Source organism: Hamadaea sp. (assembly GCF_013362815.1).
Lineage (GTDB): Bacteria > Actinomycetota > Actinomycetes > Mycobacteriales > Micromonosporaceae > Hamadaea.
The window spans coordinates 1-337948 of sequence record NZ_JABFVK010000015.1 but is presented as its reverse complement, the minus strand read 5'-3'; the positions used below and the strand labels follow the sequence as shown (position 1 = coordinate 337948).

At 68.8% G+C, this 337948-nt stretch carries 287 protein-coding genes, 2 tRNA genes and 8 pseudogenes; 187 read left to right on the top strand and 110 right to left on the bottom strand.

Annotation, left to right across the window (positions count from 1 at the left end):
* The 8 genes and pseudogenes from HOV77_RS10055 to HOV77_RS10020 all read left to right on the top strand — a co-directional run.
* Positions 1-262: pseudogene (locus HOV77_RS10055) on the top strand (DNA polymerase III subunit gamma and tau); the annotation flags it as partial.
* A 325-nt stretch (positions 263-587) separates the two neighbouring features.
* Positions 588-884 carry a YbaB/EbfC family nucleoid-associated protein gene (locus tag HOV77_RS10050; RefSeq protein ID WP_290860580.1) on the top strand — a complete coding sequence of 99 codons (297 nt, stop codon included), beginning with the start codon at positions 588-590 and terminating at the stop codon, positions 882-884.
* Positions 884-1477, top strand: coding sequence for a recombination mediator RecR (recR, locus tag HOV77_RS10045; RefSeq protein WP_290860578.1), 594 nt, complete (start codon positions 884-886; stop codon positions 1475-1477). The genes HOV77_RS10050 and recR overlap by 1 nt, the downstream gene beginning before the upstream one ends.
* Before the next feature lie 123 nt (positions 1478-1600).
* Positions 1601-3271, top strand: a complete 1671-nt coding sequence (locus HOV77_RS10040; protein ID WP_290860576.1) for an ABC transporter substrate-binding protein — start codon at positions 1601-1603, stop codon at positions 3269-3271.
* Between the two features lie 80 nt (positions 3272-3351).
* Complete coding sequence (locus HOV77_RS10035; protein WP_290860574.1) at positions 3352-4356, top strand: ABC transporter permease; 1005 nt, start codon at positions 3352-3354, stop codon at positions 4354-4356.
* Positions 4357-4439: 83 nt separating this feature from the next.
* Positions 4440-5399 carry an ABC transporter permease gene (locus HOV77_RS10030; RefSeq protein ID WP_290860626.1) on the top strand — a complete coding sequence of 320 codons (960 nt, stop codon included), beginning with the start codon at positions 4440-4442 and terminating at the stop codon, positions 5397-5399.
* 1 nt (position 5400) lies between these two features.
* Positions 5401-6372 (top strand): ABC transporter ATP-binding protein, encoded by a 972-nt coding sequence (locus tag HOV77_RS10025; RefSeq protein WP_290860572.1) that lies wholly within the window; start codon positions 5401-5403, stop codon positions 6370-6372.
* Positions 6369-7361, top strand: coding sequence for an oligopeptide/dipeptide ABC transporter ATP-binding protein (locus HOV77_RS10020; RefSeq protein ID WP_290860569.1), 993 nt, complete (start codon positions 6369-6371; stop codon positions 7359-7361). Before HOV77_RS10025 ends, HOV77_RS10020 begins: the two co-directional genes overlap by 4 nt.
* Positions 7362-7370: 9 nt before the next feature.
* Here HOV77_RS10020 and HOV77_RS10015 read toward each other — a convergent pair whose 3' ends face one another.
* The 3 genes and pseudogenes from HOV77_RS10015 to HOV77_RS10005 form a co-directional block, all read right to left on the bottom strand.
* The gene (locus tag HOV77_RS10015) at positions 7371-8342 is read right to left on the bottom strand and encodes a hypothetical protein (protein WP_290860567.1); all 972 of its coding nucleotides are present in this window, start codon (positions 8340-8342) and stop codon (positions 7371-7373) included.
* Between the two features lie 153 nt (positions 8343-8495).
* A pseudogene (locus HOV77_RS10010) lies at positions 8496-8726 on the bottom strand (hypothetical protein); the annotation flags it as partial.
* Between the two features lie 42 nt (positions 8727-8768).
* Positions 8769-9416 (bottom strand): HNH endonuclease family protein, encoded by a 648-nt coding sequence (locus tag HOV77_RS10005; protein WP_290860563.1) that lies wholly within the window; start codon positions 9414-9416, stop codon positions 8769-8771.
* 104 nt (positions 9417-9520) lie between these two features.
* Between HOV77_RS10005 and HOV77_RS10000 the strand changes: the two genes are divergently transcribed.
* Positions 9521-10984 carry an MFS transporter gene (locus HOV77_RS10000; protein WP_290860561.1) on the top strand — a complete coding sequence of 488 codons (1464 nt, stop codon included), beginning with the start codon at positions 9521-9523 and terminating at the stop codon, positions 10982-10984.
* 133 nt (positions 10985-11117) lie between these two features.
* Here the strand turns inward: HOV77_RS10000 and leuA are convergent, their stop codons facing one another.
* A complete protein-coding gene (leuA, locus tag HOV77_RS09995; protein WP_290860559.1) occupies positions 11118-12830 on the bottom strand; it encodes a 2-isopropylmalate synthase in 1713 nt (570 codons plus the stop codon).
* A gap of 277 nt (positions 12831-13107) precedes the next feature.
* On the opposite strand from leuA, the gene HOV77_RS09990 reads away from it, so the two are divergent.
* The gene (locus HOV77_RS09990) at positions 13108-14382 is read left to right on the top strand and encodes an MFS transporter (protein WP_290860557.1); all 1275 of its coding nucleotides are present in this window, start codon (positions 13108-13110) and stop codon (positions 14380-14382) included.
* A gap of 146 nt (positions 14383-14528) precedes the next feature.
* Here HOV77_RS09990 and HOV77_RS09985 read toward each other — a convergent pair whose 3' ends face one another.
* Positions 14529-15596 (bottom strand): aspartate-semialdehyde dehydrogenase, encoded by a 1068-nt coding sequence (locus HOV77_RS09985; protein ID WP_290860555.1) that lies wholly within the window; start codon positions 15594-15596, stop codon positions 14529-14531.
* 4 nt (positions 15597-15600) lie between these two features.
* Entirely contained in the window at positions 15601-16866 is a 1266-nt protein-coding gene (locus HOV77_RS09980) for an aspartate kinase (RefSeq protein WP_290860553.1), read from the bottom strand.
* Positions 16867-17171: 305 nt separating this feature from the next.
* Between HOV77_RS09980 and HOV77_RS09975 the strand changes: the two genes are divergently transcribed.
* Both HOV77_RS09975 and HOV77_RS09970 read left to right on the top strand, forming a co-directional pair.
* Positions 17172-17981, top strand: a complete 810-nt coding sequence (locus HOV77_RS09975; RefSeq protein WP_290860551.1) for a hypothetical protein — start codon at positions 17172-17174, stop codon at positions 17979-17981.
* Between the two features lie 142 nt (positions 17982-18123).
* A complete protein-coding gene (locus tag HOV77_RS09970; protein ID WP_290860549.1) occupies positions 18124-19584 on the top strand; it encodes a sensor domain-containing diguanylate cyclase in 1461 nt (486 codons plus the stop codon).
* Positions 19585-19766: 182 nt separating this feature from the next.
* Here HOV77_RS09970 and HOV77_RS09965 read toward each other — a convergent pair whose 3' ends face one another.
* Positions 19767-20993 (bottom strand): hypothetical protein, encoded by a 1227-nt coding sequence (locus HOV77_RS09965; protein ID WP_290860547.1) that lies wholly within the window; start codon positions 20991-20993, stop codon positions 19767-19769.
* Between the two features lie 20 nt (positions 20994-21013).
* Here HOV77_RS09965 and HOV77_RS09960 point away from each other — a divergent pair, with 20 nt between their 5' ends.
* On the top strand, positions 21014-21823 hold the full coding sequence (locus HOV77_RS09960; protein WP_290860545.1) for a DUF4239 domain-containing protein: 810 nt from the start codon (positions 21014-21016) through the stop codon (positions 21821-21823).
* A gap of 199 nt (positions 21824-22022) precedes the next feature.
* On the opposite strand, the gene HOV77_RS09955 is transcribed toward HOV77_RS09960, so the two are convergent.
* The 3 genes from HOV77_RS09955 to HOV77_RS09945 form a co-directional block, all read right to left on the bottom strand.
* Positions 22023-22703, bottom strand: coding sequence for a DUF3159 domain-containing protein (locus HOV77_RS09955; protein WP_290860543.1), 681 nt, complete (start codon positions 22701-22703; stop codon positions 22023-22025).
* A gap of 273 nt (positions 22704-22976) precedes the next feature.
* Positions 22977-23053 (bottom strand) — tRNA-Pro (locus tag HOV77_RS09950).
* A 72-nt stretch (positions 23054-23125) separates the two neighbouring features.
* The gene (locus HOV77_RS09945) at positions 23126-24025 is read right to left on the bottom strand and encodes a metallophosphoesterase (RefSeq protein WP_290860541.1); all 900 of its coding nucleotides are present in this window, start codon (positions 24023-24025) and stop codon (positions 23126-23128) included.
* 25 nt (positions 24026-24050) lie between these two features.
* On the opposite strand from HOV77_RS09945, the gene HOV77_RS09940 reads away from it, so the two are divergent.
* Positions 24051-24506, top strand: coding sequence for a GatB/YqeY domain-containing protein (locus tag HOV77_RS09940; protein WP_290860539.1), 456 nt, complete (start codon positions 24051-24053; stop codon positions 24504-24506).
* Between the two features lie 167 nt (positions 24507-24673).
* Here HOV77_RS09940 and HOV77_RS09935 read toward each other — a convergent pair whose 3' ends face one another.
* Positions 24674-24964, bottom strand: a complete 291-nt coding sequence (locus tag HOV77_RS09935; protein ID WP_253759488.1) for a WhiB family transcriptional regulator — start codon at positions 24962-24964, stop codon at positions 24674-24676.
* Between the two features lie 481 nt (positions 24965-25445).
* Here HOV77_RS09935 and HOV77_RS09930 point away from each other — a divergent pair, with 481 nt between their 5' ends.
* Positions 25446-27947, top strand: coding sequence for a transglycosylase domain-containing protein (locus HOV77_RS09930; protein WP_290860535.1), 2502 nt, complete (start codon positions 25446-25448; stop codon positions 27945-27947).
* Between the two features lie 18 nt (positions 27948-27965).
* Here the strand turns inward: HOV77_RS09930 and HOV77_RS09925 are convergent, their stop codons facing one another.
* The 3 genes from HOV77_RS09925 to HOV77_RS09915 are packed head-to-tail and all read right to left on the bottom strand — an operon-like array spanning position 27966 to position 31175.
* Entirely contained in the window at positions 27966-29075 is a 1110-nt protein-coding gene (locus HOV77_RS09925; protein ID WP_290860533.1) for an ArsA-related P-loop ATPase, read from the bottom strand.
* Positions 29072-30055, bottom strand: coding sequence for an ArsA-related P-loop ATPase (locus HOV77_RS09920; protein ID WP_290860531.1), 984 nt, complete (start codon positions 30053-30055; stop codon positions 29072-29074). The genes HOV77_RS09925 and HOV77_RS09920 overlap by 4 nt, the downstream gene beginning before the upstream one ends.
* Before the next feature lie 28 nt (positions 30056-30083).
* A complete protein-coding gene (locus tag HOV77_RS09915) occupies positions 30084-31175 on the bottom strand; it encodes a hypothetical protein (protein WP_290860529.1) in 1092 nt (363 codons plus the stop codon).
* 123 nt (positions 31176-31298) lie between these two features.
* Between HOV77_RS09915 and HOV77_RS09910 the strand changes: the two genes are divergently transcribed.
* The 7 genes and pseudogenes from HOV77_RS09910 to HOV77_RS09880 all read left to right on the top strand — a co-directional run bounded on the left by HOV77_RS09910 (position 31299) and on the right by HOV77_RS09880 (position 41006).
* Positions 31299-31457 carry a DUF4177 domain-containing protein gene (locus tag HOV77_RS09910; protein WP_253763759.1) on the top strand — a complete coding sequence of 53 codons (159 nt, stop codon included), beginning with the start codon at positions 31299-31301 and terminating at the stop codon, positions 31455-31457.
* Positions 31457-31939, top strand: coding sequence for a RidA family protein (locus tag HOV77_RS09905; RefSeq protein ID WP_290860527.1), 483 nt, complete (start codon positions 31457-31459; stop codon positions 31937-31939). The genes HOV77_RS09910 and HOV77_RS09905 overlap by 1 nt, the downstream gene beginning before the upstream one ends.
* A 199-nt stretch (positions 31940-32138) precedes the next feature.
* Complete coding sequence (locus tag HOV77_RS09900) at positions 32139-32774, top strand: MBL fold metallo-hydrolase (protein ID WP_290860525.1); 636 nt, start codon at positions 32139-32141, stop codon at positions 32772-32774.
* Positions 32771-36337: pseudogene (locus HOV77_RS09895) on the top strand (adenylate/guanylate cyclase domain-containing protein); the annotation flags it as partial. The gene HOV77_RS09900 and the pseudogene HOV77_RS09895, both read left to right, overlap by 4 nt.
* A 74-nt stretch (positions 36338-36411) precedes the next feature.
* Positions 36412-37167 (top strand): annotated as a pseudogene (locus HOV77_RS09890) (serine/threonine-protein kinase); the annotation flags it as partial.
* Positions 37168-37470: 303 nt separating this feature from the next.
* Positions 37471-38991: a carboxyl transferase domain-containing protein gene (locus HOV77_RS09885; RefSeq protein ID WP_290860523.1), complete on the top strand. Its 1521-nt coding sequence runs from the start codon at positions 37471-37473 to the stop codon at positions 38989-38991.
* Complete coding sequence (locus HOV77_RS09880) at positions 38988-41006, top strand: biotin carboxylase N-terminal domain-containing protein (RefSeq protein ID WP_290860521.1); 2019 nt, start codon at positions 38988-38990, stop codon at positions 41004-41006. Before HOV77_RS09885 ends, HOV77_RS09880 begins: the two co-directional genes overlap by 4 nt.
* A gap of 309 nt (positions 41007-41315) precedes the next feature.
* Here the strand turns inward: HOV77_RS09880 and HOV77_RS09875 are convergent, their stop codons facing one another.
* Entirely contained in the window at positions 41316-42227 is a 912-nt protein-coding gene (locus HOV77_RS09875) for a chaplin family protein (protein WP_290860519.1), read from the bottom strand.
* Positions 42228-42406: 179 nt separating this feature from the next.
* Positions 42407-43084: a Crp/Fnr family transcriptional regulator gene (locus tag HOV77_RS09870; protein WP_253759510.1), complete on the bottom strand. Its 678-nt coding sequence runs from the start codon at positions 43082-43084 to the stop codon at positions 42407-42409.
* Between the two features lie 155 nt (positions 43085-43239).
* Between HOV77_RS09870 and HOV77_RS09865 the strand changes: the two genes are divergently transcribed.
* Genes HOV77_RS09865 through HOV77_RS09840 form a run of 6 tightly spaced genes read left to right on the top strand, consistent with a single transcriptional unit; the run spans position 43240 to position 48315 of the window.
* A complete protein-coding gene (locus tag HOV77_RS09865) occupies positions 43240-43890 on the top strand; it encodes an adenosylcobinamide amidohydrolase (RefSeq protein WP_290860515.1) in 651 nt (216 codons plus the stop codon).
* 58 nt (positions 43891-43948) lie between these two features.
* Positions 43949-45121: a CapA family protein gene (locus HOV77_RS09860; protein ID WP_290860513.1), complete on the top strand. Its 1173-nt coding sequence runs from the start codon at positions 43949-43951 to the stop codon at positions 45119-45121.
* A gap of 18 nt (positions 45122-45139) precedes the next feature.
* Entirely contained in the window at positions 45140-45934 is a 795-nt protein-coding gene (gene nth / locus HOV77_RS09855) for an endonuclease III (protein ID WP_290860511.1), read from the top strand.
* A complete protein-coding gene (locus tag HOV77_RS09850) occupies positions 45931-46497 on the top strand; it encodes a TlpA disulfide reductase family protein (RefSeq protein WP_290860508.1) in 567 nt (188 codons plus the stop codon). Before nth ends, HOV77_RS09850 begins: the two co-directional genes overlap by 4 nt.
* Positions 46494-47129: a CoA pyrophosphatase gene (locus HOV77_RS09845; RefSeq protein WP_290860506.1), complete on the top strand. Its 636-nt coding sequence runs from the start codon at positions 46494-46496 to the stop codon at positions 47127-47129. The genes HOV77_RS09850 and HOV77_RS09845 overlap by 4 nt, the downstream gene beginning before the upstream one ends.
* Positions 47130-47133: 4 nt before the next feature.
* Complete coding sequence (locus tag HOV77_RS09840) at positions 47134-48315, top strand: MarP family serine protease (RefSeq protein WP_290860504.1); 1182 nt, start codon at positions 47134-47136, stop codon at positions 48313-48315.
* 118 nt (positions 48316-48433) lie between these two features.
* Here the strand turns inward: HOV77_RS09840 and mycP (HOV77_RS09835) are convergent, their stop codons facing one another.
* Both mycP (HOV77_RS09835) and eccD read right to left on the bottom strand, forming a co-directional pair.
* Complete coding sequence (gene mycP / locus HOV77_RS09835) at positions 48434-49567, bottom strand: type VII secretion-associated serine protease mycosin (RefSeq protein WP_290860624.1); 1134 nt, start codon at positions 49565-49567, stop codon at positions 48434-48436.
* A gap of 169 nt (positions 49568-49736) precedes the next feature.
* The gene (eccD, locus tag HOV77_RS09830) at positions 49737-51179 is read right to left on the bottom strand and encodes a type VII secretion integral membrane protein EccD (protein ID WP_290860502.1); all 1443 of its coding nucleotides are present in this window, start codon (positions 51177-51179) and stop codon (positions 49737-49739) included.
* A gap of 149 nt (positions 51180-51328) precedes the next feature.
* Between eccD and eccCa the strand changes: the two genes are divergently transcribed.
* A complete protein-coding gene (gene eccCa / locus HOV77_RS09825) occupies positions 51329-55324 on the top strand; it encodes a type VII secretion protein EccCa (protein WP_290860500.1) in 3996 nt (1331 codons plus the stop codon).
* A gap of 3 nt (positions 55325-55327) precedes the next feature.
* Here eccCa and tilS read toward each other — a convergent pair whose 3' ends face one another.
* The 4 genes from tilS to HOV77_RS09805 form a co-directional block, all read right to left on the bottom strand.
* A complete protein-coding gene (gene tilS / locus HOV77_RS09820; RefSeq protein WP_290860498.1) occupies positions 55328-56308 on the bottom strand; it encodes a tRNA lysidine(34) synthetase TilS in 981 nt (326 codons plus the stop codon).
* The gene (locus HOV77_RS09815; RefSeq protein WP_290860496.1) at positions 56305-57354 is read right to left on the bottom strand and encodes a zinc-dependent metalloprotease; all 1050 of its coding nucleotides are present in this window, start codon (positions 57352-57354) and stop codon (positions 56305-56307) included. Before HOV77_RS09815 ends, tilS begins: the two co-directional genes overlap by 4 nt.
* 297 nt (positions 57355-57651) lie before the next feature.
* Positions 57652-58149, bottom strand: a complete 498-nt coding sequence (locus HOV77_RS09810; RefSeq protein ID WP_290860494.1) for an inorganic diphosphatase — start codon at positions 58147-58149, stop codon at positions 57652-57654.
* A gap of 333 nt (positions 58150-58482) precedes the next feature.
* Positions 58483-58752: a hypothetical protein gene (locus tag HOV77_RS09805; RefSeq protein ID WP_290860492.1), complete on the bottom strand. Its 270-nt coding sequence runs from the start codon at positions 58750-58752 to the stop codon at positions 58483-58485.
* A 4-nt stretch (positions 58753-58756) separates the two neighbouring features.
* Here HOV77_RS09805 and dacB point away from each other — a divergent pair, with 4 nt between their 5' ends.
* From dacB to folE, 5 genes are all read left to right on the top strand, one after another.
* Complete coding sequence (gene dacB / locus HOV77_RS09800; protein WP_290860490.1) at positions 58757-60466, top strand: D-alanyl-D-alanine carboxypeptidase/D-alanyl-D-alanine-endopeptidase; 1710 nt, start codon at positions 58757-58759, stop codon at positions 60464-60466.
* 312 nt (positions 60467-60778) lie between these two features.
* Entirely contained in the window at positions 60779-63913 is a 3135-nt protein-coding gene (locus tag HOV77_RS09795) for a S8 family serine peptidase (protein ID WP_290860488.1), read from the top strand.
* Between the two features lie 159 nt (positions 63914-64072).
* A complete protein-coding gene (gene hpt / locus HOV77_RS09790) occupies positions 64073-64645 on the top strand; it encodes a hypoxanthine phosphoribosyltransferase (RefSeq protein WP_290860486.1) in 573 nt (190 codons plus the stop codon).
* 159 nt (positions 64646-64804) lie between these two features.
* On the top strand, positions 64805-66829 hold the full coding sequence (gene ftsH / locus HOV77_RS09785) for an ATP-dependent zinc metalloprotease FtsH (protein ID WP_290860484.1): 2025 nt from the start codon (positions 64805-64807) through the stop codon (positions 66827-66829).
* Positions 66830-66906: 77 nt separating this feature from the next.
* Positions 66907-67533 (top strand): GTP cyclohydrolase I FolE, encoded by a 627-nt coding sequence (folE, locus tag HOV77_RS09780; protein WP_290860622.1) that lies wholly within the window; start codon positions 66907-66909, stop codon positions 67531-67533.
* 3 nt (positions 67534-67536) lie between these two features.
* Here the strand turns inward: folE and HOV77_RS09775 are convergent, their stop codons facing one another.
* The 8 genes from HOV77_RS09775 to HOV77_RS09740 all read right to left on the bottom strand — a co-directional run bounded on the left by HOV77_RS09775 (position 67537) and on the right by HOV77_RS09740 (position 77340).
* Entirely contained in the window at positions 67537-68403 is an 867-nt protein-coding gene (locus tag HOV77_RS09775) for a hypothetical protein (RefSeq protein WP_290860482.1), read from the bottom strand.
* Between the two features lie 117 nt (positions 68404-68520).
* Entirely contained in the window at positions 68521-68781 is a 261-nt protein-coding gene (locus HOV77_RS09770) for a hypothetical protein (RefSeq protein ID WP_290860480.1), read from the bottom strand.
* 4 nt (positions 68782-68785) lie between these two features.
* The gene (locus tag HOV77_RS09765) at positions 68786-69496 is read right to left on the bottom strand and encodes a hypothetical protein (protein ID WP_290860478.1); all 711 of its coding nucleotides are present in this window, start codon (positions 69494-69496) and stop codon (positions 68786-68788) included.
* The gene (locus tag HOV77_RS09760) at positions 69493-72123 is read right to left on the bottom strand and encodes an FtsK/SpoIIIE domain-containing protein (protein ID WP_290860477.1); all 2631 of its coding nucleotides are present in this window, start codon (positions 72121-72123) and stop codon (positions 69493-69495) included. Before HOV77_RS09760 ends, HOV77_RS09765 begins: the two co-directional genes overlap by 4 nt.
* A gap of 242 nt (positions 72124-72365) precedes the next feature.
* Positions 72366-73346: a DNA cytosine methyltransferase gene (locus tag HOV77_RS09755; RefSeq protein ID WP_290860475.1), complete on the bottom strand. Its 981-nt coding sequence runs from the start codon at positions 73344-73346 to the stop codon at positions 72366-72368.
* A gap of 48 nt (positions 73347-73394) precedes the next feature.
* Positions 73395-74276 (bottom strand): DUF6339 family protein, encoded by an 882-nt coding sequence (locus HOV77_RS09750; RefSeq protein WP_290860473.1) that lies wholly within the window; start codon positions 74274-74276, stop codon positions 73395-73397.
* Complete coding sequence (locus tag HOV77_RS09745) at positions 74273-75247, bottom strand: hypothetical protein (protein WP_290860471.1); 975 nt, start codon at positions 75245-75247, stop codon at positions 74273-74275. The genes HOV77_RS09750 and HOV77_RS09745 overlap by 4 nt, the downstream gene beginning before the upstream one ends.
* Positions 75244-77340: a helix-turn-helix transcriptional regulator gene (locus HOV77_RS09740; RefSeq protein WP_290860469.1), complete on the bottom strand. Its 2097-nt coding sequence runs from the start codon at positions 77338-77340 to the stop codon at positions 75244-75246. Before HOV77_RS09740 ends, HOV77_RS09745 begins: the two co-directional genes overlap by 4 nt.
* 418 nt (positions 77341-77758) lie before the next feature.
* On the opposite strand from HOV77_RS09740, the gene HOV77_RS09735 reads away from it, so the two are divergent.
* The 8 genes from HOV77_RS09735 (at position 77759) to HOV77_RS09700 (ending at position 93034) form a co-directional block, all read left to right on the top strand.
* Entirely contained in the window at positions 77759-82579 is a 4821-nt protein-coding gene (locus HOV77_RS09735; RefSeq protein WP_290860467.1) for a DEAD/DEAH box helicase, read from the top strand.
* Positions 82572-84470, top strand: coding sequence for a UvrD-helicase domain-containing protein (locus HOV77_RS09730; RefSeq protein ID WP_290860465.1), 1899 nt, complete (start codon positions 82572-82574; stop codon positions 84468-84470). The genes HOV77_RS09735 and HOV77_RS09730 overlap by 8 nt, the downstream gene beginning before the upstream one ends.
* Positions 84471-84474: 4 nt before the next feature.
* Positions 84475-87684 carry a helicase-related protein gene (locus tag HOV77_RS09725; protein ID WP_290860463.1) on the top strand — a complete coding sequence of 1070 codons (3210 nt, stop codon included), beginning with the start codon at positions 84475-84477 and terminating at the stop codon, positions 87682-87684.
* Complete coding sequence (locus tag HOV77_RS09720; protein ID WP_363259940.1) at positions 87632-89509, top strand: DUF1998 domain-containing protein; 1878 nt, start codon at positions 87632-87634, stop codon at positions 89507-89509. Before HOV77_RS09725 ends, HOV77_RS09720 begins: the two co-directional genes overlap by 53 nt.
* A 104-nt stretch (positions 89510-89613) precedes the next feature.
* Complete coding sequence (locus tag HOV77_RS09715; protein ID WP_363259938.1) at positions 89614-90096, top strand: very short patch repair endonuclease; 483 nt, start codon at positions 89614-89616, stop codon at positions 90094-90096.
* A gap of 10 nt (positions 90097-90106) precedes the next feature.
* Complete coding sequence (locus HOV77_RS09710; RefSeq protein WP_290860460.1) at positions 90107-91225, top strand: DNA cytosine methyltransferase; 1119 nt, start codon at positions 90107-90109, stop codon at positions 91223-91225.
* 132 nt (positions 91226-91357) lie between these two features.
* A complete protein-coding gene (locus tag HOV77_RS09705) occupies positions 91358-92173 on the top strand; it encodes a hypothetical protein (protein WP_290860459.1) in 816 nt (271 codons plus the stop codon).
* A 378-nt stretch (positions 92174-92551) separates the two neighbouring features.
* Complete coding sequence (locus HOV77_RS09700) at positions 92552-93034, top strand: SRPBCC family protein (protein WP_290860458.1); 483 nt, start codon at positions 92552-92554, stop codon at positions 93032-93034.
* Positions 93035-93410: 376 nt separating this feature from the next.
* On the opposite strand, the gene HOV77_RS09695 is transcribed toward HOV77_RS09700, so the two are convergent.
* Positions 93411-94961 carry a sodium:proton antiporter gene (locus tag HOV77_RS09695; RefSeq protein WP_290860455.1) on the bottom strand — a complete coding sequence of 517 codons (1551 nt, stop codon included), beginning with the start codon at positions 94959-94961 and terminating at the stop codon, positions 93411-93413.
* Between the two features lie 58 nt (positions 94962-95019).
* A complete protein-coding gene (locus HOV77_RS09690) occupies positions 95020-95544 on the bottom strand; it encodes a hypothetical protein (protein ID WP_290860453.1) in 525 nt (174 codons plus the stop codon).
* 138 nt (positions 95545-95682) lie between these two features.
* Between HOV77_RS09690 and HOV77_RS09685 the strand changes: the two genes are divergently transcribed.
* The 3 genes from HOV77_RS09685 (at position 95683) to HOV77_RS09675 (ending at position 98957) form a co-directional block, all read left to right on the top strand.
* The gene (locus HOV77_RS09685; protein WP_290860451.1) at positions 95683-97260 is read left to right on the top strand and encodes a hypothetical protein; all 1578 of its coding nucleotides are present in this window, start codon (positions 95683-95685) and stop codon (positions 97258-97260) included.
* A gap of 38 nt (positions 97261-97298) precedes the next feature.
* The gene (locus HOV77_RS09680; RefSeq protein ID WP_290860449.1) at positions 97299-98366 is read left to right on the top strand and encodes a S8 family serine peptidase; all 1068 of its coding nucleotides are present in this window, start codon (positions 97299-97301) and stop codon (positions 98364-98366) included.
* A gap of 81 nt (positions 98367-98447) precedes the next feature.
* Positions 98448-98957, top strand: a complete 510-nt coding sequence (locus HOV77_RS09675) for a hypothetical protein (RefSeq protein ID WP_290860448.1) — start codon at positions 98448-98450, stop codon at positions 98955-98957.
* Here the strand turns inward: HOV77_RS09675 and HOV77_RS09670 are convergent.
* Genes HOV77_RS09670 through HOV77_RS09640 form a run of 7 tightly spaced genes read right to left on the bottom strand, consistent with a single transcriptional unit; the run spans position 98935 to position 106745 of the window.
* On the bottom strand, positions 98935-99525 hold the full coding sequence (locus HOV77_RS09670) for a hypothetical protein (RefSeq protein WP_290860446.1): 591 nt from the start codon (positions 99523-99525) through the stop codon (positions 98935-98937). The genes HOV77_RS09675 and HOV77_RS09670 overlap by 23 nt on opposite strands.
* A gap of 19 nt (positions 99526-99544) precedes the next feature.
* Entirely contained in the window at positions 99545-100696 is a 1152-nt protein-coding gene (locus tag HOV77_RS09665; RefSeq protein WP_290860444.1) for a M23 family metallopeptidase, read from the bottom strand.
* On the bottom strand, positions 100693-101235 hold the full coding sequence (locus HOV77_RS09660; RefSeq protein ID WP_290860442.1) for a hypothetical protein: 543 nt from the start codon (positions 101233-101235) through the stop codon (positions 100693-100695). The genes HOV77_RS09665 and HOV77_RS09660 overlap by 4 nt, the downstream gene beginning before the upstream one ends.
* Before the next feature lie 2 nt (positions 101236-101237).
* The gene (locus HOV77_RS09655) at positions 101238-103055 is read right to left on the bottom strand and encodes an MFS transporter (RefSeq protein ID WP_290860440.1); all 1818 of its coding nucleotides are present in this window, start codon (positions 103053-103055) and stop codon (positions 101238-101240) included.
* 4 nt (positions 103056-103059) lie between these two features.
* Complete coding sequence (locus HOV77_RS09650; protein WP_290860617.1) at positions 103060-106185, bottom strand: ATP-binding protein; 3126 nt, start codon at positions 106183-106185, stop codon at positions 103060-103062.
* Complete coding sequence (locus tag HOV77_RS09645; protein WP_290860438.1) at positions 106098-106460, bottom strand: hypothetical protein; 363 nt, start codon at positions 106458-106460, stop codon at positions 106098-106100. Before HOV77_RS09645 ends, HOV77_RS09650 begins: the two co-directional genes overlap by 88 nt.
* Before the next feature lie 9 nt (positions 106461-106469).
* The gene (locus tag HOV77_RS09640) at positions 106470-106745 is read right to left on the bottom strand and encodes a hypothetical protein (RefSeq protein WP_253763765.1); all 276 of its coding nucleotides are present in this window, start codon (positions 106743-106745) and stop codon (positions 106470-106472) included.
* Between the two features lie 298 nt (positions 106746-107043).
* Here HOV77_RS09640 and folP point away from each other — a divergent pair, with 298 nt between their 5' ends.
* The 6 genes from folP (at position 107044) to HOV77_RS09610 (ending at position 112114) form a co-directional block, all read left to right on the top strand.
* Positions 107044-107859, top strand: a complete 816-nt coding sequence (gene folP / locus HOV77_RS09635) for a dihydropteroate synthase (protein WP_290860613.1) — start codon at positions 107044-107046, stop codon at positions 107857-107859.
* A complete protein-coding gene (folB, locus tag HOV77_RS09630; RefSeq protein ID WP_290860436.1) occupies positions 107856-108215 on the top strand; it encodes a dihydroneopterin aldolase in 360 nt (119 codons plus the stop codon). The genes folP and folB overlap by 4 nt, the downstream gene beginning before the upstream one ends.
* Entirely contained in the window at positions 108212-108733 is a 522-nt protein-coding gene (gene folK, locus HOV77_RS09625) for a 2-amino-4-hydroxy-6-hydroxymethyldihydropteridine diphosphokinase (protein WP_290860434.1), read from the top strand. Before folB ends, folK begins: the two co-directional genes overlap by 4 nt.
* Before the next feature lie 18 nt (positions 108734-108751).
* Positions 108752-109279, top strand: a complete 528-nt coding sequence (locus HOV77_RS09620; protein WP_290860432.1) for a DUF3180 domain-containing protein — start codon at positions 108752-108754, stop codon at positions 109277-109279.
* 218 nt (positions 109280-109497) lie between these two features.
* On the top strand, positions 109498-110796 hold the full coding sequence (locus HOV77_RS09615) for an ABC transporter permease (protein ID WP_290860430.1): 1299 nt from the start codon (positions 109498-109500) through the stop codon (positions 110794-110796).
* Positions 110797-110965: 169 nt separating this feature from the next.
* A complete protein-coding gene (locus tag HOV77_RS09610) occupies positions 110966-112114 on the top strand; it encodes an NADH-quinone oxidoreductase subunit D (protein ID WP_290860428.1) in 1149 nt (382 codons plus the stop codon).
* A gap of 71 nt (positions 112115-112185) precedes the next feature.
* On the opposite strand, the gene HOV77_RS09605 is transcribed toward HOV77_RS09610, so the two are convergent.
* The 4 genes from HOV77_RS09605 to HOV77_RS09590 form a co-directional block, all read right to left on the bottom strand.
* Positions 112186-113400, bottom strand: coding sequence for a hypothetical protein (locus HOV77_RS09605; protein WP_290860426.1), 1215 nt, complete (start codon positions 113398-113400; stop codon positions 112186-112188).
* A gap of 76 nt (positions 113401-113476) precedes the next feature.
* Entirely contained in the window at positions 113477-113761 is a 285-nt protein-coding gene (locus tag HOV77_RS09600) for a hypothetical protein (RefSeq protein ID WP_290860424.1), read from the bottom strand.
* Positions 113731-114660: an SAM-dependent methyltransferase gene (locus HOV77_RS09595; RefSeq protein WP_290860611.1), complete on the bottom strand. Its 930-nt coding sequence runs from the start codon at positions 114658-114660 to the stop codon at positions 113731-113733. Before HOV77_RS09595 ends, HOV77_RS09600 begins: the two co-directional genes overlap by 31 nt.
* A gap of 38 nt (positions 114661-114698) precedes the next feature.
* Positions 114699-115673, bottom strand: coding sequence for an aldo/keto reductase (locus HOV77_RS09590; RefSeq protein ID WP_290860422.1), 975 nt, complete (start codon positions 115671-115673; stop codon positions 114699-114701).
* A gap of 39 nt (positions 115674-115712) precedes the next feature.
* Here HOV77_RS09590 and mqnC point away from each other — a divergent pair, with 39 nt between their 5' ends.
* The 19 genes and pseudogenes from mqnC to HOV77_RS09495 all read left to right on the top strand — a co-directional run bounded on the left by mqnC (position 115713) and on the right by HOV77_RS09495 (position 136732).
* Positions 115713-116903 carry a cyclic dehypoxanthinyl futalosine synthase gene (gene mqnC, locus HOV77_RS09585; protein WP_290860420.1) on the top strand — a complete coding sequence of 397 codons (1191 nt, stop codon included), beginning with the start codon at positions 115713-115715 and terminating at the stop codon, positions 116901-116903.
* 57 nt (positions 116904-116960) lie between these two features.
* Complete coding sequence (locus tag HOV77_RS09580) at positions 116961-117722, top strand: hypothetical protein (RefSeq protein WP_290860418.1); 762 nt, start codon at positions 116961-116963, stop codon at positions 117720-117722.
* Between the two features lie 35 nt (positions 117723-117757).
* On the top strand, positions 117758-118450 hold the full coding sequence (locus HOV77_RS09575; RefSeq protein ID WP_290860416.1) for a demethylmenaquinone methyltransferase: 693 nt from the start codon (positions 117758-117760) through the stop codon (positions 118448-118450).
* A gap of 373 nt (positions 118451-118823) precedes the next feature.
* Positions 118824-120080 carry a geranylgeranyl reductase family protein gene (locus HOV77_RS09570; protein ID WP_290860609.1) on the top strand — a complete coding sequence of 419 codons (1257 nt, stop codon included), beginning with the start codon at positions 118824-118826 and terminating at the stop codon, positions 120078-120080.
* A 17-nt stretch (positions 120081-120097) separates the two neighbouring features.
* Complete coding sequence (locus tag HOV77_RS09565) at positions 120098-120463, top strand: NADH-quinone oxidoreductase subunit A (RefSeq protein ID WP_290860413.1); 366 nt, start codon at positions 120098-120100, stop codon at positions 120461-120463.
* A gap of 15 nt (positions 120464-120478) precedes the next feature.
* Positions 120479-121138, top strand: coding sequence for an NADH-quinone oxidoreductase subunit B (locus HOV77_RS09560; RefSeq protein WP_290860411.1), 660 nt, complete (start codon positions 120479-120481; stop codon positions 121136-121138).
* Entirely contained in the window at positions 121135-121827 is a 693-nt protein-coding gene (locus tag HOV77_RS09555; RefSeq protein WP_290860409.1) for an NADH-quinone oxidoreductase subunit C, read from the top strand. Before HOV77_RS09560 ends, HOV77_RS09555 begins: the two co-directional genes overlap by 4 nt.
* Complete coding sequence (locus HOV77_RS09550; RefSeq protein WP_290860407.1) at positions 121827-123155, top strand: NADH-quinone oxidoreductase subunit D; 1329 nt, start codon at positions 121827-121829, stop codon at positions 123153-123155. Before HOV77_RS09555 ends, HOV77_RS09550 begins: the two co-directional genes overlap by 1 nt.
* Positions 123155-123826: pseudogene (nuoE, locus tag HOV77_RS09545) on the top strand (NADH-quinone oxidoreductase subunit NuoE); the annotation flags it as partial. The gene HOV77_RS09550 and the pseudogene nuoE, both read left to right, overlap by 1 nt.
* A 26-nt stretch (positions 123827-123852) precedes the next feature.
* Positions 123853-125154: an NADH-quinone oxidoreductase subunit NuoF gene (gene nuoF / locus HOV77_RS09540; protein ID WP_290860405.1), complete on the top strand. Its 1302-nt coding sequence runs from the start codon at positions 123853-123855 to the stop codon at positions 125152-125154.
* The gene (locus HOV77_RS09535) at positions 125154-127634 is read left to right on the top strand and encodes an NADH-quinone oxidoreductase subunit G (protein ID WP_290860403.1); all 2481 of its coding nucleotides are present in this window, start codon (positions 125154-125156) and stop codon (positions 127632-127634) included. The genes nuoF and HOV77_RS09535 overlap by 1 nt, the downstream gene beginning before the upstream one ends.
* A complete protein-coding gene (gene nuoH, locus HOV77_RS09530; protein WP_290860401.1) occupies positions 127631-128992 on the top strand; it encodes an NADH-quinone oxidoreductase subunit NuoH in 1362 nt (453 codons plus the stop codon). The genes HOV77_RS09535 and nuoH (HOV77_RS09530) overlap by 4 nt, the downstream gene beginning before the upstream one ends.
* Before the next feature lies 1 nt (position 128993).
* The gene (gene nuoI / locus HOV77_RS09525; RefSeq protein ID WP_363259927.1) at positions 128994-129530 is read left to right on the top strand and encodes an NADH-quinone oxidoreductase subunit NuoI; all 537 of its coding nucleotides are present in this window, start codon (positions 128994-128996) and stop codon (positions 129528-129530) included.
* A complete protein-coding gene (locus tag HOV77_RS09520) occupies positions 129527-130303 on the top strand; it encodes an NADH-quinone oxidoreductase subunit J (protein WP_290860399.1) in 777 nt (258 codons plus the stop codon). Before nuoI ends, HOV77_RS09520 begins: the two co-directional genes overlap by 4 nt.
* A 5-nt stretch (positions 130304-130308) precedes the next feature.
* Positions 130309-130608 (top strand): NADH-quinone oxidoreductase subunit NuoK, encoded by a 300-nt coding sequence (gene nuoK / locus HOV77_RS09515; protein ID WP_290860397.1) that lies wholly within the window; start codon positions 130309-130311, stop codon positions 130606-130608.
* A gap of 7 nt (positions 130609-130615) precedes the next feature.
* Entirely contained in the window at positions 130616-132496 is a 1881-nt protein-coding gene (gene nuoL, locus HOV77_RS09510; protein ID WP_290860396.1) for an NADH-quinone oxidoreductase subunit L, read from the top strand.
* Between the two features lie 13 nt (positions 132497-132509).
* On the top strand, positions 132510-134045 hold the full coding sequence (locus HOV77_RS09505; protein ID WP_290860394.1) for an NADH-quinone oxidoreductase subunit M: 1536 nt from the start codon (positions 132510-132512) through the stop codon (positions 134043-134045).
* Entirely contained in the window at positions 134045-135589 is a 1545-nt protein-coding gene (gene nuoN, locus HOV77_RS09500) for an NADH-quinone oxidoreductase subunit NuoN (protein WP_290860392.1), read from the top strand. Before HOV77_RS09505 ends, nuoN begins: the two co-directional genes overlap by 1 nt.
* A gap of 183 nt (positions 135590-135772) precedes the next feature.
* A complete protein-coding gene (locus tag HOV77_RS09495) occupies positions 135773-136732 on the top strand; it encodes a polyprenyl synthetase family protein (RefSeq protein ID WP_290860607.1) in 960 nt (319 codons plus the stop codon).
* A gap of 6 nt (positions 136733-136738) precedes the next feature.
* On the opposite strand, the gene HOV77_RS09490 is transcribed toward HOV77_RS09495, so the two are convergent.
* The 4 genes from HOV77_RS09490 to eccE all read right to left on the bottom strand — a co-directional run bounded on the left by HOV77_RS09490 (position 136739) and on the right by eccE (position 140778).
* Positions 136739-137542 carry a helix-turn-helix domain-containing protein gene (locus HOV77_RS09490; protein WP_290860389.1) on the bottom strand — a complete coding sequence of 268 codons (804 nt, stop codon included), beginning with the start codon at positions 137540-137542 and terminating at the stop codon, positions 136739-136741.
* Between the two features lie 129 nt (positions 137543-137671).
* Entirely contained in the window at positions 137672-138577 is a 906-nt protein-coding gene (gene rarD, locus HOV77_RS09485) for an EamA family transporter RarD (RefSeq protein WP_290860387.1), read from the bottom strand.
* 48 nt (positions 138578-138625) lie between these two features.
* Positions 138626-139003, bottom strand: coding sequence for a phage holin family protein (locus HOV77_RS09480; RefSeq protein WP_290860385.1), 378 nt, complete (start codon positions 139001-139003; stop codon positions 138626-138628).
* A gap of 59 nt (positions 139004-139062) precedes the next feature.
* Positions 139063-140778: a type VII secretion protein EccE gene (eccE, locus tag HOV77_RS09475; protein ID WP_290860382.1), complete on the bottom strand. Its 1716-nt coding sequence runs from the start codon at positions 140776-140778 to the stop codon at positions 139063-139065.
* A gap of 291 nt (positions 140779-141069) precedes the next feature.
* Here eccE and eccB point away from each other — a divergent pair, with 291 nt between their 5' ends.
* From eccB to HOV77_RS09460, 3 genes are all read left to right on the top strand, one after another.
* A complete protein-coding gene (gene eccB / locus HOV77_RS09470) occupies positions 141070-142479 on the top strand; it encodes a type VII secretion protein EccB (protein WP_290860380.1) in 1410 nt (469 codons plus the stop codon).
* A gap of 143 nt (positions 142480-142622) precedes the next feature.
* A complete protein-coding gene (locus HOV77_RS09465; protein ID WP_290860378.1) occupies positions 142623-142943 on the top strand; it encodes a WXG100 family type VII secretion target in 321 nt (106 codons plus the stop codon).
* 17 nt (positions 142944-142960) lie between these two features.
* On the top strand, positions 142961-143257 hold the full coding sequence (locus HOV77_RS09460) for a WXG100 family type VII secretion target (RefSeq protein ID WP_290860376.1): 297 nt from the start codon (positions 142961-142963) through the stop codon (positions 143255-143257).
* Positions 143258-143442: 185 nt separating this feature from the next.
* Here HOV77_RS09460 and mycP (HOV77_RS09455) read toward each other — a convergent pair whose 3' ends face one another.
* Entirely contained in the window at positions 143443-144654 is a 1212-nt protein-coding gene (gene mycP / locus HOV77_RS09455) for a type VII secretion-associated serine protease mycosin (RefSeq protein WP_290860374.1), read from the bottom strand.
* Between the two features lie 179 nt (positions 144655-144833).
* Here mycP (HOV77_RS09455) and HOV77_RS09450 point away from each other — a divergent pair, with 179 nt between their 5' ends.
* Positions 144834-146594 (top strand): SseB family protein, encoded by a 1761-nt coding sequence (locus tag HOV77_RS09450; protein ID WP_290860372.1) that lies wholly within the window; start codon positions 144834-144836, stop codon positions 146592-146594.
* Positions 146591-146959, top strand: coding sequence for a hypothetical protein (locus tag HOV77_RS09445; RefSeq protein ID WP_290860370.1), 369 nt, complete (start codon positions 146591-146593; stop codon positions 146957-146959). The genes HOV77_RS09450 and HOV77_RS09445 overlap by 4 nt, the downstream gene beginning before the upstream one ends.
* Here the strand turns inward: HOV77_RS09445 and HOV77_RS09440 are convergent.
* Entirely contained in the window at positions 146956-147888 is a 933-nt protein-coding gene (locus HOV77_RS09440) for an alpha/beta hydrolase (protein ID WP_290860368.1), read from the bottom strand. The two genes, HOV77_RS09445 and HOV77_RS09440, sit on opposite strands and share 4 nt — an antisense overlap.
* A 10-nt stretch (positions 147889-147898) precedes the next feature.
* Positions 147899-149119: a Na+/H+ antiporter NhaA gene (nhaA, locus tag HOV77_RS09435; protein ID WP_290860366.1), complete on the bottom strand. Its 1221-nt coding sequence runs from the start codon at positions 149117-149119 to the stop codon at positions 147899-147901.
* Positions 149120-149285: 166 nt separating this feature from the next.
* Between nhaA and HOV77_RS09430 the strand changes: the two genes are divergently transcribed.
* Complete coding sequence (locus HOV77_RS09430; protein ID WP_290860364.1) at positions 149286-150383, top strand: C45 family peptidase; 1098 nt, start codon at positions 149286-149288, stop codon at positions 150381-150383.
* Positions 150384-150445: 62 nt separating this feature from the next.
* Here the strand turns inward: HOV77_RS09430 and HOV77_RS09425 are convergent, their stop codons facing one another.
* Both HOV77_RS09425 and acs read right to left on the bottom strand, forming a co-directional pair.
* Entirely contained in the window at positions 150446-153238 is a 2793-nt protein-coding gene (locus HOV77_RS09425; RefSeq protein ID WP_290860362.1) for a M6 family metalloprotease domain-containing protein, read from the bottom strand.
* A gap of 236 nt (positions 153239-153474) precedes the next feature.
* Positions 153475-155424, bottom strand: a complete 1950-nt coding sequence (gene acs, locus HOV77_RS09420; RefSeq protein WP_290860360.1) for an acetate--CoA ligase — start codon at positions 155422-155424, stop codon at positions 153475-153477.
* A 149-nt stretch (positions 155425-155573) separates the two neighbouring features.
* Between acs and HOV77_RS09415 the strand changes: the two genes are divergently transcribed.
* Positions 155574-156314, top strand: coding sequence for a Fic family protein (locus HOV77_RS09415; protein ID WP_290860357.1), 741 nt, complete (start codon positions 155574-155576; stop codon positions 156312-156314).
* 713 nt (positions 156315-157027) lie between these two features.
* Here HOV77_RS09415 and HOV77_RS09410 read toward each other — a convergent pair.
* The gene (locus HOV77_RS09410) at positions 157028-157843 is read right to left on the bottom strand and encodes an HAD-IB family hydrolase (protein ID WP_290860356.1); all 816 of its coding nucleotides are present in this window, start codon (positions 157841-157843) and stop codon (positions 157028-157030) included.
* 508 nt (positions 157844-158351) lie between these two features.
* Between HOV77_RS09410 and ssd the strand changes: the two genes are divergently transcribed.
* The 6 genes from ssd to HOV77_RS09380 all read left to right on the top strand — a co-directional run bounded on the left by ssd (position 158352) and on the right by HOV77_RS09380 (position 162680).
* Complete coding sequence (ssd, locus tag HOV77_RS09405) at positions 158352-159530, top strand: septum site-determining protein Ssd (RefSeq protein ID WP_290860354.1); 1179 nt, start codon at positions 158352-158354, stop codon at positions 159528-159530.
* Positions 159527-160699 carry a TadA family conjugal transfer-associated ATPase gene (locus HOV77_RS09400; protein WP_290860352.1) on the top strand — a complete coding sequence of 391 codons (1173 nt, stop codon included), beginning with the start codon at positions 159527-159529 and terminating at the stop codon, positions 160697-160699. The genes ssd and HOV77_RS09400 overlap by 4 nt, the downstream gene beginning before the upstream one ends.
* Positions 160700-161214: 515 nt before the next feature.
* Positions 161215-161778 (top strand): type II secretion system F family protein, encoded by a 564-nt coding sequence (locus HOV77_RS09395; protein WP_290860605.1) that lies wholly within the window; start codon positions 161215-161217, stop codon positions 161776-161778.
* Between the two features lie 37 nt (positions 161779-161815).
* A complete protein-coding gene (locus HOV77_RS09390; protein ID WP_290860350.1) occupies positions 161816-161980 on the top strand; it encodes a DUF4244 domain-containing protein in 165 nt (54 codons plus the stop codon).
* Positions 161977-162330 carry a TadE family type IV pilus minor pilin gene (locus HOV77_RS09385; RefSeq protein ID WP_290860348.1) on the top strand — a complete coding sequence of 118 codons (354 nt, stop codon included), beginning with the start codon at positions 161977-161979 and terminating at the stop codon, positions 162328-162330. Before HOV77_RS09390 ends, HOV77_RS09385 begins: the two co-directional genes overlap by 4 nt.
* Positions 162327-162680 (top strand): Rv3654c family TadE-like protein, encoded by a 354-nt coding sequence (locus HOV77_RS09380; protein ID WP_363259918.1) that lies wholly within the window; start codon positions 162327-162329, stop codon positions 162678-162680. The genes HOV77_RS09385 and HOV77_RS09380 overlap by 4 nt, the downstream gene beginning before the upstream one ends.
* Positions 162681-162816: 136 nt before the next feature.
* Here HOV77_RS09380 and HOV77_RS09375 read toward each other — a convergent pair whose 3' ends face one another.
* Positions 162817-165063 (bottom strand): DEAD/DEAH box helicase, encoded by a 2247-nt coding sequence (locus HOV77_RS09375; RefSeq protein WP_290860603.1) that lies wholly within the window; start codon positions 165061-165063, stop codon positions 162817-162819.
* A gap of 127 nt (positions 165064-165190) precedes the next feature.
* Here HOV77_RS09375 and HOV77_RS09370 point away from each other — a divergent pair, with 127 nt between their 5' ends.
* The 12 genes from HOV77_RS09370 (at position 165191) to HOV77_RS09315 (ending at position 178524) form a co-directional block, all read left to right on the top strand.
* The gene (locus tag HOV77_RS09370; RefSeq protein ID WP_290860344.1) at positions 165191-165544 is read left to right on the top strand and encodes an STAS domain-containing protein; all 354 of its coding nucleotides are present in this window, start codon (positions 165191-165193) and stop codon (positions 165542-165544) included.
* On the top strand, positions 165545-165952 hold the full coding sequence (locus HOV77_RS09365) for an ATP-binding protein (RefSeq protein ID WP_290860342.1): 408 nt from the start codon (positions 165545-165547) through the stop codon (positions 165950-165952).
* 184 nt (positions 165953-166136) lie between these two features.
* Positions 166137-168491, top strand: a complete 2355-nt coding sequence (locus HOV77_RS09360) for a sodium-translocating pyrophosphatase (protein WP_290860341.1) — start codon at positions 166137-166139, stop codon at positions 168489-168491.
* Positions 168492-168587: 96 nt separating this feature from the next.
* Positions 168588-169109 (top strand): hypothetical protein, encoded by a 522-nt coding sequence (locus HOV77_RS09355; protein ID WP_290860340.1) that lies wholly within the window; start codon positions 168588-168590, stop codon positions 169107-169109.
* A 19-nt stretch (positions 169110-169128) separates the two neighbouring features.
* The gene (locus HOV77_RS09350) at positions 169129-169707 is read left to right on the top strand and encodes a hypothetical protein (RefSeq protein WP_290860339.1); all 579 of its coding nucleotides are present in this window, start codon (positions 169129-169131) and stop codon (positions 169705-169707) included.
* A gap of 206 nt (positions 169708-169913) precedes the next feature.
* Positions 169914-172724 carry a type I DNA topoisomerase gene (gene topA / locus HOV77_RS09345; RefSeq protein ID WP_290860338.1) on the top strand — a complete coding sequence of 937 codons (2811 nt, stop codon included), beginning with the start codon at positions 169914-169916 and terminating at the stop codon, positions 172722-172724.
* A gap of 107 nt (positions 172725-172831) precedes the next feature.
* Positions 172832-173464: a TetR/AcrR family transcriptional regulator gene (locus tag HOV77_RS09340; RefSeq protein ID WP_290860337.1), complete on the top strand. Its 633-nt coding sequence runs from the start codon at positions 172832-172834 to the stop codon at positions 173462-173464.
* Between the two features lie 319 nt (positions 173465-173783).
* Positions 173784-175925, top strand: coding sequence for a dTMP kinase (tmk, locus tag HOV77_RS09335; protein ID WP_290860601.1), 2142 nt, complete (start codon positions 173784-173786; stop codon positions 175923-175925).
* On the top strand, positions 175925-177118 hold the full coding sequence (locus HOV77_RS09330; RefSeq protein WP_290860336.1) for a DNA polymerase III subunit delta': 1194 nt from the start codon (positions 175925-175927) through the stop codon (positions 177116-177118). The genes tmk and HOV77_RS09330 overlap by 1 nt, the downstream gene beginning before the upstream one ends.
* A 94-nt stretch (positions 177119-177212) precedes the next feature.
* A complete protein-coding gene (locus HOV77_RS09325; protein WP_290860335.1) occupies positions 177213-177539 on the top strand; it encodes a YbaB/EbfC family nucleoid-associated protein in 327 nt (108 codons plus the stop codon).
* Complete coding sequence (locus HOV77_RS09320; RefSeq protein WP_290860334.1) at positions 177536-177871, top strand: hypothetical protein; 336 nt, start codon at positions 177536-177538, stop codon at positions 177869-177871. Before HOV77_RS09325 ends, HOV77_RS09320 begins: the two co-directional genes overlap by 4 nt.
* Positions 177871-178524: a hypothetical protein gene (locus HOV77_RS09315; RefSeq protein ID WP_290860333.1), complete on the top strand. Its 654-nt coding sequence runs from the start codon at positions 177871-177873 to the stop codon at positions 178522-178524. Before HOV77_RS09320 ends, HOV77_RS09315 begins: the two co-directional genes overlap by 1 nt.
* 153 nt (positions 178525-178677) lie before the next feature.
* Here HOV77_RS09315 and HOV77_RS09310 read toward each other — a convergent pair whose 3' ends face one another.
* Complete coding sequence (locus HOV77_RS09310) at positions 178678-180030, bottom strand: hypothetical protein (protein WP_290860332.1); 1353 nt, start codon at positions 180028-180030, stop codon at positions 178678-178680.
* Positions 180031-180160: 130 nt separating this feature from the next.
* On the opposite strand from HOV77_RS09310, the gene ricT reads away from it, so the two are divergent.
* The 7 genes and pseudogenes from ricT (at position 180161) to HOV77_RS09280 (ending at position 186205) form a co-directional block, all read left to right on the top strand.
* Positions 180161-181000, top strand: a complete 840-nt coding sequence (gene ricT, locus HOV77_RS09305) for a regulatory iron-sulfur-containing complex subunit RicT (RefSeq protein WP_290860331.1) — start codon at positions 180161-180163, stop codon at positions 180998-181000.
* 214 nt (positions 181001-181214) lie between these two features.
* Positions 181215-183059, top strand: coding sequence for a metallophosphoesterase (locus HOV77_RS09300; protein WP_290860330.1), 1845 nt, complete (start codon positions 181215-181217; stop codon positions 183057-183059).
* Between the two features lie 121 nt (positions 183060-183180).
* Entirely contained in the window at positions 183181-184104 is a 924-nt protein-coding gene (locus HOV77_RS09295) for a hypothetical protein (protein WP_290860329.1), read from the top strand.
* Positions 184032-184235 (top strand): annotated as a pseudogene (locus HOV77_RS34750) (hypothetical protein); the annotation flags it as partial. The gene HOV77_RS09295 and the pseudogene HOV77_RS34750, both read left to right, overlap by 73 nt.
* Positions 184236-184256: 21 nt before the next feature.
* Positions 184257-184907 (top strand): futalosine hydrolase, encoded by a 651-nt coding sequence (locus HOV77_RS09290; RefSeq protein WP_290860328.1) that lies wholly within the window; start codon positions 184257-184259, stop codon positions 184905-184907.
* Positions 184904-185728: a 1,4-dihydroxy-6-naphthoate synthase gene (locus HOV77_RS09285; protein WP_290860327.1), complete on the top strand. Its 825-nt coding sequence runs from the start codon at positions 184904-184906 to the stop codon at positions 185726-185728. Before HOV77_RS09290 ends, HOV77_RS09285 begins: the two co-directional genes overlap by 4 nt.
* A gap of 78 nt (positions 185729-185806) precedes the next feature.
* On the top strand, positions 185807-186205 hold the full coding sequence (locus HOV77_RS09280; protein WP_253759705.1) for a cold shock domain-containing protein: 399 nt from the start codon (positions 185807-185809) through the stop codon (positions 186203-186205).
* Between the two features lie 212 nt (positions 186206-186417).
* On the opposite strand, the gene HOV77_RS09275 is transcribed toward HOV77_RS09280, so the two are convergent.
* Positions 186418-188754, bottom strand: coding sequence for a helicase-associated domain-containing protein (locus HOV77_RS09275; protein ID WP_290860326.1), 2337 nt, complete (start codon positions 188752-188754; stop codon positions 186418-186420).
* 48 nt (positions 188755-188802) lie between these two features.
* Positions 188803-189621, bottom strand: coding sequence for a L,D-transpeptidase family protein (locus HOV77_RS09270; protein WP_290860325.1), 819 nt, complete (start codon positions 189619-189621; stop codon positions 188803-188805).
* Between the two features lie 143 nt (positions 189622-189764).
* On the opposite strand from HOV77_RS09270, the gene HOV77_RS09265 reads away from it, so the two are divergent.
* From HOV77_RS09265 to HOV77_RS09250, 4 genes are all read left to right on the top strand, one after another.
* A complete protein-coding gene (locus tag HOV77_RS09265) occupies positions 189765-190028 on the top strand; it encodes a hypothetical protein (RefSeq protein WP_290860324.1) in 264 nt (87 codons plus the stop codon).
* Between the two features lie 27 nt (positions 190029-190055).
* The gene (locus tag HOV77_RS09260) at positions 190056-190340 is read left to right on the top strand and encodes a hypothetical protein (protein WP_290860323.1); all 285 of its coding nucleotides are present in this window, start codon (positions 190056-190058) and stop codon (positions 190338-190340) included.
* A 290-nt stretch (positions 190341-190630) separates the two neighbouring features.
* Complete coding sequence (locus HOV77_RS09255) at positions 190631-192271, top strand: DNA repair helicase XPB (protein WP_290860322.1); 1641 nt, start codon at positions 190631-190633, stop codon at positions 192269-192271.
* Between the two features lie 33 nt (positions 192272-192304).
* On the top strand, positions 192305-192745 hold the full coding sequence (locus tag HOV77_RS09250) for a hypothetical protein (protein WP_290860321.1): 441 nt from the start codon (positions 192305-192307) through the stop codon (positions 192743-192745).
* Positions 192746-192761: 16 nt separating this feature from the next.
* Here the strand turns inward: HOV77_RS09250 and HOV77_RS09245 are convergent, their stop codons facing one another.
* Entirely contained in the window at positions 192762-193400 is a 639-nt protein-coding gene (locus HOV77_RS09245; RefSeq protein ID WP_290860320.1) for a LysE family translocator, read from the bottom strand.
* 108 nt (positions 193401-193508) lie between these two features.
* Positions 193509-194381, bottom strand: coding sequence for a non-homologous end-joining DNA ligase (gene ligD / locus HOV77_RS09240; RefSeq protein WP_290860319.1), 873 nt, complete (start codon positions 194379-194381; stop codon positions 193509-193511).
* Positions 194382-194431: 50 nt separating this feature from the next.
* Here ligD and HOV77_RS09235 point away from each other — a divergent pair.
* Positions 194432-195214, top strand: a pseudogene (locus tag HOV77_RS09235) (Ku protein); the annotation flags it as partial.
* Positions 195215-195343: 129 nt separating this feature from the next.
* Here HOV77_RS09235 and HOV77_RS09230 read toward each other — a convergent pair.
* Entirely contained in the window at positions 195344-195838 is a 495-nt protein-coding gene (locus tag HOV77_RS09230; protein WP_290860318.1) for an NUDIX domain-containing protein, read from the bottom strand.
* A 66-nt stretch (positions 195839-195904) separates the two neighbouring features.
* On the opposite strand from HOV77_RS09230, the gene HOV77_RS09225 reads away from it, so the two are divergent.
* Positions 195905-197203 (top strand): MFS transporter, encoded by a 1299-nt coding sequence (locus HOV77_RS09225; protein WP_290860317.1) that lies wholly within the window; start codon positions 195905-195907, stop codon positions 197201-197203.
* Positions 197204-197207: 4 nt separating this feature from the next.
* Here the strand turns inward: HOV77_RS09225 and HOV77_RS09220 are convergent, their stop codons facing one another.
* Positions 197208-197642 (bottom strand): hypothetical protein, encoded by a 435-nt coding sequence (locus HOV77_RS09220; RefSeq protein ID WP_290860316.1) that lies wholly within the window; start codon positions 197640-197642, stop codon positions 197208-197210.
* A gap of 121 nt (positions 197643-197763) precedes the next feature.
* The gene (locus tag HOV77_RS09215) at positions 197764-198303 is read right to left on the bottom strand and encodes a PadR family transcriptional regulator (RefSeq protein ID WP_290860315.1); all 540 of its coding nucleotides are present in this window, start codon (positions 198301-198303) and stop codon (positions 197764-197766) included.
* 59 nt (positions 198304-198362) lie between these two features.
* Here HOV77_RS09215 and HOV77_RS09210 point away from each other — a divergent pair, with 59 nt between their 5' ends.
* Entirely contained in the window at positions 198363-199271 is a 909-nt protein-coding gene (locus HOV77_RS09210; RefSeq protein ID WP_290860314.1) for a PHB depolymerase family esterase, read from the top strand.
* A 38-nt stretch (positions 199272-199309) separates the two neighbouring features.
* Here HOV77_RS09210 and HOV77_RS09205 read toward each other — a convergent pair.
* A tRNA-Thr gene (locus HOV77_RS09205) sits at positions 199310-199382 on the bottom strand.
* Between the two features lie 58 nt (positions 199383-199440).
* Here HOV77_RS09205 and HOV77_RS09200 point away from each other — a divergent pair.
* Positions 199441-199677, top strand: coding sequence for a DUF2530 domain-containing protein (locus HOV77_RS09200; RefSeq protein WP_290860313.1), 237 nt, complete (start codon positions 199441-199443; stop codon positions 199675-199677).
* On the opposite strand, the gene HOV77_RS09195 is transcribed toward HOV77_RS09200, so the two are convergent.
* Positions 199674-200474, bottom strand: a complete 801-nt coding sequence (locus HOV77_RS09195) for a DUF3027 domain-containing protein (RefSeq protein ID WP_290860312.1) — start codon at positions 200472-200474, stop codon at positions 199674-199676. The genes HOV77_RS09200 and HOV77_RS09195 overlap by 4 nt on opposite strands.
* 73 nt (positions 200475-200547) lie before the next feature.
* Here HOV77_RS09195 and HOV77_RS09190 point away from each other — a divergent pair, with 73 nt between their 5' ends.
* From HOV77_RS09190 to thpR, 5 genes are all read left to right on the top strand, one after another.
* Positions 200548-202002: an NCS2 family permease gene (locus HOV77_RS09190; protein WP_290860311.1), complete on the top strand. Its 1455-nt coding sequence runs from the start codon at positions 200548-200550 to the stop codon at positions 202000-202002.
* A gap of 238 nt (positions 202003-202240) precedes the next feature.
* Positions 202241-202669, top strand: a complete 429-nt coding sequence (locus HOV77_RS09185; protein WP_290860599.1) for a MarR family transcriptional regulator — start codon at positions 202241-202243, stop codon at positions 202667-202669.
* A 79-nt stretch (positions 202670-202748) separates the two neighbouring features.
* Entirely contained in the window at positions 202749-204011 is a 1263-nt protein-coding gene (locus tag HOV77_RS09180) for an MFS transporter (RefSeq protein ID WP_290860310.1), read from the top strand.
* 105 nt (positions 204012-204116) lie between these two features.
* Entirely contained in the window at positions 204117-204761 is a 645-nt protein-coding gene (locus HOV77_RS09175) for a hypothetical protein (protein WP_290860309.1), read from the top strand.
* Positions 204758-205342, top strand: a complete 585-nt coding sequence (gene thpR / locus HOV77_RS09170) for an RNA 2',3'-cyclic phosphodiesterase (RefSeq protein WP_290860308.1) — start codon at positions 204758-204760, stop codon at positions 205340-205342. The genes HOV77_RS09175 and thpR overlap by 4 nt, the downstream gene beginning before the upstream one ends.
* Before the next feature lie 6 nt (positions 205343-205348).
* On the opposite strand, the gene HOV77_RS09165 is transcribed toward thpR, so the two are convergent.
* The 3 genes from HOV77_RS09165 to HOV77_RS09155 all read right to left on the bottom strand — a co-directional run bounded on the left by HOV77_RS09165 (position 205349) and on the right by HOV77_RS09155 (position 208162).
* Positions 205349-206335 carry an aldo/keto reductase gene (locus tag HOV77_RS09165; protein ID WP_290860307.1) on the bottom strand — a complete coding sequence of 329 codons (987 nt, stop codon included), beginning with the start codon at positions 206333-206335 and terminating at the stop codon, positions 205349-205351.
* A gap of 182 nt (positions 206336-206517) precedes the next feature.
* Positions 206518-207516, bottom strand: coding sequence for a septation protein SepH (gene sepH, locus HOV77_RS09160; protein WP_290860306.1), 999 nt, complete (start codon positions 207514-207516; stop codon positions 206518-206520).
* A 295-nt stretch (positions 207517-207811) separates the two neighbouring features.
* Complete coding sequence (locus tag HOV77_RS09155) at positions 207812-208162, bottom strand: hypothetical protein (protein ID WP_290860305.1); 351 nt, start codon at positions 208160-208162, stop codon at positions 207812-207814.
* Between the two features lie 44 nt (positions 208163-208206).
* Between HOV77_RS09155 and HOV77_RS09150 the strand changes: the two genes are divergently transcribed.
* From HOV77_RS09150 to HOV77_RS09120, 7 genes are all read left to right on the top strand, one after another.
* Complete coding sequence (locus HOV77_RS09150) at positions 208207-209028, top strand: inositol monophosphatase (RefSeq protein WP_290860304.1); 822 nt, start codon at positions 208207-208209, stop codon at positions 209026-209028.
* A 102-nt stretch (positions 209029-209130) separates the two neighbouring features.
* Positions 209131-210144, top strand: coding sequence for a hypothetical protein (locus HOV77_RS09145; RefSeq protein ID WP_290860303.1), 1014 nt, complete (start codon positions 209131-209133; stop codon positions 210142-210144).
* Positions 210145-210230: 86 nt separating this feature from the next.
* Complete coding sequence (locus HOV77_RS09140; protein WP_290860302.1) at positions 210231-211427, top strand: substrate-binding domain-containing protein; 1197 nt, start codon at positions 210231-210233, stop codon at positions 211425-211427.
* Positions 211427-212200 carry an ABC transporter ATP-binding protein gene (locus HOV77_RS09135; RefSeq protein ID WP_290860301.1) on the top strand — a complete coding sequence of 258 codons (774 nt, stop codon included), beginning with the start codon at positions 211427-211429 and terminating at the stop codon, positions 212198-212200. Before HOV77_RS09140 ends, HOV77_RS09135 begins: the two co-directional genes overlap by 1 nt.
* Positions 212197-212895 (top strand): ABC transporter ATP-binding protein, encoded by a 699-nt coding sequence (locus HOV77_RS09130; protein WP_290860300.1) that lies wholly within the window; start codon positions 212197-212199, stop codon positions 212893-212895. Before HOV77_RS09135 ends, HOV77_RS09130 begins: the two co-directional genes overlap by 4 nt.
* Positions 212892-213743 (top strand): branched-chain amino acid ABC transporter permease, encoded by an 852-nt coding sequence (locus HOV77_RS09125; protein ID WP_290860299.1) that lies wholly within the window; start codon positions 212892-212894, stop codon positions 213741-213743. Before HOV77_RS09130 ends, HOV77_RS09125 begins: the two co-directional genes overlap by 4 nt.
* Positions 213740-214735, top strand: a complete 996-nt coding sequence (locus tag HOV77_RS09120) for a branched-chain amino acid ABC transporter permease (RefSeq protein ID WP_290860298.1) — start codon at positions 213740-213742, stop codon at positions 214733-214735. Before HOV77_RS09125 ends, HOV77_RS09120 begins: the two co-directional genes overlap by 4 nt.
* An 80-nt stretch (positions 214736-214815) precedes the next feature.
* Here HOV77_RS09120 and HOV77_RS09115 read toward each other — a convergent pair whose 3' ends face one another.
* On the bottom strand, positions 214816-215781 hold the full coding sequence (locus tag HOV77_RS09115) for a pirin family protein (RefSeq protein ID WP_290860297.1): 966 nt from the start codon (positions 215779-215781) through the stop codon (positions 214816-214818).
* 165 nt (positions 215782-215946) lie between these two features.
* Here HOV77_RS09115 and HOV77_RS09110 point away from each other — a divergent pair, with 165 nt between their 5' ends.
* From HOV77_RS09110 to HOV77_RS09085, 6 genes are all read left to right on the top strand, one after another.
* Positions 215947-216921 (top strand): C40 family peptidase, encoded by a 975-nt coding sequence (locus HOV77_RS09110; RefSeq protein ID WP_290860296.1) that lies wholly within the window; start codon positions 215947-215949, stop codon positions 216919-216921.
* Between the two features lie 115 nt (positions 216922-217036).
* A complete protein-coding gene (locus tag HOV77_RS09105; RefSeq protein WP_290860295.1) occupies positions 217037-218152 on the top strand; it encodes an SAM-dependent methyltransferase in 1116 nt (371 codons plus the stop codon).
* A 17-nt stretch (positions 218153-218169) separates the two neighbouring features.
* Complete coding sequence (locus HOV77_RS09100) at positions 218170-218466, top strand: metal-sensitive transcriptional regulator (protein ID WP_290860294.1); 297 nt, start codon at positions 218170-218172, stop codon at positions 218464-218466.
* 33 nt (positions 218467-218499) lie between these two features.
* Positions 218500-218718 carry a heavy-metal-associated domain-containing protein gene (locus HOV77_RS09095; RefSeq protein ID WP_290860293.1) on the top strand — a complete coding sequence of 73 codons (219 nt, stop codon included), beginning with the start codon at positions 218500-218502 and terminating at the stop codon, positions 218716-218718.
* Positions 218711-219643: a hypothetical protein gene (locus HOV77_RS09090; protein WP_290860292.1), complete on the top strand. Its 933-nt coding sequence runs from the start codon at positions 218711-218713 to the stop codon at positions 219641-219643. Before HOV77_RS09095 ends, HOV77_RS09090 begins: the two co-directional genes overlap by 8 nt.
* Before the next feature lie 42 nt (positions 219644-219685).
* Positions 219686-221887: a heavy metal translocating P-type ATPase gene (locus HOV77_RS09085; protein WP_290860291.1), complete on the top strand. Its 2202-nt coding sequence runs from the start codon at positions 219686-219688 to the stop codon at positions 221885-221887.
* On the opposite strand, the gene HOV77_RS09080 is transcribed toward HOV77_RS09085, so the two are convergent.
* A complete protein-coding gene (locus tag HOV77_RS09080; RefSeq protein WP_290860290.1) occupies positions 221866-222816 on the bottom strand; it encodes a YafY family protein in 951 nt (316 codons plus the stop codon). The two genes, HOV77_RS09085 and HOV77_RS09080, sit on opposite strands and share 22 nt — an antisense overlap.
* Before the next feature lie 42 nt (positions 222817-222858).
* Between HOV77_RS09080 and HOV77_RS09075 the strand changes: the two genes are divergently transcribed.
* Together HOV77_RS09075 and HOV77_RS09070 are read left to right on the top strand one after the other, a co-directional pair.
* The gene (locus tag HOV77_RS09075; RefSeq protein ID WP_290860289.1) at positions 222859-223245 is read left to right on the top strand and encodes a VOC family protein; all 387 of its coding nucleotides are present in this window, start codon (positions 222859-222861) and stop codon (positions 223243-223245) included.
* A complete protein-coding gene (locus HOV77_RS09070; RefSeq protein ID WP_290860288.1) occupies positions 223242-223610 on the top strand; it encodes a hypothetical protein in 369 nt (122 codons plus the stop codon). The genes HOV77_RS09075 and HOV77_RS09070 overlap by 4 nt, the downstream gene beginning before the upstream one ends.
* A gap of 61 nt (positions 223611-223671) precedes the next feature.
* On the opposite strand, the gene HOV77_RS09065 is transcribed toward HOV77_RS09070, so the two are convergent.
* The 3 genes from HOV77_RS09065 to HOV77_RS09055 form a co-directional block, all read right to left on the bottom strand.
* Entirely contained in the window at positions 223672-224634 is a 963-nt protein-coding gene (locus HOV77_RS09065) for a hypothetical protein (protein WP_290860286.1), read from the bottom strand.
* 25 nt (positions 224635-224659) lie between these two features.
* Positions 224660-225562: a DUF559 domain-containing protein gene (locus tag HOV77_RS09060; RefSeq protein WP_290860284.1), complete on the bottom strand. Its 903-nt coding sequence runs from the start codon at positions 225560-225562 to the stop codon at positions 224660-224662.
* A gap of 255 nt (positions 225563-225817) precedes the next feature.
* A complete protein-coding gene (locus HOV77_RS09055) occupies positions 225818-227395 on the bottom strand; it encodes a DEAD/DEAH box helicase (RefSeq protein ID WP_290860283.1) in 1578 nt (525 codons plus the stop codon).
* 283 nt (positions 227396-227678) lie between these two features.
* On the opposite strand from HOV77_RS09055, the gene HOV77_RS09050 reads away from it, so the two are divergent.
* Positions 227679-228320, top strand: coding sequence for a ferritin-like fold-containing protein (locus HOV77_RS09050; protein WP_290860281.1), 642 nt, complete (start codon positions 227679-227681; stop codon positions 228318-228320).
* A gap of 91 nt (positions 228321-228411) precedes the next feature.
* On the opposite strand, the gene HOV77_RS09045 is transcribed toward HOV77_RS09050, so the two are convergent.
* Together HOV77_RS09045 and HOV77_RS09040 are read right to left on the bottom strand one after the other, a co-directional pair.
* Positions 228412-228639, bottom strand: coding sequence for a DUF3107 domain-containing protein (locus tag HOV77_RS09045; RefSeq protein ID WP_290860279.1), 228 nt, complete (start codon positions 228637-228639; stop codon positions 228412-228414).
* 116 nt (positions 228640-228755) lie between these two features.
* Positions 228756-229442 carry a TetR/AcrR family transcriptional regulator gene (locus tag HOV77_RS09040; protein ID WP_290860277.1) on the bottom strand — a complete coding sequence of 229 codons (687 nt, stop codon included), beginning with the start codon at positions 229440-229442 and terminating at the stop codon, positions 228756-228758.
* Between the two features lie 134 nt (positions 229443-229576).
* Between HOV77_RS09040 and HOV77_RS09035 the strand changes: the two genes are divergently transcribed.
* The 4 genes from HOV77_RS09035 to moeZ all read left to right on the top strand — a co-directional run bounded on the left by HOV77_RS09035 (position 229577) and on the right by moeZ (position 235535).
* On the top strand, positions 229577-232084 hold the full coding sequence (locus HOV77_RS09035; RefSeq protein ID WP_290860275.1) for a hypothetical protein: 2508 nt from the start codon (positions 229577-229579) through the stop codon (positions 232082-232084).
* Positions 232081-233091, top strand: coding sequence for an alpha/beta hydrolase (locus HOV77_RS09030; protein ID WP_290860273.1), 1011 nt, complete (start codon positions 232081-232083; stop codon positions 233089-233091). The genes HOV77_RS09035 and HOV77_RS09030 overlap by 4 nt, the downstream gene beginning before the upstream one ends.
* A 172-nt stretch (positions 233092-233263) precedes the next feature.
* Positions 233264-234220 (top strand): DUF3152 domain-containing protein, encoded by a 957-nt coding sequence (locus HOV77_RS09025; protein WP_290860271.1) that lies wholly within the window; start codon positions 233264-233266, stop codon positions 234218-234220.
* A 112-nt stretch (positions 234221-234332) separates the two neighbouring features.
* Positions 234333-235535, top strand: coding sequence for an adenylyltransferase/sulfurtransferase MoeZ (gene moeZ, locus HOV77_RS09020; RefSeq protein ID WP_290860597.1), 1203 nt, complete (start codon positions 234333-234335; stop codon positions 235533-235535).
* A gap of 291 nt (positions 235536-235826) precedes the next feature.
* On the opposite strand, the gene HOV77_RS09015 is transcribed toward moeZ, so the two are convergent.
* Together HOV77_RS09015 and HOV77_RS09010 are read right to left on the bottom strand one after the other, a co-directional pair.
* The gene (locus HOV77_RS09015) at positions 235827-236639 is read right to left on the bottom strand and encodes a prenyltransferase/squalene oxidase repeat-containing protein (protein WP_290860595.1); all 813 of its coding nucleotides are present in this window, start codon (positions 236637-236639) and stop codon (positions 235827-235829) included.
* Positions 236640-236680: 41 nt separating this feature from the next.
* Positions 236681-237004 (bottom strand): MGMT family protein, encoded by a 324-nt coding sequence (locus HOV77_RS09010; protein WP_290860269.1) that lies wholly within the window; start codon positions 237002-237004, stop codon positions 236681-236683.
* 61 nt (positions 237005-237065) lie between these two features.
* Here HOV77_RS09010 and proB point away from each other — a divergent pair, with 61 nt between their 5' ends.
* Together proB and HOV77_RS09000 are read left to right on the top strand one after the other, a co-directional pair.
* Complete coding sequence (gene proB / locus HOV77_RS09005; RefSeq protein ID WP_290860267.1) at positions 237066-238184, top strand: glutamate 5-kinase; 1119 nt, start codon at positions 237066-237068, stop codon at positions 238182-238184.
* Between the two features lie 78 nt (positions 238185-238262).
* Complete coding sequence (locus HOV77_RS09000) at positions 238263-239504, top strand: glutamate-5-semialdehyde dehydrogenase (protein WP_290860265.1); 1242 nt, start codon at positions 238263-238265, stop codon at positions 239502-239504.
* A gap of 18 nt (positions 239505-239522) precedes the next feature.
* On the opposite strand, the gene HOV77_RS08995 is transcribed toward HOV77_RS09000, so the two are convergent.
* A complete protein-coding gene (locus HOV77_RS08995) occupies positions 239523-240923 on the bottom strand; it encodes a gamma-glutamyltransferase (protein WP_363259896.1) in 1401 nt (466 codons plus the stop codon).
* 34 nt (positions 240924-240957) lie between these two features.
* Between HOV77_RS08995 and HOV77_RS08990 the strand changes: the two genes are divergently transcribed.
* Entirely contained in the window at positions 240958-242325 is a 1368-nt protein-coding gene (locus HOV77_RS08990) for an MFS transporter (protein WP_290860591.1), read from the top strand.
* A 26-nt stretch (positions 242326-242351) separates the two neighbouring features.
* Positions 242352-242906, top strand: a complete 555-nt coding sequence (locus HOV77_RS08985) for an NADH-quinone oxidoreductase subunit B (protein ID WP_290860263.1) — start codon at positions 242352-242354, stop codon at positions 242904-242906.
* Between the two features lie 35 nt (positions 242907-242941).
* Here the strand turns inward: HOV77_RS08985 and HOV77_RS08980 are convergent, their stop codons facing one another.
* A complete protein-coding gene (locus tag HOV77_RS08980; RefSeq protein ID WP_290860261.1) occupies positions 242942-243793 on the bottom strand; it encodes a hypothetical protein in 852 nt (283 codons plus the stop codon).
* Between the two features lie 185 nt (positions 243794-243978).
* On the opposite strand from HOV77_RS08980, the gene HOV77_RS08975 reads away from it, so the two are divergent.
* Both HOV77_RS08975 and HOV77_RS08970 read left to right on the top strand, forming a co-directional pair.
* On the top strand, positions 243979-244470 hold the full coding sequence (locus HOV77_RS08975) for a SigE family RNA polymerase sigma factor (protein ID WP_290860259.1): 492 nt from the start codon (positions 243979-243981) through the stop codon (positions 244468-244470).
* A complete protein-coding gene (locus HOV77_RS08970; protein ID WP_290860256.1) occupies positions 244463-245665 on the top strand; it encodes a sialidase family protein in 1203 nt (400 codons plus the stop codon). The genes HOV77_RS08975 and HOV77_RS08970 overlap by 8 nt, the downstream gene beginning before the upstream one ends.
* Positions 245666-245757: 92 nt before the next feature.
* Here HOV77_RS08970 and HOV77_RS08965 read toward each other — a convergent pair whose 3' ends face one another.
* Together HOV77_RS08965 and HOV77_RS08960 are read right to left on the bottom strand one after the other, a co-directional pair.
* Positions 245758-246426, bottom strand: coding sequence for a hypothetical protein (locus HOV77_RS08965; protein ID WP_290860254.1), 669 nt, complete (start codon positions 246424-246426; stop codon positions 245758-245760).
* Entirely contained in the window at positions 246413-246913 is a 501-nt protein-coding gene (locus tag HOV77_RS08960) for a SigE family RNA polymerase sigma factor (protein ID WP_363259893.1), read from the bottom strand. Before HOV77_RS08960 ends, HOV77_RS08965 begins: the two co-directional genes overlap by 14 nt.
* A gap of 111 nt (positions 246914-247024) precedes the next feature.
* Here HOV77_RS08960 and HOV77_RS08955 point away from each other — a divergent pair, with 111 nt between their 5' ends.
* Both HOV77_RS08955 and nuoH (HOV77_RS08950) read left to right on the top strand, forming a co-directional pair.
* The gene (locus tag HOV77_RS08955) at positions 247025-247618 is read left to right on the top strand and encodes an NADH-quinone oxidoreductase subunit C (RefSeq protein WP_290860253.1); all 594 of its coding nucleotides are present in this window, start codon (positions 247025-247027) and stop codon (positions 247616-247618) included.
* Positions 247618-248577: an NADH-quinone oxidoreductase subunit NuoH gene (gene nuoH, locus HOV77_RS08950; protein WP_290860251.1), complete on the top strand. Its 960-nt coding sequence runs from the start codon at positions 247618-247620 to the stop codon at positions 248575-248577. The genes HOV77_RS08955 and nuoH (HOV77_RS08950) overlap by 1 nt, the downstream gene beginning before the upstream one ends.
* Before the next feature lie 34 nt (positions 248578-248611).
* Here nuoH (HOV77_RS08950) and HOV77_RS08945 read toward each other — a convergent pair whose 3' ends face one another.
* A complete protein-coding gene (locus HOV77_RS08945) occupies positions 248612-251047 on the bottom strand; it encodes a carboxypeptidase regulatory-like domain-containing protein (RefSeq protein ID WP_290860249.1) in 2436 nt (811 codons plus the stop codon).
* Positions 251048-251206: 159 nt separating this feature from the next.
* On the opposite strand from HOV77_RS08945, the gene HOV77_RS08940 reads away from it, so the two are divergent.
* Complete coding sequence (locus HOV77_RS08940; RefSeq protein WP_290860247.1) at positions 251207-253111, top strand: carboxypeptidase regulatory-like domain-containing protein; 1905 nt, start codon at positions 251207-251209, stop codon at positions 253109-253111.
* Positions 253112-253163: 52 nt separating this feature from the next.
* On the opposite strand, the gene HOV77_RS08935 is transcribed toward HOV77_RS08940, so the two are convergent.
* Positions 253164-255569 carry a carboxypeptidase regulatory-like domain-containing protein gene (locus HOV77_RS08935; protein WP_290860245.1) on the bottom strand — a complete coding sequence of 802 codons (2406 nt, stop codon included), beginning with the start codon at positions 255567-255569 and terminating at the stop codon, positions 253164-253166.
* Between the two features lie 142 nt (positions 255570-255711).
* On the opposite strand from HOV77_RS08935, the gene HOV77_RS08930 reads away from it, so the two are divergent.
* The 6 genes from HOV77_RS08930 (at position 255712) to HOV77_RS08905 (ending at position 261881) form a co-directional block, all read left to right on the top strand.
* On the top strand, positions 255712-256242 hold the full coding sequence (locus HOV77_RS08930; protein WP_290860587.1) for an NADH-quinone oxidoreductase subunit I: 531 nt from the start codon (positions 255712-255714) through the stop codon (positions 256240-256242).
* A gap of 67 nt (positions 256243-256309) precedes the next feature.
* Positions 256310-256804 (top strand): NADH-quinone oxidoreductase subunit J, encoded by a 495-nt coding sequence (locus tag HOV77_RS08925; protein ID WP_290860243.1) that lies wholly within the window; start codon positions 256310-256312, stop codon positions 256802-256804.
* The gene (gene nuoK / locus HOV77_RS08920; RefSeq protein ID WP_290860240.1) at positions 256804-257181 is read left to right on the top strand and encodes an NADH-quinone oxidoreductase subunit NuoK; all 378 of its coding nucleotides are present in this window, start codon (positions 256804-256806) and stop codon (positions 257179-257181) included. The genes HOV77_RS08925 and nuoK (HOV77_RS08920) overlap by 1 nt, the downstream gene beginning before the upstream one ends.
* The gene (locus HOV77_RS08915; protein ID WP_290860238.1) at positions 257171-258976 is read left to right on the top strand and encodes an NADH-quinone oxidoreductase subunit L; all 1806 of its coding nucleotides are present in this window, start codon (positions 257171-257173) and stop codon (positions 258974-258976) included. The genes nuoK (HOV77_RS08920) and HOV77_RS08915 overlap by 11 nt, the downstream gene beginning before the upstream one ends.
* On the top strand, positions 258976-260454 hold the full coding sequence (locus tag HOV77_RS08910; RefSeq protein ID WP_290860236.1) for an NADH-quinone oxidoreductase subunit M: 1479 nt from the start codon (positions 258976-258978) through the stop codon (positions 260452-260454). The genes HOV77_RS08915 and HOV77_RS08910 overlap by 1 nt, the downstream gene beginning before the upstream one ends.
* Positions 260451-261881, top strand: a complete 1431-nt coding sequence (locus HOV77_RS08905; protein WP_290860234.1) for an NADH-quinone oxidoreductase subunit N — start codon at positions 260451-260453, stop codon at positions 261879-261881. Before HOV77_RS08910 ends, HOV77_RS08905 begins: the two co-directional genes overlap by 4 nt.
* A 181-nt stretch (positions 261882-262062) precedes the next feature.
* Here HOV77_RS08905 and HOV77_RS08900 read toward each other — a convergent pair whose 3' ends face one another.
* Together HOV77_RS08900 and HOV77_RS08895 are read right to left on the bottom strand one after the other, a co-directional pair.
* The gene (locus tag HOV77_RS08900; protein ID WP_290860232.1) at positions 262063-263064 is read right to left on the bottom strand and encodes a LacI family DNA-binding transcriptional regulator; all 1002 of its coding nucleotides are present in this window, start codon (positions 263062-263064) and stop codon (positions 262063-262065) included.
* Positions 263064-263855: a maleylpyruvate isomerase family mycothiol-dependent enzyme gene (locus tag HOV77_RS08895; protein ID WP_290860230.1), complete on the bottom strand. Its 792-nt coding sequence runs from the start codon at positions 263853-263855 to the stop codon at positions 263064-263066. The genes HOV77_RS08900 and HOV77_RS08895 overlap by 1 nt, the downstream gene beginning before the upstream one ends.
* Before the next feature lie 48 nt (positions 263856-263903).
* Between HOV77_RS08895 and HOV77_RS08890 the strand changes: the two genes are divergently transcribed.
* The 3 genes from HOV77_RS08890 (at position 263904) to HOV77_RS08880 (ending at position 268480) form a co-directional block, all read left to right on the top strand.
* Positions 263904-264947, top strand: a complete 1044-nt coding sequence (locus tag HOV77_RS08890; RefSeq protein ID WP_290860228.1) for a UDP-N-acetylmuramate dehydrogenase — start codon at positions 263904-263906, stop codon at positions 264945-264947.
* A gap of 94 nt (positions 264948-265041) precedes the next feature.
* Entirely contained in the window at positions 265042-266700 is a 1659-nt protein-coding gene (locus HOV77_RS08885) for a GEVED domain-containing protein (RefSeq protein WP_290860226.1), read from the top strand.
* A gap of 211 nt (positions 266701-266911) precedes the next feature.
* A complete protein-coding gene (locus HOV77_RS08880) occupies positions 266912-268480 on the top strand; it encodes a GEVED domain-containing protein (protein WP_290860224.1) in 1569 nt (522 codons plus the stop codon).
* Between the two features lie 90 nt (positions 268481-268570).
* Here the strand turns inward: HOV77_RS08880 and HOV77_RS08875 are convergent, their stop codons facing one another.
* On the bottom strand, positions 268571-269341 hold the full coding sequence (locus HOV77_RS08875; protein ID WP_290860222.1) for a class I SAM-dependent methyltransferase: 771 nt from the start codon (positions 269339-269341) through the stop codon (positions 268571-268573).
* A complete protein-coding gene (locus tag HOV77_RS08870; protein ID WP_290860220.1) occupies positions 269338-270153 on the bottom strand; it encodes an SDR family NAD(P)-dependent oxidoreductase in 816 nt (271 codons plus the stop codon). The genes HOV77_RS08875 and HOV77_RS08870 overlap by 4 nt, the downstream gene beginning before the upstream one ends.
* A gap of 122 nt (positions 270154-270275) precedes the next feature.
* Here HOV77_RS08870 and mshA point away from each other — a divergent pair, with 122 nt between their 5' ends.
* Both mshA and HOV77_RS08860 read left to right on the top strand, forming a co-directional pair.
* A complete protein-coding gene (mshA, locus tag HOV77_RS08865) occupies positions 270276-271601 on the top strand; it encodes a D-inositol-3-phosphate glycosyltransferase (RefSeq protein WP_290860218.1) in 1326 nt (441 codons plus the stop codon).
* Positions 271595-272092 (top strand): YbjN domain-containing protein, encoded by a 498-nt coding sequence (locus tag HOV77_RS08860; RefSeq protein WP_290860216.1) that lies wholly within the window; start codon positions 271595-271597, stop codon positions 272090-272092. The genes mshA and HOV77_RS08860 overlap by 7 nt, the downstream gene beginning before the upstream one ends.
* Here the strand turns inward: HOV77_RS08860 and HOV77_RS08855 are convergent.
* The 4 genes from HOV77_RS08855 to HOV77_RS08840 form a co-directional block, all read right to left on the bottom strand.
* A complete protein-coding gene (locus HOV77_RS08855; protein ID WP_290860214.1) occupies positions 272077-273465 on the bottom strand; it encodes a hypothetical protein in 1389 nt (462 codons plus the stop codon). The two genes, HOV77_RS08860 and HOV77_RS08855, sit on opposite strands and share 16 nt — an antisense overlap.
* Before the next feature lie 111 nt (positions 273466-273576).
* Complete coding sequence (locus tag HOV77_RS08850) at positions 273577-274215, bottom strand: response regulator transcription factor (protein WP_290860211.1); 639 nt, start codon at positions 274213-274215, stop codon at positions 273577-273579.
* A complete protein-coding gene (locus HOV77_RS08845; protein ID WP_290860210.1) occupies positions 274212-275339 on the bottom strand; it encodes a histidine kinase in 1128 nt (375 codons plus the stop codon). Before HOV77_RS08845 ends, HOV77_RS08850 begins: the two co-directional genes overlap by 4 nt.
* Positions 275340-275342: 3 nt before the next feature.
* Positions 275343-276236 (bottom strand): hypothetical protein, encoded by an 894-nt coding sequence (locus HOV77_RS08840; protein WP_290860208.1) that lies wholly within the window; start codon positions 276234-276236, stop codon positions 275343-275345.
* Between the two features lie 124 nt (positions 276237-276360).
* Here HOV77_RS08840 and HOV77_RS08835 point away from each other — a divergent pair, with 124 nt between their 5' ends.
* Positions 276361-277251, top strand: coding sequence for a DUF559 domain-containing protein (locus tag HOV77_RS08835; RefSeq protein ID WP_290860206.1), 891 nt, complete (start codon positions 276361-276363; stop codon positions 277249-277251).
* Positions 277252-277357: 106 nt separating this feature from the next.
* Here the strand turns inward: HOV77_RS08835 and HOV77_RS08830 are convergent, their stop codons facing one another.
* The 3 genes from HOV77_RS08830 to HOV77_RS08820 all read right to left on the bottom strand — a co-directional run bounded on the left by HOV77_RS08830 (position 277358) and on the right by HOV77_RS08820 (position 283057).
* Positions 277358-278944 (bottom strand): serine/threonine-protein kinase, encoded by a 1587-nt coding sequence (locus HOV77_RS08830; RefSeq protein ID WP_290860204.1) that lies wholly within the window; start codon positions 278942-278944, stop codon positions 277358-277360.
* Positions 278941-280674 (bottom strand): FHA domain-containing protein, encoded by a 1734-nt coding sequence (locus HOV77_RS08825; protein ID WP_290860202.1) that lies wholly within the window; start codon positions 280672-280674, stop codon positions 278941-278943. Before HOV77_RS08825 ends, HOV77_RS08830 begins: the two co-directional genes overlap by 4 nt.
* A gap of 184 nt (positions 280675-280858) precedes the next feature.
* On the bottom strand, positions 280859-283057 hold the full coding sequence (locus tag HOV77_RS08820) for a hypothetical protein (protein WP_290860200.1): 2199 nt from the start codon (positions 283055-283057) through the stop codon (positions 280859-280861).
* A 220-nt stretch (positions 283058-283277) separates the two neighbouring features.
* On the opposite strand from HOV77_RS08820, the gene HOV77_RS08815 reads away from it, so the two are divergent.
* Positions 283278-285821 (top strand): LuxR C-terminal-related transcriptional regulator, encoded by a 2544-nt coding sequence (locus HOV77_RS08815; RefSeq protein WP_290860198.1) that lies wholly within the window; start codon positions 283278-283280, stop codon positions 285819-285821.
* A gap of 439 nt (positions 285822-286260) precedes the next feature.
* Here HOV77_RS08815 and HOV77_RS08810 read toward each other — a convergent pair whose 3' ends face one another.
* On the bottom strand, positions 286261-287007 hold the full coding sequence (locus HOV77_RS08810) for a phosphoglyceromutase (protein ID WP_290860197.1): 747 nt from the start codon (positions 287005-287007) through the stop codon (positions 286261-286263).
* A 130-nt stretch (positions 287008-287137) separates the two neighbouring features.
* Here HOV77_RS08810 and HOV77_RS08805 point away from each other — a divergent pair, with 130 nt between their 5' ends.
* The 3 genes from HOV77_RS08805 to HOV77_RS08795 are packed head-to-tail and all read left to right on the top strand — an operon-like array spanning position 287138 to position 290941.
* Positions 287138-288379: an MFS transporter gene (locus HOV77_RS08805; protein ID WP_290860195.1), complete on the top strand. Its 1242-nt coding sequence runs from the start codon at positions 287138-287140 to the stop codon at positions 288377-288379.
* On the top strand, positions 288360-289616 hold the full coding sequence (locus HOV77_RS08800) for an MFS transporter (RefSeq protein WP_290860193.1): 1257 nt from the start codon (positions 288360-288362) through the stop codon (positions 289614-289616). The genes HOV77_RS08805 and HOV77_RS08800 overlap by 20 nt, the downstream gene beginning before the upstream one ends.
* Before the next feature lie 11 nt (positions 289617-289627).
* Positions 289628-290941 carry an MFS transporter gene (locus tag HOV77_RS08795; protein ID WP_290860191.1) on the top strand — a complete coding sequence of 438 codons (1314 nt, stop codon included), beginning with the start codon at positions 289628-289630 and terminating at the stop codon, positions 290939-290941.
* A 303-nt stretch (positions 290942-291244) separates the two neighbouring features.
* Here the strand turns inward: HOV77_RS08795 and HOV77_RS08790 are convergent, their stop codons facing one another.
* Positions 291245-292042 carry a sugar phosphate isomerase/epimerase gene (locus HOV77_RS08790; RefSeq protein WP_290860189.1) on the bottom strand — a complete coding sequence of 266 codons (798 nt, stop codon included), beginning with the start codon at positions 292040-292042 and terminating at the stop codon, positions 291245-291247.
* A 36-nt stretch (positions 292043-292078) separates the two neighbouring features.
* Positions 292079-292849, bottom strand: a complete 771-nt coding sequence (locus HOV77_RS08785; RefSeq protein ID WP_290860586.1) for a hypothetical protein — start codon at positions 292847-292849, stop codon at positions 292079-292081.
* A 103-nt stretch (positions 292850-292952) separates the two neighbouring features.
* Between HOV77_RS08785 and HOV77_RS08780 the strand changes: the two genes are divergently transcribed.
* Both HOV77_RS08780 and HOV77_RS08775 read left to right on the top strand, forming a co-directional pair.
* A complete protein-coding gene (locus tag HOV77_RS08780; protein WP_290860187.1) occupies positions 292953-293873 on the top strand; it encodes a Ppx/GppA phosphatase family protein in 921 nt (306 codons plus the stop codon).
* A gap of 156 nt (positions 293874-294029) precedes the next feature.
* The gene (locus HOV77_RS08775; RefSeq protein WP_290860185.1) at positions 294030-296375 is read left to right on the top strand and encodes a cellulose binding domain-containing protein; all 2346 of its coding nucleotides are present in this window, start codon (positions 294030-294032) and stop codon (positions 296373-296375) included.
* Positions 296376-296457: 82 nt separating this feature from the next.
* Here the strand turns inward: HOV77_RS08775 and HOV77_RS08770 are convergent, their stop codons facing one another.
* Both HOV77_RS08770 and HOV77_RS08765 read right to left on the bottom strand, forming a co-directional pair.
* Positions 296458-297141, bottom strand: coding sequence for a response regulator transcription factor (locus HOV77_RS08770; protein ID WP_290860183.1), 684 nt, complete (start codon positions 297139-297141; stop codon positions 296458-296460).
* Between the two features lie 39 nt (positions 297142-297180).
* Positions 297181-298287: an ATP-binding protein gene (locus HOV77_RS08765; RefSeq protein ID WP_290860181.1), complete on the bottom strand. Its 1107-nt coding sequence runs from the start codon at positions 298285-298287 to the stop codon at positions 297181-297183.
* A gap of 176 nt (positions 298288-298463) precedes the next feature.
* Between HOV77_RS08765 and phoU the strand changes: the two genes are divergently transcribed.
* Positions 298464-299150, top strand: a complete 687-nt coding sequence (phoU, locus tag HOV77_RS08760) for a phosphate signaling complex protein PhoU (RefSeq protein WP_290860179.1) — start codon at positions 298464-298466, stop codon at positions 299148-299150.
* Positions 299151-299175: 25 nt separating this feature from the next.
* Here phoU and HOV77_RS08755 read toward each other — a convergent pair whose 3' ends face one another.
* Complete coding sequence (locus tag HOV77_RS08755; RefSeq protein ID WP_290860177.1) at positions 299176-300096, bottom strand: proline dehydrogenase family protein; 921 nt, start codon at positions 300094-300096, stop codon at positions 299176-299178.
* A gap of 120 nt (positions 300097-300216) precedes the next feature.
* Here HOV77_RS08755 and HOV77_RS08750 point away from each other — a divergent pair, with 120 nt between their 5' ends.
* From HOV77_RS08750 to HOV77_RS08705, 10 genes and pseudogenes are all read left to right on the top strand, one after another.
* Positions 300217-300828, top strand: coding sequence for a CGNR zinc finger domain-containing protein (locus HOV77_RS08750; RefSeq protein WP_290860175.1), 612 nt, complete (start codon positions 300217-300219; stop codon positions 300826-300828).
* A 298-nt stretch (positions 300829-301126) separates the two neighbouring features.
* Positions 301127-302905, top strand: coding sequence for a hypothetical protein (locus tag HOV77_RS08745; RefSeq protein WP_290860173.1), 1779 nt, complete (start codon positions 301127-301129; stop codon positions 302903-302905).
* Between the two features lie 78 nt (positions 302906-302983).
* Positions 302984-304309 carry an efflux RND transporter periplasmic adaptor subunit gene (locus HOV77_RS08740; protein WP_290860171.1) on the top strand — a complete coding sequence of 442 codons (1326 nt, stop codon included), beginning with the start codon at positions 302984-302986 and terminating at the stop codon, positions 304307-304309.
* Positions 304306-304992: pseudogene (locus tag HOV77_RS08735) on the top strand (ABC transporter ATP-binding protein); the annotation flags it as partial. The gene HOV77_RS08740 and the pseudogene HOV77_RS08735, both read left to right, overlap by 4 nt.
* Before the next feature lie 14 nt (positions 304993-305006).
* Positions 305007-306191, top strand: a complete 1185-nt coding sequence (locus HOV77_RS08730; RefSeq protein ID WP_290860169.1) for an ABC transporter permease — start codon at positions 305007-305009, stop codon at positions 306189-306191.
* A 210-nt stretch (positions 306192-306401) separates the two neighbouring features.
* Positions 306402-306617, top strand: a complete 216-nt coding sequence (locus HOV77_RS08725) for a helix-turn-helix domain-containing protein (protein WP_290860167.1) — start codon at positions 306402-306404, stop codon at positions 306615-306617.
* 167 nt (positions 306618-306784) lie between these two features.
* Positions 306785-306886 carry an AURKAIP1/COX24 domain-containing protein gene (locus HOV77_RS08720; RefSeq protein ID WP_007465623.1) on the top strand — a complete coding sequence of 34 codons (102 nt, stop codon included), beginning with the start codon at positions 306785-306787 and terminating at the stop codon, positions 306884-306886.
* 93 nt (positions 306887-306979) lie between these two features.
* Positions 306980-308023 (top strand): NAD-dependent epimerase/dehydratase family protein, encoded by a 1044-nt coding sequence (locus tag HOV77_RS08715; protein WP_290860070.1) that lies wholly within the window; start codon positions 306980-306982, stop codon positions 308021-308023.
* The gene (locus HOV77_RS08710) at positions 308024-308914 is read left to right on the top strand and encodes a lysophospholipid acyltransferase family protein (RefSeq protein ID WP_290860068.1); all 891 of its coding nucleotides are present in this window, start codon (positions 308024-308026) and stop codon (positions 308912-308914) included. It abuts the gene before it with no gap.
* 10 nt (positions 308915-308924) lie between these two features.
* Complete coding sequence (locus HOV77_RS08705; protein ID WP_290860066.1) at positions 308925-310043, top strand: hypothetical protein; 1119 nt, start codon at positions 308925-308927, stop codon at positions 310041-310043.
* An 18-nt stretch (positions 310044-310061) separates the two neighbouring features.
* Here HOV77_RS08705 and HOV77_RS08700 read toward each other — a convergent pair whose 3' ends face one another.
* The 3 genes from HOV77_RS08700 to HOV77_RS08690 all read right to left on the bottom strand — a co-directional run bounded on the left by HOV77_RS08700 (position 310062) and on the right by HOV77_RS08690 (position 313126).
* Positions 310062-310850 carry an HAD-IB family hydrolase gene (locus HOV77_RS08700; protein ID WP_290860064.1) on the bottom strand — a complete coding sequence of 263 codons (789 nt, stop codon included), beginning with the start codon at positions 310848-310850 and terminating at the stop codon, positions 310062-310064.
* Between the two features lie 124 nt (positions 310851-310974).
* Positions 310975-312015 (bottom strand): DUF5667 domain-containing protein, encoded by a 1041-nt coding sequence (locus HOV77_RS08695; protein WP_290860062.1) that lies wholly within the window; start codon positions 312013-312015, stop codon positions 310975-310977.
* Between the two features lie 145 nt (positions 312016-312160).
* Positions 312161-313126: an ECF subfamily RNA polymerase sigma factor, BldN family gene (locus HOV77_RS08690; RefSeq protein WP_290860060.1), complete on the bottom strand. Its 966-nt coding sequence runs from the start codon at positions 313124-313126 to the stop codon at positions 312161-312163.
* A gap of 477 nt (positions 313127-313603) precedes the next feature.
* On the opposite strand from HOV77_RS08690, the gene HOV77_RS08685 reads away from it, so the two are divergent.
* The gene (locus HOV77_RS08685; protein ID WP_290860058.1) at positions 313604-315250 is read left to right on the top strand and encodes an AMP-binding protein; all 1647 of its coding nucleotides are present in this window, start codon (positions 313604-313606) and stop codon (positions 315248-315250) included.
* A complete protein-coding gene (locus HOV77_RS08680; protein ID WP_290860056.1) occupies positions 315243-315482 on the top strand; it encodes a glutaredoxin family protein in 240 nt (79 codons plus the stop codon). Before HOV77_RS08685 ends, HOV77_RS08680 begins: the two co-directional genes overlap by 8 nt.
* Positions 315483-315615: 133 nt before the next feature.
* Here the strand turns inward: HOV77_RS08680 and HOV77_RS08675 are convergent, their stop codons facing one another.
* The gene (locus HOV77_RS08675; RefSeq protein WP_290860584.1) at positions 315616-316257 is read right to left on the bottom strand and encodes an HAD hydrolase-like protein; all 642 of its coding nucleotides are present in this window, start codon (positions 316255-316257) and stop codon (positions 315616-315618) included.
* Between the two features lie 395 nt (positions 316258-316652).
* Between HOV77_RS08675 and HOV77_RS08670 the strand changes: the two genes are divergently transcribed.
* From HOV77_RS08670 to hemB, 5 genes are all read left to right on the top strand, one after another.
* Complete coding sequence (locus tag HOV77_RS08670; protein WP_290860054.1) at positions 316653-317459, top strand: redox-sensing transcriptional repressor Rex; 807 nt, start codon at positions 316653-316655, stop codon at positions 317457-317459.
* Positions 317456-318865, top strand: coding sequence for a glutamyl-tRNA reductase (locus HOV77_RS08665; protein WP_290860051.1), 1410 nt, complete (start codon positions 317456-317458; stop codon positions 318863-318865). Before HOV77_RS08670 ends, HOV77_RS08665 begins: the two co-directional genes overlap by 4 nt.
* Positions 318862-319809 (top strand): hydroxymethylbilane synthase, encoded by a 948-nt coding sequence (hemC, locus tag HOV77_RS08660; RefSeq protein WP_290860049.1) that lies wholly within the window; start codon positions 318862-318864, stop codon positions 319807-319809. Before HOV77_RS08665 ends, hemC begins: the two co-directional genes overlap by 4 nt.
* Positions 319806-321386, top strand: a complete 1581-nt coding sequence (locus HOV77_RS08655; protein ID WP_290860047.1) for a uroporphyrinogen-III synthase — start codon at positions 319806-319808, stop codon at positions 321384-321386. The genes hemC and HOV77_RS08655 overlap by 4 nt, the downstream gene beginning before the upstream one ends.
* Positions 321387-321489: 103 nt before the next feature.
* The gene (hemB, locus tag HOV77_RS08650; protein ID WP_290860045.1) at positions 321490-322470 is read left to right on the top strand and encodes a porphobilinogen synthase; all 981 of its coding nucleotides are present in this window, start codon (positions 321490-321492) and stop codon (positions 322468-322470) included.
* A 115-nt stretch (positions 322471-322585) separates the two neighbouring features.
* Here hemB and HOV77_RS08645 read toward each other — a convergent pair whose 3' ends face one another.
* Both HOV77_RS08645 and HOV77_RS08640 read right to left on the bottom strand, forming a co-directional pair.
* A complete protein-coding gene (locus tag HOV77_RS08645; RefSeq protein ID WP_290860043.1) occupies positions 322586-323608 on the bottom strand; it encodes a GNAT family N-acetyltransferase in 1023 nt (340 codons plus the stop codon).
* A 76-nt stretch (positions 323609-323684) separates the two neighbouring features.
* Complete coding sequence (locus tag HOV77_RS08640; protein ID WP_290860041.1) at positions 323685-324626, bottom strand: lytic murein transglycosylase; 942 nt, start codon at positions 324624-324626, stop codon at positions 323685-323687.
* 217 nt (positions 324627-324843) lie between these two features.
* Between HOV77_RS08640 and HOV77_RS08635 the strand changes: the two genes are divergently transcribed.
* Positions 324844-327552 carry an adenylate/guanylate cyclase domain-containing protein gene (locus HOV77_RS08635; RefSeq protein WP_290860039.1) on the top strand — a complete coding sequence of 903 codons (2709 nt, stop codon included), beginning with the start codon at positions 324844-324846 and terminating at the stop codon, positions 327550-327552.
* 20 nt (positions 327553-327572) lie between these two features.
* Here HOV77_RS08635 and HOV77_RS08630 read toward each other — a convergent pair whose 3' ends face one another.
* Positions 327573-328121 carry a phospholipase gene (locus HOV77_RS08630; RefSeq protein WP_290860037.1) on the bottom strand — a complete coding sequence of 183 codons (549 nt, stop codon included), beginning with the start codon at positions 328119-328121 and terminating at the stop codon, positions 327573-327575.
* 261 nt (positions 328122-328382) lie between these two features.
* Here HOV77_RS08630 and HOV77_RS08625 point away from each other — a divergent pair, with 261 nt between their 5' ends.
* Positions 328383-329309 (top strand): GNAT family N-acetyltransferase, encoded by a 927-nt coding sequence (locus HOV77_RS08625; protein WP_290860035.1) that lies wholly within the window; start codon positions 328383-328385, stop codon positions 329307-329309.
* A gap of 91 nt (positions 329310-329400) precedes the next feature.
* Here the strand turns inward: HOV77_RS08625 and HOV77_RS08620 are convergent, their stop codons facing one another.
* Both HOV77_RS08620 and HOV77_RS08615 read right to left on the bottom strand, forming a co-directional pair.
* Positions 329401-330432 carry a 2-oxoacid:ferredoxin oxidoreductase subunit beta gene (locus HOV77_RS08620; protein WP_290860033.1) on the bottom strand — a complete coding sequence of 344 codons (1032 nt, stop codon included), beginning with the start codon at positions 330430-330432 and terminating at the stop codon, positions 329401-329403.
* A complete protein-coding gene (locus HOV77_RS08615; RefSeq protein ID WP_290860030.1) occupies positions 330425-332269 on the bottom strand; it encodes a 2-oxoacid:acceptor oxidoreductase subunit alpha in 1845 nt (614 codons plus the stop codon). The genes HOV77_RS08620 and HOV77_RS08615 overlap by 8 nt, the downstream gene beginning before the upstream one ends.
* Positions 332270-332387: 118 nt before the next feature.
* On the opposite strand from HOV77_RS08615, the gene HOV77_RS08610 reads away from it, so the two are divergent.
* The 4 genes from HOV77_RS08610 to HOV77_RS08595 all read left to right on the top strand — a co-directional run bounded on the left by HOV77_RS08610 (position 332388) and on the right by HOV77_RS08595 (position 335282).
* The gene (locus HOV77_RS08610) at positions 332388-332759 is read left to right on the top strand and encodes an NADH-quinone oxidoreductase subunit A (RefSeq protein ID WP_290860028.1); all 372 of its coding nucleotides are present in this window, start codon (positions 332388-332390) and stop codon (positions 332757-332759) included.
* Positions 332760-332820: 61 nt separating this feature from the next.
* The gene (locus tag HOV77_RS08605; protein ID WP_290860025.1) at positions 332821-333573 is read left to right on the top strand and encodes a DivIVA domain-containing protein; all 753 of its coding nucleotides are present in this window, start codon (positions 332821-332823) and stop codon (positions 333571-333573) included.
* An 11-nt stretch (positions 333574-333584) separates the two neighbouring features.
* On the top strand, positions 333585-334058 hold the full coding sequence (locus tag HOV77_RS08600) for an SRPBCC family protein (protein WP_290860582.1): 474 nt from the start codon (positions 333585-333587) through the stop codon (positions 334056-334058).
* An 81-nt stretch (positions 334059-334139) separates the two neighbouring features.
* Positions 334140-335282, top strand: a complete 1143-nt coding sequence (locus HOV77_RS08595) for an Mrp/NBP35 family ATP-binding protein (protein ID WP_290860023.1) — start codon at positions 334140-334142, stop codon at positions 335280-335282.
* A 58-nt stretch (positions 335283-335340) separates the two neighbouring features.
* Here the strand turns inward: HOV77_RS08595 and HOV77_RS08590 are convergent, their stop codons facing one another.
* Together HOV77_RS08590 and HOV77_RS08585 are read right to left on the bottom strand one after the other, a co-directional pair.
* A complete protein-coding gene (locus HOV77_RS08590) occupies positions 335341-335784 on the bottom strand; it encodes a preprotein translocase subunit TatB (RefSeq protein WP_290860020.1) in 444 nt (147 codons plus the stop codon).
* Positions 335785-335874: 90 nt separating this feature from the next.
* Positions 335875-337239 carry a trypsin-like peptidase domain-containing protein gene (locus tag HOV77_RS08585; protein ID WP_290860017.1) on the bottom strand — a complete coding sequence of 455 codons (1365 nt, stop codon included), beginning with the start codon at positions 337237-337239 and terminating at the stop codon, positions 335875-335877.
* A 134-nt stretch (positions 337240-337373) separates the two neighbouring features.
* Here HOV77_RS08585 and HOV77_RS08580 point away from each other — a divergent pair.
* Positions 337374-337948, top strand: a 575-nt coding sequence (locus HOV77_RS08580; RefSeq protein WP_290860015.1) for a class I SAM-dependent methyltransferase, incomplete at its 3' end; no start/stop codon positions are given.

Sequence of the window (337948 nt, the reverse complement as noted above, 5' to 3'; positions counted from 1 at the left end):
GGCCGCAGCCCGCTCGGCAGCGGCGGCGGCGGGCAAAGCGGCGGCTCCGGCTGCCGGGCGCACCGTCCCGCGTACGCCTCCTGCCCCGCCGACGGCCGCGCCGCGGACCGGAACCGGAGCGGAGGAGCCGGGGTTCGATCCCGGCGACGAGCCGACTGATGAGGTCATCGACGCCGCCGCCGCTCGGCAGTCGGTCGAGCAGCAGGCGATCGACTCTCTCCGCCAGTCGTTCTCGCACGTGGAGAAGATCGCCGACCTCTGATCGCCCCGAAAGCCGCTCCAGCCTCTGGTGCTGTGGCGGCTTTCGTGTGCCTGCCGTCTGCCGACCCGCGTGCGGGCCGGCCGTTGGGTGCCACAGCGTTGATCGTCGGAAGCCGACGATCAACGCACGTTTAGTGCCACGAATGTCGGAAGCCGACGATCAAGGAGATCCGAACAGCCAAGATTGTCGGAAGCCGACGATCAACGCGCGGAGGGCGGCCCGCGGAGGGCGGCGAGCGCAAGGATCGTCGGTCGGCTGCATTACTCTGGGCGCGAAAGCATTCGTGACGAAAGGCTGACAGATGCGTCCCGGTGGCATGCCCAACATGCAGCAGCTCATGAAGCAGGCGCAGCAGATGCAGCGCAAGCTGGAGGCCGCCCAGGCCGAGTTGGCGGAGCTGGAGCTGACCGGCGCCGCGGGCAACGGCCTGGTGACCGTCACGGTGACCGGTGACGGTTCGCCCAAGAGCGTGAAGATCGATCCGAAGGTGGTCGACGCCGACGACGTCGAGACGCTGGAGGATCTGGTGCTGGCCGCGTTCACCAACGCGCTGGAGGAGGCGGCCAAGGTGCGTGATGCGAAGATGGGGCCGCTGACCGGCGGCATGGGTCTGCCGTTCTGATGTACGAGGGTGCGATCCAGGATTTGATCGACGAGCTCGGCCGGCTGCCGGGCATCGGGCCGAAGAGCGCGCAGCGGCTGGCCTTCCACGTGCTCGCGGCCGATCCGACCGACGTGCGCCGGTTGGCGCAGACGTTGTTGCGGGTCAAAGACGTCGTGAAGTTCTGTTCCATCTGCTTCAACGTCGCCGAGGACGACAAATGCCGCATCTGCCGGGACGCTCGGCGGAGCGACGAGGTCCTGTGTGTCGTGGAGGAGCCGAAGGACGTCGTGGCGATCGAGCGTACGAACGAGTTCCGCGGTCGCTATCACGTCCTCGGTGGAGCCATCAATCCCCTCGAAGGGGTCGGTCCGGACAATCTGCGTATTCGCGAGTTGATGACCCGACTGTCGCAAGGGGACGTCAAAGAGCTGATTTTGGCCACCGATCCCAACACCGAGGGTGAAGCTACCGCCACGTATCTGGCGTTGCTGGTCAAGCCCATGGGGATCACCGTGTCGCGGCTCGCGAGCGGCCTGCCGGTCGGCGGCGACCTCGAATACGCCGACGAGATCACCCTGGGCAGGGCGTTCGAGGGACGTCGGACCATCTGACCGGACTCACAACGATCCCTGACAGGGCTCACAACGATCTGATATCGGCCCCTCCTCTGTCCGCCGATCAGCTATTAGGGTCCGGCTATCGGTGAAGCACGTCACAGGACAGAGGTGAACCATATGAGCGCCTCAAGGCTCCGAACCGTTACCGCGGTCCTCGCAGCCTCCGTGGCCGTGTCGCTGGCGCTGGCCGGATGCCAGAGCAAGCGGGACGACACATCAACCTCCACGAAGAAGGACAAGCTGGTCTTCGGCGTGGCCGGCGACGCGAAGGTCATGGACCCCGCGTTGGCCAGCGACGGCGAGTCCTTCCGAGTCGCGCGCCAGATGTTCGAAGGTCTGGTCAAGCCGGAAGAGGGTGGCACCAAGATCGTGCCGTCTCTGGCCGAGAGCTGGACGCCGGACGCGGCCGGGACGACGTGGACGTTCAAGCTGAAGACGGGCGTCAAGTTCCACGACGGCACCGACTTCAACGCGGAGGCCGTCTGCTACAACTTCAACCGCTGGTACAACTGGTCCGGCCTGATGCAGAACCAGGACATCTCGTCGTACTGGCAGGACGTCTTCGGTGGGTTCGCCAAGAACGAGTCCAAGGAGCTTCCCCCGAGCCTCTTCAAGAGCTGCACGGTCAAGGACGCCTCGACGGTCGACGTCGCGCTGACCCGGGTCACCTCCAAGTTCCCGGCGGCGCTGGCCCTGCCCGCGTTCTCGATGCAAAGCCCGAAGGCCCTCAAGGACTTCGAGGCCGACAAGGTCGGCGGCACCGCCGACAACGTCACCTACCCGGCGTACGCGCAGGAGCACCCGGTCGGCACCGGGCCCTACAAGTTCGTGAAGTGGGACCACACCAACAAGGCTGTGGAGCTCGTCGCGAACGACGCGTACTACGGCGACAAGGCGAAGATCAAGACGCTGATCTTCAAGACGATCTCCGACCTGACCGCTCGCAAGCAGGCGCTGCGTACCGGTGACATCCAGGGCTATGACCTGGTGGCTCCGGCGGATGTGAAGCCGCTGAAGGACGAGGGCTTCAACGTCCTGCCCCGGCCGGCGTTCAACATCCTCTACCTGGCGATCAACCAGAGCGGCAACCCGGCGCTGAAGGACATCCGCGTCCGCCAGGCGATCGCGTACGCGATCAACCGGCAGGCCATCGTGGACTCCAAGTACCCGGCCGGTTCCTCGGTGGCGCTGGAGTTCCAGCCCCCGGGTCTCGACGGTTATAACGACGCCGTGACCAAGTACGACTACAACGTCGACAAGGCCAAGCAGCTCCTGGCGGACGCCAAGGCGACGAACCTGAAGCTCGACTTCTACTACCCGACCGAGGTGACCCGGCCGTACATGCCGGCGCCGAAGGACATCTTCGAGCTGATGGCGGCCGACCTCGCCAAGGTGGGCATCACGGTCACGCCGCACGCGCTCAAGTGGAGCCCGGACTACCTCAACGCGGTGCAGACGGGCAACAAGCACGACCTGCACCTGCTGGGCTGGACCGGTGACTACGCGGACGCGTACAACTTCATCGGCACCATGTTCGACCGCCAGAAGGGCGAGTGGGGCTTCAACAACCCCGAGCTGTTCGCGGCGTTCAAGGCGGCCGACAGCGAGCCGGACCAGGCGAAGCGGGTCGAGATGTACAAGGCCCTCAACGCCAAGGTCATGGACTTCCTCCCGGGTGTTCCGATCGCACACGGTCCGCCGTCGATCGTCTTCGGTAAGGACGTGACCGGGGTGAAGCCCAGTCCGTTGACCGACGAGAAGTTCGCGACGGCGTACTACACGTCCTGATCATCCACATATAAGGCTAGGCGGCACACGGCGAAGTCCGTGTGCCGCCTAGCCGTGGCACACCCACAAGGACGCCGCCCATGTTCCGTTACATCGTCCGGCGACTGCTCCAGCTCATACCCACGCTGCTGGGCCTGTCGCTGATCCTCTTCCTCTGGCTGCATCGGCTGCCCGGCGGGCCGGAAACCGCGATCCTCGGCGAGCGCGGTACGCCTGAAACGCGCGCCCAACTGCGCCACGACCTCGGCCTGGACCAACCGTTGTGGGTTCAGTACGGCCGGTTCATGAAACGGATGTTCACCGGTGACCTCGGCGTGTCGATCAACACTCATCGACCGGTCGTCACCGAGTTCATGGAACGCTTCCCGGGCACTGTGGAGCTGACCGTCTCCGCCCTGATCATCGCCATCGGGCTGGGCATACCGCTCGGCTATCTGGCGGCTCGCAAACGCGGTGGTCTGCTCGACTACTCCTCGGTCGCCGGCTCCTTGCTCGGCGTCTGCGTACCGATCTTCGTGCTGGCGTACCTGATCAAAGAGGTGTTCGCCGTCAAGCTCGGGTGGTTCCCGTCGGCCGGACGGCAGGACGTGGCGATCGACGCGACGAGGGTCACGAACTTCTACGTCCTCGACGGCATCCTCACCGGAGAGTGGGACGCCGCCGCCGACGCGCTGAAACACCTGGTCCTTCCGGCGGTGACGCTGGCGACCATTCCGCTGGCCATCATCGTGCGGATGACCCGGGCGAGCGTTTTGGAGGTCCTCGGCGAGGACTACGTCCGGACCGCGCAGGCCAAGGGCTTGACCGAACGCACGGTACGCGGCCGGCACATCATGCGGAACGCGCTGCTCCCCGTCGTGACGACGATCGGCCTGCTCACCGGCGGTCTGTTGTCCGGGGCGGTGCTCACGGAGACGGTGTACGCCTTCACCGGCATCGGCCAGTTCATCGCCGAGTCGATCGACCATCGGGACTATCCGGTGCTCATGGGCTTCATCATGTTCGTGGCGATCATCTACGTCACCGTCAACCTGTTGGTGGACGTCGCGTACGGCGTCATCGACCCGAGAGTGAGGGTGCGATGACCCCCGACAACCTGACGCCCGAGGCCGCCTCCGGCGCGACCGCGCCCGAGCAGCGGCAGGACGAGTCGAGCGGGCTCAAGGGGCTGACTCCGAAGGCCAAGAAGCAGCGCCTCGACCGGCTGGCCGAGCTCGCCGCCGTGCACGCCGACGAGAAGGGCCGCAGCCTCTGGGCCGAGGCGTTCCGTCGCGTACGCAAGAACCCGGCCGCCGTCATCGGCGCGATCGTCCTGCTGCTCTTCGTGCTCGTGGCGATCATCGGCCCGTTCCTCGTGCCCTACAGCCCCACCTCAACCGCCTGGGCCGACCAGGTGAAGGAGGGCCAGAACATCATCCCCGGGCCGAGCTCGGAGCACTGGTTCGGGTTGGACCACAATGGACGGGACGAGTTCAGCCGAGTGATCGTGGGAGCCCGGCAGACGCTGCTGGTCGGTGTGGTCGCGACCTCGCTCGGCCTGCTCGTGGGCTGCCTGCTCGGCGGGCTCGCCGGTTCGGCGTACGCCTTGGGCGGCCGCCGGGGCCGGCAGGTCGACAACGCCATCATGCGAGTCGTCGACATGCTCCTGGCGATGCCGAGCCTCCTGCTGGCGGTGAGCGTCGCCGCGCTGCTCGGGCCGAGCCTCATCACCGTCATGATCGCCGTCGGCGTCATCTCGGTGCCGGTCTTCGCCCGGCTGCTGCGCGGTTCGATGATCGCCCAGGGCCACGCGGAGTACGTCACGGCCGCCACGGCGCTCGGCGTACGCCGCGGGCGGATCGCGCTCGGCCATGTGCTGCCGAACTCGCTCGCCCCGGTGCTCGTGCAGGCCACGTTGACGCTGGCCACGGCGATCATCGAGGCGGCGGCGCTGTCCTTCCTGGGCCTCGGCAACCCCGACCCCGCCGTACCGGAGTGGGGAGTGATGCTGACGGACGCGCTGACCCGCCTCGAGGTGGCGCCCCGGCTCACGATCTATCCCGCCGTCGGGATCATCATCACCGCGTTCGGGTTCACGCTGCTCGGCGAGGCGATGCGTGAGGCGCTCGATCCGAAGCTGAGGAAGTGAAATGGCGCTGTTGGAAGTAGAAGACCTCGGCGTCACGTTCCACGCGGATCGCGACGTGCGAGCGGTGGACGGCGTCTCGTTCGCGGTCGACGCCGGCAAGGTGGTCGGCCTGGTCGGCGAGTCCGGCTGCGGCAAGTCGGTCACCTCGCTCGCGCTGATCGGCTTGCTCCCGAACCAGAACACCAAACGGGTACGCGTGGACGGCAGCGCCAAGTTCGACGGGCTCGACCTGTTGCGGGCCGATCGGCGTACGCTGCGCGACATCCGGGGCCGGGAGATCGCGATGATCTTCCAGGACCCGCTGTCCTCGTTGAACCCGGTCGTGCCGATCGGTGTGCAGGTCGCCGAGGTGCTGATCCGCCACCGGGGGATCGGTAAGCACGAGGCCGAGCGGCGGTCGGCGGAGTTGCTCGATCGGGTCGGCATCCCCGACCCGCGACGGCGGCTCAAGGAGTACCCGCATCAGCTGTCGGGCGGTATGCGTCAGCGGGCGTTGATCGCGATGGCGGTGGCCTGCCGGCCCCGCCTGCTCATCGCCGACGAGCCGACGACCGCGCTGGACGTGACCATTCAGGCCCAGATCCTGGAGTTGCTGAAGGAACTGGTCCGGGAGGACGGCACGGCGTTGATCATGATCACGCACGATCTCGGCGTGGTGGCCGGGCTCTGCGACAGCGTCAACGTCCTGTACGCCGGACGGGTGGTGGAAAGCGCCGGCCGCCATGAGCTGTTCGCCCATCCCACCCACCCGTACACGGTGGGTCTGCTGAACTCGATTCCCCGCCTCGACGCCTTGCGCGGGGAAGAGCTGACCCCCATCCGAGGCTCCGTACGCGACGTCCTGGCCTGGTCGGCGGGGTGCGCGTTCGCACCAAGGTGCGACCGGGCGATCGAGACCTGCCTGACCGGCCCGCCCTCGCTCGAAGGAACCAATCATTCCTTCCGCTGCGTCAACCCGGAGGTCGTGCCGTGACCGCGCTGGTGGAGATCAAGGATCTACAGGTTCACTTCCCGATCGTGCGCGGGGTGGTGTTCGACCGAGTGGTCGGCCACGTGAAGGCGGTCGACGGGGTGACCCTGAGCGTGCCCCGGGGCAAGACGTACGGGCTGGTCGGCGAGTCGGGCTGCGGTAAGACGACGCTCGGCCGGGCGTTGTTGCGGCTGGTCGAGCCGACGGGCGGCTCGGTGCTGTTCGACGGCAACGACCTCACCAGCCTGAGCCCGCCCGCCCTGCGGGGGATGCGGCGGCGGATGCAGATGATCTTCCAAGATCCGCTGTCCTCGCTGGACCCCCGGCAGAACGTCGAATCGATCCTGACCGAGGGGCTGGCCGCCCACGGGATCGGCGCCGACCGGGCCGAACGCCGGGACATCGTCTGCGAGACGCTCGACGCGGTCGGCCTGCCCCGGTGGGCGCTGTCGCGCTACCCGCACGAGTTCTCCGGCGGGCAGCGGCAGCGCATCGGCATCGCCCGGGCGATCGTGCTGCATCCGGACCTGATCGTCGCCGACGAGCCGGTGTCCGCGCTGGACGTCTCCATCCAGGCCCAGGTCCTCAACCTGCTGGCCAAGCTGCAGGCCGAACGCGAGCTGACGTATCTCGTCATTGCGCACGACCTCGCGGTGGTGCGGCACATCTCCGACGTCGTCGGCGTGATGTATCTCGGCGCGCTGGTCGAGGAGGCCTCGTCCACCGAGTTGTATCAGCGGCCGCTGCACCCTTACACCAAGGCGCTGATGTCGGCGGTTCCCGTGCCGGATCCGCTGGTGGAGGAGCGGCGTGAGCGCATCCTGCTCTCGGGCGACCTCCCGTCACCGGCCAACCCGCCTTCGGGCTGCCGGTTCCGGACTCGCTGCCCGTGGGCACAGGAGCGGTGCGCGCAAGAACGGCCGGAGCTGCGCGTACTGGCTGAGGGGCACACCGTGGCGTGCCATTTCGCCGAGGAGATCGAGAACGGCTGACCGCTCGGGTCAGGGTGCGACACGGACCGAGTGGCGCACCCCGGCCCGAGCCCGTTCCAGGTAGGCCCGCACGATCGTGGCGAGCACCGCCGACGGGTCGATCCGCAGCTCGTTGGCGGTGAAGGTCAGCACGAGCACGCCGTACTCCGTGAAGGCCTGCTGGCGGCGCAGACGCCGGGTCCAGGCCTCCGGCGACGGGTCCAGGTCGGGCGCGATGATCTCCAGCGCGATCGCGGTGTCGGCGATCCACCCGTCCGGCGTCGGCAGCGACTCGCCGTCCGGCCCGACGAGCACCGGCTGCCAGCGCACCTCCGGCAGCGCCGGGTTGCTCGCGCACAGCTCCCGGAGGCGGGTCAGCGGCGAGCCGCGCAACCCCTGCTCCACTTCTGCGAGCACCGCTCTCAACAGCAGGCTGCCGCGCTTCGGCCCGTCGCGCAGCTCGTCCTGCAGGGCCTCGACGGTGGTCAAGCGCCGCTGCAAGGACTCCACCACCAGCGCGCGCGCCGCGTTCCGGTCCAGGCCCGCGACCATCCGGACGGTGTCCGCCACGGCTCGCGCGGGGGAGACGACCGCCATGCGGCTGATGGTGGTCGCTCTCGAATCCAATCTATGGGTACGCGAGACGGCGGCGAACCGGGCTGGCGACAAGCGTCGGCGATCCGGGATCAGCACGTGCACCAGGTCGTCGGCCGGAGCGGAGTGGACGGAGTGCAGCTGAAGCGCGGCCGGGCCGGTGAGCTGGGCGGACTCGCCGGCGTACAGGAGGCTGGCGAAGGCGCGCTGTTCCCGGCTCAGCGGACCGCCGTGCGTCGCGTACACCGCTGGGAGGACGGTCTGCCAGACCCCGCGCTCCAACCGCCACCGCAATGCGCCCTTCGTGAGCGCGTCGGGCATGCCGCCGAGGACCTGGTCGCGCCGGACCAGGCCGTATTGCTTCTCCACCAGCCCGTCCAGGTCGGGGCGCGGCCATCGCCTCGGCATGGCGGCCAGCCTGCCGGAGGGAGGCCTTTGCTGTTAAGTCCCTGTGGATAACGATTCTTCATCAAAGGCCCTGGTCAGGGAGCTGTCACAACACTGGTGGGGCTTTGATGATGATTCCGTGGGGGACCGCCCCGTTGTGCGTATCCCTTGGTCCTAGCCTTCGGGCCGATGGAGCAAGCCGACCGCGAGCTGATGGACGGCCTTGAGGTCGTCCGGAGCGACCAGGGTGACCGCGCCCCCGGTGATCTTGTACCACTCGTCCGCGCCCTTGTACTGCACGGACGTCTGGGCGTTCGTGCCCTCAAGCGTGGTACGCAGCGTGAGGTCACCGGTGACCACGCCCACCTCGTCGGTCATCACCCCACCGGGGCCGGGCACGATGTCGGTGACGAGTTCGGCGGGCGTGGTCATCGATGATCCTTCCGATCAGGCGCAGGTCGCGAGCATCGCGGAGAGGGCGTCCTTCTCCTTGGCCGTGATGGTGAGCTTGTAGTACGCCTTCACGGTGATCCAGTCCTGAGCGTAGACACACCAGGCGCCCTGCGACGGCGGCTTCCAGGTCGACGGGTCCTGGTCACCCTTGGACCGGTTGGAGCTGGCCGAGACGGCGAAGAGCTGCGGGCGCTCCATGTCGTTGGCGAAGTCGGAGCGCTGGTCGTCGGTCCACTTGTCGGCGCCGGACCGCCAGGCGTTGGCCAGCGGCACCATGTGGTCGATGTCGACCTTGGTCAGCTCGGTCTGGGTCGTGTCGTCGTACCAGCTGACCCAGGTGCCACCGGTGACGTTGCAGCCGGTGAGCTTGACGTTCTTGCCGTCGCGCTGAAGGACCTTGTCGCGGACGTCGCAGCCGGTCCCGGCGCTGCGCCAGTGGGGGAAGCGATCCCGCGAGTACCCGGTCATCGGGTGCGCGTCGGCGATCTTGAGGCTCGCCAGGGCGGTGGAGGCCGTCCCGGCGGCGGTGGGCTTGAGCCCACCCGTGGATTCAGACGGAGTCGCTAGCGGATCCTCGGTGCAGCCCGCGGCGAACACGAGGGCGGCGGCGAGCACGCCGATGAGGCGAAGGGGGGTACGCACGCTGAGAGTCTCCCTTGGACCGTCGGGATGTGGTGAGGATTCTCCCGCGCGTCGGCGTGTCAAACCTCGGCGGGCTCCTTGACCACCCAAGGAAGATGGTCATCGTGACACAGCTTCGCCTGGGGACGACCGCCGGCCGGGCCACCCTGGCCGCGGCGGTGATCGCCAGCGGGATGGCCTTTCTGGACACCACGATCGTCAACGTGGCGTTGCCCGCGATCGGCGACGAGCTCAGCGCGAAGCTGTCCGGTCTCCAATGGACCGTCACCGGCTACACCCTGACGCTCGCCGCATTCGTGCTGCTGGGCGGGGCACTCGGCGATCGGCACGGCCGTCGCCGGATCTTCCTCATCGGGGTCGGCTGGTTCACCCTCGCCTCCATCGGCTGTGGCTTCGCGCCCACGATCGAGGTGCTCATCCTGGCCCGCCTCCTGCAGGGCGTCGGAGCGGCGCTGCTCACGCCGGGCTCGATGGCCATCATTCAGTCGTCGTTCGCCCCGGAGCACCGCTCACGGGCGATCGGAGCCTGGTCGGGACTGTCCGGAGTGGCCACCGCCGTCGGGCCGTTCCTCGGCGGCTGGCTGATCGACGTCCTGAACTGGCGGGCGGTGTTCTTCCTCAACGTGCCGCTCGCGATCGCGGTGTTCTGGCTCGGCCGGCATACGCCGGAAAGCCGCAATCCGCTCGTCCGGCATACGCGGTTCGACGTCGCGGGCGCCGTCCTCGGCGCGCTCGGGCTCGCCGGGCTCACGTACGCCCTGATCGCGACGCCGGAAGTGGGCTTCAGCAGCCCCCAGGTCTGGGCCGGCTTCGCCGTCGGCATTTCCTGCCTCATCAGCTTCGTCGCGGTGGAACGCCGCCGCAGCCGCCCCGGCGTCGGCATCTCCGACCGGGAAGGACGTCCCCGTATCGTCGCCATGATGCCGGTGGGGCTGTTCGGCTCGCGTACCTTCAGCCTGCTGAACGCGTACACGGTCGTCGTGTATGCGGCGATGGGCGGGCTGCTGTTCTTCCTCGCCATCCAGCTGCAGACGGTCGCGGGCTACTCCGCGCTGGAAGCCGGGCTCGCCACGCTCCCGATGACGTTGCTGCTGCTGGTGGGCTCGGGCCGGAGCGCCGCCCTCGCCGCCCGGATCGGACCCCGGCTGCAACTCGTCCTCGGCGGAGTCTTCGGCGCGGCCGGCTCGCTGATGTTGCTCGCGGTGGATCAGGAAACCGTGTACTGGCGCGACGTGCTACCGGGGGCGATCGTCTTCGGGCTCGGCATGGTCTCCCACGTCGCACCGCTGACCGCCTCAGTGCTCTCCGCCGTCGACGACGCCCACGCCGGGGTTGCGAGTGGGATCAACAATGCCGCCGCGCGCGCTGCGTCATTGCTGGCCGTTGCCGGGTTGCCGATGATCGTGGGGTTGGCCGGGGCCGCGTACGCGAACCCCGAAGCCTTCGACTCCGGCTACCACCAAGCGGTGTGGTGGTGCGCTGGGGCGATGGCCATTGGGGCGGTGCTGGCGATGTTCCTCCGGTCGCCCCGCTTAGGGCGCTTTAGGACGCGGCGCGCTCCCGCTTAGGGCGCTTTTAGGACGAGATCACGGATATGCATGCTTCCCGAGCTCAGGAAGCATGCATATCCGTGATCCGGCGGCAACACCGCATGGGGATCCGGCGGCAACCAGCGTCGGCATTCCGCGGCAGTGGGTCGGGTCAGCGGTTGACGGCGCTGGCCACAGCCTTCAGCGAAGCAGTGAGAATGCTGCTGTCCACGCCGACACCCCAACGGATCTCGCCGTCGATCTCACATTCCACGTACGCGGCCGCCTGCGCGTCGTCACCAGCGGTGAGCGCGTGCTCGGCGTAGTCCAGGACGCGTACGTTGACACCCTTGTCGCGCAGCGCGTGGGTGAAGGCGTCGATGGGGCCGTTGCCGATGCCCTCCAGCCGCGCCTCGACGCCGTCCAGCGTCGACTCGACCTCGATCTCGACCTTGTCATCCACTGTGGAGATCGAGTAGGAGCGTACGGCGACGCGACGGTCGGCGAAGTACTCGTCCTGGAAGATCTCCCACATCCGGGCCGGGCCGACCTCGCCGCCGCCGACGTCGGTATGCCGCTGGATGACCCCGGAGAACTCGATCTGCATACGCCGCGGCAGGTCGAGGTGGTGCTCGCTCTTCATGATGTACGCGACGCCGCCCTTGCCGGACTGCGAGTTGACCCGGATGACCGCCTCGTAGCTGCGGCCCAGGTCCTTCGGGTCGATCGGCAGATAGGGGACCGCCCAGTAGCCGTCGCCCTGCGCCTCCAGCCCCTTCTTGATGGCGTCCTGGTGGGAGCCGCTGAACGCGGTGTAGACCAGGTCGCCGGCGTACGGGTGGCGCTCGTGCACCGGCAGCTGGTTGCAGTACTCGACGGTCCGCTTGATCTCGTCGATGCCGCGGAAGTCGATCTCGGGGTCGATGCCCTGGCTGAACAGGTTCAGGCCCAGCGTCACCAGGTCGACGTTGCCCGTACGCTCCCCGTTGCCGAACAGGCAGCCTTCGACGCGCTGCGCTCCGGCCAGCACCGCCAGTTCCGCGGCGGCGACGCCGGTGCCCCGGTCGTTGTGGGGGTGCACGCTCAGCACGACGCTGTCTCGGCGCGGCAGGTTGCGGTGCATCCACTCGATGCTGTCCGCGTACACGTTGGGGGTGATCATCTCGACCGTGGCGGGCAGGTTGATGATCAGCGGCCGCTCGGGCGTGGGGTCGACCGCCTCGATGACGGCCGAGCAGATCTCCAGCGCGTAGTCCATCTCCGTGCCGGTGTAGGACTCGGGGGAGTACTCGTAGAAGATCTCGGTGTCCGGAGTGTGGATCTCGGCGTACTTCTGGCACATCCGGGCGCCGTCGACGGCGATCGCGGTGATGCCGGCGCGGTCCAGCCCGAAGACGACCTTGCGCTGCACGATCGAGGTCGAATTGTAGAAGTGCACGATGGCCCGCTTGGCCCCGCGCAGGGCCTCGAAAGTCCGGTCGATCAGGTGCTCGCGGCACTGGACCAGCACCTGGATCGTGACGTCCTCGGGGATCAGGTCCAGCTCGATCAGCTGACGGACGAAGTCGAAGTCCGTCTGGCTGGCCGCCGGGAAGCCGACCTCGATCTCCTTGTAGCCCATGCGTACCAGCAGCTCGAACATGCGCCGCTTGCGCTCGGGGGACATCGGGTCGATCAGGGCCTGGTTGCCGTCGCGCAGGTCGACGGCGCACCAGCGAGGGGCGCGTTCGATGCGGCGCGTGGGCCACTGCCGATCGGGCAGATCGACGGTGATCTGCTCGTGGAAGGGCTGGTAACGCTCGAAGGACATGCGGCTCGGGCGCTGGCGCGCGATGGGATCCGCGGCGTCTTCGCTGGAACTCGGCACGATGGATACGTCCGACATGGGTCGATTCTCCCGGATGGTCAGGTGGCTCAAGGATCGCGTGTGGGCTGATTCACAGGCCGGAAGGCAGAAAATCCGGCGGGATGCGCATCGATCGACCGGCCGGGACGCAGTACGCGCGTCGCATCACCGCGACGAGATGCCGGTCTCAGGCCTCGTCGCGGCAGCGAAGGAGAAGCGCACGCCACATGACCTTGGCAACATTACCGGCAGATCACAGCCCTGGTACGCCCCTCCCACATCTCGGGAAGAGCGGGTTGCCGCCGGTGAACGGATCATGGTCGAATCCCCATCCATGGGGGAACGACTGCTGAACAAGATCTTGCCGCCGCCCGGACTGCCCCGGCGCCTGGCCTTCCAATCCGCGATCATCGCCACCGGGGGCGGCACGTTCCTCACCGGCAGCGTGGTCTTCTTCACCGAAATCGTGAAGCTCACCCCGGTCCAGATCGGCCTCGGCTTCTCCATCGTGGGCGGCGTCGGCCTGGTCGGCTCCCTGCCGTTGGGCCACCTGGCCGACCGGATCGGCGGCAAACGAGCCTGGGTCCTCGGCGCGCTCGGCGAGGCAGCCGCGTTCGCGTGTTACCCGTTCGCCCGGGGCTTCTGGTCGTTCCTCGTCGTGATCGTGCTGGCCTCGGTGGCCGACATGCTGGCCAACGGCGGCCGCACCGTCTACACCGCCGCCGCGCTGCCCAAAGAGAGCCGCGTACGCATCATGGCGTTCATGCGGGCGTACCTCAATGTGGGCTTCACGATCGGTGCGGGTCTGGGCGCGGCCGCGCTCGCCCTCAACTCGCACACCGGCCTGATCGCGCTCGTACTGGTGAACGCGTTCGGGCTGACCGTCAACGCCTTCGTCGTCTCCCGCATGCCGACGATCCACGCGCCCCGCGAGACCCGCGCCAAGGTCAGCCCGTGGGGTGTGCTCCGCGATCACCCGTACACCGCACTGTCCGTGCTGCTCTCGGTGATCTGGCTGCACGGCATGATCTTCAACGAGATCATGCCGCTGTGGGCGGTCACCATGACCGACGTGCCCAAGCCCGCCCTCGGCGCACTCTTCGCGCTCAACACCGTGATGGCGGTTCTACTTCAGGTTCCGGCCACGCGCGGTGCCGACTCGCTTTCGGGATCGGTACGCCTAATGCGCTGGGCCGGACTGGCGAGTGCGGTGGCCTGTCCCGTGATCGCGTTGAGCGGGATGACACACGGCTGGCTGACGGTGGCGGTCCTCGCGGCCGGAGTCGCCCTGACGACGGCGACGGAACTGTGGGCCTCGGCGGCCCAGTGGTACTTCCAGACGGAGATCCCACCCGCCGACCAGCGGGGTGCGTACGTCGGCGGCAGCAAGTCGATCTCGGGCGTCGCCCGGATGGCCGGCCCGGCGTCGCTGACCTTCCTCGCCATCCAGACCGGCGGCTGGGGCTGGTGGCTCATCGCCCTGCTCTTCGTCGGCTGCTCGATCGCGATCAGCCCGGTCATCGCGTGGGTCGAGCGCACTCCGCGCAACGGCGCGACCGCCCCCGCTCCGGAGCCGGTCGCCGTCGCCTGACCCTGCACGGGTGTCCCGCGCGGGCCCGTTCGGCGCGGCCCGTTCGGCGCGTTATCCCGGGATATTGCGGCCTCAAGACGCGAGAAAGCCGCGATATCCCGGATAACGCGAAACAATCCGGGAGCGGGAGCGGGAGCGCGAGCGAGTCAGCGGCCGGCGCCGACGAACTCCGCAGCGATCAGCTCGGCGATCTGAGCGGTGTTGAGCGCAGCGCCCTTGCGAAGGTTGTCGCCGGTGACGAAGAAATCGAGCGCCCGGGGGTCGTCGAGCGACCGGCGCAGGCGGCCGATCCAGGACGGGTCGGTGCCCACGGCGTCGATCGGCATCGGGAACTCACCATTGGCCGGGTCGTCCACGAGGATGACGCCGGGTGCGCCCCGCAGCACTTCGCGGGCTCCCTCAGCATCCACTTCGGACCCGAAAACGGCATGCACCGAGATCGAGTGGCCGCGGCTCACCGGCACCCGTACGCAGGTCGCGCTGACCTTCAAGTCCGGCAGCCCGAGGATCTTCCGGGACTCGTTGCGCATCTTCAACTCTTCGGACGACCATCCGCCGTCCTTGAGCGAGCCCGCCCACGGGATGACGTTGAGCGCGACGGGTGCGGGGAACGGGCCGAGGTCGTCGCCGACGGCGTTGCGGACGTTGCCCGTACGCAAGCCGAGCGCTCGATCGCCGGCAACCCGGCTGAGCTGGTCGTGCAGCGCGTCGACACCGGCCTGGCCGGCCCCTGAGACCGCCTGGTACGAAGCGAGCACGAGTTCCTTGAGCCCGTATTCGCGGTGCAGCGGGGCGACCGCGACGATCATCGCGAGCGTGGTGCAGTTGGCGTTGGCGATGATCCCGCGAGGCCGGTTGCGCGTCTGCTCCGGGTTGATCTCGGGCACCACCAGCGGCACGTCGGGGTCCATCCGGAACGCGCCGGAGTTGTCCACGACGATCGCGCCCGCCTCGGCGGCGACCGGAGCCCAGGCGGCCGAGATCTCGTCGGGCACGTCGAACATCGCGACGTCGACGCCCTCGAACGCATCCGTGCTGAGCGCGACGACCTCGATCTCCTCGCCGCGTACCGACAGCCGTTGGCCGGCCGAGCGCGCGGAGGCGATCAGGCGGATGTCGCCCCAGACGTTCTTGCGGCTGGTCAGGATCTCCAGCATCACGGTGCCCACGGCGCCGGTGGCACCGACGACCGCGAGGTTCGGCAGCCGGCTCATCGCGCTACCGCCCGGTGCCGGCGTAGACGATCGCCTCGGTGTCGCCACCGAGTTCGAAAGCGTCGTGCACGGCCTTGACCGCCTTGTTCAGGTCGCTGTCGCGGCACACCACGGACACGCGGATCTCGGAGGTCGAGATCATCTCGATGTTGACGCCCGCCTCGCCGAGCGCGGCGAAGAACCGGGCGGCGACACCGGGGTGCGACCGCATTCCCGCGCCGACCAGCGACACCTTGCCGACGTGGTCGTCGAAGAGCAGGCCCTTGAAGCCGATGCTCGACTGGACCTTGGACAGGGCGGCCATCGCGGCCGGGCCGTCGTCCTTGGGAAGGGTGAACGAGATGTCCGTACGCCCGGTGCCCTCGGTGGAGACGTTCTGCACGATCATGTCGATGTTGGTCTCGGCGTTCGCGACCGTCTCGAAGATGTGCGCGGCCGCACCGGGAGTGTCCGGTACGCCGACGATGGTGATCTTGGCTTCCGAGCGGTCGTGCGCCACACCGGTGATCAGTGCCTGTTCCACGGGGAGGTCCTCCATTGATCCGGTGACCATGGTGCCGGTCTTGTCCGAGTACGACGAGCGCACGTGAATCGGCAGGTTCGCCCGCCGGGCGTACTCGACCGACCGCAGGTGCAGCACCTTCGCGCCGCACGCGCACAGTTCGAGCATCTCTTCGTAGGTGACCTGGGCGATGTGCCGGGCGTTCGGAACGATGCGGGGATCGGCGGTGAACACGCCGTCCACATCGGTGTAGATCTCGCACACGTCCGCGTCCAGTGCCGCGGCCAACGCTACGGCGGTCGTGTCGGAGCCGCCCCGGCCCAGCGTGGTGATGTCCTTGGTGTCCTGGGAGATGCCTTGGAACCCGGCGACGATCGCGATCGCGCCCTCGTCGAGGGCTCCGCGCAGCCGGCCGGGCGTCACGTCGATGATCCGCGCCTTGCCGTGCACCGAGGTCGTGATCACGCCGGCCTGCGATCCGGTGTACGACCTGGCCTCGTAGCCCAGGTTGTGGATCGCCATCGCGAGGAGTGCCATGGAGATGCGCTCGCCCGCGGTCAGCAGCATGTCGAACTCGCGTCCCGGCGGCAGCGGGCTGACCTGGTGCGCGAGGTCGATCAGCTCGTCGGTCGTGTCACCCATCGCGGAGACGACCACGACGACCTCGTCGCCGGACTTGCGGGCGGCCACGATCCGCTCCGCGACCCGCTTGATCCGCTCGGCGTTCGCGACGGAGGAACCGCCGTACTTCTGCACCACCAGGGCCACGGTGCGGCTCTCCTCTCCTGCCGGCCTCTGCTTCCGCCGAAGGGCCGCAGACTGCGGCGCACGGGGCTTCGCGCGGTGGGAGTCCGGGCGAAGGCACCTGTGAGGATACCGGTCCGCCCCCCTGATCAGCACAGTCCGTTCCCACGATCTGACCCGGCGTACAAATGGCGTACAAGATCTGCGCGGCCTCGCCGACGCGGACGATCAGCCTGCGTCCCGGACGCCCCCGGGCCGCAAGGATTGCGGCAGAAGATCAGCTGTGTCGTTGCCCACCGCCGTGGCGCGGCGGGACGAGAATGCGCTTCATGCGAGTCGCTCGACCCCTGATCGCCCTCGCCGTCGTGGCGACCGCGACCGCCCTGGCCACCGCCTGCAGCTCCCCGCCGCCGGCCGATGATCCGACCAGCGGTCCGGTCGCGCCGGACGACCCCCGGTCGGTGCTCGCCGCCCGCGCGGCCGCCGCGAAGGACCTGCACCAGACCGCGCTCTACGCGCTCAAGACCACCGGCCGCCCGGATCGCACCGTGTCCGTCACGCTTGCGGCCGACGGGGGGTGGAAGGTCGACGTTCCGGCCACGGCCCTCGGTGGCACGGTCGACATCTCACTCGTACGCACCGGAGGGGCGGTCTACCAGTGCGCGTTGCCGTCCACCGCTCGACCCCAAAGCGGCTGCGTACGCCTGTCGAAGGTGGCGTCGGCGTACGACCCGAAGCTGCAGCACCTGTTCACCGACTGGCTGGAGGTCTTCATGGATCGGCAGGCCGCCCTGGCGGTGACCGCCGCCGATCCGCTGCCCGGCGTACAGGGCACCTGCTTCACCGTCGACACGTCGGCGGTCTCCGTGAAAGCGCCCGTCGACCCCGGGATCTACTGTTACGCCGACAACGGCACCTTGACCGGGGCCCGGACCAGCGTGGGGACGCTGACCCTCGTCGGCGCGCCCACTGCGGGACCCCCGACGATCACGTTGCCGGGGGCGGTCGTTGCCGGGCAACCGCTGCCGAACGCGTCGCCACCGGCGCCCTCGAACACCCCGAGTGCGAACCCGAGCGGTACGCCGTCCGGCAAGCCCTCGGGAAAGCCGAGTGTGACGCCCACCACTTCCCGGCGTTGACCGCGGTCCCAATTAAATGGATTCATCTGGTACTCACAGCTGACGTGAGTATCGTGGGCGGCCATAACGCCCCTCCCGGGCACCCCTTTCACCCCGGACGAGATCAAGGAACGTGCTTACCCCTCCGCGCATCACCGAGGATGTGACAGACCGCCTCCGCGCCGCCCATAGCGCGGTGGATGCCTGCCGCGCGGTGGTCGACGTCCTGGCCACGCACACCGACGCGTTGATCGCGACTCTCCTGCACGTCCACGACCACCTGCGCTGCGTCGCGGCGGCCGGATCCTGGCACGTCTTCTCCTCCGTCCCGTTGGGCCGGGGCATCGTCGGCCGCGTGTACGCCTCCGGGCGTACCGCCGTGCTGACGGACGTGACGACCGATCCGGAGTTCATCCGGCTCGGCCCGGACGTGGTGGCCGAGATCTGCGTACCGATCGTCGACCGGGCCGGTCAGCCGCTGGGTGCGCTGAACCTGGAGTGGACCAGCGAACTCGCCGCCGCCCCGGATCTCGACGCCTGGCGGGTGCTCGCCGAGGAACTCGGCCGCTCCCTCGGCGCGCGGATCGACGAACTGGGCGGGCCACCGGCCGAGACTCAGGCCGAGAAGCTGCTCCGGCACAGCGTGTCACTGTCGGCCGCCGGAACCGAGTCCGAGGTGTACGCACGCGCGGCCGAAGCGGCTCGTGACGTCTCCGGACTCTCCTCTGCCGTCGTGCTGACCCCGGCGGTCGCCGACTCACCCGAGCTGGCCGATGTTCCGATGGGGGTGGCCGGAAGCGCCGCTCTCTTCATCGGCGGTGTGGTGTTGCGAAGCAGCTCCCCGGGGCCACGCGACCGGGCCCTCATCCAGCGGCTGGCCGAACTCGGCGGGCGGGAGCTCGGCGTACTGCTCGATCGGGCGCGCCGGCACGGCACGTCGTTCACCCTCGGCGACCCCGACCGCCTCGATCCGCGCGGCTTCGAAGCAGTGACCAAGGCCGGCGTACGCACGATGATCGTCGCGCCGATCGGACCGGGTGCGCTGGGCGGCGTACTGGTCGCCTTCGACGACGTGACGGCGCACCCGGAACCGGCCCGGGTCAGCCTCCTCGAACTGCTCGGTACGCAGGCGTGGACCTGCCTCGACCGGCTGCACTCGCTCACCCGGCTGCGGCACCGGGCCAGCTCCGATCCGCTGACCGGGCTGCGGCACCACGGGCCGTTCGGCGAGCGGCTGGCGGCGGCCGAACCGGGCCGGACCGCCTTGCTGGCGATCGACGTGGACCAGTTCAAGATCATCAACGACACGTACGGGCATGCCGCCGGTGACCGTGCGCTGGTGGACCTGGCCCGGTCGCTCGAAAGCACCTTGCGACAGGGCGACGAGCTCTACCGGATCGGTGGCGACGAGTTCGTCGCCGTCGTCGAGGTCCCCAGCGTGACCGAGGCGGTCGCGGTCGCGGAACGTCTGACGGCAGCTGCTCGCCGGGTCGGCCGGACCATCTCGGTCGGCGTCGCCCTTCAGCGCCGCGACGAACTCGGCGAGACCACGCTCAACCGCGCCGACCAGGCGCTCTACGAGGTCAAGCGGCGCGGCCGCGACGGCGTCCACCTCGCCCCCTGACCCACCCCCTTTCCGCGCGATCATGAACTAATCGGGGTGATCGACGGCGTTTCTGCAGGTCGCCGTTCCGGTTGCCGGGTGATCAACTCCATTAGCAGGTGATCGACTCCGGTTCGCGTGGGCCGAGCGACCGCAGTAGCGGCATCGGGCCGGCACGGGTTTCGACGGCCCGACGCTTGGAGTCAGCGGGTGCGCGTCCGGGATCGGGCCAGTACCGCGCCGAGCGTCATGACCGCGGCGGCCACCGCCACCCGACGGCGTGACCGTTCGCGATCCTGAGCGTGGGCCTTGCCGTTCGCGACGATCGGGCTCACTCGCTGCGGCGTGGTGGCCACCGGCAGCGGCGGCACGACAACCTTCGGCGGCCGAGGCGGCGGGACCGGCCGAGGCGGCGCGGGCGGTGGGACCGGCGGAAGTGCCGGTGGAGCTGCCGCTTGAGGCGGATGAAGGTGCGGCCGCCGAACCCGCGGCGGTGGTACGACTCGGGGCGGCTTCGGCGGAACGACCACGATCACCGACGGGCTGGCGGGTGGCGGCGAGGTCGGCGGAATCGGGGAAGGTGCCGGCGAAGGAGAGTCCGACGGGGTCACCGGACTCGGGCTCTGCGTTGGGCGTACCACTGGAGAAAGCGACGGCGAGGGACTCGCGGGCGGAGCCGGAAGCGCCGCGCAGCTGGCGGCATCGACAGCCGTGACTGGTGCGCCCGCCGCGACCAGCGTGGCCGCGTGGCCGTCGAGCGGTACGCGGTAGGTCGCACCGGATTCGTTGTGGAGCGCGAACAGCGCTCCGTGGTCGAGCCAGATCCCACCGTAGCTGCCCCGGGGGAGCCTGGCGGGGAAGCCGAGCGTCGTGACGGTGCCCAGCTTGGGATCGACGGCTATAAGTGCTGGCCGGTCAGAGTGGGTGGAGAGGGCGAGGAGCGCGCCGCGTCCGGCGTCGAAGGCCCAGTCGCCGATCGACACCGGTACGCTCAGCGGCACCGGCGCGGCCCGCACGAGACCCGCGATACGCACCGTGACCAGGCTGTTGCCACTGAGGAGCAGCAGCGATCCGGCGTGCGCGGTGCCGACGAAGACGTCGCCGAGGCCCTGCGCGACGCCGAGAACAGTAAGCCGGCCATCCTCGGAGATGCGCACGAATTGTGCCCGTGCGCCTACGGGCTGTGCGATTCCGTACAGCTGGTTGTCGTCGTCACGGCCGATCGCGTTGATCCGCCGGGGGAGGACGCGGATCGACATCGGTACGCCTCGGTCACTGACTGTGACCAATGTAGAGGTTCCGGTGGCCGCAGTGCGTACCTGAACCGCGGCGCACTCGGCCGCCTCGGGTCCGGCAGCCGCCATGGCGGCCAGGCCGACCAGCGGGATCACCCCGGCCGCGGCGTACGCGATCACCCGCATAACCAGCACAACGCCGCCCGTTACGAGGCGTGACGGAGGACGTTCTGGTCTACGTGGGACTGATCTTCGGGGGCATCCTGGTCGCCGTCGTCACGGCACTCGTCGCGGCCGGCATCGTCATCGTCGTCCAGCGGTTCACCGACGCCGCGCGGGAACGCCACGAGGGCTACGTCGACGCGATCGGCATGGTTTTCGCGGTCGTCGGCGTCCTCTACGCCATCGTGCTGGCGTTCGTCGTCATCGCCGTCTGGGATCAGATGGGCGCGGCTCGGGAAGACTCGTTCACCGAGGCCACTGCGCTCGTCGACGTCTACGCGTACGCCGAGAATCTTCCGGACCCGGCCCGCTCGGAGATCCAGCTCCTCGCCCGCTCGTACACCGAGCAGGTCATCCGCGACGAGTGGCCGGCGATGCAACACCACGAGTCGGTCCCGCTCAAGGGTTGGAACACTCTCGACCGGCTCCGCGAAGCGGTCCGCGGCACCGCGCCCGACGCCGAGGCCTCCGACGCCACCGTCGACTCCTACGAAGCCGCGATGACCGCGGTCACCACTGCCTCCGACGCGCGCTCGGCCCGCGCGACCGCCAGCACTCGCGGACTGCCGCTCGTGATGTGGTTCCTGCTCGTGGGCGGCGGGCTGTTGACCATCGCTTTCGCGTACCTGTTCGACATCGCCGGGCTCGGCGCCCAGATCATCTTCACCGTCGGGCTCACGGTCATGGTCGTTTTGCTGTTGTACGCCGTCTACCAGCTCGAATACCCGTTCGCCCGGGGAGAGCGCATCGAACCTGACGCGTTCCGGTTCGCTTTGGCGCGGTTCGCCCAACTGTCCGGCTGACCCGCCTTCCTCGCAGCTCGCCCGCATTTTCCGCGCGGCCCCGCGCTTCACGCCCTCCGCCCGCCGCCTTTCCGCCCTCCGCCCTCCGCCTTCCGCCTTCCGCCTTCCGCGCGATCATGAACTCTCGGGCATGATCCACCGGCGTGTCGTGTGCCTAGCTCCCTGATCGACTCCGCGACTAGATGATCGACTTCGCCGGTCAACCGACCCGATCGGGATCCGGCGTCTCGGTCAACGACTCCGCGGTGACGGGATGGCGTATCCCCGGATGTGCCTCGGGCAGCGCCTTGCGCAGCACCAGCCAGCTCAACCCCAAGCAGGCGGCGACGAGCGGCCAGGTCAGCGCGGCCTGAGCCAGTCCGAGTGCGGTGGTCTGGTCGGCGAGCCAGAGCGGCGTGAAGACGGCGATGCGAACGGCATATTGCCCGACCCAGATCCAGCTGGCCCGTTGGTAGCCGCGCAGCAACCACGGATCCTTGCGCCAGCGCGTCTTCTGCCCGAGGGCAGCGCCCACGACGACGCCGAGCAACGGCCATCGGGCGACGATGCTCACCGCCCAGGCGAGTGCGCTGACGACGTTGCTGGCCAGCCGGGCCAGAAAGAAGTCCGAGCTCCGGCCGGTGTAGAGCGCGATGGTCGCGGCGACGCCGACGCCGAGAGCGCCTAGGAGGACCGCAGTGAGCTTCCCGCCGCGCCGCCAGCGCCACAGGCCGATGCCGACGGTCGCCACTCCGGCCGCGACGGCACCCCCCGCGATCGACTTGCCACCAGCCAGATAACCCGCCACGTACGCCAACGGCCCGACCGTCGCGTCCACCGCACCGCGGTAGCCGCCGAGGACGGTATGCAGCGAGTCTTGCCGGTTCCCAGGGTCAGTCATTCCTTGTCCTCGATAGCCAGCCGCTCGTCCCGTACGCCTCTCCGAGGAGACGAGCTTCTCCCGCCTCGCCGATCCTGTCGAACGACGGAGTGGCCGACCGGCGAGCAATCGTCAACATGGAGTTAGGCTAGCCTAAGAAACTCGTCGACGAGCCCTCGTATGATGCCTACTTCGGCGTCTGGCGAGACCAGCAGATCGCGGCGGCCGTCATCGCCATCGCCCCGTCCGAGGCCTGGAAACGACTCAGGGCCGCTCGTAAGAGCGGCCCTGACATGGTCGGGGTAACCGGATTTGAACCGATGGCCTCTTCGTCCCGAACGAAGCGCGCTACCAAGCTGCGCCATACCCCGATGGCAACTCGGAAATAGTAGCGGACGCTCTGGCCCCCGCCAAACCGGGTATCCGGCGAGCCGTTGGGCGGGTCAGCGCGGGATCAGGGTGAGGATCGACGCCTCGGGGAGGCAGGCGAATCGCACCGGTGCGGTCGGGTGCGTACCGAGGCCCGCGCTGACGTGCAGCCACGCGTCGGTGCCGAGCCAGCGGTGCAGGCCACGGGCCATGCTCCGGTCCAGGCCGCAGTTGGTCACCAAGGCTCCTACGCCGGGTACGCGTACCTGGCCGCCGTGGGTGTGCCCGGCGAGGAGGAGGTCGCACCCGTCGGCGGCCATCTCGTCGAGTACGCGGGGCTCCGGCGTGTGGCTGACCCCGATGGCGAGCGCTGCCTCCGGCGTACGCCGAAAGCCGGGGTAGTCGTCGCGATCGATGTGCGGGTCGTCCACGCCGACGAGGTCGACGACGCGTCCGCCGGCTTTGATCGAGTCGCGGGCGTTGTTGAGGTCGCTCCAGCCGGCCGAGGTGAACAGCGCTCGCAGTTCCTCGTGCGGAAGCTCGGCCCCATGGCGGTAGGTTTCACCGCCGTCGACCTCGGGATCGTGGCCGAAGTAGCTGAACGGGCTCTTCCAGACCGGGCCGGAGTAGTCGTTCGAGCCGAAGACGAAGGCGCCCGGGTACGCCAGGAGCGGTTCGAGCGCCTGGCTGAGCGTCGGCAGTACGCCGGGGTGGGCCATGTTGTCGCCGGTGACGATCACCAGGTCGGGGTCCAGCCCGGCGAGCTGGGCCACCCAGCGCTGCTTTCGTGTCTGGCCTGGCGTCATGTGCAGGTCCGACAGGTGCAGGATGCGCAGCGGCTCCGCCTCCGGGGCGAGCACCGGCACCTCGAATCGGCGCAGTGTGAACCTGTTGCGTTCGACCAGCGACGCGTACGCGAAGGTGGCCGCGCCCGCCACGACGACGCCGGCAGCGATTTTCCCGAGCGAACCCATGCCCGTTAGCGTAGTTTCTTCGATCGTGAGCACGCTGAAGGACCGCCTGACGGCGGACATGCGGAACGCCATGAAGGCCCGTGACGAGACCGTCACCCGGACCCTGCGGATGGCGCTGGCCGCCATCGGCAACGCCGAGGTCGCTGGGAAGGTCAAGAAGGAGCTGACCGACAGCGAAGTGCTGACGGTGCTGACCAAGGAGGCGAAGAAGCGCGCCGAGGCGTCGGAGGCGTTCGCCAACGCCGGTCGCCCGGAGCAGGCCGCCGCGGAGAAGGCCGAAGAGGCTGTGCTCATGGCGTACCTGCCGCAGCAACTCACGGACGACGAGCTGACCGCGGCCGTGACGACCGCGCTCGCCGGTGGCGATTTCTCCGGGCCGGGCGCGATGGGGCCTGCGATGAAGGCGGCCCGCGCCGCTGTGGGTGACAAGGCCGACGGCTCGCGGGTGAGTGCTGAGGTGAAGCGCCAGCTCGGCCTCTGAGCGGAAGTCGATCAGTCCGTCGGGGAATCGATCAGGGCGCTAGAGACACGACGCGCCGGGCGATCACGCCCGAAAGTTCATGATCGCGCAAATAAGACAGGAGAAAAGGGCAGCAAAAAACCGGCGGTGGGGGCTTTGCCAGATGGGCCCCCGCCGCCGGTTCTTTGTCAGGCTGTGACCAGTTGCCTGGTGGTCTGTTCCTTCAGCGCGGTTTCGAACGTGCGGCGCCAGCTGATCACCTGAGGGTGGCGGCGGAGCAGGGCTCGCCGCTCACGCTCGGTCATCCCGCCCCAGACGCCGAACTCGATGCGGTTGTCGAGTGCGTCTGCCAGGCACTCGTACCGCACCGGGCAGCCCCGGCAAATGCGCTTCGCTACGTTCTGTTCCGCACCCTGGACGAACAGTGCGTCCGGGTCCCCGTTCCGGCATGCAGCCATGCTGGGCCAGTCGGAATTCATGCTCCACGTCCCCCCTTGCGTTCCCCCTGGCCGCCCGTGGGGTGTCCCGACGCTCTCCTGCCCCGCGCAGGGCAGGCGAACGCAGACCTCCTCCCCGTCTAACCCCTCGACGGGCGGCATTGCTCGCCGGACCATCATGCTCCGTAGTCAGGCGATTACGCAATGTTGTCGGCAAAATCGCCTCAAAAGGATTTTTCTGCGCGCTTCGCTCCGGCGTGCCATATGTGGATCTTCTTCGGCTGGGACGGGTCCCGATCCCCCCAAGAGGGAACCGGGTGACGTTGCCTTGGGGTGGGCAACCGCACACCGGGGGTCGTGCGTCATGACCAACGAAGCAACGACGGATCGGTGTCGCGTTTCGGCCCTCCCAAGCCGAGCCGTCCCGAGCTGAGCAGCGGCGTACCGCCGCTACTCGTACACTGAGCCGACCGGAGGGGATACCCCGTTTCCCCCGGCCTAGACCCCCAGGCGGTGAAGCCGGATGCGTAAGAGCGATCACAACGTGTTCGCGAATGTGTTGTCGCTACTGATCTGCGGTGTGCTCGCGGGCGTGGTGGTAGCGGCGGCGGCGTTCCCGGCGATCGCGATGTCGGGCTTGGCGGCCAAGACGGGCGCGCAGGCGTTCGCCGATCTGCCCACGGAGCTGACCGTGAAGCGGTCGCCGCAGATGAGCAAGATCTATGCGAACGACGGCAAGACGCTGCTGGCCTCGATCTATGACGAGAACCGTCAGGACATCCCCTTGGACGAGATTCCCAAAGTGATGCAGCAGGCGATGATCGCCGCCGAGGACCACAAGTTCTACGAGCACAACGGGGTCGACGTCAAGGGCATCGCCCGGGCGTTCGTCGCGAACAAGAACTCGGGGGAGACCACCCAGGGCGCGTCCACGCTGACCATGCAGTACGTCCGGTTGTCGATCACCTATGCCGCGAACAACCCGAACGACGTCCTCGACGCGGCGGTCGACACGAACGCCCGGAAGCTCCGCGAGGTGAAGTACTCGCTGGCGATCGAGAAGAAGCTGACCAAGGACCAGATCCTCGAGGGCTACCTCAACATCGCGTACTTCGGCAACCACGCGTACGGGATCTATGCCGCGTCGCAGGTGTACTTCGGCAAGGAGCCCAAGGACCTGACGATCGAGGAGGCTGCGTTCCTGGCCGGCCTCGTCAAGTCGCCGAGCAACTACAACCCGGTGATGGACGACGGCTCCACCGACGAGACGGCGTACACGAACGGCAAGAACCGGCGGGACTGGGTCATCGACCAGATGCTCGAGATCGGGGCGATCTCGGCTCAGCAGGCGACCCAGGCGAAGGCGATCGACCTGAAGATCACCGGCAAGCCGGCCCCCAACGGCTGCACGGCGACGCTGGTCGTCAGCGCCGGGTTCTTCTGCGACTTCCTGCAGCGCTGGTGGATGAACGAGCCGGCGTTCGGGGCGAACTCCTACGAGCGCGAGCGGGCGCTGAAGACCGGCGGCTACAAGATCATTTCTTCGCTGGACGTGAACACTCAGCAGGCCTCGAAGAAAAACGTCGAGAAGTACCTGGCGACCGGTAAGAAGCACGCGCTGATGGTCGTTTCGGTCGAGCCCGGCACGGGCAAGGTCCGCTCGATGGCGGTGAACCGCAACTTCAAGATCGACGACGTGACCAACCCGAAGAACGGCCTGTCGACCGACCCGGTGAAGTCGAAGCGGGGCATCCGGGGCACCTATCCGAACACGGTGAACCCGCTGATGAGCGGCGAGCAGTACGGGTACCAGTTCGGTTCGACCTTCAAGTTCTTCACCATGGTCGCGGCGTTGGAGAACGGCTACCCACTCGACTACACGATCAACGCCGTCAGCCCGTTCATCTCGAAGTACCCGGTGGCGTCCGGCCCGGCCAGCTGCGGCGGGTACTGGTGCCCGGTCAACGCAAACCCGAGCTGGATGAACGGCGTACGCAACATGTGGTCGGGCTTCGGCCGCTCGGTGAACACCTACTTCGCCGCCTTGATCCAGAAGGTCGGGCCGGAGAAGGCGGTCGCCGCAGCCAAGGAACTCGGGTTGACGTTCCGGGGCAACGCGACGAAGTGCTGCGACGACGCCTACTACGCGGCGCACCCGGACGCCTGGGGCGCGTTCACTCTCGGCGTCACCGAGAACACGCCGATGGAGATGGCCAACGCGCTCGCGACGCTGGCCGCGGACGGCAAGTACTGCCAGCCGATCCCGGTCGAGGCGATCATCGACCACAACGGGACGAGCCTCGACGTCGCGAACCCCCGATGTGAGCAGCGGGTCAAGGTGGACGTGGCGCGGGCGGCGATCGATGCCGCGCGGTGCCCGGTGGGCGACGACTCGCTGTGGGGCAAGTGCCAGGACGGCACCGCCCGGACGACTCACGGCATCGTCGGCAAGCCGATCGCCGGCAAGACCGGGACCACCGACGACGAGCGCACCGCGTCGTTCATGATCACCACCAAGCAGCTCTCGGTCGCCGGCATCGTGGCCGACCCGGATTACATTCACAACAACGTCAGCCGGGGCAATCTCGGTGGCAAGGATCCGCACAAAGAAGTGGTGAACCCGGCGGTGACGTACACGCTCAAGGACGCCATGAAGGGCAAGCCGTCGATCCAGTTCGACAAGCCGAGCTCCAAGATCGCCTTCGGTACGAAGGTCAGCATCCCCAGTGTGACCTGCAAGTCCGTGCCTGAGGCGACGTCGATTCTGAAGGGCAAGGGCTTCACGGTCGACGTCGACAAGAAGCCGGTCCCGTCGGCCTGCCCGGCCGGCACTGTGGCAGGCACCAGCCCCGACGGCTCGACGAGCAAGGGCAGCAACGTCACGCTGCAGATCAGCGCGGGTGGCGGCGGTGGTCCGGGTGGTCCCGGCGGCCCGACCAAGCCACCAGGTCGCAACGACGGCGTGACGACCTGGCTCTGCCCGCCGTTCTGCGTACCAGAGGACCCGATCCAGACCGCGCCATAGCGATCCGCGGGCTGCGCGCTAGAAGATGGCGCGCAGCCCGTCCAGGTCGTGCACGTCGGTCGCCTGCGCCTCGATCTCCAGCACCGGCACGTCGCCGAACTCGCTCGTGAAACGCGAGATCACCGCGCGCTCCCGGGCCGCCTGCGCCGCGATCGCCGCGTGGATCCGCAGGGCGTCCGCGGTCACGTCAGAGACGCCCGCCAGCTCGTCCGCCGCCGCCAGCGCGCTGTCCGCGTCCAGATCGATCAGACAATGGTGTACGCGATTGAGCACCAGACCGGCCAGCGGCATCCGTTCGACGCCCAACCGCGAAGCGAAGAAGGCGGCCTCGCGTACGGCGTCGGGTTCGGGCGCGGCCACGACCAGGAAGGCCGTCTGCGGATCTTGCAGGACGCGATAGGTCTTCTCGGCCCGTTCGCGGAAACCGCCGAACATCGAGTCGAGCGCCGAGACGAAGCCCGACAAGTCGGAGAGCAACTGCGCGCCGAGGATCTTCTGCACGGTCTTGGAGACCACCCCGAAACCGGCGGTGACCAGGGAGAACATGCTTCGGCCACCGGCCTTGGCCGGGGCGAGCAGCAAGCGCAGCATCCGCCCGTCGAGGAAGCGGCCGAGGCGAGCCGGCGCGTCGAGGAAGTCCAAAGCGGACCGCGACGGCGGGGTGTCGACGACGATCAGGTCCCACTCGTCGGCCGCCCGGAGCTGGCTCAGCTTCTCCATCGCCATGTACTCCTGCGTACCGGAGAAGGTGGAGCTCATCGCCTGATAGAAGGGGTTGGCGAAGATCTCGGCCGCCCGCTTCGGCTCGGTGTGCGCCGCGACGATCTCGTCGAACGTGCGCTTCATGTCGAGCATCATGGCGCTGAGCTCACCGGCGTCCCCGTCGAGGCCGGGGACCACTCGCGGCGTGTTGTCCAGCTCGGTCAGGCCGAGCGACTGGGCCAACCGGCGAGCCGGGTCGATCGTGAGCACGACCGTACGCCGTCCGTGCTTCTCCGCGGCGCGCAGCGCCAACGCGGCGGCCGTCGTCGTCTTGCCGACCCCACCCGAGCCGCAGCAGACGACGATGCGGATCTCCGGATCGCCGAGCACCTCGTCCACATCGAGCACCGGCTGCAAAGAGGTCATGCGGCGGCTCCGAGAAGGCTGCCGATCTCGCGCAACGCGGCGAAGTCGATGCCGCCCGGGAGGAGTGGCAGCTCGACGACCGGGCGGCCGATCTCGTCCAGCTCGCCCCGCAGCTCCGTCTCGACCGAGCGCCGGGCCAGATAGGCCTGCGCCTGCTCCTGCAGCCCGACGACGGTCGGCCGGTCGGTCGCCAGCCCGGCTGCGGCCAGACCTCGCCGGAGCTCCGCCTGCGTCACTTTGCGTACCCCTTCAAGCAACGGCGGATGCGCGCCGTTGACGATCACCTTGCCCACCGGAATGCCCAGGCCGCGCAGCTCTTGCGCGGCGTCGAGGGTCTCCTGGACGGGCATCTCCTCGAGCAGGGTGACCAGATGGACTGCGGTCATCGGGGAGCGCAAGAGGGCGGCGACGCCCTCGCTCTGGGTCTTGATCGGCCCCATCTTGGCCAGTTTCGCGGCCTCGGCGGTGACGTTGAGGAAGCGCCCGATCCGGCCGGTGGGCGGTGCGTCCAGGACGACCGCGTGGTAGACCCGTTTGCCCTGGCTGTCGGTCCGGGTGGTGGCCTCCTTGACCTTGCCGGTCAGCAGCACGTCCCGGAGGCCGGGGGCGATGGTGGTGGCGAAGTCGATCGCGCCGACCTTCCGCAAGGCCCGGCCGGCCGCGCCCAGGTGGTAGAAGAGCGTGAGGTACTCCAGCAGCGCTTCTTCGGGGTCGACGGCCAAAGCCTTGACCTCCCCGCCGCCGGGCGTCGTCGCGATCGTGCGCTCCTCGTAGGGGAGCGGGCTGCGATCGAACAACTGCGCGATGCCTTGCCGGTCCTCGACCTCGACGAGCAGGGTCCGCCGTCCGCCCGCGGCCAGCGCGAGCGCCAGCGCGGCGGCGACGGTGGTCTTGCCGACCCCGCCCTTACCGGTGACCACATGGAGGCGGGCCGGCCACTGGTTGGCGGCCGGCCCGTCACTTGGAGCCGAGGCAGTCACACTGCTGAGGCTACCTGTTGAGCATTTGTTACTTCGACTGCACGTCGCAGACCCACCAGCCCTGGTCGTTGATCGTGGTCAGCACGAGTTCCTGCTTGCTGACCTTCTCATCGGCCGTGGTCATGGTGAGCTTGACGGTCACCTTGGCGTCCTTCTCCGTGGTGTCGCTGACCGCCGGGGTGTCCCAGGTGAAGGCCGGCTTGGAGTAGGTCTGGCCGAGGTTCTTGATCGCGTCGATCTGCTGGGTGATCGTCTTGGAGTCACGCGCCTGCGCGCAGATGGTCTTCTCCGCGTCGGCCGCGCTCTGGTCCTCGTAGAACGCCTTCAGGAAGGCGGTCGCCGCGGCCTTCGGGTCGGCCGCGCCCTGCCCGCCCTGGTCGGTCTTCTTCAGCAGGAAGTACGCACCGACGCCGCCGCCGAGGCAGAGCACCAGCACGACGGCGAGCGTGATGCCGATGATAATTCCGGCCTTGCTCTTCTTCTTCGGCTGCTCGGGCTGACCGGGGAAGCCGGTCGTGGGGTAGCCGGCACCGGGGAAGGTCTGCCCGGTGGTGGGGTACGCCTGACCGGAGGTCGGGTACGCGCCGCCGGCCGGGTAGCCACTACCCGACGTGGGACCGCCCGAAGTCGGCGGCGTCCCGTACGCCGGAGGCACCTGAGCGGCGCCCGGGTTGTACTGCGGCTGCCCCGGCTGCTGCCCGTACGCCGGGGGCTGGGCGGGCTGGCCGTACTGCGGCAGTTGCGTGGTCGGCGGAGTGGTCGCCGGGTACGCGGGCGGCTGCGCCGGCTGCCCGTACGCCGGGGGCTGGGCCGGCTGGGCGGGCTGGCCGTACTGCGGCTGCTGCTCGAAGGTGGGCTGGCTGTACTGCGGGGCCGGCTGCCCCGGCTGCTGTCCGTACGCCGGAGGCTGCGCGGGCTGGGCGTACTGCTGCTGCTCCGGAGCCGTCGGGTAGGCCGGCGGCTGAGCCGGGCTCGACGGAGTCGCTGGGCTGGTCGGGTAGGCAGGCTGACCGGAGGACGGAGTGTGCTCCGGGTACCCACCTGTGGCGAACGGGTCGGCGGGCGGCGGGTAGCTGCCCGGCGCCGGATTCTCCTCCGACGGTCGGTTCGGGTCGGTCATTGCTCTGCTCCCCAGTGTCGTAAGGCGGCCCAGCATATCGGCCCCGGACAACCCGGCGCAGCCCGCGTCCCGCTGTCTCACCGGCCGGTCGTGATGGATACCTTGTTCCTCATGACGGTCTCCATCACGAAGTGGGAATATGCCACCGTGCCCCTGCTGGTGCACGCCACGAAGCAGATCCTGGACAACTGGGGCGCCGACGGCTGGGAACTAGTCGCCGTCGTGCCCGGTCCCAATCCCGAGCAACTGGTCGCGTACATGAAGCGACCCAAGGAGGCGTGATGTCCGAGGTTCCCGCGTCCGGGGTGAACCCGTTCGACCGGCTGGCCGAGCTCGGCCTGACTCTGCCCGACGTCGTGCCCCCGGTGGCGGCGTACGTCCCGGCGGTGCAGTCCGGCAACCACGTCTACGTCTCCGGCCAGCTGCCGATGGCCGACGGAAAGCTGCTCGCGACCGGCAAGGTCGGGGCGGACGTCTCGCCCGAGCAGGCCAAGGAACTGGCGGCGCGGTGTGCGCTGAACGCGCTGGCCGCCATCGACTCGCTGGTCGGCCTGGAGAAGGTCGTCAAGATCGTCAAGGTCGGCGGGTTCGTGGCGAGCGCCGAGGGCTTCACCGGCCAGCCGGGCGTCATCAACGGCGCTTCCGAGCTGTTCGGCGCGGTCTTCGGGGAGGCGGGCCGGCACGCCCGCAGTGCGGTGGGCGTAAGCGAGCTGCCGCTCGGTGCGCCGGTCGAGGTGGACGTCATCGCCGAGGTCGCCGAGTAGCCGCCTGCTGCTGCGCGTGGTCGCGTCATCGGACGGAAGAGGTCACCGTCTCATCGGGCGGAAAAGCAGGTGAGGAGCGTCGCTGAGAGCGACGTAACATCGTGACGTGACTAATGGGGTCGGGGCGCGAGCGGGGTGGGGACCGGAGTCCGGTCTGCCCGGGTTTGTCCGGCATTTGCTCGCGCCCAACTCTTCTCCCATGACCCTGGAAGGCACCAACACCTGGGTCGTGGACGGCGTACTGGCGATCGATCCCGGCCCGGCGGACGACGATCACCTCCGCGCGATCGGCCCGATTCGGTTCACGACGATCACGCATGGTCACATCGACCACGTGGAGGGCGTCCCCCGGCTCGTCGAGTTGACCGGGGCCGAGGACATCGCCCCGGCGCGGGTCGCCGAGGTGATCGAGGGCACGACCGTGCTGCCGAGCCCGGGGCATACCAGCGACTCCGTCTCCTTCCTCGTCGACCGGGGCGGTGACCGCGTGGTCTTCACCGGGGACACCATCCTCGGGCGGGGCAGCAGCGTCGTCATGTGGCCGGACGGCGACGTCGGTGCGTACCTGGAGACCTTGAAGACCCTGACCGAGCTCGAAGGCGTCGTCGTTCTGCCGGGCCACGGCCCGATCCTGCCCGACTGCGCCGCGGCGGCGACTTGGCTGCTCCAGCACCGTCTGGAACGGCTCGACCAGGTCCGCGACGCGCTGCGCCAAGGAGCGGAGACGCCCGAGGACGTCGTCCGGATCGTGTACGCCGACGTCGACCCCGGTGTCCGGATGGCCGCCGAATGGACCGTCCGGTCGCAGCTCGCCTATCTCCAGGACAACCCGTGACCTGCCCGATCTGCGGCACGGTGGCGGTGCCGGGGGCCAACTTCTGCCACAACTGCGGCGCGGCGCTGCCCGGCGCGGCGGACCTGCCGCAGGCCGAGCGGCGCAACGTGACCGTCCTGTTCGGCGACCTCTCCGACTTCACCTCCTGGTCGGAGGAGCTGGACCCGGAGCGGGTCGGTGCGGTGACCGACCGCGTGATGTCGGCGCTGGCCGGTGCGGTGAAGACCTTCGGCGGTCACGTCGACAAGCTGACCGGCGACGGGATCATGGCCGTCTTCGGTGCTCCCGTCGCGCACGAGGACGATGTGGAACGAGCCGTACGCGCGGCGCTGTCGATGCAGCGGGCGGTCCGCCGCGTACTCGACGACGAACGGGGCGGTGGCGCTCCGCTGGGGCTCCGCGTCGGGCTGAACACCGGCGAGGTCATCGCCGGAGTGCAGGCCGGACTGGAGTACACCGTCATCGGCGACACCGTGAACACCGCCGCCCGGCTGGCCGACGCCGCCGCGATCGGCGCGGTGTACGCCGGAGCGCGTACCGCCTCGGCGACGCGGCACCTGGCCGGCTGGCGGGAACTGCGGCCACTGCGGCTGAAGGGCAAACGCGATCCGGTCGAGACGTTCGAGCTGCTCGGCCTGCATGACGCGCCCGGCACCCGCAGCGGCATCGGCGACGAAGCGCCGTACGTCGGGCGCGAAGCCGAACTGGGCCGGGTGATCGGCCGCCTCGCCGAGGTCATCGACCGGGCGCAGCCGCGCGTACTGGTCATGACGGCCGAGGCGGGGATCGGCAAGACCCGGTTCGCCGCCGAGGTCGAGCGGTACGCGGCCGGCTACGACATCGGGCCGGGCCGGTTCGCCACCCGCCGGATCGACACCGGTACGCGAGTCCTGTCGGTCCACTGTGCCGCCTTCGGCGAACGCCGCCGGCTGGCTCCCCTGGCCGACCTCGTACGCACCGCGATCGGTCTCCCCGTGGACGCCACGTCGACCGGGTTGACCCGCCCGGCGGTGGAGGAGCGTCTTCGTCGGCTCTCCAGCCGGCTGGCCACCCGCATCGGGCCGGACCAGCCCGTACCGGAGATCCCGACCGACCATCTGCTGGCGTTGCTCGGCGTGGCCGCCGACCCGGCGTCGGGTGTGCCGGCGATCGGCGAGGGCCTGCCGGACGGCCATGAGCGTACGGGTGTCGACATCAAGGTCCTCGCGACGGCGGTCGCGCAGCTGCTCTCGGCGCTGACCGTGGAGTCGCCGCTGGTCGTGATCGTGGACGACCTGCACGACGCCACTCCCGAGACGGTCGACGCCCTCGGCGTGATGCTGGAGGATCTCGACGGCCCCGTGCTCGTCGTCCTGTTGGGCCGCCCGGAACTCGTGCGTACGGCCGGGTTGCTGACCCGGCTCGCCGACGCCGAAGTGCAGGCGCTGCCGCCGTTGCGCGGTGCGGACGCCGCCCGGCTGCTGTCGAGTTATCTGCGCGGCGGCCGGCTGCCGCAGCCGGACGAGGATCGGCTGCTCGCGACTGCTCAAGGTAATCCGTTCTACCTCGCCGAACTGGTCACGCTGCTCATGGAACGCGGTGCGCTGACCCGTGGGCCGAGTCCCCGGTCGGCGACCCGGCCGTTCGACACCGATGGCGATACGAAATGGCGGCTCACTCCGGGCTCGCTGGACGCTCGGCTGCTGTCTCGGGATCTCGCGGCCGTGCTCGCCGCGCGTATCGACGCGTTGCCGCCGGACGCCCGGTCGGTGCTCCGGGACGCCGCCGTCGTCGGGGACAGCACTCCGGCCGGTGCGCTGGAAGCGTTGCGGGAACGGCGTTCCTCCCGCGACGGCCGCCCGGCCGCCGTCGTCGCGGTCGAACTCGACCGGGCTGTCGACGAGCTCCTCGCCCGGCGCATGCTGCGTCGCCAGCGTGGTGGGTACGCCTTCGCCACCCCCTTGCTCCGCGAAGCGGCGTACGCGGGCATCTCGAAGGCGGACCTGGCCGAGCGGCACGCCTTCCTGACGGAGTGGGCTGCCCGCGGACTGCTCACCGATCAAGTCGGGCAGCGACCCGAGACGACTGCTTGGATCGCGCCGAGCGGCCGCGCGCTGCCGCCGTCGCTGGTCGGCTTCTCCGACGACGCCCGCGACGAGTTCATCGCCGAGCACGCCGAACGGGCGGCGTTCCTCGCCGACGCCATCCGATTGCGGCCGGACTCGCCCGCGAGATCCGTCGCGGCGCTCGGTGTGGCCGCGCTCGGCCGGTCGGCGACCCGCGCGACGCACAACGGCGAGCCGGTCACCGCGCTCGACCTGACGGCCCGCGCCCGCAAGCTCGCCACGACCGGATCGGTGCTGCTCCCGGTACAGATCTGGCTCGTGCACACTCGAGCGCTGTTGCAGTCGGGCCGCCCTGCGGAGGCGCTCGTCGAAGCCGAGAAGATCGCCGCGAACGCGGGAGACGACGCACGCGCGCGGGCGTCGGCCCTACTCCTGGCCGGCCGCGCGCACCGCGAGCTCGGCGATCCCGCCCGGGGCTCAGAGTGCTGGCACGAGGCATTGACGGTGGCGACCGCGGTGGACGCCCCGGCCGAACGGGCCGAGGCCATGCGTCGCCTCGGAATGGCCGACTTCCTCAACGGCCGGCTGGCCGACGCGGGCAGCCGATTCACGGCGGCGTACCAGGTTGCCGTGGCGGCCGGTGATCGCCGCTCGCAGGCGTGGTCGCTGCAGAACCTCGCCTGGGTCACCACCACTCGGGGGGACTTCGCCGGAGCGGACGCGGCGCTCGCTCGCTCCGCCCGGCTCTTCGCCGAACTCCACGACCCGGTCGGCCGGGCCTGGCTGCGCGGGGCACTCGCGTTCAACCGGCTGCTGGCCGGTCGGCTGCGGGACGCTCAACGGCTCGCCCGGGTGTTCCTGCCGTTCGGAGAGCGCGTCGGTGAGGTGTGGGCGGTCGGCACGCTCCGGGCCGTCGACGCGTACGCCGCCGCCGAGCTCGGCGAACTCGACTCCGCCGACCGAGACGCGCGGCGGGCGTACCGGGATTTCGCGGCGGCGAACGATCTCTGGGGACGAGGATTCGCCCTGGTCGTCCGGGGTGTGATCGCCCGGGAGCTGAACGAGCTCGGGCACGCCGCCGACCTGCTCAGCGACGCCTTGGAGTACGGCGAGCGGGTGAACCATCCGTTGCTGCTCGGCATGGCCGGGACGCTGCGCGGGTTCATCAGCCTGGCGCAGGGCGACCCGGAGGGCGCCGAACGTGACGCGCGGCGGGTGCTGACGCTGACCCGGGCGCACGGCGTACTGGAGTCGGCGCAGGTCGGGCCGAAGGCTCTGCTCGGCGCGGCGCACCTGGCCGTCGGCCGGGTACGCGAGGCGATCGAGGTGCTCCGGCCGCTCGCCGAAGCGCCGCACGCCCCGTCGATGCTGTTCGCCCGGCGGCAGGCGGTCGCCCTGTACGCGCGCGCGCTCCTCGCCGACGATCGCCCCGCCGAGGCGCTGGAGCAGGCTCGGCTTGCCGTCGGGCTGCGGGCCGACGATGCGCGGAGCCGGGTCTCGGCCGAACGGGTCCTTGCGGCCTGCGAGTCGGCCATGGGATATCCGGCCGCATCTACGAGCCGCTAAGTTCTCCCATTGTGAGCACACCCGTCATCCCCGGTCTCGGCGAGCTTCAGCTGCTCGCCCGAGGCGGCTACGCGACGATCTACCGTGCTGCCCAGGGCTCGGTCGGCCGAGAGGTCGCCGTCAAGGTCGAGAATCGCACCCTCGACGACGAGCACGACCGGCGCCGATTCCTCCGGGAGGCGCACGCCGCCGGGCGGATGTCGTCGCACCCGTTCGTCGTCGACCTGTTCGATGCCGGTGTGCTGGACGACGGCCGTCCCTTCCTGGTGATGGAGCTGTGTGCCGAGTCGTACGCCGATCGCATGAAGCGCGGCGTGCTGATCGCCAGCGAAGTACGCGAACTGGGCGTCAAGCTGGCCGGCGTGCTCGCCGACGCGCACGACCTCGGCGTTCTGCACCGAGACGTGAAACCGGCGAACATCTTGGTCAGCTCGTTCGGCGAACCCGCGCTCGCCGACTTCGGCCTGGCCATCCTCGTCGAACTCCGCGATCCGACGGTGAACCTGGAGATCCTCACTCCCGCGTACGCACCGCCGGAGATGTTCGACCGCGCCCGCCCGGCGCCCTCGGCTGACGTCTATTCGCTCTGCGCGACCCTGTATGCCCTGCTGACCGGGGCTCCGCCCCGCTGGCGGGACGAGGCGATGGGTGGCATCGCGGCGCTGCTGGAGCTGTTCGGCGAACCCATCCCGGATGTCCCGGGCGCGCCGGACGACCTGGTCGAGGTGCTGCGAGCCGGGATGGAGAACGATCCGGAGCACCGCCCGACCGCCCGTGAGCTGATCGGCCGGCTGCGCCGGCTCGACCATTCCGACGCCCAGGTGCCCAACCCGCGCCGCTCGCCCGGGGACGAGCCGACCGAGGCAGCACCTCGACGCTGGTCGCTGGCTCGCCTCTTCGGCCTCGACACCGCCTAAGGCGAGACACCGCTCAAGCGAGACACCACCCGAGGCGAGACACCGCCCAAGCGAGACACCGCATAACGCGCCAGTCGGGCACAACACGCCAATCGTGCGTACCGGTCTTCAAGAACCACTCGTTGTCGTGTTGTCGACTGCGGTGGAGAAGGCGGACTTGGGGCGGGCATGGCGATTCTTGAGACGAGCCTCGATCCTCGCACACCGTCTTATCTGGACAACCGTGGGCTGATGACGGCCGCCCTCGGCGAGGTCGAGGCGGCCTTCGCGCAGGCGGTCGAGGGCGGCGGCGAAAAGCACGTCACCCGCCATCACGCCCGCGGCAAGCTGCTGCCCCGGGAACGCATCGAACTGCTGGTTGACCGGGACAGCGCCTTCCTCGAACTGTCCACCCTCGCGGGTTACGGCACCGGCCAGCCGCTCGGCGCGGGCGTGGTCACCGGGCTCGCGGTCGTGGCCGGGCGGCCGTGCGTGCTCACCGCCAGTGATCCCACGGTTCACGGGGGGTCGCTCAACGCGTACACGTTGCGGAAGCTGGCGCGTGCGGCGGAGATCGCGCTGGCCAACCGGCTGCCGCTCGTGAGTCTCGTGGAGAGCGACGGACCGGATCCGGCGGGTGGCGGCGAGCTTCTGCTCGCCGGTGGGGCCTCGCTGCGCGACCAGGCCCTGCTCCGCGCGACCGGCATTCCCGCGATCTGCGCGGTGTTCGGCGTGGTGAGCGGCGTGACGCTGCCCGCGATCGCCGATCAGACCATATTGGTACGCGGACAGGCGCGGGTGCATCTGGCTGGTCCCCATCTGGTGCGGGCGGCGACCGGAGAGTCGGTCGACGACGAAGCGCTCGGTGGCTCGACTTTGCACGCCACCCGCACCGGGATGGCCCATCAACTGGCCGAGGACGAGCGAGACGCGTTGCGCCTGGTACGCCTGGCGGTGGACCGGCTGTGCCCGGAGGTCTCCGAAGCCCGACGGCGCGTCATCCCACCGCGGCATGACACGGAAGATCTGCTCGCGGTGGCCCGGGGCGACGACGCGTTCGATCCGCGGGAGATCCTGGCCCGGGTGCTCGACGCGAGCCAGTTCGACGAGGTCGCGCCGCTCTACGGTGAGTCGCTGCGGACCGGTTTCGGCTCGGTGCACGGCCACCGTGTGGGCATCATCGCCAGCGCGGGCCCGTTGCTGGGCGTGGACGAGGTCGCGAAGGCGGCCCGGTTCGTGCAGCTCGCCACGGCGGCCCGGGTGCCGCTCGTGTTCCTGCCCAACACCAGCGGTTTCGGGTTGGGTGTGGCGCAGGAGGGTGGCGGCATCTCCGTGCACGCGGCCGCGCTCGTCCAGACCATCGCGACCTGCCCGGTGCCGATGATCACGATCGCGGTCGGCGGCGCGCACGGATCGGCCGGGCAGGTTCTCGGCGGCCGCTCGATGCGCCCGCGATTCCTGTTCAGCTGGCCGAACTCCAAGGCCGCCGTGCTGCCGCCGGACCAGCTGGAGGCGGTCGCCGCGCACCGTACGGCGGTCGACGAGACCGGAGCGGGCACGGCCGAGCTCCCGCCCACCTCCGCGTTGCACCAGTCCGGCCTGCTGTACGACGACGGCGTCATCGACCCCCGCGACACCCGTACGGTGCTCGGCATCTGCCTGTCGGTCCTGCCCCCGATCGGGGCCACGTCCACTTTGGGGGGAGCATGATCAGGCGGTTGCTCGTCGCGAATCGCGGCGAGGTCGCGCGGCGGATCTTCGCCACCTGCCGGACGATCGGCATCGAGACGGTGGCCGTCTACTCCGATCCGGACGCGAACGCTCCCTACGTCGCCGAGGCCGATTACGCCGTCCACCTGCCCGGAGCCGCGCCCAGTGCCACGTACCTGCGTGGGGATCTGATCATCGCGGCCGCCCGCAAGACGCTCGCCGACGCGATCCACCCCGGATACGGCTTCCTCGCCGAGAACCCCGACTTCGCCGAGGCGGTCGCCGAGGCCGGCCTGCTGTGGATCGGCCCGCCCGCCAAGGTGATCGAGGTGATGGGGGACAAGGTCGACGCCAAGGCGCTCCTTGCCGAGGCGGACGTGCCGACCCTGCCCAGCTGGACCGATCCCGAGCTGGTGGACGAGTTCCCGGTGCTGGTCAAGGCCTCCACCGGCGGCGGCGGCCGGGGTATGCGCATCGTCCGCGAGCCCGGCGTACTGGCCGAAGCGGTCTCGTCGGCCCGGCGGGAGGCGTTCGGCGCGTTCGGTGACGGCGACGTCTTCTGCGAGAAGTACATCGAGGGCGCTCGCCACATCGAAGTGCAGGTCTTGGCCGACCAGCACGGCGGGATCGTGACCCTGGGCGAACGGGAGTGCTCGATCCAGCGCCGCCATCAGAAGGTCATCGAGGAGACGCCGTCCCCGGTGGTGACCCCGGAACTTCGCGAGCATCTGTGCCGGGCGGCGATCGCGGCCGCGCAGGCGGTCGGCTATGTCGGCGTCGGCACCGTGGAGTTCCTGCTCACTCCGAACGGGGACTTCTTCTTCCTGGAGATGAGCACCCGGCTGCAGGTCGAACACGCCGTCACCGAGTGCGTGACCGGCGTCGACCTCGTGCGGATGCAGATCGTCGTGGCCGAGGGCGGCCCGCTGCCGGTGCTGACCCCGCCGCCGCTGCGCGGGCATGCGATCGAGGCCCGGCTGTGCGCCGAGGATCCCGCTGCCAATCACCTACCGGCGACCGGCGAGATCCATCGCCTGGAGATCCCCGGAGTCGCCGGCCGATTCGGCATCCTGACCGCGCCTGGCATCCGGCTGGACAGCGGCGTCGAACCGGGTTCGGTCATCGGGGTCCACTACGACTCACTGCTCGCCAAGGTCGTCGCGTGGGCGCCGACCCGGCCTGAAGCCGCTCGGCTGCTCGCCGCGACCCTGGCCCGGGCGCAGATCCACGGCGTCGTCACCAACCGGGATCTGTTGGTGCGTACGCTGCGCCACCCGACCTTCCTGGCCGGGCTGACCGACACCGCGATGCTCGACCGGCATCCCGAAGTGCTCGCCCCGCTTCTGTCCAGTGTGGACGCCGTACGCCTCTCCTGCCTGGCCGCCGCGTTGGGGGCAGCTGCGGAACGCCGTAACGTCGCCAACTGGCAGGCGAGCATTCCCTCCGGGTGGCGCAACGTGCCCACCGCTGCGCAGACCTCCGTCTACGAAGGACCGGCGGGGCCGGTGGAGGTGGGCTACCGGTTCTCGCGTACGGGAGCGCTGGCCCAATGGTGGGTACGCGCAGTCGACCCGGAAGACCTCGAACTGGCCCCGTTGGGCCAACCCGGGCTCGCCGAGGACCACCCGCCGGTGGCGGTGGTGTCGGCGACCCCCACGCTGGTCGTGCTCGACGTCATCGGCATCCTGCTCGCAGTGCACCTCAACCGGGTCGGCCGGGTGACGTACGTCGACAGCGTCGAAGGCTCGCTCGCTTTGACCGAGCTGCCGCGGTTCCCGTTGCCTGATCCCGAACTCGCCGAAGGCGCGCTGACCGCCCCGCTGCCGGGCGCTGTCGGACGCGTACTGGTCGCGCCGGGGCAGCGGGTGGACGTCGGCGAACTGCTGATGACCGTCGAGGCCATGAAACTGGAGCATCCGGTGCATGCGCCGGCTGCCGGGATCGTCACCGCCCTGCCAGTGAGCGCCGGTTCCCAGGTGGACACCGGAACCGTCCTCGCCGTCCTCACCCCCTGACCCGCCCCGCGCCCTTTCCGGGCCCGCCCTTTTCGCGCCTGCCCTCCCCGCCCCGCCCTTTCCGCGCGATCATGAACTATCGGGCGTGATCAATCGGCGTGTCGTGTCCGTAACACCCTGATCAACTCCCGAGCGGCCTGATCAACAAGCCCGAACGCGAAGTGAGCCGCCGACCGGCGGGGACTGGATGGCGGTCCCCACGGTCGGCGGCTCAGGCGAAAGGGTCGTGCTGCCGGTCTGCCGGTATGTCCACCGGAGTGACGTTGCAGTGTCTGCCGCTTGAAACGCCCGGCAGACCGGCCGTTCGGGTTACTGGCGGGCGGAGGACCCGCCGACGCTCCACGCGGACGCGGAGCCGAGTACGCCGATCGCGTTCCCGCTGATGTTCACGGGGATCTGGACCGGGGCGTACACCTGGGTGCCGTTCAGGATGCCGATGTTGTCGGTGCTGATCAGCGTCGGGCCACCGTGGTTGCCGGGGCCGCCGTGACCGTGGTCGTCGTGCCCGCTGGGGCAGCCGCACGGGTAACCGTGGTTGTTGCCCTCGGTCGGGCCGCCGGTGCTCTCCAGAACCTCGGTGGCGTGCTGGCCGCCGAGAGTCGTGGGCTGGCCGCCGAGCAAACCGGCTGCCGGGCTCTGACCGCCGAGCAGGCCGCCGACGACCGGGAGGCCGGAGCCACCGGTCAGGCCGCCGAGGAGGTCGCCCACCACCGGCAGTCCGTCGACCAGACCTTCGGTCGGCAGTACGCCGGCCTCGGTCGACTCCTTCTTGTAGTAGTGACCGCCCGGCTTGGTCTTCCCGGTGATCGTGGCCGAGGCGCCGCCCTCACATCCGGCGTACGCCTGGCCGAGGACTGCGACGGCGTTGCCGCAGACGTCGACCGGGATCTGGATCGGGGCGATGATCTGCGTACCGTTGCCGATCCCGATGTTGGGGCCGGACTTGGCGGCGGTCTGGTAGTGCGCCCAGCCCCACTCGGGGGAGAGCGTCGCGGCCGAGCCGCCGACGCAGCCCGCTCCGGCCACGCCGCCGACCGCGACGGCGTTGCCGCAGACGTCGATCGGTGCCTGGATGGGCAGCAGGACCTGAGTGCCGTTGAGGATGCCAACGTTGTCGCTGCTGACCAACGTGGCGTCGGCGGAGGCGGCGGTGCCGGTCGCCAGCAGTGCGCCGGCGGTCAGGGCGCCGGCGTTGAGTGAGCGTCGAACCCACGTCTTCATCGCGAGGGACCTTCTCTCGAATCGTCGGGTGTAGCGGTTGGACGATTCGAAAACGAGGCCATTCGGGCGACTGACGCTGCTCTGTCGGATGAGCGACACAGGAAATGCCGGGTTATTCCATAAGAATCCCCGGCAATGTCCGATTTATACGGTATGCAGGCTGCGTACCTGAAAAATGCTCAGACGCGAGCCCGGCGAGCGAGTCGCTCCGGGTCGAGGATGATCACGCTCTTGCCGTCGAGCCGCAGCCACCCGCGCGAGGCGAAGTCGGCGAGCGCCTTGTTGACGGTCTCCCGCGATGCGCCGACCAGCTGGGCCAGCTCCTCCTGGGTGAGATCGTGGGTGACGCGCAGGACACCGCCGTCGCGAGTGCCGAAGCGGCCCGCCATCTGCAGCAGGTTCTTGGCGACCCGGCCGGGGACGTCGGTGAAGATGAGGTCGGCGAGCGCGTCGTTGGTGCGGCGAAGCCGCCGGGCGAGTACGCGGAGCAACTGCTCGGCGATCTCGGGCCGGTTGGTCAGCCACGGGCGCAGCGCCGCCTTGCGCAGCCGGGCCAGCCGCGAGTCGGTGACGGCCGTGGCCGTGGCGGTCCGCGGACCCGGGTCGAACAGCGAGAGCTCACCCATCATGTCGGACGGGCCCATGACGGCGATGAGGTTCTGCCGCCCGTCCGCGGCACGGCGGCCGAGCTTGATCTTCCCGGACAGCACGATGTAGAGGCTGTCGCCCGGCTCGCCCTCGTTGAAGACGACCTCGCCCTTGCGGACTTCGATGGTCTCGATCTCACGGGCGAGAGCCTCCGCTGCCTCGGGATCCACACCCTGGAAGATCCCGCTGCGGGCCAGCACCTCATCCATGCGCCACACCTCCACCTGTGCGCCCTGGCGTCTGCCTGCTTCAGCTGCCCGGCGGCAGCCACGCAACAAACGCGCAACGTCAGTCTAGGCGCAACGCGACGAGAACCGGACGGGTACCCAAAAGATCGCTGTTAGCCCCAGAGTAGTGTCGTGCGGTGCGTCCTGAGCTGGTCTTTCGCGAAGAGGGCGGGCTTTCGGCACCGCTGCTGGTCTGGCGGTTGCCGGGCGCAATCCCGACAATCTCCTCAGGTCCCCTCGGCGGGGGCATCGGCCGACACCGCTGGGTGATGAACACCACTGTTCCGATGTCCTACGACCGCGATGACCCGGGCATTCACCTCACGGACATCGCGGCGGAAATCGGGCTCACAGGGCCCGGCGTCGGGCTCATGACCGGAGTCGACGTCCAGCGCGTGGTCCAGGCTTCCGACGACGGCGTCGAGGTCTTCGCCACCGTCGGACTCGGCCGGCCCGTCCTCGCCGCCGCGCCCGCGGAGGACCTCGGCGAGCTCGTGGGCACGGTCAACATCATCTGCTTCCTGCCCGCGCGGCTCAGCGAGGCCGCGCTGGTCAATTCCGTCGCCACCGTCACGGAGGCGAAGGCGCAGGCCCTTTTCGAGCTCGGGTACGCCGCCACGGGGACCGCGACCGATGCGGTGTGTGTCGTGGTGTCCGATTCGGGGCCGCTGGAACCCTATGGCGGGCCTCGATCGAGGTGGGGCGCGCCACTCGCCCGCGCCGTCCACCAGGCGGTTCTCCGTGGCGGCCGGGACTTTCGGGCCGCTCCGACCGCCTGGTTGGACTGATCGCGGTCGACTTTTCTAGGGTCGGCGTACCCGTTGACTCCCGGGTAGTCTGTGCGCGATGTCCGCCCCTCGACAGACCCCTCGTTCGTCGCGCCCCCGATTGATTCTCGGCCTTGCCATTGCGGTCGTGCTCGTGGGTGCGGCCAGTGCTGCGTACGGCGCGTTCAACGCCACTCGCAAGCCGCAGTGGAACGGCGGTTCGCCCGCCGCGGCCGCGTCGAGCGGCGCAGCCGATCCTTCGCCCAGCCAGACCGCCGCCGCGGTGGCCGAGGCGATCACGCTGACGGCGACCGGTGACAACGTCATGGGCGGTCCCGGGAACATGCCGCCCAACGGCGGCAACGACCTCTACACGAAGGTCAAGCCGATGCTCACCGGCGACCTCGTGATGGGCAACCTGGAGGAGCCGGTCACCGAGGACACCGGCTACCGCAAGTGCAGCGCGGGCTCGACGAGCTGCCACCAGTTCTACGTGCCGCCGAGCTGGGCCAAGCACCTCAAGAACGCCGGCTACCAGCTCATGAACATGGCCAACAACCACGGCAACGACATGGGTTCGCAGGGGTACGCCAACACCCAGAAGTCGCTCGACGCAGTCGGCCTCAAGCACACCGGCGCGCCGGGCGAGATCACCGTCGTCGAGGTCAAGGGGATCAAGGTCGCGGTCGTCGGCTTCTCCTCGTACGCCTGGAACAACAGCCTGATCAACATCTCGAAGGCGAAGCAGCTGATCCAGCAGGCCGATCAGCAGGCCGACATCGTCGTCGTGCAGGTGCACATGGGTTCCGAGGGGACGGCGTACACCCATGTGAAGCCGGGCACCGAGATGTTCCTCGGGGAGAACCGGGGCAATCCGATCGCGTTCTCGCACGCGATGATCGACGCCGGGGCCGACCTGATCGTCGGACACGGGCCACACGTGCTGCGGGCGATGGAGTTCTACAAGGGCCGGCTGATCGCGTACAGCCTCGGCAATTTCCTCGGCGGCGGCCGCACGCTCAAGCCGGACGGCGTCCTGGGCTACACCGGCGTGCTCAAGGTGCAGCTGACCAAGGACGGCGCCTGGGTCGGCGGCCAGTTCGACTCGGCGATCATGAACAGCCAGGGCGTACCCGGGCCGGACTCGCAGAAGCGGGGCGCGACGGCGATCCGGAACCTCACGAAGTCGGACTTCCCGTCCACCGGTCCGAAGATCGAGTCCTCCGGCAAGATCACGCCGCCGAGCGCCTGACCGGGCCGGTCACGGCGGATGTCAGGGCGGCGACGTACGCTCGACGCCGTGACCGAGACCGAGCTGGCCCGCAAGCGCCGGGCCCGGAAGATGGCCCGCGAACTGGCGGTCATCCACCCCGACGCGCACTGTGAACTCGACTTCACGACCCCGCTGGAGCTGGCGGTCGCGACGATCCTCTCGGCGCAGTGCACCGACGAACGGGTCAACCAGGTCACGCCGAAGCTGTTCGCGCGCTATCCGACGGCCGCCGACTACGCCGCCGCCGACCGGACCGAGCTCGAGACCATGATCAAGCCGACCGGCTTCTTCCGGAACAAGACGGACTCCCTGATCAAGCTGGGGGCCGCCCTCGTGGAGAAATACGACGGCGAGGTCCCCGGCAAGCTGGCCAAGCTCGTCGAGCTGCCCGGCATCGGGCGCAAGACCGCCAACGTGATCCTGGGCAACGCCTTCGGCGTACCGGGGATCACCGTCGACACGCATTTCGGCCGGCTCGTCGGCCGCTGGCGGTGGACCGACGAGACCGATCCGGTCAAGATCGAGCACGCGGTCGGCGCGCTGATCGAGCGTCGCGACTGGACGATGCTGTCGCACCGGGTGATCTTCCACGGGCGTCGCGTGTGCCATTCCCGGAAACCCGCCTGCGGAGCGTGCACGCTCGCCCCGTCCTGCCCGTCGTACGGGTTGGGGCCGACGAACCGGGCTGAGGCCGTCAAACTCCTCAAGGGTCCCCGCGTCGCCGAATTGGCCGCGCTAGTCGACGAGGAGCTGCCCGTCGCGGGTGCCACACCGGTCAAGGGGGCCGCGTGAGGCGGTGGGCGGTCACGGTGCTGGCCGGCGCGCTGCTGCTGGCCGGCTGCGGAAGCGACGATCCCAAGACGACCGAACCGACGGTCGACGGCCCGTTCGCCGAGTGTTCCGCGCTCTCCGCCGAAACCCCGTCGGCTGACCTTCCCGACGTGACGCTGCCGTGTTTCCACGGTGGCCAATCGGTGCGGTTCTCACAGCTCAAGGGTGGTGTGGTGGTCAACCTGTGGGCCTCGTGGTGCATCCCTTGTACCCGCGAGCTACCCGCTTTCACCAGCCTTGCCGGGAAGAAGAACGCGCCGACGGTGATCGGTGTGGTCACGACGGACAAACGGGGGAGTGCTGCGGCGCTCGCCGAAGAACTGCACGTCACCTTCCCGACCCTCTTCGACGAGCGGGGACGCTTGCTGACCACGCTCGTCCAGCAGGAGCACCTCAAGTCCAACGGGCTGCCCGCGACCCTCTTCCTCAAGGACGGCCAGATCGCTTATGCCTATCAGGGCGCGGCGCTCGACGAGGCGAAGTTGACCGGTCTGGTCGATCAGTATCTCGGGGTGAAGGTGTGACCGCGCCGGTGCCGGAGTGGCTGCGCGACCTGCAGGAGCGGGTCGCCGAGGCTCGCTCGACCGACTTCAGCCGTTGGCCGTTGCCGGAGCACGGCGGGCGGGAGGCCGCCGTGCTGGTGCTCTTCGGCGAATCCGAGAGCCATGGTCCCGACGTGCTGCTGCTTCAGCGGGCCGCCAAGATGCGCAATCACGCCGGTCAACCGGCCTTCCCCGGTGGGGCGGCCGATCCCGGCGACGGCGGACCGCAGCAGACGGCGTTGCGGGAGGCGAACGAAGAGGTCGGCCTCGACCCGGCGAGCGTCACGGTGCTGAGCGAACTGCCGCCGATCTGGATCTCCGTCAGCGACTTCGTGGTCACCCCGGTCCTCGCCTGGTGGCATACCCCCCATCCGGTGTGGGCCGTCGAACCGGCCGAGGTCGAACGGGTGAGCCGGTTGCCCCTGGCGGAGTTGACCGATCCGGCGAACAGACTGCGGATTCGGCACTCGAGCGGATACATCGGACCGGCCTTCTCCGTCGACGGCCTGCTCGTGTGGGGTTTCACCGCCGGGATTCTCACCGTTCTGCTGGATCTGGGTGGGTGGAGCCGGCCCTGGGACACATCTCGCGTTGAGAATCTCCCCGTAGGCTAGGCGGATGTCGGTGGTCGATGTCGTCCTCATCATCCTGATGATCATTTTTGCGATCTCCGGATACCGCCAGGGCTTCCTCATCGGCGTACTGTCCTTCGCCGGGTTCTTCGTCGGCGCGTTGATCGGCCTTCAAGTCGGTCCGCTGCTCGCCGAGCACTTCACGTCGCCCACGATTCGCATCGTGATCGCCCTGATCGCCGTGTTCGGCCTGGCCATCCTCGGGCAGGCGGCCACCGGCTGGCTCGGGTCCAAACTGCGGGGCGGGATCACCAACAGCAGCTTTCAGACCGTCGACGACCTCGGCGGCGCTGTCGTCTCAGTCGTCGCCGTCGCGATCGTCGCGTGGTTGGTGGCCATCCCGTTGGGCAAATCCGACTCGGACTGGTTGTCCAGTTCGGTACGCAACAGCGTCGTCCTGGGCGGCATCGACAAGCTGATGCCGAACGACGCCTCGAAGCTGACCCAGGCGTTGCAGGAGACCATCGACACCAACGGGTTCCCCGACGTCTTCGGCGACCTCGTCCCCACGCGCGCGCGGCCGGTCCCCGAGCCGGACAGCGCGCTGGCGAAGTCGCAGGTAGTGGTCAACTCCCACAAGTCGGTCGTGAAGGTGCTGGGCAGCGCACCGAGCTGCTCGCGACGGATCGAGGGCTCCGGTTTCGTGTACGCCCCGGAGCACGTGCTGACCAACGCCCACGTGGTGGCCGGCACGACGGCGGTCGCCATCAAGGACGAGGAAGGCGATCGGCATTCCGCCCGGGTCGTGGTGTACGACCCGGAGCGGGACCTGGCCGTCCTTTACGTCCCCGGATTCTCCGCGCCCGCACTGCGGTTGGCCGATGACGAGGTGGACACCGGCGCGGACGCCATCGTGCTGGGTTATCCGCTGGACGGTCCCTACAACGCGCAGCCGGCCCGCGTACGCGACGTCGGCGACATCACCGGCCCGGACATCTACGACGACCAGAAGGTGACCCGGGAGGTCTACACGATCCGGGCCCTGGTGCGCAGCGGCAACTCGGGCGGCCCGCTGATCAGCCCGAACGGGCGCGTACTGGGGGTCATCTTCGCGGCGGCGGCCGACGACAAGAACACCGGATTCGCCGTCACGGCCGACGAAGCGACGCCGATCGCGGCGGCCGGTGCGACCAAGACGACTGGCGTCGGCACGCAGACCTGCGCCTGACCTGCCCCGCTCCCGAGACAGCGCTGGATCACGGATCTGGGTCGTATTCCGGCCAAGATTCGGCCGAGAACCCTGATCCAGCGCAGAAGGTATCAGCGCCGAAGCGCACGATGGCGGCTCAGGTGAAGCGGCGCAAAGTCGCAGCAGCGCCGCCGACGAGCAGCAGAACCACCGCGATCCCGGCGGGGAGGGCGGACAGCAGCGGCCGATGGCCGGCAGCGCGTTCGGGTTCGGCCCGAGCAGCCGCAGTCGCCGCCGGTGAGGCCGTGGCCGACGAATTCGCCTTGCCGAATCGGGCTTTCCCCGGTGGCGGAACCGTGTCGAGCGGGTTCGCCAGTACGCCGGGAACGTTGGCGCTCAACGCAGCTACCGGGTCGAGCGCCCCGTATCCGTAGGTGGCGTCGCGTCCGGCCGGACCCAGGTCGTCGGCGGTGGAGATGAGACGGTTCACGACGTTGGCGGCCGACATGTCCGGCCATTTCGAGCGGATGAGTGCCGCCGTCGCACTCACCAGCGGTGCGGCGAAGCTTGTGCCTTCGACCGTCCAGTAACCGCCCGGCCGCGCGCCGACGAGATCCGCTCCCGGAGCGGCGAGCACGGTGGCCGGACCGGTGAGCGCACCGGCCCAGAGCGTACGGCCGTCGCCGTGGCTGAGCCCGGTCACCGCGAGGACGCCCGGCTCCCGGGCGGGATACCAGACGTCGTCCGGATTGGGTGGCGATTGATTGCCGGTACACGCGACGACCACGACGTCCTTCTCGAAGGCGTAGTCGAGGGCGTCGGCCAGTTCGGGACTGGTCACCGAACCGCCGAGGGAGAGATTGATCACGGCTGCGCCATGGTCGACCGACCAGCGTACGGCGTTGGCGACGATGCGAGCGTCGTCGTATTCGTTCTTCGCGTCCAGTACGCGTACCGGGAGGATCTTCGCGCCCGGTGCCAACCCCAGTACGCCCGCGGAGTCGTCGGACCGCCCGGCGATCAGCCCGGCGACGGTGGTGCCGTGGCCGACCGCGTCGGTCCGCCCGTCGCCGCCCGCCCGGACGAAATCAATGCCGGGCAGGACCTGACCGACGAGGTCGGGATGACCTCCGTCCACACCGGAATCGATGACCGCGACGGTCACCCCGCTGCCGTCCGACCAGCGCCAGGCCTGCTGCGCGCGCAGTTGACGCAGCTGCCACTGCTCTCCGCGTACCGCATCGGCGGCGAAGCCGGCCCCTCGACCGTCCGCGGCAGACGCGCCCGTCACCGGCGAGATCGGCAGCCCGGTGGCACCGGCCAGCAGCAGACCGACGCCCACACGAAGCAGCGCCGTCGCGGTCTTCTGCGATCCGGCGCTGCGTCCAGCCGTCGGGGGTCTCACAATGCGTGAAACCTACCGGCTTTGATCGATGAGCGCACGCATCAGCGCGTGACAATCACCCGGCGACGGCTTGAATCTGGTCGAAGACGTCGAGGACCCAGAGCGCGGCCGGAATGACGGAGACCACGATCAGCATCTCGAAGAGGTCGGCCATGCGCCCGATGTAGGGCGACGGCGGCTTCGTGGACCAGGCCTGTCCGGCGACCACCACGATGAGCGCCACGGCGACCGAGCCGACGGCGATCAGCGCCCGGGTGCTGCTGTCGGCACCGACCACCATGCCGATCAGGAGCACGGTCACGCCGGTCAGCCCGGCGACGAGCAGCGGTACGCGCTGGCGGGGGCTCACGAACAGCCGCGACCGCAGCAGCAGTGCGACACAGGCGACCGCGGTCAGCACCCGCCCCGCCACCCCGCCCGCGGTCACGAGAACCGCGGTCGCGCCGACGGTCAGGACGGCGTACCCGATGAGCATTCCGGAGAGCAGCTCCTCGGACCGGGAGACCGCCGAGAAGACGCGCTGACGATCAGGCAGCCGGCGTGCGGCCTCGAGGGCGGGCGACGAGCCCGCCGCGTAGATCTCCTTGGCGCCCTGGCCGGTCGGCAGCGTGACCGACGGCACCGGCACCTTGCCGAAGCGGATCGCGAGCACCGGCACGAGACCGATGCCGCAGACCAGAAGAGCGAGCAGCGCGGCGGCGGCACCGGCCGGATCGAGGAAGCTGAGCAGGCTGGCCAGCCCGGTGAGCACGCCGAACGTGACGCCGGCGGTGAACACCCGGACCCGGCCGCCGACCCCGGCGCCGCCGAGTGCCGAGAAGAGCAGTACGCACATCGCCCCGAGCAGCAGCTGAGCCTGACCCAGCCACGGCACGAGACCCATCGTGCCGGAGATGGAGTCACCGCCGAGCACGAGCGCGCCACCGGCGAAGGCATAGGGGAGGCTGAACCCGCCGAGCACCGCGCCGACCCGGGCGTCACCGTACGCACGCGAGGCGACGATGCCGGCGAACAGCAGCAGCACCGCGGCCGCGAGGCCGAGCCAGCCGCCGGGAGCCCAGCCCGGTCCGCCCTGCAGGATGGCCAGTACGCCGCCCGCGAGCAGTACGCCCGCGCCCACGACGGTGGCCGTCCGGGTGCTGCCCGGCGACCAGCCTGCACCGCGGCGGCGAGCGCCCTCGGCGATGGCCTCGACGACGTCGTCGTACTCGAGCTCGGGCCAGTCGGCGCGGGCGGGGACCAGGTGGAGCACCTGCCCGTCCCGGACGTTCTGCTGGTGGAGGCTGCGGTCACCGGCCAGCGAGGTGCCGTCGGCGCGGCGCAGGACCCAGCCGCCGTGCCGCTCACCTTCGTCGGCGAAGCCCTCGCCGGCGTGCTGGAGGAGTTCGGGCAGGAGTTCGGCGATCGCGATCTGTTCCGGCAACGCCACATCCACCCGGCGATGCGGGGTGTTGATGGTGACGCGCGCGAGCCCGAGCGCGGCGGAGGGGATGCTCACCGGAGTACGTCTATCACGAAACGCCCCCCAACGTCACCCCGCATAGACCGTAGTGAGACCCACGTCTGTCAGGCGGGGTGCGTCCAGTCGGTGCCATCGCCTAGCATGGGCGGCGCTGAGCGCGCGTCATGGGGAGGAGGGCCGCCGGTATGGGAACAATCGTGGTGAAGCGGGGCCCGCGTCGGCCCGCTCCGGAGATTCCCAGCGGAGAGCTGGTCATCGAGGCTCCGCCGGAGATTCCGCAGGCCAGTGGGGCCCGCTGGCAGCAAGCCATGATGGCGCTGCCGATGCTCGGAGCGATGCTTCCGTCCGCCTACATGATGGGCAACGGGCAGAACGGCAAGATGGGCTACGTCATGGGCGGCATGATGGGCCTGTCCATGATCGGCATGATGGCCATGAACCTCAGCCAGGGCGGCGGTGGCCCGAAGAAGGCCGAGATGATGGCCGCCCGGCGGGAGTACCTGCGGCACCTGGCGACGATGCGGACCAAGGTTCGCGAGACCGTGGCCAAGCAGCGTACGGGGTTGTTCTATCGCCATCCCGATCCGCAGCGGCTCTGGTCCACAGTCGACTCTCATCGGCTCTGGGAGCGCCGGCCGACCGACCCCGACTACGGCGTCACGCGGATCGGCATCGGCCCGCAGTCGCTGGCCACTCCGCTGGTTCCGCCGGTCACCCGGCCGCTGGAGGAGCTGGAGCCCATGACGGCCGGTGCGCTGCGCCGGTTCCTGGACGCGTACTCGGTCGTGCCGGATCTGCCCGTCGCCGTGTCGCTGCCCGCCTTCGCCCGTGTCTTCATCCGGGCCGAGGCCGCGCAGGCCAACACCTTCGGCTACGGCCGCAACGTCCAGCCGGAAGCCGACCACCGCGACGGCGGCGACCCGCACAGCCTCGTGAGTGCGGTCATCAGCCAGCTCGCCACCTTCCACGCCCCCGACGACCTCCTGATCGCGGTGTGCGCCCCGGCGCACCGGCGCGACCGGTGGGACTGGGTCAAGTGGCTGCCACACAACGCGCATCCGTCCAAGGTGGACGCTCTCGGCCCGGTACGCATGGTGGCGCCGACGGCGGTCGCGCTGGAGGAGATGCTCTCCGACATCATCGGCAACCGTCCCCGGTTCGGCGGCGGCGCATCCGGCCCGTACGTCGTGGTCGTCCTGGACGGTGCGGACCTCACGGGTTCGCAGCACCTCGCGGCCGACGGCGGCATCGCGGGCATGACCGTGCTGGACCTCGACGGCCAGCCGCCCCGCCTGCTCGACCGGTCGACGCTGACGCTGGAGATGGAGCAGGACACCCGGCGACTTGAGATCTTCACCGCCGACGGATCGGCCGACGTGGGCACCGCCGACGGACTGACGTACGCCGAGGCGGAGTCGATCGCGCGGCGGCTTTCTCCGCTGCGGCTCTCCGCCGCGACGAAGTCGGCAGACGCTCCGCTCTCCGGCGACCAGGGTCTCGGCGACCTCCTCGGCATCCCCGACCCGGACTCCTTCGAGGTGGCGCAGGGCTGGCGGCCGCGGGCCGACCGGGACAAGCTGCGCGTACCGATCGGCGTCGGGGTCGACGGCCAGCCGGTCGAACTGGACATCAAGGAATCGGCGCAGGACGGCATGGGCCCGCACGGCCTGCTCATCGGCGCCACCGGTTCGGGTAAGTCCGAGGTGCTGCGAACGCTGGTGCTCGCGCTGGCGCTGACGCATTCCTCGGAGGAGCTCAACTTCGTCCTCGTCGACTACAAGGGTGGTGCGACCTTCGCCTCGATGGACGTGTTGCCGCACACCAGCGCGGTCATCACCAACCTCGAAGGCGAGTCGCTGCTCGTCGACCGCATGGCCGACGCCATCAACGGCGAGGTCATCCGCCGTCAGGAGTTGCTGCGGGCGGCGGGCAACTTCGCGAACTTGAAGGATTACAACAAGGCGCGGCTGCAAGGCAAGGCGCTCGCGCCACTGCCGTCGCTGCTCATCGTGGCCGACGAGTTCTCCGAGCTGCTGACCGCCAAGCCGGACTTCATCGACATCTTCGTGCAGATCGGCCGGGTCGGCCGGTCGATCGGCATCCACCTGCTGCTGGCCAGCCAGCGACTGGAGGAGGGCCGGCTGCGCGGTCTGGACACCCACCTGTCCTACCGGCTCGGCCTGCGGACCTTCTCCGCGATGGAGTCCCGCACCGTCTTGGGCGTGCCCGACGCGTACGACCTGCCCCGGGCGCCTGGCCACGGCTATATGAAGTTCGGCACGGAACCGCTGGTCCGATTCAAGGCGGCGTACGTCTCCGGCTCTTACAAGAAGGCGGGCTCGTCACCGGCCCGAGCCGGTGGACGGCGTACCGACATCGACATCCACAATTTCGGGACGCACTTCGTGCCGCTGCCGAAGAAGCCGACCAACGCCGAGCCCGAGGTCAACTGGGAGGTCAAGCCCGGCGAGAGCCTGATGGACGTGCTGATCGGGCGGCTCGCCGGCAAGGGCCCGCCGGCTCACCAGGTCTGGCTGGAGCCGCTGGACGTCTCCGACACGCTGGAGGAGGGCTTCGGCAAGATCGCGATCCATCCGGAACGCGGTCTGACGACGGGCAACGCCGAATTGCACGGCGCGTTGACGGTCCCGATCGCCTGGGTCGACCGGCCCGCGCAGCAGCGCCGGGACACGCAGTGGATCAACCTGTCCGGCGCGGCCGGGCACGTGGCGATCGCCGGTGCGACCCAGAGCGGCAAGTCCAGCCTGTTGCGGACGATCATCAGCGGTCTGGCGCTCACCCACACCCCGGCCGAGGCGCAGTTCTACTGCCTCGACTTCGGTGGTGGCACGCTCGCGGCGCTGCGGGAGATGCCGCACGTCGGCGGCGTCGCCGGTCGTCTCGACACCGCCCAGGTCCGCCGGACCGTCAGCGAGGTCGCGATGCTGCTGGCCGAGCGCGAGGCGCGGTTCGCCGAGCTGGGCGTCGACTCCATGGCCAACTACCGCAAGCGCCGGGCCTCCGGCGAGGTCAACGACCCGTTCGGCGACGTCTTCCTCGTCATCGACGGGTGGGCGACGCTCCGGGAGAGCTACGACGACCTGGAGCCGGTCATCACCGACCTGGCGACTCGTGGTCTGTCCTACGGCGTGCACATCATCGCCAGCTCGCTGCGGTGGCGTGACTTCCGGGCGGCCATCCAGGATCAGTTCGGCACCAAGATCGAGATGCGGCTGGGTGACCCGTCGGACTCGATCGGCAAGGTCCGCAAGGCCGCCCAGAACGTGAAGCACGCTCCCGGCCACGGCGCGACCAACGAGGGTCTCTACTACCTGACCCTGCGGCCGGAGCTGACGTCCCTGGGCACCGACCAGACCTCGGTGAGCAAGCACATCGCGCAGCATTGGAAGGGCCAGCCGGCGCCTCGCGTCCGGATGCTCCCTCCGGTCTACGGCTACGACCGTCTGCCGATCACCGGCGGCGATCCGTTGCACATCCCGATCGGCCTGTCCGAGGACCTCACCCCGATCTCGCTCAACTTCCGCGACGACCAGCACTTCCTGGTCTTCGGCGAGAGCGAGTGCGGCAAGTCGACGTTCATGCGGGCGCTGGCGACGACGATCACCAAGCGGTTCACCCCGGACGAGGCGAAGCTGCTCATCGTCGACCACCGCCGCAGCATGCTCGGCGCGATCCAGGGCGACCACCTGCTCGGCTACACGACGAACTTCGAGCAGAGCGCCCAGTACCTCCAGGCCGTCGCCGGGTACATGGACCAGCGCAAGCCCCCGGCCGACGTCACGCCGCAGCAGCTGCGCGACCGGCCATGGCTCGAAGGCCGCCCGGAGTGCTTCGTGCTCATCGACGACTACGAGATGGTCGCGTCCGGTTCGGGCAACCCGCTCGACCCGCTGGTGCCGTACCTCGAAATCGCCCGCGACGTCGGCCTCCACGTGATCATCGCGCGGAACTCGACCGGTGCGAGCGGTCTGTCCTACCAGCCGCTGTTCCAGATCATGCGGCGGGTCGGCAGCCCCGGTCTGCTGATGTCCGGCGACAAGGGCGAGACCTCGCCCCTGGCGGACATCCGGTTCGAGCGGATGGTTCCAGGCCGTGGCCGCCTTCTGTCGCGCAAGCAAGGGGTACGCCTCATCCAGGTCGCCAACCTCCCGGGTGCGTAACTTCTAGCGAGACAGCAGCCGACCGTCCTCCCGGTGCACTTCGATGCCCCCGGGCAGGGCGGTCGGTCCTTGTCCGTGCCAGGCGGTGACGAGCGCGTCCAACGCGGCGACGTGCCGGTGGCCGAGAGCGGCGCCGGGCGCACCCAGCTCGAGGGCCCACGTGTGCAGTACGCGACCCCGCAGGGCGTCCGGCAGCGCCCGCAGGGCGTCCACGCTGAGGCCGCTGCCACTGCGGCATTCGGCGTACGCCGTCGCGGCCAGTCCGTCCAAGTAGGACGCGTCAGCGGCGAGCTGAGCGGCCGTCTGGGCCAGGTTTCCGACGACGCCCGGCCCCAACGCCGTTACTAGCGCGGGCAGGGCACTGGATCGGACACGCGCGCGGGCGTACCGGTCGTCGGAGTTGTGGGGGTCTTCCCACGGCGTGAGCCCCTGTTCGGCACACGCTTCCCGCAACGTCGTACGCCGGACGCCCAGCATGGGCCGGAGCACTGCCACGCCGTCGACCTCTCGGCGGGCGGGCATCCCGGCCAGTCCGCGGGGACCGGCGCCCCGGGCGAGGGCCAGCAATACCGTCTCGGCTTGGTCGTCCAATGTGTGACCTAGGAGGAGCGCTGCGGCGGCATACTCCTCGGATTGTTGAAGGAGTGCCTCGTAGCGGGCGTGGCGGGCGGCCGCCTCGGGACCCACCGGATCGGCCGGATCGATCGTGACCGGAGCGACGATCGCGGGAGTGAGCCCGGCGTCGGCGGCCCAGGCGGCGACGGCGGCCGCGCGTTCGGCGGACCCGGCCTGCAGGTTGTGATCGACCGTGACGAGCCCGATCCGCCAGCCGAGCCGCGGACCGGCGAACGCAGCCGCGGCGGCGAGGGCGAGCGAATCCGCGCCGCCGGAGCAGGCGACCAGCGCGAGCCGGTTCTCCCCAGGCCCGAGCGCGCGCCGGACCGCGGTACGCGTCTGCGCGACCGACGGGTGTGGACCGGTCAAGGGACGACCCGGGCGACCCATGCGCCGGGATCGGTCAGTTCGGCCAGCGTGGGCAGATTCTCCGGCCCGGCCCAGACGCGATTGAAGTCCGCCATGCCGACCCGGTCGACGACGCCCTGGACGAACTTGCGGCCCTCGGCGTACTGCCGCAGCTTGGCGTCGACCCCGAGCAGACGGCGGATCACGGACTCGACGGGATTCGCGGTCGCCCGGCGTCGGTCGAACCGGGCCCGGATCGCTTCGACCGACGGAATGACCCGGGGACCGACGCCGTCCATGACGACTTCGGCGTGCCCCTCGACCAGCGTCATCAGTGCGGTCAGCCGGTCCATCACCGCCCGCTGAGCGGGGGATTGGACGACGTCCAGCACGCTGACCTGGCTGCCTTTGTTCCGGACGGCGTCTGCTGCGGCCGAGACAGCTCGGCGTACGCGGCCGAGCAGGGCGGCCGGATCGGCGTCGGAGGCGTCGACGAACGCCTTGACCTCGCTCAGGAAGTGCCCGCGAAGCCACGGGACGGCGGTGAACTGGGTTCGGTGGGTGACCTCGTGGAGGCAGACCCAGAGCCGGAAGTCGCGCGGGTCCGCACCGATCTTCCGCTCGACCGCGACGATGTTCGGGGCGACCAGCAGCAGCTGACCCGGTTCGCCGGAGAACACCTCGTACTGCCCCAGCACCCGCCCCGACAAGTACGCCAACACCGAGCCGGCCTGGAGCGCGGTGATCTTCGCCCCGACCATTTCGAGCGGACCGGTCCCGGCGGTCTGCGACTTCTTCGCGAGATGCGCCGCGAGCGGTCCGATCACCGTACGCATCCCGGCGACGTTCAGCTTTGCCCAGTCCCGGCGATCCACCACGCGTACGGGTGGCACGTCGACCTGCGAAACCAGCCCGGTGAACTCGGCGACGTGCCCGGCCGCCTCCCCGGTCAGCTCCCGCAGCTGCCGGACGACCTCGACCGCCTCCGCCTTGGTCACCTTCGGGCCGGTCGGGCCCAGCGTCGCGGCGGTGGATGCGGCCAGGTCCCAGTCGACGAATTCCGCCATGCGCACGACGCTACCCGCTGTGGGCGCGTGACCGCCCCCTTCGACCCGCCTCCAGCGCGCTTCCGGGCCGCTTCCGGGCCGCTTCCGGGCCGCTTCCGGGCCGCTTCCGGGCCGCTTCCGGGCCGCTTCCGGGCCGCTTCCGCGCCGCTTCCGCGCCGCTTCCGCGCCGCTGGATCAGGGTTCCGGGTCGAATCTTGGCCGAAATACGACCCGGAACCCTGATCCAGCGCGAAAGCAGCGCGGCCCGAGCGCGAAAGCAGCGCGGCCCGAGCGCGAAAGCAGCGCGGCCCGAGCGGGTCAGTGGGCGGAGTGGCCGGTGTCCTTGGCCCGCTGGAACGAGGCGACGATCTCCGCCTCGGCCTCGGTGCGGCCGACCCAGGTCGCGCCCTCGACGCTCTTGCCGGGTTCCAGGTCCTTGTAGACCTCGAAGAAATGCTGGATCTCCAGCCGGTCGAACTCGGCGACGTGGTGGATGTCGCGCAGATGTTCCAGGCGTGGGTCGGCGAACGGAACGCAGAGGACCTTGTCGTCGCCGCCCTTCTCGTCGCGCATCCGGAACATGCCGATCGCCCGGCAGCGGATCAGGCAGCCGGGGAAGGTCGGCTCCTGCACCAGCACCAACGCGTCCAGCGGGTCGCCGTCTTCACCCAGGGTGTTCTCGATGAAGCCGTAGTCGGCCGGGTACTGCGTGGAGGTGAAGAGTGTGCGGTCAAGCCGGATGCGGCCCGTCTCGTGGTCGACCTCGTACTTGTTGCGCTGCCCCTTGGGGATCTCAACCGTGACGTCGAAATCCATCTCACGCTCCTGACACGTTTTCTCGCCGACTCTGGCTTCTGCTCGATAGTGTCGCGTAGGTCGATCGGAAAGCTCACTGGGAGGGTCCGTGGGGAGGCAAGGTTCACACTACGGCGACGAGTCGCCGTGGGCGGCCGGTTGGCCGGGAAACGAGCCGGAACCAGCGGCTGACCAGCCTGAACCTGGTTATCCACCGGATTATCCACAGGCCCCAGCCGACTATCCACAAGCTTATCCACAGGCCACCACTCCACAAACCGGACGTTATCCACAGGTTGGGCAAACCCCTCCACAGGCCTCCGCGCGGCCCCAGCCAAGATCGTCTGGCACGGTCTACGGCTCGTCTCCACCCACTGGTACGCCCACCGAAGACGGGCCGCCGCGCGCGACGGGGTCGGCCTCGGTCCCGCCGCCGGCCGCGCCTGCCGCAGCTCCCGTTGCCCCTTCGCCGACCTCTCCGACGGCCTCCGCAGCTGCTCCGGAGGTGGCGAGCTCGCCGTGGGCTCCGCCCGTTCCGACTCCGGAAGGCCCGCCGACCTGGCCGCCGCTGGTCCCGTCGGCCGACTCAACCCCGGCTACTCCGCCTGCGTCGGCACCGTCCACACCCATGTTCACGCTGCCGGGGATTCCGCCGTCCACCGGCCAGCCCGCAGCGGCGACCGGTCAGGCGTCCGTCCCCAGCGGTCAAGCGTCCGTCCCCGGCACGCAGCCCCCGGTTTCCACAGCTCACGCGTCTTTTTCCACAGGTCCCACCGGCCCGGCGCCCGGCACGGTCTACGGCAGCGCGGCGATCCCGCCGAGCGGCCCGCCGTCGGGTCCACCGATCCCTCCCGCCGGTCCGCCGGAGGAGCCGCCTGCGGCCACGCCACCGCCGGTGCCGCCGACCGAAGCCGTCCAGTCCCCGCCGCCGGAGCCGCGCAAGGGCCACCGTGGCCTGTGGATTTCGCTGGCCAGCGTGCTGATCTTGGCGCTCGCCGCGGCGGGCGGCGCGGTCGCGTTCGCGCCGGACCGCGTACGCGAATTGCTGGGCCACACGACTCCGGTGAACACCTGGACTCCGGACCCGGTGGCGAGCGCGACGGGCGTCCTGTCCGCGGCGACCGGCACGGCTCCGACGCCCGAGCAGGTCAAGGCGGCCCTCGACGAGCTGCGGGAGCACACCGACCTGGGCCCGTCGGTCAGCGTCTCGGTCGTCGACGTGGCGAGCGGGCAGAGCCTCTACGACGTCGGTTCCTCGCATCCGGCCGTTCCGGCGTCGACCACGAAGATGGCAACCGCAGCCGCCGTACTCGCGACCCGAGGGCCGGACTACCGGATGACCACGACCGTGGTGGCCGGACCGAACGAGGGCGAGATCGTGATCGTCGGCGGGGGAGACCCGACGCTGACCGCCGGCGCGACCGGGTACTACCCCGGCGCGGGGCGGCTCGACCAGCTCGCCGCCCAGGTGAAGGCGGCGCTCGGGGGCAAGTCTCCGACGAAGGTCATCTATGACTCGTCGCTCTACTCCGGCTCACAGATCGCGGAGGGCTGGGACGACGACGCCGCGGTCGGGCCCTACGGCGCGCGGGCCACGGCGCTGGCGATCGACGGCGCGCGGACGAGCCCGAAGCGGCCGAAGAACATCGACGACCTGCACGCCGGTCAGGCCCGGTCGGCCCAGCCGGACAAGGCGGCCGCGATCGCGTTCGCAAAGCTCGTCGGCGCGCCCACGGCGACGGTGACAGCCGGGACGGCCGCGTCTGGAGCGCAGCAACTCGGATCGGTCCAGTCGCCCCGGATCGAGAGCCTCGTCGAGATCATGCTGGACGAGAGCGACAACGTGGTGGCCGAGGCGCTGGCCCGCCAGGTCGCCCTGGCCAAGGGGCAGCCGGGCAGCTTCGCCGGTGCCGGGGTCGCCATCAAGCAGGTCCTCACCGAGCTTGGCGTACCCACCGAGGGGGTCGTGATCAAGGACGGGTCGGGACTGTCCCGGCTGGACCGTCAGCCGCCCGCCATGCAGACCGCCCTGCTCGCCGTTGCAGCCGGGGACAGCCACCCGAAATTGCGGTCGCTGTTCGCCGGACTGCCGGTGGCCGCTTGGTCGGGGACGCTCTCCGATCGCAATCAGACGACCGCCGGCCTTCCTGAACCCGGGGCCGGCCTGGTACGCGCGAAGACCGGAACGCTCACCGGCGTGGCCGCCATCGCAGGGATCGTGGTCACCAAGGACGGCCGGTTGCTCGCGTTCTCGATCCTCGCCGACGCCGTGCCCACCGGGACGGACACCGCCCGGGAACGCCTGGACGCGATGACCAACGCCCTCGCCGCCCTCTGACGACGCCGGCCCGCCCCACCCCGTCGACACCTGCGGATCACGGTTACGCATGCCTCCGGCACCCCGGGAAGCATGCGTAACCGTGATCTGCAGCTGACAGCGCGACCGGCGAAGGCCGGCGGGGCGAGCGCCGAAAGATGCGCGGAAAGAGTTGACGGGTAGCTGACAGGCCGAAGTGTCGGCCGGGCGAAGCGCCCCGACTGCGGCAAGATCTGCCCTATGTTTTCGCGGCTTTTGTTGCCACTTGCGCTAGTTGTCGTTTCTCTTCCAACACCAGCACATGCTGCGTCGCCGGACAAACGAGTGAGCCTGGTGTCGCGCTACACAGCGGCGAAAACGAGCGCGATGGCGCGTACCGACCGTTCGCTGCTCGGGCGGTCGGGCGGGGCCCAGGTGAGCGTCGTCGTCAAGCTGGCCAACGAGCCGGTCGCGACCTATCGGGGCGGCGTACCGGGGTTCGCGGCGACCAGCCCGGCGGTGACCGGGCGGCCGCTCTGGGGCGGCCCGGCTGAGCAGGCGTACGAGCGATTCCTGGCCCAGCAGGAGGACATCTTCGGGAAGGCCGCCGCCCATGTGCCCGGCGTACGCCTCGGCCAGAGTCTGCGCACCGTCTACGGCGGGGTGGCGCTGACCGTACCCGCGAACCGGGTCGGCGACCTGCTCAAGATCCCCGGCGTCGTGGCCGTCCAACGTGACGAGGTACGCCATCCGCTGACCGACTCCAGCCCCGGGTTCATCGGGGCGGACACCGTTCAGCGCGCGCTCGGCGGCCCGGCCGACGCGGGCAAGGGCGTGATCTTCGGAGTGCTCGACACGGGCGCGTGGCCGGAGCATCCGTCCTTCGCCGACCAGGGCAACCTCGCCGCGCCACCGCCCCGTGAGGACGGCAAGGCCCGGGTGTGCGACTTCGGCGTGAACCCGCTGACCGGCGTGAAGTTCCGGTGCAATCACAAACTCATCGGCGGCCGGCCGTTCCTGGACGCGTACCTGAAGATGCACGACAAGGAGAAGTACCGGACCGCCCGAGACAGCGACGGCCACGGTACGCACACCGCCTCCACCTCGGCGGGCAACGTCCTGAGCAGCGCCAAGGTGTTCGGGGTCGACCGCGGTCCGCTGCGCGGCGTCGCGCCCGGCGCATGGGTCAGCGTCTACAAGGTCTGCGGTGCCGACGGCTGCTTCTCGTCCGACTCGGCGGCTGCGGTCGCGCAGGCGGTCAAGGACGGCGTACGCGTCATCAACTTCTCCATCTCCGGCGGCACCGATCCCGAGACCGATCCGGTCGAGCTCGCCTTCCTCGACGCGTACGCGGCCGGGGTGTTCGTCGCCGCATCGGCCGGCAACGAGGGACCGGACGCCGAGACGGTGAACCACCTGTCTCCGTGGGTCACCACGGTGGCGGCGAGTACGCAGCGCCGCGAATTCGACTCGACGATCACCCTGAAGTCGCCGGGGGCGAAGGACCTGACGCTGACCGGTTCCAGCATCACCGCCGGACTCTCCGCAGCGACCCCGGTCGTGCAAGCGAAGGACGTCAAGGGGTACGACGGCGGCGCGCGCTGCCTCACCAAGCCGAAGAAGAACCTCTTCCAGGGCAAAGTCGTCGTCTGTGAACGCGGCGAGAACGCTCGCGTTGAGAAGGGCTACTTCGTCAAACAGGGCGGCGGACTCGGGATGCTGCTCTACAACCCCACTCTCCAGGACACCGAGACGGACAACCACTGGCTGCCCACCGTGCATCTCGCTACCGGTGCACAGCTTTTGGCGTACCTGAAGAACAAGAACGTGACGGCGAGCTTCACCTCGGGCCGCGCCACGACCGGGCGGGGCGACGTGATGGCGGCCTTCTCCTCGCGCGGGCCCGGCGGCCTCGCGCTGAAGCCCGACGTGACCGCGCCTGGCGTGCAGATTCTCGCCGGGACGACGCCGACGCCCGAGGATCCGACCGGCGGTCCGGCGGGGCAGTACTTCCAGGCGATCGCCGGGACGTCGATGTCCGGGCCGCACGTCGCGGGCGCGGGCATCCTGCTGCGCGCGGCCCACCCGAGCTGGTCGCCCGGTCAGATTAAGTCCGCGCTGATGACGACCGCGGTGACCAAGGTCGTCAAGGAGGACCTCAAGACCCCGGCCGATCCGTTCGACTTCGGCGCGGGCCGCATCGCGGTCGACATCGCGGCCAACCCGGGCCTGACCTTCGACGAGAGCGCCGACCGGATGGCCAAGCTGGCCGCGGACCCGGTCGACGCCGTCCAGTTGAACACCCCGTCGATCAACGCGCCGGTCATGCCGGGCCGGCTCAGCGCCGTCCGGACCGTCAAGAACGTCTCCGGCCACGTGCAGACCTACCGGCTGACCAGCACCGCGCCGACCAAGTCCGCGATCACCGTCGATCCGCCGGTGCTGACCCTCGCGCCCGGCGCGGTCGGCCGCTTCACGGTGAACATCGCCTCGTGGGCGCCGAAGCGCCAGCTCTTCGGCGAGGTTCGGCTCGAGCCGGTCGGCGGCTCGCTGCCCACGCTCCACCTGCCCGTCGCGTTCGTTCCGCAGCAAGGCTCGGTCGCGGTCACCGGGAAGTGCGCGAGCTCGTCGTGCTCCTTCACCGCGACCAACAAGGGGTACGCACAAGCGCAGGTGACGATGTCCTCACGGTTCCCGGCCGGAACCGCCGTCGGTGAGGTCACCGGGGCGTCGCGTACGGGGTTGGCGGCGGTCGGGCGCTCGAAGGTGACCCTGGCCGGGATCACGCCGGGCAAGCCGTCGCTCGCCACCGTCTCCGGCACCTTCTACCAGCGGCCGGAGGTCGCGGCCGACCCGATCGGCGACGAGGAGGTCATCAACTACGACACCCCGGCGTTCCGGTACGCCGGTCAGGCGTACACCCGGATCGGGGTGACCTCCGACGGCTATCTGATCGTCGGCGGCGGCACTGGTCAGGACGTCACTCCGGAGCCGAACGGGCTGCCGGACCCGAAGCGCCCGAACAATGTGCTCGCCCCGTTCTGGGCCGACCTCGACGGCTCTTCGGCGCCTGGGGTTCGGGTGGATGTGGTGGACCGGGACGGCGCGCGCTGGATCGTCGCCGACTGGGACGTGAAGGTCTTCGGGACGTCGTCCGCCCGCCGTTTCCAGGTCTGGCTGCCGCTCTCGGTTTCGCCTTCAGCGAACACGATCCGGTACGCGTACGACCCGAAGGCGCTGCCGAAGGCCCCGCCCGGCGGACTGAAGTACCTGGTCGGCGCGGACAACATCGCCGGCGCGGCCGGTGACTCCCTGTCCGGCCTGCCCACCGGCGACCTGTCGGTGCCCACGACGGCCGGTACGCCCGGCGGGTCGCTGACCTACTCGGTCACGCTCTCGGGTGGCTCCGGCTCGGTCACGACCCTGATGACCTCGTCGACCGTCCCCGGTACCACCGTCATCCACACTGCGTTTTCCGCGCGATCATGAACCTTCGGTCATGATCGCGCGGCGTGTCGTGTCCGCAGGCCAATGATCGATCCCCGTTGGGAATGATCAACCCGATGCCGGTTCGGCCCCGGCGGGGCCGGTGGGAAAGGGTGCAGCATCACTGCTTGGCCGCCATCCGGGCTCGATAGTCTGTAAGGCATGGCTGATCTGCCCGGGTGGTACGACAAGGACATCGACCGCGTGATCGTCTCCGAGGACGACATCCGCGCCAAGACCGATGAGCTGGCCAAGCAGGTGGCGGCGGACTACGGGCAGGCGGACAGCGTACTGCTGGTCTGTGTGCTCAAAGGCGCGGTCATGTTCATGGCCGACTTCGCCCGCGCGCTGAGCCGCTACGGCCCGCCCGCCGAGCTCGAGTTCATGGCGGTCTCCTCGTACGGCCAGGGGATGACCTCCAGCGGCGTGGTCCGCATTCTGAAAGACCTCGACCGGGACATCGCCGGCAAGCGGGTCATCGTCGTCGAGGACATCGTCGACTCCGGTCTGACCCTGAGCTGGCTGCTCAAGTACCTGGAATCTCGGTCGGCGGCGAGCGTCGAGGTCGTGGCGCTGCTCCGCAAGCCCGACGCGATCAAGGTGCCGGTGCCGGTGAAGTACGTCGGATTCGACATCCCCAGCGAGTTCGTGGTCGGATACGGCCTGGACTATGCGGAACGCTACCGAGACATGCCATATGTCGGAGTTTTGAAGCCCGAGGTATACCAGAGGTAGGGGTTACGGGTCTACGAGGTGTAGGCCCGTCGTCTCTCAGGGTGTTCACAGGGGCGCGCTGTTGCGGCAACTGTGACATCTACGGTGTACCGTCAAGTGACCTGACGGCCTACGTATCGATCGGGAGGTTTCGGGTGCACCGCACCCGACAACAACGGTATGGAGCGACTCCCCTTTTATAAGCGCCCGTGGTTCTGGTTCGTGCTCGTCGCGGCCGCGATCGCGGTGTTCTTCGCGACCTACAGCAGCTCGGGGACCTACCGCGACGTCGATACCTCGGTCGCGCTCGCAGAGCTCAACAAGCCGGACAACGTCAAGAAGGTCCTGATTCAGGACAAGGAGCAGACGATCCAGCTCGAACTGGTCAACAAGGCCAAGTTCGGCAGCGTCGAGACCGACAAGATCCAGGCCGAGTATCCCGCGCAGAGCGCCGACTACATGTTCGACCAGGTCCGGAACGCGAACCTCGCCGACGGCGGTAGCTACAACACCGAGGTCACCCAGGACTCCTGGATCACCTCGCTGATCTTCTCCTTCGCGCCGCTGCTGCTCATCGTCCTGTTCTTCTTCATCATGATGTCGCAGATGCAGGGCGGCGGCTCGCGGGTGCTCAACTTCGGCAAGTCCAAGGCCAAGCTGGTCAGCAAGGACATGCCGAAGACGACCTTCGCCGACGTGGCGGGGGCCGAGGAAGCCGTCGAGGAACTGCACGAGATCAAGGACTTCCTGCAGAACCCCTCGAAGTACCAGGCTCTCGGCGCGAAGATCCCGAAGGGCGTACTGCTCTTCGGCCCGCCCGGAACCGGTAAGACGCTGCTCGCCCGAGCCGTCGCCGGTGAAGCCGGAGTGCCGTTCTACTCGATCTCCGGCTCGGACTTCGTCGAGATGTTCGTCGGTGTCGGTGCGTCCCGCGTACGCGATCTGTTCGAGCAGGCGAAGACGAACGCTCCGGCGATCGTCTTCGTCGACGAGATCGACGCCGTGGGCCGCCACCGTGGCGCCGGCCTCGGCGGTGGCCACGACGAGCGCGAGCAGACGCTCAACCAGCTGCTCGTCGAGATGGACGGCTTCGACGCCAAGGGCGGCGTGATCCTGATCGCCGCGACCAACCGGCCGGACATCCTCGACCCGGCGCTGCTGCGCCCGGGCCGGTTCGACCGCCAGATCGCCGTGGACACCCCGGACATGGAGGGCCGCAAGGCGATCCTCCGGGTGCACGCCAAGGGCAAGCCGTTCACGCCGGACGTCGACCTCGACGCGGTGGCTCGGCGTACGCCGGGCTTCACGGGTGCCGACCTGGCGAACGTGATCAACGAGTCGGCGCTGCTGACCGCTCGCAACGACAAGCGGGCGATCACCAACGACTACCTCGAGGAGTCGATCGACCGCGTCATCGCCGGTCCGCAGCGGCGTACTCGGGTCATGTCGGACCACGAGAAGAAGATCACGGCGTATCACGAGGGCGGGCACGCTCTGGTGGCGCACGCGATGCCGCACTCGGCCCCGGTCCACAAGGTCACCATCCTGTCGCGCGGGCGGTCGCTCGGGCACACGCTGGTCCTGCCGACCGAGGACAAGTACACGCAGACGCGCGCCGAGATGATCGACACCCTCGCGTACGCGCTGGGTGGCCGGGCGGCCGAGGAGCTCGTCTTCCACGAGCCCACCACGGGCGCCGGCAACGACATCGAGAAGGCGTCGGCGATCGCCCGGGCGATGGTCACCCAGTACGGCATGAGCTCCAAGCTCGGTGCGGTCAAGTACGGCACCAGCGGTGACGAGCCCTTCCTGGGTCGCAGCTACGGTCACGAGAAGGACTACTCCGACTCGATCGCGGCCGAGATCGACGCCGAGGTGCGGACGCTGATCGAGCTGGCACACGACGAGGCGTACGCGGTTCTCGTGGAGTATCGCGACGTGCTCGACAACATCGTGCTGGAGCTGATCGAGAAGGAGACCCTCTCGACGGCCGACATGAACCGGATCTGTGCGCGGGTCACCAAGCGCCCGCCGATGGCCCCGTTCAACGGGTTCGGGAAGCGTACGCCCTCCGACCTGCCGCCGGTGCAGACCGCGGCGGAGCGGGCGGCCACCGGTTCGGCGTCGGCCGGCTCGGCGGCTGCGACCGGCGGCGCGCCGCAGTCGCTGACCGACGGCGCGACCCTGATCGAGGGGTCGAACTGAACAGCAGCATCCCGGTGACCCCGGACCCCGCTGACGCGGGTTCCGGGGTCACCGGCTCTGTACCGGCGCACGCCGAACTGGACCTGCTCGCCGCCCGTCTGGTCGACGGATCGATCAACGGCGGCCCGGTCGAGAAGGCCGTCGACCTGGAGCGCATCGAGCACGCCGTCCGTGAGATCCTCATCGCCGTCGGCGAGGACCCCGACCGCGACGGGTTGCAGCGGACGCCCGAACGAGTCGCGCGTGCGTACGCCGAACTCTTCGCCGGTCTCCGGGTGGATCCGCGGCAGGTGCTGCGTACCACCTTCGAGGCCGATCACGAGGAGATGGTGATCGTCCGCGACATCGAGGTCTTCAGCCTCTGCGAGCACCATCTGCTGCCTTTCCGGGGCGTGGCCCACATCGGCTACATCCCGAACGAGGACGGCCGGATCACCGGACTGTCCAAACTCGCCCGCCTGGTCGAGGTGTACGCTCGCCGCCCGCAGGTCCAGGAGCGTCTCACCTCGCAGATCGCCGACCTGCTGGAGAGCCAGCTGGGGGCACGCGGCGTGATCGTGGTGCTCGAATGCGAGCACATGTGCATGGAGATGCGCGGCATCCGCAAGGCCGGCGCGCGTACGGTGACGAGTGCCGTGCGCGGCGTACTGCGTTCGGACTCCAAGACGCGGACCGAGGCGCTGACCCTCATCAACGGCCGGTAGCCGTCAGGGACACCAGCCCCGCGCGAGAAGCACCGCTCTCAGTTCCCGCACGACTGTGGCCTGCTCTCGGTCGACCCGATAACGATGGACGCGCAGGACCCGCCAGTCCGCCTCCTCGTAGCCTTCGCCGCCGTCGCCGGGGCGGGAGAACACCAACGCCACCCGGAAGTCCGGCCAGCCCAGCTCCGGCTGCAGCAGGACACCCCGTGGACCCTCCACTGTGTAGTGGGGGATCGGCCGGGGAAGCCCCTGTTGCAGGATCGCCAGCCGGAGCCGGGAGGCGTCGGCGTCGCGAGCCCGCCCGTCGGCCAATCCGAAGGCGTGCTCTGCCTTCCGATACCCGCGGACGCCGGTTCGGCTTTCGGCGTACCCGTGAAGTTCGTCGGGCGTGACCAGCGCCCGCGCGAGCAGGCCGTCGAGCACGGGCAGCGCCTCCTCGAGCGACCCGGACGCGGCCAGGTCCCACGCGGTACGCCGGGGCGACGTGACCATGAGCCCGTCGATCACGTCGACGTCCCCCGGATCGATGAGGGTCTGGTGCACCTTGACCGCCGACCAGCCGCTCGGCTTGCCCGGCGGCGGAACCGTGACGTGCACCGGATCCCCGTAGTCGGCGGCGAGGTCGACGCCGTGCAGCCAAGCCGCCGAGGCATGTGAGAAGCAGGCCTGGCCGGGCAGGATGAGCGCGGCGGCGTGGCAGTCGACCCCGTGGTCGAGCAGTACGCGCGAGTCGACGTAGATGTCGCGGCGAACCCGCCGCCAATCGTCGGTACGCAGTTGGTCGTTGGTCAGCAATCCTTCGGCGACAGCGGCGCTGCCCCGGAACACGGTGTAGCTGAGTTCGGTGGGGCGGTCGAGCAGTTCCTCCATGACACAGACATTCGCGTCCGGCGGGCCGTGGTCTCAATGCCTGTGGACAACGGACGACGCGTGATCCACTGCGGGGTGTGGACGGCGTTGCGTGACCTTTGTGGATCTGTTATGCCCTCAAGCGGTGGCCCGCCAGGCGTCCGCGTCACCGATGGCCCCCGTCGCCAGCGTATGCGCCTCGTTGAGCCGCTCACGGGCCTGTTCGAGCTTGCTGACCGCGTCGATCAGCGTGGGATGGACCGTCCCGGCGGCGGTGAGCCGGAGCATGGTGAGCGCGTCGTCGAACGTCTGACCGACCGCGCGCAGGCGGATGAGCGCTTCGTTCGTCTGCGACACCGTGGCCGCGACCCGCAGTTTGACATCCTCGACGCTGCTCAACGACTTACCTCATGATCCAGAGAAGGGTGAAGACGGCGGTCGAGAGCAGCAGCGGCAACGCGACGACGGCCAGCCCCAATGCCGCGGTACGCGTCCGGCTGATCACGCCGGTGGCGATCCAGCCGATCCCGAACGCGCCGAACCCCAGCAGGAATCCGGTGCACCCGGCGTAGAGGGGGCGCGTCCGCTCGTCGACGAGCAGCACGAACGCGATCTGGGCGAGCAGCGCCACCGCCGCGAGACCGCCGTAGACCCCGAGGTTCTTGTTCGTCGCCGAAGGCGGCCGGGTGGGCGCCTGCGCCAGCGCGCCATCCGCGACGTCCACAGTCGACAGCGCCTGCCGGAGCGCCGCGAGCACCACCGCCGGGCCGCCCGTGACGGCCCGCTCCGCGCTCGTCGTCTCGGCCGGATTCGGCGTCAGCACCGGCATCTGGCGGCCGCTCATCGTCGCCATCTCGGACATGCGCTGCTGCTGCAACGCCAGCCGGGCCCGGATCGGCGGCAACTCCTCCCGAGCCGCGCGCAACGCTGCCTGCTCCGCCGCCACGCCGGCCGCCGCCTCCCGGCGTACCGCGTCGAGCCGCTCGGCCGCCGCGAGATACTCCTGCCACGCTCCGGTCATCGGCCGGCTCGCCTCGCTGCTCGCCGATCCACCGTCGCCCATCAGCTCGGTAGTCGCCTCGGCCTCGTCGTCCGGCCGGTAGTCGTCGCTCATCGCCCGGCCGCCAGTTCATCCCCGGCTTCGTCTTTTGTGGGGGTGCCTTGGTGCTTTACGGGGGCGGCTTGGTCCTTTGCTGGGGCGGTCGAGAACGGCACCATCACCGCGGTGACGCCCGTGTGCCGATCGTGGAACAGCGCGCGACCCGGCCGCGGCTCCCACTGGATCGACTCGCCCAGCATCAACGACACATCAGGCCCAGGCACGTTCAGGAACACCAACCCGGCCACATCCTCACGGCCCGCGGAGAAGCCGACGTCCTCGGAGAACCGGCGCAACTGCCGCCACCAGCCCAGCAGATGCAAACCCCGGCCCGGGTCCTCGCGGATCAAGGTCCGCGCCTCGGCTCCGGCCGTCTCCATTCCCCAGACCACGAGGTACGCGTTGACGCGTGCCACGGATTCCGGGATGTCGGCCTTCTCGGTGGTGAGCACGTCATGCCCTTGACTCTGCAACTCAATGCGCAGCGCCTCGACGGCCGCGACGGTCTGCGGGATCAACGGAGCCAGGACGAACCGCACGGAACCCGGCCGGTGCTGGGCGGCCAGCGAGCGTACCGCCGCGACCAGGACGTCCGCGCCCTCCTGAGATGGCCCGAGGACGGCCAGGTGCCGCCCGGGTGTGGCGTCGAACGGGAACGCGACCGTCGTCATGTGCACGTCGACCTGCCGCCCGAGCAGCGCCGCCTTCGCCGTCTCCGTCTGGGTTTCCTTCAACGCCTGGTACAACGGGTCGCCATCGAGGTGCTGCGCGGCGTAACCGGAGAACACCACCGGCGGCTCGTCGTGCTCGTCGCGCGCCTGCCACAGCCGCTGCCGCAAGGCGGTCAAGATCTGCTGATCGGCGTGCGGATCGGGGAAGCGCACCAGCTTCTCGTGCGCGCGCCGGGAACCCCGCGGCCCACCGAGGCCGCCCGCGGTGTTCACGATCGCCGTGCCCAGCTGCAACGTCGCGGCCGACTCGTTCGTCGGCTCCAGCACGTCCGCCCCGCCCGGGAGCGCCACGCGTACGGGGAACTGCCCGAAGATGGAGTCCCGCTTGGCATAGAGCGCCTCGATGCCCCGCACGGTCTGGCTCGCCAGAATCAGATGTATGCCGAAAGACCGCCCCTTGCGCGCAACCGACTCCAGCAGCGCCACCGATTCCATGGCGATCCGGTCGGTCCCGGCGAGCAACACCTGGAACTCGTCGATCACACAGACGATCCGGGGCAGCGTCTCACCCAGATTCCGCAGGTCCACATACCGCGATACGCCGTTCGCCTTGAACATCTCGGCCCGCCGCGACATCTCGGCGTCCAACTCCCGCAGCACGGCCAACCCGTAGGTACGGTCGCTTTCCACCCCGACCGCGCGCGCGTGCGGCAGCCAGCTCTCATCCCGCGGCGTCGGGATGAACTCGGAGAACGACACGCCCTCCTTGAAGTCCAGCAGGTAGAGGGCCAGCTCCTCCGGATCGTAGCGAGTGCACAGTCCATAGAGGACGTCGATCAGGAACGCCGTCTTACCGCCACCCGACCGGCCGCCGACCAGCCAATGCGGCGTCAGATCGGCGAAATGCAGGCTGATCGGCGTATCGCCGGAGATGCCGACGGTGACGCTCAGCCCGCCCGCCGACGACTCCGCCCACCACCCGTGATCTGGATCGGGCAGCAGATCGAGCAGATGCACCGATCCCTGCTGCGCGACCTGCGACCCCAACTCGTGGCACACCCGGTCGATCAGCTCCAGCGGCGGATCCGGATCCAGATACACCGGCACGTTGAACGGATCGCGCCCCCGGCTCAACGACGCCCCGGGCGGATTCCCCACCAGCACATGCGGATTGCGTACGGAGATCTCCGTCGCCAGCGGCAGCCGATCCTGCGTCGTCTCCGGCGTCAACGGAGCCGGCGGCCAGCCCGCGACGATCATGTGCAGCCCGTGCGCCGGCCCCCGCTTGGCCAAGTCGATGATCCGCGCCAAATCCGACGCGTCAGCCAAACTGGGCAACCCGGCGATCACCAGCAACATGCTGCGATCACGCCGCCGCGGTTTCGCCTTCCGCTCCTGGTCCGGGCGACTGGGGCGGACCCAGTGCTCCGCCTCCGCGAGCACCGCTCGCAAGCCATCCCGGTCAGTCGCCGGCTCGGGCAGCAAACCCGTCTCCGACAGCGGTGCGAACGGAGCGAACACATGCCCGTGCCCGTCCACCGCCCGCACGATCAACGTCCCCGACGGCGCGGTCGCCAGCAACCGCACGACGACACTCCGAATCGCCCCCGTCACCCGCGCGTCCCGAGCGTCGGCGGAGAACGCCAAATGCCCCACGCCCAACAACGGCACGATCATCGGGAAGCGAGCATCGTCCAACGGCTGCGCCGTCCCCACCCGCACATACTCCGGACGGCGTTGGCCACCCAGCGGCGTACTGGCCGGCACCGCGTCCAACGGCTGCCCCAACCACGCCGGCGCCAAGTGCTGAGCGGCCGACCTCAACCGCTCCGCAAGTTCATGCTGCTCGGCGATGTCCGTCCGCGGCAACGGCAGATAAGTGTCCAGCGCCGAAGCCGCCGCGGCCACCACCGCCGCCGCGTGCCGGTGCAGGCCGGCCGCCTGATCGAGAGGTGCGCTCGCCTCCGCCACGCCAGACCGCCTCCCATCTGCTTCCGGCCAAGACGGTAGCGCACGGGGCGGACATCGGCGTGTCACGCCGCGCGGCAGCGTCAGCCAGTCGTGACCTTGGCCATGTGGAAAATGTCCGAAGGCAGCGGGCTGCGCAGCCGCCGGATGAACCGGATTAGCCTTGATCCGGTGCGCTTGACGTATGACTTGGGCTGAGCGTTCGGTCTATGCAGCATCGATAGGGCTTGTCAGATGATCTCGATCTAGTGATTCTTGAGCACGTCACCGATAGCAAGTCCGAGTGCCCGCCCAACCGGCGGCGGCGTGGCGTTCCCGATCTGGCGGTAGCGCGCCGTCTTTTTCCCTGTGATTTGCCAATCGGCCGGGAAACCCTGAAGGCAAGCGGCCTGCTCGACAGTCAGGGTGACCATTCGTGCGCGGCCTTTGCTGGGGTCCCATTCGTAGTCGGCGTCCGGAACATCATCACCCACGGTTCCGCCGTTGACACCCATTCGCTCCCATGCATTCTTCGAACCGGTTGGTCCGAGGTCCGCTCCGCCGCGGTCCCACGACCCTCCGACCACGGTCGGGGCGATCTTGTCTGCTTGTGCGGCCCATTCCGCGGCCTGACGCCAGCCTCGCGCAGCCATGGAATCGCCCAATGCCATACCAACGGTGATCGGTGGGTCGAGGATCTTTGGCGGCTCGACGAACGCATCAATCCCACCGCCTTTGAAGGCGACAAGGATTCCCTGCTTGCGATCCTGAGGTACTCCGTAGTCCGCGGCGTTGAGGACGAACCAGCGATGCTGGTAACCAAGGTGTTCCAACTCTTCTGCGATGAACTCCCTGATCGGGCGGTAGACATCCTTGGTCGCGAGGTCCGGTACGTTCTCGATCAGCAGCGCCCGCGGCTGTACGCCGTGCATCAGCATGATCGTTGCCTTGAGGAGTTCGAGTTCCTTATCGCTGCCGCGGGTCCGGTTAACGGTCGCTGTTGCCTGCACACGCTCGAGGCCAGCAGACAGCAGGTCCACGTCGTACACATGAGAGTCGCCGCTGGGGTCGAACTCGAGCAGGTCAATTTCTCGCACGTCCCATGCCGGACGGTTCGTGCGAAGCGTCTGACATGCTTGCTTACGATTGTCGATGAGGAGTACCGGGTCGAATCCGGCTTGTTCGAGCCCGAGCGCGAGCCCGCCAGCGCCTGCGCAGATCTCGAGGGATCGCAACCGCGTGGTCATGGAGTCCACCGTTTCTTAGGTTGGCAGAAAATTTGTGCAAATGATGGGTTATACGTCTGAATCAATGGCTAATCGCTGCCGCACCGGAGCGTCAGCCAAGAGACTCTCGAAGAGAGGGACGAGGGCTTCGACGGAACGCTTATTCACAGCCCCATCGTCGGGACCCTGCGGGAGGCGGTCCCACGGGACGGGTGCCATTCCTGCTGATTCCGCGATCCAGTGGTGGAGCGCATCCGAGTCTGGAGGCTCATCTGCAGCCATCGTGTCGTAAACCAAGGTGCTTCCAGCGGCATTCACCGCCGAAGACAGAGCGTTCATCTGATCCCCTAGGCGCGGGGAGCCGTCCGCGATCAATCGCTCCAGGACGGCAACGATCGCCAGGGCGGTTGGACGGTGGTCGATAACGTCCAAACGCATCGTCGTGTTAAGGACGTCCTGTACCCTGCACGCCGTTTCGACCGGGCTGTAGTCTGCCCCGTTCCGGAACAGCTCGGCTGCCCACCAGAGCCGCGCAAAGGCTTGCGTGTAATGGGGGCCAGCAAACCTAGCCGGGGTCGCAACCTCGGGTCCTTTATGCCGCCAGACGACGTAGTCCGGGGCGACAAGCATTGCGAGATAGTTCCACTTGCCATTGTCGGCAGCCTCAGCCCGAGTCATCCGGAGCGTGGCATGCAGGCGTGGAGCGAGCCAGCGATCCGCGCTAGTTCGTACTGTGTCGAAGCGATGCATCGCCTCGTCAAGGAGTTCACGCACAGCAGCGGTTCGCCACCTCTGCTCCTGTGCGGGAAGCTGTGCGGACGCTTTGCGCAGAATCACCTGCGGAGGTGTCTCCTGTCCGCTCTGGATTGCCCGGCTCAAGTACTTGATGACTGCGGCCTCCGGCAGCGTCCCCAGTACAGCTGGAGTGTCTGAAATTGCGGCACGGCTCATCTGCGGGCTCCTTCACCGGAGATCGAGCGAACAGCGTTGGTCAGCCTCTTCGCAATCTGGCTGCGCCTGCCCGCCGCATACTGGACGCTCGTCTGGAGTTCGGACCAGCCGTATCCCTCCGTTCGTCGATTATTGATCTCGTAGAGAGCATCCGTGAGCTGGCGGTTGGGCAGCACATCGGGCAGCATCGTCCGCAGAACCGATTCACGCCAACCCGACGGCATGATCGGCGTGCCGTCACCATCGACGTCGAGGTCGCTGACGGCGGCATGGAACATCGCTGTCCATGCATCCTGGGCAATCTGGCTCGAGGCCAACTCTCGATACATCTTCTCGGCTGCGGTCCCACCTGTACCGTGCAAAGCTTCGACCAAGCCCTCAACTGCGGTGGTGTTGAGATAGACCGTCGGGGTCTGTCCCACCGTCTCGACGATCCAAGGTGATTCCTTGTACGTCCGCAGCCACTCGAGTGGTCCCTCACGGAAGTCAACCTCGACGATCTCTAGCTCGCGCTGCCGGGTCGGAGTGGACGCCGCGATGTCGATGTACCAGTCTCGATCTGTCGTGCCAATGATCCGGCCCGAAACACCGTTGATCGTGCCGACTACGGTTAGACCGAGAACTGCCCTGTTGAGGTGGCGATCACGGATGAGATCGATCTCGCCCCGCCAGGAACCATCGCTGGTTGGTGTGAGCTTGGCGGTAATCCGAGAGTTGGTGGCTTTCTCGGAGATGACTGCCATCACCACCACGTTTGACCATGGACCAGCGACCAGCTCGGCTTCCGGCAAGGTGGCTTTCAAGCGGAGTCGTGCTAGTTCCCACTTCTCCCGGCCGCTGCGGTGCAACGCCACCGTACGTTCGGGGTTGGAGATCTGTGCGTATGGCAGGCTGGCATTGTCGACTGAAACCGAGGCGACCTCAAGGTCAATGTCGCCGAAGAGAGTCTGGTATGGGAACACCGGCTTCATTCGGCACCTCCGCGAGCCTTCTGCACATCGATCACGAGACGGGAGTAGGCGCCCTTGACCGGGTGCGTACTCGGGTCGGTCACACCGGTGAAGGTCGCGGAACGAATACCGGCATCGATGAGCACGCTGCCTCCTTCGATGCGGCAGTTCTCGGCAGGCGTGAGGAGTTTCCACGAGACGACTGGGCGTCCGCCCGAACGAACGTCGAATTTCGCAACCGGAGTCAGGAGCCATGGATCATCCGTCTCCGGAAGTCTGAGGTCGACTCGGACCTGCCAGGCTCCATCAGCCTCGACGGTGGCACTGACATTCCGGACCGTAGCCACCCCTTGAGGCGGCCGAGACCCCACTTGCCCGTGAGCATCCAACCGAAGCAGTTCTCGCAAAACGGCCGGACCGTCACCGCGCTTGCTCTCGCGACGCCCGACGAGCGAACGAACGGCCTTGTCGATTTCTGTCCGGAACTCCTCAAGCCTGCTGAGTGCGCCACGCTCGTAGAGGGACGACAGCTCCTCGGTTCGACCCCAACGATCGTGCTCGGGCGGTTCCGAAGCACGGAGGAACTGTTCAGCGAGAGCGACGTCTTCGCCAGTGCGACCGGTTGCATGACCCGCCAGCAACACTGCCTTGAACGGCGCGGCGCCCAAAGGAAGCTCACGCGGGCGCCGCTCCATGACCGTCATCCTGTTGCCACGCATACACACCACGCGGTTGAGTCGAATGTCGGAGTCCGCGGCTGGCGTGAGTAACAGGACGGCCTCGTGCTCGGCGCCCTTGGAGCCGCCGCGAGTGCCGCCTCGAAGCGGCGGAACAGTCAACGGCACATCGATACTCGCGACCTGCTCCCCCGATGTCAGCTCCCTTACCGTCTCGTTGTTCAAATAGGCCTGCAGCGCACGGGTCAGGGCGGGATGACGCTCTCGCGGGTCGACACGCTGCTCGGGGATGACGATCTGACCATTACGCAGTGTGACGACGCTGGCCTCCATCAAGGGTTCTGCGGCATGGCCACCAACCATGGCCGCCCAAAATCCGTCGGCCAACGAATTCACAAGTTTCTCGTGCATCTCGGGAAGACTGTTGGCATCGCCAGACGCGTCATGGGCGCCGACGATGAGGAACGAGGTGCCAGGTTCGGCAGTTGCCCGGTCGAGATACAGGTCGCGAACCGTTTGTTCTTCGGCCCACCACGAGCGGGCAATGTCCTTGTGATGTGGCTCGGTGTCCAGCTCGCCGAACCAGGCTGGTCCGGCGAAGGCCTCGCCGTTGACCTTCCTCCACGGAAGCTCCAGCCGGCCGATGACCCGCCGCTCGATATGGCCCTCATGGGGAACCGCCAGGGTCGAATTGATCAGGACGAGCCCGAATCGACTCGACGCCCACAATGTCGCCTTGCCAAGGCCGTAGGAGCCGCCAGCGCGAAAGGAGTCGCTCTTGTGGCTGTCCAACTGCCGACGGACAACCGCGGAGTAGCGCCCGTCGTCATACTCAGGGCCAGTCAGTCCGTACGCATTGAAGTCGTCGATACGCAGCAGCAGCAGCCTGCGGTCCCTGGCGAGGTCATCGAGCGCCGCGCGAAGGCTCCGCGAGACCTTCTGGCGGGCCGAGGCCGCGTGTTCGAAATGGTCCGACAGCTCGTGCCAACGGACTGCGGCCTGAAACGCTTCCAGGTGCTCACCGGTGACTTCGTGCAACGTGTATCGAACACGAATCGGCTTCGCCAGCTCGTAGCGCTCGTCCAACGAGTTTTGCGTAGCCTCGCGCGCCAATACCGCCAGATCCGCGTCGAACGCGAAGGCCGCAACATTTCCATACTCTCGGCCGCCGTCGGCGTGCGCCGGACGGTGGTGCCACCTGCGTGGGCGCTCGGCGATGACATCGGCCAGGTTGTAGACCGACGCCGTATCAGTACCGAGAATTGCAGCGATTCGGCGCTTTACCTCCTCTCGGGGCTCGGCTCGACCCGTGATCCAGGCCGAGACCGCCGCTCTCGTGAGACCGAGCTGCGCCGCGAGGTCCGTCTGATTGATCCCGGTCCGACGTAGCTGCCGGCCCAGCCAGGTTCCGAAGTCGCTGGACTGCTGATCATCCACAAGCTGCTCGCTTTCGCGTCACCGACCAGCCCTTCCGTCAGGGCTGAGCTGATCATAGCAAACAAAATTTGACAACGCAGTGCAAGTCAAATTACATTTGCGTCCGAACGCGTCGGCGCCCCCTGGTCGGACTCCAGCTCCCGACCGATCGACTCCGGCGACAGCAGAATTCACGCGAAGCCTAACCGCGCAATCAGCTCATGAGGCGACATCGATCGTGCGACTTCCCGTGCTTGAACGAAGCAGCTAGCTTCGTTCCAACCCGCCCTGCCCTCGTACATCCATGGGCTCACCCATGCCGATCCACACGGCCCGCGAGGCTAAACCCATCGACCTCGCCCGCTGTGCCTTTGCGATGCCGATGCCCTAAAGCCCCTACTCCGCGCATGCGGAGCCCTTCATTAGGAGCAAGATCGACGTGAACCCACCCCCGGAAGGCGATGTGCTTGCGAGGGTCGCTGACCTGTCCCGGCGTGCCCTGAGCACGTACGGTGCCGACCCCGATCGAGTAGAAGAGGACGCCAACGGCGAACGTCGTATCCATCAAGGCGGCTACGGTGACCGGCAACTGTTCGAGCTGGTGCAGAACGCCGCCGATGAGATGCGGTCTCCCGAGCATCGGGGAGGTCGCATACATGTCGTGCTCACCGGAAGCTACCTGTACTGCGCGAACACTGGCGCTCCCATGACGGCCCAAGGCGCCGAGACGATCCTGCGCATGGGCGTCTCGCGTAAGCGCGGTGGCCAGATCGGGCGATTCGGCGTGGGCATCAAGTCTGTCCTGTCGGTCACGCAGGCGCCGGAGTTCTTCAGCCGCACCGGGTCCTTCGGCTTTGACGCCGCATGGTCTGCGGCAGAAATTCTCCGAGCGGTGAATGCTGGCTATCGGTCACGTGGCCAATCCCTGGTTGAGAAGCTCGGCGACACACCGGTCCTACGGCTTGCGCGTCCACTCAACACCGCGCAGGCGGAAGCTGAGGATCCCGTCTTGGCCGAGTTGCTCGCGTGGGCCACGACAGTCGTCCGACTCCCCTTGCTGCCGAACGCTGCTGAACGCCTCGGCCGCGACATCCAGCACGACTCACGCGTGGCTCCCGAGCGAAGCCAGGAGTTTCCTCTCCAGTTCCCGCTCTTCTCCAATCATGTAGGAACCATCCTCATTGAAGATCGTCGGGATATGCCGAAGATTCGTCGCGAGATCACGACCGAGCACGAAGGGATCTTCCACACAATCCACGAGATCCGAAGTGGGGCGAAGGCACGCTCGGAGCGGTACCGCGTATTCACAGTCGCGCATCAAGTTAGCGATGACTCCCGCGAAAACGCAGGGGAGCTTCACGACCGAAGTGTGATCGACGTGTCGTGGGCAGTGCCCGAGTACACGATGGTCGAGAACGAGCACGGACGGCTGGGTCAGATCCCCAACGATCGCGGCGCATTCTGGGCGTTCTTCCCGACGAAGTATCCAACCACGCTCAGCGGTGCTCTGAACGCCTCGTGGAAGACCAACGAGGATCGTCAGAACCTGCTCGACAGCAGCCATCTCAACGGTGAGCTGATTCAAGTAGCCGCGAGACTTGTGGTGGACTCACTTCCACGGTTGGTCATCCCCGAAGATCCAGCAGCGTATCTGCCGTTACTCCCGGGCCGGAGCAAGGAATCGCCGAACTGGGCGTGCGGCTACCTCACCAATGAGATCTGGCAAGCAGCCGCAGTCCATCCCTCAGTGCCGGACCAGGACGGCCAACTTCGGAAGCCGGCCGAGATCCGAGTTCACCCCGATCGACTAAGCCGCGAAGCCCTCCGGTTGTGGCGTGATAGTTCCAGCGCCCCCGTTGACTGGGTCCACCATTCGGTCGATGCCACCACCATTCGGCGCGGTAAGCTCAACCACATCCTCGAGGCCGCACCGCGCCGCGAGCCGGAAACGGTTCGTACATGGCTGGAGGCTCTCGTCCACGATGGCAAGGCGGCGTCCTCGAAGGCTGCCTTGCGGCTATTGGCGCACTTGCTCGAGCATGATCTTGCCTCTGCGGAGGCACCCTTGCGCAGGCAGATCCAGGAAGCACGCGCTGCCAAAATCGTCCTCACTGAGCGCGGTCGATTAGTAGCTCCGGTGTCGGGGCAGGTCTTCCGTAGGACATCGGATGACGGTTTGGCCGACGATCTCGTCTACATCGACCCCGAAATTTCCGCTGACGCCACGATGCAGGACGACCTCGAAGTGCTCGGCATTCGAGAGGCAGACGCAGCAGGACGATTCCACAGCATCCTTGACCAGGGCTTCAACGGCTACAACGCAGAATCGTGGGCTCGCTTCTGGGAGTTGCTGCGCACCGCTGGCGGTAGGGAACAGCTGCCGGCGATCCGCGACCGAGTCACCAGTATCCCCATGACTCTTCGAGTGAAGACCGTGGATGGTCTGTTCCGAACACTTCGAGACTGCCTGCTACCTGGCCGAGTGACACCTCACGACGGCTCACGGGACGCCGGTTGCACCGTCGACGTCACCTATCACGCAGACGACCTTGCACTCCTGCGCAGCCTCGGTATGTCGGATGCTCCGACACTGGGTTTTCGTCCCGAAGGGGAAGCCTGGTTCGAGGAATATCACAAGGCGATGCACGAAGCCTACTGCCTGGAACTTGGGCCAACAGAGAAGCGGATTCAGCTCCAGACTGTGAAATTGATTGGCCAGCCGGTTGCAGGCCCAATGCATGTTTACGAGAAGTTGTCTGCCGAGGGCAAGGCTGCGTTTCTCGCCGCCGTACCGAGCGACGGAGTAATTGCCAGCTGGTCTCGGCAGATTGGGGAGAAGGTGTCCACTCGCACCGCGGTCCCGTCCCCGTTCAAATGGATCATTTCACGCATCGGGACAGTGCGGACGTCACAAGGAATCGTGCCTATCGACGAGGCCGTCGGGCCGCAGCTGATGGAGCATCGATCCATTCTCAAGGTCGCTGAGATCGACTCAGAGGTCGCCCGAAAGCTGGACATGCCGACGCGACTCGAGGATGTTCCTGAGGAGAGCTGGACGTCCCTGCTTGCCTCGACAAGGATGAGCACCGACGACGCTGTCGTGGGTCGCAACTACGCAATGTTGATCCGGCTCGCTCTCGACTTGCTCAACGAGGAACCGACGGTGCGATGCCGCGTCGGCGACCGATGGGAGATGCGTCCCGACCGCGACGTTGCTGTGGCGCTCACCTCGGGCGAGTATGCCGAGCTGGTTCGGGAGGGCCACCCGGCTTTGCTGGTGGATTCCCCCCAGGACATTGAAGAAGCCGAGTATATGATCCGCGAGTGGGGAATGCGTCGTGTCGTAGACGTCATCGAGAAGCGCGTCCGTTCAGTGGCCATCGGCCCCCCGGCGGCACTGACTGACGAGTTCCCCGCGCTTCGTCAGCGTCTCGGCTCACGTGTTGCGGACCTGTGCTTTCAGCCCTGCAGCGAACTCGAAGAGATCATCCGGACTCCACAAGGAACCCGCACTCGGCCGCTCGACTCCTACCGTCAGCAGGACATACTCCTCGTACCGGATGAGATTTCGCCCGACGAGCTGCTTGTCACTGCCGATAGATTCTTCGGGTGGGGCTTGGGTCCTGCGGGGTGCCGCGCTGTCATCGACGCTGGCCGACGGCAGCAGGAGGAGCTGGCCGCCCGGGAGCGCAAGGAAGCAATCCGGCAGGCTGATGACATCCCGGCCAAACTTGCCCTACTCATCGACGAAACCAGTTTGCGGATGGGGCTGCCCAGTGGCCTGGTCGACAGTGAAGCCGGCGAGACCGGCCTCCAGCCTGACCATCGGAGGCTCGCGCAATTGGCCTACGGTGCGCACGGTGACGGCGTCCTTCGCGCACATGCGAAGGACATCGCAAATAGGGCGCTCATAGGCACTCCGGCGCATTTCGACGGTGGCTCGGCCGCCCTGCGATTCGTAGCCGAGTTGGGGCTCCCCGAGGAGTTCGCTGGTCTGCGGATCCCAACGCCTCCGATGCGTGAGCACATTGAGGGGCCCATCGACTTCCCCGCATTGCACGACTACCAGGAGGAAATCGCGGCACGGCTCACGCGGCTGCTTGCCCAGCAAACCCCCCAGCGCGCAATGCTCAGCCTGCCGACCGCAGCCGGCAAGACACGCATTGCCGCGGAGGGTGTCATTCGCTGGGTGCGAGAGTCGGGTACGCCATCAGGCCCGATTCTCTGGATTGCGCAGACGCATGAATTGTGCGAGCAGGCTGTTCAGTCTTGGAAGTTTGTCTGGAACAAGGTCGGGCCTGATGACCGGCTCGTTATCGACCGGCTGTGGCATACCAACTCGGCCACGCCAGTGGATGGTCGCCCCCACCTCGTCGTAGCTACCGACGCGAAGCTAGATCGATGCCTCGGAACTGAAGAGTACGCCTGGCTCCGTGAGCCGTCACTCGTCCTTGTCGATGAGGCGCACTCTGCCATAACGCCGGAGTACACGAGGATTCTCGAGTACCTCGGACTGACCCATCGCACGACCGAACGACATCTGGTGGGTCTGACCGCCACGCCTTATCGCAATGATGCCGACGAGACCCGGCGTCTGGTTCAGCGGTTCGGAGACCGTCGCCTTGACCAGGGGATCTTCCCCAAGGACCCGACAGCCCATCTCCAGGATCTCGGTGTACTGGCGCGAGTCGAGCATCGCGAGCTTATCGGTGCAGATTTCTTGCTGAATCAGGACGAGCTGGCGATGGTCGACGTGTTCAGCGGCTTCCTCCCAAAGACAGCCGAACAACGGCTCGGTGAGGACGAAAGCCGGAACAGGTTGCTGGTCGAAGAGATCGCAGCTCTGCCGTCCGAGTGGCCGATTCTGGTGTTCGCAGCTTCAGTGCAGCATGCGAAGTTCCTCGCGGCCAAGCTCAATGACCGCGGCATTCGTTCGATGGCCATCGACTCGGCCACATCGATCCCGGAGCGTCGCCAGAGCATCGACGCGTTCCGAGCCAATCGGATCCGAGTCATCACAAACTACGGTGTCCTCTCGCAAGGATTCGATGCTCCGGCGACTCGCGCTGTAGTTATCGCCCGACCTGTGTTCAGTGCGGTGAACTACCAGCAGATGATCGGACGCGGTCTTCGCGGGACTCGTAATGGCGGCAAACCGCAATGCCTAATCCTCGATGTGCGAGACAACATCGCCAATTTCCGCGACGGCCTGGCGTTCAAGGATCTCGAGAAGCTGTGGATGGAGGGCGCGCGTGACTGAGATCGATGGTGGCATCAGTCTGACGACGCAACAACGGCTTGTCGTCGAGCAGCCTGCGGATGCCCGAGTTCTGGTGACTGCTGGAGCGGGAGCAGGGAAGACGACCACGCTCGTGCACCGTCTCGGGCACCTGGTGGACCAGGAGGATCTGACGGGCGGCGAGATTCTCGTTCTCACTTTTTCGGACGCTGCTGTTCGAGCTTTGCGTGAGCGTCTGGATCGACACGGTGGCCCCGCCAGGAACGTACGGGCGACGACGTTTGATGCCTGGGCGAATGCTCTCCTGCTTCAGAGCAATCAGAACCTGGAGGGCACCGACTACGACCTGCGGATCGAAATGGCGACGACAGTTATCGCTGGTGGCGGAGTCGAGACCACTGAACAGGGTTTCCCGCTACACGTCATCATCGATGAAGTGCAGGATTTGGTCGGTGTCCGGCGCGAAATGATGGAGACCCTACTCGAACGGTTCCCTCCACAATGCGGGTTCACCGTCGTAGGCGATGTGGCGCAGTTTGTCTATGGCTTCTCCATCGTCGATTCCGATGACCGGCACCTTGAGGCGGGCCGCTTCCTCACGTGGGTACGTAATTGGTTCGTCGATGAGATCATCGAGGTAACGCTGGATGACAATTTCCGTGCCCGGACCAACGAGGCAGGTGCTGCTCTGACGTTCGGCAGCCGAGTCGGAGCGCTGTCGGCTATTCGATCGCGAACGGCAGCTGAGGAACGGGCAGCCGCGATCTATGAGGAACTGCGCCTTGTACTGCAGAAGATGCCAGCCTTCGGCAATATAGATGATGAGTTCGTACGGGACTCAATGCGGGAGTTCGATGGCAGTGCGGCAATCCTCTGTCGGACCAATGGCGACGTGCTTCGACTCTCGGAGCTGCTCCGGCAGGCGGGAGTTCCGCATGGAATCCAGCGATCGTCGCGATCACGACGGAGTCCGTCCTGGTTGTACACGCTGCTACTTGCGACTGAGGCAACCTACCTCACAGAAGATCACTTCCTCGACCTGGCGATGACGCTCGAGCTACCAGCCGAGATGGAACCCGTGCGAATGTGGCGGTCACTGCGTCGCGTTGCTGGTGACCGACGAGGCCAGCTCGACCTGGTGCGGCTGTCAAGGGCGATCGGCGAGCGCCGGCTGCCGGGAGAGCTGACAGCCGCGCCGCCGCAAACGCTCCTGATATCGACCGTCCACCGTGCAAAGGGTTTGGAGTTCGACCGGGTAATCGTCACCGAGCCGGAAGCGCTGTCCGAACGGCGAGAGGAGGAACTCGATCCTTGTGCCGAGGCACGTGCGCTATACGTCGCCATGACAAGGCCACGAGATGAGCTATACCGGATTGATCGGCCACAGACCTGGATGATGCGTCGCCTCTCACGACGCGGACGCTGGTACGTCGCAGGGCGCGAACGCTGGCAACGGCTGGGCATCGAGGCCACCGAGCTTGACGTAGCTTCTGATGCTCCGGCTGGCGCGAAGACGCAATCCGACACCCCCGCTCGGCTCCAGAGTCACCTCGCGGCACAAGTTCGCCCGGGAGATCGAGTCGAACTTGTCCGACTACATGACCTTCCACTTTCGCCAGCCGAGTCGCCGCCGTACGGGATTTACCACTCCGGTCAGCTGATCGGCGAGGGGTCGCCAGAGTTTCGTCAGGATCTATGGCGAGTCTTAAAGATCAGTACGACATGGGAGATCCGATCCTGGCCGGACCGCATCACCGGGTTGTGGATCGACGCTGTGCAAACCGTCATAGGCGACGCAGCGATCACCCGCAGCAGTTGCCTCAACGACCGTGGTGTGTGGCTGGCGCCGAGTCTATGCGGCCTGGGCCGCTTCGAATGGAACCATTCGACGCTCGTCTTGGAAGGACAGTGAGTTCGTGAGACAGCCCTTTGATGCGCACTACGAACTTCGCGACGGGTTGTACGCTGCCCTTCGATCCGACCTCGTTGGGCCGCTCGGAGGTCCTGATGAGGTGCTCGTGACGGACGCTCCGGTGACTGCCTACCCAGTCGGCGTCCTGTTTCCCCAGACACACTTGCCCTGGAGCTCGGAGGATGCCGAAGGTGCTCCCGATCTCGTCAGGGGCGATCCCGACGAGGAGCCGGCGGACGCTGGCGTGGTGCTGGCGAACCGGCGCAAGCCGTCTTCGATCGGACTCACCTTTAGTGTCGACACGTCGGTGACCCGCGTGCTTTACGTGAAGGTGCGCGCTGCGGCGTATGTGCCGCAGGACCAACAAGGTGTTGCGATCGAAGCTCATCGCAGCGACGCGCGTAGCACTGAACAGCAGCGCGAGCAATGGCGTCGGAAGCCGATCGAATGCGGACCCGTACGCGTTGAACTAGACGGCGACGTGGGTCAGCGCTTCCAGGTTTGGGAAGGACTGGAGCTCCGAACGCTCATCCGCACTGCGGATCCAAGCGGGGTTCTCACCGCCACGGTCACCCTGATCAACACGTTCCAGACTCAGGAGTTCGATCTACAGGACGCGTTCTGCTTTTTTCAGTGCGAGCTCGTGATCTACGGTGACGAGGGCACCCGGCCATTCGTGGAGCGAATGCGCGGTGCAGGATCGATCGACGACGAGACTGCGCTGAGCATGTTGTTGTATCGTCACGCACCGCGCTTCGGGACGGGGCACGGGTGTTCGGTCGCCTACGACTGGTCGCCACCACCGATCCAGGCTTCGCTGGCCACTCGGGCCGCGGTGGCCTCGATTCGTACCGAGTTCGTTCCGACATATGAGGTACTGCTGACGGACTCCAACGCAGCGATCGACGGGCCGGCCCTGGACATGTCCTGGCTGGGCAAATCAGAACGCGGCCAGGTCGTCCAGGCGTTCAACAGCTTCCTGAGCGGATACGAAGACTGGATCAGGGCACGTGAGAAGGAGATCGAAGAACCTGTCGAAGAGCAGTTCGTTCGCATCGCTCGTGTACAGATCGAGCTGTGCCTTGAAGCACTGAACCGTATGCGACGCGGGGTCGCGATCCTGGCTGATCCAGATCGTTCCGCAGTATTCGAGGCCTTCCAATTGGCCAATCAGGCCATGGCAATTCAGCACGCCCGGGCGAAGTGGATCGAGGGCAAGAGGGAGGGAAAACCTGATCCCGACCAAGTACGCTGGCGTCCGTTTCAGATCGGATTCTTCTTGCAGTGTCTGGAAGGCCTCGTCGACGACGGACATTCGGACCGTGGCGTCGCCGATCTTCTGTGGTTCCCGACGGGCGGTGGCAAAACAGAGGCATACCTCGGCCTGATCGCCTTCACGATCTTCTACCGCCGTCTCCGGGATGGACTCGATGGCCAGGGTGTGACTGTCCTCATGCGCTACACCCTGCGGTTGCTCACACTCCAGCAGTTCGAGCGCGCCTCGATCTTGATTTGCGCGATGGAATCGATGCGCAGAGAGCTCATGACGCAGCTGGGACCGACGCCAGTCTCGATCGGCATGTGGGTAGGACGATCCTCGACGCCCAACACACTCGAGCGCGCTGAGGAACAGCTCCAGCTGCGTCGGCGGTCACGGACGAGCCTGCCGAACAGCAGCGAGAACCCAATGCAGTTGGAAAAATGCTCATGGTGTGGTGAAGACCTTACCGTGGATGACTATCAGATCCAGCGGCAGGCGAAGCGCATGATCATCCGATGCCCGAACCTGGACTGCATGTTCAGCCAGGGCTCCGGACTCCCGGTTCATCTGATCGATGAAGCGGTGTACGACGCCCATCCGTCGGTCGTAGTAGCGACAGTGGACAAGTTCGCACTTATGCCGTGGCGAGCGGAGACATCGCGGCTGTTCAACATGGACTTCGACGAGGACGTCAAGCCTCCGGAACTCATCGTCCAGGACGAACTACACCTGATCTCCGGGCCATTGGGTACCCTAACTGGTCTATATGAGACAGCGATCGACGAACTCGCAGAGCGTCCGAAAATTGTCGCATCTACGGCAACCATTCGTCGTGCAGCAGATCAGATCGGCGCGCTTTTCGATCGCAGGGTTCGGCAGTTTCCTCCCGCTGGCCTCGACGCCAGGGACTCATGGTTCGCTGTCGAAGCGCCAGCCGTGGTGAAGGCCTCACGTCGTTACGTAGGGTTGCTCGCGCCTGCCACAAGTCAGGCGACACTCATGGTGAGGACCTACGCTGCGCTCCTGCACGCCGTGGATCGGTCCCACGCGGATGAGTCTGTCAAGGATGCGTATTGGACGCTAGTGGGCTACTTCAATAGCCTCCGCCTGCTGTCCGCCGCCGATCTCCAGGTCCGCGACGACGTCCAGGGGAGACTTGAGTTGCTGGCGGGCCGCGATGGTCAGCCGAAGCGCAGAGCCGACGCCGTGATCGAATTGAGTAGCCGAGCCGACTCGATGGCGATCCCAAGCTACCTCAAACAGCTGAAGTACCGACTGGGTCATGACGACGCACTGGATATCCTTCTTGCGACAAACATGATGTCGGTCGGTGTCGACATCAATCGGCTCGGGCTTATGGCGGTGATGGGCCAACCGCAGACCACCGCCGAATATATCCAGGCAACGAGCCGAGTCGGCCGGCAGCACCCAGGGCTCATTGCAGTCATGCTCAACTCTGCACGCTCCCGCGATCGCTCACACTATGAGGAGTTTCCTGGATTCCACTCGGCCCTCTACCGCTCTGTCGAGTCGACGAGCGTTACACCGTTCTCCGCACGGGCACGCGACCGCGGGCTCCATGCGGTGATCGTCGCACTGACTCGACTGATGATTCCTCGAGCTGCGGACAACGCAGCTGCAGGATCTGTCGATGACTTTGTGGACGAGATCAACTCCACGATTCGCCAGCTCATATTGAGCCGCGTCGAGGCGACATCTCCGGCTGAGGCAACCTCGACAGCCGAACAATTCGATGACTTCGTGGACTGGTGGCAATTCGCAGCTGAGACTCCCGGCCTTGTATACGAGGCAACTCCAGGGAGCAGACGATCGCTTCTAGGCACGTACAACGAACCCGACAACCCCTCTCGCGGCTGGCCAACCTTGTGGAGCCTGCGCGATGTCGATGCCGAATCGCCTCTTTTTCTCGACAACACACGCGGGGAGCGCTGAAATGACTTCTCCTGCCGGTCCTCGCCGACGCCGAGCCTCCGGAGCGCCTCTGCAGATCGGGCCTCGAAATGTGGGGGCGGTTCGGCGCTCACAGCTGATCACAACGTATGGCGTCGGATCTATGATCGCGATCGACAACGAATCGTTCATCGTCACAGGCATCGATTCATGGAACATCGCCGACGCGCAGGTTATTCGCGAACATCGACTGGCGGCGGCACTTGACGTCAATTCCTTCCGGTTGCCGCCTACGCCCGAGTCGACACCGGGGGCCGACGGGGTCCGCGTGCGGCGATTCCCCGATTACTACTCCTGCCCGAAATGCCGGACACTGCAGCCATTCCGCAGGTTCAACTCCTCCCGAGGGGGAGCGCAATGTGGTGAGTGCGAAGTGGATCTTGTCACATCACGTTTCGTCCTCGCTTGCGATCATGGCCATCTTGACGACTTTCCTTACTGGAAATGGGTACATCGCGGCAATCAACACGCCGGAGGGCATTGCGGAGGAAAGCTCTCGCTTCACTCCGATGGGAGTACTGCTTCACTACGCTCGATAGTCGTCAGATGCAGCTGCGGCGTTCCCGAAGTCTCGATGGAGGGCGCGTTTCGCGCTCAGGTGTTGCGCGACCTGAGGATCCAATGTGAAGGCCGGAGTCCTTGGCTGAATGGTGCAACCCAGGTTATATGCAGTCGGCTCCCTCGAGTAATGCAGCGCGGATCGTCATCGGTCTGGCACCCCGTTGTTCACAGCGCCCTGACAATCCCGCCCTGGAGCGAGGGCATCAACCGGCTGATTGAGGACAACCACCTTGGGGAGGCGTCGGAGGAGAACATCCGCTGGTTCTTCCAGCATTGGCCAGCGAAGCTCCGTGGGACAACAATAGAAAAAGTCTTATCTGTTGTCCGTCATCTTCAGGAGTCAGCCGCTGCCATACCAGCTTCAGCCTTGGCACCTCCCTTCGCCGAGATCCGGCGTCAGGAATACAGGAGTCTTACGGAAGGCAATCCTGAGGATCCACAATTGATGGATCAAACATTCGTATGCGAGCCCGCCGGTAGCGACAATGCAGTGCTGAGGACGCAAGGGGTCGTGAGCGTAATGCTGGTCAAGCGTCTGCGAGAAGTCCGCGCGCTTGCCGCGTTCGTTCGCGGAGCAACGCCTCTTGAAGAGGATCATGGACAGCGTCAAGCTCCACTCAAAGTCGACGACTCGATCGACTGGCTCCCGGCCGTAGAGGTAAGTGGAGAAGGAGTATTCCTTCGTCTCGATACTGACCTGCTACGTCTCTGGTGTTCTCAGTCTGCCGTTCTGCAACGCAGCAGTCAGATTCGTGATAACCATCTCCGGTTGCTGCGCGAGCGTACGACAGGTCAGGATGACCGGCTGGTCCAATCTCCTGTGACGCCGAGATTTCTTCTGCTGCACACGCTCGCACACATTCTGATAAATGAGTGGAGCCTCGACGGCGGTTACCCTGCCTCGGCTTTGCGTGAGCGCCTGTACGTCGACAACGAGATGGCCGGATTGTTGATCTACACGGCGACGAGCGACTCCGCCGGCAGCCTCGGCGGCCTCGTCGCTCAGGGAGAACCTGAACGCCTCGCCCAGTCGCTGCGGTCAGCGCTCGAACGAGCCGAGTGGTGCTCCAACGATCCGCTGTGCATGGAGGCCCGTTCGAGCGGTACGGACAATCTCAACCTCGCCGCCTGTCATGCCTGCGTCCTACTCCCGGAGACGAGCTGCGAGCGCAACAACACGTTGCTCGATCGAGCGATGGTCGTCGGCGATCTTGGCTTCTTCAGCGGTAGCTTCGCTGACGAGTAAGAGCTATCGAGCGGAGACGACGAGGCTCCACCCGGTGACACTGCGGCAGAGCTAGGCCCCCGACGGGAGTATGATTCGCAAATCGGACCGAAGGGACCGCATCGATGACTCGAAGCCGCGCCGCGACCTCGGAGCGCTTGCCGACTACCGATGCAATCCGATCAAGGATGAGCCGCCAGCGTTCGCGGAACACCGAAATTGAGGTCGCGCTGCGTCGCGAGCTTCACCGGATCGGGATGAGATTTCGCGTACATCGGCGCCCCTTGCCCGAGCTCCGCAGAGAAGCCGACATCGTTTTCTCGAAGGCCAGGGTGGCTGTTTTCGTCGATGGGTGCTTCTGGCACGGTTGCCCTCGGCACGCCACCTGGCCGAAGAACAACGACCAGTTCTGGCAGGCGAAGATAGAGCGAAATCAGTCAAGAGATGTCGATACGGATCGGCGCCTTGAGGCGGCCGGATGGGTGTCGATCAGAGTTTGGGAGCATGAGGATCCCATGGTAGCCGCACCTGGCATCGCAGAGATCGTACAAGTGTGCCGGCGAAATTGGGCGCTCGGAGTACATCGCCCGGGCGTGGATCTGGCCTAATCTGTTCCGTATGCCGAAGCCCATCTCCATGATCGACTTGTTTGCCGGGTGTGGGGGGATGACATCTGGGTTTGTCGCGGCTGGCGAGTATGAGCCGATCTTGGCGGTGGAGTGGGATTTCGCCGCAGCAAGCACCTATGCGGCGAACTTCGGCGAAGATCACATGCGTTGGGGCGATATCGCAGAGATCCCCGACGGAGATGTTCCCGACGCGGAGATCATCATCGGAGGCCCTCCCTGCCAGGGCTTCTCCGGCCTCGGAAGCCGCGATGTGAACGATCCACGAAACAAACTGTGGAAGGAGTACATCCGGTTCGTCCGACACGCGCGGCCGAAGGTCTTCGTCATCGAGAACGTCGACCGCTTCCGCTCTTCTGCGGAGTTCGAACTCCTCCTCGCCGAGTCATCTCCAGGCGGCCTACTCGAGGAGTATGAACTCACGCACGAGCTCCTTCTTGCCGCCGACTATGGCGCGCCGCAGCGACGCACCCGCACGATCGTGATCGGATCGCGGATCGGGAAGATCGACCTGCCAGGGCCTAGTCACTCGCGCGGGGATACCCTCGACAGCGTGTATCTGCAGCCGTGGGCGACGGTGCGAGATGCGATCGAGGGCCTGCCTACCGTGCCGCAGACGACCGAGCTTCCCGACTCGGAGGTCGAGTTCTTCGGCCGTCGCGTTCCTGGACAGTTCAAGGGCCTCGATCTTCATATCGGACGCAACCCGACCCCCCGATCGTTGGAACGATACGATCACATTCCTCCGGGCGGCGGCCGCTTCAATCTTCCCGATCACCTCCTCTCTGATTGCTGGCGACGCAAGAAGACCGGGACAACGGACGTCATGGGACGCATGCGCTGGGACGCGCCGTCGCTCACGATCCGAACCGAGTTCTACAAGCCGGAGAAGGGTCAGTACCTGCATCCGCAGTGGATCGGGCGCGAGAACCCGGCAAACGTGAACCGTCCGATCACGTTGCTCGAGGCAGCGAAGCTGCAGACTTTTCCGGATGATTTCCTCTGGTGTGGGACCAAGATCCAGATTGCGAAGCAGATTGGCAACGCGGTCCCCTCGGCGTTGGCGCGCGCGATCGCCAATCACCTAAAGCCCTACCTGCGTAAGAGTTGATCGTTTCGCGATGAGTCGACACGGACCCCAACGAACGAATAAGTCGAGCGGCGAGGCTCGACAGCATTTGGCATAGTCGGAGATAGATCACCTCCGCTTGGAGTACTCCTACCCCCTCAGGAGCTCTCTCCCATGCCGACTGGCGCCGCCCCGACGCCGGTTACGACAGCCGATGATGTCGTCGACCTCTTCTGTCGTGCACCACGTGCCCGGCGGGTCCTTGGACGATGGCAGGCCGATCCGCGCTATCGACAGGTCGTTCCGGTAGTCGAAGGGCACATTACTCGAAAGATCTACGAAGTTGTTCCCGAGGAGGTCGAGCGTGCCTGTCGCTCGACCGACCACGCACTCGGCGAGGTCAAGCGCCGCATTGCGGAATCAGTCTCTGGCGTCGTCAATTGGAACCCAGAGTTCGCGTTTACTCACGTGCTGCATCACATGATGGAGGCCACCGAAGAAATTCCACGCTGGCAGGATTTCCGTGAGTATGCACGCCATGATCCGGATGGATTTGCGATGCTCGGCAGCCCTGTCGCAGCTCTGAAGGCAGGCCTTGAGCGGTCCGGACATCCAAGATCGGATATCGAGCAGGCGATCCGTTGGCGAATCGGGAACGCATACTACTCATTTCTGCGCGAGCTGTGGACTGTGACCAATCTCCGTAGCCAGGGTCTCGACATCAGACTTCATCCGCTTGCCGACGCTTTGTTCAGGGTGGATGCTTGGTGCGGGAACACGGCCCTTGTGGTCTATGTCGGAAATGACAAATTCCGCGACGGCCCTACCGGTCGAAAGGCACATGCGGAGTCGCTTCTTGCCGGCGCATCGCCGACGTTCGTTGTTCAGCACATCCGATTGGGGCAGGCTCCTCTATTTGGAAGCGTGCATCTTCCCACCCCAGAAGCGATCGCTGCGGCCGCTGAACAGATCAGCTCCTCGAATGTGTAGCCGTGAATAGCGCCGTTCAACAAGTTGAAGGCCACGCCCGACCAGGTCCGCTGGCCAGGTGGCCGAACGACGATGATCCGGTCCTGCTGGGCTTCTTCCTCACACGTAAGGATGCCTGGATCGCGCTCGCCGACCTCATGGAGCCAGACCGTCGACGGTGGCCAAAACCTGTCTTCTCGGTAGTTCCTGTGTACTCAGCCGATCCAGGAAACTTCTGGCGAGTAATCGGGAAGCCCGCGGCCAAGATCTGTCGCATGACTGGCTGCACTTCTTTCGTGGGCCCCGAGGGCTTCGAAGGGTATTGCGAAGACTGCGCTGACGATGTCTTCGGCCACCCGCCGGTCGCCGAGGCGATAACTCACAGGTGAAGATAGGCAGGTGCCGGTCGTCGTAGCCTCCCTCATCATCCCCGTCCCACCAGACGTCGCGTACGCGGTCTCCCAGACAACGGGCCAGATCCGCTACCGCTGGGACCCGTTCGTACGCGAACAGCACTTCCTCAACGGCGCGACCAAGCCGGCCAAGGGCGTCCAGACGTTCACTCGGTCACGACACGGCTTCACGATGATCAGCGAATATGTCTCGTACAACCCGCCGAGCAACGTCGGCATGAAGATGGTCAAGGGGCCGTGGTTCTTCGAGATGATGGGCGGCGGCTGGCGCTTCGCCCCGGCCGAGGAACCCGGCCACGCGATCGCGACTTGGCGATACAACTTCCGGTGCCGCCCGAAGCTGATCCGGCCGCTCGCCGAATGGATCGGCCAGCGGCTGCTTCAGCGGGACATCGATCGGCGGATCGCGGGGTTCAGGAAGGGCTGTGGGGACCCCGTGGTGCTGGCGGCTGTTCGATCAATGCTCTGAGCAGCGCTCGGACAAAAGGCGAGCCCACGGTTGAGTGCCCGTGGTCTGCGATTTTCGCCTGCGTTTCTAGATCAAATACCGCTCGTATGCGCGAATACCCCTGTTCGCGCAGATGGCGGGAACTTGATCATCGGAATCGGCTGCCGGACGCATACCAGGGGTACCTGATCACGCGAAGCCTCCCAGCGCGAGAGGCAGGCGCGCGAAGGCGAGCCGGAACAAAGGGCTCTCCCGGTTCTGGCAGACCAGGACCGGGAGAGCTGGGTGCGTACTTCCCAATTTGTGGAATTGGACGGAAGGCCGCACGCCACTACTTTGACACACTAGTGGCCGTCTTGTGAGCCACCCGTCCGTGTACTTGCTAGCAAGTACTGGTTTAGGTAGTGGCGATCTGACGGTCGATGATGCGCAAGATCCGGTCATCCGCGGCCGGGTCGATTCCCTCGTCCGCTCGGAGTCGCAGCGCCTCGGCCTGGGCGGCGGCGTGGAGTTCGAGGTTCACCGCGCGCATGTGCCGAAACTGAGCGCGTTCCTCCACAAGACTCTCGGTCTCAGGGTTTGGACTGACCATGGCCACGATGCGCCGTACGCGTTGCCGCCACCGCTCGGCGCCCTCGTCATCGAGATCCCCGTCAGCATGCAGCTCGGTGATGCGTTCGTTCATCGCGCCGACGACGCGTACGGCGATTTCCCGAGTCGCCCTCTCCGGATCGGCGGTCGCGACGCCAACCCGCTTGACCAGCCACGGAAGCGTAATGCCGGGCAAAATCAGGGTCACCATGACGACGACGAACGCGATCAGAATGAGCGTTCCGCGTTCCGGCGTTGCGGCAGGTAGCGACAGTGCGGCGGCGATCGTCACCACTCCGCGCATGCCGGCCCAGCCGAGGATGACCGCTTCCCGCCAATCGCCGGGCACCGTACTACGCAGGAAACGGTGGGCGAACAGGCCGGACGCGACCAGCCACACCATGCGTACCAAAATGAGAACGGCCGCGACGCCGAGGCCGATCAGAATCTGCCGCCAGATGTCGGAGCCGGCGTCCTCGATGATCGGCCGTAGCTCGAGTCCGATCAGGATGAAGGCGATGGACGTGAGCAGCAGGTCGAGCGTGGCCCAGAACGCCGATCCCACGAGCCGGGACTCCGCGTCCTGAACGTGGTAGAAAGCTCCGCCCAAAACTAGACCCATCGCGAGCACCGCGAGAACCCCGGATCCGCCGATCTCCTCGCCCGCGGCATAGGCGGCGAACGGAAGCACGACCGTGAATGCGCCAGCCAGCACCGGATCGGTCAGCCAGTCCAGAATCTTGCCTGCGACCAGCGCCAACAGCAGCCCCATCCCGATGCCCAGCACCGACGCCGCGAGAAACTCGCGCCCCGCGCTCCCCAGCGAAATCGTCCCGCCCACGGCCGCCGCGGCCAGCGCCGTATTGAAAAGCGTCAGCGCAGTCGCGTCATTGCCCAGGCCCTCGCCCTCAATCACCGCGACCATCCGGTGCGGCAACCCCAGCTGCCCCGCCACACTGGTCGCGGCCACCGGGTCAGGCGGCGCGCAAGCCGCGCCCAGCGCAAACGCGATCGCCCACGGCACCTGCGGCAACAGGCTCGACAACACTGCAGCCACCGCGAACGCGCTCACCGCGACCAGCGCCACCGCCAGCGTCAAGATCGGCCGCAGGTTCGCGCGAATATGAGCCCAACTTGTACGCGTAGAGGCGGCCCACAGCAGCGGAGGTAACAGGAAGGGGAGCACGAAGTTCGGATTGATCTCGATTTCCGGTACGCCGGGGATGAGCGCCGCAGTAACCCCGACCAGGGTCAGCAGCACGGGATACGGCAAACCGAGCTTCGACGCGAGCGGCAGCGCCACGACCAGCGCGCCGACCGCGAGGATGAGCAGCTCGATACGATCCACGCCGATCATCCTCGCGCCCGAATACGCAACCAGACGGCTGCCGGGCGGCGTGTCGATCGGGAAGTCGTCAGCCCTCGCCGCGCCTCATAAGGTTGAGTAGCGCCCCCACCAATGCGACAAGTGCCCCCACCAACATCAGTACGCCGCCCCACCCGAACTCGCCGACGGTAGTCGCGCCGACCTGAAGCCGGGCACCCATGAACTCCGCCGAGGACGTCGTCTCCGAGCTCTTTTCCGTCAGCGCATATCCGATGAGGACGCTAACCGCGTACGCCGCCACGACGAGTTGAAGCTGACTAGTGCGGAACGTCAGCAGGCTCCGGTCACCATTGAGCGCCCGCGACAGACCAAGCGCCAGCAACAGCAGGCCGCCAACGACGACGAACCAGGTCAGCGGAGCCAGGAACCCGATCCACTCCCACGCCGAATAATCCAGAGCCGTGCTGTTCCGAGTGGCCGGCTGATAACTCACAAAGGGGCCGAACGAGAAGCCCAGAATCATGACGCCACCGAGCATCACCAACGCGTCAGAGATCGGAATACGCATATCCGCAGGCGGCGCGGTCGGCTGCTGGATCGAGGGCTCCGTCATGCGCGCCACTATCCCGGCGGGTGCCCGTTCTGTCCAGCGCGGCCTGTGTGACCAGCTGAGTACTCGTAGTTATCCACAGGGCCTTTCATCGATGCCGTATGCGGTTTACGCTGCCTCCTGCGGCGATGGGGGAAATCGATGACGGTGCGTGGAATCGCAATCAACCTGCAAGCGGTGACCGACTTGTTCACCAAGCTCAGCTCCGATGTAGACGTCGGCCTAGTGCCCGACGGCGAACGGGCTGCGCTCGGCGTCGGTTGCGGCGCCCGGTTCGGAACCGGGTTCGCCGCCCTCGACGTCCAAGGACACGTGAAAGCCAGCAATGTCGCCTTCACCGGTGCGGTCTCGCGCTACGTAGGCAACCTGCATGTGCATGTCGCCAACGCACGTGCCCTTCTGGCATCCGTTGAGCAGGTGCTCAAGAACTACCGTTCGGTGGATGGAGTCGCCGCGGCACTGGCGACTTCGACGATGACCCGCTCGGGCGAATACTCCGACGAGTCCACGTCATCATCGGTGACCGCCTTGGCGGACGGTGCGACCTCCAACCTCGCACCGCCACCACTTCCATCAGCGACAGTGTTGGAGTCGACCGAAATCGCTTGGGGAAGGGCGTTCGACGTACAGCGGATGAAGGACATCCTCTTTCGGGACGACCTCAACGAAGCCTGGAACCAGGTGTCAGCGCTACGTTTGCTTGGTCACGCGCTGGAGAACCACTATCGTCGCATCCTTGAGCTGCGTCCGAAGCTAGCCGCCATCTGGCCGGCCAGTGCCTCGATCACCGCGGCAGAGGCTCAGACCAAGCTTGACGATCATGCCAAATCAGTGTGGCAGGACGCACTCTGTGCTCAGACCACGGCCAAGACCTTGGACGGCATAGTCTCGGCGATAGCCACCGCGCGCACGAAGATTGCACCGATCCATGACCGATGGCAGACCGTGACCGTCGACTTCGTGCCGAACGACTGGAACCCGGCAGCGGTGGCGCTCAACAAGCAGGGTCGGCAGGTGATGAAGGAGTTGGACTCGACAGTCGCCGACCTGCGTACGCAAATCTACTGGCCTGCGGCGGCGAATCACAACATCCAGGATCCCGGTACGACAAGAGTGATTTCCGACGAGACCAATTCGGGCACGCCAACGTCGCCGCGAAGCGGTAAAACTCATGCGGCAACGTCGGCACTCCCAAGCTCGAAGCCGGTTCCGCCGCTTCCAGGCTTTAGCCCTTCGGAAGGACCGGCCCTCGCGGGCGGCACGGGGTCAGTGGGGGTCACCCCCATAACGCCCCCTTCTACTCTGCCTGTACCGCCAGGCATTGTTGCAACGACTCCCTACGGCGGCGCCTGGATCCTTCCAAGTCCTGCTACATCCTCCACCGGTCGGTTGTTGCCTTTCGGAGGGCAGCCGTCGGGTTCGGTTGGAGGACTCGGCGCTCAAGGCCGCTCTCTCGGCTCAGGTGCAACCGGCAGTCCGGGAATGATGGGTTACCCAATGGGAAGTCCGGGTGCGGCGGGCGCAGGCTCTGGTATCGCAAGCCGACAGCGTATGGCTACCGAGCAGTGGCAGGTCGATGAAGGCGTGCCACCGGTCATCGGTGAGATGGGCCCGTTCTTTGTCGAGGAAGCGGAGATCGAGGAAGAGGACCATCTACGACAGGACTTCGAAGATTGGTACAACCGATACATGCTTCCATGGAACGAAGGGTTGTCATGAGGCGCTCCAGCCTTTGCCGCAGTTCCTGCGCAACTGCTATGGCTCTGCTCCTCGGCGTCCTCCTGCAAGCCGCCCCGGCGAGCGCAGATGATCTCAAGAACGGCCAGTGGTATGCGAATTTCCTGAGGCTCGCCGCTGCTCATAAGGTCAGTACCGGCCTTGGTGTCACCGTGGCTCTAATTGATAGTGGTGTCGACAGTACGCATCCCGACTTGAAGGGAGGCATTCTCGCCGGGGCCGACTTTAGCGCTGGCGGACAAGTAAGCATCGGTGATGGACGTACCGACGCCAGCGGCCACGGCACACAAATGGCTGGGCTCATTGTCGGGTCAGGGAAGGTTGCGGGTGTTGCGCCAGCCTCAAAGATTGTCCCTATCAACAGCTCGTTCACATCGATCGGCGGTACGTCCTCGACCGTCGCGGAGGGTATTCGGTGGGCGGTCGAGCATGGCGTCCAGGTAATTTCCATATCGTCGGCCGGTCCGGATGATCCGCTCCTACGGCAGGCGATAGAAGTCGCACTAGCTAGCGATATCGTTGTTATCGCTGGTGCTGGAAACGTTGCACAAGACGCGGCCGTCGGATATCCCGCCGCATATCCAGGCGTCATTGCTGCTTGCGGGGTGGATAGACTAGGCAAGCACTCATCGGTCTCGGTCACCGGCGCGGAAGTTGTCCTTTGTGCTCCGAGTGATGGCATTTCGAGCACATTCCCCGGCGGAAAGTATGCACTCGGGTCAGGGACATCCGAGTCAACTGCGATCATCGCGGGTGCCGTCGCCCTTGTACGCGCCAAGTTTCCAGAGTTGTCAGGGCAGGAAGTTGTTCACCGGCTCACGGCCACTGCAGATGACAAGGGTGTTATAGGTCGCGATGAGGTCTACGGCTTTGGGGTCATAAACGTCGTCGACGCGCTGACCGAGAACATTCCGACCAACTCGCCGTCTGCCGGTCCCACGGTCAAGGCAACGGCTACAGCTCCAAGTGGTGCCCTGATCGGCGGGCTAAAGCCTTGGCATGTAGCGCTTGGAGGGCTTCTGTGCCTTCTCGTGCTGGTCGCTGTCGCTGGCACTGCGGGTGTCCTCGTCCTGCGGCGGCGTCGTTGAGCCATCGGCGACTGCCATGCGGCCGCAGCGGTCATCGGTGAGGAGGTCGCTGCAGACGCCGTCAACGGATACCCTGTGGACGTGGCGATGGGAAAGCTAAAGAAGGCGGTACTTATTGGAGTCATTGCGGTCGGCATCGGTGGAGTTGGCGCCGGAATCGTGGGCCTGCGAGCGTACGACGAGGCAACGAGGATCGACCGCAGCCACCCCGACGTTGTGATCGGCGAGTTCGTCGATGCATACCTGCACAAGCGGGACGATGCCGCAGCATCGCTTTACACATGTGGCAGACGGGCAGATTTGCACGAATTTTCCAAGTTGCGGGACAGGATCAAGTCAGAGGAAGTCGAAAAGGGAACCACGATTCAGGTGGTCCTTGGCCGGTCTCAGACGTCCCAAGGTGGCTCTCATGTAGCGACGGAGCTTCAACTCCGAGTCGGGAATGGGTCGCTTGTGGTAAATCGTCTTCAATACTGGGATTTCGTCATGGTCGAGGAGGATGGCTGGCGCGTCTGCGGCGCAGAGCAGCTCCCGGACCCGTCCCCAACCCCGAGCAACGCTCCTACCGCTACTCCACCCACAGCAGGCTGAGATACACCGATCGAGTGGGCGGGACTAGACCCGTTGCCGCCCACCGATACCAGTCACCTTCGGCTGCGACGCGTACCTGGGGCTGAGATTTTCCCGCATATGACTCGGTCACGGCACGCAGCCCGCGTTCGGCGGTGAAGTCATCGGAACGTTCGGGCATCGCGACGAGGCGTCGGCCGGTGAGGTAGGGAACGTCTTCGGCACGGATGGCTCGGCGTACGGGTGGCTCGTCGAGGCTGACCGGTCCCTGTTTCTTCGGATCGGCGCTGTCATCGCCGATGGTTTCCACCCAGACTCGCTCGGCTGGGATCAGGGGCGCGAAGACTTCGATCCGGTCCTGCTCAGCCCGATACCAGTCGGCCTCCGGCATCACGGGCACGAGGCTTCGAGACTCTTGGCGTACCAGTGAATCTGCGCGGAGATCGGCGCGCCACCCGTGACCTGGCAGACCCACGATGACGCGCTTCCCGCGAAGCGTGCCCGTGTACTTCATGGCCGGGACCGGCACGATGGGTGAGGGCCAACGGTAGAGCTCGTTGGCCCAGCTGGCGAAGTCCGCTTCGGTCATGGGGTGTAACTCCGCTTGGCTAGGGTGCTTCTCCGAGGGGCGCGCCGCGGGCGGCCATGAACGGCACGGGATTGACCCCGCCGGCGAACGACCGGTCGCCGTTGAGGTGCGTTTCGAAATGCAGGTGTGGTCCAGATGAGTGCCCAGACGTCCCTACGAGGCCGATGATCTGACCAGCTGACACGCGATCGCCGACTGAGACGAACGGTCGCTGGACCATGTGGCAGTAGCGGGTGATGATCTGGTCGGCGTGCAGGATGTCGACGAACCAGCCACAGCCTGGAGTGCTCGGCGAGCCGTCGTGATCGCAATTGCCGACGTCGCACTTGCTCACGATGACCACGCCAGCGGATGCCGCGCGGATCCGCGTGTAACGAGAGGCGCCGAGGTCGACGCCGTTGTGGGTGGGCCGGTCCGCGGTGCGGAAGCCGGAGACGATGCCAGCCTTGACCGGCACGGTCCAGCCGGAGGCCGCGATCTCCCCAGGCCCGGCGCACTTCAGATCCGCGGCGGCTGCGGCCGCGAGGCCGGCGCCGTCAGCCAGCGTGTTGACGATCGTCGTCGCGAGCGGCTCGTGCTTCGCATAAGCATCTGGGTACGCGGAGCGCTGAACGGCTTGGGCAGCGACCGTCAACGGAATCGTCGCCCAGTCCGCCACCTTCAGAAGTTTCTGATAGAACTTCTTCGACGCGTACCGGGGATCCATGATCTGTTCCGGCGTTCCCCAACCCTGGCTCGGTCGCTGCTGGAACAGGCCCAAGGAGTCGTGGTCATTGCGTTCGCCCAGGAAACCGTGGTTGGTCAGGCTGCTTTCCTGCATGGCGGTCGCGACCGCGATGATCCAACCTCGTGGTGGGATCTTCATTTCGTGGCCGACATTGATGATGATGGCCGCGTTGCGGATCTGCTCTTCGCCATAGGGTCCGATCCGCGGCATTTCCTTGTTGGGATCGATGACCCCCTTCTGGCCGCAGGTGAAGGCGTTGTCGCCGACGTTGGTGCCGCCGAGTTGGTCGAGGGTGAACGCGCCCAGACCGCCACCGCAGCAGAGCAGCGCGAGGGTCGCGACTAAGGCGATCCAGAGAGCGGGGCGCGGCCGGCGTCGGCGGCCGCGTAGCGCTTCGTGCTCCTCGGCTTCCATCACCACGGGGTCCGGGTCGTCGGCGCTCATGTCCGCTCCCAGTCGACGCCGTCGACGAACCAGTGACCGCTAGGCCCGACCAGTCGGAGCACGAGACGCCCGCTGTCGAGCGGAATGCTGGCCTGAGCTGCGGACTCGGAGTAGACGACGAGTGTTACGGCACCGGTGACTTTGCTGGCCGGTACGCTGCTCGGCTCCACGTCCTTGAGCTGATCGATGAGCTGCTGGGTGCAGTGCGGACGTAACGCGTCGAGCCACTTGTCCGAAGTACGGCTGCGCTCCAGCCAGCTGGCGGCGAAGGCGGAAGCGACCTGAGCCGGAGACGCTGCACCCTTGGCGACGCTCGGGCTGACCGTCGGCATCGCCGACACCACACCGTCGTCCGGGCCGTAGCTCTTCGTGGTTGTTATCTCGAGGCCGCTCTGGCCAACCGAATCCGGCGACCAGCCTGTGTTCGACGCCTTGTCACCGAACAGGCGTGCGGCACCCACCAAGATGAGCACGATTGCGGCGAGAACCAGGGCGACACCGACTCGAGAGCGAAGGATTCCCGTGAGCACCGCGCGCATGATTATCTCGCCTCTGCTCTCACCACCGGCCTGGCGGAGCTCGGCTCCGACGCGGATTCCCGCGCGGCGTCAGGCCGATAGAGGGCTTGAGCCGGTGCGGCCTCGGGAATGTTCGGATCGGACCAGCGGCGCTGCTCCGGCAGGGCCTCGCTGCGAACGAGTTCGCGCCGAATGGTCTCCGTGACCACAGGTCGGTTCTCGGCGGGCGAATCGGGGCGCGTCTCCGGCCTCCCGGCGATCGCGACGGCGGCACCAGCCGCAGCTCCGCCAGCAGCAGTTGCCGCTGCGGTCGCTGCCGCCGGACGAACCAATGCGCGAGCCCAGCCGTTCGACGGGGTGTTGCCACCGAGCTGGGTCACTCGTCGGTACGGGCGGAGCAGGATCCACGCCACGATGCCACAGAGCAGCATGAGGACGACCTGGAGCCAGCCGGGGAGGCTGGGCGTGCTCATGATCAAATCTACTGCGGACAGGTAGACGGCTGCTCCTGTTCCGAAGATCGCAATGTTGAAGACCGCTGCAAGGACCGAGCCGGCGAGCCGACGGAGGCCTGCGCTGGCTGGGCGGAGAAGGCCGACTGTTCCGAGAGCGGGGGCGGCGATCACCGCCCACCGGAAGATCAAAAATCCGAGCAGGACCAGGATGGACGCGACGATGTCGAAGATTGCGAAGGAGATAGCCGAGAGGATCGCGACGAAGCCGGCGCCGATTCGCTCCATGCCCTTCGTGCCGCGGAGGTACTCGTAGGCGTCCGGGTCCTCGGTTCGGATCTGTTCCGCGACCTTCATCCAGTTCTGCTGTTTTACGCGAATGATGCGTTCGCGCTCGCTTTGGCGCGCCACAGGGTCGGGCATTGCTGCCAAGCGATCGAGGTCAGTCCAACTCAGCGACTTTGCCTCGTAGAGCGGCGGCCCATACTTCCGAGCTGTTTCGCTATCAGCCGACCCGAGTGCGCCCCGAACCCAGTTCTTGTACAGGAGCGATTCAACGACCGTGTCGCCGGACCTGACCGCTGGCGGTCGGTTGTCGAGGCATCCACTATCGTCTTCCGGGCAGCCATGGGCAGGTCCTACCGCCTGATGGACGGTACTCAGGGTGGTTGTCAGCGCGTCGTCCGCCAAATGAGCAGACCGTATTGGCCAGGCGGCAATGGCAGTTACCGCCACCATGACGAAGATCGCCCAGCCGGCGGTCGTCATCGCGCCTGACATGTTGGCGTTCCGGGAGCGCCAGATCAGGTAGAGACCCACCACGCCAAGGGTGATGATTCCGAATACGGTAAAGACCTTTGAATATATTGCCTGCGTAGCATTAGTGACCAGTGGATCTGCCCAACCCCACATCTGGCCCGGATCCCAAGCGCGCTCTCGAAGAGCATTGGATGCTCCCACCACACCACTAGCGAGCATGAACTCGCCATTTGCGACGGTGTTCTCGAACTTGTAATCGGGGTGCATCAGTGTCTGCGCGCACCCGATGTCGTAAGTGGTGTAGTCGTATCCGGCATAACCGAAGTTCGAGTATTTTCCCCCTACGCTGTCCTTGAAGCTCCAGGTGGGTTTGCTGAGGAACCAACCCGCCATCCCGTTGTCCGGTGCTTCCGGCGTTGGAGCCTGAAGACACTGCGCCCGAGAAGCCGCAACATCCTGAAGCCGGTCGACGCAGGTCTGCAGGGGGTATTTCTGCCATTCCTCCAAGGAGCAGGCAGGTTCACCAGGAGCGGCCGCGACCGTGGGAGCGGCCGCGACAGCGGGCGTACCGAAGAGCGTGCCGATCCCGAGAACCAGGGTGGCGAGCACCCCGTAGACGAGTCGCCGCATGGGGTCACCCCGCCTGGGTCGGCGCGGCGGCGGGGTCGCCGAGTGGCGTGGTGTCGAGTGCACTGAGCAGCCCCTCCACGTAGGAGACGTCCACACGTATCTTCTGCACTCGTCCGTCCACGTCTCGGACAACGAATTCGCGATAGCCAAGGCGCGCGGAGGATGCGCCGTCAGCTGCGGATAGTCCGGCGAGGACCGCCTCGTAGCCGACGTCGGTGGGTACGCGCAGCAGCCGCAGCGCTTCGGAGGCGATCTCGGTGTCTTCGGCGATGCGGCCGACGAAGACGGTGGAGACGAGGTTCTGGACGTCCAGCCCGAGGATGTCTTTGGGGTTCTGGGAGGCGACCAGGGCGGCGAGGTTCCACTTTCGGGAGTCGCGGGCGAGGCGTACGAGGAAGGAGCGGCCGGACCGCCAGCCTTCCATGAAGTGCGCCTCGTCCAGGCCGACGAGTTTGCGCTGGTGCATGTCGCCGGAGTAGCAGCGGCGTACGGCGAGGCGGTGCGCGGTGTGCAGCATCGGGAGGGCCAGCGCTTCTTCGGCTGACCAGTATTCGCGTTCGATCTTGAGGTCGGGTAGCCGCAGACCGGCCATCGTGATGACGGTGAGGGCTGCATCGGAGCCGAGCAGGCCGGGCGGGGGCGCGCCGAAGAACAGCAGCGCCAGGGGCATTTCGGCGGTGTCGAGGAGCAGGTTCGCCAGTTCGCGGCCTTCGCCGCCGTCCAGGCCACGGAGGCATTCGACGACGTCGTCGAGGGTGGAGCTCTCCTCGGCCGGGATGGTACGCACAGCGTGCCGCAGCAGCGTGGCGGTCGAGGCCTCCCGGGCGACCTGGGGCGGGACCAGCATCGAGGCGATGTCCTGGACGAGCATGCGGCGTTCGGCGCGGGCGTTGGACACGGCGATGTCGAACTCGCGGTCGCCGTCCAGGCCGGCCGGGAACTCGTCGCGCGAGGGCGTCGGGATCAGCGCGTACGGGGCGAGGGTGCCCTGTTCCGAACCGGTCAGGTTGATGACCCGGGAGTACGGGCGCAGTTCCGGCATCGCAGTGAGCCGGGCGAGCGGACCGCTGGGGTCGAGCAGCGTCACGCGTACGCCTCGACGCGCCGCCAAGTAGCCCAGCGCACCGAGCAGGGTGGACTTGCCACCACCAGGTTCGGCGACGAACACGCCGAGGCCGGAACGTTCGCGTACCTCCATCGGGAAGTGCAGGTCGAGGAAGACCGGTCGCCGGGAGGTGCCCGCCGTACGCCCGATGAGGTCGCCGCGGTGGTCGCCGACGGTGGACGCCGCCTGCGGCAGCGCTGCCGCGAGCAGCTTGACCGGCATCCGGCGCAGGTAGCCGGAGTTGGCGATGGGCTCACCGGGGATGAACTCACGGACGAGCTGTTCCTGCTGCTTGGGATGCTGCAGGGCGATGCGCATCTCGCGGCTGTAGAGCTGGGTGACTCGGCGTACGCGCTCCAGGCATTCCTCGCGGGAGGAGCCGGCCACGGCGAGGCGGTGCCAGCCGTGGGCGCGGGCGGAGTCGACGGGCAGCCCGGTCGTCATCTCGTCGCCGATGACCAGGGCCCGCTTCGCGAGCCGTTCCAGCTCCGGCGGGGCGTCCATGCCGTGCTCGAGGTAGTCCAGCTGCTGCGAGCGGATCATCCGCAGGCGCTGCTCGAGGTTCCGGAAGCTGTCGGACTGGCCGAGGATGTCGATCCGGCTGGAGATCTCCATCGGGTACGGCAGCCGCTCGTGGAAGTGCAGCCACGGTTCGTGCCGTTCGGGGATGTCCAGCGGTTCCATGCGGCCGACGGTGAGCACGGCGACGTGCTTCTCCTCGCCGGTGAGCCGGTTGACGAGCTTGACACTCGATCCGTACGGCGCACGGTAGCGCTCGATCTCCTCGGTGAGGGCGAGCAGGTCACCGGTGTCCCACTGGCCGTGGCCGACGGCGCCGATGTGAGTCGGCGGGTCCATGCACAGGGCGACCGAACGGTAGAGCAGCCACTCCAGCTCCTCCGCGGTGGCTCGGCGGCCGCGCATGCCGAACGCGCCGAGAACCTCGTCGAACTGCTCGACACTACGCTCCAGTTTGGACCGTTCGGACAGCGTGCTGCCCTTGCCGAACGCGCGCAGCAACCGCCCGGAGAACGAGTCGCCGAGGCTGCGGCGGGCGAAGGTCACGCCCAGGTAAGTGCGCCCCTCGGCGTGGTTCGAGCCCACGAGATGCTTCTGTGCCGACACGAGGTGGTCGCCCCACGACGGCGCGCCGGCCACCGGGGCCAGCGGGCGTGGCGTCAGCCGGTCGATCTGGCGGGCCCACTCGGCTGCCGGGAACGGCCGCGAGGTTCGGCGGATGTGCAGGCGGAAGCCCGCGAGGCCGGCGTACTGCTCCGCGATCGCGTCGATCAGCGCCTCGCGCTCCGGGTCCGGCCGGAAAGCCCACCTCACCTCGGGTACCCAGTACCACGCTGTCACCGCGTGCTGGGTGAAGGTCAGGTGTCCCGCTATTTCGGTCAGCGCGAGCTCTACTGCGGCGCTTCGGACCTTCTCTGACTTGGGGCGCGGTGCTTGGGTCCCGCTCGGCCGTTTCTTCGGCGGAGGCGTGGGTTCTGACCTGCGTTCGTGCGCTCCGCCGCGCTTGGGTCCTTGCTTCTTTTTAGCCTCCGCCGAAGAAACGGCCGTTCGTGCCTCTCGCGGCTCGTTCCTCGTCGGTTGCTCACGCTCTAGAGCTTTCGGTGATACGCCCAACGGGGTGGCCTGAGTTGGTGGGCGGCCTGGGGGGTTGGACGTCATCGGAAGAGTTGACGGAGTTGGGGCGGCCGGCGTGGAGGCCGGGGGCGCTGAGACGGGGCGCTTGGGCGGACCTGGGGGGAGTTCGCTGCGGCGGAGGACGGAGACTGCGGCTGGGCTCGGCGCGTCTGGGTCGAAGAGGTTCAAGAACGGCGACTCGACGTCACTGGCAGGCCGGGGGGTGGGGGTGGTCTTGCCGGGATCGTTTGCAGGCTCTTCCACGATCTCTCCGGAGAGGACGGTGTCGTCGAGCTCGTCGGTGGTCACGTGATCGACCTCCGGACGACGATGCGGCGGGCGACGATCCGCGGCTCGGTGTGCTCGTGCGCGGCCTCGCGGGATCGCCGCCAGTCGGTGAGCGCGGTTCGGATGACCAGGCGAGCCGGCCGGTCCGGGTCGACGTGGCGGAAGATGTAGGACGTCGTGACCATGGCCAAGGCGATCTCCCACGCCGGGAAGGCGTCGATCGACTGGGTCAGCAGGAAATGCAGACCCATGTAGAGGGGGACCAGCAGGACGAACAGGCCGTATTGCGCGTAGGGCAGCTGAACCGGGAGGGTGTAGCCGGGCGGTCCGAGGTAGACCAGGCGGGCCCGGTAGATGTCATCGTCGGTACGCAGCCTCATCGTGCCCGGTCACCCGAAGATGAGGTTGACGAGGTATTCGCCGAAGAAGAAGAAGGCGCCGGCGCCGGCGATGAACAACAGGCCGACGATCGCGATCGCCGAGCTCGTCATCACCTTCGACATCTCGCCCTTGCCGGCCCGGCCGATGAAGATCACGCCGAGTGCTGCCAGCAGGATGGGCACGATGTTCTTGACGAAGAACCCGAGGACCTTGTCGGTGTTGACACCCTGGCCGCCGGGGCTCGGCGACGGAGCCAGCTCCATCATGGAGCTGACGTGCTGCATCGCCGCGTGGGCGAGCCCTGTGGCGATCATGGTGCGTCCCTCCCCGATGCGAGGTCACTGGCCGGTCGGTTCAGCTTTTCAGCCTTCGACCGGTTGAGCACGGACCCTGTGTGCGGGGACCGGCGTGTCTCGCAATTTTGTCCATTTTTGCACCTCACCGCGAGGTTCAATAGGGAAGCGTACGGGGCTCCCCGGTCGCTTACAAGCGTGTGCCCGGCACTCGCCGTGGCCAGTTCGAACGCCCGAGTAGGGTGATGTCGTGCTGCCGATCGACCGCAGATGGTCACCGCCCGTGGTCATGGGCGTCCTCAACGTGACGCCCGATTCCTTTTCGGATGGCGGTCGCTACGAAAGTTTGGCCGCCGCTGTCGAACACGGATCGTCTCTTGTTCGTGACGGTGCGCAGATCATTGATGTAGGTGGAGAGTCGACTCGGCCGGGCGCGGCCCGAGTCGATGCAGAGACCGAAATCAATAGAGTCGTTCCCGTAATCCGCTCACTTTCGGCACAGAATGTGCCAACGAGCATCGACACCACCCGGGCCGCCGTCGCGGCGGCGGCGTTGTCCGCCGGAGCGAGCGTCGTCAACGACGTCTCCGGCGGTCTGGCCGACCCGGCGATGGCGAAGGTGATCGCCGATGCGGGCTGCCCATACGTGATCATGCACTGGCGCGGGCACTCCGACCGGATGCAGGACCTCGCGGTCTACTCCGATGTGGTCGCCGAGGTACGCGCGGAGCTGCGCGAGCGCGTCGACGAGGCGCTCGCGGCCGGCGTACGCCCGGAGCAGATCATCCTCGATCCCGGGCTCGGCTTCGCCAAACGCCCCGCGCACAACTGGGCGCTGACCAGGGGACTGCCGCAGCTGCTGGAACTGGGGTTCCCGGTGCTCTTCGGGGCCAGCCGGAAGAGCTACCTCGGCGCACTGCTCGCCGCTCCGGACGGCACTCCGCGGCCGACCGACGATCGGGAGGCGGCCACCCTCGCCACCAGCGTGCTCGCCGTCGCCGCCGGGGCGTGGGGCGTACGCGTCCACGAAGTGCGCGCGACGGTCGACGCGCTCGCGGTCTGGCGCGCGTCGGGGGAACCTCGGCTGACCTGGAGCGCCTCGTGATCGAACTGACCGGACTACGGGTCTTCGGCCGTCATGGAGTCTTCGACTTCGAGCGTGAGCAGGGTCAGGAGTTCGTCGTCGACGTACGCCTGGAGCTCGACCTGAGCAAGGCGGCCGCCAGTGACGACGTGGCCGACACCGTCCACTATGGCGAGCTGGCCGACGCGCTCGTGGCGGTCGTCGGCGGCGAGCCGGTGAACTTGATCGAGACCCTGGCCAGCCGATTGCTCGAGGTATGCCTGGCCGACGAGCGGGTCGCGGCGGCCACCGTCACCGTGCACAAGCCGCAGGCGCCGATTCCGCACGCGTTCGCCGACGTCAGCGTCACCATGAGCGGACGGCGTACCGAGAAGTGATCACCGTCGTGCTGAGCCTGGGCAGCAACCTGGGCGATCGGGAAGAACACCTCCGCCAGGCCGTACGCGGTCTCGGCGACAGCCTGCTGCTGGTCAGCGGGGTCTACGAGACGCCGCCCTGGGGCGACGCCGACCAGCCCGCGTACTTCAACGCCGTGGCGCTCGTCGGGGAAGAAGGCCGCGGCGTCAACGAGTGGCTGACCGTGGCGCAGCAGCTGGAGCGGGATGCCCATCGGCAACGTGACCCAAGCCGTCGCTTCGGTCCGCGTACCCTTGATGTCGATTTGATCACCGCGACCACCGCGGCGGGCGAGCCGATCGTCAGCGACCGGCCGGAGCTGACGCTGCCCCACCCGCGTGCCCACCTGCGGGCCTTCGTGCTGCGGCCGTGGCTGGAGATCCAGCCGTACGCGAGCCTGCCCGGCCACGGCTGGGTCTACGACCTGATTCGCACCGAGCCGGTGGCGTCCGACGTGTTGACGATGACGGCCCGTCCGGAGATCTCGCTAGAGTCGTAGCGGACGGAAGGGGGCGGCATGACCGAGCCGAAGCCATCGCTGCGGCCGACCAACCCGGCGACGCTCGTCGTGGCGGGACTGGTCGCGGCCGCGGTGACCTGGTTTCTGACGAGCAACTGGTACGAGCAGTTCGCGCGGGACGTTCCCTGGGTTTCGGCGGTCACGCTCGCGGGTCTCGCCCTGTTCGAGGCCGTGCTGGCGAACAACACGAAGGCCCGCATCGCGCGCAAGGAGGGGCGTCCGCCCGTGGAGCCGCTCGCGGTCGCCCGATATGTGGTGCTGGCCAAGGCGTCGTCGCTGGCCGGATCGATCTTCGCGGGTGTCATGGGCGGTTTGGTGCTCGTGTTCATCATGAAGAACGAGCTGGCCCACTCGCAGCACAACCTGCCCCCCGCGATCGGGGCGTTCGTCGCCTCGCTGATGCTGGTCGCGGCGGCCCTGTGGCTGGAGCACTCGTGCCGGGTTCCGAAGCAGCCCGACGACAAAGACGAGCGCAATGGGGAGAACGGCCGCAACGACGAGTCCACCCGGCGGCCGTCCGCCTGATCCGCCTTTCGGGTCCGGCGCGCGAGCCGCTCGGGGTATGGCGGCGCAGCGCTGGCTGTGATTCTTTTCGTCGGCCCTTCGTCCTCACTCCCGGCTCGAGCGTTCAGGCCGACGCCCTTCGATCGGGAATCGGACCCGCTCCAGGGGCTTTTGCGAACGCCGCTCACCCGGTAGGTTCGCAGCCTGTGGCGGCCCGCACTCCACGGCCGCCTGCGGCCATGACGGCCGCTCGACGGCTGCCCCCGCGGCCGGACCCGATGGAGGCGGCCCCGATGCCCTACGACGACGGCGATCAAACGCGATTTCGCGGCGAACCGGGTTTTCGCGAGGAGCCCGACTTTCGCACGTCGACGTCGACGGGGTCGATTCCGCCGGTCCGCGCTTCCTCGGGTCCGCTGGAGGACATCTTCGAGGACCCGGCGCACGGCGATCCGGGCCGGGATCGCATGGCGGTGCATTTCGCCTGGGAAGCGATCCTGCTCATCGCGGCGGGCGTCCTCGGCTTTCTTCTCTACAGCCAGCACAAGTCGGCGGTGACCGGGCAGAACCTGCGGGAGCTGGTCGTCTACGCGGCCGCCCTCGGCCTGCTGGCGTTCGGAGCCGCCGCCTCTCTCCGCGCGGCCGCGCCCAACCTGGCCATCGGGCCGGTAGCAGTCGCGGCGGCCATGTCGTTCGCGGAGAACGGCGACGCCGGCGTGAGCGCGGCCGGACCCAAGATCGTCGGGCTGGCCGCGCTGGTCGGGCTGGTCATCGCGGTCCTCGTCGTCGGCTTCCAGGTGCCCGGGTGGGCGGCCAGTCTCGCCGGTGCGCTGGTGGTGGTCGTCTGGATTCAGAAGCACGCCGGGCCGGTGACGGTCGCGGGCGAGTTCGATCCGACCGACCGCTCCTGGTACTACTTCGGCGGCTTCGCGGCGGCGTCGATCCTGGGCGCGGCCTTGTGCTCGATCCGGCCGTTACGCCGGGGAGTGGGCCGTTTTCGTCCGGTCGGCGACCCGGCTGCCCGTCGTGGGTTCTTCGCCGCGCTGGTCACCGGGGTCGCAATCGTCAGTTCGACGGTGCTGGCCGCGGTCGGCGGCATCCTCATGGCCGGGCTGAACACCAGCGTCCGCCCGGACCTCGGGTTCGACTGGACCGGCCTCGCGATCGGCGTCGCCCTGGTCGGCGGGGTCAGCGCCTTCGGCCGCCGCGGCGGCGTCTTCGGCACCGTCCTCGCGACCGTCGTCGTCACCCTCGTCATTCGGTTCGGCGAGGCCGGTGACTGGCGGCTCTCGCCGTACGCCGTCGCCGCGGTGACCATCGCAGCCGGGCTGGTCGTGACCCGCCTCGTCGAGACCTTCGGCAAGCCGTTGCTCACCCCGGATGAGGAGTCCTGGACCTCCGAGGCCACCTCGACCTGGTCCGGCGGGACCGGCTGGGGTGGCTCCGACACCGGGTCGTGGTCGTCGTCGCTGCCCACGCAGCCCACGGTCACCCGGCCCGACCCCTGGCAGGACGACCGGTGGGGCGCGGGGCGCTGACCCACCTGCCGCTTTGCGCGCGCTGTTCGCGCTTTGCGCGCGCCTTTCCGCGTCGGGTGGTACGCCACGCACGTGATCATGGTGGCGTAACGTCGGTGGCGTACCACCCGTGGCGAGAATCGGGCCGCCGTCACGAGGTGAGGCGAACAGTGGTGAGTAGGCTCAGCGCATGACGGAGTCGGGCCTGCGCGAGCTGACGGTCGGCACGGGGACCGGGATCGAGACCGAGGACATGATCCTCAACATCGGCCCGCAGCATCCTTCGACGCACGGTGTGCTTCGGCTGAAGCTCACGTTGGACGGCGAGCGCGTGGTCACCGCCGAACCGATCATCGGCTACATGCATCGCGGGGCCGAGAAGCTGTTCGAGGTACGCGACTACCGGCAGATCATCGTGCTGGCCAACCGGCACGACTGGCTGAGTGCGTTCTCCAATGAGCTCGGTGTCGTGCTGGCGGTCGAACGCCTGATGGGCATCGAGGTGCCGGAGCGGGCGATCTGGCTGCGTATGGTGCTGGCCGAGCTCAACCGGGTGCTCAGTCACCTCATGTTCCTGGGGTCGTATCCGCTGGAACTCGGCGCGATCAGTCCGGTGTTCTACGCCTTCCGGGAGCGGGAGGTCCTCCAGACCGTCATGGAAGAGGTCTCCGGCGGTCGCATGCACTACATGTTCAACCGGGTCGGCGGCGTGAAGGAAGAGGTGCCGGCGGGCTGGACCCGGCGCGCCCGGCAGGCGATCGACGACGTACGCAGTCGCATGCCCGATCTCGACGGGCTGATCCGGAAGAACGAGATCTTCATGGCGCGTACGGTCGGCGTGGGAGTGCTGAGCGCCGAGCAGGCGGCGGCGTACGGGGCTTCCGGTCCGGTCGGCCGGGCCAGCGGACTGGACTTCGACCTGCGCCGGGACGACCCCTATCTCGCGTACGACCAGCTCGAAGTGCCCGTCGTGACGCGTACGGCGGGGGACTGTCACGCCCGGTTCGAAGTGCTCCTGGACCAGGTGTACGTCTCGCTCGATCTCGCCGAACAGTGCCTGGAGCGGCTCGACCGCACGTCCGGCCCGGTGAACGTCCGGCTCCCCAAAGTGGTCAAGGCCCCCGAGGGCCACACGTACGCCTGGACGGAGAACCCGCTCGGCGTCAACGGCTACTACCTGGTGTCGCGCGGGGAGAAGACCCCGTGGCGCATGAAGCTGCGGACCGCCTCGTTCGCCAACGTCCAAGCCTTGTCGACGCTGCTGCCCGGCTGCCTGATCCCGGACCTGGTCGCGATCCTCGGCTCGATGTTCTTCGTCGTCGGCGACGTCGACAAGTAACGCGGCCTCGACCCGTCCGGCGACCTCGACAAGCGAGGCGCCCCGACAGGCGTGGCGCGCGAGCCAGTGACTCAGTAGTCGTCGGCGTACCGGCGTCGCCGGGGTTCCTGCTCCCGCGGCGGCCACTGGTTCAGCCACTCCGACACGGAGGGTTCGTCGTTCTGCGCCGGGAGCGCCCGGGGACTGCGCTGCTGGTCGGTCCACCGGTCGCCGTCCCACGAGACGGAGTCGTGACGGCCCGCGCGGGGTTCGTCCCGGCGTACCGGGTCGTCGCGGCGCACCGCGGCCCAGCGGTCCTCGATGCGCAGCTCGGAGCCGTTCTCGTCGGAGTGCATCGAGGCTCGGCGTTCGCCCATACGCAGTTCGGCGCCCCGGTCGTCGTTGCGGACCGCCGCCCACCGGTCCCCGGCGCGTACGCCCTGCCAGTCGGGCTCGACGGGAGTGGGCTCCGAGCGCCGGCTCCACCGGTCCCGGGGATTGTCCTCATGCGACAGCAGTGGTTCGCGAGGTGGCGCCGCCTGCTGCGTCTGTTCGGCGAGCCGTTTGCGCAGCTGCTGCTCGGTCCACGACTCCTGGTACTCGTCGCCGTACGCCGGGCGCGCCGGTTGGGCCGGATACGCCGGTTGCGCGTACCCGGGCCAGCGGTCCTCATCCTCGGCGCGGCGGCGGCCACCGGATCGGCCGGCCACGGGAGCGTTGTCGGACCAGCCCTGCGAAGGCGGGGGAGTGGCGCGTCCGGTGTGAGCCGGCTCGTCGACGTGCGGGTCGACGATGGTGGACCGGGTGGTGACCTGCACCGTCTCGGTATGCCGGACGACACCCGCCGGAACCGAGCCGCTCACCGTGCCGGGCCGGGGCGAGGTCGGGTGCGGTGACGGCGGCTGGGCGTTGCCCCGGGCCAGCTCACCGCGCAGCGCCTCGACCTGCGTACGCATCTGGTCGACGGCCTCCTGGAGCTGCTGGAACCGCTCCGAGAAGGCACGATGCGTCGCCCGGGCGGCGGTCGTGATGTCGTTGCGGGCGTCTTCACGCACGACGTCGATCTCGTCGTAGATCGTGTCCTCGAGCTCGACCTTCAGCGAGTCCGGTGCGGGTCGCAGCACGATCGCGAGTCCGATCAGGACGACGGAGAGCAGCGCGAGGCCGATCGCTGCCCGCAGCGATCGGTCGCCACTGCCGACAAGCAGGGCCAAGGCGGCGAGCGGCGCGACTCCCACGCCGGCCCAGAGCAGGCCGGTGGGCAGCTTGCCGTTCTGCCGTTCGGGGGACTCGGAGGAGGCCGGCATGGCTGGTCAGCCTACCGATGTGTGCGGCGTATGTCACTGCTGGACCAGCGCGTCGCCGCCCGGAATCCGGTGTTTGTCAGCCTTCGGGGGACATCAGATAGTCGATGAACCGGGCGCGGATGAGCGGCTCCAGATCGCCGTAGTCGTGCCCCTTCAGCTCGCGCCACATGTTGTAGTAGTCGTCGATCTGCGGGCCGATGTCGCCCAGCGAGTCGTCGCCCTGCTCCGCGTCGCCGGCCGACGGGAGGTGCTGCGCGAGGTCCATGAAGAAGCCGAGGTCGCGCCGCTCCCGGGCCTGCGCGAACGCCTGGTCGCGCAACTCTTCGGTGCTCAGCGCGTCCAACTCTGCGAAAGTCGCCATGGCGTCCACTCTATGGTCACCGTCCGCACCGCCCACCAGTGATCTCCCAAACCATCCTCGGCCAGCAACTCCGCGGCCTGGCTCGCGCGGCTCAACGCCCGCACGTAACCCGCCGGATCCGTGGTGGCCAGCTCCAGAGGTGGCCGGGCACCGTCGACACCAAGCGCCGCCAGGGCCTCCCGCTGCTTCAGCACGGGTACGCCGAGAGCATCGACCGCCACATGTGCGGTGATGTCGGTGCTCCCGTCGAACCGAGGCTCGACTTCGCGGCCGTCCCGGAAGCCGGTGAGCGTCGGCCGCCGGTCGGCCATGGTGTGGCCATAGTCGACGGCGACCGCGAGTCCGGCGGTCACCCGCCCGACGGCGTCGGCCCAGGCCTGAACCCGGGGCAGGCCGATCTCGGCGACGTCACCCGGTACGCGCAACGGCCACCAGCGCTCGACCCAGTGAGCGTCTGCCGAATCGAGTGGCTCGCCGAGTTCACCGTCATCCAAGAGGTATCGCGCGACTCCATCCTGATCGAGGACGGCCACGTCGAGCGGCACGTTGTCGAGCCACTCCGTCGCGATGAGCAGCCCGGCGAACTCGTCCGGCAGGTCGGCGCGCCACTCGATGCCGGGATCGAGGCCGTCCGGGCGTTCGGCCCGCTCGACGGCGACGGGGCGTACGCGGGAGTCCCGGCCGAGCAGCGTGAACACCTGGGAGAGCAACTCGCCCCGGCCGGCTCCGACGTCGACGACGGTGAGGACGTCGGGGTGCCCGAGCGCCTTGTCCACTCCGGCCACGAGCTGCGCGATCGCGGTGGCGAACACCGGTGAGGCGCTCACGCTGGTGCGGAAGTGATCGGCCGGGCGCTCGCGCCGGAAGAACCCGTCGTCGCCGTAGAGGGCAGCGGCCATCGCTTCCCGGAGGTGAACCGCCGGCTCAGCCACGGCGGCTACCGGCCGACAGTCAGGGTGCCCGCCGTGATCTCGTCCAGCCGGGCCAGCGTCGCCGGGTCGGGGATCCACGCACCCGCCTGTGCGTTCGCGCGTACCTGTTGGGGAGAAGTCGCACCGGCGATCACCGTGACCACGCCCGGCTTGGCCGCGAGTCCGCCGATGGCGATCTCGAGCATCGACACGCCCGTCTCGTCCGCGTACGCCTGAAGCGCCTCCACGGTGTCCCAGTCCGCGGCCTTGAGCCAAGACGCGTAGCGCTCGTCGGCCATCCGCGTGCCCGGCGGCGGCGCTTGATCGCGGTGGTAGACCCCGGTGAGCAGGCCGGATTGCAGCGGGAAGAACGGGATGAAGCCGACGCCGGCCTTCTCGCAGGCGGGCAGCAGCTCGGTCTCGGGCTTGCGGGAGAGCCAGTTGTACTGCTGCTGCGTGCTGATGAACGGGGTCAGCCCGGCGGTCTTCGCGGTCCACGCCGCGTCGGTGACCTGCCACCCGGCGAACTGCGACGAGCCGATGTACCGGACTTTGCCCTGGTGGACCAGGTCGTCGAGGGCGCGGAGGGTCTCCTCGATCGGCGTGGCCGGGTCGGGGTAGTGGAACTGGTAGAGGTCGAGGTAGTCGGTCTGAAGCCGGCGCAGCGAGTCCTCGACCGCCTTCATGATGTAGCGCCGGGAGCCGCGCGCACCGTCGGCCGAACGCGGATCGCCCGCGGCGGCACCCATGTCCATGCCGAACTTGCTGGCCAGCACGACGCTGTCGCGACGGCCCTTGAGCGCCTCGCCGAGGAACATCTCGCAGGTGCCGCGCGGGGTGCCGTAGACGTCGGCCGCGTCGAAGAAGGTCACCCCGGCGTCGATCGCGGCGTCGACGACTGCCGTGGTCTCCTCGGCGTTGAGTTTGCGGCCGAAGTTGTTGCACCCCAGCCCGACCACCGAGACGACCAGTCCGGAGTCGCCCAAGCGGCGGTAACGCATGGCAGCCATGATCGAAAACCTACCTGTAGTCTTCGGGATGTGACGAGCGTTCCCCAGATCGACAGCATTCTGCAGCGCGCGGCCGACGGTGGTCGGATCAGTCCGGAGGAGGCCCTGCTCCTCTATACCGATGCGCCGTTGCACCCGCTGGGCGAGGCCGCGGACGCCGTACGTCGCCGGAGATACCCCGATGGCATTGTGACCTACCTCATCGACCGGAACATCAATTACACGAACGTCTGCGTGACGGCGTGCAAGTTCTGCGCCTTCTATCGTGCGCCCAAGCACGCCGAGGGCTGGTCGCACCCGATGGAGGAGATCCTGCGCCGCTGCGGCGAGGCGGTCGACCTCGGCGCGACCCAGGTCATGCTCCAGGGCGGGCACCACCCGGACTACGGCGTCGAGTACTACGAGGAGCTGTTCTCCTCGGTGAAGCAGGCGTACCCGCAGCTGGCGATCCACTCGATCGGCCCGAGCGAGATCCTGCACATGGCCAAGGTCAGCGGAGTCTCGATCGAGGACGCGGTGGTCCGGATCAAGGCCGCCGGGCTGGACTCCATCGCCGGTGCGGGCGCAGAGATGCTGCCCGACCGGCCGCGGACGGCGATCGCGCCGCTCAAGGAGTCGGGCGCGCGCTGGCTGGAGGTCATGGAGGTCGCGCACGGGCACGGTGTCGAGTCGACGGCGACCATGATGATGGGCACCGGCGAGACGAACGCCGAGCGGATCGAGCACATGCGGATGATCCGCGACGTGCAGGACCGCACCGGCGGCTTCCGGGCCTTCATCCCGTGGACCTACCAGCCGGAGAACAACCACCTCAAGGGGCGTACGCAGGCCACCACCCTGGAGTACTTGCGGCTCATCGCGGTGGCCCGGCTGTTCTTCGACAACGTGAACCACCTGCAGGCGTCCTGGCTGACCACCGGCAAGGACGCGGGCCAGCTGGCGCTGCACATGGGCGTGGACGACCTGGGCTCGATCATGCTCGAGGAGAACGTGATCTCCTCAGCCGGCGCTCGGCACCGCTCCAACCTGCAGGAGCTGATCTGGATGATCCGGACGGCCGGTCGCATCCCGGCCCAGCGGGACACCCTCTACAACCACCTCCGCGTGCACTGGACGCCGGCCGACGACCCGACCGACGACCGGGTCACCTCGCACTTCTCCTCGATCGCCCTGCCCGGTGGTGGCGTCGGCAAGGCGTTGCCGCTGGTGGAGGCGCACTGATCCGGGCTCTTGGGGGCCGGGTGATACTGTCCGTCTTCACCTTTCAGGGAGCGGACGATGTGGATGCGTAGAGTGCTGGCCGCCGTCGCGGTCGCGCTCGTCGCCGGGCTGGCGACCGGGGCTGCGACGGCGTACGCCGCGCCGACGACGGCCGACCTGGCCGTGGCCGCCGCCGGGGTCACCGGACGGGTCGGGCAGGCGGTCGACGTCCGCTACACCGTCCGCAACAACGGCCCGAACGGCGTGCTCAGCTACACCGTCGACCTGGCCGCGCCGCCCGGTACGCGCATCGTCAGCACCGGTGGTGGCCTTTGCCAACCGGCCACCGGTACGCACGTGAAGTGCACCTACGGCGCTCTGGCATCCGGAGCTCGGCGGCAGCTGACCCTGCGTCTGCGGATCGACAGCGCACCCACCAGCTGTGGCGCGCTGTCGGTCGGGTACGCCGACGACCCGCGCCCCGGCAACAACCGGGCCGGCATCCGGGTAGTGGTCGACGGCCAGCCGCGCAACTGCTCCGGCACCGTCACCTCGCCTACGCCGAAGCCGACGAAGTCCAGGGTGTCACCGACACCCACGGACGAGCCGACCGTGGACGTCACCGGGGCCGCTGACGAGACGACCGGCACGGAGGACTCCCCACAGCCGCAGACGCTGCCGCAGGACACCGTCGACGGTGGGCTCGGCCTCGGTTCCTTCCTGGTCATCGGCGGCGGGGCGGTGCTCGTCTCGCTGGGCGGCGTCCTGCTGTGGTGGATGCTGCGCAAGGACCCGGGCGACGACGACCCCGACGACGCGACCGGCCCGATCTACCGCTGATCGCGGCGGCGTACCGCCTGCGTAGAGTGGTGGGCGTGACCCGCGCAGACCTGGACAAGGACCGGCACGAGATCGCCGAGATGTTCGACGGCGTGGCCGATCGTTACGACCGCACCAACACGATCCTCTCCTTCGGACAGGACCGTTCGTGGCGGAAGGCGACGGCGGCGGCGCTCGATCTCCGGCCCGGTGAACGGGTTCTCGACCTCGGCGCGGGTACCGGAATCTCCACGGTGGACCTCGGCCGGTCCGGGGCGTACGCGGTCGGGGCGGACATCTCGCTGGGCATGCTCGGCGTCGGCCGGCGAGTACGCCCCCAGGTGCCCTTGGTCGCCGGGGACGCCCTGGCGCTGCCGTTCGCCGACGCCTCGTTCGACGCGGTGACCATCTCGTTCGCCCTGCGCAACGTCAGTGACACCGGTGCCGCCCTGCGCGAGATGGCCCGCGTGACCAAGCCGGGCGGCCGGCTCGTGGTGTGTGAGTTCTCCCACCCCACCGTGCCGGTGTTCCGCACCGTGTACCTGTCCTATCTGATGCGTAGCCTGCCCGCGGTCGCCCGGAAGGTCGCGTCCAATCCGGACGCCTATGTGTACCTGGCGGAGTCCATCCGGGCCTGGCACAACCAGTCGAGCCTCGCCGGGGTGATCGCCGAGAGCGGGTGGACGAAGGTCGGCTGGCGCAACCTGACCGGGGGCATTGCCTCACTGCATCGAGCCATCCGCGTCTGACCTGGCCTTACACCCGTTGGAGGGGTGTGGGCGTACTGGGAAACCTCGGTGGCGGGTTCGGTGACGAACCGGTTCGGGTGGCCGATCTTGAAGCGGCCGCCGCGTGTGTTGAGCCGAGGAAAGAATTCCGAGCTGAGAAACGGTCAGTCAACTTAGTCGGTCGTCCACAGTGTGAAATACGCATTCCGCACGAATCAGACAGGCGTTCCGAGCGGCCTGGATCTTGACCTGCTGAAACGAGACCCAGCTCACTAGTAAGGGCAACCTAAGTCACACGCGTTCACAGAAGCGGTACTAGAGTGCGCCTGAGCCGAGCTTGTGAAGAGTTTCACGAGCGTGTTGAGCGGTGGAGGTGACCGTGGCCACGACTGATATGAACGCCGACGTCATCGTCGTCGGCGCGGGTCCGGGCGGCTCGGCCGCCGCCTACCACCTCGCCCGGCACGGTGCGAGCGTCCTGTTGCTGGAGAAGACCGAGTTCCCCCGGGAGAAGGTCTGCGGCGACGGTCTGACCCCCCGCGCGGTCAAGCAGCTGATCGACATGGGCGTGGAGACCAGCCCGGACCAGGGTTGGCTGCACAACAAGGGACTGCGGGTCATCGGCGGCGGCGTACGCCTCGAACTGGACTGGCCGGAGCTCGCGAGCTTCCCCAACTACGGCTTGACGCGTACGCGGATGGACTTCGACGACCTGCTCGCCCGCCAGGCGGTGGCGGCCGGCGCGAAGCTGATGGTCAACACCAACGTGACCGGGCCGCTGCTGGACGCGTCCGACCGAGTCGTCGGGGTGACCGCGAAGACGCCGGAGGGCGAGGTCGGCTACCGGGCTCCGCTGGTGATCGCGGCGGACGGCGTGAGCGGGCGTTTCCCGCTGTCGCTGGGCCTGGCCAAGCGGGAAGACCGCCCGATGGGCGTGGCAGTACGCCGCTACTACCGCAGCCCGGCCAAGCACGACGACGACTACCTGGAGTCCTGGTTGGAGCTGCGCAGCCGGGAAGGCGGCGACAAGCTGCTGCCCGGCTACGGCTGGATCTTCGGTATGGGGGACGGCCGGGTCAACGTCGGCCTCGGCGTCCTCAACAGCTCCGTCGCGTATGGCAAGACCAACTATCGCCAGCTGCTGCTCGACTGGATGGGCAGCACCCCCGAGGACTGGGGGATGCGGGACGAGGCCAACGCCGACGGCCCCATCATGGGCGCGGCCCTGCCGATGGGCTTCAATCGAACGCCGCACTACACGCGGGGCGTACTGCTCGTCGGGGACTCCGGCGGCATGGTGAACCCCTTCAACGGCGAAGGCATCGCGTACGCGATGGAGTCGGGCGCATTGGCCGCCGAGATCGTGACGCAGGCGCTCGCCCGGCCCGAGGGACCGGACCGCGAGCGCGCCCTGCAGGCGTACCCGCAAGAGCTGAAACTCCGCTACGGCGGGTACTACCGGCTCGGCGGGATGTTCGTGAAGCTCATCGGAAATCCGCAGGTCATGAAGCTTGCGACGAAGCACGGCATGCCGCATCCGACGCTGATGCGCTTCGTTTTGAAGCTGTTGGCCAACCTCACCGACCCACGCGGCGGCGACGCGATGGATCGGATCATCAACGGTCTGAGCCGGGTAGCCCCGGCGGTGTAGGGAAGGGACGTCGAGCAATGTCGCTCTCGCCATACGTACCGATAGTCGGGCTCTTCGCCCTCGCGGCGGCGTTCGCCCTCTTCTCGGTGGTGATCGCGCCGTTCGTCGGTCCCCGCCGCTACAACAAGGCCAAGCTCGACGCCTACGAGTGCGGGATCGAGCCGACGCCGCAACCCATCGGCGGTGGGCGCTTCCCGGTCAAGTTCTACCTGACCGCGATGCTCTTCATCGTCTTCGACATCGAGATCATCTTCCTCTACCCGTGGGCGGTCAGCTTCGACAAGCTGGGCGTCTTCGGCTTCGTGGAGATGGTTCTCTTCATCGGCACGGTCTTCATCGCGTACGCCTACGTCTGGCGGCGCGGCGGCCTGGACTGGGACTAGGGGACAGGGCGAGCCATGGGTATCGAGGAGAAGCTGCTTCCGAACGGGGTCCTGCTGACCACCGTGGAGAAGCTGGTGAACTGGTCGCGGAAGGCGAGTTTCTGGCCGGCGACCTTCGGCCTGGCCTGCTGTGCCATCGAGATGATGGCGACCGGCGCCGCTCGCTACGACCTGGCCCGGTTCGGCATGGAGGTCTTCCGGGCCTCGCCGCGGCAGGCCGACCTGATGATCGTGGCCGGCCGGGTCAGCCAGAAGATGGCCCCGGTCCTGCGCCAGATCTACGACCAGATGCCGGAGCCGAAGTGGGTGCTCTCCATGGGCGTCTGCGCTTCCAGCGGCGGCATGTTCAACAACTACGCGATCGTGCAGGGCGTGGACCACGTCGTGCCGGTCGACATGTATCTGCCCGGCTGCCCGCCGCGCCCGGAGATGCTCATCGACGCGATCCTCAAGCTGCACGAGAAGGTCATGGCCGAACCGCTGGGTGACCGGCGCGCGAAGTCGATCGAGGCGAAGATCGCCGAGGGACGCGGCCCGATCGTCAAGCCCGGCTCGATGCCCTCCAGCTACCGCTACGACAAGGCGAAGCGGGCCGCGTGGGAGAAGGCGGTCGCCGAGGGTACGGAAGAGCAGCTGCGCATCTCGAACTGGATGCAGCGGGAGGTTGCGAAATGACCGACTCTGTCAGCGGCGGCCGTGGTCTGTTCGGTGTCAGCGGAAGCGGCGACACCTCAGGCTTCGGCGGCCTCGTACGCCGGACGCGCGTGCCCGCGTCGCTCGGCCGCCCGGTCGGGGTGGAGGAGTTCGACGAGGTCCTCGACGGCCTGGCCGAAGCCCTGAGCGGCGGCGAGCGTACCGAGGACGAGGTCGAGCCGGCCTTCGCGTCGTTCGACGAGGTGATCGAGCGGATCGTGGTGGACCGCGGCGAGCTGACCCTCCACGTCAAGCCCGAGGCGATCGCCGACGTCTGCCGGACGCTCCGCGACGACGAGGGACTCCGGTACGAGCTGTGCTCCTCCGTGTCGGGTGTGGACTATCCCGCCCAGGACCGCCGGCTGCACGCCGTCTACCACCTGACCTCGATGACCTACCGCCGGCGTATCCGGCTGGAGTGCGCGGTCAGCGCCGAGGACCCGCACCTGCCGAGCGTCACCGAGGTCTACCCGACCGCCGACTGGCAGGAGCGGGAGACCTACGACATGTTCGGGATCGTGTTCGACGGCCACCCCAACCTCACCCGGATCCTCATGCCGGACGACTGGGAGGGCCACCCACAGCGCAAGGACTACCCGCTCGGCGGTGTGCCGGTCGAGTACAAGGGCGCCGAGATTCCACCGCCGGACCAGCGGAGGGCGTACAAGTAATGACTGGCTACGACACTTACGCGCCGGAGCGCGAGACCACTCAGGGCAAGGTCTTCACCGTTACCGGTGGCGACTGGAACGACGTGGTCAGCGGCGTGGACCCGATCCATGACGAGCGGATCGTGGTCAACATGGGTCCGCAGCACCCGTCGACCCACGGTGTGCTGCGGCTCGTCCTCGAGCTCGAAGGCGAGACGGTCACCGAAGCCCGTACCGTCATCGGCTATCTGCATACCGGGATCGAGAAGAACCTCGAGTTCCGCACGTGGACCCAGGGCACGACCTTCGTGACCCGGATGGACTACCTCGCCCCGATCTTCAACGAGACGGCGTACTGCCTCGCGGTGGAGAAGCTGCTCGGCATCACCGAGGACATCCCGGAGCGGGCGACCACGATCCGGGTCCTGATGATGGAGCTCAACCGGATCTCCTCGCACCTCGTCTGGCTGGCCACCACCGGCATGGAGCTGGGCGCGCTGTCGATGATGATCTACGGCTTCCGCGAGCGGGAGTTCGTCCTCGACATCTTCGAGCTCATCAGCGGCCTGCGGATGAACATGGCGTACGTGCGGCCCGGTGGTGTGGCCCAGGACGTCCCGCCCGAGGCGATCAAGAAGATCCGCGAGCTCCTCGACTTCATGCCCAAGCGCATCAAGGAGTACGAGGACCTGCTGTCCGGCCAGCCGATCTGGTTGCAGCGTACGCAGGGAGTCGCGGTCCTCGACGTCACCGGTTGCCTGTCTCTGGGCATCACCGGCCCGGTCCTCCGGAGCGCCGGCCTGGCCTGGGACCTCCGGAAGACGCAGCCCTACTGCGGGTACGAGACCTACGAGTTCGACGTGCCGACGCAGCCCGAGGCGGATGTCTACGCGCGGTATCTCGTCCGCATCAACGAGATGCGCGAGTCGCTGAAGATCATCGAGCAGGCGCTGGACCGGCTCAAGCCCGGCCCGGTCATCGTGGCGGACAAGAAGATCGCGTGGCCGGCGCAGCTGGCCGTCGGTCTGGACGGCATGGGCAACTCGCTCAACCACGTCGCGAAGATCATGGGTCAGTCGATGGAGTCGCTGATCCATCACTTCAAGCTGGTCACCGAGGGTTTCCGGGTTCCGGCCGGCCAGGTCTACATCCCGGTCGAGGGTCCGCGCGGCGAGCTGGGCGCGCACGTCGTCTCCGACGGCGGCACCCGGCCCTACCGGGTGCACTACCGCGAACCCAGTTTCGTGAACCTGCAGGCCATCCCCGCGATGGCCGAGGGTGGCCTGCTGGCCGACGTGATCGCCGGCGGGGCCTCGCTCGACCCCGTCATGGGAGGGTGTGACCGGTAATGAGTGGTTTCTCTACCGAGACCTACGCGCGGGCGAAGGAGATCATCGCCCGTTACCCCGAGGGGAAGCAGCGGTCCGCCTTGCTGCCCCTGCTGCACCTGGTGCAGAACGAGGACGGCCACGTGTCGCCGGAGGGCGTCGCGTTCTGCGCCGAGCAGCTGGGCCTGACCAAGGCCCAGGTCGGCGCGGTGGCGACGTTCTACACGATGTACAAGCGCCGGCCCACCGGCGAGTACCTCGTGAGCGTGTGCACCAACACGATGTGCGACGTCCTCGGCGGTCAGTCGATCTTCGACGCGCTCAGCGACCACCTCGGCGTCGGCCACGACGAGACGACGCCGGACGGCAAAATCACGCTGGAGCACGCCGAGTGCCTGGCGGCCTGCGACTACGGCCCGGTCGTCACCGTCAACTACGACTTCGTGGACGGTCTCGACCCCGAGTCGGCGGTGCGGTTGACCGAGGATCTGGCCGCCGGACGCCCGGTGCAGCCCAGCCGGGGCGCGCGACTGTGCTCGCTCAAGGAGATGGCGCTGCAGTTGGCGGGCTTCGCCGACGAGCGCGACGGCGCGGTCGCCGACGGCCCGGCCGGCGAGCCGACCCTGCGGGGCGTCAAGCTCGCCCAGCAGTACGGGATCAGCCCGGCCGGCTTCGACCTCAACACGCCGATCCCCTCCGCGGCGAACGGAGCAAAACAGTGAGTGTCTTTGAGAAGCTCACCCCCGTCCTCACCAAGCGCTGGCTGTCGCCCGACGCGTGGCGTCTCGACGTCTACGAGCAGCTCGACGGGTACGCCGCGCTGCGCAAGGCGTTGCAGGTGCACCCGGACGACCTGATCGCGTTGGTGAAGGACTCCGGTCTGCGAGGACGCGGCGGTGCCGGGTTCCCCACCGGCCTGAAGTGGGGCTTCATCCCGCAGAACGACGGCAAGCCGCACTACCTGGTGATCAACGCCGACGAGGGCGAGCCGGGGACCTGCAAGGACCTGCCGCTGATGACCTACGACCCGCACGCGCTGGTCGAAGGCGCGATCATCGCCTCGTACGCCATCCGCGCCAACCGCGCCTTCATCTACATCCGCGGTGAGGCCGTCCACGCGGCGCGCCGGCTGCGGCACGCGGTGCAGGAGGCGTACAAGGCGGGGTATCTGGGGCAGAACATCCTGGGCAGCGGCTTCGACCTCGATCTCGTCGTCCACTCCGGCGCGGGTGCGTACATCTGCGGCGAGGAGACGGCGCTGCTGGACTCGCTGGAGGGTATGCGCGGCCAGCCCCGGCTGCGGCCGCCGTTCCCGGCGACCCACGGCCTGTACGCCTGCCCGACCGTGGTGAACAACGTCGGCACCATCGCCAGCGTTCCGTACATCGTGCTGGGCGGCGCGGCCTGGTGGAAGACGATGGGCACCGAGAAGTCGTCGGGTCCGATGATCTACTCGCTGTCCGGCCGGATTCAGCAGCCGGGTCAGTACGAGTGCTCGCTGGGCATCACCCTGCGGGAGCTGATCGAGCTGGCCGGGGGCATGACGCCCGGACACAATCTGCGGTTCTGGACGCCGGGCGGCTCGTCGACGCCGCTGCTGACCGCCGACCACCTCGACGTCCCGCTGGACTTCGACAGCGTGGCGGCGGCCGGGTCGATCCTGGGCACCACGGCGACCCAGATCTTCTCCGATCAGGACTGCCCGGTCTATGCGACCTACCGGTGGCTGGAGTTCTACCACCACGAGTCCTGCGGCAAATGCACTCCGTGCCGCGAGGGCAATTACTGGATGGTGCGGGTCTACCGCCGCATCCTGTCCGGTCAGGGCTCGCACGAGGACCTGGACACCCTGCTCGACACCGCCGACAACATCCTGGGCCGCTCGTTCTGCGGTCTCGGCGACGGCGCGACGAGCTCGGTGACCAGCTCCCTGCAGTACTTCAAGCAGGATTACCTGGACTACATCGAGGGCCGGAAAGCGCCGAAGCTCTCGGAGAAGGCATTGGCAGGTGCCCACTGATGACTTCAGCTGAGGTAGCGAAGAACACCGACGAGGTCACCCTCACCATCGACGGCATCGAGGTGACCGCGCCGAAGGGCACGCTGCTCATCCGGGTCGCCGAGAAGATGGGCGTCGAGATCCCCCGGTTCTGCGACCACCCGCTGCTCGCCCCGGCCGGCGCGTGCCGTCAGTGCCTGGTCGAGGTGGAGGGCCAGCGCAAGCCGGTCGCCTCTTGTGCGCAGACCGTCGCCGACGGCATGGTCGTGCGTACGCACCGGACCAGCGAGGTGGCCAAGAAGGCCCAGGCCGGCATCATGGAGATGCTCCTGATCAACCACCCGCTCGACTGCCCGATGTGCGACAAGGGCGGCGAGTGCCCCCTGCAGAACCAGGCGATGAGCACGGGCCGGACGGACTCGCGGTTCCACGAGCACAAGCGTGAGTACCCGAAGCCGATCAACATCTCCAGCCAGGTGCTGCTCGACCGCGAGCGCTGCGTGCTCTGCCAGCGCTGCACCCGGTTCTCCGAGGAGATCGCCGGCGACAAGTTCATCGACCTGATGGACCGTTCGTCCGCCGAGCAGATCAACGTCTACCGCGACGAGTTCTACGGCGGCGAGGGCGACGGCGTCGGCCTGGACGAGGGTGATGAGCCGTTCAACTCTTACTTCTCCGGCAACACCGTGCAGATCTGCCCGGTCGGCGCGCTGACCGGCGCGCAGTACCGGTTCCGGGCCCGGCCGTTCGACCTGGTCTCCTCGCCGAGCGTGTGTGAGCACTGCTCGGCCGGCTGCTCGCAGCGGACCGACCACCGGCGCGGCAAGGTTCTGCGTCGGCTCGCCGGTGAGGACGCGCAGGTCAACGAGGAGTGGAACTGCGACAAGGGCCGCTGGGGCTTCCAGTACGCCACCGCGTTCGACCGCCTTACCACCCCGTTGGTACGCGATAAGGAGACCGGCGAGCTGCGTTCCGCCAGCTGGAGCGAGGCGCTGACGGTCGCCGGGGAAGGCCTGCGGGCCGCCCGGGACGGCGCGTACGGCGTCGGCGTGCTGACCGGCGGCCGGTTGACCGTCGAGGACGCGTACGCCTACGCGAAGTTCGCCCGGGTGGCGTTGCAGACCAACGACGTGGACTTCCGCGCTCGCCCGCTGTCGGCGGAGGAGGCGGACTTCCTCGCCTCGAACGTCGTCGGCGAGACCTCGGTGACCTACGCCGATCTGGAGAAGGCGAAGCACGTCGTCCTGGTCGGGCTGGAGCCCGAGGAGGAGTGCCCGATCGTCTTCCTGCGCCTGCGCAAGGCGGTCAACGGCAAGCGACTGCGGGTCACCGGCGTCGCCCCGTACGCCACGCGCGGCCTCACGAAGCTGTCCGGCACGCTGGTCAGCGCGGTCCCGGGTGAGGAGCCCGACGCGCTCGACCGGATCGTCGGCGTCGACGCGGAAACCGTGATCCTCGTGGGAGAGCGGCTCGCCACGGTCGCGGGCGGCTTCTCGGCCGTGGCTGCTTTCGCTGCGCGTACCGGTGCGAAGGTGGCCTGGGTGCCACGGCGCGCCGGTGACCGCGGTGCGGTGGACGCGGGCTGCCTGCCGAACCTGCTGCCCGGTGGGCGGCCGGTGGCCGACCCCGCGGCCCGCGCCGAACTGGCTCAGCTGTGGGGCCTGGAGCCGGGCGTGATCTCGAGCCAGGCGGGCAAGGACACCGACGCGATGCTGGCGGCGGCCGCCGCCGGTCGGCTCGGCGCGCTGGTCGTGGCCGGCGTGGACCCGGGCGACCTGGCCGATCCCGCGCTGGCCGAGCAGGCGCTGGCGAAGGTCGGCTTCCTGGTCAGCCTGGAAATCCGCGCGACCGCCGTGACGCGGCACGCCGACGTGGTGCTGCCGGTCGCGACGACCTCCGAGAAGGCGGGGTCCTTCGTGGACTGGGAGGGCCGGCTGCGCCCGTTCGACCAGGTCTTCGAGTTCACCACCACGCAGGGCGGACGGCAGGCGGCGGCGATGATGGCCGACGCCCGGGTGCTCGACGCGCTCGCCACCGAGCTGGGCGTCTCGCTCGGCACGGCGGACGTCACCGCGGTACGCCAAGAGCTGGGCAGCCTGCCCGCGACGGCGGCGGACAAGCCCCTGGCCCCGACGTACGCCCCGGCCGCCCGCCCGGCGGTCGCGCCCGGGACGGCGATCCTCAGCTCGTGGCACTACCTGCTGGACAACGGCAGCCTGCTCGACGGCGACGAGGTCCTCATGGGCACGGCGCGGCCGAGCGTGGCGCGGCTGGCCAAGGCGACCGCGACCGCGCTGGGCGTCGCCGACGGCGACCCCGTCACGGTCAGCACCGAGCGCGGCTCGGTGACGCTGCCCGCGCTCATCACCGACATGCCCGCGGACGTCGTCTGGGTGCCGGCGAACTCGCCGGGCTCGACGGCGAACCGGACGCTCGGCGCCCACTCGGGCGCGGTCGTCACGGTGGCCGCCGCAAACACCGCCGCTGGAGGTGCGCAGTGATCCTCGCCCAGGATCCGACCCTCGAGGACTTCGGCCATGATCCTTGGTGGCTGGTTCTCATCAAGGTCGTCGCGGTCTTCGTCTTCCTCGTCGTGATGACGCTGTTCGCCATCTGGTACGAGCGGCGAGTCGTGGCGCGGATGCAGGTCCGGCCCGGTCCGAACCGCAACGGTCCCTTCGGTCTGCTCCAGTCCCTCGCCGACGGCCTCAAGCTGGCCTTCAAAGAGGACATCATGCCGAAGCTCGCCGACAAGGCGGTGTTCTTCATCGCCCCGGTGATCTCGACGGTGTGCGCGTTCACGGCGTTCGCGATCATGCCGTTCGGCCCGATGGTCTCGATCTTCGGCACCAAGACGCCCTTGCAGCTCACCGACATCCCGGTGGCGGTCCTGCTGGTGCTGGCCTGCTCCGGCATGGGTGTGTACGGCGTGGTGCTCGCGGGTTGGGCCAGCGGCTCGACCTACCCGCTCCTCGGCGGCCTGCGTTCCAGCGCCCAGATGATCTCCTACGAGGTCGCGATGGGCCTGTCGATCGTGGCGGTCTTCATGACGGCCGGGACGATGAGCACCTCCGGGATCGTGGCCGCCCAGGCCGGCGGCACCAAGGTGCACTTCCTCGGCCTCGACCTGACCGCCCCCAGCTGGTACGCACTCCTGCTGCTGCCCAGCTTCGTGATCTACTTCGTCTCCGCCGTCGGTGAGACCAACCGGGCCCCGTTCGACCTCCCCGAGGCCGAGTCGGAGCTGGTCGGCGGTTTCCACACCGAGTACTCGTCGCTGAAGTTCGCACTGTTCTTCCTCGCCGAGTACATCAACATGGTGACGGTCTCCGCGCTGTGCACCACGCTCTTCCTGGGCGGATGGCGCGCGCCGTGGCCGATCAGCCTCTGGGACGGCGCGAACTCCGGCTGGTGGCCGCTGCTGTGGTTCACCATCAAGGTCCTGCTGCTGCTGTTCGTCTTCGTCTGGCTGCGCGGCACGCTGCCCCGGCTGCGGTACGACCAGTTCATGCGGTTCGGCTGGAAGGTGCTCATCCCGGCCAACCTGATCTGGATCCTGGCTCTGTCCGGCATCAAGACGCTGCAGAACAGCAACACCTCGCGTACGCAGACGCTGCTGTGGCTGGGTGGGGCGCTCGTCGTCCTGATGGCCGTCGCGCTGCTGTGGCCGTCGAAGAAGGAGACGACCCCGCTGACCCTCGCCGAGCAGGTCGAGCAGCGTCCGGCGGGCAGCTTCCCGCTGCCGCCGCTGGACCTGGTCGTGCCGGTCAACCCGCGGGCGAAGCGGATCGCGGCCGACCGCAGTGCGGCCGGGACCGACAACGACCAGCCGGTGGGTTCCGGCGCGAAGGAGGCGTGAGATGGGTGCCTTCACCGGAATGGCCAAGGGCTTCGGGGTCACCTTCTCGCACATGTTCAAGAAGGTCGTGACCACGGAGTACCCGGAGAAGCCCGACGCGACCGCGCCGCGCTTCCACGGCCGGCACGTCCTCAACCGGCATCCGGACGGCCTGGAGAAGTGCATCGGGTGCGAGTTGTGCGCCTGGGCCTGCCCGGCCGACGCGATCTACGTGGAGGGTGGCGACAACACCGACGAGGCCCGGTTCTCCCCGGGCGAGCGGTACGCCAGCATCTACCAGATCAATTATGCCCGGTGCATCTTCTGCGGCCTGTGCATCGAGGCGTGCCCGACCCGTTCGCTGACCATGAGCAACGAGTACGAGCTGGCCCGCGACGACCGCCAGGCGCTGATCTTCACGAAGGAGCAGCTGCTCGCGCCGCTGCTGCCGGGGATGGAGCAGCCGCCTCACCCGATGTACCTGGGTGAGACGGAGAAGGACTACTACCTGAGCGGCCCGACGAACCCGGGCGTCTCGGTGGGAGCTGAGGGGCGATGACTAGCGCACTCCAACTGGCCGTGGCGGCCGGTGAGGTTGCGACCTCGGAGAAGGTCGTCTTCTTCATCCTGGCCCCGATCGCGCTCATCGGCGCGATCGGCATGGTCGCCAGCCGCAACGCGGTGCACTCCGCGCTGTGGCTGGTGCTGACCATGCTCTGCCTCGGCGTCTTCTACATCGTGCAGGCCGGGCCATTCATCGGCATGACGCAGATCATCGTCTACACCGGCGCGATCATGATGCTCTTCCTCTTCGTGCTGATGCTCGTGGGCCGAGACGCCTCGGACGCCGTGATCGAGACATTGCGCGGTCAGCAGACCGCCGCGATCATCCTCGGTGTCGGCTTCGCCGGGCTGCTCGGCACGGGGCTGCTGCGGGTGGTCTCGAAGCTGACGGTGACCGGCCTGGACGAGGCGAACGCCAAGGGCAACGTCCAGGGCCTCGCGTCGCTGCTGTTCACCAAGTACGTCTTCGCCTTCGAAATCGCGAGCGCGCTGCTCATCACCGCCGCCGTCGGCGCGATGCTGCTGGCGCACGTCGAGAAGCGCAAGGAAGACAAGATCAGCCAGCCGGAGATGATGCGGGCGCGGTTCGCGCCGGGCAACTACCCCGGTCCCAAGCCGGGTCCGGGCGTGTTCGCCACGTCCGACTCGGTCGCCACTCCGGCGAAGCTGCCGGACGGTACGCCGGCCCAGCGCAGCATCTCGCCGATCCTGCCGACTCGGGAGCTCACCGCCGCCGAGGTCGCCGACAAGCACACGGAAGGCCGGTGATCTAGATGACTCCGATGTGGTACATCGTGCTCGCGGCGGCGTTGTTCACCATCGGCGCGGTGGGCGTGCTCATCCGCCGGAACGCGATCGTCCTGTTCATGTGCATCGAGCTGATGCTGAACGCGGGCAACCTCGCGCTGGTGACCTTCAGCCGGATCAACGGCTCGCTGGACGGCCAGATCATGGCGTTCTTCTCCATGGTCATCGCCGCGGCCGAGGTCGTGGTCGGCCTCGCCATCATCATGGCCATCTTCCGCACGCGACGCTCCGCCAGCGTCGATGACGCGAACTTGCTGAAGTACTGAGGTCGCAATGCAGACACTGATCACCCTGGTGGTGGCGATCCCGGCGGCCAGCGCGGCATTCCTGCTGCTGTCGGGCAAGCTGACCAACAAGTGGGGACACTGGCTCGGCGTAATCGCGACGGCGACGTCGTTCGTGCTCGGCCTGATCGCTTTCATCCGCCTCGCCGACCTGCCGTCCGACGACCGCTCGGTTCAGGTCCACCTATGGGACTTCATCCAGTCGGGCAAGCTCGACGTCGGGTTCGGTCTCCTCTTCGACCCGCTGTCCGCGGTCTTCGTGCTGCTGATCACCGGCGTGGGATCGCTCATCCACTTGTACGCCGTGGGCTACATGGCGCACGACGAGGGACGCCGCCGCTTCTTCGGGTACTTCAACCTGTTCGTCGCGGCGATGCTCCTCCTGGTGTTGGGCAACAACTACGTGATGCTCTACCTCGGCTGGGAGGGCGTCGGTCTGGCGTCGTACCTGCTGATCTCGTTCTGGTACAACCGGAACTCCGCGGCGACCGCCGGCAAGAAGGCCTTCCTGATGAACCGGGTCGGTGACGCGGGCTTCGCCCTCGGCATCTTCCTGATGTTCCTCACCCTCGGGACGACCGACTACGACAAGGTCTTCGCGGGTGTGGGCGGGCTGGCCGCCGGCACGGTTCTGATGATGGGCCTGCTGCTCTTGTTGGGCGCGACCGGCAAGTCCGGTCAGTTCCCGCTGCAGTCCTGGCTCCCGGACGCGATGGAAGGCCCGACCCCGGTCTCCGCCCTCATTCACGCCGCGACGATGGTGACCGCCGGTGTTTACCTGATCGCGCGGTCCAACCCGATCTTCTCGGCCAACCACACGCTCCAGACGGTGGTCGTGAGCGTCGGTGCGCTGACGCTGCTGATCGGCTGCATCATCGGCTGCGCCAAGGACGACATCAAGCGCGTACTGGCGTGGTCGACGGTCAGCCAGATCGGCTACATGTTCCTCGGCGTCGGACTCGGTGGCGCGGCGTACGCCCTGGCCATCATCCACCTGCTCGCGCACGGCTTCTTCAAGGCCAACATGTTCCTCGGCGCGGGTTCGGTCATGCACGGGATGAACGACCAGACCGACATCCGCCGGTTCGGCGGGCTGGCCAAGTACATGCGGATCACCTGGCTGACCTTCATGATGGGCTGGCTGGCGATCATCGGCATTCCGCCGCTGTCCGGCTTCTTCACCAAGGACCCGATCATCGAGGCGGCGTTCAACCGTCCCGGGTGGACGGGCTGGCTCTACGGCGGCGCGGCGCTGCTGGGCGCTGGTCTGACGGCGTTCTACATGACTCGATTGTTCGTACTCACCTTCCACGGGCCGAAGCGCTGGACTGAGGACATTGAGCACCCGCATGAGTCGCCGGCGATCATGACGATCCCGCTCATCTTCCTGGCGATCGGCTCCATCGTGGCCGGTTTCCTGATGAAGACCAGCGTCCTCGACTGGCTCACTCCGGTGCTCAACCCGGAGGGCGTCGAGGATGAGGTCCACCGGATCAACGCGACCGAGGGTGCACTGCTCTCGGTGGCCTTCACCGTCATCGGCGCCGGCTTCGCGTACCTGTTGTTCCGCCGGGGCACCGCGCTGGTCGAGCAGCCCGCGGGCCCGGTCGTCACCGCCGCCCGGAACAACCTGTACGCGGACGCCTTCAACGTGGCGGTCTTCGAGAAGCCCGGCCGCTGGCTCACCCGGGGCCTGGTCTTCCTCGACAACCGTGGCGTGGACGGCCTGGTGAACGGCCTGGCGGCGCTGGCCGGCGGCGGTTCGGGCCGGCTGCGGCGGCTCCAGAACGGTTTCGTGCGCTCCTACGCGCTGTCCATGCTCACCGGCGCGCTCGTGATCGTGGGCGCGTTCTTGATGGTCACGCTCTGATGGCGAGGTTCTGATGTACCTGTCGATCATGACGGCGGCACCGCTGGCCGGTGCGATCGCGGTAGCTTGCCTGCCGCGTAGCCGCGGTGCCTTGGCGAAGCTGATCGCGCTGGTCGTGTCGCTGGCCGTCCTCGTCGTCGCGGTGGTGGCCTGGTTCAAGTTCCAGCCGGGCGGCGACCGTCTGCAGCTGACCGAGAGCTACACCTGGATCCCGTCCTGGGGTGCCCGCTTCAGCTTCGGCGCGGACGGCATCGCCCTGGTGATGCTCGGCCTGATCGCCCTGCTGGTGCCGCTGGTGATCATCGCCAGCTGGAACCACGCGGAGCAGGACAGCCGCCGCTCGGTCCCGGCGTTCTTCGCGCTGCTGCTGTTCCTCGAGGGCTCGATGATCGGCGTCTTCGCCGCCACCGACGTCCTGCTCTTCTACGTGTTCTTCGAGATCATGCTGGTCCCGATGTACTTCCTGATCGGCTCCTACGGCGCGGACGTGCCGCAGAAGCAGCGGCAGTACGCGGCGGTGAAGTTCTTCCTCTACTCCCTCGTCGGCGGCCTGTTCATGCTGGCCGCCGTCATCGGGCTGTGGGTGCTGGGCGGGCACACCTTCGACTGGCAGACGCTCACGAGCGTGGAGTTCTCCCGGGGTGCCGGCCGCTGGATGTTCCTCGGGTTCTTCCTCGCCTTCGCGATCAAGGCCCCGTTCTTCCCGTTCCACACCTGGCTGCCGGATGCCGGTGGGGCCGCCCCCGCCGGGGTCGCCGCGCTGCTGGTCGGCGTCATGGACAAGGTCGGGACGTTCGGCATCCTGCGGTACTGCCTGACGCTGTTCCCGGAGGCGTCGAAGTACTTCGCGCCGCTGGCGATCACGCTCTCGGTCGCCGGCATCCTGTACGCCGCACTGCTGGCGGTCGGCCAGAACGACCTGAAGCGGCTGGTGGCGTACACGTCGATCGCGCACTTCGGCTTCATCGGGGTGGGCATCTTCGCCTTCACCACGCAGGCGGCCACCGGAGCAGTGCTTTACATGCTCAACCACGGGCTCGCCACCGGCCTGCTCTTCCTCGTCGTCGGCATGCTGGTCTCCCGGCGCGGCAGCGCCGCGATCAGCGACTTCGGCGGGGCGGGCAAGCTGGTTCCGGCGCTCGCGGGGGTCTTCTTCTTCGCGGGGATGGCCTCGCTGGCCCTGCCCGGGCTGGCCCCTTTCGTCTCCGAGTTCCTGGTGCTGATCGGCACGTTCACGGTCAACAAGACGGCGGCCGTGATCGCCACCGTCGGCATCATCCTCGCGGCGGCGTACGTGCTCTGGATGTTCCAGCGGACCATGCAGGGCACGCTCAACCCGAAGCTGACCGAGGTCAGCGGACTGCGTAAGGACATCTCGAAGCGGGAGATCCTGGTCGTGGCGCCGTTGATCGCGCTGCTGCTGCTTCTCGGCTTCTACCCGAAGCCGGTCCTCGACGTGATCAACCCCGCGGTGTCGGTCACGCTGCAGCAGGACCTCGGCGTGCAAGACCCAGCACCGACCCACTCCACGACTGAGGCGGGCAAGTAATGGACAACCTCACTCTGCCGCACCTGAACTACGCGGCACTGGCGCCGATGCTGATCCTGTTCGGCGCGGCGTGCGTCGGGATCCTCGTCGACGCCTTCGTGCCGCAGAAGGGGCGCTACGGCGTACAGCTCGTCGTGGCACTGGTCGGCCTGGTCGCCGCGTTTTTCGCGATCATCGCCCGGATCGGCAAGGTGACCGCCGAGAACGCGGTCACCGCCGGGGGCGCGGTCGCGGTGGACAAGGCGGCGCTGTTCCTCCAGGGCGCGATCGTCGTGCTCGGCGCGGTGGCGCTGCTGCTCATCGGTGAGCGCAGCCTGGAGCGCGGCGGCCCGTTCGTCGCCCAGGCCGCGATCACCGTCGGCTCCGAGGCCGACCAGCAGCAGGCCAAGAACGCGAGCGGGGCGACCGAGACTTTCCCGCTGGCGCTGTTCTCGCTGTCCGGGATGATGCTCTTCGTCGCGGCCAACGACCTGCTGACGATGTTCATCGCGCTGGAAGTGTTCTCGCTGCCGCTCTACCTGCTCTGCGCGCTGGCCCGCCGCCGGCGGCTGCTGTCGCAGGAAGCCGCGCTCAAGTACTTCCTGCTCGGGGCGTACGCCTCGGCGTTCTTCCTGTTCGGCTTGGCGCTCCTCTACGGGTACGCCGGTGGCGTGGGCTTCGCCCAGATCCACGCGGCCGCCCAGGAGGGCAAGAACCCCGGCGTCCTCCTGTACGCCGGGCTTGCGCTGCTCTCCATCGGTCTGCTCTTCAAGGCCGCGGCTGCGCCGTTCCACGTCTGGACGCCGGACGTCTACCAGGGCGCCCCGACGCCGATCACCGCCCTGATGGCGGCCTGCACCAAGGTCGCCGCCTTCGGCGGTCTGCTGCGGGTGCTCTACGTCGGCTTCGACCGCGTCGAGTGGCAGTACGCCCCGGTGGTGTCGGCCGTCGCGGCGCTCACCATGATCGTGGGGGCGATCCTGGCGGTCACGCAGACCGACATCAAGCGGCTCCTGGCGTACTCGGCGATCGCCAACGCCGGGTACCTGCTGGTCGGCGTGATGGGCAGCGACAAGGACGGGCTGTCGAGCGTCATGTTCTACCTCGTCGCGTACGGGTTCACGGTGATCGCGGCGTTCGCCGTCGTGACCCTGGTCCGGGACGCCGACGGGGAGGCGACGCACCTGTCGCGCTGGGCCGGACTGGGCCGGCGGTCGCCGTTCTACGCCACGGTCTTCACCGTGATCCTGCTGTCCTTCGCCGGCATCCCGCTGACCAGCGGCTTCACGGCGAAGTTCGCGGTGTTCTCGGCGGCCGGCGGCGGCGACCAGTCGTGGCTGATCATCGTCGGTGTGGTGAGCAGCATGATCCTCGCGTTCCCGTACCTGCGCGTGGTGGTGATGATGTGGCTCTCCGAGCCCGGGGAGTCCACACCGTCGGTGTCGATCCCGGGCGCTCTGACGGCGGCCGCGCTCGTCATCGGCGTGGTGATCACCATCGCGGCCGGTGTGGTTCCGCAACCGCTCATCGAACTGACCACCAACGCCGCGAGTTTCGTCCGCTGAGCACACTCAGCGGCGAGCTGACCCGCGATACGCGTCCGCCCCCAGGGATGATCGACTGATCACGCCCGGGGGCGGACGCGTACGGGCGGGGGCATGCTGGACCGGGGACGGGGATATGACAGGGTGGGGGACGTGGTGAACACGGCTGGTGGACGTACGGGGCTCGGCATCCCCGACTCCGAGTTGGAGTCGGAGGTCACCGCTTCGCTCGTGCGGGTGGAGGATCGCATCGTCGAGGCGGTGGACAGTGCCGACCCGTTCGTGGCGGAGGCGGCCCGGCACCTGCTCGACGCCGGGGGAAAGCGGTTCCGGCCGCTCCTGGTCATCCTGACCGGCTACTTCGGCAAGCCCGATCCGGACCGGATCGCCGACGCCGGGGCGGTCATGGAGCTCACGCATCTCGCGACGCTGTATCACGACGACGTGATGGACGAGGCGAAGCTGCGGCGGAGCGCGCCGAGCGCCAATGCCCGCTGGGGCAACTCGCTGGCCATCCTGGTCGGCGACTATCTGTTCGCGCGCGCGGCCGAACTCGCGGCCAACTTGGGCACCGAGGCGGTCAAGCTCCAGGCGCAGACCTTCGCCCGGCTCGTGCACGGCCAGATCGCCGAGACCATCGGCCCGCGCGACGCCGACCCGATCGACCACCATCTGCGCGTACTGGCGGAGAAGACCGGTTCGTTGATCGCGACCTCGAGCCGGCTCGGCGCGATGGTGTCCGGGGTCGAGGAGCCGCTGCTCGGCGCGCTGAGCGAGTACGGCGAGACCATCGGCATCGCCTTCCAGCTCTCCGACGACCTGCTCGACATCGCGAGCGAGTCCGCGCAGTCCGGCAAGACGCCGGGCACGGACCTGCGCGAGGGCGTGCCCACGCTGCCCGTCCTCTACGCGCTCGCAGACGACGACGCCTCGCCCGACGCTCAGCGGCTCCGCGAGATTCTCGCCCTCGGCCCGCTCACGGACGACGCGATCCACGCGGAGGCGCTCGGTCTGCTGCGCGACTCGGCCGCGCTCAAGCGCGCCCGACAGACAGTCCACGGGTACGCAGAAAGAGCGCGCGACGCCTTGACGGCGCTACCGGACGTGCCCGCGCGGGCGGCCTTGGCCGCATTGTGCGACGCCGTGGCGGACCGCAGCAACTGACCGGCGTCAGAAGGTGATCGGGGTCGGCGCTCCCGTCTGAGCGAGCGCCTCCCGCAGGTGCTGGGCGGTCTGCTGCAAGCGGGTCCGGACCAGCGCCGCCTTCTTCTGCAGGTCGGCGGCGGGAGTCGCACACGCGATCACATACCGCTGATGCTCGTCGCGATGCGTACGGATGAGCACGGAGCCACAGGCCATTTCCGGCCGGTACTGCGCGATCTCGATCTGCATGCCGAGCCGCTCTCCCCGGGCGAGGTCGGCTTCCAGCGTCGGCACCGAGACCAGGGTGTTGCGGGTGAATCTTCGGAGTCCGGACAACTCCAGGTAACGGCGGCGCTGCACTGGGTTGAGCGTGTTGAGCAGAGATTTGCCCAGTGCGGTCGCGTGCGCGCCCTCGTCGAAGCCGGGGACCAGATCCTCGACGTAGGGGGAGTTGCGGCCCTCGGCGACGGCGGTGATCACGATCCGCTTGTCGACGAAACTGCCCAGGAAATGGCTGTACCCGGACTCCCAGGCGGCCCGCCGGAGCACCTCGCCGACGGCGCTCGGCCCACGGAAGGCGTTCACCAGCTCCCGGAAGCGGTCGGCGACCTCCAACCCCGTCGTGTACGCCCCGTCGGAGAGCCGGGTCAGATATCCCTCGTAGTGCAGCGTCCGGACCAGGTGGTACGCACTGGTGGCGCTCATGTCGCAGCGACTGGCGATCTGTTTGACCGACAGCCCGTTCGGTTCTCGTCCGACCGCCTCGAGGATCCGAAGTGCCCGGGAGACGCTCTGTACGAGGTTCGGAGGTTCCGCCCGGGGCTCACGCATGGCCGCTCCTCAATCACGTTCGGTGACATCGGCTTCCGGTCTTCCACAATAGGCGGAAACCCGCGTGGCAGTCGACGCCCCAATGAGAGGAGAGGGTCGACCGCCGCGCGGTTTGGTGCGAATAGCCGGTTAGGCAGGTCCCTGTTGGGCTTGCAGCGCGAGGGATCGTTGGCGGCTCAGCTGCGCGAAGCTGTCGAAGGTGAAGATGCCCAGCGCGAGCCAGACCAGGGCGAAACCGATCCAGCGGGCGGTCGGCATCGGCTCGTGGAACCAGAAGACACCCAGTCCGAATTGGATGATCGGGCCGACGTACTGGAGCATTCCGATGCCGTACAAGGGAATCCGGTTGGCCGCTCCGGCGAACAGCAGCAGCGGAACCACCGTGGCGAGACCCGAGAACACGAGCAGGAACGTGTGTACGCCACCGGCAGTCCCGAACGAGCCGTGCCGCAGCGTCGCGAGGTAGATCAACGCGGGCAGCGCGAGGGTTGCCGACTCCAGCAGCAGGCCGTCAGCGGGCGGTAGTCCCACCCGCTTCTTGACCAGTCCGTAGAGGCCGAACGAACAAGCCAGCGTCAAGGCGATCCAGGGAAGCCGGCCGTAGTCGACGGTGAGCACGACGACGGAGATCACCCCGACCGCCACCGCGAGCCACTGCCCACGTCGCAGGCGCTCGTGCAGTACGCCGACGCCGAGCATGATGACGACCAGCGGGGTGATGAAGTACCCCAGTGCCGTCTCCACCACCCGTGAGCTGTTGACGCCGTAGATGTAGGTGCCCCAGTTGAGGCCGATGAGCACGGCCGCGAGCGCCATCGCCGCCAGCCGCTTCGGCTCACGCCGGAGCGCAGCGACCGCCCGCCAGCGACGCAGGACCGTGATGATGATCGCCACGGTCGCCAGGGACCACACCACACGATGGGCGAGGATCTCCACCGCCCCGGCCGCCTGGAGGTGCTTGAAGTAAAGGGGGAAGAACCCCCACATCACGTACGCCCCGAGGCCGAGGAGGTAGCCGCGCCGGACTTCGTTCACGAGGCCAACCCTAAGCCCGTTGCGTACGCGATGATCACCAGGGGATTGTCAGTCTTTCTTGTCCGGGATCGCGAGGTTGATGGCCCAGCTGATGAGCCCGACGATCAGCGCGCCGAGGATGGCCGACCACACGCCCTCGACCTTGAACGGCAGTCCGAGCTGCTGTGCGATCCAGCTGGTGAGCAGGAACAGCAGGCCGTTGACGACGAGCGCGATCAGGCCGAGGGTGAATACGTAGAAAGCACAGCCCACGGTCTTGATGATCGGCCGCAGCACCGCGTTGATCACGCCGAAGATCGCGGCGACCGCGAGGAGCGTGCCGATCTGCCCGAGGACGGAGTCGGTGTCGAGCTTGATGCCGCTGACGAGAAGCGTCGCGATCCACAGTGCGACGGCGCTGACACCGAGCCGGAGGAGGATGCCCATCCGCGCATCGTGCCATAAGCCCGCACAACCGGCGATACCCAAGTTCGCGGCAAACTGGCTCAGTTCAACAACTGCTGCTCCATCGGCGCGGTTCCGAGCGAGGCCCACCGCACCGAACGGCGATGCACCACGCCGATCAGTCCGGGCACCGGGCGGCTGAGCGCCTCGCGCTGATTGTCGCTGAGACCCAGGACGGAGACCGCGAGCGCAGCCGCGTCGGCCGTCGTGGGCTGCAGCAACGCGAGGTCGACGTGGCCGAGGGCGTCGATGTCCACAGGGGACAGATCCTCCCGGACGACGAGAGTCGTCTGCCACGGGTGACCGGCGGACCGGTCCGCGCCCACCGGGCCGACGTCGACGACCATCATCAGCGGCCGCAGCTGAGTCGCCGGGGGCACCGCGAGCGGCTGCCCGGGGGCGACGATGGCGAGGGAGTCGTTGGGGCCGCCCAGATTGCGGAAGAACCGCTCCCAGGCCGGCGGGCGGGCCGTCTGCACCACGACTCGGGCGCCGAGCGCCAAGGCCCGGAGCGTGAGCAGCTGAGCCGACTGAATGCCGCCGACGAGCATCGCGCGGGTGGCCAGCGGACGGAAGATGCGGATCGACACCGGCTCACGACGCCGGTTGGGCCCGATCATCAGACCGGCCGAGCCGATCGGCGTACGCATGGCGGTGAGCGGGACGGCCGCCCGGGAGATGCCGTGCTCGATCTCGGTCGGCATGTCCGCCGGAGCCGAGCCGCCCAGCGGCAACGAATCGCAGAGCCCTTCGAGGTGCTCGCCGTCGAGGCGGTGCGCGGCGGCCCGGTCGGCCCCCAGCGCGCGATGCAGCGCGGTGTCGGCCTGCGCCAGTCCGGCCGCGTCGGCGGCGGTCACCCGCACCACCAGGTCGGTACGCATCTCGGCGGCCTCACCGGCGGTCCACGGCCCGGCGGTCAGGCTGACCGTCACCGCCCGGGCCGGAATCGCCATCAGCCGCGGGACGAGATCGCGGGCGGCCTCGGTACGCAGATCGGGCCAGCGGCGTACGCGGTAGCAGGCGTGCAGCAGACCACCGGCGGTGACGCCCGACCACGCCTCCCGAACCGGGTTGGCTCCGTCGTGCGCGGCCAGCTCCAGCACGGCACGCAGAGCGGCGTCGTCGTCGAGGATCCGGCTCGGGATGGTGTCCAGCTTGCGGCGTACCTTCCGAATCGCCCCGCTGAGCGCACGCCGCAGGTCGGCTTCCTCCCAGCCTTCGGCCGACGGCACGTGCACCGCGACGAGCAGGCGCTCCGAGGCGGGCAGCCGGCCTTCGGTGAGTTGCCGGTACGCCTGGGCGGGCGCACCCGGCCCACTGACCGGGACGGAAGCGTAGACGAGCTGTACGCGGAAGCGCGGCGTGTTCGGCGCGGGCGGCGGCAGCAGCCCGGCGGGCGAGGGCACCGAGAGCAGGCCGCTCGGCAGCAGGGTGTCGTCGCCGATCTCCAGGACGGCGGTGAGCCCCTCGTCGTAGGAGATCACCGCGCCCGGCTCACCGTCGAGCTCCATCATATCGACGAGCGCGCCCGGCCGGATGAACTGCAGGAGCGCGGCGGCGTCGGAGCCGGGCGCGAGGCTGCGGCGGTGCGTGCGGTAACTCAGCCAGATGCGCATCCACTGGAACAGCCACCGGCCGCGCAGCCGGGCCCAGGCCAGCACGATGAGGGCGGCCGCGACCACGGCCAGGCCGACGGTGGCGAGCACGCCCCAGATCAGCCCGCCGAGAAGCAGCGCCACGGCCAGCTCGGTGGCCACGATTTGACCACTGTGGACACGGTTGGGATTGCCACGCCGTCGCTGGCCCCCGGTAACCGTCGGCTGAAGGGACGTCGGTGAATGCACCACGCCGACCGTCATCCGGTTCGCCTCCCCTGGTTCGCCCGCCCCGGCCGGACCGGTCGGCGGGTGATCGTCGCCGACGCATCGAGGTGGGTCGGCGGCATGTTCCTCCGGCCGCCTATCCTAACGGGCGAACGCTTCGCGTGAGCCGCCGGAAGTTCACCCCGTCGGACTGCAGGACGGGCTCACGTCACTTGGGGAGGGACGATGCCGTCGAGGCAGGATCAGCTGCATTCGTATCAGTTCTCCGTCCAGCGCGTCGTGTCGGCGCTGGTGATGCGGGAGACCGACCCGGCGCAGTTCCCGTTCCGCAGAGTGACGGTCGCCGGATTCGCCAGCTTGATGATTGGTGTCGTGCTGATCGCCGGATTCGGGGTGTACGCCCTGTTCACCGGGGGCGCGTCCGATTCGTGGAAGCAGAAGGACGGCGCCGTTCTGCAGGAGAAGGGCACCGGCGCGCACTACGTCCTGCGCGACGGCGTGCTGCACCCGACCCTGAACCTCGCCTCGGCCCTGTTGTACGCGGGCGGCAACAGCCGGTCGGTCATCGAGGTCAGCGCGAAGTCTCTGGCGACCGTGCCGCGCGGGCCGATGGTCGGCATCCCGGACGCGCCGGATTCGGTGCCGACCGCCGACCGCCTCGTCAACAGCACGTGGACGGTATGCACCCTGCCCGTGGCGGACGCGGCGCCCGACGAGTCCGGGCAGCGGTCGCTGCTGGCCGTCGGGAACCTGCTCGGCGTGGCCGACGGCGGCACTGCGCTGACCGAGGAGACCGGGATGGCGGTGAGCGTACCGGGGGACGACGACGCCTGGCTGATCTGGCGGCAACGTCGCTTTCTCGTCAAGAACGTCAGCGCAGAGGCGTTGTCGGCGCTCGGCATCAACCAGGACCCGAAGCAGTTGCCGAAGGTGGACCGGGCTTTCCTCAACGCGTTCCAGCAGGGCGATCCGATCCAGGCCCCCGCCGTGTCCGGTACGCCCCGTGACCCGTCCGGCGTCGGCTCTTACCTGGTCGGCGACGTGCTCCGCTTCCCCGGTACGGCGAGCGACCGGTACTTCGTGGTGTCCAAGGACAACCTGCAGGAGATCACACAGGTGCAGGCCGCGCTGATCGCGCCGCTGGTGTCCCCGCCGACCATCCAGGAGCTGCCGAAGAACCTCGGCAAGAGTCTTGTCCCGCAGGGCGACGGCGCGCCGCCGGCCAAGCCGGTCAAGGGCATCGACCGAGGCGACGCCGCGATGTGCGCCACCGCTGCGGACGACTCCGGCTTCACCTCCGTCCGGTACGGGGTTCCCGTGCCGCCGGTCGAGGGCTTGATGCGTACGGCGGGCAAGAGCGCCAAGACGAGCGCTCCGCTGGCTGACTACGTCTCCGTGCAGGGCGGCCGCGGCGTACTGGTCGAGGGTTACACAGTGGCTAAGACGTCCAGCGGCGTCGTGAGCCTGGTGACCGACGCGGGCCAGCAGTTCCCGCTCGGTGACGAGGGAGCGTTGGCTCCGTTGGGATTCACCGGGGTGACGACTTCGAAGATGCCGGTGAGCCTCGTCGCCTTGCTGCCGCAGGGCCCGGAACTCAGCAAGACGGCGGCGTCCACGCCGGTGACTCTGGGCTGACGTGCTGTTCAGCTCAGTTGATGGAGTTATCCACAGGGGGTGGCGTCGCTTGTTGGAGACGGCTACCGTTCTGCGCAGTGCGTCGATCGGACGAAAGGTCGACGGTGGGGACCCGTATTTTTAGACAGGGAGCGGGGTGACACATGTCCCAGACGGCAGCACAAACCGCGTTCATGGAGACGACTGCCAGCAAGTTCGAGGCCACCAACAATGAGCTTCAGAGCATGCTGCGGACGCTGATGGGCAACCTGGAGATTCTCCAAAAGGGTTGGCAGGGCGCCGGTGGCCGGTCGTTCCAGCAGGTCAAGGAGCAGTGGAACCAGGACCAGGCCAAGCTGCAGCAGGCGCTGCTCGAGACGGCGAGCGCGATTCGCGACTCCGGCAAGAGCTACGCGAACACCGACTCGGAGTCGTCGAGCCGGATGAACAACGTCAACCGCGGCGGCATCAACCTGTCGCTCTGACCTGGGGAGGTTCAGAAATGTCCGACGACAGCCTTGTCGTAAATTTCGCCTCGATGCAGCAGGCGGCCGGTGACATCGGTTCCGCGATCGCCAAGCTCAACGGCTCGCTCGACACGCTCGAGTCCGACGCCTCGAAGCTTGTGCACACGTGGGAAGGTGACGCGCAGGAGGCCTACTCGCGTCGTCAGGCGCAGTGGCGGGCGGCTTCGCGCGACCTCTCGCAGATGCTCCAGGACATCAAGGGAGCGCTCGAGGAGTCGGCGTCGCACTACCACTCGACCGAGAAGAAGAACACCGGCCTCTTCGCCGGCTGAGCTTCTTCGACGGCTCGACGGCTGAGCCTCGAACCGAAACGGCGGCAAGGACCACCAAGGTCCTTGCCGCCGTTTGGCATTTGCGCTCGCCGCCGATGGCACTGCGTGTGATCTGTCCCACCTGGACAGTCGACACGAATTGTGCCTACTTTCGACAGTCTCTATCGTCCGGCGGAGCGAAGCTGTCACTCGGCCGGACGCCACCGCCGCCGCGAGCCGTTGAACACGATCGACGAGCTGAGCAGGATGATGACGGTCAGCGCGACGCCGCCCAGGGCCAGCCACAACGCCAGTGCCTTGCGGTCGGCCGCCCGCTCCTTGGCCGCCACGATCTGCGGGTCCTCGCTCTTCAGCGGCATCGGCGGGTTCTTGTACGCCGCTCCGAACCCCGGCAGCTCGGTGACCGCCCGAACCGGATCGACCACGCCGGCCCCATAGGACTTCGAGTTCTTGCCACCGGGCGAAGGGTCGGCCGTCGCCTGGATCTGGTTCACGATCTGGCTGGCGGTCCACTTCGGGTGCGCCTGCTTGAGCAGTGCGACCGCGCCGGCGACGACCGGAGCGGCGAAGCTCGTGCCCACCACCTCGGTGTAGATGCCCGGAGTCCAGGCGGTCAGAATGCCGCCTCCCGGAGCCGTGACGTCGACGAACGATCCCTTGGTGGAGTTCTCCCAGAGCAGGCCGTTCCGGGAGATCGCACCGACTCCGAGGACTCCCGGTAGGTTCGCCGGAAAGCTGTCCGTGGCCGTTTTGTCGTTGCCGACCGCGGCGACGACGACCACGTTCTGGTCCAGCGCCCGCTGAACGGCGTCCGCGAAGACCTTGTGCTTGTCCGGCTTCGCCTCGCCGTTCAGGTACGCGAACGAGATGTTGATGACGTCGGCGCCTTCGGCCACCGCGTAGTCGATGGCAGCGGCGATCTTGCCGTCGTCGGTCTTCCGGCCGTTGTCGTTGTTGCCGCCGACGGTCTCGTTGACCCGGATGGGCAGGATCGACGCGCCCGGGGCGATCCCCCGGAAGCCCGCCCGGGCGTTACCGGCGATGAGCGACGCGACCGCCGTGCCGTGCCCGCGGCAGTCTTCGGTGCCCTTCGTCGCTCCGCCGCTTTCGAGGAAGTCCCGGCCGTTGCTGAGCACCTGGCCTTTGAGCGCGGGATGCGAGGCCTGTACGCCGGAGTCCAGCACCGCCACGGTGACGCCACGGCCGTCGGACGTCCCGGGCAGCCGCCCGAGCCCGAACCGGGCCAGCATCCAGTTGCCGCCGTCGTCCTTGGGCGGTTCCGTGACGGGTGCCTGGGACGTGTTGACGCCTCCGCAGTTCGCCAACGCGGGCGCGGCCGGCGCCACGACCATGGCGGCACCCAGTAGCGACACCGTCGCGATAGTGCGCAACCTCATCGATCGCCTCCCCCAAATCCGGGGCCGATGCTATCGCAAGCGCCGCTTCGGCCGCGGCTCGGCAGAAGGGATGCCGGTAAGAAGACCGGTGGATATCCCGCAGCGAGGTCGCTACTTGTTAGGTTGTATAGGCGCGGGGTAGCTACGCGATAGCGCACCGGAACCATGGGAGGGAAACCTTGGCCGAGTGGCAGCCGAGCACGCAGGCCGAGGCCGCCTTGCGTGATGCGCTGCGTGCCGGGGATCAGGATCGCTACTTCCACATCCTTTCCCAGCTGGAACTGCTTCTTCCGGTGCCGCCGGAGGGCACGGCTCAGGGCACCGGGGGGTGGGGCACCTGGACCGCAGATCGGCGTACGCACGTGCTCGCGTTCACCTCCTACGAGGCGATGTACGCCTGCCTGGCGCAGAACGCCGGCTCGGCGCGTACGGTGCCGTATCTGCGGCTGGCCGAACAGTGGCCCAACCACGAGTGGTGGCTGGCGGTGAACCCGGGGCTCCCGATCGAGGGCTATCTCCCGGCGTGGTTCATCGCGCAGCTGGCCCAGCAGATCCGGGCCGAACTGAGCCGCCCCGAACCGCCTCGGCTGCCGCCGCCCGGCGCGATGCGCGAGAGCCGTCCGCCCGCGATGGACCCCGGTACGCGCAACGGCGCTCAGCCGCGATCGCGGGCCGAGCGGCTGGAGGCGCTGGCCCGAGCGCAGGCCGGAGCGACCGGGTACGCCCCCAGCACACCTCCAGCGGTGAACCAGCCGCCCATGCCACCACCACCACCACCGGCGGCAGTGCCTCCGCCCGTAGGCCCACCACCGAAGGCCGAGCCGCGACAGTCCACCGGTACGCCGCTGCTCGAACTGGAATCAGCCGGCCGACCGGCCGGTGGACGGCACGCCGACGCCTTCATCCCGGCGAACGAGGTCGAGCGGCAGCTCTTCGACGCCGCCGAGGTGGACAACACCGACCTCTTCCTCTCGACGCTCCTGCTGGCCCAGGTGCTCGTCCCGGTCGCGCCGAGCGCCAGCCACGTGTTGCGCCCCAGTGACCCGAACTTCGGCTGGCAGACCCAGCAGATCGACGGGCAGCCCTATGTCGTGGTCTTCACCTCGACCGAGCGGGCCGGCGGGCAGGCCGGGCAGTGCGTACGGGTGCGCTTCATCCAGCTGATCAGCTCCTGGCCGGACGAGACCTGGTCGTTCGCCGTCAACCCCGGTACGCCGGTCGGCGCGACGCTGCCCGGCGACCAAGTCGTGACGCTGGCCAACTGGGCCGGCCGGATGGGTCTGTCGAGCGAGGAGACGTCGGAGATCCGCTCGTCGGTGCCGGCGGTCTCGCCCAAGGCGGCTCCGCCGACCGTGATGCAGAAGCCCATCTCGCCCAGCCAGATCGGCTTCTACCTCGAACGCGGCTACGACCGGGTGTCCGGCTTCGTGCATCGGGCGCACGAGGTCGGCCAGCTCAAGACGCCGGACCAGATGCGGCAGGCACTCGGGCTGACCTGGCAGGGTACGCCGTTCGAGGAGGAGGCCGACGAGGTCTTCATCCTGCGCTGGTCGGCGTACCGGCCCAGCCTCTATCGCATTCCGTATGGCGGGCAGACCGAGGCCGCGATGAAGGCGATGGAGGGCTGGGTCATCGAGCGCCCGCCGTTCCGCGGCAACGGGTTCGCCCCCGGCGAGTCCAGCACCGTCATCGCGGAGTTCAAGGTGGACAGTGCTCGGCTGCCACATGGGGCACGCCTGCTGCGGCTGGGAGCAGATGGCGTAGAAGAGATCATCGCCGTCCTGGACGCCGACGGGCCGCGCTGGCTGCGAGTGGGGGAGTATCCGCGTAAGCCCGCTCCGACCCCGGAGATCGGCGGCGGCGAGGGCCGACCGTCGGTCGAAGGCACCGTCGAGGGCACGGTCGAAGGCGAACTGGTCGGCGAGGAAGAGGAATCATGACCGTTCGCGACGGCTACATCGCCCGGTGGCGCGGCATGGAGTACGAGGCCAGCCCCGACGGCGACGACGTGCGGATTTACCTGCCCGAACCGGCCGACGGGTTCGAGGAGGTACGCCCTGGCCGCTACGTCCGGGTGCTCCCGATCGCCCAGGTCGACGACTTCTGCTACGTACGCACCGCCTGCACCTGGCGGGGTGAGCCGTTCATCGTCCTCGGCCGTCATGAGAAGTGGTTCCGGGTCGAGTACACGGGCGGGAAGGCTCCGGTGGCCCGTGACCTCGGGCTGGAGGAGTTCGACTACGGCGTCTACCAGGGCTGGGCACCGGCCGCCGACGTCGCCGACCTCCGGGAAGTACGCGTCTAACCCTTGATCCAGCGCAGGATCTCGCCGGTGACCGTCTCCGCCGCTTCCAGATGGGGGAAGTGGCCGATGCCGTCCAGCAACCGCCATTCGTACTCGGCCAGGACGTAGCGCCCCGAGCCCTGTGCGGTGGACGGGAGAGCGGCGGTGTCGAGCCCGCCGTGAAGTTGCAGGGTCGGCGTGACGATCGGTTCCCGAAGCTGCCGGGTGAACCGGTAACCATGCCAGCGCAGCACCGAGCGGAACGCCCACCGGTACGCCTCCAGCGCGCAGAACATCGCCTGCGGGATACGCATCGCCTCGCAATAACGTTCGCGGATTTCGGCGTACCCCTTGGTTTGCCGGAAGGACGGCCCGGTCCAAGCGTCGAGCAGTGAGCCGATCGCGGCGGCGCCGTCCCGCGTGAGCTGATGTTCGTAGCGGGGCAGCTGGAAGCGCAGGAGCTGCGCGGACGCCGAGGTCTGTCCGCGCAGGTCGGTGAGGATGGCCGAGCGTAGCCGCAGTGGATGCGCGGCCCCGAGCACGACGAGCCGGCGCACCATGCGCGGGTGGAACGCCGCGGTGGTCCACGCGATCATGCCGCCCGCACCCGCGCCGACCAGCGCGGCGTCTCTTTCACCGAGAGCGCGGATCAGGCCCATGACATCGGCGGCGAGGGTGAAGCCGTCGTAGCCGCGGGGCGGTTTGTCGGTCGCCCCGTAGCCGCGCAGGTCGATCGCGACCGCGCGATAGCCGGCGTCGGCCAGCGCGACGAGCTGCTCGTGCCAGCCCCACCAGAACTCCGGGAAGCCGTGCAGGAGCAGGACCAGCGGGCCGGTGCCGGCCTCGACCACGTGGAAGCGGGAGCCGTTGGCGTGCACGAAACGATGCGTCCACGGCCCTTCGACGAGTACGCAGGCCTCGTCGATGATGCGCCGCTGATCGCTGTCCACGGCGGCAAGCTTAACCTTCGAGCTGTGAACGCACGCGTCTGCGCAGGCCGGCCGCGCCGAGCAGGGCCGCCACCAGCGATCCGGCCAGCACCGCCATCTTGATCCGGTTGCGTTGGTCGCCCTCGGGGAAGGCGAGTTCGGCGATCAGGAGGCTGACGGTGAAGCCGCAGCCGGTGAGGGCGGCGACGGCGACGAGATCGCGCCATTGCAGCCCCTTGGGCAGCTCGGCCAACCGAAGCCGGGTGGCCAGGGCCGCGCCGCCCAGCACGCCGACGAGCTTGCCCACGACCAGGCCGAGGAAGACGCCGAGTGCGGCCCGGTCGGTGAAGATGCCGGTCAGCGTGCCGCCCTTGATCGGGATGCCGGCCGCGAAGAAGGCGAACACGGGTACGCAGATGCCGGCCGAGATGGGCTGCAGCGTGTGTTCGAGCCAGGTCGCCGGAGCCTCCCGTTCACCGGGGTCGCGTTTGACCCGGGTGGCGAGCCCGATGGCGACCCCGGCCAGGGTGGCGTGGACGCCGGACGCGTGCAGCAGCACCCACGCGGTGAAGCACAACGGGACGTACAGCCACCAGCCGGTGAACCGCATCTGCTGCAAGGCGGCGTACGCCGCGATCGCGCCGACCGCACCGATCAGGGCCAGCACGTTGAGCGTCGCCGTGAACACCGCCGCGATGAGCAGAATCGCGCCGAGGTCGTCCACGATGGCCAGGGACAGCAGGAACACCCGGAGCGACGGCGGCAGCCCGGACCCGGCGATCGCGAGGACGGCGAGCGCGAAGGCGATGTCGGTCGCGGTCGGGACGGCCCACGCGTCGGTCCCACCCGGTGCACCCACCGCGACCAGCAGGGCTATCGCGGCCGGCACGACCATGCCGCCGATCGCCCCGAAGATCGGCAGCATCGCCCGGCGTACGTCGCGGAGCTCGCCGACGACGAGTTCCCGCTTCAGCTCCAGCCCGGCGACCACGAAGAAGATCGTGAGCAGCCCGTCCTTGGCCCAGGTCTCGAGGCTGAGGTTCAGATGGAGGCTCGACGGGCCGACGACGGTCTCCGACAATTGCTCGTACGCCCCAGACACCGGCGAGTTCGCCACGATCAGGGCGATGGCCGCCGCCCCGAGCAGGATGAGCCCGCCGATCTGCTCGGTCCGGAGGAAGCGGGCGACCTCGGCGAACGCCGCCTGACTCCGGCGAGTCGTACGCCGTCGCAGTCGCCGCTGACTTGTCACGATCATGAGCATATGTCCCGTGTCGGCCCTCGGCGGCCGTTAGCTGCCGTTCGGCCCAGATCAGGGTTCCAGGCCGAATCATGGCCCGTGATTCGGCCCAGAACCCTGATCCAGCGGGGAAGAAAGCGGGGAAAAACCGGCTGCGAGCGCAGGATAGGGTCGGGTCATGACACCCCCGTTCGTCGTGGACGTCAGCGGCACCCCCGCCGACATGGGCCGGGCGTACGGCGCCCAGGCCGCCGACCTCATCCGGGCCAACATCGACGAGTACCTGATCCGCTTCGAAGCCGCCGTCCGGCTCGACCGGGCCGCCGTACTCGCCGAGGGCCGCAAGTACATCGCCCCCACCGAGCAGCAGTTCCCCCGGCTCGCTCAGCTGCTCGAAGGCGTGGCGGTGGGCGCCGGCGTCGAACCGGCGTTGATCTACGCCATCAACGCCCGCTCCGAGCTCCTCTACGGCACGCCCACCTGCGGATCCCCCGGAGACGCCGGCGAGTGCACCGTGATCGGCGTACTCGACGAACGCAGCGACGACGGGCACACCCGGCTCGCCCAGAATTGGGACTGGCACCCCGAGCAGCGTCCTTACACACTGCTGCTGATCACCCGGGACGAGCTCGGCCACGAGGTCGCCACCCTCACCGAAGCCGGCATGCTGGCGAAGTCCGGCCTGAACAACAAGGGCATCGGCGTCTGCGTCAACCTCATCGGCTCCGACCGCGACGGCCGGCCCGGCGGTGTCCCGTACCACGTGCTCCTGCGGTCGGTCCTCGAAGCCGACTCGCTGTCGTGGGCTCTGCGCAACGCGATCCGCGCGCCCCGGAGCGCCTCGATCAACCTGCTCATCGGCCAGGCCCACCCGGACGGCGGCGAGATCATCGATCTCGAGCTGGTCCCCGGCGACTCCGGCTGGCTCCACCCGCAGGACGGTCTGCTCGTCCACGCCAACCACTTCGAGACCGCGCTGCCGATCTACGACACGATCAAGGACTGGGGCGGCTCGTCGCTGTTCCGGTCCGCGCGGGTCCGGCGGCTGCTCCAGGCCCACCCCCAGGTCGGCGAGAAGGAGCTGCTGTCCGCCCTGAGCGACCACCACAGCTTCCCGGTCTCGGTCTGCCGCCACCTCGACGCCCGCGACGCGCCGCTCGACCGCTCCGAGACCATCTGGACGACGATGATGGACCTCGACGCCAAGACGCTCCGGCTGATCGCGGGTCCGCCTTGCGAGGGCGGCTCCGGTTCGCTCTTCTCGCCCTTTTCCTGATCTTGTACGCATAAAGCAGCGGGGCCGGTCCGTCAGGACCGGCCCCGCCTGTGCGCGGAGCGTCAGCTCAGTGCGGGTACCACGTAGATGGTGGCGTACGAGTTGTCCTTCGCCACCCGCTTGATGGTGATCGTGACGCCGTACGAGACACCGGCGTCACCCGGGTTGCCGGTGCCGAGAACGGTGTTCCCGGCGACGGTCAGGCCGTAGTACTGCGGCAACGGGTTGCCGTTGGCGTCCACGACACGGGTCGAGTACAGCTGGTTGTCCACCGACGGGATGACCACCGAGGCGTCGGCGTCGCGGTAGAACAGCGAGCTGCCCCGGATCTCGATGCCCGGGTACCAGCCCCGGCTGTCGCTGAACGTCGACACGGCCGGAAGTGCGCCGAAGTCGGTGCAGTACTCGCTGTACGGTGCCTTGACGTCCTCGATGCACTCCTTGAAGGGGTACGTCGGCTGCAGCGTGAACGCCGCGTTGGACGAGTTCGGCCGGCTAGGCAGGTTCTTCAGCGTCGTCGTGTCCTTCGACGCCCCCACTCCCGTACGCCGTAGCGGGTCGAAGTGCGAGTCGACGATCAGCAGACCGCCCTTCGAACCACCGCTCGGCAGCGCCGTGATGTTGGCGGTCGGCCAGTTGTCGGTGCCGTACGTGGTGTCCCGATACCAGAGGAGCATGCCGGGAGCGTTGTACTTGACCTTCTCGACCTTCCACGCGTCACGCGAGTAGGTCGTGTCGTAGGTGTACTTCAGGCCCTCGTCGAAGCCGTCGAAGTTACGCCACTCGGCCAGGTAGTACTGGTTGCGCCACTGCGTACCGGGGTCGAGGATCCAGCCGGCGCCGGTGGTGTCCACGAAGGTGCCACCGGTCTGGGTCCAGCCGTTGTTCGCCTCGGCGTCGTCCGACCACGTGGTCGCGCCGCCGCCGGTCACCGACAGGTCGTCGACGAACCAGCCCTTCTCCAGCGAAGCCTCGTCGGTGGCGTAGCGGAGCCGGACCTGGATCGTCTGACCGGCGTACGCCGACAGGTCGATGTAGTCGTGCGCCCAGCCGTTGGTCTTACCGGTGAGGCCGTACTTCTTGCCACCGTAGTCACGCATGCGGCCGTTGGGGTCGCCGTAGTTGTCGGGGGTCGAGACCATGGTCCCGTTCTCGGCGTAGACCTTCTGCTCCGACCAGGTCGAACCGTCGGTCGAGACCTCGACGAAGCCGTAGTCCCAGTCCTGCTCGATGCTGTAGTCGCCGTAGAACCAGAACTTGGCGTCCGCCGCGGCGGGCACCTGAACGGTCCGGGCCAGCTTCACGTCGGCCCAGTTCTGGTCGGCGTTCGAGTACCACATCTTGCTTCCGCTGTGCGGGATCGCCAGCGAGATCTTCTTCTGCGGCAGGTCGACCTTGATGCCGTCCTTGGTGCCGACCGGCGTACGCGACGTCTGGCCGAGCTGCACCGAGCGGGCGTCCGAACCGGGCGCGATGACCAGCGGGTCGGCCCAGCCGAGCACCCACTTGTCCCAGATGCCCATGTGAGTCGGGGTGCCCTGGAAGATCGCGCCCGAGTGCGAGCCGGACGACATCAGGTCCCAGAAGTCCACGTCGGAGTCGGCGGCGCCGCTCGTGTCGTAGAGGTCCGGCAGGCCGAGGTCGTGGCCGTACTCGTGGGCGAAGACGCCGACGCCGGAGTCCTCCGGCTGCACGATGTAGTTCGACACCTTCAGGTCGGTGCCGGGGATGCTGGCGCCACCGGCGACCGAGGACGAGTGCGCCCAGATCGAGTAGATGCCCTGCGCACCGCCGCCACCGGACTTGTCCTTGCCGGCGTGCACCAGCACGAGGTGGTCGATCACGCCGTCCGGCTCGAAGTAGTTGCCGTCACCGTCGCGGTCGGCCTGGTCCTCGATGTCGTAGTCGGCCCACGGGAAGCTCGGGTCGGCCGCGGCGAGCGCGGCGACCGCGTCGATCGCGAGCTGACCCTGGCCCTTCGGGTTGGTCGGGTGACCGTTGCCGGCCTGCGACCGCGGAAGGACCCAGTTGCCGTTGGCGTCCTTGGAGCAGCGGGACGCGGCGTACCAGCCCTCGGAGTGCGGCATCGTGATCCACGGCGAAGCCTCGCCATTCACGGTGTACGCGCCCTTGGACATCTCCAGGTACATGTTGTGCATCGTCTTGCCGGACAGGTCCACGCCGGGCAGGCCATCGGGACCGGGCAGGTCGGTGCGTACGCGGTCGGTGATGCCCGTCGTGGTGTAGAGCATCTTGTTGTAGTGCTCGGACGAGAAGTCCGGCACCCACATCGAGTTGTTGTCCGTGTGGCCCAGCGTCGCCGGGTTGGCGATCTGGTTGTGCAGCGGACCGTTTTGCACCGTGCCGAGGACGCACTTGCGGTCGTCGGCGGTGGTCGACGCGTCCGGGTCGAAGACGTTGTCCGGGACCATGACGCCGGTGAAGTCGTCGTTGGCGTTCGGGTTGAACTCCATCAGGATCGTCAGCAGCTTGGCGACCTGCGTACCCTTGGCGTTCTTGATCTGCCGGGGGTTCTTGCCGGTCTTCGCGGCCTCGGCCTCGAGCCGGGCCAGCTGCTTGGCGGTGACGGGGTTGCCACCCGAGTACTTGCGGTCGACCTCGAGCGCGGAGGAGCCCGCACCTCCCCAGAGGCCGTTCTTGCCCAGGGTCTCCGGCCGGTTGTCCGGCTGTACCGCGGGCTCGGCGTAGTTGAGGTAGTACTCGTCGGCGCCGATGACGGCGACCGGGGTCGTGGCGCCGGATCCGGGCAGGGCGGATAGGCCCAGCGCCGCCAGCGCCAAGGCCGGCACGGCTGCGAGTACGCGCAGCCGTCGGCGATGCGTGGGGTGAGTCATGACACTCCAAACTCCATTGTAGACAGACAGCCTGGTAGGGGCTGCGGCCGAAGGTAGGCGGCCGAAATGAAGTGAGCCCACGATCGCAGAGCGCTACGCGGTGAGGCGCTCGGTGGAAGGAACGCATGATCGTCACGGCCCGTGTCACGGATGACGTGACAAGAGACAGCCGATAGACGGACGAAGAAATCCGGGCGAAGCCGAAACGGCCTCGCCCGGATCTTTGTCGGTGAACCTCAGTCTTCGCTGGAAGAGGTGCTCATACCTTCCTGGATGAGCTGCATGACACCGGCGTCCTGGAGCGTGGTGACATCACCGAGAGCGCGCTTCTCGGCGATGTCACGCAGCAGCCGCCGCATGATCTTGCCGGACCGCGTCTTCGGCAGTTCGGTGACGAACTGGATCTGGCGCGGCTTGCAGATCGGGCCGAGCGTCTTGGCGACGTGGTCCTTCAACTCCGCCTCAGTCGCCTCCGCGCCGCCCTTGAGGATGACGAACGCGACGACCGCCTGGCCGGTGGTCGGGTCGGTCGCGCCGACGACCGCCGATTCGGCGACCGACGGGTGCGACACCAGAGCCGACTCGACCTCGGTGGTGGAGATGTTGTGCCCGGAGACCAGCATGACGTCGTCGACCCGGCCGAGCAGCCAGAGCGCCCCGTCGGAGTCCTTCTTCGCGCCGTCGCCGGCGAAGTAGTAGCCCTGCTCCGCGAAGCGCGACCAGTAGGTGTCGATGAACCGCTGGTCGTCGCCCCAGATGGTACGCAGCATCGACGGCCATGGCTCGTTCAGCACGAGGTAACCGCCGCCGCCGTTGCCGACGATCTGGCCGCCGTCGTTGACGACGTTGGCCGAGATGCCGGGCAGCGGGCCCATCGCCGAACCGGGCTTGCAGTTGGTGACGCCCGGCAGCGGCGAGATCATGATGCCGCCGGTCTCGGTCTGCCACCAGGTGTCCACGACCGGCGTACGCCCGCCGCCGATGTGCTCGCGGTACCACATCCACGCCTCGGGGTTGATCGGCTCGCCGACGCTGCCCAGCAGCCGCAGCGACGACAGGTCGAACTGAGCCGGGATGTCGTCGCCCCACTTGGCGAAGGTCCGGATGGCGGTGGGCGCGGTGTAGAGGATCGTCACGCGGTACTTCTCGACGACCTCCCAGAACCGGCCGCGGTGCGGGGTGTCCGGGGTGCCCTCGTACATCACCTGGGTGGCGCCGTTGGCGAGCGGGCCGTAGACGATGTAGGAGTGGCCGGTCACCCAGCCGATGTCGGCGGTGCACCAGTAGACGTCGGTCTCCGGCTTGAGGTCGAAGACGGCGTGGTGGGTGTAGGCGACCTGGGTCAAGTAGCCGCCGGTGGTGTGCAGGATGCCCTTCGGCTTGGCGGTCGTGCCCGAGGTGTAGAGGATGAACAGCGGGTGCTCGGCGTCGAACGGCTGCGCCTCGTGCTTGTCGGAGGCGTTCGCCACGGTGTCGTGCCACCACAGGTCACGGCCCTCGGTCCAGCCGACCTCCTGACCCGTACGCCGGACGACCAGCACCTTCTCGACGGTCGGGCACTCGGCCACGGCCTCGTCGACGGTCGGCTTGAGAGCGCTCGGGTTGCCCCGGCGGAAGCCGCCGTCGGCGGTGATCACGAGCTTCGCGCTCGCGTCCTGGATACGGCCCGACAGCGCGTCCTTGCTGAAGCCGCCGAACACGACCGAGTGGGTCGCGCCGATGCGAGCGCAGGCGAGCATCGCCACCGCCGCCTCGGGAATCATGGGCAGGTAGATCGCGACTCGGTCGCCGGCTTCGACGCCCAGCTCGGTCAGCGTGTTCGCCGCCCGGCACACCTCGGCGTGCAGGTCGGCGTAGGTGAGCGTCCGGCTGTCGCCGGGCTCGCCCTCCCAGTGGATCGCGACCTTGTCGCCGTTGCCCGCGGCGAGGTGCCGGTCGAGGCAGTTGTACGCGACGTTGAGCCGGCCGCCGACGAACCACTTCGCGAAGGGTGGGTTGGACCAGTCGAGAATCTGGTCCCACTCCTGGAACCAGTCCAGCCGGCGAGCCTGCTTGGCCCAGAACTCCAGGCGGTCGGCGGCGGCCTCGTCGTACGCGGCGGCGGTGACGTTCGCGTTCGCCGCGAGGTCTGCGGGCGGCGGGAACTGCCGGTCCTCGGAAAGCAGGTTCTCCAGTGTTTCGCTCATTCCCGGGTGCCTCCTCGGGGTGGGGTTTGTGGGGCAGATCTGTGACTCAGGCCGCAAGCTGCTGTTGATGTTACGTGCCGATGTCGGAGCAGAGTAGTTAGGGTTCCTTCCAATTAAGCGCCTACTCACTGGTAGCTACGCTGGTGGGCGTGGATGACGCCTTGGCCCCCCTGCTGGACCTGCCCGACGTCGCACCGGCGATCGCCGATGCGCGGAACGCCGTCGACGCCGCGCTACGGCACCGCGCGCTCCGCCGCTCAGGCGGGACGGTGGCCGCCGAGGTGAGCCTGCGGTCCGCCGTCGCGAGTGCGGCGCTCTCGGGGCATGCGTACGCCGTCGAAGACGTGCGGGCCGGCACCGTCCTCGATCCCGTGGTGCAAGGCGCGCTCCGGATCGCCCAGCAGATGCCGGGGCTGGCGGAGACCTTCGCCAAAGCGCCTCGCCAGGTACTCGCCCGCATGCACACGGTCGCTGCTTCCGGCGTACTCGATGATTCCGAATTAGGGCGACCAGTCGCGGATCCGCTGGTGAGCGCGCGCCTGAACACCCTGTGCGAGCTGATCGTGGCGGCGCAGGGCGACCCGATCGTCCGCGCCGCGGTGGTGCACGGCGAGCTGCTGGCGCTGAACGCGTTCGCCGAGGGCAACGGCGTGGTGGCACGCGCGGCGGCCCGGGCGTCCCTGATCGGCAGCGGCTTCGACCTGCGGGGATTGATCGCCGTGGACCTCGGTCACCGGGACCGCGAGCCGGAGTACGTCGGCAGCGCGCACGCCTTCGCGACCGGGACCGTGGACGGCGTGCGGTCGTGGCTGAAGCACTACGCGGCGGCGATCACGATCGGCGCGGCCCAGTTCACCGAGATCGCCGACGAGGTCCTCGCAGCCGCTTAGCTCATTTGTCCCAGCTGTCACACAATCGAGGGCATCGCTGGCTTACCGGCCGGTACAGGGGTAGAAAAGGGGATACGGAGAGAGCAATCTTTCCGGGCACAGCCGCCGGGCACCCACGCGCGATGACTGCCGTCGTGAAGGCACGACACGTTGGAACCGCAAGGGCCGACGCGTTCGAGCATACGGACACGCCTGGTAACCCGAGCGGGAGTGCGAGATGGCGCCGCAAGATGTGCGGCGCCATCCTATGTGTACAGACCTCTCGGCGCGCGCCATGATCGTCGCCGCGCCATGATCGTCGGCTTCCGACATTCAAGGCGTTCGCGACTTCCATGATCGTCGGCTTCCGACGATCGAGGGCCTTTTCGTGCACTGATCGTCGGAAGCCGACGATCTTGCGGCGCGCATCGCGTCCGGCGACGAGGCAGTGCTCTGGTACGCATTGCGTCCGCCGACGGAACCGGTGATCTCGCGCGCTTCGTGCGGGGAATTCGTGGCGACCTGCGGCGCGTCGCGACCGGAAACTCCTTGATCAACGGCCGCCTTGATCAAGTACCCTGGATGTGCGATCTGCGGCCGAATTCGGAGATCAAGTGCCCGTGGTCAGCGAAAAACGGGCTTTCAGCGCTGACGGTGGGCACATGATCTACGAAATCGGCCTCCCAACGCTGACCAAGGGCACATGATCAAGGGCCGTAGCCATCAGCCGCGGGCTATTCGCCAGCGGTGGCGGCGCGAGTTTTGCGGCGGTGGCCGTACCAGGCGATGCCGATCGCGACTCCGACGCCGACTGCGGCGGCCGCCGCGACCGGAACGGCCGGGCGCTCCATGATCTGCTTGCGCATGCGCGCACCCAGTGGAACGGGCCGACGGAATTCGAGGATGGGCCATTCGCGCTCGACGGCTAGTTTGCGCAGCCCGCGATCGGGATTGACGGCTGTCGGATTTCCGACGATCTCCAGCAGGGGCGCGTCCGAGATGGAGTCGGAGTACGCGTAACACTCGGCGAGGTCGTATTCGCGTTCGGCGGCCAATTCCTTGACCGCGCTGACCTTGCCCGAACCGGCGGCGTAGAAGTCGATCTCGCCGGTGTAGACGCCGTCCACGATGCGCATCCGCGTCGCGACCACGTCGTGTACGCCGAGCTGCGCACCGATCGGCCGGACGAATTCCTCACCGGACGCGGAGACGAGGACGACGTCGCGCCCGGTCGCCTGGTGCTCGGCGATCAACGCCGCTGCTTCGGCGTACACGTAGGGTTTGATCAGCTCGTGCAGGGTCTCGTCGACGATCTGCCGGACCTGGTCGGCGCTCCAGCCTTTGCAGAGCTCGGCCAGGTAGTCCCGAGTCCGGGCCATCGAAGCGTCGTCGGCGCCTCCGATCTTGAAGGAGAGCTGCGCATAGGCGGCCTTCACCGCGTCGCGGCGCGTGATCAGGCCGTCCCGATAGAACGGACGCCCGAAAGCCAACGCGCTGGATTTCGCGATGACGGTCTTGTCCAGGTCGAAGAAAGCGGCGCTTCTGCCCACGGCGAGCCAGTCTAGTCCGGCCGAGCGGTCCCGCGGGGCCGCCTGGCGGTGGTCCATACCACCCAGACGGGTATGAATGCCCGCAACCGGTTACTGTGCGATGTACCAGCAGTGCGGAGCGTGCTGAACGTACCGCAACTTTCGATGATCTCGGCGTGTCGCCGGGAGTTGTGGTCGACCCCCCTCGACTTAGCGGCCCTGCCTCAGGCATGCTTGTGCGCAAGCACCCGGCGGCTGCACCCCCCGCTGCCGCTGGGTGGGTTACGCCTCAACCCCCCCGGAGTCGGACCCCTGACGACCCCCGTCTGTCGACGGGGGTCGTCTTCGTTACGGCGATCCCTTTTCCCCGTGATCCCCCGAGTGCCCCCCGAACCGTCCCCCCGGTCAGTTCTCCACACTCGTTCGCCGTCCACAGAATTCCATCGCATCTATGCGGGCTCTGGCTGTCCGCTAGGGGACCGTGTCCAGGTCACGAACCCGACTCCCCTGGTGTGATGAGGATCCCGCGATGTCGTCTGCCCGTACCGCCCGGCCCCTCCTGCTGTCCGCCGACGCCCACCTGACCGACGAGATCCTGCGGCTGGCCGCGATCGCCGGAGTGGAGCTGGAACTCGCCCTCGAACCGAGCGCGGTCACCGGTTACGGCCAGGCCCCGCTCGTCCTGCTCGGCGCGGAGATCGCCGACCGGGCGCGGCGGCTGCCTCGGCGTACGGGGGTGATCGTGGTGGGGCAAGGCGATCGGCCACAGGATCTGATGGCGATCGCGGAGGAGTTGTCGGCCGAGTTCGTCGCCTGCCTGCCGGCCGCCCAGGAGTGGCTGCTCAGTCGGCTCGCCGAGTCGGCCGTCGCGACCGGACGCCAGGGCCGGGTCATCGGGGTGATCGGCGGTCGAGGCGGGGCCGGCGCGTCCACTTTGGCCGCCGCGCTCGCCGTCACCGGCGTACGCGCCGGACTGTCCACTTTGCTGGTCGATGCTGATCCGCTAGGTGGCGGCATCGACCTGACCCTGGGCTGGGAGGACGTAGCCGGACTGCGGTGGCCCGCGCTCGCCGGAGCCAGCGGGCGCATCGATCCCGGCGTACTGCGTCGGGCGCTGCCCGGCCGGGGTGCGCTCGCCGTGCTGTCGTGGACCCGGGCAGAGGGCTGGATCGGCGAGCTGACCGCAGATCTCGGCAGTGGGCGTACCGGGCCGGCGGGCTGGGGGAGCGACGTGCTCGCCACTCGCGAATGGACGCTCGACGACGCTTGGCGGCTCGGTGCGGCGCCGACGCCGGTGAATCCGGCCGCCGAAGCCATGCGAGCCGCGCTCGACGCCGGTCGGAGTCAGGCCGATCTCGTGGTGCTCGACCTGCCCCGGTACGCCGACTCCGCCGCGGAAGCGGGCATGGCGACGGCGTACCACATCTTCGTCCTGGTGCCCGCGGAGCTGAGAGCGACCGCGGCGGCCCTGGCGGTGATCCGTCGCGTGCGTGACTTCTGCCTGGACCTGCGCCTGGTCGTACGCGGTCCGGCCCCGGGCGGCCTGCGCGCCGAGGAGATCGCCGGCGCGCTCAGCCTCCCGCTGGCCGGGGTGCTGACCGCGGCGGCGGAAGTCGCCCGTGACCTGGAGAAAGGCGTCGCACCGGCTGGCAACGGCCGAGGCGAGCTGGCGTCGGTATGCCGGAAGCTGCTGGGAGGGTTGGCGTGAGCGGGTCGTTGCTGGATCAGCTGGCGGGTCGGTTGCGAGAGCAGTTCGCGGTGGACGGGGCGATCGCGTCGCCGGTGGCGATCGCGACGGCGTTGCGGGCCGAGCCGGAGGCGGCGGTGCTGGGCGACGCGGGGCTGCTGCGGATCGCCGACCGAGTGCACGGCGATCTGGCCGGGGCTGGGCCGCTCGCCCCGCTGCTCGCCGAGACCGAGGTGACCGATGTGCTGGTCAACGGGGTGGAGGTGTGGGTCGACCGGGGCCAGGGATTGCAGCGCGGTCCGGCGATGTTCGGCCACCCCGACGACGTACGCCGTCTCGCCCAGCGCATGGCGGCCGGAGCGGGACGGCGGCTGGACGACGGTTCGCCGTTCGTCGACGCGCGGCTGCCCGACGGCACCCGTATGCACGCGGTGCTACCTCCGGTGGCGGTGGGCGGGCCGTGCCTGTCGCTGCGTACCTTCCGTCATCGGCCGTATGTGCTCGGCGAGCTGGTCAGTGCGCCGGTCGCGGAGCTGCTGGCTGCCGTCCTGGCGGCCCGGATCAGCTTCCTGATCTGCGGCGGAACCGGTTCGGGCAAGACGACGTTGCTGGCGGCGCTGCTGGGTCTCGTGCCGGTGACGGAACGGATCGTGGTCGTCGAGGACTCGGCGGAGCTGCGCCCCCGGCATCCGCACGTGGTGGCGCTGCAGGGGCGTACGTCCAACGTGGAGGGTGCAGGCGTGGTCGGGCTGGCCGATCTGGTGCGCCAGGCGTTGCGGATGCGCCCCGACCGGCTCATCGTCGGCGAGTGCCGGGGACCCGAGGTCGTCGACCTGCTCGCCGCGCTCAACACCGGCCACGAGGGCGGCGCGGGAACGCTGCACGCCAACACCGCCAAAGACGTCCCGGCTCGGCTGGAAGCCCTCGGCTTGATGGGTGGACTTCCTCGCGCGGCACTGCACGCGCAAATCGCCTCAGCCCTGCAGGTCGTGCTCCATCTGCGCCGGGACACCCACGGTCGCCGCCTCGAAGAGGTGTGCGTACTGCTGCCCGACCGGTCCGGACTGGTCACGGCCGTCGTCGCGTGGCGGCGTACGGCGGGTCCCGGCCCAGCCGCCGGCCATCTCGGCGCGCTGCTGTCCGCTCGCGGCGTCACCGTCCCCGCCCTGCTGCGCTCCGGTCCCGCGTGACGCGCGCGGTCCGTCGCCGGTTCGCTCGAGTTCTGGCGGTACGCACAGCGCAGCGACCGGCTCGGCGTCGGGTGCCGATGGCGTACCCGGCGTTGGCCGGGATCACGGCGTTCGCCGCGATGTCCGGCGGGATGGTCGCCGGAGTGCTGGCCCTGCTCTACGGCGGTGTCGTCGCGTACGCCGTGCGGGCTCGCCGCCGTCATCGGCTCGCCGCGATCCAGCGGTCGGCCGAGCTGGATGCGCTAGCCGACGCAGCCGCGGCTCTCCGAGCGGGAACGTCGTCCGTCGCTCTGCCCCCGATCGACGATCCGCTGCTGTCCGGCCAGGTGACGGCAGCCCTCGAAGTCGCCGAAGAATCAGGGGCTCCGTTGGCCGACCTGCTCGACCGGATCGAGGAAGAGCACCGCTCCGCTGCGCGGGCGGCTGCCCGGGCCGCGGCCGAGGCGGCGGGCGCCCGCATGACCGCGCTGCTTCTGCTGATCCTCCCGGTCGGCGGGGTCGCTCTCGGGCACTTCATCGGCGTCGACTCCGTGGCTGTCTTACTGCGTACGCCGATGGGCGGCGCGTGTGCGCTCGCTGCCGCTGCGCTCCAGCTCGCCGGGCTTTGGTGGGTACGCCGAATCGCCGTCTCGCGGCCGCTCCGCGACCGCGACCGGCGAGACCTCCCGCTCGCGGCCGAGCTGCTCGCCGCGGTTCTGCGGGTCGGCGTACCGGTGGATCACGGGGTGCTCGCGGTCGCGCGGGCGCTTCCGTTGGGCGAGCGGCTGACCCGGGTCGGCCGAGCCCTGCGGTTGGGGGCTGCGCCCGCCGAAGCGTGGCGGCATCTCGCCGACCTCGACGGCGCGCAACGTTTGATCACGGCGGCGACCCGGAGCGCGGGCAGCGGAGCGGCGCTGGCTGCGACGTTGCGGCGCGTCGCCGGGGACCTGCGAGCCGCTGAGGCGGATCGGGCCGAGGCGGGGGCCCGGCGCGCGGCCGTGCTCCTGGTTCTGCCGCTCGGACTGTGCTTCCTGCCGGCGTTCGTGCTGGCGGGACTGGCCCCCGTGGTGATCGCGGTGGTCGGGCAGCTCTCACAGTGAGGAGTCCCATCTCATGAAACGTCCCCCGGATACCGGTATGCTGAGCCACCGATTCATTCCGCCGGACGGCGGTATGAATACTGCGGAGTACGCCGTCGGCACGTTGGCCGCAGTCGCCTTCGCCGGCGTCCTATACAAGGTGCTGACCAGCAACATCATCCAAACTGCGCTGGCGACGATCATCCAGCGAGCGCTGAAGTGAGCGGTGTTCTCCGGTGCGGCCGGGCGCGTCCCGGCCGCACCACTCCGGACGGCGGGTCGGCGACCGTGGAACTCGCGGCGAGTCTGCCCGCGGTCGTACTTCTCCTCCTCGTCGGGCTGACCGCGGTGGACGCCGTCGCGACCCGATTGCGCTGTGTGGACGCCGCCCGGGACGCGGCGCTTGCGGTCGCCCGCGGGGAACCGCCGAGCACCGCCCACCTGCCGAACGGTGGCCACCTGAGTGTCAGCGCGTCGGGCGACCGGATCACGGCAGTGGTCACCGCACCCGTGTACGCGGGCTGGCGCAGCCTCCGCGTGTCGGCGACAGCGGTGGCGGCGGTCGAGTCATGACCGTCCTCAGTCGACGATCGCCGGACGGGGACCGAGGTTCGGCCACCATCTGGGCGATGACGGTCGGCCTCGTCATCGTGCTGTTCGCCGTGGCGATGGCCCAGGTCGGCGTGGCGATCACCGCCCGGCGCGGTGCTCAAGTCGCCGCCGATCTGGGCGCGCTGGCCGGAGCCGCCCGGGCGTTGGAGGGCAGCGCGGTGGCCTGTGGCCGAGCCCGGGAGTACGTCGTCGCCAACGGTGCTGAGCTGCGCGAATGTCGCCTCGACGGGCTCGACCTGATCGTCACCGTGGCCGTCGTCAGCCGCGTCGGAACCGCGACGGCGGCCGCCCGCGCCGGCCCGGTCGACTGACCTGCGGGCTCAGCCCGGTCCGCCGCTCGCCGCGTCGGCGCTGGATCACGGATCTGGGTCCGATCTTCGCCCAAGATTCGACCGAGATCTCTGATCCGGTGCCGTGAGGGTGCGCGCTGAGGGAGCCCGCGCCAGCTCAGGCGAGGGCGGCGAGCAGGAGGTCCAGCACCACGATCGCGCCCTCTTTGTCGAGCGGGTCGTTGCCGTTGCCACACTTCGGCGACTGTACGCACGACGGGCATCCCCGAAGGCAGCCGCAGGCCGCGATGGCGTCCCGGGTGGCTCGCAGCCAGTGCCCGGCGATGGCGTACGCCCGCTCGGCGAAACCGGCTCCGCCGGGGTGCCCGTCGTAGACGAAGATCGTCGGCGCTCCGGTGTCGTAGTGCAGTGCGGTCGACAGCCCACCGATGTCCCAGCGATCACACGTCGCGACGAGCGGAAGCAGCCCGATCGCGGCGTGCTCGGCCGCGTGCAGCGAGCCCGGGAGGTCGTCGATCCCGGCCACCACGTCCGCGGACAGCGTCGTCCAGACGGCGACCGTACGCAGTTCCCGGGGTGGCAGATCGAGCGGGAAGGTGCCCAGCACTTCGCCGCTGCCGACGGCCCGGCGCTGATAGGAGACGACCTGATGGGAGACGTCGACGTCGCCGAGGAACAGGCCGATCGGCCCGGCGTCCACATAAGACCGAACGGAGACGATGTCGAGGTTGGTGACGTCGCGCGCGTGCGTAGTGTAATCCGGCTCCTCTGGGCGTACCAGGGCGGTGGCGTCGTCGAGGTCCAGCCGATCCACCACGTAAGTCGTGCCCTGATGGAGATAGACCGCCCCGTCGTGGAGCGCGTGGTGCGCCGATCCGGCGTCGAGCGTGCCGACCAGCCGTCCGGAGTCGGCCTCGACGATCGCGATCGGCGCGCCGCCCGTGCCCCGCAGGTCGACCTCGGGCCGGTGCGGATGAGTCCAGTAGAGGCCGGTCGGCCGCCGCCGGAGCGCCCCCGCCTCGACCAGCTCTGCCACGAGCTCGGCGGGCGCTCCGAACAACGCGAGGTCAGCCGGAGTGAGCGGTGCTTCCATCGCGGCGGCGCACAGATGCGGGCCCAGCACGTAGGGGTTGCCCGGGTCGAGCACCGTCGCCTCGACCGGCCGTTCGAACAGCGCGGCTGGATTGTGGACGAGATAGGTGTCGAGCGGATCGTCCCGGGCCACCATCACGCAGAGCCCGTCGCGGCCGGCCCGGCCCGCCCGTCCGGCCTGCTGCCAGAGCGAGGCCAACCGGCCCGGATATCCGGCGAGGAGCACCGCGTCGAGTCCGGTGAGGTCGACCCCCAACTCCAGCGCGTTGGTCGTCGCCATCCCCGTCAGCTCTCCGGCCAGCAGTGCTCGCTCCAGCGCCCGGCGATCTTCGCGCAGATAGCCACCCCGGTACGCGGCGACCTGTGTGGACAGTTGAGCGTCCACCTCCCGCAGGGCGCGCCGGGTCATCGCGGAGACGATCTCCGCCCCTCGCCGTGACGGAACGAAGGCGAGCGTACGCATCCCGGCCACGACGGCGTCGGTGAGCAGATCGGCCGTCTCGGCGAGGGCGGAGCGCCGGTGTTCCTCACCGGATGCGTCCCGCTGCAACGGCGGCTCCCACAACGCGAACGTCATCGCACCCCGGGGTGCGGTGTCCTCGCTGACTGCGACCGCCTCGGCGCCGATCAACCGGCCGAAGGACGCCGCCGGGTCGCCCGAAGTCGCCGACGCGGCGAGGAACACCAGGTCGCGTGCGGCCAACCGGCGCAACCGCCGCAGGACGTGGGCGACATGCGAGCCGAAGACTCCGCGGTACGCGTGGCACTCGTCCACGATCACGTATCGCAGTCCACGCAGGAACCGCCGCCAGCGCCCATGCCCGGGCAGGATGCCGTGATGCAGCATGTCCGGGTTGGTCAGCACCAGGTTCGCGTGCTGGCGTACCCAGTCCCGCTCGTCACGAGGCGTGTCGCCGTCGAACACCGCTGCGCGTACCCCTGGAAGATCCAGCGCCGCGATCGCCCGGAGCTGATCCGCGGCGAGTGCCTTGGTCGGGGCTAGATAAAGGACGCGGGCAGTGGGCTCCGCGATGAGCTCGGCCAGCGCGGGCAGCAGGTAGGCCAGCGACTTGCCGGAGCCGGTGCCGGTGGCCACGACGGTATGCCGACCGGCGCGGGCGTGCTCGCCGACCGCGACCTGGTGCGGCCACGGCGCCTCGATGCCTGCCTTGACCAGAGCGGTGACCAGCGGTTCCGGAGCCCAGACCGGCCAAGGCGCGGTCGTGCCCGTGCGCGGCGGCCGCCATTCGACATGCGTGATCGCCTCGCCTGCGGCATCAGGGCGCAGGCGAGCGAGGCCGGACGCGATCAACCGGTCTGCTGCGGTGGCGTCTGTGGTGTCGGGGGCGTTCACTTCGGCGGAAGCCTATCCGGAAGCTGTGACACTCCGGCCATGCCGAGGAGGTGCATCCGTCGGCGACGATGGCAAGATGCCAGTCATGGAACTCTCGCTGGCGACGCGGACGGTCGCTGCCCACACGGTGCTGGAAGTCGCCGGGGAGGTCGACGTCTACACCGCGCCCAAGCTGCGGGATCGGCTCACCGAGCTGCTCGAGGCGGGCACCAGGGCGCTGGTCGTCGACCTCGGCCGAGTGGAGTTTCTCGACTCGACCGGGTTGGGCGTGCTCGTCGGCGGCCTGCGCAAGGCGCGCAACCTCGGTGGCAGCTTCGGTCTGGTGGTCGGCCAGGAAGCGCTGCTCAAGGTCTTCCGGATCACCGCACTCGACCAGGTGCTCCCGCTGTATCCGACGATCGAGGCGGCCACCGGGCAGTCGGCCGACGGTGGTCGATAGGTGGCGACGGTACGCCTGGAGTTCACACCCGAACCCGTCTACGTCCGAACAGCTCGCCTCGTCGGTGTCGCCGTGGCGCGCCGAGCCGGGCTGCCCGAGGACCGGCTGGACGAGGTACGCCTCGCGATCGGCGAGGCCTGCGGTCGCGCCGTGACCCGGCATCTGCGGCACAACCTCCGGGCGCCGGTGCTGGTCGAGATGCGCGACGAGAATCCCTACACCGTTCTGGTGACCGACCGCGCGCCCGACGACGCCGCCTCCGACATGGAGGAAGAGATCACCGTCGAAGCCAGCCTCGCCCTGCTCAGCGGGGTCGCCGAGGAGCTGGAGGTACGCCAGGCGCCGGACGGCGGTGGCTCGGTGGTGCGGATGTCCTGGACGGTCCGGCCCAGCCGAGCGCGGCGCTGACGGCCGGCCCGGAGCACGAACCGCTGACCCTAACCCATGACCCCGGCGTAACACAGCGGCAAAGATCACCGCGACACGTCCGGACCTGGGTGTGACCAGGAACACGGTTCACCGCTAGAGTGCTCGGGTTATCTGCAACCGCCGCTACTCACTGTGAATGGCGGCGATCAACAGGAGGACATCGATGTCCGGGACCACAATTGTCGCCGAAGGCGGCAAGGTGGCCCTTACCGGTAACAACGTCACGTACGTAGTTGTGGCCGCCGTGATCGCTCTAGTGGCGCTCGGCTTCGCCTTCACCCTCGTGCGAGCCGTGCTCGGCACCGGCAAGGGCACCGTCAAGATGCAGGAGATCGCGGGCGCCGTCCAAGAAGGCGCCACTGCATACCTGTTCCGCCAGTTCAAGACCCTGGCGATCTTCGTCGTCATCGCAGTCGTCGTGCTCTTCGTGCTTCCCGTGCACGGCGTGTCCGACAACGAAACCGCGGTGAAGATCGGCCGCTCGGCCTTCTTCGTGGTGGGAGCGGTCTTCTCCGCCTTCATCGGCGGGGCCGGCATGGCCCTGGCCACCCGGGCGAACCTGCGGGTCGCCGCGGCCGCCCGGGAAGACGGCGGCCGGGAGAAGGCCATGTCGATCGCGTTCCGCTCCGGCGGCGTGGTCGGCTTCCTCACCGTCGGTCTGGGCCTGCTCGGCGCGACTCTGGTCGTGCTCGTCTACAAGAGCGACGCCCCGACCGTGCTGGAAGGCTTCGGCTTCGGCGCCGCGCTGCTCGCGATGTTCATGCGGGTCGGCGGCGGCATCTTCACCAAGGCCGCCGACGTCGGCGCCGACCTGGTCGGCAAGGTCGAGCAGGGCATCCCCGAGGACGACCCGCGCAACGCGGCCACCATCGCCGACAACGTCGGTGACAACGTCGGCGACTGCGCCGGCATGGCGGCCGACCTGTTCGAGTCGTACGCCGTCATGCTGGTCGCCTCGCTGATCCTGGGCAAGACCGCGTTCGGCACGCAGGGCCTGGTGTTCCCGCTGATCGTGGCCACCATCGGCGCGCTCGTCGCGATCGTCGGCGTCTTCATCACCCGGCTGCGTACGTCCGACCGCAGCGGCCTGACCGCGATCAACCGGGCGTTCTACATCTCGGCCGTGATCTCGGCGGTGCTGGTCGCCATCGCGACCTGGGCGTACCTGCCCGCGTCGTTCAAGGAGTTCGACGGCAGCGCGCTCCAGGACGTGACGGCCAACCCGCGAGTAGTCGCCCTCTCCGCGGTCGTGATCGGCATCGTGCTGGCCGCCGCCATCCAGGCGCTGACCGGCTACTTCACCGAGACCAGCCGTCGCCCGGTCCGGGACATCGGCCGGTCGTCGGAGACCGGACCGGCCACCGTCATCCTCGCCGGCATCAGCGTCGGCCTGGAGTCGGCGGTCTACAGCGCGCTGCTCATCGGCGCGGCCGTCTTCGGGGCGTTCCTGCTCGGCACGGGCTCCATCACGCTGTCGTTGTTCGCGGTCGCGCTGGCCGGTTGCGGTCTGCTCACCACGGTCGGCGTCATCGTCGCGATGGACACCTTCGGCCCGATCAGCGACAACGCCCAGGGCATCGCCGAGATGTCGGGCGACATCGACGAGCGGGGTGCGCGTACGCTCACCGACCTCGACGCGGTCGGCAACACCACCAAGGCGATCACCAAGGGCATCGCGATCGCCACGGCGGTGCTCGCCGCGACCGCCCTGTTCGGTTCCTACACCGACACGCTGGTGTCGAGCCTCGGCGGTGGCGAGGCTGCGGCGGCGAAGCTCGCCGAGTGGCTGAACATCTCCAACCCGGCCAACCTCGTCGGCCTCATCTGCGGCGCGGCGGTGGTCTTCCTGTTCTCCGGCCTGGCCATCAACGCCGTGTCCCGCTCGGCGGGCGCGGTCGTCATGGAGGTGCGCCGCCAGTTCCGGGAGTTCCCGGGCATCATGGACGGTTCGCAGCGGCCGGAGTACGGCAAGGTCGTGGACATCTGCACCCGGGACGCGCAGCGTGAGCTGATGACCCCCGGTCTGCTGGCGGTGCTCGCCCCGATCGCGGTCGGCTTCGGCCTCGGCCCGGGCGCGCTCGTGTCCTACCTGGCCGGTGCGATCGGCACCGGCACCCTGATGGCCGTCTTCCTGGCCAACTCGGGTGGCGCGTGGGACAACGCGAAGAAGATGGTCGAGGACGGCGAGTTCGGCGGCAAGGGTTCGCCGCAGCACGCCGCCACGGTCATCGGCGACACGGTCGGCGACCCGTTCAAGGACACCGCCGGCCCGGCCATCAACCCGCTGATCAAGGTCATGAACCTGGTGGCCCTGCTCATCGCCCCGGCGGTCGTCACGCTGAGCTTCGGCGCCGACGCCAACACGGGCGTACGCGTGGCGATCGCGGTCGTCGCGTTCGCGGTCATCGCGGGTGCGGTGCTGTTCAGCAAGCGCAAGCCGATCGCAGTCGGCGGGGACGACAGCTCGGGAAAAGCTGACGCCGCCTCGGCGGCGGATCGCGAGTCGGTCACTGCCTGAGTAGTCGGAAAATAGACAAGACCCGAGCCTCCGGCTCGGGTCTTGTCTATCGGGGGGACATAGCACGGGTGTGCGACGCGTCGTAGGCTGCTTCCCATGCGAAGGCTCGCGCCACTCGCCGCCCTCGCGGCCGCCCTCCTCGTCGCCGCGTGTTCGAGCGGCCCACCGCCGAGGGTCTGGGCGGCCAACGTCTGCAGTGCGCTCACTCCGTGGCGGTCGGAGCTGCAAAGTCTGACGACGAAGGCCCAGGAGCAGGCCAATGCCGCCCCCAACTCGGCGCAGGCCAAGGAGAACCTGGTCCGGCTGTTCGACGGGGCGCAGAAGTCCACTGAGGCCGCCCGGGCCAAGGTCGAGGCGGCGGGCATACCGGACGTCGACAACGGCGACAAGATCGCGCGCAACTTCATCGCCACGCTGACGGCGGTGCGGGACGCGTACGGGCATGCCAAGGACGGCGTCACCGCGTTGACCGCCGCCGACGCCCACACCTTCTCCGACGGTGTGGCCACTGTGCTGACCACCCTCAACACCGAGTACGCCAAGAGCGCGATAGACGTCACTCAGCTGGATTCCGTCGAACTCCGCAAGGCGTTCGACGAGGTCCCCGAGTGCAAGTAGCGCGATCGGGATGCCGGCGATGGGACTCCGGGGCCAGCTGCCCATCTTCGCCGCCGCCTCGGCCGACCCCGGCCCGGGCGACCTCGCCGGTCTGCTGATCGGCCCGGGCCAGGTCATCCGCATGGGGGGCACGGCCCGGGTGTCGATCGTCGTGGACGCCCCGTGGCGGGTGCATGCGCTCGACGACGAGCTACGCCGGCGGGATCTGACGATGCAGTGGGAGCCGTCCACCGTCGAGGGGCATTTCGGCGTACGCACGTCCTATTCAGGCATGCTTGCCCCGTTATCGGCCCGTTGGCTGCGGGGTGCCGTGAAAGCGCCGCCTGCCGGGTTCCTGCTGGACGGCGTACGCCTCCGGCTGTGGTTCACCGCGGCGGGCACGGTGTCGCCCGACTCGCCCGAGCTGATGCTCCGTCTGGGCGCCAACGACGAGCAGTGCTGGACGCCCGCTGCGCGGGCGCTGGCGGTGCTCGGATTCCCGGTGGAAGCCGCTCGGGGACCGGCGCTCCGGATCTCCGGCCGACGCCGCATCCGGCGGTTCGCCGAGCTGATCGGAGAGCCGTCGCCGGTGGTGCCGCTCACAGCCTGGCCCGCCTGAATCCGGCTCGCCGATCATGCCCGGCGGGGCAAAATACATGATCAACGACGTCGGGCGGCCGAGACGGGTATCGTCTACGCGTCGATGGGGTGCGCAACCGGATCATTCAGCGGAGCGTTACCTTGGACATCCGCGGGCGAACCGCCCCGCCCCACGCGAACGGAACCGAACCCCGTTCGCGGACCAAGCCACTGCGGAGAGGTGCCGTGCCGACAGCCGCCAAGAACCGACTGGTCATCGTCGAGTCGCCGGCGAAGGCGAAGACGATCTCGGGCTACCTGGGCCCGGGATACGTCGTGGAAGCGAGCCTGGGCCACATCCGGGATCTCCCGGCCGGGTCCAAGCAGCTGCCTGAGCGGTACAAGAAGGAGCCCTGGGCGTACCTGGGCGTCGACGTCGACCACGGCTTCACCCCTATATATATCGTCAACCCGGATCGGGCCAAGCACGTCACGAAGCTGAAGGCCCTGCTCAAGGATGCCGACGAGGTCTTCCTGGCGACAGACGAGGACCGCGAGGGCGAGGCGATCGCCTGGCACCTCGCGGAGACCCTGAAGCCGAAGGTGCCCGTCAAGCGGATGGTCTTCCACGAGATCACCCGGCCGGCGATCCAGGCGGCGGTGGCCAACCCCCGCGAAATCGACAAGGACCTGGTCGACGCGCAGGAGACCCGGCGCATCGTCGACCGGCTGTACGGCTACGACGTCTCCCAGGTGCTCTGGAAGAAGGTCGCCCGGGGCACGAGCGCGGGGCGGGTCCAGTCCGTCGCCACCCGGATCGTGGTCGAGCGGGAGCGCCAGCGGATGGCCTTCCGCTCCGCGACTTACTGGGACATCGTCGCCGAACTGGTCGCCACGGGTGGGACGTTCAACGCCACGCTGATCGCACTGGACGGCGACCGGATCGCGACCGGCAAGGACTTCGACCCGGCCACCGGCCGGGTCCGCGGCGGTGTCGTCCACCTCGACGAGCAGGCCGCCCGCGGGCTGGCCGCCCGGTTGGACGACCGGCCGTTCACGGTCACCCGGGTCGAGGAGAAGCCCTATCGGCGTAAGCCCTCTCCGCCGTTCATCACGTCGACGCTGCAGCAGGAGGCCGCTCGCAAGCTGCGCTCCTCGTCGGCTCAGACGATGCGTACGGCCCAGCGCCTGTACGAGAACGGCTACATCACCTATATGCGTACCGACTCGGTGAACCTCTCGGAGTCGGCGCTGACCGCGGCCCGCAGCCAGATCGCGGAGCTGTACGGCCCGGCGAGCGTGCCGCCGCAGCCGCGGCGCTACACGGGCAAGGTCAAGAACGCGCAGGAGGCGCACGAGGCGATCCGGCCCGCCGGCGAGCATTTCCGTACGCCCGGCGACGTGGCTCGGGAGCTGTCGGTCGAGGAGTTCAAGCTCTACGAGCTGATCTGGAAGCGCACGCTGGCCTCGCAGATGACCGACGCGGTCGGCAGCTCGGTCAGCGCCCGCATCCGCGCGGTCTCGACCACCGGCGAGGAAGCGGACTTCGCCGCCTCCGGCACGACCATCACCGAGCCCGGCTTCCTGCGGGTCTATGTCGAGTCGAGCGACGACGAGACCGAGGAGACCGACGGCGAGAGCAAGCTCCCGCCGCTCGCGAAGGACCAGAAGCTGACCGAGAAGGCGCTGAACCCGATCGGCCACACCACCCAGCCGCCTGCCCGATACACCGAGGCGTCGCTGGTCAAGGCGCTGGAGGAGCTGGGCATCGGCCGCCCGTCGACGTATTCGTCGATCATGCAGACGATCCAGGACCGCGGTTACGTCAACAAGCGCGGTCAGGCGCTGATCCCGAGCTTCCTGGCGTTCGCCGTGGTCGGGCTGCTGGAGCGGCACTACCCGCGGCTGGTCGACTACGGCTTCACCGCCGCGATGGAGGACGAGCTCGACCAGATCGCCGAGGGCGACGCGTCCAGCCTCGAGTTCCTCACCTCGTTCTACTTCGGCGCGCCGAGCGCGGCCGAAGGTTCGGTGGCGCAGGCGGGCGGACTGAAGAAGCTGGTCACCGAGAACCTCGGGGAGATCGACGCCCGCGAGATCAACTCGATCCCGCTGTTCACCGACGACGAGGGCCGCGAGGTCATCGTCCGGGTCGGCCGCTTCGGCCCGTACATCCAGCGGGGCGGCAGCGGCTCGGGCGACGTCGACCCCGACGCCGAGTCGGCGGCCGACGGCGACCGGGTCTCCATCCCGGAGGGGCTGGCCCCGGACGAGCTGACCCCGGAGAAGGTCGAGGAACTCTTCCTCGGCGGGGGCGGCGAGCGCAAGCTCGGCGAGCACCCGCAGACCGGCGAGCCGGTGGTGCTCAAGTCCGGCCGGTTCGGGCCGTACGTGTCGTCCGGCGAGGTCAACTCGTCGCTGCTCAAGACGCAGTCGCCCGACTCGCTGACTCTCGACCAGGCGGTGCAGTTGCTCAGCCTGCCCCGGCTGGTCGGCAACGACGAGAACGGGGTTCCGATCTACGCTCGCAACGGCCGGTATGGACCGTACATCGAGCGGGAGAAGGACTCGCGGTCGCTGGAAAGCGAGGACCAGCTCTTCACGGTCACCCTCGAGCAGGCGCTCACCTTGCTCGCCGCGCCGAAGACGCGTGGCCGCCGGGCCGCCGCTCCGCCGCTGCGCGAGATGGGCAACGACCCGCTGACCGAGAAGCCGCTGGTCATCAAGGACGGCCGGTTCGGACCGTACGTCACCGACGGTGAGTTCAACGCCTCGCTGCGGCGCGGTCAGAGCCCGGAGAGCCTGACCCTGGAGCAGGCCTCGGAGATGCTTTCGGAGAAGCGGGCGAAGGGGCCCGCTCCGAAGAAGGCGGCGGCGAAGAAGGCCGCTCCGGCGAAGAAGACGACGGCGGCCGCAGCCAAGAAGACGACCACGAAGAAGACGACCGCGGCGAAGAAGACGACGGCGGCCAAGAAGGCAGCCCCGGCCGCCGCCGCACGCTCGCGTAAGGCGCCAGGAGTGCAGTCAGTAGGCGACGTCGGCGAAGAAGACGGCTGAGTAGCAGAGACGTCACGCCGGGCGGCTCGTTGATCCGAGTGGCGTTACAGTTTCGGTCTCAGCGTCGCGGTCGTGAGGTCGCCGGCGCCGTTGCGAAGGAGCGGCGAGTGACAACACCAGCCGTGACGACCCGTCCGTTGCGTCGGGTACCGGTCCAGGGCCGCAGTGTGGCCAGGGTCCAGCGGATGCTCGACGCCTGCGCGGAGCTCGTCGACGAGGTCGGCTACGAGGGCTTGACCACCACCCTGCTCGCCGAGCGGGCCGGGGTGGCGATCGGTTCGGTCTACCAGTTCTTCCCCGACAAGCGGGCCATCGTGCAGGCGCTCACGTTGCGCAACGTCGAGGCGTACCTGGCTCGGCTGGCCGAGCGGATTCCGGCCGGTGAGCTGGCGGACTGGTGGGACGGCGTCGACGCGGCGATCGAGGAGTACATCACGCTGCACCGGACCGTCCCCGGCTTCCGTACGCTGCACTTCGGCGACGTGGTGGACGTCCACCTGATCGACGCCGAGCGGGACAACAACGAGGTCATCGCCGACCACCTCGCCGAGCTGCTGGTGGCGTACCACGCGGTGCCGGATCGGCCGCGGCTGCGGTTCGCCCTGGTCATCGCGGTCGAGGCGGCCGACGCCCTGATCAAGCTCGCGTTCCGGCGGCAGCCCGACGGCGACGACGCCGTCCTCATCGAGGCGAAGGCGCTGGTCCGCGAGTACCTCCACCGGCACGTCGGCCAGGTCTGACGCTCACTCTCCGGACCGGCCGACACCGGCAGATCACGGTTACGCATGTGATCATGGAGCCCGAAAGCCTGCATATCCCTGATCTGCTGGGAAAGCAGCCGCCTGAAGTAGGGGTGCCTGTCGATCCCGAGATCCGGGTAACTTCAGGGTGCTCATTCTCGCGAGCGCTCGGCGGCGCGCGACTAGAGTGATCTCAGGCGCCCAGCGATGGGCAGGCGAGGTGGAGGCTGCCATCGGGAACCGGTCGCGTGGGCGGGCTGACGCAAGCGGTCCAGGGGATCGCGGCGCGGCCCCCGCTGCGCTGCCCGGCGACGTCTCCATTCTGAAGATCCGGCCGTTCCGGCGGCTGTGGATCGTGCTCGGCGTCGCCTCCCTCGGCGACTGGCTCGGCCTGCTGGCCACGGCCACCTTCGCCTCCGCGCAGGTAACCGGCTCGGCCGCCAAGGGCTTGGCGTTCGGCTCCGTCATCGCGGTCCGGCTGCTGCCGGCCCTCGTCCTCGGCCCGGTCGCGGGCGTACTGGCCGACCGGTTCGACCGGCGCTACACGATGGCCATCTGCGACGTCCTGCGCTTCTTCCTGTTCGCCTCGATTCCGCTGGTCGCGCTGCAGAGCACCAACTCGACGCTGACCATCGGCTGGGCGGCGGTCGCCACCTTCCTCATCGAGACGATCACGCTGATCTGGATCCCGGCGAAGGAAGCGGCGGTCCCCAACCTGATCCCGCGCGGGCGGCTCGAGGACGCCAACCAGCTCACGCTGATCACGACCTACGGCATCACGCCGGTGCTGGCCGCGCTCGGGCTGGCCGGGCTGAACCAGATCTACCACTCGGTCAGCGCGGGTGGCGTCAGCCTGCCCGAGACCACGGCGTCGGCCGTCGCGCTCTACTTCAACGCGTTGTCCCGGCTCGCCACGGCGGTCGTGGTCTTCTACGGCATCCGCGAGATCAGCGGCAGCCGCGACGGCCGGCAAGAGGCCGCGCAGCAGAGCGCGCTGCGGCAGTTCGTCGACGGCTGGCGCTACATCGCCCGGTCGCCCCTGGTCCGGGGTCTGGTCCTCGGCATCCTCGGCGCGTTCGCCTGCGGTGGCCTGGTGATCGGCACGGCCCAGTTCTACGCCCGCTCGCTCAGCGGTGGCGATTCGACGTTCTACCTGCTCTTCGGCCTGATCTTCATCGGCCTCGGGCTCGGCATCGCGCTCGGGCCGCGGCTGATCGGCCAGCTGTCCCGGCGTCGCTGGTTCGGGCTGTCGATCATGCTGGCCGCCGTCTCGGTCGCCGCCCTCGCGCTCGCGCCGCATCTGAGCGTCGCCGCCGTGGGCACGCTGCTCGTCGGCGCCGGTGCCGGCATGGCGTTCCTCTCCGGCACGACACTGCTCGGCGGCGAGGTCGAGGACGAGGTCCGGGGCCGCGTGTTCGCCTTCGTGCAGACCTCGGTCCGCGTCGTGCTCATGCTCGCGATCGCGCTGTCGGGCGTACTGGTGGGTGCGGGTGGCTCGCCGGAGATCTCGATCAACGGCGCGACCGTCCCGATCTCGTCCACGCGCGTACTGCTATTCATCGCCGGGATCTTCGGCACTTTGGCGGGTTACTGGGCGCTGCGGCAGATGGACGACAAGCCCGGCGTACCGCTGCTGCCGGACATCTGGGCGTCGATGCGCGGCCGTCCGCTCGGCCTGATCGGCGATCGCGCGGCCAGCGGGATGTTCATCGTCTTCGAGGGCGGCGAAGGCGCCGGCAAGAGCACTCAGATCGACCTGCTCGCCGAGCATCTGCGGGCGCGCGGGCGCGAGGTGCTCGTCACCCGCGAACCCGGGGCCACGCCGGTCGGCGCGCGCATCCGGCAACTGCTGCTCGAGACCCATTCGCCCGAAGGCACGCTGTCCGCGCTAGGTCCGCGGTCCGAAGCTCTGCTCTACGCGGCGGACCGCGCGCATCACGTCGATTCAGTGGTACGCCCAGCGCTGGACCGGGGTGTGGTGGTCATCAGCGACCGCTACATCGACAGTTCGCTGGCCTACCAGGGAGCCGGACGGACGCTGGACGCGGAGGAGGTCGCCTGGCTGTCGTCGTGGGCGACCGAGGGGCTCAAACCCGAGCTCACCGTGCTGCTGGACATCGACCCGCGGATCGGGCTGGACCGGGTCGCCGAGCGCGGCGACGGCCACGACCGGCTGGAGAGCGAAGCGATCTCGTTCCACGACCGGGTCCGGTTCGCCTTCCTGAAGCTCGCCGACGCGGAACCGGGTCGATACCTGGTCGTCGACGCCTCGCTGCCCGTCGAGCAGGTGGGCGTAGCCGTCGCCGAGAAGGTGGACCGCCTGCTGCCGCCGTTGCACGAGACGGACGTGGTTCCGCCGACCGAGGAGGGCGACGCGGAACAGCCCACCTTTCGTGCGCCGGAACGGACCGCCGACCGGGCCGAGGTGACCGCCGAGTTGGCCACAGAGGCGCATCGCTGATGGCTTCGGTTTTCGACGATCTGGTCGGCCAGCCTGAGGCGGTCGAGACCCTTCAGGCTGCGGCCGCCGCCGCCGAGCTGATCCTGCGAGGGCAACCCTCACCGCCGGGTGTCATGACGCACTCGTGGCTGTTCACCGGCCCGGCCGGCTCCGGCCGGTCGACGGCCGCCCGAGCGTTCGCGGCGGCTCTGCAGTGCGTACGCGGTGGGGTGGGGTGCGGCGAGTGCCCCGGGTGCCACACCGTTCTCGCCGGAACCCACTCCGACGTACGCTTCGTCGTCCCGGATGGACTGAGTATCCCGGTCGCGCAGATGCGGGAGCTGGTCCTGCGGGCGGCGAGCGCCCCGACAGCCGGTCGATGGCAGGTGCTGGTCGTGGCGGACGCCGACCGGCTCACCGAGGCGGCGGGTAACGCGCTGCTCAAGGCGGTCGAGGAGCCACCGGATCGGACGGTGTTCTTGCTGTGCGCGCCTTCGACGCATCCGGACGACATCTCGGTGACCATCCGGTCGCGTTGCCGCCTCGTCCCGCTGCGCCAGCCGGGGGCCGAAGCGGTGGCCACGCTGCTTGCCCGGCGGGACGGCGTACCAGTTGATGTCGCGACTTGGGCTGCCGCGGCCGCGCAGGGACATGTGGGCCGGGCTAGAAGGCTGGCCGGGGATCCGCAGGCGCGGACCCGGCGAGACGCGGTGCTGGCAGTGCCCCGGCAGCTCACGACGGTCGGAGCGTGTTTCGACGCGGCGGCTGCGCTGATCGAAGCCGCGGAGGCCGAGGCGGCGGACGCGGTGGCGGCAGTGGACGCGGCCGAGCGCAGCGCGTTGGAGACGGCTCTCGGCGCGGGCGGCACCGGCAAGGGCGCGGCGGGCGCGGCCCGGGGGAGCGCGGGACAGCTCAAGGAGCTGGAGAAGCGGCAGAAGTCACGGGCGACGCGGGCTCAGCGCGACAGTCTCGACCGGGCGTTGATGGATCTCGCCGGGTTCTATCGCGACGTGCTGAACGCGCACTTCGGTTCGGCGGTCGCGCCGATCCACACCGACGTCGACCAGGTCACCCGGGCGGCGGCGGCCAAGTGGCGACCCGAGTCGACGCTGCGCCGGCTGGAGGCCGTGCTGGCCTGCCGGGAGTCGATCGACGCCAACGTGAAGCCGAAGATCGCGGTCGAGGCGATGATGCTCGCGCTCTGGCGCGGCTGACGGTCCGCCGTTTATCCACAGCGTTATCCACAGGCATCGGCTCGTTATCCACAGGGACTACCGGGGCTGTGGAAGCGCCGGTAGCCTCGGCGTCGTGCGGGAGATCGACGAGGCGTGGATCGAGGAGGCGGTCACCGCTTACCGGCGAATCGAGGAGCGGCAGGCCGAGTTCCAGCGGTCGCTCTCCGCGATCGAGGTGAGCGTCCGCTCGCCTGACGGTCTCATCGAAGTGGTCGTGGCGGGCGAGGGAGGGGTGCGGAACGTGGCCGTCGTGGGTGCCCTTCGCAGTCAGACCTCCGCCGAGATCAACCGGTCGATCCAGGCCGCCCTCCACGCGGCCAAGGACGCCGCCGACTGGGCCCGCCGCCGGCTGCACCAGGAAGTCTTCGGCGACTATCCGCGGTTGGGAGGCCCGTCATGAGCGGCCTCGCCAAGCTCGCCGACGCGCTGGAGCGGGCGGCCGAGCAGATCGCCGACATCCCGGCCGAGCTGGCCCGGCACGAGGTCACTCCGTTCAACGATCTGGCCGCCGCACCCGGCCGGCTCGGCGACATCGGCCGTGACCTGCGTCGTCAGTGCGCCGACGCATTCCAGCACCGCTACGACGAGACCACCGACGCCGCACGGCGACTGGACCGGCTCGCCGAGGGCGTACGCGAAGCCGGGTCGCACTATTCCCGCGCCGAGGAGACGGTGCACGACGACTCGCGACGGCAGCAGAGCTTCGGGGATCATCCGGACTGGGGTCTGTGATGGACGCCCTCGACAAGATCGCCGGCCCCGCCGCTGACCTGCTGCAACGGGTCGACACCGCGCTGGGCCGCCACGGCGCGCCGCCCGGTCATCAGGTGTGGCCACTGCTCCGGTGGGTCGGCAGCCTCCCCGGTCCCGCCGTGCAGGCGGTCGTCGGGCTGCGGCCGATGCAACTCCCCGGCAATGAAGTACGGACGCTGACCGACCGCCTCATCGAAGCAGCCGGCACCGTGGACCGGGTCGGCGTCAACTGGGAGGGCGACGCCGGAGCGGCGTACTTCAGTCAATGGGCGGCGCATCGGCGGCACATCGTCGACCCCGACGCCTCGCTCGGCGCCCGGCTGGACGACTTCGGGGCGTACCTGGACGACGTCGAAGGCTGGATCGCGGAGAGCCGCGTCTCCCTGGCGATGCGGTTGGCGCTGGTCATGAAGTCGGCCGAGGCGATCAGCATCGTCACCGGGGCCGACCCGATCGAGATCGGGCTGTCGGCCGCCACGATCGGCGCGCTCGTGCTGGAGGAGATCGAGGAGATCTGCAAGGCGGGCGAAGAGCTGCGCGAGACCTGGGAGACCCGGCTGGCGGCACTGCCGTTCCGGGCCGGGCCGGACTTCGGCCCGTCCAACAGCGGCGTCACCCGCGTCGACCTGTAAGCGGCCGCCATTTGGCCCCTGGCGGCGTTGCTCGCCACCTCCCCGCCCACCCACCCCTGACGAGGTGGCCCTGCGGGCCGCTGCCGTCCAGAACGGCAACGTCGGCGTCGTGCGCCTTGCCAGATGACCAAATGGCGGCCGCTTATGAGCGAGCTAGGCAGAACGCCTTCTGGCGATGACCATCATCAGGCGGCCGAGCAGGGCTAGCAGGATGCCCGACCCGACCACGTACGCGACGGGCCCCATGCCGGTCTTGGGCAGCGTCCCCGGTCCGCCGCAGCCGGGGCCACCGCACCCGGCCGGGCTGGTGCTCGGGGCGGGGCTGTGACTGGCCGAGGGCGAGGAGGTCGACGCAGACGGGCTCGGCGAGGTGACCACCGGAGTGTTCGGTGCGGTAGCCGACGCGTGCAGCAGCCCGATCGCGAGGTCGAGGACGGTCACCGGAGCCTGGTTCGGGCCGCAGAGGATCAGCTGGATCCGCACGGACGCCGCCTCCGCGTCGACCGACGCGTTGGTGATGGACTTGTCCAGCCCGCCGAGCGAGATCCGGAGGAGGGCGTACGCCTCCGGGCCGGGCACTTGCAGACCCTCGGTGTGCACGTTGCCCACGAGCGAGTTCAGCAGCGGCAGGTTGAGGCCGCGAAGCAGGGTGCCCAGCGGATCGCCGCCCGTCAGAGGCAACGTGACGTCGACGTTCTTCTCCGGCGTCGCCAGTCGCTGCGTGGGGATGTTCGGGCCGGAGATCTCCAGCAGCGGGTTGGTGTACTCCACCGCCGACGTACGCGCGGAGCCGGTCGCCGTCACGGTCAACTGCGGCGGCTTGAGCACCTTGACGCCGACAGCGCCGTTGAGCAGGCGCACGTCGGTCAGCTCGATCTCGGCCGCCGCCACCGAGGCGGTGCGTCCGGCGTACTCCCGCAAGCCGGTCACCGCCTGGCTGGAGAGGTTGCGCGGTACGCGTACCAGTGCAGATGAGGAAGTGGGCAGGACGCTGAGGTCGGCGACGGCGGCCGAGCTGACCCCGGCCGGCCCGAGCTGTTGGCCGCAGGCCATCTTGTCCGCCCACGTGGCGTGCGCCGACAGATCACCGGTGCCCACCTTCGCGATGCCGGCGTCCTGGCTGAGCGCGTTGTAGACGGCTGGCCCGGCGTGCGTGGGCGGCGCCTGCTGGCTGACCGAGCTGCCGAGGAGGAGCGGGGAGAGCTTGACGCCCACGACACCGGCGTCGGCGTAGCGTGCGGTCGCACGGGCGCTGACCGGCTTGCGGGCGTCCATAGTGGAGCTGGTGGAGGCGAGCGCGAGTTCGGCCACCGGCCCGACCGGTACGCCGAGCGGCCGCAGGTCGACAGCGGTGAGCCGGACGAGGTCGGCGGTCGACTGCGCCGCGTACGCCATCGGCGCGCACTTCGCGGCCGAAGCCGAATTGTCCAGAATCAGCACCGGAACGGCAGCGAAGACCGCGAGCAGTCCGGTCGAGAGCAAGCGGAGGCGTCGGGGAGGCAGCATGCCGGGCCCAACGACCGCGTCGTCCGAACGGTGACGCGATTGGCGGGCAGTACCCGCATTTGGCTAACGACGAATGGTACGAATAGGTACGGGTGGTGCGCCGTTCCGCCGATGGTCCTAGAGTGGCGGGATGGGCATGCTCTGCGCGGTCACGTTCAACCAATACGGTCGGCTCTTCTACCTCGATCCCGGCGACTTCCAGCCGCAGGTCGGGCAGAAAGTCCTGGTCCCGACGGATGACGGGCCTGAGGTCGCCGAGTGCGTGTGGGCCGCGCAGTGGGTTTCCGACGACACCTCCGGCTTCCCCAAGATGCTCGGGCTGGCCGGCGACGACGATCTCGTCCGGGACAAGGAGCTCCGCGCGCGCAAGGCTGAGGCGCAGGTGGCCGCGCGCAAGCTCATCCGGGAACACCAGCTGCCGATGAAGGTCGTCGCGGTCGACCATGTCGACGGGGCGTCCCCGCAGACGACGATCTACTTCACCGCGCCGCATCGGGTCGACTTCCGATCCCTCGTACGCGATCTCGGGGCGACCCTCAAATGCCGGGTGGAACTACGGCAGCTCTCCGCGCGGGATTCGGCTCGCGTACAGGGCGGCATCGGATCATGTGGCCGCGACCTGTGCTGCGCCACCTTCCTCACCGACTTCGAGCCGGTCACCATCCGGATGGCCAAGGATCAAGACCTGCCGCTCAATCCACTGCGGATCTCCGGCGCCTGCGGGCGGCTGATGTGCTGCCTGAAATACGAGCACCCGCTCTACCAGGACTTCCAGGCGTCCGCCCCGGCCGTCGGCGAACGAGTCACCACCGATGAGGGCGACGGCAAGGTGGTCGCGCATTCCGTCCCGCGCGACTCCGTCGTCGTACGCCTCGACGCCGACGGGTCCCGGCGAGTGTGCCCGAAGGCCTCCGTATGCGGTTCGCGGAAGCTGTTCGAGGATCGGTACACCTCGCCGCCTGCCGCTTGATCCGCTGCATCTCCGCTTGGCTGGGGCGCCGCTCGCGCACCGCTTGATCCATGCAGATCTCGGTTACGCAGCCTAAAACCGGCCGGGAAGCATGCATATCCGTGATCTGCACCTAACGGCGGCCGGCAGCGCGCGCCCCACAGCGACCGGTGCGCACCTAACAGCCCGAAGGGCCGACAGCGAAACGAGCGGATGACCGCTAGGCTGCACGGCTGTGACGAACCCCCAGCAGCAAGCGGGACAAGGCATTCCGGAGCAGTCCCCGGCATCGGCGTTCGAGGGTCCGCCGGTCGGCGGCCCGGGCACGCCGGCCCCGGAGTCCGCTGTGGACCCCGGCAACGAGCCGACGGTCCAGTTCGCGTTGCTTCCGCAGCACCGTCCAACCTCGATGGACCCCGTTGAGCTGGGGTTCACTCCCCGGGAACCGGTGCCGTGGCTCGGGCCGGTGCTGCTCGCCGTCACCGGCGTACGCGTGGCTTTCGCGGAACAGTTCGGGGCGTACCTCGACAAGCGGGAGTTGCAGGGCGCGTTTCCGACGAAGATCTACGACGAGCACGCCGAGGACGAGGAGCTGTGGCTCGACTACATCTCCGATCTCGGCGACGGCTTCAACGCCACCTACTCGATGGCCTGGCTGCTGGCGCAGAAGTCGCTCCGGGTCAACACCACCGAGGACCACCAGGACGACTTGGTGCTGACGGAGCTGCCCCGGGGCAAGGTGCTCGTCATGGGCGGCGACCAGGTCTATCCGACCGCCAGTGGTCAGGAGTACGAGGACCGCATGGTCGGGCCGTACCTGGCCGCGTACTCGACGCCTGAGCCCGGTGAGACGCCGCCGTCGGCGTACGCGCTGCCCGGCAACCACGACTGGTACGACGGGCTGACCGCGTTCCTGCGGTTGTTCGCGCGCCGCGAAGGCGGTCACGTCGGCGCTTGGCAGACCAAGCAGACGCGTAGCTACTTCGCGTTGAAACTGCCACACAACTGGTGGCTGCTCGCCGTCGACGTGCAGGGTGAGGCGTACCTGGACGATCCGCAGCTCGACTACTTCCGCAGTGTGGCGAACCTGCTCGGGCCGGACGACAAGGTGATCATCGCGTTCCCGCAGCCGTCCTGGGTGCAGACGATCGAGCACCCGCGCGGATACGACACCCTCGGCTACTTCCGCCGCAAGCTCATCGAGCCGACCGGGGCGAAGGTGAAGCTCATGGTCTCCGGCGACCTCCACCACTACGCCCGGTACGCCGAAGCGGAGACCAGCGAGGAGCAGCTGATCACCTGCGGCAGCGGTGGGGCGTACTTGTATGCCACGCACGGCCTTCCCTCGAAGATCACCGTCCCGCCGCGCCGCCCGTTCGCCATCGACACTCAGCAGAAGTCGTTCACCCTGCGCAAGGCGTACCCGACCAAGTCGAAGTCGCGCGCGTTGTCGGTCGGCATCTTCCCCCGGCTGCCGTGGCGCAACCCCGGGTTCGCGACCTTCCTCGGCATCATCCACACGCTGTTCCTGCTGTCCCTCAAGGGCAAGGCGCACCAGCTGCTGAGCTTCCCGGCGTTCCTGATGATCGGCTTGATGATCGCCGGATCGCTGTTCTTCGCCGTCGGCCTCTCGCACGGCATGCTCCGCCGCATACCCGTGCTGCTCGGGTTGGCGCACGGCATAGCCCACGTCCTGCTGGGGTACGCCGGCTACTTCGCCTGGCGCGAGCTGCCCTTCGACGATCAGGCCTGGCCGTGGCCGGGGGTCCTCGCGTTCGCCATCTACGGCCCGGTCGCCGGGCTCATCGCCACCGAACTGGTCGCCCTGTACCTCTTCCTCGCGGGTGGTTTCCGGGTCAACCTGAACGAGTTGTTCGCCGGGCAGGGGATCGAGGACTACAAGGGCTTCCTGCGGATGCGTTTCGCGCCGGACGGCTCGCTCACGATCTTCCCGATCGGGGTGGACCGGGTCGGCCGGAAATGGGAGCCCAAACCGCGTCGTGCCGCGAACACTCCGTGGTTCGACCCGGCCAAGCCGCTCCAGCCGAAGCTCATCGAGGAACCGATCGTCATCCGCTGACCAGTTCCGCTCGCGCCAGATCAGGGTTCTCGGTCGGATCATGCTGCAAGATTCGACACAGAACCCTGATCCAGCGTGAAAGCGCGAAAGCGGGGACGGGGAGACGGGAAGGGGCGGGCCGGTGCTGAACGAGATCGCACGCATCGTCGCGGTCGGGCTGGGGCTGCTGGCCGGTCTGGTGCGGCGCGCGTACCGGGGGCTGCGGTTCCTGCTGCTGCTCGCTAGCTCCATCCGCGCCACGACCGCGGCCGCCGTGCCGGGCGGTGGACGGCTGCTGCACATCGCCCTCCTCTCCGTCGCCGCCGATCTGCTCCTGCTGGCTGAGTGGTGGCGGCGCTCCACCCCGTCCGCCGGGGTCGGGACGCTGATCGGGCTCGTGGTCGGCATACTCGGCGCGGCAGCGGTCGGCTGGCTGTTGCGCGCCCGCCCCTGGCCGCGCTTTCTGCTCGCCACGGTCGAGCTGATCCGGCTGGTGTGCGTACTGCTCTTGGCCGTCAATCTGATCACCGGGACGGCCGCCGCCGCGCTTCTCACACTCGGGCTCGTCGAACGCGCATTGTGGACGGTCTCGGCGACGCCGGGTCACCGGTCCGCGGCAGCCTCGGCCGCCGTCCGCTACGTGGTTGCGCTGCTCGTACCGGTCGCGCTGGTGGTCCTGGTGGCGCTCGTGCTGGGCGGTCTCTGGGCGCCGTTGCTGGCTCAGGTCGCCCTGCTGGTCGCCCTGGTCGTCTCGCTCACGCTTCCTCCGACTGGTACGCCGAAAGCACAGCCGCCGAAGCAGCGCCCAGCGCCGAAGGCGCCCCCCAAGTCGTCGCCGAAGTCGCAGCGAAAGCCATCGCGCCAGCCGTCGCCCGAGCCTGAGCCTGAGGCGCAGCCCGAGCCGGCGTCGGCGGAGCCGGACGGCTCGTACCACCTCTACCGGCCGACCTCGATGAACGGCACCCCACCCGTCACCCCACCCGTCACCCCACCCAGCACCCCACCGGGCACCCCACCGGGCACCCGACCCTCGACCGATCCGCCCACCGACCCCCCTCCCCGTTGATCATGAACCTAGGGTCCCCTTGGGCGGTGTGTCGGACCCCCGGCGGCCATGATCAACGGGAAGCGCCAGACTGGATGATCATGATGCTTGGGGGCGGAGACACGCCGTCAGGTGGGACCATAGGTTCATGATCAACGAGGAGGGGGCGCGGAATGCGGGTGCTGATCGCCACGGCGGTCGAGGTCGAGGCGGATGCGGTCCGCAAAGGACTGCCATCGGGTAGCGCCATCGAGGTCGCCGCAGTCGGGGTCGGCCCGGCGAACGCGGCGGCGGGGACGGCCCGGCGGCTGACCCTCGCGGAGGCGGCCGGTGCGCCCTATGACGGCGTGATCAGCATGGGCATCGCCGGTGGGTTCGCCGACGTCGTCGGCCTCGGCGGTCTCGTCGTGGCGACCCGGAGCATCGCGGCCGACCTGGGCGCGCAGTCGCCGGAGGGCTACCTGAGCATCGACGAGCTGGGCTTCGGCCGCGCAGTATCCGAAGTGGACCCAGCCCTGCACGCCCTGCTGCGCGGACGGCTGCGCGACGCCGTCTCCGGCGACGTCCTCACCGTGTCGACCGTCACCGGGATCGCCGGCCGGGCCCAGGAGCTGCGGCTCCGCTACCCGCATGCGGCGGCCGAGGCGATGGAGGGCGCCGGCGTGGCGGCTGCCGCAACCACCTGCGGCGTCGCGTACGCCGAGATCAGGGCGATCTCCAACGCGATCGGCCCCCGCGATCGGGCCTCGTGGCAGATCGGTGCCGCCCTGCAGGCGCTGACGGGTGCCGCCGCCACGATCGGGGATAGCCTGGAAGCACTATGAAGATCGCGTACTCGCCCTGCCCGAACGACACCTTCGTCTTCCACGCGCTGACGCACGGCCTCGTGCCGGGCGCGCCCGAGTTCGACGTGACGTTCGCCGACGTCGACGTGACGAACACGGCTGCCCTCGACGGCCGGTTCGACCTGGTGAAGGTCTCGTACGCCGCGCTGCCCTGGCTGCTGGACCAGTACGAGTTGCTGCCCTGCGGCGGCGCGCTCGGCCGGGGTTGCGGCCCTCTTCTGCTCACCCTCACGGAAACCGGGATCGACGGGAAGACCGTCGCCGTGCCCGGGGAACGCACAACTGCGTACCTGTTGATGCGTTTGTGGGCGGAGCAGAGCGGGCAGCGGCCCGCGGAGATCGTGGTGGTCCCGTTCCACGAGATCATGCCGGGCGTCGCGGCCGGACGGTTCGACGCGGGCCTGGTGATCCACGAAGCCCGCTTCACCTATCCGCGATATGGCCTGTCGCAGCTGGTGGATCTTGGTGAATGGTGGGAATCTGACACCGGGTCGCCGATCCCGCTCGGCGCGATTCTGGCCAAGCGCGGCGCGGTCGACCCGAGGGCGGCGACGGAGTGGATCCGGGCGTCGGTCCGGCATGCCTGGGCGCGTCCCGAAGACAGCCGGGAGTACGTCCTCGCCCACGCGCAGGAAATGGAGCAGGCCGTGGTCGATCAACACATCTCGTTGTATGTCAACGAGTTCACCGAGGATCTGGGCCCGGCGGGGTACGCGGCCGTCCGCGAACTGCTGGAGCGCTCGGAGAAAGCCGGACTCACCCCCGGTATTGCTGTTGGGCTGGACGATCTCGCTCGATAGCCTTAACCCTGCCGCATTGCCGCGGCGGGACGACGGGTCACGACGTGGCCGCACACGGATGGGAAGCAGGGATCAACGGTGCCAACCGGTCGGGTCAAGTGGTACGACGCCCAGAAGGGCTACGGCTTCGTCACCAGCGACGAAGGCGGCGACGTCTTCCTGCCCAAGACCGCCCTCCCCGGTGGGGTCGCCGAACTCAAGGGCGGCCAGAAGATCGAGTTCGGGATCATCGAGGGCCGCAAGGGCGCGCAGGCGATGGGCGTGAAGCTGCTGGAGGCTCCGCCGTCGCTGGTGCAGGCTCAGGCGGAGGCCAAGCGGCGTACGCCGGACGAGCTGAACACGCTCATCGAGGACATGATCAAGGTGCTCGAGGCGAAGATCCTGCCCGATCTGAAGCGTGGGCGGCACCCCGATCGCAAGACGGCGCAGAAGATCGGTGAGGCTCTGCACGCTGTCGCTCGGGAGCTCGAGCTCTAACCCTTTTCGCTGCGCTGCTTCGGCGTTTGCTCGCGCGTTGTCCCGCGCGCGTTGTCCCTCGCGCGTTGTCCCTCGCGCGTTGCTCGCGCGTTGTCCCTCGCGCGCGATCCCGGGATAACGCGGCTATTCCCGCGTGGGAGGCCGCGTTATCCCCGGATAACGCGAGGCGACCGCGTAACGCGAGGCGACCGCGTAACGCGTAACGACCGGCGTCAGGAAGTTTCGGGAACGGCAGCCGTCACTCGAGACAACGCGAAGGTGTGGACGGTCTGCGTACGCTCATCTTCCGCGCGAAGGTAGCCGGCGCCGATCGACACCGGCCGGACCAGTCGCGAGTTGGTCGTCCCGTGCGCATCGACGTAACCGACCCACACCAGCGTCTTCTCCCGCACCGCCTGCTGCAGGACGGCGAGCGCGTCGCTGTGGGCCTGCACGGCGGTGATGCCGTCGACGGTTCCGCCGGTCGCGGCGCGTACGGCCAACGGGGCACGCCGGGCGGCTCGGGCCGCTGCGTCGCCGTGCCGCAGATGTTCGACGATGCCGAGCAGACGTGGCCGGGTCAGCCCGCTCGCGGGGTCGACAGGTGCCATGACCACGGCGCGGGCTGGGGCTCGGCGTACCTTGGGTTTGCTGAGCACCACCGCGCCGGTCGGGTCCTCGGGCACGGGGGTGTAGCCCGCCTCGCGGAGCGCCGTCAGCAGCCTCCCCGGTGGCGACAGTGTGATGAGGACGGTCGGCGCTAGGCGGCGCAACGAGAGCCCCGACAGCCGCCGGTCCGCCAAGGCCGAAGCGATCAGTGCCTCGTCGTCGCTCCGCAGGTACGCACCCGCCGCCCCGGTACGCAGTCCGCCGTGCGTACGCGCGATGTCGTCGATGAGATAAGTCAGCGCCTGCGGCACCGGCGTACGCGATCGTTTGGCGAACAGCGCGTGCAGGTCGGCTCCGGCGTACCCGGCGTCGAGGGCGCGCCGGACGGAGTCCCGGGTGACCCGGTAGACGACTGCGCCACCGCCCGATTCGTGGTCGGCGACGATGTCGAGTTCGGCGGCGAGCTGCGGTTCGGGTGGACCGGGGACCACCACGGTGAGGTCGGCCTGCACCATCAGGTGGTCGACTGGCGGCGGCAGCAGGTGCCCGAGCGCGACCGACGCCGGGGTCTCCTCGCGGGGCCGGTCGGCGCCGGGACGGCGGCCCAGGGGATCGTCCTCGGCGTTCACGCCGTCGTCCAGCACCAACGCGCCATAGGCGGTCAGCCCGCCGAATCCGGTGACCCCCAGCGCAGCCGCCTCCGCCAGGACGGCCGAGTAGACCGCCTCCCGACCGCGTACGCGAATCGGCGCACGCCACGCGACCAGGTCCAGCAGCTCCTGTTCGGAGGGTGTCGGACCGAGCGTCAGCGTGCCGAGCACCTCCCGGCGCAGCCCGGGCATCCCGGCGCGCTCGGCTTCCGGTGCGAGCGCGGTGATCGGGCGGTCCCGTTCGTCGCGCAGCCCGATCAGCGACGGCTGTCTCGGCATGTTCAGCCAGGCCTCGGCGAGCTGCGTCCAGCGTTGCGCCAGCGGCTTGTCCCGCCAGGCGTCGTAGCCCACGGCGGGCAGATATTCCGTCTCGGTCTCGCCGACGAGTCCGGCGGCCGCGGCCACCTCCAGCAGTAGGGCGGCGGTCGGCTCCGGTAGTTCGGCCGCTTTCGCCAGCCGCCGCAACGGAAGCACGCCGACCCCACCGCCGCGCAGGATGCTGATCGGCTCGGCGGCCAGCGCCTCCAGCACCGCTTCGGCTTCGCGTACGACCGTCATCGCCTGCCCGGCTCCGGCTCGGTCGATCGTGGTGCGCGGACGCGACCCGGCCGGCAACTCCGGCGGCTGCGGATGCAGGCGGCCCAGCGGTCCCTGGTCCCGCCGCAACAACAGCCCCAGCTCACGCGGCAACTCGACCGTCTGGTCGTCTAGGCGTACCAGTAGATGTTGATCTATCAGCTCCAGCACGGCCGCGGGCGGCTCGCTGAACGTGCCCACCGGCGGGCCTTCGGCCAAGCGGTCCAGGACCGCGCGGGCCGCGGGCGGTGCGGCCAGGAGCGTGCGGCGGAGGCGGGCCGGGTCGCTCGCGAGCGCGGCCGCTGCCGGGTCCAGCTCCGCCGCCGGTCTTCCCAGTCCCGACGGGTACGCAGAAAGCACTTCATCGATTGCACCAGTGAGCCGCAGCTCACCCTCGGGCCCGTACAACAGGAAGAGTTTCTGGAGGGTGTGGACGGCTTCGCGGACCCGGACCGGCTCGGGACCGCCGGTGGGCACCGCGGCCAGCGCCACGATGGCATCCATGGAGGTGTAGCCGTCGTCGCTCCGGGTGAGCCGGGCGGCGTCCAGGATCTCGAGGGTGAACCGGTCGAGCCGCTCGACGACGCGGGCCAGCGACAGCCGGGTCTGCGCCCGGGCCGCCAGCGCGGAGAGGTCCGGCGGCACCGGCGTGATCAGATCGGGGCGGGCGCGCAGCAGCTCACCGAGCGCCTCGTCGGAGAGGGCCCGCAACCGGTCGGCGAATGAGGTGGTCATCGTCGCTCAACCGTACCCATTCCCACCGCGGCTGCGGGCCTCCCGGGCTCAGGTTCCCGGCCGGCGACCGTACAGGTGAACCTTGGAGCCGTAGCCGAGCGTCGAGTAGTACTTCTGCGCGTCGACCTTCAGCAGGTTGACGCAGCCGTGCGAGCCGATCCCCGTGTTGTGGATGTACGTGGTCGTCTCGTGGAAGCCGTCGCCGTTGTAGAACTGCTGCCAGTACGGCAGCCACACCTCATACGGGTTCGACCAGTGCTTCGGCGCGCGGTCGAAGATCTTGTACCAACCCGACGGCGTCGCATACCCGGCCATCCCCGTACGCGTGACGGTCGGCCCCCAGATGACCTGGCCGCCCTTCATCAGGTACGTCGTCTGGTGGGTGAGGTCGACGCAGGCGACGAGCCCGGTGCCGGCCTGGCACTTGCTGGGATCGGTGGCGGCGAGCCGCTTGGCCACGCTCGCCGTGGTATCCCCGGCCCGGCCGTTGGCGGGCGAGATCCCGAACCGCTTCTGGAACTTCTTGATGACGGCGCAGTCGGCGTCGGTCTGCTGACCGTCGACCACGATCGCGCCCCACGTGCCGAGCTTGGCCAGCGCCGTCTCGACTTCCTTCTGGCGCGGGCCCTGCTGGCACGTCGACGTGGAGGTAGTGGTGGTCTTGCTCGGCGTCGCCGTCTTGCTCGGGCTCGCGCTCGGCGACGCCGTGCTCGGGCTCGCGCTCGGTGATGCGGCCGCCGACGTCTCCGCGACCGGAGCCAGGGACGGCGAACCGCCGCCGGCCTGCGAATCCGGTTGGCAGGCGGTCAACGCGAACAGCGTCGCGGCCGCTGCCGCGACCACCGCCACCGCGTGGTTTCTCCTCATGAAGCCCTCCCCAGTGCTCCGGAACCCGCGTCTAGCCGATCAGACGTGCTTGGGGGCTGCTCCGGTTGCAGGCCGAGACTAGACAAGAGCGTCCAGAAGGGAAAGAGAGCCGAATGTGAGTTTCCTGGCAAACCATTCGGAGGATGTTTGATCGATGGTTCGACGGCCACGCTCAGGAAATGGAGACCCGGGCGCGGCTTTCCCTGGCGGCCACCGCCACTGTCGCCGTCGCCTGCGCGGCGGGCTGGCTGGCCCTGTCCTGGCTCGTCCGGCGGGAGTCGTTCGGCGAGGCCGTCAACGAGGCGTTCGGCGTCCTTTTCGGGGTACTCATCCTGCTGTCCGTCATCGGCGCGCTCCGAGCCCGCTCGCGCGCCAATTCGGGCGAAGATCCAGAAAATCCCTCATAATCCCCAGGGGGATGACACCCTGGAACAGTGACAGCGGTGAACGCGGGAGGGACCGAGATGACCGCCGAGCCCGGCCAGGAGGGTGAGACAGCGGAGGCGCAAACGCCGGTCGGCGGGCGTACGGGCCTGTCGAGGACGGCTCAGGTGGCGGTGGCGGTCACCGCGTTCGGCCTCACCGCCTGGTTCTTCTTCGCCTGGCTGGTCCTCGATCGGATGATGCTCGACGCGGCCGGCGAAGCGATCGGCAGCGGGCTGCTCGTACTGCTACTCGTCTCGATCGTCAGCGCTTTGGTCCGTAGCCGCGCCGACTGAGATCCGTCTGAAGAAACGGCTGCCGGCGGTACTGCGTTCGCCCCCGTTGGACTCCCCCGAACGCTCATACCGCCGGCCTGCCGGCCATCAGGCCTACCGCTTCTTCCACCACGAGGGACGCACGAAGCCGAATGTGTGGTTGCGAAGCAGCCACCATTTCGGCCGTTCGGCGGGTCACCATGACCGAGCGGAGGAGCGCCGCGTCACGCTCCGCTCAGCGGGGACTGACGGTGAGCAGCGCCTTCGTGTCAGACTGGAGGGTCCCCTGCTGCGTGCATCGAGGTGAGTTCATGTCGAGCGGTCCGCTGATCGTCCAGTCCGACAAGACCCTGCTGCTGGAGGTCGATCATCCGGACGCGGCCGCCTGCCGAGCGGCCATCGCGCCCTTCGCCGAGTTGGAACGCTCGCCCGAACACGTGCACACGTACCGGCTGACTCCGCTCGGGCTCTGGAATGCCCGCGCCGCCGGGCATGACGCCGAGCAGGTCGTGGACGCCCTCCTCAAGTACTCCCGCTACCCGGTGCCGCACGCGCTGCTGGTGGACGTCGCCGAGACGATGGACCGCTACGGCCGCCTGCAACTCGCCAACGATCCGGCCCACGGCCTCGTCCTGCGCGGGCTGGACCGGGCGGTGCTCATCGAGGTGGCCAAGTCCAAGAAGCTCGCCGGGATGCTCGGTACGCAGCTCGACCCGGACACGATCGCGGTACATCCCTCCGAACGCGGCCGTCTCAAGCAGGCCCTGCTGAAGCTGGGCTGGCCGGCCGAGGACCTGGCTGGATACGTCGACGGTGAAGCCCACGAGATCGATCTGGCTCTCGACGGCTGGACTCTGCGGTCCTACCAGAAGGAGGCCGTCGAGCACTTCGAGGCGGGCGGTTCCGGCGTCGTGGTCCTGCCCTGTGGCGCGGGCAAGACGCTGGTGGGCGCGGCGGCGATGGCCTCGGCCAAGGCCACCACGCTGATCCTGGTGACGAACACGGTCGCCGCCCGTCAGTGGAAGCGGGAGCTGCTCGCCCGCACCTCGCTCACCGAGGAGGAGATCGGGGAGTACTCCGGCGAGCGCAAGGAGATCCGGCCGGTCACCATCGCCACGTACCAGGTGCTCACCATGCGCCGCGGTGGCACCTTCCCGCACCTCAACGTGTTCGATGCCCGGGACTGGGGACTCATCGTCTACGACGAGGTCCACCTGCTGCCCGCGCCGATCTTCCGGTTCACCGCCGACCTCCAGGCCCGCCGCCGTCTCGGCCTGACCGCCACCCTCGTCCGCGAGGACGGCAAGGAAGGTGACGTCTTCAGCCTCATCGGCCCGAAGCGGTACGACGCGCCGTGGAAGGACATCGAGGCGCAAGGCTGGATCGCCCCGGCCGAATGCGTCGAGGTACGCGTGACGCTGACCGACGCCGAGCGGATGGCGTACGCCATGGGCGAAGCCGAGGAGCGCTATCGGATGGCGTCGACCGCCCGCACGAAGCTGCCCGTCGTCCAGGCCATCGTCGAGCGCCATCCCGACGAGCAGGTGCTGGTCATCGGGGCGTACCTCGATCAGCTGCACCAGCTGGGGGAGTATCTCGACGCGCCCATCCTGGAAGGCAGCACCACCAACAAGGAACGGGAACGGCTGCTCGACGAGTTCCGCTCGGGGCAGCTGCGTACCCTCGTGCTGTCCAAAGTGGGCAATTTCTCCATCGACCTGCCCGAGGCGGCGGTGGCGATCCAGGTCTCCGGCACCTTCGGCTCCCGTCAGGAGGAGGCGCAGCGGCTCGGCCGGGTCCTGCGCCCGAAGGCCGACGGGCGGCAGGCGCACTTCTACACGGTCGTCTCTCGCGACACCATCGACACCGAGTACGCCGCCCACCGGCAGCGGTTCCTCGCCGAGCAGGGGTACGCGTACACGATCGTCGACGCCGACGACGTCCTCGCCTGATCGGTACGGCGTACCCGTCGTAGCATGCGGGGCATGGCATTGCTGGCCTCGGGAACGTTTCGCCGTACGCCGCTCGAGCGATCAGATCAGCGCGTTTCGTGGGAACGGACGGATCAGGCCTTCTTCAGTTCGGGTGCGTGCCACATTCTCGCCTGGACCTGCCGGGACGCGCATCCGGACCAAGGCATCGAGCTCGCGTCGCTGTATCTACTCGGGGAGCAGCACCCACTGCACACCTATGCCCGCTGGAACGGCTGGGCGTTCGACGCTTCGGGATGGAACTCGGAGGCCGAACTTCGCCGGGTCAACGCGGAGTTCGAGGGCCGTGCGGTGGAGCGCGTAGAGCGCATCGACGTCGACCTCGCGGAGTTCTGCCGGTTGCATGTGCATCGGATGCCGCACCAGTACTGGCGCGATCCGATTCCGCGGGCGCGCGCCTACGTGGCCCGCTTCACGCCGCCTTGGGAAGCTTGACCGCGGCTGGAGCGGGTCAGTCTTTACGGCCGGTGACCGCCACGGTCACGCCGAGGCCGATCATGGCGAGGCCGCCGGCGCCGCCGACCATCGCCAGCCGACGAGGTGAGCGGCCGAACCAGTCGCGGGCGAAGGAGGCGGCGACTCCCCAGAGGCTGTCGCAGATCACCGCGATGAGGTTGAAGATCAGGCCGAGCAGGAGCATCTGTGCCACAACGTGACCGCGGGCCGGATCGACGAACTGCGGTAGGACCGCCGCGAAGAAGACGATCGTCTTGGGGTTGGAAACGCCGACCACGAAGCCTTCCCAGAGGGTCCGGCGTCCGGCGGCGGCCGCTTCGTCGGCGGCGAACACGGCAGTCAACGAGCGGCGGGCCCGCCAGGCCTTGACCCCCAGATAGACCAGGTACGCCGCCCCGGCCAGCTTCAGCACCGTGAAGACGACGATCGAGCGCTCGACGACGGAGCCGACGCCGAAGGCGACCGCCGCCACTAGTACGCACGCCCCGAGGGTGTTGCCGAGGACCGTGGTCAGGGCAGCCCGCCGCCCGTGGGCGAGCGCGCGGCCGATCACGAACAGCACGCTCGGTCCCGGGATGAGGATCAGCACCAGGGACATCGCGGCGAAGGCGAGCAGACGGTCGACGGACACCATTCATCCATGCAACCGCATCGGCGACCAGGTCTTCAACCCGATATCGGGCGCGTTGATCATGATGTTGGGGGTCGCGACACGCCGTCCGGTGGAACCTTGGGTTCATGATCAACGTGCAGGGCGGCGGCGGGGCGTACTCGGGAGGGCCGGACCGGGCGACAGGAGCGGGGCGTGGAGGTCGGCGTACTCGTTGATCCGCGCAAGGACGCGCGCGGGCGTGAAGTCGGCCGCGGTGAACGAGCCGTCACTGACCTCGTCCCAGGTGACCGGCGTCGAGACGGTCGGTGAATCGCCCGCGCGGAGGGAGTAGACGCAGACCGTGGTCTTCGAGGGGTTGTTCTGGCTCCAGTCGATGAAGACCTTGCCGGGCCGCCCGGCCTTGGCCATCTGGTCGGTCACCGCGTCGGGCGCGGCCCGCGCGAACTCGGCCGCGCGCTCGCGGGCATAGTCCATGATCTGCTCGGCGGTCGCGGTGACGGGGCAGGTGACCTGCATGCCCTTGCGCCCGGAGGTTTTCGGGTACGCCGTGAGCCCGTCCACCGCCAGCCGATCGCGCAACGCCTGCGCCACCGCGCGGCACTCGTCGAGGCCGGCCGGTTCGGTCGGATCGAGATCGAAGACGATGCGGTCGGGGTGCTCGGGACCGTTCGCCACCTGCCATTGCGGCGTATGCAGTTCCAGTGCCGCGAGGTGGGCGAGCCACACGAGCGTGGCGAGTTCGTCGACCACGATGAGGCCGCTGTCTACGCGTACCCAGCTCGGTTTGGCGGCGGGCGCGTTCTTCTCGAAGAATCCCTGCGCCTGCGCGCCGGAGGGGTAGCGAATCCGGGTCACCTGGCGATCGGCCAAGTGGGGCAGCATGACCGGGGCGATCCGGGTGTAGTAGTCGATGATCTCGGCCTTGGTGAAGCCGTCGGGGTAGAGGGCTTTGTCCAGGTTTGTGAGGTCTATCCGTCGGCCTTCCACTTCGACCCTGGTCACGTTCTCAGGATAGGCCGCGCTCTCGGCGGCCGACTGCCAAGATGGGTGATATGCGGGCAATCTGGAAGGGTGCCATCTCCTTCGGCCTGGTCTCCATCGCCGTCCGGCTCTACGCCGCGACCGAGGAGAAGGACATCCGGTTCCACCAGGTGCACGTCAAGGACGGCGGGCGGGTCAAGTACCAGCGCGTCTGCACGATCGACGGCAAACAGGTGGACTACGACCAGCTCGCGAAGGGCTATGAAGTCGGCGATCAAATGGTCGTCCTCACCGACGACGACTTCGCCGACCTTCCGTTGAGTAGTTCCCGTGCGATCGATGTGCTCGAATTCGTCCCCGAGGACCAGATCGATCCGATCCTGTACAGCCGGGCGTACTACTTGGAACCGGACGGCAACGTCGGGCTCAAGCCGTACCTGTTGCTGCGGGACGCGTTGAGCAAGGCCGGCCGCGTCGGGCTGGTGAAGGTGGCGCTGCGCCAACGTGAGCAACTCGCCACTGTGCGCGTACGCGACGACGTGCTCGTCCTCAACACGATGCTCTGGCCCGACGAGGTACGCCAACCGGCGTTCGACGTGCTCGGCGGAGCCGACCAGGTGAAGCTGCACAAGCAGGAGCTCCAGATGGCCGGCTCGCTGATCGAGTCGATGTCCGACGAGTTCGACCCGACCGAGTACACCGACGCGTATCGGGAGGCGTTGCAGCAGGTCATCGAGGCCAAGATCGAAGGCCGCGAAGTGGTGACGCCGCCGCAGCCGCAGGAGGGCGAGGCCGAGGTCATCGACCTGATGGCAGCGCTACGCGAGTCGGTCGCGAAGGCGAAAGCCGCCCGCAAAGCCGCCTAGCCGCACCACGCTTCGCGCTGCCGCGCCACGCCGCGCGCTAGATCACGGATCGCGGTCGAATCTTGGGTCAAGATTCGACCCGGAACCCTGATCCAGCGCTGTGGAAGGGCGGACGGTTCAGCGGACGACGAACCGGCCGGTGCGCTCGAACTCCGCGAGGTCGGCGAGCGTCCGCTGCATCGTGGGGCTCTGATTCGGGAAGTCCGCCGGATGGAAGTACGCCGCGTCGGTCGCCTCCTCCGGATCCGGGTTGAGCTCGCCCGTGACCTCGGTGATCAGGCAGGCCAGGATGATGTGCTGATACGTGTGCTGCCACTGGTTGGTATGCGTGTGGTCCGGCCCGGTGTACAGGGCGAACGGGACGGCGGTAACCGCCTTCAGCCCCGTCTCCTCGTAGGTCTCCCGGATGGCGCAGTCGACCATCGACTCGCCGATCTCCATGCCGCCGGCCGGGAACGCCCAGATGCCGTTGTCCGCCCGCTTGATCAGCAGATAACGACCCTGCTCATCGCGGATGACCCCGCGCCCGCCGATCAGGAACAACGTGTCCTCGGGCAGCGCTGCCCGGAGCTTGCCGTGATAAGACGCCCACCATTCGTCGACAGCACCCATGGGCCGAAGCGTAGCCGCCGAAACCGGCTCGACGCCGCCCGCGCCGGTCCGGCATCATCTGCGGCGATGAGTACAAGGAAACGCTTTTCGCTCGACTGGTCGCCGCTGCGCGGACGGGACTTCCGGCTGCTCTACAGCGCCATGACGGTGACGTCCATCGGGTCTTTCATCACGTTCGTGACGATCCCGTACCAGGTCACCAAGATGACCGACGACCCGTTGCTGGTCGGTCTGATCGGCGTCTGCGAACTCGTCCCCTTGCTGTTCATGGCTTTCGTCGGCGGCGCGCTCGCCGACTACGTCGACCGTCGCGTACTCGTCTTCGGCGGCGAGGTGGCCCAGCTCTCGCTCACCGTCCTCCTCCTGCTCAACGCGCTGCTCGGCAAGCCGCACCTGTGGCTGCTCTATCTGATCGCGGCCCTCGCGGCCGCCGTCGACGGCCTCCAACGGCCCGCGCTCGAAGGGCTCACGCCGCGCCTGGTCGACGCCGACAAGATCCCCGCGGCCAGCGCGCTCACCTCGCTGCGCCATCAGTTCGCGTCCATCGGCGCCCCGGCCATCGCCGGGTTGCTCATCGCGGCGTTCGGCACGGGCCGCGGTCTCGCTTGGGTGTACGCCATCGACGTGGCCACGTTCGGCGTATCCCTTGCCCTGCTCGCGATGATGAAGGCGGTCCCGCCGCCGGAGATGGCGGATCGGCCGTCGTTGCGCAGTGTCGCGACGGGTCTGCGGTACGCCGTACGCCGACCAGAATTGCTCGGCACGTACTTGGTGGACATCAACGCGATGGCGTTCGGCATGCCCCAGGCGCTCTATCCGTTCTTCGCCGAACGCTTAGGCGGCCCAGCCGTCCTCGGTCTCCTGTACGCCGCTCCCAGCGTCGGATCGATGCTGGCCACCTTGACATCGGGCTGGACCCAGCGCATCCATCGGCATGGGCTGGCGGTCGTCATCGCGGCCGGGCTCTGGGGCGTCGGCATCGTCATCTTCGGTCTGTCGAACGCGTTGTGGATCGCCATCGCCGGGCTATTGGCGGCCGGAGCGGCCGACATGATCTCGGGCGTCTTCCGGTCGACGATCTGGAACCAGACGATCCCCGACCACTTGCGCGGCCGTCTTGCGGGGATCGAGATGCTCTCCTACTCGATCGGCCCCCTGCTCGGCGGCGTACGCAGCGGCGGCATGGCCAAGATCGTCGGCATCGGCGGTTCGGTCGTCTGGGGTGGCGCGCTATGCATCGCCGGCACGGTCGCGCTGGCGGCTGCGTTGCCGAAGTTCGTGAAGTACGACGGGCGCGACGGCCTGGCCCAGAAAGAAGCCGAGGAGGCCGAGCGCGCTGCGCTCGTGGCCTCCTCGGCGGGGTGAGACGTCAGCTTGCCTTGTTCGGTACGAGGCAGAGGATGGTGCCGCTGGCGGACTTGCCGAACCAGTAGGCGCTCTCCGCGTCCGGGTACGCCGTGCACGGGTTCTGAGTCGACTTGAAGTACGACTCGGACTTGTTGGTGATCACACCGACGACCTTGTCGTGGGCCTTAGCGTCGCTGCAGTCCACTGTGGTGACGTTCTCGACGTCGGCGTCGGTCTTGGCCTCGGAGACGCACTCGCCGACGGCCGGGGTCTTGGCGGTGATGTTGCCGGAGAGGTACTTGTAGGCACCGAAGCCGAGGGCGATGACGAGCACGATGCCGCCGATGACGAGACGCCACAACAGAGCCTTGCCGACGCCCTTCGCGATCTGCTTGCCGCGGGATTCCTCCTGGGCCGGCGGCTGCGGGGCGGGCTGGTAGGTAACGGGCTCGGACATGGGGGTGCTTCCTCCAGAGGGGGTGATGCCTGCGGATCATTCCGCGACCGGCACACCCTAGCGGCACCCGGCGACATGTCTCGCCCTGGATGAACGATCAGACTGAGATTTCGCTGAATAGTTACCTTTCCAACCGCAAGACGAGCCATTCACACCAGTCGAGCATCGTCCGTTCGGCGGCCACACCCATCCGGAGCGTGGCGTACGCCCCGAACTTCGGGTTGGCCGGATCGTCGTGGCCTTGGGCTTCGGCTTGCGCTTGCTGAGCCAGATAGTCGTCGAGCCGCCGCCGATGCTTCTGCGCTTCGGCTCGGTACAAGGCGCGCATGGCTTCGCGGTCGGCGGCGGCCAACGCGTACGTCTTGAGGACCAGTTCGTCTTTGGGTGGGCGGCGCTGCGGCGGCTGGACCAGCCACTGCGCCAGTTCCGCCCGGCCCGCTGCGGTGAGCCGATGGATCTTGCGGTCGTGCGGACCGGGTCCGGCCGCCACGTCGTGGTCGATCAGCCCGTCCGCCGTCATCCGGGCCAGCTCGGGATAGATCTGGCTCTGCTGAGCCGTCCAGTAGTAGCCGATCGGGCGGCGCATCCGCTGGACGATCTCGTATCCGGTCAACGGGCCGGCGTGCAGAGCGGCCAGCAGGGCGTAGCGCAGCGTGCTCACATCTGCTATTCAACTCCTGACATAGTTTATTTCAGAAGTGACATAGCAGGGAGGCTGCGATGCGAACCATCCGAGCCACGGGCGCTGCTTTAGGCGTACTCCTAGTGCTGACGGCGTGCGACGCGAAACCCGAGGCCGCGCCGGCCGGACCGACCCCCACCGTGGCCGCGCCGAGTGCGAGCCCGAGCCCCCGAGTGCCGGACGTGCCGCGCGGCGGTGACCAGACGATCGCGCTGGACGTGGGCGGCCAGACGCGGACCGCGCAGGCGCACGCGCCCGCCGGATACCAGCCGGGGATGCCGCTGGTCGTGGCGTTCCACTACTACCGGTCCGACGTGGACGTGCTGCGCCGGATGACGCGGCTGGACGCGAAGGCCGACCAGAAGGGTTTCGTCGTGGTCTATCCCGAGACCATCATCTCGGGTTTCAACGCGATGGACTGCTGCGGCGACTATGACGACGTCGGCTTCGTCAAGGCGCTGGTGGCGCACATGATCGAGGTGTGGCAGGTCGATCCCCGGCGGGTGTACGCGACCGGCATCTCCAACGGCGCGGACATGACCTTCCGGATGGCCGTGGCGGCACCGGGTCTCTTCGCCGCGATCGCGCCCGTCTCCGGCGGTTTCATCGGGTCGCGCACGGCCGACCCCGCGTTCAAGCCGGCCAAGCCGGTCTCGGTGGTCACCTTCATCGGCCTGCTCGACAACGCCGACGTCTTCAACGGCGGCCTGGATATCTGGCGGACCCGGCTCGGCTGCAAGCCGTCGGCCAAGGGTGTGTACGCCAAGGGCATCACCTGGACCCGTACGCGCTGCGCCGACGGCTCGGAGGTGGTCGATTACCAGATCGCGGGCATGGAACACCGGTGGCCGGGCGGCACCGAGGTCGGGCTCGGCAGCCCCGAGACGAAGATCAACGCGGTCGACGTGATGTGGGACTTCTTCGCTGCTCATCCCCGGCGCGGATAAAGCAGAAGGCCCCGGGGTGACCCGGGGCCTTTTCGCAGAGCCGCCTAACGGAATCGAACCGTTGACCTATTCATTACGAGTGAATCGCTCTGCCGACTGAGCTAAGGCGGCAACGGTTGACCAGTGTACGCGATGCTCCGGCGATCTTCCTAACCGGTATCCTCATCGCGTGACGTCCACCCCGCCCGCCGCGGAGCCGCCGGTCAAGCCGCTCGATCCGCCGATGACTCCGCTCGCGATCGGCGGTATCGCGCTCTGGGCGGTGGCCGCCGTGGTGCTCTGGATCGCCGGTGCGCCCAGCAGCTGGGTGTGGATCTGTGTGGCCGGTGTGATCGTCGGCATCCCCGGCTGGCTGACGATGCGGGTGCACGACCGCAACCGCGCCCGTCGCCTGGGCTCTTCCTAGACCTCTTCGACCGCGCCGTCGTCGTACGCCGTCGGCAGCGCCTCGACCGGGGGACCGGCGTCGACGACCACCTCGGAGTGCGCGCCGCAACCGTGGTCCAGCGAGACGACGCGACCGTCGTCGGGGGCGTACTCGTTGCCGCAGACGCCGAACATCTGCTTCATCGCGCCGCCCATGAGCAGCAGGAAGCCGCACGAAACGCAGCGCGCGTGCCGGGGCGCGGCCTCAGCGATGGGTGCGTGCGGGCCGTGATCCCCGTCATACCACCGCTGGGCGGTCTCCTCACGGCCTTCCTTGCTCAGCATGCGCGGTCGGCCGAGGCCCAGCTCCCAGCTCTCGGTGTCGATCTCGGGATCGTCCGCGAGCAGGTACCCCGGCACCAGGCGAGGGTCGTCGGGGGCGGTCGGGAGCAGGTCGCCGACGCCCAGGTCGCCCGGGCGCAGCCGCTCCTCCCACGGGAGCCAGCCCGGCGCGAGCAGCGCGCCGTTGCCGGGCAGCAGCACCGTCTCGCAGACCGTGACGAGCTTCGACCGCGGCGCCCGGGTGACGGTGACGGCCCACTGCCAGCCCCGATAACCGGGCCGGAGCGAGGCGAAGTAATGCGTGACGAGCCGGTCGGCTTCGGCGACGACACCCTCGTGATCGCCCACCTCATCCGCCGGGACCTCGGTGATCGCGGCGCGGGCGACCTCGACGGCGTCGGCGCAGACCTGGTCGAGGCGAGCGGGGCGGGTGGCGGTCCTGGTCACGGGGACATTCTTCCTCATCGGTGGGCGATCGCGCGAGCGACCCCGCATGCCGGTGCCGCAACACAACGTTGCTGGTGGGACAGACGTGACGGGTGACCTTCTTTATGCCACGATGCGGCCCATGTCGACGACTGCGCGGGAACTGCCGTTCCTGGACCGATACTTCGAGATAAGCGCGCGGGGGTCCACCCTCTCCCGCGAGCTGCGCGGTGGCCTCGCCACCTTCTTCACGATGGCCTACATCGTGGTCCTCAACCCGCTGATCCTGGGCTCGGCCAAGGACAGCACGGGAGCGACGCTCTCCATTCCGCAGGTGGCCGCGGCAACGGCGCTGGTGGCCGGCGTGATGACGGTGTTCATGGGGGTCTACGGACGGTTCCCCCTCGCCCTGGCGGCCGGTCTCGGCGTCAACGTCATCGTCGCCAAGGACATCGCCTCCCAGATGACCTGGGCCGACGCGATGGGCCTGGTGGTCATCGAGGGCATCCTGATCGGCATCCTGGTGCTGACCGGGCTGCGTACGGCGATCTTCCACTCGGTGCCGAGTCAGCTGAAGATCGCCATCGGGGTCGGCATCGGTCTGTTCCTGGCCCTGATCGGCTTCGTCGACTCGGGCTTCGTCATGCGCGTACCGGATGCGGCGCAGACCACCGTCCCGGTGGGCATGGGCTTCAACGGCGTGATCATCACCTGGCCTGGAATGGTCTTCGCGATCGGCTTGCTCGCCACGATCGTCATGCTCGCGCGCAAGGTACGCGGCGCGATCCTGCTCGGCATCGTCGGCACCACGATCCTGGCGATCATCGTCGAGGCGATCGCGAAGGTCGGCCCCTCCGGCGGCCCGAACGGCAACCCGCACGGCTGGGGCCTGAACGTGCCGAGCTGGCCCGACAAGGCGGTCGGCATGCCCGATCTGAGCCTGCTGGGCAACTTCAGCCTCGTCGGCGGCTTCAAGGCGGCGGGCGCGGCGGTCACCCTCGTGTTCATCTTCGTCCTGCTGCTCAGCGACTTCTTCGACACGATGGGCACCATGGTCGCGGTCGGCGAGGAGGCCGGCCCCGACGGCAAGCTCATCGGCGCCGACGGCATGCCTCCGCGTACCAAGGAGATCTTGCTCGTGGACTCGGTGGCCGCGGCCGCCGGTGGCGCGGCGAGCGTCTCGAGCAACACCTCGTACATCGAGAGCGCGGCGGGTGTGGGCGAGGGCGCGCGGACCGGTCTGGCGAGCGTCGTGACCGGCGTGCTGTTCCTGCTGGCGATGTTCCTGTCGCCGCTGGTGACGGTCGTGCCGTTCGAGGCGGCGGCGACCGCGCTGGTGATCGTCGGTTTCCTGATGATGACCGGCGTACGCCAGATCGACTGGACCGACTACGAGATCGCGATCCCGGCGTTCCTGACGATCGTGCTCATGCCGTTCACCTACTCGATCACGAACGGCATCGGCGGCGGTGTCGTCTCGTTCGTGCTCATCAAGGCGGCGAAGGGCAAGGCACGCGACGTTCACCCGTTGCTGTGGGGCGTCGCCGCTCTGTTCGTGCTGTACTTCCTCCGTGGTGTCATCACCGAGTTGATCTAGCGCGCGGGGTTTGGCGCTGGATCAGGGATCTCGGTCGAATCTTGCGGCATGATTCGACCCGGAACCCTGATCCAGCGCCGACGCCTCGAGCCGAGTTGATCTAGCACGAACGGCGGAGCCGCTGAGCCGTCCGGTCGGAGCAAGATCAACCGGACGGCTCAACATGGTGTTCCACCTCATAAAACGATGTCGTTAGCCAGGCTCATTAGCTAGCCTAATAATCGTGACGGAGTGGCCGATGGTGGCGGAACCTGCGACTGAACTCGCGGTTCGATTGCGTGACGCCATCACGCGGCTCAACCGGCGGGTCCGGCAAGCCCGGCCGGTAGGCGATTTGACGGTGACCCAGCTGTCCGCTCTGACCAGCCTCGAACTGGCCGGTGCCCTGACCCCACGGGAACTGGCCGACGTGGAACGCGTCCAACCGCCCACGATGACCAAGATCGTGGCCAAACTGGAGGCCCGGGGCCTGGTGCAGCGTACGCCGCACCCGACCGACAAACGGCAGGTCATCCTGTCGAGCACGGGTCTGGGACGCGACATCCTCGGGCAGTACGAGCGGGTGCGAGACGAATGGCTGGCGGCCCGCCTGGCTGAGTTGACCCCCGATGAACGTGACGTGCTTCAGCACGCCGCCGAGGTGTTGTCAAGGATCGCCCGCAACTAGCGCGCATCGCCCATCCCCGGGCCGGCCCGCTTCGTCCGATGTGGATGACGGCTAGGCGGAGGGCAGCACTTTGAAAACCATGTTCCGGTCCCTGATGGTGCGGAACTATCGTCTGTTCGCGACCGGTCAGCTGGTGAAGCTGATCGGCTCCTGGATGATGTTCGTCGCGCAGGACTGGCTGGTTCTCTCGCTGTCCGGCAACAGCGCCACGGCGCTCGGCATCGTGACCGCCCTCCAGTTCGTGCCCGCCGCGTTGCTCACCTTGCCGGGTGGGCGACTGGCCGACCGCTACGACAAGCGGCTGATCCTGTTGATTGCGAACAGCTTCTGGACCTTCCTCGCATTGCTCTTCTCGATCCTGGTGCTGGCCGGCACCGTGCAGATCTGGCACATCTACGTCTTCGCGCTGCTTCTCGGCATCGCCCAGGCCATCGAGACGCCCGTACGCCAGTCCTTCGTCTCGGAGCTGGTGGGTTCGCCGCTGCTGCCCAACGCGTTGTCGCTGTCGGCGGCGACGTTCAACTCCGCCCGCATCATCGGCCCGGCGCTGGCCGGCGTCGCGATCGCGGCCTTCGGCACCGGACCGGTGTTCGGAATCGCCGCGATCAGCTCGTTGTCGCCGCTGCTCGGCCTGGCCCGCATGCGTCCGGGGGATCTGCACCGCAAGGAGTTGCCGCCCAAGGACGAGCGGGCCGACGCGCGCATCCTCGACGGCCTGAAGTACGCGTGGCGTCGCGCCGATCTACGGCTGCCCATGCTGCTGATGGGCGTCATCGGGATGGCCGGGTTCAACTTCCAGCTGACTCTGGCCGCGTTGGCCAAGACCGTGTTCAACACCGGCGCCGCGTCGTTCGGCCTCTTCACCACCGCGTTGGCCGTCGGCGCGCTCGGCGGTGCGCTCGCCGGGACCTTCCGCAAGGGACGGCCGTCGGTCTATCTCATGCTCACCGCGGCCGTCACCTTCAGCACGCTGGAGATCTTCGTCGGGCTGGTCCCGGCGTACTGGGGCGTCATTCTGCTGCTCGTGCCGACCGGGTTCTTCATGGTCTTCTTCGCGCAGTCCGCGAACCAGCGGGTCCAGCTCGGCACCGAGGCCGACTTCCGCGGCCGGGTCATGGCGCTCTACGTGCTGGTCTTCCTGGGGACCACGCCGGTCTCGTCGCCCGCGATCGGCTGGGCGGCCGAACACCTGGGCGCGGGCACCTCGATCTGGCTCGGCGGCGCGGTCTCCCTGATCGCCGCCCTGGTCGCGCTCGCGTGGCAGTTGCGCCACGCCGGGGATCGCCTGGAATTCACGGTACGCCCAGTGCCGAAACTGACCGTGTCGGCGGCGCGGGGGTGACCCGGAACGTCATACCCGCGTGATGGAGTTTCTTTCGGATCAGGGTGGTATCACTGGGCGGAAATTCGTAGCGGTCACTTCGGGGTACGACTAGGCTCGGAGGATATGGCGGTGGTGAAGGCATTGGAGCTGGCCGTGGCGCTGATCGCGCTGGTCACTCTGCCGTGCGCGATCGCCGCCATGATCTGCGCGGACGAAGTCATCGTCTCCCTGCGCCAGTCGTTGCGCCGTCGCCGGGAACACTGGCTCGAGCAGCGGATTCTGCATCAGATGGAGCGCTCGCTGACGCCGCCGCGCGCCTTCCTCGCACCGGTCGCCGCACTCTTCGCCACCGCACCGCGGGCTGCCGTCCCGGCCGGGGCGGGGCGGGGCGGCGTACCGGAGGAAGAGGAAACGCCGCACGGCTGGCTTTCCATGCCGGCCGCGGTCTGGGCCAGTATCACGGCACGCTTGCAAGAGGCGGCTCAAGAGGCGGCTGCGCCACCGCAGCCACTGCCGTCGTCGGCTCATCCGCCGTTCGAGCGGATCGCGGCCGACCTGCGCCGGCTCGGCTCCGACCGGCTGGGCATCGGGCAGCGCAACGAGGTGTGGCACAGCGCGGTCGAGCGGGCATACGACGTCAAGTTGCGAGAGGCGTGCCGGGCCCTCGGCATCGCCGAGCATCTGGAGGAGTTGACGAGCATGGATCGAGAGATCGAGCGACTGCGCATCGAGGGCGAGCTGATCGCCGCGGGGGTTCGGCTGCGGTGAGAGTCTTCGTAGCCCTGTTCCCGCCCGCGCCCGCCATCGCCGATCTCGAATCCCTCGTCTCCCGGTTGCATCTCGGCAAGGCGACTGCCGCCGGTCGCGACGTTCGGCTGGATCCGCCCGAACGCTGGCACGTCACGCTGGCCTTCCTGGGCGAAGTCGACGATGCCGGCCTGGCCGCCGCCGAAGGAGCCGTCGGCCGAGTCGCCGAGGCCTGGCCGCAGGAGCACGCCGGAGTGCCGCCGCTGCGGCTGGCCGACGGCGGCCGGTTCGGCACCGGACCGAGCACCATCCTGTGGGCCGGCCTGCACGGCGACCTGGGCCGCCTCACCGATCTGGCCGGCCAGGTCGATCACGCGCTGGCCGACGTCGGCCTGCCGAGCAGTGACGGCAAGCCGTTCCGGCCGCACCTGACCCTGGCCCGGTGCGGCGATCGACTCTCCACTGAGGAGGTCGCCGCCGATCTGGCCCAATTGCACCAGTACGCCGGCCCGACGTGGAAGGCCGACGAACTGGTGCTGGTGCGGAGCCATCTCGGCGACGACCCTCGTTATGAGCGTCTGCGCTCCTGGCCGCTCTCCTGACCTGAGTTACCAGGCCCACGCTTCGGGGCCGGGGCCGCCCTTGCCCACCGGTGGGAAGAGCTCGTTCAGCCGGGCCAGCGTCTCCGACGACAGCGTGACGTCGAGCGCGCCGACCGCCGAGTCCAACTGGGCCTGCGTACGCGGGCCGATGATGGGCGCGGTGACCCCGGGCCGGGACAGCAACCAGGCCAGGGCGAGATTCGCCGCATCCACCTCGAGCTGCTCGGCGAGTTTCTCGTACGCCTCGATCGTCTCCCGGTTGGCGGTGGCCGCATCACTGGCCCGGCCTTCGTTGACCCGAGCGGCGTCCCCGGTGGCCTGCTTGCGCAGCATGCCGGAGAGCGCCCCGCCGTGCAGCGGCGACCACGGGATGATGCCGATGCCGTAGTGCTGCGCCGCCGGAACCACTTCGAGTTCGACCGTACGCTCGAACAAGTTGTAGATGCACTGCTCGGAGACGAGCCCGAGGAGGCCGTGCTCCTTCGCCGACGCCTGGGCGAGCCCGAGGTGCCAGCCTGCGAAGTTGGACGAGCCGACGTAGAGGACCTTGCCGGCTTGCACCAATGTGGACATCGCCTGCCAGATCTCGTCCCACGGCGTCGACCGGTCGACGTGGTGCATCTGGTAGAGGTCGATGTAGTCGGTCTGCATACGCCGCAACGACTCGTCACACGCCTTGACGATGTGCCGGGCGGACAGGCCGGAGTCGTTGGGCCAGTCGCTCATCTTGCCGTAGACCTTGGTGGCCAGGACGACTTTGTCCCGGCGACCGCCACCGGTGGCGAACCAGCGCCCGATGATCTGCTCGGTGACACCCTCACCGGTCTTCCAGCCGTACACGTCCGCCGTGTCGAAGAAGTTGACGCCCAGCTCCAGCGCGCGATCCATGATCGTGTAGCTGTCGGGCTCGGTGGTCTTGGGGCCGAAGTTCATAGTGCCGAGGCACACCCGGCTCACACTCAGGCCGGTCCGGCCGAGTTTCGTGTACTCCATAGGACCGACCCTATCCCCGGTCCTTACCTCTCAGCACTTTTGGCGGCAGATCACGGTTATGCATGCCATCCGGGGCGGTTTTAGGCCGCATAACCGTGATCTGCAGGTATCCGCGCGGCCATGCGCGAACGCGCCGTGCTCCGCGTCGGGAACTGCGCGCGTGGCGTCGGGAACTGCGAGCGTCAGGAGGATTCGCGGGCGGCGGGCGCTCCGCCGAACAGCACGTCGTCCCAGCTCGGCAGGCGCTTGCGAGGCTTCTCGCCGGTGCCTTCCGCGGCTGCGGATGCCCGGCGTGGGCGCAACACGGCCAGCGACGGAACCGCGGGAACTTCCTTCGGCGCGTCGGGCTCGTCGTCGAACGCCGTGCCCTGGCCACCGATCATCGCGGCTGCGCCGCCGACGACCGTACGCCGTTCGCCCGGAGTGTCCAGGCCTCGGCCCGGCGAACCCGGCCGGTCGAGCGCCGCGACCAGGGCGTCTCGTCCGGCCCGAATCGGGTCGCGGCTGGGACGGCGACCGGCGTCGGCGGTGGCCGGCAGCCCGTGCCCGCCGCGCGAGGTCTCGCCCCGGGTCGGCGGCGCATCGGGCGCGGCGGTCCGGTCGGCGCAGAGGTACTGCGCCATGTCGTCGTACGGCGTGACGGACTGACGAGTCTTGTCGAGCTCCCAGATCGCCTGCGCGGTCGCCTTGCCACTGGGCCAGGTCGCGACGACCCGCCACGTGCCGTCCTCGCGCCGGTACGCGTCCCAGGAGATCTTCTCGGCGTCCACCCCGTGCTGGGCCAGCCGAGCGTCGACGACCTCGGCGAGCGACCCGGACAGACTCCGGTCAGTGGTCTTGAGCCTGGTACGCCGGGCGTGCTGAGCCAGCATCGCCCGCTCCTGGAGAACGGGACCGGCATACCGCAGTACGCGGTCGACCGGAACTCCGGCAACGCGTGCGACGTCGTCGGCGCTTTCGCCGCCGCGAATACGAGCCTGAATGTCGCGAGGGGACAGAGCGGCACTGCCGTCGATCTGTCCAGCGGCGACGGTCAGCGTCGCGGTCGGACCCGTACGCTCGGCGTTCAGTGCGCCGGAGACCCGGTCGTCGATGGGCAACGCAAGGAGACGGCCGACCTCGTCTGCGAGAACAAGAGCCTGGCCGTCCTCGGAGAGGGCGACGAACCGCACTGGCCGCATCGCTTGCCTCCGTCCCCTGAGCGGACCGACGCCGACGGGGAGATGACGCCGACGCTTCCTTGGACACGGTACGCGGTGCCCGCAGATCCGCACACCCGCCACGCCGCCAGAGTTCATGTTTTGGGGAATCGATCATGTATGGAGGGAGTCGATCACCCGATAGCCGTGCCACGCTCATGCGGAAACGCCGTTGATCACCCCGATTAGTTCATGATCGCGCGGAAAAATCGCGCGGAAAGGGAGTTGGGCGGAAAGGCGGGGGCGGGACGGGGGTGAGGGGCGAGGGAGGACGGCGTCAGGAGCGGGTGACTTTGACGACGATCTCCGAGTCGCTGATGGAGGTCAGGTTGACCGTCAGGCTCCCGACACTGGCGGAGGCGTCCCGCTTCACGGTGACCTGCTGACCGCCCACGGCCAGCGTCACCGAGTCGTCGGTGGCGCTCACCACGGAGATGTCGACGCCGAGCACGGAGACTTTGGCCTTGTCCGCGTTGCGCTGGAAGGTGATCGTGCATTCGCTCGTGCTGGCGCAGTTGGCCGACGCGTTCTCGGCGGAGCACCCGGCGAGCGTCGCGGGGCCGGCCAGACCCAGAGTGAGCAGGGCGGCGGCCGTCCAACGGGAACCGCGGCGCAGCGTTGCGATCATGTCTGCGATCATATTCGGCGAATCGGCGGGAGGGGTGCGAAAGCATGCTGGAGCAGGTCGAAACGATCGTTCGTGAGGTCGCTGAGGAGGTCGTGCTCCCGAAGTTCCGGGCGCTGGCCGTCGGCGAGATCGAGGAGAAGTCGCCCGGGGAGATCGTGACCGTGGCGGACCGGGCGAGCGAGGTGTTGCTGGCGAAACGGTTGGCGGCGCTGCTGCCCGACGCCGGGATCGTCGGCGAGGAAGCGGCGGCGGCGGATCCGGGCGTACTGGATCGGCTGGCCGGCGACGAACCCGTGTGGGTGATCGACCCGATCGACGGGACCAGCAACTTCGCCAGTGGCCGGGAGCCGTTCGGGATCATGGTCTCGCTGGTCCGTTCGGGCCGGCCGGTGCTCGGCGTGATCTACGAACCGGTGCCCGACGTGATCACCGTCGCCGAAGCGGGTTCAGGGACCTATGTGGACGGTGTGCGTACGCGGATGGGCACCGACCCGCTGACCATCGGTGAGCTCCGGGGTGGCGTCTTGACCCGGTTCCTCCCGGATGCCGTCCGCGAGCGCGTCGAGGCCGGACTGCCCGAGTTGGGCGCGGCGCTGCCCGGTTTCCATTGCGCCGCCCATGAATACCGCCACCTCGTGACGGGCGGCGAGGAGTTCGCCCTCTTCTGGCGCAGCCTGCCGTGGGACCACGCCGCGGGCGCACTGATCGTCCGCGAGGCCGGAGGTGTCGTTCGTCGCTTGGACGGCACGGAATATGTCGTCGGGGACGGCCGGACGGGGCTGCTCGGCGCGCGCGATCAAATCAGCAGTGAACTGCTCCGGAAGGCTCTCATCGACGGACTTCCGTCACATTGGGTGACGGCCTGACGAGCGATCTGGGACTGCCAGGCACCCAGCGCGGTCGGGTACGCTGTCCGGCGGTTTCCCCGTCAGGTGACCCCCCACCTGCGGTGATGGAAGGGACCGACCGTGACTCTGACGGCACCTCCACGTCGATGGCTGGCGCCGCTGCTGGCGCTCGTCGTGGCCGTGACGTTGTTCGTCACTCCGGACAACGCGTACGCCGAACCCGACGAGGGTGGCAATGCGACGCAGTTGATCCAGAACATCGAGGCGGCGTCGCGGGGCTACCTCGAGGCGCAGGAAGCCCTCGAGGTGTCCCAGACCAAGCAGGTCCGGCTCCAGAAGGAGCTGGCCCAGGTCAACGCCGAACTCGGGCCGCTGCGCAAGGAAGTCGCCGCGATCGCGGTGGAGGCGTACACGAACGGGCGGCTCACCACGATCGGCGCGATGTTGTCGGCCTCCACCTCCGACTCGTTCCTCGAACGGGCGACGATGCTGGAGGAGATGACCTACCGCGAAGACGAGTCGTTGCGCCGGCTGACCCGGCTCGAGGCGAAGGCGACAGCCGACAAGGAAGCCATCGACGCCGAGGCGACCATCCAGAAGGCGCAGAAGGCCGAGATGAAGAAGCGGCTGGACGCGCTGGAGCTGACGCTGTCGAAGTCGGGCGGCCGCAAAGCCGCGACCGGCTGGCTCAAGCTCCCGGCTCCGAAGGCGATCCCGACGAGGCGTAACGCCGACGGGAGCCTGCCGTCGGAAGGCGCGACTGTGAAGGACCCGACGGGTACGGGCGGCAAGATCACGCCGCGGACGAACCACGCCTACGACGAGGCGAGACGCGTCGGTTTCACACGCTTCACGAAGTGCTGGCGTACGCAGAGCTGGGGTGAACACCCCAAGGGCCGGGCCTGTGACTTCTCGGTCAGTGTGGGCGGATTCTCAGGTGTGCCCAATTCGTCCGAACGCATCTACGGCGACAAACTGGCGGCGTTCTTCATCCAGAACGCGAGAGCGCTCGGGGTCCTCTACGTCATCTGGTACCGGATGATCTGGACGCCCGGCGTCGGCTGGCACAACTACAGCGGTTGCTGCGGGGCGGCGGCCGAGCACCAGAATCACGTCCACCTCTCCATGTACTGAGTTATGTCGGCGGCCCACATAGTGGGGCCGCCGCCGCCCACCTAACGTCTCCGGGCAACATCCCTGTAACAGTGCTGGAGACGCTGATGAGCGCTACTTATACGCGGCGGTCGCTTACTGCGGCCGCAGTGCTGGCCGTCGCCGCCGCGGCTGTGGGCTGCTCCAGCCCGCAGGACGCCGCCTCGGGTGACCAGAACGCCCCGATCAAGGTCGGTCTGGTGTACTCGCAGTCCGGCGCATTGGCCAGCTACGGCCAGCAGTACAAGGCCGGATTCACCGCCGGTCTGGCGTACGCGACGAACGGCACGGGCAAGGTCAACGGGCGGACCGTCGAGGTCTCCGAGGCCGATGACGCGGGCGACCCGAACAAGGCGGTGTCGGCGGCCAAGGACATGATCGGCAAGGGCGTCAAGATCCTCGCCGGGTCGACGGCCTCCGGGGTCGCGTTGCAGGTCGCCCCGATCGCCGCGCAGAACAAGGTGCTCTTCGTCTCCGGCCCGGCCGCCACCGATGGCGTGACCGGGGTCAACCGATACACGTTCCGCTCCGGTCGGCAGTCGTACCAGGACGTGCTGACCGCAAAGTCCTTCGTCGGCGACGCGACCGGCAAGAAGGTGCTGGTCTTCGCGCAGGACAGCGCGTTCGGCAAGGCCAACGAGGCGGCCGTGAAGGCGGTCATCGGCGGCGCGGGCGCGACCGTGAGCAGCATCCTCGTCCCGGCCACCGCGACCGACTTCACCCCGGCGGCGGTGCAGGCGAAGAACGCCAAGGCCGATCTCGTCTTCGTCGCGTGGGCGGGCACCACCGCCAGCGCGATGTGGCAGGCGCTCGACCAGCAGGGCGTCCTCGGGTCGACCCAGGTGGTCACGGGTCTGGACCAGAAGTCCACCTGGCCGACCTTCGGCGCGGCGGGCGGCAAGATCTCGTTCCTCTCGCACTTCTTCGACGGCGCGACCACCGGCGCGAACGAGAACGCGGTCGCGAAGGCGGCCCGGGAGAAGGTCGGCGGCCCGCTGGACCTGTTCCACCCGGACGGTTTCACCGCCGCGCAGATGATCGTGCGGGCCATCGCCGAGGGCGGCGACGACGTCGAGAAGCAGATCAAGGCCCTGGAGGGGTACAGCTTCGACGGCGTCAAGGGCAAGCTCACCATCCGGGCCGAGGACCATGCGCTGCTGCAGCCGATGTTCCAGGTCAAGTTCGGTGCGGACGGTCAGCCGGAGCTGATCAAGGCGGTCGCCCCGCAGGACTGCGCGCCGCCCGCTGCGGCGATGAAGTCCTGATGTCCGACCAGCTGGCGGGAAGCCCGACGGTCCTCGCGACCGCCGGGCTCACCTGGCGCATCGGCACCGCGGCGATCGTCGACGGCGTGAGCCTCCAGCTGCGGGCCGGCGAGTTCCTGGGCGTGATCGGTCCCAACGGCGCGGGTAAGACCTCGCTGTTCAACCTGATCAGCGGCCTTCGCGCCGCCACGGCGGGCACCGTCGAACTCCTCGGCCACGACGTCACCCGGCTCGCGCCCCATCGGCGCGCGCGACGCGGTCTGGGCCGCACGTTTCAAGCTTCGTCGGTCTTCGGATCTTTGTCGGTACGCGAAAACGCGCGACTGGCGGTGCAGGCTCACGACGGGGGATCCCTGCAAGCGTGGCGCAGCACCAAAGCGTTCCGCGGAGTCGCCGAGCGCGCGGACGAATGCCTGGCCGCGGTAGGTCTGTCTGAACGAGGCGAAGCGCTTGCCGCAACGCTGGCCCACGGCGAGAAGCGGAAGCTGGAGATCGCATTGCTGCTGGCGGGTTCGCCGCGAGTGATGCTGCTGGACGAGCCGATGGCCGGGGTCGCCGCCGAGGACGTCCCGGAGCTGGTCGAGGTGATCCGCGGGCTGACCGGCCACACCCAAGGGGCGGTCCTCATGGTGGAACACCACATGGAAGTGATCCTCGGGCTGGCCGACCGGCTCGCCGTCATGCATCACGGCGCGCTGCTGGCTTGCGACATCCCGGACGTGGTCATGGCCAATCCCGTTGTGCAGGAGGCGTACTTGGGGGAGGAGCTATGAGCATCCTCCAGGTGCGCGACCTGAACGTCGTGCTGTCGGGGCTCAGCATCCTGCAAGGCGTCTCCTTCGACGTCGCGCCGACCGGCGTGACCGTGCTGCTCGGCCGCAACGGCGTCGGCAAGACCACTACTCTGCGCGCCATCCTCGGGCTCGCGCCCGGCATCGGTTCGGTGACCTTCGACGGGGCCGACATCCTGGGTCGCCGCACCCACGAACTGGTCCAGAAAGGACTCGGTTACGTGCCGGAGGACCGCTGCGTCTTCGCGGGGTTGACGGTCGCCGAGAATCTCCGGCTGGCCGAACGCACCAAGAATTCGGCGTACGAGTTGGTCTTCGAACTGTTCCCGGAGCTGAAGAAACGCGCGAGCCAGAGGGCCGGCTCGCTGTCGGGCGGACAGCAGCAGATGCTCGCCCTGGGCCGCGTGCTGCTCACCGAGAACCGGCTGCTGCTCGTGGACGAGCCCACGAAGGGCCTGGCCCCCAAGGTGGTCACGGAGGTGGCGGACGCGCTCGCGCGGGTCGCGGTCCGCGTCCCGATCCTGCTGGTGGAGCAGAATCTAGCAGTCGTACGCCGATTGGCGGGTGACGCGGTGGTCCTCGCTGCGGGCCAGGTCGCCTGGACCGGTGGCGCATCGGAGCTGCTCAGCGATCACGACCTGACGAAATCCCTCTTGGGCGTCGGGAGTCACTCATGAGCACTGTGGTTCTGCTGGCGGTGACTGGGCTCGGTCTGTCGGCGCTGTACTTCCTGATCGCGTCGGGTCTGTCGCTCGTGTTCGGGCTGGCCGACGTCCTCAACTTCGCGCACGGCTGGTTCCTCACCGTCGGTGCGTACGCCGCTTATTGGGCGACGCCGAAAGTGGGGTTCGCCGGGGGAGTCGTGGCCGGCGTACTGGCCGGGGCGGGAGTCGCCGCGCTCGTCGAGTTGGTCATGATCCGGCCCCTCTACAAGCGCACGATCGCCCAGGTACTCGTCACCGTCGGGTTGTCGCTCGCCGGAGTGGCGTTGTTCCAGGCGTTGTTCAGCCCGGACGCCCGCATCTTCCCCAGTCCCAAGTGGACGCAACAAGTCGTGGGCTTCCTCGGCGCGCGGGTCCCGGTCAAGTCGCTGCTGCTCATCGCGGGTGCGGTCGTCGTACTCGCGGCGCTGCTCGCCTTCCTGCGGTGGACCCGCTATGGCCTGATCATCCGGGCCGGCGTGGAGAACCGGGAGATGGTGACCGCGCTGGGCATCGACGTCCGGAAGGCGTTCACGCTCGTCTTCGCGATCGGCGGTGCGGCGGCCGGGCTTGCCGGGGCGCTCGGCGGGGTCTACTTCGAGTCGGTGTCGCCCACCGGCGGCGCTTCTTTGCTGATCTTCGCCTTCATCGTGGTCGTCATCGGCGGAATGGGCTCCATCACGGGCTCGGCCGTCGCCGCGGTCGCCGTGGGCCTGCTCCAGCAGTTCGTGAACTACTACGGCTCAGCCGGAGCGGGCGACGTATGCGCCGTGGCGCTGCTCGCGATCGTCCTGCTCACCCGGCGGCAAGCGAGGCAAGCATGACCTACCTGCGCAGATACTGGCCCTTCGGCGCGGTCGCCGTCCTCGCCTTGCTCCCGTACGCCGGAGTCGGCATCCCCGGCGTCTTCGACGGGCCGCTGAACAGCCCGGGAACCCTGCAACTTCTCGCGTTGTGCCTGCTCTTCGGCGGTCTCGCCACCGGATACGACCTGCTGTTCGGGCGTACGGGGCTGCTGAGCTTCGGGCAGGCGCTGTTCGTGGCGCTGGGTGCGTACGGGGCCGATGTGCTGATCACGAAGGCCGGATTGCCGTTGGCCTTGGCGGCTCCCGCCGCGATCCTGCTCGGCACCACGGTCGCCGCGGCGATCGGTGCGATCGCGTTGCGCGTCACCGGCATCGCCTTCGCCATGGTCACCCTCGCCTTCGCTCAGGTGGGCGCGATCCTGGCGGCTCGGGACGCGTGGGGCCTCACCGGTGGGGACGAGGGCCTGGCATTGGACGTCTCCGGGTTGCCGTCCGGACTCGTGGGGGTCGTCAACACCTACAAGCTCTACTGGGTGAGTCTGGCGTACCTCGTGATCGTGATGATCGTGGTGCGGCGGACCGTGAGCTCGCCGACCGGCCGGGTGCTCGCGGGCCTGCGCGACGACGAGCGGCGAGTGGGCGTGCTCGGGCTGAACCCGTATGCCTTCAAGCTTTTCGCGTTCGTCCTCGCGGGCGCGTTGGCGGCGGCCGGTGGAGTCGTGCATCTGCTGCTGGTGCAGGGTGCCGATCCGAAGATCGCCGGAAGCGAGCTGACGTTGTCGCTGCTCGTCATGGTGGTGCTCGGCGGACCCGGTACGCGCTACGGCCCGCTCCTGGGCGGGGTGCTCTACACCTATCTGGACTATCGGCTCACCCACGTCGCCGGCGGCCTGCCCGGGCCGTTGAAGCAGCCGTTGTTCGTGCTCGGCGTGATCTTCATCCTCGCCGTGTACTTCTTTCCCGGTGGGATCGCCCAGCTCCGGCTACGCGCCCTGCGCCGCACCCTTTAGCGCGGTGCTTTGGGCTGCAGATCACGGTTATGCATGCTTCCGACGCGGTTCTTAGCATGCATAACCGTGATCTGCAGCTGTCAGAGGCCGGGGCCGTGGCCGGCCGGGATGGTGCCGAGCCGCCCGGCCTGGAAGTCCTCGAACGCCTGCATCAGCTCGGCCTTGGTGTTCATGACGAACGGGCCGTACGCCGCGATCGGCTCCCGGATCGGCTGGCCGCCCAGGATCAGGACGTCCAGCTTCGGGCTGCGCGACTCCTGCTGAGGAGCCGCCTCGATGGTCAGCGCGCCGCCGCTGCCGAAGACTGCGAGCTGGCCGAGGCGTACGGGTTGCTTCTTCGCGCCGACGAAGCCGGAACCGGCGAGCGTGTAGACCAGCGCGTTGAAGTCCTCCCGCCAGGGCAGCCGCAGCTGAGCGCCGGGCTCCAAGGTGGCGTGGATCAACGTGATCGGCGTATGCGTCACGCCCGGTCCGGGGTGGCCGTCCAGATCACCCGCGATGACTCGGATCAGCGAACCGCCGTCCGGCGAGGTGAGCAGCGAGACCTGCCCGGCCCGGATGTCCTGGTAGCGCGGATCGGCCATCTTGAGGCTGCGCGGCAGGTTCACCCAGAGCTGGAAGCCGTGGAAGAGACCGCCCGAGGCCACCAGTTCCTCCGGCGGAGCCTCGATGTGCAGCAGGCCCGAACCGGCGGTCATCCACTGCGTGTCGCCGTTCGTGATCAGCCCGCCGCCGCCGTTGGAGTCCTGGTGACGGAACGTGCCGTCGAGGAGGTAGGTGACCGTCTCGAAGCCCCGGTGTGGATGCCAGGGGGTGCCCTTCGGCTCGCCCGGGGCGTACTCGACCTCACCCATCTGATCCATGTGGATGAAGGGATCGAGGTGCCGCAGATCGACTCCGGCGAAGGCCCGGCGGACCGGGAAGCCCTCGCCCTCGAAGCCGCTGGGCGCGGTGGTGACGGAGACGACCGACCGCTCTGGCGCGGCGGGGCCCGGGTCGGAGACCCGCGGCAGTACGAGCACGTTCTCAACGGTGATCGCTGGCATGCGTTCAGAATAGCAGATAGTTGAACCGTCAACTAGTGTCGCGTTCGCTACAGGGTTCGCCGACGGGGTTCGCCGGGTCGGCGTCACGCCACGCCGAGAACGGTCGTTGACTGGGACGTGTCGATGCTCCCCCGTTCTGCATGGTGTGGCCGATTTGTCCGGTCGTTGGGCGTTGTCACCGTTTTACTGGCGTCGCTGACCGCACCGGGTGTCGCGATCGCTCAGCCGGGCTCCCCGCCCGGCCCGCCCGCCGGGCTCAGCCGGGAGCAGCTGGTCCAGCGCATCCAGAAGGCTTCCGACCAGCTCGAAGGAGTCATCGAGCGGTACAACCAGCTGCGGTCCGACCTCCAGACGACGGTCGCCCAGATCGCCGTGCTGAAGCGGCAGATCGGGCCGCTGGAGAAGCAGGTCGCCGACCATCAGGCCAAGGTCGGCGTGATCGCGAGTGCGGCGTACACGACGGCGGGGTCGACTTCGTTCGCCGCGTTGCTGCACGCCGATTCCACCCGTGACGTGCTCGATCAGCTCATGGTCATCCAGCTGCTCGCCGACGACCAGCGCCGGGAGATCGCCGCGCTGACCGGGCTGCGGCACGAGTACGAGACGGCGCAGGCCACTCTGCGTACGCTCATCTCGCAGGGCCGGTCCCAGCAGAAGGATCTGGCGACGAGTCGGGCCAAGATCGAGGCGGATCTCGCCACCCTCCAGCGATGGCGTACGCACGCCTTCGGCCCGTCCGGTACGCCGCCGCACGCCAACGCCCGGGTCGGCTGGGTGAAGCCGGAGGTCACGGGGGTGCCTGCGAAGATCCTCGACTTCGCGTTGGGCCAGCTGGGCAAGGCGTACCGGTGGGCCGGGGAGGGGCCGGACGGATTCGACTGCTCCGGCCTGGTGCTGGCGGCGTACAAACGGGTCGGCAAGGAGCTGCCGCACAACTCGGCCCGGCAGTTCGACGTCGTCCACAAGATCAAGCGAGATCAACTCCAGCCCGGCGACCTGATCTTCTTCTACCGCGATCTGCATCACGTCGGGATCTACATCGGCGGCGACCGGATGGTGCACGCCCCCACCCCGGGGGAGAAGGTACGCATCGACTACTTCGACGGGATGCCCGTCCGTGGCTACGGCCACGTCACGTAGCCACGGGCCGCATTGCTGGATCAGGGTTCTGGGTCGAATCTTGGCCCAAGATTCGACCCAGAACCCTGATCCAGCGCTTAAGAAGGTCGGGCGGAGGGCTCGGTAGATTAGGGGTATGACGTGGGAAGAGGCCGCCGCTGAGCTGCGGGAAGCGCTGCTGAGCTCCGATTTCGTCCGGGCGGTCGCCAACACGGGGACGCAGCGGGTGACCGTGCGGCCGATCGAGGTCAAGTCCGGGCCGGCGCTGCAGATCGTCACCGAGGACGGCGTACGCCCGACGACCAAGACGGTGCCCGTCACGAAGGCGGCGATCGAGCCGCTCCTCGACGAGCGCTACCGGAACTGGCACGTCGAGACGGCCCGGCAGACGGTGAAGGTGCAGATCAGCAAGAAGGGCCGCGTGCTGCTCTCGAAGGGCGGCCCGCCGGCGGCGCCGGTCACCGCTGCGAAGGGCCATGACCGGGAGAAGCAGCACCTCCTCGACCCGGGCGACCCGCTGTTCGACGTGATCGGCGGCGACGCCCGCAAACGACGTCAGGTGGACGCCTTCCTCCGCGCGCTCGACGCCGCCCTCCCGGCCGAGGTGCCTGACCGGCTCCGGGTGGTGGATCTCGGCTGTGGCAACGCGTACCTCACTTTTGCGGCGTACCGCCATCTGACCGAACGCGGCCTGGACGTGCACTTGACCGGCGTCGACGTGCGGGAAGACCAGCGTGAGCGCAACACGCGCCTGGCTGCGGAGCTGGGTTTCGAGAAGGTCGACTTCGTCGCGGGCACGATCCTGGACGCGAAGGTCGAGGGCGCCGTGGACGTGGTGCTCGCGCTGCACGCCTGCGACACCGCGACCGACGAGGCACTGGCCCGGGCGATCGAGTGGGACGCGCGCTGGATCTTGGCCGCGCCGTGCTGCCACAAGGACATCTCCCGGCAGTTGCGGAAGGGGACCGAGACGGCATTGACTCGGTCGGGCATCCTGCGCGAGCGCTTCGCCGACGTGCTGACCGACTCGCTGCGCTCGGCGATCCTCCGCGATCAGGGGTACGCCGTCGACGTCGTGGAGTTCGTAGACTCCGCGCACACACCCCGGAACCTCCTCCTGAAAGCGACGAAGCTGCAAGCGACGAAAGCGGTACACGGGAACCCTCAGGGCCCGTCCGGCGACTATCAGTCGTTGGTGTCCGACTGGGGTGTGCGTCCTCACCTCGCGGAGTTGTTGCACCGGATACCCTAGGGGGGTATGGTCGAGTCATGACAGAAGACTCCCACGGGCACAGCTACAGCGCGGCCGAGGACAAGCAGGCCTTGCTCAGCCGGCTGCGTCGGGTCGAAGGCCAGGTGCGCGGCATTCAGCGCATGGTCGAGCAGGACACCTACTGCATCGACGTGCTGACCCAGATCTCGGCAGCCACGAAGGCGCTGCAGGCGGTCGCGGTCGGCCTGCTGGAGGACCACCTCGGGCACTGCGTCGTGCAGGCCGCCCGCGACGGTGATCCGACCGCCAAGGTCAAGGAGGCGAGCGACGCGATCGCCCGCCTGGTCCGCTAGCGCGACGGCGCTATCCGCAACGAGGAGAAGCACATGTCTGTCGAGACCACCTACCAGATCAAGGGCATGACCTGCGGCCACTGCGCCCAGGCGGTCACCGGTGAGCTGACCCTGCTCACCGGCGTACGCACGGTCGACGTCGACGTGCCGGCCGGAGTCGCCAAGGTGAGCAGCGACGCGCCGCTCGCCCTGGACGAGGTCCGCGCCGCCGTCGACGAGGCCGGCTACGAGCTGGTCGGAATCGATGGCTGACACCCGGACCCGGGTGAACACCCCCCGCCCGCGGACCGCCGACGCCGGTGGCCTGCGGGTGGGGATCGTCGTCGGCGGACTGGTCGTCGCCTTGATCGCAGGGTTCGCCCTAGGCAAGGCGATGGGTTCGCCCTCGGCCGCCGGTGGTACGCCGACCGGCACCACGCCGACGTTCAACGAGGCCAGTCCGCATACGCATGCGATGACGGGCATGACGGGCAGCGAGGTCGGCGGACTGTCGATCAACGCCGCCGGCTACACCCTCGTGCCGAAGCAGACGGCGTTCAAGACCGGCGTACAGGACTTCCGATTCGTCGTCACCGGGCCGGACGGCAAGCCGGTGTCGACCTTCGCGGTAGTCCACGACCGGCCGCTGCACTTCGTGCTGGCGCGCCGGGATCTGTCGGGCTACCAGCACCTCCATCCGACGATGGCGCCGGACGGAACCTGGTCGGTCTCGGTGAACCTCGCCCAGCCGGGGATCTACCGGGCCGTCGCCGACTTCACGGCGATCGGCGCGGCGGGCGCGCAGACCGCGATCACGCTCGGCACCGACCTCACCGTCGCCGGTTCCTACCAGCCGACCGGCGTTCCGGCCGTCGCGCGGGAGGTCGCTGTCGACGGCTACACCGTGGCATACGAGGGGACGCTGCAGATCGGCGCGACCTCGCCGCTGCTGTTCCGGGTGTTCCAAGACGGCAAACCCGTCACGGTCGACCCCTACCTCGGCAGCTACGGCCACCTCGTCTTCCTGCGCGAGCTGGATCTCGCGTACGTGCACACCCACCCGGAGACACAGCTCACGGGTGGTGCGGTGAAGTTCTGGGCGACCGCGCCCAGCACCGGGACGTACCGGATGTTCTTCGACTTCCAAGTGAGCGGCAAGGTGCATACCGCCGCGTTCACGCTGGTCTTCGGGAACTGACCGTCGTCCGCCCAAACCACACTCGGATTGGGAGGACACCAAATGCGATCGCAGAACGTCGTCGAGCTGAGTATCGGCGGGATGACCTGCGCGACCTGCGCCGGCCGCGTCGAGAAGAAGCTCAACAAGATGCCCGGCGTCACGGCGTCGGTGAACTTCGCGACCGAGACGGCGCACGTCTCCTACGAACCGTCGGTGACGGTGGACGACCTGGTCGCCACGGTCGTGGCCACCGGCTACTCGGCGACTCCGCCCGTCGTCGAAGAAGAAGCCGCGTCGGTGGAGACCGAGCGGGACCCCCTGCGCGACAGGTTGATCGGCAGCATCGTGCTCTCGATCCCGGTCGTGCTCCTCTCGATGATCCCGGCGCTCCAGTTCGACAACTGGCAATGGGCCGCGCTCACCCTGGCCGCCCCCGTCGTGACCTGGGGCGCGTGGCCGTTCCACCGGGCCGCGCTGCTCAACGCGCGCCACGCCACGGCCACCATGGACACCCTGATCAGCCTCGGTGTCGCGGCGTCGTTCCTGTGGAGCCTCTACGCGCTCTTCATCGGTGACGCCGGGATGACCGGGATGAAGATGCCGCTCGACTTGTTCGCCCGCTCGGTCACCGAGCAGCACCTCTACCTCGAAGTGGGCGCGGCGCTGACCACGTTCCTGCTGGCCGGTCGCTGGTTCGAGCACCGCGCGAAGCGTACGGCGGGATCGGCTCTGCGCGCCCTGCTCCATCTCGGTGCGAAGCAGGTCACGCTGCTGGTCGACGGTCGCGAACAGACCGCCCCGATCGAGCAGCTCAAGGTCGGCGACGTCTTCGTCGTGCGGCCCGGCGAGAAGATCGCCACCGACGGGGTCGTCGTCGAAGGCGCCAGCGCGGTCGACGCCAGCATGCTCACCGGCGAAAGCGTACCGGTCGAGGTCGGGCCCGGGTCCGACGTCGTCGGAGCCACCGTCAACGCGGGCGGCCGGCTCATCGTCCGGGCCACCCGGGTCGGCGCGGACACTCAGCTCGCGCAGATCGCCAAGCTGGTGACCGAGGCGCAGTCCGGCAAGGCTCCGGTGCAGCGGCTCGCCGACCGGATCAGCTCGGTCTTCGTCCCGGCGGTCATCCTCATCGCGCTCGGCACGTTCGCCGGATGGCTCGCGGTCACCGGCAACGTCACGGCCGCGTTCACCGCGGCGGTCGCGGTGCTGATCGTCGCCTGCCCCTGCGCTCTCGGCCTGGCCACGCCGACCGCGCTGCTCGTCGGCACCGGGCGCGGCGCGCAGCTCGGCGTCCTGATTCGCGGCCCCGAGGTCCTCGAGTCCACCCGCCGCGTCGACACCATCCTGCTGGACAAGACCGGCACGGTCACGACGGGTGTCATGGCGCTCGCCGGCCTGTCGCCCGCCGAGGGGTTCACCAACGACAAGCTCATCTGGTACGCCGGAAGCCTGGAACAGGCTAGTGAGCATCCGATCGCGCGAGCGATCGCGGCGGCCGCCCCGGAACTGTCCAAGGTGGAGGATTTCACGGCGCTCCCCGGGCTCGGCGCGTCGGGCGTGGTCGACGGCCGGACGGTGCTGGTCGGCCGGGCGTCGCTACTCAGCGACAACGGAGTGACGGTGCCCGAAGAGGGCGCTCGGGCGGACATGACCTCGGTGGCGGTCGCCGTCGACGGGCAGTTCGCGGGCTGGGTGCACGTCGCCGACACGGTCAAGCCGACGTCTTCCGACGCGATCGCGGCGCTGCGCCGGGAAGGACTGCGGCCGGTGCTGCTCACCGGCGACGCGGCCGGGCCGGCCGGCCTCGTCGCCGCGCAGGTCGGCATCGCGTCCGCTGACGTCGTGTCGGGTGTGCTCCCCTCGGGCAAGGTCGACGCCGTGCGGGAGTTGCAGCAGCGGGGCGCCGTCGTAGCGATGGTGGGTGACGGGGTGAACGACGCCGCTGCCCTCGCCGCTGCCGACCTGGGTCTCGCGATGGGCACCGGCACCGACGCCGCCATCGAGGCCGCCGACCTGACCCTGGTCCGGGGCGACCTCACGGCGACCGTGGACGCGATCCGGCTGTCGCGCGCGACCCTACGAAACATCAAGCAGAACCTGTTCTGGGCGTTCGCGTACAACTTGGTGTTGATCCCGCTGGCCGCCCTGGGCCTGGTGACGCCGGTCCTTGCCGGTCTCGCAATGGCCTTCAGCAGCATCTTCGTGGTGCTGAACAGCCTGCGGCTCTTCAGATTCCGCGGCTACTCGGCCGCCGCTGAGTAGGCCGCGGCGAGCTGCCGCAGGAGATCACGAAGCTCGGGCGGGTTGACCGCGGTGAACCCGACGCCGAGCTTCGTGACGTAGGTGACCAGGCCGAGCAGCGAGTTCGTGCCGGTCTGGAAGAGGCAGGTCTCGTCGTCGATCGGGACGAGGAGACCTGCCTCCGGCGGTATCCGGCCGGCCAGCGTCTCGGCCGAGGCGTGAAGCCTGATCTCCGCCTGATGGGGCCACGCCGCCGCGCCGACACCCCGGCGTACGCGGTCGGTCGCCTCCTCGTCGGTCAGATCCCTCGGTGTGAACCGGGGACCCGCCGGTGGCCGGGGCGCGATCCGATCCGCCCGGAAGGTACGCCAATCGCCCCGATCGAGATCCCAGGCCAGCAGGTACCACCGCTGTCCGGTGTAGACCAGGCGCTGCGGCTCGACGCTGCGAACGGTGTCGCCGGAGTGTCCCGTGTAGTCGAATCGCAGGCGCTCGTGGTCTCGGATGGCGGCGGCGATGACGGTCAGGTTCTGCGGGTCGACCGCAGGTCCACCGCCCGCCGCGAAGACGGTCGCCCTTCTCAGGGCGTCCACCTGCCCACGCAGCCTTGCGGGGAGGGTCTGCTGCAACTTCGCCAGGGCGCGTACCGACGGCTCCTCGATGCCTGCCACCGAACCAGCCGCCGCCGCGCTGAGCCCCACCGCGACGGCGACCGCCTCCTCGTCGTCGAGCAGCAACGGCGGCACCGTCTTGCCCGGACCGAGCCGGTAACCGCCGGTGATCCCGGTACTGGAGTGGATCTCGTAGCCGAGGATGCGCAGGCGCTCGATGTCGTTGCGTACGGTCCGGCTGGTCACCTCGAGGCGGTCGGCCAGGTCGGCCCCCGACCAGTCGCGGCGCGACTGCAACAGCGCAAGCAGCCGCAGAAGTCGGACCGAAGTTTCCAGCATTGAGGAATCATACGTTCCACAAGTACGCCTACGCTGATCTTCATGAGCACACTTCGCGGACTCGCCACCATCAGCCTCTTCGCCGACGACCTGGACGCCGCCGCCCGGTGGTACGCCGACCTCCTCGGCGTCGAGCCCTACTTCGTGCGCGACGGCTACCGGGAATTCCGCATCGGCGACTACCAGCACGAACTCGGCATCATCGACCGGCGCTTCGCCCCGGCTGCCGGCGGTCCGGCCGGGGTGATCGCGTACTGGCACGTCGACGACCTTCCCGGCACTTTCGCCCGGCTGCTTGCGATGGGCGCGACCGAATATCAGGGCATCCGTGAATGGGGGCCCGGTTTCGTGACCGCCTCGGTCGTGGACCCGTTCGGCAACATCCTCGGCGTCATGTCGAATGCGCACTACCTCGAGGTTCTCTCATGAACCCGCTCGTTTTCGTCGACGCGGCTGCTTTCGCCGCCTGGCTGGAGGAACACCATGCCCAGGAGGAGGCGATCTGGTTGAAGATCGCGAAGAAGGGCTCTTCCTTGGTGACGCTGTCGAACATGGACGCCGTCGAGGTCGGGCTCTGCTACGGCTGGATCAGCAGCCACCGCAAGCCGCTCGACCAGGACTTCTTCCTTCAGCGATACTCCCGGCGGCGCCCTCGGAGTCCGTGGTCTCAGGTGAACAAGGACCTCGTCGCCAAGCTGATCGCTTCGGGCCGCATGAGGGCACCGGGGCAGGTCGAGGTCGACGCGGCTCGGGCCGATGGGCGGTGGGGCATCGAATCCAACATGATCAAGTGAGCTGAAAGCGTCGCAGGCGGCACTCACCGACGTTTTCGGCTCACTCGATCATGCGCCGTGACTACTTGAGGGCGAGCGCGAGTTCTCGTGCGGTGTCGGCGAGCAGCGTCGACGGGCGGATCTGCGTACCGGCCAATGCACTGATCAACGCCGGGAAGCCGGGCAACGGGTAACCGTCCGGCTCCTCGACCGCCGGGGCGTGCTTCGCCAACGCCGGGCGGCCCCGCTCCCACGCCTCAAGCACTTCGTCTCGGGACGGGACGCCGAACCCGTGGCCCACCGGGGCGGCGTGCCTTAGGCGTACCAGTCCGGAATCGCCGAGCGTGGCCGCCAGTTTGCAGCCGATGTCGAGCAGCTCGATCTCCGCCTGACTGTGCCGCAACAGCACCGAACAGGGCCGGGGGCAAGCCGCGGCGCACACTCCGAACGCGTGCGAGGTGATCGAATGCAGCCGGTCGAGGTACGCCCGCCAGCCGCTCGGCGGCTCATGCGCCACCTTCAGCGAGCGCGAAGCCGCCGACTTCTCCGCCTTCGTCTGTGGGCATTCACGGGTGTCTTCGCCCCAGAGGCTGTTCTCCCCGCGTACGTCGGCCGGCAGCCGAGCCGGATCGCCCGCGTGCCCCAGCACCTGCTCCCAGACCAGCAACGACGCGTATTCGCTGACGATGTGGACGGCGGCCACCACGCCGGTCATCTCCCGGCGCTCCCAGCGTGCCGCGATGACCTCCAGCAGGAGTGCGTACGCCGGACGCAGCGACCGCAGTGCGCCGCGATCGTGCTCTCCCGGAGCCTGCGGCATCCGGCACGCGAGTGCCCGCGTACGCAGATCGGCCGGCACATGATCCTCGCCGAAATCCTCCGCGTCGAGATCCATCAGCCGCTGGCCGAAGACGCACAGTTGCTGCACCTGGGCGATCTCGCGGGTGCTCAACTCGACGTCGGCCCCCTGCGCGACCAGGGCGGCGACGTCTGCGAACGAATATCGCTCCGCGAGCGCGATCAGTACCCCGTGAACCGTCTCCACGCAGGAAAGCTTCGCACGCGTACGGTCAATTTCGCCGCCGTGCCAGAATCCTGCCCAGCTCGCGCCGCACGCCCTCCGAGTCGCTCACGAGCCGCCGATAGGTATAGCGCACGACGAGGATTCCCACCGTCGCCAGAGCGGCGTCGCGGCGGACGTCCCGTTCCCGTTGCTGTGCCGATCCATGCCAGGATGCGCCGTCCAGCTCGATGTCCACCCGCTCTCGTTCGGCATAGAGGTCGAGGTAGAAGGTTCGGCCGGCCACGATCACCGGCACTTGCCGCCGGAAATCCGGCAGGTCCGGCCCGGTGAAGACGTGGTCCGCGCCGAACAACTCCAGCTGGCTGCGGCAGCCTCCCGCCAGTCGGTCGACGAGCCGGACGAGGCTGGCGCGGTCGACCACCGTCCTCGTCCGGCCTACGGCTTCCGCGATGCGGATCGGCAAGGTGAGACGTTCGCCGATGGCGTCGAGCACGATGCCGACGCGCTGCGGTTCAGCGGCGAGAGGCCAGGCGGCGACCAGCGAATCGTCCAACGCGGTGACGGGCAACCCCGATCGCTGGACCACCTCCGGCGGCGTGAGAGTGAACGAATCACGGGTATGCACGACGAGCCCGGCCCTCGACCGCAACCGTCGCTCGCGGGGCACGGTGACGTGGAAGACGCCGTCCGGCTCCGTGGCCACCAGACCCCACACGACCAGCGCCGAGGTGTGGCTCAGCGCGGCTTGGTCGCCGGCGTACGCGATCACCGCCCGGCGTGGGTCGACTACCGGGCCTTCGGCGTACCGGTAAACGCCCGGCCAAAGCCGGATCAGTTCACCGGTACGCACAGCGTTGTCGACGACCCACCGAGGGACGCTGTCTGCCAGATTCGAGACGATCACTAGACCGCTGTGACGATCGACCTCTGCGTGCAACAGATCGTGCATCGGACAAGAGTCGACGGTGCGGAGCCAGTGGTCACTTCGCCTTTGGCCCCGTCTGTGGACAACGAAGGCATGTGGACGACAAGCCATGATCATGCGCCGGTCGTCAGCAATATCCGGACGCAAATAGAGATCATGTGCCGTCCGCCAGCGCTTACAGGTCGTTCTAGCGCTGGCCAGCGGCACATGATCTCTATTTCGGGCCCCAGATCGCTGGCGGAGGGCACTCGATCATGCCGTCCGCCAGCATCGCGGGGATCAGTCGGTGGCGGCGGGTGCCGAACCCGGCTTGCGCGGGCTCCGGCGACGGCGGCGCGCCTTCGCAGCCCCGTCGGCGGCGCCGGCCGAGGCCGCTACCGGGTCGGGTGCAGTGGGCCCGTTCGGGTCGGAGAAGAGGATCTGCGTCGCGTCGCCCTTGACGACTTCGCCGTTGCGGCGACGCTGGCGCTGACGCGGTTCGCGGTCGGCGGGTTCGCCTTCGGCCACTGTGGCCTCGGCGGGTGCTGCGTCACGCGTACCAGTGGAAGAGCGGCGGGACCGGCCACGGACTGGACGGGAGCCGCGGCGGCTGCCACCCCCGAGGTCCTCTTCCTTCTCCGCGGCCAGACCGGCCCGTGAGCGCTGCGCGGACGGCAGGGTCGCGGCGGCGTCGGCCGGGATGTCGAGGTCTGAGTAGAGCCAGTCCGAGGTGTGGTAGGTCTCGCGTGGCTCGGGCTCGCCGATCTCGAGCGTCTTGTCGATGATCCGCCAGCGCGGCATGTCTTCCCAGTCCACGAACGTGACCGCGACGCCGGTTGCACCCGCGCGACCGGTACGCCCGATCCGGTGGACGTAGGTCTCCGGGTCCTCGGGGCAGTCAAAGTTGATCACGTGCGTGACCGCGGCGATGTCGATGCCGCGGGCGGCGACGTCGGTCGCGACCAGGACGTCGATCTTGCCGGCCCGGAACGCGCGCAGTGCCCGCTCCCGCGCGCCCTGGTTGAGGTCGCCGTGGACGGCCGCCGCGGCGAACCCGCGGAAGTCGAGGTCCTCGGTGACCCGGTCACAGTTGCGCTTGGTACGGCTGAAGACCATGGTCAGACCGCGGTCCTTGGCCTGCAGGATGCGGGCCAGCATCTCCAGCTTGTTCAGCGAGTGCGTCCGGTAGACGAACTGCTTCGTCTGCGGGCTCACCCGGTCGCCGAGCTCCTCCGAGTGACCGGCGTGCACCGTGATCGGCGAGCGCAGGAAGCGGCGGGACAGGGCCACGATCGCGTCCGGCATGGTCGCCGAGAACAGCATGGTCTGGCGCTGCTCGGGCAGCAGCGAGAGGATCTTCTCGACGTCGTCGAGGAAGCCCAGGTCGAGCATGCGGTCGGCCTCGTCGAGGACGATCGCGAAGACGCTGTTGAGCTTGAGGTGCTTCTGCTTGATCAGGTCGAGCAGCCGGCCCGGGGTGGCGACGAGGATCTCGACGCCCTTCTTCAGCGCGTCGATCTGCGGCTCGTACGCGACGCCGCCGTAGATCGGCAGGACGCGGACGCCCCGCAGCTTTCCAGCGGCGGCGAGGTCCTTGGCGACCTGCAGGCCGAGCTCCCGGGTCGGGACGACGACGAGCGCCTGCGGAGCGCCGTCGCCACCCTCCTCGGGGCTGACGACCCGGTCCACCAGCGGCAGGCCGAAGCCGAACGTCTTGCCGGTCCCCGTCGGGGCCTGCCCGATCAGGTCGGCGCCGCGCTGCGCGATCGGCAGCGCGTACTCCTGGATCGCGAATGCGTGGGTGATGCCGATCTCGCTGAGTGCGGCAACGGTCTCTGGGCGTACACCCAGATCAGCAAAGGTAGAAGTGGTGCTCATGGAGTTGTGGGGTGCCCTCTCTCATGCGCCCCCTTGCTCTCGAGCAACTTCTGGGTATGGGGCGCGCTGTGTATTCGGCGCGGTCAGTGCGGTGCGCCTGCGGGTTCGCGTGGGCCGCGCCCGTGCGCCAGGCTGCTCATCAGCCGGCAAGCCCGGGGGCCGCATGCGGGTCGCAGGCCGGAGCGGCCTGCGACAACATCTATATGGTACGCCGAAAGGGGCGTTCCGCGCACTGGGTAGTCGTGTGATCACAAGACGGCGTTCGCGTTGTAGGGTGCCAAACGTGTCCGAGAACACACCCCCGCCCGGCTTCCGCGACCTCCTCGGCATGCTCGCGTACGCCGAACTCCTGGCCTTCGACCGGATGGCGGCCGACGCCCGGCTGGCCCCCGACCTGCATCGACGGGCGGTGCTCTGCGAAATGGCGGCGGTCGAGATCGCCAACTATCGCCGGATCACCGACCGGCTCGCGTCGGCCGGGATCGATCCGCCCGAGGCGATGAGCCCCTTCCTCGGCGCGCTCGCTTCGTATCACGAGGCGACCGAGCCGACCGACTGGCTCGAGGCGCTGACCAAGGCGTACATCGGGGACGGGATCGCCGACGACTTCTTCCGGGAGATCGCCGAGCACCTCGACGAGCCCGACCGGGAACTGGTGCTCCAGGTTCTGCACGACGACGCATACGACGAGTTCGCCTCGGCCGAGATCCGCAGCGCGATCGCGGTCGACCCTAAGGTGGCCAACCGGCTGTCGATGTGGGCCCGGCGGCTGGTCGGTGAGGCGTTGTCGCAGGCGGTCCGGGTCGCGGGCGAGCACAGCGACCTCGTCGCATTGATCGGCGACGCCGAAGTGGGGGAGCGGCTGTTCACCCGGCTCAAGCAGGCGCACGCCGAGCGGATGGCCGCCGTCGGCCTCAACAATTGACGCTTGATCTGCGCTGGATCAGGGTTCCGGGTCGAATCTTGGGGAAAGATTCGACCCGGAACCCTGATCCAGCGCCAAGGTCGGGAGCGGGTCAGCGCGGGGCGAAGCCGACCGGGCGCGTCTGCGCCTCGGCGATCTCGATGTAGGCCAGCTTCGCGACCGGCACGATGACCTTGCGCCCCTTGTCGTCGGTCAGGGCCAGCACGCCCGAGTCGGATTCGAGCGCGGCGGTCACCAGCTGCTCCACCTCCGAAGGCGACTGGGTGCTCTCCAGCACGAGCTCGCGGGCCGCGAACTGCACTCCGATCTTGACCTCCACGGACGGGTCCCTCCTCGGTTGCGCGCGACGGCCATCGGCCGCCGTTTGTCGAAACACTATCGCGCGGTGTCAGCCGGATTCGGCTTCGTGCGACCGTGTTCGCCGGAGGCGGATTCTCAGCGGGATTCCTCGGCGGACTCGTCGCCGGAGTCGCCTGCCGGGTCACCGGCGTGGTCGCCGCTGAGCGGGAAGCTCGCGATGCCGCGCCAGGACAGCGCCGAGATCAGCCGCTCGGCCTCCTCCTGGGCGATCTCGCGGCCGCCGGTCAGCCAATAGCGGGCGGCGACCTGCGAGATGCCGGTCAATCCGGCCGCCAGGATCTCCGCCCGGGCCCGGTCGACCGAGGTGTCGGCCATGATCGTGGCGGTTATCGCCTCGACCGAGGCCTGCTCGACACGCTCGACACGCTCACGAACCGCCGGGTCGTTGCGCAGATCGGATTCGAAGACCAGCCGGAACGCCTCCGACTCGTGCGAGACGAAATCGAAGTACGCGTGCGTCGCTCCGCGTACGCGTTCGGCGTTGTCGGTCGTCGCCTCCATCGCGGACTGGATCTTGGCGATGATCGCGTCGCAATGCGTGTCCAGCAACGCCAAATAGAGTTCCAGCTTGCCGGGAAAGTGCTGGTAGAGCACGGGTTTCGAGACGCCGGCCCGTTCAGCGATGTCGTCCATCGCCGCCGCGTGATACCCCTGCGCCACGAAGACGTCCTGTGCCGCGGCCAGGAGCTGCGAACGCCGGGCAGACCGCGGCATCCGGGTCGGTCGGCCCGCGGCTCGCGTGCCGCTCGTCGCCGGTGCCATAGACGCCGTCCTCTCCGTACGCGCTCGCTCCGCGCGTGTTGCTCACTTCGTCGCCGGAAATTCTCCCGCCGTTGCAACTTATCGCGCTTCCCCTAACAAGGTAGCCTCACCCATGGGCTACCGAGGAGCGCACGGTGGACGTAACAGGACAATCGGGCAGCGGCGCATCCGCCAACGGCAACGGGAACGGCCATGTGAACGGGCATGGTGACGGCTATCCCGCCGGTGGCTGGAGCGAAGGCTGGTCCGGCGCGGGTTCCGCGCTGGAGCCGGAGACGGATTCCGTGGTACCCGCCTGGCGGCGGGGCATGGACGCGTTGAACCACGCCCGGGCCCAGACTCCGCCGCGCTACGCCGAACTGCTCGCCGAGGCCGGCGTACGCCCGCCGGAACCGGTCGAGCTGCCCGAAGACGAAGATCCGCTCGACGGATCGACGCCGTTTCGCAACGCCGAGTTCGCCGGATTCCCCGCCGACGAGGGCATGATCCAGCCGCTCTCGTTCACCCAGCCGCACCACCCCGACCCACCCCTGTACGCGGAGCCGTCGCCGGTCGAACCGGCGTCGCACGCTCCCGCCGGTCCCGCCCTGAACGGATCGACCCCGTCCCAGGGGACGCCGAGTCCGTTCGCCCGTCTGCTGGAGGTTCCCTCGGTGCCGTCCGCGCCACCAGCCCCTCGCGCGTCGACGTACCCGCCCGCCGCTGCCCATCCGCAGCCGCCGATCCAGCCGCCGACTCCACCGCCCGCGCCCGAGCCGGTCGCTCCGGCGATCTCGGTGCCCGAGCCGATCGCGTACCCCGCGCGGCTGAACCCGGCGCAGCCGGTCTCGTCCGGTGCGCCCGCGCAGCCATCACCTACCGGGATCCTGCTGCCTGCGTACCACCGGGCGGAGCCGATCGTGCCGGTGGACCCGGAGCCGCCCCGCGGTCTGGCGGACCGCCTTGATCCGGCCGACCCCCGGCCGCCGGCACCGCCTGGGCTGCGCGTGCCTGCCCCGGCTGCCTACCTGCCGCCGACCGAGCCGGCCGACCACATCGGACCTTCGCGGGACGTGCCGCCGCGCGATCTGCCGCACCGGGCCGCGCCGCGTGACATCCCGCCGCGTGAGCCGCTCGCTTACCAGCCGCACGACCCCCACTCGTCGCGTGACCCGCGTGAGCCGTTCGGGCAGCAGCCGAACCCGTCGCGAGACCAGCGTGAGTCGCTGGGACAGCAGCCCCAGCCGCACGAGCAGTTCCCGCCTCGTGACCCGCGCGCTTACCAGCCGCATGACCCCCGCTCGCCGCGCGACCCGCGTGATCAGCCTGAGTCGTTTGGGCGGCAGCCGGACGAGCAGCTCTCGCCGCGTGACCCGCGTGACCCGCGTGAGGTGCTGGGGCCGCCGCCGAACGAGCAGCCTGATCTCCGGTCGTCGACCGAGCCGCCGCCGTCGCCGGTGGCACGGGATCGAAGCGAGCCGACCCACAGCCTGCCGCAGCGAGTTCCGTCCGAACCGGACGTACCGCGCATTCCCGAGCCGAACACCGAGCCGCCCGCTCCCGCGCCCGCGTTGTCGCGCATCGCGTCCGGGCTGCGCCGGGACGACCTGCCGCCGTCCGATCGGCCCGACGGATTCGACGTGGCCACGGTGTTGTCCGCCGTCCGCGACGTGCCCGGGGTTCGGGACGCCCAGCTCCGGGCGACCGCTACCGGCGGTCACACGCTGCGGCTCGATCTCGCCGACGGGTCCGATCCGGCCTACGTGAGCCGGGTCGTCGCGCGGATGCTGAACGAGCGGATGGGCCTGGTCGCCGAGCCGCCGGCCCGCCCGACGCCCACTCCTTCGGAAGCGCCTTCTTCTTCACCAGCGCCGTATTCGCCTTCGCCTTCGCCTTCGTCGGCCGTGCCTTCGCCAGCCGTTCCGTCGGTCGGACCTTCGCCGGTCGGGCCGCCTTCGCCCGAGCCGCCTGCGGCCCACGAGGAAGCACCAAGGCTGCAGGTGCCGGCGCAGCCCGTCGGTCCAGCCGAGCCGCGCCCCGACCGCACTCCGATCCCACCGGCCCAGCGCGGGGCGAGCCCGCCGCTGCCGCCGGGGCTGATCCCGGCGAGCGCCGCGCCGCGCGAGCCGAGGCGACGGCACCCGGTCACGATGCGCGGGCGCTATCCGGATCCGTTGCGTCCCGGTGGTGACCGGTTCGGCCGCCCCGACGAGCAGCCCGAGCCCGGCCGCCCACCGGCCCTGACTCCACCCGCCGAGGCGGCCCGGGTCGTCCTCGACCACGTGCAAGTGAGCACGTTCGGGCTGGACGCGACGGTCGAGGTACGCCTCGTCGCCGGTGAACGAGTGGCGCTCGGCGTCTCGAACGGTCCAGCGGTCGACGGGTACGTCCTGCGGCTGTGCGCGGCCGCCGCTGCGAACGCGGTCGACGAGCTGCTCAGCGAGTCCGCCGACGGGCAGACCCGAGGGCATTGCTACGTCGAGCAGGCGGCCATCCTGCCAATGGGCAGCTGTGAAGTTGCAGTCGTCGTGGTTCTGCTGGTCTGCGACGGCTGGGTCGAGCAACTCGCCGGATCCGCGCTCGTCTCCGGCGACCCCCGGCAAGCGGTCGTACGCGCGACGCTGGCGGCGGTCAACCGACGGCTGAGCGCTTTGCTGCCATGAGACGCGCCGTCCTCGCCGAGGACGACGAGCTGCCTCCGGCCGGCCCGCCCGTACCACCCTGGCCCGGGCACGCAGTCGAGATCGGTGGCCGTTCGATCTTCGTCCGCGAGACTCCGGCGCCCGGGGCCGAACCCGCGCTCTACGTGCACGGGCTCGGCGGATCCTCGCAGAACTGGACCGACCTGGCCGGCCTGCTTCAGCCCCGGGTCGACGGGCTGGCGTTGGACCTGCCCGGCTTCGGCTACAGCGATCCGGCTCCGCGGTACTCCCAGCGCGCCTTCGCCGACTGCGTGATCACCTTGATCGAGCAGACCGATCGAGGACCCGTCCATCTGGTCGGGAACTCCCTAGGTGGGGCGGTGAGCGTACGCGTGGCCGCGGTCCGGCCGGATCTCGTCCGCACCCTCACCCTCGTCTCTCCAGCGATGCCCTTCCTCGATCCCCGGCGGTCCCTGCAAGGACGGGTCGTCCCGTTCCTCGCGCTCCCTCGGGTGGATCGGCTGGCGGCCCGGCAGATGGCGGCGATCCCGCCCGAACAGCTCGCCACCGAAGTACTGCGAGCCTGCTTCGCCAATCCGGACGCCATCCCGCCCCAACGGCTAGCCGAGGCGGTCACCGAAGCGCGACGGCGCTCCGAGGTGCAGCACTTCGCTAGTGCGTACACCGGCGCGATGCGCGGACTCGTGCTCTCGTTCCTCCGGGCGCAGCTGCCCGGCCCGGGATCGCTGTGGGCGATGGCCCGGCGGATCACCGTGCCGACCCTGGTCATCGCCGGTCTCCGAGACCGGCTCGTCGACGTCCGCGCCGTTTCCCGCGTCGCCCGGGCCATCCCCGACACCCGGCTCCTGCTGTTGCCTGACGTCGGGCACGTCGCCCAGATGGAGGTTCCTCGGGTGGTCGCTCGGGCGATCCTCGGGCTTTTCGCTTCCGCCTCCTCGCAGGCTTCCGCGTCTTCCGCGTCTTTGGCGGCGTCTCCTTCGGCGTCCTCCGCGCAAGATGCCGGATAATGCGGCTTAGATTCGCGAAATAGCCGCGTTATCCCGGGATAACGCAAGGGTGTCGGCCCGCCACCCGTGGATAACGCAAGGGTGTCGGCCCGCCACCCGCGGATAACGCGAGACTCAAGAACGTGCGTGAATCGCGTCCGTCTGAGCCGATCTATGGCAGGCTTGAGCGGTCATGAGCCAAGACCGCCGGCATCCGCCCTCCGCGCCGGAGCTTCACTACCCTCGCCAGGACACCGCCCAATTGCGGCGGACGGACCTGCGCGAGCGGCCGGCGTACCGCTCTTCCGAGGCCGCGCCTCGGCAGCCCGGGCCACGGGCACAACGCCGGGCCGCGCGCCGTCGAGCCCAGATGCGCCGTCGGCGGGCGCTGGCCGTCGCCGTCTTGGTGATCCTGGTCGGCTCGGTCGCCGGTCTTCTCCTGCGTAGTCCGTCGAGTCCGTCCGAGGCGGCGGCCGGACCGTCGGCGGGTGCTCCCGCTCCGTCGCCGACCACCTCGCTGAACGCGGCGGTCGCCACCGAGCCGTCGGCCTCGCCGTCCGCCGCGGTCGAATCCGCCGGCGTCGTCCAGAGCGGCCCGGGCACTTTCGCGTACGCGGGCGGCACCGGCAAGGTGCTCGGCACGGGTGGCACCCTGCGGAGGTATCAGATCGCGGTGGAGGACGGGACCGGGCAGGACGCCGCCGCCTTCGCCTCGACCGTCGAGACCGTCCTGGGTGATCCCCGGAGTTGGATCGCCGGAGGGAAGACGAAGTTCCAGCGCGTCCCCAAAGGCGCCAGCCACGAGTTCGTGATCTACCTGGCCACCCCGGCGACGTCGGAGAAGATGTGCGCGGCGGGCGGTCTGCATACCGAGCGCTACACGTCGTGCCGGATCACCGGCCAAGTGATCATCAACCTCGCCCGCTGGCTGACCGCCATTCCGGACTACAACGCCCCGCTCGACGTCTATCAGGCGTACGCGATCAACCATGAGGTCGGCCACCAACTGGGGCTCTATCACGAGGCGTGTCCCGGCCGGGGTCAGCCCGCACCGGTCATGCAACAGCAGACTTACGGTCTGAAAGGCTGCGTCGCGAACTCGTGGCCGTACCTCGACGGAAAGCGATACACCGGTCCGCCGATCCCGTGATGCCCGGCGTTGATTGCCCGGGGCGAATATATTCCCGCGTCCCACGTGGTAGACGTCATGGCCAGAATTCACACGCGCGAGCAAGAATGGCCGAGTCGCCGTAACATCACGCATCGCAGGCAGGAGCTTCACCGTGTCTTTGCCGCCGCTGGTCGAGCCGGCCGAGTCGCTCTCGGTCGATGAGATCCGCCGCTATTCGCGCCACCTGATCATCCCCGACGTCGGGGTCGAGGGGCAGAAGCGGCTCAAGAACGCCCGGGTCCTCTGTGTGGGCGCGGGCGGCCTGGGTTCGCCGGCCCTGATGTACCTGGCCGCGGCGGGTGTGGGCACCCTCGGCATCGTGGAGTTCGACGTCGTCGACGAGTCGAACCTCCAGCGCCAGATCATCCATGGCCAGTCCGACGTCGGCCGGTCCAAGGCCGAATCGGCCGCCGCGTCGATCCGCGAGATCAACCCGTACGTCCAGGTTCAGATCCACAACACCGCGCTGGACCGGGAGAACGTCTTCGACATCTTCGGCCAGTACGACCTGATCGTGGACGGTACGGACAACTTCGCCACCCGCTACCTGGTCAATGACGCCGCCGTCCTCGCCGGTAAGCCCTACGTCTGGGGTTCGATCTACCGCTTCGACGGTCAGGCCAGCGTCTTCTGGGCCGAGCACGGTCCCTGCTACCGCTGCCTCTACCCCGAGCCCCCGCCGCCCGGCATGGTGCCGAGCTGCGCCGAGGGCGGCGTCCTCGGCGTACTGTGCGGCAGCATCGGCGCGATCCAGGTCACCGAGGCGATCAAGCTTCTCGCCGGAGTCGGCGAGCCGCTCGTCGGTTCGCTCATGGTCTACGACGCCCTGGAGATGAGCTACCGCAAGATCAAGGTACGCAAGGATCCGAACTGCGTACTGTGCGGCGAGAACGCGACCCAGACCGAGCTGCTAGAGGACTACGACGACTTCTGCGGCGCGGTGTCGGTCGAGGCGCAGGCCGCGACCGAGAACTCGACGATCACGGCGAGCGAGCTGAAGGACTGGCAGGACGCCGGCAAGGACATCTTCCTCGTCGACGTACGCGAACCGGCCGAATACGAGATCGTCCGCATCCCCGGGTCGACGCTCATCCCCAAGGGAGACATCCTGTCGGGTCAGGCTCTCGCCGATCTTCCGCAGGACAAGCAGATCGTGCTGCACTGCAAGTCTGGGGTTCGGTCAGCTGAGGCGTTGGCTGCTCTCAAGGCCGCGGGTTTTGGCAACGCTGTGCATGTTCAGGGTGGGGTTTTGGCTTGGATCAAGCAGGTTGATCCGTCTTTGCCCGTGTACTAGGGCTTCTTAGCCGGAAATGAGCAACCCACGGAGGGCGGTCAGGCTTGATCCCTCCGTGGGTTGCTCATTTCCGGCTCTGGTTGGTGCCTAGCCGTAGTGGGTTACGGCGAGTGGGGTTGGACGGCGTTCGCATAGTTATACGGCGTTGGCCGACTGGTCCAGCTTTTCGCTTTGCTTTTGCTCTGAGGCTGGTCGCGCCGATATTTGGTTCCTGGCAAGGCGCACGACGCCGACGTTGCCTCGGGGCAACGAGGTGTCGAGCAACGCCGCCAGGGAGCAAATAGCGGGGTGCTACCTACAGGCCCTAATTGCGGCGAGGGTGGTGTGCACGTCGAAGGTCGCTCCGTCGTCGCTGCTGAAGCCGCCGTCGCTGCGCTGGAGTTGGCGCAGGCGGAGCATGGCGTTGATGATCAGCGGGTCGTCGTCGCGTACGCCCACTCGCCGGTTGGCGGCGGCAAGCCAGGCGGCGTCGGCGGCGGTCAGTTCGGGCATCCGCTCGATCAGGCGCTGCTGCAGGCGTACGGATTCGTAGAACATGTCGTGCCGATAGAGCACTGCGGCGGAAAGCCAGGTCGCGACCAGGAAGGTCGGCATGGTTCCGTCGGACTGCACTTCGGTGCGCAGCGCTTCGGCGGCCTTGGCCACGACACCCGCGTACGCACCACCGGGGCGGTCGTCGAGCGGGCCGGCGGACCGGGCGTCCTGCCCGGCGACGGTGAGCCAGAAGGCGGCGTTGGCCGTGATGTAGAGGCGGGCTTCCGGGTCACCTGGGACGGCCCAGGGTGGGGCGATTTCGGCCAGGCTGGCGTCTTCCTCCCAGCCACCGTCGGCGTGCTGGCGAGTGGTCAGCCAGTCGAGCGCGCGCCGGGCCGGCTGCCGGCCGAGAGCGCCGAGGTCGTCGAGTTCGGCCAGCCGGAAGCAGGTGGCGTCGACGGAGGCGATCCCGTCGGCCCAGTACGCCGGCCAGCCGCCGTCGCGGCTCTGCCCCGTCTCGGCCTTGTCGAGGATGTCGTCGGACGGTGTGGCCCCGGTCCTCAGGTAGGAAAGGCGCGCACGGTCGACCTGGTCGCCCTTGGCCACCACGAAGCCGATGGCCGCGTCCATGTCGATCACGGAGAAAGGCTAGACGCTCACCGAACGCAGTCTCAACGGCCGGACGTGTGATCTTCGGGGTACCAGGAGGTGGTCTGCATGATCACCCGACCGGCTCGTAGCTGCACACCTTCGGCTTCGAGCAGGCTCGCGGCCCGCCTTTCGTGCCCCGGCGGCAGCCGTCCTGACGAATTCACGACACGATGCCAGGGGACCCCGCCGCCGTAGCGGGCCATGATCGTGCCGACCTGGCGGGCCGAGCAGCGTCCGGAGACGTCCGCGAGGTACTCGGCGATCGCGCCATAGCTCATCACCCGTCCGGCCGGGATGCGCTCGACGAGCTGCAGAACCTGCTCGCGGTACTCCTCAGGGCTCACATCGCCCCACACTATGGGATACCTCCGACAGCCGTGGATTCACGCAGGTCAGAATGGTCCGGTGCGGCAGACAGTCACGAGTGCGCGGCGAATCGTGGTCAAGGTGGGGTCCTCCTCGCTGACCACGGCGTCCGGCGGGCTCGACGCGGCCCGGCTCGACGCGCTCGTCGAGGCGCTCACCGCGGGCGAGCTGGTGGGCAAGCAGGTCATCCTGGTCTCGTCCGGCGCGATCGCGGCCGGTCTCGCCCCGCTGAGCCTGCCGCGGCGACCGCGCGATCTGGCCACCCAGCAGGCGGCGGCCAGCGTCGGTCAGGGTCTGCTCATGCACGCGTACACCGCGGCGTTCGCGGCCCATGGGCGTACGGTCGGGCAGGTTCTGCTCACCGTCGACGACGTCACCCGGCGCTCGCACTACCGCAACGCGCGGCGCACTCTCCAGCGCCTGCTCGATCTCGGGGTCATTCCGATCGTCAACGAGAACGACACCGTCGCCACAAGCGAGATCCGGTTCGGCGACAACGACCGGCTCGCCGCGCTCGTCGCCGCGCTGGTCGAGGCGGATCTGCTCATTCTGCTCTCCGATGTGGACGGTCTGTACACCGGCGACCCGTCCCTGCCGGGCACGTCGCGCATCGATTTGGTCACGAGCGAGGCCGATCTCGACGGCGTCGCCATCGGCAGCGCGGGCAAGGCCGGCGTGGGCACCGGCGGCATGGTCACGAAGGTCCAGGCCGCGCGCATCGCCAACGGCGCCGGCATCCCGGTCGTCCTGACCTCCGCGCCCCAAGCGGTCGCGGCCCTGTCCGGCGACGAGGTGGGCACTCTCTTCTCGGCCCAACTGGTACGCGCATCGGCCCGCCTGTTCTGGTTGGCCCATGCCACCGAGGCGCGCGGGCGGCTCTTCCTCGATCCGGGTGCGGTGGCCGCCGTCGTCGAACGGCGGAAGTCCCTGCTCCCGGCCGGCATCACCGGGGTAGACGGGGCCTTCTCGGCGGGCGATCCGGTGGATCTCGTCGACGAGGCGGGCAAGCCGGTCGCCCGGGGGCTCGTCAACTACGACGCCCTGGAACTGCCCGGACTGCTCGGCCGGTCCACCGGCGAACTCGCCGCTTCGCTCGGCCCGGCATACGAACGTGAAGTAGTGCACCGCGACGACCTCGTCGTCCTCAACTCACGTTGATCATGAACCTATGGTCCGGTTATGACCCGGAGTGGAACCTTAGGTTCATGATCAACGCACTGATGGAAAGGTGAAGCCATGTCCGTCACCGAACTCGCTCAGCGCGCCCGCGTCGCCGCCCGGACGCTGGCCACCACTACCCGCGCAGTCAAGGACGATGCTCTCATCGCCATGGCGGACGCGCTCGTCACGCGTACCGCCGAGATTGTGAAGGCGAACGGTCTGGACGTCGCGGCGGCGCGTGAGCAGGGGACCAGCGAGTCGATCATCGACCGGCTGGCGCTGACGCCCGCGCGGCTGGTGGCGATCGCGGACGGGTTGCGGCAGATGGCCGCGCTGGCCGACCCGGTGGGTGAGGTCGTGCGCGGCTCGACGCTGCCCAACGGCCTGCAGTTGCGGCAGGTACGCGTGCCGTTCGGCGTGGTCGGCATCATCTACGAGGCGCGGCCGAACGTGACCGCCGACGCGGCTGGGCTGACCCTGAAGTCGGGTAACGCCGTGCTGCTGCGGGGCTCGTCGAGCGCCGCGAACTCGAACGCCGCGATCGTGGAGGTGCTCCGGGAGGCGATCGCGAAGACCGGGCTGCCGGCCGACGCCGTGCAGCTGGTCGATCCGTCGTCCCGCGAGACGGTACGCGACCTGATGCGGGCCCGTGGCCTGGTCGACGTGCTGATCCCGCGTGGGGGAGCGGGCCTGATCCGCAGTGTCGTCGAAGAATCGACGGTGCCGGTGATCGAGACGGGGGTCGGCAACTGCCACATCTACGTCGACGAGTCGGCCGATCTGGACATGGCGCTGTCGATCCTGCTCAACGCGAAGACCTCGCGGCCGTCGGTATGCAACGCGGCCGAGAGCCTGCTGGTCCACTCGGCGGTGGCGGGTGAGTTCCTGCCGGTGGCGCTGGCCGCGTTCCGCGACGCGGGGGTGACCGTGCACGGTACGCGCGACGTGGCGGTGTTCGACGAGGCGGTCGTCCCGGCGACGGAGGAAGACTTCGCGACCGAGTACCTCGCGTTGGAGATCTCGGTGGCGGTGGTCGACTCGCTGGACGAGGCGATCGAGCACATCACGCGCTACGGCACCGGCCACAGTGAGGCGATCGTGACCGGATCGCTGGCCGCCGCGAACGAGTTCACCGCCCGGGTGGACGCGGCAGCGGTGCTGGTCAACGCCTCGACCCGGTTCGTCGACGGCGGCGAGTTCGGCTTCGGCGCGGAGATCGGCATCTCGACGCAGAAGCTGCACGCCCGGGGCCCGATGGGGCTGCCCGAGCTGACCTCCACGAAGTACGTCGTGACCGGCGCCGGCCACACCCGCTGACTCCTTCTGCAGCCTTCGCTAGAGGACGTGGGCGTGCCCGCCGCGCCGAGGATCGCCGGCCGCCCCGGTACGCCCGACGGCGCTCACCCCGCCGAAGTAGTGATTGGTCTGCTCCCACTGCTGCACGACGAACCCGGACTCGGCCAGCGCGTCGGCGGCGTCGGCCGGGTAGCCGGGCTCCAGATGGGCGAGCTGCCCGGCGACGTGCAGCCGGGGTGCCGCGACCGCGTCCGGCACCGAGCGCCCCTCGACCAGGTACGCGATCAAGGTACTGAGCAGCGCTGACCGGATGCGGGAGGCACCCGCCGAACCGATGGCCAAGTCGAGGTCGCCCTCCGGGGACAGCACCACGAGCGGGCTCATCATCGAGTGGACCCGGTCGCCGGGATGGATGTGCCCGGCGAGCAGTTCGCCCTCGCCGAGCATCGAGTTGAGGTGGATGCCCAGGTCCGGCAGCCAGACGCCGGAGCCGAGTCCGAGCGTATGCGTGACGACGCAGGCGTTGCCCTCGCCGTCCACCACGGAGATGTTGGTCGTCTCGCCGAGACCCTCGGGGCGATGCGCGTTCTCCTGAAGCGCCCGGCCGAGCGCGACCGCCCGTTCGGGCCTGGTGAGGACGTCCATCCGCGGCAGGGCGGCGATCGTGGGGAGGGTGCGATTGAGGTCGAGCCGTCCGCATACGTGCCGTCCGCCGAGCGTGGCGGATCGGACCGGCCGCGAGATCGGCTGGTACGCCTCGACGTCTTTCCGGCTGAGGACACCACCACCGGCCTGCACCGCGTCCACCATGAGACCCGCGGTGTACTCGGCGAACTCGTCGTAACCCGAGGCGAGTAGTGCGAAGGCGTCGTCGAGACCAGGGTGGTGCAGCAGTCCGCCGCCTTCGAGGAGCCGCCCCTCCGGTGCGTACGCCGGACCGCCCTGGTCGAGGATCATCGCCGGGGCGATGGACCGCAGCGCCTCAGCTTGCGGTGGCGGAATCGGCGCGCCCGCGTGCGCGACGTCGTACGCCGGTTGCACGATCTCCAGCCAGGGCAGGCGGCCGAAGCGGCGATGCAGTTCGGCGCAGCCCGCCGGGACACCCGGGACGGCCACCGAGGCCCCGCCGATGGAGTACGGAATCGGCACCCCGCCGAAGTCGATCTCGATCGGTACCATCGGTCCCGGAACCTGGCCGGACAGTCCCGGCATCGCGCAGAAGAAGTCGATGACGGCGACGCTGCCGGAGTTGGCCGAGAACACGGTGGCGAAGCCGCCGCCGCCCAGGCCGCACAGGATGGTCTCGGCGGCGCAGGAGGCGAAGGTCGCGGCGATCGCGGCGTCGACGGCGTTGCCGCCCTCGGCCAGCACGCGGAGGCCAGCCTCGACCGTCGCGGGATGTCCCGCGGCGACCCCAGCCGGTACGCGACTAATTCTCACTCCCGTACGCTCTGTGCCCATGGAGGCGGTGCCCATGCAGAACAGTGTGGCTGTCGCTCCCGCCGACAGCGAATCCCTGTCCCCGCGCGTCCGCATCGGGTACTCACTCGGCTCGCTGGTGACGGGGGCGTTCGGCACTGTTCCCGGACTGCTCCTGCTGCCCTATTTGACCGATACTCTAGGCGTTTCCGCCGGACTTGCGGGACTTCTGGTGCTGGCTCCCAAGGCCTGGGACGTGGTCGCCAACCCGCTCGTCGGCCGGGTGTCCGATCGGACGCAGACCCGCTGGGGTGCGCGACGGCCGTACCTCCTGGGCGCCGGGCTCACCCTCGCGGTGCTCTTCGCCGCCCTCTTCGCCGCGCCGTTCGGCCCGGTGCCGCCGGGGGGCAGTCCCGTGCTGGCGGTCGGCTACGTCGCGGTCCTCTTCCTCCTGACCGCCACGGCGTTCGCGTTCTTCCAGGTCCCGTACGTCTCCATGCCGGCCGAGATGACCGACAGCGCCGGTGAGCGTACGCGGATGATGACCTGGCGAGTCGGTCTGCTGGCGACCACCATTCTCGTCTCGGGTGCGGTCGCGCCGTGGATCGTGGACACCACCGGCGGCGGCATCTCCGGGCACCGGCTGATGGGCCTGTTCGTCGCCACGATGATGGTCGTCGGCACGCTCTGCGCCTTCTACGGCACCGCGACGGCTCCGATCGGCGCGGTCCAAGCCTCCGAACCGACGCTCCGTGCCCAGCTCAAGGTGGTCGCGGCCAATCGGCCGTTCCGCGTACTGGTGGCCTGCTTCGTGGTCCAGGCGACCGGGGTCGCGTGCATGCTCGCGGGCGTCCAGTACTTCGCCGACCACGTGCTGCACGACCACGGCGCGATGCCGTTGCTCTTCCTCACCGTGGTCTCCCCGGCGCTGGTCGTAACCCCACTCTGGCGGCGGATCGGCGAGCGGCTGGGCAAGGTCCGCGGCTACATCCTGGCCTCCGCCACCCTCACCTTGGCCACGCTCGCGCTCGCGACCGCGCCGCTCGTGCCGCATTTCCTCGTGTACGCGATGATCGCAGTGATCGGCTTCGGATACGCCGGTCAGCAGCTCTTCGGCTTGGCACTGCTGCCCGACTGCATCGCGTACGACACGGCCCGGACCGGTAAACGTCAGGCGGGCGTCTTCACCGGGGTGTGGACCGCCGGGGAAACGCTGGGGCTGGCCCTCGGCCCCGGAATCTTCGGGCAGGTCCTGCAGTTCTTCGGCTACGTCTCCAGCACCACCGGCGTCTCGGCCGTCCAGACCTCCCATGCCGAGCTGGGAGTGCTGCTCGGCTTCACGGTGGTGCCCGCTGTCATCGTCGGGCTGGCCCTGCTCTTCCTACGCGGATTCACCACCGAGGTCGTCCCGGAAGCCGCCTGACCCCGGTACGCATTACTCTGACGGGTATGGCGCAACTGCCCGCGGTCCTCGGCCACCCCATCAAGTTCGTCCTGAACTGGGGCCGCCGCTATTCGCTGTGGGTCTTCAACTTCGGCCTGGCCTGCTGCGCCATCGAGTTCATCGCGTCCAGCATGGGCCGGCACGACTTCATGCGCATGGGAGTAATCCCGTTCGCGCACGGCCCCCGGCAGGCCGACCTGATGGTGGTCAGCGGGACGGTCACCGACAAGATGGCGCCGGCGATCAAGCGGCTCTACGACCAGATGCCCGAGCCGAAGTACGTCATCTCGTTCGGCGCGTGCAGCAACTGCGGCGGACCCTATTGGGACAGCTACTCGGTGACCAAGGGGGTCGACCAGATCATCCCGGTCGACGTCTACGTCCCCGGCTGCCCGCCGCGTCCGGAGGCGCTCCTGCACGGCATCCTGCGTCTGCAGGAGAAGATCGCGGCCGAGGACCCGGGCATCGGCGGCGTCGACCGGCCCGACCCGCTCGCCTTGACCGCCCCCGTGGTTCCACCCCCCTACCCAGTAACGGTGGAGCTGCGGCGATCGACATGACTGGTGTCAGTTAACCGGCGGCATTATCAGTATTCCTAACGTGCGGTATTCCCCGGCGGTACCCCGGGAACCGCCACGGGCGCCTGTGTGACGCGGCCGTGCCGCGCGGCCATCACTGCGCCGACCACGATCATCGCCGCGATCAGGCCCAGCAGGAGGAGAACCCCGTACGGGTCGATCGCTTCGGCACGGTTCTGGTCCAACTGGCCCTCCGGGGTCAGCGGCCCGGGACCGGCGTACGGCATCCACGCGTCCGGCCCGTACCGGTAGAGCACCGCCGCCACGAAGTACACGGCCTGACAGGCCGTGACCATGGCGAGCAGCCCAGGCACCAGCCGACCCTCGGCAGGGCGGGCGAACAACCCGGCGCCGACGCCGGCCCCGGCGACCAGGAGGACGCCGAGCCCGACCAGCCCGGGTGGCAGGGTCGGCACCGCAGCCGCGAACATCGCCGCAGCGATCAGACCAAAACCGACGCTGGACACCATCGCCCGCGGCGTGAGCCCACTGTCCCGGCTCGTGGCAGCTAGGACTGCCGCGAGGTTGACGACCAGAACCACGGTGTAGATCCGTACACCGCCGCTGGCCCGGTCGGACGGGAAGCCGCCCTGGGCGAACCCGAGGATCACCCCCACGGCGCCAAGCCCGGCCAGGGCCGTACCCACCGCCCGTACGAGTCGGGCTGCCATCGTGCCCGATACCGGTCCCCATCCTCGCCGGAACCGACCCAGCACCGAGACCACACACAGGGCGGCGACCAACGCGACCAACGCGTGCCGCAGCGCCGGGTAGGCCAGGTCAGAGGTCGTCACCAGGACCGCCACGATGCCAGCTACCACCAGCAGCAGATGCCCAGCGACGCTGAGGACGTTCCGTACGGTCGCCATGCCAGGGAACCTACCGATGGACATGCTCTGCCGACACCGTCGACCGGCCAGCCTGCCAGTCAGATACACGTCCGAGGCGATGTCGGGGCGGGCCGCGCGTGTCGAGTCTTCGCCGACGTGATGCAACCGGCGGCCACCCCGGCGGGTTATGGGGGCAGGAGCGACCGTAGGACGAGGGAGGGCAAGTGCGCGACGCCGATCGATTCGACGAGTTTTACCGGGGCACCCGGGTGCGCGTCCTGCAGTTCCTGTACGCGGCCTGCGGGGATCTCGGCGAGGCGCAGGACGCCGCGCAGGAGGCGTACACCCGCGCATGGCAACGGTGGGGACGCGTCGGCCGCAGCCCTGACCCGGAGGCGTGGATTCGGGTGGTGGGTTGGCGGATCGTCGCCAACAGCTGGCGCAAGCAGCGCGGGCGGCTGGCCGCCTACCGCCGTCACGGGCTGCCCGATCCGGCGCCGGCACCGGGCGAGAACACGGTCGCGTTGATCGCCGCGCTCAAGGTTCTACCGATTGACCAGCGCATCGCCGTCGTCCTGCACCACATTCTGGACCTGCCGGTGGCGGCGATCGCGGTAGAGACCGGTGTGCCGGTCGGCACCGTGAAGGCCCGCCTCGCCCGCGGCCGGCGCACTCTTGGGACCCTCATCGACATGACGGAGGCCAACCATGTCTGACCTGACAAAGCTCGCCGCCGACCTGCGCGCGGACGCGGCCGGCGTGAACTGGCCGGACGCGGTGGACGTGCGCACCCGCGGGGACCGGCGCACGACGCGCCGTTGGATCACGACCGCCGCCGCGGCGGGCGCCATGATCGCTCTGACCGGTGGGGTGTGGCAGGCCGACGGCCGGCGGCACGCCGCGCCCGCTACTGCGAGGGTGGCGGTTCGGTTGCCGCTGGACGCGATCGAGGCTGCCCCGTCGGGCACGATGTTCGCGATCACCCACAGCTGTGACGCGGACCCGTGCGCTACGGCGAGCGCTCCGCGCCGATACACGGTGATGCGCAGCACCGATCTCGCGCGGACCTGGACCACCGTCGGGGCGCTCGACGGCATCGACGGCGGCATCGACGTGCCCCTCGGCCTCGTGGTGGCCGACGACTCGACACTGTGGATCGTCAATGGCACCAAGGTGCTGGGCTCGCTCGACGGTGGGCGATGGTGGAGCAGTTGGGACTTGGGTGCTGATCCCACCCAGAGTGAGGGCGGCGGCCTCGCCGGCCGGACGCTTTGGCTCGCCCACAACGGTCGGGTACTCGTCGCGACCGCTGGCACGCGGCCTGAACCAACGGCCAGTCAACCGCCCGGCAGCGGACCGATCACCAGCCTCGCGGTCCTGTCCGCCGGCAGCGCTATCGCGCTGCGCGGGCAAGGCACCGACGTGGGGTGGTACCGCACTGATGACCGTGGGGCGCATTGGAGCGCCGCCACCGACCCGTGCGCCGGCCTGTCGCATCCCAATGTGGCCGACGCGTACCTCGCCGCCGGCCGTAAAGGCGGGCTGTGGGCGGTGTGTTTCGTCGCCGGCGGCCACGCTCCCGGTTGGCAGCTCGCCACATCGACCGACGGCGGGTACAGCTGGCAACCACATCCCGGCGGTGCGCCCGGCGGTGACGACGTCAACCCGGTCTCAGCGACGATCGCTTGGCTTACCGGCAGTGGCGCCCACGTGTACCGCACGACCGATGCCGGCGCAAACTGGACCGACGTCGCCCACCTACCGCCTGGCACGTCGATCCAGGGCGGGTTCGTGAAGGACGCGAACACCGCGCTGTATGTGCTGTCGGAGCCCGGCACCGGCCAGGTGACCCTGCACCTCACCACCGACGGTGGCACCACCTGGACGACCCTGCCCTTCGGCCGGTGGTGACACTGGCGCGCCGAGATGCCCGCCCACCGGCACAATGATCGCGGCGTCGATCAGCCGAGCTCGAGTCCAGAGGAGCGTTGCTCGGACGATCGCTAGGGGCATTGGATGAAGGCGTACCCGTTGAGGTCGTCGTCCGGTCTTCCGGCCACTTCGTAGCGGGCGGTCACGCTGACGAAGTCACCGGTCGGCGTGGCGGCGGTGGCGCACGCGCGGGCGAGGCTCATGCCGACGACTTCGACGAACTCGTTGCGGCCCGTGCCGGTGACCGTGAAGGTCTCCTCCTCGGTCGCGTACGCGAATCTGCCGGTCGGGTAGGCGAATTGGACGGTCACCCGGATCGAGCCGAAACCACTGGTACGCACGACGATGTGGGCGGCGACTTCGGCCTCGGTGAGGTGGGCGGTGACGGCCAATGGCTGGACCTGCAGCCGGGGCAACGCCTGCACGGGTGTGCTTTCCGGGCGGCGGGCCTCGTCGCGCGAGGTGCCCGAGATGCTGGGCGGCTCGGCCGGGTCTCCCGTCGGCGTCGGCACGGGCGGCGGCGAGACGGCCAGCGGCACCCGCTCCGGTCCGCGTACGCGAGGAGCCAGGAACAACGCCGCGACGGTCAGCACGACGCCCGCCCCGGCAGCCGCGGAGCGGGCGAGTTTCCTTCGGCGTACCCGATGCTTTAAATGAAGGAGCGGCGGAATCGTGACTTGCGCGCGGACCTCGGCCTCCGCCTGACGCAGCAGTGCGCGCAGCCGGTCAGGTGCGGACATGGTCGATCTCCCGGTCCGGGACGAGGTGTTCGGCGAGGGTGGCGCGGGCCCGGTGCAGCCACGACTTGACCGTGCCCTCGGCGGCGCCGGTGAGCGAGGCGATCTCCGCGATCGTCAGATCCTCCAGATAGAAAAGGATCACGGCCTGCCGGTGGCGTTCGGGTAGCAGCCGCAGCGCGCGGTGCAGCGCGACCCGGTCGGGTGTCGGACCGGGCGTCTCCACCTCGACCCGGTGCAGGTGCAGCAGCTCCATCCCCCGGCGCATGCGCCGCCAGCGGCTGGTCGCCAGATTCCAGGCGACCCGGCGGACCCAGGCGATCGGATCGTCGTACGTGCCGACCTCGCGCCAGCGGATCAAAGCCCGGCAGTACGCCTCCTGCGCGACGTCCTGCGCCTCGGCGAGATCCCCCGTATGCAGGTAGACCTGCGTGGTCAGGGACGGGAACGTGCTCGCGTAGAACTCCGCGAAGTCGCGGGGCTCCGGCACGATGCCTCCCGAGGGGGAAACCAGCGGCTGGGCCGCCAGGGGGACCCTGAGTGTACAAACGGCCCGCAGCCACGTAGGTCCCGATTCCCAGCAGCGGTTTAGGATCGGCGCATGACTCCCGAAGAGGTCGGCCCGCGGCTGATCGGCCTGCTGGCATCGGCCGGGCTGGACGCCGCCGAGCCCGGCGTCTCCGGCGGTGGCGCGTACGCCCGAGCCGTGGTCGACGTGCCGCCCGCCCAGTGGGTCTCGGCGGTGCGTACCGCCCGGGACGGGCTCGGTCTCGACTTCTTCGACTGGCTGTCCGCCGTGGACGAACTGGCCGACGGCTTCACCGTCGTCGCGCACCTCTGGTCCACCCGTGAGCGGTTCGGGCTGCTCCTGCGGACGAGACTGCCGCGCGAGGAGCCCGTGCTCGCCTCGATCGTCGAGGTCTACCCGGGCGCGTCCTGGCACGAGCGCGAGACGTGCGAGATGTTCGGCATCGGATTCCCCGGCGACCTGCCGCGTCTGCTGCTCACCCCGGAGTTCGAGGGTCACCCGCTGCGCAAGGACTTCGTGCTGGCCAGCCGGGTTGCCAAGCCGTGGCCCGGAGCGAAGGAGCCCGGCGAAGGCCACGGCGACGGGCCGCGGCGGCAAGCGGTGCGGCCACCCGGCGTTCCCGCGCCCGGGGAATGGGGACCAGCCGCCGGGGGAGGAGAAGCCTGATGCCGGTCTGGCTGGAGTTGGCCCTCCGGGTGGGTGGCGTCATGGTCGCCTTCCTCACCCTGCCTCTGATCGTCGGGCAGGCCGAACACAAGGTGATGGCGCACATGCAGGGCCGGCTGGGCCCGATGTACGCCGGAGCGTTCCACGGTTGGGCGCAGCTGGTCGCCGACGGCGTGAAGTTCGCGCAGAAGGAAGACGTCACGCCGCGCGACGCCGACCGGCCGGTGTTCAAGTTCGCGCCGATCGTCGCGTTGTTGCCGTACCTGCTGGCGCTGCTGGTGATCCCGCTCGGCCCCGGTGACCTCGTCGGTCAGTCCCTCGACATCGGGCTGTTCTTCGTGTTGGCCGTCCTCGGCGTCGGCGTGGTCGCCGTGCTCATGTCCGGCTGGGCCTCGGCGAACAAGTATTCGCTGCTGGGAGCGCTGCGTGCGGCCGCACAGCTGATGGCGTACGAGCTGCCGTTGGTGCTGGCCGCGGCGAGCGTCGCGATGGCGGCCGGAACGCTGTCGCTGAGCGGCATCGTCGAGGCCTGGCGACCCTGGTGGCTCGCCTGGCAGCTGCCCGCGCTGGTGATCTTCTTCATCGCCGGGCTCGCCGAGATCCGGCGTCCCCCGTTCGACATGCCGATCGCCGATTCCGAACTCGTCTTCGGCTACCTGACCGAGTACACCGGGCTGCGATTCGCGTTCTTCCTGCTCGCGGAGTACGTCGGCATCGTCGTGATCTCGGCGTTGACCTCGGTGCTGTTCCTCGGCGGCTGGCACGGCCCCGGCCCGGAAAGTTTGGGCTGGCTCTGGATGCTGCTCAAGACGTTCGCCGTGGCGTTCGCCGTCATCTGGATCCGGGTCTCCTACCCCCGCCTCCGGGAGGACCAGCTGCAGCGGTTGTGCTGGCTGGTCCTGGTCCCGGTGGCGTTGGCGCAACTCGTTCTGACCGCGGTGGTACGCGTACTGGCCTGAGCCGGTTCGGTCCAGCCTTCCGCGAGGGCCCCGGTCAGCGTCTCGGCAGCGGCGTGGCGAGCGACGGAACCTGGTCGAGACAGGTGACACCCGGGCGGATGGTCAGCCGAGTCGACTGGCCGTCGAATCCCGCGTAGAAGATCGGATTCGGCTTCCGCAGCGGCACGCTGGTGTCGTACAGCCAGCATGAGTGCTCCGAACCGTTCGCGGTGTAGACGGCGTGGACCAGATGCGGTCCTCGGGCTACCGAGCTGACGGTGTGAGTGACGAAGATTCCGGCCGCGTCACCGGTACGCGCGTCGAACGTCTCGAGCCGCCATCCCGTAGTCCCCTCCGGCACGTCGAGGGTGAAATCGCCGCCGGGCTTGAGAGTGAGGTCATATCGAACATAGGCTCCGGCCTGGAGCTGCACGAGTTGGGCGTCTGCCCGGCTGCCGGCGCCACCGGACCAGGTCAGCCCGACGGATGGCGCGTACGCCTCCAACGGCCAGGCATAGGGCCCGAGCCGCAACTGGTACGCGCTGTCGTTGTCCATGCAGTAGGCATAGACATAGTTCGTCCCACACTGCGAGTGGAAGCCAGGAGTCATTCCGCCGGCCAGAACGGTCAGGCCTGAGCCGCTGACCTGGCCGCTGACTGAACCCCACACCGTGGCGGCCGCGTCGAGCTTGACGACCGGACTGGTGTTGGCGCCACGGCGTACGTCGATCACCGCCGCTTGTTCCCGCTGACCAGTTCCGCCGACGGTGCCCAGCCATTGCGAGCCTTGGGAAGCGTCACTAGCCCACACGAACAATTGGACAGGGCCGAGGGACAGCTTGCCGACGGTGATCGAGTCCTGGGAGACCCCGGTGTTCGTGTTACACCAAGGGCCCAGCTCGCTTCCCAGGGTCGAGAACGTGGTTTTCGGCACGACGAGCACGCACACCGGTGGAATCGTGCCGTCCGGATTGTGCTGGATGGGCACGGTGATGGTTCCGGCTGGCTGCAGCCGCAGGGTGATCGGCACTGTCTGACCGGAGGCCATCGCGATACCGGTCTGGTTGCCGAGGAATGCGCCCGGCGATTCCGCGTTGACCGCTCCACTGATCGCCGGAGGCACGTCCATGCGGTAGACACCGTTTGCGTTGGTGCAGCTTTGCGCGGGGGGATCGAAGACCGAGGAGCCGTATACCGTCACACAACCGTCGATGATCGGCTGACCGGTGACGGTGTCGAGCAGCGTCACCGCGACGTGAGCTCGTTCCGCGTACTGCTCGTTCAGGGTGGCGACGGTGTCGGGGACGATGGTGATGTGTCCTGCATTCGGCGGAGCGGAGGTCGTGGTAGTGCTGGGCGGCACCTGCGGGTACCACTGCGTGCCCAGAGTGGCGTGCTGGATCTGCAAGGTCCAGTCACCCGGCGGCAGGTCCGCGAACGAGTAGCTGCCGTCTGCCGCCGTGACCTGGCTCCGGCGTAGCCGGGCGGGCCCGAAGATCGTCACGGTCGCCTTGACCGGCTGGCCGTCCGGCGCGGTGACCCGCCCTTGCAGTCCTCCCCATGCCGGGGCCAGCGGAATCTCGGTCATTCCCGGGTTGAACGGGCTTCCCATCGACATCGTGCGCCCGCCGTACGCCCATTGCTTCGCGTAGCCGGGCGCGGACACCTCAACTCGATGCGTGTTCAGCGACGACGTCAAACCGTCCACGAGGTACGCGCCGGTCGCGTCGCTGAATCCGGCCGCCACCTCGAAGTCGAATGCGTACGCCACGACCCGGTAGGACGCATTCGGGATGGCCGCCCCGGTCAGCCCGTCGACCACCTTGCCCGCGAAGGTTCGGTTTCCTCCCGTGCAGTTTCGAGTGGCGTGATGAGAGTCCACCGCTGTCGAGCCGCCGTCAGTCACGACGACCGCGGCGACGGTGACCTCCGGGAGACAACCGCCGTACGTGACGACGTCGTAGGTGCCGGGGACGAGGCCGGTCAGTTCGTAGGTCCCATCGGCTTTGGTCCTGGCGGTGCCCTTACGCACGCCGCCGACTCGGGCCTCCACGTACAGCAGCGACTCGCCTGAGCCTTCCGGGTCGGTGACGCGTCCGGAAACGGTGCCCGCTCGGGCCGGTAGGGCGGCGTCGAGGGTCCTACCATCCGTTGCGGTGACTCCGTAGCCGCCGGAGGTGAAGACCGTGGGCTCATTGGGCCCCCAGCGATCGGCATGTCCGGTCGCGGTGAACTGGACTCGAAACTGGACGTTCGCCTGAAGCGGGGTGGTGGCGTAGTGGCCGTCGGCGTCGGCACAGGCCGTGGCTAGTTCGTTCCAGGCTGTGCTCAGGACGCGAGCACATGCGCCCGGGAGTGGCTTCCCGGTCTCGTACTCGGTGATGGTTCCCTCGAGAACTCCCGGCGTTCCGGCCGCCTGAGCCGATGACGGCGCCGCGAGTAAGCCGGCGAGCAAGGTGAACGTCGTTGCGATCGCTGCAGTCCGGCGCATCACGCCGTACCTCCCCGTGAGGCTTGCAAGAACAAGGCGCGCCAACGCTATGACCGTCATGATCAGCGGTCAATCGCCGGATCGGGCTGGTTTTGATCTCGCTGGAACCGGGCGCACAGCCGCCCCCCAGACTTTGCCGAGCGTCGCTATCGTTCGCGCATGACACGTACGCGAAACCGGCTCAGACTCGGTGCCGTGGTGGTCGTCGCAGCGCTGACGTCTTCGCTGCTCGCGGCCCCGGCGGTGGCCGATCCCGTCGGTCTGACGGGGGTCGTGACTGCGGAGGGGACCGGCACACCCATCGCCGGCGCCTGCCTCACCCTTTTCTCCACCTCCACAACCGAGGCGGGCACCTTCTGCACCGATGCCGACGGGCGCTACCTCATCACCGGCGTACCCGGCGACTTGGACGTCAAGATCCGGATCACCGCGGCGGGTTTCCGTGAGCGATGGAACTGGAACGCACCCGACTTCCTCAATGCCGACCACATGTCGATTCCCCAGTACGACCTGGTGACTCGGGACTTCACGCTCGGCGTGGGCGCAGGTGTCGTCAAGGGCCAGATCACCGACGACAAGGGCGCGCCCATCGAGTCGACGGTGTCGGTCACCAAGGTCGACCAATCGTGGTCGGCCATCGCCTACACCTGGGACTCCGGCACCGTCGGGGCGTACTCGCTGAAGAACATCCCGCCCGGGGACTACAAGGTCTCCATCGAGGACAACGTCCACGGACACCAATGGGCCCACCAGAAGGAGACCTTCGAGGCGGGTGACGTCTTCACGGTGACGGCGGGCGGCGAGGTCGTCGTCAACGAGCAATGGCTGCCGCTCGGCGCGGTCGAGTTCACCGTCACCGACCAGGACACGGGCGCGCCGGTCGACAAGCCGTGCGTCTACCTCAACACCTCGTCCGACCCGGGAAACCACTGCGGATCGGCGGGCAAGATCGTCGTCACCGACGTGGTGCCGGGCGACTGGACCTACGAACTCACCGGCGCACCGACCCACTTCCCGCTGCCGGGCGAGCATTACATCCATGTCGAACGTGGTCAGACCACCAAGGTCTCCTGGACACTGCGACGCGGTGCGGCGCTCACCACCAACGTCGTGGACGCCGCCACCGGCCAGGGCGTGGGCACCATCTGCTTCTACGTCGTCGAGATCATGACGAACGGGACTCAGGATCGCGGGCCAACCTACTGCTCGTGGTCGGACGGCAGGGTGGAGATGGGTCCGTTCGAAGGGTCACCGCGATTCCAGTTGTACGCGTGGCAGTCGCGTAACCCGTACACCCCGCCGCCGAAGCTCTACGGCGATCAGTGGGTGACCGCCAGCGGTGGTACGGGTGACCAGCGTCTGGCGACGATGATCAGCATTCCGAGCAAGACGACCGTCGCCATCCCGACGGTCCGGATGGACCCACCGGGCTCGATCACCGGTGTCGTCAAGAACGCCGCCGGCAGTCCGGTCTCCGGGGTCTGCACCTATCCGTGGGCGTTCTATCCGGGCATTCTCGGGCTGCCTAGCGGACGCTGCACCAACGCGCAGGGTCAGTACACGATCAAGGATCTGGGACCGTACAAGTGGCCGGTGAAGTTCATCGGTTACCCCTACGTGTACGCCACGACGTGGTCGGGCAGCGCGACGGATCGCTTCTCGGCGACGTTGGCCCAGATCCCGCCGAACGGCACCGGAACCATGAATGTGACGATGGCGCCTCAGGGCACCTTGACCGGAACCCTTCGCGGGCCGAGCGGTGGCTGGAACGAGATGTGGGTGGTCGTCTACGACGCGCGGACCGGGGACGCCATCTACCGATCCTTCGCGCCGGACAACTCTCAGACGGGGACCTACAAGATTCCGCTGCTGAACACCGGGCCGGTCTACGTCAACTTCGGGGCGGAGGGCGTGGGTTGCTGGTACGGCCCGCCCGCGCCGCCGGGTCGGCGTGTGGTGGCGGCGCCGGTCGGAGTCACGGCCGGTGTGGTCACCAATCTCAATCTCGACGCCCAGGTCAACTGCGGCTCCACGCCGTTCACCCAGGGGCTGCCCCGGCGATAGGCGTACGCGAAAGAGCCCCGCTCTCGTGGAGGGCGGGGCTCTTGCCGTCAGGTCATCGACGCGGCAGCGCCGGAGACTTGAGCGCCGGAGTCGCTGTCGTGCACGTCGAGTCGACGGCGACACCGGTCGAGGTGGACCCCGCCGCTACCCAGAAGTACGCCGTGAGCCGTCGCTGATCTGAGCGTTGCAGCCAGCATGCCTTTCCGGCGCCGTCGGTGTAGCGGATGAGTACCCAGCCCGTATTCAGCCTCGGGATGGACTCTCCTGCGGCGGCCGACCCGAGCAGATCCCCGGTACGCGCGTCGAAGACGTCGACGTGCCAGTCGGCGGCTCCGCTCGGCGGCGTGATCGGCGCGATGATCCCCTGCGAGTCCAGCCGCAGGTCGACCGTCTGGTAACCCGGTCCCACGTAAAGCGCGTCGAATCGGTTGCCCGCTCCACCCGACCACGTGACGGCGTATCCGTACGCGCTGACCACGAGCGGCCACTGGTAAGGCCCGAGATTCCCCACGTAGTAGATGCCGTTCGCGTCGCTGCAGGTCACGCTGGCGAGGCCGGACGGGATGCCGACGACGCGGGGACACACGTCGGGGATCGGCTTACCGGTGGCCGCGCTGACGATCGTGCCGCTGATGCTCGTCATGCTTACGGGGATCTGGATGTCCGGTGCGGCGACGATCTGCCCCGCGACTCCGGTCACGACGGACGCCTGCCGCTGATCTCCGGTGCCGCCGTTCGGGCCGAGCCACTGGATCGAGTACAGGTTGCTGCTCACCAGCAGCTGCATCGGTCCGGGCGGGATCAGGCCGAACGTCACCCGGCCTGCGGTGTCCGGGGAGGAGCAGTACCTCTCCGTCCCGCCGGAGGTCAGGCTCAGCGGGCGGGCGACGTCGATGCACACCAGCGAGGGCAGATGGCCACCGGTGTCGCCTCGCACCGCCGTCGAGATCGCCGCCGCCCGGCGTACGCGGATCGTCGCGGTGGTCTCGGTCGCGATCCTCGTCGGTGCGTCGGTCGACGCCGCGTAGTTGATCGGAGACTCGGCGACTCGGAAGGTCGACATGGTGTCGGCTTCCGTCCAGAACGGGCCGACCACGGCCCGGCCGTCCGCGGCGGTGCACCCTTGGACGCGGTAGTCGGCGACGACGCAGATACCTGGAACGGGCGCTCCGGTCGACTCGTCGAGCACGGTCACGACCGAGTGTCCCGGCTCTGGATGACTCGCCGAGGCTTCCGTCGTCGTGCCAGCCGTCACGGTGAACGTCCCGACCCGCCATGATGCTCTACCGGGCGGGCTTGTGCTCACGATGTAAGTGCCCGGCGGAAGGTCAGTCACTCGCAGATCGCCCGTCAGCTCGATCCTTCCGGAGAAGCGCCAGGTGCCGGTCGTGGCGGTGAGGCTGAACGAGCTGCGGCCGTCCAAGGGAAGCCCGTCGTAATCTTGCAGATGGAGCAGCAACGTGCCGCTGCCCTTCGCCAATGCCACGTCCTGAACGAAGGTCGGGCCGGTGACGACTGTGGCCAATTCCGGATCGTCGGGGGCCCAGGTCGAGGCGTACCCCTCGGCCTGGACGTTGACGCCCATGCCGATCGGCGGGAGGCCGCTGAAGGCGTACCGGCCATCGAGGCCGGTTGTCGTCCGGGCGATCGTCTTGTACTGCGTCGCCATCAGCACGACCGCGTAGGCGACGGGCTGGCCGGTCGCGAGGTCGGTGACCGTCCCGCCGCCGTTGAACGCGACCGGCTGCGCGGGGAGCGGCGAGACCGGCAGCAGCTGTTCGTTCAGTGTGGTGACGACGCCGTCGGCCAGCGCCACCGTCCCGGCATCGGCCTGGGTGGTCTTGCCCGGCCACCACTGGTCGGCGAAGCCGGACGCGGAGATCTTCACTCTGACGCTGGCAGCCGGCAGGTTGGCGAGCGTGAAGGAACCGTCGACCGTGGCGTTCGTGTAATCGACGATTTGCCCGTTCGCCAAATACGCCGTCACCATCGCGTAACCCTGCCCGGCGCCGCCGGGGCGGGTGATCCGGCCGGAGAGGCTCGATCGGCCGGTCGGCGCGATGGCGAAGTTCTTGGTCGGAGCGGACCCGGCCCCGATGAATACGCTGCCACTGGTCGCGCCGGTGGCCCAACCCCGGAAGTAGCCGGGCGCTTCGGCCAGAGCGGTAAGGATGGTCGCGGTCGCGGTACGCCAGCTCAGCGAGTAATGGCCGTCGTCGTCAGCGCAGACGGAGCCGACCTTCCGTCCGTTCGAACCGCCGTCCCGGAAGACCACGCAGGCACCGGGGACGGGTGCTCCGGTAAGCGTGTCGGTGATGGCGCCGCTCATGGTCGTCGTGGGTAGCGAAGGGGTGTCCGTCGCCGTCGTCAGCGGTCCGGTTGGCACGGCTGCCGCCGGCGGAACCGACAACAAGCCCGCGAGCAGGGTGAAGGCTGCTAACGCAGCGGTTCGACGCATCCGCCGTTCCTCCCGTGAGCCAAGCGATTGCTGAAAAGCTCTCGGACGCTACCGTCTCGCCAGCTCGATGATCAATCAGCGGATCGGCCGAGTTCTCCACCTCGTCGTGACCCGGTGCTCGCGCGTGTCGGCCGCACAGGGAATGATGTGCGGCATGAGTGAGGGCGGATTCCCGGGTGCGGGCCTGGCGAAAGGGCTGGCGGTCACGCTCAAGACGATGACCCGCCGGTCGCACACCCAGCAGTATCCGGATGTCGCTCCGGACCTCCCGCCGCGGTCCCGGGGCGTGATCGCGTTGCTCGAGGAGAACTGCACGGTGTGCATGCTCTGCTCGCGCGAGTGCCCCGATTGGTGCATCTACATCGACTCCCACAAGGAGGAGGTCGTGGTGCCGGGCGCGGCCCGGCCGCGCCAGCGCAACGTGCTCGACCGGTTCGCCATCGACTTCTCGCTGTGCATGTACTGCGGGATCTGCATCGAGGCCTGCCCGTTCGACGCGCTCTACTGGACGCCTGAGTTCGAATACGCCGAGTACGACATCCGCGATCTGCTCCACGAGAAGGAGCACCTCGGCGCGTGGATGCCCACGGTTCCGCCGCCGCCGGTGCACGATCCGCGCGGCGAGCCGGCCAAGGAGGAACAGGCCGCCGCTAAGAAGGCGGCGACTTCATGACCGGCCCCCGGCCGGTCATCGGCCAGCTCAGTCTCAATGCGAGCGCCGGCCGCAGGCCGGTGATCGCATGACAGGTTTGGATCTTCTGCTCGCGGGGGTCGGTCTGGTCGCGGTCGGCGCCGGGTGGGCGGTCGTCGCGACCAATCAAGTGGTACGCGCGGGGCTCTGGCTGGTGGTCTGCCTCGGTTCCCTGGCGGTGGAGTTCCTCCTGCTCGGGGCCGAGCTCGTGGCCTGGACTCAGGTGCTGATCTACCTTGGCGCGGTCGTGGTGCTGCTCCTGTTCGCGGTGATGCTGACGCGTGCCCCGATCGGGCCGAGCCCCGACTTGGACCGCCGGATCGGACCGGCGAGCGTCGTCGGGGTCGGCGTCGGGCTGAGTCTCGGCACGTTGTTCGCGGTGGCGTACGGGTGGACTCGGTATGAGTTGCCCGCTCAGCACGGCAACGCCGAGACGGTCGGCGGGCCGATCTTCACGACGTGGACGCTGCCGTTCGAGGTGGTCTCGGTACTCCTGCTCGGTGCACTCATCGGCGCGGTCGTGGTGAGCCGGGGGGCCAAATAATGCACCCCTTCATCCCGTACGCCGTGGCCAGCGCCTTGTTCGGTCTCGGCGTCCTCGGCGTACTGCGGCGGCGGAACGCGATCCTGCTGCTGATGTCGGTCGAGCTGATGCTCAACGCGGTGAACCTGATCTTCGTCACCGCCGACGCGACGCTGCCCAAGGCCGCCCCGACCGGGCAGATCTTCACGTTGTTCGTGATCGTCATCGCCGCCGCCGAGATCGGGGTGGGCCTGGCGGTGGTGTTGCAACTGTTCCGGCTGAAGGCGGCGATCAACGTCGACGAGCTGCCGCTGGCCGAGCCCGGCGACGACGACACCGGGGACACCGACGTGGCCGACGCCGCTGCCGACAAGACGGGGGTGCCGGATGTCGCCTGACACTCTCGGGCCGCTGCTCCCGGCGGTTCCCGCAGTTCTCGGCCTGATCGGGCTGGTGACTCCACGGGCCGGCCGCGCGGTCGGCGCGGCACTCGGAGTGGCCGGCGCCGCTGTCTCGCTGCTCATCGTGTCTGCGCTGCTCGCCGACGACGTCGCGCGGGCCGGGTTCGAGACGTCGCGGGAATGGGTGACCCTCGGCAGCTTCCAGGTCACCCTCGGCGTGGCGATCGATCAGCGAGCCTTGTTCGTCGCGCTCGCCGTCGCGATCGTCGCGCTGGCGGTCCAGGTCTACTCGATCGGCTATTTGAAGGGCGACGAGCGCTACGGCCCGTACGCCGCCCAGATCAGCATCTTCACGGCCGCCATGCTGGCGGTGGTGGTCGGCGGCGACCTGATCCTGGTGCTGGTCGGCTGGGAAGTCATGGGCGCGTGCTCCTACCTGCTGATCGCGCACGATCGGAAGTTGCCCGAAGCACCGGCGGCCGCTGTGAAGGCGTTCCTCGTCACCCGGGTCGGCGACGTCGGCTTCCTGCTGGGCATCGCCCTGCTCGGGGTGAACGCGGGCAGCTTCCGGATCGCCGACGTCCTATCGGCGCTGCCCCAGATGACCACCGGTACGCTCACCGCCGCCGCGATCTTGCTGCTGGCCGGGGTGGCGGGCAAGAGCGCGCAGTTCCCGCTGCATACCTGGTTGCCTGATGCGATGGCGGGCCCGACCCCGATCTCGGCGTTGATCCACGCCGCGACGATGGTGGCGGCCGGGGTCTACGTGGTGGATCGGCTCTACCCGGTCTTCGCGGCGGCACCCGCCTCGTTGACGGTGCTGGGCGTCATGGCCGTGATAACCCTGCTGCTGGGCGCGTTCGCCGCGACCGCGCAGGACGACATCAAACGCGTACTCGCGTGGTCGACGGTCAGCCAGCTCGGTTACATGACCGGGGCGCTGGCGGTCGGCGCGCGCGACTCGGCGATCTTCCACCTGCTCACCCATGCGGCCTTCAAAGCGCTGCTCTTCCTCGCCGCAGGCGGCGTCATCCACGCGGTCGGGACGAACCTGATGTCCCGGATGGGCGGCCTCCGCAAGGCGCTGCCGGTGACCTTCTGGACGATGACGATCGGTCTCGCCGCGTTGGCCGGCATCCCGCCGATGGCCGGGTTCTGGAGCAAGGAGGCGATCCTCACCGCCGCCGAGCACGGCACCGGCGGCACTGCGCTGGCCGTCTACCTCGCCGGGCTGGTCGGCACCTTCGTCACCGCCTGGTACGCCATGCGCCTGTGGCTGCGCGTGTTCTTCGGACCGGGCTACAACGATCACGTGCACGTCCCGAGCTGGGTGATGCGCGTACCGCTGCTCGTCCTGGCGGTTCCCGCGGCTGGGCTGGGGCTGGGGGCGTACGCCGCGAACCGGGAACTGACCGAACTGGACGCGTTGGCGCTGCTGCCCATCGTCCTGGTCGTCGCCGGGCTCTTCGCGGCCTGGTGGGGCTGGCGGCGTACCGGGGATCCGGCGAGCGTGCTGGGCCGGGCCCGGGGCTTCGTCGCGTCGGCGTTCGGGCTCGACGCCGTGCAGAACGCGCTGGTCGTCGCACCCGTACGCGGGCTGGCCCGAGTGACCCGGGCGGTCGACGAGTCCGGCGTGGACGGCGTGGTGACCGGTGTCGGCGCTGGAACGCTCGCCCTCGGCGGCACGCTCACCCGCTGGCATCGCTCGGGCATCCCCCGGGCGCTCGCCGGAGTGCTGATGATCGCTGCCGTCTCCGTCGTCGTCTTCGCCCTGAACGGACTGCTGCGATGATGAGCCTGCTGACCCTGCTGCTCCTGATTCCGCTGGCCGGAGCGATCGCCGCCGCACTGTTGCCGGATCGGGCCGGGCGGATCGTGGCCACCGGCGCGGCGGCGCTCACCTTCCTCCTGTCGCTGCCGCTGGCCGCCAGCCGGGGGAGCGGCCTCTGGCACCAGGTGCGCTATGACTGGGTCCCGTCGATCGGGGTCAAGTTCGCTCTCGGGGTCGACGGCATCTCCTACCCGCTGGTCGTGCTCACGACGCTGTTGACCCTGCTGTGCTGTGCGTACACGGTGTGGCGATCGCCGGAGGACCGGCCGTCCGGTGCGAAGCTCGCCGCGTTGCTGCTGATCATCGAGGTCGGCCTGCTGGGCGTCTTCCTGTCTCTCGACCTCGTGTTGTTCTTCATCTCGTTCGAGGTCGTCCTGCTCCCGATGTACGCGGTGATCGCGGGCTGGGGCGGGCCGGACCGGCGGCGCGCCGCCCGCAAGTTCGCCCTGTACACCCTGTTCGGCTCGGTGCTGCTGCTGATCGGCGTACTGGGGATCGGGACGTCGGCGGGCAGCTTCGACATGGATCTGTTGTCGATCGAGCCCTCCCTGCCCCGGAGTACGCAGATCGGCCTGTTCGTGGTGCTCGCCGTCGCGTTCGCGGTCAAGGCTCCGCTGTGGCCGCTGCACACCTGGCTGCCCGCAGCGCATACCGAGGCTCCGACGGTCGGCAGCGTGATCCTCGCCGGGGTGCTGCTGAAGATGGGCACTTACGGGCTGATCCGGGTCGGGCTGGGCATCCTGCCCGAGGGAGCCAAAGCCGTGGCTCCGGTGCTCGGCGTCCTCGCCGTCGTCGCGATCATCGTCGGCTCGCTCGTCTGTCTGGCCCAGCGTGAACTCAAGCGGCTCATCGCGTACTCGAGCGTGGGGCACATGGGGTTCGTGCTGCTCGGCATCGCCGCCGGCGCGGCGAGCGGCGGGTTCGCCAGTTCGACGGGGGTCCAGGCCGCGCTGCTCGGCAACATCGCCCACGGCGTGATCACCGGCCTGTTGTTCTTCCTCGCCGGTGCGATCAAAGACCGGACCCACACCGGTGACCTGCACGAACTCGGCGGGCTGCGGGAGACCTCACCGGCGTTGGCCGGGATCCTCGGATTCGCCGCGCTCGCCAGCCTCGGACTGCCCGGCCTGGCCGGCTTCTGGGGCGAGGCGTTCGCCGTCGTCGCCGCCGTTCAACTGGGTGGCGGCTGGCTGTGGCTCGCCGTCGTCGCCGCCGTCGGCGGAGCGCTGACAGCGGCGTACCTGTTGAGATTGTTGAGGCGGGTGACCCATGGCCCGGCGGCGCCCGCGGTGACCGGAATTCCCGCGGTGACCATGGCCGAGGGCCTGGCCTGGGCGCCGCTCGTGCTGCTCGCGCTGGCCATCGGGCTGGTTCCCGCGCTGGTCAACGGCTATGTGCTGGAGTCGATGCCGAAGGTGATCGAGTTGGTGGCGCGATGATCGACCACATCGGACTTCTCCCGCTGTATCTCGCGGCCGGGACCGCCGTGCTCGTGCTCGTCGCGGACCTGCTGGCCGGGCGGGTCGCGGTGACGCTCGGCGTGGGCGTCCTCGGCGCGGCCGCGACCGCCGTCGGCTCGGGCATCGTCGGTGCGGGTCACTCGCGCCGATCGTTCTGCGTCGACAGCGGCTGCTCCTGGGAGCTCGACGACCGCACCACGCTGCTCGCGATCGCGATCGCGACGATCACCGCGCTGGTCCTGCTGCTCTCCGCGCCCACTCTGCTGCGCGGTGACCTGCCCACCGGCGAGTACGCCTTCCTCCTGGCCGCCTCGATGACCGGCGGTGTGGCGCTGGGCGGGGCCCGGGATCTGATCACGCTCATCGTGGCGTTGGAGACGCTGACCCTGCCGCTCTATGTGCTGGTCGGGTTGCGCCGCAAGTCCCCCGAATCGGCGCAGGCTGCGGTTACCTTCCTGCTGACCAGTGTGGCCGCGACCGCGGTGACGCTGCTCGGCGCGGCCCTCATGTACGCCGCGACCGGCCAGGTGCACTTCCGGTCGCTGGCCACTGCGCTCGACGTCCACGGTCCCGGGCGGCCGCTGGCCGGGGCGGGACTGGTTCTGCTGCTGGTGGGGCTGGCGTTCAAGGTCGCCGCCGTGCCCGCGCACGCCTGGGCACCCACCACGTACGACGGTGGACCGTTGCCGATCGCGGCGTACTTGTCGACGGCGTCGAAGCTCGGTGGCCTGGTCGCCATCGTCTATGCCACCGTCCTCGTCGGACCGGCCTGGACCCGGGTCACCGGTCCGGTGCTCGGCATCATCGCCGCCGCGACGCTGCTAGTCGGTACGCTCGTCGCGCTGCGCCAGCAGCGGATGGTGCGCCTGCTCGCGTGGTCGTCGGTGGCGCAGGCCGGTTTCATGCTCGCCCCGTTGGCCGCCGTCCACGTCGCTTCCGTCGCTCCGTTGGTCACGGCGACTCTGGCGTACGCGTTGATCTATGTGACCGTCGAACTGGGCGCCTTTGCCGGAGTGATCTCGTTGCGCCCGGCCGGGGCCGACGGCGGAACCCTCGACGAGTACGCCGGACTGGGCCGGACAGCGCCGGTGCGCTCGGCGGCGTACGCGTTCGCGGTGGTGGGCCTCGCCGGGCTGCCGCCCGCGCTCGCCGGCCTGTTCGCGAAGGTCTTCGTGATCCAGGCGCTCGTCGACGCCAAGGCCTGGTTCGTGGTGGCCGCCGCCGCGCTCGCAGCCGTCGTCGGGCTGGCCGTCTACCTGCGCGCGGTTCTGCCGCTTTACCGCGACAGCAGTACGCCTGCCCCCCGCACCGCAGTCTCGATCGCCGTGGTACTCACCCTCGTAACGCTCGCCGCCGTCGCGGCCGGCTTCGCACCGCAGCTAATCCTCGACCTGACCACCTTCTAACCGGCGCTGCCCCGCGCAACGCCAGCCACTCCCCAAACGCCGTCAACTCCCCAAACGCCGTCCAACCCCACTGGCCCTCAACCCACCACGGCCAGGCACCAACCAGAGCCGGAAAGGAGTAACCCACGCAGGGATCAAGCCTGACCGCCCGGAGTGGGTTACTCCTTTCCGGCTAAGCACGTCAAGCGGAAGCGCGCACAACGAGCTCGGTAGGCAGGACGACCGACGAAGGAATCTCCTCGCCGGCGACGAGACGCAACAGCTGCCGGGCCATTTCCCGGCCTTGGCCGATGATCGGCTGTCGCACCGTCGTGAGTGGAGGTTCGGCGTACCGGGCCTGCTCGACGTCGTCGAAGCCGACCAGGGCCACGTCGTCGGGTACCCGCCGTCCCGCTTCGCGCAGCGCCGTCAACGCGCCGAACGCCATGAGGTCCGACGCCACGAAGACGGCGTCGAGGTGCGGATCGTCCGCGAGGAGCTGGCGCATCGCGACCGCACCGGATTCGCGGGTGAAGTCGCCGACGGCGACGATCGAGCGCCGGTCGGAGTCCTGGAGTTCCTGCCGATAGCCGGCCAGCCGGTCGATGCCCGCGACCATGTCCTGCGGCCCGGCGACGGTGGCGATCCGGGTCCGGCCGCGCGTCAGCAGATGGCGTACGGCGAGACGGGCTCCGCCGACGCTGTCGACCTCGACGTACGGGACGACGCTCCGGCCGAGCGGCCGGCCGCCGCAGACCACGGGAATGCCCATGCGGTGCAGCGAATTGGGCAACGGGTCGGCGCCGTGCATCGATGCGATGATCACGCCGTCGACGTGGCGGGCCAAGGCGTACCGCTCGATCCGGTCGTGGGCGGACGGGGAGCCGCCGACCATGAGAACCAATTGTTTGTCGGCCGCTTCGAGTTCCTGGGAGACACCCCGGATGAAGCCGGGGATCGCCTGGTCCTCCGAGAAGACCCGGAACTCGCTTTCCGGCAGGATCAGTGCGATCGAGTCCGTACGCTGAGTGACCAGGCTGCGAGCGGCCTGGTTGGGCACGTAACCGAGTTCGGCGATAGCCCGCTCGACGACCTCGCGGATCGCCGGTGTGACGGTGGGGGAGCCGTTGACGACGCGGGAGACGGTCGCCCGGGACACGCCCGCGCGTTCAGCCACCTGCTCGAGTGTGGGTCGGCCGGTCATCAGCCGACTCGGAGGGCCTCGAGGAGGAACTCGTCCCCGGCCAGCTCCAGGACGTCGAAGCCGACCCGCCCGTACATCGCCAGGAGAAGGTCGGACGCCGTCCCCGAGGCGGACACGCGCGGGTCGGGCTCCTCGCTGTCGAGGATCGTGTCGGTGTCCAGCAGCGCGACGCCTTGACCGCGTAACCGCAGGAACCACTCGTCGCCGGTGTCGGTGGCGAGCAGGTGCACCACGCCGATCTTGTCGGCCGGGCCCTTGCGCCGCGTCCCACCGGCCGGCAGCCAGGTGTCGAGCACCTCGCTGACCCCGTCGGCGGCGAGCCGGTCCTCGATCGGCTCGGCCCGGGCGATCGCCATCTGCGCATCCCAGCGGTGCACCGCGGTCTCCAGCGCGAGGCGGCGGTCCCAGAAGGCGACCTTCTTCGCCTGCGGCGCCCAGTTCCAGGCGGGCATCTCCGGGTCGAGCGCCTCCAGCGTCGTGAGCAGCCGTTCGGCTCGTTCGTCGAAGAGCTTGATGGCCTCGGTCGCGGCGGGTCGCTGGTCGGCGGGCGTACCGTCGTCGATCGAGGGCAGCTGCGGATCAGTGGTGAGCCCACGGCTGAGGTGGGACAGGTGCCGTTGATAGACATAGGCGAGGTGGTGAACCAGATCGAGAATCGTCCACCCCAGGCACGAGGGGACCGCGATCTCCGGGTCGGCGTCGAGCGCCTCGGCCGCGGCCGATCGGAACGCCGAGATCTCCGGCCGCAGTGCGGCCAGCCAGAACTCCTTGCTGCCGTGCGTCCTGCTCATCCGGTCCTCCCGCTTACCGCCGTCCCGAGCACAGCTTAGGGTGAGTGCGTGCCTGAGGTCAGCCCTGATGTGTCGCTCGCCCGTTGGACCACCCTCGGCCTGGGCGGTCCAGCCCGGCGGATGATCGTCGCGAACAGCGTCGATGAGATCGTGCAAAGTGTACGGTCCGCCGGTGACGGCCCGGTGCTGATCCTGGCGGGCGGCAGCAATGTCGTGATCGGCGACGACGGCTTCCCCGGTCTCGTGGTGCTCATCCGGTCCGACGGCTGGAGCATCACCGCCGACGACGGCAAGACCGTGGAGCTGGTGGTCCAGGCCGGGCAGAACTGGGACGGCTTCGTCGCGTACACGGTCGCCGAGGGGCTCGCGGGCGTCGAGTGCCTGTCCGGCGTACCGGGGTCGACGGGTGCGACGCCGATCCAGAACGTCGGCGCCTATGGCCAGGACGTGTCCGAGGTGATCACCGCGGTCACCGTCCTCGACCGGCTCGCCGACGAGGTCGTGGAGCTGTCCGCGGCCGAGTGCGAGTTCGCGTACCGCGGCAGCAAGTTCAAACACAACGACAGGTGGGTGGTCCTGTCCGTGGCCATGCGCCTGGTCCGCTCGTCCGTCTCCACGCCCATCCGGTACGCCGAACTGGCCAGACGACTCGGGGTGGAACCCGGCGACCACGTGAGTCTGGAGCAGGCCAGGGAAGCAGTGCTCGCCCTGCGCTCGGGCAAGGGCATGGTGCTGGATCCGGAGGATCCCGATACCCGTTCGGTCGGCTCCTTCTTCATGAATCCAGTGCTCTCCGCCTCGGCGTACCAGATGTTTGTGGAGAGAGTCGACGGCTCGCAGCCTTCGACGTGGCCGGAGGCGGACGGCAAGGTGAAGGTGAGCGCGGCCTGGCTGATCGAGCACGCCGGCTTCCACAAGGGGTATGCGCGCGGCGGCGCGGCGATCTCGGGCAAGCACACGCTGGCGCTGACCAATCGCGGTGGCCGGACCGAGGACCTGCTGGAGCTCGCCCGCGAGGTACGCGACGGCGTGCATGAGCGGTTCGGCGTGACCCTGCGACCGGAGCCCGTGCTGATCAACTGCGAGATGTGACCGCTCGTTACAGCAGGTCAGCGCTCTCGTTACGTCCGATATGGGCGTTTTGCAAAAAACGCGGCGATGGGGTGCGCCCGTCGCCGCTCTTCTTATGGCGGCTGGATCATCCACAGCGGCGTACGCCGCCCCGATCGCCGCTCCGCGGGCGCTCCCCGCGCCGCCGGCCGCGACCGACGCATGGGCGACCTGCCCCAACTACGCGTACATGGTGACGCTGCCGGAGGGCAGTGGGCGGTCCACCTTCAACCGCTACGACATCAGTACGGCGAAACTGATTCCGATCAAGCAGTTCGACTTCGTCGTGAACGCGATCGGCTACTCCAAGACGCAGAACCTGATCTGGGGTGTGCACTCGGTCGACAATGCGCCGGACAAGCTCGTCCGCTTCGGTGAGCAGGGCGAACTCGTCGAGGTCGGGGTGCCGCAGGACTCCTCCGGCACTGCGCTGACCGGGTTCGAGGCGCTGGCCGGCACGGTCGACGGCGACAAGTACATCGTGCACACGCGTACGCCGGCGAACCACCTGATGGCGATCGACGTGAAGCCGGGCAGCCCGACGTTCGGTCAGGTGCTGACGGATGTGACGCTGTCGCGTACGTCGCCCGGGCGCGCCTATCTGAACGTCGGCGACTGGGACGTCTACGACCAGGACGGCCTGCTGTACGCCGTCGAGCTGGACAGCAACTTCCGCAAGCTCGTCAAGGTCGATCCGGCCTCGGGTCAGGTGACCGACGTGGCGACGGTGACCGCCGACCTCCCCGACAGCGCCAACTACGGCGCGGCGTTCGTGGAGGACGGCAGCGGCAACTTCTACGTCGGCGCCAACGACGTGAAGTCCGGCGGTTCGCCGACCGGGCAGAGCCAGACGTTCATGATGCGTACCGGGTTCACCCCGCCGCTGACGACGGCGTACGGGAAGGGGGCGGCGCTGCGGGTCAACGACGGCGCGGACTGCCTGCTCGCCACCGACTTCGGTGACGCGCCCGACTCCTACGGCACGCTCGACAACTCCGGCGGACCGGCGCACGTGCTGTCGTCCTACTTGCACCACGGCAAGAAGCTGCGCATCGGCGCGAACATCGACGCCGACCTGGACGGCTTCGGCAACGCCGACGCGACGACCGACGACAGCAACGTCCCACAGCTCAACGACGACGACGGCGTACCGGCCGGGACGAAGATCGTCTCGACCAAGCCGAAGCTGACCGTGAAGATCACGAACACCACTGGGTTGGCCGCGCTGCTGGCCGGCTGGCTGGACGTCAACCAGAACGGCAAGTTCGACGACGCCGAGCGGGCGATGGTGTCGCTCTCCTCGTCGGCGACGAGCGCGACGCTCACCTGGAAGGCGTTCTCGCTGCCGAGCGCGTCGGTCAAGACGTTCCTGCGGCTGCGCCTCTACGAGGCGGGCCGGACCGAGGTCGCGACCGGCCGGCTTTCGGCGGGTCGGACCGAAGCGGGGCCGAAGCCCGGCGGCTGGGTCGACGGCGGCGAAGTCGAAGATCACGAGGTCACCCTCGTACCCGGCCCGGCCGCTCGTCCGGTGACGGCCGTCGCCGGTAGTTCGACGGACGACCCCGCCGACGCCACGGACGACTCCGCGACCGGCTCCGATTCCGGCGGCCTCGCCTCGACCGGTTTCGTGCTGCGCCCGTACTTGTTGATGGGCGTCGGCATGGTGCTGCTGGGGCTGGTCATCCTGATCCTGGCCCTCATCGTCGGGCCGAAGAAGGTACGCCGCCGCGTCTAGCACGCTCATTCGCGCTGGGTGCGCTGGGCGCCGGGCGCTCGTTCGGGCCGGATCAGGGTTCGCGGTCGAATCTTGCCCCAAGATTCGACCGCGAACCCTGATCCGGCGCGAAGTGACCGCGCATCCCGGGCATGATCGACTCGTTGGGCTTTTCGTGCTGTTTATCCGAATCGGGAAACTTGTCGGAATAGCGGCGGTCGGCTCCGCGGCGGTGGGACTGGCGCCCACCGCCGCCTTCGCCGCGCTGACGCCGCCCGCTGCGCCGATCGCGCCCTTCACCGAATGCCCCAACCTCGGATATCAGGTCCAGTCGCAGGACGGGAAGACCTCCACCTACGGCTACTTCGACCTGAACACCTCGACGTTCGTGCCGATCAAGGAACTGCCCACGGCGGTCAACGGCACGGGGTACTCACGTTCGCAGGGCGTGTTCTGGGGCATGCTCACGAATTACGACAACAACCACCTGGCCCGCTGGGACAGCAAGGGCAACCTGGTGGACGTGGGCACTTTGGACGGCGTACCGGCTGGGCAGGTGATCCGGACCAACGTGGGCACCGTCGACGACGCCGATCATCTGCTGATCCAGACCCGGGATCCCGCCGCCGACAAGCCGGGTCTCGTCGGCCCCACCAACGCGCTGATCACCGTGGACGTCGATCCGGCCAGCGCGTCCTTCGGCGAGATCCTCAGCAACGTCCCGCTGAGCCGGGCCACCGCCGGCATGGACTTCCTGCGGATCGGCGACTGGGACTTCAACCCGACCGACGGCATGCTCTACTCCCTGGAGATGGTCGGCGACACCAAACGGGAGCTCGTCAAGATCGATCCGTCCACCGGGCAGGTCACCGACGTCAAGGACCTCACCGCACAGCTGCCCGACTCGCAGAACTACGGCGCGGTCTACGTCGAGGACGTCAGCGGCACGGTCTACGTCTCGGCGAACGACGTCGACGACAAGCTCGCCCACGGTCAGCCGGGTGCCTACAGCCGGACGTTCGCGATCTACGCGCCCTACTCGGACCCGCACGTCATCGCGTACACACCGGGGGCGCCGCTGCTCATCAACGACGGCGCGGACTGCCTCGTGGCGACCGACTTCGGCGACGCACCCGACAGTTACTCCACGCTCAACCCGAACGGTGGCCCCGGGCACATCTTCACCGAGGTCAACCACCCGGGTCAGGAATTGCGCATCGGCAAGCTGATCGACCCCGACCTCGACGGCATCCCCACCGCCAACGCCGACGGCGACGACAAGAACCTGCCCGTCAACGACGAGGACGGCGTCTCGGCCGGCACCACCATCGACGCCACGGAACCGGCGTTGAGCGTACCGGTGACGAACACGACCGGGCAGAAGGCGACCTTGGCGGGGTGGCTCGACCTGGACGGCTCGGGCACCTTCGAGGATTCGGAACGCGCGATGGTCACCCTCGAACCCGGTCAGACCAGCGGCGAGCTGAAGTGGCCGGCGCTGGAGAACGGCCGGACCGAGAGTCTCACGCAGACCTTCCTGCGGCTGCGGCTCTACCCCGGCGAGGTCGCCGACCCGAAGCCGACCGGGGCCGAGTTCATCGACGGCGGCGAGATCGAGGATCACAAGGTGGTCTTCGGGCTGCCCGACACCGGCACCAACCTGCGCCCGATTCTCGGTCTCGGTCTCGGGCTGCTGGCCGCCGGCCTGATCATCACCGGCGTCACCGGGACCGGCCGGCGTCGGCCGACTCCGCCCGGGCCGACCAACCGGCGGCCGAGCCCGCGTCCCGCCCGCGCCTGACTCCTTCGGCGCTGGATCAGGGTTCACGGTCGAATCTTGGGGCAAGATCCGACACAGATCCCTGATCCAGCGCTGAAGAGAGCCCGGAGGCTACAGAAGGGGCCAGGGGATGGTGAGTTCGCCGAGTCGCCACCGGTGCGGCCCGTCCAGCACCGGGTTCCCGCCGTCCGCGTACGCCCGAACCGCCGCCAGCCAGCGTTGCCGAGGCCCGAAGACGCCCATGGGCGCGGCCCGTTCCCAGGAGAGGCTCAGCGCTTCGAGGACGGAGTGAACCGGCGAGCCCGGGACGTTGTGGTGGATCAGCGCCTTGGGCAGCCGTTCGGCGAACACCGCCGGGCTCTCCAGAGTGGACAGTTTGGCGGCCAGCGTGAGGCTCTCGGGTACGCCGGAACCCGATCCCAACAACGCCCACGTAGCGATGCGGCCTAATTCGTCGCAGGTGCCCTCGACGAGCCAGCCGCCCGGCGCTAGTCGTGCGCACATCGTCTCCCACGCGGATTGCACCGCCGACTCGTCGTACTGCCGCAGCACGTTGAAGGCGCGTACGACTTGGGGACGCAGCCCGGCCAGCTCGAACCCGCCACGCCGGAACTCCAGCCGAGGCGGGTCCGCCGCCGGCTGCGCTTCCGTCACGCGTACCGGATCGATCTCCAGACCGACCACGTGCGGCCGGAACCGGGCCAGCCGGTCGGCCAGTTCCACCGCGGTGATGGGGGTGGCCCCGTAGCCGAGGTCGACCACGAGCGGCGAGTCCACCGAGGCGAGCGTGTCAGCCAGCCGCCACGCGATCCAGCGATCGACGCGGCGCAACCGGTTGGGGTTGGTCGTGCCGCGGGTGATCTCGCCGAGCGGCCGCCTCAAAGCTTGCCGTGCTCCTCGCGCGGGTCCGCCGTACGCGCGCCCGGGTCGAGCGGCGACCGGCGAGCCACCTTGTGCTGCGCGGCCTGAGCGAGCGGCCGGACCACGAGGCGGTCGACGTTGACGTGGTGGGGCCGGGTCGCGCACCAGACGATGCAGTCCGCGACGTCGTCGGCCACCAGCGGATCCGCGACGCCCGCGTAGACCGCCGCGGCCTTGGCGGAGTCGCCGCCGAACCGGTTGACCGCGAATTCGTCCGTCTTCACCATGCCGGGCTCGATCTCGATCACGCGGATCGGCTCGCCGTTCAGTTCGAGGCGCAACGTTCCCGTGAGCGCATGCTGAGCGTGCTTGGCCGCGGTGTAACCACCGCCGCCCTCGTAGACGATGTGCCCGGCGGTCGACACGACGTTGACGATCGTTCCCGCGCCGGACTCGACGAGCTGCGGAAGCAGCGCTCGGGTGACCCGGAGGGTGCCGAGGACGTTGACGTCGAACATCCACTGCCAGTCCTCGACGGAGCCGGTCGCGACCGGGTCGGCACCGTGCGCGCCACCGGCGTTGTTCACGACCAGCGTCAGCGGCTCGCCGAGCGACGCCACTTCCGTCGCGAGGTCGGCGACCGAGGTGTCGGACGTCACATCGCAGCTCACCGGGGTGATCCGGCCCTGGGCGACAGCGGCGAGCGCAGCGAGCCGATCACTCCGGCGCGCTGCGGCGACGACGTGGAAACCCTCTTCGGCCAGCCGCCGCGCCGTGGCGGCGCCGATGCCGCTGGAAGCGCCGGTGACCACCGCGATGCCTCGAGACTGCATGGCACGATCATGCCCGGCCCGGTTCGACCGTCGGACGGCGGGACGGACAACCGCGGGTGATCTGGATCACGTCTGACAGATGTGTCGGGATTATGAACAACCGCTGCGCTGTTGGAGGCACCGTGAGCTCTGGGACCCCTCGCCGCATCGCGACGCTGTCGGTGCACACCTCCCCCCTGCACCAACCGGGAACCGGCGACGCGGGCGGCATGAACGTCTACATCGTCGAAGTCTCCAAGCGGCTGGCCCAAGCGGGGGTCGAGGTCGAGATCTTCACCCGGACCACCTCCAGCGAGCTGCCTCGCAGCGTCGAGCTTGCGCCGGGCGTACATGTGCGGCACGTCAACGCCGGTCCGTTCGAGGGGCTCGCCAAGGAAGACCTCCCCGCTCAGCTCTGCGCTTTCACGCATGGGGTGCTGCGGGCCGAGGCCGCCCGGCCGCCCGGCTATTACGACCTGCTCCACTCGCACTACTGGCTGTCCGGCCAGGTCGGCTGGCTCGCCAAGCAGCGGTGGGGGGTGCCGCTCGTGCATACCGCGCACACCCTGGCCAAGGTGAAGAACTGTCAGCTGGCCGCAGGTGACCGGGCGGAACCGAAGTATCGGGTCATCGGCGAGGAGCAGGTGGTCGCCGAGAGCGATCGGCTCATCGCGAACACCCCGACCGAGGCCCGCGAACTCATCGACCTGTATCAGGCTCCGCTCGACCGGGTCAGCGTCGTCGAACCCGGCGTCGACCTCGATCGCTTCCGGCCGCTGCCGCTGGTCGCCGCGTCGGCGGGCAAGCTCGCCGCCCGCAAGCGCCTCGGCCTGCCCGAGCGCGGGCGGATCGTCACCTTCGTCGGGCGTATCCAGCCGCTCAAGGCTCCCGACGTGCTCATTCAGGCCCTGGCGGAGCTCTGCGCGCGGGATCGCGACCTGGCCGCGGACACCACGCTCGTCATCGTCGGCGGGCCCAGCGGCAGCGGCCTCGACCGCCCGACCGCGCTCATCGAACTCGCCGCGTCGCTCGGACTCCGCGACCGCGTCCGCTTCCTGCCGCCGCAATCCGGCGACGACCTGGTCGCGGTCTACCGGGCCGCCGACGTGGTCGCGGTCCCGTCGCACAACGAGTCGTTCGGTCTGGTCGCGCTCGAAGCACAAGCAACTGGTACGCCGGTCGTCGCGGCCGCCGTCGGTGGGCTCGTGACGGCGGTACGCGATGAGGTGAGCGGTGTTCTCATCGACGGCCACGCACCAGGTGACTGGGCCCGGGTCTTCGAGCGGCTGCTCCATGCGCCGCATCGGCTGACCGAGCTGGCCCACGGCGCGGTCGAGCACGCCCGCGCGTTCTCCTGGGCTCGCACCGCGTCCGGGCTGCTGGACGTCTACCGTGAGGCCATGGAGGAGAACCGGGCGCGCCTGCTGCTCCGCGATCACGCGGATCTCGCCGGCGCGGCGACGTGGTAGCACTCGGCGCCCTGCTCGACGAGCTGGGCGTCGCGTACGAGCTGTCACCGCAGGGCAGCCTGGTCGTCGTGCTCCCCGGTACGCACAAGCTCAAGACCACGGTCAACCTGATCCCGGGCGAGCACTCCGTGCGGATCGAGGCGTTCGTCGTCCGGCACCCCGACGAGAACCACGAAGCCGTCTGGGCCTGGCTGCTCCGAAAGAACGCCCGCATGTACGGGGTGTCGTTCTCCATCGACGGCAACGGCGACATCTACCTGACCGGTCGCCTGCCGAACCACGCCGTGACGACGGAGGAGCTCGACCGGCTGCTCGGAGCGGTGCTCTCGTACGCCGACGAGTCCTTCGACGCCCTGCTGGAACTCGGGTTCGCCGAGGCGATCCGCCGCGAATGGGCCTGGCGGATCAGCCGCGGCGAACCGACGGAGAACCTGCGCGCCTTCCGGCATCTGGCACCCGAGTCAGCACAGCCGGATCACTTGCAGGAGTAAGTCACCTCGGCGTTGGCGGTCAGCTGCACCGGCGAGAGGATGTTCAGCGTCGCGGTGCCCTTGTGGCTGCCCTTGCCGCTGAACCCCCAGTAGTAGTGCACCTGCACCGAGCCTTCGCCCTTGCGTACGGACTGGTCGAGGCGGCCGCTGCGATGGCCGTCGCTGTCGACCCACTCGTACGCGAAAGTCCCGGGCTCGCCGTTGGTCACGACGGTCCCGACGACGTCGGCCTGCGTGTTGCAGGTCGTGACCGCCACCTTCTGCACGGTGACCCCGGTGATCTGGGTGGAGCTGAACAGCCCCATCGGGTTGGGGATGCCGAGTTCCGGCAGGAACCGCAGCAGGAGCACATACACGATGCCGAGCACGAGCAGCACCGAGAACAGGCTGCCGATCAGCCCGCTGACCCGCTTGAACACGCTCTTCTTCGGCGGCCGGTACGCCGCCGGCGGCGGCGTCCAACTGGGCGTCGCGGGCGTGGCCACCGGCCCCTGGCCGAACCGCAGTACGCCGTCCCCGCTCCGCTCGACCGGAGTCGGCTGCGGTACGGGTGGTTCCGTCGTCCGGCGAGCCATCTGGGTCGCCAGGTGCTCCTGCGGAACCGCCGGCTGACTCACGGCCGGCTGCTGCGGAACTGCCTGTCGGGGTGCTGTCTGCTGAGCTGCTGGCTGTTGGGGTGCGGCCTGCATCGCGGCTTCGGTGGCCGCGCCCGGCAGCAGCGTCGTCGACTCCGGCGGCGGGATGTCCAGCGGAACTGCGATCGGCTCCGGCTGCTTCGGGAGGCCGGCGAGCGCGGTGCGGTCGCCGAAGCCCGGCAGGGCGGAGGCGTGGGCGGCCAGCACCCTGAGCCCGGTTTCCAGACCCGCGGCGGCTGCAGCCGCCACTACCTGCAACGTCTGGTCGCTTCCCCCGATGCGCCGGGCGAGGTCGGCCCACGCGGCGGCATCCTCGGCGGCGGTGGGCTGCCGGCCCGCGGCGGCGGCCGCCACGCCGACCTCACTGAGCAGCGCGACCCCGGCCGGGCTCACCACGACGGTGCTCGCGTCGAGGGCGCCGTGTGCCAATCCGGCCTGGTGCAGGCGTATCAGCGTCTGCCCGGTGTCGGAGAGCACGGTCGCGGCGGTTCCGGGGGTCAGCCGCGTCTCAAGTTCGGCGACGGACGGCCCGACCGGAGCGCCCGAGATCAGCCAGGCGCGTCCGCTGTGCCCCACGAGGTCGGCGATCGGAACGACGCCGGGCAGGGCCAGTTTGCGTACGGAGTTGACCGTCGCCACGACGCGCGTCAACTGCTCCCGGTCCTGTTGCGGCAGCGCGAGCGCGCCCACCTTCCGACCGTCCGCAGTGGACGTCTCCTGCCACCTGCCGATACTCACGGCCCGCCCCCTGTCTGACTGCTCTACCCGCGTAGATCGGCGTCAGGGTACAACCGGCCGGATGGGCCGCACACTGGCCGAAGGTATGGGCCACTGTCCGGAGGGCGACGCTCAGCTCACGAGTCCCGCCTGGGCCGCGACGACGGCCAGTTGTACGCGATTGCCGCTGCGCGTCTTCGTCATCAGGTTGGCCACGTGCGTCTTCACGGTGGTGACCCCCAGATGCAGGCGCTCGGCGATCTCCGGATTCGACAGGCCCACGCCGACCAGGGCCAGCACCTCCCGTTCCCGATCGGTGATGGTGGTCAGCGCCGGTCGCGGCGGCTCGGCGGGCCGCAGTGCCTTGGCCACCAAACGCCGCAGCACGTCCGGGCTGAACGGACTGTCGCCCGCCGCCGCTCGGCGTACGCCGTCGAGCAGTTCGCCGGGAGACGCGTCCTTCACCAGGAAACCGCAGGCACCGGCGGCCAACGCGGGGTACAGGTGATCGTCGTCGTCGAACGTCGTCAGGACGAGGACTCGCGTACCGGGGCGGTCGGCGAGGATGCGGCCGGTGGCGGTGGTCCCGTCGACCCCGGGCATCCGCAGGTCCATCACGATCACGTCCGGGCGGAGCTGCTGCGCCAGCCGGACGGCGGCACCGCCGTCGGCCGCCTCGCCGACCACCTCCATCTCGGGGTCGGATTCGCACAGCATGCGCAGCCCTGCGCGTACAAGTTGCTGATCATCGACCAGGAGCACCCGGATCATGACGCCGCCCGCATGGCCGGGACCAGCGCGGACAGTCGCCAGCCGGGCGTGGCCGGAGTCGCGACCAGCCCACCGCCCAGGAGTTCGACGCGCTCGCGCAGACCCACGAGCCCGTGCCCGCCGTCGCCGGACACGATCGCGGCTCCGCCGAAGTCGCGCAGCTCGAACGAGACCTGATCACCGCGGACGTCGACGGACAATTCGGCGCGAGCCGAGGTCCCGGCGTGTTTGGCCACGTTCGCGAGTCCCTCCTGAGTCAGGCGCAACACGGCGAGCGCGGTACGCGAGTCCAGCTCACCGACGGCGGGATCGATCGTGGTCTGGACCGTCAAGCCGAGGCCGCGACTGCGGTCGGCCGCCGACTCCAGCGCGAGGACCAGCCCGGCGGGGTCGACGAAGGAGTCGGCGGGCTGGACGTCGCGCAACACCGCGACCAGCCGCCGCAGATCGGTCAACGCCGACGACCCGGTCGTACGCACATCGTCCAGCACTTTGCGAACACGCGCATCCTCGATCGGCAGCACGTCGGCCGCGACCGAGACGCGCAGTACGATCGACGCCACGTGATGCGCCACGATGTCGTGCAATTCGCGAGCGATCGTCGCGCGTTCTTCGGCCCGGACCCGGGACACGACTTGAGCCGCTCGGTCGGACGCCTGCCGGGCCAGTTCCTGAGCCATGCGCACTTGTACGCCGATGAGCAGCGGAACGATCAGGATGGCCGAAGCGAAGAAGACCGTGATCGGCTCCCGCCAGGCGTCGTCCAGATCGGAGACGACGCTGCCGGTCAACGCGAGCCCGAGTCCGATCCACATCGGACGACCGGACCGGCGCATCCCCAACTCGAACATCGCCCACGCCAGCCCGACGGTCGGGACGACGTCGTTGTCGGCTCCGAAGAACCAACCGGCGCCGATGCCCGCCGCGAGTCCGGCCGCCGACCACAGCGGTGACCAGACTGCGGCGAATCCGTAGAGCAAGGTGCCGATCGACAGAATCCAGTCCACTGTGTTCAGCGACGCGCCGTCCGGCCGGATCACGAGGTATCCGAGTCCGGCCACACTGACGAGACTCAGTCGGCTGAAGGTGTGCCGCTCGGCGAACAGCCACTCCACCCAAGGCATTCTTTAGACCCTAGCTTTCCGGTCCACCGTCAGTAGCCCGACGGTGGTCGCGACGACGAGTACTCCGGCAGCCGTCAGAGTCAGCGCATCCGGCCGGGTCAACGGCTGTCCACGCAGCGCCTGCCAGGTCACCAGTGCGAGGAGTCCGGCGTACGCGCCGCCCGCGACCTTGATCAGCCCCGGTCGCCCCGGGAACAACATCGCCAGCACGATCATCGCCTGCAGGCCGTGCACCCCCACGAAATGCCCCACCCGCAGATCACCGCCCGTCGTGCTCCATCCGGTGATCGGCAGTCCCGCTCCACCATCTGGTACGCCGACCGAATGCGCCCCGAGCATGGGCTGATCCTGGATTTCATCGAGCCGGCGTTGTTCCTTGGTCGGCACCACCATCAGGGCGGCCTGTCCCATCCCGGCGAGCAGCAACAACAGCCCGACCTTGGCGGCCAGTTTCGCAGTGCCCGACCGGACGTCGCTACGCCAGACGACGATCGCAACGATCGCCGTACCGACGCCGAACAGCCCCGCCATGGCACCCATCGCGCTCCAGATGGCGTTGTCCAAAGCCGTCTCGACATGGAAGTGACTCGCCCGGCCCCGGGCCGCCTGCCACACGATGAGCGCTACCTCCAAATAGGAGCCGACGACGATCAGACCGACCGCGATCTTCTTCGTCAGCGTCGGCTTCACGAAGCTCAGCAGCCACGCCAGCGTCATCGCGTACACGGCGAACGAAGTGCCGAACTTGAACGGCTTCATCCAGGTCGGCTGGCCCAACACGGTCCGGTCGTCGACCACCAGTCCGAACGCCGCCAATACGGCGAGCGCCGTCATCGCCACCGCCATCACGGTGAGCCAACTGCTACCCCGGTACGCGTTCCTCAGTGCATTCCTCATGCCCTTGACGGTTCCGGAATCGGCGCCCTCGTTCGTCCTGCTGTCAGCCGCACCCCCTCCTGCTACAGCAGGATCCTGTGGATAACTCGACGATCGGCGAACCACCGCGCGCCACCCTTGTGCGATGCGCTCCTCATCCTCGCCGTTCCGGGCGCGCGATTGGCTCGCCGCCGGGCTGCTGACCAGGGATGAGTTACGAGGCTCGCGCTGGCGCCGGTTGTTTCGCGGCGTCTACGTCGATTCCGGCGTACGCGTCGACCATGAGCTCTGGTGTTCGGCGGCTGCGCTGCTTCCTCCGCCCGGCGGCGCGATCGGGCTGCTCAGTGCGGCTGCGCTCTGGAACGTGCCGCTACTCCGCTCGTCGGAGGACCCAGTCACCGTCGTCGTCCCGCTTTCGGCGAAGCTGCGTACGCAGGACCACCTTGTCGTTCACCGGATGGTGCTGGAACCTGGCGACGTCGAGTCGCGGCGGGGCGTACCGGTGACTTCGGCCCTTCGGACGGCGTTCGACCTCGCGCGGCTCCTGCCGCGAGTCGATGCCGTCATCGCCCTCGACGCCTTGTTTCAGCGCCGCCGCGTGTCACCCGACCAGGTTCTCGCCTACACCGAAGCGCATTCCGGCTGGCCGTCGGTCCGGTCTGGGCGAGTGGCACTGTCCCTCAGCGACGGTCGGGCGGAATCCGTCATGGAGACGCGCTTGCGTCTGCTGCTCGTCGACGGTGGTCTGCCTGAACCCGACCTACAGGTGCGAATCACCCGAACCCTGCCCGATGGGCGGGTCCGCGTGCTGGCCCGGGTAGACCTGGCCTACGAGGAATGGAAACTCGCCCTCGAGTACGACGGCGATCATCATCGGGAGCGAGAAACTCATCGGAAGGACATGACTCGGCAGAACGAGCTCTACGTCGAAGGTTGGACGGTGCTCCGCTTCAACGCGGACGACGTACTGCGCTTTCCGGACAGAACAGTCGCAACTGTTCGGGCGATGCTGCTCCGGTTGGGCTGGCGACCCTAGTACCACGCCGATGTTCCCCGCGAGTTCCGCCGAGTTCCCCGTGGGTGGAACGTTTGGGGGGCCGGCAGACCTCCCCGACCCCCCAAACGTTCCACTCGAGGATTTGTTAGTAGCAGTTGACGTTGACCTGAGCTTCCTTGACGGTGGCACCGCCGATAGTCACCCATGCCTTCAGGATTACGACCTTGTAATCGCCGCACGCCTGAGATCGCGGAATCGAGACGGTCTTCGGGAAACTGCCGGATCCGTTGATGGTGAACGGATAGCTGTTGGGGCCCCAGAGCGAGGCCAGATTCGGGTTGTAGATGCCGATGTGTAGAACGGCGTTGCCATAGCCACCGTAGTAGGCCGTCGCGCTGACCTTGAGGTACCACACTGTCGTGCAGGCAGCCCCACAGGTCGGCGACGGAGATGGTGTGCCGCCGGCAGCAAACCGGATGATCGACGGGGCCGGTTTGGGACTGGCCGACGTCGGAGTGGGTTTGGGGGACGGGGACTTCGTCTTCGACTTCGTCGGGGTGGGGGAGGCCGTCGTAGGCGACACCGACGGAGAAGCCGAGTCGGACGGAGAGGCCGAGGGCGACTCGGAGATGGTCAGCTCAACGGAAGGGGAGGTGGAGGGCGAGGAGGACGGGAGGGCCGACGTGTTCGCGGCGTCCGTCGGGTTGAGCGCGACGCATCCGCCGACTCCGCCGCCTACGACGACGACCGTGATGGCTCCGGCGACGACCGCCTTCTTCACTCCGCTCGACAACGAGCGGATCTTGTGACCCAGTCCACGACCGAGGGAGGAGTCCGCGACGGCGGTGCCGGACATCGAGGCGAGCGCGAGCGGGAAGAGCGCTGCGAGCAGCAGAGCCCGTCGGGCGAGCTTCTTCTTGCCCTCCTCCTCCCATTCGGGGCCGTATGCCGCTCCGGCGACTGCCTCCAACTCCCGAAGGAAGAGCGTCGCGTTGGTGGGGCGCTGCGCCGGATCCTTGGCGAGCCCGCGTCGCAGCAGTCCGCGTACCCCTTCTGGCGCATTGTCGACCGGAATGGGCGCGGACTCGTGCTGTCGGCGGAGCTGGACCAGGTCACCCGGCGCCCGATAGGGCGGCGCGCCCGTGAGGCACTCGAAGAAGGTGGCGGTCGCCGCGTAGATGTCGGTCTGCGGCGTGGCTGTACCGCCGGCCCACTGCTCGGGGGCCATGTAGCTGGGCGTGCCCGCGAGCGCCCCGGTACGCCCGGCGCGGACCGCGATGCCGAAGTCGGCGAGCTTGCTCTGGCCCTCCGCGTCGACCAGTACGTTTTCCGGCTTGTAGTCGCGGTGGACGATGCCGAGCTTGTGCGAGGCGGCCAGGCCGAGCAGCGATCCCTTGAGGACGACGAGCGCGGCCTCGGGCTCGGCCGGACCTTGCTCGCGGATGAGTTTGCGGAGGGCGACGCCGTTGACCAGCTCCATGACGATCGCCGCGCCGCCGGGATCTTCGACGTACTCGTAGAGGCGGGCGACGTGGTCGTCCTGTACCTCCGCGAGAATGCGCGCCTCGGCGCGAAACTCCCTGAGGAAGGTCTCGTCGTGCTTCAGATTGTCGGCGAGGTATTTGATCGCGACGGGTACGCCCGTCTGATTGTGAGTGGCGAGCACGACCAGCCCGGAGGCGCCGCGCCCCAATTCTTGTACCGCCGTGTAACCCGGCACCGACCAGGTCATGCCGTCGCCTCCCCAGGCTCGGTGAGCGAACGCTTTGCCGCCGTTCGCCGCACCAGTGTGGACACCTTCTTGTAGATGCGGAACCAGATCGGAAACATGAAGACACCCAGGCCGATGACGATCACCGGGATCGCGAAGCCGTGGGGCAGGTACTTCTGCACCATTCCGTCGAGTCGCGTACGCCAGCTGAAGACGGCCATCACCATGAACGCGGTCATGCCGAGCACTGCCGTCATCCCGTACGCCGCCATGCCCCACTGCTTCAGACCAGGGCGTTTGCCACCGCGCAGGTCGGCCCAGATGCCTTTGGTGAAGTACGCCGAAGCCTCTTCCCGAAGCCGGGGCATCCGCAGCGCATCGGACAACGCCTGGTAGCCGTCGAGCGGCATCAGCGGGTTCAGGTTGTAAATGGTGTTCAGGTACAGCGCGAACGCGATCTGGAAGGCGATCCCGGCCACCACCGGCTGGGGGGCGTACGCCGCGACCAGGGAGGCCGCACTCGCCACGGCAGCCGTCGACAGTGGACCGGACAGGGTGACGACTATTCGTGACCAGCGAGTCCCGAACCACATGTCGCTCGTGTCCACAAAGGCGAACGGCATGCCCATCATCAGCATGAATCCGCCCCGGGTCACCTTGCGGCCGAACGATTTCACCGCCAGCGCGTGCGCACTCTCGTGAATCGCCAGCGCTGTCAGGCATACGGCCGCGACGATGATCGCACCGGCCAGGCCCGCGCCGCCCACGTTGAACAGCTCCTGCTCACGCTGCGCGACGAAGAAGGCGTAGACGCCACTCAAGATCAAAATCCACATCAAAATCACACTTGTACGCGTGAAGAAGCGCCAGCCGAACGCTCGGTACATCCGCCCGAACAGGAGATCCAGCCCCTTCACCGACAGTTCCAGGCGGAGCAGCGCGCGGAAGATCGCCTGGCCGATCCGCTTCAGCAGTGGCGGGCGCTCCGGATCGCGTTGCCCGGCCAGGCCGCGGACGAGCCCGATGGCCGCGAACGTCCGAAGGGTCTGCTCGATCCGGGGGAGGGCCAGTTCGCCGTACTTGTCGGCGTACAGAAAGAGGAGGTCGCGGACGCTGTTCTCGCCGTCGAGACTGTTCCAGAGGAACGCGTCCCGGTCGTCGAGCTGCAGATACTGCCCCGTACGCGTGTTGCTGAGCACCCACTGCTCGACCCCGCGACTGTCCGGGATCTGCTTGAGCGCCCAGCCCGAACGACGCCGGGGAACCGCCGAAAGGGGTTCGGTCGCGGTGGCCGCCTCGGGTTGCTGCCGAGCGGCGGCGAGCATCGTGTACTCGGTGCCCTTGACCATCGTCTTCGACCCGATAGCCGCGTTCCGCGGTTGCGCGAACCGAACCGGCACGTCCCCGAAGATCAGTTCCATCTCGTCGTTCAGAGCCGCGCGATCGCCGTGGAGCGTACGCCCCGCGACCGTGGTGCCGTTGAACGAATTGAGGTCCTCGATGAGGAAGCCCTCCGGGCCCCGGGTGATCCGGGCGTGGTGGCGCGAGACGCTCGGGTCGTCCAGGATCAGGTCGTTGTCGCTGGTGCGCCCAATCGTCGTCACTGGACGGACCAACGGGTACGCCTGCCCGGCGTGCCGCAACTCCGGCGCGGCGAACTCGGCGACCTTGGCGCCTTTGCGCAGCGTGCCGCAGTGCAGGCAGTACGGGTAGTCCCGGCGCAGGTGCACGTGACAGGCGTGGCAGAGCATTTCGGGCCTTTCTGACTCGGCTCTGTTCTCTGCAGATCACGGTTACGCATGCTTCACGCGGCGGTTTTAGCCTGCGTAACCGTGATCTGCAGCCATCGGGGTGGAGGGGCCGGCCGGGGCGAGCACGGGGGAGACTCGGCCCCGGCCGGCGTACTCGGCGGAGGGTGCTCTCCGCGAGTAGGTGCTAAGCGTTCGGTTGCGTCTTGTCCTCGTCGTCGTCCTTGCCGGCGAACTTCGCCCCGGCGATGCCGCCCGCGATGCCACCGACGATGACTCCGGCGACCACGCCGCCCGCGCCCACGGCCAGCTCGGTCATGCCGATGCCGTCCGAGTCGCTCGCGTCGCCGCCCTGAGCGCCGGCCGCGCCGCCGCCACCCTGCCCGCCGTCGGCCGGCGGAGTGGTGGCCGGAGCATGCGAGGCGGCTGCCGCGTCGGCCTCGGCCGTCGGCGACTCCGTCTCGGGCTGCTCCGTCTCCGGCTGCTGAACCGGCGGCTGCTCCGTCGGCGGTTCCGGGGTCGGCGTGCCGGTGTGGCCGGTGCCACCGCCCGTGCCGCCCGTTCCGGTCCCGCTGTCCGACGGCTCCGGGGTCGGCGTACCGCCGTCGGTTCCGGGGTCGCTGGGGCCGGGATCGGTGCCCGGGTCGGTCGGCGCGCCGCCGTCGCCCGGGTCGAGGACCGGCGGGTCGCCGAGGACGTCGCCCGGGTCGGTCGGATCGGTCGGGTGCACGGGGTCGACGATGATGCCGCCCGGCTCCAGGATGTCCGGCGTGCCGTCGCCGTCGCTGTCCGGCAGCGTGCCCGGGAAGTGCGGGTCGATGGGGTGCACGGGGTCGACGATGATGCCGCCCGGCTCCAGGATGTCCGGCGTGCCGTCGCCGTCGCTGTCCGGCAGCGTGCCCGGGAAGTGCGGGAACACCGGGCCGTCGGGCGTCGGGTCGAGGTAGTTCGGCGTACCGTCGCCGTCGTTGTCCCCGAAGATGCCGGTGAGATCGGGCAGCCCCAGACCGCCGGGGAAGCCGGGGTCGGGCGCGGGATCGCCGCCGGGCGTCGAGTCGAAGACGTCCGGGATGCCGTCGCCGTCCGTGTCCAGCCCCAGGCCAGGCAGGCCGCCGGGGAAGCCCGGGAAGCCGCCGCCATCGGATCCGCCGTCGCCTGGGTCGCCGCCGAGGCCGGGGATGCCGCCCCAGGTGCCGAGGCCTTCGAGCGAGTCGGGCAGGCCGTCGCCGTCGGAGTCCGGCCCGAAGTCGGGCATGCCGGGGTCGCCGCCGCCATCGGATCCGCCGTCGCCTGGGTCGCCGCCGAGGCCGGGGATGCCGCCCCAGGTGCCGAGGCCTTCGAGCGAGTCGGGCAGGCCGTCGCCGTCGGAGTCCGGCCCGAAGTCCGGTACGCCGGGGTCGCCGCCGCCGTCGGATCCGCCGTCGCCGAGATCCCCGATATTGCCGATGTCAGGCAGGTGGAAGTCCGACCCGATGAGGCCGGCGAGTCGTCCGCCCGGAGGCATCGGAGTGAGCTCCTCGCCGCCGCCTGAGCCGCCGCCATCCGAGCCGCCGTCCCCGCCGTCGCCGCCGTCGGTGCCGTCGCCGTCGGTGCCGAAGTCCAAGTCGCCGAAGTCTCGCAGCAGGTGCGGAGCGTCGCCGCCGGGCACGATCGGGTCGGGCGGGTCGGTGTGCCCGAGGTCGGGCAGTACGAGGTTCATCGGCGTCGGGTCACCACCGGGCGGCGTCGGCGGCGTGGGTGGGGTCGGCAGGCCGCCGGGACCGTCGCCGGGGCCGTCGCCGCCGGTCAGGTGCAATGCGCCGGGCGCCAGGTGCAGGTCGCTCGGCGGGGGCGGGGCGGGATCGTCCTGCTTCGGGCCGATCTCCAGGCCGCCGTGGCCGCCGTCGCCGCCACCCGAGCCGTCGGGGGTCGGGTGCAGTCCACCTTGGACGATGATCGCCGGGGACGGCGAGTCGCCACCGCCGGGCGGGGTGTCGCCACCGCCGGAGGGCGGGGGACCGCTCGGGCCGTCGTCGGCTCCCGAGCCGCCGCCGGAGTCGGCCGGGCCGTCGTGGCCGCCGTCGGCCGGTGTGACGACGTGCGGGGTGATGTGGATTTCGGGTGCGACGTGCACCTCGGGGGTGACGTGCGGATCCACGTGCAGGTCGGGAGGGCCGGAGGTGAGGGCGGTCGCCAGCCCCCCGGTCGTGACGCCGCTCTTGGAGAGGCGTACGCCGAGCGCCTGCGGGCCGCTGCCCGTGGAGGCGTCGGCCAGGCCGCGGAGGCGGTCGGACTCTTCGGAGGTCAACCCGTACTCGGCGGCCACCTGGTCGGGGTGGGATCGCGCATGCCGGGCGAACTCCGAGTCCACCGCCATCCGCGCGATCACGTCGCGGAACTGGGACATGGCCTTCGATCCTTTCTCGGTGGCTGTCTGGGGGCTTGCCAGGAACGAGTACGAAGGTAGGAAGCGAGCCGCTCGGAGGTCATCGGGCCGGGTACGGAACTTTCCCACGCGCGGGTTCTCCGTACCGCCATCCGTACCGCTCTGGGTACCCTCCGGGCGGAGGATGGCCGGTCGGCCGCAGGAGTGCATAGCGTCGCCGGAAAGGATGGGGGTGGGAGTCGTGCGGTTCGTCGGGCGCGCGGTGGAGCTGGGAACTCTGGCCGGCCACGCTCGTGCGGTCGCCGAGGAGCGGCGGCTCCGGGTGGTGCTGCTGATCGCCGAGCCGGGCCGGGGAGCGAGCGGGCTGCTGGAGGAGTTCCATCGGCGTACGCCGGGGCTGCGCTACGTACGCGCGGCTCCGCCCCGGGCGGCGGGAGCACCTCCGCTCTGGCCGTGGCGACGGGTGCTGACCGAGCTCGGTGGAAGCTCCACTGTGGAGGACGTCTGGTCGGCGCAGGCCGCCTTGTCCGACGCCTTCGCCGCCGCCGGTCCGCTACTCGTCGCGCTGGATGATCTGCACCGCGCCGACGAGGCGACGGTGACCCTGCTCGCCGAGTACGCCGATCAACCACCCGCCACGCCGACCCTCATCGTCGCCGTCGTACGCCCGGAGGTGGCTGAAGCGCTGCCGACCGGTCCGGCGGCGTACCGGGTGTGGTTGCCGGGACTGAGCCGGGACGAGGTCGCCGAGATGCTGGCCGGATCGGTCGCCTGGCCGGTGCCGGAGGCGCTCGCGACGCAGCTGCGCCGCCGCTCCGACGGCAGTCCGGCGTTGCTGGCTGCGATCGCCGGGCAGCTGCGGGAGTCCGACGACGGCCGCCGCCGGGTCGCGGTGCGCTGGCCGGAGACGTCGACTGGGTTGATCACCGAGCGCCTCACTGCACTGCCGGAGTCCGCCCGGCACGTGCTCGGAGTCGCCTCCGTCGTCGGGCGGGAGTTCGATCTGTCCATCGTGGAGGAGGTCGCCGGAGACGCGGCGTTGCCCGCGTTGGAGGCCGCGATCGCAGCCGGGCTGGTCCGCCCGGTGACCGACCGTGTGTTCACCTTCGACTCCGCGCTCACCCGCGAACTGAGTTACGACGCGCTCGGCCTGACCGAGGCGGCCGGCTTGCACGAGGCGGTCGCCGACGCGCTGCTCTCGGTCGGCGCGCGGGCGGGCGAACGGGCCCCGACCGTGGCGGAGCTGGCTCATCACCTGGTCGCGGCGGCCGTACTGGGCGGTGAGGAGCGCCTCGATCGCGCGGTGGCCGCCACGGTCGCGTCCGCGCGGGCGGCCGAACGCCCGGTCGAGGCGGCCGACGCGTTCGCCGTCGCCGTCGAACTCGCGTCCCGCGCGCAGTGGTCGCCTGGTCACCTCGGCCGGCTGCTCGTCGCCTTCGGGTCCGCGCAACTCCAGGCCGGGCGTCGGGATCAGGCTCGCGACGCGTTTGCAGCAGCGGTACGCCTTGGGCGACAAGCGAAAGACGCTGGACTGCTGGCGGAGGCGGCCTTGGCGTACGGGCCACGATCGGGGTCGGGCGCGACGGCGGAGCCCACCGATCCGCAGCGGGCCACCGCACTCACTGAAGCCCTCGCGCTCCTCAACTCGATCGAAGGCGCTGATCTGTCTACTGTGGCGCGACTGCGCGCCCGGTTGGCCTTGGAGTCGACGGGAGCGGCGGCTCGCACGCTCGCCGAGCAGTCGTTGGCGGCCGCCCGCGAATGCGCCGACCCCCGGGCGATGGCCGAAGCCCTGCTCGCCCAGGTCGAGCCGGACGCCGACCAGCTACGGCAGGCGCTGCGCGAAGCGAGTGCGCTGGACGACGGCGTACTGCTGAGCCGGGCGCATCGGGCGTTGGCCGCGCTGTCCCTCGCCGACGGCGATCTCGGACCGGCCGACCGGCAGCTGGCCGAGGTGGACGGCGTACCGGTGATCGAGGTGCACCGCCTGTTGCTGGCGGGAAAGACCTCGGCGGCCCGAGAGCGGGCGCTTGCCGGTTCCGATCTGGAAACCCTTGCGGCGTACGCCGGACTGCGGCTGATCGACGGTGAACCCGGCGATCTCGCCGAGCGCCTCCGGGACGTGAACGGTCCACTATGGATAACCGCAGTCGCCGCGTGGGTGGCCCGCGCCGACGGCCGGGACGATCTGGCCGACGCGCTCATCGAAGAGTTGGTGGATCAGCCCCTCGATCCGTGGACGATCGCGTTCCTCGCCGCCGCCGAGCCCGGCCCGGACGCCGCCAACCGGCTCGGTGCACTGCTTTCGGCGTATCACGGGAAATGGATTGTGGCCGGACCGGCGACGGCAAGCGCGGGGCCGACGGCGCTGATCGCCGCGCGGCTGGAGCCGGACCCGAAGCGCGCTACGGCCTGGCTGGACGACGCGGCGCGCGTGGTCGGTCACACGCCGTGGCTCGCTTGGGTGCGGTGGGAGCGGGCTCGATTGCGCGCCGATCCGCAGGAAGTGAAGAGTGCGCGGAGCTATGCCGCCGAACGCGGCCTTTCCGGCCTCGTACGCCGAATCGACCGATTCGAGCCACCGGACGGCCGGACGCTGACCCGGCGCGAGCAGGAAGTGCTGGAGCTGGCCGCTGCGGGCGCGTCGGCGCGGGAGATCGCCGAACGGCTGGTGATCGGCGAGCGAACAGTGGAGACCCACCTCGCGAACATCTATCGCAAGCTCGGCGTACGCAGCCGAGTCGAATTGGTGGCCCATCTCCGGGACAGCGGTCGACCCGTGTGATCACCGTTACAGATTGTGACAGTAGAGACACGGAAACAGGTGGACGAGGGAATACGCCCGGCGTACCGTGATCCGTAACGCGCCTCGCTTGTGCAAACCGGGGGTTCGCCTAGTCGATCTGTTTCGACTTTGGCGCCGAGCGAGGAGCTGGGGGATGGGTGGCGCAACACCGTTGGGGGACGGTAGCCACCTGAACCGGCGCGCTGGCTGGCGACGCTAACGGGGGTGAGCGTCGCCAGCCGCCGCCGGGTTTCTGTTTTCTCGTGCTTTCACTGTGCGGCCTCGCGCGTTTCGTGTGCGGCCTCGCGCGTTTCGTGCGCGGCCTCGCGCGTCTTCCGGGATAACGCGGTCTCGCACACTGTTCGAGCGCGCGTTATCCCGGGATATCGCGAGCGGGCGCGCGCAGATATCGCGAAAGCGCCGCGACCGGAGCGCTGGGTCAGCGCCCCTGGTTGGCGACAGCCGCCGCAGCCTCAGCCGCCGCCGCAGGGTCGAGGTAGACCCCGCCGGGCGTGATCGGCCGAAGGTTCTCGTCGAGGTCGTACCGCAGCGGAATGCCGGTGGGGATGTTCAGCGCGGCGATCGCCTCGTCGGAGATGCCGTCGAGGTGCTTCACCAAGGCCCGCAACGAGTTGCCGTGCGCGGCGACGAGAACGGTCTTGCCGTCGTACAGGTCGGGAACGATGGCGTCGTACCAGTACGGCAGCGCGCGCCCGAGGACGTCCTTCAAGCACTCCGTACGCGGCCGGATCTCCTCCGGGAGGCGGGCGTACCGGGCGTCGTCGAACTGCGAGAACTCGTCGTCCACCGCGATCGGAGGCGGTGGCACGTCGTAGGACCGGCGCCAGAGCATGAACTGCTCCTCGCCGAACTCCTGCAACGTCTGCTTCTTGTCCTTGCCCTGCAGGGCTCCGTAGTGCCGCTCGTTCAGCCGCCACGACCGGCGTACCGGAATCCAGTGGCGGTCGGCGGTGTGCAGGGCGATCTCCGCCGTGCGGATGGCGCGTCGCAGGACGCTGGTGTGCACCACGTCGGGCAGCAGGCCCTGCTCCTTGAGCAACTCACCGCCGCGGCGCGCCTCGCTCTCCCCCTGGGCGTTGAGGTCGACGTCGACCCAGCCGGTGAAGAGGTTCTTCGCGTTCCATTCGCTGTAACCGTGCCGCAGCAGCACGAGAGTTCCAACCATGCCTGTCATCCTGCCTTACGCACGGAGAGTGACCACAGACACGTTCTAAATCGCGTGACCGTGTTACCCGAGCTGGCCTAGGTTGTAAGGCGTCCTTGTCAAAACGCTCATTACTCCTGGTGGTGGCTGCGTGCGGAGTCTGCGTACCTGGGCCGGCGACACGGTGGGTGGCCTGCCGGCCACCTTCTGGTACCTCTGGCTCGGCACGCTGATCAACCGCCTCGGTGCGGTGGCTGTGCTGTTCCTGGAGATCCACATGGTCTCGGGGTACGGCTTCTCCGCGACGCTCGCCGGACTGGTACTCGGTCTGTACGGCGGTGGCATGGCCCTCGGCTCGATCGCGGGCGGCGTACTGGCCGACCGATGGGGCCGCCGTCCGACGTTGCTGCTCGCCAACATCGCCGGCGTCGTCACCGCGCTCGCCCTCGGGATCACTCTGACGCCCTGGTTCGTCGCGCTCATCGCGCTGGTGTACGGCTTCTGGAACGGGCTCGGGCGGCCGGCGTACAGCGCCACCCTGGTCGACGTGCTCGGCCCGACCAAGCGCATGCGCGGCATGAACCTCAACTACTGGGCGATCAACCTCGGGTTCTCCGGCGCCGCCTTCCTGGCCGGCGTACTGGCGCACACCCCGCGCATGGTGGTCTTCGTCCTCAACGCGTCGGTGCTCGCCATCACCACCGTGATCATCGCCGTGAAGGTCCCCGAGACGTCGCCCGGTCCGGCCCTGTCGGCTCCCAAGGAGCGCGGCGGCCTCGGTCTCGTCCTGCGTGACCGGATCTTCATGACGTACGTGCTGCTCAACCTCGGGCTCTGGTCGATCATCGAGTCCTGCAAGCTCATCCCGATCGCCATGGTGAACCGGGGCATCGACCCGGCCAACTACGGCACGGTCATCGCGGTCAACGGCATCATGATCGTGGCGCTGCAACTGTTCATTCCCAAGCTCGTCGGCCGGCACCCGCGTAATCGCGTACAGATCACTTCGGCCCTGCTCGTCGGGCTCGGGATGGGCGCGGTCGGCCTGGCGGGAAGCGTACCCACGCTGGCACTCACCGTCGCCGTCTGGACGCTCGGTGAAATGATCAATGCGCCGGTCAACGGCACCACCATCGCCGACCTGTCCAGCCCCACGATGCGCGGGCGCTATCAAGGCGTCGCCTCGATGAGCTTCACCGCCGCCAACTTCTTCGCGCCGATCATCGGCGGTGTGGTCCTCGACCGGACCGCTCCGGCCACGCTGTGGTTCGGCCTCGGGGTCCTCGGTCTGGTCGTCGCGGCAGGTCATCTCGCTTCCGGTCCCGCGCGCGAGCGCCGGGCCGTTCAACTCACTCAGCCAGAAGGGGTACGCGATGAGGCGCTGGTTGCGTGACACGACCGGCGGTCTGCCGCGACCGTTCTGGTATCTGTGGTTCGGGACCCTGATCAATCGGGTCGGCGGCTTCGTCGTCATCTTCCTCACCATTTATCTGACGACGGTGCGGCATTTCACGCCGTCGCAGGCCGGCCTGATCATGGGGGTCTGGGCGGCCGGCGGCGCATTGGGCAACATGCTCGGCGGCGTGGCGGCCGACCGGATCGGCCGCAAGGTCACGCTGCTCACCGGGCAGGTCGGCGGGGCCGCGACGTTGATCGCGATGGCGTACGCCAAGCCGTATTGGGCGATCGCCGGGCTCGCCTTCCTCTTCGGAGTGTTCGCCGACGGCGCCCGCCCCGCGTTCGGCGCGATGCTGATCGACATCGTCCCGGAGAAGGACCGCCTGCGGGCGTTCACCTTGAGCTACTGGGTGATCAACCTCGGCTTCTCGTTCGCCGCGACGCTCGCCGGCTTGGCCGCCGCCGCGGACTACCACTTGGTGTTCCTGATCGACGCGGCGACGACGATCGTCACGGCAACCTTCTTGTTCTTCACCTTGAAGGAGACCCGAGCGGCTCGGCCCGCGACCAGTTCGGCCGCCGCCCCGTCGGCTGCTCGCGGCGGGCTGCGGATCGTGTTCACCGACCGGATCTTCCTGACCTTCGCCGGGCTGAACATCCTGGGTGCGTTCGTCTTCCTCCAGCACCTCACGACGCTGCCGATCGCCATGGCCGCCGACGGCATCTCCGGGCAGACCTACGGTTACGTGATCGCCCTCAACGGTGTGCTGATCGTGCTCGGCCAGTTGTTCATCCCCCGCATGACCCGGGGGATGACGCCGACCCGGATGCTCGCGCTGGCGGCAATCGTCACCGGAGTGGGCTTCGGGTTGACGGCGTTCGCGAACACGCCGCTGTTCTACGCCTTCACCGTCTTCGTCTGGACGCTCGGCGAGATGGTCAACGCCCCGGCCAACTCCACCACCATGGCCGCCCTGTCCCCCGCCGACCTGCGGGGTCGTTACCAGGGCGTCTTCTCCCTCTCCTGGTCGATCGCCGGATTCGTCGCCCCGACGGCCGGCGGCTTCCTCCAGGAACACCTCGGCAACACCTTCCTGTGGCTGCTGTGCGCCGCCGTCGGATTGGTCGTCGCCGCAGCTCAGGTAGCCTCGGGACCGGCGCGCGAACGCAGAGCCGCGATCCTCGCCCCACCCCCATCGGCTGTTTCCCGGCAGCCAGCCCCCGTTTCGTAAGGAATCGCGTCTTGTTCTCTCGCTTCTGGTCGCAGACCGCCGGAGGACTTCCCCGTGTCTTCTGGACCCTCTGGTCGGCGATCCTCGTCAACCGTGTCGGCGCGTTCGGCATGCTTTTCCTGCCGCTCTACCTCAGCACCGGACGCGGGCTCTCGCTCACCGCGGCGGGCCTGGTCACCGCCGGGTACGGCATCGGCGGCGCGGCCGGCAGCCTGATGGGCGGCGTACTGGCCGACAAGTGGGGCCGTCGCGCGACGATGGTCACCGCGAACGGCATTGCCGCCGCCTTGATGCTGGGTCTCGCGTTCGCGCAGCCGTTGTGGCTCATCGCGGGGCTGACCCTGTTCATCGGGATCTTCCACTCGATGCCGGGTCCGGCGACGGTCGCGGCCATCATCGACATCGTTCCCGAGGACTCCCGATCCCGGGCGTTCAACCTGCAGTTCTGGGCCTTCAACCTCGGTACGGCGATCGCCTCGGCCCTCGCCGGCGTGATCGCTGAGGTGGGCTTCTTCCTCCTCTTCGCGCTCGACGCCGCCACGACGGCGATCACGGCGTACGTGCTCTTCCGGTATGTGCCGGAGACGCTGATGCTGCGTCAGGGCCGTCCGTCGCGTCCGTGGGCCACCCGGCCCTGGCCGCCCCGCCCCATCGGCTCGCGTCCGCACCCGGCCAGCGGTCAGGTCAAGCGGTCGGCCGGCCCGGGCGGGCTCGGCACGGCGCTCACCGACCCGATCTTCATGGTCTTCGTCGGGCTCACCTTCATCGCCGCCGTGCTCAACTCGCAGACCTCGATCCTGCAGCTGGCCATGGACTCCGACGGCCTGCCACCGGCGGCGTACGGCATCGTGGCCGCAGTGCCGGGCCTGCTCATCGTCCTCGGCCAGCTCTTCGTCCCCCGGCTCATCCAGGGCCGGCTCAAGGGACGGGTGCTCGCGCTGTCCCTCGCGATCTCCGGGATCGGCTACTTCACGCTCACCTTCGCCGACGTCTTCGGCGCGTACCTGATGGCGGCGGCGATCTGGACGATCGGCTCGATGCTCGCCGCACCGCCGAACGCCGAAGTCATCGCCGAATTGGCCCCCGCCCGGCTACGGGCTCGCTACCAGGCGGTGTTCTTCCTGACCTTCCCGGCCGCCGGATTCGTCGCGCCCGCGGTCGGCGGCTGGTCGCTGGAGCACCTCGGCGACGTGCACTGGGTCATCATCGGCGCGGCCGGTCTCGCCGCCGCGGTCGGTCACCTGCTCGCGAGCCGGCCTCGGGAGCGACGGGTCGCCCGGCTCCTGGCGTCGCCGGCGATCCTGCCCAACAACGCCACCGTCTGAACGCCTTCCCCTGCCCCTTTCTGCGCGATCATGAACTTCTCGGCATGATCGACCGGCGTGTCGTGGCACTGGCGCCCTGATCAATCCCCTTACTGCCTGATCAACTCGGGAACCTCGCGAGAAAGTTGATCACGGCCCCGCGGAGTCGATCAGGCCGTTGGGGACGCGACGCGCCGGTCGATCACGCCCGATAGTTCATGATCGCGCGGAAAGCAGCGAGGGGCGCGCGGAAAGCAGCGAGGGGCGCGCGGAAGCAGCGTGGGGCGCGCGGAAAGCAGCGAGGGTCGCGCGGGAGGGACGGGGTTAGAGGGCGGCGGGGGCGGCTAGGTGCTGGCGGGCGAAGGTCAGCGCCTCGGCCAGCAGCTCTTCGCGTTCGGCCCGGCTGGCGGCGCGCCGGGTGGCGACCTCGACTGCGATCGAGCCGGTGAAGCCGCGTTCGGCCAGTGACGACAGCAGTTCGGCGCAGGGTTGCTTGCCCCGGCCGGGGACGAGGTGCTCGTCGCGACCTTCGCCGGTGCCGTCACCGAGGTGGATGTGGGCCAGCCCGTCACCCATCGCGTCGGCCATCGCCAGCGAGTCCATCTTCGCCGCCGCACAGTGCGAGACGTCCAATGTGTACGCCGCGTACCCGGTCTGGGTGGGGTCCCAGCCGGGGGAGTAGGGGACGAACTCCCGTCGCGCCATCCGCACGGGATACATGTTCTCGACGGCGAACCGGATCTGCGGATAGCGCCCGTTCAGCTTGCGTAGGCCGGACTCGAACGTCCGGGCGTACTCGCGTTGCCAGGTGAACGGCGGGTGCACTACCACGGTGTCGGCCTCCAACGACTCCGCCAACGCAGCTGCCCGCCTAAGGCGTACCCATGGATCACTGGACCAGACACGCTGCGTGACCAGAAGGCAAGGCGCGTGGATCGACCCGATCTGGACCCCGTAGTGCGCGGCGAGGCCGCGCAGCGCACCCGCGTCCTGGCTGACCGCGTCGGTCCAGACCATGACCTCCACGCCGTCGTAGCCGAGCGCGGCCGCCAGCTCGAACGCGGCGGCCGTGGGCTCCGGAAAAACGGACGAACTGGAAAGGAGCACCGGAATCCTGGGCATGCCTCCTAGGCTAGCCCCGTCCGCGAAATACGCTGCTCAGCCCGCCGGATGCGGGGCGACCAGGCCTTTCTTGGCGCGGGCCGCGCACAGCCGGGCCAGCTCGTCGTACGCGGGCTGCCCGAGAAGCGCGATCAACTCCGGCGCGTAGGAGACGTAGACCGGGGTGCGATCGACCCGGGCCTCCGGCGACGATGTGCACCACCAGTGCAGGTCATGGCCGCCCGCGCCCCAGCCGCGCCGGTCGAACTCGGTGATGCTGGTGATCAGCACCTTGGTGCCGTCCGGCCGCTTGTGCCACTTCTGGTCGCGGCGGATCGGCAGTTGCCAGCACACGTCGGGCTTGTACTCCAACGGGTGAACGCCGTCCCGCAGCGCCTGACCGTGCAGCGCGCAGCCGCCGCCGCCGGGGAAGTCGGCGTCGTTGAGGAAGACACACGGGCCGTCCTCACTCTGCGTCGCCGTACGCCGAGCAGGTTCCTCGTCGTTCAGCTCGTCGAGCTCGGTCCAGTTCTTGTAGCCCTTGCGATAGTGCTGCCAGGTCTCCGGAGTCAGCTTCCGGACGGCCGACTTCACCCGGCGGATGTCGTCGGCGTCGGTCAGGAACGCGCCGTGCGAGCAACAGCCCTCGATCGCGCGGTCCTTGATGATGCCGTGGCAGCCCTTGCCGTAGACGCAGCTCCACCGGGACAGCAGCCAGGTGAGGTCGGCCCGGATGAGCTGGGTGTCGTCGGCGGGGTCGGCGAACTCCACCCACTCACGCGGGAAGTCCAGCCCCACTTCACGATCGCGGGGGTTCACCGGAGTCACCGGCAAGGTCTTGCGCGGCGCGGGCGCGCTCTTGCGCTGGGTGGTTTCGCTGATACGCACGCATCCAGCGTACGGCGGTGCGGCTCCCCGGTACGGTATTCCCGTGCGTCTGGGCGTGCTCGATGTCGGATCCAACACGGTGCATCTCCTCGTGGTGGACGCGTACCACGGTGCGCACCCTTGGCCGGCTCACTCGGAGAAGGCGATGTTGCGCCTGGCCGAGCAGCTCGGCCCGGACGGCTCGCTCACGGCCGTGGGCGAACAGGCCTTGCTCTCCGCGGTTCGCGACGCCCGCCAGGCCGCGGATCGGCTCAGCGTCGACAGCCTCATGGCCTTCGCGACTTCGGCGGTACGCGACGCGAGCAATTCCGCTCAAGTTCTGGCACGCGTACGCGAAGAGACCGGAGTGGATCTGCAAGTCCTGTCGGGTGCCGACGAGGCCCGGCTGACCTTCCTCGCCGTACGCCGGTGGTTCGGCTGGTCGGCGGGGCGGCTCGCCGTCCTCGACATCGGCGGGGGCTCGCTGGAGATCGCGGCCGGCATCGACGAGGAACCCACCCTCGCGGTGTCGCTCCCGTTGGGCGCAGGACGGCTGACCCGCGAGCGCCTCGCCGGCGATCCCCCGTCCGCGCAAGCGATCGACGAGGTCCGGGCGTACGTCACGGCGACGCTGGAGGAGCTGGACGTCTCGGGGTTGACCGGGCTCGACCGGGCGGCGGCGACGTCGAAGACCTTCCGTTCCCTGGCCCGGCTCGCCGGGGCCGCCCCGAGCGGGAAAGGTCTCTGGGCGCCTCGGTCGTTGACGCGTACGGGGTTGAAGCAGGTGCTGGCGTTCATCCGGCGGATGCCCGCCGACGCCGTCGCCGAACTCGACGGAGTCAGCCCGCAGCGGTCGCACCAGGTGCTCGCCGGGGCGATCGTGGCGCTGGCCGCCATGGATCGGCTCGACCTCGACTCCGTCGACATCTGCCCGTGGGCGCTCCGGGAGGGCGTCATCCTGCGCCAGCTCGACCTCACCTCCTGACTGGTTCCTGCAGATCACGGTTGTGCATGCTTCCCGGGCCCGGGAAGCATGCACAACCGTGATCTGCAGCTGACGGGTGCGTACAAGGATGTGGACGGCATGCCATATTTCGAACGGCTGTTGACGACATGGACACGGTTTCGTTAACTGTCTTGCATGATGGACGCCCACCGATCTCTCGTCGGCGCGCTCGCCGCTGCCCTGACCGCCACCACGCTCGTCTCCGTGTCCCTGCTGATCCGCCCGGCAGCGAATGCCGACCGCCTCGACCAGGCCGGAGCCGCGCTGACCGGACTCGACCTGACCAGCGCCAATCGGCGTACGCCGGTCGCCGGGCTCTATGACTGGAGCAAAGCCGGGTATCGCAACGGTGCGAAGCTGCCCGGGCCGAACGAGGTCAATCCCGACGCCGCGTGCCAGATAACGCCGGCTGAACTCGCCTCCCAGTACGCCGTGAGCCCGAACGACGGCGTGGACGACACGACTGGTCTCCAATCCGCTATCGACTTTGTGCGTACCACTTGTTCGCCGACGGCGAGTTTCACGAAGCTTTCGCTGATCACGCTGCCCGCGGGCGTCGTGAATGTGAGCCGCCAGCTGGGCGTGGACGCCGATTACCTGATTCTGCGCGGTGCCGGGAGTGATCCGGCGACCGGGACTCGACTGGTCTTTCAGCCGGACGCGAATACGCGCTACGACACCTTGACCGACGACGGCTCGGACTGGGACGAGGACGGCATGGTCTGGGGGCAGGGCAAAGGCGGCTGGCTGTGGCCTGGGCGCGGCCTTTTCCGCGTGCAGTCCCGGCAAGTGCACAGCGCCTATGCGAGCGATTACGCGAGCGCTCCGGCGAACCGGAAGGACATCTTCGAGGGCACGGTCAACGTGCATTGGAAGGCGGGCCAGAAGCTGGCCGCCAAACCGGGGGAGACGGCCTACGCCGCACGGACCGGCGATTCGGTGGTCTATGTCGCGAGCCTCACGGGATTGACCGCCGGGACGCTGGTGAACATCCGAGCGGCGAACTCAGTGAAGTTCTACAACTCGCAGGACGTCTTCGACACCGCGCTGATGAGCAACCTCCACATGCGACAGCAGATCTTCACCATCACCGCCGTGAACTCCACCGCGAAGTCGATCACTTTGGACAAGCCGGTGGAGTACGACGTGCCGATCACCTCGACGTCGGACGGCTCCGCCGCTATCGGTGGCACGGCGTACGACTCGAAGGCGTCACCGCTGGTGGATCCGGTGGTCGGGGTCGGTTTCGAGAACTTCTACCTGACCCAGGCCGAGCCCGGGCTCAACCCGGCCGACGCCGTGCACAACTACGGCAACATGGACCCCGCTGGGGAGATGCACGGCATCGTGTTCAAGTGGGCGGCCCATTCCTGGGTACGCGGCATCCGCACGTGGATGACCGGCTCCCATCCGATCGTCACCGAGGAGGCGGCCCATCTCACCATTGTGGACAACTATCTCGACGGATCTTGGAACAAAGGCAAGGGCGGCAACGGATACTTCCGAGGCTCGCGGGTCTGGGACTCCGTCTACGCCGGGAACGTCAGCCGCAACCTGCGCCATTTCACATTCCAGTGGTCCGCTTCCGGCAACGTCGCGATCGGCAACGACACCGACTCCGACTTCAACCTCCACGGCGGTTGGGAGCGCAACAATCTCGTCGAACTCAACACCGTGACCGTGCCCTATGCCCATCGCTCGGCGAATTGTCAGGCCAATTGCGGTGAAGAGGGCGGCGGCGGGCCGGACACCTCGAATTGGTTCCCCATTTGGTGGGCCGCCGGGCAGAAGGCCGTCAAGTGGTCGGGCTCGTCCGGGCCGCGCAACGTCTTCTTCAACAACACCATGTCCAAACAGCTCGGTTCCGACACCGCGCCCTACACCGCGTACTATCCCGATCACTCCCGCATCTACCAATTCGGGTGGACCGGGTCCGCGTGGCACCATCTGGACATCGCGGGCACGCCGATCGCGGACTGGGCCGGCCACGAGCAGGCCGACTACACCGGCGGTCACGGCGTCGACGCTTCGCGTACCGATTCAGGCCCGTCGTTGTTCCTGCTTTCGCTGACTGGTACGCCCAGCGCATCACCGTCGTCGGTCAGTGCGTCGCCGTCTCCTTCGTCCGCCTCGCCCTCACCGTCGCCGTCGATCTCGCCGTCGGCTTCTCCATCGGCCTCGCCGACCGGTGTGCGCCTGCGGTGTGCGTTCGCCCAAACCTCGGTCTGGAGCAGCGGATACGGCGGTCAGGTGACCGTCTACAACGACGGCGCGGCGACGGTCCCCAGCTGGTCCGCGGAGTTCGACCTGCCCAGCGGGACGAGCGTCAGCTCGATGTGGCGCGCGACGTACGCCAGATCCGGCAACCACTACGTGGTGACGCCATTGTCGTACGCCGCTGACATCGCACCGGGCGGATCGGAGTACTTCGGCTTCAACGTCAGCGGTCTCGGTACGCCGGCCAACCTGGCCTGCCGCTGAGACCGCTCGGGAACCATGCAGATCACGGGTATGCAGGCCTCATCGCCACTCGGAGGCATGCGTAACCGTGATCTGCGCCTTTCTACGGCTCGAACTTGTAGCCCAGCCCCCGAACGGTGACGAGGTAGCGCGGGGTCGACGGTTCCGGCTCGATCTTCGAGCGCAGCCGCTTCACGTGCACGTCGAGGGTCTTCGTGTCGCCGACGTAGTCCGCGCCCCACACCCGGTCGATGAGCTGACCCCGGGTGAGCACCCGGCCCGCGTTGCGCAGGAGCAGTTCGAGCAGCTCGAACTCCTTGAGCGGCAACGGGACGGTGTCGCCGCTGACGGTCACCACGTGCCGCTCGACGTCCATGCGTACCGGTCCGGCGCTGAGCGTCGCGCCCACGGCGTCGACCGGCTCCTGCGACCGGCGGCGCAGCACCGCCCGGATCCGGGCGACCAGCTCGCGCGGGGAGTACGGCTTGGTCACGTAGTCGTCCGCGCCCAGCTCCAGCCCGACGACCTTGTCGATCTCGCTGTCGCGCGCGGTGACCATGATGATCGGAACGCTCGACCGGGCCCGCAGCTGCCGGCAGACCTCGGTCCCGGACATCTCGGGGAGCATCAGGTCGAGCAGGACGATGTCGGCGCCGGAACGGTCGAACTCGGTGAGCGCCGCAGTGCCGGTGGCGGCCACCGACACCTCGAAGCCCTCCTTGCGAAGCATGTAGGAGATGGCGTCCGAGAACGCCTCCTCATCCTCCACCACGAGTACTCGTGCCACGTCTTTCCCTTTCGCTATGTGCAAAGTCTCTTGAATGCCTCAGAACGGCTCGGACAACGTCAGCCCGAATTCGTCCTCAGGCGGCCGGGCCGGCAGCCGCAAGGTGAACGTCGAACCGCCGCCGACGCGGCTGGAGACGTCCACCCGGCCGCCGTGGTTGGTCGCGATGTGCTTGACGATCGCCAGGCCCAGGCCGGTGCCGCCGGCCTCCCTCGAACGCGCCTTGTCGGAGCGGTAGAACCGCTCGAAGACCCGGTCGACCTCGTCGGGGGCGATGCCGATGCCCTCGTCGGCGACCTCGATCTCGATCTTCTCGGCGTCGCCGTGCACCGTCACGGAGACGGTCTTGCCCTCGTCGGAGTACGCGACGGCGTTCTCGATGAGGTTGCCCAGGGCGGTCGCCAGCTGGCTGTCGCTCCCGTACGCCTCCAGGTCGAGCCGGCCGCGTACCGCGATGTCGATGGACTTGGCCTGCGCCGCTGTCCGCGATCGGTCCACCGCCTCGGCGACGATCCACTCGACCTGAACCGGCTCGGGGTCGGGCAGCGGCTCGGCGCCCTGCAGGCGAGTCAGTTCCAGCAGCTCGGTCACGAGGGTGCCGAGGCGTACCGACTCCCGCTGCATTCGCAGTGCGAAGCGCCGAGTGGAGTCGACGTCGACATCGCCGTCGGTGGCGTCCAGGATCGCCTCGGCGAGCAGCTGCAATGCGCCGATCGGAGTCTTGAGCTCATGGCTGACGTTGGCCACGAAGTCCCGGCGTACGCGGGCGACCCGGTGGGCGTCGGTGACGTCGAACGCCTCGACCGCGACGAGGCCGCCGCCCAGGGCGACCGCGCGCAGGCTGACCCCCATCGGCTCGAAGTCGCTGCCCTCGGCTCCCCGCGGCAGGTCCAGCTCCACCTCTCGGCGTACGCCGGTGCGCCGGACCTGACCGGCGAGCGTACGCACGATGGGGTGGGCGACCGGCGTACCGGGGACGGCGCCGGCCCGGAGCAGGCCCATCGCCCGGGCGGCCGGATTGGCCAGCGCGATCTGGTCGGTGGTGTCGAGCACGATGACGCCGACGCGCAGCGAGTCCAGGCTCTTGCGACCGAGCCCGGCGAGCGCGTCCACCTCAGGGGCGGCTGGCGAGCGGCGGAGGAACACGCTGGAACGATAGCCGGTTGTTTACCAGACTGAACAGAAAAAGCGGGGCAAAACGACCCGGTGACCAGTCAATGTTCACCTATGCGCGGTTCGCCGTTCACCGTTGTTCATCTGGCGGTCGCCCGGCGCACCTACCGTGGCCTCCGACCGATCCATACCGACCACAGGGACCTTCAATGCGAGAGTCGTTCGGCGCCGCCCTGCACGAGGTGGGCAACCTGCTCGTCTCCATGGCCGAGGCGGCCCGCACCCAGATGCGTCAGGCGACGTACGCGCTGCTCACGGCGGACAAGGAGGCGGCCGACCGGGTCGTCGCCCGGGACGCGGAGATCAACGATCTCTACCGCCAGGTCGAGGAGCGGGTCCTGCGCCTGCTCGCCCAGCAGCAGCCGGTCGCCCGCGATCTGCGGATGGTGATCACCTCCCAGCACGTCGCGACCGATCTCGAGCGGATGGGCGACCTCGCCGACCACGTGGCCAAGACCGCGCTGCGGCGCCACCCGGCCGCCGCCGTCCCGGCCGAGCTGGCCACCGTCATCGCGGAGATGGCCGAGGTCGCCGACCGCATCGCGGGCAAGATCACCCTCGTGCTGGCCCGTTACGACACCAAGCGCGCGGCCGAACTCGAGCACGACGACGACGTGATGGACGCGCTGGAGCGCGACCTGTTCGCGGTCATCCTCGGCGAGTCCTGGCAGCACGGAGTGGAGGCGGCGATCGACGCGGCCCTGCTCGGCCGGTTCTACGAGCGGTACGCCGACCATGCGGTCAACGCGGGACGTCACGTGATCTACCTGGTGACGGGCGAGATCCCGGAGGGGCAGGTCTCCGACGAGGACCCGGAACTCCCCGAGTCCCTCTGACAGCCGCCGCCGGTGGGGCGGCTCGCTATTTCTTGGAGGCGAGCGCTCGCGCGAAGAACATCATGTTCGCCGGGCGCTCGGCCAGCCGCCGCATGAGGTAGCCGTACCACTGGGTGCCGTAGGGCACGTAGACCCGGACCTGGTAACCCTCCCGGACGAGCCGCCGCTGCTCCTCCGGGCGTACGCCGTAGAGCATCTGGAACTCGAACTCGTCGGCGGCCCGGTCGAACCACCGGGCTCGGTCCTCGCCGATGGCGATCAGCCGGGGGTCGTGGGTGGCCAGCATCGGGTACCCCGCCCCGGCCATCAGCACGTTCATGCAGCGTACGTAGGACTTGTCGACGTCCAGCGACGACTGGTATGCCACATGCTCCGGTTCGGAGTACGCACCCTTGCAGAGGCGTACGCGTGACCCCGCCGTAGCCAGCTCACGGCAGTCCTGCTCGGTGCGGCGCAGATACGACTGGAGAACCGCGCCCGTTCCGGGATAGTCCTTGCGCAACCGGCTCAGGATGGTCAGCGTCGAGTCGGTGGTCGTGTGATCTTCCATGTCGAGGGTGACCGTCGTGCCGGCCTCGGCCGCGGCAGCGCAGATCGCGCGCGCGTTCGCCTCAGCCAGGTCCTCGTCGAAGGCCTGCCCCAAGGCGGAGAGCTTCACACTGACCTCGGCGTACGCGGTCAGCCCCGCCTCGGCCAGGGCGGTCAGCAGAGCCAGGTACTCGTCCCGGGTGGCCTCGGCCTGCTCCGCCGTCAGGGTGTCCTCGCCGAGGTAGTCCAGCGTCGAACGCAGGCCCTGGTCGGCCAGCTCCCGGGTCACCCGGAGGGCGTCCGGCGTACCGGTCCCGGCGACGAACCGGTTGACCACATCCCGGCTGACGGGGGCGGAGCCCACGAACTTTTCCACCTTGCCGGATCGCGACGCTGCGAGAATGACCGACCTGAGCATGTCAGCAGCGTATCTCCGATTCGGCTGAGCGGCCGGATGTGAGGTACGTCCCGTCCGTCGGAAACGGTTCCGGTAAACCTCGGCACACCACTTCCGTCAAGATTGCTCTACCTTTGTCGGGTGGACTTCGATGCGTACGCCAAGACCGCCGTTGACCTGGTCAATGTCCGGCTTGACACCCTCGACGACCTTCGTGCGCTTTTCGCGGACGACCGGGAGTGGATGAAAGAGTCGGTCGCCGACAAGGAGATGGCAGTCTTCCGGCGGGCCCAACGCAAGCTCCGCGACGTGTTCGAGGCCGGTGCGGCCGGACGCGACGCGGACGCGGTGGCGGACCTGAACGTGCTGCTGGAGACCTTCCCGGTGCAGCCGCGGATCTCCGGTCACGACGCCGGGGACTGGCATATGCACGTCACCAGCCGGGGCGCCTCCGCCTCGGCGGAGTATCTGGCCGGCGCAGCCTGGGGGCTCGCGGTCTGGCTCTGCGAATACGGCAGCGCTCGATTCGGCGTGTGCGCCGACGAACGTTGCGGCAACGTCTACCTGGACACGTCGTCCAACAACTGCCGCCGGTTCTGCTCCGAGCGCTGCGCCACGCGGTCGCACGTGGCAGCCCATCGGGCGCGGAAGAAGGCCGCGGTCGACGAGGTCGCCGCGCTGCCGACGACTGCTCCGTCGGCCGCTCCGGCGGCCGCCGTGGTGGCGAAGTCGCCGGTCGCCGTCGGCCGCTGACCTCGGTCCCGACGGCCCGCTGAGCCCAGGCCGACGGGTCTCTGAACCCAGCCCGACGGCTCTCTGAACGCAGCCGGATCAGGGTTCCGGGTCGAATTCCCGCCAAGATTCGACCCGGAACCCTGATCCAGCGCGCCCGAGGTGCCAGCGCGCCCGAGGTGGCAACGCGCCCGAGGTGCCAGCGCCCGAGCGGAGACGCGGCCAGCCTGACGACCAGCGAAGCGAGCACCGAGAGGCCATCTGTATGGGCCGAACGGACGATCCGCGATCGGCTGGTCGTCCAGTAGCGTTGCCGCCCGTGCACCCCGGGGACCCCTCTCAGCCTGATCCGCCGCCCGCCGACTCCCAGCCGCCGACGCAGCCGATCCGGCCGCAGCAGCCGTATCCCGACTCGGGCCCGTCGTCGCCGGCGGCCGGCCAGCCGCTGACCGGGCCCGGCGAGCCCCATCCAGGTGCGGGCCAGCAGTATGCGGGGGGCCAGGCGGTTCCGGGAACCGGTCAGTGGGCTCCGGGAGCGGACCAGCCACAGCCGGGACAGGTTCCTCCGACGTGGCCGCCCCAGATCCCGCAGCAGCGGCAGCCCGGCCAACTCGGCCCGGCCGGACCGTACACGGCGTACCCGCCGCAACAGCCGGGCTACTCGCCGCAGCCGCCACCGGCGTACCCGACGCAGCCCGGCTATCCGAACCAGCCGGGCTATCCGACGCAACCGGGCTACCCGAACCAGCCGTGGCCGGGCGCATACACCCCGCCGCCGAAGAAGCCCTGGCTGAGCCGGTTGGCCGTGCTGGCGGTCGTGGTCGTGCTGGTCGCCTGCGCGCTGCCCGTCTTCGGTGTGACGGCGTACATGCTGACCAGGTCGAAGGCGGATCCGGTCGCCCAGCCGACCGCGTCGGCGGGAGTGAGTACCAAGGCGTCGCCGAAGGCGTCCCGATCGCCGGCCCGCCGCCCGAATCCGGGCGATCCACAGACGGTCTACCAGTACTGGGCCGAGGACCGAGTACAGGCGGCGCTTGACCGGCAGACCCAGGCGCTGCTGACCGGCGACCTCACCGGCTACGTCAAGGTCGTCGACCCGGCCAAGACTTCGCTGATCAGCCAGCTGCGCAAGCAGTACGCGTCCCTGCGGAACATGAAGATCGGCGCGTGGGGCAACGATCTGCTGACCATCACGGCCACCGGGGGCAAGGAGTTCGCCACCACGTGGCGCGTACGCGTCGACGGCCATCCCTGCTTCGGCGCGGCCACCTGCGACGAAGACGACTTCTCGATGGTCACGACGTGGCGGCTGGCCGACCCGGACACTCCGCTGATGACTTCCCTGGAGACCGAGGACGGCGCCAACGGGCCCCGGCCGTGGCAGGTCAGCGACCTCGTCGCGGTGGTGGGCGACCGGACGGTCGTGGCCACGACGAAGGCGTACGCGTCGCTGCTGGCCAACGTCTCGAAGCAGGCCGAGGCGGCGGCCAAGGTCGCCGACCGGCTGGCGTACCACGGCCAGCCGCCGACCAAGTACGTGATCTTCTATGCCGGTCCGACCGAGTGGAAGACCTGGTACGACTGGGATCCACCGGAGTGGTCCGGCGGCGTCACGATCGAGGTCGGCGAGGCCTCCAACATCGTGCTGAACGGCAAGGATTTGCAGGGCTGGTTCATCGACAACCTGCTCCGGCACGAGATGACGCACGCCGCGACGCTGCCCGGTGGCAGCACGTCACGGGCGTGGTGGCTGATCGAAGGCATCGCCGAGTACGCCGACATGGACGGCGCGGCGGTCAGCCGCTACAGCGCACTCGAGGAGACGAAGAAGTTCGTCGAGGGTTCGTGGGACGGCATGGTTGCGGTGAGCGCGCCGCGTGACAGCGACGGTGATGCGAAGGCGGCCGCCGCCTACGGGGTCGCCTTTCTGGCCGTGCGCCACCTGGCCGACAAGTACGGCGAGCAGAAGATGCGCGAGTTCTTCGACGCGGTCGTGCATGACCACCAGACCGAGGGACAAGCCTCGGAAGCGGTGTTCGGCGAGGATTGGTCCACAGTGCAGGCCGGCTGCGTGGAGTTCATCCGCGCCTCAGTCTGAAGCCGGAAGCCGCCGGAAAGCGCTGCGGAAGAAGTTCGGCCAGTGTGAAACATGCTCGAGTTGACTACCATCACGCGAGTGCGGCGACCGATGGTGTTGGCAGGGGCGGTGACCGTCCTCGTGGCCTTGAGCGCCGCGTCCTGTGGCGGTGGCGACGAGGGCATCACGACGGCGGAGGTGAGCCGGGCCGACGTCGTCGAGATCGTCGATGCGCCCGCCTCGGTCGTGGCGCGGGCGGCCGCCACCTTGACCTCGCCCGCCGAGGGCACCCTCGCCCGGCTGGCCGTCAGCGCTGGTGATCAGGTCGGCAAGGGTCAGATCGTCGCAGTAGTGGACTCGCCTTCGGCCCAGCTACGACTCCGGGACGCGAAGAAGGCGCTGGACCTGGCGAAACGGTCGAGCGGTGGCGGCGGAGTCCGGCTGAACATCGGCAGCACCGCCCGGCACCTCGACGAGGCCGCCGCCAAGGCGTTCGACCAGGCGCGGGCGGCGGTGGCGTACATCGCCGACCCGGCTCTCAAGAAGGCGCTGCTCGCCCAGGTCGACGCGGCCGAGCAGCAGTACGCCGCCGCTTCCAAGGCGGTGACCTCGGCCGTCCGTGGTGTGGAGCGCGGGTTGCAGTCGGTCAGCAGTGCCATGAGCGCCCTCGGCGCGGCTCAGAGACTCCAGGCGCAGCAGGCGTACGACCTGGCGAAGGCGACGGTCGACGCGCTGACGCTGCGGGCGCCGATCGCCGGCGTGGTCCAGTTGGGCGGCGCGAGCAGCTCGCCCGCCGGCGGTGTCGACCTGTCGTCGCTGCTCGGTGCGGCCACGGGCGGGCAATCGCCGTCGACCAGCGGCGGAACGGGCTCGATCCCCGGCGTCTCGCCCAACATCCCCGAGGGTGGCCTGGTCAGCGCGGGCACCGCCATCCTGACCATCGTCGACGTCAGCGAGCTCGGCTTGGTGGCCGAGGTCGACGAGACGGACATCCTGCTGGTCAAGCCGGGACTGGACGCTGACGTCGAGCTCGACGCCGCCACCGACGTCCGCTATCCGGCCCGTGTCGCCAGCATCGACGTGCTGCCGACGGCGAACGCGCGCGGCGGCGTCGCGTACCACGTGCGGCTCACGCTCACCCCGACTGCGGGGGCTCCGACCCCGCGGCCCGGCATGAACGCCGTCGCTCATCTGCGCGTACGCCAGGCGACGTCCGCCGTCGCGGTGCCCGCCGCCGCCGTCTTCACCGCCGAAGGCCAATCCTTGACCTGGGTACGCGGGCCGGACGGCAAGGCCGAGCGCCGCCCGGTGACGATCGGGGTATCGGGCGAGGATCTGGTGCAGATCACCAACGGTCTGCAACCCGGCGATCGCGTCGTCGTCCGCGGAACCGACAAGGTCAAGACCGGAGACGAACTGCCGTGACGGTGCCCGAGTCGGCGGCCGTCGAGGCGGTGGACGTGGAGCGCACGTACGACCTGGGCGGTGTCACCGTCCCGGCGTTGCGAGGCGTCTCCTTCACGGTCGAGCGCGCCGCGTACGTGGCCGTCGTCGGCCCCTCCGGCTCCGGCAAGTCGACCCTGATGCACCTGCTCGGCGGCCTGGATCGGCCCTCGGCGGGAACTCTGCGGATCGACGGTCGCGACGTCTCCTCGCTGACGCCCGCAGAGCTCGCACAGCTCCGCAACGAGACCATCGGCTTCGTCTTCCAGTCGTTTCACCTCCTTGCGCGTACCACTGCCTTGGACAATGTCGCGTTGCCGCTGGTCTATCGCGGTCTGAGCGCCCGCGAGCGCCGGGCGCGGGCCCGCGAGATGCTGGCGCGCGTCGGCCTGGAGCACCGCGTGGATCATCGCCCCAACCAGCTGTCGGGCGGTGAGCAGCAGCGGGTCGCGATCGCGCGGGCGCTGGTGACCGAGCCGACCGTGCTGCTGGCCGACGAGCCGACCGGCAACCTCGACACCGCGACCGGGCACGCGGTGATGGAGCTGCTGGAGCGGTTGAACGCGGAGTCGAACGCGGCGTTGGTGCTGGTCACCCACGATCGGGAGGTGGCTGCGCGGGCCAAGCGGCGCATCCACATGCGAGACGGCGTCATCGAGGCGGACGAGGGCGGGGCGGCGTGAGGCTGGCGGAAGCGTGGCGGGTGGCGCTGGACGCGTTGCGGGCCAACCGGCTGCGCAGCGGCCTGACGATGCTGGGCATGGTGATCGGGGTCGGTGCGGTCGTCGTGCTCGTCGCGCTCGGCACGGGCACGAAGAACGAGGTCGAGTCGCAGGTCGAGGGGCTGGGCGCGAACCTGATGTTCGTGGTGCCCGGCAAGGTGGACTTCAATTCCGCGCCGACCGCGTCGCCGCTGGACACGAGCGATCTCAACGCCGTCATCCGGACCGTCGGCGATCGCGACCGGGTGACGGTGTCGCTGACCTCCGGGGAAACCGTGCGAGCCGGGCGGAACTCCACCTTCACCACGGTGCTCGGTGTCATGGAGACCACCCCCAAGGTCTTCGTACGCACAGTGCACAGCGGGACTTATCTGGCGCGGACGGACGTCGACACCGGGCGGCGGGTGGCCGTGCTCGGCTCGAAGACGGCTCACGTGCTGTTCGGTGACCGTGAAGCGGTCGGGCGGCAGATCACGATCGCGGGCGTACGCTTCCGCGTCGTCGGGGTGTTCGAGCCGCTGGGACAGAGCCTCGGCGTCGACCGGGACACCGAGGTGCACATCCCGATCAGCACGGCTCAGCGACTGTTCGGGACGAACCGGATCGACGCCTTCGCGATCAAGGCCCCGGACGCGGAGTCGGTCGGCCCGCTCGGCGACCGAGTCCTCGCCGAGCTGCGCAAACGTCATCCGGACACCGAGTTCAGCGCCGTCACCCAGGATCAGATCCTCGGCGTACTGGCCGACATCCTCGGGGTGCTGACGACGGTGCTCGCCGCGATCGCCGGAATCTCTCTGCTCGTCGGCGGGGTTGGAGTCTCGAACATCATGCTGGTCTCGGTTCGGGAACGAACCAAGGAGATCGGGCTACGCAAGGCGGTCGGCGCGAAACCTCGCGACATCGGTGTGCAGTTCCTGCTGGAGGCGGTGCTGCTGACCACCATCGGCGGCGTACTGGGGATGGCGTTGGGCGTCGCCGCGTCGTTGATCACTGCTGCGCTCTCGCCGGTGCCTGCCACCGTCACCTGGTGGTCGCTCGCGCTCGCCTTCGGCGTATCGGCCGGCGTCGGGATCATCTTCGGCGTCGTGCCCGCGCAGCGGGCCGGGCGGCTCGACCCGGTGGTCGCTCTGCGTACCGAATGACCGTTTCGCGCTGTCTGGTTTAGGCGCTGGATCAGGGTTCTGTGTCGAATCTTGACCGAAGATTCGACCGAGATCCCTGATCTGGCACCTACCAGCGCCCAGCGATCACTCGAGCGGCTGCGAGCTGTGTTCGAGCGATTACGGAAAGCTGTCGCGTTAGCCACATGAGCCCCGCTAACGTTCTACTTACACGCTGGATGGGGGATAGGCATGAATTCGCGCGGAGCGCCACACGACAACGAGCTCGCGGAGGTGCGCTTCCTCACGGTCGCCGAGGTGGCGACGCTGATGCGGGTCTCGAAGATGACCGTGTATCGGCTGGTCCACTCCGGTGATCTGACCGCCGTCCGCGTCGGGCGATCGTTTCGAGTGCCTGAGCACGCGGTCCACGAATACTTGAGGGGCGCGTTCTCCCAAGCCGCATGAGGGTGACCGCCCGGTTTCACGAACACGCATGCGTGCGGTTACCCTGGACAGCGGCTCCGGCCCCGTTCGCGCGTACGCGAACCGAGGGCGGGGCGAGATGTCCAACTTCCGCCATGGCGCGTTCGCGCGCCGGGCGAAACCGAAGCATGTTATGAGAGGGCTGCCGTATGGGCTCCGTGGTCAAGAAGCGCCGCAAGCGCATGGCTAAGAAGAAGCACCGCAAGCTGCTGCGCAAGACCCGCGTCCAGCGTCGTCGTCTCGGCAAGTGACCCGCGCCGGTTCGCCGGCGTCATAGCAGCGGGTATCTGAGCCCGGCACGCTGCCCACGTGCGGCGGTCCGGGCTCAGTCCAGGTGGGGGAGCATGGCGACGAGACCCGAAGTGGTTCTGGTCACCGGCGTGAGCCGGTTCCTCGGCGCGCGGGTCGCGGCCAACCTCGCCACGCGTACCGGGGTCGGCCGGGTGATCGGGCTGGACCCGTTCCCGCCGCATCCCGAGGTCGAGCCCCTGCTGGCGGACAGCTCCGTCGAAGTCGTGCAGGCGGATCTGCGCGCTGCCGGCGAGGTCATCGCCGATCTCGGTGTCGAAGCCGTGGTGCACCTAGCCGTCATCTCCTCGCCCGATCAGGCGCGGGGCGGCCGGGCGGCGATGAAAGAGCAGAACGTCATCGGCACGATGCAGCTGCTGGCCGCCTGTCAACAGGCCGACACGCTGCGTCGGCTGGTGGTGCGCTCCTCGACGGCCGCGTACGGGGCCTCCTTCCGCGACCCTGCCGTCTTCACCGAGGACACCGAGCCGCGCGAGGTGCCGCGCGGCGGCTATGCCCGCGACATCCTCGACATCGAGAGCTACGTGCGCGGATTCCGCCGCCGCCGTCCGGACGTGACCGCGACGGTGTTGCGATTCGCGCCGTTCATCGGGGCCACCGCCGAGACCGCGCTGCTGCGCTACCTGGCCCGGCCCACCGTGCCGACCGTGCTCGGCCGCGATCCCCGCATGCAGTTCGTCCACGTCGACGACGCGCTGGAGGTCCTCGAGCGGTCCGTGCTCGAAAGCCACCCCGGCACGTTCAACGTCGCGGGACCCGGGATCATCACGCTCTCGCAGGCCATCCGCCGCGCCGGCCGCATCGCGGTGCCGATCGTCGAGCAGGCCCTCGCCGCCAGCGCCGCGACCGGCCGCGGGCTCATCAGCAACGACCAGATCGACCTGTTCGTGCACGGCCGCGTGGTCGACACCACGCGTCTGGTCAGCGAATTCGGCTTCACGCCGCGCTCGACTCCCGACGCCTTCGCGGACTTCGTCCGCTCGCACCAGTCCGGCGCGCTGGTCACTCCCGACCGGCTGGCGGCGGCTGAGCGGTCCTTCCTCGACATGATCCATCGGGTACGCGAAGAGGTGCGGTGAATGTCGGCTCCTGAACACTCGCTTCCCCAGTCGCCGCTGACCGAGCAGGACGACGCCTGGGATCGTCGAGTCGCCTCTGGATTGGCGTTCCTGCGTCGGCGGCTGTCCGGGGCGTACGAGGTCGACGAGTTCGGCTTCGACCAGGAGCTGACCGAGGGCCTCTTCCATCCGATGATGCGGCTGTTGCAGCGGGAGTGGTTCCGCACCGAGATCTTCGGCGCGAAGCACATCCCGGCCGACGGTGGAGCGCTGCTGGTCGGCAACCACTCCGGCACGGTGGCCCTGGACGCGCTGATGCTGGCGATCGCCTGCCACGACGAGTCGGAGGGCAACCGCCACCTGCGCCTGCTGGGTGCGGACTTCGTCTTCAAGCTGCCCGGTCTGAGCGAGCTCGCCCGCAAGTCAGGTGCGACGCTGGCCTGTACGCCGGACGCCGAGCGCCTGCTCGCCGGGGGCGAACTGGTGGGCGTCTTCCCCGAGGGGTTCAAGGGCGTCGGCAAGCCTTTCCGTGACCGTTACAAGCTGCAGCGTTTCGGCCGGGGCGGCTTCGTCTCGGCCGCTCTGCGTACGGGGGTGCCGATCATCCCCGCCGCGATCGTGGGCGCCGAGGAGATCTATCCCCTGATCGGCAACATCAAGCCGCTGGCCCGGGTGCTCGGCGCGCCGTACTTCCCGGTGACGCCGACCTTCCCGTGGCTGGGGCCGCTGGGCCTGGTGCCGTTGCCGAGCAAGTGGCTGATCGAGTTCGGCGAGCCGATCCCGACCGAGGATCTCGTGGATCAGGCCGACGATCCGATGGTCGTCTTCAACCTGGCCGACCAGGTACGCGAGACCGTTCAGGAGATGATCCACGGTCTGCTGGAGCGGCGACCCGACCCCTTTGCGCAGTAAGCAGTAGCTTGTGGAAGTGCCTCCCGGTCTGCACAGACACCGGTCGACGCTGCGGATCGGCGGCGTCGCCGCGCTGGTCGTGGCACTGGCGGCTTCGGTCCGGCTGCTGACCCTCCCGGCTCCGCATCCACCGGGGACGGACTGGACGCTGAAGGAGGCCTATCCGTCGGCCGCCGTCGTGGACGTTCCCGGCTATGTCGAGGGCGATTGGGCGTACCAGCCGATGTTGTTTCTGGACGGGCAGACGTCGCTGGGCACGGCGACACCGTCCACCGGCGGCTCGACGGCGTTGGTGATCCTCGGCCCGGAAGGCACTCTCCGCACGGTACGCACGCTGGGCGCGGAGGAGGCTCCCCAGTTCGGCGGCTTCACCACGGGCGACGATCGGATCGCCTGGCTGGAGCAGACGGCCGGCGACGACGGACAGGGCGACGCCGCCATCTGGATCGCCGGCCGGGACGGCTCGGACGCCCGCGTCCTGACCCGGGATCTCGGCGACTTCGCGTTCTTCAACTCGCAGTACGACCTGCTCATCCGCGACAGCCGGGTGTACTGGGTGGCGGCGGCCCCCGGCGACGGGCTGAGCTCGGAGATCCGCTCGATCTCGGTGACCGGCGGCACCGTCTCGGTGCGCCGGATCGACGGCGGCTGGCAGGCGGTCGGCGGCGACTGGCTCGTCACCGCGATGACCGCCGGTGGGGGTGCGACCGCCCTGGTCAACTGGAAGACCGGTCGGCGTACGCCCATTCCGAACCAGCAGTCGGAGCTGGTCAGCTGCAGTTCGGCACTGTGCCGCGTACTAGTGCTGGGCGGTGACGGCGGCGCGACCCGGATCGACGTCATGCGTACCGACGGCAGTCAGCGGCATCGGGCGGCGTCCGGCTCGGTGACCGCGGCCCTGGTGGACGTCGGACTGCTCGACCGCTGGGAGGTCTACTCCCGGCAGGGCTCGGGCGCCTCCGCCCTCGCCCGCCAGCAGGTCCTGCTGTACGACGTCCGTGAGCGCCGGACGATCAACCTGTCCGACGGAGCCGGGCAGATCATGGGCCGGAACGGGTTCGTCTGGTGGGGCTCCGGGATGGGCGACGACGTCACCTGGCACGTGCTGGATCTGCACACCCTGCGCTGATCGCCGGGTTCGGGCAGGTCAGTCGCGGCGAGCGCGGATCGCCAGTCCTGCCACGACCGCACCGGCGAGCACCCCGGCCGCCAGCGTCGCCGGGACCGCCACCTTCGCCGCCTTGCGGCCGGTCCGGAAATCGCGGATCTGCCACGAGCGTGCGCGAGCGTGGCGGCGCAACGCGCTGTCCGGGTTGACCGCGGTCGGGTGCCCGACCGCGCTGAGCATCGGCAGATCGTTCACCGAGTCCGAGTACGCATAACAGTCGGCGAGGTCGAAGCCCTCGGCGGCGGCCAGCGCTTCGACCGCTGTCTCCTTCGCCGGGCCGTGCAGCATCTCGCCGACCAGCCGTCCGGTGTAGACGCCGTCGCGGATCTCCGCCACCGTCCCGAGCGCGCCGGTCAGGCCCAGCCGCCGGGCGATCACCTCCCCGAGCTCGACCGGGGCGGCGGTGACCAGCCAGACCCGGTCGCCGTCGGTGATGTGCTGCTCGGCGATGGCCCGGGTGCCGGCCCAGATCCGTTCGGCCATCAGCTCGTCGAAGATCTCTTCGCTGAGCCGTTTGACGTCCTCGACCCGCCAGCCCTCGATGAAGGCGAGCGCCGCCTGGCGCGCCTCGGCGATGTCTCCGGCGTGCTCGGCCGCGAGCAGGCGGAACTTGACCTGGCTCCAGCCGAACCGGAGCAGGTCGGTCGTCGTGAAGTACTTCCGGGCCGCCAGGCCACGGGCGAAGTAGTAGAGCGAAGCGCCCTGCATGAGGGTGTTGTCCAGATCGAAGAAGGCAGCCGCCTTGATGCGCTCGTGGGGCTCCGTCACGACCGCTTCGCCTCCTGATTGTGGCAACACGACTTCGAGCGTAGCGGGTGGATGCGATCGGGGGCGTCACCCTGCGGTGACGCCCCCGTGGCGTGCGGTTTAACCGCTGACGCTCGTTCGGTGATCAGTTACCGAGCAGATCACCCAGGATGCGGCCGAGTTCGCCGAGCAGTCCCTCGTCACCCTCGGTGCTCGCCGACGGCTTCGGCGTGGCGGAGGAGGACGGAGCGATCTGGGCCGGCGTCGTCGCCTCGCCGCTGACCCCCGCGCTCGGCGCCGTTGCCGGACGCGGGGTGATCGTCGAGGTGCCTCGCGGAATGCTCGTCTCCGGCTGCTGACCGGCCGGCGTCGGGCACGGCGCCGCTGCCGGACCGAGTCCGTCCGCCGTCGCGGTGCCCGCCCCACAGGCGAGGGCGGCGCGCAGCGAGTGCGAGCGGTCGGAGATCGCGTCGAGCAGTGCCTTCGAAGCCTCCGCCCGCTGCCGAGACGGCCCGTCCACCAGGGCGGTGAGCTGACCCATCAGCGACTTCTGGTCGGTCACGAACCGGTCGACCATGTCGAGGGCGGCCGCGCCGCTCTGTCCCATGGCCGAAGTGGTCAGCAGGCGTACGCCCTCGACCGTGTCCTTGTCCATGTCGCCCAGGGCGGACGTGAAGCCGGTGCCGTCCGACCGGACCGCGCTGGCTTCGCCCAACCGCGTACGGGCGAACTCCAGGTAGAGCTGCCCACGGGACAGGTCTGAGCTGGCGAGCGCCAGCTGAGCCCGTTCCGTCGATCGCTTGACCTGGTAGAGCGCGTCGCCCGGATTGGCATCGCCGCTGGCCATGGAGATGCCGGAGACGGCCAGCGTGCCGGTCGCCACGCCCGCGATGATCGCGATACGCGTACGCGACCGGGCGGGCTTCACCAGGATCGGTTCCGGCTCGGTCGCGGTGACGCCGATGCCCTCCCGTTCGGCGGTGGCCATCAATTGTGCTCGCAGACTGCTTCGGAAGTCCGGCGTCGGCCCCGGCACGTGTGTGCCCCGGAGCTGGTCGCCGAGCGTCACGAACTCCGCGAGCTGGGTGTCGAGACGGGCGTGGGAATGGTGGCGTCGGCCGCCGTTGGCCTCGTCCAGGAGTCGGGCGAAGCGCTCGGCGCGCCGCCGGTCGAAGACTGTGTTCATAGCGGGCACCCCCCTTCGCTGGTCGCGGCGGACTGCCGGAGTGTGTTCACGGACTCCGGTCGTACTCGGTCAAACGGCCGCAGGGGGTCTCGGGTTACGGAGAGCCGGGGCGTGACTCGGCTCACTGCGGGGGCGGTGAGCGGGGTCACGGCTGGAAGCCCTCCGGAAGCAGTCGGGCGAGTGCGCGGACGGCTCGGTACTGCAGCGCCTTGATGGCGCCCTCGTTCTTGCCCATCGCCTGCGCGGTCTCCGCCACGGAGAAACCCTGGAGGAAGCGCAGCACGATGCATTCCTGCTGCTCCGGGTTCAGCTGCTTGACGGCGGTCAGCAGGGCGACGTTGGTGATGTGGTCGACGACGGCGGCCTCCGGGCTGCCCTCGGGACCCCGGTCCTCGCGGTCGGCGTCGAGGACGTCGCCGGTGGTCACCTCGAGGCGGTACCGCCCGGATTTGAAATGGTCGGCGACCAGGTTGCGGGCGATGGTCACCAGCCACGCGCCCAGGTCGCGGCCCTGCCAGGTGAAGCTGCCGATGCGCTTGAGCGCGCGCAGGAAGGTGTCGCTGGTCAGATCCTCGGCCAGCGGCCGGTTGCCCACGCGGAAGTAGATGAACCGGAAGACGGTGTCGACGTACCGGTCGTAGATCAGGCCGAACGCCTCGGCCTCGCCCGCCTGGGCCCGCTCGACGAGCGCCCACACCTCGGCGGCGGCGTCGGACGGATCCGGCCGGCTCGGGTACGCCGGCTGCCCGCCACCGGGCGGGTCGACGCGCTGGGTGTCCTCCTCGGGGAGGACCGGGAGCAGCGTGGTCTCCGAGTCGGGCACGGTGACCGTCCCGCCTTGGGCGGGGGCGACCGGCCGCCCGTTGACCCGGCCGCCGATCGGCTTCGTGGCGGGGGTCTTCGCGGCCGGGTTGTGGTGGCCGCTGTCGTTGCCGGTCTTGGTCCGGGTACGCGCCCGGACGGTGGCGCCCTCGCCGCGCGAGGTGACGCTCAGTAGCGGATTCAGGAGAAGTTCGTTGAGTGAAGTGCGAAGGGCGTCCAAACCCTCGGTGAGCGCCTGCCGTGCGGCGAACACTTCCGGGCTCACGCCGTAGTACGCACTGCTTGTCATGCCGTCACCTCCGAGCGCCCGAATGCGGAGCCGCAGGGGCAGGCGGCGGCAAACGGGGCATCTCTCACCATAAGCCGACAAACACCCACTAAGCACGGGTGCGGTGCAAGAACGGGCACAGCGGCCTCCTCTGGTTGAGGGGTGTCGGATCATGCCAAAACGGGTGAGCCGACCCTCGGAATGATAGGGCCAAACCCACCCTGGTGTGCGTGTTCACGAAAACTGTCCGGCCATCGGGGGGAGTATTTCCGCTGCTTTCACACGGACGTCGCACATCGTGTGCGGCTTTACTTCGTCAATCACACGGCGTGTCGTCGCGAACACGCCGTAGTCACGTTCCCACCTACTCAGGAGCTGCAAGAACCTTCGGATAACCGCAGATCGGGGCGTCTGATAGGCCCGGCGTTTCACCCCGCCGGGTGACCCCACAGTGACGAGAGGGAGATCCGATCTCTACAACGAACGAGATTCACGGGGGTGCCGCGAATTTTCGTCGTGTGGAAGACTCCGGTCGTGCTGGATGCGATCGCCGCCGATGTCGCCGAGTACGCCACCCTCGCGGGCTATGTCCAGCGCGCCGCGCGCCGGCACCCGGACCGGCCGGCGTTGCGGCACAACGGACGCACCCTGACCTGGTCCGAATTGGATTCGCAAGTGGACTCGGTAGCGGGCGGGCTGCGCAATCTCGGCGCGCCGGACAGCGACGGCCGCCCCGCGCGGGTCGCCATCGCCCTGCCGAACATCCCCGAATTCGCGGTGTCCTTCTTCGGTGCCATGCGCGCGGGTCTCGTCGCCGTCCCGGTCAATCCCGGCTACACGCCGCGTGAACTCCGCCATGTGCTGGCCGACTCCGGCGCCAGTGTCCTCATCGCGACGGACGCGGTCGCCGCGGCCGTCGCCGGCATCGGGAGCGAGCTCGGGTCGCTGCGCTGGGCGTACACCTGTAGTGGAAATGAAGACGCGGGCCGTGCCTTGGCTAGGGCGCTCGCGCGCGACGCGGCCCCGAACCCGCGCCTCCCCGCGGCGAGTGACCTCGCGGTGCTGCTTTACACCTCCGGCACCGAGGGCGCGCCGAAGGGCGCGATGCTGACCCACCGTGCGCTGATCGCCAACCATGTGCAGCTAGCGGCGGTCGAGCCGGCCATCATGGACGGCTCAGACGTGGCCCTGCTCGGCCTGCCGATGTTCCACGCATATGGGCTGAACTCGGGGCTCGGCGCGGTGGCCTACCACGGGGCCTGCGGCGTGCTCACGGACCGGTTCGACGCCGAGGAGTCGCTGCGGTTGATCGCGGAGGCGGGCGTGAGCGTCGTGGTCGGCGTGCCGTCGATGTACACGTTGTGGGCGGCCAGCTTGACCTCGGCCGCGCCGATGTCGTCGATCCGCATCGCCGTCTGCGGCGCCGCGCCGCTCGAGACCGTCACCGCCCGCAAGTTCGCGGCCATCACCGGCGTCGACGTGCACATCGGCTATGGCCTCACCGAGACCGCGCCGGTCGTCAGCTCGACCCTGGCCGCGCCCACGCTCAAAACCGGCTCGATCGGGCGGCCGCTGCCCGGGATCGAAGTGCGGCTCGTCTCGTCTACCGGCGACGACGTCTGGTACGCGGGCAGCCCGTCCGAGGACGAGGAAGTGGCGGGGCTGGAACACGAGTCGCCGGACAGCCCGGGCAGCGACCCCGGGGAGATCGTCGTGCGCGGCGACAACCTGTTCTCCGGCTATTGGCCCGACGGCCGGGGCGGTCCTGGTGAGGACGGCTGGTGGGCCACCGGCGACGTGGCGTACGCCGACGGCGACGGCGACCTGTTCCTGGTGGACCGCATCGGCGAGCTGATCATCGTCAACGGCTTCAACGTCTACCCGTACGAGGTCGAACTGGTGCTCGGCATGCACCCGGGCGTCGCCGAATCCGCCGTGCTCGGCGCACCCGACCCGGTACGCGGCCAGACCGTCCGAGCGTTCGTCGTACGCGCTGCGGGCAGCACGGTCGACGAGGCGGAGCTGGCCCGCCACTGCGAACGCAACCTCGCCCGGTTCAAGTGCCCGACGCAGATCTCGTTCGTCCCGGAACTGCCGCACTCGGCGATCGGCAAGGTGCGGAAAGTAGTCTTGCGGGATGTCTGACCAGCCCCGCGTCACCCTGTACACCCGGCCCGGCTGTCACCTGTGCGCCGACGCCGTGGCGGAGCTTCGCTCGCTCTCGGTGGACTTCGCCGAGGTGGACATCACCGGCGATCGGGAGCTGGAAGCCGAGTACGGCGACCGGATTCCGGTGATCATGCTGGACGGCAAGGAACACGGGTACTGGCGGGTCGAGGGCGACCGGTTGCTCCGCGCCCTCGCCATCCCCGCCTGACCCGCCCCGCTCGCGCCCTCTCCGCGCGATCATGAACTAACGGGCGTGATCGACCGGCGCGTCGTGTCCACAGCGCCCTGATCAACTCCGCGAGAGCATGATCAACGCAGCGCGCGGCGACCTCAGCGCGGGGCTAGCGGGAGGCGAGCGAGATCGCCTCGACCAGCGACCCGGCGACCGGTACGCCGACTTCCCGCAGCTTGACGGGGTCGGTGAAGCCGCCGCCGTAGAGCACGCACCGGGCCCCGACCGAGGCGGCCGCGTGCGCGTCGTCCACCGAGTCGCCGATGAGCACCGTCTCGGTGCCCTCGATGCCCAGCGCCTCCAGGTGGGCGGCGAGGTGACCGGCCTTGAATCCGCCGCCGATCGGGTCACGGAGGCCGTCGATCCGGGCGAAGTGCGACGTCAGGCCGAAACGGTCGACGGTCGGCACCAGTTCGTGGTGGAACCACATGCTCAGCAGGGACTGCGTACCGGCCCAAGTGGCGATCGCGTCACGGGCGTCGGCGGCGAGCTCGACCTGGAGGAGTCCGGTTCGGTACTCGTTGTGGAAGATCGTGTCCATCCGGCTGAACTCGTCGGGCTCGACGGGCCGGCCCAGCAGGGAGCCGTAGTAGTCGATGATCGGGCGGCGGAAGTCGCGCCGGTGCTCGTCTGCGGTGACCGGCTGTCCGCCTGAGGAGGCCAGCGCCACGTTGGTGGCCGCGACGACCAGGCCCAAGTCGTTGAGGAGAGTGCCGTTCCAGTCCCAGACGAGGTGTTTCACGTCGCACAGCGTAGTGGGGAACGGGGTACCGGAACCCTTCGCCGAACGCGACTTTCGTCACTGCGCGTGACATCGAGAGGATGCAGCACCGCAGGATGGAGGGGCGGCGCGGCGCGGGCTGAAATATCCCTGCTTGCGAAATAATCGCAATTGCAGCGCCCACCTGCCGCATGCGCGATCTCGAGAATGGAGGGCATGTGTGCCGCGGGGGCATCTCTCGGGATCATCCATGTCGCGGGTGGGCGCTGGCTGCGTCGCCATACCCGAGCGATCTATCAAGATCGCGATTTGTGCACGTCTTCACAAGCGCCTACTCTGTTACCGCGACGGGCCCCGATAGCACAGCCGGTCGGCGTGCGTGTGGTGGGGTCAAGCGAATGCAAGCCGAGTCGGCACGGAGTCACATGAGCCAGCAGCGTTCCGGTGGAGAAGCCGGACTGAGTACCCGTAACGGTGCGGGTCCGGACTTTCCGGATCTGCCGGACGCTACGGTCGCTCGGCTGCCGGAGTACCTGCGGTCTTTGCACCAAATGCTGGAGAGCGGGCAGGACACGACCTCCAGCGAGGGCCTTGCTGCGGCGGCCGGTGTGAACTCGGCCAAGCTGCGCAAAGACCTGTCGCATCTGGGGTCCTACGGCACCCGGGGCGTCGGCTACGACATCGCCCGGCTCGTCGAGCAGATCGAGCATGTGCTCGGCCTCACGATCCACCGGGGCGTGGCCCTGGTCGGTCTCGGTAACCTCGGGCACGCCCTCGCCGGGTACGCCGGATTCGCCAGCCGGGGATTCGAGATAGTCGCCCTGTTCGACGCCGATCCCGCCCGCATCGGAGAGCTGGTGCACGGGCTTGCCGTCCGGCATATCGATCAGCTCGCCGACACGGTGGCGCAGGAGCGGATCGCGATCGGCGTGATCGCCACCCCGGCACGCGCCGCGCAGGGCGTCGCGGACCAGCTTGTGGCGGCCGGAGTCACCAGCATCCTGAACTTCGCCCCGTGTGTGCTCTCCGTACCGGAGGGCGTCGACGTACGCAAGGTCGACCTCGCGGTCGAGCTGCAGATCCTGTCGTTCCATGAGCACCGCAAGGCCAACGGGAACGAGCACCGCAAGGCCAACGGCAACGGAATCGCGAACCGCAAGGGCAACGGCACCGGTCACGCCGCCGGCGTTGCGCGCGGATCCGCGGTCCGACCTGGGGAGGTGCCAGCGTGAACCTGATCGTCGTCGGAGCGTCCTACCGCAGTGCCAGCGTGCCGCTGCTGGAGCGGCTGAGCGTACCGCCCGCCGAGCAGCACCGGCTGCTGCGCGGGCTGGTCGGCGGCCCGCACGTCGCCGAGGTCGCCCTCGTCTCGACGTGCAACCGCGTCGAGGTGTACGCGGCTGTACCCGCGTTCCACCCCGGTCTGAGCCAGGTCGTCGCCGCGCTGGCCGAACAGTCCGGAGTGAGCGCGGACGAACTGGCCGGAAGTCTCTACGTCCACCACGGTGCCGACGCGGTCTCGCACGTCTACCGCGTAGCCGCCGGACTGGACTCCATGGTCGTCGGCGAAGCCCAGATCCTCGGTCAGCTGCGCGACGCGTACGCCGCCGCGACCGAGTCCGAGACGGTCGGCCGCCTCCTGCACGAACTGCTGCAGCAGGCGCTGCGCGTCGGCAAGCGGGCCCACGCCGAGACCGGCATCGACCAGGCTCCCCGCAGCATGGTGACGGCAGCGCTGGCCCAGGCCGGGCGGCTCGCCGGAGCCCGTGCGCTCGTCATCGGGGCCGGAGCCATGGGTTCGCTCGCCGTGTCGGCCCTGACCCGAGCCGCGGTGGATCAGGTCACGATCGTCAACCGGGGCTCCGATCGCGCCGAGCGCCTCGCCGAGCTGTACGCCGTCACGGCCGCCCCGTTCGACCAGCTGCCCAAGCTGCTGGCCGAGGCGGACGTCGTGGTGACCGCGACCGCCTCGATCGGGCACGTCCTGACGGCCGCCATGGTCGCCGAGTCGGGTGGCCGCCCGGTCATCATCGACCTCGCCGTACCGAGAGACGTCGAACCGGCCGTCAAGCAGTTGCCCGGCGTGACGGTGATCGACATCGAGCACCTCGCCGAGGCGGGCGGGGCGCACGGGCACGCGTCGCACATCGTCGACGAGGCGGAGACCATCGTCGCCGCCGAGGTCGAGGCGTTCCTGACCTGGCTGCGCGGCTCGCAGGTGGCCCCGACGGTGGCCGCCCTCCGGGCGCGCGCGGACGAGCTCGTCGAGGCCGAGATGGGTCGGCTGGCGCGGCGCTCCGACCTGACCGCGGATCAGCGGGCCGAGGTCGCCCACGCCATGCACCGCATCGTCCAGCGGCTGCTGCACGAGCCGACCGTCCGCGTACGGCAGCTTGCGGCCGGGCCCGGCGGTGAGGCGTACCCGAAGTTGTTGCGTGACCTGTTCGGCCTGTCGGTGCCGGCCGGTGGCCTGGGGGAGCCGGAGGCCGGGCCGAGCGGCGCGGTCATGCCCAAGGGCGAGAACGTCGCGGTGATCTTCGAGGCCGTGCCGCCAGGGGACCGCGGGCCGGAAGATCCCGCGAGTCGCGCCCCGGAAGAGCTGGGAACAGCGAAGCTGGAAGAGGATGGTGCGCCGTGAAGCTTCGTCTCGGGACGAGGGGTTCCGCACTGGCCCTGGCCCAGTCGCAGATGGTCGCCGACGCGGTGACCGCGGCGACCGGCCACACGGTGGAGCTCGTCGAGATCGTCACGCCGGGGGATCGCTCGGCCGCGCCGGTGCAGCGCCTCGGCGTGGGGGTCTTCGTCTCCGCGCTGCGCGACGCCCTCCAGGCGAAGGAGATCGACTTCGCCGTCCACTCGTACAAGGACTTGCCGACCGCGCCGGTCGACGACCTGATCATCGCGGCTGTGCCGGAGCGGGCCGACCCACGGGACGTGCTCGTCGCCCGGGACGGCCTGACCCTGGCCGAACTGCCGCCGAGCTCGCTCGTCGGCACCGGCGCGCTGCGGCGGATCGCCCAGCTCCAGGCGCTGGGGCTCGGCTTGCGTACGACGCCGATCCGGGGCAACGTGGATTCCCGGCTGCGTCGGGTCGCCTCGGGCGAACTGGACGCGATTGTGCTGGCCAAGGCCGGTCTCGATCGGCTGGGCCGGTCCGCCGAGGCGACCGAGGCGCTCGACCCGATGCTCATGCTGCCCGCCCCCGCTCAGGGCGCGCTGGCGGTGGAGTGCCGGGCCGACGACACCGACCTGGTGGCGGCGCTCAGTGCGCTCGACCACCCGGCCACGCGGGCGGCTGTGGCCGCCGAGCGCGGCCTGCTCGCTCAACTCGAGGCCGGTTGCTCCGCGCCGATCGCCGGGTTGGCCGAGATAAGTGAAGAAGAGATCTACCTGCGCGGCGCGGTCTTCAGTGAAGACGGCCGTCACGCCATCCGGCTGTCGCGCACGGGCACCTTCGCCGACGCCGAGCAAATCGGCCGGCTTCTCGCCGCGGACCTGCTCGCGGCGGGCGCAGATCGTCTCTTCGCCTTCGACGGCGGAAAGACGGATGAGAATGATGCTGTACCTGGGAGTGCACAATGACCCGCACCCGTAAGCCGGCCGGCCACATCGCGTTCGTCGGAGCCGGTCCGGGCGATCCCGGCCTGGTCACCCGCCGGGCCTACGACGCCTTGGCCGACGCCGATCACGTCGTCTACGACCGTGGCGTACCCGAAACGCTCCTCACCGCACTGCGGGAGGTAGTACCGCCTGAGGCCGAATGGTCTCCGGCCGAAGGCGCTTCCGGCGACGTCGCGAAGGTGCTGCTCAACGAGGCCAAGTCCGGCCGCAACGCGGTCCACCTCGTCTCCGGCGACCCGTTCGGCCACGAGTCCGTGGTCCGCGAGGTCCAAGCGGTGGCGCGGACCGCCGTCCGCTTCGCCGTGGTGCCGGGGGTCAGCCAGGCCGCGGGCGTCGCGACCTACGCGGGGGTCCCGCTCGCCGGGGTGCGCACGGTCGCGGACATCGAAGACATCGCCGAGGTTGATTTCCCGGCCTTGGCGGCGGGCCTGCGCCGTGGGTCGATCGCGCTCAGCGTCGACGCCGGCGATCTGGCATCGGTACGCGATGGGCTGCTGGCGAGTGGCGTAGAGGGGTCGACGCCGGTGGCCATCACCGGCGACGGCACCGGGGAGACGCAGTACACGACGGTGTCGACCGTCGACAGCTTCGTCGCCGCCGCCCTCGGCTTCAGCGGCCGCGCGGTGCTCTCCGTCGGCACCGGCGTACAGCTGCGAGACAAGCTCGGCTGGTGGGAGAACCGCCCGCTCTACGGGTGGCGCGTACTCGTGCCGCGTACGAAGGAGCAGGCCGGCGCGATGAGTGAACGGCTGCGGGCGTACGGGGCGATCCCGTGCGAGGTGCCGACCATCGCGGTCGAACCGCCGCGTACGCCGGCCCAGATGGAACGCGCCATCAAGGGCCTCGTCGACGGCCGGTACGCCTGGACCATCTTCACCAGCGTGAACGCCGTAAAGGCAGTCTGGGAGAAGTTCGCCGAGCACGGGCTCGACGCGCGCCACTTCGGCGGCGTGAAGATCGCCTGCATCGGCGAGGCCACCGCTGAGGCGGTCCGGTCCTTCGGCATCCAGCCGGAGCTGATCCCGGGCACCGAACAGACCTCGGAAGGCCTGCTCGCCGAGTTCGCCCCGCACGACGAGATGCTCGACCCGGTCGGGCGCATCCTCCTGCCGCGGGCGGACATCGCGACGGAGACCCTGGTCGCCGGGCTGACGGAAATGGGCTGGGAGGTCGACGACGTGACGGCGTACCGGACCGTCCGGGCCGCCCCGCCGCCGGAGGAGATCCGCAACGCGATCAAGCAGGGCGGGTTCGACGCGGTCCTGTTCACCTCGTCGTCCACCGTCCGGAACCTGGTCGGCATCGCAGGCAAGCCCCACCAGCGGACGGTCGTCGCGGTCATCGGGCCGAAGACGCACGACACGGCGATCGAGTTCGGTCTCCGGGTCGACGTCCAGCCCGAGCACGCCTCGGTTCCCGACCTGGTCGAGGCACTGGCGTCGTACGCGGTCGAGCTGCGTGAGAAGTTGGCGACTATGCCGCCGAAGAGTCGGCGTGGGTCCAAAGTTCAGGGTCCGACGGCGTTGCGCTTTAGGTAGGGAGCCACTTGGGTGAGTCGCTCCGGGCGGTCAGGCTTGATCCCTCCGCGACTCACCCAAGTGGCTCCGAACCCACGGGTTGAGCCGGATTGGGAGAGGGCAAATGGGGTTTCCTGAGATTCGGATGCGTCGACTTCGTAGCAGTGGGGCGATGCGGCGGCTGGTTTCGGAGACTCGGCTGCATCCGGCTGAGTTGATCCTTCCCATGTTCGTCAAGGAGGGGTTGGCCGAGCCGCGGCCCATTGCTTCCATGCCTGGGGTCGTTCAGCACTCGCGCGAGTCGTTGCGGAAGGCTGCTGTTGAGGCGGTTGAGGCTGGCGTCGGTGGGATCATGCTGTTCGGGATTCCCGAGCGTAAGGACGCGTCGGGTTCCGGGGGCATCGATCCTTCGGGCATTCTCAACGTCGCCATTCGGGATGTCGTCGCCGAGGTCGGCGACTCGACTGTGGTGATGGGCGACCTCTGCCTGGACGAGTTCACTTCGCACGGGCATTGTGGGGTGCTCGACGCCTCCGGAAACGTCGACAACGACGCGACCCTCGACGCGTACGCGAAGATGGCGGTTGCGCAGGCGGCGGCCGGAGTGCACGTCGTGGGACCGTCGGGAATGATGGACGGCCAGGTCGGCGTGGTACGCCGGGCGCTGGACGACGCGGGCTACATCGACGTCTCCATCCTCGCGTACGCCGTGAAGTACGCGTCGGCCTTCTTCGGGCCCTTCCGTGACGCGGTGGAGTCCTCGCTGGAGGGCGACCGGCGGGCGTACCAGCAGGACCCGGCCAACCTGCGGGAGTCGCTCCGCGAGGTGGAGCTCGACGTCGCCGAGGGCGCCGACATGGTGATGGTGAAGCCGGCGCTGCCCTACCTGGACGTCGTGTCGGCCGTCCGGCAGCGGGTGGACGTGCCCGTCGCGGCCTATCAGGTCAGCGGGGAGTACGCCATGGTCGAGGCGGCCGCGGCGAACGGCTGGCTCGATCGCGACCGGGTCATGATGGAGACGCTGCACTCGATCAAGCGCGCCGGCGCCTCCATGATCCTCACCTACTGGGCAGTGGACGCCGCCCGCCGTCTGCACCAGCTCTGATCAGCACTCGCAAGATCGGCGCCGGATCAGGGATCACGGTCGAATCTTGAGGCAAGATTCGCCCCAGATCGGTGATCCAGCGCGGATCTTGCAGTCCGGGCGGTGGGGGCGTCGGTCAGGCGATGCCCAGGACGCGAGCGAGATCCGGCACGTCGGCCTCGAACTCCAGCCAGTCGCGGTCGGCGCTGAAGCCGAGCTCGGCGTTGACCTTGAGCAGGGGCTCGTTGACCGCCGCGTTCCAAGTCTGCACCTGACGCAGCGACGGCACCGCCGAGCGCAGCTCGAACAGCATCCGCGCCTTGATCGCCCGGCCGACGCCGTAGCCCCGATGAGCGGGGACGACGACGGTGTCGTACTGATCGGCGCGCATCGGGCGCTGTTCCGGCACCACGACCTCGGTGAGCCCGGCGACCACGCCGGTGGTCTCATGTACCGCCACGACGATGTACGGCCGCAGCCCGCGCGCGTGGAGGCAAGCCAGGCTCGCCCGTAACCGATCCGGCTCGTAGGAGCTCGGTCGCAGGTCGAGATCACCGAGATCGACGTCCTGCACCTCGGCCTTGGCCGCGGCGTACGCCTCGATCAGCTCGTCGGGCGGCGAATCCGGGTAGAACCGGATGGTGTAGCCGGTGGCGACGCCGTTGGCCAGCTCGCCCAGCGCGTACCAGTCGACGGTGTCGAGGTCGAGCACACTGCGCTGCTCGGTGAACGCCTTGCGGAAGCCGAGGCCGGTGTAGAACTCGACCCCTGGGGTGCCGCCGGGGACCTCGACGCCGATCGCCTGGAACTTCTCGGCGTGGGCGCGGCTGACTACCGCATGCAGAAGTGTCCGGCCGAGCCCTTGCTTGCGCATTTCGGGGTGGACGATGCACTCGACCACGCCGATGTCGCCGAGCAGCAGGATGCTCGCGAAGCCCAGCAGCGGGATGCCCCGGGCGAGATCGCCTTCCTCTTTCTCGGCGATCCAGGTGATCTTGCGTTCGCCCGGCATGGTGACCGAGAGATATTCACGCATCAGCACATCGCGCCACGACGGGTCATCGGGGAGGTCGACGCTCATCACAGTGTTGAGCGTCTCTACCACGGTGGTTATCTCGGTGGCCGTCGCGACTCGGGGATCCCACTCGCGAACCTTCACCTGTTCAGCTTGCACGCTGCAAGGTGCCTTGGGAAGGCCTAAGTTTTCTCCACAGTGCATGCTCGACTACTCATGGTCATGTTCGGCTCTTCTGCCCGTAGGTGTTCGCGGCGTCGAAAACCTGCTGCACTTTGGCCGAGAGATCGGGAAACGTCTTTATCGCCGCGTTCCAATTCGCTGCTTGTGACAGGTCCTTATTAGCTTCGCAAAGTTTCGTGGCGGTCGCCAGTGCCGCATCGTCAATGTCGTTCGGATCGACGATTCCGTCACCGTCCGCATCGACGGCGAACGTTCGCCAGGCGGCCGGGAGGAATTGCAGCGGTCCCACGGAGTGGTCCCAGGCGCGGTCGTTGTCCAGCGCGCCCGCGTCGGTGTCGGTGACCTTGGCCCGGCCCGCCTTGCCGTCCAGCGCCGGCCCGACGATCGGGGGCAGGACGCGCCCGTCCGGTCCCAGCGTCGACGCGCCGACCCGGCCGTGGTTGGTCTCGATCTTGCCGATCGCGGCGATCGTCGTCCAGTGGAGGTTGCACGCCGGCTTGCGGTTGGTCAGCACATATTCGGCGTACGCGTAAGCGCGCAGCGCCACCGGCGGGATCTCCACCTTGACCGCGAGCTTGTCGGCCCATTCGGTGAGGCCGGAGTTCGGCGGGAGCGGTGACGAACTGGTGGTCGGGGTCGGGCTGAAACTCGCCTCGCCCGTGGATGACGGTGCGGCCGAGGTCGGCCCGGCGGACGCCGAACTCTCCTGAGCCGTGGGTACGCCGCCCGACGGGGCGAGCCACACGGCGACCAGTACCACCGCGGTGACGATGGCGGTGACGAACAGACCGCCCGCGATCAGGCGACCCTGGGGCCGCCGCGCCGCTCCCATCGCGGTACGCCCGCCTTCGGCGACCTTGCGCCCGGCGGCCGCCACCGCGGGACGCACCTTCGGGACGGACTGTTTCCCGGACTGCTCCCCGGACGGCGGCGCGGCCGGAGGGGTCTCGGGTTCGCGGGTGGGTTCAGGGGTCGTCACGCCGTCGAGTATGGCCCATGCGGCCAGATCTGGCCGTTCGGGCCACATCTAGCCGCCCTGGTCCTCGTTTTGTGAGGTGCACGCCGACGCCGCGACCGCGGGGTCTGCCCGAACCGGGTAGGACCTTGGATGGATCACTTGCCATCCGTTCCGGCGATGGCGCTAGGACCTCGGCGTCGGAAACCATGAACCGACTTCCAGGGGGGCGGAGGTTTTCGTGTCGGCAGATCGGCATCTGCCTAGCGGGTTGGTGACCTTCCTGTTCACGGACATCGAAGGCTCGACCCGGCTGGCTCAGATGCTTGGAAACGGCTATCGACCGGTGCTCGCCGAGCACCGGCGATTGTTGCGGTCTGCACTCCAGCGGGCTGACGGCGTCGAGCTGTTCACCGAGGGCGACTCCTACTTCTTCGTCTTCACCGACCCCGAGGCCGCCGTCCTGGCCTGCGCCGAAGGCCAGCGGGATCTGGCCGCGTACGCGTGGCCGAGCGAGCAGGCCATGCCGCGAGTCCGCATGGGACTGCACACCGGATTCGCCCAGCCCCACGCCGGGGAGTACGCCAGTCACGAGGTTCATCGGGCGGCCCGGGTCGCCAACGCCGCCCATGGCGGGCAGATCCTGTTGTCCGAGGCGACGGCCGGCCGGACGCGGCGGCTGCCCGACGAGACCTGGCTGCTTGACCTCGGTCTGCACAAGTTGCGCGGGTTCGACGGGCACGAGCGGCTGTTCCAGTTGGTCGCACCGGGTCTCACCCGGCACTTCCCCCGGCTGCGGACGTCGCAGGCTCCCGCACACAACCTGCCGTCGGCGATCACGCCGTTCGTCGGCCGCGCCACCGAACGCGCCGAGCTGTCCGATCTCGCCACTCATCAGCGGCTCGTGACGGTCGTCGGCTCGGGCGGAGCCGGCAAGACCCGGCTCGCCGTCGAGGTGGCCGGTGACCTGGTCGGACAGTTCCCCGACGGGGTGTGGCTGCTGGACATGGCGACCATCAGCGATCCCGGTCTGGTCGCGTTCACCCTGATGAACACGCTGGGTCTGCGCCCCGAACCCGGCAAGCCGGTGCTCGACACCCTCGTCGAGTACGCCGCAGCTCGCCGGATGCTGTTGGTGCTCGACACCTGCGAGGCACAGCTGCCGGGCGTACGCGCCGTGATCGCTCAACTGCTGACGGCCGGTCGGGGCGTGCAAGTCCTCACCACCAGCCGGGAGCCGTTGAGCGTACCGGGGGAGGTGGTGTGGCGGATTCCGCCGCTCGGCCTCGAACCCGGGCCCGGCGCGGAGCGCGCTGACTCCGTCGCGCTGCTGGTCGAACGAACCACCGCGGCGCGGGGCGGCCGAGCCCCGGCCGAGTCCGAGATCCGTTCCCTGGGCCGGGTCGCCACTCGCCTCGACGGGCTGCCGCTGGCGTTGGAGCTGGCCGCTGCCCGGCTACGCGTACTGTCGGCGAGCGAATTGGCCGACCGCCTGGAGAACGAGCTCGACGGCAAGGCACCCGACCCGCTGGGCGCGATCGACGGCACCGCGATGGCGCTGGGTGAGCCGAGTGGGCGGCACGCCACCCTTCAGGCCACAGTGGACTGGTCCTACCGTACGCTGCCGCCGGCCGCCGCCGCCCTGCTGCGCGGGCTGTCGGTCTTCGCCGGCCCGGTCGACCTGCAGACGGTCGAGTGGTGGGTGGACGGTGATCCGCTGGACACCCTGGCCACCTTGGTCGACAAGTCGCTGTTGCAGGTCGGGCGGGACACGGGCCGGTCGGAATACCGCATGCTCGACCCGATCCGGGCGTTCGCGAGCCGCTGTCTGACCGCCGAAGGCGAGGAACGCGCCGTCCGCGATCGCCACCTGCGCTGGGCGTTGCACCGGCTCGAACGGGCGCAACAGGGCGCCGACGGCCGTCCGGTGACGCTGTCGATGTACTCGCTCGATCCGCTGGCTGCCGAGTTGCGCGCCGCTCTGCGCTGGTGCGTCACCGGTGGGAGCGCCCGGTTCGGGCTGCGGATCGCCAGTGGACTGGATCAGTGGTGGCGCGAGCGCGGCCTGGCCCGAGAGGGCCGGCTCTGGCATTTCCGGCTCTACTCGCGGCTGGCCGAGACCGGCGAGCAGGTGCCCGACCGCGAGCTGGCGCTGGTGTACTACGCGCATTCGATGCACGCCTGCGCCGACGGCGAGACCAGCGAGGAGATCCGGTTCGCCCAGCGCGCCGAGGTCGCCGCCCGCCGCAGCGGTGACGCCGGCACAGTCGCCCGGGTGCTCGCCGGTCAGCCCGGACCGCTGGTCTCCCTGGGCAAGGCGACCGAGGCGGAGCAGCTCTGCCGTGATCTGCTGACCTGGGCGGGCCCGCGTGAGGTGACCGCCGACGCGTTGTTCGCGATCTACAACCTCGCCGAACTTCTGTGGCTGCGCGGGGCGTACGCCGAAGCCGCCGAACTGCTCGCGACGGCCCGCCCGGTCGAGGCGCTGCGTCCGGCCGAGCGCGGACGCCGCACGGTGGACCTGCTGCTGGGCATGGCGGCGTTGGGCCGGCGAGACCTGGTCGCGGCCCACGACCACCTGTCCATCGCGCTGCGATCCCGGATGTCTTACGGCTTCCATTCCCGGGCCTGCGTGGCGGTGAGCGCGATGGCGGCGCGTTGCGTACTCGGTGGTGATCATGAAATGGCCGCGACTCTCTTCGGAGCCGCCGCCGCGGCCAAGGCCCGGTTGTGTCGCGGGCCGGGGATCTTCGGCCCTTATTGGACCGCGCAGCAGGCGGTGAGCCGGGCGGCCTTGGGCGACGCGGCCTTCGACGCGGCCTGGGCGCGCGGGTCGACGATGAGCCTGGAGGACGCGTCCTCGCTGGCCCTGGACATCGAGGCGCCGCGCCGCGTCGATCACGAGCTGACGGTTCTGCTCGACGGAGTGTCGCAGCCCGAGAACTCGTGACCGACGCGGCCGACCGGGGCTTACGCCCTTGAGCGCGTCGGCTGCTTGGCCAGCGCGTCGGCCTTGATCTTGGCGGCCTTGTCGAGGTCGGCCTGCTTCACCGCGGCGAGCGAGCCGAAGTTCTTCACCGCCTCGTAGTACGTCCAGGCCAGGCTGTAGCAGGCCGGGCGGACCACCCAGCTGTAGGTGGCGCACTTGCGCTTGAGGTCGTTGTAGAAGGCCAGATCGACCCGGGCCTTGACGGTCGAGGTGAAGATGCCCAGCTTCTTGTTGTTGCGGTAGCCGAAGTCATGGCGGGCGCACGACAGCTTGAAGTCGAAGCCGAGCGGGTTGTCCGGCGAGCTGGAGCAGAGGTCGGTCGACCAGTCCAGCTCGTAGTCCGCCCAGGCGGCCTGGTTGTTCCGGGCGGACAGCCAGGAGTTGTAGCTGGACAGCGAGTCCTGCGTGAAGCCGGTGACGACGGCGACCTTCTGCTCGAAGGTGGCCGCGGCGGCGGGCGCTGCGACGCCGAGGACGAGCAGTGCGCTGAGCAGGGGAGTGGCCCACCGGGCCAGGCGGGTACGGGACATCACGTCACCTCGGGGGTGTAGGTGGGTGGTGCGCATTGGTGATTAGCAATGTAAGTCCGAGACCCCGTCCGGTCTAGATCCCTTGACGCTGACGCCAAGGTCATTTAGCGTCAGCTGCCGTAGCCCGTCGCCGGTCGTCAACCGCGCGACGTCGAGCGCAGAGAGGAGGTCGCGATGCGTACCGTCGATATGGCGCGTCGGGCCCCGAAGGGCACCGCGATCTGACCGCGGCCGCCGGCGCGCCTCCCCTGTGGAGGAATCTTGCTCATCCGTACCTCGGTCGAGGACGACCTCGACCAGCTCGTCAACCTGCTCGGTGATCAGTCCGTCAACACCGCTCACCCCGCGCGCTACACCGAACTCCTGGCCGCGGGCCAATATCGCCACGATTTCACCTGGGTCGCGGAAGAGGGCGGCCGCCTGGTCGCGGCCGCGGTGTGGTGGAGCTTTCCCGGCGCGTCCAGACCGTTCGCTTTGGACGGCTTGTACGCACTGCCAGACCGAACGGATTCCGTGACGCTGTGGACGGAGCTGATCCGGCAGGTCACCTCGACCGCACCGGCGGGGGAAGAGCCCCCGTCGTATCACATCTTCCTGCCCCCGGACTGGCGTTCCGACGCCGCGATCCAGTCCGCCCTGGCCACCCGCTCGGCTGCGGCGAGAGCGGCAGGCATGACTCAGGAGCTGGAGCGACTGCGGTTCGAATGGCTCTCCGACACTCCGGTGCCGGAGCGTTCCACCCGGTTGACCTTCCGGGCGGAGCCGGACGACCAGGCGTTCCTGGACGTCTTCCAGCGAGTCGCGGCGGGCAGCCTCGACGCCAACACCCACGATGCGATCGCCCGCGCCGGGCTGGCCGGGTACGCCCAGGAAGACCTGGACATGTACAAGGAGATGCCGGGCGAGCGATCCTGGTGGAAGCTCGCCTACGACTCCGCCGGTGACCTCGTCGGCTTCGGCATCCCGTCGCGCAACAACGGCGGACCCGTCGTCGGGTTCCTCGGCGTCGTGCCGGAGCACCGCGGTCACGCGTACGCCGCCGACCTGCTCGCCGAGATCACTGCCGACCTGGTCGACCTCGGGGCGGACCGGATCGCCGCCGACACCGACCTCGGCAACGTGCCGATGGCGAACACCTTCCGGCGGCTCGGCTACCGGCAGTTCGCCGTACGCCTAGTCCTCTCCTGACGCTCCCCCCGTTAGCTGCAGATCACGGTTACGCAGGCTTCCCGAGTCGGTTTTGGCCTGCGTAACCGTGATCTGCAGCCGGAAGAACGGGTCAGAGGATGGTCCAGGTGTCCCCGGCGTTGAGCAGCGCGGAAAGCTGGTCCTCGGGCGTACCTTCGGCTTTCGCTTGAGCGGCCGCGACCTGGTTGACGACGACTTCGTCGTACGTCGGGCGGTCGACCGAGCGGAACACCCCGATCGGCGTATGCCGCAGGTCCAGCCCCGGCAGCCGGGACAGCGCGAAGGCGTACGCCGGTTCGGCGACGGTCGCGTCGTGCACCACGATCTCCGAGGCATCCACTTCGGACGTACGCCGGACTTCGAGGCCGAAGCCTCCGGGCGGGTGCACGACACACCACTCCCGGTCTTTACCGAAGGTGATCGGCTGGCCGTGATCCAGCGGCATCACGAAGTCGTCGCGGGTCTCCGGGGCCTTGAGGACGTCGAACGCGCCGTCGTTGAAGATGTTGCAGTTCTGGTAGATCTCGACGAACGCGGAGCCGTTGTGCTCGGCCGCCGCCCGCAGCACCGACTGAAGGTGCTTGCGGTCGGAGTCGATGGTCCGCGCGACGAAGGTCGCCTCCGCCCCGAGCGCCAGCGAGATCGGGTTGAACGGCGCGTCGGCCGAACCGAACGGCGTCGACTTGGTGATCTTGCCGACCTCGGAGGTGGGCGAATACTGCCCCTTCGTCAGGCCGTAGATCCGGTTGTTGAACAGCAGGATCTTCAGGTTGACGTTGCGGCGCAGCGCGTGGATCAGGTGGTTGCCGCCGATCGACAGCGCGTCGCCGTCGCCGGTCACCACCCACACCGACAAGTCCGGCCGCGACACCGACAGGCCGGTGGCGATGGCCGGCGCGCGCCCGTGGATCGAGTGCATGCCGTACGTGTTCAGGTAGTACGGGAAGCGGGAGGAGCAGCCGATGCCGGAGACGAAGACGATCCGCTCCTTCGGAATGCCCAGCTCCGGCAGGAAGCCCTGCATCGCCGCGAGGATCGCGTAGTCACCGCACCCCGGGCACCAGCGCACTTCCTGGTCGGACTTGAAGTCCTTGGCGGTCAACTGCACCGGGACGCTAGACATTCTTGACGACCTCCTCCAGCATCGAGGCGAGTTCGGCGGACGTGAACGGCAGTCCGCGTACCTGGTTGTAGGCGACGACGTCGACGAGGTAACGGCCGCGGATCACCTGGGCGAGCTGACCCAGGTTCATCTCCGGGATCACCACCCGGTCGTACGCCTTGAGCACCTCGCCGAGGTTGGCCGGCATCGGGTTGAGGTGCCGCAGGTGCGCCTGAGCGACGGCGAGCCCCCGCTGACGCAGATCACGGCACGCCGCACCGATCGGGCCGAACGTCGACCCCCAGCCCAGGACGAGCACCTTGGCCTGCTCGGAAGGATCTTCGACCACCAGGTCCGGAACCTCGATCGCCTCGATCCGGGCCGCCCGCGTACGCACCATGAGGTCGTGGTTGGCCGGGTCGTAGGAGATGTCTCCGGTGACGTCCTTCTTCTCGAGCCCGCCGATGCGGTGTTCGAGTCCGGGCGTACCGGGGACGGCCCACGGGCGGGCCAGCGTCTGCGGGTCGCGCAGATAAGGCAGGAACTTGCCGTCCTCGCCGTTCGGCTCGGTCGCGAACGGGACCTGCAGGTCGGGGAGGCTGTCGACCTCGGGCAGCAGCCACGGCTCGGAGCCGTTGGCGATGTACCCGTCCGACAACAGCAGCACCGGCGTCCGGTAGGTCAGCGCGATCCGGCACGCCTCGATCGCGGCGTCGAAGCAGTCCGCCGGCGAACGCGGGGCGATCACGGCCACCGGCGCTTCGCCGTGCCGGCCGTACAACGCCATGTTGAGGTCGGCCTGCTCGGTCTTGGTCGGCATCCCGGTCGACGGGCCGGCCCGCTGCACGTCGACGACGACGAGCGGCAGCTCCAGCATCAGCGCCAGGGAGATCGTCTCGCTCTTCAGCGCGACGCCGGGTCCACTGGTGGTGGTGATCCCCAGCGAACCGCCGTAGGACGCGCCGAGCGCGATGCCCGCGGCGGCGATCTCGTCCTCGGCCTGCACCGTGGTCACGCCGAACTTCTTGTGCTTGCTCAACTCGTGCAGGATGTCCGAGGCCGGCGTGATCGGGTACGCCCCCAGCACGACCGGCAGCTTCGCGCGTACGCCGGCGGCCACGATGCCGAGCGCCAGCCCGGCGTTGCCGGTGATGTTCCGATACCGCCCGGGGTGCATCTTGGCCGGCTTGACCTCGTAGCGGACGGCGAAGCCCTCGGTGGTCTCCCCGAACGACCAGCCCGCCTCGAACGCGGCGATGTTGGCGGCGACCAGTTCCGGCCGGGCGGCGAACTTCTTGCGCAGGAATTGCAGCGTCGACTCGTGCGGCCGCGAGTACAGCCAGCTCAGCATGCCGAGGGCGAACATGTTCTTGGCCCGCTCGGCGTCCTTCTTGCTGATCGGGTGATCCGCGAGCGCGCCGACGGTCATGCTCGTCAGGGCGACCGGGTGCACCTGGTAGGAGGCGAGCGATCCGTCGTCCAGCGGCGACGCGTCGTAGCCGACCTTCTGCAGGTTGCGCTTGGAGAACTCGTCGGTGTTGACGATGATCGTCGCGCCCCGGGGCAGGTCGGCCAGGTTCGCCTTCAAGGCCGCGGGGTTCATCGCGACCAGCACGTTCGGGGCGTCACCCGGAGTGAGGATGTCGAAGTCCGCGAAATGCACCTGGAAGCTGGAGACACCCGGCAGCGTGCCGGCGGGCGCCCGGATCTCCGCGGGGAAGTTGGGCAGCGTGGAGATGTCGTTGCCGAGCTGCGCTGTCTCCGAGGTGAATCTGTCGCCGGTCAACTGCATGCCGTCGCCCGAGTCCCCGGCGAACCGGATCACCACGCGATCGAGCTGCTGCGTCTCCTTGGCCACCTGCGTCCTCCTGCCGGATGGTCCTGTTACGGGGAAAGCGTACGTCGGTTACCACGCTGTCACTTCAGGGGCCGGTCCGCCAGGCCCACCCTGTGGACATGCGGGTTATGCTGCGCACGTGGATGGCTACCTCGGCTCGTACGCGACCCTGGGACTGCTGGTCGCGGTGGCGGTGGTCTTCTTCGTGATTGCGTTCGGCGCGAACCGCCTGCTCCGCCCGGCGAATCCGGCGAACGGGGCCGGAAAGTTCGACACGTACGAATGCGGACTCGATCCGGTCGGTGGTGGCTGGGCGCAGGTGCACATTCGCTACTACCTCTACGCGTACCTGTATCTGCTGTTCGCGGTGGAGGCCGTCTTCCTGTTCCCCTGGGCCGTGGTTTACCTGCGGCAAGGACTCACCACCGTGATCGAGATGGCCATCTTCGTCGCGGTTCTCGCGCTCGGCTTGTTGTACGCGTGGCGCAAGCGCGTTCTGGTGTGGGAGTGACACCTGAGAATTCGGGTGGCAGGGTCGCTTTCTGACCCGGGTTCGTGCCACGATCGCAGGCATGGCTCAAGTCCTGCTTCTGCTCGTCGTCGCCCTCACCGTCGGTGCCGTCGTCTTCGGCGTGATGGTGCTGGTCAGCGGGGGTGACCCCGGAATGGCCGGAGTGGAGCCGGACGGCCGCGGGCGTCCGCTGCCCGGTAGCCGCCCGCTCGTCGAGCAGGATGTCGCGAAGGTGACATTCGATGTGGCACTCCGCGGATACCGGATGGATCAGGTCGACCGCGCGCTCAAGCGCGTGGCGTACGACATCGGTTATAAGGACGAACTGATCAACGTCCTGTCGGCGGAAGTCGAGGCGCTGCGCGACGGCCGGGTCGAAGACGCCGACTCGCTGCGGGCCGCGCGCCTGGCCGCGTCGAGTGAGCCGGAGCCCGCCGCGGCGAGCGAGCTGATCGACGGTACGGTGACCGAGAGCGGGCCGTCGATCGACGAGCCGGGCCTGATCGATCTCGACAAGCCCGCCAAGGCCGAGGAGATCCGGGCGAGTCAGCCCGCGATCGACTTCGACGAGGTTCCCGACGGGCCGTTCGCGCCGTGGCCAGCGGCCTCCGACGAGAAGCCGTCTGATGACAAGCCGTCTGACGAGAAGCCGTCCGATGAGGCACCGTCCGACGAGGCGGCGGAAGAGGCCGCAGCCGAGGAGGCCGACCACCCGACCGACGCGCCCGCCGCCGGGGAGAAGTCCGAGGAGAGGGCGGAGAAGCCCGCCGACTCGGACGCCGACGACGGCGATCGGGTGGTGACCCGAGGGTGACCTCGGAGGCAATGCCGCCGACGCCCCACGAACCGGGCACCGGCGAGGTCACCGCGACCGTCATCGTCGACGCGCCGGCCGAACGGGTCTTCGCCGCGTTCCTCACCTGGGAACGCCAGGGCGAATGGATTCCGTTCACCGCCGTACGCGTCGTCGAGGGAGACGGCGGCGAAGGCAGTCTGATCGAGGCGATCACGCAGGCCGGACCGGCGGTGATCAAGGACGAGATGCGGGTCGAGAAGGTCGACGCGCCCTATGAGCTGCGCGTACTGCACTGCGGCAAGCTGCTGCGCGGACCGGGTGTCCTGCGCTGCACCCCACTCGCCGGTGGGCGTACGCAAGTCGTCTGGCACGAATGGTTCCAGCTCCCCGGCGGTGTCGTCGGCAAAGCGGTGTGGCCGCTGCTCTGGCCCGGCTCGAAGGTCGGCTTCAAACGGGCGCTCCGCAAGTTCGCCCGCCTCGTCGAGGCCGGCATCCTGCCGTAAGCCGGTGCCGTCCGGGGTGATCTGTCACACCGCGCGACGGCGCGCTCGGTACGCCGTCGGCCCGGACGTAGCATGGGATCCATGTCCGCGCCTGCCACGACGCTCGCCGATGCGATCAACGCTGCTCTGGCCACCGTCAACGACCCCGAGATCCGCCGCCCGATCACCGATCTGGGCATGGTGGAGTCCGTCGCCGTCGACGGCACGACCGCCTCGATCGGCATTCTGCTGACGATCGCGGGCTGCCCGTTGCGGGACAAACTGCGCGAGGACATCACCGCCGCCGTGACGGCCGTCCCCGGCATCGACGACGTGCAGATCGCGTTCGGCGTGATGACGGCCGAGCAGCGGCAGAACCTGCAGAAGTCGCTGCGCGGGCCGGGCGCGGCCGAGCCGGTGATCCCGTTCGCCCAGCCGGGTTCCCGGACCCGGGTGTACGCCGTCGCCTCCGGCAAGGGTGGCGTCGGAAAGTCGAGCGTGACGGTGAACCTGGCCGCCGCGCTGGCCGCCAAGGGACTGAGCGTCGGAGTGATCGACGCCGACATCTACGGCCACTCCGTGCCCCGGATGCTCGGCGCCGACGGCAGCCCGACCCAGGTCGAAGACATGATCATGCCGCCGCAGGCGCACGGCGTGAAGGTCATCTCGATCGGCATGTTCACGTCCGGCAACGCCGCCGTCGTCTGGCGGGGGCCGATGCTGCACCGGGCCCTCCAGCAGTTCCTGGCCGACGTCTACTGGGGCGACCTGGACATCCTGCTGCTCGACCTGCCGCCGGGCACCGGTGACGTGGCGATCTCGCTGGCCCAGTTGCTGCCGAACGCCGAGATCCTCGTCGTGACGACTCCGCAGCAGGCCGCCGCCGAAGTCGCCGAGCGGGCGGGCGCGATCGCGTTGCAGACGCACCAGCGCGTCGTCGGCGTCGTGGAGAACATGTCCTACTTGGAGCTTCCGACCGGCGAACGCATGGAACTGTTCGGGGCGGGTGGCGGTCAGACGGTCGCCGACTCGCTGACGAAGCTGATCGGTGCGCCGGTGCCGCTGCTGGGCCAGATTCCGCTGGACACTCGCGTACGCGAAGGCGGGGACGAAGGCAACCCGGTCGTGCTCGCCGCGCCGGAGGCCCCGGCCGCAGCCGCCCTCCAGGGCGTGGCGGACCGCCTCTCGGTACGCAAGGAGTCCCTGCTCGGCAAGCCGCTCGGGCTCAGCCCGGCGCGCCGCTGACCCACCGTCTGACGCGAACGAGCCCCGGTTCCCACCGGGGCTCGTTTCGTTTCGCTGGTCAGGTGGCGTCGGCGAACCGGTTCGGCGCTGCGCCGCCACCGTCGTTGGAGTTGGAGCCGGACCCGGAGGAGCTCGCGGAGTCGGACGACTGGATCGGCGTACGGTGGTCGAGGTTCGAAGCAGTCGACTTCAGCTCGTCACCGATGCCCTGAACGTCCCGCTTCACGTCGTTGAGCAGGCCCTCGAGCGGTTTGCGAAGATTCGCCTCTTCTTCCTCGCTGAGGATGTGCTTGCGGAGGAAGGTCTTCGGGTTCAAGTCCTCGAGGCTGATGTCGGTGCCGAGTTCCTTGCTGAGGTCGCCGGTCGCGTTGCGCGCCATGTTCCGCAGGTTCCGCAGCATGCGTACGCCGTCGGCGATGACGTTGGGCAGCTTCTCACCGAAGACGATCAACGCGAGCAGGAGGATGACCAGGACCTCCCACGCATCCAGGTTCTCGAACACCCTCGTCGCCTCTCTCGCGGCCGCACGTGCCCGCCACGGCTGGGGGGCACCGCGCCCAAGGGTAGTCACCCCGAAGCGCTAACGGCGAGCCTACTTCGCATCGGCGGCGAGCGTCACCGTCACATCCTTACGATCAGAACCGCGCTGGTAGCGTACGGACACCTTGGATCCGGGCGGATATTTGCGGATCAATGCGATCAACTCCACCGGTTCGCCCACGGCGTGCCCGTCCAGGGAGACGATCACGTCCCCGTCCTTGATGCCCGCATCGGCCGCCGGTCCGGCCGGGTCGACCTGAGCCACGCGTACGCCCCGGAAGGCGTCGTCGAGCCGGGCCCCGATGACGGTACGCCGGGCCTTGCCGTGGGCGATGATCTCCTCGGCGATGCGCTTGGCCTGGTTGATCGGGATCGCGAAGGCCAGCCCGATGTTGCCGGCCGAGTCGTCGTCGGTCGCCATGGACTTGATCACGGAGTTGATGCCGACGACCTGTCCGTCGCCGTCGAGCAGTGGGCCGCCTGAGTTGCCATGGTTGATCGCCGCGTCGGTCTGGATGGCGGCGTAGTAGCGGGTCAGCGTCGGGTCGCCCGCCGCGAGCAGCCGATCGACCGCGCTGACGATGCCCGAGGTCACCGTGCCGGGCAGGGCCAGCGGCGAGCCGACCGCCAGCACCGGGTCGCCGACCTGCACCGAGGTCGAGTCGCCGAGTTCCAGCGGCTCCAGCCCGCTCTTCGGCACCCGGAGAACGGCCACGTCGGATTCGGGGTCCGAGCCGAGCAGCTTGGCGGCGATCGAACTGCCGTCGTTGCGCACGATCGACAGGCTGGATCCGCCCGAGACCACATGGTCGTTCGTGATCACATAAGTCCCGTCGCCCACGGCGAATCCCGAGCCCAGCGCGGTTCCGCCGGGGATCTGGGCGCGTACCGTCACGACGCTCGGCAGCACTCGGGCCGCGATCGCCGCGAACGACTGCGGCGGCCGCTGGGCGAGTGCGGCCACGGGGTGGTTCGAGCTGCTCAAGGCCGCGGTCGGGCGGCGGGCTGCGGTCGCGAATCCCACGCCGAGGGCGCCACCCATCACGCCGGCCACGAGCGCGGCCGCGACCACCAAGGCGGCGATCCAGAGGGTACGCCGAGAGAAGAACCCGCCGTCGGTGACGTGGTCGGCGGAAGGCGCGTCCGTGTGCCCCGGCACCGTCAAGGTCACTGGAGCGGACGGATCCCGCCACGGATCGCGGCGAGCGTCGGTCCACCAGTGGTCGCCGGCCGGTTCGGCCGGGCGTACCGGACCAGATGCCCAGTTCGCGCTGGTCTGGGGGTCGGACCAGGCCTGGTCCGCCCATACTCCGTCGTCGGTGCGGCCCTCGGTCGGCGGCCCCGGAGCGTCGCCGGAGGCGGCGCGCCGAGCGGGGTCGTCATCGCGGGGCTGGCGCCAGTTCCAGCCGTCGGTCACGAGTCTCAGAATGTCATGGATGAGTAGTTCATGATGATTTTTCGCGAGATCCGGAGTTGTCCGGACCTGGCTGCCTCAAAGCGCTTCGTTGACGATCTCCAACTACTATCCACAGGGGAAATGGGAGGGGCGTGATGTCTAGGCAGCTCGGGCCGTCGATGGCGGGCGGACGCGGTGCGGCCGAGAGCTATCTCGCCGAGGACGTCGTGCTGCAGACCGCCCGGACGCTCGCGCACGAGCTCGGACTGGCCCCGATCGCCGCCTCCACCGGTGCTGCGCTGCGGCTGTTCGCCGCGATGGTGAACGCCCGTGCCGTCATCGAGATCGGCACCGGCACCGGTGTGAGTGGACTGTGGCTGCTCCGCGGCATGCGGGCGGACGGCGTACTGACCACAATCGACACCGACGCCGAGCATCAGCGCTTCGCCCGCCGGGTCTTCCTCGAAGCCGGGTACGCCGCCTCCCGCAGCCGGGTCATCGCCGGGCGGGCGTTGGACGTGCTGCCCCGGTTGACCGACGGCGGCTACGACCTCATGGTGATCGACGGCGATCCCGCCGAGCACGACGCCGGCGTGGTCGGGGCGGCCCGGCTGCTGCGCCCGGGTGGCGTGGTGGCCGTCATCGGCTGCGGATTCGAGCTGGCCGAGGCGGTCCGGGACCGCTCCGATCTGTGGCTGCCCGCGCTGCTGCCGACGCCGGACGGCCTGCT

Excerpts from the sequence above, each read along its gene's own strand:
- HOV77_RS08965 (WP_290860254.1), bottom strand. The coding sequence starts at position 246,426 with ATGTCCGCACCTGACCGGCTGCGCGCACTGCTGCGTCAGGCGGAGGCC.
- HOV77_RS09490 (WP_290860389.1), bottom strand. The coding sequence starts at position 137,542 with ATGCGTGAGCCCCGGGCGGAACCTCCGAACCTCGTACAGAGCGTCTCC.
- HOV77_RS09665 (WP_290860444.1), bottom strand. The coding sequence starts at position 100,696 with ATGAGCGCCGACGACCCGGACCCCGTGGTGATGGAAGCCGAGGAGCAC.
- HOV77_RS08670 (WP_290860054.1), top strand. The coding sequence starts at position 316,653 with ATGAGCCAGCAGCGTTCCGGTGGAGAAGCCGGACTGAGTACCCGTAAC.
- HOV77_RS09720 (WP_363259940.1), top strand. The coding sequence starts at position 87,632 with ATGTCGATGCCGAATCGCCTCTTTTTCTCGACAACACACGCGGGGAGC.
- HOV77_RS09140 (WP_290860302.1), top strand. The coding sequence starts at position 210,231 with ATGAGCGCTACTTATACGCGGCGGTCGCTTACTGCGGCCGCAGTGCTG.
- HOV77_RS09105 (WP_290860295.1), top strand. The coding sequence starts at position 217,037 with ATGACGTGGGAAGAGGCCGCCGCTGAGCTGCGGGAAGCGCTGCTGAGC.
- HOV77_RS09595 (WP_290860611.1), bottom strand. The coding sequence starts at position 114,660 with ATGGCCGCTGCCCTCTACGGCGACGACGGGTTCTTCCGGCGCGAGCGC.
- HOV77_RS08720 (WP_007465623.1), top strand. The coding sequence starts at position 306,785 with ATGGGCTCCGTGGTCAAGAAGCGCCGCAAGCGCATGGCTAAGAAGAAG.
- HOV77_RS09605 (WP_290860426.1), bottom strand. The coding sequence starts at position 113,400 with ATGCCGGCCTCCTCCGAGTCCCCCGAACGGCAGAACGGCAAGCTGCCC.
- HOV77_RS09310 (WP_290860332.1), bottom strand. The coding sequence starts at position 180,030 with ATGCTGCCTCCCCGACGCCTCCGCTTGCTCTCGACCGGACTGCTCGCG.
- HOV77_RS09100 (WP_290860294.1), top strand. The coding sequence starts at position 218,170 with ATGACAGAAGACTCCCACGGGCACAGCTACAGCGCGGCCGAGGACAAG.
- HOV77_RS09975 (WP_290860551.1), top strand. The coding sequence starts at position 17,172 with ATGCGAGTCGCTCGACCCCTGATCGCCCTCGCCGTCGTGGCGACCGCG.
- HOV77_RS09615 (WP_290860430.1), top strand. The coding sequence starts at position 109,498 with ATGACGGCCGCTCGACGGCTGCCCCCGCGGCCGGACCCGATGGAGGCG.
- HOV77_RS08935 (WP_290860245.1), bottom strand. The coding sequence starts at position 255,569 with ATGCGTCGAACCGCTGCGTTAGCAGCCTTCACCCTGCTCGCGGGCTTG.
- HOV77_RS08980 (WP_290860261.1), bottom strand. The coding sequence starts at position 243,793 with ATGGCGACCGTACGGAACGTCCTCAGCGTCGCTGGGCATCTGCTGCTG.
- hpt (WP_290860486.1), top strand. The coding sequence starts at position 64,073 with ATGGCTGATCTGCCCGGGTGGTACGACAAGGACATCGACCGCGTGATC.
- HOV77_RS09710 (WP_290860460.1), top strand. The coding sequence starts at position 90,107 with ATGCCGAAGCCCATCTCCATGATCGACTTGTTTGCCGGGTGTGGGGGG.
- HOV77_RS08955 (WP_290860253.1), top strand. The coding sequence starts at position 247,025 with ATGACTCCCGAAGAGGTCGGCCCGCGGCTGATCGGCCTGCTGGCATCG.
- HOV77_RS10040 (WP_290860576.1), top strand. The coding sequence starts at position 1,601 with ATGAGCGCCTCAAGGCTCCGAACCGTTACCGCGGTCCTCGCAGCCTCC.
- HOV77_RS09115 (WP_290860297.1), bottom strand. The coding sequence starts at position 215,781 with ATGCCAGCGATCACCGTTGAGAACGTGCTCGTACTGCCGCGGGTCTCC.
- folP (WP_290860613.1), top strand. The coding sequence starts at position 107,044 with ATGGGCGTCCTCAACGTGACGCCCGATTCCTTTTCGGATGGCGGTCGC.
- HOV77_RS09505 (WP_290860394.1), top strand. The coding sequence starts at position 132,510 with ATGTACCTGTCGATCATGACGGCGGCACCGCTGGCCGGTGCGATCGCG.
- HOV77_RS09150 (WP_290860304.1), top strand. The coding sequence starts at position 208,207 with ATGCTGGAGCAGGTCGAAACGATCGTTCGTGAGGTCGCTGAGGAGGTC.
- HOV77_RS08825 (WP_290860202.1), bottom strand. The coding sequence starts at position 280,674 with ATGCTCTGCCACGCCTGTCACGTGCACCTGCGCCGGGACTACCCGTAC.
- HOV77_RS09000 (WP_290860265.1), top strand. The coding sequence starts at position 238,263 with ATGTCCGTCACCGAACTCGCTCAGCGCGCCCGCGTCGCCGCCCGGACG.
- HOV77_RS08895 (WP_290860230.1), bottom strand. The coding sequence starts at position 263,855 with ATGAGCAGGACGCACGGCAGCAAGGAGTTCTGGCTGGCCGCACTGCGG.
- HOV77_RS09925 (WP_290860533.1), bottom strand. The coding sequence starts at position 29,075 with ATGACCTCTTTGCAGCCGGTGCTCGATGTGGACGAGGTGCTCGGCGAT.
- HOV77_RS09180 (WP_290860310.1), top strand. The coding sequence starts at position 202,749 with ATGTTCCGGTCCCTGATGGTGCGGAACTATCGTCTGTTCGCGACCGGT.
- eccB (WP_290860380.1), top strand. The coding sequence starts at position 141,070 with ATGCCGTCGAGGCAGGATCAGCTGCATTCGTATCAGTTCTCCGTCCAG.
- HOV77_RS09565 (WP_290860413.1), top strand. The coding sequence starts at position 120,098 with ATGTCGCTCTCGCCATACGTACCGATAGTCGGGCTCTTCGCCCTCGCG.
- HOV77_RS09230 (WP_290860318.1), bottom strand. The coding sequence starts at position 195,838 with ATGGGTGCTGTCGACGAATGGTGGGCGTCTTATCACGGCAAGCTCCGG.
- HOV77_RS09645 (WP_290860438.1), bottom strand. The coding sequence starts at position 106,460 with ATGAGGCTGCGTACCGACGATGACATCTACCGGGCCCGCCTGGTCTAC.
- HOV77_RS09285 (WP_290860327.1), top strand. The coding sequence starts at position 184,904 with ATGAAGATCGCGTACTCGCCCTGCCCGAACGACACCTTCGTCTTCCAC.
- HOV77_RS08840 (WP_290860208.1), bottom strand. The coding sequence starts at position 276,236 with ATGAGGAATGCACTGAGGAACGCGTACCGGGGTAGCAGTTGGCTCACC.
- HOV77_RS09870 (WP_253759510.1), bottom strand. The coding sequence starts at position 43,084 with ATGGATGAGGTGCTGGCCCGCAGCGGGATCTTCCAGGGTGTGGATCCC.
- HOV77_RS09705 (WP_290860459.1), top strand. The coding sequence starts at position 91,358 with ATGCCGACTGGCGCCGCCCCGACGCCGGTTACGACAGCCGATGATGTC.
- HOV77_RS08690 (WP_290860060.1), bottom strand. The coding sequence starts at position 313,126 with ATGACAAGCAGTGCGTACTACGGCGTGAGCCCGGAAGTGTTCGCCGCA.
- HOV77_RS08680 (WP_290860056.1), top strand. The coding sequence starts at position 315,243 with ATGTCTGACCAGCCCCGCGTCACCCTGTACACCCGGCCCGGCTGTCAC.
- nth (WP_290860511.1), top strand. The coding sequence starts at position 45,140 with ATGTCAGGGCGGCGACGTACGCTCGACGCCGTGACCGAGACCGAGCTG.
- HOV77_RS09075 (WP_290860289.1), top strand. The coding sequence starts at position 222,859 with ATGAGCACACTTCGCGGACTCGCCACCATCAGCCTCTTCGCCGACGAC.
- HOV77_RS09425 (WP_290860362.1), bottom strand. The coding sequence starts at position 153,238 with ATGACTCACCCCACGCATCGCCGACGGCTGCGCGTACTCGCAGCCGTG.
- recR (WP_290860578.1), top strand. The coding sequence starts at position 884 with ATGTACGAGGGTGCGATCCAGGATTTGATCGACGAGCTCGGCCGGCTG.
- HOV77_RS09315 (WP_290860333.1), top strand. The coding sequence starts at position 177,871 with ATGGACGCCCTCGACAAGATCGCCGGCCCCGCCGCTGACCTGCTGCAA.
- HOV77_RS09135 (WP_290860301.1), top strand. The coding sequence starts at position 211,427 with ATGTCCGACCAGCTGGCGGGAAGCCCGACGGTCCTCGCGACCGCCGGG.
- HOV77_RS09915 (WP_290860529.1), bottom strand. The coding sequence starts at position 31,175 with ATGACCGACCCGAACCGACCGTCGGAGGAGAATCCGGCGCCGGGCAGC.
- HOV77_RS08835 (WP_290860206.1), top strand. The coding sequence starts at position 276,361 with ATGCGCTCCTCATCCTCGCCGTTCCGGGCGCGCGATTGGCTCGCCGCC.
- HOV77_RS08850 (WP_290860211.1), bottom strand. The coding sequence starts at position 274,215 with ATGATCCGGGTGCTCCTGGTCGATGATCAGCAACTTGTACGCGCAGGG.
- ftsH (WP_290860484.1), top strand. The coding sequence starts at position 64,805 with ATGGAGCGACTCCCCTTTTATAAGCGCCCGTGGTTCTGGTTCGTGCTC.
- HOV77_RS08790 (WP_290860189.1), bottom strand. The coding sequence starts at position 292,042 with ATGCCCAGGATTCCGGTGCTCCTTTCCAGTTCGTCCGTTTTTCCGGAG.
- HOV77_RS08695 (WP_290860062.1), bottom strand. The coding sequence starts at position 312,015 with ATGAACACAGTCTTCGACCGGCGGCGCGCCGAGCGCTTCGCCCGACTC.
- HOV77_RS09560 (WP_290860411.1), top strand. The coding sequence starts at position 120,479 with ATGGGTATCGAGGAGAAGCTGCTTCCGAACGGGGTCCTGCTGACCACC.
- HOV77_RS09070 (WP_290860288.1), top strand. The coding sequence starts at position 223,242 with ATGAACCCGCTCGTTTTCGTCGACGCGGCTGCTTTCGCCGCCTGGCTG.
- HOV77_RS08605 (WP_290860025.1), top strand. The coding sequence starts at position 332,821 with ATGGCTCAAGTCCTGCTTCTGCTCGTCGTCGCCCTCACCGTCGGTGCC.
- HOV77_RS08725 (WP_290860167.1), top strand. The coding sequence starts at position 306,402 with ATGAATTCGCGCGGAGCGCCACACGACAACGAGCTCGCGGAGGTGCGC.
- eccCa (WP_290860500.1), top strand. The coding sequence starts at position 51,329 with ATGGGAACAATCGTGGTGAAGCGGGGCCCGCGTCGGCCCGCTCCGGAG.
- HOV77_RS08810 (WP_290860197.1), bottom strand. The coding sequence starts at position 287,007 with ATGGTTGGAACTCTCGTGCTGCTGCGGCACGGTTACAGCGAATGGAAC.
- HOV77_RS09885 (WP_290860523.1), top strand. The coding sequence starts at position 37,471 with ATGGCGATTCTTGAGACGAGCCTCGATCCTCGCACACCGTCTTATCTG.
- HOV77_RS08990 (WP_290860591.1), top strand. The coding sequence starts at position 240,958 with ATGCAGAACAGTGTGGCTGTCGCTCCCGCCGACAGCGAATCCCTGTCC.
- HOV77_RS08755 (WP_290860177.1), bottom strand. The coding sequence starts at position 300,096 with ATGCTCAGGTCGGTCATTCTCGCAGCGTCGCGATCCGGCAAGGTGGAA.
- HOV77_RS09080 (WP_290860290.1), bottom strand. The coding sequence starts at position 222,816 with ATGCTGGAAACTTCGGTCCGACTTCTGCGGCTGCTTGCGCTGTTGCAG.
- HOV77_RS09290 (WP_290860328.1), top strand. The coding sequence starts at position 184,257 with ATGCGGGTGCTGATCGCCACGGCGGTCGAGGTCGAGGCGGATGCGGTC.
- HOV77_RS09355 (WP_290860340.1), top strand. The coding sequence starts at position 168,588 with ATGCGAAGGCTCGCGCCACTCGCCGCCCTCGCGGCCGCCCTCCTCGTC.
- HOV77_RS09905 (WP_290860527.1), top strand. The coding sequence starts at position 31,457 with ATGTCCGAGGTTCCCGCGTCCGGGGTGAACCCGTTCGACCGGCTGGCC.
- HOV77_RS09255 (WP_290860322.1), top strand. The coding sequence starts at position 190,631 with ATGTCGAGCGGTCCGCTGATCGTCCAGTCCGACAAGACCCTGCTGCTG.
- nuoN (WP_290860392.1), top strand. The coding sequence starts at position 134,045 with ATGGACAACCTCACTCTGCCGCACCTGAACTACGCGGCACTGGCGCCG.
- HOV77_RS08885 (WP_290860226.1), top strand. The coding sequence starts at position 265,042 with ATGGCGGCTGGATCATCCACAGCGGCGTACGCCGCCCCGATCGCCGCT.
- HOV77_RS08715 (WP_290860070.1), top strand. The coding sequence starts at position 306,980 with ATGGCGACGAGACCCGAAGTGGTTCTGGTCACCGGCGTGAGCCGGTTC.
- HOV77_RS10035 (WP_290860574.1), top strand. The coding sequence starts at position 3,352 with ATGTTCCGTTACATCGTCCGGCGACTGCTCCAGCTCATACCCACGCTG.
- nuoH (WP_290860251.1), top strand. The coding sequence starts at position 247,618 with ATGCCGGTCTGGCTGGAGTTGGCCCTCCGGGTGGGTGGCGTCATGGTC.
- HOV77_RS09945 (WP_290860541.1), bottom strand. The coding sequence starts at position 24,025 with ATGGGTTCGCTCGGGAAAATCGCTGCCGGCGTCGTCGTGGCGGGCGCG.
- HOV77_RS09580 (WP_290860418.1), top strand. The coding sequence starts at position 116,961 with ATGTGGATGCGTAGAGTGCTGGCCGCCGTCGCGGTCGCGCTCGTCGCC.
- HOV77_RS09250 (WP_290860321.1), top strand. The coding sequence starts at position 192,305 with ATGGCATTGCTGGCCTCGGGAACGTTTCGCCGTACGCCGCTCGAGCGA.
- HOV77_RS09220 (WP_290860316.1), bottom strand. The coding sequence starts at position 197,642 with ATGTCCGAGCCCGTTACCTACCAGCCCGCCCCGCAGCCGCCGGCCCAG.
- HOV77_RS09765 (WP_290860478.1), bottom strand. The coding sequence starts at position 69,496 with ATGAGCGACGACTACCGGCCGGACGACGAGGCCGAGGCGACTACCGAG.
- HOV77_RS09190 (WP_290860311.1), top strand. The coding sequence starts at position 200,548 with ATGTCGACGACTGCGCGGGAACTGCCGTTCCTGGACCGATACTTCGAG.
- ricT (WP_290860331.1), top strand. The coding sequence starts at position 180,161 with ATGGGCATGCTCTGCGCGGTCACGTTCAACCAATACGGTCGGCTCTTC.
- HOV77_RS08830 (WP_290860204.1), bottom strand. The coding sequence starts at position 278,944 with ATGACCTGGTCGGTGCCGGGTTACACGGCGGTACAAGAATTGGGGCGC.
- HOV77_RS09990 (WP_290860557.1), top strand. The coding sequence starts at position 13,108 with ATGGTCGAATCCCCATCCATGGGGGAACGACTGCTGAACAAGATCTTG.
- HOV77_RS09265 (WP_290860324.1), top strand. The coding sequence starts at position 189,765 with ATGTTTGATCGATGGTTCGACGGCCACGCTCAGGAAATGGAGACCCGG.
- HOV77_RS09550 (WP_290860407.1), top strand. The coding sequence starts at position 121,827 with ATGACTGGCTACGACACTTACGCGCCGGAGCGCGAGACCACTCAGGGC.
- hemB (WP_290860045.1), top strand. The coding sequence starts at position 321,490 with ATGGGGTTTCCTGAGATTCGGATGCGTCGACTTCGTAGCAGTGGGGCG.
- HOV77_RS09270 (WP_290860325.1), bottom strand. The coding sequence starts at position 189,621 with ATGAGGAGAAACCACGCGGTGGCGGTGGTCGCGGCAGCGGCCGCGACG.
- HOV77_RS09460 (WP_290860376.1), top strand. The coding sequence starts at position 142,961 with ATGTCCGACGACAGCCTTGTCGTAAATTTCGCCTCGATGCAGCAGGCG.
- HOV77_RS08595 (WP_290860023.1), top strand. The coding sequence starts at position 334,140 with ATGTCCGCGCCTGCCACGACGCTCGCCGATGCGATCAACGCTGCTCTG.
- HOV77_RS09745 (WP_290860471.1), bottom strand. The coding sequence starts at position 75,247 with ATGAAGCCGGTGTTCCCATACCAGACTCTCTTCGGCGACATTGACCTT.
- HOV77_RS09025 (WP_290860271.1), top strand. The coding sequence starts at position 233,264 with ATGAGCCAAGACCGCCGGCATCCGCCCTCCGCGCCGGAGCTTCACTAC.
- HOV77_RS09930 (WP_290860535.1), top strand. The coding sequence starts at position 25,446 with ATGCGTAAGAGCGATCACAACGTGTTCGCGAATGTGTTGTCGCTACTG.
- HOV77_RS09935 (WP_253759488.1), bottom strand. The coding sequence starts at position 24,964 with ATGAATTCCGACTGGCCCAGCATGGCTGCATGCCGGAACGGGGACCCG.
- HOV77_RS09840 (WP_290860504.1), top strand. The coding sequence starts at position 47,134 with ATGTCGGTGGTCGATGTCGTCCTCATCATCCTGATGATCATTTTTGCG.
- HOV77_RS09775 (WP_290860482.1), bottom strand. The coding sequence starts at position 68,403 with ATGGAGGAACTGCTCGACCGCCCCACCGAACTCAGCTACACCGTGTTC.
- HOV77_RS09610 (WP_290860428.1), top strand. The coding sequence starts at position 110,966 with ATGACGGAGTCGGGCCTGCGCGAGCTGACGGTCGGCACGGGGACCGGG.
- HOV77_RS09815 (WP_290860496.1), bottom strand. The coding sequence starts at position 57,354 with ATGGCGGAATTCGTCGACTGGGACCTGGCCGCATCCACCGCCGCGACG.
- HOV77_RS09125 (WP_290860299.1), top strand. The coding sequence starts at position 212,892 with ATGAGCACTGTGGTTCTGCTGGCGGTGACTGGGCTCGGTCTGTCGGCG.
- HOV77_RS08655 (WP_290860047.1), top strand. The coding sequence starts at position 319,806 with ATGACCCGCACCCGTAAGCCGGCCGGCCACATCGCGTTCGTCGGAGCC.
- HOV77_RS09695 (WP_290860455.1), bottom strand. The coding sequence starts at position 94,961 with ATGATCGGCGTGGATCGTATCGAGCTGCTCATCCTCGCGGTCGGCGCG.
- HOV77_RS09130 (WP_290860300.1), top strand. The coding sequence starts at position 212,197 with ATGAGCATCCTCCAGGTGCGCGACCTGAACGTCGTGCTGTCGGGGCTC.
- HOV77_RS09210 (WP_290860314.1), top strand. The coding sequence starts at position 198,363 with ATGCGAACCATCCGAGCCACGGGCGCTGCTTTAGGCGTACTCCTAGTG.
- HOV77_RS09090 (WP_290860292.1), top strand. The coding sequence starts at position 218,711 with ATGGCTGACACCCGGACCCGGGTGAACACCCCCCGCCCGCGGACCGCC.
- HOV77_RS09715 (WP_363259938.1), top strand. The coding sequence starts at position 89,614 with ATGACTCGAAGCCGCGCCGCGACCTCGGAGCGCTTGCCGACTACCGAT.
- HOV77_RS09600 (WP_290860424.1), bottom strand. The coding sequence starts at position 113,761 with ATGGCGACTTTCGCAGAGTTGGACGCGCTGAGCACCGAAGAGTTGCGC.
- acs (WP_290860360.1), bottom strand. The coding sequence starts at position 155,424 with ATGAGCGAAACACTGGAGAACCTGCTTTCCGAGGACCGGCAGTTCCCG.
- mycP (WP_290860374.1), bottom strand. The coding sequence starts at position 144,654 with ATGAGGTTGCGCACTATCGCGACGGTGTCGCTACTGGGTGCCGCCATG.
- nuoK (WP_290860240.1), top strand. The coding sequence starts at position 256,804 with ATGCACCCCTTCATCCCGTACGCCGTGGCCAGCGCCTTGTTCGGTCTC.
- HOV77_RS08945 (WP_290860249.1), bottom strand. The coding sequence starts at position 251,047 with ATGCGCCGGACTGCAGCGATCGCAACGACGTTCACCTTGCTCGCCGGC.
- HOV77_RS09175 (WP_290860309.1), top strand. The coding sequence starts at position 204,117 with ATGGCGGTGGTGAAGGCATTGGAGCTGGCCGTGGCGCTGATCGCGCTG.
- HOV77_RS09660 (WP_290860442.1), bottom strand. The coding sequence starts at position 101,235 with ATGCGCGCGGTGCTCACGGGAATCCTTCGCTCTCGAGTCGGTGTCGCC.
- HOV77_RS08925 (WP_290860243.1), top strand. The coding sequence starts at position 256,310 with ATGACAGGTTTGGATCTTCTGCTCGCGGGGGTCGGTCTGGTCGCGGTC.
- HOV77_RS09445 (WP_290860370.1), top strand. The coding sequence starts at position 146,591 with ATGACCGTTCGCGACGGCTACATCGCCCGGTGGCGCGGCATGGAGTAC.
- HOV77_RS09480 (WP_290860385.1), bottom strand. The coding sequence starts at position 139,003 with ATGGGCATCCTCCTCCGGCTCGGTGTCAGCGCCGTCGCACTGTGGATC.
- HOV77_RS09120 (WP_290860298.1), top strand. The coding sequence starts at position 213,740 with ATGACCTACCTGCGCAGATACTGGCCCTTCGGCGCGGTCGCCGTCCTC.
- HOV77_RS09360 (WP_290860341.1), top strand. The coding sequence starts at position 166,137 with ATGTCCGGGACCACAATTGTCGCCGAAGGCGGCAAGGTGGCCCTTACC.
- HOV77_RS10015 (WP_290860567.1), bottom strand. The coding sequence starts at position 8,342 with ATGCCGAGGCGATGGCCGCGCCCCGACCTGGACGGGCTGGTGGAGAAG.
- HOV77_RS09685 (WP_290860451.1), top strand. The coding sequence starts at position 95,683 with ATGACGGTGCGTGGAATCGCAATCAACCTGCAAGCGGTGACCGACTTG.
- HOV77_RS09535 (WP_290860403.1), top strand. The coding sequence starts at position 125,154 with ATGACTTCAGCTGAGGTAGCGAAGAACACCGACGAGGTCACCCTCACC.
- HOV77_RS09655 (WP_290860440.1), bottom strand. The coding sequence starts at position 103,055 with ATGCGGCGACTCGTCTACGGGGTGCTCGCCACCCTGGTTCTCGGGATC.
- HOV77_RS09370 (WP_290860344.1), top strand. The coding sequence starts at position 165,191 with ATGGAACTCTCGCTGGCGACGCGGACGGTCGCTGCCCACACGGTGCTG.
- nuoK (WP_290860397.1), top strand. The coding sequence starts at position 130,309 with ATGACTCCGATGTGGTACATCGTGCTCGCGGCGGCGTTGTTCACCATC.
- HOV77_RS09570 (WP_290860609.1), top strand. The coding sequence starts at position 118,824 with ATGAACGCCGACGTCATCGTCGTCGGCGCGGGTCCGGGCGGCTCGGCC.
- HOV77_RS09955 (WP_290860543.1), bottom strand. The coding sequence starts at position 22,703 with ATGACTGACCCTGGGAACCGGCAAGACTCGCTGCATACCGTCCTCGGC.
- nuoL (WP_290860396.1), top strand. The coding sequence starts at position 130,616 with ATGCAGACACTGATCACCCTGGTGGTGGCGATCCCGGCGGCCAGCGCG.
- HOV77_RS09060 (WP_290860284.1), bottom strand. The coding sequence starts at position 225,562 with ATGCACGATCTGTTGCACGCAGAGGTCGATCGTCACAGCGGTCTAGTG.
- HOV77_RS09350 (WP_290860339.1), top strand. The coding sequence starts at position 169,129 with ATGGGACTCCGGGGCCAGCTGCCCATCTTCGCCGCCGCCTCGGCCGAC.
- HOV77_RS09670 (WP_290860446.1), bottom strand. The coding sequence starts at position 99,525 with ATGACCGAAGCGGACTTCGCCAGCTGGGCCAACGAGCTCTACCGTTGG.
- HOV77_RS08820 (WP_290860200.1), bottom strand. The coding sequence starts at position 283,057 with ATGTCCCAGTTCCGCGACGTGATCGCGCGGATGGCGGTGGACTCGGAG.
- HOV77_RS09690 (WP_290860453.1), bottom strand. The coding sequence starts at position 95,544 with ATGACGGAGCCCTCGATCCAGCAGCCGACCGCGCCGCCTGCGGATATG.
- HOV77_RS09055 (WP_290860283.1), bottom strand. The coding sequence starts at position 227,395 with ATGAGCACCACTTCTACCTTTGCTGATCTGGGTGTACGCCCAGAGACC.
- HOV77_RS09640 (WP_253763765.1), bottom strand. The coding sequence starts at position 106,745 with ATGCAGCACGTCAGCTCCATGATGGAGCTGGCTCCGTCGCCGAGCCCC.
- HOV77_RS09430 (WP_290860364.1), top strand. The coding sequence starts at position 149,286 with ATGACACCCCCGTTCGTCGTGGACGTCAGCGGCACCCCCGCCGACATG.
- HOV77_RS08775 (WP_290860185.1), top strand. The coding sequence starts at position 294,030 with ATGATGGACGCCCACCGATCTCTCGTCGGCGCGCTCGCCGCTGCCCTG.
- HOV77_RS08985 (WP_290860263.1), top strand. The coding sequence starts at position 242,352 with ATGGCGCAACTGCCCGCGGTCCTCGGCCACCCCATCAAGTTCGTCCTG.
- HOV77_RS08910 (WP_290860236.1), top strand. The coding sequence starts at position 258,976 with ATGAGCCTGCTGACCCTGCTGCTCCTGATTCCGCTGGCCGGAGCGATC.
- HOV77_RS10050 (WP_290860580.1), top strand. The coding sequence starts at position 588 with ATGCAGCAGCTCATGAAGCAGGCGCAGCAGATGCAGCGCAAGCTGGAG.
- HOV77_RS09680 (WP_290860449.1), top strand. The coding sequence starts at position 97,299 with ATGGCTCTGCTCCTCGGCGTCCTCCTGCAAGCCGCCCCGGCGAGCGCA.
- HOV77_RS09390 (WP_290860350.1), top strand. The coding sequence starts at position 161,816 with ATGCTGAGCCACCGATTCATTCCGCCGGACGGCGGTATGAATACTGCG.
- HOV77_RS09320 (WP_290860334.1), top strand. The coding sequence starts at position 177,536 with ATGAGCGGCCTCGCCAAGCTCGCCGACGCGCTGGAGCGGGCGGCCGAG.
- HOV77_RS09380 (WP_363259918.1), top strand. The coding sequence starts at position 162,327 with ATGACCGTCCTCAGTCGACGATCGCCGGACGGGGACCGAGGTTCGGCC.
- HOV77_RS09165 (WP_290860307.1), bottom strand. The coding sequence starts at position 206,335 with ATGGAGTACACGAAACTCGGCCGGACCGGCCTGAGTGTGAGCCGGGTG.
- nuoI (WP_363259927.1), top strand. The coding sequence starts at position 128,994 with ATGGGTGCCTTCACCGGAATGGCCAAGGGCTTCGGGGTCACCTTCTCG.
- HOV77_RS08915 (WP_290860238.1), top strand. The coding sequence starts at position 257,171 with ATGTCGCCTGACACTCTCGGGCCGCTGCTCCCGGCGGTTCCCGCAGTT.
- HOV77_RS09520 (WP_290860399.1), top strand. The coding sequence starts at position 129,527 with ATGACTAGCGCACTCCAACTGGCCGTGGCGGCCGGTGAGGTTGCGACC.
- sepH (WP_290860306.1), bottom strand. The coding sequence starts at position 207,516 with ATGCGGCCAGTGCGGTTCGTCGCCCTCTCCGAGGACGGCCAGGCTCTT.
- HOV77_RS09755 (WP_290860475.1), bottom strand. The coding sequence starts at position 73,346 with ATGACCACGCGGTTGCGATCCCTCGAGATCTGCGCAGGCGCTGGCGGG.
- HOV77_RS09860 (WP_290860513.1), top strand. The coding sequence starts at position 43,949 with ATGTCCGCCCCTCGACAGACCCCTCGTTCGTCGCGCCCCCGATTGATT.
- HOV77_RS09810 (WP_290860494.1), bottom strand. The coding sequence starts at position 58,149 with ATGGATTTCGACGTCACGGTTGAGATCCCCAAGGGGCAGCGCAACAAG.
- HOV77_RS08930 (WP_290860587.1), top strand. The coding sequence starts at position 255,712 with ATGATGTGCGGCATGAGTGAGGGCGGATTCCCGGGTGCGGGCCTGGCG.
- phoU (WP_290860179.1), top strand. The coding sequence starts at position 298,464 with ATGCGAGAGTCGTTCGGCGCCGCCCTGCACGAGGTGGGCAACCTGCTC.
- HOV77_RS09880 (WP_290860521.1), top strand. The coding sequence starts at position 38,988 with ATGATCAGGCGGTTGCTCGTCGCGAATCGCGGCGAGGTCGCGCGGCGG.
- HOV77_RS09040 (WP_290860277.1), bottom strand. The coding sequence starts at position 229,442 with ATGGCACCGGCGACGAGCGGCACGCGAGCCGCGGGCCGACCGACCCGG.
- ssd (WP_290860354.1), top strand. The coding sequence starts at position 158,352 with ATGTCGTCTGCCCGTACCGCCCGGCCCCTCCTGCTGTCCGCCGACGCC.
- HOV77_RS08620 (WP_290860033.1), bottom strand. The coding sequence starts at position 330,432 with ATGTCTAGCGTCCCGGTGCAGTTGACCGCCAAGGACTTCAAGTCCGAC.
- HOV77_RS08710 (WP_290860068.1), top strand. The coding sequence starts at position 308,024 with ATGTCGGCTCCTGAACACTCGCTTCCCCAGTCGCCGCTGACCGAGCAG.
- dacB (WP_290860490.1), top strand. The coding sequence starts at position 58,757 with ATGTTCACGCTGCCGGGGATTCCGCCGTCCACCGGCCAGCCCGCAGCG.
- HOV77_RS09620 (WP_290860432.1), top strand. The coding sequence starts at position 108,752 with ATGACCGAGCCGAAGCCATCGCTGCGGCCGACCAACCCGGCGACGCTC.
- HOV77_RS09015 (WP_290860595.1), bottom strand. The coding sequence starts at position 236,639 with ATGGACGCGGCCATCGGCTTCGTGGTGGCCAAGGGCGACCAGGTCGAC.
- HOV77_RS09465 (WP_290860378.1), top strand. The coding sequence starts at position 142,623 with ATGTCCCAGACGGCAGCACAAACCGCGTTCATGGAGACGACTGCCAGC.
- HOV77_RS09590 (WP_290860422.1), bottom strand. The coding sequence starts at position 115,673 with ATGCGTTACCGCCGCTTGGGCGACTCCGGACTGGTCGTCTCGGTGGTC.
- HOV77_RS09225 (WP_290860317.1), top strand. The coding sequence starts at position 195,905 with ATGAGTACAAGGAAACGCTTTTCGCTCGACTGGTCGCCGCTGCGCGGA.
- HOV77_RS09555 (WP_290860409.1), top strand. The coding sequence starts at position 121,135 with ATGACCGACTCTGTCAGCGGCGGCCGTGGTCTGTTCGGTGTCAGCGGA.
- HOV77_RS08630 (WP_290860037.1), bottom strand. The coding sequence starts at position 328,121 with ATGTCCCGTACCCGCCTGGCCCGGTGGGCCACTCCCCTGCTCAGCGCA.
- HOV77_RS08905 (WP_290860234.1), top strand. The coding sequence starts at position 260,451 with ATGATCGACCACATCGGACTTCTCCCGCTGTATCTCGCGGCCGGGACC.
- leuA (WP_290860559.1), bottom strand. The coding sequence starts at position 12,830 with ATGTCGGACGTATCCATCGTGCCGAGTTCCAGCGAAGACGCCGCGGAT.
- HOV77_RS10025 (WP_290860572.1), top strand. The coding sequence starts at position 5,401 with ATGGCGCTGTTGGAAGTAGAAGACCTCGGCGTCACGTTCCACGCGGAT.
- HOV77_RS08600 (WP_290860582.1), top strand. The coding sequence starts at position 333,585 with ATGCCGCCGACGCCCCACGAACCGGGCACCGGCGAGGTCACCGCGACC.
- HOV77_RS09750 (WP_290860473.1), bottom strand. The coding sequence starts at position 74,276 with ATGAGCCGTGCCGCAATTTCAGACACTCCAGCTGTACTGGGGACGCTG.
- HOV77_RS09275 (WP_290860326.1), bottom strand. The coding sequence starts at position 188,754 with ATGACCACCTCATTCGCCGACCGGTTGCGGGCCCTCTCCGACGAGGCG.
- HOV77_RS08845 (WP_290860210.1), bottom strand. The coding sequence starts at position 275,339 with ATGCCTTGGGTGGAGTGGCTGTTCGCCGAGCGGCACACCTTCAGCCGA.
- HOV77_RS09245 (WP_290860320.1), bottom strand. The coding sequence starts at position 193,400 with ATGGTGTCCGTCGACCGTCTGCTCGCCTTCGCCGCGATGTCCCTGGTG.
- HOV77_RS09195 (WP_290860312.1), bottom strand. The coding sequence starts at position 200,474 with ATGCGGGGTCGCTCGCGCGATCGCCCACCGATGAGGAAGAATGTCCCC.
- HOV77_RS09985 (WP_290860555.1), bottom strand. The coding sequence starts at position 15,596 with ATGAGCCGGCTGCCGAACCTCGCGGTCGTCGGTGCCACCGGCGCCGTG.
- HOV77_RS09030 (WP_290860273.1), top strand. The coding sequence starts at position 232,081 with ATGAGACGCGCCGTCCTCGCCGAGGACGACGAGCTGCCTCCGGCCGGC.
- HOV77_RS09900 (WP_290860525.1), top strand. The coding sequence starts at position 32,139 with ATGACCCTGGAAGGCACCAACACCTGGGTCGTGGACGGCGTACTGGCG.
- HOV77_RS08970 (WP_290860256.1), top strand. The coding sequence starts at position 244,463 with ATGTCTGACCTGACAAAGCTCGCCGCCGACCTGCGCGCGGACGCGGCC.
- HOV77_RS08940 (WP_290860247.1), top strand. The coding sequence starts at position 251,207 with ATGACACGTACGCGAAACCGGCTCAGACTCGGTGCCGTGGTGGTCGTC.
- HOV77_RS08900 (WP_290860232.1), bottom strand. The coding sequence starts at position 263,064 with ATGACCGGCCGACCCACACTCGAGCAGGTGGCTGAACGCGCGGGCGTG.
- HOV77_RS09185 (WP_290860599.1), top strand. The coding sequence starts at position 202,241 with ATGGTGGCGGAACCTGCGACTGAACTCGCGGTTCGATTGCGTGACGCC.
- HOV77_RS09155 (WP_290860305.1), bottom strand. The coding sequence starts at position 208,162 with ATGATCGCAACGCTGCGCCGCGGTTCCCGTTGGACGGCCGCCGCCCTG.
- HOV77_RS09330 (WP_290860336.1), top strand. The coding sequence starts at position 175,925 with ATGGCTTCGGTTTTCGACGATCTGGTCGGCCAGCCTGAGGCGGTCGAG.
- HOV77_RS08870 (WP_290860220.1), bottom strand. The coding sequence starts at position 270,153 with ATGCAGTCTCGAGGCATCGCGGTGGTCACCGGCGCTTCCAGCGGCATC.
- HOV77_RS09095 (WP_290860293.1), top strand. The coding sequence starts at position 218,500 with ATGTCTGTCGAGACCACCTACCAGATCAAGGGCATGACCTGCGGCCAC.
- HOV77_RS09875 (WP_290860519.1), bottom strand. The coding sequence starts at position 42,227 with ATGAAGACGTGGGTTCGACGCTCACTCAACGCCGGCGCCCTGACCGCC.
- HOV77_RS08800 (WP_290860193.1), top strand. The coding sequence starts at position 288,360 with ATGAGGCGCTGGTTGCGTGACACGACCGGCGGTCTGCCGCGACCGTTC.
- HOV77_RS09085 (WP_290860291.1), top strand. The coding sequence starts at position 219,686 with ATGCGATCGCAGAACGTCGTCGAGCTGAGTATCGGCGGGATGACCTGC.